Raw genomic sequence first — 447,029 nt, forward strand, 5'->3', positions numbered from 1 at the left:
GTCTGCACGTTTACCGACAAATCGGTCAGGCGCTGGGCGATCTTCGCCCGGCGCCGCCGGCTGGCGGTAGGGATGGCGAGCAACACGTCGTCGACTGCCAGCCGCCCGACGACATCGTCCAGGTCGTCGCTCGCGTACACGGGGAGGCCGTCGAGACGCTGGCCAGACAGGCGGTTGTCGTCGTCGATGAAACCGACGACGTTCCGGTCGGGTTCGACCCTCAGTTGCCCCGCCAATTGCTGTCCCGCAATGCCCGCACCGTAGATCAGTGCCCGGCGTGACGATCCGCGGTAGAGGCCGCGGCGCAGCACGTCGGTGACGAGATAGCGGATGAAGATGCGCACCCCGCCAACCAGCACGAAGTAGATGATCGGCTGCAGCACGCCCAGCGTTCGCGGCACCGTCTTGATCCCGACGACCGTGAAAACGAAGAACGTGAGAAAGCCGTAGAGGATGAAACCCCGCGCGAGCGTCGCCAGCATCCCGACCCCGGCGAAGCGGAAGATCGTGCGATAGATCCCGCACACATAAAACGCGGCCGGCGCGATCAGCAGCGACGTCAGCACCATGATCTGGACCGGGCCGGGCCAGATGGCCCATTGGTCCATGCGCAGGGAATAGGCGATCCATGTCGCCACCACGAGCATGACCACGTCGAGCGCGACGACGATCAGCTGCTTGGTCAGCCGCGAAAGGGTGCTGAGGCTGGCGACCGTCCGCAACACCGCCTGCGCGATGGCATTCTCGCCGCGGGCGGCGGCCCGTGTCAGCTGGTCTTGGTCCATATGTCCTTGCGCCGTCTGGAGGCCAAATCCTTCAGGCGGCCCTCCCGCCTTAAATCGCGCCGCTCGATACGCGCCTGCGCAAGCGAGGGCAACCGCCGCAAGCGCTTGCGGGGGCGGACTGATCTTTTGTTAATTCAGGAAAAGCCTATCGCCGCGGCAACGCTTCGCCGATACCGCCGAAGTGGAGCGCCTTGATCTCCACGTATTCCTCCACCCCGTACTTGCTGCCTTCGCGCCCGAAGCCGGATTCCTTCACGCCGCCGAAGGGCGCAAGTTCGGTGGAGACGCTGGGCGCGTTGATGCCGACCATGCCGTATTCCAGCGCTTCCGCCACCCGCCAGATGCGGCCGATGTCGCGGCTGTAGAAATAGGCGGCGAGACCGACGGCGGTGTCGTTCGCGATCTTCACCGCCTCCTCGTCGCTCGAGAAGCGGAAAACAGGCGCGATGGGCCCGAAGATTTCCTCTTCTGCCAGCCGCATGTCGGTGGTGGCGCCGTCGATAATGCCGGGGCGGTAGAACCAGCCGTCCCTGCCCTCCATCCGGCCACCGCCGATCAGTTTGCCGCCCTTGGAGGTCGCATCCTCCACCAGCTCCTCGACCTTGTGGACCGCGGCCTCTTCCACCAGCGGGCCGATCTCCATGTCGTCGTCCAGCCCGTCGCCGACCTTCAGCGCGGCCACCGCGTCGCGGAACTTCGCCATGAATTCGTCATAGATACCATCCTGCACCATCACCCGGTTGGCGCACACGCAGGTCTGGCCCGCATTGCGGAACTTGCATGCGATCGCGCCTTCGACGGCCGCATCGATATCGGCATCGTCGAACACGATGAAAGGCGCATTGCCACCCAGCTCCATCGACAGCTTCTTCAGCGTGGAGGCGGACTGTTCGGCCAGGATCTTGCCGACCTTGGTGGATCCGGTGAAGCTGAGCTTGCGCACGGTGGAGGACTTGCACAGCTCTTCCCCCACGGCGGCCGCGTCGTTGCTGGTCAGGGTGACGAAGGCATCTTCGGGCACGCCCGCCTCGTGCGCCAGCTTCATCACCGCCAGCGCGCACAGGGGCGTAAGGGCGGCGGGCTTCACCACCACGGTGCAGCCGGCGGCCAGCGCGGGGCTGATCTTGCGGGTGATCATGGCGATGGGGAAGTTCCAGGGGGTGATAGCCGCGACCACGCCGACCGCCTGCTTGATCACCACCATCCGCTTGTCGGTATCATGGCTGGGGATATGGTCGCCGTAGATCCGCTTGGCCTCTTCCCCGAACCATTCGACGAAGCTGGCGCCGTATTCCACCTCGCCGCGGCTCTCGGTAAGGACCTTGCCTTGTTCCAGCGTCATGAGCCGGGCGAGGTCTTCCTTGCGCGCCATGATGGCTTCGAACCAGGCGCGCAGGATATCGGCGCGCTCCTTCACGTTGCGATCGCGCCAGTCCGGCAGGGCGGCCTCTGCCCGGCCGATCGCGTCGCGGACGTCGTCGGCCTTGCAATCCTTCACATAGGCGAGATGCGACAGGTCGGAAGGGTTGGTCACCTCCACCCCTTCGCCGGTCAGGAAATCCTTCAACAGGTCGTGGGCGGGCAGGTCAGTGGCTTCCATGATGTTCTCCGAAGGGTGTTTCGGAAGACACAGCGCGCGGGCGCGGACAGCGTTCCTAAAGCTCGCCGATCCAGAACTGCATCGTGTGGTCGGTCGGCCGTTCGTGGCCGATCTCCTTCCACTCGAATGTCGTGACGAGGCCCTTGAGCGGCCGATAGCCCCGCTTGCCCCAAAATTCGTCCTGCGCGCGGTAATCGTCGGGGCGGCGCCGGCCCTTGCGCAGCACGGCGCAAAAGGCGGCCCGGTCGGCGCCGCATCGCCGTGCGTGCTCTTCCCTCAGGTCGAAGAAGCGGTGGCCGACCCCCTGCCCGCGATATTCGGGCAGCAGCACGCTTTCGCCGAAATAGAACAGCGTCGCGGTCTCGATCCCGCGGTCGGCGAAGGGTTCGCGCACTTCGGCAGCCTGCGCCCACATCGGCGAAGCGGTGGCCGCGCCCACGATCTCGCGCCCGTCGAAAGCAGCGACCAGCGCCGAGTCGGGTGCATTGGAGAAGTCGGCAAGATAGCGCCGCTCGTGATCCGCATCGCCGTCGTAACAATATGGATATTCACGGAATACGGCGATGCGTAGCCTGGCGAGGTCAGGCATGCGGGCGGCGATTTCCACCCCCGTGAGCGGACGCACATCTATCGGCACAGTAAGGCGACCATACTCCTGTCCGCGCCCGCACCCAAATTTGGGGCGGGCCCGTCACATTCGCGCCCCGCGCGGTCATTGCCTTGGCAGGTCACATCGCCTAAGGCGGGGCCATCCGCCCCGGCATGCCCAGCACCCCTTGCACGGCGCGCCGGGGCGCAGTGTTTTCTCCTCCCGAAGAAGGGTAATGCCATGTCCCGCCGCCGCCAGATCTACGAAGGCAAGGCCAAGATCCTGTACGAAGGGCCGGAGCCCGGCACCATCATCCAGTATTTCAAGGACGATGCGACCGCCTTCAACGCCCAGAAGAAGGGCACGATCAACGGCAAGGGCGTGATCAACAACCGCATCAGCGAGCATGTGTTCACCCGCCTGTCGCACATCGGCATCCCCACCCATTTCATCCGCCGCCTCAACATGCGCGAGCAGCTGGTCCGCCAGTGCGAGATCATTCCGATCGAAGTGGTCGTGCGCAACGTGGCCGCCGGCTCCATTTCCAAGCGCCTCGGCATCGAGGAAGGCGAGCCGCTGCCGCACACGTTGCTGGAATATTACTACAAGGACGATGCGCTGGGCGATCCGCTGATCGCGGAAGAGCACATCGCCTGCTTCGGCTGGGCCAGTAACGAGGAAATGCAGGATATCGCCGCCATGGCGATCCGCGTGAACGACTTCCTTGTGGGCATGTTCAGCGCGATCAACATCCGCCTGATCGACTTCAAGCTGGAATTCGGCCGGCTGTGGGACGGCGACTATTCGCGCGTGATCCTTGCCGACGAAATCAGCCCCGACGGCTGCCGCCTGTGGGACATGACAAGCGGGGAGAAGCTGGACAAGGACCGCTTCCGCCGCGATCTCGGCGGGGAGGAAGAAGCCTATCAGGAAGTCGCCCGCCGGCTGGGCCTGTTGCAGGACGACGGCGGCCCGGGCGAGGTGTTCGACCTGTCCGCCCACCGCAAGCTGCGCGGCAAGCCACCCCGCAAGTAGCTTCCCACATCGAAAACCGGGCGAATAAAGTCCTCAGCGTTCCACATTGTTCAAGTCTTGCATTGACAATGCTGTTCCCCGATTGTGCGATCCAAAGGGGACGCTGATTTGAAAAACAAGTTTGTACGTTTGCTCGCCGTTAGCTCCGTGCTTATCGGCACATCTTCGATGGCGCAGGAAAATCAGATTCTGCGTGGACCGATACCTGCTTGGGTGTCGCCGATAGAGAACTTGCCAGCATCAGATGATGTGGGCGGCCTCGTTCATTTTTCCTATCAGGATACCCAGATACGTCTCGACGAGACCGGGGGACAGCAACACAACGCTTTCCGCGTACGAATTCTCCATCCGCAAGCACTGCAGGTCGGCAATCTTGCCTTGAACTGGAATCCGGCACTGGGGCCGCCAACAATCCACCGATTGCTCCTTCACCGTGGTAGCGACACGATCGACATCCTCGATAGCAGCGAATTCGCAGTCATTCGCCGCGAAGACGCCTTGGAATACTCGATCCTGACAGGCGTGATGACCGCTACACTCAATGTCCCGGACCTGCGCGTCGGTGACGAACTGGAGCTGGCTTTTACGCAGCCTTATGCAGACCCGACTTTTCGGGACGTTAGCTATGGGCTCATGTTCATGGCGGACACTCCGCAGTCAGGCCGGTACCGCCTTCGTCTGACATGGGAAGATGGGCAGCGGCCTGCAGCCATGATCAGCAAATCGGCCATGGAGGGGGCACGACAAGAAGAGAACCAGATCGTCTGGCAGGCCGACAATCCGGACCAGCTAGTCCTTCCGAACATGGCGCCGCCGCGTTATAGTTGGGGCCGCATAATCGAATTCAGCGACTTCCCGGACTGGGAATCGGTGTCGCGACAATCTGCACCGCTCTACATGGCGGCATCAACCCTGGCGCCCGGTTCTCCGCTCAAGGCCGAAGCCGAACGGATTGCCAGGCAATTTGCCACTCCGCAGGATCGTGCAGCTGCCGCCCTCAAGCTCGTCCAGCAAGAAATCCGGTATATCTTCGTCGGATTGGCAGAGGGCGGGTTCACGCCGGTCAATGCGGACGAGGTGTGGCGACTGCGCTATGGTGATTGCAAGGGAAAGACTGTCGTCCTTTTGGCGCTTTTGCGGGAGCTTGGGATCCCTGCTGAAGCTGTGCTGGTCAACAATGGTGGAGGGTTCGGATTAGACGAGCGCCTGCCGAGCCCCGGCATGTTCGACCATGTGCTCGTCCGCGCGAAACTGGGCGACCATGACACATGGATGGACGGCACCCTGCCGCCGGTCGCTACTCCGTCCCGCGAACCGGTTATCGATTATCGGTTCGTGTTGCCAATCAGCGAGGACGGTACTGCATTGGAAGCTCGGCCGTGGAAGCCGATGCGAAGCCCGGAAGAGATCGCCCTGGTGGAAATCGATGCCAGGGCCGGGATCGATAAGCCAGCGATATACAAGACCACACAGATAAGGCGTGGCGGGGAAGCATTCGCCGCCTACGCACAATTGTCTGCCCTAACGCAAGGCCAGTTGGAAAACGCCCTGCGACAGGAAATGCGAGGACTTGAGACCCTTACATCGGCAAGCTTTCGCTACGACGAGGCTGCGGGAGTTTCGATTTTCACCATCGAGGGGACCCGCGAAATCGATTGGGAGGGCATGGACGATGCGCCTTCACTTATCTTGCCTGGCGGGGGCAGCTATCCGCCGGAGAAGCGCCAGCGCCCGCTAGAGCAAGACCCCGACGTCCCGTTTTATTCTTCGCCAGTCTACGATTGTCATGTGACAACCGTGCGAGTGCCAGAGGACTTCCCGATCGATAATTGGTATCACAACTCGGAAATCGACGTGTCCCTTTTCGGGCGCGTGAATTGGCGCGTTTACGAGAAGGGTGACGGCGCGATCACAATGATACGCGGCGTTTATACGCAACAGCCGGAAATCAGCACGTCGAAGGCGGCAAAGGACAACATGCGGGTCGCTGATTTCGACAACAGCATGGCAAAAATCTATTACAGCACTGCTGCATTTTATGGAAATGCCGGCAACGACACCGAGGCACCCGCGACTTACGAAATCGATTGGACTGCCGAAGACGTGCCTTGTGCTCCTCCCGACCTGTTGAAGGCGGCGAGAGAAACCGACTAGTGCACCTGTACTAGCATTCAGCGGGCTGACACGCCGGACTTGGCAAATTAGGCTGTCGCGTTAGGAATTGGGGGTCGCACGCCTCCGGTTCCGCGACACGCCTGCACCATTATTGCCATATCCGGGGTCAGTACCGATGAAATCCGTTCGCATGTTCAAGGGCAGCGCCTCTGCCGCCGCCATCGCATCCCTGCTCGCCATCGCGGCGCCTTCGTTCGCGCAGGAAGCCCCGGTCGAAGCATGGGGCGTCGAACAGACCGACGTCGAGCCCGATCCCTCGATTACCTACGGCAGGCTGCCCAATGGGATGAAATACGCCATCCGGCAGAACGACACGCCAGAAGGCGCGGCAAGCTTCCGCCTGCATTTCGAATTCGGATCGCTCTACGAAGCCGAGGACGAGCGCGGGCTCGCCCATTTCATCGAACACATGGTCTTCAACGGATCGACCAACGTGCCCGAAGGCGAAATGGTCGCGCTGCTGGAGCGGCAGGGCCTGGCCTTCGGCGCGGACACCAACGCCTACACCAGCTTCGACGAGACGGTGTACCAGCTCGACGCGCCCAACGCGACGGACGAGGCGATCGACACGGCGATGTTCCTGCTGCGCGAGGCCGCCGGGAACGCGACTTTCGCGCCAGAGGCGGTCGACCGGGAGCGCGAGATCATCACCAGCGAACGCCGCCAGCGCGACAATGTCGCCCTGCGCGCGCTGATCGACCGGCTGGAATTCCAGCTGCCGGAATCGCTCTATGACGACCGCCTGCCGATCGGTCTCGACACGGTCCTGCGCGAAGCGCCGGCTGAGCGGCTGAAGTCGCTCTACCACCGCTATTACCGCCCCGAGAACGCCACCCTGGTCGTGGTCGGCGATTTCGATGTCGCGGCAATGGAAACGCGCATCGTCGACACGTTCGGCGACTGGGAAGGCGTGGGCGAGGCAGGCGGCAAGCCCGACATCGGCCGCGTCGACCTCGAACGCGCAGCCGCCTTCAGCGTGTTCACCGATCCGGCATCTTCCTCCAACGTCGTGATCGCCGTCGCCCGCCCTTACACCGATCCGGCCGATACGCTGGCAGAGCGCCGAGCCGAGACGCTGGAAAGCCTCGCCACCTCGATCATGAACCGCCGGCTGGAACGCCTCGCCAACAGCGAGGGCTCCCCCTTGCTGGGCGGCGGGGTGGTGACGGAGGCGTTCGATCCCGTGACGGAACTGACCATGCTGTCGATCGGCACCGGTGACGGCCAGTGGGCCCAAGGCCTCGCGATTGCCGAAAACGAACTGCGCCGTGCGCTGCAGTACGGCTTCACCGCCAGCGAGCTGCAGGAAGCGATCGCCAACACAGAGGCGAGCTATCGCCGCGGGGCGGAGCAGGCCGATGCGCGCCGCACGCGCGCGCTGGCCGATGCCATCGTCAATGTCGCTGGCGAGAACGATTTCGTGACCGACCCGGCGTGGCGCTACCAGCTGTTCGGGGCGATGAAGGAGACGCTCACCCTCCCCGCCGTGAACGAGGCGTTCCAGCGGCTGTGGACCGGCAGCGCGCCCTTGATCACCATCAATGCAAAATCCGTCGAAGGCGGCGAGGAAGCGGTCGCTGCCGCCTTTGCCAAGGCGGCAACCGTTGCGGTGGAAGCGCCCGTCGATGCGGCGGTCGCCACCTTCGCCTACGACAGCTTCGGCGACGGGCCGGGCGACGTGGTGGCGGACACGGTGATCGAAGACCTCGGCATCCGCACCGTCACTTTTGCCAACAATGTGAAGCTCAACATCAAGCAGACCGATTTCGAACCGGGCCGCGTGCGCTTCAACGTGGCGATGTCGGGCGGCCAGTTCGCGCTGGGCGATGCCGGCCCCGGTGAAGCGCTGCTGCTGCAGCTGGTTGCGGCGCAGGCGGGGACTGCCGCGCACAGCTTCGACGATATCCAGCAGGTAACGGTCGGCAGGCAGGTGACGCCCGGCTTCGCTGCCGGCACCGACGATTTCGTCGTGAACGGGGCCACCACGCCCGCCGACCTGGCGCTGCAGATGAAGGTGGCCGCCGCCTACCTGACCGATCCGGGTTTCCGGCCGGAAGCGCAGAGCCGCTACACATCGTTCATCGGGGCGGTTTACGCGCAGCTCACCTCGCAGCCCCCGCTGGTCTTCCAATTCGAAAGCACCGGCGTGCTGACCGACGACCCGCGCTTCGCCTTCCCGTCGCAGGAAGAGTTGCAGGCCGTCAGCCTGGAGGCGATCCGCGCGCCCTTTACCGCCAACGCGGCCGACGCGCCGATCGAGATCGCGGTGGTCGGCGACATGGATGCCGACGCGGTCATCGCGGCGGTCGCGCAAAGCTTCGGCGCGCTTCCCACCCGTGCGGACGTGACGCCCGATTACAGCGAGCAGCGCGAAGTCGCCTACAACGACCTGTCGGGCGACGAGGTGGCGACCTTCACCCACGGCGGCCCGGCCGACCAGGCCATGGCGGGCAGCGTCTGGCGCACCGCCGACGATGGCGACTTCCGCGAGGAAGTCACGATGCGCCTGCTGAAGGAAGTGATCGACATCTACGCCACCGAAACCCTGCGCGAGGAACTGGCCGCGACCTACAGCCCGCTGGTCGACAATTCGATGTCGAGCGATTTCGAGGATACGGGCCAGCTATCGGTGGCTGCGGTCGTCTCCCCCGATGCGGTGGACCAGGTGCAGAAGCTGATCCCGACGCTGGCCGCACGGCTGCGTAGCGAAGCGGTGAGCGCCGACATGCTGCTGCGCGCTCGCCAGCCGCTGCTGGAGCGGGTGCGCCAGCGGCGGAAGGACAACGGCTTCTGGCTGGGCGTCGCTTCCTCCGCACAGGGCGAGCCCGACCGGCTCGACCGGGCGCGCGAGGAGGAAGCCATCCTCCAAGGCATCACCGCCGCCGACATCATGGCATTGGCGAACAAGTACCTGGTGCCGGAACGCCGCGCGGATATCCGCGTGTTGCCGGCTGCGGCTGCCGCGGAATGAGCGTCAGCCGATAGAGGTCGTGTGAATATGGAGGTCGCCTTCCAGCGTCCGGTGAACCGGGCACCGGTCGGCGATCTCCATCAGCTTTTCCCGTTGCTCTGCAGTCAGGTCCCCCGTCAGCTCGATCGCCCGGTCGAGCGCCTGGATCTGCGTGCCGTCCTTGTCGCAATCGACGCAGTCCTGCTGGTGATCGCGCGAATGCTCCAGCTCGATACGCACGCTTTCGAGCGGCCATTTCTTGCGCTCCGCATACATCTGGATCGTCATCGACGTGCAGGTGCCGAGGCTGGCGAGCAGCAAATCGTAGGGCGTCGGCCCGTCGTCCCGTCCGCCGTAACTGACCGGTTCGTCGGCGATGAACTGGTGCGTGGCGGTGCGCACGAACTGCGCGAACTTCCCGCTCGCCGTCTCCACCTCGACCGTACCTGACAGGGCGACCTGCTCCGGCTCCGGCGCGGGCAGGTAGCGCGAGGCCCATGCCGCGACGATACCGGCGGCATAGGATGCCGCCCCCGGCTCGGTCAGCAAGTGATCCGCCCCGTCCAGCGCGACGAAGCTCTTGGGATGTTTCGCCGCGCGGAAAATCTCGCCCGCGTCGTGGACGGAGACCGTGTCGTCGTCCGGCGCGTGCATCACCAGCAGGGGAAGGTCCAGCGTGCCGAGGCGTTCCGCCTGCGGCTGGTTGCGGCCCTGTTCCAGAAAGTCGCGCGCGATGCGGAACGGGCGTCCGGCAATCCGGACCTCGGCTTCCCCGTCGCGCTCGATCGCGTCCACCGCGTCGCCGAAATGGCCGAACACGTGGCTGGTGTCGAAAGGCGCGCCGATGGTGGCTATGGCGGCCGCGCTGGCGATCCTGCCCGCCGCCGCGATCACGGCCGCCCCGCCCAGGCTGTGCCCGACGAGCAGTTTCGGCGGCAGGCCTGCCGCCTCCAGCGCGTCGGCCGCTGCGACGAGGTCGTCGATATTCGCGGTAAAGCCCGCGTTGGCGAAATCGCCTTCGCTGCCGCCCAGCCCGGTGAAATCGAAGCGCAGCACGGCAATGCCCTGCGCCGCCAGCGCCGCCGCAATGCGGGTCGCCGCACGGCTTTGCTTGGTGCAGGTGAAGCAATGGGCGAACAGCGCGGCAGCGTGGGGCTGGCCGTAGAGCGGCCGTTCCAGCCGCCCGTCGAGCCGCTGGCCGGCCCGCCCTTCGAACGTGAAAGTCTCGGTGGCTATCATCTCGGTCCTCCCCCCCTTATTCTCGCCGCGCTTTCTGTTCATGGCAACCGCCCACACGGTTGCGCCGTTCCGCGCCGCGCGGCATAGGCGGCTGCGAACCTCCACACTGGTACAAGGCACGCACCCGGCCATGAAGCTTCGCATCCTCGTTTCGCTGAAACCCGGCGTGCTCGACCCGCAGGGCCGCGCCGTCCACCATGCGCTGGAAGGCCTCGGCTTTTCGGGCGTCGAGGATGTCCGCATCGGCCGCACGGTGGAAATGGATGTCGCCGACGACACCAGCGACGAAGCGATCGACGAGATGTGCCGCAAGCTGCTCGCCAACACGGTGATCGAGGATTACCGCGTCGAGAAGGTGGGCTGACGATGGCCTTCCGTTCCGCCGTCATCACCTTTCCCGGCTCCAACTGCGACCGCGACATGGCGGTGGCGCTGGAGCAGGTGTCCGGCACAGCGCCGCACCGCGTCTGGCACGGCGATGCCGACTTGCCGGACGGGCTCGACTTCATCGCCTTGCCCGGCGGCTTTTCTTACGGCGATTACCTGCGCAGCGGGGCTATGGCGGCCAACAGCCCCATCCTTGCAGCAGTGAAGAAGCAGGCAGAGCGCGGCGTCCCGGTGCTGGGCGTGTGCAACGGCTTCCAGGTCCTGACCGAAGCCGGCCTGCTGCCCGGCGCGCTGATGCGCAACGCCCAGATCACCTTCGTCTGCCGCACGGTGGAACTGGAAGTCGCAAACAGCCAGTCGCTGTTTACCGGCGGGTACGAAAGCGGCCAGCGCATCCGGATCCCGGTCGCGCACCATGACGGCAACTATTACGCCGACGAGGACACGCTGGACCGGATCGAAGGCGACGGGCGCGTGGCCTTCCGCTACGTGCAGAACTGCAACGGTTCCTCGCGCGATATCGCCGGGGTGCTCAATGCCGCCGGCAACGTGCTCGGCATGATGCCGCACCCGGAACGCGCTATCGAGGATGCGCATGGCGGTACCGACGGCCGCGCCCTGTTCGAAAGCGTGGTGAAAAGCCTCGTCGACGCCTGACGCTTACGCGTTGGCGGCCCGCTGCCGCCGGAATAACGCCAGCGCGTCGGCGGCGCCCATCGGGCGGCCGAAGTAATATCCCTGGATCTTGTTGCAGCCGAGCGCGCGGATCATCGCCGCTTCCTCCTCGGTCTCTACGCCTTCTGCGGTGGTGTTCATCTCTAGGCTGTCGGCCAGTGCGACCACGGCCTTGATGATGGCGAGGCTTTCGTCGCTGCCGGCGCTGGCGCCCTGCACGAAGCTGCGGTCCACCTTGATGGTGGAAAAGCGTACCTTGCGCAGGTAGCCGAGCGAGGAGTAGCCGGTGCCGAAATCGTCCAGCGCGACCGAGCAGCCGAGGCCCTTGATCTGCTCCAGCGTGGCGCCTGCCGTCGTCCCGTCGCGCAGGAAGATGCTTTCGGTGACCTCGATTTCCAGCCGGTTTGCAGCAAGGCCGCTCATCGACAAGGCGCGCACCACGGTGTCCGAGAACGCGGGATCGAGCAGTTGTTCGCCCGACACATTGACCGCGACGCGCACATGCTCGGGCCACTTGGTCGCTTCCTCGCAGGCGCGCTGTATCACCCATTCGCCGATGGGCACGATCAGGCGCGTGTCCTCGGCCAGGGGAATGAATTTCGCGGGGCTGACGAACCCGTGATCGCGGCTGTTCCAGCGCAGCAGGGCCTCGAAACTGGCGATGCTTTCGGTCTTCGCATCGACGACCGGCTGGAAATCGAGCGTCAGCTCGTCCCGCTCCAGCGCGCCGCGCAGGGCGATTTCCAGTTTGCGCCGTTCCTCCGCATGGGCGTGCAATTCCGGTTTGTAGGCAAAATGCGCGCTGCCGCCCTCGTCCTTGGCGCGATAGAGCGCGAGGTCCGCGTTGCGCATCAGCATCTCGACCGTGTCGCCGTCGCGCGGGCCGAAGGCGCTGCCGACGCTGGCCCCGACATAGAGCGTGTGGCGGTTGACCTCGTACGGTTCGGACAGGCGCCCGATGACCGCTTGCGCCAGCTCTTCGATCCGCGCCTTGTTGCCGGCATCGCGGATGACGATGGCGAATTCGTCCCCGCCCAGCCGGCCCACCATCTCGCCGTCGCCCATCAGGCTCTGCAAGCGGTCGGACACGCTGGCGAGCAGCTGGTCCCCGACCAAGTGGCCGAGCGAATCGTTGACCGACTTGAACCGGTCGAGGTCGAGCATCAGGAAAGCGCAGCGGGTGCGCCACTGCTCGGCATATTTCATCGCGTCGGCCAGCGTTTCGGTCAGCATCAGCCGGTTGGGCAGGCCCGTCAGCGTGTCGTAGCGGGCGAGCCGCGCGATCTTCTCGGACGATTCGCGCTGTTCCGTGACGTCGGAGCCGACCCCGCGGAAACCGGTGAACTTGCCCTGCTGGTCGAACACGGGCGTGCCCGACAGCTCCCACCAGCGCCGCTGGGCGCCGATGGCGACTTGCACCAGAAGGTTGGAGAAGCTGGCGCGGCTTTTCAGCCGTTCGGCCAGGTCGTGCAGGCTGGGCGGGAACTGGCCCGTTTCCCATGCCTTGCCGGCGATCGCCTGAATGAAAGAAGTGCCGTTGTAGCCGGCAGGCTCCCCGCCCAGCGCAAAGGCGAAGCGCGGGCTGGCGGAATGGATGCGGCGCTGGCGGTCGATCTGCCACAGCCAGTCGGCGTCGCCTTCCTCGAATTCGCGCAGCAGCATGGAGACGACTTCGTCCTTTTCCGCCACGCCTGCCTCCGCCACCCGCACTTTCAGGTAGGAGCGGGCGCTGCGGATGATGCCGACCAGCGCCAGCCCGACGAAGCCGATGCTGGCGGCGGCCATGACAAGGTCGCCGGTAAGCAGGAAGGCCGCGACCTGGGGCACGCCGATGGCGGCGACGAAAATCGCCGTGCCTGCAGGCGCGCTCGAGCGGATCACCATCGCCGCCGCGATTAGAGTGGCGGAAATGGTCCACAGCATGAGGACATCGACCGATCCGCCGAGGAGGGTGATGGCGATGGCCGGCATCGACCAGACCGCTCCCAGCACGCCGGAAACGACCGCGTTGCGGCGCATCGCCCCTGCGGGCAGCCCGTTGCGGTCGGCATCGGCAAGCATGCCGTCCGATTTCCACACCTGCCAAAGCGCAAAGCCGAGGGCGGCGCCCCAGGCGACGGTGAGCAGCAGCGGCAGGTCGAAAGCGATCATGGCGATCGCCACCAGCCCCGCCACCGCGTTGGCGATCAGGAACAGGGTACTGGAATTGGCGAGCCCTGCATGCTGGATGCCGCGCACCCGCGCCCAGTCCGCGCCTGCCGGGGTCTTCAGCCCCAGCAGTGCGTCGGCCGGAAAATCCCGCGGCAAGGCCGGAATGTCGTTGCGTTCGCCCGTCACCAGCATGCGGGTAACGGGAAAGGGTTATGGGGGCGTAAACCTTTCCCCCGAAATCGAGCGAATTATTCGACGGTTACGGACTTTGCCAGATTGCGCGGCTGGTCGACGTCCGTGCCCTTTGCAACGGCCGTGTGATAGGCGAGGAGCTGCACCGGGATCGCGTAGACCAGCGGGGCGATCAGCGTGTGCACGTTGGGCATCTCGATGGTCGCCATGCACCCCTCGCCCGCCTCTTCCAGCCCCTCTGCGTCCGAGATCAGGACGATCTTGCCTCCGCGCGCACTCACTTCCTGCATGTTCGACACGGTCTTTTCGAATAGCGGGCCGGACGGCGCGATCACGATGACCGGCACCGCCTCGTCGATCAGCGCGATGGGGCCGTGTTTCATCTCGCCCGAAGCATAACCTTCGGCGTGGATGTAGCTGATTTCCTTCAGTTTCAGCGCGCCTTCCATCGCGATCGGGAAGTCCTGCCCGCGGCCCAGGTACAGCACGTCGCGCGCCGGGGCGATGAGGTGCGCCATGGCGGCGATATCCTCGTCATGGGCGAGCGCGGCGTTGAGGCAGGCGGGCACCTCGATCAGGTGGCGCACGATTTCGCGCTCCTCCGCGCGGTCGATGCGTCCGCGCTTCACCGCCATGTGCGCCGCCAGCGCCGCCAGCACGGCCAGCTGGCAGGTGAAGGCCTTGGTGGAGGCGACACCGATTTCCGGGCCGGCGTGGGTGGGCAGGAGCAAATCCGCCTCGCGCGCCATCGTGCTGGTGGGCACGTTGACGACCACCGCGATGGTCTGGCCGTTTTCCTTGCAATGGCGCAGCGCGGCCAGCGTGTCCGCCGTTTCCCCGCTCTGCGAGATGAACAGCGCCAGCCCGCCCGGCTCCAGCACCGGGTCGCGATAGCGGAATTCGGAGGCCACATCGATGTCCACCGGCAGGCGCGCGAATTGTTCGAACCAGTATTTCGCCACAAGCCCGGCGTAATAGGACGTGCCGCAGGCGACGATGGTGACGCGGTTGATGGCCGACAGGTCGAAGTCGATCTGCGGCAGCGCCACCGTGCCGTCGTCGCGCCGGACGTAGGAGGAGAGCGTCTGCGCCACCACGGTCGGCTGCTCGAAAATCTCCTTCTGCATGAAGTGGCGGTAATTGCCCTTCTCGATCGCGGCGGCGGTCGCGCCCGAAGCGACGACTTCGCGCGTCACCTCGTTGTTCTCGCTGTCGTAAATCGTCGCGCCGTCGCGCGTGATGACGACCCAGTCGCCTTCTTCCAGATAGGTGATGCGCTGCGTCAGCGGCGCCAGCGCCAGCGCGTCGGAGCCGAGGTAGGTCTCCCCTTCGCCGTAACCCACCACCAGCGGCGAGCCGAGCCGCGCGCCGATCAGCATGTCGGGATGGTCCTTGAACGCGATGGCCAGCGCGAAGGCGCCGCGCAGGCGCGGCAGCACGTCCTTCACCGCATCGCGCGGCGATGCACCGTCCTCGTAAGCCTGCGAGACGAGGTGGGCGACGACCTCGGTATCGGTCTCGCTCTCGAAAGTGCGGCCCTTCGCCTGCAGCTCGTCGCGCAGCTGCTTGAAGTTCTCGATGATGCCGTTGTGGACCAGCGCCAGGTGCTCGGTCGCATGCGGGTGCGCGTTCTTGGCAGTCGGCGCGCCGTGGGTGGCCCAGCGGGTATGCGCAATGCCGATATCGCCCGGCGCATCGTCCTTCTTCAGCACTTCGACGAGGTTGGACAGCTTGCCCTCTGCCCTGCGGCGCACGAGCTCGCCATCATGCACGGTGCACACGCCGGCGCTGTCGTAGCCGCGATATTCCATCCGCTTGAGGCCATCGACCAGCCGATCCGCAACCGGCTGACTGCCGACGATTCCGATAATTCCGCACATGGTTACAAGGCCTTCTCTGTCAAAGCGTATAGGGAATGCGAACGCCCGGCATCTGGGCCGGGAACGCCGCGAGATTGCGTGTCACGAAAATGCGCCCGGTCACCTGCGCGCTGGCGAGCGCGATGGCATCGGCCAGCGCCATGGCGGCGCGCTGTTCGCGCAAGGCCGCGCCGCGACGGGCGATTTCCTCGGTCAGTTCGATGACCTTGAAGTGGGACAGGAAATCCTCGATCCGCGCGGCATCGCCCTTCGCCCCGGCGAGCACTTCGGTCCAGCCGAGACGGGTAATCCAGCGTTCGGGACTGCGCACGATCTCCGTCCGCGCGGCGCTTTGGCCGACGAGGGCATCGACCAGGATCGCGCTGTCAAACACCACTTCGCTCATGGCGCGTCGCCGGCGCGGATACGCCGCTGGAAGCCGAGCCCCTCGCCGATGTCCGCGCGATCGCGCCACAAGCCGAAGAAATCGTCGACCGCCTTGCGGCTGGTCCCGGCGCGCATTGCCGCCACGGCCTCGCGCACGATCGCGGTGCGCGAAACGCCGCGCTCTTCCGCCACGCGGTCGAGCCACTTGATGTCGTCGTCCGGGATTTCCACCAGCGTGCGCATGGCGGCGCTGATATCATACTATGATATCAAGTCAATCGGGGAGATGCGGCCGCATGCGCTCGCGCAGGATTTCGACAAGCTTTTCATCCATGTAGCGGTACTTGTCAGGTATGTTGAGCGAGACAGTACGAACGCTGCCGATGTGGCGGCCGAAGCCTGCCTTGATGCGCCGCAGGTGAGCGGGCTCCATGGCGACGATCAGGTCGGCCCATTCGACCAGCTCGGCCGACAGCGGGTTGTCCGCATCGGGCGCGGTGCCGGCGGACGCGGTCTCGACCCCGGGATGGCTTGCAAAAATCTCTTCGGCAGTCGGGCTTCGCCAGCGGTTCCGGCTGCAGACGAAGAGGATGCGCTTCACTTCTTCTCCGCAGCCTTCTTCTTGCGCATCGCGTCATGGAAGCGGTCGGCCCAGCCCGGCTTCATCAGCTGCTCGCCGCGGACCAGTCGCAATTCACCGTCGCCCACGTCGCGCGTCACTGCGCTGCCCGCGCCGACGATGGCATCGCGGCCGATCTTCACCGGTGCCACCAGCGCGCTGTTGGAGCCGATGAAGGCCCCCTCGCCGATGACCGTCCGGTGCTTGAAATAGCCGTCGTAATTGCAAGTGATCGTGCCCGCGCCGATATTCGCCTTCGCGCCGACGGTGGCATCGCCGATGTAGCTGAGATGGTTGGCCTTTGCGCCCTCGCCCAGCGTCGCTTTCTTCATCTCGACGAAATTGCCGACCTTGGCGCCTTTCTCCATGACCGCACCCGGGCGCAGGCGGGCATAGGGGCCGACTTCGCAGCCTTCGCCCACCGTAGCGCCTTCGAGGTGGCTGAACGCCCGGATCTTCGCGCCCTTCGCCACGCTGGTGCCGGGGCCGAAAACCACGTTGGGCTCCACCACGACATCGCTCGCGAGCTCGGTATCGTAACTGAAGAAGACGGTTTCGGGCGCGCGCAGCGTCACGCCGCCCGCCATCGCGTCCTCGCGCCGGTCGGCTTGCCACTGGGCTTCCGCCGCGGCGAGTTCCGCGCGGCTGTTGATCCCGGCCACTTCCTCCGGCTTGTCGGTCGTCACCACCGCGCAATTGCGTCCGTCGCCGATGGCGATGTTGACGATGTCGGGCAGGTAGTATTCCCCCTGCGCATTGTCGTTCGACACGCGGTCGAGCAGCGCGAACAGGTCCGCCGCCTTCGCCGCCATCAGGCCCGAATTGCACAGGGTGCAGGCGCGCTCCGCCTCGCTCGCATCCTTGTATTCGACCATCTTCACGATGTGGCCCTGCTGCGCGATCACGCGGCCATAGGCCTTGGCATCGTCCGGTTGGAAGCCCAGCACCACCGCCGCCGGACTGTCCGCCTCGTTCAGCCGGTCGACCATCGCCTGCATCGTGGCCGCGCGCACAAAAGGCACGTCGCCGTACATCACCAGCACGTCGCCTTCGAAGCCGGCGAGCGCATCCCTCGCCTGCTGGACCGCATGGCCGGTGCCGTGCTGCGGCATCTGCAGGGCGAAGTCGCAGCGGCCCGCCAACGCCTCTTCCACCTGCTCGCGCCCCTCGCCCGTCACCACGACCAGCTTCTCCGGCGACAAGCTCTCCACGCTGGCGAGCAAGTGCTCGACCATGGAACGCCCGGCGATGGGATGCAGGACCTTGTGCAGGTCGCTCTTCATGCGGGTGCCCTTGCCCGCGGCGAGGATGACGGCGGCGATCGATCGTGTCTGAGTGCTCATGGAAAGCGCCCATGCCACCAAAGGGTTGCGGATTGAAGTATGCACGGGCAGGTCCCGGCGCCATGAGCGATTTTCCCTTCGACATCGTGGGCTTCGACCTGGACGGCACGCTGGTGAACACCAGCGGCGACCTGGGCGCGGCCGTGAACCATGCGCTGGCGCTGGCCGGGCGCCAGCCGGTGCCGCTCGATAATATCCACGAGATGGTCGGCGGCGGGGCCAAGATGCTGCTGAAACAGGCGCTGGAGCGCACCGGCGGAATGCCGGCCGACGGGTTCAAGCCGTACTACAAGGCGCTGCTGGCCTATTACGGCGAGCATGTCTCGGTCCATTCCCACCCCTACGAAGGCTGCGTCGAGGCGCTGGAAGCGCTCGCGGCAATGGACGTGACGCTGGCGGTGGTGACCAACAAATTCGAAAGCTTCGCCCGCACGCTGCTGGGGGACCTCGGCCTCCTCGGCCATTTCGCGCTTCTGGTCGGCGGCGACAGCTTGGGCAAGGACGCCGACGGGCAATACCGCGCCAAGCCGATGCCCGATCCCCTGCTCCACATTCGCGAGGAATGCGGCGGCGGGCGCATGGCCTATATCGGCGACAGTTCCTACGACGTCGATGCGGCAAAGGCGGCGGGCATTCCGGTGCTCGTGGCCGGGTGGGGATACAATGACCGCCCGGCAGGGGAACTGGGCGGCGACGCGGTGATTCGCGGCTTCGGCGAGCTGATCCCCGCCCTGAAAGCGCTTTGACCGGACCCATTCGTCCGGCCTGCCGTTACGGAAACGGGGCGGATTGACGCTTACGTTAATCGCGCGGTTGAATTGACCGCCGGTGCATGCCATCGACCCCGCAGAATTCAGCCAGTTTCACGACAGGAGACACCCCCATGTCCATCAGCTTCAAAGACCGCGTAGCCATCGTCACCGGCGCCGGCGGCGGCCTGGGCCGCGAATATGCGCTCGAACTTGCCCGCCGCGGCGCCAAGGTCGTCGTCAACGACCTCGGCGGATCGCGCGACGGCACCGGCCATTCCGACGCCGCGCTGCAAGTGGTCGAGGAAATCAGGGAAGCCGGCGGTACTGCCATTTCGAACGGCGGCAGCGTGACCGAATTTGCGCAGATGGAAGAAATGGTCGCCAAGGCGAAGGAAGAATGGGGCGGCGTCCACGTCCTGATCAACAACGCCGGCATCCTGCGCGACAAGAGCTTCGCCAAGATGACGATGGACGACTGGAAGATCGTCGTCGACGTGCACCTCAACGGCAGCGCCAACGTGACCAAGGCCGTGTGGGAAACCATGCGCGAGCAGGCCTATGGCCGCATCCTGATGACCGCCAGCAGCACCGGCCTGTTCGGCAACTTCGGCCAGGCGAACTACGGCGCGGCCAAGCTCGGCCTCGCCGGCTTCACCAAGACGCTCTACCTCGAAGGGGCGAAGTACAACATCAAGGTCAACACGCTTGCACCGGTCGCCGCGACGCGCATGACCGAGGACATCATGCCGGAAGCCATGTTCAAGATGCTCGGCCCGGAGAACGTCGTCCCGGCGGCGCTCTACCTCGTCAGCGAAGATGCGCCGACCAACGCCATCGTGGGCGCGGGTGCAGGCGGCTATCACTCCGCCTTCGTGACGATGAACACGCCGGTCATCCTGGACCAGGACGATCGCACGGTCGAAGGTTTCGCCGCCCACTGGGACGAGATTTCGAAGACCGAGCCGATGACCATCCCGAACTCGGGTGCGGAACAGTCCGGCGCGATCATGACCGCGATGCAGAAGAAGATGGCAGGCTGAACCGCCACACTGTATTGACACGATAACACAGCAGGTCTACGCCCCTCGCATTCTCAGGGGGAGTAGACCTGCATGTATTCGCAATCCGATCTCAATTCCGCGGTGAAGGCAGGCGCCATCACCGCGGCCGCAGCCGACGCGCTGCGCCGCCACGTGGCCGACCAGCGCGGCGCCATGCCCGCCGATGCGGAACATTTCCGCCTGATCACCGGCTTCAACGACATCTTCGTGTCCATCGGCGTGGTCATCATGCTGTTCGCGGCAGGCGCGATCGGCGAGGCCATGATCCCCAGCCTGATGGGCCCGTCCCCGCTGATCGGCCTTCTGGTCGCAGGCACGGCCTGGGGCCTTGCCGAAGTCTTCACCCGCAGCCGCCGCATGGCCCTGCCCAGCATCATCCTGCTGCTCGCCTTCCTGGGCGGGACGGCGCTCATGTTCGTGGGCAGCTTCGTGCTTCTGTTCGTCGATAGCGAGCCGACCCGCTGGGTTGCCGGGCTTGCTATCGCCGTAACCGGGATCCTGACCGCCCTCGCCGCATGGCTGCACTGGAGGCGCTTCATGGTGCCGATCACCATCGCCGGCGGCACCGCTGCCGTCGCGGCGACCGTCATCGGCCTCCTCATGGTGGCGCTGGTGCCGGAAAACAGCGACGGGCAGACGACGCTGCTGTCGCTGGTCTTCGTGGCCGGCCTCGTGGTGTTCGGCCTCGCAATGCGCTGGGACATGAGCGATACGGCCCGCGCAACGCGCCGCAGCGACGTTGCCTTCTGGCTGCACCTGCTCGCCGCGCCGATGCTGGCCCACCCGCTGTTCACTCTGATCGGCGTGACGGAAGGCGACGCCATCGGCATCGGCGGCGCCCTTGCCGTGCTGGCGATCTACCTGTTTTTCGCGCTGGTGGCGCTGGCGATCGACCGCCGGGCGCTGCTGGTCTCCGCCCTCGCCTATGTGCTGGTGGCGCTGACCACGCTGTTCAACACGTTCGGCGTGATCGAACTGAACGTCGCGCTGACCGCGCTGGTCATCGGCTCCGCCCTGCTGACCCTGTCGGCGTTCTGGACCCCGATCCGCGCGAAGGTGGTGGACATGCTGCCGGGCGACATGACGATGCGCCTGCCCGCTACGGCCTGAGCGTTCGCGCTTAAACAGATGGGCCCGGCTGCGCAGATTGCGCGGCCGGGCCTTTTCGCGTCAGGAATCCACCGACTTCAACAGCCGCCGCTCAATCGGGGCGAGGACGCTGGCGAGCTCCTGCCCGCGCTTGAGCATCTGGCCCTGTTCGCCGACGAGCGCCCACATGCCCTGTTTCATGCGCAGCGCCGGGCGCTTTTCGATCCGCACCTCGGGGCGTTCCGCCGCGCGGCGAAAGGCGGCGAAGACCGCCACGTCGCGGGTGAAGTCCATCGCGTAGTCGCGCCACTGGCCGGCGGCGACCATGCGGCCGTAGAGGTCGAGGATGCGCTGCAACTCCAGCCGTTCGAACCCCACCTGCTGCGGCTGGCGCCCCGGAAACGGCACGATCCGCGCCGCATCGTTCAGTCCCGCCATCAGCTATCGGTCCCCGTGGATCGCTGCGGCTCCCTTTCGGCGCGCAATTCCTGCAACTGGGCGGAAACCTCCGCCAGCTGTGCCTGCAGTTCGGCGATGCGGCCATCCACATCCGCGGGCAATTCGGGGCACGGCGGGCACGGTTCCTCGCACGGGGTGCCATAGGGCATGAATTCGCGCGCCCATTCTTCCACCGGCATCAGGGTGGAGCGGGCCTTGAGGCCGATCATCGTCGCGCCTTCGGGCACATCGTCGGTGACCACCGCGTTGGCGCCGATCCGCGCCCGCTCGTGGACGGTGATAGGCCCCAGGATCTGCGCGCCGGAGCCCACGATCACGCCGTCGGCCAGCGTCGGGTGGCGCTTGCCCGGCACGCCGTTGGTCGGGTTGGTGCCGCCCAGCGTCACGCACTGGTAGATCGTCACGTCATCGCCGATCTCCGCCGTTTCGCCGATCACGGTGAAGCCGTGGTCGATGAACAGGTGGCGGCCGATCTTGGCGCCGGGATGGATGTCGATGCCGGTCACCATGCGCGACCAGTGGTTCACCAGCCGGGCGAGGAAGAACAGTTTCCCGCCGAACAGCCAGTGGGCGATGCGGTGGTAGAAGATCGCCCAGACGCCGGGATACAGCAGCACTTCCCAGCGGCTGCGCGGCGCCGGGTCGCGGGCCTTGATGGAATCGAGAAAGGCGACGAGTTTTTCGAACATCGCGGCAATCCTTTCACTTCGGCGCGCATCGCGCAAGTTTGCCGGCCCCGGCCGCGTTAAAGGACCCGGCCCGATTACAGGAGGTGCGGTGCCTCCGGTCCCTCGACCGCCTCCAGCGCGGCGCGCCAGACTGCCAGCGACGGCGGGCTCTTGCGCTCCAGGCTGATGCGGTCGATCTCGGCCACGATCTTTTCCGCCCCGACAAAGCTGCGCGCCATCCGGGGCACGAGGTATCTGGTGGCTTCTTCGCCCAGCGCAAGGCCGCGCATGGCCGCATGTTCCTCTATCAGCGCGGCGAGCATCGCGTCGTCGGGCGCGCCGATTTCGAGCTGCAGCGCCGCGCCGAGGCGGGAGCGCAGGTCCGGCAGGGTAATGTCCCAGCTTTCGCGGTCCACGATCAGCAGCAGCCGCTCGCCCCCTTCGCGGGCGCGATTCCAGCGGTGGAACAGCGCGGTCTCGTCCATCGCGTCCGCGCCGTCGATGGTGGTGCCAAGGCCCTGCTGCACGAACCAGCCGCCCATCAGCGACTTGCCGGATCGCGGCGGGCCGAGGAGGATCGCGGTGCCGAAAGGCCAGTTTGACGGGTCGGAAATCGCGTCCGCCACATGGGCGTTGGCGGGGCCGAGAACGATGCGCGAAGGCGCGGCCTTTCCGGCACGCTCCAGCGGAAGGGCGATCTGGCTCACCGGCGCGCCCCTAGCGCGTGATGGAGAGCGCGCTGGGGCCCTGCGTCACATTCCAGCCGCGCGCCCGCAAGGCCGCGGCCAGAGCCGACAGGTCGCCGGTATAGGTCACGCGCATGACCGAGATGCCACCGATCGCCGTCGAGCTCACCGAAGCGGCGCCGACGCCGGGCGTACCGCGGACCGAACCGAGCGCGGCATCGAATGCCGCACCGTCGGGCGAGGCGAACTGGACCACGTATGTCGCGGTCGGCACCGAGGCCGCCGTTTCAGTGGGCGTGGGCGAAGGTGTGGCCGCACCGTCCCCGCTGCCGGAAGAACTGCTGCTGCGCGATGCGCCGCTTGAGGCATCGGCCTGCGCCTGGTTCTTCGCCCGCAGCTGGTCGAGCGCGGCGCGCCATTCGGGGCTCAGGCTCAGCGACTGGCGGCCCAGCGTCGGGTCGGGGCTAAGCTTCCCGTCGGCCAGCGCCCTGCTGTAGATCCGATCGAAGCGGGCGACCGCCTGCTCGTACATGGCAGGGATGGCGGCATCGTTGGCGGCTTTCAGGCGGAAGCTGCCGAGATATGCGTTGTTGGGGCCATAGCGGGCAACGAAGTTCGCTTCCACCGGTCCGCCGGGATATCGCCTCGTCACTTCGGCGATGGCGACGAGGACGTCGGATGCGCCGAACTGGTCGAGGATGTTGCGCCACCACACACGGCTGCGGCGGCCGGTCTGGCCATAGGTCAGCAGGAGCGATTCGCCCCCGGCCCCGCTCGGCCGGACGTAGTCGACCGGGCTCGACCCGAAATTCGCTTCCGCCCAGGCGCGCTGCCATTCGGTGCGGCTTTCGAACATCGTGTAGACGCCGCCTTCGTTGAGGACGGGCAGCATCAGCATCGGTGCGGAACGCTTGGCCTGGCTGCCCTGGCCCAGCATGCCGCCGGCGCGCTGGCGGTCGAACACCACGCCCAGCGTGGCGATGTAGCGTTTCGGCCCGATCGATTCGCGCTCGATCAAAATGCCGGCGACCATCGAGTTGAGCTGGCCATCGGAGATTTGCGGGCCTTCCAGCTTCTCCCACGCGAGGCGCGCGGCTTCGGTCCAGCCCTTCTCGCGCGCTTCCTGCGCGGTGTCCGCCGTAACATCGACCTCGATCCCGCCGACTTCGATATCCGTCGACTGCGCGCGCGGCTGGATGCCGCGGTCGCCTTCGATCTGAGCCCGCACCGCCACCAGCGCGACCAGCAGCAGGGCGCCCGCCAGCAGCACGCCGATTGCGCGCGCGGACAGGTGCATGATGCGGGGAAGAGGCGGAAGAATGGTCGTCATCGGGGAAAGTCAGCGCCTTTTGCCCAAAGCCGAGTGGAAATCCAAGCGCGAAAGGCTAAGGCGAAGCAATGAGTGGCAAGAACTCCTCCTATACCTACGAAGACGCGGGCGTATCGATCGCCGCGGGCAATGCGCTGGTGAAGGCGATCGGACCGCTGGTGAAAGCGACCGCGCGCCCCGGCGCCGATGGTGAAATCGGCGGCTTCGGCGGCTTCTTCGACCCGAAGGCGGCCGGATACAGCGACCCGCTGCTCGTGGCCGCCAACGACGGTGTGGGCACCAAGCTGAAGCTGGCCATCGATACGGGCCGGCACGACACGGTGGGCATCGACCTTGTCGCCATGTGTGTGAACGACCTGATCGTGCAGGGCGCGGAGCCGCTGTTCTTCCTCGACTATTTCGCCACCGGCAAGCTGGAGAACGGCGTCGCGGAGCGGGTGATCGCGGGCATTGCGGAAGGCTGCAAGCAGGCCGGCTGCGCGCTGATCGGCGGCGAGACCGCAGAGATGCCCGGCATGTATGCCTCGGGCGATTACGACCTCGCCGGCTTCTGCGTCGGCGCGGTGGAGCGCGGCGAGCAATTGACCGGTGAAGGCGTGACCGCGGGCGACGTGCTGGTCGGCCTCGCCTCCTCCGGCGTGCATTCCAACGGCTATTCGCTCGTGCGCAGGCTGGCGGCGGACAAGGGCTGGAAGCTCGACCGCCCCGCCCCCTTCGATCACGAGCGCTTGCTGATCGACCACCTGATCGAACCGACGCGCATCTATGTGCAGAGCCTGCTGCCCGCCGTACGAAAGGGTATGGTGAAGGCGATGGCGCATATCACCGGCGGCGGCCTGCTCGAAAATATTCCCCGTGTCCTGCCCGAAGGCGCGCGCGCCGTGGTCGATGCCGATAACTGGCCGCAGCCCGCGCTCATGGCCTTCCTGCAAGGCCAAGGAAATATCGAGCCCGAGGAAATGGCCCGCACCTTCAACTGCGGCGTCGGCATGGTGGTGGCGGTCGCACCCGACAAGGCGGACGATTTCCTCGAACTGATGCGCGCGCAGGGCGAAGGCGCCTTCGTGGTCGGCAGCGTGGAAAGCGGCACCAGTGGCTGCACCGTGCGCGGATCGCAGGGCACCTGGTCCGCCAAGGCCGACTGGTCTGCCGGGCACGATGGCTGACTTCGCCCGTACCCCGAAAGCGCGCGTGGCCGTGCTGATTTCGGGTGCAGGCAGCAACATGGCGGCGCTGCTTTATGCCAGCCGCCTGCCGGGTGCCGCCTACGAGATCGTGCTGGTCGCATCCAACGATCCCGATGCCGCAGGCCTCGCGCTGGCCGATGCGGAGGGCCTCGAGACTTGCGCCCTTTCGCACAAGGGGATGGCGCGGGCGGAGCACGATGCGGCGATGGACGCGGCCATTCGTGCAAGCGGTGCGGACTATGTCGCGCTGGCCGGTTACATGCGCATCCTGACCGACGATTTCGTTGCGAAGTGGCGCGGGCGGATGCTGAATATCCATCCCTCGCTGCTGCCGAAATACAAGGGGCTGGACACCCACGCGCGGGCCATCGATGCGGGCGACAGCCACGGCGGCGTGTCGGTCCACCTCGTCACGCCGGAGCTGGATGCGGGCGAGGTCCTGGGCCAGCTACCCGTCGCGATCCGCGATGGCGACACGGCGGATGACCTTGCCGCGCGGGTCCGCCTCGCCGAACACCAGCTCTACCCGCGCGTGCTGGGCGAATATGTCTCGCGCGCCTACCGCGCCGACTGGCTGCTGGAGCAGGTCCGGACCCGCGCCCTCGCCCTGCCCGAAGCCGAAGAGCGGGCCAGCCACGGTGCGCCCGGCTGGCGCACTGCGGGAAAGAGCGGCAAGTATTTCGCCTATTTCAACGACCGCCACCACGGCAGCGAGCATATCGCGCTGCTGGTGAAGACCAGCGGGCCGGACGAAATGGAAAGCCTGATCGAGCGCGCGCCGGAGGCCTATTTCAAGCCTGCCTTTTATGGCGCGAGCGGCTGGATCGGCGTGATCCTCGACCGGCCCGGGCTCGACTGGCAATCGGTGGAAGACTGGCTGGAGCGAAGCTGGGCGGCAGTGGCGCCCAAACGGCTGGCTAGCCTGCAGCGCGCAGCGGCAGAGTTGTAGGCCGCTCATCCGCTCTCGCGCTCGGAAATAGCGAAGCCATTCCTTCCATCGCGCCGTCCCTGAAAGCTTCCAGGAATGCGATCTTGCGACTTTTGTAGCGCACGCGCCAGAGCAACCGCTCGCCTTCGGGCGCGAGCGAGTGGAATACGGTAAGTGTCGCCAGATCGGCCCCTGCGCGGCGCGTGATGCGGTCGAGCCGGTGGCGAAAGCCGCGGGGCGATGCAAACATCTGGTCCATCAGGGCGAGAGTTTCCTCTCGCCCGACCAGTTCGACCCCGTCGCGATCGACGAATCGCACATCGGAGGCAAGCAGGCCTTCCGCCGCCGCGCGATCATGCGCGTTGAAGGCGTCGATCAAGGCGGCGACGCTGGCTTTTCGGCGGAACAACATTAGAACCTTCTACACAGCTTTCGAAAATAAGCGAGGATGGCGCCCCCGATATATCAAATGCTAATTTGCTGAGCTGAGGATTTGCGACAGGCGCACAGGTTGTGTGCCGAAGCTCTGGAACTCGGCAATCTTCGCGTCCCGCACCTTCATGCGCCAGAGCGTATCGTGATTGAGCGACGGTTCGCTGGAGCGGCTGCGACCGCTCAGCAAGGCTTCGTCGCCCCGCACCGTGCTGCTCCTGATTTCAAGCCGGAAAGTCGGATCCAGCTCGAAAAACTTCTTCGTCGCAGCTTCGATGGCGGGAGCCCCCTCGATCGCGCCGCCAGTGCTGTCGATGAAGCGGCAATCGGGTGTGATCAGCTCGCAGACGCGGTCCGGGCTGCGCGTGTTGAGGGCCGCGACGAGCTGCATCGCGACATCGATCTTGCGGTTGCTGATCCCTCTGGCCATCGGCGTCCCTCCGAGTCGGCACCGCCAATATAACGCAAAAGGGGGCCGGACGCAGCCCGTCCGACCCCCTTTCGAGAAGCGCCTGATTCAGCGAAGAATCAGCCGACGATCTCGCTGTCGTCGAAGAAGTATTCGATTTCGATCTTCGCGTTTTCGTCGCTGTCCGACCCGTGGACCGAGTTGGCTTCGATCGACTCCGCATAGGTCTTGCGGATCGTGCCTTCGTCGGCATCGGCCGGGTTGGTCGCGCCCATGACGTCGCGATTGGTCTTCACGGCGTCTTCGCCTTCCAGCACCTGCACCACGACCGGGCCCGAGACCATGAAGTCCACCAGTTCACCGAAGAAGGGGCGTTCCTTGTGCACCGCGTAGAAGCCTTCGGCCTGTTCGCGGGTCATCTGGATGCGCTTGGAAGCGACGACGCGCAGGCCGGCGTCTTCCAGCATCTTGGTGACCGCGCCGGTCAGGTTGCGGCGGGTGGCATCGGGCTTGATGATCGAAAAGGTGCGGGTAACCGCCATGGTGATTTCCTTGGGTTGTCTTGAGGGGGAAAATTGTTGCGCGCGCCACTACCCCCGGGTGCGGCGTTAGGCAAGCGGATAGGCGCTCAGCCCTTCTTCACCCAGCGCCCGTCCTCGCGCGCGAAGAACTCGCGTTCCAGCCCGTCGCGATCTTCCAGCGCCTTCCACGTCTTGCGTGCCGCGTCGCGGCCGTCCTCGTCGAAGAACAGGAACGCGCGTTCGAAACCCTGCGCCGCATCGCGCCAGCGCCCGTCCGCAAGCCCGACGAAGGTTGCCCCGTTGGCGGCCTCGCACTCCTCGGAAATGAGAATCGGCTGGCGCGCATCGTGCGGCCCGCCCGCCTCTCCATGCGCCAAGAATTCCTGCGGCTGCTCGGTCCAAAGACCCCTGTCGAGCCGCGCGCGCAAATCTGCATCCTGCGCCACCAGCAGCATGCGGTTGCCGCCTTCGAGCACCTTGGCCGCGATCTGCGCGATCGCGCTTTCAAGGGGCATGTCGGCGACGAGATAGAAGCCGAGTTTCATGCGTCGGCCCCGCTCGCAGCCTTGTCGGATGACTTGGCCGCCCGGCGGCATCGGTCGGAACAGAACTTCACGTTGTCCCAGTCCCGCTCCCACTTCTTGCGCCAGGCGAACGGCAGGCCGCACGACGCGCAGGTCTTGGTGGGCAGATCAGATTTTTTCCGCATCTTACCCAAGGCCGGATATCACCCTTTCACCGTGTCGCGGATGAGGCGGTCGAGCAGGCGCACGCCGTATCCGGTCGCTCCCTTCCCCCACACGTGGCCGGGCTTGTCCGCCCAGACCATGCCGGCGATGTCGAGATGCGCCCAGGGGGTGTCGTTCTCGATGAAGCGCTGCAGGAACTGGGCTGCCGTGATGGAGCCTGCGCCCTTGCCGCCGATGTTCTGCATGTCGGCGATCGGGCTGTTGATCTGCTTGTCGTATTCCGGCGACAGCGGCATGCGCCACAGCTTGTCGCCAGTCGCGGTGCCGGCGGCGAGCAGGTCGTTGGCCAGCGCGTCGTTGTTGGAGAAGAGCCCGCCGTGTTCGTTGCCGAGCGCGATGATCATGGCCCCGGTCAGCGTGGCGAGGTCGACGATGCGCGCCGGCTTGAACTCGCGCTGCGTCCAAGTCAGCACGTCGGCCAGCACCAGCCGCCCTTCGGCATCGGTGTTGAGCACTTCGATGGTCTGGCCGGACATGGATTTCACAACATCGCCGGGGCGCTGGGCCTTGCCGTCGGGCATGTTCTCGACCAGCCCGACCACTCCGACGACGTTGGCCTTCGCCTTGCGCTTCGCCAGCGTCAGCATCGCGCCGACCACTGCCGCGCTGCCGCCCATGTCGAACTTCATGTCGCCCATGCCCGGGCCCGGCTTCAGGCTGATGCCGCCGGTATCGAACGTGACGCCCTTGCCGACGAAGGCGACGGGGGCATCGTGGGCGTTGCCGCCCATCCACTTGACCGCGAGGATGCGCGAAGGCTGCTCGCTACCCTGCCCCACGCCGAGGAGCGAACCCATGCCGAGCTCTTCCATCTGCGCCACGTCGAGCACGACGAGCTCCGCACCCGTGCCTTCGAAAGCCTTGCGGCAATGTTCGACATAGCTGACCGGGAAGATAACGTTGGCCGGTTCCGTCACCAGCACGCGGGCGAATTCGATTCCCTGGGCCACGGCGGCGGCATCGTCCCACGCGGCGTCCATCCCTTCCGGCGCGCCGACGACATGGATCGTCTGCAGGCTGACCTTCTGGTCGTCCTTCAGCGTGGTGCGGTGCGCATCGTAGCGCCAGCCGCGCAGGACCGCGCCCAGCAGCACGGACGCCGCGCCGCCCGCATCGAGGCCGCTACCGCCGAAATCGATGGCGATGGCCTCGTTGCCCGAGGTCATGAACTTCGCCGCGAGCGCGCTGCCGGCCTTTTCCAGCTTGGTGGGGCTGGCATCGCCGATCCCGGCCAGCACGACATGGTGCACGCCGTCCTCGCCATCGGCGAAGCTTTCGAACAGCTGCCCCGCGGCGCCCGTGAACCGGCTCCGCTCCGCACCCCTGGCGATCGCGTTGGGCAGGTCGGCAGGCAGGTGGTCCTTTTTCGCAAGCCGTGCATAGGGCATTGCCGCACCGCTGGGGGACTGGTCGAAAGTGATTTTCATGGGGTCGGGCTCCGGCTGGATGGCGCGCAAACCACGGCCCTGCGGCCATTTTTCACGCGCTGCAATTCACGGCGTTGCGCTTAGGCATCGCCGGTGCGATAGGCAAGCCATGCCCTGCGACCCGCAGCCTGCGCTGCCGATCCTGCCTGCCCCCAGTCCGCATCGGCGCACCGCCGGGCTTGCTGCATTGGCGGGCCTGCTGTTGCCGCTGGGCGCGCAGGCACAGGAGGGCGCGGCGCCGGGCACGGATACCGCGCAGGACCAGATCGACCGTGCCGAACCGGGGCAGGAAGCACCGCAGCAGGCCCCGCCCGTCGAGGCCGTAGCGGCGGAAGAAAACCCGCTCGCCGGGCGCGAGATCGAGTTCGAAGCGAACACGATCGAGTATCTTTCCGACCCCGAGATCGTCACCGCATCGGGCAACGTCATCCTGCGCAGCGAGGACGATTCGGTCATCGCCGACCGCATCGTCTGGAACCGCGAGACCGGCGTGATCCGTGCAGAGGGCGACGTGCGCGTCGTCGATCCGGACGGCAACCAGCTGTACACCGACAGCGTGGAACTCGACGGCGACCTGCGCGTCGGCGCGATGGAGAACCTTCTCCTCGCCCTGCGCGCCGGGGGCCGGCTGGCCGCGGTGCAGGGATCGCGCGGCGAGGACGGCGCCATCGTGCTGGAGCGCGCGGCCTATTCCGCCTGCGCCATCACCGGGCCGGACGGCTGCGCCAAGAAGCCCAGCTGGCGCATCACCGCCGACCGCGTTGTCTACGATCCCGACACGCAGGAGATCGATTTCCGCGGCGCCTATCTCGAGCTGTTCGGCAAGCGCGTGCTGCCGCTGCCCGGCCTAGCCATTTCCACCGACGGCAGCCCGCGTTCGGGCATCCTCGTGCCCAACCTGCGCCTGTCGGCTTCCAACGGGCTGGAGGTGTCGGGCAGCTATTACTGGCGGCTGGCGGAGAACCGCGACCTCACCGCCTCCGGTTATCTTTACACCGGCGCGCCGCCGATGGTGTCCGCGCAATACCGCCAGCTTGGGGAAACGGGCGCGTTCCAGGCAACCGGCTACCTCACCCGCTCCAGCCGCATCCCGATCGGCAACAATCCCGGCGATCCGGAGCAATCCTGGCGCGGCTATGTCTATGCCAACGGGCGCTACCAGTTCGATCCCAACTGGTCGGCCACCGGATCAATCCGCGTGGCGAGCGACCGCACCTTCCTGCGTCGTTACGACATCAGCCGCGACGACCGGCTGCGCTCCACCATCGAGGTCGAGCGGATCGACGACGACAGCTATCTCTCCATCGCGGGCTGGGCCTTCCAGACGCTGCGGTTCGGCGACGACCAGGGCGAGGTCCCCTTCGCCATCCCGGCGATCGATTTCCGCCAGCGCCTGTCCGACCCGCTGCTGGGCGGCAAGGTCGAGCTGCAGGCCAATTCGCTCAATATCCTGCGCACCGACGGGCAGGACACGCAGCGCGCGTTTGCCGGGGCGCGGTGGGACCGGCGCGGCATCCTGCCCATGGGCCAGGAAGTGACCGTCACCGCGCTGGCCCGGGGCGATGTCTACCATTCCGGCGACAACCTGCTCAGCCCCACGGAATTCTATCGGGGCGAGGAAGGCTGGCAGACACGTTTCGTGGCGCTCGGCGCAGTCGACGTGAAATGGCCGCTGGTCGGGGAGGCGTTCGGCGGCACGCAGGTGCTGACCCCGCGCGTCCAGCTTGTGGCCAGCCCGCCGATCCGCAACCTTGCCATCCCGAACGAGGATGCCCGCGCGATCGACCTCGAGGATTCCAACCTCTTCGCGCTCAACCGCTTCCCCGGCTACGACCGGGTGGAAGACGGGGTGCGCGTCACTTACGGCTTCGACTGGAAATTCACCGCGCCCGGCTGGCGCGTGCTGGCGACTCTGGGCCAGTCCTATCGCCTGACGTCCAGCGACGACATCCTGCCCGACGGCACCGGCCTGTCCGAACGGGTCAGCGACATCGTCGGGCGGACGGAGGTGCGCTACAAGGATTTCGTCCAGTTCACCCATCGCTTCCGGCTGGACAAGGACGATCTGGCCGTCCGCCGCAACGAATTCGACGCCACGGTTGGAACGCGGCGGACCTATGTCGAAGTCGGCTACCTGCGCCTCAACCGCGACATCGCCATCAACATCGAGGATCTGCAGGACCGCGAGGAACTGCGCCTCGCCGGCCGCTATGCCTTTGCCAATTACTGGTCGGTGTTCGGCTCCGGCGTGTTCAACCTGACGGACCGCGAGGAAGATCCCAGCTTCACGGCCGACGGTTTCGACCCGCTGCGCACCCGCCTCGGCGTGGCGTACGAGGACGATTGCATCGAAATGGGCTTTACCTGGCGGCGCGACTATTTCGCGACCGGCGACGTGGAGCGCGGCAACACCTACCAGGTCTATATCAACCTCAAGAACCTCGGTTTCCGGTAAGCGCGCCTGCGTGCCGCTTGGCACCGCGGGGCCGATGCGGTATCGGCCCGGGCAGATCATGCACTAAGCTGCGGTTAAGCCGGCATTCGCCAAGGCTTGCCGCCAATAGCGGGCGCAGCATGCGCCGCATCGATGACAGGATGACTTCGTGACCTCGACTTATTCCCGGATTGCCACGACCCTTCTTGCTGCGGGCGGGATCGCCCTTGCGGCCATGCCCGGCGCGGCGCTCGCCAATGCACAGGATGCTGCGACCGACGGATCCGCCTCTGCCGCCGTGAACCCGGCCGGCCTGCAACTGCCGGGCCAGGGCGAGCTTCGCATCGGCAGCGATCCCAACGTCCGCTTGCCGACCGCCACGGTCAACGGCCGGATCATCACCGGCACCGACGTGCAGCAGCGCATGGCGCTGTTCATCGCGGGTACGGAACAGCAAGCCACGCCCGAACAGATCGCCCAGCTGCGCGCCCAGACCCTGCGCGACCTGATCGACGAAATGCTGAAGATCCAGGAATCCGCTGCACAGGACATGCCGGTTACGGCGGATGAAGTGACCGCGGCCTACAACGCGGTGGCACAGAACAACTTCAACATGACGCCGCAGCAGATGGACGAATACCTGACTTCGATCGGGTCCTCCACCGCTTCGCTGCGCCGCCAGATCGAAGGCGAGCTGGCGTGGCGCAACCTGATTGCGCGCAACATCGACCCCTTCGTGAACGTCTCGATCGAGGAAGTGAACGAAGTCATCGCCCGGCTGGAAGCGAGCAAGGGTCTGGACGAATTCAATGTCGCCGAAATCTACCTGTCGGCAACGCCTGCGACCTCCGCCGAAGTGGAAGCGAATGGCCGCGCGCTGATGCAGCAGATTCGCCAGGGCGCCAATTTCCAGGCGGCAGCGGCCCAATTCTCGGAAGCTTCGACCGCAGCGAGCGGCGGCCTGCTGGGCTGGGTCCGCCTGCCGCAGCTGCCGGTGGAAATCGCGACCGAACTGCGCAGCATGAATCCCGGCCAGATCGTCGGACCGATCCCGCTGCAGGGCGGCGGCTATTCGATCATCTACCTCGTCGACCGTCGCCAGGTCCTGACCGCCGATCCGCGCGACGCCACGCTGTCGCTGAAGCAGATCACCATCGCTTTCGACCAGGGCATGACGCAGGCGGCGGCCGAGCAGCGGCTCGAAACCTTCGGCCAGGGCGTGTCGCGCCTGCGCGGCTGCGGCAATGCGGAACAGATCGCTGCGGAAACCGGCGCCGAAGTGCGCGCCAACGACGTTCGCGTGCGCGAACTGCCGGGTCCGTTGCAGAACGCCCTGCTGGAAATGCAGGTCGGCCAGGTCACCTCGCCCTTCGGCAGCGTGGAGGAAGGCGTCAGCGTCCTCGTGCTGTGCGGCCGCGACGATCCCAAGGCCGCCGACGCGCCCAGCCCCGAGCGCCTTCAGGCGGAAATGAAGCAGGAACGCATCGACCGCCGAGGCGAACGCTACCTGCGCGACCTGCGCCGCGATGCGGTGATCGAACTCAACTGACCTGCCGGTGACGTCCTTGTCCGCCGTGAAGCCGCTCGCTGTATCGGTGGGCGATCCGGCGGGCATCGGGCCGGAACTGATCGTCCGCAGCTGGCTGCGGCGCGCCGAAGGGTTGGCGCCGTTTGCCGTCGTCGGCGGCGCAGGCGTTCTGGAAGCCTCTGCGGCAAGCATGGGCGTGGACTGTCCGGTCGTGCGGATCGGTACTTTCGCGGAAGCTGATGGGGTTTTTGCCGGCGCGCTGCCGGTGCTCGACATCGCCGACGCAGCCTACACGCCGGGCGCGCCTTCGCCGGAGGGCGCACGGCTGGCGCTGCAGTCACTGGAACGCGCGGTCGATCTGGCGTGCCGGGGAGAAGCGGGCGGCGTGATGACCGCCCCGATCGCCAAGGCGCTGCTCGCCGAGGTCGGCTTTGCCCATCCCGGCCAGACCGAATTCTGCGCTGCGGCCTGCGGTGTGGCGGAAGCGGGCACGGTGATGATGCTCGCCGGGCCGAGCCTGCGCACCGTGCCCGTGACCATCCATTGCGCGCTGGCCGAAGTGCCGCAGCGCCTTTCCGCCGAGCTTATCGTCAGCCGCGCGCGCATCACCGCCGCCGCGCTCGCCGCGGACTTCGGCATCGCCCGCCCGCGCCTCGCCGTGACGGGCCTCAACCCGCACGCCGGCGAGAACGGCCGCATGGGGCGCGAGGAGATCGAGGTCATCGCTCCCGCCATCGCCGACTTGCGCGCCGAAGGGATCGAGGCGAGCGGCCCCCATCCTGCCGACGCGATCTTCACCCCGCGCGCACGCGATGGCTACGACGCGGCGATCTGCATGTATCACGACCAGGCGCTGGTTCCCCTAAAAGCGCTCGACTTCGACGCGGGCGTCAACGTCACGCTCGGTCTGCCCATCGTGCGCACAAGCCCCGACCATGGCACCGGGTTCGACATCGCCGGCAAGGGAATCGCGGACGAAGGCGCGACGATGGCCGCGCTGCGCCTTGCGGGCGAAATTGCGGCGCGCCGCCGTGGCTGACCTGCCGCCCCAGCTTCCTCCGTTGCGCGAAATCATCGCGAAACACGGCCTCTCCGCGTCCAAGGCGCTCGGGCAAAATTTCCTGTTCGACGAGCAGCTCTTGGACCGCATCGCCGCCATCCCGGGGGACTTGCAGGGCAAGGCCGTGCTGGAGATCGGGCCCGGGCCCGGCGGCCTCACCCGCGCGCTCCTGCGTGCCGGGGCGCGCGTCACGGCGATCGAGATGGATCGCCGCTGCCTGCCCGCCCTCGCCGAGCTTGCCGAGGCCTTTCCCGGCCAGCTGACCGTGGTGGAAGGCGATGCCATGGCCATCGACCACGGCGCCCTGCTGGGGGAACCCTTCGCCGTCGTCGCCAACCTTCCATACAACGTCGGGACCGCGCTGTTCGTGCGCTGGTTGTCCGGCGAAAGCTGGCCACCGCAATGGAGCTCGCTGACGCTGATGTTCCAGCAGGAGGTGGCCCAGCGGATCGTCGCGCAGCCGGGCACCTCGGCCTACGGGCGCCTCGCGGTCCTCGCCCAGTGGCGCAGCGCCGCCGGCCTTGCCATGAAAGTCCACCGCAGCGCCTTCACCCCACCGCCCAAGGTGATGAGCGCCATCGTCCACGTCACGCCCGGCGCAATGCCAGAAGGCGTCTCTGCGCGGACGCTGGAGCGATTGACGGAGGCCGCCTTCGGGCAGCGCCGCAAGATGCTGCGGCAAAGCCTGAAATCCGTGCCCGGCGCAGTCGAAACGCTCGATCGCGTGGGCATCGACCCGCAGCGGCGCGCGGAAACGCTGTCCGTTACGGAATTCGTCGCCCTGGCGCGGGCGCTGGACGGCTGAACTACAGCCCGAAAGTGTAAGTCAGGGCGACGCCGCCTTCCAACTGGTCCTTCGATCCATAGGCCGCCACCACCGGCGAATCCGCCGCATCGCCAAGCAGCCGGTCGTATTTGACGTAACCGAACATGCCCCATTCGGGCGTGAACTGCTGCACCACGCCGAGCGCGCCGCCGACCGATTGCAAGCCCCCGCCGGGGTCGTAGGCGGCGAGGCCCGATGCCAGCGCTTCGTCAGGCGCGACCCCATAGTAGGAGCGCTGGTAGCGCGCATCGGTGAGCGTCAGGCGCGGACCGATGGAGACCACCGTGTCATCCTCGTCCCGCCAGACGTAATCGGCGCTGGCGACCGAGATGAAGCCATCGTGCCCGCTCACCGCCTGCCGCGCTTCCACGCGAAACCGCAGGCTGGGGCTCGCTTCGAGCTGCGCGAAGCCGCCGAGTTCGACGGAAAAGCCCACGTCGGGCAATGCGCCGCCCACTTCCTCCGCATCGCGTTTGCCCTGGAAGCCCAACGACGGCCCGATGGAGAAGCCGCCTGCGCGGTAGAGGTCGAAGCCCGTGCTCTCGTCGGGCGCTTCGAAAGCGAATTGCTCCCCCGGCCGTGCGCGCGAGAATTCGAACAGCGGGCCGATGTTGTGCTCGTCCGATCCCGGCCAGCTCGGCACCACCCGCGGGCCGAGGCCGATGCGGATGCGGGTTTCGCCCGACACGCCCTCGGTCTCCGCACGCGGCGCCGGGATATCGCTTTCCTGCGCCTGCGCGGCGAGCGGAAGAGCGGCCAGCACGAGCGCACCGGCAACACTAGAATGAAACGTTTTCGACATGGCGACCCCCTGCGCGGTTTTTCCGGCCTTTACGAGGCCTTCTTCCGCAAACGCCAGTCGTGCAGGAGCGGTTCCGTATAGCCGCTCGGCTGGCGCGTTCCTTCGAACACGAGGTCGCACGCCGCATTGAAGGCCATGCTGGTTTCCCAGTTGCCGGCCATTGGCTCGTACGCAGGATCGCCTTCGTTCTGCGCGTCGACCTTGGCCGCCATGCGGTGCAGCGAATCCATCACCTGTTCGCGCGTGCAGACGCCGTGGTGGAGCCAGTTTGCCATGTGCTGGCTGGAGATGCGCAGCGTCGCGCGGTCTTCCATCAGGCCGACATCGTTGAGGTCCGGCACCTTGGAACAACCGACGCCCTGGTCGATCCAGCGCACGACATAGCCGAGCAAACCTTGCGCGTTGTTGTCGAGCTCCTCGCGGATTTCGTCCTCGCTCCAGTTCGCCCCGCGCGCGAGCGGGATGGTGAGCAGCGGCTCCAGGCCCGGTATGTCGCCGAGGCCCTTCTGCGCCTCGAATACGTCTTCCTGGTGGTAATGTAGCGCGTGGAGCGTTGCCGCCGTCGGGCTCGGCACCCAGGCGGTGTTGGCCCCGGCGCGCAAGTGGCCGATCTTCTCGATCATCATCTTGCCCATCAGGTCGGGTGCGGGCCACATGCCCTTGCCGATCTGCGCGCGGCCCGACAGGCCGTGCTTCAGCCCGATGCCGACATTGCGCGCCTCGTAGGCGGAAAGCCAGTCCGCGTTCTTCATCTCCGCCTTGCGGATCATCGGGCCCGCTTCCATGGAAGTGTGGATCTCGTCACCCGTCCGGTCGAGGAAGCCGGTGTTGATGAAGACGATGCGGTCTTTCACCGCATGGATGCACGCGGCAAGGTTGGCGCTGGTGCGGCGTTCCTCGTCCATCACCCCGACCTTGATGGTGTGGCGCGGCAGTTCGAGCAAATCCTCCACCGCATCGAACAAGTCGTTGGTAAAGTAACATTCTTCTGGCCCGTGCATCTTGGGCTTCACGATGTAGATGCTGCCGGAGCGGCTGTTGCGCAGCGCGCCCAGCCCTTTCAGGTCGTGCGTCGCGATGGCGCTGGTCATCACCGCGTCCATGATGCCTTCGGGAATCTCCCCCCCGCCGGGCAGCAGGATCGCCGGATTGGTCATCAGGTGGCCGACGTTGCGCACGAACAGCAGGCTGCGCCCCGGTAGCATCGTTTCACTGCCGTCCGCCAGCGTCACCGCCCTGTCGGAAGAAAGCTTGCGGGTCAGCGACTTGCCGCCCTTTTCGAAAGTTTCTTCGAGATCGCCGCGCATCAGGCCGAGCCAGTTGGTGTAAGCCAGCCGCTTGTCTTCCGCATCCACGGCGGCGACCGAGTCCTCCATGTCGACGATGGTCGTCAGCGCCGCTTCCAGCACGATATCGGCGATGCCCGCCTTGTCGGTCTGCCCGATCGGGCTTTCCGGATCGAAGACAACTTCGATGTGCAAGCCGTTGTTCTGGAACAGCAAGCCGCGTTCCGTCCGGCCGACATACTGGCCCTCGTCCACCAGCTTGCCGTCATCCGGTCCGGCAAGGTCGGTCCAGCTCTGGTCCACCAGCGGCAGCGTCTCGTCGAGGAATTCCCGCCCGCGCGCGATCACCGCATCGCCGCGCGCCCTGTCGTATCCGCCGGGCGTGGCCGCCGGTGCGTCCAGAGCGTCGGTCCCGTACAGCGCGTCGTACAGGCTGCCCCAGCGCGCGTTCGCGGCGTTGAGGACGAAGCGGGCGTTGAGCGAAGGCACCACCAGCTGCGGGCCCGCCATCCGGGCAATCTCGCTATCGACATTTTCCGTGCCGATGGTGAAGTCGCCCGGCTCGGGGACGAGGTAGCCGATCTCTTCCAGGAACGCGCGATAGGCAGCTGCATCGTGGTCCTGCCCGCGGCGTTCCGTGTGCCATGCATCGATCTTCGCCTGCAGTGCCTCCCGCTTGTCCAGCAGGTCGCGATTGCGCGGGGCGAAGCGATCGCAAATCTCGGCAAAGCCTTGCCAGAAAGCCGCGGCATCGTGGCCCAGCGGGGCCAGCACCTTGTCTTCGGCAAAGGCGGCAAGAGCGGCGTCGACTTTCAGGCCGGACCGTTCGACGTAATCGGACATGCAATACTCCTCGGGCGTGCGCGCGCATCGGCGCATACAGGTTTTTCAGTGTCCGGGGAGGAGCGATGCGCCTTCTGGCGAAGCGCGCCCGCCATTGCAAGTGCAGGCATGAACTGCAGGGATGAAGAAGGAGATTGTCTGGGGCACGGGGTGGACAGGAAGGCGCGGCGCGTTAGAGGCTGGTTGCCGATGAAACCTGTCCCGCAGTCCATTCGCACCGCGCTCGACGCCATCGATGGCGCCGCCATGCTCGCGCAGGTCGAACGCTGGGCGACAATCAACAGCGGCACGACCAACCTTGCCGGGCTTGCGGCCATGGCGGGCGAATTGTCCGATGCCTTCGCGCAGCTTCCGGGCGAGGTCCGGCTGGTCGACCCCGCCCCCATCACCGCCATCGCCGCCGACGGGCGCGAAGTGGAGGTCGAGAACGGCCGGCATCTCGTGGTCTCGGTGCGGCCGGAGGCACAGCGCCGCTTCATCTTTACCGGCCACATGGACACCGTCTTTCCCGCCGACCATCCGTTCCAGGAGCTGGCCTGGCTGGACGACGACGTGTTGAACGGCCCCGGCACCGCGGATATGAAAGGCGGGATCGCGGTCATGCTGGAGGCGCTGCGCGTCCTCGAAACCTTCGCCCCGTGGCAGGATTGCGGATACGACGTGATGATCAATGCGGACGAGGAGACCGGATCGCTCTCCTCCGCCCCGCTGATCGAGGAGCTGGCGCGCGGCAAGTTCGCCGCCCTCACCTATGAACCCGCCGCCACGCCGGAAGGCACGCTGGCCCACGCGCGCGGCGGCAGCGGCAATTACGCGCTTACCGTGACCGGGCGCAGCGCGCATGCCGGGCGCAACCCGCACGACGGGCGCAACGCCATCGTCGCCGCCGCCACGCTGGCCGTGGCGCTCAAGGATTTGCAGCGGGACGATATCAGCGTGAATCCCGCCAAGATCGAAGGCGGCGCGGCCAACAACGTCGTGCCCGACCATGCGGTGCTGCGCTTCAATATCCGCCCGAAAGAGCCCGCCGCTGCGGACTATTTCACCGCCGCCATGAACGCGGTGATCGGCGAAGTGAAGCAGCGGCAAGAAGTCGACGTCCATGTCCATGGCGGGATCAGCCGGCCGCCCAAGCCGGTCGACCGCAAGGCGCAGAAGCTGTTCGACCTGGTGCGCGAATGCGGCGCATCGCTGGGCCAGACCATCGACTGGAAATCGACCGGCGGGGTGTGCGACGGCAACAATATCGCCGCCACCGGGGTGCCGGTGGTCGATACGATGGGCGTGCGCGGGGGCAAGATCCACTCGTCCGACGAATTCATGATTGCGCCGTCGCTGGCGGAACGCGCGGCCTTGTCCGCGCTGGTCCTGTCGCGGCTGGCAGAGGGGGAAGATTTGTGAGTTTCCGTTTGCGGGCCAGCCGCCCGTCCGATCTCGAGCACCTGTACGAAATGGCCAAGCTGACCGGCGGCGGTTTTACCAACCTGCCGCCCGATCGCGACGCGTTGGCCAAGAAGCTGGAAACGAGCGCGAAGGCCTTTGCCAATACCGGCAGCGATCTGGTGGACGAAACGTTCGTGCTGGTGCTCGAAAACACCGAGACCGGGCAGGTGCGCGGCACGTGCCAGCTGATGACGCAGGTCGGCCAGCAGTGGCCGTTCTATTCCTATCGCCTCAACACGCTGACCCAGCACAGCCAGGAACTAGACCGCACGGTGCGGGCCGAACTGCTCAGCCTGACGACCGATCTTGAAGGCTGCAGCGAGGTGGGCGGGCTGTTCCTCCATCCCGGGGAACGGGCCGGCGGGCTCGGGCTGCTGCTGGCGCGCAGCCGTTACCTCTTCATCAAGATGCACCGGCAGCGCTTTGCCGACCGGATCCTGGCCGAACTGCGCGGCATCATCGACGATCGCGGCGGGTCGCCGTTCTGGGACGGTGTGGCCGGGCGTTTCTTCGGCATGACCTTCCAGGAAGCGGATTATTTCAATGCCATCAACGGCAACCAGTTCATCGCCGACCTGATGCCCAAGCACCCGGTCTATGTCGCCATGCTGGACGACGATGCGCGCGACGTGATCGGCCTGCCCCACCCCACCGGCCGCGCGGCGATGCGGATGCTCGAGAAGGAAGGCTTCCGCTATGAAGGCTATGTCGACATTTTCGACGGCGGGCCGACCATGCTGGCGCGCACCGACGACGTGGTGAGCGTGAAGGACGCGCGCGGCGGCGAAGTGACGGGCGTGGGGCTGGAAGACGGCGCCGCCTCGACAGCGTCGATCGTGGCGACCGGCTCGCTGGCGGACTTCCGCAGCTGCTATGGCCGCGCAGTGTGGGGCGATGACGGGGTGCAGCTGGGTGCGACGGCGGCCGAAACGCTCGGCGTCGGTGTCGGCGACCAGGTCCACGCGGTGGCACGATGAGCGAGGCGTCGAAGCTGGTCGAAATCAATTTCGACGGCATTGTCGGGCCGAGCCACAATTACGCCGGCCTCAGCCTGGGCAACATCGCCTCGTCCAGCCATGCGGGCGACGTGTCGCATCCGCGCGCCGCGGCGCTACAGGGGCTCGCCAAGATGCGCGGCAACATGGCGCGCGGCCTGCCGCAGGGTTTCCTGCTGCCGCTGCCGCGCCCGAATGCGGGCTACCTTGCGCGGCTCGGGGCCGACAGCGAGACCGATCGCCGCCTGCTGGCGCAAAGCTGGTCGGCCAGCTCGATGTGGACCGCCAATGCCGCCACGGTCAGCCCCGCCCCCGACACGGCGGACGGCACCTGTCACCTGACGCCCGCCAACCTCGTCACCATGCCGCACCGCGCGCAGGAATGGCCCGACACCAAGCGGATGCTCCAATTGGCCTTTGCCGACACCGCGCATTTCACGATCCACGATCCCGTACCGCCCACTTTCGGAGACGAGGGCGCGGCCAACCACATGCGCCTGTGCGAAGGGCATGGCGCGCGCGGTGTGGAGATGTTCGTCTATGGCGAAAGCGGGGGCCCCTTCCCCGCCCGCCAGCACGAACAGGCCAGCCGTGCGGTCGCCCGCCTCCACGGCCTCGACCCCGCGCGCACGCTGTTCATCGAGCAGAACCCGGAAGCCATCGCCGCCGGGGCCTTCCACAACGACGTCGTGGCCGTCGCCAACGAGCGGGTGCTGTTCACGCACGAGCGCGCCTTCGCCCGCCCCGAGGAGGCCTACGCCGAAATCCGCGAGGTCTTCCCCGCGCTGGAACTGGTGGTGGTGCCCGAAGCCGAAGTGCCCTTGGGCGAGGCGATCAAGACCTACCTTTTCAACGCGCAGCTGGTCACGCTGCCCGACGGATCGACCGCGCTGATCGTGCCGGGCGAGTGCATGGAATCGGGCGCGGTGCGCAGCTGGGCGGAGCGGACGACCGCTTCCAACGGCCCGATCCGCCAGGTCATCCCGGTCGACGTGCGTCAGTCCATGGCCAACGGCGGCGGCCCCGCCTGTTTGCGCCTGCGCGTGGTCGCGGACCCGGAAACGGTCGACGCGCGTTTCATGCTCGATGACGAAAAGGCCGACCGCATTGCCCGCATTATCGAGCGCCACTGGCCGGAAAGCATCGCTCCCGGCCAGCTCGGCGACGAAGCGTTGGCGGGCGAAGTCGTTTCAGCCCGCGAAGCCCTGTTGCAGGAACTCGATCTCGGCGAACTCGCGTGATCCGTCGGCAGGCTTTACAAGTCCGCAGCGATTAACCACCCTGTCCCCCCATTCCCGCCGCTGGCACGATGCTTGCTGCGGAAATAGTTAAGGAAAGGGAGCTTATGCTGCGCAAGATTGGCCGACTGTTCGTGATCAAGAACCGGTTCGAAGCCTATCTGATCATCTTCGCCCTGGCGCTGGGCGCGATGGAGCGCGGCAGCCACTATCTCGACGCCATGCCCGGCTGGCCCGGCCAGCTGTTATTCGCAGCCTGCAGCGGCGCCGTGTTCCTCGGCGGCGCAAAGATCCTCGACTGCCTGAAATTCGAAAAGGCCCAGCGCGAGGCCGAGGCTCTCGAGACCGCCGACTGAAAAAGGAAAGTGGGGGTTTCTGTTGCTAGCTACCCCCGGAGCCCCGGTATCCGCTTCTGTTGCCCGGTGGGTCCAACCGCGCTTTAGCTTTGTAAGATCAGGCCGTTAGGCCGTCAGGTTACGCAGCGATTGCGAGTGCTTCGTTATCGTTGGCACTTGTGTGTTTGAACAGTTTTACGGGTTACTCAGCCCGAGTGAAAACAGCGCCTTTCAACACACGTCGATCCTGGTTCGGCCCCGTCAACACCGGCTCGAATGCCGCTGATGGTGGAGCCGCCGGGTACTGCCCCCGGGTCCGCTGTGCCTATTGCACGCTACCATTTATCACCATAGCCGACCAAAAAGCCGGCATCCCCCATATAGGGAACGCCGGCTTAAATGGAAGTGAATGGTATAGAATCAGCCCATCGGGCCGTTCTGCGGGGCGCCCGGCGCGCCCGATTTCAGCGCGTCGCGGATTTCCTTGAGCAGTTCGACCTCGGTCGGTTCGGCGGGACCTTCCTCCTCCGCCGGCTTTTCGAACTGGGCCGTAACCTTCTTGGCATAGCGGACCAGCAGGAAGATGATGAATGCCAGGATCAGGAAGTTGATCACCGCCGTGATGAACGCGCCGTAGCCGATCATCGCCGCGCCCGCTTCCTTCAGCGCGGCATAGTCCGTCGTCGACCCGGTGTAACCTTCCGGCGTGCTCAGGAGGATGAAATAGCTGGAGAAATCGGCGCCGCCGAAGATGTAGCCGACCAGCGGCATGATCAGGTCGTCGGTCAGCGATCCGACGATGGTGGCGAAAGCGCCCGCGATGATCACGGCGACCGCCAGTTCCATCACATTGCCCTTGGCAATGAATTCCTTGAATTCCTGCAGCACGATTATTCCTCCCTTAACCCTTGGAACCCGCGGTCTTCTGCCATTTTCTGCCGCCATGCTCAAGCAGGGTAACGCCTTGAAGATTCGCCCAGCCGTGCTATCTCGATAATACAGTCATCCAAGGGGACCACACATGTCGCTTGCCCGTTCCGCCCGCCTGATGCTGGTCGTCATGGCCACCGCCGCGCTTGCCGCCTGCGGCATCAATTCCGTGCCCACCAAGGAAGAGGCTGCGAAGGCCCGCTGGGCGGATGTGGAAAGCGCTTACCAGCGCCGCGCCGACCTGATCCCCAACCTTGTCGCCACGGTGCGCGGCGGGGCGGAATCGGAACTCGCCATCCTGACCGAAGTGACCGAGGCGCGCAGCCGCGCAAGCTCGGTCCAGATCGACGCAGACGACCTTTCGAATCCGGAACAGTTCCAGCAGTTCGAAGCCGCGCAGGGCGAATTGAGCGGCGCGCTCAGCCGCCTGCTCGTGACGGTCGAGGCCTATCCCCAGATCACCAGCAGCCGCGGGTACGACGACCTGCGTACGGCGCTGGAAAGCGCGGAAAACCGCATCGATAATGCCCGCACCAAGTACAATGCGGCGGTGCAGGATTATAACACCGAAATCCGCGTATTCCCCTCCTCCATCGGCGCGAACATCATCCACGGTGCCGAACCGATGGAAGCCTTCAAGGCCGAAGCCGGTGCGAACGAAGCGCCCGATATCGACGCCGCCGACCTGACGCCGACCGGCGGCAATTGAGGACCCTCTCGCCCGCAACGGACACGCCGGTGATGCGCCACCTCTCCGCGTGCCTGGCGATCTGCCTTACGCTGCTTCTCGCGCTTACGGCGGGTGGCGCGGCGGCGCAGGATTTCCCGCCGCGACCGGACGGCCCGATCTATGACGGGGCCGAAATCCTGCCGGACGCGCAGGAGGCAGAGCTGGACCAGCGCCTGCGCGACTACAACGCGGAAACGGGCCGGTCCGTGATCGTGGCCACTGTCCCTTCCCTGGATGGCGAGCCTGCCGCAACCTACGCGCCCGCGCTCGGCGAGGCATGGGGCATCGGCGGGCAGGAGACGGAACAGGGCATCCTGCTGCTGGTCGCTCCCAACGAACGCGAGGTCTTCATCGCGACCGCGCGCGGCGCGCAGACCGCGCTGACCGATATCGCCAGCGGCCGCATCATCCGCAACGACATCGTGCCGCGTTTCAAGGAAGACGACTACGCCGGCGGCATCGTCGCCGGGGTGGACGGGATCATCGGCTGGCTGGACACCGAGCCTGCCGACCAGCTGGCGATCGAGGAGGCGGAGCGTGCCGCCCAGCGCCAGAACGCGGATGTCGATGCATCCACCGTCGGCAGCGCCTTTTTCTGGGTCATGATGATCCTCGCCTTCATGGTCATTTTCGGCCGTGGCGGCCGTCGGCGCGGGCGGCGCTATCGCCGCGGCAGCGGTATCGGCGAAGTCATCCTGTGGTCCGCCCTCAACAGCGCCATGCGTAGCGGGGGCGGCGGTGGCGGCGGCGGTGGCGGCGGCGGCTTCGGCGGTTTTGGCGGCGGAGGCGGCGGCTTCAACGGCGGCGGCGCCGGGGGGAGCTGGTAATGCCATCCTATCTTTCGGAAGCCGATCACGCCAAGGTGACGCAGGCCGTCCGCACGGCGGAGGAGCAGACTTCGGGCGAGATCGTGACCGTGCTGGCCGACCGGTCGGACGGGTACAGCGACATCGCCCTGTCGTGGGCGGCGTTCTTCGCCTTCACCGTCCTGACGCTCGCGGCCCTGTTCCCCGATCCGCCGCTGCGGTTCTACGCCTCGCTCCACGCCACATGGAACGCCGAGTGGAGCCCGGGCGAGGTCTTCGCCATGGCGAGCGGCATGGGCATCCTCACCTTCCTCGTCGTCTGGCTGCTCCAGTTCATCGACGCGGTGCGCTTCGCCATGGTCCCGCGGATCGTGAAGCGCAATCGCGTGTTCGACCGTGCCGTTTCGCATTTCAAGGTGGGCGCGGAACGGCGCACGCACGGTCGCACCGGCGTGCTGCTTTACCTGTCCATGCGCGAACACCGCGCAGAGATCGTGGCGGACGAGACGATCGCGGAAAAGGTCGATCCCGAGGTCTGGGGCGAAGCCATGGTCGACATGCTGCTACTGGTGAAGAAAGGCGACATCGCCGGGGGGCTGGTCGCCGGTATCCGCGATGTCGGCGCCGTGCTGGCGGAGCATTTCCCGCGGCACGAGGACGACCAGAACGAATTGCCCGACAGGCTGATCGAATTGTGAGCGACGACAATGGCGCTCCGCCAGACGATCCCGACGCAGCCAAGCCCGAGGAAATCATGTGGCAGGGCAAATTCGTCACCGCCAAGCGGCGCGGGCGATGGGAATATGCCGGGCGTTCGCGCGGCATCCGTGCCGCTGCCATCGTTGCTCTCGATAGGGAGGGCCGCGTGCTGCTGGTGGAGCAATACCGCGTGCCGCTGGGCAAGCGGTGCCTCGAAATTCCCGCCGGGCTGATCGGCGACCACGAAGGCGACGAGGACGAGGCGCCCGAAGCCGCCGCCGCGCGCGAGCTGGAGGAAGAGACCGGCTATCGCGCCGATACATGGGAGACGCTGGGCGAGTTCTACTCCAGCCCCGGCATGGTCAGCGAAAGCTTCACCCTGCTGCGCGCCAGCGACCTCACGAAGGTCGGCGAAGGCGGCGGGACGGATGGCGAGGACATCCGCGTTCACCGCGTTGCCCTCAATAATCTTGCCGAATTCGTTGCCGCCCGCCGCGCCGAAGGGCTAGCGATCGATGTAAGGATCGCCATGCTGATGGCGGCAGGCTGGTTTGGAGACGAGGATGACTGATCGGGTAGCGGGCAAGAAGGCACTGGTGACAGGCGGGGCGCAGGGGCTGGGCGCAGCGGCGAGCCGCCGGCTGGCGGCCGAAGGCGCGCAGGTTCTGGTGACGGACGTGAACGCGGCCGGGGCGAAGGAAACCGCCGCTGCGATCAATGCCGAACACGGCGCCGGGACCGCCTTCGCCCTCGCGCTCGACGTGACGCAGGAAAGTCAGTGGGAAGCAGCGGTTGATGCCGCGCAAGAGCATATGGGCGGCCTCTCCGTGCTGCTCAACAACGCCGGCATCGGGGTGCGCGGCGATATCCTCACCTGCACGCTGGAGGAATGGCACCGCGGCTTTGCGGTCAATGTCGATAGCGTGTTCCTGGGCTGCCAGAAGGCGCTGCCGCTGATGAAGGACAACCAGCCGGGCTCGATCGTCAACATATCCAGCATCGCCGGCCTGATCGCGAGCGACACCATGCCAGGCTACAACGCCAGCAAGGCAGCGGTGTGGATGCTGACCAAGTCGGTCGCGCTTTATTGCGCGAAACAGAAGTGGGACATTCGCTGCAACTCGATCCATCCCACCTTCGTGGACACGCCGATCCTCGACGGGATCAGCCGCAATGCCGGCATCCCGAAAGACGTGGTGATGGGCAAGCTGGCGCGGCAGGTGCCGCTCGGCCGGGTCGGCGAACCAGACGATGTCGCGAACGGCGTGGTCTATCTCGCCAGCAACGAAAGCAAATTCATGACCGGCGCCGAGCTGAAGCTCGACGGCGGCATCTCGGCAATGTGAACATGGACCGCGCAGGCGCCGGGCGGCTGGTGGAGGCCTTGTCCGTAGCCGCAGACGATGCGGCGCGCGGGTTGAAGGACATCACCGGGGGCGATCCAACACGGCAGGACGAACGCCAGATCGAATGCTTCGACCTCGCCTGGGCAATCGCCGACATACGCGCAGCCCGATCTGCGCTTAAGGCCGATACCGGTCTCGACCGCGACCTCGCCCTCCTGTTCCTGCGCCGCCACGCCCGCCGCGCACTCGACCGGCTTGGCGATATCGCCCATGCGCTGGGCCGCGATGCCGCCCCCCTCCACGAGATCCGCGACGGGGCGGACTGGCAGGCACTGGCCGACTGGACGACGCCGGAGCGGGTGCAGCAGATCGGCCGCGCGGTCATCGCGGCGGAAGGGGAAGTCGGCACGCCCTCCCTGCCCGGCGATGCCGCCATGGCGCAGGCCAGCTTCGCCCGCTTCGCCGCCGACACGGTCGCCCCGCTGGCCGAAGCGATCCACCGCGAGGACCTGACCGTGCCCGAAGCCATCCTCGGCCCGATGCGCGAACTCGGTGCCTTCGGCCTCGCCATACCCGAAGCCTACGGCGGCACCGCGGACGGAGACGGCGAGGATGCGACGACGATGATCGCGGTGACCGAAGCGCTGTCGCAGGCCTCGCTCGCCGCGGCCGGCAGCCTGATCACCCGGCCCGAAATCCTCTCCCGTGCCCTCTTGGCCGGCGGTACCGAAGCGCAAAAGGAGCACTGGCTGCCGCGCATCGCATCGGGCAAGACACTGTGCGCCATCGCCATTACCGAGCCCGACTACGGCTCCGACGTCGCGGGCCTGCAGCTACGCGCGCGGAAGGTCGACGGCGGCTGGCGGCTGAGCGGCGGGAAGACCTGGTGCACCTTTGCGGGCAAGGCAGAGCTGCTGATGGTCGTCGCGCGCACCGATCCCGACCGCGCCGCGGACCATCGCGGCCTGTCGCTGATGCTGGTCGAGAAACCCTCCGACGAAGGCCACGCCTTCCGCCACCAGTGCGACGGCGGCACGCTTTCGGGCAAGGCGATCCCGACCATCGGCTATCGCGGGATGCACAGTTTCGACCTGTCGTTCGAAGACTGGTTCGTGGCCGACGACCGGGTGATTGGTGAAGCGGAGGGTACCGGGCGCGGTTTCTACCTTACCATGGCGGGCATGATGGGTGGACGGATGCAGACCGCCGCGCGCGCCTGCGGCGTGATGCGGGCGGCGCTCAAATCCGCCATCGCATATGCGCAGGACAGAAAGGTTTTCGGCCAGGCCTTGTCCGCCTATCCGCTCACCCTTGCAAAGATCGCCGGGATGGCCGCGAAGCTCGCCGCCTGCCGCGCGTTGGCATACGAGGTTGCCGGGACGACCGACGCCCCGAACCGGGCGATGGATGCCAGCCTCGCCAAGCTCGTCGCCTGCCGCGCGGCGGAAGAAGTCACGCGCGAGGCGCTGCAGTTGCACGGCGGCATGGGCTACGGGGAAGAAAGCGCGGTAAGTCGCTATTTCGTCGACGCGAGAGTGCTCTCGATCTTTGAAGGCGCGGAAGAAACGCTGGCGCTCAAGATCATCGCCCGCGGCGCCATCGCCGCCGCCTAGCGCACTGCCTCCAGCCTAATCTGTTCGAGCCGCGCTGCGGAGCGCGGCCGCATCCAGATGCCGAGCATCCGGTTGTCGCAGGCGGGCACTTCGATCAGCGACGCCGCACTGACCGAACCGGGCCGCTTGGGCGCACCGCAATCCACCGTGACCGCAGCCGCACCGGCATCACCGCGCAGTGCGACGCGGTAGCGACCCGGCGCCAGCGTCACCGCCTGCGACAAGGCGAGCCGTGTCACTGCCCCATCGTTTTCGAGCACGAGCCCCTCGCCCTCCCCCGCCGCGCGAATGGCGAGATCGCCCGCAGGATGCCGCTGCCAGCCGAAGGGCGATCGACCGTCCCCGGCGAATTTCGGGTCGGCAATCGCCCCATCCGAAGCCTGCTCCGGGCAATGTACCCGCCAGAGGTCTTCGGCAGCCTGCCGCTCGCCGTTCGCCAGCAGCCTTCGTGCAAGCTGCGCAGGCTCATCGCACCCGAACGGCGTGTCGGCCAGGGAAGGTGCGGCAAACAGCGCCGCCCGCGCCCGGAGCGCTTCGACCGGTACATCGGACCCCGGATTGAGGAACCGCGCTGCCCAGCCGGGCCTTGCCGCCACGCGCCGGGCCAGCGCCTTCCGCGCCGCCTCTTCGTCGAATGCTGCCAGAAGCACCTCGCCTTGCGGGAACTGCGGATCGTCACGCAGTATGGCATCGGCGCGCAAGGCCGCATCGTCCCACGCCCCTGCCTGTCGCGCGGCTTCAAACCAGTAGAGCTGGGTCGCCCCGTCGCGCCAGCCGAGCTGCGCGGAAAGCCGGAACACCGCCTCTGCCTGCTCGCCCTGCCCATCGCGCAGCAAGGCCGCGCCGAGCAGGCCAAGCGCGCGCGCATCGTAGGGGTTAGCCGCCACCGCATCCCGCGCCGCAGCGACCGCGCCCTGCCCCTCCAGCAAGGCGGAGCGCGCCCGGACCTTGGCGGCTTCGGCAGCGAAAGCCGGCGGAACCAGGCGGGCGAGCGAGGGCGACAGCGCGCTCATCCGGTCGAGCCCGCTCAGCAAGGCCAGCGCAACGAAAGCGAGGATCGCGCCGCTGGCTGCGATGCGCAACCTCACGCTTTTTCCGCCCCGCTTTCGTAGCGATAATAGTCGTAACCGTAATAGGCCGAATAACCGTGGCCGGCGCGCTGCGGATCGAACTTTGTGAGGACCGCGCCGAGGACGTTGGCATTGACTGCGCGCAGGCGGCGCAGGGCCGATTTAAGCGCGCCGCGACCGCCGCGGTTCGATTCGACCACGAAGGCCACGCCGTCGCTGATCGCCGCGAGTGCCGGCGCATCGGCAAGGCCAAGCACCGGCGGGGAATCGACCACGACAGCGTCATATTCTTCGCCCAGCCGTTCCAGCAGCAGCGCCATGCGCGGCCCGGTCAGCAGTTCGGTCGGGCTCGGCGGTTGCTTGCCCGACGGCAGCACGACCAGACCTTCGGTGGAGGTGGCGGACACGAAATCGCCCGGCGCGGCGTCCGACGTCAGCAGGTCCGACAGGCCCCGCTCGTTGGCGATACCAGCGCGGCGATGGATCGAGGGGCGCCGCATGTCGGCATCCACCAGCACCACGCGCCGGCCCATCCGTGCGAGCGAGGCGGCGGTCGCCCAGCTGGTCGTGCTCTTGCCCTCGGTGGGCTGCGAGCTGGTGATGAGGAGGATTTTCGGCAGGCCTTCGCGCGTCGCGTGGAGGAGTGAACCCCGTAGAGAGTTGTAGGCTTCGGCGACCGAGGACTTGGGGTCTTCCATGGCGGTGCCGACCTCTTCGTTGCCCGGCACGCGCGGCACCACGCCGAGCAGCGGGATACCGAATTTCGCGTCGATATCCTCCGGCACCCGGATCCGGTCGTCGAGCTGGTCGCGCAGGAACACCGCAACGCCCGCGATCGCGGTGCCGAGGATGAGCGCGAGCAGCAGGTTGCGCATCACGTTGGGCGACGATGGGCCGAGCGGCGGATCGGCGGGATCGATGATGCTGATGTTGCTCGCCGCCACCCCTGCCGAGGCATTCAGCTCGCGGTAGCGTTCGAGCAGCCCGTCGTAGATCGACCGGTTCGTATCGGCCTCGCGCGCAAGCGTGTTGTAGCGCACGCTGCGGTCCTGCTCGGCCAGCGTCTCGCGCTCCAGCCTGCCGACCTGTCCGCGCAGCTGGCTCTCCGCCTCGCGCGCGGCAGTGTAGCGCGCGCGGATGCCGTTGCGGACGTTGCGCGCCGCGGCATTCAGCTGGCGCTCGATCTCGGCGATCTGGCTCGTCAGCTCGCGCACCTGAGGATGATCGTCGAGATAGCGTTCGCGGGCGGACTGCAATTCGGCGCGGCGCGCGGCCCGCTGCTGCATCAGGCTTTGCACCGTGGGATCGGCAAGCACGGTTTCCGACGAAAGCAGCGGCGTGTTGCTTTCCGCCCGCCAGCGCGCTTCGGCCGCCACTCGGTCCGCCTGCGCGCGGTTGGCCGCTTCGTTCAGCTGCAACAGACTGGAGCTGGTCACGCTGCTGGCGCGGTTGCTGCTGTCGTCGCTGATGCCCGGCTCGCGCGCACGGATCAGGCCGGCATCGCGGGCATAGGCGTTGAGCTCACGCTCCGACGCTTCGAGCTGCGCGCGGGCCTCGTCCAGCTGTTCGGCCACGAAGTTTCGGGCATAGGCGGACTTGTCGAAACGGCGGCGCAGACTGGCCTGGATAAATTCCTCCGCGAACCCGTTGGCGACGCGCGCGCTCATCTCCGGATCGGTGCTGTCGAAGCTGATCCGCGCAACGCGGCTGTTGCGCGGCAGGTCGACGCCGAGCCCCGCCTGCAGCAAGCCGACGACCTGGTCCTGGCGGAGCCGCTCCGGCAAGCCGTCGGCAGGCGGCGGCACTTCCATGGCGGCGAGGAAAGACTCGTCACCGAACAGCTCCAGTCGCCGCGCCACCCGCTCCGCCAGTTCGCGGCTGCGCAGCACTTCGAGCTGGGTGTTGAGGAACCGGTCTATGTCCCAGCCGGAATCCTCGATCACTGCATCTTCCAGGTCCTCGCCCAGCACGCTGGCGGTCTGGTCGTCGATCTGGACAGTGGTGACGGCGGTGTAGCGCGGCGTCTGCAGCATGGTCCAGACAAGCGCCGCTGCCACGACGACCGCGATGACCGCCGCAATCAGCCAGAGGTTCCGGCGGACGACCGAAAGGATGTAGCGCAGTGCATCGCCCAGTCCGCCGCGCAGGCCGCCATAGGCGTCGTATTGCGGATAGGCCGGATAGGGTGAGGCCTGGATGTCGGGTACGCTCGCCATCGTCAGAACAGGTAGAAGATGTTGAACAGCGGGGCGGCGCGCAGCACTTCCTGCAGGCCGCTGCGCAAGTTGTCGTGGCCGACCACCACGATGTCGCCCGGCCGCAGCGCCGGATCGTCGGCGCGGCCCGCGCGAATGTCGGTCAGGTCGAAGCGCGCGCCGGCCCTGCGCCCATCGATGCGGCGGAAGACCAGCACCTCGTCGAGTGCAGCCGTGTCCGACGGGCTGCCGGCCAGTGCCATCGCCGTCAGCAGGCTGGCGCCCGGGGGTATCTCGTAGACCCCCGGCTTGGCGACCGAGCCTTCGACCGCCACGGTGCGCGCGGCCGTTTCAACGACGGAAACCGTCACTTGCGGGTCGCGCAGGTAGCGCGCGCCGTAGGCATTCTCGATCAGGATCGCGAGTTCGGCGGGGCTACGGCCCTCTGCGGTTACCTCGTCGATGAGCGGAAGGGCCAGATTGCCCGCCTCGTCCACCTGCACCCGCTCGCGGCTCAATTCCGCCTCGCGGTACACGTCGACCGAAACCACGTCGCCGGGCTGGAGGAAGTAGGTGCGCGCCTGCATCGGCACAGGTTCTGGCACCGCGATGGCTGCCGCGGCAGCGGCGCCGGTTGGCAGGTCCGACTGCAGGCTGGGCTGGCAGGCTGCACACAGCGCGGCAAGGCAGGCGATCGCAATCGCTCGTCCACTCCGCCAAGGCATCATCGCCATCATCCCGCCGCGACCCCGCTTCGATCGTCCCGCCGCGGGACGAACAGCAATCCTGCAGTCATAGCCGCGAGGCAGGCGAGAGTCATCGAACGCAGCGGGTAATCAACAGCCGAATGCAGGGCGACGATCGCCAGCGTCGCGCCGGCAAAGCCGGTTATCGGCCGCTGCGTAGGATCGGCGCACCATCGCCGCACGAATTGCCATGCCAGTGCCAGCATGATGGCGGCGACGAGCAGGAGGCCCGGCAGGCCCGCCTCCAGAGCGAATTCGAGGTAATCGTTATGCGCGCGGTTGGGCTGGGTCGCGTCCACCACCTCCAGCCGCTCCGCCGCGATGACGGCAGGCACGAAGCTGCCGATCCCCCCACCGACGGGCCAAAACTGACCGGTGGCGAAGGCCGCGTCGCGCCACAACTCGGCACGGAAATCGCCGGCAACGGCGAAGCGGTCCCCCACCCGGCCGAGCGCGCTGCCGGCAAACGTCGGCACCAGTGCGGCAACGGCGAATAGGGCAGCGACCACGCCGAGGCCCCTGCGCTTCTCCCGCAACAGGACCCACGCAAGGATGGCCGGCACGAGCAGCAGGGCGATCCCGGTGCGCGATCCGGTGAAGATCACCGCAACGGCCAGGATAACGCACAGCGCCGCAGCCATTCCGCGCGGCAGCCGCGCCGTCCCGTCACGCCGGTGGGACGCCGCAAGCGCGATGGCCGCGCAGAGCCCGATCAACAGGACATCCGCTGCAGCGTTGCGATTGGCCATGAAGCCCGTGATCCAGCCGCGGTGGCTGGCGGTATAGGCCCGCCAGGCACTCTCGCCGCCCGCAAGCTGGAACGCGCCCACCACGGCCGTAAGGCCCGCGCCGCCAAGAATGGCGAGTAGCACGATATGTCGCCGGCGGCTGCCGAGGTGGCCAACAACGACCATACCGACGGCAGCCGACAGAATCGCGAGCCATGCGGCAAGCGTCGCATGGGGTGTGAGGGACAGAGGCTCCCATCCGCCCTCCCCGCGCGCCAGTTCCAGTGCGGCGGCGCTCGTTGTCCGGCCCGGCAACGCCTCCCAGGTGCCGGGCGGAAGGGGGATCAATTGTAGCAGGGGGAAAATCGCCATCGCCACTACGATCGCGGTGAATAGTGGGCCGGGCGAGCGGCGGGAAAGCCCGTGGCCCCACCAGACCCACGCCGCCGCGAGGGCTGCGATGATGAGTTGCAAGAGAAGCTCCGCGTCCGGAGCCGGACTTCCGCCGCCGCCCAGAAACACCGCGCACAGCACGATTGCCGCGACAATCACCGCCTGCCGACCGGAAAAGTCATGCTGCTGTTCCGGCACTGCCATCCCTTACCGATTGCGAAGGAAGAGTGTGCGGCGCGCATGCGCTCGCGGCAAGCGCCCGGCCTGCGGTGTCAACACATCAATGCAGGGGTACCCGGCTCAGCCGGGACTGTCGTTGCTGCCGTTGCCGATGGTCAAAGCCAACACGACGCCGAACGTGGCGACCAGTGCTGCGATGAACGCGGTTTGCGCGTACCACGGTTGGGTGCTCGCGGCGGCGGGAACGAGACGACAACCGAAAGGTTCGCCTCCGATATCGAGAAGGACTCGTCCCGCTTCGTCAACCTTTACGAACTCGCCGCCGATTTCCACGCACCGAACCGCGTCGTCGGCCGACAGGTTTTGTACTTGCGACAAGGCCAAGCCTGCCATCGGGATGGCATCGGCAGAACGAACGGCAGCGTAGGACGCAGGCGCGTGCAAGCCCATCGCCGCAATGGCGAGGCTGCTCGCGAGATAGCCCTTGGATCTACGCATGGTTCGGCACCCGATCGTTCACGTCCATCTCTATATCGCTGCATTGCAACAATAACAAGAATCGAGAATTAACCTTTTGGGCCAAGGCGTAACGCATCTCAGTACGCTCGCTCGTGCACGATGACGCGCGCGGTGCGCAGCATGATCAGGCAGTCCTGCCACAGGCTCCAGCGCGCGGCATATTCGAGGTCGGCCTGCAGCCGCGCCGCAAGATGCTCTTCGGTTTCCGTCGCCCCGCGCAAGCCCCGAACCTGCGCCAGACCCGTCAGGCCGGGCTTCAGCGAATGGCGCTGCGAATAGCGCCGGTCGATATCCCAGAACAGCCGACTGCCCGCTTGCGAGCCGATCGCATGGGGCCGCGGGCCGACGAAGGACATCTGGCCCAGCAGGATATTCACCAGCTGCGGCAATTCATCGATGCTGCTGGCCCGCAGGAAGCGGCCGAGGCGCGTCACCCGCTCGTCCTCCCGCCCCGTCGACACCGCACCGGCGTTATCGGCGGCATCCGCCCGCATCGTGCGGAATTTCCAGATATCGAAGAAACGGTTGGCGCGGCCCATGCGTCGCTGGCGGAAGAGGACCGGCCCGCCATCATCGAGCTTGATCGCCACTGCGACCAGCGCCAGCGGCACGGCCAGCAGGACAAGCGCGAGGGATGAAAGCGCGAGGTCGAACGCGCGCTTCACCACCCGGTCGCGGATGCGCAGCGGTCCGCGGCTGATGAGGAGCGTGGTGAGGTTGCTTGCCGCATGCCGTTCAAGTCCGAGCGCGTCGATCCGCGCGATCGCCTCGCTGGCCAGTTCACCGGTCACGCCGCTCCCCCGCAGCACTTCGACCCATGCTTCACGCTCCTCGTCGCGCGTGCTGACGATGACGCGGTCCATGTTGCGCATCGCCTTGCCGATGCGGTCGAGCCCTTGCGGATCCGCCGGATCGGGGCGCAGGTCGAGTTGCGCCGCGTGGACCCGATAGGCACCAGGCAGGTCGACCGCAGGGCCGCCGGCATCGATGACGAGCACGTTCTGCAGCCGCCCGGAGTAGCGCCGCTGCACTTGCCGGCTCACGATCATCCGCCACCCGGCCAGCAGGAGCACGCTGACCAAGAGGCCGATCGCGAAGCTCGCGCGAGAGAGCTGCGTGCTGGACCGCGCGAAGAAGACGATGAAGTTCACCAGTGCGCTCGACAGCAGGAGAGCCACGGCCATCCGTTGCACGCCGTATCGCCAGCTTTCGAGCGAGGAGAGCGAATAGGTCCCGTTGTAAAGCGCCAGCGTCAGGAACAGCGGCAGCATCAGCTGGCCCGCCAGCATGGCGCGAAATTCGCCGAACTCGCCGCGATAGAGGAGCCCGCTGGTCGCGAAACCGAGCGCGACAAGCGCGACGTCGCCCAGCAGCAGCACGAGGTACAGCTGCAGGCGCCGCTTCTCGAGCGACTGCGCCGGCGCCGGGCGGACCTTGGCCGCAGAAAGATGGACTGGTGCGTTCATTAATCACCGCATCGCGCCGGAATGTCCGGAACTGCAGTGAGCTTAAGGTAAAATACCTACCCGGTCATGAACCATGCTCGCACGCACGGGGGAAAACACGGCAAGTCGAATCGAAAAAGGGGCAGCGCGAAGGGGCTGCGCAAGGCCAACTTACGCGGGAAAGGGTCGCCTCGGGATCTCCCGACACAAAAACCGCCTCTCTCCCAGACAACACAAAACGGGCGCCCCCGAAGGGACGCCCGCCTTGGTGATCATCTAGTCCGCAGCCTGAGCTGCGACGCCGATTAGACGCTGACCGGGATCGTCGTGTCGTCGTCATCGTCAGCGATCACGAAGATCGCGCCGATGATGGCAGCGAGGCCGAGCAGCAGCGGAAGGATGCTGATGCCGTCGAGCGATTCGCCTTCGACGTTGGCAGCTGCACGTGCGTCGACCGGAGCGGCCTGGGCAACCGAGGTGCCGGCAACCATCGAAAGGGCAGCGGCGGAAAGCAGGATTTTACGCATAGTGTCAGGACCTCATTAGATTCTTACGTTTCTTGTTTATGGCCAGGCTCGTCCGGTCCCCTCAAAGGCCGTCCAACCCGTTCGATGCAGTCGTTGCCATCAAAAGGTGACAACATTGTTACCATCGCCCTAAGGTGGGTGAACTCCACCGTCGAACAGGGAGAATCCCCCTGGCAACGCCCCCATCGAGAGCCGTTGAGGCCCCTCCTATGCGATTACCGCCCCCGATTGCAACCGCCTTGGCCGGTTTTCTCTTGCTTTTTAGCACGCAAGCCCAAGCAACTGACGCGAATATGACACAGTTGGACGCGCGTCTTTCCAGTGTCGCCCACCGCATTACTGCCTCGAATGCGCCGCTTTGCAGGTATTCGATGCCCGGACTTGGGCTGTCGCTGATCAGTCGCGACCAGTATTCGGACACGCCTTATGACCAGCCCCACCCTGCCTTCATCGACGACAGCCGGGTTGCCCTGAGTGCCGTCGCGGCGGGCGGCCCTGCCGCCCGGGCGGGGCTGCGGGCGGGCGACGCGCTGTGGCTGGCAGGCGGGGAGCCGCTCCCGGAGCGCCGCGAGGAGGACCAGTTCCGCTATATCTCCGTATCCGGCGCGCTGGCGGAGCGGGACCCCGCCGCGGCCGTCACCCTCTCCGTTTCGCGCGGCGGGTATCTGACGGAGGTGACGGTCGAACCTGTCCCGGCCTGCCGTTCGCTGATCGAGATTTTCCCGTCGAACGAGAAATTCGCCCGTGCGGATGCCGAAATCGTGCAGATTTCCTCCGCGCTCGCGGCGACGCTGGATGACGGGCAGCTTGCCGTGGTCGTCGCGCACGAGCTGGCGCACCAAGTTCTGGAACATCGGCGTCGGCTGGAGGAAGCCGGGGTGCGAAAGGGCCTGCTGGCCGAATTCGGCAAGAATGCCCGCCGCAACCGGCGCGCGGAAATGGAGGCGGACCGGTTGAGCGTCCACTTGCTCGCCAATGCGGGCTTCGATCCGATGCTCGCCCCGCACTTCTGGCGTTCCGAGACGGGTGCCGAGCGCGAGGGCGGCTGGCTGCGCAGCCGCGCCTACCCCTCCCGCGAAGCGCGCGCCGAGGCGATGGAGGCCGAGATCACGCGCTGGAACCTGACGACAACCGCGTTTTCGGCCGCAGCGCCGTTGGTATCCTGGCGCGACCGGCCGATCGACATCGAGGACTGAGGGCAGGCTCGAAGCGCGCGAGAAGTGCGTCGAGCACCGGCGCCGTGCCGTATGCCGCGGGCGATCGGTTTACGAACCGCCTGCGGCAGCCCGCTGCGCGATCAGCATTGCCCCGGTTATCCCGGCGCGGTCCCCCAGCGATGGCGGCACGATCCGGCGAACCTCCGACTTGGGCAGGTATCCGGCACCCAGTTCCCGAGCTTGCCGGACGACCCGTTCCAGCAGGCCGGGGGCCTTCATCACGCCCCCGCCCAACACGATCGTCTCCACCGCCATCGACGCAAAGACTGTGTGGCACATCTGGGCGAGATAGCCGGCCACCAGATTGTGCGCCGCATGGTCCTGTGGGAGCTCCGACAAGGTCGCGCCCCAGCGGGCCAGGATGGCAGGGCCGCTGGCGAGACCTTCCAGGCAGTCGCCGTGGAAGGGGCACGTTCCTGCAAAGTCGCGGTCGTCCGCGTCCCGGCGCGAATAGATGTGGCCCAGCTCGGGGTGGCCCGCGCCATGGACGAGGCGGCCATTCGAAATGGCCCCTCCGCCGATCCCGGTCCCCACGGTCACGTAGGTCAGCGATGCGACACCCTGCCCCGCGCCAAACCCGTGTTCGCCAAGGGCCGCCCCGTTCACGTCGGTCTCGAAGCCGACTGGCACGGACAGGTGACGCACGAAATAGCCTGCGAGGTCGCAATGCGACCAGCCGGGCTTGGGGGTCTTGAGGATATGTCCCCACTCCGAAGACCCGCGGTCCAGCTCGACGGGGCCGAAACTCGCAATACCGAGGCCCTGCAGCGGTCCCTGGTCCTGGAACCAGGCGAGGGCTTGGGACAGCGTCTCCTCCGGCGTTGTCGTGGGGATCGTGTGGGAGGCGGCGATGGCGGTCGGGCCATCGCCCGCCGCGAGTACGAATTTCGTGCCCCCCGCCTCGATCGCACCCAGCCGTGCTACCGTCATGCGTCGTCCCCCGACCCCACCAGCGTGGCGGTTGCAGCCCCGGCGTCGAGCGTCAAGCGCGCGAGCGGGGCCGGCGCGCCGACGAACGCACCGTCGACGACATCGACGAAGCTCGACACCACCAGTTCCTGCGTTACCGACCAGCTATAGGCCTGCTGCGGGCGCTGCGCGGGATTGGCCAGGACGAGGCCGGACCCGTTCAAGGGGCGGTAGGGGCCGCGCAGGCTGTCCGCCACCATGCCGTAAAGTCCGGTCGGAGCGCCTGACGCTGCGGGCGCGAAAGTGTGCGCCTGGGTTGCCCAGAATGCGAAATAGGCTCCGTCACGAACGACGAGGCAGGCCCGCTCCAGCTCGTTGTTCACGCCGCCAGCGCGGATCAGCGGCGGCAGCAATTGCCAGTCGCTGCCGACCCTCGCCGCGAGGCCAACGGCGCCGGTAAATTCGCTCCCGGCCGAAGGGCTGGAGGCGGTGAAGACGAGGTAGTCGCGCCCGTCGGCCGGATCGCGGAAGTAGAACGGATCGCGATAGGCCTTGATCCGTCCGGCCTCGCCCTCGTGCGCATCGGCGGCAATATAGTCCGAAGTCAGGCGGCCGAGAATCGGGCGCGGCTTGCTCCATCCGGCGGCGAGACCATCGGCCCCGGTGCCGGACGAGGTTTCGTACAGCGCCTGCTGGTATCCGCCGGGCCGGTCCACCTGCCCTGCGCCGGTGAACCAGAGGGTGAATTGCCCCTCGTCCCACAGGGCAGAGCCCGACCATTCGCGCTCGTAGGGTACGCCGAATTCCGGCAGGACGGGACCGAGGTCGATCCAGTGATCGCCTTTGCGTTCGAGCCAGTGGATCTTCGCCTTGAAATGCCGCTGGTCCGGATCGCCATCGTCCGGCGCGGTCAGGATCATCCACAATTCGCGCCCGGCGACGTCGGCGATCCGGCCGTCGCGGTCCTGTACCGGCCACATGTCCCAGTAGAACAGGTATTCGCGCGGGCGCTCCATCGCCGCGTCCGGCCACAGCGGCAGGCGGGCGGGCCGCTGTCCGGCCGCAAGCTTGGCGTGTTCGAGAGTCCAGGCGGTTACCACGGCTGCACCCTAACTTATCGGTTTGGCAAGATGTACCGGCGGGCGGAGGGAGTGGCGCCCGCCGGTCGTGTCGATCGGATCGAGATGGATCAGAAGTCGATCCGGACCGAGCCCACCACCGTCCGCCCCGCGATGGAGCGGGCGCGCACGATGTTGTTGCCGGGGATCGAACCCTCTTCCGCTTCGGTATAGCCGTAGACGTCGAACAGGTTGTTGGCGTTGACCGCAAACTCGACCCGGTCGATCGGGCGGATGGCGACGAAGGCGTTCACCTGCGTGTAGCCCGGCAGCTTCAGGTCATTGTTGTCCTGCGTGAAGCTGTCGGTGGTGCCGATCGCATTGGCGCCGATCGTGAACAGGTCGTTTTCGTACTGGGCGGTCGCCTGGTAGACGAAATCGGCCTGGCGTCGCGGCGTGTTGCCGATGATCGCCGCGTTGAGCGCATCCTTGATCTCGGAATCGGTCCACGTCCCGCCGGCCGAAATCGAGAAGCCGCCGATGCTGTAGCTGCCTTCCAGTTCCACCCCGAAGGCTTCGTAGCGGTTGTCGGTGAGCACCAGCGGCGCGATCTCGACATTGGTTTCCGCGGTTTCGGCGAAGAAGCCGGTGGCATAGAACCGCACGCCCGGCGCCTGGTACTTGAGGCCGGCCTCGACCTGCGTGACTTCGGCGATCACGCCGCCGTCGTCCCCGCCCGCGACGTCCCCATCGATGGTGCTGACGGCGGGCGAGAACAGGCTGCGGTCCGCCGTGTGGCGCCCGCCCTGGCTGTAGCGCGCGAAGACCGACATCGCGTCGCTGAGCAAGTAGTTCGCGCCGACGGAGAACGACAGGTAGTCGAAGTCGTAATCGACCGGGGCGAAGCTGTCGGGTTGGATCCAGCTCGTCTGTGCCTCTGCCGGCGAAATCGTCCCGTCGCCGTCAAAGTCGTACGAGATGACGCCCGGGCGTGTCGAAACGCCGGTGTCGGGGCCGCCGATGCTGCCTTCCGCGCTGCCGAAATCGTAGCGCACGCTGCCGTCCAGCGTCAGGTCGCCGAGGATATAGCTGAGCGAGGCGAAGGGGGCATAGGTCTTGTAAGTGACGTCGTAGCTGCGCCGGCAGCAATTGCCGAAGAAGCTGGCACCGAAACCGACATTGCCGCCCTGGGTCACCAGATTGCCGGCGGCATCGACGACGTCGAGCAGGACAGCCTCGCCATTGCCGGCGGTCGTCTGGAGGTGGCTGGTCCACAGCCAGTCGGTGTCGATTTCCTGTTCGGACGCATAAAAGCCTGCCGTGAGGCGGATGCCGCCGAGATCGCCGGACAGGCGGAAATCGTTGGTGATGTTGCGCAGGCTGTTGAGGCGGGTGTTGAACAGCACTACTTGGCTGACGATGCCGTTGCCGCCCAGCGTCGACGGGTCGGCCACAGCCTGGCCCTGCAGCGGACCGCTTGCATAGACCAGTCCGGATCCTGCGCCGCCGATGCCGTCGGCCACGGACTGCGCGGCGCCGGCGCTCGCCGGGAAGGGCGAGAGGAAGCCGCCCGAATTATCGGCCACGCGGAACCGTTCGGTCAGCGTCCAGTCGCCGAGGTCGATTTGCGCTTCGAAACCGACCGCAGTGGAAAGAACTTCCAGACCGTCGCTGAAATCGTAGGTGGCGACGCGGTTGTCCGGCCCCAGGGTCACGGGATCGGTCCAGAACGGCGACTGCAACGCATCGCTGCGGGGGTCGAAATTGGCCAGCGCGGAATAATCGCCGCTGCCGTCCACGAAAACCGGCTGCGGCAGGAAAGTGGCCGTGCGGTCGTTCAGATACTTGCCGTAGAAGCGGATGTAGCCCGCATCGAATTCGCGGGTGTAATTCGCCTTCACCTGGCCGCCCGAAAAGCCGCGATAGTCGATGTCGCGCGGCCCTTCCCCTTCGCGCCAAAAGCCGCCGACATGGAAATAATCGACGTCGCTCAAGGCCGCGCCGTAATCGAAATCGAGCCGGAAGCTGTCGTGGTCGAGACCGCCGGACAGGGCGACTGCGCCGCCTTCCTGCTGGCCGATCTTGGAAATGAAGTTGATCACCCCGCCCGGCGAGTTGGAGGCAAAGGTAGAGGCAGAGCCGCCGCGCACCGCCTCGACCCGGCCGACATTGCGGTCCGCACGGACGAAATTGTCGGCGTTGCCGAAGATGATGTCGCCGAATTCGAGGACAGGCAGGCCGTCTTCCTGCAGCTGGATATAGCGCGCCCCGCCGGTGGAGACCGGAATGCCGCGCACGGCGATGTTGGCATTGCCTTCCCCGCCGGAAGCTTCGGACCGGATGCCCGGCAGCTGGCGGATGAGGTCCGCCGCAGAGCGCGGGTTGAGATCGGCGATACTTTCCGCGTCGACCGAGCTGATGGAGATCGAGCTGTCGAGCCTGTTCTGCCCGCCGGCGACGGCGGTGACGATGATCTCCTCGCCTTCGAGCACAGGATCGCCGTCTGCCGCAGGGGCGTCCTGCGCCAGCGCGGGGGTGGAAAAGGCACTCAGGGCAACGCCGAATGCGAGGGCGTGACGAAACTTCATGGCTGGACTCTCCTCCGGGATCTTCGCGTCGGACGCGCGATTCGTCCCAATGCATACGCCTGCTGCAAACGTTTGCAAGTGCAATTTGCAAACGTTTGCAAGTTTGCTGCGATTGTGCCAGTCCTGCGCCACCCGCCGGCAACGACCGCGCACCGGGTGAGAGGAAACGCCATGACTATCGCCACCAAGCCCCGGCTCTCGCTGCCGCGAATCATCGAAATGAACATCGGCTTCTTCGGCCTGCAATTCAGCTTCGGGTTGCAGCAGGCCAACATGGGGCCGATCTACGGCTTCCTCGGCGCGGAAGAAGCGACGATGCCGCTGCTGTGGCTGGCAGGGCCGATGACCGGGCTGATCGTCCAGCCGATCATCGGCGCGATGAGCGACCGGACCTCCTCCCGCCTCGGCCGGCGGACGCCCTATTTCCTGATCGGTGCGATAATCTGCTCGATCAGCCTGTTCCTCATGCCCTATTCCAGCGCGCTGTGGATGGCGGCGAGCCTTCTTTGGATCCTCGATGCCGGTAACAACATCACGATGGAGCCCTATCGCGCCTATGTCGCAGACCGGCTGGTACCGGAACAGCGTTCCATCGGCTTTCTGACCCAAAGCGCCTTTACCGGCCTTGCGCAGACCTTGTCCTACCTCGCCCCCACCCTCCTCACCAGCTTCGTCGCCCGCGACGTGCTGGACGACAACGGCATCCCGGTGGTGGTGCGCATCGCCTTCATCATCGGGGCGATCCTTTCGATCAGCACCATCGTCTGGTCTGTGTGGCGCGTGCCGGAACTGCCCTTGACCGAAGAGGAGCAGGCGGAGCTGGAGGCCAAGCCGCTGACGCCGGGCGCCACCCTGGTGGAAATCGGCAGCGCCATCCGCGCCATGCCGCGCGCCATGCGCCAGCTTTCGCTCGCCATGCTGTGCCAGTGGTACGCGATGTTCGCCTATTGGCAGTACATCACCTTTGCCGTCGGGCGGTCGCTGTACGATACTTCCGACCCGTCTAGCGCCGCGTTCCGCGATGCGACGCTGACCACCCAGCAGGCGGGCGCGCTCTACAATTTCATCGCCTTCCTCGCGGCGCTCGCGCTGATCCCGGTGGTGCGGAAATTGGGCGCGCGGTCGGTCCATGCCTTCTGCCTCACCGCCTCGGGCATCGCCATGCTGCTGATCCCCGGCGTCGACACGCCCGCGATGCTGTTCGCGCTGATGCTGGGCATCGGCATCGGCTGGGCCGGCATGATGGGCAACACCTACGTGATGCTGGCCGATGCCATCCCGCCGCAGCGAAACGGCATCTACATGGGCATCTTCAACATGTTCATCGTCATCCCGATGCTGATCCAGACGCTGACCATGCCGCTGTTCTACGAGCCGCTGCTGGGCGGCGATCCGCGCAATGTGCTGCTGCTGGGCGGCGCGCTAATGATCCTCGGCGCGGTCGCGACCATGTTCGTCGATGCAGGCCGTCCGGTGCCAAAGGTGATGCAGGCGCGGGCCGGCTAGGCTAGCAAGGGGCATGGCTGACCGGAACGCATCCGACCCGCGCCCCGTGCGCACGATCACGGACCTGGCGAAACTCGCCGGGGTATCGCCCGGTACCGTGTCGCGCGCGCTGGCCGGCAAGAGTCTGGTGAACACCAAAACCCGCGAGAAAATCGAGGCGCTGGCACGCGAGCACGGCTTTCGCCCCAACCAGATGGCCAGCCGCCTGCGCCGCCAGAAGACCGGCGTCATCGGGGTGATCATTCCGCTGGGACACGAACAGAAACAGCAGGTGTCCGACACGTTCTTCATGACGCTGCTGGGCCATCTGGCCGATGCTCTGACCGAGAAAGGCTATGATCTGATGCTGCGCCGGGTCGTGCCCGCCAGCGACGAGGACTGGCTCGATCCGTTCATCGGTTCGGGCATGATCGACGGGGTCATCGTGGTCGGCCAGTCCGACCAGTTCGACCACCTGGAGGAAGTGGCCGATGGCTATCGCCCGATGGTCGTCTGGGGCCAGCACCGAGAAGGGCAGCGACACTGCGTTGTCGGCTCGGACAACCGGCTGGGCGGCAAGCTCGCGGCGGAAAGGCTGGTCGCAGGCGGCGCGAAGACACTGGCTTTCGTGGGCGATACCAATGCGCCCGAATTCGCCGCGCGTTTTGCAGGCGCGAAGCAGGTGGCGGATGCCTACGGCGCGCGGCTGGACGAATTGCCCGCCCATGTGGCCACCAGTGGCATGACAACGGAAATCGCCGCCTTGATGCGGCGCGCGGCAGGCTCCTACGACGGGCTTTTCGCGGCCACCGACCTTCTCGCCCTCGCCTGCCTGGGCGAATTGCGCAAGCTGGGGCGTGCGGTACCCGAAGGCATGCGCATCGTCGGCTTCGACGATTTGCCCATCGCCCAGCAGACCACCCCCGCCCTTACGACCATCCGCCAGGATATAGCCGGCGGCGCACGCGCGATGGTCGAATTGCTGTTGAGGCGAATTGCCGGCGAGAATACCGAAAGCATCGTGATGCCGCCGAAACTGGTGGTGCGCGGAACGGCCTGAGTAGCGACCGGCCAAGGGCCATCGCAGCTTGCCGTCATGCGGGACATTGGGGCTACAGCAGAATTGCGCAGAAAAGGACGGGATGGTGCTTTGGCGGAGAGGGTGGGATTCGAACCCACGGTACCCAGAAGGCACAACAGTTTTCGAGACTGCCCCGTTCGACCACTCCGGCACCTCTCCGCAAGAAAAGCACACGGCCCATGCACGGGCCGCCGGTCCGGGAAGCGCGGCGGTTAGCGAAAGCGGTGCGGCTTGCCAAGCCTGCAATGCTGCGACTGCGTAAATTTCCGGGCACTGCCTAGGGCCGCTTTCTTGTTTCGATAACCCGCAGCCCCTATTTTACCATGCGATGATGGACCGTACCGAATTCTATTCCGCGCAGGCCGGCCGCCGGATCGATGCGCCGCGCAGCAACGAGGCGCGCTTTGCGATCGGCGATATCGTGCGCCACCGCCTGTTCGATTTCCGCGGCGTGGTGTTCGATATCGACCCTGTGTTCGCCAACAGCGAGGAATGGTACGAATCCATCCCGCAGGACGTGCGCCCCAAACGCGAACAGCCGTTCTACCACTTGCTGGCAGAGAACGAGGACAGTAGCTACGTCGCCTACGTCAGCCAGCAGAACCTGCTCGAAGACAGCCTTGGCGGGCCGGTGGACCATCCCACCGTGCCGCAATTGTTCGAGGATTTTGCCGACGGGCGCTATCGCCTGCGCCGCAGCTTGAGCCACTAGGCCCGCGGCCTCAGCTCTTCAGCTTCCACCCGCTCTTCAGCAAGCGGTAGGTGATCACCGCCACCACGATATTCAGCGCCAGCACGCCCAGCGCCGCGTGCCATACGGCAGCGTCGGTCGAAGCGATGTCGGTCTCCCCTAGGAAACCGTAACGGAAGCCGGAAATCACGTAGAAGAACGGGTTCAGCCGGCTGATCGTCTGGAATGTCGGCGCGAGGTTGTCGATGACGTAGAACGTGCCCGACAGCAGCGTCAGCGGCGCGATCACGAAGTTGGTAATCGCCGCATTGTGATCGAACTTCTCGGCCCAGATCGAGGTGATCAGCCCGACCAGCGCCAGCAGCATTGCGCCCATCAGCCCGAACCAGGCGATGGCCCAGGGATGTTCCGCGGACAGGGTCACGCCGGGATAGAGCCACATGGCCAGCGCCACCGCCGCGCCGACCATCACCGCGCGCGTGATTGCCGCGGCGACGATCGCCAGCATCAGCTCCCACGAAGCAATCGGCGGCATCAAATAATCGACGATCGTCCCCTGGATCTTGCCGACCAGCAGGCCGAAGCTGGAATTGGCAAAGGCGTTCTGCATCATGCCCATCATGATCAGGCCCGGCGCCACGAAGCTGCCGAACGGCACGCCCAGCACTTCGCGCCCGCTGCGGCCCAGCGCGACGGTGAAGATGACAAGGAACAGCAGCGTCGTGATCGCGGGCGCCCAGACGGTCTGCGTCTGCACCTTGAGAAACCGGCGGACCTCCTTTACATAGAGCGTCCACAGCCCGACACGGTTCATCCCGTGGAAGCGGGCTTCCCCCGGGGGCGGAAACTTGCCCGCCGATGTGCCGCTGTCCTGCCGCAGGACGGGCGCTTCGGAAGCAAGCGATTGCGCTTGATCGGTCATGGGACGTGCGCCTATCGGGCGGCGCCCCTGCTGGCAAGCGCGCCGCGCGCCCCGAATTGACAACGCACAGGAATTTGCATGAGCTGGACCGAAGACCGTATCGCCACCCTCACCAAGATGTGGGAAGGCGGTGCCACGGCAAGCCAGATCGCCGACGAGCTGGGCGGCGTGTCGCGTAACGCCGTGATCGGCAAGGCGCATCGCCTCGGGCTGAAGAGCCGCCCCTCGCCGGTGAAGGCGAACGAGAAGAAGGCCGCGCCGGCCGCCAAGAAGAAAAAGGCTGCGCCTGCCAAGCCCACGCCGAAGAAGCCCGCGGCACCTGCGCCCGCGCCTGCTGCCGCAGCGAAACCTGCCGCGCCTGCACAGGCCCCGGGCCAGCGTCCGGCCGCCGCATCGCAGCCGGTCCAAAGCCAGCCGATCCCCGGCGCAACCAACCGCGCCGATCAGCCGAAAATCGTCTCGGTCGGCCCCGGCGGCTTCCTGCGGCAAGGGCCCGGCGACCAGCAGCCGCCGATCCCGCCCGCGCCGCCGCGCCGGCTGGTGCCTGCCAAGCCCGACCCGTCGATTGCCGACAAGACCAGCCTGCTCGACCTGTCGGACAAGGTCTGCCGCTGGCCGATGGGCCACCCGGGCGAAAGCGATTTCCACTTCTGCGGCGAGGCGGTGAACCCCGGCTTCCCCTATTGCGTCCAGCATTGCGGCCGGGCGTACCAGGCACAGCTGCCGCGCGGTGCGCGCCGTCCCCCGCCGCCCTTGCCCTTCGGCGGGCCCCGCGTCCGCTAATCCGGCAACAACCGAGTGCCGCGACACAAAATTGAGGCCCGGCAGTTACAAGACTGCCGGGCCCTTTTGTTGCCCACCAACGGAGCTTCCCCATGGCCATTTCCCTCCACACCGCCTTCGTCGGCAGCTGCCGCCAGATCCTGACCGGGCTCGACGGGCTCGTCTCCAAGGCGGAGACCCATGTCCGCGCCAACGATCTCGACGACGGCGAGCTGCTGCAGGCGAAGCTTGCGGACGACATGTGGGACCTGCCTTGGCACGTGCGCGCCTGCTGGATGCATTCGGCCTATGCGCTGCGCCAGGCTGCGGGCGGCGAATTTACGCCCAATTTCACCGAACTGCCGATGGATTGGGCCGCGATGCACGCCATGATCGCCGATGCGCAGGATACGCTGAGCCAGGTCAGTGAAGACGAGCTGGCCCAACTGGCCGGTCGCAACGTGAAATTCGTCCTCGGCGGCAAGCCGCGCTTCGAAGGCCCGGCCGAAGAGTTCCTGCTGAGCTTCAACCTGCCGAATTTCTATTTCCACGCCACGACCTTCTACGACATCCTGCGGATGAAGGGCGTTTCGCTGGGCAAGCGCGACTATCTCGGCGCGCTGCGCCTCTCGCAAATCGAAGGCTAGGAACAACCGACGACTTCCTTCCGTTGGGGCAGCAAGCCCCCATTCGAAAGGACAAAACATGGAAGTCGTCGGCTACGGTACTCAGGAAGCCAGCGCCAAGCTGAGCCCGCTGAAATTCACGCGCGAGGATCCGCGCGCCGGCGAGATTGCGATCGAGGTGACCCATTGCGGGGTCTGCCATTCCGACCTTCACCAAGCGCGCGACGACTGGGACAACACCGTGTGGCCGTGCATTCCCGGCCACGAGGTCGTGGGCACCGTAACCGCGGTCGGCGAAGGTGTGACGAAGTTCAAAGTGGGCGACCGGGCCGGCATCGGCTGCATGGTCAATTCCTGTCAGGAATGCGACCAGTGCGACATGGGGCACGAGCAGTATTGCACCGGCCCGAAAAGCTGCACGCTGACCTACAACGGTCCGAAGAAGCCCGACGGGACTAACACCTATGGCGGCTATTCCACCGGGTTCGTCGTGCGCGAGGAATTCGCGCTGACGATCCCAGACGCGATCGACTTGGAACACGCCGCCCCGATCCTTTGTGCGGGCATCACGACCTACCAGCCGATGAAATATTTCGGCCTGAAGGAAGGGATGACGCTGGGTGTCGCGGGCATCGGCGGGCTCGGCCACATGGCCGTGCAGATCGGCAAGGCGCTGGGCGCAAAAGTCGTCGCGCTCACGACGAGCCCCGGAAAGAAAGACGCGATCGAGAAGCTGGGCGCGGACGCGGTCATCGACGTGAATGACGGGGATGCGATGGAGGCAAACGCGCAGACCATCGACCTGATCGTCAACACCATTCCCTACCAGCACGATCTCAATCCCTATCTCGCTCTGATGAAAGCCAAGAGCCAGATCGCCGTCGTCGGCAATTTCCTGGGCTTCGACGATCTCGACACCGCCACCATGGTGTTCCAGCACGTCGGCGTGACCGGGTCGCTGATCGGCGGCGTGGCGGACACGCAGGAAGTGCTGGAGCTGTGCGCCAAGCACGACATCCGGCCCGAAATCGAGATGATCCGCATGGACGAGATCAACACCGCGTTCGAGCGCATGCAGGAAGAGGATGTCCGCTTCCGCCACGTGATCGACATGGCCAGCCTCCGCGACGACAAGGATGCGGCGGACAAGGCCGTGAAAATCGACGATCCGGTTCGCGGCGAAGTGGTGGGGCGCTGACATGGGCACGCAAGCACGCGGGGCAGTGGTGGCCGAAGCGGGCGCGGATTTCGAGATCCGCGATGTGACGATCGACGATCCGGGCCCCAACGAGGTGCTGGTCAAGATCGTGGCGACCGGTCTGTGCCACACCGATCTGGCCGTGAAGGACGGCGATCTGCCGACCAATTTCCCCGCCGTCCTCGGTCACGAAGGGGCAGGGGAAGTATTGGCAGTCGGCGATGCGGTGCAAGGCATCGCGAAAGGCGACAAGGTCGTGCTGTCCTACGGCAGCTGCGGCCATTGCCGGCCGTGCCAGGAAGGCGATCCTGCCTATTGCGCGGATTTCAATCCGCTCAATTTCATGAACGAACGGCAGGGCAGCGACCGGTCGGTCTTCGAAGACGGCCCCAACGCGGCTTTCTTCCAGCAATCGTCTTTCGCGACCCACGCCATCGCGCACGAGCGTAACGTGGTGAAGATCGAAAGCGATACGGACATCTCGCTGCTCGGCCCGCTGGGCTGCGGCATCCAGACGGGTGCCGGCGCGGTCTTGCGGACCGCCCAGGTGCCGGCCGGTTCCGCCGTCGCCGTGTCGGGCTGCGGCAGCGTCGGCATGGCGGCCCTGATGGCGGCAAAGGTCGCAGGGGCATCGGTCATAATCGCCATCGACCCCAATACCGACCGACTGAAAACCGCAGAAGAGCTGGGCGCGACCGATACAATCGCCGTAGGAGACGATACCGATGTGGCCGAGGCGGTCCGCAAGATCGTGCCGGCCGGCGTCGATTACGTGATCGAATGTTCGGGCAATGCCGCCGCGGCCAGGGACGGCTGGTCCGCCCTCGCCAATCGCGGCACGCTGGTGGTCGTGGGCGCACCGCCGCAGGGCACCGACTATTCCTTTGATGCCAACGAGCACATCCTGAGCGGCCGCAAGATCGTCGGCTGCGTGGAGGGCGACAGCAAGGTGAAGCAATTCATCCCGCAATTGGTCGATCTGTTCGAGCAGGGCCGCTTCCCGTTCGACAAGCTGACCAAGCGATACAAGTTCGACGAAATCAACAAGGCCGTCGCCGATCTGGAGGACGGCACGGTTTTCAAGCCGATCATCGAGATGGGCTGACGGTCGGTCGACCGGGGTTGCAACAATGGCCGGGCGGCCTCTAGGCGTCTTCGCATATTCGTGAAGCAGCCGGGGCCGCCCGATCCATGTTTGCCATCCCTGACCCGATCCGCCGCGCCGTGCCGCTGGCCGCGCTTGTCCTTCTTGCAACGCCGGCCGCGGCGCAGGACCTGCCGGAACCGGCGCGCGCGATGGTGGATGCCGCAATCGCCACAGGTGATGCGGCAAAGGTCGCGGCCGTCGCCGAAGCGGCGCGCACGACCAACCCCGATGCGGTCGAGGAAATCGACGGACTGGTGGCGGCGTTCACCGCCGAACGCGAGCGGATCGCTGCCGAAGAAGCCGCCGAGGAAAAGCGCGCGCTCCGAGAAGCCGGCGTTTTCGCCCGCTGGTCCGGTGAAGGCCAGCTCGGCGGGTTCCGCGCTACCGGGAACGCCGACCAGCTGGGTCTGACGGCAGGCGCTAAGCTGGAGCGCGATGGCATCGACTGGACGCACAAGCTCGCGCTGCTTGCCGATTACCAGGAAAACAACGGCGTCGCCGCGCGCGAACAGTACCGGGCGACGTACGAGCCCAACTACCGGGTGGACGACTGGGTGTTTGTCTACGGCCTCGCCCAGTTCGAGAGCGACCGGTTCCAGGGGTACGACGCGCGCTATTCGTTCTCCGGCGGCGCGGGCCTGACCCTGCTCGACGAAAAGGAGGTGCAGCTTTCGGTCAAGGGCGGTCCGGCCTGGCGGCGCACCGAGAGGGTGGACGGCACGGCGCGGGAGCGCATTTCCGCCCTCGCCGCGCTGGATTTCGACTGGCAGGTGGCGGAGCGGCTGAAACTGTTCGAGGATGCCAGCGTGTTCTATGAACCCGAAGGCACGACGCTGGCGGCGCGCACGGGGCTGGAGGCCGGGCTCGGGTCCTCGCTATCCGCGCGCTTCAGCTACGCCGTGGAATACGAGACCGATCCGCTGGCAGGCGCGGTTTCGACCGACACCCTCACCCGGTTCACGCTCATCTACGGCTTTTGAGCCTCAACGCTTTCGCGCGAACCAGATGAAATGTTGCGGGCCCTTGTTGTTGGGCCGCGCACGCACCCTGCGGACCTCCACATCGAAACGTGCATCGCGCAGGCGCTGGGTGAACTTGTGATCGTCCGCCGCCGACCACACGGCAAGCAGGCCGCCCGGGTTCAGCGCGTCGCGCGCCCGGGCGAGCCCGGTGCGCGTGTAAAGCCGTTCGTTGCCATCGTGGACGATGCCGTCGGGCCCGTTGTCCACGTCGAGCAGGATCGCGTCGTAACGCGGTGTGGTGCCGTCTACCGCATCGTCGATCAACGCGGCGACATCGGCAATCACGATTTCCCCGCGCGGATCGTCCATGCAATCGCCGGTCAATTCCGTCAGCGGACCTTTCGCCCATTCGAGGATATCGGGCACTACCTCCGCCACCGTCACCTTGCCCCTTTCGGGCAGGGCGGCCAGTGCCGCGCGGTAAGTGAAGCCCATGCCGTAGCCGCCGATGAGCAGGTGCGGCGAACTTGCTTCCAGTCGCTCCACCGTGAGCTCGGCCAGTTGCTCCTCGCTGAAGCGCATGCGCGTGCCCATCAGCTCGTCCCGGCCCAGCATGATGATGAAGTCGCGCCCGTGGCTGACCAGTTCCAGCGTGCCCCCGCCGGGGATCTCCGCAGTGGCGATATGTTCACGCGGCAGCATCGTAACCCTCCGGTTGCGACCCCGGGATCACGAGCCGGGCGATCGCGCCCTTCCCGTCAGTCCGATTGTCCAACGTGAACTCCCCGCGCAAGCCCTTCGCCAGCGTGCAGGCAATCCGCAGGCCCAGGCTGTCCGACCCTTCCAGTTCGAACCCGTCGGGCAAACCGATGCCTTCGTCCTGGATGCAGATGATGTAGCAGCGGTCCTCGTTCTCTTCCCCGTTTTCAACCACCGTGACCTCCAGCGGGCCGCCGCCGTCGGCATAGGCGTGCTCCACCGCGTTGCTGATCGCTTCCGCCACGACGAGGGCCGTCGGCACAGCGTCCTTGGCCTCCAGAGTGCCTTGCACCTTCTCGTCGAACAGGTAGCGGATATCGCGCCTGCCCGAAGCGTCCAGCGTGTCCTGCGCGATGCGGTTGATGTAGCTGCCCAGCGGCAACTGCGCGCCGTCGGCACGGTACAGAGTCCGCTGCAGCCGGCCGATCAACCCCAGCCTGCGCGACGCATCGGCCAAGGCCTGCTTGCCCTCCCCTTCGGCCATGCCGCGCTGCTGAAGCGTCAGGAGCGAAGAGACCATCTGCAGGTTGTTGCCGACGCGGTGCTGCAGTTCCTTGAACAGCATCTCGCGCGTCTCGGCCAGTTCGGCGCTCTTTCGCTGTTCCAGTGCCAGGCGCGCGTTGGCGATCTGCATCCAGTGGACGAGGGCGATGTCGACCACCACAATACCGAGGAAGAAAGCCAGAGCCACCACCGCCCGGAAATCGAGCGCGAAGCTTTCGACCGGCGGGATGAAGAAATACCAGCTCAGCAGGCCACACAGCAAAGCGGCGAGCGCTCCCGGCCCGACGCCGAAGAAGAAGGCGGTCAGGATGACCGGGGGAAAGAAGGTGATGTAGGGGAAGCCGTCCGGCAACGCCCCTTCGACGGCCCAGCGCAACAACAGCCCCGCCACGCTGGACAGGATGGCGACGCCATAGCCGATCCACGGACGACGACGAGCCAGCGGCAGTCGCTGCAGGAAGGTCAGACTATCGGGCGGAAGGTCCCTAAGGGCCTTGAACATCGGATCGGGTCGCTTTCGTCTGGCTATTATTGAAAGGGCCGCGGAAGCGCATACTCCCGCGGCCCTGAAATGCCAAAAGGCGTTTGAAGGATCAGTCCTTCAGGAAGTCGGGCACGTGGGCTTCACCGCCCCCGTTGTCGTTACCGCCGTCGCCGTCACGGCCGCCACGCGGGCCACGACCGCGACCGCCACGGTCGCCACCGCGACCGCCGCCACGTCCGCCACGATCACCGCCGCCACGCGGGCCGCGGTCGCCGCGATCACCGCGCGGTTCGCGCGGCGGGCGGGTGTCTTCCAGCTCTTCGCCGGTTTCCTGGTCGACCACGCGCATCGACAGGCGGACCTTGCCGCGCTGGTCGATCTCGAGGACCTTGACCTTCACTTCCTGGCCTTCGCTGACGACGTCGGTCGGCTTCTCGACACGCTCGTTCTTCATTTCGGACACGTGGACGAGACCGTCCTTGCCGCCCATGAAGTTCACGAATGCACCGAAGTCGACGATGTTGACGACCTTGCCGTTGTAGATCTTGCCGACTTCCGCTTCTTCGACGATGCCTTCGATCCACGCCTTAGCAGCGGCGATCTCGTCGGCATTGCTGGACGAGATCTTGATCACGCCCTCGTCGTCGATGTCCACCTTGGCGCCGGTTTCGGCCACGATCTCGCGGATCACCTTGCCGCCGGTACCGATGACGTCGCGGATCTTCGACTTGTCGATCTGCATGGTCTCGATACGCGGTGCGTGCTTGGACACCTCACCGCGTGCCGAACCCAGGGCCTTCTGCATTTCGCCCAGGATGTGCGCGCGGCCTTCGCTGGCCTGAGCCAGTGCGGTCTTCATGATCTCCTGCGTGATGCCGGCGACCTTGATGTCCATCTGCAGGCTGGTGATGCCCTTTTCCGAACCGGCGACCTTGAAGTCCATGTCGCCGAGGTGGTCTTCGTCACCCAGGATGTCCGACAGGACGGCGAACTCGTCGCCTTCGAGGATCAGGCCCATCGCGATGCCCGAAACCGGGCGCTCGATCGGCACGCCGGCGTCCATCATCGACAGGCAGCCGCCGCACACGGTCGCCATCGAGGACGAGCCGTTGCTCTCCGTGATGTCGGACAGGATGCGGATGGTGTACGGGAAGTCCTCATGCGCGGGCAGCACCGGATGCAGCGCGCGCCATGCGAGCTTGCCGTGACCGGTTTCGCGCCGGCTCGTGAAGCCGAAACGGCCCACTTCGCCGACCGAATAGGGCGGGAAGTTGTAGTGCAGCATGAAGTGGTTGTACGACAGACCTTCGAGACCGTCGATCATCTGCTCGGCATCCTTGGTGCCCAGCGTGGTGGTGCAGATCGCCTGCGTTTCACCGCGCGTGAACAGGGCCGAACCGTGCGTACGGGGCAGCAGACCGACCATCGCCTCGATCGGGCGGACCTGGTTCAGCTTGCGGCCGTCGATGCGCTGGCCGTCCTTAAGGATGGCACCGCGCACGATTTCCGCTTCCAGCTTCTTGACCGCCTTGTTGGCGACCATCTGCGTCTGCGGTTCATCGTCTGCGAACGCGTCCTTCGCCTTGGCGCGCGCTTCGTTGAGCGCGTCGGAGCGGGCCGACTTGTCGGTCAGCTTGTAGGCGGCGGCGATGTCGCTACCCACGATGCCGCGCAGCTTTTCCTTGATCGCGGAGGTATCGTCCGACTGGTCGATTTCCCACGGGTCCTTGGCGGCCTGCTCGGCGAGATCGATGATCGCGCCGATGACCTTGCGGCTTTCCTCGTGCGCGAACATGACGGCGCCGAGCATTTCCTCTTCGGTCAGTTCCTTCGCTTCGGATTCGACCATCATCACCGCGTCCTGCGTCGCGGCGACGACCAGGTCGAGACGACCGTCTTCGCCCAGCGCATCGGTCAGGCTGGGGTTGAGGACATATTCGCCATCGTTGGTGAAGCCGACGCGTGCCGCGCCGATCGGGCCCATGAAAGGCACGCCGCTGATGGTAAGGGCCGCAGAGGCGGCAATCATCGCGACGATATCGGGCTCGGTCTCGCCGTCATAGGACAGAACCTGCGCGATCACGTTGATTTCGTTGTAGAAGCCTTCCGGGAAGAGCGGCCGCACCGGGCGGTCGATCAGGCGGGAGGTCAGCGTTTCCTTCTCCGTGGCGCGGCCTTCGCGCTTGAAGAAGCCGCCCGGGATACGGCCCGCAGCGGAGAATTTTTCCTGGTAGTGGACAGTCAGCGGGAAGAAGTCCTGCCCTTCGCGAACACTCTTGGCGGCGGTCACGGCGCACAGCACCACGGTTTCGCCATAGGTGGCCAGCACGGCGCCGTCAGCCTGACGGGCGATCTGGCCGGTTTCGAGGGTGAGGGTCTTTCCGCCCCACTCCAGCGATACGGTTTTCTTGTCGAACATGTATTTTCCTAAATGACCCGCACGGCCTCATTGCGGTGCGGGGCCTACTGCCGGGGATACCGTCCCGGTCCGGTTCGGGGCTCATCTCGCCCCATTGGCCGCACGCCTGCGCCGGATTGCGCAGGTGCCGGATAAACGAAGGGCGGCCTTTCGAGCCGCCCCCCGGTAACTCTTATTTACGCAGACCCAGCTTCTGGATCAGGGCGTTGTAGCGCTCCACGTCCTTCTTCTTGAGATAGGCGAGGAGGCTGCGGCGCTTGTTGACCATGGCCAGCAAGCCGCGACGCGAATGGTTGTCCTTGTGGTGGCTCTTGAAGTGGTCGGTCAGGTTGCGGATGCGTTCCGTCAGGATGGCGACCTGTACTTCGGGGGAGCCGGTGTCGCCCTTGCCCTGGGCGTTGTCCTTGATGATCTTCTGCTTGTTTTCGGCGGTAACCGACATGTCTGTTCTCACTTGCTCAGCGACATCTTCAAAGGTTGAACCCCCGCACGACTTTCGCCGTGCCGCCGTTCAGGTCCACCAGCGCTACCGGCACATCGGCCAGCATCGCACAGTAAAGCCCGTCGGTGTGGGGCAGCCCGGAAACGACCCGGCCCTGGCGGACCGCCTGCGCGCTTTCCGGATCGAGGACCAGGGCCGGGATGTCGTCCAGCCCCGCTTCGAGCGGCAGGAGGAGGTCTTCAAGCGCCGCGCCCTTACCGATTTCGTTCAGTTTGTCTAGCGAAATCGCCTGTTCCTGGCGGAACGGGCCGGCCTTGGTACGCCTGAGGTAGGTAACGTGGCCCAGCGTGCCAAGGGCGCGTGCGATATCCCGTGCAAGGGAGCGGATGTAAGTGCCCTTGCTGACGTGCGCCGTCAGCGTGACCGCATCGGCCAGTTCCAATGGTGCCTGCGGATCGTAGGGGTCGGGGCGGCCGGCACTGGTGGCAAAGGCGCTCGGGATGTCGTCGCCATCGTCACGCTGCCCCTGCAGGCGGAGCGAATGGATCGTCACGATCCGCGTTTTCATCTCCACCTCTTCGCCCGCCCGCGCGCGGTCGTAGGCGCGCTTTCCGTCGACTTTCAGCGCAGAGTATTTTGGCGGGACCTGCTCGATCTCGCCGGTGAAGTGCTCCAGCACCGCAGAAATCGCGGCCATCGGCGGGCGGCGGTCGGTGCGCTGCGTCACCTCGCCCTCGGCATCCAGCGTGTCGGTTTCCTCCCCGAACTGGATGGTAAAGTCGTAAACCTTGCTCGCATCGAGCATGCGGCCGGCAAGCTTCGTCGCCTCCCCCAGCGCGATCGGCAGCACGCCTTCGGCTTCGGGGTCGAGCGTGCCGCCATGGCCGGTCCTGGTCTTCGGCAGCCCCGCTTCGCGCAAATTACGCTTTACGGCTGCGACCGCTTGGGTGGAGCCCAGCCCGCGCGGCTTATCGAGGATGATCCAGCCATTGATCGCACCGTTGATCGCATCGTCGCTCACTTGCCCAGCGCCTCGCTGAAATGGCGGCGGCACAGCGCGACATAGCGGTCGTTGCCGCCGATTTCGGTCTGCGCGCCCTCGCTCACCGCAGCGCCGCTTTGATCGACGCGCAGGTTCATCGTCGCCTTGCGCCCGCAGTGGCAGACGGCCTTCAATTCCACCAGGCTGTCGGCGATGCCCAGCAGTACGGCGGAGCCGGGGAACAGTGCGCCCTGGAAATCGGTGCGCAGGCCATAGCACAGCACCGGGATGCCATGACGGTCGGCAATCTCGGCGCATTGCCACACCTGCCCCTCGGTCAGGAATTGCGCCTCGTCGATCAGCACGCAATGAATCGGCTCGCGCGCATGGTCTTCCAGCACCCGGGCAAGGATGTGCGTATCCGCCTCGAAACGGTGCGCGTCGCTGGCAAGACCGATCCGGCTGCTGATCGCGCCGAAGCCGGGCCGGTCGTCGATCGCCGCCGTCCACAGCGACACGCGCATGTCGCGCTCGCCGTAATTGAAGGCCGCCTGCAGCAGGGTGCTCGATTTGCCGGCATTCATGCTCGCGTAATAGAAATACAGCTTTGCCATCGGCCCGTGGGTATCCTGCCCGGCGCGGGGCGACAACGGCGCAGCGCAGTGATAGTCCACAGGCTAGACCATTCACCACTGGAGCGGGACGAACGATGGCAGAGGCAGCGGTAGCGCAGCAGAAGGGCATTCTCGGCTGGATCGAGCGAAGCGGCAACAAGCTGCCCGATCCGGTGTTCCTGTTCTTCGGCCTGATCGCCGCGCTGGTGGTCATCTCCGTCATCGCCAGCCTTGCCGGCTGGTCGGCGGCCCACCCGACCGAAATCGACGAGACCACGGGCGCCGCACGCGTCATCACCGCGCAGAGCCTGCTGTCGGCGGAGAATATCCGCCAGCTGTGGGTCGACATGCCCAAGACCTTCACCCACTTCCACCCGCTGGGTTATGTGCTGGTGGTTATGCTGGGCGCTGGCGTGGCGGAGCGCGCGGGCCTGTTCGGCACTGCCATGCGCGCCGGCGTTCGCAATGCGCCGACCGCGCTGCTGACGCCGATCGTGGTGCTGGTGGGGATGCTCGGCAACCTGGCCGCCGATGCCGCCTATGTGGTGCTGATCCCGCTGGCCGGCATCATCTTCCATGCCGCCGGACGCCATCCCATCGCCGGGATCGCGGCGAGTTTCGCCGGCGTGTCCGGCGGCTTTTCCGCCAACCTCCTGCCCGGCCAGCTCGATGCCCTGCTGTTCGGCATTACCGAGGCCGCGGTGGAGACCGTGTTCGGCGATTTCACCGCCAACATCGCGGGCAACTGGTTCTTCATCGTCGGGATGACCGTGATCTTCCTGCCGGTGATTTGGTTCGTCACCGACCGCATGATCGAGCCGCGCCTTGGCAAGTGGGACCCGGCCAAGGCCGGCAACGCTGCCGCCGACGAGCAGACCGACCGCGCGCTGACCGATGGCGAGCGCAAGGGTCTGCGCTGGGCCGGGCTGGCCGTGCTCGGCGTGGTGGCGCTGTGGCTGGTCTTCACCTTCGGCCCAGGCACGCCGCTGATCGACGAGGAAGCGACGCCGGAAGCGCGGCTGACCCCGTTCTACCAGAGCCTGGTCGCCGGCTTCTTCATCCTCTTCCTGTTCTCCGGCTGGGCCTACGGCAAGGCGGCGGGCACCATCGGCGACCACCGCGATCTCGTGAAAATGATGGCTGGCGCGATGGAAGACCTCGCCTATTACCTCGTGCTCGCCTTTGCGGCCGCGCATTTCGTGGCGATGTTCGCGTGGTCGAACCTCGGCCTCATCCTCGCGGTGCAGGGTGCCGATTTCCTCGGTAACTCGGGCCTGCCAGCTTGGGCGCTGCTCGCGGCAATCATCCTCGTGTCCGCGCTGCTCAACATCTTCGTCGGCTCGGCCAGCGCCAAGTGGGCGCTCTTGGCCCCGGTGCTGGTGCCGATGCTGATGTTGCTCGGCATCACGCCGGAAATGGCCACTGCCGCCTATCGCGTCGGCGACAGCGCGACCAACATCATCACCCCGCTGATGGTCTATTTCCCGCTGATCCTAATCTTCTGCCAGCGCTGGCAGAAGGACTTCGGGCTGGGATCGCTGGCGGCGACCATGCTGCCCTATTCCATCGGCCTGATGGTCGCGGGCCTGATCATGACGATCGGCTGGGTCGCGCTCGACCTGCCGCTGGGCCCCGGCGCGGAAGTGTTCATGGAAGTGCCGAACACCGTGGACCCGACCGGCCCGGCTGCGGCGGAGTAAAACTCGCCGGTCAGTCCGGCACGCCCAGATCCCGCGCTACCTTGGGATCGCGCAGCAGCCGTTCGATGCGGTCGGCTTCGTCGAACGTCTCGTCGGCCCGGAACTTGAGCTTGGGAGCGAATTTCAGGCCGAGGCGCTTGGCGACTTCGCGCTGGAGGAAGGCGGTGTTGGTGCGCAGCGCCTTGACCACCACCTCCTCCGCCTCGCCCATCAGCGGCTTCACGTAAGCGGTCGCGTTGCGCAGGTCGGGGGACATGCGCACTTCGGTGACGCTGACCGAATGGGCGGACAGCGTGTCATCATGCACTTCCTGCCGGGCGAGCAGTTCCGACAGGATGTGGCGCACGCGCTCCCCCACCTTGAGGACGCGGACGGATTGCTGTTCGGATGTATGCTCGCGGCGGGCCATGGGCGGTAAGTGGTGGGCCTAGCCCATCTTGTCCAGTATCCGCCTGAGCGAGCTGCGATTGCGCGCGGTGTGCGGCGTGCCCAGCCGCCGCTCGATGAAGGCGGGCGTGAGGCGGCTCTTACCCGCACCCTCGACATAATCGACATGGATGGTCGGTACTGGTCCAGCCTTGGAGCCCGCGATGATCCGTTCCGCCCCGCGGCCCTGGTAGGCGGCGAGCATCGCGTTGAAGGCGATCGGATCGAGCGGATCCTGCAGGAAATGCGTGTGGACGAACTTGTCCTCGCCCTCGCTCGCGAAAGGATCGGCATCGATCACCGCAGCCAGCTCCTCGCGCGTCAGGACGATGGCGAAAGTGTCGAAGCCGAACCGCTCGGTGATCAGCAGGCCGAGCTTCTCCGCAATGCCGGCAGAGGGGCGCGGCTCGTGGTCGAACAAGACATTCCCGCTCGCCACGACCGTTTCGACATTTGCGAACCCCTCGCGCTCCATCGCCTCGCGCAGCTCCGCCATGGAGATGCGGTTCCGCCCGACGTTCACCCGCGCGATAAGACCTGCATAGCGCAAGGCTTACAGCGTCCGCTCGCGCTCCTCGATCTCGAAGACCTCGAGGCTGTCGCCCGGCTGGACGTCGTTCGTGTCTTCCAGGACCACGCCGCATTCGAGGCCGGCGCGGACTTCGTCCACATCGTCCTTGAAGCGCCGCAGCGAGGCGATCGTGGTCGCCGACACGATGACGTCCTCGCGCGTGAGGCGTGCGAACAGGCCCTTGCGGATGACGCCTTCGGTGACCAGCAGGCCGGCCGCCTTGTCGCGCTTGCCCGACTTGAAGACTTCCTTCACGTCGGCACGGCCGACGACGTTCTCGACCTTCAGCGGGCCGAGTTCGCCAAGCATTTCCTTCGTGATTTCGTCCGTCAGGTGATAGATCACGTCGAAGTACTTCATCTCGACATTGTCGCGTTTCACCAGCTCGCGCGCCTTGGGATTGGGTCGTACGTTGAAGCCGATGATCGGCGCGCCGGACGAAGCCGCCAGCGTCACGTCGCTTTCGGTGATCGCGCCCACGCCTGCGTGCAGCACGCGGACCTTGATGTCGTCGTTCGACAGGTTGTGGAGCGCGGTGTTGATCGCCTCCACGCTGCCCTGCACGTCCGCCTTCACCACGACCGGGAATTCCACCACGTCGGTCTGCAGGTTGTTGAACATCGTGTCGAAGCTGGTCGGGGCGAGCGCCGTGCGCTTCTCGGTCGCCTTTTCCTTGCGGTACTGGGCCACTTCGCGGGCGCGTGCCTCGTTCTCCACCACGGTCAGCTTGTCGCCTGCCATCGGCACACCGCCTAGGCCGAGGACCTCGACCGGCATGGACGGGCCGGCTTCCTTGATCTGCTTGCCCTGGTCGTTGACGATGGCGCGCACGCGGCCGCTTTCGGTGCCGACGACGAAGGTGTCGCCGCGCTTCAGCGTGCCGCGCGTGATGAGCACGGAGGCAACGGGGCCGCGGCCCTTGTCGAGCTGCGCTTCCACCACGGTCGCTTCCGCATCGCGGTCCGGCCGGGCCTTCAGTTCCATCAGTTCCGCCTGCAGCGCGATCTTCTCGAGCAATTCGTCGAGACCGGTGCCTTCCTTGGCGGAGACCTCCACGTCCTGCACGTCGCCCGACATCGCCTCCACGATCACTTCCTGCTCCAGCAGGCGCTCGCGGATCTTCTGTGCATTGGCTTCCGGCTTGTCGATCTTGTTGATCGCCACGATCATCGGCACGCCGGCGGCCTTAGTGTGATTGATGGCCTCGATAGTCTGGGGCATGATGCCGTCGTCGGCGGCCACCACCAGCACCACGATATCGGTGACGTTGGCACCGCGCTGGCGCATTTCGGTAAAGGCCGCGTGGCCCGGCGTGTCGAGGAAGGTGATCGTGTCGCCGCCCTTCGTCTTCACCTGGTAGCTGCCGATGTGCTGGGTGATGCCGCCGGCTTCGCCCTTCACGACATTGGCGCCGCGCAGCGCGTCGAGCAGGCTGGTCTTGCCGTGGTCGACATGGCCCATGATCGTGACCACCGGCGGACGCGGCTTCAGCGTTTCTTCCGGATCGTTGTCTTCCGCTTCCTGGATATCGACGTCGGCTTCGGAAACCTTCTCGATATTGTGGCCGAACTGTTCGACGAGCAGTTCCGCGGTATCCTGGTCGATCGTCTGGTTGACGGTGACCATCATGTCGAGATTGAACAGCTCTTTCACGAGGTCGGCGCCCTTTTCGCCCATCCGCTTGGCGAGCTCGCCAACGGTGATGGCTTCGGGCACCACGACATCGCGGACCTGCTTTTCACGCGGCTTGCCGCCGCCGCCGCCCTGGAGGCGACGTTCCTTTTCGCGCGCACGCTTGAGCGCCGCGAGGCTGCGGGCACGGCGGCCCTCGTCCTCGTTCAGCGCCTTGGTGACAGTCAGCTTGCCGCCGCGGCGCTTGTCGGGCCGTTCGGGGGTGCGCTTTTCCTCCACCTTCTTCTTGGGCGGGCGCTTGGGTTCGGGGCGGGCGACCGGCGTGAATTTGCGCGGCGCGGGCGAACCGGGAGCGGCAGGCTCGTCAGCAGCTGGCGCAGCCTCTTCGGCCGGAGCTTCGGCAGCCTTCTTCGCCTCTTGCTCGGCGCGCTTGGCGGCTTCTTCCTCGGCCTTGCGGTTATCCTCGGCGCGGGTCTTCTCGTCCTTGGCAGCCTTGGCAGCGGCCTCGTCCTCGCGCTTGCGGGCATCTTCCGCCAGGCGCAGGCGCTCTTCCTCGGCCTCGCGCTGCAGGCGGGCGACGCGTTCCTGCGGCGTCTCGTCCGACGCGGCGGGTTTCCTGGGCGCAGGCGCCGGCTTCTTCGCGGCAGGCGCGGGCGCGGGTGCCGGGGCCGCTTCGGGAGCGGGCGCAGGCGCCGGCGCCGGCGCTTCCTCGCCCGGCTTTACCAGCTTGCGACGGCGCTTGACCTCGACCGCCACCTTGTTGGTGCGGCCATGGCTGAAGGTCTGCTTGACCTCGCCCGGCTGCGAACCCTTCAGGGTCAGCGGCTTGCGGGTCCGGGTCGGTTTGTCTTGATCGCTCATAAAACTCGTATCTGTCCTTCAGCTCAATTCTTCGTGTCCGGACCTGTATGTCCGGACCTTTCGCGCCCCAGTAGCGCGCTAGTGGCGCGTGATGCCGTCCCCGGCTCCACCCGTCTCTGGCGCAGGCTCTCCCGCGCCGGTAAAGTTCTGCAAACGCAGCAGAGGGCCGCTTACCCGCGTCGTTGCGCGGGCGTCGGCCAATGCCAGGTGGACCACATTGTCGCGGCCCAATGCCACAGACAGGGCTTCCCGGTCCAGTGGCAAGCGGGTGCCGCGTTCGCCCGACCCCTCCCGTTCGCGCCCGACGCGCCACGCCTGGTCCAGCTTGGCGGTGCCGTCCGGCGCCGCATCGGCCGCGTGCAGCAGCAGTTCAAGCACCCCGCCGCGCGCATGTTCGGCGATCCGGTCGGAACCGAGCACGATCTTGCCGGCGCGCATTTCGATACCCAGCCGGTCGGTGAAATTGCGCACCAGCGCATCTTCAATCCGCTGCGGCAAATCATCGGGGATCGCCAGCGGCGCGCCCTTGAACGCGCGTGCCAGCGCCCCCTTTAACTGGCCCTTGGCCATCGCTTTTTCAAGCGCCGGGCGCGAGACGCCGATCCATGCGCCGCGCCCCGGCGCACGCGCCAGCACATCGGGCAGGACCTGGCCATCCGGCCCGATCGCCAGCCGCACGAGTTCATCCGCCGGGCGCGTCTCGCCCGACAGGATGCAGCGCCGCTCGGCCCCCGTTTTCAGGGGGCGTCGCGGGTCGGTGATGTCGGAGCTCAGGCTCTCATTGGGTGGAGTCCGCATCGGCGGCCTCCCCGGTATTTGGCTCGGTGGCGGGCTCGGCTGCTGCCGGAGCTTCCTCTTCGTCTTCGAACCAGTGCGCACGGGCGGCCATGATGATCTCGTTGCCCTGCTCTTCCGACAGGCCGAACGCGCCCAGCACGCCGCCCTTGTCTTCCGGACGCGCCGGACGGGTCGGTTTCATCGGCGGGCCGCCTTCGGGATTGCGGCGACGCGGCGCTTCGCGCTTCTTGGCGATCAGCTCGTCGGTGGCGAGATCGGCCAGGTCGTCCAGGTCCTTGATTCCGGCCTTGCCCAGCACGACCAGCATCTGCTCGGTCAGGTGGGGAAGTTCGGCCAGGTCGTCTTCCACGCCCAGTTCGCGGCGTTCCTCGCGATAGGCGGCTTCCTGCCGCTCGATCGCTTCCTGCGCGCGGGACTGGAGTTCCTCGGCCAGTTCCTCGTCGAAGCCTTCGATGCCGGCCAGTTCGTCCAGCTCGACATAGGCGACTTCTTCCAGTTCCACGAAGCCTTCGGCGACGAGCAGCTGCGACAGCGTTTCGTCGACGTCGAGCTCTTCCTCGAACATCTTGGACCGCTCGGCAAATTCCTTGGAGCGTTTCTCGGAAGCCTCTTCTTCGGTCATGATGTCGATCTGGTGGCCGGTCAGCTGGCTGGCGAGGCGCACGTTCTGGCCGCGGCGGCCGATGGCGAGCGAGAGCTGGTCGTCGGGCACGACGACTTCGATGCGGCCCTCTTCCTCGTCGAGCACGACGCGGGCGACGGTCGCCGGCTGGAGCGCGTTGACGACGAAGGTCGCCGTGTCCTCGCTCCACGGGATGATGTCGATCTTCTCGCCCTGCAGTTCCTGCACCACCGCCTGCACGCGGCTACCCTTCATGCCGACGCAGGCGCCGACCGGGTCGATGGAGCTGTCGTGGCTGATCACGCCGATCTTGGCGCGGCTGCCCGGGTCGCGGGCGGCGGCCTTGATCTCGATGATGCCGTCGTAGATTTCGGGCACTTCCTGCGCGAACAGCTTCTTCATGAAGTCGGGGTGCGCACGGCTCAGGAAGATCTGCGGGCCGCGGTTGTTGCGTTCCACCTTGGTGATCAGCGCGCGCACGCGCTCACCCACGCGGGCCGCTTCGCGCGGGATCTGCTGGTCGCGGCGGATGACGCCCTCGGCACGGCCGAGATTGACGATCACGTGGCCGAACTCGACCGACTTGATCACGCCGGTGATGACTTCGTCGGCGCGGTCCTTGAATTCTTCGTACTGGCGCTCGCGCTCCGCATCGCGGACCTTCTGGAAGATCACCTGCTTGGCCGACTGCGCGTCGATGCGGCCGAGATCGACCGGCGGCAGCGGATCGACGATGAAGTCGCCGATGCTGGCATCGTCCTGCAGCTTCTTCGCCTGCTTCAGGTCGACCTGCTTGAAGTAGTCTTCCACTTCCTCGACCACTTCGACCACGCGCCACAGGCGCAGGTCGCCGGTGTTCGGGTCCAGCTTCGCGCGGATATCGTTTTCCGCGCCATAGCGGCTGCGGGCCGATTTCTGAATCGCTTCTTCCATCGCTTCGATCACGATGGACTTGTCGATCATCTTCTCCGACGCGACGGAATTCGCAATCGCAAGCAGCTCTGCCTTGTTGGCGGAAATGGCACTGGCCATCAGTCGTTACTCTCTTCTTCGGTTTCGACGATTTCGTCTGCGCCGCTGGTGTCCAGCGGCCGGGTGGCGGCGATGAGCGCGTCGGTCAGGACGAGCTTCGCCGAATGAATGCTTTGCCGCGGAACGTCCACACGCCCCGCCTTCTTATCCTCTATCGACACGGTGTCGCCGTCGATGCCGACCAGCGGGCCGCGCAGGTTCCTCTGCCCGTCCCAGGCCTTGTCCATGCTGATCTTGGCCTCGTGCCCCGCCCAGTCGGCGTAATCCTTCGCGCGGGTCAGCGGGCGGTCGATGCCGGGGCTGGAAACCTCGAGGTGATAGGCACCTTCGATCGGATCTCGCCCTGCCTCTTCCAGCTCGTCCATCCGGGCGGAGATACGGCGCGACAGTTCGGCGCATTGCTCGATGACCAGCTGGCCCGTCGCCGGGTCCTCCGCCATCACCTGCAGCGCCTGCCCGCCGTCGCCGGCTTCGGACGGCATCATCTTCACGCGCACGAGGTCGAAACCCAGCGCTTTCGCTTCGGGTTCGATAATCTCGGTCAGGCGCTCGATATCTGCCATTCGGTCTCCGTTCAGTCGGTCATTGCCAAACCGGTTTCGGGCCGGCCCCTCGCGGCGCCAGCATCTCAACCTTGTATCGACAATGTCGGGATGCGGTTCATGTAGGCAGGTAGGAGATGGAAAGCAAGATGCGCATTTCGATCGTCATGCTGGTTTGCGCCGCACTGGTCACAGGCTGCGATAGCGGAGCGGAGGAACGGCAGGTCATGGCCCAGGATGTGCTGCTGCCTCCGGCCGAGCTGCCACCTGGCGCAGGTCCGCCGCCGGAACGCGTCCCGCGCCCGCCAATCTGCCCGCCCTTTCCGCCCGGTACCGCCGTACCTGCAAATGCCGCAAGCGCCGAGCAATGCGCCGCGCTCGAACGCGAGCAGGAAAAGGAGCGAGCTGCGTCCGAGAAGCGCCAGCTCGCCGAAGCGACCCGCGATGGCGAATTGCCGCCTTTCGACCAGCGGGTCGATCGCTTTCCCGAGCGCGGGAGCTGGATCCAGCGGCTCGTCCCCGACGATGTGCCGGCGGAAGCAAGCGGCTGCACTTTCACTGAGAGACCGCGCAACGAGCGGCCCGCGAATCTCGTCGTCCAGGCGCAAAGCGGCAACATGGACTTGCTCGCCGAAGGCTTCGTGCTGGCGCACGACCATGCGATCGGTTTCGTCGAGGCGGGTTTTCTGGCGGACAAGCCGGTGATCGCGGTGCGCAAGAACATGCCCGACCTGTGGATCGCGCCCAAGCCGCCGATCCGCAACGTCATCCTGCGGATCGGCGCGGAGGAATTTCGCTGCATCCGTTCGACCGGTTCGGGCGGCTGATACGAAAAGGGCGGAGGCTCCGCGCCCCCGCCCTTCCCTTCAGATCCGGCAAATCAATGGTCGTGATCGTCGTCATGCGGGCGGTTGCCGCGCGGGCCCTCGCCCGGAGCCCAAGTGACGTGGGTGACCACGAAGTCGCCGTCGCCCTCGTCGCGGATGAAGACGAAAGGCACGCCCTTGGCGTCGAATTCGACCGCGCGGCCCCAGTTCGCAGGCGTGTCGCCGACCACGCCCAGCTTCTTGCCGCGCCCGCCGCCATTGCCGCCTTTACCGTTGCCGGGCTTGGTCCCGCCGCCGCCGGTGCTGCCGCCGTACATGATGGCAAGCTGGTCGTAATCGTGCTGGTCAGGATGCTCGTTACCTTCGGGCAGGCTGGTATATTCCATGCACGAGGTGGTGAGATCGGTGCTGAAGTTCTCGTTCTGGTGGCCGAGGCCGTAATCGTGGCCGATTTCCTGGCAGGTCACCAGCTGGCGCCACGAGAAATTGTTGTAGTTCGGCCGGGTAAAGTAGTTGTCATTCAGCTTGGTCACCCCGGCAGTGATCGTCGAACCGCTGATCGTGATGCTGGCGATGCCGAGCCAGCCGGTCGCGCCATAGTCGTCGTTACAGACCTGGATGGTCGAACGGACATAGGGGCAGGACGGATCGGCACTGCCGCGCTGGTACGGCGCCTCGATATAGGGTGAGGCGTTCCAGTCGCCCACGGCGGTTTCGACATATCCGACCCAGCTTGCGCCGGTGTTGTCGATGACCGGCATGGTCAGCTGCTCCCCGGCGGCGAGCTCCCACTTGTAGTCGGCCCACGAATGATTGGCAGCCGCCGGCAGCGCGATGGCTGCGGCAATCCCTGCCATGGCGGCGAATTTCGTCTTGGTGATCCGTTTCATGCCCGTCCCTTCCAGATGTTGCGGATGGGCGCGATAAGGCCGCGGAAAGTATAAGGCCGGGTTGCGGCAGATGCTTCCGGAGTATCGTTAATTCGTTAGGGCTGGCTGGCGTCGGCGGGCGTGGCGGGTGCGCGGCAGGCCCGGGCCCACGGATTGGCCTTGCAGGCGCGGACCCTCTCCCGCTCCAGCCGCTCGCGTTCCGCCCGCTCGCGCTCGACCGGATCGAATTTTCGCGCGACGGCGGAGATGCCGTCAGCCTCGCTGGTTCCCCACGAATGGTAAGGCAGCGTCATCGCGTAAAGGACGAACGCGACGATCCCGAAAAGCGCCCAGCGGGCAATCCTGTCGATGACCGGAAAGTCATCGTCGGCCTTTCCCCGGTTCTCGTAGTGGTAGCGCGGCCCAAGGCCCCAATAGGGCGCAAATGCATCGGTCGCGCGCTTCCAGATGGTGCCGAGCGGCATGGGTGTACGCCTATTCGGCAGCCCACGGATTGCCGGCAGAGGTGTACTGCGGCTGCGCCTCGCCCGCGTCCGCGGCGCGCGCGTCCTCGCGCATCGACTTCGGCGTGTAGGTCATGGCGATGGCCATCGCGATGATGAAAAACGCGATCAGGCGCGGGTATTTGAGGATCGTGTTGACGATGTGCATGGCGGATCAGTCCTTCGCCCAAGGGTTGTTGTTCGAGGTGTAGCGGAAGGTCCCACCCTCGCTCGGTTCGGCGGCGGCCGCCGGTTGGTCGAAGGGCACGGAGCCCTCGACTTCCATCTCGCTCGGCAGCGAATAGACCTTGCCTAGCACGAGCGCGAAGAACGCCCCGCCGATGAGGAGGTAGCGCATGCGCACCCACATCTCGTTGGCGACCTGCGACCAGAATTCGCCCCAATCGAAATCGGCGCGCTCTTCTTCGGAGCCGAACAGGCCGCGCACCCACGGCGGCAGGTTGGGATTGGTCTGTTTCATTGGCAATCGTTCGCCCACGGGTTGTTGGCGCAGCGCTGGTGTTCCGCCTCGGCGGCCTGACGAGCCTCGACGCGCGCGCTGACCAGATCGCTCGAGACGAAGGTGAATGCGACGCAGGAAGCCCCGGCCAGCGTCAGGAGGAGCACGGACAGGGTCCGCCAGATCGGGAAACCGCGGTCGCCGCCGGCGCCCTCGTAGTGATAGACCTTCGTGGTGCCCTTAAAGAGGTCGAGCTCCTCGCGGCTGCGGCCCGCCGGGTCGCCGCGCAAGGTTTCCTTGATGAAGTACTTGAGGTCCACCGTGCTACTCCGCCGGGTCCAGCGCCCATGGGTTGGACGAGGATGTGTAGGTCACCGTTTCCGGCACCGGTTCGGCGATGCGCTCGCTGCGTTTACCCATGCACGTACTCGGCCCCCAGGCGAGGATCGGCGCGACCAGGCTGAAAACCATCATCCGCCCCCAGAACTTGAAGATGCCGTTGCCGATGCGCTCGTTCAGCGGCTTTTCGTAGTGATACGTCGCCTTTTCGCCGGACGCCCCTTCGACGACCGATTTGAAGATGCGACCGATGAAGAACATCGCGGCTCAGTTGCCCCAATCGCCGGAAGACTCGCCGGAGAGGGATTCGTCGCCCCAGTCGTCGCCGTAGTTGTCGCGCATGCGCTCGATCGCGCGGCGGGCGCGGCGTTCGTCCTGCATCTCGCGCGCGGTCCGCGCCAGCGCAGCACCCGTGGCGGCGCCTTCCTTCATATTGCCGATGTTTTCGGAGAAACTGCCGTCGCGGCTGTAGGAGGCCGCGCCCATCGCCACCGCAGCAGCCGCTTCGGGATCGTTGCCGAGATACGTGACCCCTGCCCCGAAAGCGAACACCGCGATCAGCCAGATCGCTGCGATCGATCCCAGCACAATTCGAATGAGCTTGCCCACAACGCGCCCCCTTGTTGTCTCGCGCACGAGACTAGGGCGCAAATCTTGTCAGGCGGTTAAGGATGCGCGCGGGGCGCTCAGGCGTTCGGCCTCAGTCCGCATCGTCCTGCATAATGCCGTGCTTCTTGATGCAATGGCGCAGCTGGTCGTAGCTCAGGCCCAGCGCCTTGGCCGTCTGGCGCTGGTTCCAGCGGTGGCGGCCGAGCGCGTGTTCGACGATGGTTTTCTCATGTTCGTCCACCGCGGCGCGCAGGTCGTCGCAATCCGCGAAGTCGGGGATCGGCTGGCGGGTTGCGGGTCGTGCAGGCGCTGCACCGGCAGGAGGTGCGTCAGCGCGCGGCAGCGGTTCGGGGATCCACGGGCTGTCGAAGGGGTCGAAAGTGACATCGGCGACCGGGCGGCTGTCGTCCTGCCAGCGATAGACCGCGCGCTCCGCCACATTGCGCAATTCGCGCACGTTGCCTGGCCAGTCGTGCTTCTCCATCGCCTCGCGCACATGGGGCGCGAACCCCGGCCAACGGTCCCACTCCAGCTCTGCCGCCATGCGCCGACCGAAATAGTCGGCCAGCACCTCGACGTCGCCTTCGCGCACGCGCAGCGGCGGCAGGGTGATGACTTCAAAGCTGAGCCGGTCGAGCAAATCGGCGCGAAAACGGCCTTCCTTCGCCATTTGCGGCAGGTTCTCGTTGGTGGCGGCGACGATGCGCACGTCCACGCGGATCGGGCGGCTGCTGCCGATACGGGTGACCTCGCCGTATTCGACCGCGCGCAGCAGGCGCTCCTGCGCGCCCATCGACAGCGTGGCCAGTTCGTCGAGAAATAGCGTGCCCCGGTCGGCTTCCTCGAACCGCCCGGCCCGCGCCTTGGTAGCACCGGTGAAAGCGCCGGCTTCGTGGCCGAACAGCTCCGCCTCGATCAGCGTTTCCGGCAGGGCGGCGCAGTTCATGGTGACGAGCGGCTCGTCCCAGCGGGTGGAAAGGCGGTGGAGACGCTCGGCGATCAGTTCCTTGCCCGTCCCGCGCTCGCCGATCACGAGAACGGGGCGCCGCATCGGGGCCGCCTGGCTGGCCCGCTCCACCGCGTCGAGAAACGCGCCGGATTGGCCGATGAATTGTCCTTCCCGCTCCATGACGCCAATATATAGGAAATTTCACCAACCTGAGGCAACAGGCACCACATGTCGTTCGTCGAATTTTACTCAAGTAGTTGATTTAGTGTCGTAATTACAGTTTGGCACACCCCTTGCGATGTGATGAACAAGCACCACGCGGTGCCACATTCGAAAGGATCACGATCATGTACAACCGCCAATTCTTCTCGACGCAGCTGGGCAAGGTCTCCGCGCTCTGCATCGCCGCGATGGTGGCGTTCAACCTGATCACCGTCGTCGGCCAGTTCCCGGGCGCAGCCTCGCCCACGCTGGTCCACGCCGCATCCGTGGTTGTCGCCTGATGACCGCCAACGATCCCTCCAACCCGCTGGCGCCGATCCGCGCGCAGGGTGGAGACAATCGCGTCCCCGGGCAGGGCGGGTCCCAATCCCCCCGCCCCGCCCACGCTTCGGCCAGCCGTCTCGACCAGGAAATCGAGCGGCTGCGCCGGAGCCCCCAGCCTGCTGCCGACGCGGCCCGTAATATCAAGGATTCATTTGCCGGAGTTCCCTGGATGGGTATTTTCTCACGTACGCGCGATATCATCGCCGCCAATTTCAACGACATGCTCGACCAGGCCGACGATCCGGCCAAGATGATCCGGATGATCATCATGGAGATGGAAGAAACGCTGGTGGAGGTCCGCGCCTCTGCCGCGCGTACCATCGCCGACCAGAAGGAAATGCACCGCCACACGGTCAAGCTGGACCGGCTGCAGGCCGACTGGGGCGAAAAGGCCCAGCTCGCCCTGAGCAAGGACCGCGAGGACCTGGCCCGCGCGGCGCTGGTCGAAAAGAAGAAGGCGTCCGACATGTCGGACCAGCTGAAGCAGGAAATCGGCGTGCTGGACGATGCGCTGCGGGCTTACGAGGACGACATCCAGAAGCTGCAGAGCCGCCTGCGCGAAGCGCGCAGCCGCCAGACCGGCATCGCCGCCCGCCTCGAAAGCGCGGAGAACCGCGTGAAGCTGCGCACGGTGATGAGCACCGATCGCGTGGACGAGGCGATGAGCCGCTTCGACCAGCTGGAACGCCGCGTCGACTATGCCGAAGGCCGCGCCGACGCGCTCAGCATCGCCGACGGCTCGAACACTCCCAGCCTGGCCGACGAGATCGCCGCGCTGGAAGGCGGCGACAAGATCGACGCCGAACTGGAAGAAATGAAAAAGGCGCTCGGCAAGGGCGCCAGCGAAGACAAGGGAGAAGGGTAAGCCATGGACGACATTATCGGCGCAATCATCGTAGCGACGATCTTCATCGGCCTGCCGTGGGTCATCCTCCACTACATCACCAAGTGGAAGACCGCTGCCTCCATCACTGGTGACGACGAGGAGCTGCTCGACGAACTCTACCACCTGGCCCGCCGGTTGGACGAGCGGATGGACACCGTGGAACGGCTGGTCGCGAGCGACAATCCGGAATTCAAGGCACCGCGCATCCGCCACGACAAGGAAATCGACAACAACCCGCTGCACGAACTCGACCGCATGATGGCGGAGAAAGAAAGGAACGCCCGATGAACAGCCCCCGCACCACCCTCTATCGCGACAAGCAGAATGCGAAATTCATGGGCGTCTGCGCGGGCGTGGCCGATTACACCGGTATCAGCGTATTTTGGGTCCGGCTCGGCTTTCTGGCGGCGATCCTGTCCGGGATCCTCAGCCCGATCGTAATCCCGCTCTACCTGCTTGCCGGCCTGCTGCTGAACAAGAAGCCGCCCCACCTCTACGTCGACCCGCAGGAACAGAAGTATTGGCAGCGCGTCCGGCAGAGCCCGAAGCGCACCGCGCGGGAAATCCGCAGCCGCTTTCGCGACATCGACCGTCGCCTGGCCGAAGTGGAAAGCTTCTACGTCAGCAGCAACCCGCGCCTGAACGCCGAAATCGAGCGTCTGCGCTGAGTAAGCAGACCAAGGGGAATTGTTGTGAGCGAATTGATACCAATCATCGCGATTGTGCTTGGCTGTACCATCCCGATGCTCGCGATCTTGTCGAAACATAAGCAGAAGATTGCCGAAATGCAGATCGAAACGACGGCGCAAGCGACGGCGGAGAAGGCGGCGCAATACTCCAGCCAGGTCGAACAGCTCGAGGAGCGCGTCCGGGTGCTCGAACGCATCGTGACCGACCGCGGCTACGACATCGCCACCCAGATCGAGGCGCTGCGTGATACCCAGTCCGTTGAGGAAAGTGGCAGCGGCGTCCCCCTTGAAATGCAGCGGAAGGAGAGCGCGTGATGGATTTCGGCGGCCCAGGCTTTGTGCTCACGATCATCGGCCTGTCCATCATCGGGTGGCTGGTAAACAACTGGATCCGTGCCAAGCATGGCTATGCGCTGGAAGATGAATGGGGCGGAAAAACCGAACGCAAAGACACGGTCGAGACGCAGCATCTTCGGCAGGAAAACCGCGAACTGCGCGACCTGCTCACTAAGGTCGAAAAGCGAATGCAAGTTTTGGAAACGATCGTGACTGACAAGGGATATGCAGTTGCAAACGAGATCGAGGCGCTGCGCGATACCCGGCCGGTCGACGAAAGCGGCAGCGGCGCCCCCCTCGAAATGCAGCGGAAGGAGCGTGCGTGATGGATCCGAACCTGATGGGAATTTTCGCTTTCGTGCTGCTGGCTACGCTGATCGTGTTCCCTTTCGCCTACATCATGAACAAGCGGGTGCAGGAGCACGCCGAACGCAAGCTGGCACTGGAAGCCCGCATTGCGGAGGCCAACGCCGGCAGCGGAGCGAGCGCCGAGGCGCAGCGCAAGCTGGAAGCGCGGGTCCGCGTGCTGGAACGGATTGCCACCGACCGCGGCCATGACCTGGCCGACCAGATCGAGGCGCTGCGCGCTTCTAACCCGGAAGAGAACGGCATCCCGCTCGAAATGCGCCGCAAGGAGAACGCCTCGTGAGTTTCTGGACCGCCGTATTCCTGATCTGCTGCCTCGTGGCCGCCACGCAAATGTACAAGGCGCACCAGCGCCGCGAAGGCGGCATCGTCGTCGACGAACGGGGCAACGAGCGCGAGATCGTGCAGGAGAACCAGAGCCTCAACCGCGAGGTCGCGGAACTGCGCGAACGCATCAAAGTGCTGGAACGCATCGCCACCGATGCCAACACCGGATCGGCCAAGCGCCTGTCCGACGATATCGAGCAACTGCGCGACGACCGCGACTGAGCGGCGGCGCGAACGAGAACCGAAGGGAGAAAGCCATGTTGGGGAGCGAAATGCTGGTCATCTCCGGCGCAGGCCTGGCGGGCATCGCCATCGTCGCCGCGACCGTGCTCGCCGGCTGGAAAGGCTGGCTGGCGCTGAAATTGCGGGAGCTGGAAAGCCTGCCCGCAGGGCACCACGCCGGTGCCGGCCGTAGCCACGACCTGCTGGAAGAAGGCTCGCCCGAAGGCGCCGCCCGGATCGAGATCGCCGCGCTGAAGGAACGCATCCGCAAGCTGGAAGCCATCGCCAGCGGGGTCGACCTCTAGCTTCCTGAATGGCGGAAGGAGAATGTCGGAACCCTAGTGCAGCCGCAGGACTTTCTCTGGCACCCCATCCCCGTTACGGCCATTTCATGCGCAGCCTTTCTGACATCGCCGAAGAATACGACTTCCTCGAAGGGGACGAACGCTATCGCCTGCTGATCGAGCTGGGCCGCGAGCTTGAGCCGATGCCGGACGCGCTGAAGACCGACGCAACGCTGGTGCGCGGATGCAGCGCGGCGGTGTGGGTCTACCCGACCGGAGAGGCGGACAGGCTGCACTTCCTGGCCGACAGCAACGCGGCAATCACCAAGGGCATCGTCGCGCTGGTGATCGCAGCGGTGCAGGACAAGCCCGCCGGCGAAGTCGCGGCGATGGACGTGACGGGCGCCCTTTCCCCGTTCGACCTAAGGAACCAGCTGTCCAGCAATCGCACGCAGGGCGTTCCCAACATGATCGCGCTGGTGAAGGAGCATGCCGCGCGCATCGCCGCGGCCTGACCGCCCCCGCCCATGCGGCACATTTATCTTGCGCTAGGCATATTCTTCGTCAGCCTCGCCGCGATCGGCGCCTTCCTGCCGATCATGCCCACGGTGCCCTTCCTGCTGCTGGCGGTGTATTTCTTCGCCCGCAGCAATCCCGAATGGGAGCGGAAGATCCTCGACCATCCGCACTGGGGCCCACAGGTGCGCGACTGGCGCGAACGCCGCGCGATCAGCCGCCGCGCCAAGATCATGGCCATCGGCGCGATGAGCGTGGGCGCGGTCGTGACCTACTACATGCTCGGCCACCCCTGGTACTGGATTTCGGTCGCGATCCTCGTGACCTGCGGCACCTGGATCGCGACACGCAACGAGTGACATCGGCTAGAAATTTCGAATCACATTTGGGTGAAAACGCTTACCCCTCCGAGGGTCAGGCCAGTTCCCCACACGATTGACACTCGTTTCTGGAAAACGGCCAAATCGGCTGTACCGCGCTTATATATCTCATCCCACACTTAGGACACTTGCCAAAAATCGTCAAAAGGATAAGCAGCGCGAACGAAAAGCTCGATATCATCATTACCAAAATTAAGAGGATAGCTAGCAACGCATCTCCATTGCTGCCAGTTACTCGGCTTAAAACAAGAACTAGTATGCTTGAAAAAATGAAGAGGTGAAAGCTTCCAAGAGAAAGAATTATTTTTCTCCTAAACATCAGTCTTCTCCTTTGATCGACAATCGATCCCCATTGAGGCAGCATACTTTCCGCCTCCCCGTGCGCACACTACAGAGAACAAGTGACGTCGTCATTGGAACATCCTAAGTCGCAAACCATTGATTGTCCAAGCGGGAGGCCAGACATGAGGACAACACAATGGCCATTCTTATCCTGCTCGCGACCATCTTTATTCCGCCGCTCGGTGTGGCGGCGAAGCACGGGCTCGGCGGCACCACGCTGCTCAATCTCGTACTGACCCTGCTGGGGTTCATCCCCGGCCTGATCCACGGACTGTACGTGAACTACGCCCGGTAAATCGCGAGCGATAAACAAGGGAAGACCCCGCCGGTGCGATCTGCGCACCGGCGGGGTCTTTGTATCCGCTTTCGAAGATGGTGCTTGCCGTTTGGGCCCGGTCGGGTTCCAGCCGGCCCCTTCTTCAGGCGCCGGCGCTGTCCCTTACGACCGCAATGCCGGCCTCGCGCTGGCGCTTCAGTTCGGCCTTCAGCTTGGCAGGCGCACGGGCGAAGACAAAGCCGAAGCTGACGCCCCCTTCCTTTCCGATGGTCGCATGGTGCAGCTTGTGCGACTGGACCAGCCGCTTGGCATAGCCGCGCTTGGGCACGTAGCGGAAATAGCGCTGGTGGACGAGCCCGTCGTGGATCAGCGTGTAGACGATGCCATAGAGCAGGATGCCCGCGCCGATCCACGTCGCCGGCTCCCACGCGTTAGTCCCGCGCACCAGCGGGCTGCCCAGGGCGAACATCGACACGCTCATCACCACGCCGACGATGGCGTATAGGTCGTTGCGCTCCAGCGCATTGTCGTGCGGTTCGTGGTGGTCGCGGTGCCACGCCCAGCCGAAGCCGTGCATCACGTACTTGTGCAGCGCCCAGGCGAAGATTTCCATGCCCACGAAAGTCGCGGCGATAATCGCGATGATGGCCCAGATGCTCATTGTCCGGCCTCCTCGCCGGCGGTGGTCCCTGCCAGAACGCTCGCCCGCTTGCGCGGCAGCGCCCACCACGGCGTGTCGGGGTGGCAGTGGTGTTCGTGGTGATAGCCGAAATGGAAACACGAAGCGAGGCTGGCAAGGGGCCCGAAGCTGTCGCTGCGCGCATTGTGCCGGTCCACGAACCCGTCCTCCGCATGACGATGCGGGCGGAAAGTGCCGAAATAGAACAGCTGGAGCGACGAGCCGATGGAAGGCACCGCATAGAACAGCAGCATCTTGCCCACGCCGACATCGAAGGCGAGGTGGTAAAGCCAGAACACGCCGGTCACGAACAGGACCGATCCGATCCCGAAATAGCGCTTCAGGAACGTGGCGTACCACGACCAGAAGGCGCGCGGGTGGTCGGCGCAGAAATCCGGGTCCTGCGCGGTGCCGGCGTGGCGGTGGTGGGCGAAATGCGCATCGCGCAACTTGGTCCACGAGAAGCCTGCATAAAGGAACAGCAGCGTCGCCCCAATTGCGGAATTGAGCCACGGCCGCCCGGGCGCCAGCGAGCCGTGCATCGCGTCATGCGCCACGATGAACACGCCGACGAACAGCCAGCACTGCAGCGCCGCAAGGACCAGCGCGATGGGCGCGGTCGCCCAGCTCAGCTCGAACACGAAGATGGAGTAGGCATGCAGGCCCGCCAGCGCGCCGACGACTGCCGCTGCCAGCCCCAGCCCGACGACGGTCTGGTCTTGGCGCGCTAGCGCAGCGGGTTTCGCGGCAGTGGTTACAGGTGCGGCCATCGCGGCGCGCTATACGGCATTGCAACTGAACGACAAATAGACGGCGGCTCGCCGTCCGGCGTTTCAGTCTTCGTGCGGGAAGAAGAAGGCGGCCACTTCCTTGCCAATGCGCGCCGGGCGCAGGGTTTCGGCATCGATGCAGCACCAGGCGGACTTCACCTCGGCCAGCACATCCTCGCCCCGCTGGATCACCGTGGAATAGAACGCGCGTGCGCCGGCGATCTTCTCCAGCACCGTTTCCGCGATCACTTCGTCATCGAGGAAAGCGGGACGGCGATAGGTGATCTCGTGCTTCAGCGCGACCCACGCCTTGCTCGCCACCGCTTCCGCCGGGGCGAGCTTGCGCCAGTGGCTCAGCACCGCGTCCTGCACCCACGAAAGGTAACGCGCATTGTTGACGTGGCCCATGAAATCGATGTCGCCGGGGACGATCGTGATCGGGAAATGATAGGCCTTTGCTGCTGACATGGATGTCAATTAGCGCGCAATTGCTTACCGTTCCATGACTCATTTCGCCCGTTTGCCAATTAATGTGCCCAGTTCGCCCGATGCCGCCTTGCCAGCGCGCGGCGGCAATCCCATGAAGGTTGCATGACCAAGACCTCGAAATCGATCACCGGCAAGGCCGCCGTCGCGGGGGCCGCCATCGGCTCTGCCGCCATCGCCGCCGCGCTCCTCTATGCTTCCAAAAAGCGGGAGGAAAAGAAGAAGCCGCGCAATCCCGACCTGCCGCATATCGACCCGCCCGAAACCGACTGAGGAGACGCGACATGAAAGCCCTGCGAAGCCATGAGGTCGGCGGCCCGGAAACCCTGACGCTGGACGAAATCGACGCGCCCGTTCCCGCCGCGAACGAGGTGCTGGTCGCGGTGAAGGCCTGCGCGATCAATTATCCCGACACGCTGATCACGCGCGATCTCTACCAGTTCAAGCCGCCACGCCCCTTCGCGCCCGGCGGCGAGATTGCCGGCGTGGTCGAGGCCGTGGGGGACAGCGTGACCCAGTGGAAGCCCGGCGACCGGGTCATCGCCATGCTCGGCAACGGCGGCCTGGCCGAAAAGGTCACCGTGGATGCGGGTCGCATGTTCGCCATCCCCGATGGGGTGGATTTCGAAATCGCCGCTTCGCTGCTGATGACCTACGGCACCACGATCCACGGGCTGAAGGACCGCGGCGACATTGCCGAAGGCGAAACCGTGCTGGTACTCGGCGCAGCCGGCGGCGTGGGCCTGTCCGCCATCGAGATCGCCAAAGCCTATGGCGCCCGCGTGGTCGCCGGCGTTTCCAGCGAGGAAAAGGCCGACATCGCGCGCAAGGCCGGAGCGGACGAAGTGGTGATCTACCCGCGCGCGCCGTTCGACAAGGACACGTCGAAGCAGCTGGCGAACGACTTCAAGGCGGCGGTTGGCCCGAACGGCGCTGACATCGTCTACGACATCGTCGGCGGCGACTATTCGGAGCCTGCCTTGCGCTCGATCGCATGGGAAGGCCGTTTCCTCGTCATCGGCTTCCCGGCGGGAATCGCGAAGATGCCGCTCAACCTGACGCTGCTGAAAAGCTGCGACATCCGCGGCGTCTTCTGGGGCGCATTTACTGCGCGAGAGCCGAAGAAGAACGCCGAGAATATCGCCCAGCTATTTGAATGGCTGAAGGACGGCAGGATCAAGCCGCTGGTGAGCGAGACCTTCCCGCTGGAACGCGGCGGCGAAGCCATCGCGAAGCTGGAAAACCGCGAGGCGGTGGGCAAGCTCGTCGTCACGATGTAAGATTGTGGCCGAAACGATTGCGCGGCCTTTGCCGCGCGCCTATCTCGCGGCCGAATTTCAGGGAGCACTTTCAATGACCGACTTTTCCGACCGCCGCAAAGGCGAGGAAGCCAAGTTCGCAATGGACGACGAAATGGCCTTCCGCGTCGCCGCGCGCCGCAACCGCCTGCTGGGCGAATGGGCTGCTGGCCTGATGGGCCTGACCGAAGAGGAAACCGACGCCTACAAGAAGGCCGTCGTACAGGCCGACTTCGAAGAAGCGGGCGACGAGGACGTGATCCGCAAGCTGCTCGGCGATCTCACGGCATCCGATTGCGACGTCTCCGAAGCCGATATCCGCGCCAAGCTCGAAGAAAAGAGCGTCGAGGCGCGCCGCCAGCTGATGGAAGAAAGCTGAGCCGATGCCGATGGCAGCAGACGAGATCGAACGGCTGATCAAGGCCGCCCTGCCCGATGCCGAGGTCGAGATCCGCGACCTCGCCGGCGATGGCGACCATTATGCCGCGCATGTCGTCTGCCCCGCCTTCGCCGGGAAGGCGCGCGTGGCCCAGCACAAGATGGTCTACGACGCGCTGGGCGGGCGCATGGGCGGGGAGCTTCACGCCTTGCAACTCACGACCGCCGCACCCAACTGAGCGTCAACGCATTCTTCCAGACTTCCGCGAGGCCGCACACATGTCCGACATCAATTCCCGCATCGACGAAATCGTCAGCAAGGACGACGTGGTCCTGTTCATGAAGGGCACGCCCCTGTTCCCGCAATGCGGCTTTTCCAGCCGCGCGGTCGCGATCCTCGAAAACCTCGGGGTCGAATACGGCAGCGTCGACGTGCTGCAGGACATGGAAATCCGCCAGGGCATCAAGTCCTATTCCGACTGGCCGACCATCCCCCAGCTCTACGTGAAGGGCGAATTCCAGGGCGGCAGCGACATCATGATGGAAATGTTCGAAAGCGGCGAACTCAAGACCCTGATGACCGAAAAAGGCGTGAAGGAAGTATCCTAGCTTCATGAAGCCGCCTCCGCGGCTTCGTCCTCCCTGCTGTTCCCACCGCTACGCGGCGGGGCAGGTCCGGGGCGGGCGGTCGCCCTTGCCGCCGCCTGCGCGGCGGAGCTCCGCGACTTGGCTTGCCGACTAGCACTGTCGCACCGCGCACGCGGTGCCAGAGGCCGACCGGCCGACCGCAGCGGCCTCGCAGCCGGAACGAAGTCCCGGCGGAGAGAATAGCCGCAAGGACGACCGCGCGGAGGCGCGGTCATGAAACAGAATTTCAGGGGTTAAGGCGGGACCGTGTGACCGGGTTGTGGGGCAACAGGGGTAGGTGACGGCCCCGCCTTAATTCGAAGACTGTACGAACCAGCGTACGCCATCACCGATGCATTCCCCGTGCCAGTTTGGAAAATCCGGCAATCCCTGCCCGGTGCGATGGTAAGCATGGCGTTAACGCGGCACCCGTGTGTAAAGCGGACCGACAGGCCTCGCCCGGATTTCGCTTGCCCGCCGCACGCCCTGCCCGCACAAGCGCCACATGAGTGGCGATCCGCAACCCGAAACGATCCCGGCCGCAACCGTCGTCATCTTCCGTAACGATCCGGCCGGCGGGCCGCCGCAGCTGCTGATGGTCACGCGATCGCGCAACATGAGCTTTGCAGGCGGTATGGCGGTGTTCCCCGGCGGACGCATCGACCCGGCAGACCGCGATCTTGCCGCGCGCATCGCACCGCAGCTCGACGAAACCCAAGGCGCCGCCATGATCGCCGCGATGCGCGAAACGCTGGAGGAAACCGGCCTCGTCATCGCGGTGAAGGAAGCTGTCAGCGCGGCGGAGGCCTCCGATGCGCGCGCCATGCTGCTGGAAACCGTGGCGCTCGCACCCGTGCTCGTTCGCTTCGGCTGGACGCTCGACCTGTCGCGGCTGGTCTATTTCGCGCGCTGGTGGCCGCGTTTCCGCCACGAACGCAGCTTCGACACGCATTTCTACCTCTACGACATCGGCACCGGCGCAGTCGACATCGCCGTGGACGCGACGGAGAACACTCGCCTGTTCTGGACCAGTGCCAACGATGCATTGGCCGCGGCCGATCGCGGCGAAATTTCGGTGATATTCCCGACCCGCCGCAACCTCGAACGATTGGCCACATTCGCCGATTTCTGCGCTGCGAAGGCCCGTGCCGAAGCAACTCCGGTCCGCACCATCACACCGCAGATCGAGGATCGCGAAGGCGGCCGCGTGCTGACGATCCCCGGCGACCTCGGCTACCCGGTAACGGAAGAGGAAATCGGCAGTGCCATGCGGGGATGACCGGCCCTTCCGGGCCGAAACGATCTGGCGCGCCCGGCAGGACTCGAACCTGCAACTCCAAGCTTAGAAGGCTCGTGCTCTATCCAGTTGAACTACGGGCGCGCGCTGGGCGGCGCTTTAGCGCGCTTTGCGGCAGGCGCAAATCGGGTTAGGCGGCTGGCATGACGGAAACCCCGCCCGGACCCCCTGCCACGCCGGCAACGCCGCCCCGCTTCCGCTATGCCGATTTCGTCATGGCGGCGTTCGTGACGGTGCTGTTGCTGTCGAACGTCATCGGCGCAGGCAAGGTGGCGGAGATTACCGTGCCGGGGCTCGGCACCATCCCGTTCGGCGCGGGGCTGCTGTTCTTCCCCGTATCCTATGTGATCGGGGACGTGCTGACCGAAGTGTACGGCTATGCCCGCGCGCGGCGGGTGATCTGGACGGGGTTTGCCGCGCTTGTCTTCATGGCTTTCATGAGCTGGGCGGTGGTGGCGATGCCGCCGGCAGCGGACTGGGGCAACCAGGATGCCTATACCCGCGTTTTCGGCCAGGTCCCGCGCATCGTGGCGGCCTCGATCGTCGCCTTCTGGGCCGGCGAATTCGTGAATGCCTATGTGCTGGCGAAGATGAAGATCTGGACCGGAGGCCGCTATCTGTGGACCCGGACGATCGGGTCGACCGTGGTCGGCCAAGGCGTGGACAGCGCGCTATTCTACCCGATAGCGTTCCTCGGCGTGGAAGGCTGGACCACCGAACTGGTCGTCACGGTGGCGCTGACCCAGTGGGCGCTAAAAACCGCTTGGGAGGCCCTTCTTACCCCCGCGACCTATGCCGCTGTCGGCTGGCTGAAGCGCCGCGAGGGGGTGGATGTTTTCGATACGGATACGGATTTCTCTCCTTTCAGATAGTTTGTTTCCGCACGCCTCCGGCGCGCGATATCCTCGCTTGCGTCCGGCTTCGCCGGACCCGCTGCGGGCGGCCGGTCGGCCTTGCCGTCCCCTGCGGGACGGATTGGAAATTCTCCCGTAGCGAGGCAGTTGTAAATCAATCCGCGATCAGGCCGATGGCGAGATAGATCAGGATGGCGGATCCGAAGCCGAGGATGGTCGCGGCAACGAAGCCGAGGCGGACGATCATCGGGTCCCAGTCGAACCGGTTGGCGAGCCCCGCGCAGACACCGAGCAGCTTGCCGTTGTCCTTGTCGAGACGGAATTCTGCGGGACTCGAACCGATCACGGGGCCCTTCTTGTCGAGCTGACTCATGCGACCATCCCTGCAACGGCGCTGGCATTTTCGGCCGGAACGATGGCGAAAGCCAGGAAGGCTGCGGAGATCGCGAAGGCCGAAACGACCGAAGCGAGCTGTTCGAATTTTGCGGACAGACCAAACATTGTGTTTCCTTTCATCGGTGCCGGAGAACCATTCTGCCGACACAAACACCATTGCATGGGCCGTGCCAGTTTCGGAAAATGGCTGTTTTCCGCCATTTCTGCGCCATCGATGATTGCTTTCATTTTGCTGAATGCCATTGCTTGGTAAAATTCACCAACTGTTGGTTTGGCAATTCCAGCACATTGCCGCAGTTCGAATTCACACGGCCATTGGCGCGCCGCAAAACCCCTCGTATCGCTGGCAAGGATCATGCCGCTCGCCCAATTTTCCCTTGTCCGTTTCCGCAATCACGCCGCGACTTCGCTCGGCGGCCTGGCGCGCTTCAACCTGCTGGTGGGAGAGAACGGCGCGGGCAAGACCAATGTGCTGGAAGGATTGTCCCTCCTCGCCCCCGGGCGCGGCTTGCGCCGGGCGGCGCTGGCGGAGATGGCGATGGCAGGTGGCGATGGCAGTTTTGCGGTAAACGCCCTGATGGCGGGCGAGGACGAGCTGGCGATCGGCACCGGCACCCTCCCCGGCCGGCCCAACCGCCGCGTCACGCGCATCAACGGCGCAGAGACCAGCACGGCGCAGATCGGCGAATGGTTCGCCGCATCGTGGCTGACGCCCGCGATGGATCGCCTTTTCACCGATAGCGCGGGCGCACGGCGCCGCTTCCTCGACCGGCTGGTCGTGGCGCTGGAACCTGTCCACGCACGCCATGCGAGCCGATATGAAGCCGCCTTGCGCGAACGCAACCGCCTTCTGTCGGCGGACACCATGCCCGAAGCGCGCTGGTTTTCGGCTGTCGAGGCCCAGCTGGCCGAACAGGGCGCGGCTCTTGCTGCCGGGCGGGCGCGCTTGGTCGAGGCACTGGCGGGGGCGCTTTCCGCCATGCCGGACGAACCCTTCGCGCGGCCCGAACTCGCGCTTGACCACGGCGGCCCGATACACGGTGATGCACTGGCCGAGGCGCTGGCCCGCGGGCGGGAGCGCGACCGGGCTGCGGGGCGCACGCTGACCGGCCCGCATCGCAGCGAGCTTTCCGTGACCCTTGCGGGCAAGGGCGTGCCCGCGGCGCAGGCCTCGACCGGGGAGCAGAAGGCGATGCTGATCGCCATCGTCCTCGCGCATCTCGAACTCGCCTTGAGGGAGCGGCCCGGCCTGCTGTTGCTGGACGAAGTCGCCGCCCATCTCGACCCGGTTCGACGCGCGGCCCTGTTCGAACGGCTTGCCGGCATGGACGCGCAGGTCTGGCTGACCGGGACCGAGCTCGCGCCCTTCAGCGACCTGCCCGCCGACGCCGCCCGCTGGCGGGTATCCCATGGCGAGGTGACGCGGCTCTAGCTGGGCGGCAAGGCGTCCTGCACGTCGTCCAGCGTCGCTTCGACCAGCGCGGCCACGCCTTGTGCCGTGGGGTGGATTCGGTCCGCCTGGTTGAGCTCCGGCCGCGCAATGATAGGTTCCTGGAAGAACGGCACGAGATCGGCGTCGTATTCGCGCGCGAGGTCGCGGTAGATCGCGTCGAACTGGCGCTGGAAATCGCCGCCGTAATTGGGCGGCGCGCGCATGCCCATCAGCAGCACGGGAATGCCGCGCTTGGTCGCTTCGGCCATCATGAAGTCGAGGTTAGCGCGCGTTTCCTCTACCGGAAGGCCGCGCAGCAGGTCGTTGCCCCCCAGCTCCAGGATCAGGAGGTCTGGCTTCGTCGCCATGTTATCGAGGGTGAAGGCGAAGCGCTGCCGGCCGGCGGCGGTGGTGTCGCCCGATACGCCCGCGTTCTGGACGGTCGCGTTGATGCCTTCCGCGCGCAGGGCCGCCTGCAGCTGCGCCGGATAGCTTTCCGAAGGCTGCAAACGGTAGCCGGCGAACAGGCTGTCACCGAAGGCGAGGATGGTGCGCGAAGGCCCCGCTATCGCCGCGCTCTCGGTGACGACTCCGCCTGGGGTCGCGTCGCTTTCCGGCGCCTGCGCCGGCTCCGCGCTCCCGCAAGCCGACAGGGTCATGGCCAGGGCCAGCGCCATCGCGCGAGCGGGAAAAACAGGTTTCAGCATGCAACCTCCTTGGACTTGCCCGCCAGCTATGCCATCGCTGCATCCCGTGTCCACCTCTCCCGAAACCAGCCCGGCCATCGTCGCCGAAAACCTCACCCTGACGCTTGGCGATGCCGCCGCACCGGTCGATATCCTGCGCGGCATCGACCTGACGGTCCGCGCCGGCGAGATGGTGGCGCTGCTCGGTCCGTCGGGATCGGGCAAGAGCTCGCTGATGGCGGTCCTTTCCGGCCTAGAGCGGGCGACGGGCGGCTCGCTCGGCGTTGCGGGGCAGGATTTCACGCATATGGACGAAGATGCGCTCGCCGCCGCGCGGCGCGGGCGCATCGGCATCGTGTTGCAGGCCTTCCACCTGCTGCCGACCATGACCGCGCGCGAAAACGTGGCGACCCCGATGGAACTGGCCGGGATGGCGGACGCGGCGGAGCGGGCCGAGGCGGAACTGGTGGCTGTCGGCCTTGGCCACCGGCGGGGCCATTACCCGACCCAGCTTTCCGGCGGCGAGCAGCAGCGCGTCGCCATCGCCCGCGCGATTGCACCGCGCCCGGCCATTATCTTCGCCGACGAGCCGACCGGCAACCTCGATGCGGCAACAGGCGCGGAAATCGTCGACCTGCTGTTCGCACGGCGCGCAGAAACCGGTGCGACGCTGGTCGTCATCACCCATGACGAAAGCCTCGCCAAGCGCTGCGAGCGCATCGTGCGCCTCGCCGACGGGCTCGTCGCTTCGGACGGCCGCGAGTGAGCAATATCTCCTGGGCCACCGCCTGGCGGATCGCCCGGCGCGACCTCAACGGGCGCTTCCGCGGGCTGCGCCTGCTCGTTATCTGCCTGTTCCTCGGCGTCGGCGCTCTTGCGGCCATCGGCACGCTGACCAGCGCGGTCGGCGGCGAGATCGAGGCGCGCGGCCGCGAATTCCTGGGCGGCGACATCCAGCTTTCGGTCTGGCAACGCGACCTCGCCCCGGACGAACTGGCTGCGCTGGAGCAGCTGGGCACCGTATCCGGCGGCTTCCGGATGCAGGCGATGGCAACGGCGGGCGAGAACGCCGCGCCGGTCGGGCTGAAGGCGGTCGACAGCGAGTATCCGCTGGTCGGCTCTCTCACCCTGACAGGCGGGCGCGCGGCCGACGCACCGGCCGCGGGCGAGGCCTTTATCGCGAAAGGCGCTGCCGACAGGCTCGACGCGGCGGTGGGCGACACGGTGACCATCGCCGGGCAGGAACTGCGCGTGGCGGGAATTATCGAGACCGAGCCCGACCAGCTTTCCGAAGGCTTCTCGCTCGGCCCCACGGTCATCGTCGACCGCGCCTTTCCGGGAGAAGCAGGCTTGCTCGAACCCGGCGCGCTTTACCGGGCGCGGTACCGCGTGGCGCTCGACGATGTCGGCCGCGATACGGAAGCCCTGGCGGAGGCGCTGGAGGAGCGTTTCCCGCAAGCAGGGTTCGAATATCGCACCCGCGACAATGCCTCGCCCGGAGCCGACCGTTTCGTCAGCCGGATGGGCGAATTCCTCGTCCTCGTCGGCCTGGCCGCGCTGGTCATTGCCGGCATCGGCATCGGCGGCGGTGTGTCGTCCTACCTGCAAGCGCGCCGCAGCAGCATCGCCACGCTGAAAGTCCTCGGCGCGTCGAGCCGCGACATCGCCCGCATCTACGCCCTGCAGATCGGCGCGGCGGCGCTGATCGGCAGCGTCGCGGGCCTGGTGGTCGGGATGGCGGTCACGCCGTTCCTCGCCCGTGCGCTGGCCGACCTGCTGCCGACAGGGAGCGGTTTCGCCATCGATCCATTAGCCCTGCTGCGCGCAGCCGGCTTCGGGCTGCTGGTGGCGCTGGTATTCGCCGCCCCGCCCCTGCTAGCCGCGCGGCGGTTTCCGGCCATGGCGCTGATGCGCGCACGGGTGAGCCCGCTGTCGCAGCGCTGGAAGGAAGGCGCACCGTGGGTCGTGGGAGGGCTCGCGGGGATCGTGGCACTCGCACTCGTCGGCGCGCCGCAACCCTTGCTCAGCGCCGGCTTCCTCGGCGGGGCGGCGGTCCTGCTCGGCCTGCTGGCGCTGCTCGGCTGGATCATCCGCAAGCTCGCCGCGCGCCTGCCCAGCCCCCGCAACCCGCTGCTCCGCACGGCAAAGGCGAACCTGCACCGTCCGGGCGCGCCGACCGGCCAGCTGGTTACCGCGCTCGGCTTCGGCTTGTCCGCCTTCGTGCTGCTCGCCGCCATCCAGAGCGCCATCGACGGCAATATCCGGCAGCGCGTCCCCGCGCAGGCGCCGGACTATTTCGTGCTCGACGTGCCGCGCGACAGCGAGGCGGAGTTCCGCGCGCTGGTGGCACGCGACAACCCGGCGGCGGAGGTGCGAACGGTCCCGGCCCTGCGCGGCAAGATCCTGGCCTACGGGCCGGAGGATGCGCAGGTCGTGGTCGCCGAACTGGAAGAGATCCCCGACGGTGCCTGGCCCCTGCGCGGCGAGCGCGGCCTCACCTATGCCGACGAAGTGCCGGAAGGAAACACGCTGACCGCCGGCGAATGGTGGGGTGCGGATTACGAGGGCGAGCCGCTCGTATCGGTCGACGAGGAGCTTGCCGAAGCGATCGACCTGAAGCTGGGCGACACGATCACCGTCGGCATCCTCGGCGTGGAGCGCACCGCACGGATCGCCAGTTTCCGCACGATCGACTGGGACAGCTTCGGCTTCAATTACGTTTTCGTGTTCTCCCCCAATGCCCTGCGCGACGCACCGCACAATCTGGCGGCCACCATCGAACTGCCGGAAGGCGCGGACACCGGTCCGCTGCTGCGTGACCTCGTCCGCACCCTGCCCTCAAGCTCGGTGATCGAGATCGGTTCGGTCCTCACCCAAGCGCGCGAACTCTTGGGGCAGGTCGGCACCGCGATCCTGGCCGCGGCATCGGTCGCGGTGCTGGCGGGCCTGGCCGTCCTGCTGGGCGCAATAGCCGCGGCGCGGGCGAGCCGGATTTACGACACGGTGATCCTTCGCGTGCTCGGCGCGAGCCGGCGCCAGTTGCTCCTGTTGCAACTGGCCGAATATGGCGCGCTCGCCGCGATCCTGGCGCTGGTCGCGCTCGGCCTCGGGTCCGGGCTTGCATGGCTGGTCGTGACGCAGTTGTTCGAATTCGACTGGTTGCCGGACTGGGGCACGGTGCTGGGCGTGCTCGGGGCCGGGCTCGCGCTGGTTATCGCCTTTGCGCTGGGCGGATCGCTGCCGCTGCTGCGCGCCAAGCCGGCGCGCGCCCTGCGTTCGGATTAGACGCTCGGATTAGGCGGCCTTCCCCGCAGCCATCCGCTCGATCGAAGCCCGCACGGGTCCGGAACGGAAACCCGCCGCCTCGATTGCTGCGCAGACTTCCGACGCGCTGCGGCTCAGCTGCGCCTGCGCAAGTCCCCACAGCAGCGCGCTGCGCGTCCCGGAGCGGCAATAGAGCAATCGCTTGGCGCCGTGCCGCTGGAGGATTCTCGCCAAGGCGGCAATATCGTCTTCGCCGGCCCCGCCCATCGTGATCGGGATTTCGCGATAGGCGATCCGCTCGTCGCGCGCTGCCGCCTCTATTTCCGCGCCATCTGGTTGGTCGCTCGATTCCCGGTCCGGCCGGTTGTTGACGATAAGCGTCACCCCCATGGCCTTGATTTGGGCCATGTCCGCCGGTTCGATCTGCGTGGCGCAGATGGTTTCGGCATCGAGGGTGAAAAACTGGGCGATGGTATCGGGTCCTTGGTAAAATGCCCGTTAGCCCTAGCGATGAACCAATGACCACGCGGTGTTCCGTGATAGTGGACAGCGCCTTGACCCGAATGGTTGCGATTGTCTTGCGTATGGCGCGGACCGCGCTTCCGAACGAAAAAGGGCCCCGCCGTAGCGGAGCCCTTTCGTTATTCGGCAGTAGCGCTTCAGCCTACCACTTGTAGCGCAGGGCCACGCCGTAGGTGCGCGGCGGGCTGGTGTAGCCGGAGATCGAGCCCGACTGGGCGACCGAGTCGAAGATCGTCGAGATGTAGCGATCGTCGAGGAGGTTGCGGCCCCACACCTGCAGCGAAATGCCGTTTTCCATCGCCCAGGTGATCGACGCGTCGAGCTGGTTCACTTCGCGGGTGAACGGCGCGGCGGCATCGAACGCCGTCTGGTAGTTCGGCGAGCCATCGGGGTTGGTGGTGATGAAGCCCGGCAGGCCGTCCGCGATCTGCGTTTCGCTGGCGTAGTAGTAGCCGACGTTGAAGATCAGGTCGTCCGCGCCGAGTTCGGCGATGTAGTTGGCACCTGCCTGCAGCACCCATTCCGGGATACCGGCCGGGGCACGGCCCGAAGCGTCGCCGAACGCGGAGTTCGGGAAGCTGTCGTAGATGGGATCGAGATAAGTTGCCGCAAAGGTCAGCGACAATGCATCGATCGGGTTGAAACTGGTTTCCAGCTCGACACCGAAGGTCGACTGCTCACCGGCGTTGGCCAGCGCGAAGCCGGTGCCGGTGAAGATGTTGGACTGGAAGCCTTCGATCGTCTGGTCGAACACGGCCAGGTTTGCGCTGAAGCGGTCCAGGTTCAGCTTGGCGCCGAATTCCATCACCTTGGCTTCTTCCGGCCCTGCAAAGCGGCTGCCGTAGCTCTGGTTGACGCGGTCGATGCCGGCCGCTTCGATGGCGGCACGATCGCTCAGCAGCGGACGGCTGTCACGCGACAGGTTGATCGAGCTCGCCTTGAAGCCGGTGGCATAGCTTGCGTAGATGTTGAGGTCCGGCGACACGTCGTAGGCGAGGCGGATGGTGTAGGAGAAGTTGTCGTCCTCCGTCTTGCCATCCTCGACCGCGTTGGGGACGTTGAGGAACGGCGGCGAGAACTGCAGCGCCCGCAGGCCGCCCAGCGGATTGGCGGCCGGATTGTTGGCATTGGCCTGCGCAAACAGCAGGAACTGCTGGTAGATCGGCGCCGTCGTCGGGCTGGTCGCGAAAGCGAACACCCCCGCCGGATCGTTCACGTTGACGCCCGCCTGGGCCAGCGCACCGCCAAGCAGCAGCTGCTGGCGGAATGGGGCGTAAGCCGGGTTGTCGAGGTCGAGGCCTGCAAACACGTCAGTCGAAACCACGTCGGTGGTGAAGGTCTTCTCGTCGGTGGTCCAGTTGCCGCCCAGCGTCAGCGTCAGACCATCGATCAGCTCGTAATCGAACTGACCGAAGATCGAGAACGCCTGGTTGTCGAGCGTGTAAGTCTCGTCCAGCCCGGTACCGCTGCGGAAGAACTGGCCGATATAGCGGCCGGGCGCGCCCTCAAGCGCACCGAAAGTGCCTTCCAGTGCCGGTACATTCAGCGCGCCGCCGGTAGCACCCTGAACCAGCAGGTTGGCATAGGGACGGAAATCGTCGCCGTAGGACAGCACGTTGTCCTGATCGATGCTCTCGTCGAAATAGTACGCCCCTATCAGCAGGCTGCCGCGATCGCCGATCAACGCGTTGGCGCGCACTTCCTGGGTGAAAGTGTCGATGTTCAGGTCCTGGCTCAGCTCGCCGATCAGGTCGGCACTGGTGAAGTCCGCATCCTGGTTCGTTACCGCATCGGAATTGCGGTAGGCGGTGATCGAGGTCAGCGTGACCGGGCCGAGATCGTAGTCGATCTGGCCGGAGAAGCCGTAATTCTTGATCAGGTTGGTCGAAGGGAAGTTCGTGTAGATCTGGTCGGCGAACGGGTCTGCCGGATCGTTCACGTTACCGCCCACGGCGCGGACGGCCTGGGTGGCGGCGGACTGCTGCAGGTTCACGACGCCGCAGCACACTTCGTCGATCACGTCGTAATCGGCGATCAGGCGGAAGGTAAGGTCGGCGGTCGGCTCCCACAGGGCCTGACCGCGAACGAAGGCGCGCATGCGCTCGTTCGATTCGACGCCCGTGTTCAGGTCTTCGAGATAGCCGTCGCGGCGGTTGACGCCGGCAGCCAGGCTCAGCGCCGCGGTGTCACTGATGCCGCTGGTGGCATAGCCCTTCACGACCAGCGCGTTGTAGTTGCCGTAGCTGACTTCCAGCGTACCTTCGGGCAGGAACTGCGGCTCGCGCGTGACGATGGAGATCACGCCGGCGGAAGCGTTCTTGCCGAACAGAGTCGACTGCGGGCCGCGCAGGACCTCGACACGCTGCACGTCGGGCAGGTCGTTGATCTGGCTGGCGGTGCGGCTGCGATAGACGCCGTCCACGAACACGCCGACCGACGGCTCGATGCCGGCGTTGTTGGCGCCGTTGCCGAAGCCGCGGATGATGAAGTTGGTGTTGGCCGAGCTCTGCAGCTGGTTGACGCGCAGCGACGGCACCACGGTCTGCAGGTCGTTGAGGTCGCGGATGGCTGCACGCTCGAGCGTTTCGGCACCGGTCACGGACACGGCGACCGGGATTTCCTGCAGCGTCTGTTCGCGCTTGGTCGCGGTAACGACGATCTCGTTGCCGACGGCGAATTCCTCTTCGGCCGGGAATTCGTCACCGTCCTGGTTGACGGGGTTGGCCGCGGCCTGCGCATGGGCGGCGGCGGGAAGGATCAGGCCCAGCCCGGCGACACCGGCGAGCATGGCGGCACGGCGGCCGATATAAGAAACTTTCAATGGAAACTCCTCTCACTCCAACGGCGGTTTTTCGTTGTCCTGGGGAGAAACACCGCCGCTCTGGTCGCGCGGATACGCGTTCGACCTGAATCCCTCAAGCGGATTAAGTCCTTAGCGTTCCGCCTTGCGCACTAAATTGCCCAGCATGTGTCCACGGCGACACACGGCTTGCTGCAATGCGGCATATCGTCTAGGGGCGCTGCGACCGGGCCGGGCGCGCCAAGCGCCGCGGCCTTTTCCTTTACTATCGGACCAATCGCATGACCGCCCCCCGGCCCCTTCGCAATATCGCCATCATCGCCCACGTCGACCACGGTAAGACCACGCTGGTCGACCAGCTGTTCCGCCAGTCCGGCACCTTCCGCGAGAACCAGCGGGTGGACGAACGGGCGATGGATTCCGGCGATCTCGAAAAAGAACGCGGCATCACCATCCTGGCGAAATGCACCAGCGTGGAATGGGAAGGTGCCGACGGCAACACCACCCGCATCAACATCGTCGACACGCCGGGCCACGCCGACTTCGGCGCCGAGGTGGAGCGGATCCTGAGCATGGTCGACGGCGTCATCCTGCTGGTCGACAGCGCGGAAGGCGCGATGCCGCAGACCAAGTTCGTCACCGGCAAGGCGCTGGCGCTGGGCCTGAAGCCCATCGTGGTCGTCAACAAGATCGACCGCCCAGACGGCCGGCCGCAGGAAGTGCTCGACGAAGTGTTCGACCTCTTCGCCAGCCTCGACGCCAACGACGAGCAGCTCGACTTCCCCAGCCTCTTCGCCAGCGGGCGCGACGGCTATGCCAGCGACGACGAGAATGCACGCGACGGTACGCTCGCCCCGCTGTTCGAGCTGATCACCAGCCACGTGCCCGCCCCCGGCCTCGACGTCGACGGCAAGTTCAGCTTCCTTGCCACCCTGCTCGACCGCGACAATTTCATGGGCCGCGTGCTGACCGGCCGCGTCCAGTCCGGCAGGATCAACATCAACGACCCGATCCACGCGATCGACATGGACGGCAACGTCGTGGAAGTGGGCCGCGCGACCAAGCTGATGAGCTTCGACGGGCTGGAGCGCGTGCCGGTGGAAAGCGCGCAGGCCGGCGACATCATCGCGATGGCCGGGCTGGAAAAGGCCACCGTCGCGAACACCATCGCCGATCCTTCGGTGAAGGAACCGATCGCCGCGCAGCCGATCGACCCGCCGACGCTGGCGATGCGCTTTTCGGTCAACGACAGCCCTTATGCCGGGCGCGAGGGGACCAAGGTTACCAGCCGCATGATCCGCGACCGCCTCTTGCGCGAAGCGGAAATTAACGTCGCCATCCGCGTGACCGAAAGTGCGGACAAGGACAGCTTCGAAGTCGCCGGTCGCGGCGAACTGCAGCTGGGCGTGCTGATCGAAACGATGCGCCGCGAGGGCTTCGAACTCGGCATTTCACGCCCGCGCGTGCTGTTCCGCGAAGAGAACGGCCAGCGGCTCGAGCCGTACGAAACCGTCGTCATCGACGTGGATGACGAACATTCTGGCACGGTCGTGGAGAAGATGCAGCGCCGCAAGGCGGAGCTCACCGAAATGCGCCCGTCGGGACAGGGCAAGACCCGCATCACCTTTTCCGCCCCGTCGCGCGGCCTCATCGGCTACCACGGCGAATTCCTGTCGGATACGCGCGGCACGGGCATCATGAACCGCCTGTTCGAGAAGTACGATGCCCACAAGGGCCCGATCGAAGGCCGCCAGAACGGCGTGCTGCTGTCGAACGCCACGGGCGAGGCGACGTCCTATGCCCTGTTCGCCCTGGAAGACCGCGGCGAGATGTTCATCGGCGGCGGCGCCAAGATCTACGAAGGCATGATCATCGGCGAAAACGCCAAGCCGCAGGATCTCGAAGTCAATCCGCTGAAATCGAAGCAGCTGACCAACTTCCGCTCCACCGGCAAGGATGACGCGATCAAGCTGACCCCGCCCCGGCTTATGACGCTGGAGCAGGCCATCGCCTATATCGACGACGACGAGATGGTCGAAGTCACGCCGACCACGATCCGCCTGCGCAAGGCGATCCTGGACCCGCATGAGCGCAAGAAAGCGAAGCGCAAGGACGAGGCCTGATCGCGGCGCAGCCTGACTTTCGCGCGGCGCGGAAGTTCGGCTGGCCGTTGGATGCGCTGACGCCGCACTCCCCCGCGTCAGGCTTCAGGCTTATTGCGTCGAAACTATGCCGGCTTTCGCTCAGGCGGCTAGGGTGAGCTCTGCCAGCACGAGGGCCGCGTAGATCGCCGCACCGCCCAGGAACGGCAGGAAATAGCTCTCGCGCTCCTGAGGCAACTCTTCCTTCAGAACCACCAGCACGATGGCTCCGCCGACGAACGCGAACAGGCCGCCGATGGCGATGTCGGGCAATTCCACCACCAGCCCCAGCGCCCAGCCGCCCAGTGTTGCAGCCGCCAAGACCCATCGACCGCGCACGTCGTAAAGCTCGGGATGATCGGAGCGCGCGCCGTAATCTGCGGTGAGCAGGTGCAGGATCATCGCCGCAAAGAACAGGGCGAGGCCGATCGCACTGCCGTCCTCGCGGTGGTTGAGCAAGTAGGCGATGATGGCGATGAGGGTGGAAGATGCCGCGATGTGCAGCCAGAAAATCCCGTGCGCGGGCCGGTCGCGCCCTTCTTCCGCCCGGCGGTCTCCACGCGACACGCTGAGCGCGCGCTCCAGCCCGTAGAACAGCACCAGCCCGCCCAGTGCCAGCGTGTAGACCCAGCCTTCCGCGACTGCAGTGCGCCAGCCGATGGCCCTTTCGAATGTCACGGCATGGGCGGCGAGTTCGGGTAGGATGTGGAGGAAGACATACGCCACCGCCACTCCGCCCGCGAAACTGAGCCAGCGGCTGCGCGGCGTACGATGAAGCTGGCGCAGCCGCCCGATGAACACGTGCACGGCGCAAAAGGCGAGCGCCATGAGGCCGGTGACGAAGGGCGCGGTCATGACCGCGCCCTAGACCCTGGCCCGATATGCGGCAACCGGGGCGCTCAGTTGCCCGCGTGCAGCCTCACGAAGCTGGCCATCGCCTCGGCAACGCCCGTCGTCAGAGGCAAATCCGGATCGGTATAGGTCGCAGCCGCGGCGGCAGGATCGTTGCCCGCCGCATCCTTCAAAGCGTGGGTAGCAAAGGGCAGGATCAGGCTGTGCGCGTCGGGCCGCGCGGTGCGCAGGGCGTGCCAGTCTTCCAGCGTGATCTGGCTGTCCTTCTCGCCATAGACGAGCAGCATCGGCGTGCCCGGAATGGCGGCCGCGGCTTCTGCCGGATCGGTCCGGAACAGGTTGCCGAGGAAGGGGTGGACTGGCGGCGGCAGGACGCCGCGGACCGCAGCGGGCATTTCGGCCAGCGGCACCGTCTCGCCCGCCTCGATCCGGTCGAACATCGCGCGGATCTGGTCCATCGATCCGGCGAACACGGGGCTTGCGCCCAATTGCGCCTCCAGCGTCGTGCGCAGCGGGCGGCCCGGCGCGGCGAGGAGCACCAGGCCGCACACATCGGCGCCCCCGGCCCTCGCCGCAAGCAGCGCGACCAGCCCGCCTTCGCTATGGCCCGCGATGGTGACGCAAGACACGCCGGTTTCCGCCTTGATCACCGAAACCCAGCTCAGCACGTCGCCGGCATAGTCCGCCAATGTCACTGCATTGGGATCGGCGGTGGCAGAGGCGCTGGAGAACATGCCGCGCTTATCGATCCGCACGCTGGCGATGCCTTGCTGCTCCAGCCCCTCGGCGAGCAGGCTCAGCGTGGCGGCGCGCACGCCCATCGGGTTATTGCCGTCGCGGTCGGTCGGGCCGCTGCCGGGGATGATCAGCACCACCGGCTGCGATCCGTCGCGCGCGCCGGTGAACATGCCGCCGAGCATCCCCTCCCCGGCCGGGGCGGAAATTTCCGTTCCAATTTCCTGGGCGAAAGCGGGCGCGGCTATGGCTAGGAGAGCCGCGGCGGCGGTGGAGGCGAGGATGCGCATAGGATCAGTCCTTCCTGTCGCCGGTGTTGGAGTGGGCGCGCTTCGCCTGCTCCCAGAGCCACCAGCTGTAGAGATACGGTATGAATGCCGCCGCCAGCACGGTCCCCAGCACGACCCAGGTCGTGAGTTCCGGGGACACCGGCAGCAGCGCCACGATGCAGATCGCGATGCCGGCCAGCAGCATCAGCTTGCCGCCGAGCCGGTGCGTCGCGATCCAGTTGTCGGTGTCGAGAATGGCCCACGGCGTACGGATTCCGACGAAGAAGCCGGGCCGGCTCTTGGGCAAGGCATTGCCGAGCACCACCAGCAGCAGCCCCACCCCCAGCATGACGATGTTGACCGGCAGCTCCACGCCCCAGGCAGGCAGGCCTACGGCGGCGGAGATGATCGTAAAAAGCCCCATCATGCCGATCCAGCTGGCGCGCAGCACCGGGGCGGAACCTTCCAACCGGTCCTGCAAGGGCTCGATGCGCGGGATGAGGAGGAACAGCAGGGACACGCCGACCAGCAGCATCGGCGGAAACAGCAGCGCTTCGAGCGCGGGGCTGAAGCTGTCCGGCTCCCCCGCCGCGTTCCAGTGCGTCGGCAGCATGGCATCGGCAGGCAGGCGCTCGGCTGTCAGGACGGCGAAGCCTGTCAGGGCCGCAGCCAGCACCAGTGCTGCAATAAATAGGCGTTTCGTGTTCACGACTGTTTCCCCTCCGGATCGGTGTCCCGCGTGGCCCCGTCCATGCCCATGCGGCCCATGAAGCCCATCAACGCCTCTTCCAGCGTGGACATGTTGAGCGTGTATATGATCGACCCGCCCTGCTGCTCGCCGCGGATCAGCCCGGCCTCTCGCAGTTTGGCGAAATGGCCGGACATGGTCGGCTTCGACACGTCGAAATGATCCGCCAAATCGCCCGCCGAACGGCCGCCGCCCTTCAGCAACTCGAGCACTTCGCGACGGATCGGGTGCGACAAGGCGTCGAAAACAGAGGCCATTAGCTATTTAGGCAATAGGCTAAATGGCTTCGTAGGTCAACCTTGGCTGTGCTTCGTCGCGTGCCGCCCTCCGCTGGACCCGTCGTTCAGCGCGGGGCAAGGCGCACGCGCCATGAGCAGCGCCCGCTCATCAGCACACATGCAAAAGGATCGTATCATGAGGAATCTTCTCGCCACCGTCGCCATCGCTGCGGCCTTCACCGCAGCTCCTGCCATGGCGCAGGAAGGCGGCCTCTATGTCGGCGTGCTCGCCGGTTACGAAGGGATCGACGTCGATTCCGCCGACGGCGCCGTCTCCGCCGATGCGGATTCCAGCGTCTACGGCGCGACGATCGGTTACGACCTCTCGCTCGGCAACGCCTTCGTCGGGGTCGAGGGCGAGATCGCCAAGAGCGACAGTACCGCCACCTTCCCGGACAGCTTCGGCGCCGCGCGCGAGAGCCTGTCGAGCGATGCGCAGTATTACGTCGGCGCCCGTGTCGGCGTGGCCCTGACGCCCGGCATCGCGGCCTATGGCAAGATCGGCTACACCTCGATCGACGTAAACGCCTTCACCGAATCCGGCTCGCTGGCAGAGCTCGAAGAGAACGCCAGCGGCCTGCGCTACGGCGCGGGCGTGCAGGTTGCCCTGCCCGGCCCGCTCGAAGCGCGCGTCGAGTATCGCCGCAGCGAATACGACGCGGTCGACGGCACCGATTTCGGCGATGCCGCCAGCGACCAGCTCGTCGCCGGGATTGGCCTGCGCTTCTGAACTGAAACGGCAGCACCGGCCAGCGGTTCATTCCCGCGCAAGCCCGGTGCTGCCACGCCTCTCATCGCCGCCCGCGTGGCGGCGATGAGGGAGCATTTTGCATGAAGTACCGCTATTTCGCAGCCGCCGCCGTGGCCGCTGCTTTCGCCAGCCCCGCTGCCGCGCAGGTCGTCCCCAGCGGCGGCCCCTACATCGGCGTGATCGCCGGGGTGGACGAGGTCACCGTCGACGATGGCTTTACCGAGGATGACGCCAGCGACATCGTTTACGGCGCGGTGGTCGGCTACGATGTCGCCTTCGCGTCCGCCTTCGTGGGCATCGAGGGCGAAATCGCCCAGTCCGAAGCCGGCGCCCAGATCCTCGACTTCGCCGAAGACGGTGACAGCCTCGCAGTGAAATCCAACGTCGATTACTACGTCGGCGCCCGGGCCGGTTTCTCGGTTCTCCCGCGCGTTCGCGCCTACGGCAAGCTCGGCTACAGCTGGACGGGTTTCGAAGCGACCTATGACGATGGCGACGTGGTCATCATCGACGACCGCCAGGTCGAAGGCCTGCGTTACGGCGCGGGCGTGGAAGTCGACCTGCCGTTCGACGTGGCGCTGCGCGGCGAATACCGCCGGACCGACTATGGCGACCTCGAAGTGTTCGGCGCGGAAACAGGGGCGGAGGCCGACCGCGGCCAGTTCGTCGTCGGTGCCTTGCTGAAATTCTAGTCCACTCGGAGGCCCGGCAGCGCACCGACCGTGCGCCGCCGGGCCTTTGCCTCGCGCGATTGCGGCGCTAGAGGCGCAGCGATGGATATTTCCGACCTTCGCATTGCGCTGTTCAACGGCAACTACAACATCACGGTCGACGGCGCGAACAAGGCGCTGAACCGGCTGGTCGAATATCTCCAGCGGCAGGGCGCGAAGGTCCACGTCTATTCCGCCACTGTCGACAAGCCCGCTTTTGAGCCGCAGGGAACGCTGGTCGGCGTGCCCGCAATCCCGATCCCGGGCCGCGACGAATACCGCGTGCCGATGTATTTGAGCGCGGCGGTGAAGGCCGACCTTGAGGCGTTCGACCCGCATATCGTGCACGTTTCATCCCCCGATCCCAGCGCCCACCGCGCGGTCACCTGGGCGCGGGCGCGCGGCCTCCCCATCCTCGCCAGCGTCCACACGCGTTTCGAAACATACCCGCGATATTACAACGCGACGTGGCTGGAACCGCTTTTCATCAAGGGTTTGCGCCGCTTCTACCGCCGCACCGACGCGCTTGTCGCGCCGAGCGATTCCATGATCGAGGAACTCCGCAAGGAAGAGATGCATCACGACATCGGCCTGTGGACGCGCGGGGTGGACCGTACGATCTTCTCCACGGACAAGCGCGACCGTGCCTGGCGGCGCAGCCACGACATCGCGGACGACGACATGGCGATCGGCTTCCTCGGCCGGCTGGTGCTGGAAAAGGGGCTGGACGTCTTTGCCGAGGCGATGGTCGAGCTGAAGAAGCGCGGCGTCGCCTTCAAGGTGCTGGTCATCGGCGAAGGCCCGGCGCACGATTTCTTCAAGTCCAAGGTGCCCGACGCGATCTTTGTCGGCTTCCAGAACGGGCCGGACCTCGGCCGCGCGGTCGCCAGCATGGACGTGCTGCTCAACCCCTCCGTCACGGAGACGTTCGGCAACGTCACGCTGGAGGCGATGGCCTGCGGCGTGCCCGTGGTCGCGGCCGACGCGACGGGAGCCAGCAGCCTCGTGACCGATGGGGAAACCGGCTACCTCGTCCCGCCGCGCGACATTGCCGCCTATGCCGACAAGCTACAGGTCTACGCGGAAGACCCGGCGCTGCGCCGCGCCCATGGAGAAGCCGGCGCGCGCAAAGCCGACGGCTACGAGTGGGATGCAATCAACCAGGTGGTGGCGGACACGTATCTGCGACTGATTGCAGCGAAGCAGTAGGGCTAAATTACTGAGCTTCAAGCGCGGCGACGCCGTCGATCAGTTGCCAACCCAAACCGCTGATGGCCAAAGTCGTCTCATATCTGCGAGTTTCGTCCGGGCTGCCAGCCGTCCAGGAGCACGAAAACTCGGTCGGTTCATCATCGCCGAAGCCATGGCATTCGAGTGCTGTCAGATTTCGCGCTTCCAGATTGTAGCCCCTATCCTGCAACACCTGCTGCAATTCGGCGCGACTTGGACCTACTGCCTGAGCGCTTGGCAGCACCGCGAGAGTCAATGCCAGACCAATCACCGCAGCAAACCCCGCGCCGTCATCCGGCGGCTGTAGACCGCTAGCAAAACCACGCTGACCACGATGGCGATGGTGAAGGCCCACATGCCTGCCGTGTCGAGGCTTTCGGGCATCGCGTTGGTCGCAGTCCAGAATGTCGTTCCCGCGATCCCGACCAGCGAGGCGACGAACGCGTGGTAGGCGAAGCGGCTGCGCGCCAGGATGAGGATGGACCCGAGCAGTGCGCCCCAGACGCCGATGGCCCAGAAGGCGTCGAACCAAGCGGGGAAGCTCATGAAATACTCCAGCTGCTCCGCTGTGAACTGGCCCAGATAGGCCTCGTTGCGCGTCTGCGTCATCGTATAGTCGACCGCGCCGCCGAGGTTCCACAGCGTGGCGAGCACGCCCACCACCCACACGTGCCACGGCGTCTTCGCGCCCGTTCCGGCTATCGTCTCGTTCATCGTTTCCACTCCCCCAAGCGGCCCTTGGCGTGGCGATAGCAAAATCGGGCGCGCCTGCCTACATGGGGGCCATGGCCGACCTTTTCGCCGACGATCCCCCGCCCTCCCGAACTGCCGAGCCGATCCGCGAGGATGCGCCGCTGGCCGACCGGCTGCGCCCGCGCGACCTTTCGCAGGTCATCGGGCAGGAGCACCTGACCGGTCCGGAAGGCGCGATCGGCCGGATGGTCGCGGCGGGCAAACTTTCCAGCATGATCCTGTGGGGCCCGCCCGGCACCGGCAAGACCAGCATCGCCCGCCTGCTCGCGGACAGCGTGGGCATGCGGTACGAGGCGGTCAGCGCGGTCTTCACCGGAGTAGCCGACCTCAAGAAAGCCTTCGCCGCCGCCGACAAGGCAGCCGAAGCGGGACAACGCACGCTGCTGTTCGTGGACGAAATCCACCGCTTCAACCGTGCGCAGCAGGACGGCTTCCTCCCCTTCGTGGAGCGCGGCACCGTGACGCTAGTCGGAGCGACTACGGAGAACCCCAGCTTCGCGCTGAACGCCGCGCTGCTCAGCCGGGCTCAGGTGCTTATCCTGGAGCGGCTGGGGCACGAAGCGCTGGGCAATTTGCTGGACCGGGCAGAGGCGCTGGAAGGCCCCCTGCCCCTCACCCCCGAAGCGCGCGATGCGCTGGTGGCGAGCGCCGATGGCGACGGGCGCTTCCTGCTCAACCAGGCGGAAACGCTTTACGCAGCGAACATTCCCGAACCGCTCGATCCGGCCGGTCTCGGCAAGTTCCTGCAGCGCCGCGTCGCCGTGTACGACAAGGACCGCGACGGGCATTACAACCTGATTTCCGCGCTGCACAAGGCGGTGCGCGGATCGGACCCGCAAGCGGCGCTCTATTACCTCGCGCGGATGCTGACGGCGGGGGAGGAACCGCGCTACCTCGCCCGGCGGCTGGTGCGCATGGCGGTGGAGGACATCGGCCTCGCGGACCCGAACGCGCTGGTCCAGTGCATGGCGGCCAAGGACACGTACGAATTCCTCGGCAGCCCGGAAGGCGAGCTCGCCCTGGCGCAGGCGTGCCTCTACCTTGCCACCGCGCCCAAATCGAACGCGGTCTACAAGGCGCAGAAGGCAGCGTGGCGCAGCGCCAAGGAAACCGGCAGCCTGATGCCTCCCGCCAACATCCTCAACGCGCCGACCAAGCTGATGAAGGACATCGGCTACGGCAGCGGCTACACCTACGACCATGATGCGGACGAGGGCTTCTCGGGCGACAATTACTGGCCGGAAGAGATGGAGCCGCAGACCTATTACGAACCGGTCGAGCGCGGGTTCGAACGCAAGGTGCGCGAACGGATCGCCTATTGGGACAACCTTAAACAGGGCAAGTCATGAGAGAATTTGACAACTTCGTGGCGATTGATTGGTCAGGAGCCAAGGGCCCAACTCAATCAGGTATCGCAATCGCCGTCTGTTCTGCCGACGGTGGGCAACCGGTATTGGTTGAAAGAGGGCAGCGATGGTCACGGGACGAGGTGCTGACGGTTCTCCGCGACGATCTCCCTGAAAATTCTCTTGTGGGACTGGATCTTGGAATAGGATTGCCTTTTGCAGACTGCGGCGCCTTTTTTCCGGCCTGGGACGGAAGTCCAGAAAATGCGGTTGAGCTATGGGAATTGGTTGATCAACAATCGAGCGATGATCCAAATTTGGCTGCAAACGGTTTTCTAACGCACCCCGATGTTCAAAAATACTATCACGACGGTCGGGCACCGGGCGAAGAATACCATTGCGACGGAGCGAAGCACAGTGGCGGCCGGTTACGCGTTACGGAGACAGCGCAAGCCAGAATGGGCTGCAAACCATACTCCAATTTTCGGTTGGTAGGCGCGGCGCAGGTTGGCAAGTCGAGCCTCACGGGCATGCGGATGCTGCATCGCTTGCGCGGCCACCTGCCCGTGTGGCCAATCGATCCGCTGCCGGATACCGGATCGGTCATCGTGGAGATCTACACCGCCCTTGCCGCGTTGGAGGCAGGGCGCAGCGCGGGGAGGACCAAGCTGCGCACCTATGCGGAGCTGAACGATGCGCTGGCCGTGCTCGGATCGCCACCGGTCTCGGGCGACGGGGCGATCGACGATCATTCCTCCGACGCGCTCCTCACTGCCGCATGGCTGCGCGCGGTCGCGCATGAAGAAGCCCGCTGGAATCCGCCCGCCCTGACGCCGCAGATCGCGCAGACCGAAGGCTGGACATTCGGAGCCATTTGAAGCAAGCGCCCTCGCGCCCTCAAACAGCGAAGCGGTAGGGCAAAAAAGAGTGCCGGCTTAGCTCAGTTGGTAGAGCACCTGATTTGTAATCAGGGGGTCGCGGGTTCGATTCCTGCAGCCGGCACCATCTCCCGATAGGCTACTCAGCAGCCACCGCCTCCTCGCGGCGGGTCGCGGCGCTGACCAGCCGGATCGCGAGCCATGCCAGCGCAAATCCGGGGATGATCTCGTACACGCCGGGGCCGCCCATGAATTCCCGGTTCCAGCCGAGCGCAATCCACGCGATGACGACGCCCGCCCCGGTCACGAGGCCGGCAACCGCGCCCGCGCCCGTCATGCCGCGCCACGTCAGCGCCAGGATGATGAGCGGCCCGAACGCCGCGCCGAAACCGGCCCATGCGTTGGAGACGAGGCCCAGCACCTCGCTGTCCGGATCGGACGCGATGACAATCGCCGCCAGCGCGACCAGCAGCACGCTGATCCGCCCGACATTTACCGCCTCCCGCTCGCTCGCATTGCGGCGCAGGAACAGCCGGTAGAAGTCTTCCGTCAGCGAGCTGGAGCTGACCAGCAGCTGCGAGGAAATCGTGCTCATCACCGCGGCCAGCAAGGCGGCCAGCAGGAAGCCGGTGATCAGCGGATGGAACAGGAGGTCGGCCAGCACGATGAAGATCGTCTCGGGATCGTCGATGACGAGGCCGTTGCGCTCCATGTAGGCGCGCCCGGCGATGCCGATGCCGATGGAGCCGAGCAGCGCCACGCCCATCCAGGTCATGCCGATATTGCGCGCCTTAGGCACATCGGCGACGCTGCGGATGGCCATGAAGCGCACGATGATGTGCGGCTGGCCGAAATAGCCGAGGCCCCAGGTCACCGCCGACAGGAAGCCGATCGCGGTCAATCCTTCGGTCAGGCTGAGGAAGCCGGGCTGGATGCCCGTCAGGCTCTCGCCCGCACTGCCGCCGGGGCCGAACATCACCACCAGCGGCATCAGCACCAGCGCCACCACCATGATGCAGCCCTGCACGAAATCGGTCAGGCTGACGGCGAGGAAGCCGCCGACCATCGTATAGGCAAGGACCACGCCGGCGGTGATCCAGATGCCCGCCCAATATGGCTCCATGCCGGGGATCAGGGCGGGAAAGGCGCTGTCGAACAGCTTGCCGCCTGCGACCAGCCCGCTCGCCGTGTAGACGGTGAAGAAGGTCACGATGATGATCGCGCTCACCACGCGCAGCAGCACGGCCTTGTCGGGGAAGCGGTTGGCGAGGAATTCGGGAATGGTCAGCGCATTGCCCAGCTTCTCCGTCTGTTCGCGCAGGCGCGGGGCGACGATGAACCAGTTGGCAAGCGCGCCCAGGAACAGCCCGATCCCGATCCACGCCTCCACCAGTCCGGTCACGTAGAGCGCACCCGGCAGGCCCAGCAGCAGCCAGCCAGACATGTCCGATGCTCCGGCAGACAGCGCCGCGACGGCGGGCGAAAGTTGCCGCCCGCCGAGGAGGTAGCCTTCGCTATCCTCGGTCGACTTGCGCCACGCGTAGAGCCCGATGGCGAGCATCAGGACGAAATAGAGGGCGAGCGAGATGATCGTTCCGGTAGCCATGGGCCGCACTGCATAAGGATTTGGCGGCCGGAGTCACCAGCCGCGTGGCAATTCGCAAGCCTCGGACCCAAGCGCGGCTCCGATTGTTATTTCCTCACAACAGGGGATGCCGAAATGAAAGAACCGCACAGCGTCAAGGACATCCTCGACGACCTTGACGAACTGGCGGAGGACAAGGACGAGGTCTGCATCGCCGACGTGGTCGAAGCTTTCGGCGACCGGTCCTACGGCCCCTTCCTTCTGGTTCCCGCGCTGGTCGAATTGACCCCCATCGGCGCCATCCCCGGCGTACCGACGTTCCTCGCGCTGATCATCGCTGTCGTCGCCGTCCAGATGCTGGTCGGGGAATCCCATCTGTGGCTGCCCGGCTTCATCGAGAACCGCTCGGTCAAGGGAGAGAAGCTGGCCAAGGCGTCGAAGAAGCTGCGCGGCGTCGGCAAATTCATGGACAAATGGTTCCATGGCCGGATGAAGCATTTCACCAGCCGCTGGTACCGCCGGCTGGCTGCGCTCATCATCCTGTTCCTGTGCGCCAGCATCCCGCCGCTGGAGGTGCTGCCTTTCGCCAGTTCCGGGCCGATGCTGGCAATCGCCTGCTTCGGCGTCGCTATCATGGTGCGCGACGGGCTGCTGATGATCGTTGCCACCGCGCTCGGCATCGGCGCCATCGGCCTCGGCTATTCGCTGTGGAGCGGCGGCGAAGGCGGCAATTAGGGCAGTTCGGGCGGCTAACCCCTAGTTCGCGCCCATGATCGGCGGGGCGCTTTCGCCCGTGCCGGAGAACAGGCGATATCCGTGCGCCGGTATCGTCACCGCCTCGCCGCGTTTCAGCGTGATGCGGTTGCCTCGGAATTCGGAATAGAAGCCGAGCGGCAGGCCGTCCTTGAATTCGGCGGTCACCGGCGCGTCCGAGAAATTGAACAGGCCGAGCACCTTGTTGCCTTCCTCCTGCCGGACGAATGCGAACAGGCGGTCGTCGCTGTCGGTATCGACCTTGGTCATCCGCGCGCCCCACTTGCCGTTTTCCAGCGCCGGGTTGGCCTTGCGGAAATCGATCAGGTCCGCGATCAGCGCGCCCAGCGTGCAATCCTCGCCCTGGCTCCAGTCGATCGGGTCGCGCTCGAAGAACTCCAGCCGCTTGGCGTTACAGGCTTCCATGCCGTTGTGGACCAGCGGGATCCCCTCGGTCACGAAGCTCAGGGCGATGGCTGCTTCCAGCCCTTCGCCGTAATTCTCGTACAGCGTGCCTTCCCAGGCATTGCTGTCGTGGTTTTCGATATAGGTCATACGCATCGCCTCGCGCGGCCACAGGCTCTCGTTCTCGGCGTAATAGCCGTAGAGCGCCGAAGGCCCCGCCTTGCCGCGGGCGATATCCTTGATCGTGTGGTGCCAGTCCCATGCATAAGTCGCGTCGAAGGCGGCGCGGTGATAGGCGGTTTCCTGCACTTCGCCGAGCATGAAGACGGGGCGGTAGGCGTTCAGACGCTGGCGCATCGTCTCCCAGAAATCGACCGGGACATAACCCGCCACATCGGCGCGGAACCCGTCGACGCCGTAATCGCGCACCCATTGTTCCATCGCCCCGCCGACATGCGCGCGCACGCCCGGCTGCGACCAGTCGAGGTCGATGATGTCGGACCAGTCCCACCACGGCGTCGGCCGGAAATCGCCGTCCCAGGTCTTCTCATACCAGTCCGGATGCTCGCTCCGCAGCGGATTGTCCCACGCCGTGTGGTTGGCCACGAGGTCGAGGATGACCTTGAAGCCCTGCGCGTGCGCAGCATCGACGAAGGCCTTGAACTCCTCCGCCGTGCCGAATTCGGGGTTCACGCCGTAATAATCTTTCACCGAATAGGGGCTGCCCAGCGTGCCCTTGCGGTTCTCCTCCCCGATGGGATGGATCGGCATCAGCCAAAGGATATCGACGCCGAGCGCCTTCAGCCGCGGCAATTCCCGCTGCGCCGCGACGAAGGTGCCTTCGGGCGTGAAGTGCCGCGTGTTGATCTGGTAGAGCACGGCATCGCGGCTCCACTCCGGATTTTCCAGCTGGACATACTGCCTGGGCGTCCACGGGTCGGCATCCTGCGCGGCGACGGGCGCAGCGAGCAGCGCGGCGGCGATGGCGGTCAGGGGGGCGAAGGCTAGCTTAGGCACGGGCGGTCTCCTGCGGCAGGGCGGCTTGCACCCGGAACATGGCGGCGGCGGCGATCAGCCACGCGGCGGCGGCAAACAGCATCGTCCAGATCGGCTCGCCCGGGAACAGCGCCTTCATGATCGATCCCATCACCGTGGCGACCAGCAGCTGGGGCACCACGATGAAGATGTTGAACAGCCCCATGTAGATGCCGAGCTTGCCCTGCGGCAGGTTGGAGGCGAGGATCGCATAAGGCATCGCAAGGATGCTGGCCCACGCGATACCGATGCCGATCTCGGCCAGCAACAGCGCATTCGCATCCCGCACGAAGAAGAACATCAGGAAGCCGAGCGCGCCCAGCGTCAGGCAGATCGCATGGGTCTTCACCTGCCCGAAATTGCGGCTGAGCCACGGCAGCATCGCCAGCGCGGCGATGGCGGCAACGCCGTTGTAGACGGTAAAGAGCACGTTCACCCAGCTCGCCCCGTCGTTGTAGGCGACGCTGGCCGTGTCGGTGCTGCCGAAGACATACTGGGTCACGACCGGGGTGGTGTTGATCCACATGATGAACAGCGCCGACCAGCTGAAGAACTGCACCAGCGCAAGGCGCTTCATCACCTCGGGCATGCCGGAGAAATCGCCGACGATGCTGGACAGCATGTTGGCCGATTTGCCGCCCTTGGCCATCGAGATCGCGATGATGGAAAGCAGGCCGTATACGGCGAGGAGAGCGCCGAGCAGCAGCACTTCCTTCTCCAGCCCCAGCGCATCGACCAGCAGCACCACGACCAGCCCGGCGGCGATCCATACCCCGCCGGAAAGATAGGACTTGGCGGCCAGTGCGCGCAGCGGCTGCGCATCGTCCGGCACGGCGGCGTCCGATCCTTCGAACGCGGCCATTTCCTCCGGCGAGTATTCCTTCGTGGTCATCACCGTCCACAGCACGGCCAAGAACAGCGCGATCGCGCCGCCCCAGAAGCTCCACGTCACCGTGTCTGGTATCTCGCCCGCAGGCGCGACGTTGCTGACGCCGACCTGCTCCAGGAAATACGGGAAGATCGACCCGACCACCGCGCCCGCGCCGATGAAGGCGGTCTGTACCGCGTATCCGGCGCTGTGCTGGTCTGTACCCAGCATGTCGCCCACGAAGGCGCGGAAGGGCTCCATCGAGATGTTGAGGCTGGCATCGAGGATCCAGAGCAGCGCGGCGGCGAAGAGCAGCGGCGCGCCGAAGCCGGGGGCCAGCGGCATCAGGAACAGCGCAATCGCCGCCATGATCGCGCCGGTCAGGAAATAGGGCCGGCGCCGGCCGAGGCGGTTCCAGGTCCTGTCCGACAGGTGGCCGATGATCGGCTGCACGATCAGGCCGGTCAGCGGGGCCGCGACCCACAGGGCGGGCAGATCGTCCATCGCCGCGCCCACGGTCTGGAAGATGCGGCTCATGTTCGCGTTTTGCAGCGCGAAGCCAATCTGGATGCCGAAGAAGCCGAAGCTGATGTTCCACAGGCCCCAGAAGCCCATGCGCGGTTTCTGCGTATGCGCGAGGGCGTCGCCCGTCGGTGCGGCGGTTGCCATAAAGCTGTCTCTCCCGGCGTGCGCTTTGGCGGCACGTCTCATGGATAAAGGCTGGCACGGCAGGGGCCTAGCGGCAATCCCGCATACGAATGTGATGGATCAGGAAACGGTCTGCGACGACCCGCGTACAACCAGCCGCGCAGGCAGCGCCTCGCCTTCCACCGGCTCGCCTTCGATCTGGCGGACCAGGGCATCGACCAGCTTTTCGCCGGCGCCCTGCAGGTCCTGCACCAGCGTGGTGAGCGGCGGGCTGGAAAGGCTGGCGGCGGGAATGTTGTCGAAGCCGACCACCGCGATATGGCCCGGCACGTCGAGCCCGCTTTCGGCAAAGGCGCGCATCGCGCCGATCGCGATCAGATCGCTGGCGGCGAAGACGGCGTCGAAATCCTTGCCGGTTTCCATCAGCGCATTGGCCGCCTTGAACCCGTCTTCCTCGCTGTTGAGCGCATCGGCCTGCAAGGCGACGTCGATCCCGCTGCCCGCCGCTTCCAGCGCATCGGCGAGCCCGGCACAGCGGTCCGCGAATTCGGGATAATGTTCGTCGTTGTTGCCGATGAAGGCGATGCGCTTGCGGCCCTGCTGCAGCAGGTGCTCGCCTGCCAGCCGCCCCGCCCCGCGGTTGTCGGACCCGATGGTGAGGCCGATATTGTGTTCCCCCACGCTGCCCCAGCGCACGAACTGCGTGCCCTGCGCCCGCAGCTGTTCCAGCCGCGCGATGTAGAGCGTGTAGTCGCCGTAGCCGAGCAGGATCAGGCCGTCGGCGCGGTGGCTGTCCTGGTACTGGACGTGCCAGTCGTCCTCCATGCTCTGGAAACTGATCAGGAGGTCGATGCCACGGTCGGCGCAGGCACGGGTGATGGCGCCGAGCATCGACAGGAAGAACGGGTTGATGTTCGACTGGTCGGGCGTCGGATCCTCGAAGAACAAGAGGGCGATGGTGTTCGACCGCTGGCTGCGCAGCGAGCTCGCATTCTTGTCGACCGTGTAGTTTAGCTCGCGCGCGATCCGCTCGATCTTCTCGCGGGTCGCCTGGCTAACGGACTTGCTGCCGCGCAGCGCACGGCTGACCGTGGGCTGCGACACCCCCGCCATGTAGGCGATATCGAAACTGGTCGGCCGTCCGGACGGCTTGCGACCCAAGGCTGCTCTCCCCTTCAGCCGGCGATTGCTGCGCCGGCACGGCTGGTGCGAAAAGGCCACACCGCGGCGTGCTGCGCTGCACAAACATACGTATGCCGAGTTTCGCGACCGTTGCCGCCACGTCAATAGGAGTGTGACAGTTTCGCGAAAAACCTTTGCGCAACGTGGCATTTCTATCGCGCCCGAACGGGGGAAGCCGGGGCGCAACAACGGGAGAGAATCGTGGCCTGGAACAAGACCCTTTCGCTGGGAATCAGCAGCGGCGCGATGGCGCTGGCACTGCTGGCTCCGTCGACCGCTTTCGCACAGGATACGGGTGCCAGCACCCAGCCGCCGACCGCCGCCGGGACCGAAGAAGGCGATCCGGTCGATGACGAAGCGGAAGGCGACGTCATCATCGTGGAAGGTTTCCGCGCCGCGCTGGAAAGCGCCACGGCGGAAAAGCGCTTCTCCGACCAGATCGTTGAATCGGTGACCGCGGAAGACATCGGCAAGCTGCCCGACAGCTCGATCGGCGAATCGATTGCCCGCCTGCCCGGCATCACCTCGCAGCGCCTCAACGGCCGCGCCAACGTGATCGCCATCCGCGGCTTCGGCCCCGACTTCTCCACCACGCTGCTCAACGGCCGCGAACAGACCAACACCAGCGACAACCGCGCGGTCGAATTCGACCAGTACCCGTCGGAAGTCGTCAACCAGGTCGTCATCTACAAGACGCCGACCGCCGCGCTGGTCGGTCAGGGCCTCGTCGGCACGGTCGACATCCGCACCATCCGCCCGCTCGACTACGGCCAGAGCGTGCTCGCCATTGGCGCCCGCGGTTCCTACGCCGATCTCGGCGCGCTGAACGCCGGCTCCAACGAATTCGGCTACCGCGTCAACGGCACCTTCGTGGACCAGTTCGCCGACGACACGATCGGCGTCAGCCTGGCGGCATCCTATGTCGATGAGCCGTACCAGCTGCAGGAATTCAACGCCTGGGGCTACAACAACGTCAACGGCAACGCGCTGATCGGCGGCTCGAAGAGCTTCGTGACCTCCACCCAGCTCAAGCGCCTGGGCGTGATGGGCACGGTGCAGGTCGAGGCATCCGATGCGCTGATGCTGACCTTCGACGGCTTCTATTCCAACTTCGACGACGACCAGTCGAAGCGCGGCATCGAACTGCCGCTGGGCTTCTTCGCCTTCGGCACGGGCTTCGACCCCGCCACGGCGACGGCATCGAACGGCCAGTATGTCGACGGCACCTTCACCAACGTGCGCGGCGTGATCCGCAACGACGTTTTCCAGCGCGAAGCCGACCAGTATTCGGCCGGCTTCAACGCGCGGTGGGACAGCGGCGATGCCCTCACCGGCTTCATCGACGTCGGCTATTCCAAGACCGACCGCAACGAACTGAGCATCGAAAGCTATTCGGGCACCGGCTACAACAGCTCCGGCCCGTCGGTGGACATCGGCTTCCGCTCGACCGAAACCGGCACCATCTTCAGCCCGAACTTCGATTATTCCGACCCGTCGCAGATCGTCCTCACCGACCCGCTGGGCTGGGGCGGCAGCCGCGTTCAGGCCGGTTACTGGAACAACCGCATCATCGAAGACGAGCTGATCCAGGCCCGCGCCGAGCTCGGCTACGAATTCTCCGACAGCTTCTTCAGCGGTGCGCGCATCGGCGCCAGCTACACGACCCGCGAGAAGGGCCTGACGCCGGACGAATTCTTCGTGTCCATCGCCAGCGGTGCGAACGAGGCGACCATCCCGCAGGACGCGATCCTGGGCTCGACCGACCTCACATATCTCGGCCTGGGTCCGATCCTGAGCTACGACCCGCGCACCCTGCTCGCCAACGGCACCTACGACCTCGACCCGAACGACGTCACCGACGTGTTCGCGAAGGGTTACACGGTCAACGAAGACCTGCTGACCATGTATGCGCAGCTCGACATCGACCAGGTGTACGACAACGCGGTGCTGACCGGTAACGTCGGCCTGCAGGTGGTGAACACCGACCAGTCCTCGACCGGCTTCATCTTCACGCCGAACGGCCCGCAGGCCATCGAACTGGGCGATACCTACTGGGACTTCTTGCCCAGCTTCAACCTGTCGGCCCGCTTCAACAGCGACTTCGTCGTCCGCATGTCGGCGTCGCGCCAGATCATGCGCCCGCGCCTCGACGACATGAAGGTGTCGATCGGCTACGGCGTCGATACCAGCGTGCCTGGCGGCATCATCCGCGGCGGCGGCGGCAACCCGACGCTGCAGCCCTACCGCGCCAGCGCGATCGACATGACGTTCGAGAAGTACTTCGGCGGCAGCCAGGGCGTCGTTGCCCTCCAGCTGTTCTACAAGAACTTCGAGGACTACATCGACCGCGGCCGGATCGACTTCGACTTCGCCAACTTCCCGCTCGCCCCCGGGGTGACGGTCCCGACCACCATCGGTACGCTGGATGCCCCAACGAGCAATGCCGATGGCCTGCTGTACGGTGCGGAACTGGCGCTGACGCTGCCGTTCAACATCCTGACCCCGGCGCTCGAAGGCTTCGGCTTCACCGGCGGCGCGTCGATCACGGAAACCGATCTCAAGAACGAGGCGGGCAACGAGATCGTCATTCCGGGCTATTCGAAGTGGGTCGTGAACGGCACGCTGTTCTACGAACAGGGCGGCTTTAACGCCCGTGCCAGCGCACGTTACCGTTCGACCTTCCTGGGCGACTTCACGGGCTTCGGCGGCACGCCGACGCGCCGGACCGCGCTGGAAGAAACGATCATCGATGCGCAGATCGGCTACGACTTCCAGGACAACAGCGCGCTCGATGGCCTGTCGCTCTACTTCCAGGGCCAGAACCTGACGGACGAGCGTTTCGCCTCGGTCGTGAACGAGGACACCCCGCTGCAGGTCATCGACTACCAGATCTACGGTCGTCGTTTCCTCGCCGGCTTCACCTACAAGTTCCAGTAAGGCATGATCCGGTGCCGGCCATGCTCACATCCGAGCAGGTCGGCACCGGAGGCCACTGGGGTCGGCCCGGGCAGACGGGACCGAACCTATGACAGGTCAGCAAACTTCAGGCGCAGCTGGCGATAAAGCGGCAGCGCGCGCGGATTTCGTCATCGTCGGCGGCGGTACCGCCGGCTGGATGGCCGCCGCCGCGCTTGCCCGCTTCGCCCCGCACAAGCGCACGATCCTCGTCGAAAGCGATGCCATCGGCACCGTCGGCGTGGGCGAGGCGACGATCCCGCAGATCCACCTCTTCAACCAGGCGCTGGGCCTGGACGAGGCCGAATTCCTCGCCGCCACCAAGGGCAGCTTCAAGCTCGGCATCGAATTCGCCGGCTGGCGGGAGCCCGGCCATTCCTACCTACACGCTTTCGGTCCCGTGGGCCGCGCGCACGGAGTGGTGCCGTTCCACCATTTCTGGTTGCGCGCGCGAGATGCCGGCAAGGCCCGCCCGCTGAGCGCCTACAGCGCCAACGACATTGCGGCGCGCAACAACCGCATGGGGGCGCCCGGGACCGACTTTCCCTACGCCTATCATTTCGACGCCGGCCTCTATGCCGCGCACCTGCGCGCGTATGCGGAAACGCGCGGGGTTACCCGCATCGAAGGCACGGTCGACCACGTGAGGCAGTCCCCTGAGAGCGGCGACATCGCCGGGCTCGACCTCGGCGACGGGCGCAGCGTCGACGGGGCGTTCTTCCTCGACTGCACCGGCTTTCGCGGCCTGCTGATCGAACAGGCGCTGGGCGCGGGCTATGCCGACTGGTCGGACCTGCTGCCCTGCGACCGCGCGGTCGCGGTCCCCTGCAAGTCGGGCGGCGACTTCACCCCCTACACTCGCTCCACCGCGCGCGAGGCGGGGTGGCAATGGCGCATCCCGCTGCAGCACCGGATCGGCAACGGCTATGTCTATTCGAGCGCCCACCTGTCGGACGAGGCGGCAGCCGATACGCTGCTCGCCCATCTCGACGGGGAACCGCTGGCCGACCCGCGAACGCTGAAATTCACCACCGGCATGCGGCGCCGGCACTGGCACCGCAACTGCCTCGCGCTCGGCCTTGCCGCCGGGTTCATGGAGCCGCTGGAATCGACCTCGATCCACCTCGTCCAGTCCGCCATCGCCCGTTTCCTGACACTGATGCCGGACAGCGTCAGCAGTGCCGACACGGCATCTCTTGCCAGCGAATTCAACCGGCAGGCAGAGTTCGAATGGACGCGGATTCGCGATTTCCTCGTCCTGCATTACTACGCCAACGGCCGCACCGGCGAAGCGTTCTGGGACGAGCGGCGTGCAGCGACGCTGCCCGACACACTGGCCGCGAAACTCGAGCTCTGGCGCGCAGGCGCCCGCATCACCCGAGAGCACGAGGAGCTGTTCACCGAAGTCGGCTGGACGCAGGTCCTCCTCGGCCAGGGCGTGATGCCGGACAGCTGGCACCCGCTCGCCGATGCGCTGCCGGACGATGATCTGGAGCGCTTCCTCGAGGCGACCCACCGCGCCTGCGTGAAGGCCGTCGAACCGATGCCGACCCACCACGATTACCTCGGCGCCCTGCTGGCGCGCACCACCAAGGAAGTTGCCGCATGACCATTCGCACCGCCCTCGCCATGTCGCTCGCCGGCGCCGCGCTCCTGCCCGGCTGCGCGCCAGCTCTCGCCCAGTCCGCGCCAGCTACCACTCAGGGTACCACTCCGTCCGCCACACCCGCGCCCACGCTGGAGCAGGTGCGCGAGAGGCTGGCCGAAGACGAAGTGGTCTATTTCGTCCTGCCCGACCGTTTCGACAACGGCGATCCCGCCAACGATGACGGCGGCTATGGCGCCGATCGGCTCGTCAGCGGATACGATCCCACGCACAAGGGCTTCTACCACGGCGGCGACCTCGCCGGCCTGACCGCGCGGCTGGATTACCTGCAGGGCATGGGCATCACCGCGATCTGGTTCGCGCCGATCTTCGCCAACAAGCCGGTCCAGGGCCCCGCGGGCGACGAGAGCGCGGGCTATCACGGCTACTGGGTCACCGATTTCACCCGGATCGACCCGCATTTCGGCACGAACGAGGAATTCCGCACTTTCGTGGATGCCGCGCATGCCCGCGGGATGAAAGTCTACATGGACATCATCACCAATCACACGGCGGATGTCATCAAGTACCGCGAAGGCTTCTCCTATCGCAGCAAGGGCGATTACCCATACTCCACCCGCGGCGGGCCCGACGGGGAGGCAATCAACGAAGGCTTCATGGGCGACGAGGTCCGCACGGAAGAGAACTTCGCGCGGCTGACCGACATGACCTACGCCTACACACCCTATGTGCCGGAGGCGGAGCGCGACGTGAAAGTACCGGCGTGGCTCAACGACCCGCGCTATTACCACAACCGCGGCGACACGACTTTCAGCGGCGAAAGCGCGCGGCTGGGCGACTTCGTGGGGCTCGACGACATTTACACCGAGCAACCCTTCGTCGTGCGCGGCATGATCGACATCTACGCACAGTGGATCGAGGATTTCGGCATCGACGGTTTCCGCATCGACACCGCGCGGCATGTGAATCCCGGTTTCTGGCGGGAATTCGTGCCTGCCATGCTGGAGACCGCCGCTGGAAAAGGCATTCCCAACTTCCTGATCTTCGGCGAGGTCTACGCCGAAGACCCGATGGCGGGCTATATCGCCGAATACACGCGGCGCGACGGCTTTCCCGCCGTGCTCGACTTCGCGTTCCAGCAGGCGGTGCTGCGCTATGCCGGGGCGGGCGGCGATGCGTCCATCATGACCCGCCTGTTCGACGGCGACGTCCTTTACGAAGGTGGCGAAGCGGCCGCGCTGAAGCTGCCGACCTTCCTCGGCAACCACGACATGGGCCGCTTCACCACCATGACGAAACAGCGCAAGCCCGGCATCTCGCAGGAGGAGCTGCTGGCGCGCACTCAGCTGGCCCATGCCATGCTGATGACGCTGCGGGGCAATCCGGTGGTCTATTCCGGCGACGAGCAGGGCTTCGTCGGCGACGGCAACGACCAAGCCGCGCGAGAGGACATGTTCCCCAGCCGCGTCGCCAGTTACAACGACAATGACCTGATCGGCACCGACGCCACCACGGCGACGGACAATTTCGACCGCAGCCACCCGCTCTATCGCCTTATCGCGCAGCTTTCCGCCGTCCGGCAGGCCAACCCGGCGCTGCGCCGCGGCCTGCAGACAATGCGCCAGTGGGACGATGCGCCCGGCATGTTCGCGGTCACGCGGCACGATCCGGAAAGCGGGCAGCGTGTTCTGCTCGCCTTCAACAACACCGCCCAGCCGCTCAGCGGCAATGTCGCGGTGGATTACGCCGCACGCGAGGTGACGACCCTGGCAGGCGCCGCCTGTCCCGCAACGGTCGCCGCGCCCGGCAGCGTCGCCGTAACCCTGCCCGCCTTCGGCTGGGCCGTGTGCGAACTGAAATGAGCAGCCACGCCTCCTCCCCGGCGCCGGACGCGCAGGCCCTGCCGTGGTGGCAGGGCGCGGCGATCTACCAGATCTATCCGCGCAGCTTCCGCGATTCCAACGGCGACGGCATCGGCGACCTGCCAGGCATCACCGCCGGGCTGGACCACGTCGCCAGCCTAGGCGTCGATGCCGTGTGGATCAGCCCGTTCTTTACCAGCCCGATGCGCGATTTTGGCTACGACGTGGCCGATTACTGCGATGTCGACCCCATCTTCGGCACGCTGTCCGATTTCGACGCGCTGGTCACGCGCGCGCACGAACTCGGCCTCAAGGTGCTGATCGACCAGGTCTATTCCCACACGTCCGACGACCATGCGTGGTTTGCCGAAAGCCGCGCCAGCCGCGACAATCCCAAGGCCGACTGGTACGTCTGGCACAACGCGAAGCCCGACGGGTCGCCCCCGACCAACTGGCAGTCCGTCTTCGGCGGGCCGGCGTGGACGTGGGACGCGCGGCGCGGGCAATATTACCTGCACAACTTCCTCGCCAGCCAGCCGCAGCTGAACGGCCACAACCCCGACGTCCAGCAGGCCCTGCTGGACGTGGCGAAATTCTGGCTCGACCGCGGTGTCGACGGTTTCCGCATCGATGCGATCAATTTCTCGATGCACGATCCTGAATTCCGCGACAATCCACCCGCCCCGCCGACGGACAAGCCGCGCACCCGCCCGTTCGATTTCCAGCTCAAGACCTACAACCAGTCGCACCGGGACATCCCGCTGTTCCTGGAACGACTGCGCAGCCTGGCCGACCGCTACGATGCGACCTTTACCCTGGCCGAAGTCGGCGGAGACGAGGCGCTGGTGGAAATGAAGAGCTTCACCCAAGGCGACGCGCGCCTCAACAGCGCCTACGGTTTCGACTTCCTCTATGCCGACAAGCTCACGCCGCAGCTCGTCTGCCGGGCGCTGGGCGACTGGCCGGGGCAGCCGGGCGAAGGCTGGCCCAGCTGGGCGTTCGAGAACCACGATGCGCCCCGCGCGGTATCCCGCTGGGCGGCGCCCGAGCATCGCGCCGCCTTCCTGCGTTGCAAGATGGCGCTGCTCGCGGCGCTGCGCGGCAACATCATCGTCTACCAAGGCGAAGAGCTGGGCCTGACCCAGGTCGACATCCCCTTCGAGCAGTTGCAGGACCCCGAGGCGATCGCGAACTGGCCGCTCACACTGAGCCGGGACGGGGTGCGCACGCCTCTGCCGTGGGCGGGCGATGCGCCGGACATGGGCTTCGGGAGTGCCAAGCCATGGCTGCCGGCGAGCGAGGATCACCGCCCGCTCGCCATCGACCGGCAGGAAGCGGACGATGCCTCCCTGCTCCACTTCACGCGCGACGTGCTGGCGCTAAGAAATGGCCACCCGGCGCTCCACCACGGGGCGCTCGAACGCTGCCGGGCAAGCGCGGCGCTGCTGAGCTTCGACCGCATCGCAGACGGGGAGCGTATCCGCTGCCTGTTCAACCTGTCGGACCAGACGATCGACACTGCCGATGCCGCAGGATCGCCGATCTTTGCGGTCAACGCCGCCGATACTGGCACCCTCCCCCCATACGGAGCCTTGTTCCTGTCATGCTGACCCGCAAAAAACTCGCCCTCGGCACCGCGCTCTTTGCGCTTGCCCCCTCGCTCGCTTTTGCCGATGAAGTTGCCTCTCCCGACGGGCGCATCGTGGTGGAAGTGGATGCGGATGGCGAAGGCAAGCCGTTCTACCGCGTCACCCGCGACGGAGAGGAAGTGATCTCCTACTCCACGCTGGGCTTCAACCTGACCGACGGCGACCCGCTGCGGCGCAATTTCGAAGTCGTCGGCGTGACCCGTGCGCAGGCGGACGAGACGTGGGAGCAGCCGTGGGGCGAGCGCCGATACGTGCGTGACCACCACCGCGCCATGACGGTCGCTTTCGCGGAAAAGGACGACACGCCGCGCAGCTTCAGCGTGCAGGTGCGCGTGTTCGACGACGGGTTCGGCTTCCGCTACGAATTCCCGCAGCAGCCGGGCTGGGATGTCGCGCGCATCGCCGACGAGCTGACCGAGTTCAACCTTAGCGTATCGGGCACCGCATGGTGGATACCGGCGGGGGACTGGAACCGCTACGAGTATCTGTATGAGACCACGCCGATCGATGCGGTCAGCACGGCGCACACGCCGATCACGATGGTGACGGACACCGGCCTGCACCTGTCTTTCCACGAAGCGGCGCTGGTCGATTATTCCGGCATGTGGCTGAAGCGGATCGCCGGCACGCGGTTCCGGGCCACGCTTTCGCCCTCCAGCCGCGGCGCCAAGGTGGTGCGCGAACTGCCCTTCCACACGCCGTGGCGCACCGTGCGCATGTCGGACGATCCGGCCGGCCTCGTCGAAAGCGACATCGACCTCAATCTGAACGAACCCAACAAGCTGGGCGACGTCAGCTGGTTCGAACCGCACAAATACATCGGCATCTGGTGGGAGATGCATCTGGAAGACAGCAGCTGGGCGAGCGGGCCCAAGCATGGCGCGACCACCGAGAATGCGAAGGAATACATCGACTTCGCCGCCGCCAACGGCTTTCGCGGCATCCTGATCGAAGGGTGGAATGTCGGCTGGGACGGCAACTGGTTCGGCAACGGGCGCGATTACAGCTTCACGCAGGCCTATCCCGATTTCGACATCGAGGAAGTCGCCCGCTACGCTGCGGAAAAGGGCGTGCGGATCATCGGCCACCACGAAACCGGCGGCAATATCGAAGTGTACGAGCGCCAGCTGGAAGATGGCTTCGCGCTCTACGAAAGGCTCGGCATCGACGCGGTCAAATCGGGCTATGTCGCGGATGCCGGCGGGATCATCGCCTGCAATGCCGACGAGGCCGACCCCTGCGCGGAGGAAATCTTCGAATGGCATGACGGGCAGCGCATGGCACAGCACCACCTGAATGTGGTGAAGGCTGCCGCGCGTCACCGCATCGCGGTCAACCCGCACGAACCGATCAAGGATACCGGCCTCAGGCGCACCTACCCCAACTGGGTCAGCCGCGAGGGCGCGCGCGGGGCTGAATACGATGCCTGGGCAGTGCCGAAGAACGATCCCGGCCACGTGCCCGAACTGGTTTATACAAGGATGCTGTCCGGCCCGATGGACTACACCCCGGGCGTCCTCAGCCTGGAGGGCCGCGGCGCGACGCAGCCCGACCTGCCGAGCACCCTGGCCCGCCAGCTGGCGTTCTACGTCGTGATCTATTCGCCGATCCAGATGGCGGCGGATTTGCCGGAAAACCTCGCCGCATGGCCGCAGGGGCTCGATTTCATCAAGCGCGTCGCGGTCGACTGGGACGAAAGCCACCTGCTCGCCGGCGAGGTCGGCAAATACGCCGTCTTCGCGCGGCGCGCGCGCGGCGGCGATGCATGGTATCTCGGCGGCGTGACCGACGAGGACCCGCGCGACGTTTCGCTAAGCCTCGACTTTCTCTATCCCGACACCGAATATGTCGCCACGATCTGGGAAGACGGCGAAGGAGCGGACGGCTTGGGTGACAATCGCCACGCGATGAATGTGCGCGAAGTCATCGTGCGCAAGGGCGATACGCTGGACATCGGCATGGCGCGCGCCGGGGGCTTCGCGGCGGAAATCAAGTTCAGCGGCGAATGATCGGGCGCGCCTTCGCCCTCTTCGCCGCGTTGATGCTGGCCGCCTGCGCCAGCGTTCCCGCGCCGGACGACGGCGACCTCGCACGCGGCGGGCGGTTCTTGGACTACGGCCCGCTCGCGGTCGATGGGCTGCCCGACCAGCGCATCTCGATCTGGCTGCCGCCGGGCTACGACGAGGGCGTACGGCGCTATCCGGTGCTTTATATGTGGGACGGGCAGAACCTGTTCGATCCCGCCAGCACGCATTACGGCAAGGCTTGGATGGCGCAGGACGTGCTGGCCGGAATGGTCGCGCGCGGGGAGGCCGAGCCGCACATCGTCGTCGGCCTTTGGTCGCCGCCGGGCAAGGACCGCTACCGCACCTACCAGCCCGAAGCCATCGCCGAACTGGTCCCCGAAGGGGTTGCGGCCAGCGTTCGCGACATGGCGGGCGGCCCGCTCGCATCCGACGCCAATGTCGCCTGGCTGGCGGACACGGTGAAGCCTTGGGTCGACCGGTCTTTCCGCACGCAGGCCGCGCCCGAAAGCACCACGATCGTCGGCGCCAGCATGGGCGGCGTGCTGGCGTGCTACAGCCTGATAGAGCGCCCCGACGTCTTCGGCCGCGCCGGCTGCGTCAGTTCGCACTTCGCGGTGGCAGCACCGGACATCGCCGCCCGGCATACGCCCGCTATCGTCGGCGCCTGGCGATCCTATCTCGACCACCGCCTCGCCCTGCCGGAAGGCCGCCGCATCTGGATGGATCACGGCACCGCCGCACTCGATTCCTACTACGGCCCGTACCAGTTGGGCATCGCGGAGCATCTGGACACGATGGCCGGCTGGACGCGGGACAAGGATTTCACCGCGCGCGTCTACGAAGGCGCGGAGCATGACGAGATAGCCTGGAATGCCCGCATGGCGGACATGCTGGCGTGGCTGTGGCGCGAATGAACGGCGGCAAGGCGCCCGACATCGTCGTGCTCGGCGGCGGGAGCGCGGGCTGGATCACCGCCGCCCTGCTCCACCACGCATGGGCCGACAAGGGCGCGTCGGTTACGCTGGTCGAAAGCCCCGCCATCGGCATCATCGGTGTGGGCGAAGGCTCCACCCCGCAGCTGAAGGCGTTCTTCGACCTGCTCGGCATCGATGAAGCGGAATGGATGCCCGCCTGCGACGCGACCTACAAGCTGGGCATCCGTTTTTCCGGCTGGAGCGCGCGGCCCGGCTTCGAATCCTATTTCCACCCCTTCCCCGGCCCCACCGACCTCCACACCCAGCCCGCTTTCGAGCAAGCCTGCGCGGCCCAGCGGCGCGGATACGAGGCGGGCGCGCATCCCGACCGCTGGTTCCTCGCCACCCGGTTGGCGGACGAGGCGAAGGCACCGCAAGCGGGCGATAACTTCCCCTTCGCGCCAAGCTATGGCTACCACTTCGATGCGCACAAGCTGGGCGCGTTCCTGCGCGAATGGTGCGTTTCGCGCGGCGTCGTCCACCGCGAAGCGCAAGTCGCCGATGTCGAGGTGGCGGCGGGCGAGGTACAGGCGCTCGTCTGCGAAGACGGCGCGCGGATAGGGGGCGACCTGTTCGTCGACTGCTCGGGCTTCCGCGCGGTGATCGCAGAAGCGCTCGGCAGCGAATTCCAGTCCTATGGCGAGAACCTGTTCGCCGATCGCGCCGTGGTAATGCCGACGCCGCGCGATGGAACACGCATCATGCCGGCCACCGGCGCCATCGCCATGCGCGCGGGCTGGCGCTGGTCGATCCCGCTCACCGGCCGCACCGGCAACGGCTACGTCTATTCATCGGCCCATATCTCCGACGACGAGGCGGCGGCCGGACTGGCGCGCGAATGCGGCGGCGACGCAGAGCCGCGTTTGCTGAGAATGCGGGTGGGTCGGATGCGTGAAAGCTGGCGCGGCAACTGCCTGGTCGCAGGCCTGTCGCAGGGCTTCATCGAGCCGCTGGAGGCGACCGCGCTTCACATCGTGATCCACACCGCGCTCGAATTCATCCAGGCACACGAGCAAGGCGGGTTCACCGCCAGGCACCGCGACGCGTTCAACGCTTCCATCGGGGAGCGGTACGACGGGATCCGCGACTACATCGTCGCCCATTACCGGCTCAACCGGCGCGACGGCGACTACTGGCGCGCCAACGCCGCGAACGATGCCATCTCCGACAGGCTGAAGGCGATGATGACCGCGTGGTTCACCCACCGCGACATCGCCGCCGCCAACCGCGAGCTCTATCCGAAGGAATATTATTCGAGCGCCAGCTGGCACTGCCTGTTTGCAGGCTATGGCAGCTTCCCGCCGCCGGAAAAGATGCAGCCGCTGCCCGCCGATGCGTCGCTGGCCGATCCGGCGCGGATTGATGCCATGCTGGCCGCCTGCGCGCGAAATTTCGGCGAATACGCGCCCTAGCCGCGGCCGCGGTAGCTCGCGACGCCCTGGTCCGGCACCCACAGGCCTTCGGGCGGTGCGCCGGTCTGCCAGAACACGTCGATGGGAATGCCGCCGCGCGGGTACCAGTACCCGCCGATGCGCAACCATTGCGGCTTCATTTCGTCCGTCAGGCGCTGTCCGATGCCGACGGTCACATCCTCGTGAAAGCCGCAGTGGTTGCGGAACGAGCCGAGGAAAAGCTTGAGGCTCTTCGATTCCACGATGGTCTCGCCCGGCGCGTAGTCGATCACGAGATGGGCGAAATCGGGCTGCCCGGTCACCGGGCACAGCGAGGTAAATTCGGGCGCGGCGAAGCGCACCATGTAAAGCGATCCCGCGCGCGGATTGGGCACGTAATCCAGCACCGCCTGTTCCGGCGATTGCGGCAGCGGGGTATCCTTGCCGAGGAACTTCGGCACGCTCGTGTCTTCGGTGTCGCTCATCGGCAACGCCCATGCCGCGATCTCGCCCGGCGCACAAGCCGCCCCATTGCGCGGGCGGATTAAGGGGCTATTCACGGCGGCGCTGCGCAAGGGGCAAAAGGCCGCCGGATGCGCGCCGCCTTTCGCAAGACCATGACACGCCACACCGCACCTTCCCTGCTTGCAGTTGCCGCCGCAATGGCGATTGCCGCGCCGCTGCCGGCGATGGCCAGCGTCGGCGGCTTCCGCCTGCCCACGCCTTCGCCCACGCCGTCGCGCGAAGTGATCGGCCCGGTCGCGCCCGACGTGCCGGAATCGCGCCAGACCCGCCGGCCGCAAGCTTCGCCGACGCCGACGCCCACTCCGCGCGCTACCGCCGTCACGCCGGCCCCCACGCCCACGGCAACCACGCCGCCGCGCCGCGGCGAAGTCGCGCAGCCGCAGCCCACCCGCTCGCAAGCCCCGCAGCCGCGCGCGACCGGCATCCCCTCGCCGCTGCCGCAGCAGGTGCCGGACAACCGTCCCGCCCCGACGATCGAGACGCCCGGGCCCCAGCCGACGGTCGGCGCAGACCCGTTCGATTTCGACGAGGCCCCGTCCTCCGCCCCGGCTGCGCCCGCTGGCGAGGCAGGGCAGCCCGCAACGGCGAGCGAAGACAGCGGTGGAAGCAACTGGCTATACTATGCGCTCGGCCTGCTTGCCCTGCTGCTGGCTGCAGGCGCATTCCTGTGGGTTCGCGCGCGCGGCCTGCCGACTGCCGGGCCTGTCACAGCGCCGCAGATCGAGCGCCCCAAACCGCGCAAGCTCGCCGCCGACGCGCCCGCGTCCTCGCCTGCAGCAGCGCCTGCACCGGCACCGGTCATCGCCGCCGCATCGGGCCCGCTCGGCCTCGCCATGACATCGCGCCGGATCAGCCTTTCGATGATGGCTGCCACGCTCGATTACGAACTGACGCTGGTCAATTCGGGCAGCGAGACCATTCGCGGGATCGAGGTGCAGGGCGACCTTGTCAGCGCGCACGCGTCGCTGCCCGCCGACCAGCAGGTCGCCGCCGCCGGCCGCCCGCTGGAGAAGCGCCACGCCATTGCCGAGCTGGCGCCGGGCGAAAACCAGGTCATCAAGGGCCAGATCCGCCTGCCGTTCAGCGCAATCCGCGCCGTGGCGCAAGGGCGCGCGCCGCTGCTGGTGCCGCTGTCGCGCTGGCGCATCGTGGCGCAGGAACCCGCGCTGGAACCGCTGGTGCAGACCTTCCTCGTCGGCCAGCCGTCGGATCGCCGCCAGCAAGGCATCCAGCCCTTCCCGCTCGACAAGGGGCCGGGCGTCTTCGCGCCTCTGGTGCAGCGCAGCTTCGCCTGAGCCGCGCAATTCCGCCATTCTGCGTGCTTTACGGCGCCCCTTTACGCCGTTAACCCTCCTGTCCCCGCTCACGGCGTGGAGGAGACGCTGGGATGGACAATCTGGTTAGCACGCAGTGGCTGGCGCAAAATATTGGCGCAAGCGACCTGCGCATCGTCGATGCCAGCAAGCATCTCGACCCGTCCCGCGATGCGCGCGCGGAATACGAGGCAGGCCATATTCCCGGCGCGGTCTTCATGGACCTCGACTCGCTGGTCGATAGCGATGCGGCCAGCCCCAACACCCTCCCCAGCCCCGAAAAATTTGCCAGCCGGATGCAGAAGCTCGGCCTCGGCGACGGCAGCCGCATCGTGGTCTATGACGACAGCCCGCTGAAAAGCGCGGCGCGCGGGTGGTTCATGCTGACCATGTTCGGCGCGCAATATGTCGCCGTGCTCGACGGCGGGCTCGCCAAATGGAAGGCGGAGGGGCGCGAGCTGGAAAGCGGCACCGTGAGCTTGCGCGAACGGCACTATACCGCCTGGGCCGACGACCGGAAGCTGCGCGACAAGGACGCGGTCCTCACCAATATCGAGACCGGCAGGGAAGTGCTGGTCGATGCCCGCCCCGCCGCGCGCTTCACCGGTGAGGAGCCGGACATCCGCCCCGGCATCCCGAGCGGTCACATTCCCGGATCGCGCAATCTGCCGCACACGGCGCTGTTCCGCGACGACGGCACATGGAAATCCCCCGACGCCATCCGCGAGGTCTTCGCCGACGCAGGCATCGATCTCGACCGGCCGGTCATCACAAGCTGCGGCAGCGGGATGACGGCCGCAGTCCTCGCCTTCGCCCTTCACCAGATCGGCAAGCAGGACGTCGCCCTTTACGATGGCAGCTGGAGCGAGTGGGCCGCCGACAGCACGCTGCCGACCGCCCTTGGCCCGGCGGACTGATTGCGGCTACAGCGCGAGCCATGAGCAAGGCTTCGGACAGAGACCACGGCAAATACGGCAGCGGCACCCGCGCCGTCGGTGCGGGACGGCGCGAGGAATGGACGGGGCCGGTGGTCAACCCGCCCGTCTGGCGCGCCAGCACGCATCTCTATCCCGACAGCGCATCGCGCAAGGCGGGCCTGAAGCACAACGAGGACGGCCATTTCTACTACGGCCGCCGCGGCAGCCCGACCCAGTGGGCGCTGGCCGACGCGCTGACCGAACTGGAACCCGGCGCCTTCGGCACGATGCTGTATCCCAGCGGAACCAGCGCAATTTCTTCCGCCCTGCTGACAGTACTGAAGCCCGGCGACGTGCTGCTGGTGACCGACAACGCCTATGAACCCACGCGCACCATCGCGAACGGCATATTGAAGCAGTTCGGCGTGGAAGCGCGCTATTTCGATCCGCTCGACATCGATGGCTACCGCGCGGCCTTTTGTGATCGGACGAAGGCGGTGATGCTGGAAAGCCCTGGCAGCCTGACGATGGAAGTGTGCGACGTTCCCGCGCTGGCAGCGATCGCGCGAGAGCATGGCGCGACCAGCCTGATCGACAACACCTGGGCGGGATCGCTCGGCTTTGCGGCGCTGGAGCATGGCTGCGATATCGCGATCCAGTCGCTGACGAAGCATGTCGGCGGCCATTCGGACGTGATGATGGGCTCCGCTGCTGCCGGGGAGCGTCTCTATCGCCGGCTGCGCCGCACGGCCCAGTCGCTCGGCATCGTGGTTTCGCCCGACGATGCGGCGCTCGCCTCCCGCGGCCTCAGGACAATGCCCCTGCGGCTCGAGCGAGCCACGCAGAGCGCGCTTGCGGTGGCCAAGTGGCTCGCGGCGCATCCCGCGGTGTCCGCGGTGCTGTGCCCCATGCTGCCGGGATCGCCAGGTCACGAGATTTGGCAGCGCGACTTCACGGGCGGCTGCGGCCTGTTCTCCTTCGCACTGCATGGCGGCGACGAGGCTGCGCGGGCCCGCTTCATCGACGCGCTCGACCTGTTCGGCATCGGTTACAGCTGGGGCGGGTTCGAAAGCCTCGTCCTGCCGGTCGATCCCGCAACCTGCCGCAGCGCCACCCCTTGGCCGCGCGAGGGATCGCCAGTGCAAGGCCCGCTCGTGCGCCTTGCAATCGGGCTGGAAGACCCCGAAGACCTGATCGCAGACCTTGAGCGCGGTTTTGCCGCGATGGAGAACGACGCTTGAATACCGCCCTGTCCCAACAGGAAGCGCCCGCCCCCGCGGAAACCGCGGCGCCGGAAGGCGGCGGCGATGCCGGCCACTCGGCACCTGTAGGCGGTGACGCGGCACCGGCGGGCGTCAACGCGTTCGAGGCTCCGCAGGAAACGGCCGTGTCCGGCGCAGATGCCGTGCGCGACGCGGTGGCATCCAATCCCGGCACAGCGTCCGACGTGATCGACACGCTGGACGGGCTGGCCATCAGCTTTGCCGATACCCGCGTTTCCGTGTGGGACGGGATCGTGGTGCTGCTCGTCATTTTCGGCGTCTGGCTGTTCGCGTGGCTGGTCAGCAAGCTCGCCCACCGGGTGATCGGTCGGATCACCAAACTGGGTGCGGCACGGCGCCTGCTGGTCGAAAAGCTGGTCACCATCGTGGTTTGGGCGGGCGCGATCCTGATCGGGATCGACATGCTGGGGATCGACCTCACCGCGCTGGCGGTATTCTCCGGCGCTTTCGGCCTCGCCATCGGTTTCGGCCTGCAGAAAACCTTCGGCAATTTGATCGCCGGGATCATCCTGCTGATGGACCGGTCGATCAAGCCGGGCGACGTGATCGCGGTGGCCGACCAGGCGGGCGCCGTTACTTTCGGCCAGATTCGCAAGATCGGCATTCGCGCCGTCTCCGTAACAACCCGGGACGAGCGCGAATATTTGATCCCGAACGAGAACCTGATGGTCAACCAGGTCGAAAACTGGAGCTATTCCAGCCGCAACGTGCGGATCCAGGTGCCGGTCGGCGTCAGCTACAATTGCGACATCAAGCTGGCCGAAAAGCTCATGCTGGAGGCGGCGACGGAATGCGGCCGTGTGCTGAAATCGCCCAAACCGACCTGCTGGCTCGATGCCTATGGCGACAGCTCGGTCAACTTCATAATCCATTGCTGGATCCGCGATCCGGAACAGGGCGTCGGCAATGTGAAAAGCGAAGTGCTGAAGGTGCTGTGGGAGAAGTTCCAGGCCAACGGGATCGAGATTCCCTTCCCCCAGCGCGACCTCAACTTGCGCGGCAACGACCAGTTCGACCAGCTCGTCGCCGCCATCAGTCAGCGGATCGATACGCCCAAGGAATAGCGGTTTGCTGCGGCTTCCCGCACCCGCTTAAACTTCTGCTTCCCCCGGCCAAACGCGTTTTGCCTGTTGCGACGGCGCCCGCGCGCGCAGCTATGCTGCATGAGCGAAACAGGAAAAGTCCATCTCGTCGGCGCAGGACCGGGTGATCCCGACCTGCTGACCCTGCGCGCAGCGCGGCTGATCGCAGAGGCGCGGATCATCGTGCATGACGGCCTCGTCGATCCCGCGATCCTCGCCCTCGCGCGGCCCGATGCGCGGCTGGTATCCGTCGCAAAGCGGCGCGCGCATCACACCCTGCCGCAGGAAGATATCTGCGCGCTGCTGGTGCAAGAGGCGCGGCGCGGCCACGATGTCGTGCGGCTGAAAGGCGGCGATCCGCTGGTCTTCGGACGCGGCGGGGAAGAAGCGGAGGCCTGCCATGCCGCAGGCGTGCCCGTAGAGATCGTGCCCGGCATCAGCGCAGCCAACGGCGCTGCCGCGGCCGCGCAAATCGCCCTCACCCACCGCGACGCGGCCAGCATCGTCAGCTTTGTCGCCGGCCAGTGCAAGGGCCTTTCGGAGCAGGACTGGGCCGGTCTCGCCGGCAAGGGCCGCACGCTGGTGATCTACATGGGCGTGAAGACCGCACCGCAAATCGCGGAGAAGCTGATGGCGGACGGGCTAGCCCCGCAAACGCCGGTCGCGGTGATCGAGAACGCGGCGCGGCCCGAAATGCGCGTGCTGCGCGGTATGCTGGCAGGCCTGCCCGACCTCGTCGAGCGCGAGCTCGTCGTCAGCCCCGCACTCATCGTGATCGGCGAAGTGACCGCGCGCGAGAATGCCGCCGTGGCAGCGCTGGCAAGCGAGGTGGCGGCATGAACCTCCTCACCGGAAACGACCTGTTGAGCGGCGCCGTCGTGTGGTGGGACGGCGAAAGCTGGACGACCGATATCGCCAAGGCCGTAGACGCGGGCGACGGAGGCGAGGCGATCATCGCCCGCGAGGAAGCCGCGCGCCGGGTCAACGCGCCCTACGTAGTGCCTGCCGAGAGAAACGCCGAAGGTATCCCCCGCCCGCTGCACGTGAAGGACCGCATCCGCGGCCTCGGCCCGACGGTGCGCCCCGACCTCACCCTGCAACCCGAAAACCCGGCTGCGATCCGGGAGGTGATCTGATGTACCAATACGATCGATACGACCAAGCGATGGTCGACGCGCGCGTTGCGGAATTCCGCGACCAGGCGCAGCGCCGCATCGAAGGCAAGCTGACCGAAGACCAGTTCAAGCCGCTGCGGCTGATGAACGGACTCTACCTGCAACTGCACGCCTACATGCTGCGCGTGGCCATCCCCTATGGCACGCTGGACAGCCGGCAGATGCACGCGCTGGCCGACATCGCGGACAAGTACGACCGTGGCTACGGCCACTTCACCACGCGGCAGAACATCCAGTACAATTGGATCAAGCTTGAGGATGCCGCCGACATCCTTGCCGACCTTGCCAAGGTCGAGATGCACGCAATCCAGACCAGCGGCAATTGCATCCGCAACATCAGTTCGGACCATTTCGCCGGCGCTGCGGCGGACGAGGTTACCGACCCGCGGCCCTATGCGGAATTGCTGCGCCAGTGGTCGAGCTTCCACCCGGAATTCAGCTACTTGCCGCGCAAGTTCAAGATCGCGGTGATCGCCAGCGAACAGGACCGCGCGGCGATGCGGCTGCACGACATCGGCATCCGCATCGTGGAGCGCGGTGGCGAGACAGGCGCACAATTTTACGTCGGCGGGGGCATGGGCCGCACGCCGATGATCGCCCCCTTGATCCGCGACTTCGTGCCGATCGACCAGCTGGTGACTTATGCGGAGGCCTGTCTGCGGGTCTACAACCGCCACGGCCGGCGCGACAACAAATACAAGGCGCGCATCAAGATCCTCGTCCACGAACTCGGCGCGGAGGAATATACGCGCCAGGTCGAGGAGGAATTCGCGCATCTGCTGGACGTCGGCGTGGAGCCGCCCCGCGCGGAGCTGCAGCGCATCGCGCAGTATTTCGCAGCGCCTGACTATGCGGACGCCGCGCCCGCCGATCCCGACCGGTCGGATCCCGACTTCGCCGTCTGGCTCGATCGCAACACGGTGCCCCACAAGCACCCAGGCCATGTCTCCGCCGTCATCAGCCTGAAGCCGGTCGGCGGCATCCCGGGCGATGCGACGACAGGCCAGATGCGGCTGATGGCGGACCTCGCCAAGGAATACAGCCATGACGAATTGCGGGTCATGCACACGCAGAACATCGTCCTGCCACATGTGCGCAAGGCCGACCTGCCGGCCTTGTGGCAGAAGCTGGAGGCCAGCGGTCTCGGCACGCCGAACCTGGACCGGATCGGCGACATCATCGCCTGCCCCGGCCTCGATTACTGCAGCCTCGCCAACGCACGCTCCATCCCCATCGCGCAGGCCATTTCCCAGCGCTTCGCCGCGTCCGGAAAGGAGGACACGCTGGGCGAGCTCAAGCTGAAGATTTCGGGCTGCATAAACGCCTGCGGCCATCACCACGCGGGCCACATCGGCATCCTCGGCGTCGACAAGAAGGGGGTCGAAAACTACCAGCTCCTCCTCGGCGGCAGCGAGGCGGAGGACGTCAGCCTCGCCAGGATCACCGGGCCCGGCTTCGACGCCGACGGCATCGTCGACGCCGTCGAGACGGCAGCCGACGTGTATTTGCGGGAACGCAGCGGGGACGAACGGTTCATCGATACCTACCGCCGCGTCGGCATGGCTCCCTTCAAGGAGGCGCTGTATGGCTGATTTGCGTTTCCGCGACGATGCCGTGCCCGGCGAGCCCGCCGTGACGGTGGAGGCGTTCCTTTCGCAGTCCGCAGCCACGGCCGTGCGGATCGAACCCGGCGAGGATGCGCGCGACCTGCTGCCGCATCTGGACCGCGTTGCACTCGTCGAGATTAATTTCCCGGTCTTTGGCGACGGGCGCGGCTACTCCGCCGCCCGTATCCTGCGCGAAGCCGGCTACCGCGGCGAACTACGCGCCGTGGGCGACGTGCTGGTGGACCAGATAGCCTATATGCGGCGCTGCGGCGTCGACGCGTTCCAGCCCGACGCGCCGCTCGATCCGGCAGAGGTCGAGGCAGCCCTGTCGCGCTTCTCGCATGTCTACCAACCGGCCGCCGATTCCGCCGTGCCCATCTGGACCCTGCGCCATGGGTGAGCCTGCCCGCAACGTCGACCGGATCGACACGGCGCCTGCGTTCCGGCAGCAGGACGCCGACGCGCTCAACGCCCGCTTCGCCGGCACCGGCACCACTGAGATGCTGCAAGCGCTGTTTGCGGAAGACATCCTCGGCCGCACGGCTGTGGTTTCCAGCTTCGGCACGGAAAGCGCAGTGTTGCTGCACCTGGTCGCGCAGGCCGACAAGGCGATCCCCGTCGTCTTCGTCGACACGCTGAAAATGTTTCCCGAAACCCTCGCCTACCGCGACACGCTGGTCGAGCGCTTCGGCATATTGAACCCGCGCGTCGTCCAGCCCGACCCGCAAGTGCTGGCGGATAGCGATGCGAATGGCCTGCGCTGGTCGTTCGATCCGGACGGCTGCTGCGCGATCCGCAAGGTGGAGCCGCTGGCCCGCGCCAAGGAGGGGCTCGACAGCTGGATTTCGGGACGCAAGGCTTTCCAGAGCGTGACGCGGCAGGACATTCCGCGCTTCGAGGTCGAACAGGGCCGCCTGAAGCTCAACCCGCTCGGCGACTGGGTGAAAGCGGACCTCGATGCGTATTTCGAGGAACACGACCTGCCGCGCCACCCGCTGGAGGCCGATGGCTTCCTCTCGGTCGGCTGCGCGCCGTGCACCTCACCCGTGAAGCCCGGTGAAGACCCGCGTGCCGGGCGCTGGCGCGGCTGGGACAAGACCGAATGCGGCATCCACCAGCCGGGGATCGAACCTTTCCTTTAGGCTTGGGTCAGAGCCACTTGTGCTCGCGATACCAGCGGGCGGTGTCCTTCAGCCCCTTTCGCGGATCGACCTGCGGCGTCCAGCGCGCCTGCGGCACCGCCTTGCCCGGATCGACCGTCCAGTCGGGATGGACCATGTAGCCGACGCGGTCGGGCGTCAGCTTCGCCTTGCCGCCGCGCAGCATCCGGTCGGCCTTCGCCGCCTTTTCCAGCAGGCCTTGCGACAGGTGCGGGACCCACGGCCGCCGCCCCACCGCCCAGCCGATCGCGCGGCCCCATTCGCGGTGGCTCCAGCCGTTGCGCCGCCCGTCGTCGGGTTCGAAGATACGGTGGCTGACATCCTCCCCGCCGGGGACCAGCGCCAGCAGCAGGCGCGCGAGGTCCTCGACATGGATCCACGACGCGCGGCCCGGCGGCGGCATCGGGACCACGCCCCATTTCGCCGCCTTGAACATCTCCAGCACCTCGCGGTCGCGCGGCCCGAAAATTCCCGGCGGGCGCAAGATCGTCCAGTCCAGCCCGCTCGCCCGCACCTGCCGTTCCGCACGCGCTTTCGAAGCGCCGTAGTTCGATAGCTCCGGCGCGCGGGCCGACAGGGAGGAGACGAAGACGAAGCGCTGCACGCCCGCCTTGCGCGCCGCGTCGATCAGGCGGACGGTGCCGCGCACGTTCCCTTCTTCGAAACCGGCGGCATCGGGCGCGTTGACGACGCCTGCGACGTGGATCACCGCCTCGCATCCATCCACGAGGTCGAAGAGCGCGGCCTCGTCGGCGAGATCGCCTGATATCCAGCGCACCCCGTCGCGCGGTTTCTGCTTGCTGCGCGTCAGTGCCTGCACATCGATGCCGCGCCGCGCTGCCTCGTCGAGCAGCGTCAGGCCCACGAATCCGGTCGCACCGGTAATCGCCACCGTCATAGCAGCACCATGTGGTCGCGGTGGATGACGGCGGAGCGCGGCGCGTGGCCCAGCACGGCCTCCAGCGCATCGCTGCGGCGGCCCATGATCGCGCGGCAGGCGTCGGCGGCATATTCCGACAGGCCCTGCGCAACTGCCACGCCATCGGGCCCATAGACTTCGAGCAGGTCGCCGCGGGCGAATTCACCCTTCACGCCGGTAATGCCTGCCGCCAGCAGGCTCATCCCGCTGCGCAGCGCCCGGACGCAGCCGGCATCGACGACCAGTCGCCCCGCCGCGCGCTGCCTGCCGCCGAGCCAGCTGCGCCGTGCGTCGGCATCGGCCTGCGGCACGAACAGCGTGCCGCCGCGCGGCATCAGCGCATCGGCCAGCGGATGGTCGCCCGCGCCTTTCGCGATGACCAGTGCGATCCCGGCACGCTCGGCGATCTCGGCGGCGCGCAGCTTGGACAGCATGCCGCCAGTGCCGAGGCCGGAACCGCTGCTCCCATCCGCCATGGCAAGGATATCGGGCGTCACGCCTTCGACCCGCTCGATCTTTTCCGCGCCCTTCGTACCCGGGGCGGCGGTGTAGAGCCCGTCCACGTCGCTTAGCAGCACCACGGCCTGCGCCCGCGCAGCCTGCCCGACGCGCGCGGCGAGCCGGTCGTTGTCGCCGAAACGGATTTCCTCCGTCGCGACGCTGTCGTTCTCGTTCACCACCGGCACCGCCCCGCCTTCGAGCAGTCGCTCGAGTGTGGCGGAGGCGTTGAGATAGCGCGCGCGATCCTCGAAATCGTCGAGCGACAGCAGCATTTGTGCCGCCACCAGCCCCTCGCGCTCCAGCGCATCCGCCCATGCCGAGGCAAGGCGGATCTGCCCGACTGCTGCCGCTGCTTGAGCATCGGCAAGGTTCCGCTTGGCATGCGTCAGGCCGAGCCGCGCGGCACCCAGCGCGATCGCGCCGGAGGTCACGACCACCACCGCCTGCCCGCGCGCGCGAAGGCCTGCGATGTCGCCGGCAATCGCCGCCATGAAGCTGGCATCCGGCGCGCCGTCCGCACCGACCAGCAGCGCCGAGCCGATCTTGACGACCACCCGCGCGCAGGCCTGCGCATCCTGAAGCTGGGAATGTCCGGTGATCGCCATGGTGCCCCCGCCTCTAGCGGCGCGCGCGATGGCTGCAAAGCCGCGCGTCAGATCGGCGACCATTCCTCCGGCTCGTCGTCCTCGTTTTCCACGCCTGCGCGCTTGGTCTCGGTGGAGGTTTTCGCCGGGAGATAGCCGATGACCTGGTCCAACAGCGCCTCGATCCCGGCACCCGTCGCGCCGGAGATGGGGAAGACCCGCTCGGCCCCGGCCTCGACCAGCAGCTTGCCGAAATCCTCGGCCAGTTCCGCATCGCCGAGGTCGAGCTTGTTGAGCGCGACAAGGCGCGGCTTGTCTTCCAGCCCGGCACCGTATGCGGCCAGTTCCTCGTCGACGATCTGCATCGCCTCCACCGGGTCTTCGTGGCTCATGTCGATCAGGTGGATCAGCACCCGGCAGCGTTCGATATGGCCCAGGAAGCGGTCGCCGATGCCCGCGCCGTCTGCCGCGCCCTCGATCAGGCCGGGAATGTCCGCCAGCACGAAATCGCGGCCCTTGTGGCGGACCACGCCGAGCTTGGGCACCAGCGTGGTAAAGGCGTAATCGCCGACCTTGGCCCGCGCGTTGGTGACCTGGTTGATGAAGGTGGACTTGCCCGCGTTGGGCAGGCCGACGAGGCCGACGTCGGCGAGCAGCTTCAGCCGCAGCCAGACCCACATTTCCTGAGCCGGTTCGCCCGGCTGGTGCTGGCGCGGGGCGCGGTTGGTACTGGTCTTGTAGCTGGCGTTGCCGCGCCCGCCCATGCCGCCTTCGAGCAGGGTGATTTCCTGCCCTTCCTCGGTCAGGTCGGCGAGGACGGTTTCCTTGTCCTCGTCGAGGATTTGCGTGCCGACCGGAACGTCGATGACGAGATCGGGCGCACCTGCGCCCGTGCGGTCCCGGCCTTGGCCGTGCATGCCGCGCTTGGCCTTGAAATGCTGGGTGTAGCGGAAGTCGATCAGCGTGTTGAGACCGCCGACCGCGCGGAACACGATGTCGCCGCCCTTGCCGCCGTTGCCGCCGTCCGGCCCGCCGAACTCGACGTATTTCTCGCGCCGGAAGCTAACGGCGCCGGGGCCGCCGGCGCCGGATTTCAGATAGATCTTGGCCTGGTCGAGGAAATGCATGGTGTCCCGCCCCTAGGCGCGGGGACCGGCAAGGACAAGCGGCGTCGCCTTATTGCGTCGTGCCGCTCTCGTCCGGAACCGGCTGGACCACCTCGCCGCCGGCGTTCGGGATGACGGTCGGGACGATCGTCGCATAGACCGCACCGTATTGCGGGCCATAGACATTGTCCCACGTCACCACGTCGCTCTGGTACTGTTCGAATTCGCCGTAGAAGCGGTCGAACGCCCGCTCGATCTGCGCGAGTTCGGCGGCCGCGAAGCTGGAGATGTCTTCGGGCGGGGCCGCCTGGTAGCGATTGGCCGTGTCCAACAGCGCCTCGCAGAAATAGGTGCGCGCCGGCGGCAGGGCGAAATAGTTGTAGACGCGGGTCGAGTGGCTATCGCGCGTGCGCTTGAAATTGCCGCCGAAGTCGCGGCGGAACTGCGCGTCGAGCTCTGTATTGGCAGCCGACAGCGCGCTTTCGTTGTTCTCCAGCAGCAGGCGGTAGCCCTCGCCGATGGGCTGGTAGCGGCCCGACAGGCAGTTGAGTGCCGCCACGTTCCAGGCGGAGCGCAGGTTCCACAGCGTTTCGGTCGAAGTGATGCCGGTGTTGATCGTCTGCCGGTTGCCAAGCGCGTCGCGCTGCGGGATTTCCGTGTAGAGCGAGGCGCTGAACGGCGGGGTCGGTCGCAGCGGCGGCACGGAAACGAGCGGCGGCGCGGCCAGCTGCGTGGTCTGCAGCACGGGCGGCGGAGCTACGGTGCAGCCGGCCATGGCGAGCATGATGCCCCCCAGTGAAGCAAGGCGAAGGCGGGCGGCGAAACGGGACGACATCGGGGCAACCTCTCTCTCGGCGGTCGGTTCACCCGCATGGTATAGCGGCGCGACCTGACCTCGTCATGAAGCCGCATGATGCGCCGGGCAAGGGCAAAAGAAAACCCCGGGACGCAAGGATGCGACCCGGGGTGTCTTTCGTCTGCTCTGCGTCGCGGATTATTCGCGGGCGGCGCCCATGAAACGCAGCAGGAACAGGAACATGTTGATGAAATCGAGGTACAGCGTCAGCGCACCGAGGATCACCGCCTTGCCGGCAAATTCGGTACCGCGCAGGTACTGGTATTCGGTCTTCAGGCGCTGCGTATCGTAGGCGGTGAGGCCCGCGAAGATCAGCACACCGAGAGCCGAGATCGCCAGCTCCAGACCGGGCGAACCGATCAGGAAAGCGTTGAGCAGCGATGCCACGATGAGGCCGACGACGCCCATGATGAGGAAGCTGCCCCAGCCAGAGATGTCCTTCTTCGTGGTGTAGCCCCACAGGCTAAGACCGGCGAAGGCCGCTGCCGTGGCGAAGAAGGTCTGCGCGATCGACGCGCCCGTATAGATGAGGAAGATCGACGAGAGCGACAGGCCCATCGCGACCGCGAAGCCCCAGAACATCGCCTGCAGCGCCGGCCTGGAGAACTTGTTCGCGCCGAAGCTCATCGCCAAGACGAAGCCGAGCGGTGCCAGCAGCACGACCCAGCGAAGGATGCCGCCACCGAAAATGGCCTGCATCAAAGCTTCCGACGTGGAAGCGAGCATCGCGACGATACCGGTCAGCAGCACGCCGCTGGTCATGTAATTGTAGATCGACAGCATGTGCTTGCGCAGGCCTTCGTCGAAGGTCACGCGCCCTTCGGTGCGATCGAGGCCCGGCGACACGCCGTAGCCCTGCTGGGCCTGACGGGGGTCGTTCCAGTTTGCCATGTTTGATCCCTTTACGGTTCCGGTCGCCAGAAGGGGGCCGGTTCAAGGGGAAATATCGGCATTTTCGCCGCCGATTTCAAGGAAAACCGGACGAAATCGGTATGCGCCCACATTAACCCTGTTTGCGCGCCTTTCCAGCGAGATAGGCGCCCCTGTCGCGTGTCTTTCGCAAGGTTTCGACAAGCAATGCCTCCAGCGCGCCGCCTTCGTCGAGCACATCGAGACCCGCCTGCGTCATGCCGCCGGGGCTGGCGACGCGGGCGGCAAGATCGCGCGGGGACAGGTCGGACCGGGCGGCGAGCGCACCTGCCCCTTCGACCATCTGCACCGCCAGTCGCTCCGCCTGTTCGGCCTCGAGCCCCAGGTGCTGCGCGGCCGCAGCGAAGCCATCGATGATACGATAGACGAAGCCCGGACCCGATCCGGCAAGCGCGGTGGCAAGGTCGAACTGCGCCTCGTCCGCCATCCATTCCGCGCTGCCCAGCGCTTCGGCCAGCGCGGTTACCTTGGCGCGCCCGGCGGCATCCAGATTGCGGGCGACCAGCACATTGGGCGACTTGCCAATCGCGCAGGCGAGGTTCGGCATGAAGCGCACCCACGCGCCGGCCGATGGAATGGCGTCGGCCAGCGTATCCAAGTCCACCCCGCCCAGCACCGACAGCAGCACCGTGTTCGGACCGCACACCGCATCGATGGCCGGGGCGGCCTCTGCGAGCTGCTGCGGCTTCATCCCGATCACCACGGCGTCGAACGGTCCGGCTGGCCATTCGGTCGTGAACCGAGCGCCTTCCGGCACCGGCTTCGGGCGCGGGTTGCAAATCGTGAAGCGGTCCGCGGGCAGGCCGGCGCGCAGCCAGCCTTCCACCATCGCGCCGGTCATCGCGCCGTATCCCGCGACCAGGATGCGCGCGAAGCCGTCCACCCGGCCTAAGCCTCGCCGGCGGGGTCGATCAGCGCGGAATCGAGCGCCTCGCGCGGGGATTTCTCGCCCCACAGGGAAAACTGGAACGCGGGGTAGAAGCGGTCGCATTCGGCCACGGCGTTCTCCACCAGCGCCTGCGCCTGGCTCAGGTCCAGCATCCCGTCGTCGCCCAGCATCATCGCGTTGCGATAGAGGATCATCCCGCCTTTCGACCACGTTTCGAAATGGCCGAGCCAGACCTGCTCGTTGATGAGCGAGATGAGCTCGTGCAAATTGGCGCGGCGGCCTTCCGTGGCCCTGATATCGGGCAGGCAGAGCAGCTGCAGCACGTGGTCTTCCTGCCGCCAGATCGCGCGCAGCTGGTAATTCGCCCAGCTGCCCTGCACCTCGCCGGTGATCTCGTTCTCCTCGACGAACTCGCACGGCCAGCCGCGCGCTTCGAACAGCTGCGCGAGCATGTCGACCGGGGGCGACTGGTCGACGGTGGTGGCCTGCCTTTGCTGGCGGTCGATCATCGGGCGGATAGTCCTGCGAACCTCATGCAGGGTGACATGGCGCAGGCCCGCCCCACCGCGCAATCGCGCGGCATCGCGCAGCGGTGCACAACCGTTTTCGCTTGTTCAAACCTTGTGCAAAAGCCGGACCCGCCAGCATTGGAAGGGAGGCGGGCAGCCTCAGGGCAGCTTGTCGACCGCCTCGCCCTCGGCGCTGGTGAAGCGGAAGCTATCGATCTCCAACGCCTTCAAATCGCTGACCATTTTATTGGCTGCGGCGGCGCTGTCGAAGGGGCCGAAGACTAGGCGATTGGTCTCGCCCCAGGTGGCGACATAGGCCTCCCGGCCCTCAAGCAAATCGCCGCCCGTGCGGCGGATCCGCCGCCAGTCGAAGCGCAGCGCGTCGCGGTCGCGGCCCGTGGCCACCTGCACCCACTGGCGCGACGGCGCGGCAGGCGGAGGCGGTGCGGCGCGCTCGCGCGGGGGCTGGATAGCGGTGATGTCGACGCCGCCGGTGGGCGCCGCGGGCGCGGCAGCGGGCAGGCGGAAGCTGCTGAACGCCTCGTCCAGAGACGCGGGCTCCTCTGCAACCGCGACAGTCGTCGCCGGCGCCGGTTCGATCGGCGGGACGTCGGTGGGAGCGGGCGAAATGTCCGCGCGGACGATCTCGATAGTGGGACGCGGTGTCTCGGCTTCGGTCGGCCCGGCCACCTCGTCCGCCTCATTTTCGATCGCGGCGACCACTGCCTCGGCAGCAGGTTGCGCGGCGGTCTCGACCGGTTGCTGGACAGGCTGCATCACTGGCGAAGCCGCAGGGGGTTGCGCTACCGGAGTTTCCGTAACCGGGGTCCGGGAGATCGGGGGAAGCTCGGCTGTCGCGAGCGCCGGCTGTTGCGCCGGCTGCTGTGCTGGTGGCGGGGTGACCGCAGGCGCCGGCTGGGCGGGAGCAGGCTCGGCCTGCGCGACCGCGGGGCCAAGCTGCGGCCCTTGCGGCTCAAGCCTGCTCGGCGCTTCTGCCCCGCGTTGCGCGGCCAAGGCCTGTTCGTAGCGCGAGCGGGTGGGGTCGGCGGGCGCGAAGGCAACCGCCTCGTTGCGCGGGAAATGGCCGAAATTGGCCGCCGCTGCCTGCTGCGCCGCGGTCAGTGCGGGCATTTGCCGCAGGTAAGGCTCGAATCGCGCCGCGGCCGCCGGCGGCTGGAGCGCCTTGACGATGGCCATGGCCTCGTCCGCGCGGCCGGCGATCGCCAGCACGAAGGCGCGGGTGCGGAAGGCGGCACGGTTGCCGCGCTGGAGCAGCGGGAGGAGCGTCGATTCCGCCCCGACGATGTTGCCGTCGATCGCCTGGCTGAGCGCCATCCGGCGGGTGACGACTGCGTCCTCGCCGCTCGACAGGGCGGCCCGGTAGGCCTGCTGCGCGCGGGCTGTATCGCCGACCAGATCGTAGGCGAGGCCACGGTCGCCCCAGTATTTGCCCAACTGCGCGCCCGATGCCTCGGCGCGTTCGAACAGGGACAGCGACTGGTAGGGGTCCTCGGTGCGCACTGCGACCACGGCAAGGCCGAGGAGGATGCGCGCATCGCCGCGCGCGAGCGCCTGCGCGCGGCTGAAATAATCCTGCGCGGCCTCGTCGTCATTGAGGTCGAGCGCGGCGAAGCCGGCCATGCGCAGGGCGTTGAGGTCTCGCGGGTCCTGCGCCAGACGGCGGGTCGCGGCGCGCAGGCTTTCCTGCGCCTCCTCGGTGGAAGCCGTGTCGGTGTAGTCCGGCACCTGCGCGTGGGCAGGCGGCGCCATGACGCTAAGGGCGAGCGCAAACGCGCCAAAAGAGAAGATCAGGCCGGAATGTCCCATAGGTCCGCGTTTATGCAGTACAAATCGCGGCTTGCGAAGGCCTGAACGCCGGCAAAGCGCGTGCGCGGGCGGCCCGCAAGCCGCCCGCGTCATGCGTCACTGGTTGTTCTGGCGGCCGAGGAAGCGCGGGATATTGATGCCGCCGCCGTCGTTCTTGTCGTCGTCATCGTCCTCGTCATCGGAAGAACCCGATGCGCCCGAACCGCCCCCGCGCGACAGGTTGGCCATGCGTTCGAACAGCGTGCTGCCGCCGCCGCTGCCTTCGCCGCCCGAACCAACCGAGCCTGCGCCGCCGGCGGCTCCGCCACCGGATTCCGCGCCCGCTTCGCCGGACCCGGCGACAAGGCCGCGCCTGCGCCCGCCCTGTGCGGGAGGCTGCACGTCCTCGTCCGCTTCGGCAAGGCGGGTCGCGTCGAGGAGCAGTTCGTCGCTGCTCGCCTCGTCGTCGCTGTCGTCCGGGGACGATCCGCCGCTCAGTTCCAGCGGGCCTTCGTCGTCATCCGCGCCGCTTGCGGGCGGGTGGAAGCCGCCTTCGCCCGGGTTCATGTGGGCGTCGTCGGTCGCCGGTTCTTCCACGGTAGCGGGTTCCGCGTCGTAGCCGCTCGGCACGCGCGGGGCAGAAAAGTCGTCTTCCTCGTCGTCCTGCCGCAGGCCGGCCAGCGGATCGACGATATCGTCGACATCGTCGTCGTCCTCGCCCTCTTCCTCGTCATAGTCGTAGCCACCGGAAAGGCCGGAGAAGCCGGACAGCCCGTCGTCGCTATCGCCGGCATCGCTGCCGCCGATGGCGAACTGGTCGTCTTCGTCCTCGCCATCCTCGGCCATTTCCTCGGCGCTCGGCACCGGTAGCACCGGGGTCTTGGGCCCGCGCGAGGCGCCGAGATCGACGGGGCGCTGCGAATATTGTGCCGGGGCGACGGTGCCTTCCGCGCCGTCCTCGATACCCGTGGCGACCACCGACACGCGGATCTTGCCGTCGAGATCGGGGTTGAAGGCGCTGCCCCAGATGATGTTGGCATCGCTGTCGACGAGTTCGCGGATGTGGTTCGCCGCCTCGTCCACTTCGAGCAGGCGCATGTCCTCCCCGCCGATGATCGAGATGATGACGCCCTTCGCACCGGCCATGCTGACACCGTCGAGCAGCGGGTTGGCGATGGCGCGTTCGGCGGCTTCGAGTGCGCGGTTGTCGCCCTCGCCCTCGCCAGTGCCCATCATCGCCTTGCCCATTTCCTGCATCACCGAGCGGATGTCTGCAAAGTCGAGGTTGATAAGGCCCGGCATCACCATCAGGTCGGTGATCGAGCGCACGCCCTGCTGCAGCACTTCGTCGGCCAGCTGGAACGCCTGCTTGAACGTGGTGTCGGGCTTGGCGACCAGGAACAGGTTCTGGTTGGGGATCACGATCAGCGTATCGACGTGCTTCTGCAGTTCCTCGATACCCGCTTCGGCGGCCCGCATGCGGCGCGCGCCTTCGAACATGAAGGGCTTGGTCACCACGCCCACGGTCAGCACGCCCATCTTGCGCGCGGCCTCCGCGATCACGGGCGCCGCGCCGGTGCCGGTGCCGCCGCCCATGCCGGACGCGATGAAGACCATGTTCACCCCGTCGAGCAGCCGTTCGACTTCCTCGATCGTCTCTTCGGCCGCCGCACGCCCGACTTCGGGCCGCGACCCTGCGCCCAGGCCCTGGGTGATTTCCGGGCCGAGCTGGATGCGCTGCTCCGCCGACGAATTGTTCAATGCCTGCGCGTCGGTGTTGGCGACGACGAAATCGACGCCTTCGATCTGCGCGTCGATCATGTTGGCAATGGCGTTGCCGCCCGCCCCGCCGACACCGATCACGGTGATGCGCGGACGCAGTTCTTCGACGGAGGGCGGGCCGATATTGATGCTCATGTGCGTTCCCTTTCAGGGCTGGACGCGGGAAAATTATGGTTGATGCGATTGTGACACAAAGCGATTCCGCGCGGGACAGGGTGTAAACCCTTATCCACAGCGGCTTGTGCCCGAAAATCGGCGGCGAAATTCATCAGAAATACTCGCGCATGGCACGCCAGACCTTTCCGGCGAGCGCGGGGAAGCCGATTACGTCCTGCTGTTGGTGCCGCGGACGCAGCACGCGGATGTCCACCGGATCGCGCGCGGCATAGAGCGCAAGGCCCGCCAGCGTGGCGAAAGCGGGCACGCGGTGCGCCTCCGCCAACCCGTCGAGTTCCGGCGGCTTGCCGATCCGCACGGGCGAGCCGAGCGAACCTTGCGCGTAGTCCGCAATGCCCGCCAGTTCCGCCCCGCCGCCGGTGATGACGACCTGCCGCCCGCCGGCGCCGGAAAAGCCCATGTCCTTCAGCGCGCGGTCGACCTCTTTCAGCACCCGGTCGAGCTGGTCGGCGATGACCGAGATCAGCTGCGCGCGCGGGATGCGGCCGTGGTCGTCCGCGCCGCGGGCCGGTTCGCCGCCGCGCGGATCGCCGGGCCCGTCGACCGGGATCATCTCGCGGTGGTCGCTGGGGCTGGCGACGGCGCTGCCATAGCGGCACTTCAGCCGCTCTGCCTGGAAGCGCTTGATGCCGAAGACAGAGGCGATCGCATCGGTCATGTCGGCGGACCCGATCGGAATGGACTTCAGCCCCAGCAGCATTCCCGCCGCGAAGACCGAGACATTGGTCACCTGCGCGCCGAATTCGACCAGCGCCACACCCAGCTCGCGCTCTTCTTCCGACAGGCAGGCAAGCCCGGCAGCGACGGGCGATCCGACCACGGAGGACACCTCCAAATGCGCGTTCTGTACGCATTCGGTGATGTTGCGGATGGGCGCGCCGTCGGCGAGCATGACGTGGACATCGACCCCCAGCCGTTCGGCATGCAGGCCGGTGGGATTGGCGACGCCGTGAGCCCCGTCGAGCGTGTAATGCGCAGGCTGTGCGTGCAGGACCATGCGCCCGTCGGGCTCCAGCCCCTCCCGCGCTTCGAGCAGGAGGTGCTCGATATCCTCTTCCTCGATCCGCCGCCCGCCGATGTCGATTTCCACTTGCGCGATGCGGCTGGCGAGCCCTGCGCCCGAGGCGCCGATATGGACCTTGCGCACGCTTTGCCCGGCGATCTTCTCCGCCCGCTCCATCGCCTCGCGCACGGCATAGGTCGCGGCCGCCATGTCGGTGACATAGCCGCGCTTGATCCCCTGCGCCTGCCGGTGGTGCGAACCCAAAACGAGGATGTTGCCGTCTTCCGTCAGCGCGGCGACCATCGCGGCGATGCGGAAGCTGCCGATGTTGATGCAGCCGAAAACTTGGTCGAGGCGGGGTGTGTCGCTCATTCGCTGCGGACCTCGCCTTCGCCGGTGGCCAGGTCCTCGCCCTCCCCTTCGCCGCAGCCAGGGCAGCGCATGTAGATGCGTTCCGGCGCGCGCATGTCGAAGCTGGCGACCTTGCCGCCGAGCAGGCGGTTTACCCCGTCCAGCCGGGCGAAGCTCATCAGGGCTTTGGCAGAGGCTTCCTCCCCTTCCGGCAGGGCGAGCACCTGGTCGGTCTTGAAGGTGATGTCCCAGCGCCGGTTGCCGACCCATTCGGCCTCTGCCACCTGCGGTTTCAGCGCGGGCGCGGCTTCCAGCAGCGTTGCCAGCGCGGGCACCTGCCGCTGCGCGCCCGGCCCTTCGATCATCAGGTATGGCTTGGCATTCGCGGCGGAAATCGGCTCCAGCGCGTGGCCGGTCGCGTCGATCAGCACCAGCCGGCCGGGCTTGCGCAGCACGGCGTGGGGCACGCGTTCGACGATGTCGATGACCAGCGTATCGGGCAGCTGGCGCGAAACGCGGGCATCCCTAACCCAGTCGAGGTCGAGCAGTTCGGCGCGAAGGGCCTCAACATCGACCAGCGGCATCGCCTGGTCCTGTTCGCCCAGCACCCGTTCGTAAACGGTGAGGACGTTCATCCGCTCCGTCCCGCGGACTTCCACGTTCTTCACCTCGAAACCGGCATCGCCGGCCAGGTTGGCGAGCTGCTGCTGCGCCATGGCCGGCACCCCGGCGAGGCTGGCGACGAACCAGGCCAGCGCGGCCGCGCCGCCCAGGATTATGGCGAGGAACACCCGCTGCAGCTGTTCTTCGGTGAACGGCAGGAAACGGATTGCCGCGCCCATTGCGCCGCTCGCCTGTTTCTTCGTCTGGCGTACGCGGGCCTGCGTGCCCTGCCGCCGCGCAACCTTGCGCGCCCCCGTGCCGCCCCGGCGGATCTTCTGGCTCACGCCGCCCTCCCTTCCAGTGCGGCCGCCACGATCGCTTCGACCAGCGTTGCGTAATCCATGCCGCAATGCTTCGCCTGTTCGGGCACGAGGCTGAGCGGCGTCATGCCCGGCTGGGTGTTGGTTTCCAGCACGAACAGGCCATCTTCGCCCTGCTCGTCGTCCCAGCGGAAGTCCGTGCGGCTGGTGCCCTTGCAGCCCAGAACAGTATGCGCGCGCACCGCGTATTCGCGGCACAGTTCGGCGATCCGGTCGGGGATTTGCGCCGGGCAGATATGCTCGGTCTTTCCGTCGGTATACTTGTTTTCGTAATCGTAGAAGCCCGATGCGACGACGAGCTCGGTCACCGTCAGCGCCTCCGGCCCGCCTGCACGGTCGATCACCGCGGTGGTCAGTTCGCGCCCGCGGATGAAAGGCTCTGCCAGCAGCCGTTCGAAATCCTGCCACGGGCCCTTCGCATCGCGCGCGATGGGATTGCCGTAATCGCTTTCGTCGGTGACAATGGCCACGCCCACGCTGCTGCCTTCGTTGACAGGCTTGAGCACATAGGGCCGGGCCAGCGGGTCGCCGTCATACAGGGTTTCGCAGTCCACGATCCGGCCGCCCGGCATGGGGATGCCATGGGGGACGAGAGCCTGCTTGGTCAGTTCCTTGTCGATCGCGATGACCGAGGTGGCGAGGCCGGAGTGGGTGTAGGGCACGCCCATCAGGTCGAGCATGCCCTGCACCGTGCCGTCTTCCCCCGGCACGCCGTGGAGCGCGTTGAACACGACATCGGGCTTCGCTTCGGCAATGCGCGCCGCGACATCGCGGTCCATGTCGATCCGGGTCACCCGGTGGCCACGCGATTCCAGCGCATCGGCGATGCCGTTGCCGCTCATCAGCGAAACCTCGCGTTCCGCCGCCCAGCCGCCCATCAAGACGGCCACGTGGAGTTTACCCAAGGTGCTCATGGCCGGCCCACCCGCTTGATCTCCCATTCCAGTGCGACGCCCTGGCTGGCGCGGACGCGGTTGCGCACTTCCTCGCCCAGCCCTTCGATATCGGCGCTGGTCGCATCGCCGGTGTTGATCAGGAAATTGGTGTGCTTCTCGCTCACCTGCGCGCCGCCCAACGTCAGGCCGCGGCAGCCGGCGGCATCGACCAGCTGCCAGGCTTTGCCCCCTTCGGGATTCTTGAACGTGGAGCCGCCCGTCTTGGTGCGCAGGGGCTGCGAATTCTCGCGCTCTTCGGCGATGCGATCCATCTCCGCCCCGATGGTTTCGGGATCGCCGGGCGTGCCGCGAAAGCGCGCGGCGACCACGACGGCCCCGTCCGGCAAGGCGGAATGGCGATAGGAATAGTCGAGATCGGCCAGCGTCAGGCAGTGGCATTGCCCGTCCGCCATCACGACGTCGCAATCGACGAGGATGTCGGCCACTTCGCGCCCGTAAGCGCCGCCGTTCATCCGTACGAAGCCGCCGACCGTGCCGGGAATGCCGCGCAGGAATTCCAGCCCCGCAATCCCTGCATCGCGCGCTTCGGACGCCACGAGGATGCCGTGCGCCCCGCCGCCGCATTCCAACGTCGTCTCGTCCAGCTGCCGGACCTGTGCGAAAGGCTTGCCGAGCTTGATGACGACGCCGGGGATGCCCCCGTCGCGCACGATCAAGTTGGAGCCGAGGCCGAGCGGCATGACCGGCAGCGATCCGCCCAGCCGGGCGAGGAATTCGCGCAATTCATCGACGTCCGCAGGCTCGAACAGCCAGTCCGCCGGGCCGCCGGTCTTGAACCAGGTATATTTGGCGAGCGGCGCGTCCTGCCGCAGCTTGCCGCGCCATTCGCCCGCGGGCGCGGCGCCCGTGGGGGCCTCACCCGCATCGGTTTCGGGCGCCATGCCGCTGTCGCCCCACATCCAGTCCTCGCCCGGCTGCATCATGCCGCGCCCCCGAGTTCCTGCGGCAGGGCGGCGGCCCATTTGGTGATGTCGCCCGCGCCGAGGCAGACGACCATGTCGCCTTCCTCGAGCGTCTCGGACAGCGTCGCGACCAGCTCCGCCCGGTCCGCCACCGCCTCTGCCGAGCGATGGCCGCGCGCCTTGATCCCTTCGACCAGCGCGTCCTGGCTCACGCCCTCGATGGGATCCTCGCCCGCGGCATAGACCGGGGTCACATACACGCGGTCGGCGTTGTCGAAGCAGCTCTGGAAATCGTCCATCAGGTCGCCGAGGCGGGAATAGCGGTGCGGCTGCATCACCGCGATGACCCGGCCCTGCGCGGCCTCGCGCGCGGCTTGCAATACCGCGCGGATTTCGACCGGGTGGTGGGCGTAATCGTCGATGATGGTCGCGCCGCGCGCGGTCCCTGTCTTCGTGAAGCGCCGGCGCACCCCGCCGAACTTGTCGAAGCCGTTGCAGATGATGTCGTCGCTGCAGCCCATCTCCACCGCGACTGCGATGGCGGCGAGCGCGTTCTGGACATTGTGGCGGCCCGGCATCGGCAGGCGGACGGATTCGATCCGCCGGTCCTCTTCGGCGCGCTGGCGGATGACGACGTCGAAGACGCTCGCCCCGCCTTCGGTGCGCAGGTTGACGCCGCAGATGTCGGCTTGCAGCGACAGGCCGTAGGTGATCACCTGCCGGTCGCGCACCTGGCCGATAACCGCCTGCACTTCGGGGTGGTCGATGCACAGGATCGCCGCGCCGTAGAACGGCACGTTATGAATGAATTCCACGAACGCCTTCTTCACTCCGTCGAAATCGCCGTAGTGGTCGAGGTGTTCGGGATCGATATTGGTGACGACCGCGATCGTCCCGTCGAGGCGCAGGAAACTGCCGTCACTCTCGTCGGCTTCCACAACCATCCATTCGCTGTCGCCGAGCCGGGCGTTGGAGCCGTATTGTTCGATGATGCCGCCGTTGATGACGGTGGGGTCGATCCCGCCCGCATCGAGCAGCGCGGCGATCATGCTGGTGGTGGTCGTCTTGCCGTGCGTGCCGGCCACCGCGACGGTGGATTTCAGCCGCATCAGTTCCGCCAGCATTTCCGCCCTGCGGACCACCGGCGTGCGGTTTTCGAGCGCGGCGGCGACTTCGGGGTTGGTGCGCTTCACGGCGGTGGAGGTGACCACCACGGCGGCGCCTTCCACATTCTCGCGCGCATGGCCGATGCGCACCGAAATGCCGCGATCGCGCAACCGCTCCACGCTCGGCCCTTCGGAAAGGTCGCTCCCCTGCACGGTGTAACCGAGATTGTGCATGACCTCGGCGATGCCGGACATGCCGATGCCGCCGATGCCGACGAAGTGGACTACGCCGATATCTGTCGGAACGCCCTTCATCGCGCAGTCTCCCGCGCGGCACCCTGGCCCACGGGCGCGCCCTGCGTGGCGCCGCGGGCGTTGTTGCCGCCGACGCGGATCACGTCCTGCAGCCCCGCCCCGCCGAAGCTTTCGACGAGGTCCGCCAGCGCGATCGCCGCATCGGGCCGCCCGCAATTCCACGCCGCATGGGCCGCGTTGGCAAGGGTCGAGGGTTTCATGGCCAGCGCCTGGATCTGCTTCGCCAGTTCCTTGGCAGTGAACTTTTCCTGCCGGATCATCCGCGCGCCGCCCGATTTGGCCAGCTCGCGCGTGTTGGCCGCCTGGTGGTCGTCGGTCGCGATGGGCAGCGGTACGAGAATAGCGGGACGGCCCACGGCGGTCAGCTCCGCAATCGTGCTCGCGCCTGCGCGGCCGATGAAGATATGCGTGTCGGCCAGCCGGTCCTGCATGTCCTCGAAATAGGTGCCGAGTTCTGCCGGGATGCCGTGCTCGGAATAGCGGTGGCGCACCGCGTCGAGATCCTCCGCCCGGCATTGCTGCGTCACTTGCAGCCTTGCGCGCAGCGCAGGCGGCAGCATCGCCAGCCCGTCCGGCACCACTTCGCTCAGCACCCGCGCGCCCTGGCTGCCGCCGGTCACCAGTACCCGCAGCAGGCTTTCCTCCGCGAAATGCGGGAACGGCTTGTCGCGCAGGGACAGGACCTCGCCGCGCACCGGATTGCCGACCAAGTGGACCTTGTCCGCGTATTTGGCGTCGAGACGGTCGACCTTTTCATAGGAGGTCGCAATCGCTTCCACGCCCCGCGCGAAAAAGCGGTTCACCCGGCCGAGCACGGCGTTCTGTTCGTGCAGCACAGCGGGCACGCCGGCGGAGCGCGCAGCCAGCACGGCGGGGAAGGACGGATAGCCGCCGAAGCCCACGACCGCCGTCGGCGCGAAGCTTTCGTACAGCCGTTTCGCCATGTTGCGGCCCTGCAGGATCGCCTTCACCCCACCGACCCACTTCAATGGGTTCTTGCCGATTTTGCCGGCGGGCAGGACATGCGCGGTCAGCGCCTCCGGCTTGCCGGGAATCTTCGCGCCGCGATCGTCGGTGATCAGCGCGACGTGGTGGCCGCGCGCGATCAGCTCCTCCGCCAGCGCGAAAGCGGGGATCATGTGGCCGCCGGTGCCCCCGGCGGCGAGTACGAAGTGGCGCACGATATCGTTCATCGCGCCAGTCCCTTGGGCAGCAAGGCGCGCCAGTCAAATCTTTCGCGCTGGAGGAAGGGATTCCGGCGGGTAATCGCCAGCAAGGCGCCCAGCGTCAGGCAGATCGCGACGGTCGACGATCCGCCGTAGGACACCAGCGGCAGCGTCATGCCCTTGGAGGGGAAGAGCTGCAGGTTGACGAGGATGTTGATGAAAGCCTGCCCGCCGAACAGCGCGGTAAGCCCGGTCGCCGCGAGGATGGTGAACAGGTTCTCCTCGTCCATCAGGCGCGACAGCACGCGCAGGATGATGGCGAGGAACAGCACCACGATCACCGCGCAGGCGACAAGGCCGAATTCCTCGCCGATGACCGAAAAGACATAGTCGGTATGCGCTTCGGGCAGGCGCATCTTTTCCGTACCCAGTCGCATGCCGGTGCCAGTCCACCCGCCGCCGAGCAGTGCGCGTTCGGCAAGGTCGACCTGGTCGAATGCGGTGCCGCCGCCAAGGAAGCTGTCGATCCGGTGGCGGGCGTTGTCGTAGAAGATATAAGCCGCGCTCACAAGCAGCAGGCCGAACCCGCCCAGCCACGCGAGCAATTGCAGGGGAAGGCCGGAAAGGAACACCGCGATAAGGAAGACGCCCGCGAACAGCACCGCATCCCCGAAATTGGGCTGCAGCATCAAAAGCAGCGCGACCAGCCCGGTGAGGATGCCGGCAAGAGCCATGACCGGCATTGTCGGATCGCGCAGCCGCCATGACAGGATCCATGCCAGCATGATGGCGAAGGCCGGCTTCAGGAACTCGCTCGGCTGGAAGCGGATGCCCAGGTTGATCCAGCGCTTCGCCCCGTTGACCTCGCTGCCGATGATCGGGACCAGCAGCAGCAGGACGATCATCACCGCGCCCAGCAAGATGCCGCCCTGCCGTACGGTTTTCTGCGGCAACATCGAAATGCCCAGCATCACGCCGACGCCGAGCGCGAGGAAGGCCGCGTGCATCCAGAAGAAGCGCAGCGGCGACAGCGTAACCTCGGCCGTCGAAAGCCGCGCGGCGCTGGCGGGGGAGCCCGCCGCAACCGCGAACAGGCCGCAGACCATAAGGAGGCCTATCAGGCCGAGCAGCACGCGGTCGACCTCACGCCACCAGATTTTCAGCTCGCTGCGCCAGTTCTTCGGCGGGCTGAATGCGCTGTGCAGCCGTTCGGCGCCGCGCGGCAGGTATGGTTGGCCGGGGGTCATTCTTCTTCGTCCTGTGCGCAGCGCACCTTGCCGGTTTCCGCCACAGCGTTGACGATGGAGCGGAAGGCTTCGCCGCGAGCCTCGTAATCGCGGAACTGGTCGAAGCTGGCGCAGGCGGGGGACAGCAGCACGACATCGCCGGGTGCTGCCGCGCCGAACGCACGCCGAGCCGCTTCACACAGCATTTCGCAATTCTCCACCGGGACCTGCCCGTCCAGCAATTCGGCGAACATCGGCCCCGCTTCCCCGATGGTATAGGCCGCCGCGACATTGCCTAGCTGGTCGGCGCATTCTTCCAGGCCGTCGGACTTGGACAGTCCGCCGACGATCCAGTGAACGCGGGGGCGCGGTTCGGGCGGGAATGCCGCCAGCGCCGGTGCGGCGGATGCGGCGTTGGTCGCCTTGCTGTCATTGACGAATTCCACGCCCTCGTGACGGCCCAGCCGTTCCATCCGGTGCGGAAGGCCTGTGAAGCTGGCGAGCCCGGCGGAGATTTCCGCATCGGTCAGGCCGAGCTCGCGGACGATGGCGATGGCGATAGCCGCGTTCTCGCGATTGTGCGGCCCTTGCAGCGAAGGCCAGCGGTCGGCTTCCGCCTCGAACGCGCCAAGGTCGGCGCACACCGCCCGGCCCTCTGCCCGGCGCGCCGCCGCCCCGTCGCGGATGGCGCGGGTGGACGGGTCGCCGCAGCCGAACGCCGCGAACTGCCCGCTGCCCTGCATCGCGAACAGCCGGCTCTTCGAAAAGGCATACTCTTCGAACCCCGCATAGCGGTCGAGATGGTCGGGGGTGATGTTGGTGAGCCCCGCCGCCTCGCACGCCAGCGAGCGGGTGAGGTCGATCTGGTAACTCGACAGTTCCAGCACGTAGACGCCCGCGCCCTTGTCACACGGCTGCAAGGGCTCGCGGCTCAGCACCGGCAAGCCGATATTGCCGCCCATCAGCGCGGGCACGCCGGCCTGTTTCAGCAGGTGCGTGATGAGCGCGACCGTGGTCGACTTGCCGTTGGTGCCGGTGATGCCGACCACGCGGTGCGGCGGCAGGTCCGGCCGGGCGAGCGCGAACAGCTCGACATCGCCGATCACCGGCACGCCCGCAGCTGCGGCACGCTCCGCAATCGGGTGGGTGTTGAGCGGCACGCCGGGGGAAACCACGATGCCGTCGAACCCGGCAAGGTCGATCGTGAGCGGATCGGCGAGCACCGCGCGGCCGTCCACCGCCTTGCGTGCCTCGTCCTGCCGGTCCCACGCGGTGACATACGCCCCGCTGGCCAGCAGCGTCTCGACCGTGGCGAGGCCCGAGCGGGCAAGGCCGAGAACGGCGTATCGCTTGTCCTTGAAGGCGGTTCCCGTGATCACTCCCGCTTCACCGCAGCTTCAACGTCGAAAGCCCGACCAGCGCCAGCACGATGGCGACGATCCAGAACCGGATCACGACCTTGCTTTCGCTCCAGCCCAGCTGTTCGAAATGGTGGTGGATCGGCGCCATGCGGAACACGCGCTTGCCGGTGCGCTTGAACCAAAAGACCTGGATGATGACGGACAGCGCCTCGAAGACGAACAGGCCGCCGACGATGGCGAGCACGATCTCGTGGTGGCTGGCGACCGCGATGGCACCCAGCGCCCCGCCGAGGGCCAGCGATCCGGTGTCCCCCATGAACACGGCGGCGGGCGGCGCGTTGAACCACAGGAAGGCCAGCCCGGCCCCCATGATCGCGGCGCAAAAGATCGCCAGCTCCCCCGCCATCGGCACGTGCGGAATGCCGAGATATTCGGAATAGTCGACGCGCCCGGCGAGGTAGCAGATGATGGCGAAGGTGCCCGCTGCGATGATGACCGGCATGGTCGCGAGCCCATCCAACCCGTCGGTCAGGTTGACCGCATTGCCCGCACCTACGATCACAATGGCGGCGAAGACGTAATAGAACGGGCCGAGCGGGATCGCGCGGTCGGACACGAAGGGCACGTAGAGCCAGGTGTGGATTTCGCTGACGATCAGCCAAGCGGCAACGCCGGCCACGGCGAATTCGGCCAACAGGCGCACCTTGCCCGATACGCCGCGGTGGCTGTTCTTCGACACCTTGTCGTAATCATCGAGGAACCCGATGATGCCGAAGCCGATCGTGACCGCGAGGCAGGCCCAGACGAAGGGGTTCGACAGGTCCATCCAGATCAGCATGGATAGCACCACACTGACCAGGATCATCAGCCCGCCCATCGTGGGGGTGCCGCGCTTGGCGAGGTGGCTTTGCGGCCCGTCCTCGCGGATCGGCTGGCCCTTGCCCTGGCGCACGCGAAGCATGTCGATGAATTTCGGCCCGATGATCAGTCCGATGACGAGCGCGGTCATCAGCGTCGCCCCGGCCCGGAAGGTCTGGTAGCGGACGAGGTTCAGGATCCCCTCGAAATCCAGCAGCTGGGCGAGCCAGTAAAGCATTCAGTCTTCCGCAGCGGCGAAATGGTCCACGAGCCGGGCGAGCCCGACGGCATTCGATCCCTTCACCAGCACCGCATCGCCGCCGACCAGCCCGTGGTCTTCCAGCGCCGCGATGGCAGCTTCGGGGGTATCGCAATGGGTGAAGGTCAGCCCGCCCGCAAGCGTTGCCGCATTCGGTTTCCCCAGTTCGCGCGCAAGGGCGGTCATCCCCTCGCCCACAAGGATCGCGTGATCGACCTTGGCCTCCACGATCGGTTCGGCGAGCTGGGCGTGGAATTTCGCACTGAAATCGCCGAGTTCGCCCATCTGGCCCAGCACCGCGATGCGGCGGTGGGCGGGCGTGTTGCCCAGCTGCGCGAGCGTGGCGCGCATCGAGGCGGGGTTGGCGTTGTAGCTTTCGTCGATCAGCAGCGCGCTGCCGCCCGGCGCCTTGATCCGGTGGCGCGCGCCGCGGCCTTTCAGTCCGCCCATTTCGGCGAGCGCCAGCCCGGCCGCGCCAAGATCGCCGCCGGCGGCCTGCACCGCCGCCATCACGGCGAGCGAGTTGCCGATCCAGTGTTCGCCAGGCTCCGCCACGGTATAGCAGACGCGCGTTGCACCGAGCATCGCGGTGACAAGGGAGCCGCCGCTGCCGACGGGGATCGCATCGAGCAGCCGCGCATCGGCATCCGCCGCTGTGCCGAAGGACACGGTCTTCAGGCCGAGCTTTTCGGCCGCCGCCTTCAGCTGCGCGTGATGGGCGTTGTCGGCAGGGATGATCGCGGTGCCGCCCGGCTCCACCCCGGCGAAGATTTCCGCCTTGGCGTCGGCAATCGCCTCCATGCTGCCGAGATTCTCGATATGCGCGGGCGCGACGGTGGTGACGACCGCGACATTCGGGCGCACCTGGCGGGTGAGCGCGTCGATCTCGCCCGCGTGGTTCATGCCCATCTCGTACACGGCGAAGCGGCTGCGCGCCGGGGTGCGGGCAAGGCTGAGCGGCACGCCGACGTGGTTGTTGTAGCTCTTGACGCTGCGATGGGCGCGGCCCCGGCTGGAGCGGTCGAGCGCGGCGAACAGGGCTTCCTTCACGCCGGTCTTGCCGACCGAGCCGGTGACGCCGATCGCCACCATGTTTGCACGCGCGCGCGCCGCTGCGCCCAGCGCCTGCAACGCGGCGAACGTGTCGTCCACCAGCACGTGCGGATAATCGACCGGGCGATCCACCAGCGCAGCGGCGGCGCCGTTCTCGAAGGCCTTTTCGATGAAGCGATGGCCGTCGGTGCTTTCGCCCTTCAGCGCCACGAACAGGTCGCCTTCCATCACGTCGCGGCTGTCGATCTCGACGCCGGAGCACTGGAATTCTGCGCTCGTCACGCCGCCTGTCGCTTCGGCGATGGCGGCGGAGGTCCACAGGGCGAGCGGCAGGCTGTCGGCGGCGCGGACGGGCCACTGGAGCAAGGCGGGGTGGGCACTCATCACTGGCTCTCCTGCACGGCGGCGCATTCGCGCGCCACCTCCACATCATCGAATGGCAATACGCGCATGGTTTCTCCCGAACCCACGATCTGACCCGTTTCATGGCCTTTGCCGGCGATGAGGACGATGTCCTGCGGCCCGGCCTCGGCGAGCGCGGCGGCAATGGCCTCGCGCCGGCCGGCGATCTCGCGCGCGCCCGGCGCGTCGGCCATGATCGCGGCGCGGATGGCGGCGGGGTCCTCGCCGCGCGGATTGTCGTCGGTCACGATGACCACGTCGGCGTTTTCGCAGGCGACCTTGCCCATCGGGCCGCGCTTGCCTTCGTCCCTGTCGCCGCCGGCGCCGAACACCACGATCAGCTGGCCCGACGTGTGCGGCCGCAGCGCGGCAATGGCGGCTTCCAGCGCGTCGGGTGTGTGGGCGTAATCGACATAGGCGGGCGCGCCGGCCTGCGTGATCGCCGCCCGCTCCAGCCGGCCGCGCACGGGCTGCAGCCGCGCGGTGGCATCGAAGACCTGCGCCGCATCGCTTCCCGTGGCGAGCGCCAGTCCGGCCGCCGTCAGCGCATTGGCCACCTGGTAGGCCCCGATCAGCGGCAGGCGGAAGCTGCGCTCCGTCCCGCCATGGCGAATGGTGAGTTCCTGCCCGAGCTGTGTCGCCTCGCGCCGCAGCAGGGCGATATCCTCGCCCTTCTCGCCCACCGAAAACACGGTGAGGCCGCGGCGGCCCGCGCGCTCGATCACTTCGCCCGATCTGGGATCATCGGCCCAGACGACGATGCTGCCGCCGCCTGACACCACCTCGTCGACCAGCCGCATCTTGGCTTCGAAATATTCGCCCATCGTGCCGTGGTAATCGAGGTGGTCGCGGCTGAAATTGGTGAAGGCGCCCGCAGCCACAGGCAGGCCTTCGTTGCGATACTGGCTGAGCCCGTGGCTCGAAGCCTCGTAGGCCACGTGGCTCACCCCTTCGCGCGCCAGGCCCGTCATGTTGGACAGGAACGTGACGATGTCGGGCGTGGTAAGGCCGGTGGAGGTGCTGCCTTCGGGGGTGGTCACGCCCAGCGTGCCGATGCTGGCCGCGCGCTCGCCGCACATGCGCCAGATCTGCCGCGTCATCTCGACCGTGGATGTCTTGCCGTTGGTGCCGGTCACCGCGACGACGTGCTGCGGCACGGGGGTGAAGAACTGCGCGGCGGCGCGTGCAAAAGCGCGGCGCGGGGTATCGTCGGCGATGTGGAGCGCGCCTTCGACCCGGGCCTCGGGCCGGGCGACCACGGCCACGGCGCCGGACTGGACCGCGGCGGCGATGAAATCCTCGCCATTGACGCTCGCGCCCTGGAACGCGCCGAACACGGTGCCGGGCGCGACCTTGCGGTGGTCGATGGCGAAGCCGGTCACGTCCGCGTCCGCCGCACCGGAACCATCGAGGCCGGCACGTTCGAGGATCTTCGCCAGCCGCATCAGTCGTTCGCCTTGATCAGCGGGCGCAGGTCGGACAGGTCGATATCGCGGCTCTCGTCAGGCAGCACGCCCAGCATCGGGCCGATGCGCGGCACCAGCCGGCCGACGACGGGCGCGGCGTTCCACGCGGCGGTCCGCTGGAAGGAACTGGCGAGCGTGCCCTTGGGCTCGTCCATCATGGCCACGATCACGTAGCGCGGGCGGTCCATCGGGAAGGCGGCGGCAAAAGTGGAAACCAGCGTGGTCCGGCGATAGCCGCCCGCACCCGGCTTTTCCGCAGAGCCGGTCTTGCCGCCCACGCGGAAGCCGGGCGCATCGGCGTTCTTGCCGGTGCCGTAGAGCGCGATCATCCGCAGCAGCTGGTTCATCCGGGCGCTGGTGCTGGCCTTGAACACGCGGCGGCCCTTGGGGGCATAGCCGGGCTCGATCTTTTTCAGCGTGGCGGGGCGCCAGATGCCGCCGTTGACCATCGCGGCATAGGCGCTGGCGAGGTGCAGCGGGGTCACCGCGATCCCGTGGCCGTAGCTGACCGTCATGTTGCGCAGTCGCGGCCATTCGCCGCTGGGCCAGATCGGCGCGCCGCGCGCGGGCAGTTCGATGAAGGGACGCTCCGACATGCCGAGTTCGACCATCGTGCGCTTCATCACGATCGGCCCGACCTCGTCGGCGATGCGCGCGGTCACCGTATTGGACGAATGGATCAGCGTTTCCGGCACGTTGAGGCTGTCGCCCAGCGGGTGGCTGTCCTTGATGGCGAAGCCGCCGATCTTGACCGGCGCGGCGGGATAGCGCCGCGACATGTTCGTGACCACGCCGTTGTCGATGGCAACGGCCACGGCCAACGGCTTGAAGGTGGAACCCAGTTCGTACACCTGGTTGGTCACCCGGTTGAACATCAGGTCCTGCCCTGCGGCGTCGATCTTGTTCGGGTTGAATTCGGGCAGGGAGGCGAGCGCCAGCACTTCCCCCGAATCCACGTCCAGCACGATGCCGGCCGCGCCCTTTGCATCCACGGCCAGCATGCCGCGGCGCAGTTCGTCTTCCAGCGCGCCCTGCACCCGGCTGTCGATGGAGAGCATGGCGGGCTGGCCGCGCAGCGCCGGGTCGACAAGGTGTTCGTCCAGCGCGGCTTCCATGCCGACACGGCCATGACCGTCTGCCGCGACATAGCCGAGCACGTGGGCGGCCATCGATCCTTGCGGGTAGTAGCGGTCCGTTTCGCGCGGGGTCTCCAGCGCGATTTCGCCGATGGCGTGAATGCGGTTGGCTTCTTCCGGAAGCACCCGGCGGCGCAGGTACCCGGCGCGGCCCGAGGCGAGGAATTCGGTGGTTTCCGCCAGGTCCATGTCGGGGAAGATGGCGACCAGTTCCCGCGCAACGTCTTGTGCGCCGCGCACCAGCGGGTCGCCCCCGTCATCCATCGCCGCCGGGTTGAACCACAGCGCGTGGGCGGGGAATGCGCGGGCCAGCGGCACGCCGTTGCGGTCGACGATATCGCCCCGCGGCGGCAGCAGCGCTTCGGCCATGGAGCGCGCCTCGTTGCCCGGATGGGCGATGCCGAAATAGGCGATGCGGAGCAGCGCGGCGAAGGCCACGAGGCAGAAGGCGCCGATCAGGAACAGGACCCGCATCCGCGCCACCAGCAGCGAACGTTCGCGCTGGCCGAGCGAAGTCAGGTTGCGCGGGCGACCGGTGGAGCGTGCGGAAATGCCGGGCGTGCCGACCGGCGCGTAGAACGTCATGGCAGGGTCGCCTTCAATGCGACGCGGCCGCTACCCGAAGCGGATACGTTCCGGCCGAAGTCCAGGCGAATGGCGTTGTTCTGGACCTTCGCTGGGAGGTCGGCCTGCTCCGGCTCTCCGACCGGCGAGACCATCTTGGGAAATTCGGGGACCTTCGCATCCGCCTCGCTCTGCGCGACGCGGATCGGGTCGGGCGCGCCCTCCGCGCGCGGCACGCCGAATTCGGCCAGCGCCTGCTCCCCATCGAGAAACTGGTCGGCCGCCGGCGGCTCGTAACCGAAATCGACCGCGTTCCATGCGGCAAGCTGGGACTGGTTGGCGCGAGTCTGGAATTCCATTTCCAGCGCCAGCTTCTGGTTCTGCAGCCGCACGATCTCGCGTTCGGCCATGCGCACGTCGCTTTTCACGCTGTTCACCTGCACCCACAGGACCACGAACAACGCGGTACAGCCTAGCAGCAGGCTGGCCCATCCGATCTGGCGAAGACGGTTCAGTGTCATGCGGCCTCCATGCGGGCAGGTGCGGCGGTGCGGATGGCGGAGCGCAGCGTGGCAGAGCGGGCGCGGGGGTTGCGCGCTTCCTCGGCTGCGGAGGGGCGGACGGCCTTGGCAGGTTTGTCAAAGGTTGGGGCGGCAGCCTCGGGCTCGCCCGGCAAGTGGCGCGAAACGGCGCGGCCCGCGCCCGATGCCTCGCGCAGGAAGCGCTTCACGATGCGGTCTTCCAGGCTGTGGAAGCTGACCACCGCGAGCCGGCCGCCTTCGCGCAGCAGCGTTTCGGCCGCGGCGAGCCCTTCGCGCAATTCGTCCAGCTCGCCGTTCACGTGGATGCGCACGGCCTGGAAGCTGCGGGTGGCCGGGTCCTTCTTGTCGTGCGGGCGGTGGCCCAGCGCCTTGCGCACCACGCGGGCGAGGTCGCCGGTGGTTTCCAGCGGGCGCGCGGCGACGATGGCGCGGGCGACGCGGCGGGACTGGCGCTCCTCGCCATAATCGTAAAGCACGTCGGCAATCGCGGCTTCGTCTGCCGTGTTGAGGAAATCGGCCGCGCTCTCGCCGCTCTGGCTCATGCGCATATCCAGCGGGCCGTCGTGCGAAAAGGCGAAACCGCGCTCCGCCTGGTCGATCTGCATCGACGACAGGCCGATATCCATGACCACGCCGTCCACTTGCCCCACGCCCGCCTCGGCAAGGCTGGCGACCATTTCGGAAAAGCGGCGGGGGTGGAGCGTCAGGCGCTCTTCCGCATCGGCCCATGCGCGGGCGGCGGCGATCGCATCGGGATCGCGGTCGAACCCGTGGACCTGCGCGCCGCGCGCCAGGATGGCGCGGCTGTATCCGCCGGCCCCGAACGTCGCGTCGACGATCACGTCGCCTTCGCGCGGGTCCAGCGCCTCGATCACCTCGTCCAAGAGGACGGGGATGTGCGGTGCATCCTGAGTGGGGGTTTCGGGCGCCGTCATTTCGCCGCCTTCGCCTGCGCTTCGGCCATGGTTGTTTCGCAATAGGCCTGCGCGCTTTCCCAGCCCGCGCCCATCTTCGCGAGCAGGTCCGGGTTCCACATGTGGATGAAGTCGCCCGCGCCATGGAAATAGACCCCGCCCTCGATCCCGCCGAGCTTCGACAGGTGGTCGGGCAGGATGAAGCGGCCGCTGGCGTCGAAAGGGATTTCGGTGAAGGCGAACAGCTGCATGCGGCGCAGTTCGGGGTCGTAATCGCGGCCCAGGCGCAGGGCGCGCTCTTCCTCGCGGTCGATCTGGTCGGCGAAGCTCTTGATGCGCGACAGGCCGAAGCCGATCAGGCAGTCCCAGCGTTCGTGCTTGCCGACGCACAGGATGCGCCCGTCGGATTCGGCGGCCACTTGCTTGCGCAGGGATACGGGCAGCACGAACCGGCACTTTTCGCCGCGCAGCGAAAAGCCCTGTCCGTTGAAATCCGTGCCTGCTCCCGTCGCCACCTGGCCCCGTTCCTCGCCCTTCGAACGCCGCTCCCCTGCGGCCTGGCGACACGCCTTTCCCGCCCCCGAAAGCGGCCAGCCGCATCGGGGCTCCCGAGCCGGTAGGCTGCGGGCGCGAGACAACAATCGTGTCGATGGAAAGACCGTTTACCTTTCACACCGGCGGGAGGGAAGGGAAAATTACGGGAATTCAGGGGAATGATTGGTAAACCTATGTTTAACCTATGGATTTTTACCACAGGTTTGCGAGGCGAAGCGCGCAAACGGTCTCCGCTCGCGAATCTTCAAGACTGTTTTTGCTGGATTTTTGTAAGGAACCGCCACGGCGACCCGCGCCGTCCCGCAAATTCCCCGGCCTATTGCGAGTCGGCGGCGAAGGCACGGCCGAGCAACACCGAAAGCGCGGTGCGCACGCCGGCGAATTCGCCCATGCCGGGATCGAGCATGGCCGCATCGGCGAGGATCACGACCCGCCCTTCCCCAACCGTGCATTCGGCCACCACGGCCTCTGCTGCGAGCGTGCAGTCGGCCGGCGCACCGCCGGCGGGATCGCGCAGGGCGAAGGTCCCGTAGAGCGAGACCGGGATCATGGTGCCGTCCAGCATCTTGCCGTCGGCGCCCTCCTGCGCCTCGTCCATCGTCATGGTCAGGCCCCAGCGCGCGAGGATGGGCGAGAGCAGCGCGACATCCTGCGGCCGGCGGCGGTCGCCGATGCCGTAGTGGCTCTCCCCCGTCATCATCGGGTCGGCGAACAGCAACAGCCGCCCGCCGCCGCGCACCCAATCGTCGAGAGCGACATTCTCCGCCCCGCCCAGCCCGCGCGGCTGGGCCAGCAGCAGGTAATCGAGCCCGGCGAGTTCCTCGCCCAGCGTGTCGAGCGCGACATAGGAATATTCGGCATCCAGCGCACCGCGCAGCCAGTGGCTCTCGGTCTCACCGCGGATCACCGCGCCGAGATCGCTCGCCTCGCCCCAGGCGAGCGGCAAGGTGGTGAAGACGCCCAGCGCAGGCCGCTCGGCAGGAGCTGGGTCCTGCGCAAAGGCGGGGGTGGAAAGGGCGGCGAGCAACAGCGCCGCAACGTGGCGCAGCATCACCGGGCGCCGGTCCCGGGAGCAGGGCTTGCCCGCGCGTCCATCGGGTTACGGACAGTGCCGCCGCCTGCCGCAGACGCTGCCGCCGATGCTTCGGGGCTCGGCGTTGCCGTCGGCGCGACTTCGGGCACTACGCCGGTATCGGCGAGCGGATCCTGCGGGGCCTCGCTCGCCGCAGGTGCGGCCACGGTGGCGACCGTGTCCGGCACGGCGGCGGCATCGCTTTCGCGCGCGCGTTCCATGATGATGTTGGCAAGACTGACCAGCAGCAGCATCGCGCCGAGCCCGATCGTGCCGACTTGCAGGCGGTAGACCGACTCCGGCCGCAAGCGGGGCTGCCGGCCGGGCGCGTCCATCACGGGTTCGCTGCTGTCCATCCCCTGCCCCATAATCCGCGCCGCCTTAATCGTCCCTGTCAGCGCCATTGCCGGATTTCAGCCAGTCGAAGACCGGAAGCTCCTTTTCCGCCAGCCATTCCGGATTGTAGAGGCTGGAGAGATAGCGGAAGCCCGTATCGCACAGGATGGTCGCGACTTGCGGATTGGCGATCCCGTCCGCCTTCAGCTGCTTGCCGAGTTCGATGGCGCCCGCCACGTTGATGCCGCTCGACAGGCCCAGGCACAGGCCTTCTTCCTGCAGCAGGCGGCCCACCCAGACGAGGCCTTCCTCGTCCGAGATGCGGAACTGCGTGTCGATCGGCGCGCCTTCGAGATTGGCGGTGATCCGGCCCTGCCCGATACCCTCCGCCGCCGAAGAGCCTTCGGACTTCAATTCGCCTTCCGCGTAATAGGAATAGAGGGCCGCGCCGTGCGGGTCGGTCAGGGCGATGCGAACCTTCTCGCTCTTCGCCTTGAGGCCCAGGCCCACGCCGGCGATCGTCCCGCCGGTGCCCGCAGCGCAGGTGAAGCCATCCACCTTGCCGCCCATCTGCTCCCAGATTTCGGGCGCGGTCGTTTCGATATGCGCGCGGCGGTTGGCGATATTGTCGAACTGGTTGGCCCAGATCGCGCCCGGCGTTTCTTCCGCGAGCCGGCGGGAGGTGTGGACGAAATGCCCCGGGTTGGCGAACTTGGTGGGCGGAACCAGCACCAGCCGCGCGCCAAGGGCCCGCAGCGTGTCCATCTTCTCCCGGCTCTGGTTATCCGGCATCACGATCACGGTCTTGTATCCGAGCGCGTTGGCGACCAGCGCGATGCCAATGCCGGTGTTGCCCGCCGTGCCTTCGATCACCGTGCCGTCCGGCTTCAGTTCGCCGCTGCTTTCCGCATCGCGGATGATGCCCAGCGCCGCCCGGTCCTTTACCGAGGCGCCGGGATTGGCGAATTCGCACTTGCCGTAGATGTCGCAGCCCGCCGCCTCGCTGGGCCCGGCCAGCCGCACGAGCGGGGTGTTGCCGATAAGGTCGAGCGTGTTGGCGAGAGTGTTGGCGAGAATATTGGGGAGCGGTGCAGGCGGTTTCATCGGTAACCAGCTAGGCGCTCCGCCCCATGCCCGCAACGAAGATCAATCTTCCGGCGCGATAGTTACTTTCAGCCCGTCGAGGTCGTCGGTGAAGGGGATCTGGCACGACAGGCGGCTGTTGTCCGCCCGGTGGTCGCTCGATTCCAGCAAGTCGTCCTCGTCCTCGCTCATGGCCGGCAGCCTGTCCATGAAGGCCGGGTCGACATGGACGTGGCACGTGGCGCAGGAACAGCACCCGCCGCACAGGGCCAGCAGCTCGTCGATGCCGTTGTCGCGGATCGTTTCCATCACGGTGAGGCCGTTTCCGGCGTCGATTTCTGACGTTTCGCCTTCGCGGGTGGTGACGATCAGTTTGGGCATCGGGCGTGCTTCCTTCATTCGGCCCCCGCTGTATGCGGGCTGTGTCGCGGCTGCTAGGCGAAGGGCGAAGGCTTGGCAAGAATCGCGCAAGTCCATGCAGGAGGGGCGCCTACGTGGGCCTGACAAGGGAACAGATCGTCGGCGGGCTCGATGCCATTGCGCTTCGCGAACCGGCGATGGCGCAGGCGATCGAAGCGGTCGGCTATCCCGAGCCGCGCATCCGCGAGCGCGGATACATGACCATGCTGCGCACCATCGTTGGCCAGCAGGTCAGCGTGGCGGCGGCATCTTCCATGTGGAACAAGCTGGAGGCGGAACTGGGCGAAGGCTTCACTCCGGCCTGCCTGCTTAAGCGCGATTTCGACACGCTGCGGGCCTGCGGCCTGTCGCGCCAGAAACAGTCCTATGCCCGGTCCCTGTGCGAACTCGTGGAGGCCGGCGCCGTCGATTTCGAGGACCTGCCGGCGGACGACGAGGCCGCCATCGCCGAACTGACCCGCATCAAGGGGATCGGGCGCTGGTCGGCGGAGATCTACCTCCTTTTCGCCGAGGGGCGCCCCGACATCTTCCCCGCCGGCGACCTGGCCGTGCAGGAAGGCATGGCGCGCATCCTGTCGCTGGACGCGCGGCCATCCGAGAAAGAGGCGCGGGCACTGGCCGAAAGCTGGTCGCCCCACCGCGGTGCCGCGGCGATTTTCACCTGGCACTATTATTCGAACTTCACGCTGTAATCGACGAACGACTTCAAACCGCCCCTCCCTTCGTGTATCACCAAGGCAACACACGGACGGGAGAGAGACGATGCAACGACTTGCCAAGCCATTACTTTTCGCCGCCTGCGCCAGCCTCGCCATTGCCGGCGTCGCAGCGCCTGCCGCAGCAGACCATCACGGAGAAACCATGACCGCCACATCCACCACCACCCAGGCGGCACCGATGATCCCGCGCGACAGCCTGTTCGGCAACCCGACGCGCGCCGGCGGACAGATCAGCCCGGACGGCAAGTGGGTCAGCTGGCTCGCGCCCAATGACGGCGTGCTCAACGTGTGGGTCGCCCCCGCGGACGATCCCGACGCGGCGCGGCTGATCACCTCGGCCGACGACCGCCCGATCCGCAGCTATTTCTGGGCGCCCGACAGCAAGAGCGTGCTGTACATCCAGGACAAGGGCGGGGACGAAAACTTCCTGCTTTACGGCATTGACGTGGAAAGCGGGACCGAGACGACCCTCACCCCGTTCGAGAACACGCGGGTGATGATGATCGGCGGCTCCACCCGCATCAAGGACAAGGTCCTAGTCGGCCTCAACAACCGCGATCCGCGCCTGCACGACGTTTACATGCTCAACCTCAACACGGGCGAGCTCGACCTGGTGCTGGAAAACGCGGGCTATGCCGGGTTCATGGCGGACGACAATCTCGACCTCAGGTTCGCCATTCGCCAGAACGCCGCAGGCGGGATGGACATGTTCAAGGTCGTGGACGGCGTGGTCGAGGATACGCCGAGCGACAGCACCACGATGGAAGATTCGCTGTCCACCGGCGCCGCCGGCTTCACCAACGACGGCAAGATCATCTACTGGCTCGACAGCCGCGGCCGCAACACTGCCGCGCTGATCGCCGAGAACGTGGAAACGGGCGAGAAGACCATCGTCGCCGAAAGCGACAAGGCGGACATCGGCGGTATCCTGACCGACCGCAAGACCGGCTATGTCGAAGCCTATTCGGTCAATTACCTCAAGAACGAATGGACCGCGACCGACCCGGAGATCAAGGCCTCGCTCGACTGGCTGGGCACCCAGCTGGACGGTGAATACGGCGTCCAGAGCCGGACGGAGGACGACCGCACCTGGCTCGTCTGGAACGATCCGGTGACCGCGCCCGCCAGCAGCTATGTCTACGATCGCGACGCGAACACGCTGACGAAGTTCTACACCTCGCGCCCCGAACTCGCCGGCGCGCCGCTGCAGCCGATGCACCCGCTGGAGATCGAGAGCCGCGACGGGATGACGCTGGTGAGTTACCTCACCTTGCCGCCCGGTTCGGATTCCGATGGCGACGGCGTGCCGGACGAAGCCGTGCCGATGGTCATGCTGGTCCACGGCGGCCCGTGGGCGCGCGACGGGTACGGCTACAACTCCTATCACCAGTGGCTCGCCAACCGCGGCTACGCGGTGCTCAGCGTCAACTTCCGCGGCTCAACCGGCCTCGGCAAGGACTTCATCAATGCCGCCAACCTCGAATGGTCGGGCGCGATGCATGACGACCTGATCGATGCGAAGAACTGGGCGGTGGAACGCGGCGTCGCCAGGGAAGACGGCGTGGCGATCATGGGCGGGTCCTATGGCGGCTATGCCACGCTGGTCGGCCTCACCTACACGCCGGACGAATTCGCCTGCGGGGTCGATATCGTCGGCCCGTCTAACCTCGAGACGCTGCTGGAAACCATCCCGCCCTATTGGGAACCGATGGTGAAGCAGTTCCACACCCGCATGGGCGACCCGAACACGCCCGAAGGCCTGCAACTGCTGAAGGACGCGAGCCCGCTCTACAAGGCGGACCAGATCACCAAGCCGCTGCTGATCGGCCAGGGCGCCAACGACCCGCGCGTGAAGCAGGCGGAAAGCGACCAGATCGTCTCCGCGATGCAGGAATCGGGCATTCCGGTGACCTATGTCCTCTTCCCCGACGAAGGGCACGGGTTTGCCAAGCCGACCAACAACATCGCCTTCAACGCGGTAACCGAGAATTTCCTCGCCACCTGCCTCGGCGGGCGTGCGGAACCGATCGGCGACACGGTGGCGGGCTCGACCGCGCAGATCGTGACCGGCGCGGAATATGTGAAAGGCCTCTCGGCAGAGTAAGGCTTGTCGGCCGTGTAGGATATTTCCTACAGACACGGGGCTGCGCGTAAGGGATACGTCCCACGCGCAGCCCTATCTGTTTGTAAGGAGCCTTCGGTGACCACCCGCAAATCGATCTTCATCACCGGCGGCGGCTCCGGCATCGGCCGCGCCATCGCCCTCAAGTTCGGCAGCGAGGGCTGGTTCGTCGGGCTCGGCGATATCGACGAAGCCGGGATGGCGGAAACCCAGGGCCTGCTGAACAACGGCTTCAACTACGCCCACACTTTCGACGTCCGCGACCGGGCGGCCTGGGACCATGCGCTGAAAAGCTTCGAGATGGCCGCCGGCGGGCGGATCGATGTGGTCGCCAACAACGCCGGCATCCCGCTTGGCGGATCGCTGTCGGAGAATTCGCGGGAAGAGATCGACCGCTGCCTCGACATCAACCTGCGCGGCGCGATCTATGGCGCGCAGGCAAGCCAGCCGTTCCTCGAGAAGACCGCACCGGGCAGTTGCCTGCTCACCACCAGCAGCGCGGCAGGGCTCTATGGCTCGCCGGGCGCGAGCGTCTATTCGGCGACCAAGTTCGGCGTGCGGGCGCTGACGGAATCGCTCGACAGCGAATGGGCGGAAAGCGGCATCAAGGCGCGCACTATCATGCCCAGTTTCATCGAGACCCCGCTGCTCGACCACAATCCCAACGCGCGCGAGAACAATTCCATCCGCCAGCGGGTCAAGGATGCCGGGCTGGAGATCACGCCGGTCGAGGATGTGGCAGAAGCCGCCTGGGCCGCCGTCCATGGCGACCGGATCCACACCACGGTGGGCAAGACGGCGAAGAAGCTCGCCTTCGCGCTACGCTGGTTCCCCGGCGCGGTGCGCAAGCAGATGCACGGGCGGCAGGGTGCGCTGGGGCGCTAAAGCAGCGCGTCGATCGCCTTTGCCATTTTCACGTCCCGCTCGCTCAACCCGCCCGCGTCGTGGGTGGTCAGCGTGATCTCGACCTTGTTGTAGACGTTGAACCATTCGGGATGGTGGTCGTGAGTGTCGGCGAGCAGCGCGACGCGGCTCATGAAGCCCCACGCCTCGCTGAAATCGCCGAATTCCAGTTTGCGTTCGATGGCCTTTCCTTCGCGGGAAAGCGACCATTCGGACAAATCCGCCAGTGCAGACTGGCGTTCGGCTTCGGTCAGTTCGGCTACGGCCATCGGTTCGCTCTCCTCATACCCGGCGTGCTTGTGAGCAGCCCCGCTTTCCCCTAACCCGCGCGGCCATGCAAGGGGCCACTCTCACCGCGCGCAATCTCGCCTGCCGCAAGGGCGACCGCTTGCTGTTTCGCGGGGTCGACGTGGCCCTGTCGCCGGGCGAGGCACTGCACGTGACCGGTCCCAACGGCAGCGGCAAGACCAGCCTCATCCGTATCCTCGCCGGCCTCGCCCGCCCGTTCGAAGGCACGTGCGAGGCGGACGGAGCGGTTGGCCTGATCGACGAGCGGCTGGCGCTCGACGAAGACCGTCCGCTCGGCAAGGCGCTCGGCTTCTGGCAGCGGCTGGATGGTTGCGGCGATCCGTCGGGCGCTTTTGCGGTACTCGGTCTCGATCCGCTGCTGGACGTACCCGTACGCTATCTCTCGACCGGCCAGCGAAAGCGCGCTGCCTTGGCCGCCCTGCTCAATCGCGGTGTCCCGATATGGCTGCTGGACGAGCCGCTCAACGGACTGGACGACGAAGCGCGGGCCAAGGTCGAAAGCCTGGTCGCCCTGCACTGCGGCGGAGGCGGCATTTGCGTGGTCGCATCGCACCAGCCGCTGAGCCTGCCCGGCGCGAGATCCCTTGCCATCGCGGATTTCGCCCCGTGATCGCCGCGCTGCTCAAACGCGACCTTGCGCGGCTGGTGCCGGGTACGGTGTTGCCCGTGCTGTTCTTCCTCGCCGTGGCGATGCTCTATCCCTTCGCTGTCGGTGCGCGGCCGGCCCTGCTTGCGCAAACCGGCGGTGCGATCATCTGGATCGCCGCACTGCTCGCCGCCCTGCTGCCGCTCGACCGGCTGGTCGGGCCCGATCTCGACGCGGGCTTCTTCGACCAGTGGCGGTTGCGGGGGCTGAGCGAGGAAAGCGTCCTTGCGACCCGCATCCTTGCCCACTGGTTGTCTTTCGGCCCTGCCCTGCTGGTCGCCGCCCTGCCCGCTTCGGCCCTTCTCGGCGTGCCAGCCGAGACCCTGCCGCGCCTGATTCTGAGCCTGCTTGCCGGCACACCCGGCCTCGCCGCGCTGGGCATTGCCATCGCCGCCATCACCGCGGGCCTGCGCGGCGGGACTGCGCTTGCCGGATTGCTGCTCATACCGCTTGCGGTGCCGGTGCTGATATTTGGCGCGGGGTCGCTGGCGAACGACGATCCGGCGACGCTCGCCTATACGGCCGCCGCCAGCCTCGTCCTTGTCGCCCTGTCGCCTTTTGCCGGCGCGGCGGCGATCCGCGCCGGCCGCTGAGGCCCTCGCGTCAGTAGGGCGGCCGGTCTTTGCCGGTCGGGCTTTTCGTGAAAATCTCGTTGCCCGTCTCGGTGATGGCAATCGAGTGTTCGAACTGGGCCGAGAGCGACTTGTCGCGGGTCACCGCGGTCCAGCCGTCCTTGAGGATCTTCGCCCATGGCTTGCCGAGATTGATCATCGGCTCGATCGTGAAGAACATGCCCGGCTTCAGTTCGGGCCCGGTGCCGGCCTTTGCAGCATGGACCACTTCGGGCGCATCGTGGAACAGCCGGCCGAGGCCGTGCCCGCAAAATTCGCGTACCACGCCGTAGCGGTGGTTCTGCGCATGTTCGAGGATCGCCGCGCCGATATCGCCCAGCCGCGCGCCGGGCTGCGCAACCTCGATGCCCTTCATCAGGCATTCGTAAGTCACATCGACCAGCTTTTTCGCCTTCAGCGGCGGTTCGCCCACAAAGTACATCCGGCTGGTATCGCCGTGCCAGCCGTCCAGCAGCGGGGTGACATCGATGTTGAGTATGTCGCCGTCGCGCAGGACCTTGTCCGACGGGATGCCGTGGCAGATCACGTGGTTGATCGAGATGCAGCTGGAATGGGTGTAACCGCGATAGCCCAGCGTCGCCGGCACCGCGCCGCCATCCAGCATCATCTCGCGGATGCGCGTGTCGAGCTCTTCCGTCGAGACGCCCGGCACCACGTGTTCGGCAATCGCATCGAGGATTTCGGCGGCCAGCCGGCCCGCCTTGCGCATGCCTTCGAAGCCTGCCTCGTCATGCAGCTTGATCGTGCCGTCGCGCAGGACGGTCTGGGTGCTATCGACTGTCTGGTACAAATTCATGTGCCGCCATGTAGCGATCCGGGCGGCAAATTGCGAGTGCGCTAGCGCCGGACGCTGAAATCCCGGCGATAGGCAGGCTTGACTGACGCGATGACGGCCCTGTCGATGTCGAGATCGACCTCGTAAGCCCCTTCGGCGTAGCTGCCCGCCACGTAGGGCGCGGCGTAGAGCGTAATCCGATCAAAGGTCTTGCCGTTCGAGGAGCCGACCAGCACGGCAAGCTCGTCCATCGTCGGGCAATCGGAGAACGGATCGTCGGAAGGAAGCTCGATCCCGCGGCGGCCGAAGCGTTTCTGGTCGAGCGCCTTGCAATACCGCGCGGCCACCGCCTCGCCGAGCGCTTCGGGAGAGCGGAACAGGTCGATCCCGTCCACGGCCTCTCCCCCGCGCTTGTCCCACACCAGCGATTCCATGCCGTAATTGCCGTGCGCCCCGCCGCGATAGGTCGAGACGTCGGCGGACAGGCTGAGATAGGACGGCAGGTCGGCGACGACCTTCCATTCCTTGCCGAAGCTGCGGTTCCGGCAGGTCACGGCATCCGCGGGGCATTCGACGATCATGTCGCGCCACTCCGCCTTCTCCTCGTCCGCGATACGATCGCGCTCCTCGCCCAGCCGCCGCGCGAGTGCGGGGATGGCGGAGACGGCGGCAGGCCACAAATATTCCATGGTGAATTCGCCGCCCTGCAGTTTCTCCGAAATCGACGTGGCGTTCGCGGTCGCACCGGGCGTTGGCTCGGGCGTATCGGAATCCGCACTCGACGACGCGCTGGCGGATGCGGTCGTCCGCACCGAGGTCTCTGCTGCACCATCTTTTCCCGCCGTCTGCCCATCCGGTTGCTGGCAGGCTGTGAGCACCATTGCCGGGGTCAGCGCAGCCAACACGGGGAACAGGACACGGCGCATTGGATTTCTTCTCCTAAAGGGCGTTAGGGGAAACCATGACAGACAAGACCGATCTCATCCAGCCGGATCGCGACCAGGACGCGGTTGCCATCCATCTCGTCAACGAGGCGAGCTTCAGCGACTGGAAAAAGGGCTTGAGCGGCGGCCAGCGTACCGCCCTCGATGCGCAGAAATTCACCGGCGGGGGATACGAAACAGCCATCGTGCCGGATGGCGATGGCTGGTTCGCCGTCGGCGGAGTCGCCGATCCGCAATCCTTGTCGAGCTGGTGCCTCGCCCGGCTGGCAGAAGTCCTTCCCGCCGGCACTTATCGCCTCAATTCCGGCGATGCGGGCCCTGCACTGCACGGCTGGCAGACCGCGCAATACCGCTTCGACCGCTATACGAAAGACGACAAGGCGCAGGGCCCGCGCGTCCTGCTGACCAAGCAGGTCAAGGCGATCGACGGCGCCAAGGCGGAAGCGCAGGCAGTGTGCACCGTGCGCGACCTCGTCAACACGCCGGCCGAGGACATGGGCCCGGCCGCGCTGGAAGAGCATGCGGAAAAGCTCGCCAAGCGCTTCGGGGCGAAGCTGAACATCGTGCGCGGCGACGCGCTGGAACGAGGCTTCCCGATGGTCCACGCGGTCGGCCGCGCCGCCAGCCGCCATCACGCACCGCGCCTCATCGAATTCGAATGGGGCAAGGAAGGCAATCCGCGCCTCGCCATCGTCGGCAAGGGGGTCTGCTTCGATTCCGGCGGTCTCGACGTCAAATCCGCAGCCGGTATGAAGCTGATGAAGAAGGACATGGGCGGCGCGGCGCACGCGCTCGCACTGGCCGAACTAATCATGCAGGCCGAACTGCCCGTGCGGCTGCACTGCATCGTGCCGGCGGTAGAGAACGCGATCTCCTCCAATGCCTTTCGCCCGGGCGACGTGTTGAACAGTCGCAAGAGGCTGACGGTCGAAATCGGCAACACCGACGCGGAAGGCCGGCTGATCCTGGGCGACGCGCTGACGCTGGCGAGCGAGCACGATCCCGACCTTATCCTCGATTTCGCGACCCTGACCGGCGCGGCGCGCGTGGCCCTCGGCCCCGATTTGCCTGCGCTGATGGCGCGGCGCGACGCAACGGCAGACGCGCTGGTCGCGGCGGGCAAGGCGCACGACGACGAACCGTGGCGCCTGCCCCTGCCCGATGCCTATCGCGAATATCTGAAGTCCGATATCGCGGACACCAACAACGCGCATTCGAACCCCTATGCCGGCGCGAGCGTCGCGGGCCTGTTCCTCGACAAGTTCGTCGGAGACGGGATCGACTGGGCGCATTTCGACACCTTCGCCTGGCGACCCTTCGCCAAGCCCGGCCGGCCCAAGGGCGGCGAGGCGCTTGGCCTTCGTGCGGCCTACCACATGCTCCGTGGACGCTACGCGGCGTGAACTTGTGCGTAAGGACCCGCCTGTATAAGTCGCGGAAACGCTGGGTTTGCAGCGCAAGGGCCAAGGGGCAGGAAGACAGTTGAGCGAAGACGCCGGAATCGATCCGCTTGGGCCGTTTATCCTCGGTGGCAAGGTCGAGAAGCCCGACCCTGCGCGCGTTCCGCTGCGCGGCGACCTGGCGCATATCGGCCTCGCCGGGCGCTATTTCGTGCCCCACTACGCCGAGGCCGAACCGCACACGATCGCAGAAGGCGGAGCCGACTTGCTCGCCGACTGCGACAGCGCGTCGGACAAGCGCACCCATCTCGAGGCGGGCAGCCCGTTCGAAGTGCTCGATGTGGCGCGCGGCTATGCCTGGGGCTGCGTCTCGCTCGACGGTCCGGTCGGCTATGTCGCGCTCGACCGGATCGAGCCGGCGGGCTGATGCAGGTCTTCATCGACGGGGCAGCCGGCACCACCGGCCTCGAGATCGCCGAGCGGCTGCAGGGGCGCAGCGAATTCTCCCTGATCGTGCTCGACGATGACCGGCGCAAGGACACCGTCGCCCGGCGCGAGGCGCTGAACGAGTGCGATGTCGCGATCCTCTGCCTGCCAGATGACGCGGCGCGCGAAGCGGTCGCCCTGATCGACAACGACACCACGCGCGTTATCGACGCCTCCAGCGCCCACCGCGTGGCCGATGGCTGGACCTACGGCTTTCCCGAACTGGTCGGGCGCGAGGCCGTGGCACGCGCGCGCTTCGTCAGCAATCCCGGTTGCTACCCGACCGGCTTCCTCGGCCTTGTCGCGCCGCTGGTCCGCGCCGGCCTCCTGCCGGCAGACTGGCCCTTCACGATAAACGCCGTCAGCGGCTATTCCGGCGGCGGCAAGGCGCTGATCGAACGGTACGAAGCGGACGGCGCACCTGCATTCCGCGCCTATGGCTACGAACTTGCGCACAAGCATTTGCCGGAGATGAAGGCCCATGCGGGCCTGGCCCATCCGGTCATCTTCGCCCCAGCCGTCGTGCCGGCCTATCGCGGGATGATCGTCGAGGTGCCGCTCCATCTTGGTGCGATGTCGGGCGATCCGACCGCCGACAACCTGCGGGAGGCGTTGGCCACGTTCTACGCCGATTCCCGCATCGTCACCGTCCATCCGCAAGAACCGGTTGGCGAACTGTTGCTGGACGTCGATACCGCTCCGCACGACGGGATGGAACTGTTCGTGTTCGGCAATGCGGGCGGATGGCACGCGCGGCTCGTCGCGCGGCTCGACAACCTCGGCAAGGGGGCCAGCGGCGCCGCGGTGCAGAACCTGAACCTGATGGCAGGGCTGGAAGAAACGGCCGGGCTGCGGCTCTGACCTGCCCAAAATTGCGGCATCGCCCCGCGCAAGAATCGGGCAATCTTTGCCGCCATTCCCCGCGATTTGGTCGCCCCCATCCGTAAAACGAGTGCCCGCTTTCTGGCACGAATTTTGATACCATGCGCACGCGACGGGACCGAATCGCCGCTTCGCTGCGTTGGTCGGTCAGGGTCGGAAAATCAGGGACGCACGAGAGGGGCCACGGCCGGCGATGAAAAAGATCGAAGCCATCATCAAGCCATTCAAGCTGGACGAGGTGAAGGAGGCGCTGCACGAAGTCGGCGTGTCCGGCATCACCGTGACGGAGGCCAAGGGCTTCGGCCGGCAGAAGGGCCACACCGAGCTTTACCGCGGGGCGGAATATGTCGTCGATTTCCTGCCGAAGGTGAAACTGGACGTGATCGTGGGCGACGACATCGCCGAACGCTGCGTCGAAGCTATCGCATCGGCTGCCCAGACGGGCCGCATCGGCGACGGCAAGATTTTCGTCACCAACATCGAGAGCGCGCTGCGCATCCGCACCGGAGAGCGCGACGACGACGCGATCTGACGCACAACAATTCAATACCGGAAACAGGGGCGCGGCGGACCAGCCGCCGGCCCGAACAAACACCAAAGCAGGAGCATTTGCATGTCCAAGGTTAGCGACGTTCTGAAGGAAATGAAGGACAACGAGGTCGAATGGGTCGACCTGCGTTTCACCGATCCCCGCGGCAAGTGGCAGCACCTGACCATGACGGCGGGCGCGATGAACGAAGATACGCTGGAAGACGGGCTGATGTTCGACGGTTCTTCCATCGCCGGCTGGAAGGCCATCAACGAAAGCGACATGATCCTGAAGCCGGATCTGGAGCGCACCTATCTCGATCCGTTCAGCGCAACGCCGATGATGGTCCTGTTCTGCGACGTGCTGGAGCCTTCGACCGGCGATCTCTACTCGCGTGACCCCCGCTCCACTGCGAAGCGCGCCGAAGCGTTCCTGAAGTCGACCGGCATCGGCGACACGATCTACGTCGGTCCGGAAGCCGAATTCTTCATGTTCGACGACGTCCGCTTCGAAGACGGCTATGCCGGCAGCGGCTACCAAATCGACGATGTCGAACTGCCGACCAATTCGGGCGCTGAACTGCCCGGCGGCAACATGGCCCACCGCCCGCGCGCCAAGGGCGGCTACTTCCCCGTCGCGCCGGTCGACAGCGCCATGGACATCCGCGGCGAAATGGTCGCGACGATGCTCGAAATGGGTCTCGACTGCGACAAGCATCACCACGAGGTTGCCGCTGCCCAGCACGAGCTTGGCCTGACCTTCTCCACGCTGGTGAAGACCGCCGACGAGATGCAGATATACAAGTACGTGGTGCACCAGGTCGCCCACGCCTACGGCAAGACGGCGACTTTCATGCCCAAGCCGATCAAGGACGACAACGGCAGCGGGATGCACACCCACATGTCGATCTGGGACGACGGCAAGCCCCTGTTCGCGGGCAACGAATATGCCGGCCTTTCGGAAACCTGCCTCTATTACATCGGCGGCGTCATCAAGCACGCCAAGGCCCTGAACGCCTTCACCAACCCGACCACGAACAGCTACAAGCGGTTGGTTCCGGGCTTCGAGGCGCCGGTGCTGCTCGCCTATTCGGCGCGCAACCGTTCGGCATCGTGCCGCATCCCCTATGGTGCGGGCGAGAAGGCGAAGCGCGTTGAATTCCGCTTCCCCGACGCGATGGCCAACCCCTACCTGTGCTACTCGGCGCTGCTGATGGCCGGCCTCGACGGGATCCGGAACAAGATCCACCCGGGCGAGGCGATGGACAAGAACCTCTACGACCTGCCGCCGGCCGAGCTGGCCAATGTGCCGACCGTCGCCGGTTCGCTACGCGAAGCGCTCGAAGCGCTGGAGGCCGATCACCAGTTCCTGCTGGAAGGCGACGTCTTCAGCCAGGACCAGATCCTCGCCTATGCCGAATTGCTGTGGGAAGACGTCTCGCGCTGGGAAACCACGCCGACGGCCGCGGAATTTGACATGTATTACAGCGCGTAAGCGCCGGCCTGCGCACAAGCAGCAAAGCGGTAGCGCAAGGAAAAGAGCGGCGTCCGGGAGACCGGGCGCCGTTTCTTTATGTGGCTTCCGGGATCGGTGCGCCAGTAATCACGGTCGTGGGTGCGGGACGGCCGACGCGCCGGGCTGCGCGGGCCAGCGCGGGGGGATAGACCGTCCCCAAGAGACGCTCGAAGGTGCGGTCCCAACTGAAGTTGGCAAGCACGTGGTCGCGCGCGGCCTGCCCCATTGCCTCAACTTCGCCGCGCCAGATTTCCTGCACGAAGCGGGTCATTGCGTCGATATCGTCGACCGGACCGAGCCGGCCGAGCTGCGGGGTGACCCGCGCCGGCATGGCACCCGAATGCACACCCACCACAGGCAAGCCGCAGCTCTGCGCCTCGATGATCGAAATGCCGAAAGTCTCGTCCGCCATGGCGGACACGTAGATGTCCGACGATGCCAGCGCGCGGGCGAGCTGCGCTCTGTCGCCGACGAAGCCGGTAAAGGCGATCGGCAGACCTTCCGAACGGGCGACCAGCTCGAGCGGCTCGCGCAGCTTTCCGTCACCCAGCATGACAAGGTCCGCGCCCATCTCGCGCGGCAGGCGCCGCATCAGTTCGACAAGGCGATCGGCCTTCTTCTCGTTGTCGATGCGCCCGGCATAGGCCAGCAGTGGCCCATGGCCGGATAAGCCAAGCTCGCGCCGGAAAGCCGGATCGCGGGCTTCGGGGGAGAAGAGGTTCGTGTCGACGCCCAGGTTGAGCATGTCGACCCTGTCGACCTTCATTTCCGCCAACGCCGGCAAATTGTCCCGGCCTAGCGTGTAGATACGGTCGAATTCGCGGTAGGTGATCTCGCCGTAGCAAATGCTCATGAAGCGCATGAATTTGCCGAACCACTTGCCGCCGACATCGGTGGCGACGCGGTGGACATGAGCTTCAGGAAAATCCGTCCGGTATCCGGCCACCAGCGCGGTGCCGGGAAAGGCGCGACGATGGCGGATCGCCGTCCACGGGAGGATCCACGGGCAGAGCGATTCGATGACGTCCGGCTGGTAATGTGCCAGCACCTCTCGCACTTTCGACGTGCGCAGGATGAAGCGGTAGTTGGGGCTACCGCGCACCGGGTCGGAGCCGATTTCGCACCAGATATGGTTGCCACGCTCGACGATGCGGTCTTCCGGGCCGGGCACGATCTGCAGGTGGCGATGCGGCGTCTTGGCGGCGAGATATTCGCGCTTCTCGCGTAAGTAGGTGCTGATGCCCCCGCCGCCGTGCGCGGAGTAGCTTTGCGTCAGGTCGCAGATCAGCAGTGGCTTTGCCGAGCCGGGCATCGCGGTTCCAGTCTTCAAGTTTGCAGACCCCGACAGCTACGGCCCGGACTGCGGATCGGTTTCAAATGCAATCGTCGCCGACGCGGTGCTCATATGGAGTTTAACCGTGGATGAGCAAGTCCGGCAATCGGGCCGCTCCTGTCCGCCCCGCTTGAAACCGTTTTCCTACACGACAAAGACGCGATAGCTGACCCGGCCCCAATCCGACGACGAGGGCACATCATGCACCATCCCCTGATTTTCGAAACGGTCCGCGCAATCGCCGGGCGCGGCCTCGATGCCGAAGAAAGCCGGCGATTGAGCGAGGCGCTGGACGAAGCGTTCGGGTCTTGCCCCGCTCCAACCGTTGCCGGCGAACGCAGGGTTTCCCCGCGAGGTATTGCGTTGATCCAGCGATTCGAAGGCTGCGCGAAACGGCGGGCGGACGGCAGCTACGCCGCCTATCCGGACCCTGGCACGGGGGGCGCGCCATGGACCATCGGCTGGGGCGCGACCGGGCCCGACATCGGCCCGCGAACCGTATGGACCCGCGCGCAATGCGATGCGCGGCTGGAAGAGGACGTCGCCCGCCACGCGCAGGATGTCGATGTTGCCATCGGCGATACCGTGACCACGCAGGCCCAATTCGACGCGCTCGTTTCCTTCCATTTCAACACCGGAGCGATCCACAGGGCCACATTGACCAAGCGCCACCGCGCCGGCCGCCACGACGACGCTGTCCGCGAATTCGCCCGATGGAATCGCGCCGGCGGAAGGGTGCTGAAAGGCCTCGTGCGCAGGCGCGCTGCCGAAGCGGCGCTTTACCAAGGCTGAGAAGCCGGCAGGAACACTCCCAAGCCGACAAGCGTTAATCGGCAAAGGAGTTGTAACATGAGAAATCTGGCACTTGCATGCGCTTGCGCCGCCCTCGCCATTTCGGGCGGTGCCTACGCCCAAGGTAAGGGCAACGGTAATGGCAACGGAAACGGTAATGGCAACGGCCCGCCCGCGGCACAGTCTGCGCAAAAGAACAACGGTAACGGCAACCGTGGTGGCGGCGCCGTGCAGCAGCGCGGCGGCCCCGACAAGGCCATGCGCGGCAACGGGAACGGCAATCGCGGCAATGCGAACGCCGGAAAAGCCGACCGCGGCAACGATTACGCTCGCGGCAACGGAAATAACGGCAACCGCGGCAACGGTAATGACCGCATCCGCGTCGGGAATAACGGCAATGGCAACGGCAATGGAAATCGCGCCGTCGCGGTCGATCGCGGTCCGGACCGCCGCGGGAACGACGGCATTATAGGCACAGTCGGCGAAGTCTTCGGAATCCGCGATACGCGGCGCACCAGCCTGCTCGACGGGTGCCCCCCGGGTCTCGCCAAGAAGCGCAACGGCTGCACCCCTCCCGGCCTCGCGAAGCAGCGCGATTACGATCCCGGCTTCTTCGGCTATCGCGGCCTGAACGACGGACGCTATTATTACGACGACGGCTATCTCGTGCGGCTTGGCCGCGATGGCGGGATCGGTTCTTACCTGCCGCTGCTGGGCGGAGCCCTGTCGATCGGCAATGTCTGGCCGAACAGCTACCAGCGTACCGCCGTGCCCTCCTATTACGAGGATTACTGGTCCCTCGGCGGCCGCGACAGCTATCGCTATTCCGATAACGTCCTTTACCGCGTCGATCCGGAAACGGCTGCGATCACCTCGATCGCAGCGCTGCTGACCGGAGACGACTTCCGCATCGGCCAGCCGATGCCGCGTGGGTACGATGTCTACAACGTGCCGCCGCGCTATCGCGACCAGTACTACGACACGCCGCAGGCGAATTACCGCTACTCGGACGGCTATATCTACCAGGTCGATCCGGAGACGCGACTGATCGCATCCGCCATCGAATTGATCCTCTGAGGGGAGCCCGGAATGAAACATCTGTTCCTTGCCTGCGCGGCAGGTGCCCTCGCGCTTGCCGGATGCAGCGCCGAAGATGGCGCAAGCGAACCCGCAGGGACCGCGAGCGACTCGTCCACCCTGGCCACTGTGATCGGCCAGGCCGACGGGATCTCGACGGTTGCGTCGACGCTGTCGGACAGCGGATTGTCAGGCGTGTTCGACGGTGCCGCTTCCTACACCGTGCTGGCACCAAGCGACGCCGCATTCGAGGCTGCCGTTCCCGAAGGCACAGCCCTTACCGGTGCCGAAGGCCGACCGCTCGCGGTCGCCGTCGTCCGGCAGCATATCGTGCCGGGTTACCTGAGCCCGGACGACATCCGCAAGGCGATCGAAAGTGCCGATGGCGGATCGGTCACCATGGCCAGCTATGGCGGGGAAGACCTGACCTTCACCATGGACGGAGAAACGATCATGGTGGCCGGGCCGGGCGGGAAATCCGCCCGTCTCGAAGGCTCTGCCAGCACCGCCAGCAACGGCGTGGTCATCCCCATCGATGGCGTGCTGGTCGATATTCCGGCCGCGACTACCGCCGCCGAATAACTCTCAGTAATCCCGTCGATACTCGGCCGCGACACTCTCGCGGCCGATTGTCGACACGCTTGCCAGAAGCACCAGCCAGCGCGTGACCCGGTATTCGAGTTCGGTCGCGCTGTAGCCCTGCCCGTCTGTGATGATTTCGACATAGAGCTGGTCGGTGATGTTCTTGCCCAGCGCCACCGCCGTGCCGCGGTCGAGCGCCGGGTCGGCGGCGACGATGCGCAGCCGGTCGAGGCCGACGGCGGTGCGCAGGCGGTTTATCGGGTCGAGCCCGCCGCCCCCGCTGCTGTTGAGCGAGGCGATGGCCGCGCCCAGCTGCAGCGCATCGGTTGCCGACAGGTCGCTGATCGAACCGCCGAACAGCAGCCGGGCAAGGATTTCCTCGCGCGGCAGCGGCGGGGTCGAGCTGAAGTCGATGTCAGTGCGCGTCGCCGAACCGCCGATGGTGACCGTGACGTCCAGCCCCGGCACGCTCGTCTCCGCCACGATGTCCAGCAACGGATCGATCGGCGCATCTTCGGTGAAGCTGATCTCGCCTTTCGTCAGTTCGAACCGAGTTCCGGCAAAGGTGTAGTCGCCCCGCACGACGCTGACCTGGCCGCCTATCCGCGGCTCATCGGTCGTCCCGCGCAGCCGGATATTGCCGCGCCATTCGCTTTCGAGGCCGAGGCCCTTCACGTCGATGCCGCCCAGCGGCGCCTCCGCATCGATCAGGAAGCGCCAAGGTGCGGCTACCGACACCGCGGCGCGGCGGTCTTGCGGCAGGTTGATTTCGCGGATCTGGATGTCCGGCAGGCGCTGGGCCGCGGCCGGCCCGCCGAGCGACCAGTTCGCACCGTTCAGGCGCACGCGCCCGGCAATCGTCCCGCCGATACCGTTGGAGACGATGCGAAGCGGTCCGGTGACGGTGGCGCCCAGCCCCTCCCGCTCGATCAGTTCGGCGTTGCGAGCGGCAATGCGCAGGTCGATGTCCGGTCCGCGCCCGGTGCCGAGATTGGCGAGATCGATGTAGCCGCTGCCGCTCACGGTCCCGCCGTTGGGGGCGGTGCCGCTGAAGCTGCGCAGCAGCAGGCGCGCATCGTCGAATTCGCCGCGCATGCGCATATTGGTAATATCGGTGCCCGATAGCGAGCTGCGCAGGCGAAGATTGTCGCCCGCCACCGATCCGCGGAAGCGTGGCTGGCCGAGGCTGCCGGTGACATCCGCCGCCGCATTCAGCGGGCCGGTGATGTCGAATGCATCCAGCGCAGCGAGACGCCATACGCCTTCGGCCGGACCGCTGTAACGGAACTGGGCCAGCAGGTCGCCTGCATAGAGCCGGTCTACCAACCCGCCGCTACCCGGCAGGCCCGTGATCCGCCCCTGCAAGCGCCCGCTGATGCCGCCGTCGGCCTTGATAAGCGCGCGCGTATCGAGCCGTGTCGGGGTGAGGTTTGCGACCAGGTTCACGTCGATCGGGCGGCTGGTGAGGACGAGGCCCGAACGAGTGAGCCCGGAAATCTTTACCCGCGCCTCGCCCGTCGGCTGGCCGTCCGCGCTGGGTGCGTAGTTGATACGCCCCGAGATGGTGCCGCCAAGGCCGAGATCGGCCCCTGCCACATCGGCGAGCGAGAGCGGCATGTTCGAGACGGCGAGATCGATACGCGGCTCGCGCGGTCCGCCAAAGCCGCCTTCCACCGTCAGCGACCCGCCGGCATAGCGCAGCTGCGTAGGCATCAGGGTCCAGGTGCCGTCCGGATCCTTGTCGAGCACGGCGTAGCGCGGCATCACGATATCGCGCCCGGCATACTCGCCCCCGGCCACGAAACGGACCTGCTCGGATGTCGCCTGCCCCTTGAACTGCAGCGCGAAGCGGCTGCGCCTGCGCCCAGCCAGCGCGCCTTCGAACGTGCCGACACCGTCCACCAGGTCGGCCTCGGCACGCAGGCGATTGATGACGAGCCCGCCATAGCGCACGCCGGTGAGGTCGATGTCGGCCTCCACCGTGGGCGGTTCGTCGCCTCCGACGAGCCCGCTTGCATCGATCGTCCCGCTGCGGATCTGGATCCGGCTGGGACTCGCGATGTCGAAGCCATTGGCGACGAGATTGACGTCGAAGCCCTGTCTACCTTCGCGCGGCGCGAGCACGATGGTGCCGTCCAGTCCGCCGCCGGCCAGTTGCAGGTCGCCCGCCGCCCCGCCTTCCACCAGCGCGATTTCCCCCGCCACATCGGTTTGCGCGACGCGGAATTCCTGGAAGACAAGCCGCGTATCGGAGCCTGGGGTCGCATAGAGATTCACCGTCCCGGCAAAGTCGCCGAGCGGGGAGATGCCGCTGGTCTCGATCCCGAAGCCGTCGTCGATCGGGCGCAATGCCACCGCCACATCGGTAAACCCGCCGGCGGGTTCGGCGAACACCAGGTCAGCGCGCGGTCCGCCCGCATCGAGCGATGCCTGCACGGTGAACGGGCCGTAATCGACATGGCGACCGCGCCCGACGATGGTGGAATTGCCGTTCTGGTAACGCCCGTCGAGATTCGCGGTGATCTTGGCCGACCGGAAAGTGGCGTTGTTGAAACGGATCGGCTGCGCGCTGCCCAATGCGAAGCCGCCGTCGAAGCGGATGTTGCCGCCCGTCTGGTCGGCCAGCGTGGCGTTGTCGATGCGGGTCATGCGCCCCTCGACCTGCCCGCTGACCCGCCATCCCGCGTTGTCGAAGACGAAGTCGATATTCGCATTGCCAGACATCGCGCCGAGGTTCTCGATGGCGAGAACGTCTGCGCTGACCGGCCCGCGGATGCGATAGATGCCGTCGGCGAGATTGGCGTTGAGCGCCACGTCGGCCGCGAGGCCGGGGAAGCGCACAGAAAGGTCGTCCGCCAGCAAGTCGCGCCCGGTGTAGACCAGCGTGCCGGTCGCGGTGCCGCCGACAAGTCGCGGGTCGATGAAGTCGGTGTTGGTGACCAGTCGCTGCACCCTCGCATCGAGCGGGATGACCCAGCGCGAGCCGTCGTAGGTCGCCGTGCCGCGCTGCGCGAGATTTACGATCCGCGTGTCGCCGGTGACGAACTCGGCCACGTCCACGTCGTGTTCGATGGTAAGGTCGCGGAAATCGCCATTCACCAGCGCATCGAAACGCGTGCCCCGCAGCGTGAAGCTGTCACCAAACAGGTTCGGATCATTCAGTCGCCCGCTGAGGTTGAGCGCGTCGACCACCTTGTCGGCCAAGTCGACGCCGCCGTCGCCGCTGACGCGCAAGGCCGGGCTGATGGCGGTAAACTCGCCGGACAGGACGCTTTGCTCGAGCGTACCGAGGCCCTTGAAATTGAGCACTTCGCCCACTGCGCGTGCTGGGATGCCATCCAGCATGGAGGCAAGGCGCGCCCGACCCGTAAGGCCGATCCTGCCTTCGAAATTGGTCAGGCGGAAAGCGGCGAGTTCCTTGTCATTGCGCTTGGCATAAAGCCCGCCTTTCCAGGCGTCCCAGGTTCCGTCGCCATAGCCGATGGCGCGGATGTCCGCGTCCATGCCGGTCATCGCGGCAAAGAAACCATCGGCAGGCGCGTTGTAATAGAGGTTGAGGTCGAACGTTCCCTCGGCGGGCACATTGATCAGCTTGAAAAGCGCCCGGTCTTCCGCCCCGACCATGGCGTTGGTGAGCAAGTCGACCCGCCCTTCCCGGATGTCGGCACGGGCGAAAAGGTTCAGTTGCTGGTCCTCGCCGCCGTAAATATTGCCGTCGACGGTCAGATCATCGATGATCAGGCGGTCCACGCGAATGTCGAAATCGGGGAGGATCGGCGCGTCCGGGTCACCCGGGATAAGCTCTGGCAGACGCATCAGGCGCCCGCGGCGAATGATCAGTTCGCGCACATCGAGCCCGCTCCTGAACCAAGACAGGGGCCTCCAGTCGAGTTCGATAACCGGGATTTCGAGGAACAGGCCCTTCTGGTCGTAGACCGACACATCGTGCAGCGTGGCCTTTTCGTAGAGCGAACCCTCGATCCGGCCGACTTCGAAGCGCAGGCCGGACGCCGGCGCGACCTTGCCGATCTGTTCGGTAACGAAGCGCTTGCCGATTGGGCTGTTGAGCACCACCACGCCGATTGCCAGCACGGCGAGCACGAAGGCGAACAGGCCGAGCAGCCATTTGGCGATGCGCTTCGGCCAGCCACCCTTGCGCCGCTCGGGTGCCGGTTCTTCGGCCACTTCCGCTACTTCGGCCTCGCTCATCAGAAGGCCTGCCCCAGGCCGACATAGACCGCAAAGGAGCTATCGAATTCGCCGGGATTGAGCGGCACGCCCACATCCACGCGGATAGGTCCGAAGCCGGTCTTGTACCGGGCCCCGATGCCGACGCCGATCTTGATCTCGTCGAAGTCCGGCGTCGTCCCGCGGGCGACTGTGCCGGCGTCGACGAAGGGCACGACCTCGACCAGCCCGTTCAGCAGCGGGGTGGTGATGCGCGCCTCCGCGCTCAGTTCGAAGGCGGAAAGCCCCCCGGTCGGCACGCCGTCGGCGGTGATGGGCCCGATAGCCTGGTAGCCATAGCCGCGCACCGAAGATCCGCCGCCCGCGTAAAGCCTGCGCGACGGGGCAATGGCCTCCAGCGGCGCGCCGTTGATGCTGGCGAGCCGGAAGCGGCCGGCTGCAACCACCCTTTCGCTCACTGGCTGGTAATAGCTGCCGGTGGCTTCGGTGCGGACGTAGAAGCTGTTTGTCTTGATGTCGTTGTTGCGCGAGATTTCCGGCGCGACGAAGCCGCCGAGGCGGAAGCCCTTGCGCGGATCGAGCAGGGAGTCGGTCGTGTCGATTTCCGCGCGCCCGAAGACAGAGCCGACAAAATAGGTTTCCCGCGGCAGGCGGTTGCCGTCCACGTCGACCGCGCTTTCCTGCGTCGCGAGGATTTCCGCGCCCACGCCCCACGTCAGCGGCTTTTGGTAAAGCAGGGTGGAAATACGCTCGAACACGCCGGTCAGCGCGATGGCCTGCCGGTCGTAAGCGACGGTGTCGATCGTGCTGGCGTAGGCGTCGATGGTCAAAATGCGGTCGCGTCCGGCCACGTTGTTGCGGCGGAAGGTCACGCCCAGCAGCTGCTCCTGCGTGCCGAGGATGCCGCGCACGCGCAGCGAACCTTCGGGCGGGAACAGGTTGCGGTGTTCCCAGCTCGCGGCGATCTTGAAGCCTTCTTGGCTGCCATATCCGATCGACCCGGCCAGCGTCCTAACGGGTGCAGGCGTGATACCGACGTCGAGGTCGACGGTGCCCGGCTGGCCCGGCTGCGGTGCCACGACTTCGCGCTTCGTGATCGTGACCGAGGAGACGAGGCCGGTGGCGAGGATGGCGCGGCGCAGGTCCAGCTCGTCTTCGCGGGTGTAGAGGTCGCCCGGATCGAAGCGGGCGATGTCGCCCAAGTGGTTTCCGGACAGGAAATCCGGCCGGTCGCTTGTGACCACGCCGAAGTTGTACTTGCCGTTGGGACGGACGATCATGGTGAGATCGCCTTCGTCGCGCGCGTGGTCGATCAGCAGCTCGGGCGCGTCGATCTCGGCAAAAGCATAGCCGTTGGCGCCCAGCGCGGTATCGAGATCGAACTGCTCCTCGACGATCTTGTCCTGCAGCACGGGATCGCCGGCGCGGATTTCGAAAGCATCGCGCAGGAGGTCGGAATCGTCGGCCTGCGCCAATTCGCCGAGGTCGACCGCCCCGATGGTGTATTGCGGGCCGGGCAGGACATCGAAGCGTACAGCGCCTTCGGCCAGCGACGCGGCCTCTTCGCCCGGGCTGATCCCACCGACGGAGCGCAGGACCTCACCGCTGTAGTAACCATAGATGCGCATCAGCCGGATGAGCAGTTCCTCGTCGGCGCGCGCGCGGGCGGCGAGTTGGGCGATGCTGTCCTCGTCGCTGTCCAGCGCCTCGACCTGCGACAGGGCCTTGAACCGGTCGATGAATTCGTCCTGCTCGGGGAACAGCGAGCGTTCCGACGGGAAGACAAGAGTTGTCGTGTCGGAAACACGGACCTCGAACCCATCTTCCAGCACCGGCAGCACTTCGAACGGATTCTCCGCGAACTGGACATCTTCCGTAGGTTCGAGGTCGGGCACGTCGGCCAGCTCGATCTCGTCGGGCCACGGCACGGTGATGTCCGGGATATCGTCGAGCGGCGCGTCGGCAGCGAGCGGAGGCAGGGCATCGGGCGCGGCATTTTCCGCCGGGACGCCCTCGCCTGCCCAGCCGTCAGGGTTGTCGATCGCGCTGTCGGGGATCAGCTCCTCGAGCTCGGCAGAGGTATCGCGATCCTGCGCGAGGGCAGGCGAAGCGGCGGCGGCCAGAGCCATCGCCAGCGCGCCGGTCAATGCACGCGGGGAAATGCCCGCTAGCCTTCGCGTGGCTTCAGTCGGCAGGCGAGAAGCTCTCGACCTGCTCGGGCAATCCGTCCTTGTTGCCGACGAAATCGCCGGACCGGTCGCGCGGGCGGGTAGCGGCTGCGATGAGGCCGGATTGCTCGTCTTCCGACATGCGCACCCAGCCATCGGGGCCGAGCCGTTCGAGCGGGCGATAGCGCACCTTGTACTGCATACGCGGCGAGCCATCGACCCAATAGCCGAGATAGACATAGCCCAGCCCGCTGTCAGCGGCGCGCCGGATATGGTCCAGGATGATATAGTTACCAAGACCCGTGCGATCCTCATGTTCGGGGTCGAAGAAACTGTAGATCATCGACAACCCGTCCCCCTGCCGGTCGGTGAGGCAGGCACCGACCAGACGGCCGGGCCGCTCACCGTCGGAGGGCTCCCTGTATTCAATCACATAGCTGGATACAGGCGTGTGTTCCACCATATCTGCAAAATCAATGTCGTCCATCGCCGTCATGCCCCCGCCGGGATGGCGCGCGCCGAGGTATTTCTGCAGCAGCTGGTACTGTTCGTCGGTCGCCCATGGGCGGCATTCAGTCGCCACGAGGTCGGAATTTCGGCGCAGGTTCTTGCGCTGCGTGGCCGAAGGCCGGAATTCGTTCGCCACCACGCGCACCGATACGCAGGCGCGGCAATTGGCGCAGGACGGGCGATAGGCAACCGTCTGGCTGCGGCGGAAGCCGATCCGGCCGAGCGCATCGTTCAGCGCATCGGCATGCTCGCCCTTCAGCTCGGTAAAGACCTTCCGCTCCGTCCGGCCGGGCAGGTACGGACACGGCGCCGGGGCAGTGACGAAAAATCGCGGGAATCGTACCGGAGCCGTCACTTCGCGAAAAATCCTCTCTGCCCAGTCGGGCCTGCGGGTGCATGGTCGGCGCGCATCGACCGGTTCGTCGCCGCGCCGCCCCACCTCTCTGCCCGAGCGAGTCGCCCGGTAGAACCGTCTTAACCAAGAATCATGGTTAACCAGAGGTTATTTTGCACAGTTCACCCGATCAACCCCCGCCATGGCCCGCTTTGGGTCAGGGGTGCGGGTCAAGTGTTAACGCGTGAAATCAGCGCCCTGGATCAGGCGAGCTGGACCATCTTCGTCTCGTAGCCGAGATCGAGCAAGCGCTCGACGAGGTCGGCAATCTGGCGTTCGTCGCGCGCCTCGCACTCGATGTCGGTGATGAGGCCCTTGGCCGGCAGGTGGGTGAAAATGCGCTGATGGTATATTTCGATGATGTTGACGTCGTGCGCATCGAATTGCCGCATCAGCTTGAAGAGCGAACCCGGCCGGTCCTGCAGCGTTACCCGCAACCGCGCGAGGCGGCCCGACCGCGCTAGGTCGCGCAGCAGCACGTTGGCAAGCAGGCGCGTGTCGATGTTGCCGCCGCACAGGACCGTGCCGACCTTCTTGCCGGCAAACCGGTCTGGGAAAGTAAGCATCGCCGCGAGGCCCGCTGCGCCCGCGCCTTCGACAACCGTCTTCTCGATCTGCAGAAGCAGCGACACCGCCCGCTCCAGCGCGGGTTCGGGAACCAGGACGATATCGTCAAGCAGTTCGGCGAGCCGGGTTGCGGTGAAGCCGCCCGGCTCCTTCACCGCGATGCCTTCTGCAATCGTGTCGCCCCCGCAAGCGCCATCGGCGCCTTTCACGCGGTTGTGCATCGAGGGGTAGAGCTCTGCCTGGACGCCGATGATCTCGATCTTCGGGTTGAGCGCACGGGCGACCGTCGCCATCCCGGTGGCCAGTCCGCCGCCGCCGATAGGAATCACCAGCAGGTCGAGGTCCGGCTGCTCGTCCAGCATTTCCAGCGCCACGGTACCCTGCCCTGCCGCCACCTTCGGATCGTCGAACGGGTGGACGAAAGTGAGGCCCAGCTCGCTTTCGAGATGGCGCGCGTGGGCATAGGCCTCGTCATAGGTCTCGCCGTGCAGCGTGACCTGCCCGCCGACGCTTTCGGTCTGCATGACCTTCACTGCCGGGGTGGTCTTCGGCATCACGATGGTGACGGGCACGCCGAGCCGCCTGCCGTGGTAGGACAGGCCCTGCGAGTGGTTGCCGGCGCTTGCCGCGATGACGCCGCGCCCCCGCTGCTCGTCGGTCAGCTGCAGCAGTGCGTTGAGCGCGCCGCGTTCCTTGTAGGCGGCCGTGAACTGGTGGTTCTCGAATTTCAGCCAGACTTCCGCGCCGGTGATATCGGACAGCGTCTTCGACAGCGCCATGGGCGTGCGCACGATCGCGCCATCAATCCGTGCGGCCGCGGCGCGGACATCGTCGATGGTAAGCGGCTGGGCGCGATGCTCCGCGTCGGTCAGGGGCTGTGTCATAGGGCGCCCTGCCTACCGGAAATCCGCCACACTGCCTATCGCGGCGCAATTTGCCCGCGCGAAAGATTTGCTTTGCCGCGCGCGGGCCGCCATCAGGCTGGCCATGAGCACAGGAAAATCAGTCGCTTTCCTCGGCCTCGGCGTGATGGGTGCGCCGATGGCGCGGCATCTTGCCAGGGCCGGCCACGCGGTCACCGTCTACAACCGCACGGGTGCGAAGGCCGATGCCTGGGTTGCAGAGCATGGCGGCAGGTCCGCAGGCACACCCGCCGCGGCCGCCGCCGAAGCCGATGTCGTGCTGACCTGCGTCGGCAATGACGAAGACGTGCGCAGCGTCGTGCTGGACGAAGACGGCGCGCTTGCCGCCATGAAGCCGGGCGCCTGCTTCGTCGATCACACCACCGTATCCGCCGCCATCGCCCGCGAAATCGCGGCGGAGGCGGAGACGCGCGGCCTGCTGGCAGTCGACGCGCCGGTTTCGGGCGGACAGGCAGGTGCGGAGAACGGCCAGCTCGCCATCATGTGCGGGGGCAGCGCAGAGGCGATGGCCGCCGCGACCCCGGTGATGGAAGCCTATGCCGCGCGGATCGTCCATGTCGGCGGGCCGGGCGCGGGGCAGACCACCAAGATGGTCAACCAGGCGTGCATCGCCGGCATCCTCGCCGGGCTTTCCGAAGGCGTGCAACTGGCACAGGCAAGCGAGCTCGACATGGCGAAAGTGCTGGAAGCGATCAGCGGCGGCGCGGCGCAAAGCTGGCAGATGGTCAACCGCTGGGACACGATGGCGAAAGGCGAATTCGACTTCGGTTTCGCGATCGACTGGATGCGCAAGGACCTCGCGATCGCGCTTGAGGAGGCGCGCAGCCGCGGCCTGTCCATGCCGGTGACCGCGCTGGTCGACCAATTCTATGCCCAGGTGCAAAGCCGGGGCGCCGGGCGGCTGGATACCAGCGCCCTCATCAAACACCTCGAAGGATGATTTCGTGCTGAAGACGCTACTTTCCGCCGCCACTGCGGCCATCGCCCTGATCGCTGCGCCCGCCGAGGCCGATGTGCTGCTCGACAATGTCCAGGGCATCACCGTGGACCGCGAAGGCAACGTAACCCGCTTCGAAGCGCTGGTGATCGGCGACGACGGGCGGATCACCCACGTGCTCGCGCGCGGGGAGCGGCGGCCGCAGACCGACTATCGCGAGGACGGGCAGGGCCGCATCGTCCTGCCGGGCATGATCGACAGCCACGGCCATGTCATGGGCATCGGCCTCGGCGCGCTGTCGCTCGACCTGATGCAGACCGCGTCGCTGGGCGAGGCGCAGGCCGAAATCGCCGCCTACGCCGCGCGCTTCCCCGGACGCCCTTGGCTGCTGGGGCGCGGCTGGAACCAGGAAACCTGGGGCCTAGGCCGCTTCCCCACCGCCGCCGAGCTCGACCTTGCCGAAAGCGAACGTCCGGTATGGATGGAACGGGTCGACGGCCACGCCGGCTGGGCCAACTCCGCCGCGCTGCGCCTCGCGGGCATCACGAAGGACACGCGCGACCCCGCCGGCGGCCGTATCGAGCGCGATGCGGCGGGCAACCCGACCGGCGTGCTGGTCGATGCGGCGATGGAGCTCGTCTCCGGCAAGATCCCGCCCCCGCGCGGGAGCGACCGCGACGCGGCGCTCAGCGAGGCGCAGCGCCTGCTGGTTGCGCGCGGTGTGACGGCAATCGCCGACATGGGCACGTCGATCGAGGACTGGCAGACCTTCCGCCGCGCGGGCGACACCGGCGGGCTCTATATCCGCATCATGAGCTATGGCGCGGGTATCGACCAGACAGTGCTGATCGGCGGCAGCGGCCCCTCCCCCTGGCTGTATGGCGATAAACTGCGCCTCAACGGCGTGAAGCTCTATCTCGATGGCGCGCTGGGATCGCGCGGGGCGGTGCTGAAAGAGGATTACGCCGACCATCCCGGCAATCGCGGCCTCGCCCTGATGTCGCCGGCGCAACTGCGCAACGCCCTGACCCGCGCGGCCATCGACGGGTACCAGCCCGCGGTCCACGCCATCGGCGACGGCGCCAACCTGGAAGCGCTGCGCGCCATCGACGATGTTGCGCCCGTCTATCCCGGCGATATTCGCTGGCGGATCGAACACGCACAGGTCGTCGATCCCGCCGACATGGGCATGTTCGGCAACCACGGCATCGTCGCATCGATGCAGCCGGTCCACCAGACGAGCGACCGCCTGATGGCCGAGGCACGGCTGGGTGCTGACCGGCTCGACGGTGCCTATGCATGGCATTCCATCGCCGCGACCGGCGCACCGCTCGCTTTCGGCTCCGATGCGCCGGTCGAGCTGCCCGATCCGTGGACCGGCCTCGCGGTTGCCATCAGCCGCGAGGATGCGGACGGCCAGCCCTTCGGCGGCTGGTATCCGCAAGAGGCCGTCAATCGCGGCGCGGCGCTGGCAGCCTACACCGCCGGCGGCGCCTATGCCGGGTTCGCGCAAGGGCGTTTCGGCCAACTGGCAGTGGGCGAGCAAGCGGACTTCGTGGTGGTCGACCGCGACCCGATGATTTCCTCTCCTGCCGAAATCCGCGAAACGCAGGTGCTGGAAACGTGGATCGGTGGGCGCAAAGTCTATGACGCCCGGACCCGCAGCGGCGACGCACCGGAAATCGTGGCCGAGGAGGAAGCGGAGATCGTCCGCTAGGTCTTCGCCCCCGCCTCTGTCTCAGCCTCTTCGGCTTCTGCCCGCTCGCGCGCCTTAGCGGCACGCTTTTCGGTCAGCAGCATCAGCACCAGCGACCCTTCGAAAAGCAGCATCAGCGGCAGGGCGAGCACGACCTGGCTGCCCCAGTCGGGCGGGGTGATTACCGCCGCCAGGATCACGATACCGACGATCACGAAGCGCCGCGACTTCACGAACTGATCCCGCGTCACCAACCCGGCGCGGCTCAGCAGCATCATCAGCACCGGCAGCAGGAAGCTGATCCCGAAGGCGAGGATGAACTGCATCACCAGGCTGAGGTAATCGCCCGCCGCCGGCAGCGCCTCTATCGGGATATCGGCGACCTGCCCCTCGAAGCCGATGAAGAATTTGAAGGCGTTGGGCATCACCACGAAATAGGCGAGCGCCGCGCCGGCGCAGAACAGGATGGGCGTGGCGAGAAGAAAGGGCAGGAAAGCGCGTTTTTCCTTTGCGTAAAGCCCCGGGGCGACGAAGGCCCATAGCTGGTTGGCGATGATCGGGAAGCTGATGAAGAAGCCGGCGAACAGCGCCACCTTCACCTGCACGAAGAACGCTTCGTAGAGCTTGGTGTAGATCAGCCGCCCCTCGCCCGCCGGAAACGCATTGGTCAGCGGGCGCACGAGGATGCCAAAAATGTCGTCGGCCACGAACAGGCACGCGCCGAACGCCACAATCAGCGCCAGCACCGCACGCACCAGCCGGGTGCGCAGTTCGATCAGGTGATCGAGCAGCGGGGCCTGCGTATCGTCGAGATCCTTGATGATCCCCATTATGCCTCGTCCTCCCCGCCCAGCGGCAGGCGCGGGGCCGCCTCGTCGGCGGGCGGCGGCTTGGGGCGGGCACGCTCGCGGGCGGCGTCAGCGGCCTGGTCCCGCTCCGGATCGGGATTGGCGGCGAGCGGCTGCATCTGCGGCCCTTCGCCGGTTTCGTCAGGCAGCAGGTTGGTCGGCTCTCCCGCCGTCTTGCGCACATCCGCAGCGGCGCCGGGATGGGCTTTCATGATCGCCTCGTTCTGCGCCTTCCACTTCTTTTCCATCTCTTCCATTTCCGCCTCGCGGATCATGGAATCGAGACCGGCGCGGAAGTGGCCGGAGACGCGGCGGATCTTGCCGATCCAGCGCCCGGCGGTGCGCAGGGCGAGCGGCATGTCCTTGGGCCCGATCACCAGGATCGCGACCACCACGATCAGCAGCAGTTCCTCCGCACCGATATTGAACATGTTCGCGTCCCGCGGGCGTCAGCCGGTGCCGGTCAGCCTTCGTTCTTGTCGGCAGGCCGCGGGTCGGCGGCAGCTTCGGAGGCGGGCTTGGCGTCGTGCTGCGGGCCTTCGATGCGGTTTTGCATCGCCTTTTGCGCACCTTCACTGGGCGTGTCCTCGCCTTCCTTCATGCCGTCCTTGAAGCTTTTCACGCCCTTGCCGAAATCGCCCATCATCTCAGAAATCTTGCCGCGCCCGAACAGGACGAGGATGACGATCGCGATGATGATAAGCTGCAGCGGTCCGATGCTACCCATGGGAAATCTTCCGAAATTGATTGGTCGGCGCAAAACATAGGCGTTGCCGCGCCGCTTGGCCAGCGAAGCCTAGTCTTCGCCCGCGTGGGAGGCTTCTTCTTCCGCCGCCCCATCCTCCGCCGATGGCCGGTCCGGGTCCTCGTCGGGCCCCAGCAGCGCATCGAACGCGTCGTCTACCGGATCGAGCAGGCCGGCCGCCTTCAGCTCGTCGATGCCGGGCAGCTCGCGCCGGCTCTTGAGGCCGAAGTGGCTGAGGAATTCCGGCGTCGTCGCATAGATCACGGGGCGGCCCGGCACCTCGCGCCGTCCGGCAACGCGCACCCAGCCCGCTTCCATCAGCACATCAAGCGTGCCGCCGGAGGTCTGCACACCGCGAATGGATTCGATGTCGGCGCGGGTCACGGGCTCGTGGTAGGCGACGATCGCCAAAACCTCGGTGGCCGCCCGGCTCAGGCGGCGAACCTGCTCCCGCTCCCGCCGTAGCAGGTGGGCAAGGTCGGGAGCCGTCTGGAACTGCCAGCGCCTGCCCCGTTCGACCAGCCGGATCCCGCGCCCTTCGTAATGCGCTTCCAGGCCGCGCAGCGCATCGCGCACGTCCGCCCCGCCGAGATGGGTGGAAATCGCCTCCGCGCTCATCGGTTCTTCGGAAGCGAACAGCGTCGCTTCGACCGAGCGTTCGAGATCGGACATTTCCCTCACTGCAGGCGCCGTGCGTGCAACGGGCCGAAGGTCGTTTCCTGCCGCAATTCGGCGCGGCCCATGCGCGCCAGTTCCAGCATGGCGACGAAGCTGCTGGCGAGCGCCGACTTGCGCAACCGGGGCTCGCTGCCGGGCGGGATGAAGTCCTTGATCTCGAACCAGTCGAGCTTGAGGCCGAGCATGGAGGACACGCGCTCCAGCGCGGTTTCCAGCGTCATCACCGGCCGTTCGCGGACCATGTGGATCGCCGGCTGCGTGCGCGCCTTCACCTGCCCGTAAGCCTGCACGATGTCGTACCATTCGCAGCGCCACGCGGTCTTGCGGTCGATGCGCAGGCCCTCCGGGGCGCCGCGCAGGAAAACGTCGCGCCCGATCCGGTCGCCGCCCATCAGCCGCGCCGCCGCCTCGCGCATGGCGCCCAGCCGCTGGAGCCGCAGTTGCAGGCGCAGCGCCATCTCTTCAGGCGACGGGTCCTCCTGCTCCTCTTTCGGGAGGAGCATGGCCGACTTGAGATAGGCCAGCCACGCCGCCATCACGAGGTAATCGGCCGCAAGCTCCAGCCGCAGCGCCTCGGCACGCTCGATGTAGGTGAGGTACTGATCCACCAGCGCGAGAATCGAGATCTGCCGCAAGTCGACCTTCTGCCGCCGTGCGAGGTCGAGCAGCAAGTCAAGCGGGCCTTCCCACCCGTCGAGCTCAAGGTACAGCGCCTCGTCGGCACCCGGGGCTGACGCAATGCCGTCCCAGTCCTCCTGCGGCTGCGCCTCGTCGGCAGCAGTGAAGAGGAGGTCGCCGTCGTTCACGCTGCCTCCGTGAGCGCGAGCAGCGCATCCCGCTTGGCGAGCAATTCCGCATGATCGGCCGTGCGGGCGGGCGAGCCTGTGGCAGCCAGCGCCCGATCGAGCCGCGCCTTGCCGGTCTCCGACAGGGCGGGCAGCCGGTCGACTAGGCCCTGCTGGTCCTCCATCTTCGCCCAGCAGTTGAGCACGATGTCGCACCCCGCCGCGATGGCGCGCGCGCCGCGTTCCGGCACGGTGCCCTCCAGCGCCTGCATGTCGATATCGTCCGTCAGCAGCAGCCCGTCGAAACCGATCCGCCCGCGGATGATCTCGCGGATCACCGTTTCGGACAGGGTCGCCGGATTGTCCGCATCCCATTCGGTGAACAGCAGGTGGCCGGTCATGCCGACGGGGCAATCGTTGAGCGAACGGAAGGGCGCGATGTCGGTCTCCAGCTCCTCCGCCCCGGCGGTCACCGTCGGCATCGACTTGTGCGTATCGACATAGGTCAGGCCGTGGCCCGGCATGTGCTTGATGCAGCCGACCACCCCTGCGCGCTCCAGCCCCTGCAGGATCGCGCGGCCGAGCGCGGCGACCTGCATCGGTTCGCTCCCCAGTGCGCGGTCGCCGATCACGTCGTGGGTGCCGGGCCGCCGCACGTCGAGCGGCGGGTGATAGGTGCAATTGATGCCGACCTCCGCGAGGTCCGCCCCCAGCGCTTCGGCGTTGACGCGGGCTGCCTCGATCGCGCTCGCGGGGGCGAGGCGGTAGAGCGCGTCGAACTTCTCCCCGGCGGGATAGGGCGGCCAATTGGGCGCTTTCATCCGCTGCACGCGGCCGCCTTCCTGGTCGATGGATACCAGCACGTCGCGGCCGTGGATGCCCCGCAAGTCGTCCGTCAGCGCGCGAAGCTGGTCCGCTGTGTCGATATTGCGACCGAACAGGATGTAGCCCGCCGGATCGACCTCGCGGAAAAAGCCGCGTTCCGCGTCGGTCAGGCTGGTGCCGGAAAGGCCGAAAATCGCCGGTGTCATCGCCGTGACGCTGGCACAGGCGATGCGGGCCGACAAGCGCGCCCCGCGCCCCGGCTGTTCAAAAACCGGGCCGCCGAGCCGCGAGTGCGCTCAGTTCTTAACCTGGCAGTCGATGCCGGCGTTCTTCAGGCGGCCGCACAGCGCATTCGCCTCGCCCGCGCTGCCGGCCATCGCGCGAAGGGCGAACAATGTGCCGTTGTCGACCTCCATCTGCACGATCGAGCGGCTGACGCCGTTCAGCACGTCGGTCTTGCTGCGCAGCGCATTCCACGCCGTTTCGGCGTTCTGGCGCGAGGAGAAGGCGCCCACCTGCACGCCGACCCCGCTGGCCGCAGCGGCAGGAGCTTCCTCTTCGCCCGGCTGGCGGCGGTCGATGCTGGGCCGCGCGGTTTCGCTGGCGGCGATCCGACCTTCGGTTTCGCGGCCCTCCCCCTGTTGCGGGGCGACGTCGCCGGTGCCTGCGGCCAGCTGGCCGCCAGCATCTTCGGGACGGGATTTGATCGGGCCTTCGGGGCTTTCGATGGTGCTGCCGTCCGCTACCATTTCGGGATCGGGTCCGGCGCGGGTCAGGGCCCAGATCGCGCCGACGACCGCGGCAACGACCAGCAGACCGATGACTGCAATCCCGACGATCCGACCGGTATCGACCGTGCCGGCCTCCTCGTCCTCGTCACCTTCGAGCCAAGGAAGGTGCTCGTCCTCGTCGGCGAATTCGAGGCGTTCTTCCTCGTGCCCGGCATCGTCGTATTCGTGCTCGTTCTCGTCGCCCCAGGACGTCATGGTCACAGCTCCTCGACCGCCTGCACCCCCAAAATGGCGAGGCCATTGCGGAAAACCTGCCCGATTTGGTCGGCGAGATAAAGCCTCGCTGCCGTCAGGGCGTCATCCTGTGCCACGATGATGCGCTTTTCCGGGTCGTCGTTGCCCGCGTTCCAGAAGGCATGGAAGGCCGCCGCGAGGTCGCCGAGGAAGAACGCGATGCGGTGCGCCTCGCGCGCCTTGGCCGCCTGCTCCACGATGCGCGGGAACTGCGCGGCCTGCTTCACGAGCGCGATTTCGTCCTCGCCCAAGCGGTCGATCGCGGCGGAATCGGGCCGCACGCCGGCCTCTTCCCCCTTGCGCAATGTCGAATGGATCCGCGCGTGGGCATATTGCACGTAGAAGACCGGGTTGTCCTTCGAGGCCTCCACAACCTTAGCGAAGTCGAAATCCATCTGCGCTTCGGGCTTGCGGGTCAGCATAGTGAAACGCACCACGTCCTTGCCGACTTCTTCGACCACTTCGGCGAGAGTGACGAAATTGCCCGAGCGCTTGGACATCTTGACCGGTTCGCCGTCGCGCAGCAGCTGGACCATTTGCACCAGCTTCACGTCGAAAGGCACCTCGCGCCCTTCCATCTGCGCCAGCGCGGCGACGGCGGCCTTGATCCGCTTCACCGTGCCCGAATGGTCCGCGCCCCAGATGTCGATCAGCGCATCGGCGCTTTCCGCCTTCTGCATGTGATAGGCGAGGTCGGCGCCGAAATAGGTCCACTTGCCGTCGGACTTGCGGATCGGGCGGTCCTGGTCGTCACCGAATTGCGTGCTGCGGAACAGCGGCAGTTCTACCGGCTCCCAGTCGTCGAGCGTCTTGCTCTTGGGCGCTTCGAGGATGCCGTCGTAGACCAGCCCTGCCTCGCGCAGCTTGGCCTCGGCCTCGGCCGGCTTACCGGCGGCCTGCAATTCGGCTTCCGACGCGAAGGTTTCGTGATGGATGCCGAGCGAGGCGAGGTCCTGCCGGATCACTTCCATCATCGCCGCGACCGATGCGGTGCGGAAAATCTCCAGCCATTCGCTTTCCGGCTCGTCGGCGTAGCGGTCGCCGAATTCCTTCGCCAGCGCCATGCCCACCGGCTGCAGGTAGCTGCCGGGATAAAGGCCTTCCGGGATCGTCCCGACATCCTCGCCCAGCGCCTCGCGGTAGCGCAGGTGGGCGGAGCGGGCGAGCACGTCGACCTGGCCGCCGGCATCATTGACGTAATATTCGCGCGTGACGTTGTGGCCTGCGTATTCAAGCAGGCTGGCGAGCGCATCGCCGACCACGGCGCCGCGGCAATGGCCCATGTGCATCGGCCCGGTCGGGTTGGCGGAAACGTATTCCACGTTCACCCGCTTGCCCCCGCCCATCGCGCTGCGGCCGTAATTGTCGCCGAGCGCCTCTATCGCGGCGAGCTCGCCCAGCCACATCGACCGGTCGAGCCGCAGGTTGAGGAAGCCGGGCCCTGCGATCTCGACCCCCGCGACGCCATCTTCGGCGCGCAGCCTGTCGGCAATCGCCTCTGCCAGCGCGCGGGGATTGGTCCCGGCAGGCTTGGCGAGGACCATCGCGGCGTTGGTGGCAAGATCGCCGTGGGAGGGATCGCGCGGCGGTTCGACGCTCACGTTGCGGCGGTCGAGCCCTGTGGGCAGCATGCCGCCATCGACCAGCGCATCGAGCGCGGCATCGACGCGGGCGGCGAGGCGGGCGTGGATCGTGAGTGTGTCGGTCATCTGGCTATCGGTCATGGCCGCGCGCGGTAGCGGCTTAACGACAGGGAGGGAAGCTTACGCGCAGATCGGGCTGCGCGAAGGCGGTATCGCTCAGCGTGTGGCGTTATAGCGCAGTTGGCTTTCGTCGAGCTGGAATCCAACCAGCAGTTCGAAAGTGGCGCGGGCGATGGCGGCGCGCACTTCCGGCTTCGACAGCGGGTCGACTGCGGCCTCCACTTCGCCCGGACGGCGGCGGCGGGTGATTTCCTGCTCGATATCGGCGGGCAGCGCTGCCGCGGCGCGGTTCACGAAGGCGCCGGCCTGGCCGCTCGCCTGCGCGCGCTCCTGCCCGTCGGCGAAGTTCACGGTGACGGTGCCAACCTGCTTGGAGACGACCGAGCGGCCCGCCTGCAGCACCGTGGAGAAATAGGGCAGCTGCACACTGCGCGCCCCGCGCGTGTCGGTGCGGCGGGCGAGCACGTCGAACGTGGCGCCGGCATAGATCTGGTCGCCCGTCTCGTCGCAGGTGGTGCGCACGTTGGTGATGGTCGCGGTCACGTCCATGTCCGCCAGCGTCCGCCCCGTGCCGTTGAACGTGGTGATGTCGCCGGTGAAATCGGGCACGCCCACGGCCGGACACAGCGAGCGCGCGGTCTGGATGCCGACGCCGTCTTCCAGCACGATATCGCCGCTCGACCGGCACGCGCCGAGCGTGGCGGCAAGGACGATGGCAGCAAGTGCGGCGTTACGAGCGATCATTCCGGGGCAATTCCTTCTAGCGTATCGCGCGGCCGGTCATCGGAGCGCGACGGCGCGCGTCCTAGCCCTTTCGCAGGCGCGCCACAACCGCTAGAGGCGGGTCCATGAACGCCCCCTTTCCAAATCCCGACACACCGCAAGCGAACCCCGATGCGCGCGGCATGCCCGCCCTGAAAGTCCTCGTCGCCTCCCCGCGCGGTTTCTGCGCCGGGGTGGACCGCGCCATCGAGATCGTCGAACGCGCGATCGATCGCTACGGCGCCCCGGTCTTTGTCCGGCACGAAATCGTGCACAACCGCTATGTCGTCGACGAGCTGAAGGCGAAGGGCGCCGTCTTCGTGGAAGAACTGGACGAGGTGCCCGACGGCGTGCCCGTGGTGTTCAGCGCGCACGGCGTGCCCAAGGCGGTGCCGGCCAAGGCGGAAGAGCGCGGGCTGGACTATCTCGACGCCACCTGCCCGCTGGTCAGCAAGGTCCACCGCCAGGCCGAACGCCAGCTGGAAAAGGGGCGCCACATCATCTTCGTCGGCCACGCAGGCCATCCCGAAGTCATCGGCACGCTGGGCCAGGTGCCCGAAGGTACGATGACTCTGGTCGAAACGATCGAGGACGTCGCTCGGCTTGATTTCCCGAAAGAGGAGGAGCTTTCCTTCCTCACCCAGACGACCCTGTCGGTGGACGACACGGCGGAAATCGTCAGCGCCCTGCAGACGCGCTTCCCGAATATCGTCGGACCCAAGGCAGAAGACATCTGCTACGCGACCTCCAACCGGCAGGCGGCGGTAAAGGCCATCGCGCCCTCGTGCGACCTGGTGCTGGTGATCGGCGCGCCCAATTCCTCGAACTCGCTGCGGCTGGTCGAAGTGGCCGAACGCTGCGGCGCCGATGCGAAGCTGGTCCAGCGCGGGGCAGAGATCGATCCGTCCTGGCTTGACGGGGTCGGCACGCTCGGCCTCACCGCCGGCGCTTCCGCCCCCGAAAAGCTGGTGCGCGAAGTGATCGACCGGCTGGCCGAGTTCCGCACCGTCGACGAGGAGAAGGTCCGCACCGTCGAGGAAAAGATGGTCTTCAAGCTGCCCCGCCAGCTGATGGACTGATGCCGCGATGGCGGTCTACACCCAGCTTTCGGCGGGAGAGATCGCGGCCTTCCTCGCCCGCTACGACGTCGGCGAGCCGCAATCGGTGAAGGGCATCGCGGAAGGCGTTTCCAACAGCAACTGGCTGGTGGAGACGACATCCGCGCGCTTCATCCTAACCCGCTATGAACACCGCACGGACGCGGCGGACCTGCCCTATTTCCTCGGCCTGATGGACCACCTGTCGGCCCGCGGCTGCCCGGTGCCGCGCACGATCCACGATGCGGCAGGCGAATCGATCTCCGAGCTCGCCGGTCGACCGGCGGCCTTGATCGAATTCCTGCCCGGCCTCTCCATCGACGATCCGGACGAAGCGCAGGCCCGCAGCGTCGGCGCGGCGCTGGCGGGCATCCATTCCGGCGCGGAAGGCTTTGCCGGGGAGCGCGCCAATTCGCTCGGCCCGGAGCAGGTGGCCGCGATGTTCGATGCGATGGGCGAGGACGCGCTCGGGCAGATCGATCCCGCCCTGCCCGGATTCGTTGCCGGCGAGCGGGCTTTCGTCGCCACGCAGTCTTTCGCGGAGCTGCCGCGCGGCACGATCCACGCCGACCTGTTCCCCGACAATGTGCTGATGCGCGGGACCAAGGTCGGCGGCCTGATCGATTTCTACTTCGCCTGCACCGATCATCTAGCGCTCGACCTTGCCACCACCCACGCCGCGTGGGCGTTCGACCCGGAAGGCGAATTCCGGCCCGCGATCGGGGCGGCGCTGGTGCAGGGGTACGAAGCGGCGCGGCCCATCTCCGGCCCCGAACGGCTCGCCCTGCCCGCCCTTGCGCGGCAGGCCTGCCTGCGCTTCGTCGCCACCCGTGCGCAGGACTGGCTGGCGCATGACGGATCGGTCCTCGCCCCGCGCAAGGACCCGATGGATTTCGTCCGCCGCGGGCAGGCCTACGAACGGCTCGGCACGGCGGCATTCGGAGTTTCGCAGTGAAGCAGGTCGAATTGTTCACCGACGGCGCGTGCAAGGGCAATCCCGGCCCCGGCGGCTGGGGCGCACTGCTGCGCCTTGGCCGCCACGAAAAGGAACTGGCGGGTGCGGAAGCGGAGACGACCAACAACCGCATGGAGATGACCGCCGCGATCGAGGGGCTGCGCGCGCTGACCGAACCGTGCGCCGTGGCTCTTTATACCGACAGCAAGTACCTGATCGACGGGATGACCAAGTGGATCGGCGGCTGGCAGAAGCGCGGCTGGGTCAACGCCAGCAAGAAACCGGTGCGCAACGCCGACCTGTGGCACGAACTGATCGAGCTGGCCGAACGGCACGACATCGCGTGGAACTGGGTGAAGGGCCATTCCGGCCACCCGGAGAACGAGCGGGTGGACCGGCTGGCAAGCGACGCCGCAGACGAGATCGCCCGCGCCGGGCGGCGGTAGGGCCGCAACTCTCGCACCCCCACCCCCGAAAATTCAATCAGCCCGTTAGCTGTCGTCCATCGTGTCGGCGCCCGGACCGTTCTTCTTGATCGACTCGATGGCATTCTTCGCGCCGGTCTTGGACGCGTAACCCTCGGTCCAGAAGATCGCCTCGGAATTGTACATGAAGTAGGCCACGAACTCGCCGGCCTTGTTCTTCTTGATCTTGAAATGATGCGCCATCCGTGGGTCTCCCTTGGTTGTTGATCCGGTGACACCCTATCAAATGATATGAAGTTGGCTAGGGCGCGAAGCGCGACGGTGCGTAGAGGTCCGCGTCCAGCCTTTCCGTCATCGTATCGCGCGGCCTCCCGAGCAGGAGCTGCGCGCCGAGCCGCGCGGCGGCCGGCGCGGTCTGGATGCCATATCCGCCCTGCCCGGCGAACCAGAAGAAACCGCCAACTTGCGGGTCGAAGCCGTAGACTGGCAGGCGATCCGGCGCGAAGCTGCGCAGGCCGGCCCATTTGCGCTCCACCCGCAGCGGTTTCCACGTCGTCACCGCCTCCAGCCGGTCGATGGCGAGCGCGACGTCCATTTCCTCCGGTGCTGCGTCGCAGGGGGCGGACGGCGTCTCGTCATGCGGGCTCAGCCACAAGCGGCCATTCTCCGGCTTGAAGTAGAAGCCGCCATTGATGTCGAGGCACAGCGGCATGTCGGCGGGCGGCGCGGGATCGGTCTGCAGCTGCACGACCGTGCGGCGCAGCGGCGCGATGCCGAGCGGGCGCGCACCGGCGATTTGCGCCAGCATATCGGCCCAGGCGCCCGCAGCGTTCACGAGCGTCCCTGCGGACAGCGTGTCGCCGCCGGCGAGGTCGAGCGTCCAGCCGTCGGCGCTCCTGTTCGCCGCGACGACCCGCGACCGGGTCAGCAGCGTCACCCCGCCCTTACGCGCCAGGCCAAGGTAATGCGCGTGGAGCCCGCCGACATCGATATCGGCGCAGTCGGGCTGGTCGATGGCGCGGTCCCATTCGGCCCTGAGGCCGGGGACGCGGCTTTCGAGCGCTGCCCGGTCGATGCGGGAGAAGGTTGCGCCGGTGTCCGCGAACCGCCCCTCGAAGCGGTCGAGCGCACCCTCGTCCCCTTCGCGCGCAAGATAGAGCGCGCCGCGGCGGCCGAGGAAGCCGCCTTCGCGCAGGTAGGATCCTGAGGCGAGCGTGAGCGGCACGATCTCCGGCCCGCCGTAGCATTCCTCCCAGAAAGCCGCGCTGCGCCCCGTCGCGTGGTAGCCGGGCGCATCCTCCGCCTCGAGCAGCGCGATGGAGAGCTTGGCCCCATTCGTGCAGGCCGCACGCGCGCATTCGGCGGCGAGGCTGGCCCCCGCCATGCCTGCACCGACGATGGCGATGTCGAAACGCAGGCTCACTGTTTCGGCAGCGTCTCGTCGAGGAAGGCGTCGATCTCGCCCAGCGCGCGGTCGCGCACGCCGTCCACTTCGCGCAGGATCTCGTGCCGGGCTTCCGTGCCGAAGCGGACCAGCGTGGCATTCGGCATCCGCTCGATGGCGCGCTCCACCGCAGCGTGGCTGACGAGCTTGTCGTGCGAGGTGGAGATCGCGACGGTCGGCACGCGCACCGCCTCCAGCACGCCGGGGCGGTCGAGGCCGCGTACCGAGGCATAGGCGCGTTCGACCCAGCCCCAACTGCCGGGCCCCATGACGAGGCCGGGGCGCTCGGTCCGCCACCACTGCTCGTCGGCATAGCGATCGTCGTCGTGGGTCAGCAGCTTTTCGCGCCCTGCAGGTATCTCGCCCGGCTTCTCGCTCCACTTCCACGCCGGCCGCTTCGGATCGCCGATGGCGATCATCAGCTTCGCAAAGCCGTGGGCGACGGGAAGCGGCAGCGGCGGACCGGTGAAGCCGAGCATGGGCGCGGACAGAACCAGCGCGTCGGGCGCTGCGGCACCGTCCACCACGGCGCGCAGGGCAAGGTGGCCGCCCATCGAATGGCCGCACAGGACATACGGGCCGGGCGTTTCCGCAACCCAGCTGTGCCAGAAGCCCTTCAGGTCCGCGATCCAGGTGCCGAAGTCGTCGACATGGCCGGTGACCTCGTCGCCGCCCAGCCGCCCGGACAGCGCCTGCCCGCGCCAGTCGATCGCGGTGACGTGCCAGCCCCGCGCCGCCCAATGCTCCAGCGTTTCGAGGTATTTCTCGTAGAAATCGCCGCGCCCGGGACAGAACAGCAGCGAACCGCGCGGATTTCTGGCTGCGAAATCGATCCGCCGGATCGCGTGGCCGTCGGCTGCTTTCCAGACGCTTTCCCGCGCAATTGCGGGAATTACGCGGCCCGCAGTGCGCTCCGCGGCATCGGTGTTGCTGGTTTGGCTAATTCCAACCTCCTCGGCGTGGTTACTTTTTGGTAAGCCCTTCCCCGTAACGATGCCTTCCGTGGGACCGCCAGGGGGGCATCATGCCAGGATTTGACGTGCAGTACGTGCTGCTTGCCGCATTGGCAATCGCGCTCGTCATCGCTGCATTTACCGACATCAAGGAGCGCCGGATCGCCAACTGGCTGACCGGCTCCATCGCCGTTTCCGCTCCGCTGTTCTGGTGGGCGACGGGCCTGTCTCTGTGGCCCGGCGTCGCGCTGCAATTCGGCGTCGCCATCGCCGCCTTCGCCGTCTTCGCCGCGCTGTTCGCGATGAAGTGGATGGGCGGCGGCGACGTGAAGCTGCTGACCGCGCTCGCCCTGTGGGTGGAGCCGACCATGTTCCTGCGCCTGATCGTGTTCATGGCCCTGATCGGCGGCGTCCTGACGCTGCTGATGGGCATGTGGCACATCATGCGCCGCCAGCGAGAGCGGCTGGCCATTCCTTACGGGGTCGCAATCTCGTCTGCCGGGCTCTGGGTGCTCGGCTCCCATTACATTCCCCAGATGCAGGGCGGCATCGCGGGGTGAACCTGATTTTAACCAATCCGGCCGATAAGCGCACCATTCGTAACGCTTGGCCAATCGAGGGGGCATAACGCGCCATGGACAGGAAGAAGCTTATTTTGCTCGTTGGGGCGCTGGTGATTGCCATCGGCACCGCTTTTGCGGCCCGTAGTCTGATTGCCGGTGCCAGCGCACCCCAGGCGGAGGCCGGTCCGGTCGAGCCGCAGGGTCCGAAGGTCCTGGTGGCGCAGCGCGCCCTCCCCGTCGGCACTATCATCAGTGCGGATTCGGTCGGCTTCCAGCTGTGGCCGCAGGAAATGGTCCGCGATGCCTATTTCATCGACGGCGAGGCCGACATGAGCAAGCTGCTCGGCACCGTGGTCCGCCACCCGATCACGGCCGGTGAGCCGGTGACGCAAGGTGCGCTCGTCGCGCCGGGCGACCGCGGCTTCCTGGCCGCTGCACTCGGCCCGGGCATGCGCGCCGTCACCGTCCCCGTTTCGGCCAAGACCGGCGTTGCCGGCTTCGTGTTCCCGGGCGACCGTGTCGACCTGATGCTGACGCAGACGGTCAAGGGCGCAGAGGGCCCGCCGCTGCAGGCGACCGAAACCATCCTGCGCAACGTCCGCGTGCTCGCCACCGACCAGTCGACCGAGCAGGAGATCGTCGAAGGCAAGACCGTGGTCACCGCGTTCCGCACGGTGACGCTGGAAGTGACCCCGACGATCGCCGAGAAGATCTTCGTCGCCCAGACGATCGGTACGCTCAGCCTGTCGCTGCGCTCGATCGCCGACAGCCAGTCGGAACTGGAACGCGCCATCGCCAGCGGTGACGTGACCCTGCCGGAAGGCGCCACGCCCGAAGAGGAAGAGGAAATCCTGCGCGCCGCGATGAGCCGCCCGCTGGATGGCCGCGCCACCTTCTCGACCGGCGGCGACGTGTCGCGCTTCCAGCGCTCCAGCGTCCCGTCGCAGACCAGCGAGCGTGAACGCCTGCGGATGGAAGCCGAACGCGCCCGCCTGTCGCAGCAGAGCAGCTACAGGCCGCGTGCAGAAGTCCGTCCGCCTCGCGCGGCCGAGAGCACCACCACCACCGTCGCCGTTCCGCGCGGCCCCGTGGTCCGGGTGACCCGCGGCAAGAGCACCACCGCAGTACCGGTGGATTGAGGGTGGCCATGAACACGACAACCACATTCGCCGCCCGCACGGGCACGACTTCGAGGGGCAAGACCATGAAACGCCTGTTTGCAACCATGCTGACCGCCACCTGCGCGCTCGCTCCGCTGGCCCTCGCGCCGACGGCGCCGGCCCGGGCCCAGTCGGTCATCCGCCCCGCTTCGGACATCGTCCTGTCGGTGGGCCGCGGCGAACTGATCACCGTGCCCGGCGCGATGACCGACATCTTCGTCGCCAACGAGGCGATTGCCGATGTCCAGGTGAAGTCGCAGCGCCAGCTGTACGTTTTCGGCAAGTCGGGCGGGACCACCACGGTCTATGCCAGCAACGCCGCCGGCGATGTCATCTGGTCCGCCAACGTGCGCGTCGGATCGAACATCGACAGCGTCGACCAGATGCTGGCGCTGGCCATGCCGGATGCCCGCATCTCGGTCGCCACTATGGGCACCAACACCGTGCTGCTGACCGGCACCATCGCTTCGCCGGAAGATGCGGCCGAAGCCGAACGGCTGGTCGAAGCCTTCGTGGGCGAGGACGCCAATGTCGTCAGCCGCCTGCGCATGGCGACGCCGCTGCAGGTGAACCTACAGGTCCGCTTTGCCGAGGTCAGCCGCTCGCTGGTCCGCACGCTGGGCGCCAACTTGGCCAGCATCGACGGGACCGATGGTTTCCAGTTCGGCATCGGACAGGGACGCGGCCCGACCACCTTCCGGCCGGGTTCGGCCACGGGCGTGGGCAGCAGCATCAAGACGCAGATTCCCGATCCCAACAACCCCGGTAAGTTCATCGAGGTCGACGGGACGAACATCCCCCCCGCCTCGCTCGGCACGACCATTGCCGGGGTCGGCGAATTCCTCGGCCTCGACCTTGCCGGCGCGCTCGACCTTGCCGAACGCCAGGGCTTGGTGACCACGCTGTCGCAGCCCAACCTGACCGCGCTTTCGGGCGAAACCGCCAGCTTCCTGGCCGGTGGCGAATTCCCGATCCCGATCAGCCAGGGCCTCGGCAGCACGTCGATCGAATATCGCAAGTTCGGCGTCAGCCTGTCCTACACGCCCTACGTCCTCGCCAACGGCCGGATCTCGATCCGCGTGCGGCCGGAAGTGTCGGAACTGTCGAGCCAGGGGGCGGTGACGCTCAACGGCTTCCAGGTCCCGGCGCTGACCATCCGGCGCGCCGAGACGACCGTGGAACTCGGCTCCGGCCAGAGCTTCATGATCGCCGGCCTGATGAGCAACAGCTCGCAGAGCTCGATCGAGAAAGCTCCGGGCCTCGGCGACCTGCCGATCCTCGGCAACCTGTTCCGCAGCACCGAATTCCGGCGCGGCGAAACCGAGCTGGTGATCGTGGTGACGCCGTACCTGGTGAACCCGGTCAACGACCGCGACATCATCCTGCCGACCGACGGCTTCCGTTCGCCGAACGTAGCCCAGCAGCTGCTGCTGAACCAGAACCAGGACGGCCAAAGCGGTGCACGCCGCCCCGGCCCGACCGAAGCCATCGTGGAGCAGGCGCCGCAAGTCGGTGCCGCCCAGCAGGGCAACACCGCGCCCGCGCGCACCGCCGCCCTGCCCACCCCCGGCTTCAGCCTGAACGACTGAGAAAGGTGACCACCATGTCCAACTTCAACAAGAAAACCGGCTTCGTGGCCATCGCCGTCTCGCTCGGCCTCGCGCTGGGCGCCTGCAGCGGCCAGCCGCAGAACCGCTCGCTCTATTCAACCAAGCAGCCGGTCGTGGAACGCTCGAACTACTCGCTCGACCTTGCCAGCGGCGCGGGCGGGCTGACGGTGGCCGAACAGGCCCGCCTCAATTCGTGGTTCGAAACGCTCGAGCTCGGCTATGGCGACAGCGTCTATGTGGACGATCCGCTGTCGAGCGGCGCCACCCGCGAGGCCGTGGCCCAGATCGCCGGCCGCCACGGTGTGCTGATTTCGCAAGGAGCCCCGGTGACCCCCGGTTACGTCGATCCGGGCACGACCCGCGTCGTCGTCAGCCGCGCACGGGCATATGTCCCCGGCTGTCCGGACTGGTCGTCGAAAGACGGCTTCAATTGGACCAACGGGACCAGCCCCGGATACGGCTGCGCCGTCAATTCGAACCTGGCCGCCATGGTCGCCAATCCGCAGCACCTGATCGAAGGTGAAAAGGGAACCGGCGAAACCGTGGTCGCCACATCCAATCGCGCCATCCAGAGCTATCGCGACGCCGAACCGACCGGCGCCGGCGGCCTGCAGGGCGAAAGCCTCAGCGAAGGGGGGAACTGAGCCATGAACGCACCCTGGAAACCCGGCGCAGGCGGCAATCGCGATCCGTTCTCCGCATTCATCTGCGACGAAACCTCGCTCGACGTGCTGCGGCCCGTCGTGGTCGAAATGGGCTGGCAGCCCGAAAAGTGCAACAAGGGCGGCCTGCGCAACGCGGTGCAGTCGCTCTCGATCGCCGCGAGCCCTGCCATCCTGATGGTCGACCTGTCAGAATGCGGCGACCCGCTGAACGATATCAACGCCCTGGCCGAGGTCTGCGAACCCGGCACGGTGGTGATCGCGGTCGGCCAGGTGAACGACGTTCGCCTGTACCGCGACCTGCTGTCGAGCGGCATCCACGATTACCTGCTGAAGCCGCTGTCGGCGGGCCAGCTGCGCGATTCGCTCAGCCAGGCGCAGGCCGTGTTCGCCGCGCCCAAGGGCGGTGACGGATCGGTCGCCAAGAAGCACGTATCGACCGCAGTGGTCGGCACGCGCGGCGGCGTCGGGTCCTCGATGCTGGCGACCTCGCTCGCCTGGCTGTTCAGCACCGATCACGCATCGCCCACGGCGCTGCTCGATCTCGACGTGCACTTCGGTACCGGCGCGCTGACGCTGGACCTGGAGCCGGGCCGGGGCCTGACCGACGCGATCGACAACCCCAGCCGTATCGACGGCCTGTTCATCGAACGCGCCATGATCCGCGCCAACGACAATCTCGCCATCCTGTCCGCAGAAGCGCCGATCAATGCGCCGCTGATGACCGACGGTGCGGCCTTCGCCCAGCTACAGGAGGAGTTCAAGCAGGCCTTCGAGATGACCGTGGTCGACATGCCGCGCAACATGCTGATCAATTTCCCGCACCTGCTGCACGAAGTGAACGTGGTGGTGGTGGCGACCGAAATGACGCTGGCCAGTGCGCGCGATGCGATCCGCATCCTGTCGTGGCTGAACACCAATGCCCCGCACGCCACCCCGCTGGTGGTCGCAAACAAGGTGCAGGGCGGTGCCGGCGAAATCAGCAAGGCCGATTTCGAAGCGTCGATCGAGCGCAAGATCAACTTCACGATCCCTTACGACGTGAAGGCTGCGACCAACGCCGCCAAGCTCGGCCAGACCTTTGCCGACGCCAACCGCTCGGCCAAGTCCGGCTCGGTCGTGCGCGACATCGCCAAGGCGATCGTCGGGGCAGGCGACGAGGACGGCGTGGAGGAACTGGCGGCAGCGGGCGACAAGTCGCTGCTCGGCAAGTTCGACATCAAGTCGTTCCTCACGCCCAAGAAGGCCAAGGGCGCCAAGTCCGAAGCCGAAACCGAAGCTGCGGAATGAGGTGGCGGGCCGGGTGCCGCGTGCGCCCGGCCCTCCCCGCCATCCCGCCCATCCGAACGCAAGAGGCGAATAGACCATGGATATCTTCACGCTGGCACTGATCGCGGCAGGCATCATGGCGCTTATGGTGCTGGGATATGCCTTCATCGCCGCGCCCTCTGCCGCCAAGGAAAGCCAGCGCCGCCTGCAGGCCGTGCGCTTCCGCCACTCGCAGGACGCGGAAACCAAGGTCGAATCGCAGCTGAAAAAGGCGATCGCGGCACGCAAGCCCAAGGCGCACAAGCTCGCCGGCTCCGGCTCGCGCGTGCAGGCGCTGGAACTGCGGCTGGACCGGACGGGCAAGGGCTGGACGCTGACGCAGTACATGTATGCCTCGATCGGCATCGCGCTCGCCGTCATGCTGATCATCTACATGAAATCGGGCAGCCTGATGCTCGGCCTGGCGCTCGGCATCGTGTTCGGTGCGGGCATCCCGCACCTGGCGGTCGGCCACTTCATCAAGAAGCGTTCGAACGCCTTCACGGCGAAATTCCCCGACGCAATCGAGCTACTGGTTCGCGGCCTGCGTTCGGGCCTCCCGGTCACGGAAACGCTGGCCGTGGTCGCGCAGGAAATCCCCGGCCCTGTCGGCATCGAATTCAAGAGCGTGGTCGAACGCATCAAGATCGGCCGCACGATGGAAGAGGCGCTGCAGGAAACCGCCGACAAGCTCAACACGCCGGAATTCAGCTTCTTCTGCATCACTCTGGCGATCCAGCGGGAAACGGGCGGCAATCTTGCCGAAACGCTTTCCAACCTCGCCGACGTGCTCCGCAAGCGCGGCCAGATGAAGCTGAAGATCAAGGCGATGAGCTCGGAATCGAAGGCCTCCGCCTATATCGTGGGCGCCCTGCCGTTCATCGTGTTCGCGATGATCTGGTGGATCAACCCGGACTACATCGGCGGCTTCTTCGTCGAGGAACGCCTGATCATCACCGGCCTCGGCGGCCTGGTATGGATGAGCATCGGCGTGTTCATCATGGCCAAGATGGTCAGCTTCGAGATCTGAGCGGGGGACGATAACAATGTTGCAGACATCCTCCGGCCCGACCCTGATGGGCGTCGACGTGATTTTCGTCGGCTCCATCCTCGCCGGCGTAGCCGCCCTTGCCGTGATGATGGCGGTCTATGCCGCGGTCACGATCAAGGACCCGATGGCCAAGCGCGTGAAGTCGCTCAACGCCCGGCGCGAAGAGCTGAAGGCGGGCATCGTCACCGGCAGCGCCCGCAAGCGCCAGAGCCTGGTCAAGAAGAACGAGACCCGCGACAAGGTCCGCGAATCGCTGGAAGGCATCAACGTCCTCCAGGAAAGCCAGCTCAAGCAGGTGCAGCAGCGCCTGGCGCAGGCCGGCATCCGCGACAAGGACTGGGCCCCGGTGGTCATCGGCGCCCGCATGGTCGCACCGATCGTGCTGGGCTTCATCGCCATCATGGTGGTGTTCTGGTCCGACATGTTCCCCGACTGGGGCACGACCAAGCGCGTCGCCGCGTTCGCCGTCGCCCTGCTGATCGGCTACAAGGCGCCCGACGTCTTCGTGACGAACATGGTGACGAAGCGGACCGCGGAAATCCGCAAGGGCCTGCCCGATGCGCTCGACCTCCTGGTCATCTGCGCCGAGGCCGGCCTGACCGTGGACGCCGCCTTCAACCGCGTCGCCAAGGAACTGGGCCGCGCCTATCCGGAACTGGGTGATGAGTTTGCCCTCACCGCGATCGAGCTGTCGTTCCTGACCGAGCGGCGCCAGGCGTTCGAAAACCTCGCCTACCGCGTCGATCTCGATTCGGTGAAGGGCGTGGTGACGACCATGATCCAGACCGAACGCTACGGTACTCCGCTCGCTTCGGCGCTGCGCGTGTTGTCGGCCGAATTCCGCAACGAGCGCATGATGCGCGCGGAAGAAAAGGCCGCCCGCCTGCCGGCGATCATGACCGTGCCGCTGATCCTGTTCATCCTGCCGACGCTGTTCATCGTCATTCTCGGCCCGGCAGCCTGCGACATCTCCGATGCCTTCGCATCCAACGGCCCGGCGAACGGCGGCAGCGTCTAGCGACCGGGCGAAACAGGGCCTCTTCAGGAGGCAGTAAACGAGACGAGGCGGCGCCGGCTATCCGGTTGCCGCCTCTCTTATCTTGGCCAGCGCCGAAACCAGCGCCTCGCGTTCGGGACCGTCCAGCCCGTCCAGCATCCGCTCTTCCAGGCCGAGTGCCAGCGGCAGGATCTCGTCGTGCAGTTCGCGGCCCGTGGCGGTCAGTTCCAGCATGTGGGAACGGCCGTCGCTGCGGTTCGGCGCACGGTCGACCAGCCCGCGTTCTGCCAGCGCCTTCACCGCCCGGTTGACTGCGACCTTGTCCATCACCGTCAGCTCGGTCAGTTCCCGCTGCGTCGCCTCGCCCGTGTCGCCCAGCACCGCCATGATCCGCCATTCCGCGATCTTCAGCCCGAACCGGCTGTGATACTCGCGCGCGATCCGCTCGCTCACTGCGTTGGAGGTGATGGAAAGCAGGTACGGCACGAAGCGCGCCAGCCGTGTCGTCTCGCTCATCGGATCAGCGCTTCAGGCCGGAGGTCAGGAATTCGATCACGTGTTCGCGATAGGCATCGCGCAACCCTTCGGTCAGCGTGTCCTGGCCGTAGCAATGGCGCAGTACCAGCCGTGCCGAAAAGAACCGGTCGCACGCGCCGGTGGCGGTGAAATAGAACAGCTGCGGGTCCACGTCGCGGAACACGCCGCGCTCCACCCCTTCGGCGATCAGCTGCTGGTAGGCTTCGTTGAGCGGGGTGAGATAGCTGTCGGCGATGCGCTGGGCTTCCTCGTCGTCGCTGTCGCGCACCAGCCGCATCAGCAGGCGGTTGAGATAGGGCGTGGCGTAATAGGTATCGACCATGGCGGAGATGTGCCGCCGCAGCTTGGCTTCCGGTTCCATGTCCTTGTGCATCAGCGCCTGCACCGACTGGACGATGCTTTCCATGTCCCGGTCCAGCAGCGCCTTCAGCAACCCGGCCTTGTTGCCGAAATAATACTTCACCAGCGCGGAATTGAGGCCGGAGCGGAGCGAGAGTTCGGACAGCGAGATATCCACCGCATCGCCTTCGCGCATGATCGCGGATGCCGTTTCCAGCAGCTTTTCCCGCGCGCCGTCGGGCGGATTGTCGATGGCCTTTGCGTTCATTGTCCAACGCTCCCCTTCAGGCTCATATCCCCGGCCACCCTCCCCGGCGGCGCAATGTTCTCATTCGTACCCGGGTTCGTCCCACCACGGGTAAAAGTCCGGCATATCGCCCGATGGCCTGCCGGGGAAGTCCGGGGCCCGCTTTTCCAGGAAACTGCGCACACCTTCGGCCGCGTCGGGGGCTTTCGACATGCGATAGATCGCCCGGCTGTCGACCCGGTGGGCCATCATCGGATGGTCGGCGGCGGACAGGCGCCACATCATCGCGCGGGTCATGGCGATGGTGACGGCAGAAGTGTTGTCGGCGATTTCCCTCGCAAGGGCCTGCGCCGCATCCATCAGGTCCCCCTGCGGGTGGACGGAGCGGACGAGACCGCCCTCCTTCGCCTCCGCCGCATCGAAGATACGGCCGGTGTAAGTCCATTCGAGCGCCTGCTGGATGCCGACGATCTTAGGCAGGAACCAGCTGGAGCATGCTTCGGGCACGATGCCCCGCCGCGCGAACACGAAGCCATAACGCGCGCTGTCGGCGGCGAGGCGGATATCCATCGCCAGCTGCATCGTCGCGCCCACGCCCACCGCCACGCCGTTGCAGGCGGCGATCAGCGGCTTGGTGGAATTGAACAGGCGCAAGGTCAGCCGCCCGCCGCCGTCGCGCACGATCTCGTCCGACAGGTCGGCATCGGGGCGGTCGGAACTGAACGGCCCGCTGCCGTCTTCCGGCGTCAGGTCGGCCCCGGCGCAGAACGCGCGGTCGCCGCTGCCGGTGAAGATCACCGCCCGCACCGCGTCGTCCGCATCCATATCGTCCATCGCGGCGATGATTTCCCGCATCATCACCGGCGTGTAGGCGTTCATCTTTTCCGGGCGATTGAGCGTGATGGTCGCGATGCCATCGGCCACGTCGACTTCAATCTGCGTCCAGGCCATTACGGCGCTCCTCCTCAAACTGGTTCGGCCGAATGGAGCACGCGCAACACGCCTGTGGCAAGCGAAAGCCATCCATTTTCCCTCGGGCCGCGCAGGCCGACGGAATCCGATGCGGAACTGCGCGATGCTGCGCCGGTTGATGCGGGGCAAACCAGGAGATTTTTCATGAACATTCTCGTCGCCGGCTCGACCGGCAACACCGGCGCGCGCCTCGTGCAGGAACTGCAGAACCGTGGCCACCACACCGTCGCCCTCGTCCGCCCATCGTCCGACACCAGCGTGCTGCCGGACGATGTCGCGCTGCGGCAGGGCGACCTGACGGACCTTTCGGACGACGTGACCGAGGGCTGCGACGTCGTGATCTTCGCTGCCGGTTCGGGCGGCGATACCAGCGCCGAAATGACCGACAAGGTCGACCGCGACGGGGCAATCCGGCTGATCGACATTGCGCAGGAAAACGACGTAAGCCGCTTCGTCATGCTCAGCTCCGTCGGCGCGGGCGATCCCGATCCCGACAGCGACCTGGCGCATTACCTCGAAGCCAAGCACGCGGCCGACGAGCACCTGAAGAACAGCGGGCTGGAATATGCGATCCTGCGCCCCGTTTCGCTGACCGACGACGGGCCGACCGGGTCGGTGAAGCTGGGCGACAATGTCGATCCCGGCGGCAAGGCGGCTCGCGGCGATGTGGCGCAAGTGCTCGCCGATGCGGCCGAACAGGACGACTGGGCCGGCGCGGTCAAGCTGATGGAAACGGTGTACTGACCCAGCCGTCTCCGCAATGAAAAGCGCCGCCGTTCCGGGCGCGGAACGGCGGCGCTTCGTTTTGCGGCAATTGCAGTATCAGCGCGGGGCCATGCGGATCGCGCCGTCGAGGCGGACGTCCTCGCCGTTGAAATAGCCGGTCTCGATCATGCACATGGCGAGCCTGGCGTATTCGTCCGGATTGCCGAGACGCTTGGGGAACGGGACGCTGGCGGCCAGCGCGTCCTTCACCTGCGGCGGGGCGGCGTTCATCAGCGGGGTGTTGAAGATGCCCGGCAGGATCGTGTTCACGCGGATGCCTTCTTTCATCAGGTCGCGCGCGATGGGCAGGGTCATGCCGACCACGCCGCCCTTGGATGCGGAATAGGCTGCCTGGCCCATCTGCCCGTCTTCCGCCGCGACGGACGCGGTGTTGACGATCGCGCCGCGGTCGCCGTCATCGCTCAGCGGGTCGAGGGTGAGCATGCCGGCCGCCGACTTGGCGATGCAGCGGAACGTGCCGATCAGGTTGACCTGGATCACGAACTCGAAGGCCTGCAGCGGATAATGCTTGATCTCGCCCGTCTGCTTGTCGCGGCTGGCGGTCTTGATGGCGTTGCCGATGCCCGCGCAATTGACGAGGATACGCTCCTGCCCGTGGGCCTCTCGCGCCTTGGCGAAGCCGGCGTCGACCTCTTCCTCGCTCGTCACGTTGACCTTGCAGAAGACGCCGCCGAGTTCGGCGGCCATCGCCTCGCCCTTCTCCTCGTTCATGTCGAAAATGGCGACCTTCGCGCCCTTGGCCGCAAGCGCGCGCGCGGTCGCGGCACCGAGGCCCGATGCGCCGCCGGTGACGACGGCGGGAGTGTTGCTGCTGACTTCCATGAAAATATCCTCTCTTGAACTCGTCGGATTACAGCGCCTCGACGCCGCTATTCGTGAATGGGCTTACAGCGCCTCGACGCCAAAAACCGTGAATTCGCTCACAGCGATTCAACGATGGTGACGTTGGCGACGCCGCCGCCTTCGCACATCGTCTGCAGGCCGTATTTCTTGCCGCCGCGCTTCAGCGCATGGAGCAGCGTCGCCATCAGCTTCGTCCCGCTGGCACCCAGCGGGTGGCCGAGGGCGATCGCGCCGCCGTTCACATTCAAGCGGTCCGGGTCCGCGCCCGTGTGCTTCAGCCACGCGAGCGGCACCGGGGCGAACGCCTCGTTGACTTCGTAAAGGTCGATATCGCCGATTTTCATGCCCGCCCGCTCCAGCGCGCGGTCGGTGGCGAACAGCGGTTCTTCCAGCATGATGACCGGATCGCCGGCGGTGACGGTCAGGTTGTGGATGCGCGCCATCGGGGTGAGCCCGTGGTCCTTCAGCGCCCGCTCGCTGACCACCAGCACCGCGCTCGACCCGTCGCAGATCTGGCTGCTGGTGGCCGCGGTGATCGTTCCTTCGGGGGTCAGCAGCTTGACCGATGCGATGCCCTCCAGCGTCGCATCGAAGCGGATGCCCTCGTCCACGGTGTGCAGCTGCGTGCCTTCGGGCGTCTCCACCTCGACCGCGACGATCTCGTCCGCGAACGCGCCCGCTTCGGTGGCCTTCGCCGCCTTCGCGTGGCTGCCGAGCGCGAAGCTGTCGAGCTGGTCCTTGGTGAAGCCGTGCTTCTTGACGATCATCTCCGCGCCCATGAACTGGGACCACTGGATGCCGGGATATTTCTCCTCCAGCCCGGGCGACTTGTAGTGGCCGAGGCCCTCTTTCATGTGGAGCATGGCGGTCGAGCCCATCGGCACCCGGCTCATGCTTTCCACCCCGCTGGCGATGACGACGTCCTGCGTGCCGCTCATCACCGCCTGCGCGGCGAACTGGATCGCCTGCTGGCTGGAACCGCACTGCCGGTCGATGGTCACCGCCGGGGTGGACTGCGGCAGGTTCTTCGCCGCCAGCACGGCGTTGCGCCCGACCTGCATGGCCTGCTCCCCGCCCTGGCTGACGCAGCCCATGACCACGTCGTCGACGGCATTCGGGTCGATCCCGCTGCGCTCCACGATGGCATCGAGCGACTTTGCCGCAAGGTCGACCGGGTGGACCCCCGCCAGCCTGCCCCCGCGTTTGCCGCCGGCGGTGCGCACCGCCTCCACGATATATGCCGTCGCCATGGAAAACCGCCTTCCTAATCGATCGATTAAATACGCTTCCCGCAGCGCCTAGTGAAGCAGGGGGCAAACGGTCAAGTCCCCGCATCCATACGCGTGCGCGGGCAACCTGTGCCGCCACTTCCGCCACCTGTGCATACGAAGGCATGGGCGAGGCAACGGCGAAGATCGAAACGTTGTGCGACTGCGAGACCGTTCCACCTGTAACCGGAATGTCACAGTCATGAACCGATGGCGGAAAACCGCCCCGAATCCTTTTGCGTGAAGGCAGGGCTGCGCTAGTCAGCGATGCATCCAACGCTCCCGTTCCGGCGGGTTTCGATATTTGGATGGTAAAACTGCCGCCCTGCATGCTGCCGGGTGGCCGTCTTAGGGGACTAGCAAACATGCAGAATACCACTTTCCGCAAGGGTCTGCTGGCGTCGAGCTCGGCGCTGAAGGCTCTCGCACTGGTGGGTGCTGGTGTTGCCGCTTCGACCGGAGCCATCGCTCCGGCCGCAGCGCAGGACTACACCTCCGGTGCCATCACCGGCCAGGTAACCGATGAAAGCGGTGTGCCCGTCAGCGGCGCAACCGTTACCGCAACGTCGACCTCCACGGGCCAGACCCGCTCGACGACGACCGGTTCGAACGGCAACTTCCGCCTCAACGCCCTGCCGACCGGCTCGTACGACATCGTCGTCAACGGCGGCGGCTTCGAAGACTTCACCGCCACCGGCGTGAACGTGCTGGCTTCGCAGGCTGTCGGCGTGGACATCTCGGTGTCTTCGGCCAACGTCATCACCGTTATCGGTACCACCATCGTCCGCGACTTCGAAGGCACCACCCAGGGCCTCAACATCGACGTGGAAGAGCTGACCAAGCGCGTTCCGCTGCCGCGCGACCTGACTTCGGTCGTGCTGCTCGCACCGGGCACCACGCAGGGCGACAGCGCATTCGGCAACCTCGCCTCCATCGGCGGTTCGTCGGTCGCTGAGAACGCCTATTACGTGAACGGCCTCAACACGACGAACTTCGACAACTACCTCGGTTCGGCCCGCGTGCCGTTCGACTTCTACCGTTCGGTGGAAGCGAAGACCGGTGGTTACCCGGCCGAATTCGGTCGTGCGACCGGCGGTATCGTCAACGCCGTGACCAAGTCGGGTTCGAACGACTTCTTCGGCGGTGTCCACCTCGACTGGGCGCCGAAGTTCGGCCGCACCGACGGTGATGAACTGCAGACCTGCTCGTTCGACGATCCGGGCTCCATCTCCGGCACTCCGGTTGTCACCGGCCCGATCTCGTGCGTCGATCTTACCAACCGCGACGCCGACGAAGCTTCCAGCTACTCGGCCGTCATCGAAGCCGGTGGCCCGATCATCGAAGATCGCCTGTTTGTCTATGGCCTCGTGGAATTCCGCGAAACCAAGTCGAACACCGTGAACCGCATCAGCGGCCTGTCGACCCAGAACATCCAGGACAACCCGTTCTGGGGTGCCAAGGTCGATGCGTATCCGATCGACAGCCAGCACTTCGAATTCACCATCTTCGACACGCGTCGCGAAACGGTCCAGTCGACCGCTCCGTACACCGAAGGTGCCGGGGACAACGGCTTCAACATCGGCGACTATGAAACGACCGGTATCTTCAACTTCGGTGGCATCAGCTACGTCGGCAAGTACACCGGTACGTTCACCGATTGGCTGACCGTTTCGGCTGCCTACGGTGTGATGGAAGATCGCTTCGACAACGTGTCGAGCGGTGCCGCTGCGGCCCTGCCGTACAGCGTCAACGTCTCCGGCGGTCCGATCAACGGTGTCGGCAACGGCGGTCTGCTGAACGGCCAGCGCGCTGCTTCGCTGTCGACTCCGTACGAGACCCGGCGTGAATTCTACCGCGCCGACGTCGACCTGTACTTCGACCTTCTCGGTTCGCACCACATCCGTGCCGGTTTCGACACCGAAATCAACACGCTGCGTCGTGGTACGGTCCGTACGGGTGGTGATTACCTGCTCGGCAACGGTCGCATCACGCAGGAAGCCTATGACGCTGGTGCCGGCGGTGCCGGTTTCGCCTACGTCTATCGTGCAGGCGGTATCGTCGAGCTGAACTACTTCAACTCGGGCGGTGCTTTCGAATCGACCAACCGTGCGTTCTACATCCAGGACGAATGGAACGTCACCGATCGCCTGACCCTGAACCTGGGCCTGCGTCGTGACGACTTCACGCTCGACAAGGCTGACGGTACGGACTTCCTCGACCTCGAAGAAAACTACGCTCCGCGCGTCGGTTTCACCTACGATGTCGGCGATAACGGCCGCCTCTTCGGCTTCTTCGGTCAGTACTTCCTGCCCGTCGCGTCGAACACCGCCTTCCGCGGTGCCGGTGCCGAGTTCTTCCTGCGCGAACGCTACAACTACAGCAGCGTCCGCAGCGATGGTACTCCGGTCATCACCAGCCAGGTCACCGACAACCCGAGCTACCAGAACACCTGTCCGTTCGCTCTGACGCCTCAGGGCAACGGCGTGAACTGCTCGGTCACGGGCGACGGTTCGGTTCCGCCGAGCGACGCCTTCTTCGCAGCCGACCTCAAGGCCACCAAGCAGTCCGAATACATCCTCGGTTACGAGCATGACTTCGGCGGCTTCAGCCTGGGTCTCGCCTACATCCATCGCAACCTCGACCGCACCGCGGAAGACGCAGCGATCGACGCGGCTGTGATCGATTACTGTCAGGCCAACGGCATCACCGGTTGTGAAACGGTCTGGACCGGCTTCCACCAGTACGTGACCTACAACATCGGCGGCGACCTCACGGTGGCCCTGCTGGGTGACGACGACGTGACCAGCGTTCCGCTGGACGGCGTGGTTCTCACCATCCCGGCGGAAGACATTCCGTTGCCGGCAGCAAAGCGTACCTACGACGCGGTCGAATTCACGTTCGAACGTCCGTGGGACGGCCGCTGGAGTGTCCAGGGCAGCTACACCTGGTCGCGCAGCTACGGTAACTCGGAAGGCTACGTGCAGTCGGACTTCGGTCAGGACGATGCCGGCATTACGCAGGACTTCGACCAGCCGGGCTTCACCGACTTCGCCGAAGGCCGTCTGCCGAACGATCGTACGCACCGCTTCAAGCTCTTCGGTGCCTATGCACCGATCGAAGAGTTTGTCGTCGGTACGAACATCTCGGTCGACTCGCCGCGTCCGCTTAGCTGCTTCGGCTTCCACCCCACCGATGTCTTCGGCAACCTCTATGGTGCGGCTTCGCACTATTGCGGTCTGCAGCCCGCTCCGCGCGGCGAAGGCAGCGAAACCGACTGGATCTACAACGTAGACATGTCGTTCCGCTACAACATCGATGCGGGCCAGGATCGTCAGATCAGCTTCACTGCAGACGTGTTCAATATCTTCAACTTCCAGAACGTTACCCAGCGTAACGAATTCGGCGAGACGGATATTGCTACCGCGAACGCAGCTGGCGAACCGACGTCGGTGTTTTACAACCCGAACTACGACATCGTGACGGGCTACCAGGCTCCGCGCAGTGTCCGCTTCGGCATCGACATCCTGTTCTAATCGCAAGATCGGAACACGAATCGAAACAGGGAGGGGCGGTCTTCGGACCGCCCCTTTCTTTTTGCGTAATCGATATGTGAAAGCGGGCTGCGGCGCCGCGCCGTGAATTCCCTAGCCGGCGTAGGCTGCGCGGAATTCGTCGAGCAGGGGGCCGTAAGCCTCGGCCTGCCCCACGCGGTCGGTCCGCATCGGTTCGCGCACCTGCATCGCGCTCGCCGTACGCACCACCCGCTCCTGCCGGTGGAACTGCGCCATCGCCCGGTCGTAGGAAACGCCGGCGTGGTCGGCGATCTTCGGGATCCAGACGTCGGGCGCGCTCACCAGTTCCTCGTACGGCACGGTCATGATCCGCTCCGGGAAAAGCTTCACCCAGTGGGCGAACAATCGGTCCTCCAGCGCGAAGACACGGCCGATATCGGCCAGCGACCAGCTCCACGGCACGCCCGCGGTAAAGTAGGTGCGGAAGCACGACAGCGCCGTGTCTTCGGGGCTTCGGCGCATCCACAGCACCCGCGCATCGGGCAGCGTGTGCAGCAGCAGCCCCATTCGCAGCGATTGCTGCAGCGTCTTGTCGACGATGCGCCCTTCCGGTCCGAAGCGTTCCGCCAACAGGCCTTCGTATGTCCGCGCCAGCGTGCCCCACGGATCGGGATGATCGCCCATCGCCGCTTCGAATTCATGCGCGCCGATCATGGTCTCGCCCGCTACCGGGATCAGCGCAGGGCGCAGCAGGTTGATCTCGCCCCCGTCGGCAATGTCCGGATGGGCGGTCAGGATCGTTTCGGTCAGCGTGCTTCCCGAACGCGGCAGGCCGTTGACGAATATCGCGCGGCTGCCCGAATGGCCGGAGGGACGCAGCCTCGCCATCCGCTCGGGCGTGAAGTCGGTCAGCGCCTGCGTCGCCTGCCGCTCCATCGCGTCGTAATCGAACGTCTCGGTGCCCCGGCGCAGGGCCGCGCCTTCGGAATAGGCTTCGAAGGCAGCGCCGAAATCGCGGCAGTCGTGATAGGCCTTGCCCAGCGTGTAGAGCAGCCGGCTGCGCAGCATCGGATCGGTGAGGCCCGGCGCGCTGCGCAGCTTTTCAAGCGCGGCAAGATCCGGGTCTCCCGGCGCGAATGTCTTGGTCATCGCCAGCGCCGACCAGCTTTCGATCATCGCCGGCTTCTGCGCCAATGCGGCGCGGAAATGGCTTGCGCCTTCCTCCGCCTTGCCCTCGCCCACGGCCTGCGTGCCGAGGAAGTGCTGCACCTGCGGGATCTGCCGGTGCTTTTCCGCCAGCCGGGCGACCTGCTCGCGCGCTTCGCGGCTGCGCCCGGTCTCGACCAGCTCGCCCCAGCCATAGAGCAGGCGGCTCAGCGTGGGCGGCGGCGTGGCGGCGAAACGGCGCGCGGCCTCGCGCTGGATGTCGACCGCGCCGATCTGCTTTGCCAGCCGCCCGATGCTCTGCCACCGCTCGCCATTTGGTGGCCCCTCGCGCACCTCTTCGCGCAGGAGTGCGACCGCGCCATCGCGGTCGAGGCGCTTCAGCGCCTCCACGGCGGCGAGCACGCGGTTGGTGGCAGCGGAGTTGGTGGCAGGGGGCGACGTCACGCCCCTGCCCTAGCGCGCCCCATCCCCCGGCTCAATCGCCGCGCGCCGCAAGCGCACTCTCAACCGATCCCTCAACCGGCTTCGGTGGTCATTTCCAGCGCGCCGTCGCCTTCGTCGATATGGACGGTGCTGCCGTCGGGAATGTCGCCCTGTAGCAGCTTGTCGGCGAGCGGATCCTGCAAGTAGCGCTGGATCGCCCGCTTCAGCGGCCGCGCGCCATAGACCGGGTCGTAGCCCACACGGCCGAGCCACTTGCGCGCCCCGTCGGTCAGGTCGAGCGTGATCTTGCGATCCTTCAGCAGCTTCTGCACCCGCGCGACCTGGATATCGACGATCGGCGCCATGTGCTCTGCCGCGAGGCGGTGGAACAGGATGATCTCGTCCAGCCGGTTGAGGAATTCGGGGCGGAAATGCCCGCGCACCACGTCCATCACCTGCGGTTCGACATCGTCCACCGTCTGTTCGTCGGTCAGCTGCGTCAGGAACTGGCTGCCGAGGTTGCTGGTGAGGATGATGAGCGTGTTGGAAAAGTCCACCACGCGGCCCTGCCCGTCCGTCAGCCGCCCGTCGTCGAGCACCTGGAGCAGCACGTTGAACACGTCGGCGTGGGCCTTCTCCACCTCGTCGAACAGCACGACCTGGTAGGGGCGGCGGCGCACCGCTTCGGTCAGCACCCCGCCCTCGTCGTACCCGACATAGCCCGGAGGCGCGCCGATCAGGCGGGACACGGCGTGCTTTTCCATGAATTCGCTCATGTCGATGCGGACCATCGCGTCGTCGTCGTCGAACAGGAAGCCGGCGAGCGCCTTCGTCAGCTCGGTCTTGCCGACGCCGGTGGGGCCGAGGAACAGGAAGCTGCCGAGCGGGCGGTTCGGGTCCTGCAAGCCGGCACGGCTGCGGCGCACCGCCTTGGACACGGCGGTGACCGCCGCTTCCTGCCCGATCACGCGCTTGCCGAGCAACTGCTCCATCTGCAGCAGCTTGTCGCGCTCGCCCTCCATCATCTTGTCGATCGGGATGCCGGTCCAGCGGCTGACGACACCGGCGATATCCTCTTCGGTGACCTCTTCCTTCAGTAGCGCGTTGTCGGTCTGGCCGGCGGCCTCCTCCAGCTGCTTTTCAAGCTCGGGGATGCGGCCATAGGACAGCTCGCCCGCCTTCTGCAGGTCGCCGGCGCGCTGCGCCTGCTCCAGCTCCAGCCTTGCGGCGTCGAGCTGTTCCTTGACCTTGGCTTCGGCGTGGATCTTGTCGCGCTCGTTTTGCCAGCGGGTGGTGAGCTCGCTCGACTGCTGCTCCAGCTCCGACAGTTCCTTGCGCAGGTTTTCCAGCCGGTCTTTCGAAGCGCTGTCGGTTTCCTTCTGAAGCGCGGATTCCTCGATCTTCAGCTGGATGATCCGGCGGTCGAGATTCTCGATCTCCTCCGGCTTCGATTCCACTTCCATGCGGATGCGGCTTGCCGCCTCGTCCATCAGGTCGATCGCCTTGTCGGGCAAGAAACGGTTCTGGATATAGCGGTCGGACAGCTGCGCCGCGGCCACGATGGCACCGTCGGTGATGCGCACGCCATGGTGCAGCTCGTATTTTTCCTTGATGCCGCGCAGGATGCTGATCGTGTCTTCCACGCTCGGCTCGTCGATATAGACGGCCTGGAAGCGCCGCTGGAGCGCGGGGTCCTTCTCGACATATTTCTGGTACTCGTCGAGCGTGGTGGCGCCGATGCAGTGCAGTTCGCCGCGCGACAGGGCGGGCTTGAGCAGGTTGGATGCATCCATGCTGCCTTCCGACGCGCCCGCGCCGATCAGCGTGTGCATCTCGTCGATGAACAGGATGATCTGCCCGTCGGCGCCCTTCACCTCGTCCAGCACGGCCTTCAGTCGCTCCTCGAACTCGCCGCGATATTTCGCGCCCGCGATCAGCGCGCCGAGATCGAGCGACATCAGCGTGCGGTCCTTCAGGCTGTCGGGCACGTCGCCATTGGCGATGCGCAGGGCAAGGCCTTCGGCGATGGCGGTCTTGCCGGTGCCGGGTTCGCCGATAAGCGCCGGGTTGTTCTTGGTCCGCCGCGCGAGGATCTGCACCGTGCGGCGGATTTCCTCGTCGCGGCCGATCACCGGGTCGAGCTTGCCGTCGCGCGCCGCCTGCGTCAGGTCGCGGGCATATTTCTTCATCGCGTCGTAGGATTCCTCGGCGCTGGCGGTGTCCGCGGTCTTGCCCTTGCGCAGTTCGTTGATCGCATCGTTGAGCGCCTGCGGGGTCACCCCCGCGTTCTTGAGCGCCTGGCCGGCCGAGGTCGTGGTGGCGAGAGCGAAGGCGACCAGCAGCCGCTCCACGGTGACGTAGCTGTCGCCCGCCTTGTCGGCGACCTGCTGCGCTTGGTCGAGAACGCGCACGGCGTCGTTGTCGAGCCCCGGGGTGCCCTGCGCCCCGCCGCCGCTGACGGCCGGGACCTTGGCGAGCGCGGCATCGACACCGTCTTCCACGGCGCGCGGATTGCCGCCGGCGCGCGCAATCAGCCCGCTGGCCATGCCTTCGGGATCCTCGATCATCGCTTTCAGGATGTGATCGGGGCTGATCCGCTGGTGGTTCATGCGGATCGCCACGGTCTGCGCGGCCTGCAGGAAACCCTTCGCGCGGTCGGTGAATTTTTCCAGGTTCATCGAAAATCCCTCGTTGAATGTCCCGCCGGAGATAATGTTGCAAATTTGCAACACAAGGGCCGGACGCGCGCATTTTTACGCTGTGTTGCCTAACTAAGTCACCTCGCGCCGAAAGCAAGCCCGTTCGGGCCCGCTCGCAGCGCGGCGTTTACGCTCCGTTTACCACGTTTGCCTAAGTCAGGTTCCGCACGGCGAATGCGCCGGACCGGGGGAATTCATGACCAAGACTATCGTTTCGCGCAGTGTACTGATGGCCTGCACCGCATTCGCCGCGCTGGCTGCGCCCGGCGCCATGGCACAGGACGGCGACGAGCTGGCCGCCATCGTCGAGCGGCTCGACCGGCTGGAGCGCGAGAATTCCGAATTGCGCGCCGAGGTCGAGGCCTTGCGCAATACAGACGCCGCGGCGCCGGCCCAGCCCCGCGTGACAACCACCGTCGCCGCGGCAGGCCCGCAAGCCACCGGCATCGCACCGACCGTGGACGAGGTTGCCGGCGACAGCGACCCGCAGATCGTGGGCGTCGCGCCCGATTACGGTTTTGCCATGCTCGACCATGCGGAAAGCGTGAACACAAAGCCGCTGCTGCAGCTGCGCGCCATAGCCGACGGCACGCTGGACGATACGGTCACCTTTTCCGGCAGCGTCACGGCCATCGTGAACTACCAGAACAGCAATATCGACGACACGTTCGGTTACCTGATGCGCCACCCCACCGGCGCGAACCAGAACGGCAAGCACGTATCCGAAGCGGTGCTCCATTCCGCGCAGCTCGCCTTCACTGCACGGCTGGCGGACGGCTTCACCGGCTATGCCGAGCTGCTTTACGATCCGCAGCAGAGCTTCGGCACCGGCACGATCACCACACTCACCCGAAACCAGGTCCAGCTGCGCCGCGGCTGGGTGATGGTCGGCGATCTGGAGCGTAGTCCGGCCTACGCGCTGCTGGGCAAGATGGACATTCCCTTCGGCCTCCAGGACACGGTCAGCCCTTTCACCAACTCGACCAACTGGCACGCCTTTGCCGGCCTCGCCTACGGCGCACAGGTCGGGTACTACGCCGACGGGCTCAGCCTGCGCGGTATGGCGATCCAGGGCGGCGCGCAGTTCCGCGGGGCGAACGCGCCGGTCAACGGTACCGCCATCCCCTCGCGCCTCAACAACTTCGCAGTGGATGCCAGCTACGAAGCGGAATTCGCGCCCCGCTATCGCGTGCGCTTCGGCGGCAGCTACCAGCATGCGACCGCCTATTGCCAAGGCTATCCGGTGTTCCATTTCAACCCGTGCGAGGAGCCGAACGGCGCGTGGGCGGCTTACGGCAAGGCCGACCTTGAAGACCTGACCCTGCTCGGCGAACTCGCCCGCACGACCGACATCTGGAAAGGCACGGCCGTGCCCGACCCGACCAATCCGCTGAGCGAATTCGAAGCGGTGAAGGTCACCAGCTTCACCTTCGGCGGGCGCTACGGCTTCGGCGCGAACGAGGAAGACCAGGCCCGCCACGAATTCGCGGTGTCGGCGGAATTCAGCCGCTTCATCGCGGGCGACGATGGTTCGCCGTGGGAAGCGCAGAGCCAGTTCGTCGCCGGCCTGTCATGGTTCCCGGTCAGCAACGTCAACCTGTTCGGCGAATTCATCCGCGCCGACGGCTTCGTCCCGCTCAATTTCCTCAGCGGCGGCAACCTGCCCGGCGGCGCCACGTGGTCGCGCCAGGATGCGCTGACCAACGTGCTGCTATTCGGCATGGAAGGCTCTTTCTGACCTTCCTGAGAGCGGGTCCGGAGCTTATTCCAGATCAGCTTCCTCGAAGCTGTAATCGAGCAAATCGCCGGGCCGGCATTCCAGGATAGCGCACATTTTCGCCAGCGTGGAGAACCGCACGCCGCGGACCTTGCCGGACCGGAAAAGCGACATCTGCGTCTCGCTGATGCCCACTTTTCCGGCCAGTTCCTTGCCGGTCATGCCCCTGTCGTGGAGCACGCGGTCAAGCGTTATCGCGACGGGCATCAGACGAACTCGTCCAGTTCGCGCGCCTTGCTGAAGGACTGGCCGGTCAGCCGGCCGACCATGACCAGCAGCAAGCCGACCGCGACGATCGACAGATACGTCGGATCGAATACGGCGATGCTGGAATATTCATCCGGAAACAGGCTGCGCAGCAACAGCGGCGTGCCGAGCGTATCCATCGCGCCGCCCAAGGCGATGAAGACACCCACGGCGCCGAGCAGGCGCGGCAGGATCGGCGCAAAGCTGCGCCCCCGCCATACCTTCCAGCCCGCCCAGGTGATCCCCGCGAGCGCCATCAGGTAAGGCGCTGCGCCCAGTCGCTTGACCGTCCAGGGCGTGCTTTCGCCCCAACCGCCCAGCCAGGATGCCAGCGGCAACAGCACGATCAGCGCCACCAGGATCGCCCCGCCCCCCGCACACACCATCACCAACAGACCTTCGCGGCGCATCTTCGATCGATCATCCGACATAATTTAACCTTGACTTAAATTTTTGCCCCTTCATTTATGCCTTAGTTAAATTACAGAAGGCGTCGTGGCAATGGAAATGGCGATACGAACCGCGGGTCTCCGCAAGCGACTGGGCGGCCGGACGATCATCGACGGCCTCGACCTTTGTGTGCCGACGGGCAGTATCTACGGCTTTCTCGGCCCCAACGGCGCGGGAAAGACCACAGCCATGCGCTTGCTGCTCGGGCTGGTCCGGGCCGATGCCGGCACCGTCCACCTGCTTGGCAAGCCGCTGCGCACGGACCGGATCGCCTTGTTGCGGCGGATCGGCGCCTTCATCGAAAGCCCGGCGGTGTACGATCACCTGTCGGGCAGGGCGAATCTCGATCTTGCGCGAAGGATGATGTCCCTGCCTCCGCGCGAGGCGGACAGGGTCCTCGAAATCACCGGCATGGCCTCCCACGCGCGGCGCAAGGTGCGCGATTACTCGCTCGGCATGCGGCAGCGCATCGCCCTTGCCCGCGCCTTGCTGGGCCGGCCCGAGCTGCTGCTGCTGGACGAGCCGACCAACGGCCTCGATCCCGAAGGCATCGCCGACATGCGCTGGCTGATCCGCAGCCTGCCGCAGCAGGCGAATTGCACGGTCTTCCTCTCCAGCCACCTGCTGGCCGAAGTCGAGCAGGTCGCGGACCACGTCGGGCTCCTCCGGGCGGGAAGCCTCGTCAAGGAAGGACCGTTGCAAATGCTGCTAGGCGCAGGCCGGAATGTGCGCGTCACCGTGGACGATGCCGCGCGCGCCACCACCGTGCTCGCCGCGAAGGGTTTTGCGGCGGAGAAGGCGGGCGCAGCTTCGCTGCTGGTTGCCGTGCCGGATGGCGCAAGCGCCGCCGACATCTCTGCTCAGGCAAACGCCGCGCTGGTCACGGCCGGCGTTCCGGTAATGCGCCTGTGCGAAGAAAAGCGGTCGCTGGAAGAAATCTATCGCGAGATCGACGGGCCGCGCACGCAGGAACGGGGGCTGGCAGCATGATCGCCCTCGTCCGCGCCGAGCTGGCCAAGCTCGGCGGCTCGCTGGCCCTGCTGTTTGCGCTGGTCGTCCCCGCGCTCACCGCGCTTCTCGCCGTCCTGGCGCTGGTCACCGACATGCAGGAAAGCCGGTGGCTGACAATCATCGACCGGCTGGTCCTGCCCCTGTGGGTCATGTTCCTGCTGCCCATGGCGACGGCCGCCTTCTGCACGCTGGTTGCGCAGATCGAATACCGGGCCAAGGCGTGGGACACCGTCCTCAGCCAGCCGTTTCCGCGCTGGCAGGTCTTCGCGGCAAAGCTCGTCGTCGTGAGCCTCGCCATCGCCGGGATGACGGTCCTGACCTTTGCCTATGCCTATGTCCTCGTCGGCGGGGTTTCGGCGGCGCTCGGCATCCTGCCGCAAGGCCCGCTGGGCCTGGACGAGCTCGGCATGAAGGTGCCGAGACTGCTGGGCGCAGCCTTCTTCCTCGTCGTGCTGCAATTGTGGTCCGCCTTGCGGTTCGGCAATTTCGTGATTCCCCTCGCCGTCGGGATCGGCGGCACACTGGTGGGGCTGGCGGTGCTGATCACGGGCACCGATAAGGCGGGCTGGTTCCCGTGGGTGCTGACGCTGACGTCCGTTCGGCCGGAGGGCGGTTTGTGGCCGGTCTGGCTCGGCATCGGCGGCGGTGTCTGCGCTGCGCTCGCCATGCTGGCCGACCTGGGCCGCCGCGCGATGCGCTGAACCTTGGCAGGCAGGGCCGGAGCGCCTACCCCGGCTGCATGAGCACCCAGCCCCGCACGCTTGCCACTATTGCCGACCCACTTGCAGAGGGGAGGCGCACGAAGAAGCTGCGCGCATGGATCGGCTGGGGCGCGCTCGCGCTGCTGGCGCTGACGCTGCTGGTGCTGCTGGTGTGGGAGGGGATCGCCGCCGAAGCGAGTCCGCCGCCGCCGGAGCGCGATTACCGGGCGGAGATTATCCGTGACCAGTTCGGCGTGCCGCATATCTACGGCAAGACCGATGCCGACGTCGCCTACGGCCTCGCCCGCGCCCATGCGGAGGACGATTTCTTCACCCTGCAGGACGTGGTGGCGATGACCCGCGGCCGTTACGGCGCGATTGCCGGCACGGAAGGCGCGCAGCTCGATTTCGCGCTCGCCCTGCTCGATGCGCGCGGCACGGCGCAGCGCGACTATCCGCAACTGCCCGCCGACACTCGCGCCGTGTTGGAAGCCTATGCCAGCGGCCTCAACGATCATGCCGCCGCCCATCCGGGGGAACTGAAGCTGGCGAACCTGTTCCCGGTGAACGGCGAGGATATCGCCGCCGGCTTCGCGCTGCGCCAGCCGCTGTTCTTCGGCCTGTTCAACACCGTCGGCCCGCTGGTGGCGGACGAACCGCTCAACCGCGAATTCGGCCCGCGCATCATCCTGGATGCCGAAAGCGCCCCGCCCGCCCCGCTGCCGCAGGGCGAGGATGCGGCCAACGTCGGCTCCAACGCCTTTGCCATCGCGCCGCAGAAATCGGGCGACGGGGTCACCCGCCTCGTGTCCAATTCGCACCAGCCGTGGCGCGGCGGCGTGGCGTGGTACGAGGCGGTGGTCGAAAGCGAGGAAGGCCTGCACTTCGCCGGCGCGACCTTCCCCGGCAGCCCGTTCATCTTCCTCGGCCATAACGAGAAGCTGGGCTGGACCAACACGGTCAACCGCCCCGACATGACCGACGTCTACAAGCTGGTCGTTAACGAGGACGAGACCGAATACCGGCTCGACGGCAAGTGGCTGCCGCTGGAGCGGGAGGATGTGACGCTGGCGGCGAAGATCGGCCCGCTGACGGTGCCCGCGACCCGCAGCATCTATCGCAGCGTGCACGGCCCCGTGATCCGGCAGGACGACGGCGATTTCTACGCCATCCGTTATGGCGGGATGTATTCGATCGCGATGCTCGATGCCTATTACCGCCTGCCCAAGGCGCAAAGCTTCGAGGAATGGCGCGGGATCCTGGCGACCCACGCGATCCCTTCCACCAATTTCATCTATGCCGACGAGACCGGCAACATCGCCTATATCTACAACGCCTCCATCCCCGACCGGCCCGAAGGTTACGACTGGCGCGGGATCCTGCCGGGCGACGAGAGCGCGGCGATCTGGAACGGGCTGGTCGATTACGATGCGCTGCCGCAGTACAAAAATCCCGGCTCCGGCTATCTCTACAACGCGAACAACCAGCCGTTTTTCGCCGCCGGCTCCAGCGACCTGTCTCCCGACAGCGTGGCGCCCGAAATGGGCGTCGAGCTGACGATGACCAACCGCGCCTTTCGCGCCGACAAGCTGATGCGCGAGGCCGACACGATCGACCGCGAAACGCTGGAGCGGATCAAGTACGACACCGGCTACGAACGCAAGGATTACGTCGCCGACCTGTTCGATGCGATCGCCGGGCTCGACGTGTCGGACGACCCGCAGCTGCTCGAGGCCCAGTCGCTGCTCGCCGGGTGGGACTTCAAGGCGGACGGGATCGGCACGGGCGACGCGCTCGCGCTGCTGATGATCCGCGAGGCAATGGGCAATCGCTACAACAACGAGGCCGCGCCCGACACGCGCGAACAGCTGGAAGCCGCAGTCGACCACCTGATGACCCATTTCGGCCATCTCGACGTGCCGCAGGGCGAGCTTTTGCGACTGCGCCAGGGCGATACCGACCTGCCGCTCGACGGCGGCAGCGACACGCTGCGCGCCTCCACCCTGTGGGACGTGGAAGACGACGGCAGGCTGGCCGTGCGCCACGGCGACAGCTTCCTGATGTTCGTGGAGTGGGCGCCGGGCAAACCCGTGTCCTCGGAATCGATCCAGCCCTACGGCCAGGCCATCACCCGGCCCGATTCCATGCATTTCGCCGATCAGGCTGCGCTGTTCGTCATGCACCGGCTGAAGCCCGTGCATTTCTGGCGTAGCGATGCACGCGCGAACTCGCGGGTTCGCTACACCGTCAGCAGCCGCTGATTTCCGTAAGGGATTTTGCCGCGCGGGGCGCAGCGACTATCCTGCGCGCCATAACGAACGAAGGCGAGTCGGGCCGGACGGAGCGGCTTGCCACGGGGGAGACATCGATGACACGCCGTTTGAGCCGCCTTTTGCCTGCCGTATCCGCTTTCGCGCTGCTCGGCGCCTGCGCCACGATGGAGCCGATGGACGACATGGCCACCGTGGCCGCCGCGTCCGAGGCCGCAGCCGCCCAGCCGGTCGCCGCGCCGACCACGGTCGAGGCGTACAGTCGGCAGGCCGCGCTGCTGTCGCAGCTGGTCGATGCGATCGACATTCCCTACGAACAGTTCACGCTCGACAACGGGCTGACCGTTGTGGTGCACGAGGACCGCAAGGCCCCGGTGGTCGCGCTGAGCGTTTGGTACGACGTCGGTTCCAAGCACGAACCCGCCGGCAAGACCGGCTTTGCCCACCTGTTCGAACACCTGATGTTCAACGGCAGCGAGAACGCACCGGGCGACTTCTTCGAGCCGCTGCAACAGGTCGGCGCGACCAATTTCAACGGCACCACCAACGCCGACCGCACCAACTACTACGAGACGGTGCCGACCGCCGCGCTCGACCGGGCGCTGATGCTGGAATCGGACCGCATGGGCTACCTGCTCGGCGCGGTCACGCAGGAGAAGCTCGATAACCAGATCGGCGTCGTGCAGAACGAAAAGCGGCGCGGCGACAACCGTCCCTATGGCCTGCTGCGCTACGAAGTGGTCGAGAACATCTTCCCGCGCGGCCACCCCTACCACCACTCCACCATCGGCTCGATGGACGACCTGTCTAATGCCACGCTGGACGATGTGAAGCAGTGGTTCCGCGACCATTACGGCCCCAACAACGCGGTGCTCGTGCTGGCCGGCGACATCGACGCCGCCGAAGCGCGCCCGATGGTCGAGCAGTGGTTCGGCGCAATCGACCGCGGTCCGGAGGTCGTCCATCCCGACGTGCCGGTGCCAACCCTCGCCGCGAACACCGAAAAGGTGGTGAAGGACCAGATTTCCACCACCCGCATCTATCGCATGTGGCCGATCCCGGGTTCGGGCAGCGCCGACAACATGACGATCGAGCTCGCCGCCTACGCGCTGGGCGGGCTCGCCAGCAGCCGCCTCGACAACGCGCTGGTGCGCGACCAGCAGGTCGCCGTGAGCGTGTCGAGCTGGACCTGGAGCAACGAGGACGCGGGCGTCTTCATCGTGCAGGCCGACGTGAAGCCGGGTACCGACCGCGCCACGGTGGAAGCCGCGCTGGATGCACAAGTCGCCAACTACATCGCCGGCGGGCCGACCGCGGGCGAGCTTGAGCGCAGCAAGGTCTCGATCGCGTCGGGCACCATTTCCGGCCTCGAATCGACCGGTGGCAAGGCGGTGACACTGGCCGGCGGCGCACTCTACAAGGACAACCCCGGCCAGTATGCGGTCGACCTGCAGCGCATGGTCGCCGCCACGCCCGAAAGCGTGACCGCCTTCCTGCAGCGCTGGCTGACCAAGCCGCGCTTCGCCCTCGTCTACGAACCGGGCGAGCGGACCGAAGGCGGCGAAAGCCGCGGCGGCGCGGCGATCCCCGAAGATATCGGCGGGCTCGACGCGGCCGCGCTCGATTATTTCTGCGGTGCCTCCACCTGTTCGGACGAACAACTGGCCGAACTGTCGTTCCAGGATCGTTCGCAGCTGCCGCCCGTCGGCCAGCTGACCGATCTCGACTTCCCCGATATCGAACGCGCCACGCTGTCGAACGGCATGGAAGTCTATTTCGCCCGCCGCGACGCGGTGCCGACCGTGTCCGTCGAGGTTGCTTTCGATGCGGGCTTCTCCGCCGATCCGCGTGACGCGCTGGGCACCCAGTCGCTGATGCTGGAGCTGATGGAGGAAGGCACCACCTCGCTCGATTCCGTTGCGCTGGCGACCGTGCAGGAAGTGCTCGGCGCCGATATCGGCAGCTCTGCCGACGGGGACTGGACCACGTTCGAACTGTCCGCCCTCGCCCCCAACCTCGCCCCGTCGCTGGCGCTGCTGGCGGACTACATCCGCAACCCCGCCTTTGCCGACAGCGACCTGGAGCGCGTGCGCGCCCAGCAGCTCAACCGGATCGAGTCGGAGCTGAAGAACCCGCAAGCAATGTGGCAGCGCGCCATGGCACAGGTGTTGTTCGGGGAGCATCCCTATGCCGTGCCGCCCAGCGGGACCGGCGATATCGACGTCGTGCGCGGCCTTTCGCGCGGCGACCTTGCCGCCTTCCACGACACGTGGCTGCGGCCCGACAACGCGAAGGTCTTCGTGGTCGGCGATACCACGCTGGCCGAGGTTACTGCGCAGCTGGAAGGCACCTTCGGGTCGTGGGCCGCGCCGGCCGCGCCCCTGCCGGCCAAGAACCTCGACGTCGCCGTGCCGGAGGCGCGCCAGCGGATCGTCCTCATCGACCGGCCGAATTCGCCGCAGTCGGTGCTGACCGCCGGCCGCGTGCTAAATGTGCGCGGCACGGACGACAACACCGCGCTGTTCGCCTCGAACGAGATCCTCGGCGGAAGCTTCCTCAGCCGGATCAACATGAACCTGCGGGAGACCAAGGGCTGGTCCTACGGCTCGCGCTCCTTCGTCCAGTCGGCCGTCGACCGCCTCAGCTACGTGGTCGTCGCGGAAATCCAGGCCGACAAGACCGGTGCCTCGCTGCTGGAAATCGAGAAGGAATTGACCGGCTATTCCGGCGACAACGGCGTCACCGCGGCAGAGCTGGAGCGGACCGTCAACGGCAACGTGCGCGAATTGCCGGGCCAGTTCGAAACCTCCGGTTCCGTCCTCAACGGCCTGGTCAACATCGTGAAATACGGCCGCCCGGACGATTACTACGAAACGCTGGCCGGCAAGTACGAGGCGCTGACCGCCGATACGCTGGGCGACCTTGCACGCGAGAATTTCAGCTTCGGCGACCTCGTGTTCGTGATCGTCGGCGATGCTGACGTGGTGATGCCGCAGCTGGCCGATCTCGGCTACGATGTGGAACTTCGCAAGGCCTCTGCGGATTGATAAGAAAACCCCCTACCCAAGAACGATAACAGGAGAATTCGAATGACCGATGTTGGTGGCAAGTACGACTGCGTGACCAAGAGCCCGATGGGCGACCAGACAAGCACGCTGACCGTGATCCCGGGCGACGACGGCAAGACCTTTACCGGCACCAACAAGGGCCAGATGGGCGAGTTGGAAATCAAGGACGGCACGATCGACGGCAACACGCTGACCTGGAAGATGGACATGGTCGTGCCGATGCCGATGACCCTGAACGCCACCGCCACGGTGGACGGCGACCAGCTCAACGGCACTGTCAACGCCGGCGCATTCGGCGACATGGCGATGACCGGCACCCGCGTAAACTGACGCGTAGCCGCAGCTAAAAGGAAAGGCCCGCCGGATACGATCCGGCGGGCCTTTTTGTTTTCGGCATGAAAGGGCGCAATCAGCGGAATAGCCTAACGACCTCCCCGTCGACCAGAATCTCGGCGGGGGGTCCGTCCCGCGTGAACACGACTTCGGTCCGTGCCGAGGCCAGATCGTCCGGAACGAACACGAGAATTCCGTCCTCGATGTGCGCATTAACGAAATCGGATCGGTATTGACCGAGATACCTTCCGTTGCTGAGAAACAGGAAACGCCTGCCGCCGTGGACTGCGCATTCCGGACAGGCAGGCCGCAGCCGGTATCGATGCTCGCAAATACGGAATAGATGGTCCGCGGCCTTCACTTGGCCGACATAAACGAGAGAAATATCGTCCATTTCGCAGTCCACGGACCCCGAAAAGCCACTGGATACCAAGGCCTCTCGAATATTGCCGAGACATGCAGAGGGATCGGTCCCCTTCGCATCTCCACCGAGACCGAAACTCAGCACAGCAACAATTGGAAGAAGCAAATCGCGCATCGCCAAATTTTATCGCAACACGAGAATTGTGCAATCGCTGCGACCGATCTTACTTGTCGCGGCTGACCGTCCCTACCCGTCCAGCTTCTTGCGCAGCAGTTCGTTGACCACCTGCGGGTTGGCCTTGCCCTGCATCGCCTTCATCGTCTGGCCGACGAAGAAGCCGAACAGCTTGTCCTTGCCCGCGCGGTATTGTTCCACCTTGTCCTGGTTCGCGGCGAGGACCTGGTCGATCTCCGCCTCGATGGCGCCGGTGTCGCTTTCCTGCTTCAGCCCTTCGCGTTCCACGATGGCTTGTGCGCCGTCGCCGGTCTCGAGCATCTTTTCGAGGACCTGCTTGGCGATGGAGCCGCTGATCGTGCCGTCGGCCACCAGCGCGAGCAGCTCTGCGCCCTTTTCCGGCGTGACGGGGCTGGTCTCCAGCGTCTTGTCCACACGGTTGAGCGCGCCGAACAATTCGCTGGTGAGCCAGTTGGCCGCCTGTTTCGCGACATCGCCCTTGCCCTTGTTCGCCCGGCGCGCGGTCGCTTCCAGCAGCTGTTCGAACCACGCGGCGGTATCGACTTCGGCGGTCAGCACGTTGGCGTTGTAAGCCGACAGGCCGAGCTCGTTCACATAGCGGTCGCGCTTGGCGTCGGGAAGTTCGGGCAAGGACTCGCGGCATTCGGCCACGAAATCGTCGTCCAGTTCCAGCGGCAGCAGGTCGGGATCGGGGAAGTAGCGATAATCGTGCGCGTCTTCCTTCGACCGCATGGAGCGGGTTTCGTTGCGGTCGGGATCGTAGAGCCGCGTTTCCTGCACCACCGTGCCGCCGTCCTCGATCAGGTCGACCTGGCGGCGGGCTTCCTGTTCGATCACCGCCATCACGAAGCGCACCGAATTGACGTTCTTCGTTTCCGTGCGGGTGCCGAATTCCTCGCCCGGCTTGCGGACGCTGACGTTGACGTCGGCACGCATCGAGCCCTGCTCCATGTTGCCGTCGCACGATCCGACATAGCGCAGGATGGAGCGCAGCTTGCGGACATAGGCGCCCGCTTCGGCGGGGGAGCGCATGTCGGGCTTCGACACGATTTCCATCAGCGCCACGCCGCTGCGGTTGAGATCGACATAGGAGAAGGCGGGATGCTGGTCGTGCATCAGCTTGCCCGCATCCTGCTCCACATGGATGCGCTCGATCCCGATGGTCTTGTCCTCGGGGATGCCGGCTTTCTCGTCGGCATCGATGACCAGCTGCCCCTCGCCCACCAACGGGTGGTAGAGCTGGCTGATCTGGTAGCCCTGCGGCAAATCGGCGTAGAAATAGTTCTTGCGGTCGAACCGGCTCCATTTGTTGATCTTCGCATCGATGGCGAGGCCGGTGCGCACCGCCTGGCGGATGCATTCGCGGTTCGGCACCGGCAGCATGCCTGGCATCGCCGCATCGACGAGGGAGACCTGCGTGTTCGGCTCCGCCCCGAATTCGGTCGAGGCGCCGGAGAACAGCTTCGCCTGGGTCGAGACCTGCGCGTGGACTTCGAGGCCGATGACGACCTCCCAGTCGCCAGTGGCGCCGTGGATCGTGTAGTTGCTCATAGCGTTTGCCATATCTTTAGAGTGCCCAAACCTCAAAGTTCCACGCAACCCTGACAACTTTACCCCTCTCTTCATGTAAAGATATCGTCTGCGACTTGCGCTTCTTCTCAAGAAAAATTGAGCGACCTTCATTTACGCTCGTGCGGGCGTAACCTTGAGAATTCAATTTTCGTGCCGACGATACATAACTATCGCCTGTACAAATATTGAATTTGCACCCGGAATCGATTGCACCCTTCGGCTCGACCAATGCCGTCAACAGGCCGGGGCCACGGTATAAGGAGAAGGCGACGAAACTTAGTAAGACGACGAAAAATGTTCCGATAATCGCTTTGGCGAAGGCGCTCACCACCTCTTCTCCGGCTGCGCGGTGAAGCCGGCGCGTTTTTCTATCGCGAGGCCGGCATTCAGCACGCCCTGCTCGTCGAAGGCCTTGCCGATGATCTGCAAGCCCAGCGGCAGGCCTTCGCCGTTGAGGCCGGCGGGCACGCTCATCGCGGGCAGGCCGGCGAGGCTGGCGGGCACGGCGAACACGTCGTTCAGATACATCGCCAGCGGATCGTCGCTCTTCTCGCCCAGCGCGAAGGCCGCGCTCGGCGCGGTGGGCGCAAGGATCACGTCGCAGTGGTCCCACGCCTGCTGGAAGTCGCGCGCGATCAGCGTGCGGATCTTCTGCGCCTGCGTGTAATAGGCATCGTAGAACCCGGCGCTGAGCACATAGGTGCCGATCATCACGCGGCGCTTCACCTCGTCGCCAAAGCCATCGGCGCGGGTCGCGGCATACATGTCCTGCAGCCCCGCGCCTTCTGGCAGGTCGCGCAGGCCGTAACGCACGCCGTCATAACGCGCGAGGTTGCTGGAGGCTTCCGCCGGGGCGATGATGTAATAGGCCGGCAGCGCGTATTTCGTGTGCGGCAGGGAGATGTCGACGATCTCGGCCCCCGCATCCTTCAGCCACGCGATACCCTGGTCCCAGCTGGCCGCGATTTCCGCGTCCATGCCGTCCATCCGGTATTCGCGCGGAATGCCGACGCGCTTGCCCGCAAGATCGTCCGACAGGCCGCCGAACCAGTCGGGCACGTCCATCTTCAGGCTGGTCGCGTCCTTCGAGTCGAAGCCAGCCATCGCGCCGAGCATGATCGCGCAGTCGGCTACGTCTCGCGCCATCGGCCCTGCCTGGTCGAGGCTGGAGGCGAACGCCACCACGCCCCAGCGCGAGCAGCGGCCGTAGGTCGGCTTGATGCCGGTGATGCCGGTAAAGGCGGCGGGCTGGCGGATCGATCCGCCGGTGTCGGTGCCGGTCGCCGCGGGGCACAGCCGGGCGGAGACCGCCGCGCTCGATCCGCCGGACGAGCCGCCGGGGGCCAGCGCCGCATTATCGCCGTTGCCGCGCCGCCACGGCGAAATGACGTTGCCGAAGTAGCTCGTCTCGTTCGAGGAGCCCATGGCGAACTGGTCCATGTTGAGCTTGCCCAGCATGGTGCAGCCCGCGTCCCACAGCTTCTGCGAGACGGTGCTTTCATATTCGGGCACGAAGCCTTCGAGGATGTGGCTGGCCGCGGTGGACTGCACGCCTTTGGTGCAGAACAGGTCCTTCATGCCGATCGGCACGCCGGCCATGGCGGGCAGGTCCTTGCCATCGCTCCGCGCGGTGTCGACCGCGTCCGCCTGTTCCAGCGCCTTGTCCGGCGTGGCGACGATGAAGGCGTTGAGCGCCGATGCGGCAGCGACGTTGGCGTTGAACGCCTCGGTCACTTCGCGCGCGGTGAATTCACCGCCGCGCACACCGTCGCGGATGGCGCGCACGCCCAGCTGGGTAAGGTCGGTCATTCGATCACCTTGGGCACGGCGAAGAAGCCGTGTTCCGCGTTGGGCGCGTTCGCCAGCACCTTGTCACGCACGCCGCCGCCGGTCAGCGGGTCGGCATCGACCACGTCGTCGCGCAGGCGCAGCTGGTTGGGGATGACCGCCGTCATCGGCTCCACGTCGCTGCAGTCGACTTCGCCCAGCTGGTCCACCCAGCTGAGGATGTTGTTGAGTTCCGGCACCATCGCCTCGCACTGCGCATCGTCGAGCCGGATGCGTGCCAGAGAGGCGATCTTGGCCACTGTTTCCTTATCTACGGACATGGCGAGGGCGTTAGCCTTGCGCAGGCTTTGCTTCAAGCGGTGTTAGCGGACGCAGCAGACCTATTCGAAGATGTCGCCGACCGGCTTGCCGTCCACATAGACACGCCGCCCGGTGACCTCGCGAATTTCGGCGCTCGCAGCGTCGAGATTCTCCACTTCAAGCTGGCTTGCGCGGCCGCCATCAGGGGCTTCAGGAGGGAACGGCACCAGATCGGCCCCGCGGAAAAACACATGCGAGGTGCCGAGCCCGTTGGTCAGCACGACGCGGCGCCGGCCATCGCGTTCCCCCGCGTCGAGCGCGATACAGGCCTGCTCGCACTGCCACGGATTGTCATCGATGTAGTTCTCCACCGCCTCGCGCAGGGCGGGGTCGGTAAAGGCGTAGCGGATCTCGCCCTGCTCCTCCGCACGAGCCTCGATTTCATACCCCCAACGGTCATCGTCGTTCAGTGCGTTTGTTGCGCGTTCAGCAATGTCACGGTCGTTCGACTTTGCAAGCCGCGCCAGCGCCGTGCGGCCGGCATCGCCGAATTCCCACTTCAGCGCCGCGTAATCGAACTCCTCCGCGCTCACCGCCCCGCTTTCCAGCCGGGCGAGCTGGTCGCGCGTGCTGATCGCGCCGAGGTCGAGGATCGGCAGCGCCAGCAGCAGCGCGAGCACGCTGGTGCCGACGGCGAGGTGCAAGTTCGCCTGCCGCAGCGTGTCGCGCCAGGTGCCGGACTTCCACCCGCGCACGAGCGATACGGCGTAGGCGAGGCCATAGGCGGTAGCGACCGCAACGGTCAGCAGCGCCCAGATGCGTTCGGGGCTGAGGCCGTGCTGGCCGATGCGCAGGCCGATGGAGACGGCCGCGAACACCGTCAGCGGCAGGATCAGCGCGGCCAGCACGCGCGCGGACCAGCGCAGCACCGCATTGCCGGTCATCGCGCGGTCGTCGTCCCGCAGGATCGCGTTGGCGAGCACGAAGCTTGCCGCAGCGCAGGCGAGCAGCAGCGGCGTGGCGCTTGTCGTGGCATTCCACAGCACCTGCGGCCCCGAAACGACCAGCGCGATCAGGAACAGCGTCAGCGCGGCGGCGAAGGGCACGGCGAGGATCGAGAGCACCAGCATCGCGACATGCTGCACCGTCCCGAGCACGCGGCGCTGGTTGCGCAGGACGCCGAGCGCCCCGCCGAAGGCCGCGCCGGAGAACATCCAGCCGAAAGCGGGCTCGTGCATGAGGTCGTCGAGGATGTCGATATCGATCGTGCGGAACAAGGCTGCGAGCAGCACCATAAGCAGCCACGACAGGCCGGTGAAGGCAAACGCCCCGGCGGCGCTCAGCGCGTCGGTCCAGACGTGGAAATGCATCACCTCATACGAGGTGCGCCAGCGATCGCGCAGGAAGCCCGCCTGGAACAGCGGCAGGGCGAGGCCGAGGGCGAGGATGCCCGCCGCGACCCAGAACGGCGCATCTGCCGTGTTGTCGCCGGCGCTGACGGCCCGATAGGCGATCCCCGCCATCACCAGCCCGGCAACGAAGCCGAACAGCGCAGCGCGCAATTCCCGCCCCTCGTCCATGGCAAAGGCCGCGGCAAGCCCGCCGAAGAGGGCGAAGGCGGCCAGCGCCATCTGCGTGGGATTGTCGCCCGCCCCATCTGCGCGCGTGACCGCGAAGATCATAAAGCCGGCGATCGCCAGCAAGCTCGCAAGGATCCACGGCCGCAGCGGCCAGTCGTTCAGGGCAGCCGCCTGCGGCCCCTGCGGTTCGATATCGTCGTCCATGGGGCGCGAGTTTTCACCCGCCCGCATCCCCACGCAAGTGGGCGCCGCGAGTTATTCGCCGCGACTGTTTATTCAGTCGGAGCCGGAGTCGCGCCCTGCTGCTGTTCCTGCAACTGGCGCTGCAGTTCCTGCTGCATCTGCATCTGCTGCTGCATCGCCTCGATCTCCGCGCGGGTGCGGAATTCCAGCAGTTCGACTTCGAAATTGAGGTCGGCGCCGCCCGGGATCGGGCCGCTGCCCGCCTCGCCATAGCCTTCGGCGGCGGGGATCTTCACGCGGTACTTGCCGCCCGGCTGCATGACCTGCAGCGCCTTGGAGAAGCCCGGGACCACGCCGTCGACCGGGAAGGCCGCATCGTCGTTCTGGTCGAAGACCGTACCGTCTTCCAGCGAGCCGGTGTAGGCGACGCGGACGAAATCGTTGGACGCCGGACTGTCGCCCTCGCCTTCCTCGATCACCTGCACCGTGGTGCCGCCGTCCAGCGTCTGGACCTTGGGCATGGAGGCCCAGGCAAGGCCGGCCGCGGCCAGCACCAGCACGGCGATCGCCACCCACAGCTTGGTGAGCGAGCCCTGCTTGATCGGGCGGAGTGGTACGCGGGTGATCTCGGTCATTTCAACACATGTCCTGATACGCAAAAGGGCGCGGAAAATTCCGCGCCCTCATGGCTTAGTCGAAAGGTGCCCGCAAGCGCCTATTCGAACGATGGCTCAGCCTTCGCGTTCCATCCGCTTGCGCTCCATCTTGCGGGCGCGGCGCACGGCAGCGGCCTTTTCACGGGCGCGCTTCTCGCTCGGCTTTTCGTAGTGGCGACGCAGCTTCATTTCGCGATACACCCCCTCCCGCTGCAGCTTCTTCTTGAGCGCGCGGAGGGCCTGGTCGACATTGTTATCGCGAACCATGATCTGCATAAATTACTCAACCTCTTTCAAAACGATGCGGCCAGAGCCCGCCTGCAGTGGCGGGGTTGCCGTTGTATTCCTGTCTGATTAGACAACAAAAAAGGCACCGCATCCGTTCCGGATCGGGCCCGACAGCGCGCTGTATATGCCGAATCGCCGGAAAACGCAAGGCGCTCGCTCGCCGCGGCGCGGACACACGCGACTAGTCAGCCCATCGCGGCGCCGCTAAGGCGCGAACATATGTCTGCCGCCCCTTCCTTCATCCCCACCCTGTCGGTCGCCCTTGGCGGCGCGATGGGCGCTGCCGCGCGCTACCAGCTGGGGCGCGGCATGACCCGCTGGCTGGGGCCGGAGATGGTCAGCGTCTTCCCGTGGGCGACGCTGGCGGCGAACGCCGCGGGCAGCCTGCTGATGGGCATCCTCGCCGGCTATCTCGCGCGGCACGGCGCGGGCGGTGACCAGGCGCGGCTGCTGCTCGGCGTGGGCCTGCTGGGCGGGTTCACCACCTTCAGCGCGTTCAGCCTTGAATGCGTGCTGCTGATCGAGCGCGGTCAGCTGGGCCTTGCCGTGCTCTATGCCGTGCTAAGCGTGGCGCTGGGCATTTCGGCGCTGTTCTTCGGCCTCACGATGATGCGGGTGGCAGGATGAGCGCCGACGACACGAAAAACCCCGAAGACGAGGTGCGCCAGTTCACCGTTGCGGCGGACGACGACGGCATCCGCCTCGATCGCTGGTTCAAGCGCCACTTGCCGCAGATCGGCTTCGGCATGGTCAGCCGCTGGGCGCGCACCGGACAGGTGCGGGTGGACGGCAAGCGGGTGAAGCCGGACGATCGCCTCGCCGCAGGGCAGGTGCTGCGCGTGCCCCCGGGCGGGGCGGCAGCCAAACCGCGCAAGCCGGTCGAGCTGTCGGAGGAAGATCGCAGCCTTGCCGCCGATATCCTGATCAGGGAAACCAAGGCCGCGCTGGTGCTGAACAAGCCGCCGGGCCTCGCCACGCAGGGCGGCACCGGCACCACGCGCCATGTCGACCGGCTGCTGGATGCCTATGCGGATGGCGATGCACCGCGCCCGCGGCTGGTCCACCGGCTGGACAAGGATACCAGCGGCGTCCTGCTGATCGCCCGCACGCCGGGCAGCGCAGCGTTCTTTTCCAAGCGTTTTTCCGGGCGCAGCGCAAAGAAGATCTACTGGGCGCTGGTGGTTGGTGTGCCGGAAATCCACGAAGGGCTGATCGAGGCCCCGCTCGCCAAGCAGCCCGGCACCGGCGGCGAGAAGATGCATGTCGACGACGAGGGTGCGCCCGCCAAGACGCGCTACCGCGTCGTCGAGCGTGCCGGCAACCGGGCCGCCTGGCTGGAGCTGGAGCCGCTGACCGGCCGCACCCACCAGCTGCGCGTCCACTGCGCGGCGATGGGCCATCCGATCGTGGGCGACGGCAAGTACGGCGGGCAGGATGCCTTCCTGACCGGCAGCATCAGCCGCAAGATGCACCTTCACGCGCGCCGCCTGATCATCGATAGTCCCGGCGCAGGCAAGATCGACGTCACCGCCGAGCTGCCCGATCATTTCGCCGAATCGATGGAGCAGCTCGGCTTCGACCCTTCCCTGTCAGATGCCGCGCCGGAACAGGGCCCGCCCGAACGCAGCAAGGCGGAGAAGAAGCAGGCGGCGCGCCAGCACGCCAAGCAATACCGCAAGTCGCGCCGGGGCGAGCGCCGCAGCCGCGTGACCTCCCCGGCCAAGGGGGCCGCGAAGAAGAAACCGCCCAAGAAGCGCTGATGCATCCCAATCCCGCCTTCCGGCGCGACGAGCGCGCATTGCACGAGGCGCTGATCGACCAGGTCGGCTTCGGCATGGTTTTCCTGACCACGCCCGACGGGCCGCGCGTCGCCCACACCCCGCTCGTGTCGACGGGAGACGGCGCGGTGCAATTCCACCTCGCCCGCGCCAACGCACTGACCCGACACCTGCCGGGTGCAACCGCGCTGGCCGTGGTCAACGGGCCGGACGCCTATGTCTCCAGCCGCTGGTACGACGATCCGAACAAGGTGCCGACGTGGAACTACGTCGCGATCGAGCTGGAAGGGCCGGTGCGGCAGATGGAGGAAGAAGGGCTGGTCGGCCTGCTCGAAACCCTGTCTTCGCGGCATGAAGGGCGCATCGCTACCGGCGGGGAACCGTGGACGATGGACAAGCTGACGCCGCAGGCGATGCGCGCCCAGCTGCGCGGCATCGTGGGCTTCGAGATGGAAGTCATGGCCTGGCGCGAGACGATCAAGCTGTCGCAGAACCAGCCGGCGGACGAGCGCGAACGGGTCGCTGCCGCGCTGGAGGCCGAAGGCTCGCTCGGCGTTGCCGAACTGATGCGGACGCTGCCGTGAGCGGCCGCCTCGCCATCTTCGATTGCGACGGCACGCTCGTCGACGGACAGGCGGCCGTGTGCGAGGCGATGGAGCAGGCCTTCGCCCGGATCGGCGCCCCGCCCCCGCCGCGCAGCGCCATCCGCCGCATCGTCGGCCTCAGCCTGCCGCAGGCGGTTCGCCAGCTGATGCCGGATGGCGAAGATGCGGAGCGGGCCGAAGTGGTGGAAGCCTACAAGGAAAATTTCCGCGCAGCCCGCACCGAAGGCCGCCTGCACGAACCGCTGTTCGACGGGATCGAGGCGCTGCTCCGCCGCCTGCATGCCGATGGCTGGGCGCTGGCTGTCGCGACCGGCAAGTCCGACCGCGGGCTGGTCAGTTGCCTGACTGCGCACGGGATTATCGACCTGTTCTCCTCCCTGCAGACGGCCGACCGCCATCCGTCGAAGCCCGATCCCGCGATGCTGGCCGAAGCGATGTTCGAAACCGCCACCCCGCCTGACGACACGGTGATGATCGGCGATACGACGTATGATATCGCCGCCGCCACCAACGCGGGCGTGCGCGCCATCGGGGTCGAGTGGGGTTATCACGAGGCAGACGAATTGCTGGGCGCCGGCGCCATCGGCGTGGCGCGCGATATGGAGGAACTGGAGGCGATGATCCGTGGCTGACGACCCGAAGCAGCAGCAGAAAGACCCGGCCTTCGCGCGCTTCATGCTGATCCAGCTAAGCCGGCTGGTCGGCATCGTCATGGTTCTGGCAGGCTTGGCCATGGCGAACGGCGTGATCGGGCCGGCCCCGGTGGTCGGTTACGGCCTCATCCTCGCCGGCATAGTGGAGACCTTCGTGATCCCCGTCATCATGGCGAAGCAGTTCCGGAGCCCGAAGGAATGAAGCGTTTCTGGAAGGAAACCACGGTCGAGCAGGTCGATGGCGGCTGGCAGGTGGCGCTCGACGGGCGGCGCATCCGCACGCAGGGCGGTGCGCCGCAGATCGTGCCGACCCATGCGCTGGCGCAGGCGCTGGCGGACGAATGGCGGGCCCAGGGCGACAAGGTCGACCCCGCCGCCTTCCCGCTGCGCGACATGGCGGACTATGCCATCGACCACGTCGCGCGCGACCGCGCCGCCGTGACGGACAAGCTACTGCAGTTCCTAGAAACCGACACGCTCTGTTACCGCGCCGACCCGGACGAGCCGCTGTGGCGCAAGCAATCGGACGTTTGGGAGCCCTTGCTATCCGCATTCGAAGCGCGCGAAGGCGTGCGGCTGGAGAGAGTCAGCGGCGTCGGCTACCGCGCGCATCCGGAAGAGACGAAGGCCGCATTGGTCGAGAGCCTGGCGAAGCGCGACGCATTCACGCTGGCCGGGCTGCAGACCCTTGCCTCGCTCGCCGCATCGCTTTGCGTCGCGCTCGAGGCCAGCGAAGGCGGGGATACGCAAAGCCTGTTCGCGGCGGCAAATCTCGAAGAGGACTGGCAGGCGGAGCAATGGGGCTGGGACCCGGCTGCGCGCGAACGCCGCGACGGGCGCGAGGCGCAATTCGCGGCCGCCGCGCGGTTTATCGAATTGAGCAGGAAAGCCTAAGCGCCGCCAGCCCAGTCGGCCACGCCGATCGCAACTTCGTTGGCAGCCTGGTTGAGCGCCGGGCCAACCGCTGCGGCCTGCGGCGCGACGCCTGAGATACGGCTTTCGAAGCGGCGGGTGCGGACCACGTTCTCCCCCGTTGTCAGCATCGCGTCGAACCGCACGATGACGGAGCTGGTGGCCACATCGTACCCCATTTCGCGCAGCGTGCCGGTCAGCTTGGTGTCGGGCAGTACCTGCGCATTGCCGGTGTCGACCACCAGCCTGTCCGTCCGCGCACGCAGCGTTTCGGCGAGCAGCGTGGTGAACAGGCGCGTCGGCCGCTCCACCCACAGCGCGTCTTCCAGATAGGCGACGTTGGCCGCATCGATCTGCACCGGTACGCGCTGTACGGCGAGCTTCTTGGGCGCGTCGACCTCGCTCACGCCGATGGCCTGTTCGATCAGGCCGCTGCTGCCCGAACCCGCCGGGCGCATGACTTGCGGGGTGAGGTCGAAGAGGCTTTCGGGCGGATCGTCGCCGAAGCTGATGCAGGCGGAAAGCGCTGCGACGACCGGCAAGGCAACCAGCATGCGGATCGATTTCATGGTCTTGTTCCCGGTCGTGGTCATGGCTTGTAATCCGGCAGCTTCTCGCTCCCGATCAGGCTGGTCGCACCTTCGTCCTCCAGCCGTTCGACGATCGCACGCAGCGACTGGCTGGTCCGCTGCAGGTCGCGCAGCGTGGCTTCGGCAGCCGGCAGTGTCTCGTTGTTCACGCGGGCGGCGGCGGGCTGCACGGAGGCAAGCGTCGCTTCCAGTTCGCGCGTTGCGCCTTCCGCTGCCTGCAGCGTCTGGCGCAGGCTGGCCGCGATGGCGGGCGCTTCGGCGCTGACGCCATCGACGGCGCCGGTCGCGCTGCGGAGCAAGCCTTCGGCCTCTGCCAGCGTCTGCGTGCCCTGGTCGGTCGCCCGCTGCAGGGCGTTCAGCGTCTCGGTGATTTCGGGCGCCTGGTCGGCGATCTGGTCGGTCAGGCGCTGGGTGTTGTTGAGGATGCCGGCGATCGAGGCCTGGTTCTCGTCCGACAGCAACATCGTCAGCCGCTCCGTCAGCGTAGCAACGCGTTCGAGCAGTAGCGGCGCGTTCGCCAGCAATTCGCCGAAACCGCCCGGCTTGTACGGGATGACCGGCACACCTTCCGGCCCCGGTTCGGTAATCGGCGGCGCGTCCTTGCGCGCGCCGTCGAGCTGGATGGTCGATACGCCGGTGAAGCTGCCCAGCACGGTCGCCGTGGTGCCCTGCAGGATCGGCACGCCTTCCTTCACCCGGATGCGCACGCGCACGAATTCGGGGTCCTGCGGCCACAGTTCGATTTCCTCGACCTGGCCCACCGGCACGCCGGAAAAGCTGACCTGGCTGCCGTTGGCGAGCCCGTCGACGCTGGTCTTGAAGAAGATGTCGTAGCGTTGCTGGTCGTCCTTGCCGAGCCCGGCGAGCACGATGATCGCCGCCGCCAGTGCCGCCAGCAGGGCGAGCGTGACGACACCGACCCACAGATGGTTTGCGCGAGTTTCCATTGCGGCCCTATTCCCCGTTTTCCGGACGCTTGTCCATGGCTGCGGCATCCGCTTTCGCGGCCTCCGCCCTCTCTGCATCCAACTTGTCGGCATCGCCGGTGGTCTTGCCTTCGAGAGCGGCGCGTCCGCGCGGCCCGTTGAAATAATCCTCGATCCACGGATGGCCGGTCTGCTTCAACTCCGGGATCGTACCAACCGCGATGACCTTCTTGTCCGCCAGCACCGCCACGCGGTCGCAGATCTCGTAGAGCGAATCGAGGTCATGGGTGATGAGGAATACGGTAAGCCCCAGCGTCTGCTGCAGGTTGCGGGTCAGCTCGTCGAACTTGGCCGCGCCGATCGGGTCGAGACCGGCGGTCGGCTCGTCGAGGAACAGCAGTTCCGGATCGAGCGCGAGCGCACGGGCGAGGCCGGCACGCTTCTTCATGCCGCCCGAAAGCTCGCTCGGGTATTTGTTCGCCGCCTCTTCCGGCAGGCCGGACAGGCGCACCTTGTAGCGCGCGATCTCGTTCATCAGCCACGGTTCGATGTCGGGGTAGAATTGCTTGAGCGGCACCTGCACGTTTTCGCCAACCGTCAGGGTGGAGAACAGGGCGCCGCCCTGGAACAGCACGCCCCAGCGGCTGCGCACGCCGATTTCCTCGTCCGGTTCGGCTTCCGTCATCGACTTGCCGAAGACCTCGATATCGCCTTCGCTCGGCTGTTGCAGCCCGATGATGGAGCGCATCAGCACCGACTTGCCGGTGCCCGAGCCGCCGACGACGCCGATGATCTCGCCCCGCTTCACGTCGAGGTCGAGCCCTTCGTGGACCACCTGATCGCCGAACGCGTTGCGCAGGCCACGCACGCGGATCGGGTATTCGCCGCGGAAGCGCCCGTGGCGGTGGCGCAGCACGTCGGCGGACTTGGGATCCATCAGCCTGGTCATGCCCAGCCCACTTCGCTGAAGAAGATCGCGAAGAACGCGTCGAGCACGATGACGGCGAAGATGCCCTGTACCACGGCGGTGGTGGTGCGCAGGCCGACCTGTTCGGAATCGCCCTTCACCTGCATGCCCTGGTAGCAGCCGGTGAGCGCGATGATGAGGCCGAACAGCGGCGCCTTGATGAGGCCGACCCACAGGTCGTAGGTCGGAACCACTTCCTGCACGCGGGAAAGGAAAGTGGCGAAGGGGATGCCCAGCGTCAGCGAGGACACGAATGCGCCGCCGATGATCGCCATCACGCTGGCGTAAAAACCGAGCAGCGGCATCATGAACACGATGGCAAGGATGCGCGGCACAACCAGCGCTTCCATCGGCGAAATGCCGATCGTGCGCATCGCGTCGACTTCCTCGGTCAGCTGCATCGTGCCGATCTGCGCGGCAAAGGCGCTGCCGGAACGGCCCGCGACCATGATCGCGGTCATCAGCACGCCCAGTTCGCGCAGACACAGCCTGCCGGTAAGGTTGATGGTGTAGATTTCCGCGCCGAACTGGCGCAGTTGCACCGCGCCCTGCTGCGCGACGACGATGCCGATCAGGAAGCTCATCAACCCGACAATGCCGAGCGCGGAGACCCCGATCAGCTCCATCTGGCGAACCAGCGCCTTGCTGCGGAAACGGCTGGGGTGGCGGATGACGGCGCCCAGCGCGGAAATCGCCGCACCGAAGAAGCCGACCATGTCGCGCGTGCCGTAGCCGAAATTGATGACCTTGTCGCCGGTTTCGCCCATCACGCGCTGCATGACCGGGGCGCGTTCGGCGCGCACGTCGATTTCCTCACCCTCGTCGCTCTGCACCGCTTCGATCAGGCGGGTGGCGCGTTCGTCCGCGCCTTCGATCGATGCATCGTGCCGGGCGGCCACGGACCAGGCGAGATAGGCGCCGACCGTGTCGATCTCCTCCACGCCCGAAAGGTCCACGCGGCGCACCTCGCCGTCGAGCGCGCGGACCGACTGGTCCACCTCGCCCACCGTGCTGACCAGCCAGTTGCCTTCCAGCACCAGTGTGCCGTCGTCGTCCTGCCGGAAAAGTGCCCCGTCGCTCATCGCGGGCGCTTATGCGGGGTTTCGCAGGGCCTTACAAGCGTTTGCACGGGCCCGCTTGTAATGGCGCAGGGCCGCTGGCAATGCCGCCTGCATGACGAGCGAAAAGAATACCGCATCCGGCAACACCCTCGCCACCACCTTCGATCCGGCGGAGATCGAGGCCCGCTGGTACGCGCACTGGGAAGAAAACGGCCTGTTCCGCCCGGAACGGCCCGATGCCGAGCCATTCACAATCATGCTTCCGCCGCCGAATGTGACGGGCAGCCTGCATATCGGCCACGCGCTCGACCACACTTTGATGGATATCGTGACCCGCTACGAACGCTTGCGTGGCAAGGACGCGCTGTTCCTGCCCGGAATGGACCATGCGGGTATCGCGACACAAATGGTCGTGGAACGGCAGTTGGAAGCGAAACAGGATAAGCGGACGAACTACAGCCGCGAGGAATTCGTCGACAAGGTCTGGGACTGGAAGGCGGAAAGTGGCGGTATGATCCTCGACCAGATGCGTCGGCTCGGCGAATCCGTGGCGTGGGACCAAGAAGCGTTCACCATGAGCGACCATTTCACCAAGGCCGTGCTGAAAACCTTCGTCGACCTATACAACGACGGCCTCATCTACCGCGACAAGCGGCTGGTGAACTGGGACCCAAAGCTGAAAACCGCGATCAGCGACCTGGAGGTCGAAACGCAGGACGTCGCCGGGCATTTCTGGCACTTCAAGTACCCGCTCGAAGACGGTGTGACCCTGGCGAACGGGCAGGATTACATCGAGGTCGCCACCACCCGCCCCGAAACGATTCTGGCCGACATGGCGGTTGCCGTCCACCCGACCGACGAACGCTATGCTAGGGTCGTCGGCAAGCACGTGGTCCTGCCGCTGACGGGCCGCCGCGTACCGATCGTGGCGGACGAGCATGCCGACCCAGAACTTGGCAGCGGCGCGGTGAAGATCACGCCGGGGCACGATTTCAACGACTTCGAGGTCGGCAAGCGCGCGGGCTTCCAGCCGGCCGACATGCTCAACATGCTCGATGCCGAAGCGAACGTCTGCCAGACGGCCGACGGGCTGGTGCCGGACGAATTCATCGGCCTGCACCGCTTCCGCAACATCCACCTTGCCGGCGAAAGCAAGGGCGCGCGCGAGCTCGTGGTCCAGCGGATGAAGGAACAGGGCTACCTGATCCCGCACATCGCGAAGACGAAGAAGGGCGAGGAGCAGGAACTCGACGCCGAGCCGCGCACCATCGCCACCCCCTTCGGCGACCGCGGCGGCGTGGTCATCGAACCGTGGCTGACCGACCAGTGGTACGTCGATGCGGCGAAGCTGGCGGTTAAACCCATCGAGGCGGTGAAGACCGGCGCGGTCGAGATCGTCCCGAAAAGCTGGGAGAAGACCTTCTTCAACTGGATGGAGAACATCCAGCCGTGGTGTGTGTCTCGCCAGCTTTGGTGGGGCCACCGGATCCCGGCGTGGTACGATGGTGATGGCAACGTGTTCGTCGCCGAAACCGAAGATGAAGCGCAGGCGTTCGCCGGGTCAGGCGTGGAACTGACGCGCGACGACGACGTCCTCGACACGTGGTTCTCCTCCGCCCTGTGGCCCTTCGCCACCCTCGGCTGGCCGGAACGGACGGACCTGCTCGCCAAACACTACCCCAACGACCTGCTGGTTTCCGGCTTCGACATCCTGTTTTTCTGGGATGCGCGGATGATGATGATGGGGCGCTACCTGACCGGGCAGGACCCGTGGCCGCGCCTCTACCTGCACGGGCTGGTGCGCGCCGCCGACGGGTCCAAGATGTCGAAGTCGAAAGGCAACGTGGTCGATCCGCTCGGCCTGATCGACACGTACGGCGCCGATGCGCTGCGTTTCTTCATGGCGGCAATGGAAAGCCAGGGCCGCGACATCAAGATGGATGACAAGCGGGTGGAGGGTTATCGCAACTTCGCCACCAAGCTGTGGAACGCGACGCGTTTCTGCCAGTCGAACGGCATCGGCGCGAGCGAGACCATCGCCGCGCCTGAAGCGAAGCTGGCCGCCAACCAGTGGATCATCGGCGAGGTCGCAAAGACGGTCGAGGTGCTGGAAGCGGCGATGGCCGACCTTAGGTTCGATGCGGCGGCCAACACGATCTACCACTTCACGTGGGACCGGTTCTGCGACTGGTATCTCGAGCTTATCAAGCCGGTCTTCGCGGACGGCGCGAGCGAGGCAGCGGCGGCGGAAACCCGCGCCGTCGCCGGCTGGGCGCTCGACCAGATCCTCGTCATGCTGCACCCCTTCATGCCCTTCATCACCGAGGAGCTGTGGTCCAAGCAGGGGGACCGGGCGAACTATCCGCTCATCACCGCCAAGTGGCCGGAGCCGCAGGCATCGGTGAACCCGCAGGCGGTCGCGGCGATCGACTGGGTCATTACCCTGACCACGGCGACCCGGGGTGCGCGCAACGAACTGGGCATTTCGCCGGGCGAGAAGCTGGCGGCCTTTATCGCCAGCCCCTCCCCGGTCGCGGCGGGCGTGATCGAGCGCAGCAGCGCCGCGATCGAGCGGCTGGCGCGGCTTACCCCCGTCACCGTGGGCGAGGCGCCCGCAGGCCCCGCGATGCAGGTCATCGCGGGCGACGATGTTGTCATCGTGCCGCTCGACGGCGTGATCGATATCGAGGCAGAACGCAGCCGCTTGTCGAAAGCGCGGGAAGCCTCCGCCAAGGAAGCGAAATCGCTCGAAGGCCGGCTCGGCAACGCAAACTTCGTCGAGCGCGCCAAGCCGGAAGCCGTCGAAAAGGCGCGCGCCGACCTCGCCCACCACACCGCCGAGGTCGAACGGATCGACGCGGCACTCGCGCGGCTGGGATAACAGGCGCGTGAAGCTCGTCCTCGCCGCGATGGAGGCCGGTGGCGGGCCGGAGATCTTCGCCGCGTTGCAGGGCGAAGGGGCGAGCATGGGGCGGCCCGTCGCCTTCGTCCGCCTGTCGCGCTGCAACCTTGCCTGCGTGTGGTGCGACACGCCGTACACCTGGCATTTCGAAGGCGACGAACGCCCGCACGAAAGCGGGGAGGAATGGCCGCGCAAGCCCAACCAGGTGACGCTGGATGTCGCCGATGTGGCGGAGCGTATTCTGGCGCTGGGGCAGGACCGGCTCGTCATAACGGGCGGCGAACCGCTGCTTCAGGGCGCGGCGCTGGCAGAACTGGTCGCCCTGCTGCCCGACATGACGCTGGAGATCGAGACCAACGGCACCACCACCGCGCCGCCGCCGCTCGACATTCGCATCGACCAGTACAACGTCAGCCCCAAGCTCGCCCACAGCGGCAACCCGCGCGAGCTGGCGCTGGTCGCCGAGCGGCTGGACGCCTACGCCACCGATCCGCGCGCCTTCTTCAAGTTCGTGATCCAGCGCGAGGAGGACCTTGATGAGGTGCTGGCGCTGAAGGAACGCTATCGGTTCCCGAACGAACGCACGTTCCTGATGCCCGAAGGCACCAGCAGCGAAATGCTGCGCTGGCGCGCCACCTGGCTGGAGCAGCTGTGCCTGAAACACGGTTTGCGCTTCAGCGACCGGCTGCACATCCATATCCACGGCGACACGCGGGGGACCTGAGGTGAAACGCGCGGTCATCGCGCTCGGCATCATATGGGTGGCGGCGCTGCACGGGATTGCGGCGTTGGCCTTCTTCGCGCCGCACCTGCTGCCGGACCAGAGCTGGCGCCTCGGCCTCAATCCGCCGGAGCCGACCGCCTATGTGGCGGAGCGGCATCGCTATCTCGTCAACCTTGACGCGCAGGGCGAACCGGGCGGTATCGTGCTGATCGGCACAAGCCACCTGGAGGGCATGGACCCTGCCCTCCTCGGCCGGCCGGTCCGCAATTACGCGATCGGCACCGACACTTTGCGCAATATCGCCGCGCGGGTGGGCGACTATCGCAAGCTGGGCAGTGCGCGCGCCATCGTGCTGCATGGTGGCTACAACGATATCAAGTACCGCAATGTCGATGCGATCGTGGCGGACTACGGCGCGGTCCTGGCTGCCCTGCCGCCGGAAACACCGATCGTTTCGCTACCGTTGCTACCCGTCGCGGACGAGGGACTACGCTCCACAATTACCGGCATCAATGCGGGCATCGCGCAGCGGTGCGAGGCCGATGCGCGCTGCACCTTCGTGGATGTGACGGAAAGGTTGGTCGATGCCGATGGCGGCCTGTCGCCGGCGCTGGAGCGCGGCGACGGAGTGCACCTCAACCGTGCAGGATACCGTGCGCTGGCAGCCGAATTACGACCTGCACTTGAGGCGCCGGCCCCGCGGCAATAGCGCCTACTTGCCCTGGCTGCGCCAGCGGTCGACCGTGCGGATGACGAGGTCTTCCTCGCCGCCCGACTTGCTCCACAGATCGACGAAGCTGGGATCGTCGGACGCCGGGCGCTTCACTTCTTCGAGATTGTCGAAGCTGACGCGGATCGGGATCGACACGCCTTCGCCGCAGATAATGCATTCGCGGTTGCGCAGCGCCGGGATCGAATCGAGGAATCCGCGGCTGCCTTCCGGCATGGCGGCGCGCACGAAATCCTGGTCGCGGTCGTTGTTCAGGCGCATAGAGATGATCGTGCCGCACTGCGACAGCACGCCTTCGGCAAGGTCGGAGGGGCGCTGGGTGATGAGGCCCAGGCTGATGCCGTACTTGCGGCCTTCCTTGGCGATGCGGCTGAGGATCGTGCCGACGGAGGAACCGTCCGCGTTCTTCTCGTTCGGCACGTAGCGGTGGGCTTCCTCGCACACGAGCAGGATGGGCTTGGTCGCCTCGTTCCGGCCCCAGATCGCGAAGTCGAACACCAGGCGGCTGAGCACTGCGACCACCGTACTGGTGATGTCCGACGGCACGCCCGACACGTCGATGATGGAAATCGGCTTGCCGTCCGAAGGCATGCGGAAGATCTTCGAAATGAAGTCCGCCATCGTGTCGCCCACCAGCATGCCGGAGAACATGAACTGGTAACGCGGATCGGCCTTCAGCTCGTCGATCTTGGTCTTGATGCGCATGAACGGGGCGGAGCTGGACGCCTTGTCGAGCTTGCCCATCTCGTCCTGGATGATGCCGGTCAGGTCGCTGAGAAGGTACGGGATCGGCGAATCCACCGTGATCTTGCCGAGCTGTTCGGCCAGCCGGTTCTTCGACCGCGCCTTCAGCAGGCACTTGGCGAGGATGTCGCTGTCTTCCTGGAACTCCTTGCCCTCGGTCGACAGCAGGACTTCGCAATGTTCCTCGAAATTGAGCAGCCAGTACGGCATCTGGAGGTTGTCGACGTCGAAGATCACGCCCGTGTTGCGGAAGGCCGCCGAATATTCGCCGTGCGGATCGATCATCACGATGTGGCCTTCGGGCGCGGCATCGCAGATCTTGTGCAGGATCAGCGCAGCGCTGGTCGACTTACCGGTACCGGTCGAACCCAGCAGCGCGAAGTGCTTGCCGAGCATGGCATCGATATAGATGCCGGCGCGGATATCCTTGGTAGGATAGACGGTACCGACGCGGATCGAGCTGCGCCCGTCGGAGGCGTAGATCTGCTTGAGGTCGGCCGTGGTGGCGGGATAGACCATCGCGCCGGGGATCGGGTAGCGGGTCACGCCGCGGCGGAAGCCATGGATGCGCCCGGTCAGCTTTTCTTCCTGCCCTTCACCGAGGAAATCGATGCCGGCGATGATCCCGCCGCCCTGGCGCCGGTCCTGCCGCTGGTCGCGCACGTTGGCGAGCAGCCAGCCGTCGGCGGCGCGGATCTTGACCTGGCTACCCACCTGACCGGCGAGCGCGATGGAGGGGTCGCCGTCCTTGGCGCATTCGTTGAGGCGCTTTGGGTCGAGCGCGATCTGCGAACCGGACCCGGCGATTTCGAGGACGACGCCGATGGGCGTCACATTGTCCGCCGGTTCGGCCTGGTCGACGCTTTTCGGTGCGGCAGCGGCAGGCGCAGGTTTGGCGGCAGGTTGCGCGGGCGCTTCCGCGCGGGCCGGTGCAGGCTGCGGCGCTTCGCCTGCAGGTGCCCGGCGGATCGCGGAACCCAGCCCACCCGCGGGCTGCGCGGCAGGTCGCCCGGTGTCGACATCCCCCGTGGGAGCGTTACCGTGCGCGGCGGGAGAAAAACGCTGGTGACCCATATCGGTCATCGAAAAACCTTCCTGACGATTGCCCGTATTCGCCATCGGGTTACGGCGGGATTGGTTAAATTGGCGCTAAGATTTGGCGGCCTGCGGCGACCGCAAATCGCCTAGATGAATGCGAACAGGCGGCCCGCGATCCAGCCCAGCAGGATCGACAGGCAAATCGCCAGCAGCCCGTACCAGAACCCGCTGTCGAGCGCGAAAAGCTCCACATCCCGCTCGAACCCGGTCTTGCGCACCTCCACCTCCGACACGGCGGAGGCGAGGACGCGGCCGTCACGGATGGCGAAAGTCTCTGCCGTGTAAGTGCCGGCTGACACGTTCGACGGCAGCGGGATGCGCGCTTGGTAAAGTACGTCGTCGCTGATCGTAACGCCGCTCGCCTGCTCGAAAAACAGGCCCTGTTCGCTGCGCAAATCGACGAGTCCCGCGGCGAAGCGGGCCTGTTCTTCGGGGTCGATGGCGCCGACCGGCGACAGCTGCAGCCAGCGCAGGCCGAGCTCGTAGATCGCCGCCGTCTTGTCGTCGACAATGGCCGGGATGGGGCGCGAGGATGCCACGGCGTAAAAGCTGGGGGCGGACCGGAATTCGGTAGAATCCGCATTCATCCACACGCCGAAGATGCGGTCCTTTTCGCGCAGGCGGATCGCCTCGGTCGGGCCTTTCAGGACCACGGCGATATCGTATTGCCCGCCGGCGCGGGTGCCGGCGGGATCGAGGATGGCGCCGAAGAGCAGCAGTTCGGTGCCGGTAAAGCCCTGCTGCAGCGCGACTTCGTGCTGGGAAACTTCGGGCACCAGGATCGGCTCGCGCTGGGCGGTGCACAGGACGAGCGCGAGGATGGCTAGCAGCAGCCTCATAGCGGGTCGACCGTGTAGATGTCCGCCGGCGTCACACCAAGGTCGAACACCATCTTGAGGGCCAGCGCCAGGACGATGGCGGCCAGCACCAGGCGCAGGATTTCGGGCTTCGCGCGCGAGGCGAACTTGGCGCCCAGCTGCGCGCCGGTGACCGATCCGAACAGCAGGATCGCGGCGAGCACGATGTCCACCGCCCGGGTGGTCAGCGCGTGCATCATCGTGGTCGCCATCGTCACGAACAGGATGACGAACAGCGAGGTGCCGACCACCACGCCTGCGCTCATGCCGAGGATGTAAAGCATCGCCGGGACCATGATGAAGCCGCCGCCTACCCCCAGCAGCATCGTCAGAACGCCGACCAATATGCCCAGCACCAGCGGGGCGATGGGCGAGATGTAGAGGCCGGAGGCATAGAAGCGCCAGCGGAACGGCAGGGTCGCCACCAGCGGGTGGTGCCGGCGGCGCGCCGCCTTGCGCCCCTCCCCCCCGCGCTGGCGGCGTAGCGCGTCCATCCCTTCGCGCGCCATCAGCGTGCCGATGCTGGTGAGCAGGATGACGTAGAGGATGTTGATGACCGTATCGATCTGGCCGAGCGAGCGCAGGAAGTTGAACAGCAGCGCGCCGATCCCGGTGCCCAGCACGCCGCCCGCGACGGTGACGAGGCCCATCCGGTAATCGACCCCGCTGCGCCGCGTGTGGGCGAACACGCCGGAGACGCTGGCGCCGGTCACCTGGCTGGCAGCGGACGCGGCGGCCACGGTGGGCGGCACGCCATAGAAGATCAGCAGCGGGGTCGTCAGGAACCCGCCGCCCACGCCGAACATACCCGAAAGGATGCCGGTCACCCCGCCCAGCGCCAGGATCACCCAGCCGTTGACGGCGAGATTGGCGATGGGGAGGTAGATATCCATGGGCCGCCCAGCCGTAACCGCCGCAGCCCGCTAACGGAAGCGGCGAAGCGCCTTTGTGAGCGGGTTTTCGCGCCTCGCCCGCCCGGTCAGAAGCCGAAAGTGACGGTCACGGCCGGCCCGGATGCAGGCGCGGCCTCGCCCGCGACGCGAAAGCGCCATTCGAACGCCACTTGCGCGGCGGGCTGCCCGAGGTCCAGTTGCATGGTCGCGCTGGGGCCGATGTCCAGCCTTGCCGCGCCTTCCTGCGCCCCGCCCCACGCGCCGCCGCCGGCCCGCACGCGCACTGCGCCACCGCCGAACGTAGCAACCTCGCGGTCGATCCGCGCCTGCCCGTCGGCGAATGCGGTCGCGTCGCGGCCCGTCACGTAGCCGCCCTGCAGGTAGGCCTCGCCCCGCAAGCCGAGCGGAAGGCTCTGTACGGGCAATTCAGTCCACGCGAGCGCCGCCGCGCGCGTGTCCGCGCCGCCGCGGACTTCCCGCACGCGCCCTTCGACCGCCGCCACCACCGGCACACGGGCAAGCGGCCGTGCGCTCAGGCCGAGCGCGAGCTCGCTATCCGCAGCGGTACGCGCCAGCGAGCGGTTGACCCGCGCGTAAGCGGTCGGGCGATTGTCGCTGTCGCCGAGCCGGTAACGCACGACGGCGCCAGCTTGGCTGCCCCCGTAGGACGGCGAAAGCGACGATAGGGCGGCGGAATAACCTTGGCGGGCGAGCAGCCAGGCGCCGGCGGACCAGCGGCTCGTGGCTCGTTGGTCGATGACATAGGCTGGCGACAGCGGGCCGGCGGGACGGATCGAAGACAGAGGAATATTCAAAAGCCTCGAAGGCTTTGGACTCGCAGCGGGGGGCGATCCGTCGGTCTCGCTTGGAAAGTCGGCCGTCAGAACCGCAAAAGGTATGTGGGCCTCAAGCGGCGGCGAACTCTCGTTCCGAACAACTGAACGACCAATCCCAGAAACGACAGAGGGCCCACTGGAACCGGAAGGATTTGCGTATTGGGTATGTCGCTCCCTCAGTAAAATGGGAGTCTCACTCGCGACGACTAACGGTGGCGCGAAAAACGCTGGCGCCTCAGGTTCCGGTCCTCCCCACGCGACGAGGCGGATCGCGAGCCAGGTGGCCGCGATCATGGCAAGTGCGAAAAGAGGCTGACCCCGGCGCGTGGGGACCGATGTGGCAGTCATCTATGCGCTTCGCCAGCCCAAGAAATTGCCGGATGGTCGAAATGTTCGGTCTTGTCCCAGATCGCGGGGCCGCCACGCAAGGTGCGCCAGTACGCCGCCATCGCGCGGCGCGCGGCGATGATCGCGATGATGTTGGCGATGGGGATACGCGCCACGGCTAGGAGGCCCTGCGCAAGCCCGTACTCCCGCGCGGTGAAGGCGAGCCGGTTGAGTGCCCGCCATGCGAAGAACGCGAGGTTGACGGCCACGATCGTCTCCGCAACCGGATCGAGGCGGTAAGGCCGATCCGCGCCTGCGAAGCCTGCCAGCATCAAAATTCCCGAGACCACCAGCAGCGCATAGGCTGCCGCCAGCACCAGCGCCGTGAAGGGCCCGCGCCGGTCGCGCAGCCGCATCCACAATTCGCGCGCGGAACGGGCCCAGCCGAGCCGGTCCCACCCCTGGAAAGCGATCCCGTGCAGCCAACGCGTCTTCTGCCGGACCGCATCGCCCAATTCGGCGGGGAAATAGGAGCTGGTGGCGACCAGTCGTCCGCTTTCGTCGCGCGCGCGCAGGAACATCGTGCGGCCGCCCCCTTGCGCGATCGACAGGCCGAGCTCGTAGTCCTCGGTCAGAGAGTCGGCGGCGAAGGGCGCGCCGTGCCGGCCGGCGGCGCGGGCCACGCGCTCCAGCGCCATCCGGTCGATGGCGCAGCCGACGCCGGCACCGGGCAGCCCCGCCCCCAGCGCAGAGCGGACCACCATCCCTTTCGCGTGGGCTTCCGCGAATTCATCGGCGTAGTGACCGGCAATGAACTGGCCGTCCGCAGGGATGGCGGGCAGGACCGGAAGCTGGACGAATTCCGCGCTGTCCAAGGCACGGTCGAGCAGCGCCAGGGCGGCGGGATGCACCATGTCCTCCGCATCGTGCATCACCACCATGCGCGTTCGCGCGGCTTCGCGTGCCTCGTCCTGCACGATCGCCCGGTACAGCCGGTTGAGGCAATCGGCCTTGGTCGTGGGGCCGAACGCGGAATGGACGATCAACCTCAGCCGCGGATCCCCGCCAGCGGCCCGCTGGACTGCGGCGATGGTCGCCGCATCGTTGCGATAAGTGCCGACGTAGACGCGCATGTCGGCATGAGGCCAGGCAGCAAGCATGTGGCGCACGGTGGTCCCGATCACGGCAGCTTCGCGCCAAGCGGGAATGACGACGGCCACCGGACCGCTGAGCGCAGTGTCGCGCGCGATCGCGGTTTCGACACGCGCAGTCCGCGCCCGCCCTGTCAGCCGCAGCCACGCCCATGCGAAATCCACGCCCAGGTCGTCGAGCGCGCCGATGATGAAAAACGTTCCGGCAAACAGCACCAGCTCGCGCTCGACCAGCGCCAGTGCGGCGAGCAGCTGCGACCCGTCGATTTCCAAAGCGCGACCCCCGTAAATCCCCTTAGCTCAACGTAGTAACGCCATCCGGGCGCAAGGCAACTGCGGCAAGATAGGGCAGGTGTAGCCCCCGGCGGCTCGCTCCGGGCTTGCATTGGCGCGGCATTTGCGAAAGAGGGGCCGCCATGGCTGCCGCACCTGTATTTTTCGCCCGGGCCATCCGGCCCTTCAAGGCGCTGTTCGTCAGCGATGCCTTTGCCGGCATCCTGCTCATTTTCGTGGCCGCCGCCGCCATGATCGTGGCCAACACCGGCCTGTCGCACGCCTATCACGAACTGTTCCATGGGCGCCTGGCCTGGACCCCGATCCCCAAGCTCGACACGCTGCACCTGTGGATCAACGACGGGCTGATGGCGATCTTCTTCTTCGTCGTCGGGCTGGAGGTGAAGCGGGAGCTGATTGCGGGCAGCCTGGCCGATCCCAAGGCGCGCCGCCTGCCGGTGCTGGCCGCTGCTGCGGGCATGGCCGCGCCCGCCGCCGTCTTCCTGTTCCTCGTCGGCGGCAACGCCAATTTGCATTCCGGCTGGGCCATCCCGGCCGCGACCGACATCGCCTTTGCGATGGGCGTCGTCGGGTTGCTGGGCACGCGCGTGCCCGGACCGCTGCGCCTCTTCCTGCTGACTGTCGCCATCGTGGACGATATCGGCGCGGTCGCGATCATCGCGCTCGCCTATACGCCCAATATCAAGCTGGTATGGCTGATCGCTTCGTTGGTGGTGCTGGCGGTCATGATCGGGATGAACCGCGCCCATGTGAGCCGCATCGCGCCCTATATCCTGGCCGCGCTCGTGCTGTGGGTCTGCGTGCTCTTTTCGGGCGTCCACGCCACGATTGCAGGCGTCGTCGCCGCCCTGACCATCCCCATGAAACGCCGCGACGGCCGGTCGATGCTGGAGAACATCGAACACGCGCTGGTGGGCTGGAATGCCTACCTCGTCGTGCCGGTGTTCGGCTTCGCCAACGCCGGGGTCGATATCCGCGAACTGGGGCTCGATGCGCTGCTCGACCCGCTGCCGCTGGCCGTGGCCGCCGGCCTGGTGGTGGGCAAGCAACTGGGCATATTCTCCGCCGTCTACGCCGCCGACCGTGTCGGTTTCGCGCGCAAGCCGGATGGCTGCAGCTGGGTGGAAATGTGGGGCGTGACGATCCTGTGCGGCATCGGCTTTACCATGTCGCTGTTCATCAGCGGCCTCGCCTTCCCCGGCTTCCCGGTGCTGGTGGAGGAAGCCAAGATCGGCATCCTGCTCGGCTCGCTGATATCGGCGCTGCTCGGTTACGGCGTGCTGCGCCTGACAACGAGGCATCCGGAAATGGCGAACCCGCAGGCGGGCTGACCCCTACCGATCGGCTGCCTACCAGCTGCCGGTGTTCTGCATGCTGGCCCAGGGTTCCTGCGGCTCGAGATAGCCTTCCTGCAGCAGCTCCACCGAAATCCCGTCGGGCGAGCGGACGAAGGCCATGTGCCCGTCGCGCGGGGGGCGGTTGATCGTCACCCCGGCGTCCATCAGGCGCTGGCAGGTGTCGTAGATATCCTCGACGCGGTAGGCGAGGTGGCCGAAATTGCGCCCGCCCGAGTATTCTTCCGGCGCGCTGCCGTCTTCCGGGGGCCAGTTGTAGGTGAGCTCCAGCTCGGCCACGCCTTCCTGTCCCGGTGCGGCCATGAAGACCAGCGTGTATCGCCCGCCTTCGCTGTCGGCACGGCGCACCTCCTCCAGCCCGATTAGCCGGAAGAATTCGATGGCGGCATCCGGGTCCGCGACCCGGATCATGGTGTGGAGATATTTGGCCATCGGCCTGCCCTTTCGCCCGGAAGTTGCGGTGAACGTGGTCACCGCGCTAGGCGAAGGGCAGGCCGGCTGGCAAGGCCCCGCGATAGGTCAGGGCGAAGGGATCAGAAGGTGACCGAGTAGCTCACCGAGCCGACAATCGCATCATCTGTGAAGTCTTCCACGTCGAGTCCGTCGGTCGCGATGTAGCTGACGCCGAAGTCGAGCCCGAAGGGCGTCGAATAGCCGAGACCGACCGAATAGTCCCAGCCGTTGTCGCTGGTCCCGCCGGCGAGCAGGTCGGGCGCGAGGACGCCGTCGGTATAGCCGGCGTGCGCGCTGACGGTGAGCGGCGTGTTCGGGATGCCCGCGCCGAGATCGAGCGAGACGTAGAGATTGTCCTCGTCGCCCAGCGATTCCTGGTCGGGCGCGTAATACACCCCCACGCCCGCTTCCACCGGGCCGAGCTGCGCGCCGAGCTTCGCATAGGGCTCGTAGTAATCGGCCGGACCGTCGCCGGTGGGATAGGCATAATAGGTCGCACCGACATCGAGGCTCACCAGCGGGGTGATCTGCGTGGCGAAGCCGGCATAAAGATCCACCTCGACTTCGCCGAACGTATCGCCGCCCACGATGTTGGAGGCCCAGGTTCCGATGTAGAAGCCGCTTTCGTGCGCGATATCGAGGCCGCCCTGCACGGCCGGATCGCCTTCCGTCAGCGAAACGCCGCGGAAGCGGTAGTCGGTCACCACGCCGATGTTGGCGGACACTTCGACCGGACCCGGTACGTCGGTGTCCTGCGCAAAGGCGGCGGGGGCGGCAAGCATGCCGGTGGAGAGAGTTGCTGCGGCGAGGATACCGCGAATGGACGTGCGCATATTATGCTCCTGTTACGGAAAAGATCGCTTCGTCCCACCTGCTGCCGGGGCCGGCCGCCTCGTTGTCGAATGGGCGATCCTGTACCTCGAACGCAACAAACTTGGCGGTTTTTGCTGCGCCGCACAAGGAAAATTGCGCATATCGCGATTCTGGCCGCGCGGCAGTTGCAGTTCCGCAACGGCGGGGCGATATGGGCGCCATGTTGAAGGGTTTGCGCAAACTGATGGGCGGTTCGTCCCGCCCGCTGCCGGCAGTGCCGCCGGGCGAGCGCGTGTACGCGATCGGTGACATCCACGGCTGCCTCGAACACCTCGATGCCCTGATCGAAGGTATCGATGCCGACATCGCCGCCCATCCGGTGGACACGGTACACCTGATCCTCCTCGGCGACCTCGTCGACCGCGGGCCGGATTCGAAGGGCGTGGTGAAGCGCGCGATGCAGCTGGCGGAGGAACGCGGTGCCCGCGTCCTGGGCGGCAATCACGAGGACATGTTCCTGCTCGCCTTCAAGAAGCCGAGCGCGCTGCGCAGCTTCCTGCGTTACGGCGGGCGCGAAACGCTGCTGAGCTACGGCATCGACAAGAAGGAACTGCGCGAGAGCGAGATCGAGGAATTGCAGGCGATGATGGAAGAGCGCGTGCCGAAAAAGCACCGCAAGTTCCTCAAGGGCCTCGGCGACCAGCTGCGCATCGGCGACTATGTCTTCGTGCACGCCGGGATCGATCCCGACATACCGCTCGCCGAGCAGCGCACCCACGACATGCGCTGGATTCGCGAACCCTTCCTCAGCTTCGATGGCGAGCACGAGGCGGTGATCGTCCACGGCCACACGATCACCGACGGGATCGACGTACGCCGCAATCGGATCGGCGTCGATACGGGCGCATACGACAGCGGGGTGTTGACCGCCCTCGTTTTGGAAGGCACCGAGCGGCGCATCCTGTCTACCAAGACAAAGAAGGGCGGCATCAAGGTGCTGTCGCAAGAGGTTTGAGCACATGAAGATTGCAATGGTTGGTTCGGGCTATGTCGGCTTGGTGTCGGGCGCATGCTTCGCCGATTTCGGGCACGAGGTGGTCTGCATCGACAAGGATCCGGGCAAGATCGCCAAGCTGAAGGACGGCGTGATGCCGATCTACGAGCCGGGCCTTGCCGAGCTGGTCGAAAGCAACGTGAAGGCAGGCCGGCTCAGCTTCACCACCGACCTTGCCGAAGGCATGGCCGATGCCGCCGCGATCTTCATCGCCGTGGGCACGCCCAGCCGCCGGGGCGACGGGCACGCCGACCTCACCTTCGTCTATCAGGTGGCCGAGGAAGTCGGCGGCAATTTGAAGACCCCGGCCGTCATCGTGACCAAGTCGACCGTGCCCGTCGGCACCGGCGACGAAGTGGAGCGGATCGTCGGCGAACAGGGCAGCGGCGTCGACTTCGCCGTCGTATCCAACCCCGAATTCCTGCGCGAAGGCGCGGCCATCGGCGATTTCAAGCGCCCCGACCGCATCGTCATCGGCGCCGACAGCGACCTTGGCCGCGAAGTCATGCGCGAAGTCTATCGCCCGCTGTTCCTCAACGAAGCGCCGATCCTGTTCACCTCGCGCCGCAGTGCGGAGCTGATCAAGTATGCCGCCAACGCCTTCCTCGCCACCAAGATCACCTTCATCAACGAGATGGCCGACCTGTGCGAAAAGGTGGGCGCCAACGTTCAGGACGTCAGCCGCGGCATCGGGATGGACAACCGCATCGGGTCGAAGTTCCTCAACGCCGGCCCAGGGTATGGCGGATCGTGCTTCCCCAAGGATACGCTCGCTCTGCTGAAGACGGCGGAGGATTACGACAGCCCGACGCGCATCGTCGAAGCGGTCGTCAAGGTGAACGACCACCGCAAGCGGGCGATGGGCCGCAAGGTCATCGATGCGCTGGGCGGCGCCGAGAACGCGCGCGGCAAGCGCGTGGCGCTGCTGGGCCTCACTTTCAAGCCGAACACCGACGACATGCGCGACAGCCCGGCGATCGCCATCGCGCAGGCGCTGGTCGATGCGGGCGTGAAAGTGGCTGCCTACGATCCCGAAGGCATGGAGCTCGCCAAGCCGCTGATGCCCGATGTCGAGATGATGGACGATCCCTACGCCGCGATCGAAGGCGCCGATGCCATCGCGCTCGTGACGGAATGGGACGCATTCCGCGCGCTCGACCTCGACCGGGTGAAGGACATCGCCGCCAGCCCCGTGCTGGTCGACCTGCGCAATGTCTACCGCGCCGACGAAATGGCGGCCAAGGGCTTTACCTACACGAGTATCGGCCGCGGCTGATTACCGGGCGCGCCCCGGTATCGCACATCGCTAACCAAACCAGCGGGCGCGGTTTTGCGCCTTGCCGAGCGCGAAGAGCGCCGCGACCACTACCAGCGCAGCGGCGGCGACGGCGGCTCCCGCCACCTCGCCCGCGCGCTGGCCGCCGCCGTTGTAAATGCCGAAAAGCGCCCACAGGAACACTACCGCGTACCACGGATTGCCCGCGCCGCGCAGGATGGCGAGGCTGGCGATCAGCCCGCCGACGATGACGACGCCGGCGGCCAGCAAGGGCTCGGGATCCGCGCCGCCGACGCCGTAATAGGTCAGGGTGGAGGCATAGTTCACGATGGTCGCTGCGGTCAGCCATGCCGCCAGCGCGCTCAGGGGCAGCACCGCGCACCACCGCTCGCCCGCCGTGAAACGATGCGGCCAGCCGGCGAATGTGCGGTAAATCGCCAGCAGGCACAGCAAAGTCGCGGTGATGATCACGGCGGAGATCGCGGTGATGTCGGCCAGCTGCGTATACAACGCCCACAGGCCGTTACCGGCAAAGGCGCCTGCCGCATACCAGCCGATCCGGTCCAGCAGCTTGCTGCGATGCTGTGCCGGCAGCCCCTGGTAGATTGCGAACACCACGGTGCCGAAGAACAGCGGCCCCCAGATCGCGAAGGCCCACCCGACCGGGGTGATCAGCGTGCGGACATCGTCCGACCGGCTGCCGATCGCCTCGCCGATGCCGAACTGCGGCAGGGTCGTCGCCCCGATCTGGAAGACCACGGCCAGCACGATGGCCGCCCGTTGCATTGTGCTGCGATAGGTTTGGTCGTGAGTTTCCATGCCGCCTCAATGGCCGCAGGGGCGCGCGGTTCCGCTAGCGGCGCTGCCGATACTCGATGTACATTGCGTAATACGGCAGCACGGCGTTGCCGTCCGCGTCCGGCGTCGGCTCGAAGCGGGCGTGCTCGACCATCCCGGCGCAAGCCGCCTCGTCGAGGATATCTTGCCCGCTCGATTCGATGACCCGGCAGTCAGCGACCCTTCCATTGGCCTGGACGATCACGAAAACGCGAACCCTGCCATACAATCCGCGTTGCGCTGCGCGCCGTGGATAGTCGTCGAGGATGCGGATGGCCCAGCGCGCCATGTCCTTGGGCACCGCTGACTGCGCCCGCTCATCAACGGTTGCTTCATCGCTGTTCGCTTGGGCCGGATGGCCCGCCACAAGAAGCAGGGCTGCAAGGGAAGCTAGTACGTTCATGCCGGGTACCTACCCGACACGTCGCCACATGCCAAATCGATGCCAGGGGGCCTGTAAGCCGGGTTCTGTCCCGCGTGCGATATGCGCGAACGCATCATAGCCACGCGGGGGCAGCCATTCGTCTGGGCGCGGGATCGCTCCCGCGCTCGAGCAGCCAACCCGGGCGGTCACGGGACCAACCGGTCCCTGCCCTCCCTTGCGGAAAGGCGCGCCGCCCCTATTCGGCCTTGCTCCGGGTGGGGTTTGCCATGCGGGCCGCGTTGCCGCCGCCCCGGTGCGCTCTTACCGCACCCTTTCACCCTTGCCTGACCAGGTCAGGCGGTCTGCTCTCTGTGGCACTTTCCCTGTGGTCGCCCACGGCGGGCGTTACCCGCCACCCTCGGTTGGTGGAGCCCGGACTTTCCTCGGTATCGCAAGCGATAACGCGGCTGCCCGGCCCCCTGGCACGAGCGCCATAGCACGCGCGATGCGCGAATAGAACGGCCTATCGCGCCTGCCCCCGGTCGCGGTCGAGCAGCAGCTGGAACAGGATGGCGCGGATCTGCCCGTCGATCTCTCCATCGATCTTTTCGGGCCGCCAGCGGCGCTGGAACGCCTCGACCGCCTTGTGCCCATCGGAAATGTCGTAACCGAACCGTTCGAGCGCGAGGTAGAACGCGCCGTCGTTGTCGAACGGGTCGCCCAGCTCCAGCTTTTCCGGCTTCGGCAGGCACAGGTGGTATTCGGCCAGCCGGTCCCACGGGAACAGCTCGCCCGGATCGATCTTTCGCGGCGGGGCGACATCGGAATGGCCGACCACGTTCGCGCGCGGGATGTCGTAATCCTTCACGATGCGCGCCAGCAGCGGAACAAGCGCTTCGAACTGCGCGTCGGAAAACGGGCGGTAGCCCAGCGCATGGCCCGGATGGTCGAGCTCGATCCCGATGGAGATGCCGTTTACGTCCGTGTGCCCGCGCCAGTAGGACACGCCGGCATGCCAGGCGCGCTTGTCCTCTGGCACCAGCCGCGTGACCTCCCCGCTTTCGGAAATCAGGTAATGGGCGGAGACCTTGGCGTCGGGATCGCACAGCCGCGCCTCTGCACTCGCCGCATCCTCCATCTCGGTATAGTGGAGCACGACCATCGAGATCGCCTCCGACCGCTCGTCGTAATTGGGCGACAACGCCTCGCGGTGGACCAGTTCGTCGGCCACGGCGCTATCCGATCAGCCCGTCGGTATCGGTCGGCAATTCCGCGCCAAGGACGAGCGAGCCTTCGCCGAGGTGGTACTGGAGCCCGCCGCCATCCGCCTCGGCCAGTTCGCACAGCATGAAGGCGGGCGCGGTGCGGCTGGTGAGCTCGCCCTCGCCCGACAACGCCTTGCCGATGGTCTCGTCGAAGGCGATCTTGGGGCCGGTCGCGCGCACCACGATCTCCGTCGCGCCGCCGCGCATTTCCGCCCCGATGTCGAGCGTTCCGCCGCGCACAAGCGCATCGAGGCCCATCTGCGCGAAGTTGAGCAGCACTTTCACCGCGCCCTTCGGCAGGCGCGCGGTGGCGAGCGCCCAGTTGGCCTCGACCCGTTCGTTCTTGGCGACCAGCGCATCCACCAGCGCGCGCGGCTCGTCCACGTCGATCATGTCGCCGAAACCGCCCGCGGCCCCGAAGGCGAGGCGGAAGAACTTGAGCTTGTCGGTCGAGATCTGCGCGCTCTGTTCGAGCAGTTCGAAACACCGGTCGCGCATGTCCGGGTCTTTCTCGTCCGTGAGCAGTTCCAGCCCGTTCGACAGCGCGCCGACGGGGCTGAGCAGGTCGTGGCAAAGCTTGGAACACAGCAGGCTGGCCAGCTGGACGGGATCGATATCGCTCATGGAATAACAGGTCCGCTTGATCGGGTAATTCGCATCCCCGATGTCCTAGAGGAAATTTGCCGCGCTGCCACCCGTCCTTTTGCGTGCCGCCACTGGAGTTAGGTCAGGAGAGGCGCGCGAAATTCGCCGCCCCCGGTGCGGGCTTGCGCGTGGTCGCAGGCGCAGGCGTGCGGCCCGGCACCGTGCCGAGCATGTCGGCGAGGTCCGCCAGCCGCTCCTCGTCGCGGCGGTAGAACACCAGCTTGGCTTCCTTGCGCGTTTCCACCAGCCCGGCCTTGCGCAGCACGCCGAGCTGCTGCGACAGCGCGGGCTGGCCGATGCCGGTCGCAGCCTCGATCTCCCCGACATTGCGCTCGCCGGCTTTCAGCAGGTCGAGGATGCGCAGGCGCGAGGGGTGGCCGATGGCCTTGAAGGCATCGACCGCCGCGTCCTCGGTGAGAGCCGCATCGCTCACCGGCGCTTGCCCTTCCGCGGCGTCGCTTCGCGCAGGAACCAGTCCGCCTGCCCCTCGGCCGCAAAGACTTCGTCGATATCCTGCGCAGGCGGCCGCAACAGCGCATCGCCCGCCTGCCAGTTCGCAGGAGCAAGGCCTTCGGCGGCGTCGATCGCCTGCAACGCGTCGAGCGTGCGCAGCATTTCTGGGATCGAACGCCCGACGCTTGCGGGATAGCAGCTCATCGCGCGGATCGTACCGGCGGGATCGATGAAGAATGTCGTGCGCACCGTGGCGCTGTCGCTGTCCTGCGCGCAGACCATGCCATAGGCGCGGCCGACGACCAGCGTCGGGTCCTCCACGATGGGGAAGCGCACTTCGACGTCGAACCGGTCGCGGATCATGCGCAGCCACGCGAAGTGGGAAAACAGGCTGTCGACCGACAGGGCCATCAGCGCGCAGTCGCGCGCCTCGAAGGCAGCCGCCTCGCGCGCCAAGGCGACGAATTCGGTCGTGCAGACCGGCGTGAAGTCCGCCGGGTGGGAGAACAGGACCAGCCAGCGCCCGCGATAATCGGACAGGCGCACCGGCCCCGCCGTGCTGCGCGCTTCGAAATCGGGCGCGCTATCGCCGATGCGTAGGGGCCGCGGAGCCGGGCCGGTGGGGGCTGCGTTGTCCATGACGGACGATCTACCCCCTTGACTCGCGGATTGCAATACATATACACGATTTATGTAATCGAAGGAGTTATTTCATGTCTGATGCAGACGCGTCGCTCCAGGCGGCCCGCGACCAGATCGGGCGCGCCACGGGCGAAAAGACACTCCGCCCCTCGATCGCGGGCTTTTTCGACGAGACCACCAATACGGTAAGCTACGTCATCCATGACCCGGAAACATGCGAAGCCGCGATCATCGACTCGGTGCTGGACTACGAAGCGGCCGCCGGGCGGACGTCCCATGGCTCGGCAGAGCGCATCATCGACTACGTCACTTCGAACAATTTGCAAGTGACATGGCTGATCGAAACCCATGCCCATGCCGACCACATCTCGGCCGCGCCCTATTTGCAGGACAAGCTCGGCGGGAAGCTTGCCATCGGCAAGGACATCGTCCGCGTGCAGGATGTCTTCGGCAAGCTGTTCAACGCCGGTACCGATTTCGAGCGCGACGGATCGCAGTTCGACAAGCTTTTCTCAGACGGCGAGACCTTCTCGCTCGGCAAGATCGAGGGCATCGCGCTCCACGTCCCCGGCCATACACCGGCCGACATGGCCTTCATCATCGGCGATGCCGCTTTCGTGGGTGACACGATCTTCATGCCCGATTTCGGCACGGCGCGGGCGGACTTCCCGGGCGGCGATGCGCGCGAGCTGTTCCAGTCGATCCGCCGCCTGCTCTCCCTGCCTGACGACACGCGGCTGTTCCTGTGCCACGATTACAAGGCGCCGGGGCGCGACGAGTATGCGTGGGAGACCACCGTTGGCCAGCAGCGGCGCGAGAACGTGCATGTGAAGGACGGCGTGACCGAAGACGAGTTCGTCGAGATGCGCACGACGCGGGACAAGACGCTCGCCATGCCCGAACTCATCATGCCGTCGGTGCAGGTCAACATCCGCGGCGGCCGCCTGCCGGAGCCGGAGGATAACGGTGTCAGCTACATCAAGATTCCGGTGAACGCGGTATGAGCCTGCCCGGTTTTCCCGACGCGGCACCGCTGGCAGGTCTCGGCGGCGGCATCCTCATCGGCTTGGCCGCCGCGCTGATGCTGCTGGGCGCAGGGCGCATTGCCGGAGTCTCCGGCATCTTCGCGCGCGCAACCGGCCTCAGCGACAGCGGCATGTCGAAACCGGGCGCGTGGATGTTCGTCCTCGGCCTGCCGCTGGGCGCTTTCATCGTCGCGCTTGCAACCGGCGGCCTGCCGGCAAACTTCGCCGGTCCGGCCTACCTCGTCGTCGCCGGCCTGCTGGTCGGCATCGGGACCCGTCTCGGCAGCGGCTGCACCAGCGGCCACGGCGTATGCGGGGTCAGCCGCCTGTCGCAGCGGTCGCTCGTCGCGACGGTCACCTTCATGGCCGCCGGCATCGCCACGGTGGCGCTGATGAACGCGCTGGGCATGGAGGTGCTGCCATGATCCGCCGCATCCTTCCCCCGCTGCTGTCGGGAACGCTGTTCGGCGCGGGCCTTGCGCTTGGCGGGATGACGGACCCGGCCCGTGTGCGCGGCTTCCTCGACCTGTTCGGCGACTGGGACCCGACGCTGGCCTTCGTGATGGGCGGCGCGGTCATCGTGATGGCGATCGCGTGGCGCTTCCAGCCACGCATGGCCCACCCGCTGTTCGCCGAGAAATTCGCCCTGCCCGACCGCAGCGACCTGACCCCGAAACTGATCGGCGGCGCGGCCCTGTTCGGGATCGGCTGGGGCATCGCCGGCCTGTGCCCTGGACCCGGCCTCGCCGCGCTGGTGATCGAACCGGCATCGGCCGCGATCTTCGTGGTCGCCATGCTGGCCGGCATGGGCATCGTCCGGCTGGTCGAAAAAGACTAGGGCCGGACGCACCCGATGTCGCTGTCGCGCTATTTCCCGATCCTCGACTGGGGGCGGAGCTACAACCGGTCGGTACTTACGAACGACCTGATGGCGGCGGTGATCGTCACCATCATGCTGATCCCGCAGAGCCTTGCCTATGCGCTGCTGGCGGGGCTGCCGCCGGTCGTTGGCCTGTATGCCAGCATCCTGCCGCTGGTGCTCTATGCCATTTTCGGCACCAGCCGCACGCTTGCCGTCGGGCCGGTGGCCGTGATCAGCCTGATGACCGCCAGCGCGGCAGGCGCGGTCGCGGCGCAGGGGACGGCGGAATATCTGGAGGCGGCGGTGACGCTGGCCATGTTATCCGGCGTGATGCTGGCGGTGCTGGGGCTGCTGCGGGCAGGCTTCCTTGCCAATCTCCTGTCCCACCCTGTCATCAGCGGCTTCATCACCGCCAGCGGCATACTGATCGCGACGAGCCAGCTGAAGCATATCCTGGGCATCAAGGCGGGCGGCGACAACTGGCCCGACATGCTCGGCTCGCTGGCCGCCGGGATCGCGCAGACCAACCCGTGGACGCTCGCCATCGGCATCCCTGCCACGCTGTTCCTGTTCTGGGTCCGCAAGGGCGGCAAGCCCGCCCTGCAGCGCCTCGGCCTGCCTCCGCGCGCGGCCGACATGACCGCCAAGGCCGGACCGGTCGCCGCCGTCGCGCTGACGATCCTTGCGGCGGTGCTGCTCGACCTCGGCGACAGGGGCGTGAACCTCGTCGGCGGGATCCCGCAGGGCCTGCCGCCCTTCGCCGTGCCCTCTGCCGACCTCTCCCTGATCGAGAAGCTGTGGGTGCCCGCGCTGCTGATCTCGATCATCGGTTTCGTCGAAAGCGTTTCGGTCGCGCAAACGCTGGCCGCCAAGCGCCGCCAGCGCATTTCGCCGGACCAGGAGCTGATCGGCCTCGGCGCGGCGAATATCGCCAGCGCCTTTTCCGGCGGCTACCCGGTCACCGGCGGTTTCGCCCGTTCGGCGGTGAATTTCGATGCCGGCGCGGAGACACCTGCGGCCGGCGCCTTCACCGCAGTCGGCATCGCGCTCGCCACGCTGTTCCTCACCCCGCTGCTGTTCAGCCTGCCCATCGCCACGCTGGCGGCGACGATCATCGTGGCGGTGCTCAGCCTCGTCGACCTCAAGACACCCGGCCGGCTGTGGCGCTATTCCAAGGCCGATTTTGCGGCTCATGTCGCCACCATCGGCATCACGCTGGTCGCGGGCGTGGAGCTGGGCGTGATCGCCGGGGTCGCGGTCGGCCTGCTGCTTTACCTGTGGCGGGCGAGCCGCCCCCATGCCGCCATCGTCGGCCGCGTGCCGGAGACCGAGCATTTCCGCAACGTGGAGCGGCACGAGGTCTTCACGGTGCCGCACGTCCTGTCCATCCGCATCGACGAGGCGCTGACGTACCTCAACGCCCGCTGGCTGGAGGAATACGTGCTGGAGCGCGTCGCCGAAAAGCCGGAGCTGCGCCACGTCATCCTGATGTGCAGCGCGGTGAACGAAATCGACGCCTCGGGCCTCGAAAGCCTTGAGGCGATCAACCACCGGCTGGAGGACGGCGGCATCGGCCTGCACCTGTCCGAAGTGAAAGGCCCGGTCATGGACCGGCTGAAGCGCACCGACTTCCTCGAGGAGCTCCACGGCAAGGTTTACCTGTCGCAGAACCGCGCCTTCGACGAACTGGTGCGCGACGATGGCGCGCCGGGGCTGCCGCAGGACCATTTCATCGCCCGCGGGATGATCTGACAGTTGCACGGCAGGCAAGCGCGGTTGCCTGCTTTGCGCTGCCGTGCGAACCGCAAGTGATGTAAGGGACCGGCTCATGTTCGAACATCTCGACGCCCTGCTGCTCGCGCGGATCCAGTTCGCCTTTACGGTCAGCTTCCACTTCTTCTTCCCGGCCTTTTCCATCGGCCTCGCCAGCTACCTGATGGTGCTGGAAGGATTGTGGCTGAAGACCGGCAAGCAGCTCTATCTCGACCTGTTCAAATACTGGCTGAAGATCTTCGCCATCGCCTTTGCCATGGGCGTCGTCTCCGGCATCGTGATGAGCTACCAGTTCGGCACCAACTGGTCGGTCTTTTCCGACCTTGCCGGCCCGGTGATCGGGCCGCTGATGGCGTACGAGGTGCTGACCGCCTTCTTCCTGGAGGCGGGCTTCCTCGGCGTGATGCTGTTCGGGATGAACAAGGTCGGCAAGAAGCTGCATTTTGCGGCCACCTGCATGGTCGCGCTCGGCACGTTCGTGTCCGCTTTCTGGATCCTGTCGGTCAACAGCTGGATGCAGACGCCGACGGGGTACGAGATGGGCGCGAACGGGCAGTTCATGCCGGGTGCGAGCTGGTGGGACATCGTCTTCAACCCCAGCTTCCCCTACCGCCTCGTCCACACGGTGATGGCGGCCTACCTCACCACCGCATTCGTGGTCGGCGGGGTCGGCGCGTGGCACCTGCTCAAGGACCGGACGAACGCCCACGCGCGCAAGATGTTCTCCATGGCCATGTGGATGGCCGCCATCGTCACCCCGTTGCAGATCGCAGCCGGCGATGCACACGGCCTCAACACGCTGGAGCACCAGCCGCAGAAGGTCATGGCCATGGAAGGCCATTTCCAGAGCCATCCGGACGGCGCGCCGCTGATCCTGTTCGGCATTCCAGACAGCGAAGCGAAGACGGTGCGTTACGCGATCGAGATACCCAAGCTCTCCTCGCTGATCCTGAAGCACGACCTCGACGCGCCGCTTGCCGGGCTCGACACGATCCCCGATGACGAGGAGCCGCCCGTCGGCGTGGTCTTCTGGTCGTTCCGGGTGATGGTCGGCATCGGTTTCGCGATGCTCGGCATCGGGCTGTGGAGCCTTTACGCCCGCACCCGGAGGAAACTGTATGAATGGACCTGGCTGCACCGCGCCGCGCTGCTGATGGCACCGTCGGGCTTTGCCGCCGTGCTGGCCGGCTGGATCACCACCGAAGTCGGCCGCCAGCCCTATGTCATCTACGGCGTGCTGCGCACTGCGGACGCGGCCAGCCCGCTCGACGCGCCGGCCGTCGCCGCTTCGCTGCTGGCTTTCATCCTCGTCTATTTCACCGTGTTCGGCATCGGGGTGTGGTACATCCTGCGCCTGATGAGCCAGACGCCGCATGTGGGCGAGACCGGCGTCAAGCGCGGCGATACCGGACCAATCCGCACCGCCGGCATCACGCCGGGCCCGACGCAGAACCCGGGCGACGACGATGTGCTGCCCCGTTCGAAAGAGGAGGCGGAATAATGGATCTCACCGTCGTCTGGGCCTTCATCATCGCCTTTGCCGTCTTCGCCTATGTCGTGATGGACGGGTTCGACCTCGGCATCGGCATCCTCTTTCCCACCTTCGACCCGGGGCGGGAGCGCGACCGGGCGATGAACTCCATCGCGCCGGTGTGGGACGGGAACGAGACCTGGCTGGTGCTGGGCGGCGGCGGGCTGTTTGCCGCCTTCCCGCTGGCCTATGCGGTGATCCTCCCGGCGACCTATCCGCTGATCATCGCCATGCTGCTGGGCCTCGTCTTTCGCGGCGTTGCCTTCGAATACCGCTGGCGCGACCCCGCGCACCGCGGCTTCTGGGACGCGGCCTTTACCGGCGGGTCCTTCGTCGCCGCAATGGCGCAGGGCATGGTGCTGGGGGCGCTGCTCCAGGGCGTGGAAGTGTCGGGCCGCGCCTACGCGGGCAGCTGGTTCGACTGGCTGACCCCCTATACGCTCCTCTGCGGGCTGGGCACGGTGGCTGGATACGCCCTGCTCGGCAGCACGTGGCTGATCTGGAAGCTGGACGGCGAAGGGCAGGCCCATGCCCGCACGCTGGCCTTCAAGGCGGCACTGGCGACCATTGCGCTGATGGGCGCGGTCAGCCTCTACAACGTGTTCCTCAATGCCGAGTATGCCGAGCGCTGGCTGACCGCGCCGGAGATATATTTCGCGGCCCCGGTGCCGATCCTCACCGGCTTCGCCGCGTGGAGCATCGTGCGTGCCGTGCGGACGGAGCGCAACAGCAAGCCTTTCTGGCTAAGCCTCGCGCTGTTCTCCCTCGGCATGGCGGGGCTCGGCGTGACCATGTGGCCCTATGTCGTCCCGCCCGGCCTCACCATCTGGGACGCCGCCGCGCCGGAGCGCAGCCAGGTCTTCATGCTGGTGGGCGTTGCGATCACCATGCCGCTGATCATCGCCTACACCGCGTGGGCTTACTGGGTGTTCCGCGGCAAGGTGGCGGACGAAGGGTATCACTGACATGCGCTCACGCAGCGAAGCGGTAGCGCGAAAGAAAATGCCGCCCGAAACCGAGGCACCCCTGTGGCAGCGCCTCGCCTGGATGGCCGCGATCTGGGCGGCCAGCGTTGCCGTGCTCGGCCTCGTCGCATGGATCCTGCGGCTGTGGATCGCGCCTTGACCCACGCAGGCTTCGACAAGCCTGCTGCCGCCGCGCTATGGCGCGCGGCGCAATGGCGAGCGACACGCACATAGACGGCACGATTGCCACCGCCGACCGGCTCGACAAGGCGCTGGCCGAAGCGACCGGCCTGTCGCGCGCCCGCGTTCAGGCGCTGATCGCCGACGGCGCCGTCACGGTGGACGGGGAGCCGGCGACGAGCGCCAAGGCGAAGGTGCGCGCCGGCGCGACATACGCCGTAGCCCTGCCCCCGCCCGAACCGCTGGCGGCGATCCCGCAGGACATCCCCGTGCCCATCGTGTTCGAGGACGCGCATCTCGTGGTGGTCGACAAGCCCGCCGGCATGGTGGTGCACCCCGCCGCCGGCAATCCGGACGGGACGCTGGTCAACGCGCTGCTGCACCATTGCCGCGGCAGCCTCAGCGGCATCGGCGGGGTCGCGCGGCCGGGCATCGTTCACCGGATCGACAAGGACACGTCGGGCCTGCTGGTGGTGGCCAAGAGCGATGCGGCGCACGAAGGGCTGGCGCGGCAGTTCGCCGACCATTCGCTCACCCGCGCATACCTCGCGGTGGTCGGCGGGATGCCAATCCCGCCATCCGGTACGATCGACGCACGGCTGGGCCGCAGCGACCGGGATCGCAAGAAAATGGCCGTCCTCGCGCCCGACTCGCAGCGCGGGAAGCATGCCGTGACGCATTACCGGACGATAAAAACTTTCCCCGCTGCAAGCCTGCTTGAATGCCGGCTGGAAACCGGGCGCACCCACCAGGTCCGCGTTCACTGCGCGTCAATCGGCCATGCGCTATTGGGGGACCCTGTCTATGGCCGGACTCCCGCCCCGTTACGCCGCCTTCTCAAGGACTTGGCGTTCACCCGCCAGGCGCTCCATGCAGCCAAGCTCGGTTTCGTCCATCCCGTCACCGGCGACGAGCTGCATTTCACCAGCGATTTACCGTCCGACATGGCGGAACTGATCGAGCGGGTTTCTGGTTCTTATTAAGGAAATTCGCGGGCAATCGCGCAAGAAATATCCTATAAGGATTTTACCGAGTGGCCGTGCACGCAGGATGCCCATCAGGGGTCCATGCACCAGCGGTCGACAATGAAAGGTCAGGGAAAGACGTGAGCAATACGAAACGACCAACAGTGCCAGCACTGGGCGGGGAGCAGAGCCTCAACCGCTACCTATCCGAAATCAAGAAGTTCCCCGTACTGACGGCAGAGCAGGAATACATGCTCGCAAAGCGGTACGAGGAGCATGAGGACAGCGAAGCTGCAGCGCAGCTCGTCACCTCGCACCTGCGCCTCGTGGCGAAGATCGCCATGGGTTACCGCGGCTACGGCCTGCCGGTGTCGGACCTCATCTCCGAAGGCAACGTCGGCCTGATGCAGGGCGTGAAGAAGTTCGAGGCCGATCGCGGCTTCCGCCTCGCCACCTATGCGATGTGGTGGATCAAGGCATCGATTCAGGAATTCATCCTGCGGTCGTGGAGCCTCGTGAAGATGGGCACCACCGCCGCGCAGAAGAAGCTGTTCTTCAACCTGCGCCGGATGAAGAAGCAGCTCGAAGCCTACGAGGACAGCGATCTCCATCCGGAAGACGTCGCCAAGATCGCCACCGATCTCGGCGTGCCGGAGCAGGAAGTGATCAACATGAACCGCCGGATGATGATGGGCGGGGACGGATCGCTGAACGTGCCGATGCGCAACGGCGAGGACGGCAGCGGCCAGTGGCAGGACTGGCTGACCGACGATCGCCCGCTGCAGGATGAGACGGTCGCCGACGCCGAAGAAGCGACGGTGCGCCGCGAAATGCTGACCGAAGCGATGGAAGCGCTGAACGAACGCGAACAGCACATCCTCACCGAACGGCGCCTGACCGACAATCCGCAGACGCTGGAAGAACTGTCGCAGGTGTATGACGTCAGCCGCGAACGCATCCGCCAGATCGAAGTGCGCGCGTTCGAGAAGCTGCAGAAGGCCATGCTCCGCATCGCCGGCGAGCGCTTCCTGCCGGCAGCGGTTACGGGCTGAGGACAGCCAAATCGATTTAGAAGGAGCCGGGCCCAGTGTCCGGCTCTTTCGATTCCGCCCTCGGCGGTTCGGGGATCCAGGACATGGAACCGATTGCCGGTAGCTCCGCCATATCCCGCGCCATCACGGCGAGATCGTCCTGCGTTTCGATCATGCAGTGGTAAAATTCATGGTCGGCAAGCTGGCTCGGCACCCGGGAATCTTCCGGGCAGACGCTTTGCAGATATTCGAAAGTTTCGATCTCGGAGCCTTCGAAAGGCTTGCTGCGAAGCAACTGGTATCGCGGCCCGGCTCCGAAACCATATTGCAAAGCCCAAAGGTCGTGTTCGCCGGCCCGATCTGTGGTGGTGCCGAGGGCAACAAGCAAGATATCCTGGCCGAATGTGCTGACCGCGTTGCCATCGACCTCCTTGAACTGGTTGTGGCAGGCGTAGAGTCCCAGATGCGCCGAACTCAGCTGCATGGTGGCATCCCCGTACCAGGGATCGCCGATGAGTCTCCAGTACCCATACCACATCGGACTTTGGCATTGCCACGGGAGTGGCCCCGTAGAAGGCACCCTTCGCGGCCATATCGGATCGGCGTCGAAGTCGGAAAACAGCGGCAAAGGCGAATTGATTTCCGATTGCAGGACCCGATCGGTCCGTGCGGCATCTTGCCCGGCGGCCTCTTCCATGTCTTGCTGCATGGCCTGAAGCGAGAGAATGATTGCCGCGAACAACATCTCCGCTGCCTAGGCTGCGGCACGCAGGCCTACAAGTCGGCGTTGCCATCATCCTCCCACCGCCATAGGCATTGCCCATGCTTCGGGTCGCCAAGTTCCTTGCCAAGTTCGTCGTCGGGTTCATCGCGCTCAGCCTGCTGTTGGTGATCGTGTTCCGCTTCGTCCCGCCGCCGGTCACCGCGACCATGGTGATGGACGAAAACGGCATCACCAAGGACTGGGAAAGCCTGAGCCAGATCGACCGCAACCTGGTGGATGCGGTGATCGCGGCGGAGGACGGCAAGTTCTGCAGCCACGACGGCTTCGACCGCGAGGCGATCGAGAATGCCATGCGGCGCAACATGGAAGGCGGGCGCATCCGCGGCGGCTCCACCATCAGCCAGCAGACCGCGAAGAACGTGTTCCTGTGGCAGGGCGGAGGCTATTTCCGCAAAGGGCTGGAAGCCTGGTTCACGTTCCTGATCGAGAATATCTGGGGCAAGCGGCGGATCATGGAAGTCTACCTCAACGTCGCGGAAACCGGCATCGGTACCTACGGAGCCGAGGCCGGGGCGCAGCGCTATTTCGGCAAGTCCGCTGCCAGCCTGACGCCGATCGAGGCGGCGCGCATGGCGGCCGCCCTGCCCCTGCCCAAGGAGCGCAGTGTGAAGAACCCGGACGGCTGGCTGCGCCGCCACGGCAACACGATTTCCGCCCGCATCGGCGTCGTCAGGCGTGACGCGCTCGACGCCTGCGTCTACGACTGAGCACCATGGGGGCGGGACACTCACACGGTAGCGGGCACGGGCACTGCCATGGCCATAGCGACGGGCATGGGCATGGGCACGGGCATGGCCACGACCACGGCCCGGCGGACTATGGCCGCGCCTTTGCCATCGGCATCGTCCTCAATACCGCCTTCGTCGTCGTGGAAGCGGTCTACGGCTTCCTGTCCGGTTCGATGGCGCTGGTCGCGGATGCGGGCCACAACCTGTCCGATGTCCTCAGCCTGATCCTTGCCTGGGGCGCGGCGACGCTGGCGAAGAAACCGCCGAGCAACCGCTTCACCTTCGGCTACAAGAGCTCTACCATCCTTGCCGCGCTCGCCAACGCGATGCTGCTGCTCGCCGCGCTGGGCGTGATCCTGTGGGAAACGCTGCACCGCTTTGCCGACCCGCAGCCGATCGAGCCGGGCACGGTGATGATCGTCGCCGGGATCGGCATCGTCATCAACACCGCCACCGCGCTGCTCTTCATGTCCGGCCGGAAGAGCGACATCAACATCCGCGGCGCGTTCCTGCACATGGCCGCCGACGCGCTCGTCAGCCTGGGTGTGGTCATCGCCGGCGCGCTGATCTGGTACACGGGCGCGCTCTGGATCGACCCCGTCACCAGCCTGCTGATCGTCGCCCTGATCGCGTGGGGTACGTTGGGCCTGCTGAAGGACTCCATCCGCATGAGCCTGCTCGGCGTGCCCGCCGGCATCGACGAAGGCGCGGTGCGCGGCTACCTGGGCGGGATCGACGGCGTGGCGCGGGTCCAGGACCTCCACATCTGGCCGATGAGCACCACCGAAACCGCGCTGACCGCGCACCTGGTGATGCCGGGCGGCCATCCGGGGGACGGCTTCCTGATGGAAGTGGCCGAAGAACTGAAGCACCACCACCGCATCGGCCACGCCACCATCCAGGTCGAAACCAGCGACGACTGCGCGCAGGCCTGCGTGTGAGCGCAGCAGCGGATCGCGAGGCGCTGGCCGCCGCGATTGAGCGGCTCGCTGCCGGGGACCGCGCCGCACTCGACCCGATCTACCGATCCACCCACCGCAAACTTTTCGGCATCTGTCTGCGTATCTTGGACGACAGGAAGGAGGCCGAGGACGCGTTGCAGGAAGTTTACGTCAGGCTGTGGCGGAGCGCGGGGCGCTTCGATGCGAACCGCGCCAGCCCGATCAGCTGGATGGCCGTCATGGCGCGCAATTGTGCGGTCGACCGGCTGCGCGTCGGCAAGGTGCGGGCGGGCGCAGTGCCTGAAAACGCGGCCATGACGGTGCCGGATGCCGCCCCGCTCGCCGACCGGTTGCTGGAGGATGGCGAACGCCGCGCCCGTATCCACCGGTGCATCGAAGCGCTGGAAGGCTCGAGCCGCAGTGCCATAACCCGAGCGTTTTTCGAAGGGCGGACCTATGCGGCGCAGGCGGAAGAAGGCGGCATTCCGCTTTCGACCATGAAAAGCCGGATCCGCCGCGCCCTGGCGAAACTCAAGACCTGCCTGGAGGCCGACGATGACTGATGCGATGAGCGACGACGAACGCCTCGCCGCCGAATATGTCTTCGGACTGCTGGACGGCGAAGACCTACTGTCCGCACGCGCCCGGCTGGCCCGCGAACCCGGCTTCGCTGCGCTGGTGGCGAGGTGGGAGGACCACGCCGCCCCGTTGCTCGACGCGGGCGAAGGGCATGTGCCGGACGAAGACGTCCTGGCCCGCGTCCATGCGCAGATCGCAGGGGCCGGGGACGGCGCGCAGGTCATCGCCCTGCGCCGGTCCGTCACGCGCTGGCGCTGCGCGAGCGGGGCGGCTGCGGCTGCGGCGATCGTGATGGCGGTGTTGGTGGCCGAACCGGCGGACCGCGCAGCACCCGCACCCGAACGCGATGCGGCCCCGCTGGTCGCCAACGTGCCCATCGGCGATACCGACCTGCGCCTGTCCGTTACCTATCTTCCGGACCGCGGGGAAATGCTTGTCAGCGCAAGCGGCCTCACTGCCGACGGCGTGCACGACCACGAGCTGTGGCTGGTCCCGGACGAAGGCGCGCTGCAATCGCTTGGCGTAGTCGCTCCGGGAACCGAGAGGCGCATGCCGATCAGTCCGGAAATCGCCGAACGGATTACCGCCAGGGCCGGCCTCGTCCTCACCCGCGAACCGCTCGGCGGGAAACCTGTGGGAGAGGCGGCAGGCCCGGTCGTGGCCGAGGGCAGGTTCACCGAGACCTGAAAAAACTTCGGCCGGGGTGCGTCCTTCCGCGCCCGCATTCCGAAACTCCTCACGCAAGAATGGACGGGCTTGCGCATAAAGAGGAGTTTCCAATGATCCATTTCCATAACGCCAAGGCCGCAACCCTTGCCGGCTTTGCCGCGCTATCCGCTGCCGGGCTCGCGATTGCCGCGCCCGCCGGCGCTTTCGACCACCACCGCGAAGCGTCGCGGAGCCAGCCGAACGTGGTCGAGGCCGCGCAATCGACCGGCGTCCACGAAACGCTGGTCGCCGCGGTCACCGCCGCAGGCCTCGCCGGCACGCTTTCGGGCGATGGGCCCTTCACTGTCTTCGCGCCCACCGACACCGCCTTTGCAAAACTGCCCGACGGCACGGTGGCCGAACTGGTGAAGCCGCAGAACAAGGCCGCGCTGACCGCGATCCTTACCTACCACGTGGTCAGCGGCGACGTATCATCGGCCGACCTCGTCCACGCGATCCGCGACAACCACGGCAGCTACAGCTTCGAGACGCTGTCCGGCGACACGCTGACCGCGCGGCTTTCCGGCGACACCATCGTGATCACCGATGCCGCCGGGCGCGCGACCGCCGTGACGCAGGCCGACGTCGATGTGTCGAACGGCGTGATCCACGTGACCGACAGCGTCTTCCTGCCGGGCTGAGCGCCCCGCGCGACCATTCCCCCGCCGCCAAGGGCCGTATGAGTTGGCGGCGCACCTTGCCCGCCCGGTGCCGCAGTCGCGCCGGGCGGGCTTTTTGCCGGCTGTTGAACCCGCCCTGCGACCCCTTGCGCAGCACGGCAGCAGCGCCCATTCAAGGGACACCATGCTGTCCCCGACCAAAACCATCGCTGCCGCCTGCATGCTGCTGCTTGCCACCGCCTGCGCCGAAGCGCCCCCGCCGGCGGAACCGCCGCTGGCCAGTGCGTCGATCGGCGGCGATTTCACGCTCACCGGCACCGATGGCGCGGACGTGTCGTGGACCGATTTCGAGGGCAAATACCGGCTGGTCTATTTCGGCTACGCCTTCTGCCCCGACATCTGCCCCAACGACGTCGCCAACCTTGCGCGCGGTTACAAGGCGCTGAAGGAAAGCGATCCCGCCGCCGCGCAAGCGCTGGTGCCGATCTTCATCTCCATCGATCCGGAACGCGACACGCCGGACGTGGTCGCCGAATTCGCCAGCGCCTTTTCGCCGGACATCGTCGGACTGACCGGTACCCCCGAACAGGTCGCCGCCACGGCGAAGAAGTTCGCGGTCTATTATGCGAAGGGCGAGGAAACGCCGGACGGCGGCTACCTGATGGATCACAGCCGGTCCGCTATCCTGTTCGGCCCTTCGGGCGAACCGATCGCGCCGATTTCCGTCGACCAGGGCGGCAAGGCGGTCGAGGCAGAGCTGAAGCAGTGGGTGAGCTGAGGGACAGGTTCTGGCAGCTCGAGCTGGCGGAGCTGAGCCGCGCTGAATGGGAAGCCCTGTGCGACGGATGCGGGCGCTGCTGCCTGCACAAGGTGGAGGATGCCGATACGGGCCGCATCTACGACACCAATGTCGCCTGCAAGCTGCTCGACACGGCGACCGGCCTGTGCAGCGATTATCGCCAGCGCAAGGCGCGCGTGCCCGATTGCCTGCGCCTAACCGCGGGCAATGTGGACGACTTGCCGTGGCTGCCGCAAACCTGCGCCTATCGCCGCCGCGCGCGGGGCGAGGACTTGCCCGACTGGCACTATCTCCTCAGCGGTGACCGCGACGCGGTGCGCAAGGCGGGCGTCTCCGTCCACAACCGCGTGATCAGCGAAACCGATGCGGGAGCGCTGGAGCACCACATGGTCGACTGGGAGGAGGAGCCGTGATCGAATGGCTGCAGGGCGCGCCGGGCGATCCCGAAATCGTCCTCGCCGGACGGCCCCTCCCCATCCTTCTCAAGCGCAATGCCCGCGCCCGGAGGCTGACCCTGCGGCTGGCGCGTGACGGCAGCGCGGTGCACCTCACCGTGCCGCGCTGGGCCCCGACGCGCGAGGCGATCGCCTTTGCCCATGCGAAGGCGGAATGGCTGGCTGGCCAGCTCGAGAAAATCCCGCAGCGCGATCCGCCGCAAACCGGCGGGACCTTCCGCTATTGCGGGGAAGACTGGCGGATCGATTGGCACGCCGCCCACCCGCGCACCCCGCGCGCCGACGCGGACGCCGGTACGCTCACCCTCGGTGGGCCGCAGGACCGCTTGCCCGTGCGCCTGCAGCGCTGGCTGGAGAGCGAGGCGCTGCGCCTGTGCGCCGCCGACCTCGCCTTCTACGCCGGACGCGCCGGGGTGCCGCTGCCCGAAATCCGCCTCAGCCGGGCGAAAAGCCGCTGGGGCAGCTGCTCGGGCAAGCAGGTCGTGCGGATCAACTGGCGGCTGGTGCAGGCACCCGCGCACGTCCGCCGCAGCGTGGTCGCCCACGAGGTCGCGCATCTCGTGCATTTCAATCACAGCCCCGCCTTCCACGAATTGCTGGGGCAGATCTACGACGCCGACATCGCGGCCGCAGACCGCTGGCTGAAAGCGCACGGCCGCAGCCTTTACGCGCAGTTCGGCTAAGACTGGCGCGCGGGGGCACAAATCCCTATCTTGAGCGGAAGATGAGCATTTTCCGCACCTTCCTGCAGAACCTCTCGCCCAAGCGCGCAGTGTCCGATTTCGCCGGGCAATGGCGCCGACCCAACCCCTATCGCTGGCATATCCTCGGCGTTGCGGGCGCGGCGACTTTCGCGATTTTCTACACCTTCCTGCCAGAAGACCAGCCGATGGAGCCGGAACGGCCGGAGGTGGACTACATCGAATTCTTCGAGCCCGGCCGGACCGATGAGCAGATCATGGCGTCCAACATCGAGAACCAGAAGCGGCAGGACGAATTGCGCGCCGAGGCCGAGGAGCGGGTCGAATTGCGCAAGAGCCTCTACCGCGAACTGGGCCGCGCCACCGGCCTCGACGTGGACGAGATGGAGCGCGAACTGGCAGCGGAAGAGGCGGCAGAAAAGGCCGCCAAGCAGCAGCGGCTCGACGCACGCCGCCGCGATGCCGAAAGGGCGCTGCTTGACGGCCAGTAAGGCCGACCTGCGCTGGCTCGCCGCAGCGGCCGCGCTGGCGGAGCGCGGTCGCCCCGTCAGTGCGCCCAACCCTTCCGTCGGCGCCATCATCGTGAAAGAGGGCCGCGTCATCGGGCGCGGCTGGACGCAAGTCGGCGGCCGCCCTCACGCGGAGGCTGTCGCCCTGGCGCAGGCCGGTAGCGCTGCGGCAGGGGCCACGCTTTACGTCACGCTCGAACCCTGCGCCCATGCCAGCGTGCGCGGCCCGGCCTGCTCCGCGCTGGTCACAGCGGCCGGGCTGGCGCGCGTGGTGATCGGCGCCGGCGATCCCGACCCGCGTACGGCAGGCGGCGGCATCGCCCGACTGGAGGCGGCCGGGATCGAGACCGTTCTGGCGGATTGCCCGAGCTGCGCGGATAGCCTTGCCGGTTACCTGACGCGCGCCGCATTCGGCCGCCCGCACGTCACCTTGAAGCTCGCGCTTTCCATCGACGGCTCAATCGCGCTCGCCGACGGGACCAGCCAATGGATCACCGGGCCTGCCGCGCGCGCGCATACCCACCGAGAGCGGGCACGGGCGGACGCCATCCTCGTCGGCGGCGGGACCTTGCGCGCCGACACGCCATCGCTCGACGTGCGACTGGAAGGGCTGGAGGATCGCTCTCCCGCCCGCTGGGTGCTGACGCGCGGCGAGGCGCCGGACGGCTGGCAGGTGCTGCGCGATCCTGCCGACCTGTCGCCGCTTGCGCGTGCACAGTATCTCTTCGTGGAAGGCGGCGCAGGGGCTACGGCAGCTTTCCTTGCCGCCGACCATGTCGACCGGTTGCTGGTCTACCGCGCCCCCATCGTCATCGGCGGCGGCATGGCGTCCGTCGGCGACATCGGCCTTGCCGACCTGGCGCAGGCGCATGGCCGCTGGCAGCGGACCGCAACCGCAGCGCTTGGCAGCGATGTGCTCGAAGTCTACGAGCGGACCCGCAGCCGCAATCCGGCCTGACAGGAGCGTCCATGTTCACCGGCATCGTCACCGCCATCGGCACCGTCACCAACCGCGAAGAGCGCGGCGACCTGCGGCTCACCATCGCCTGCCCGTGGGACCCGGCGGACATCGCCATCGGCGCGTCGATCGCCTGCTCCGGCTGCTGCCTGACCGTGGTGAGCAAGGGCGGGGATGCGGGCGCCGCGTGGTTCACCGTCGAACTTTCGGCAGAGACCGTGGGCCTGACCAATGCGGCGCGCTGGGCGGAAGGCGCGCGCCTCAATCTCGAACCCGCGCTGAAGATGGGCGACGAGCTGGGCGGCCATATCGTCACCGGCCATGTCGATGGCGTCGGGCGCGTCGTCGCGGCGGAAGACGAGGGGGATTCGACCCGCCTCACCATCCTCGCCCCGGCCGGGCTCGCGCCCTATATCGCGGCCAAGGGCTCGATCACCGTCGACGGCTGCTCGCTCACCGTGAATTCTGTCGAGGATACGGACGATGGCTGCCAGTTCGGGCTCAACATCATCCCCCACACCGCCGAAGTGACGACACTGGGCACCCTCGCATCCGGCGACAGTGTGAACCTGGAGATCGACACTCTGGCTCGCTACCTCCAGCGGATGGTCGCGCTGCGGGGCTAGGCCAGCGGCCCTTGCGCGAACGCGGCGCGGTCGATTTCGTAAATGACATTGCGCTGGGGCCCGGTCGCCCCTTCGGCCTCTTCGGTCCGGCCAGTCAGGCGGCCGCCGATCTTCTCCATCGCCCTGCGAGAGACGAGATTGTTCTCGCCGACCCGGAACACCACGCGCTCCACCGATGCCAGCGCATGGGACAGCATCAATCGCTTCACGCGGGCATTCATGCCGCTTCCCCAAAGCTCCCGGGCGATGAAGGTCCAGCCGATTTCCACCACCCCGCCATCCGCCGGGTCGTAGCTCTGGAACCGGCTCGACCCGACGATGCGGCCGCCCTTCCGGTCGATGATGGCCAGCGCACCCTGTTTCGCCAGCGCGTCGTCAAAGAATTCGCGAAAGACCGATTGCTGCCACCGGTCGCTGCGCGGGTGCAGGGCCCATAGCTCGCGGTTGCCGGCTACCGCATACAGGGCGTCCCAATCGTCCGCCTGCAAGGGTCGCAAACGGACGCGGTCGTCCTGCAGGACCGGTTGCCGATCCAGCACGCCTAGCTCGTCACGTCTTCCAGCGCGGCGATGAACTTCTCGACATTGCCGCTGGTCAAACCGGCGATGTTGATGCGGCCGGAACCCGCCATGTAGACGCCGTGATCCTTGCGCAGCCGCTCGATCTGGTCCTTGTCCAGCTTGAGCATGGCAAACAGGCCGTTCTGGTCTTCGAGCTGCTTAAGATCGAGGCCGGGCACGCGGTTGTCGGCGGCGGCCAGCTTTGCGCGGACGCTGCGCATGCGGGCGCGCATTTCGTCCACCTCGTCCTGCCACTGCCGGGTCAGGTCGCTGTCGCGCAGCACATGGCGCACGGCGGCGGCGCCGTGGTCGGGCGGCATCGACCAGCTGGCGCGGGCGAGCGAATTGCAGTTCGAAAAGGTCCGCTCCAGCACCTCGTCGTCGTTCGCCTTGATGTAGAGCGCGCCGACGCGGTCGCGGTAGAGACCGAAGTTCTTGTCGCAGCTGTAGCATATGAGCAGTTCGTCGAGCGCATCGACCATCAGGCGTAGGCCGGCGGCATCTTTCTCCATGCCCTGCCCCAAGCCCTGGTAGGCGCTGTCGATGATCACCAGCACGCCGCTGTCCTTCGCCAGCGCGGCGATCCGCTCCCACTGGTCCATCGTGTAGTCGACGCCGGTGGGGTTGTGGCACGATGCGTGGAGGAGCAGCGCATCGCCCGCGCCGGCACCCGCCAGCGCCTGTTCCAGCGCGGCGAGGTCGGCCTCGCCTTCCGCCGTCGCGTGATTGAAGCCCGCCAGTTCCAGGCCGAGGTCCTTCAGGATCTGCGCATGGTTGGGCCAGCTCGGCGTGCCCATCAGCCCGCGGGTCACGCCTGCTGCCTGCGCCACCGCCAGTGCCAGCCGCACGGCGCCGGTGCCGCCGGGGGTCTGCATCCCTTCGATCGAGCCGCCGCGCGTCGGGTCCTTGCCGAAGATATAGGGCTTCAGCGCATGGACGAAGCCGGTGTCGCCTTCGGGGCCAAGGTAGCTCTTGCTGTCCTGTTCCTCGACCAGCTGGCGTTCCGCGCCCTTGATCGAGCGGAAGACAGGCGTGGCGCCATCGTCCGTGCGGTACACGCCCACGCCTAGGTCGATCTTGTCGGGCCTGGTGTCGGCGCCATAGAGCTTGATCAGGGCGAGGAGGGCGTCGGGCGCCTGCGCAGAGAGGTTTTCGAGCATGGAGGCCCAATGCCGCGCCCGCGCGCGCGCTTCAAGCGGCAATCGGCAGGGCGCCGTCGTGGATAGCTATTCGCGAGGGACCTAGAAAGGCAGCCAACGCTGCTTTTCGGAAAAGCGCAGGTAGCCCGCATTGACCCCTGCCCTGAGCCCGGCGCCTGCGCGGATCGGGATCAGCACGATGTCGCCGCGCCGGACGTAGGACACTGACATGCCGCCGACGAGATAGGCCTGCCCCTCGCCTGCGGGGAAGCGCCGGAACAGGTCCTGCGTGTCGAACAGATTGTAGACGAGGACGAAGGTGGAGCCCGCATTCGCGCCGGCATCGAAGCCCACCGACGGTCCGGTCCAGTAGACTTTCCGCTCGCCTTCCACCTTGTGGTACAGCGTGCCGGAACCGTAGCGTACCCCGACGATGAACGCGCCGCCGCCTTCGCGGCCGACGATGTAGCCGTTGGGTTCGCCCTGTTCCTTCAGCAGGTCCTCGATCAGCCGGGCGACGCCTTCCGCGCCCTCCCCGAACAGGCCTTCCGCCGCGCCGATCAGGTCGTCGGACTGGTAGGTCTGGCTGTCGGCGGCGGCTTCGGCAGCGGCTTCCGATGCCCCGACCGGCTGGGCGAAATCCTCGCCCGACCATGTGGCGACGCCGCCGGACGTGTCGACCTCGGCCCCGCCGTCATCGTAATCTTCGGGCGCGTCCTGCTCGTAGACCGGCTGGGCGGTGATGATGGGTGCGTCCGGCCCGTCGGCAGGCGGGGTCTGCGGCTGTGCCAGGTCGCCGTCGATCATCGTGTCGGGATCGATCGTCTCGATCCCCTGCGCGAGCGCGGGCGCACCTGCCGCGAGGCCGAATGCCGCCGCCGCCAGTGCCAGCGACCGGGCCATGTGCTTGAGCGATTGAGCCATATGTTCCTCCGAGGGACGATCCCGCGGCGCGCCATGCGCGCCTGTCCGCGGGCGATCAGAGTCCTTGCACGCTGAAGCGGCAATGAATGCGCGCCGAACCGAATCGATTCTGCGGCGAACCGAGTCCGCACACATCTCCGGCCAAGTGTTTTCACCCCGTGCCCACAGCGCGCTTGAAGCATGCCAGCCCGCTCGCTATAGGCCCGCCCACGCCGCATCGGTCCGGAGACGTGGGTGAGTGGCTGAAACCAGTTCCCTGCTAAGGAACCATACCTGGTAACGGGTATCGAGGGTTCGAATCCCTCCGTCTCCGCCACCGCTTCAAACGCCGCGCTTCGATCCTACATAGATCCCGGACACCCAATCGGGAGCATTGTATCATGATCGACGTACGCAGCTTCGACAGCCTGGGCCATGCCGACCACGGCTGGCTCAACGCGCGGCACCATTTCTCTTTCGCCAACTATTACGATCCCGCCCGCATGGGCTGGGGCGCCCTGCGCGTCTGGAACGACGACCAGATCGCGGCGAAGAGCGGGTTTCCCCCGCACCCCCACCGCGACATGGAAATCATCACCTATGTCAGTCAGGGCGCGATCACGCACAAGGACAGCCTCGGCAACGAAGGCCGCACCGGCGCGGGCGACGTGCAGGTGATGAGCGCGGGCAGCGGCATCCAGCACGCCGAAATGAACCTGGAAGACGAGGAAACCCGCCTGTTCCAGCTGTGGATCCAGCCGACCGAAGCGGGCGGCGATCCGCGCTGGGGTGCCAAGCCATTCCCCAAGGGCGAGCGCGCCGGCGACTGGGCGATCCTGGCGAGCGGCATGGGCGACGAGGACGCGCTGATGATCCGCACCGATGCCCGCGTGGCCGGCATCACCCTGTCCGCCGGCGAGAGCGCGGAGTGGTCACTGGGCGACGGGCGCAAGGCCTATCTCGTGCCCGCAACCGGCTCCATCGAAGTGAACGGCGAATTCGCCAACGAACGTGACGGTGTCGCCGTCGAAAAGGTGGAGACCATCTGCATCGAGGCGCTGGAAGACAGTGAAATCGTGCTGGTGGATACGCGCTAGAATTCAGGCCCTTGGCGGCGGCGTTGGGCGTGCCTATGTCGCCCCCATGGTACATTTCCTCCCCGACGTTGACTTGCCGAACGGCATTCGAAGCCTGTTCGAGAAGAGCCGGGCTTCGCTCACCATCGCCGACCTCGACCGAGAGGACGCACCGCTGATCGGCCTGAACCAGGCATTCCTCGATATCTGCGGTTACAGTGCGGAGGAATCACTCGGCAAGAATTGCCGTTTCCTCCAGCCCGAAACCGGCGGCGGGCCCGTTCGTGCGCGCATCCGCGAATTTCTTTATGAGAGTGACGAGCCCGAAGAACGCTTCGTTATTCCCAACGTCACGAAGGGCGGGGACCAGTTCCTCAACCTCGTCTACATGGGGCGCCTCAACAGCCGGGATGGCCGCAAGCTCGTGATCGCCTCCCAGTTCGCCATCGATGCCGACGACTATACGACCCGCGCCGACTACGAGGCCGCGCTGGAATCCGACCTCGTGAACTTGAAGGCGATTGCCGAGGATTCGGCTTGGGTTATGCTCGGCAGTTACCACGCCATCGCCTCCAGCCACCGGCTCATCGCGGAAGCGCGGCTTGACGAATAGCCGCAGGATGTTAGCTGATTTCGCTATGGAAATTGCGAGATGAGCGTCCCGGTCATCGGGATCGGCGCTTCCGCCGGGGGGCTGGAAGCATTGCGGGAATTTTTCGGCGGTGCCGAGGGCAATATCGGCATGGCCTTCGTCGTCGTGCAGCATCTCGACCCCACGCACGAATCGCTGATGTCCCAGCTTATCGAGCGCTACACGGACATGCACGTGCAGCAGGCTCAGGGCGGCGAAGAGATGAAGGCGGAAAACGTCTACATCATCCCGCCAGGTCACGGGCTTGCTCTCGACGGCGGCATCCTCAGCCTGACCGAGTTTAAAGAGTCGCGCGGGATGCGCCGGCCGATCGACGACTTTTTCGAATCCTTGGCAGACGACTGCAATGAACTGGCCGCCTGCGTGATTCTCTCAGGGACCGGCAGCGACGGCAGCAGGGGTCTGCGCGCCATCAAGGAGAACGGCGGCCTCTGCCTGGCGCAGGAGCCATCGAGCGCGCGCTACGACGGGATGCCCACGGCCGCGATCAACACCGGACTTGTCGACATCGTCACGCACCCCAACGAGATGCTTGATGCGCTGTGCACCTATTTCGAACGCACGTTGCAAGGCGACACGGTCGAGCTCGACAAGGAAGCCGAAGGCGTTGTCGACCATATCGACGAGCTGTGCGCGGTCATTCGCGAACAGCTCGGCTACGATTTCTCGAACTACAAGCGCAGTACCATCGCGCGGCGGATCGCCCGGCGCATGCAGGTGGTCGGGCTGGACACTGCGCGGGCTTATATCGACCGCGTAAAGTCGGATTCACACGAGTGCGACGCACTGCTCAGCGACCTTCTTATCAACGTCACGCGCTTTTTCCGCGATTCCGGGGAATTCGAGGCGCTGCGATCGGAAGTTATCGACCCGCTGGTCGATCAGACCAGCAGCGAGGACGAATTGCGCGTCTGGGTGCCCGGCTGTTCCAGCGGCGAGGAAGCCTACACCATCGCAATGCTGCTCGCGGACGCGCTGGAACGCGCCGGCAAGTCCCCCTACGTCCAGATTTTCGCGACCGATATCGACGAGAAGATGCTGGATATCGGCCGCAACGGCAATTACCCGCTCAGCGCGCTGGATGACATTCCAGCCGTCTACGCTGAAAATTACGTCGTTGCCGGGTCGGAAACCTTTCATTTCACGAGCCACCTGCGCGACATGGTGCGCTTCAGCCATCACGACCTTATCCGCGATCCGCCCTTTTCCAAGATGGACCTGATCAGCTGTCGCAACCTGCTGATCTATTTCGACGAAACCTTGCAGAAGGAAGTGGTGCCCATGTTCCACTTCGCTCTAGACAAGGGAGGAATGCTGTTCCTTGGATCGAGCGAAAGCATCGGCCGGTTCGACGACCTTTTTGAACCGCACGTCCAGCATGCACGCATCTTCTGCCGGCGCGATGTGAAGAGCCGCTACACGCTGCAGGCACCGCCACCCAATAGCGCCAGCCAGCGCCGCGTACCGCGCCGCCGCCGTTTCAACGGCCCCGGCGACCTGCCCAGCCCACGCCCGGAAAATCGCGCGGAAATCGCTGCGTTGAAACGGGTGGCCGAAACCTACGCCCCCGTCAGCCTGCTGGTCGATCACGAAGCTATGCTGCTCGAACGCTGGGGGCCGGCCGGGCGCTTTCTCGACTTTCCCGAGCGGCTGGATCGCAACATCCACCTGCCCGGGCTCGCTCGTCCTGGCCTGCGCGAACTTGTCGGACCGATGCTGCGCGACGCGCGGGAGAACCATCGGCGGATCGTCTCACGCGGTGTCGAGATCAAGACCCAGTTTGGCATTATCGAGACAGCCATCGTTTGCGAGCCGATCGATGAAGATGCCTTCCTTTTCGTCATTCGCGAAACCGGCAAGCTCGAACCTTTCGAGCCCGACGACTTGCAGGATTTCGTGGCCGAAGAGGGCCGCGTGGAGTTTCTCGAAGAAGAGCTCCAACAGACGCGACAGCGCCTGCGCAGCACGGTCGAGGAGCTCGAAACGACGAACGAGGAGCTGAAGAGCTCCAACGAAGAAATGATGTCGATGAACGAGGAGCTCCAGTCGACCAACGAGGAGCTGACGACGGTCAACGACGAGCTGAAGGGCAAGATCGACCAGGTCACCATGGCCAACGCCGACCTGCGCAATTTCTACAACAGCACGGAAATCGCGGCACTGGTGGTGGCGAAAGACCTGACGCTGCGCAGCTACAGCAAGCCGGCGACCGACCTATTCCGCATTACGGAGGACGAGGTCGGAAAACAGCTCGCGGCCATTACCACCCGTCTAGATAATTCGAAGCATATCGAACTTGCGCGGGAGGCCGCCGAGCGCGGGGTGACGCGCGAAGATCGGATGACAATCACGTCCAACGCCGGCGAAAAGCGCGAACTGATCGTTCGCAGTGTTCCTTACCGCTTGAAGGACGATGAGATTGCCGGGGCCACGCTCGTTTTCACGGATGTGACGGATACTCTATCGCTTCAAACACAGCTCGAGAGGGAGCGCGAACGCCTTCGCCTTGCGCTCGAAGTCGCGCAAGTCGGGATTTGGGAATACGAACCGTCGACCGATGCGACCTACATCGACGAAACCGAACGGCGCCTCCTCAACCTGTCGGATGACGAAGGCGACACGATGGAGCCGATCCTCGCCAACCTCGTTCCGGAAGACCGCGATAGCGTGAACGCCGCCTTGCGCCGGGCGATGGACGGCAAGAGCGACTTCGATCAGGTGTTCCGCATACCGGTGGAAAACGGCCGCACCCGCTGGCTGCACGGGCTCGGCCGCCGCATGGGCAAGGAGGACGATGCCCGGTTCGTCGGCGTGACCTACGACGTCACGGCCGAGCGCGAGATGCTGGAACAGCGCGAGCTGATGCTGCGCGAGATGAACCATCGCATCAAGAACCTGTTTGCGGTGATCTCTGCCATGGTTTCGATCAGCGCCCGCGAAAGCGGCGATCCTGCGGAACTTGCCGCCAGCCTGCGCGGACGGATCCATGCGCTTGCCCAGAGCCACGCCCTCAGCGGACGGCGCAGCGATACGAGCTCTGCTCCGCTGCGCGACTTGATCGAAACCGTCACCGCGGCGATGCGCGATAAGCAGGACATCACGCTTGAGGGACCGGAAGTCGTCATCCCCGACAGCCAGATCACCTCGATTGCGCTCATCTTCCACGAATGGGCGACCAATTCCGCGAAATACGGCGCGCTGGCGGTAAAGGATGGCAGGATCGGCGTCAGCTGGACCTGCAAGGACGGCGTCCTGTCCATCGACTGGGACGAAACCGGCACGACCCAGTCCGAAGAGGGCGAGGCGGGCTTCGGCTCGAACCTGATCGACGGCACCGCCCGTCAGCTGCACGCGGAAGTCAGCGGCAAACGGACCGACACAGGGTATTGCCGGCGCCTGCAATTCGAGCTTGCCGACGCACCGGACCTCGCCTGAGGGTCGTTTTGTAGTCTAGTGCAGCCCACCCGCTGCGCTGATCGCCTCGCCAATCTGCGCCGGCGACGCCGGTTTCTCGATCAGCGGGCTGCGCGAGAATTCGTCGCAAAGCTGAGAATGGCTGACATCGGCGGACACGAAAACCAGCCGGCAACCCTTGGCCGCCAGCTTGCGGGCGAGCGGCCATACGGGAGATCCGTCGACGTCGATGTCGAGCAGGGCGAGATCGGGATTCTCAGCCTCGAAAATGCGAAAGCCCTCGTCCAGCGAAATGGCGGGGCCGGCCACCGCATAGCCGAGGTTCGCCACCGTAGCGGCAAGATCGAAGGCGATCAGCGCCTCGTCATCCAGCACGAGGATTTTCTGGTTTTCGGGTCCCATGGCAATGGCAACCGCTTCCAGTTTCGCCGGTTCCTATGATTTGATAAAAAACTGGGTTCGTCCAACCTTCAGAAACCGGAGCGAATTCCCAGCCACACGGTGCGCGCAACGCCGACATCGACGGAGCCGCCGGAATTGCGTGTCACGATGGTTTCGCCTGTCAGGTTCTCGCCCCGCAGCACCAATTCCAGCGGGCCTGCAAGGCGATAGCTGGCAGTGGCTCCCAAGGTCGTGAAGGCCGGCAGAACATCGGCCCCATCGGCGTCTTCGAATTGCTCGCCGACGTGACGCAGCGATAGGGTCATGCGCGCCCTCTCCGAAGCCTCCCAACGCAGGAAAGCGGTGGCGGAGAAGGCAGGGCTTTGCGGCGGGCGGCTGCCATCCGATGCCAGCGCCGCATCGGTATAGGCGACCGACGTATCGATCCGCAGCGGCCCCGCGCCATAGCCCGCCGAAGCCTCGATACCCCTGGCCTCGATCCCATCGAGGTTTCGGCGCTGCCGCAGGTTGGGGCCGATGGTGGCATTCGCGATCGCATTCTCCAGCCGGTTGTCGAAGAGGGTGAGGGACAATTCCGCCCCGTCTTCGCCGCGCCAGTCCGCGCCGACTTCGAAGCCGGTCAGTTCCTCGTTTTCGAGCTGGGGATTGGCGAGCGTGACGAGCGGGAAGATCACGAAGGGGCGATACAACTCGTTCAGGGTCGGCTGGCGGAACCCGCGATAGGCAGCAGCGCGCGCGGACAGGCGGGGCGTGATCTCGTAGGCCGCACCGCCGCGCCACGTGACGCCCCAATCGCTGCGGTCGGCGGGCAGGACCTCCCCCGTCAGCGTCCCGCCGCCATCGAAATCGCGCTGGAAACCGCCGGTAACGCCGAAGCGATCCGCACGCAGGCCCGCCGTCAGGACCACAGGGCCGAAGCGCCGGTCGAATTCCGCAAAGAAGCCGAGGTCGCTCGTCCTCCCGCCTGCCGTGCGCGAGGCGAAGACGTTGCCACTCGCGGCGCTGATCCGGTCCTCGGCGATCTCGCCCTCAGCGACGCGCAGGTCGGTGCCGAGGCGCAGGATCGTGTCGGCGCCGACGGGCGGCCGGATTTCCACCTTCCCGCCGAAGCCGGTCGACGGCGTCTCCCGCTGGTCGAGCACGGGCACGAAGCTCGTCGAACTGACGACGATGTTCGAGAAATCGCGCCATTGCGCATAGGCGAGCCCCTCCACCTGCCAGTCGTCCCCGCCGCTCACCCGCAGCGACAGATCCTGTCCGGCGATGCGGCTGTCCGCCCCGGCGAAGCGCAGGGTGCGCTCGTCCCGAAAGGCGCGGCCGGCAAGCTCTGCCCGGAGGTTCGGGCCGACCGGCTGCACCAGTCGCAAGCCGCCGGAAAGACTGTCGAAAGCGGCCGGTACGCTGGCGGCCACACGGTCGTCTTCGGGCGCGGTGAAAAACCCCTCGCCCCGGTCCCAGCGGGCGTTGGCGAGCAGGTAGCCTTCGCCGATACGCGGCGCGAATACTGCGGCGACCTCGGTTTCCCCGCGGTCGTTGACGAAGCTGGAGGCAAGCGCACCGTCGACCGTGTCCGGCCCGGCGCTCGCCAGCGCGATCGTGCCGACCAGCGCCCCGCTGCCGAACGGACCCGCCCCGCCGCCGCGCGTCACCCGCACGCTGCCGATGGTTTCCGGCGCGATGGCGGCAAAGGGAATATAGCCGAAGAAGGGGTCGGCCTGCGGCACCCCGTCTAATGTCACCAGCGCGCGGCTGGTCGCATTGCCGCCCAGCGCGCGCAGCGTGATCCCTTGCGCGGTGGGATTGGAGGAGCGGCTGTCGGAGCGGCGGAACTGCTGGACCCCGGCCACGCCCTGCAACACCTCGTCGATGCGGCCCGATGGCGTGGACACCACCTGTTCGCGGTCGATCTCGCTCGTCGCATAGGCGGCGTCCCCCGGCGTGGCGGGCAGGCCGGCGATGACGACGATCTCTTCCGGCTCCTCGGTGTCTTGCGCGGCAGCGGGCGACGGCAGGAACGCGGGGGCAATTGTCAGGATGCGACGCATGATGCCGCCCTGCCCCATGCGGTCCGCGCGTGCAACGCCGCTATGGCTATGGCGGGAACAGTCGTTTAACCTGTCGATTAAACCCAAGGATCGGAGCCTTTTCGTGAGCGACACCCAACCAGACATCGACGTGCTGATCGTCGGTGCCGGCATTTCCGGCATCGGCATGGCCGCGCACATGGAAAAGATGTGCCCCGACCGCAGTTACGCCATCGTGGAACGGCGCGAGAATCTGGGCGGGACGTGGGACCTGTTCCGCTATCCGGGCGTACGCTCCGACAGCGACATGCACACGCTGGGCTTCGTGTTCGAACCCTGGAAGCACGAAAAATCCATCGCCGACGGTCCTTCGATCCTCGAATATCTCGACCGCATCGTCGACGAACGCGGTATTCGCCGGCACATCCGCTTCGGCAACACGGTAACCGCCGCAGATTTCGACACGGCGTCGGCACGCTGGACCGTGACCGTCGAGACGTCCGATGGCGAGCGCAAGCGGATCACCGCGCGCTGGCTGTATCTCGGCAGCGGCTATTACGATTACGACGAACCCTATGACCCCGGCTTCGACTTCGGCGAATTCGCGGGGCAGGTGCTCCACCCGCAATTCTGGCCCGAAGACCTCGACTATGCGGGCAAGAAGGTGGTGGTCGTGGGCAGCGGGGCGACCGCGGTGACCATCGTGCCGTCGATGGCGGACAAGGCGGCAAAGGTCACCATGTTGCAGCGCACGCCGACATGGATGTTCTCCCGCCCGGCGAAGGACCGGCTCGCCAATTTCCTGCGCAAGATCCTGCCCGAGGAAACCGCCTACCGGATCACGCGGTGGAAGAACGTGAAGATGCAGGATTTCGGCTTCAAGCTGGCCCGCAACAAGCCGGAAAAGATGAAGAAGAACCTGACCAAGCGCATCCGCAAGGCGCTGGGCAAGGATTACGACGCGGCGACGTTCACCCCGCCCTACGACCCGTGGGACCAGCGCGTGTGCCTGGTCCCCGATGCCGACCTGTTCGAAGCGATGAAGGCGGGCAAGGCGGACATCGTCACCGGCCATATCGAACGCTTCGAAAAAGGCGGCGTGCGGCTGAAGGACGGCACATTCCTGGAGGCCGACATCGTCGTGACCGCGACCGGCCTGAAGCTCGCCATCGCGGGCAAGATCGCGGTCAGCCATGACGGCGCGCCGGTCGATTTCGCGCAGCGGTATTACTACAAGGGCTGCATGTTCTCGAACCTGCCGAACCTTGCGGTGGTGTTCGGCTATCTCAACGCCAGCTGGACGCTGCGGGCGGACATCAATTCCGATTACATCTGCCGCGTGCTGAACGAGATGCGGGCCCGCGATGCGAATCTTGCCGTGCCGGTGCTGACCGTGGCCGACGAGGCGGCGCTGGAGGAAGACGACATCTTCGACTTTTCCAGCGGGTATATCCAGCGCTCGAAAGACATCATGCCGAAGAACGCGGTCGAATATCCGTGGCGACTGAACCAGGAATATGTGACCGACCGCAAGCGCATGGCGAGCGATCCCATCGACGATGGCATCCTTGCTTTCGCGAGCGGGAATGCGCTGGCCGCGCAGGCCGACAGCAAGCTAGAGGCGGCGGAGTAACACTTGGCACAGCGTATCTGGACCGCCGGGCTCGTCGTGATCGGCGACGAAATCCTCTCCGGCCGCACCCATGACAAGAACATCGCGCAGGTCGCCAGCTGGCTGCAGGTGCAGAACATCCGGCTCGCCGAAGTGCGCGTGGTCCCCGATGTCGAGGACCGTATCGTCGAGGCGGTGAACGCCCTGCGCGAAGCGAACGACTATCTCTTCACCACCGGCGGCATCGGCCCGACGCATGACGATATCACGGTGGATGCCGTCGCCCGCGCGCTTGGTGTCGATGTGGTGGTACACCCCGAAGCGCGCGCCATCCTGGAACGGTATTATGCCGACAAGGGGGGCCTTAACGAAGGGCGCCTGCGGATGGCCCGCGTGCCTGAAGGCGGCGACCTCATCCCCAACCGCATGAGCGGGGCGCCGGGGATCAAGATCGGCAACGTCCACCTGATGGCCGGCGTCCCCCACATCACCGCCGGGATGCTCGACGCGCTGACCGGCACGCTGGAAGGCGGCGAGCCCCTGTTGTCCGAAACCATCGGCGGCTTCATCCCCGAAAGCGAAGTGTCGGACCTGCTGCGCGAAGTCGAAAAGGCGCACGAGCATTGCCAGATCGGCAGCTACCCCTTCTTCAAGGAGGGCCGCGTCGGCGCCAATTTCGTGATCCGCAGCACCGATGCGGAGGAGCTTGCGCAGTGCCTCGACGCACTGTGCCAGGGCCTCGGCGAGGCCGGATGGGACTGGCAGCCGGGCGGGGTTTAATTAGCCCAATCGTTAAGACACTTACGCAAAAGCGTTTTTTGCTTTAGCCCTGTCGCAGATGGGGGAAACCGGTTCATCCGACATGGCGCAACGCCGCGCCGCTTTGGTGAGGGCGATGGACGGTGTCGCGCGCGGGGAGCGTGACTCGCTCAAGACCGTCTATGACGCCACCAGCGCCAAGCTTTTCGGCATCATCCTGCGTCACTTGCGCGACCGCGAAGCCGCCGAAGACGTGTTGCAGGATGTCTACCTCAAGGTCTGGAACCGCGCCGGCCGGTTCGACCCGGAACGCGCCAGCCCGATAACCTGGCTCTGTACGATCGCGCGGAACACGGCGATCGATCACCTGCGCCGCACCGGCCGGGCGCCGGAAACGACGAGCGATGCGTTGCCCGAAATCGAGGACGACGCCATACCGGTGGACGAAATGCTGTGCTCTGCCGAAGACAATGCCGCCCTGCGCCGGTGCATGGAGGAATTGAAGCCGGATCATCGCCGCTGTATCCGCCTCGCCTTCTTCGACGGCTTGACCCACTCGCAACTCGCCGAGCGCCTCGGCATGCCGCTGGGCACGATGAAAAGCTGGATCCGCCGCGGGCTTCTCGGGCTGAAAGGGTGTCTCGGTGGCTGACGACCTGCCCCCCCTCTCACCGGAAGACGAACGCTTCGTCCGCGCGGGCGAGTTGTCGCTCGGCGTCCTTGAGGGCGAGGAGCTGGCTACCGCCAAGCGCGACCAATTGGCAGATCCCGACTTCGCTGACGCGGTCGCCTGGTGGGACAACCGGCTCGGGACGATGGCGGAGCAAGCCGCTGCGATGTCGCCCGGAGCAGGCGTCTGGCGAGCGATCGAGCAGCGGCTCGACAGCTACCGGTCCGGGAATACGCCCGCCTCCCTCGGCGCAGTCACGTCGCGCCGTCCGGCGGGATGGAGCGTGGCGCTTGCCGTTGGCGGGGCAGGCCTGGCCGCCGCTGCCCTCGCTCTGTTCCTAGCCACCCCGCGGCCCGCCGCTGTCGGTCCGGCCGTGGAGCCTTCGCAGAACCAGCGCGGACCGCAGCTCGTCGCCCAGCTCAGCGACGAGAGCGGCGCACTCGGCATCGCCAGCGTTATCGACCCGTCGGCAGAGCGGCTGGCGCTCAAGATCCGCGGCTTCGAACCGGGGCCCGAGGAATCGCCCGAATTGTGGGTCGTCCCCGCGGGCGGCGCGCCGATCTCTCTCGGCCTGATCCCTGCAAGCGACGAGTTCGAACGCGATCTCTCTGCCGAAGAGCGCGCCTTGCTGGTTGAAGGTGCGACGCTCGCGGTGACCATCGAGCAACGCGACGGGGCGCCCCATGATGCGCCGTCGACCCCGATCCTCGTTGCCGGACCGCTCGACCAGGTCTGATATTTTCCGCAGCAATTCAAAAGGCTGTGACTTTCACGCAAATTCCTTCCCGTTCCGCTGCATCCAGTCGGCGGATCCTGCGTAGTTGCTTGCGTCATCCGCTGGATGGCAAGCCGTTGATGGGCGATCGTGGCCAGACGACAGGGTAAAGGACCGGGAGCAACCCGGCGGCGCCCTCTCCGAAAGCCGGACGGGAGTGATCGACGATTGCCGGCTTCTGATCCGCACTTTCGGAAGAGGGAAAGACCATGTCGAACTTCAACAAACGTTTTGCCGCAGCCCTGCTTGTCGGCACCGCCTCGCTCGGCTTTGCCGGCACTGCCGGCGCACAGGAAATCGATGGCGACGGAGGCTACGAATGCGTCCTCAACAATGACGCCACCATGTCCAACACCACCGCCAACGCTACGGCCGACGGCGAAGATGCGTTGGCCTGCGGCGAGGATGCCAACGCCAGCGGACCTTCGACCACCGCAATAGGCGGGGAAGCGGATGCCACTGGCCCCGGCACCACGGCCATCGGCTGGCGCTCGGCTGCAACGGCAGAACGCGCCACCGCGCTGGGCCACCTGGCGACCGCGCAGGGCATCCGTTCGCTGGCGGTCGGCGAGAATGCCGATGCGCAGACCGACTTTTCGACCGCCATCGGTAACGAGAGCATCGCCAATGGCACGGATGCCCTTGCCATCGGCGATACCGCGATGGCCATGGGCCCCTCGACCACGGCAGTCGGCGGCGAGAGTGTTGCGACAGGACCGGGCTCGACGGCTCTTGGCTGGCGCAGCGAATCCGGTGAGCGTTCGACGGCGGTGGGGCACCTCGCCACCGCGACCGGTCTCCGCTCTGTCGCAGTCGGTGAAAACGCCGACGCGCAAACCGATTTCTCGACTGCCATAGGCAACGAAAGCATCGCCAACGGGACCGACGCTCTGGCCGTCGGCGACACGGCCATGGCGATGGGCGCCTCCACTACCGCGATCGGCGGCGAAAGCGTTGCGATGAATCCGGGCTCCTCGGCATTCGGCTGGCAAGCTGAGGCGACCGGCATGATGGCAACCGCCGTCGGCCATCAGTCCACCGCCAGCGGCGACCAGAGCTTTGCCGGCGGCGAAGACTCCATCGCATCGGGCATCAGCGCCATTGCCATCGGCTTCCAGGCCGAAGCGCAGGGCGGTGACAGTATCGCCATCGGCGGCAATCGCGGCGGTGACGGCAGCCGTGCAACGGTCGCAAGCGGCCCTTCGACCACCGTGGTCGGCGGGCAGGCACTCGCCATGGGTCCGGGCGCAACCGCCTATGGCTGGCGTTCCGAAGCGACGGCCGAGCGCGCCACGGCCATCGGCCACCTCGCCAACGCCAGCGGCGTCCGCGCCACGGCACTGGGTGAAGCGGCAATGGCTTCGGGTGACGGCTCCATCGCAGTCGGCAACCAGAGCGTTGCATCGGGCGTGGATTCGATCGCGATCGGCAATGGCGCGGTCGCGGCCAACGATGGCCAGGTCGTCCTGTCGAATCTCGACACCAGCACCGCCAGCCAAACCGGCCAGATCTATGTCGTGACGACGGACAACACCGGCACGCTGGGCCGCAGCTCCGCCATAGCGAGCCAGGCTGCCGTATCGGCCAATACCTCGGCGATCGCGGCGAACAGTGCATCCATCGCTTCGCTGCAGGCCATGTCTTCGGACCAGCAATCGCAGATCAACGCCCTGTTCGATGAAAGCGCCCGCAACTCGGACGGTATCAAGCGCGCCAACGAAGGTGTCGCGATGGCACTGGCGATGGAATCGCCGATGCTGCCGGCCGGCACCAGCTTCGGGCTTGCCGGTGGTGTGGGCTATTACGCCGACGAAGCGGCCGGCACGATGGCGGTCAGCGCCCGGGTCGGCAACAACGCCTCGGTTTCGGCCGGCGTCGGTGTCGGTTTCAACAGCGGCGAAGTCGGCGCTCGCGGCGGCTTCCAGGTCGCCTGGTAAGTCCTACGGTTTCTTCCTGCGGATCAGGAAGGACGGGGCCGGGTGACGCTCCCTTGGAAACCCGGCCCCGGTTTTTTCAATCCGCGTGGCAAGAGTAACGAAAAGGGGCCGGAGGATTTCTCCTCCGGCCCCTTTCTTTTTCTCGTCGCGCTTGCGAGCACGCAAGCAGCGAGTAATTACGCGCCGGCGACTTCGCCGAGGTCGATCTTCAGGCCGGGGCCCATCGAGCTGGTCAGCGTGACCTTGCGGACATACTTGCCCTTCGCGCCCGACGGCTTCGCCTTCACGACCGCTTCGGTCAGTGCGTCGAAGTTCTTGCGCAGGTCTTCGTCCTTGAAGCTCATCTTGCCGATGCCGGAGTGGATGATGCCCATCTTCTCGACGCGGTATTCGACCTGGCCGCCCTTGGCGTCCTTCACGGCCTGCTCCACGTTCGGGGTGACGGTGCCCAGCTTCGGGTTCGGCATCAGGCCCTTGGGGCCCAGCACCTTGCCGAGGCGGCCGACCACGGCCATCATGTCCGGCGTCGCGATCACGCGGTCGTAATCGAGATTGCCGTTCTGCATGTCTTCCATGAGGTCTTCGGCACCAACCTTGTCGGCACCGGCGGCGGTCGCCTTGTCGGCATTGTCGCCGCGGGCAAACACGGCGACGCGGACGTCCTTGCCCGTGCCGGCCGGAAGCGAGACCACGCCGCGGACCATCTGGTCGGCGTGGCGCGGGTCGACGCCCAGGTTCATGGCGACTTCGACGCTTTCGTCGAACTTGGTGGTTTCGGCGATCTCGCGCAGCAGCGCGAAGGCCTCGTCCACGGTGTAGAACTTTTCGCTGTCGACCTTTTCGGCGACCATCTTCTGCTTCTTGGTCAGGGTAGCCATGTCCTTAGCCCTCCACTTCGAGGCCCATCGAGCGCGCGGAGCCCTCGATGATCTTCATGGCCTGGTCGATGTCGTTCGCGTTGAGGTCCTTCATCTTGGCCTCGGCGATTTCCTTGACGGCGGCGCGCGACACGGTGCCGGCGACGACCTTGCCCGGTTCCTTCGAACCCGACTTCAGCTTGGCGGCCTTCTTGAGGTAGAAGGATGCCGGCGGGGTCTTCGTCTCGAAGCTGAACGAACGGTCGGCATAGACGGTGATGACCGTCGGGATCGGGGCGCTCTTCTCGAGGTCCTGCGTGGCGGCGTTGAACGCCTTGCAGAATTCCATGATGTTGACGCCGCGCTGGCCCAGTGCCGGGCCGATCGGGGGTGACGGATTGGCAGCGCCCGCGGGCACCTGCAGCTTGATATAGCCGTCGATCTTCTTGGCCATGAGAGGCCTCCTTTCTCACTGTCGCCCGCCGCTTTCGCAAAAGGGCTCATGGTAAGCGGTGCAAACGGCAGCCCGAAAGCCGCCTCCCGCGTGGAATCACCCGCCGTGTGGCAGGCGAAGCGGCGCCCCTAATCGACGGGACGCCGAAACGCAACCGGATTACTTGACCAGCTCGACCTGTTCGAAGTCGAGCTCCACCGGCGTCGCGCGGCCGAAAATGGACACGCTGACCTTGACCTTGTTCTTGTCGAAATCGAGCTCTTCCACCACGCCGTTGAAGCTGGCGAAGGGGCCGTCCAGGACCTTGACCGCATCGCCGATTTCGTAATCGACGCTGATGTCCTTCTTGGGCGCGTTCTTGGCTTCTTCCACGCCGCCGAAATAGCGGGCGGCCTCGCGCTCCGAAATCGGCTGCGGCTTGTTGTTATTGCCGAGAAAGCCGGTCACCTTGGGCGTGTTCTTGACCAGGTGGTAGATATCGTCGGTCATCTTGAGCTTGGCGAGCACGTAGCCGGGCATGAACTTGCGCTCGGTCTGCACCTTCTTGCCGCGCTTGATCTCGGTCACGGTCTCGGTCGGGACCTCAACCTCCTCCACGCCTTCCTGCAGGCCCAGCCGCTCGGCCTCGGCGAGGATCGCGTCGCGCACCTTGTTCTCGAAGCCCGAATAGGCGTGGATGATGTACCAGCGGCTCATCTGTCTCAAAATTCCCGTATACGAATGAATTGGGTCAGGCGTCGGCGTGTCGGCCAATCAGGCGAGGGTGAGGAGGAACTTCACCACCGCGCCGAACAGCGAATCGACGCCGAGGAAGAACAGCGACAGGATCACCACCATGATGCCGACGAAGATCGACATCTTCACGGTCTCCTCGCGCGTGGGCCACACGATCTTGCGCGTTTCGGCCTGCACCTGGCGCATGAATTCGCCGGGGGTTGCCTTCGGTTTGTCAGCCTTGTTGTCGGCCATGGCTCTCGCTGCCTTGCAAAGAAATTGTCGTTTTGCCTTTCGCCATAGGCTCCGCGCCGCCCCGGGCTGATCCGGGAGGGGCTTGGCTCCAAAATGTCGGAAGACGCCGCGCGATGTAGCGTGTGCATGCCCGCCTTGCAAGGATTGCGCGGCAACAGCCCTGCGCGTTTCGGCAGAAAAGCGGGACAAGCCCCTAGTCAGCGCCCGCCCGCGCCGATAGCAGGGCGGCAGGGACAAATTCTGGAGGGGACGCTTCCGTGGCGGCAACTGACACTGCATCGACCGGTTTGATCGACCGGGTCACAAATATATCCGATTTCATCTGGGGCGGCACGTGGGCCGGCGAACCGCTGCCATGGCTGTCGATCGGTGACCAGCCTATCCCCCCCATGACCCTGATCCTGCTTGGCATCGGTCTGTGGATCATGATCGGGCTCCGCTTCTATCCGATCGTGAAGCTGGGCAGCGCATTTGCCGGACTTTTCAAGAGCCGCAAGAGCGAAGGCGAAGGCGAGATTTCTCCGTTCGCCGCCTTGTCGACCGCGCTGTCGGGGCAAGTCGGGACCGGTAACCTTGCCGGTGTCGCCACGGCAATCGCACTGGGTGGGCCGGGCGCGATCTTCTGGATGTGGATCACCGCGCTGGTCGGCATGGCGCTCGCCTTTGCCGAAGGGTCGCTGGCCATCCGCTATCGCGAGAAGACATCGGACGGCGTCTATCGCGGCGGTCCGATGACCTACATCATGATGGGGCTGGGCAAGAAATGGACTTGGCTGGCCATCCTTTTCTGCCTCGGCACGCTGTTTTCCGCACTTGTCACCGGCAATTCGATCCAGGCCAACGCCATCGCCGACGGCATGAGCGAGCTGTTCGGTATCGAGGAATGGATCGGCGGCCTGGTCACGGCGATCCTGGTCTTCATCGTCATCATCGGCGGGATCAAGTCGATCGGCAACGTGGCCGAAAAGATCATCCCGTTTATGGCCGCATCCTACATCGTGATGGCAGTGATCGCGCTGGCGCTGAATTTCGGCGACCTCGGCGAAACCTTTGCATTGATCTTCGATGGCGCTTTCAACCCGCAGGCTGCCACGGGCGGTTTTGCCGGGGCGGCGATCATGCTGGCCATTCGCGCAGGTGTTGCTCGCGGCCTGTTCTCCAACGAAGCAGGCCAGGGTTCCACCCCGATCGCCCACGCGGTCGCACAGACCAACGATCCGCAGCAGCAGGGCCGGATGGCCATGCTCGGCACCTTCATCGACACGATCGTCATCTGCACGATGACCGCGCTCGTCATGCTGACAGTGGAAGGTAACTTCACCGCCGGCGGCGAGACGGTGCGGCATGCATGGAATTCGGACCTTGAAGGCTTCGCGATGACGAGCGGGGCATTTGCGGCCGCATTCCCGCTGGAAGTCTTCAGCGTCCCGATCGGCACGCTGGTGGCATCGCTCGCACTGATCCTGTTCGTCTTCACGACGCTGCTCACCTGGAGCTATTACGGCGAACGGGCGATCACCTTTATCTATGATCGCATCCCCGGATCGACTCGCGGCGGGGAAAAGGTGCTGCACATGATCTGGCGCGTCCTGTGGTGCGTGGTGATTTACATCGGCTCCACCCAGGACCTCACGCTCGTCTGGCGCCTCGGAGACATTTCCAATGCCGCGATGGCACTGCCGAACCTCCTGGCGCTGGCCCTGTTGAGCGGCGTCGTGTTCAAGCTGGCTAAGGGGCAGCGCGATGCGGGTCCGACGCATACCGCCGAAACGCCGGAAGAGCCGAACGAGTACTAGGCCCGGCGCGCCTTTGCGGCACGAAAGGGGGCCGGTCGCGCAGTGCGGCCGGCCCCTTTTTCGTGACTCTTAGAGTTTCAGGTCAACGCATGCCGAAGAGGCGCGAGAAGATCCCGCGCGGTTCCTCCATCGGCTGGATCTTGCCGTACATGTAATCGCGCAGCATCGGGTCCTGATGCGCGCGCGGCTGGGTCCAGCTGTCGGGCCTGCTGCTCTTGAAGCTGAATGCTGACATCGGAAGTCCTTCCCTGTTTGCCAATCCGCTCCGTCCGGAAGATCAAATGCACGGGACTCCGCGCAGGTTCCCCGCAAGACATGCTTCACCATGGCGAGAAGGCGCAGCTTAACCATCGCAGGCAGCAGAAATGGCGGGATGCAGGCCATCGCAGAAAATTTCGGGAAACGAGGCGGTTAGCCTGGCGGCCTGGCAGGGGTGACAGGATTCGAACCCGTGGCCCTCGGTTTTGGAGACCGATGCTCTACCAACTGAGCTACACCCCTGCGTGGCCGGGCTGTGCCTCTAGTCACTGGCGGCGATGCTGGCAAGCGCCCTTCTGCCCTGCGCCCCAATGCCATCGACGACGCGCCGCCCTTCCCCTGCCCGCGCCGATGGACTAGCGCGGCAAGAGCGATGCACGCGCCCACGCCGCCCCTCATCCCTTCGCGGGTCCTGCTGCTGGCCTACCGCAGCGGTATCTTCCCCATGTCGGACGACCGCGAGGACAGCGAGGTGTTCTGGGTCGAACCGCGCAAGCGGGCGATCCTGCCGCTGGACGGTTTCCGCTGTTCGAAGAGCCTCGCCAAGACCATCCGGCAGGACAGGTTCCGCGTCACCTGCAACACGGCGTTTGCGCAAGTGGTGCGCGAATGCGCGGAGCCGCGGCCCGACCATCCGGGCAGCTGGATCAGCCACCGCATCGAGGCGAGCTATGTCGCGCTGCACATGGAAGGCCATGCGCATTCGATCGAATGCTGGCAGGATGTCGATGGCGAGGAGAAACTGGTCGGCGGGCTCTACGGGGTGGGCTTCGACCGGGTGTTCTGCGGCGAGAGCATGTTCAGCCGCGTGCCCAACGCCAGCAAGGTCGCGCTGGCATGGCTGGTGGCGAGCCTGAATGCGGCGGGCGCGGCGGTGCTCGACTGCCAGTTCATGACCGACCATCTGGCCTCGCTGGGCGCGATCGAAATGCCGCAGGCGGAGTATCTGGCGCTGATCGAAGCGGCGCGCGGCGGCGAGCCGGCGCATTTGCCGCAAGGCTATGCCTCGTTGCTCTCCGCAGCCGGTTCGTCCGCTTCCTCGCCCGGAAAGCTCATCGCGCATTCCTTGAGCCAGACGTCGTAGATCGGGTGCTCGACCACATTCACGGACGGCGATTCCTTGAACAGCCAGCCGGAAAAGACCCGCTGCCATTCCAGGTCCTCGCCGATGTCCTGCCGCTGCTGGACCGCGACCTGCACGAAGGCGGCGGTCTGGGTGGGCATTTCCCACGGCGGGCTTTTCTCGCAAGTGGACAGGCGCACCACGACATTGCCGATGCGCTTCGCCTCGCCCGGCTTGATCTCGATCTCGCGGCTGACGTTGTTGCGCTTGTTCAGCAGGCCGAGCGTCGCGACGCGTTCCTCGCGCGGGGTGCCAAGGCCTTCCGCAGCTTCGACGGCTTCGGGTTCCTCGCTCTGCGCGAACTCCTCGGGGACTTCGGTCGCTTCCTCGGTCGGCGTGGCATCGGGCTCGCCGCTTCCGCAGGCGGCCAGCAGCAGCAGCGCGGCCGCGCAGGCAGCGCTACGTCCGGTCACGCGTCGGGCGTCCACGCTTCATAGGCGCCGCGCGCCGGCGCAGCCTTGCCGCCGCGCTGCAACGCGCCCTGCGGCAGATACGCCGTGTCGGTGCCGGTCGCGTTGGGGGAATAGTCCGCTTCCCAAATGCGCGGCGGCGGCAGGTTGCTTTCCGGCACGTCGTCGAATGCGCCGTGCAGCCAGCCGTGCCATTCGGCGGGCACGTTGCTGGCATCGTTGCTGCCTTCGTAGATGACCCAGCGCCGCTCGTCCCCGATGTAGGAGCCGATCGTGTTCTCGCGCTTGTTCTTCGCGCGGTAGTAGGTGTTGCCGGCGGCATCGGTGCCGACCTTTTCGCCGCGCCGCATGGTGAACAGGCTGGTGCCGATCGTGGCGCCGTTCCACCAGGTGAAGATCTTGCCGAGAATGGACATGCGCGCTCCGTTAGCCCGCGTGACAGCGGCCTGCAAGCAAGGTTTCCCCTACCATTCCACCTTGGCGCCGGGGACGATGCCGAGCTCGGCCGCGCGGCCGCCCGGTATCTCCAGCACCGCAATCACGGCGCCGGCGCTGCTGTACTGGCCCTCGTCGTAAGGAACCGCATCCGCCTCTATGTTGGCGATGCGGCTGTCCGGGCCGATGAAGATGATGTCGAGCGGGATCAGCGTGTTGCGCATCCAGAAATTGCGCTCGCGCGGTTCCTCGCTGGGGAAAATCATCCCTTCGTCCGGCGCCATTTCGGTGCGGAACATCATGCCCTTGGCCTGTTCCTGCGCGGTTGCCGCCACTTCCGTGCGGAAGGTAAAGGTCCCGTCCGCCGTCTCCACCGTCACGGGAATGATTTCCAGGCCCGATTCGGGATGGACGCTGGCCGACTGGGTCGGCTCTGCCTGCGCGACTTCGGATTGCGGCGAACACGCCAGCAGGGCCGCGGCCCCGGCCAGGGCGCCTGCCACGCGCAGCCCATCAAGCATTTTCAATCCTCGCATCGTGCGGCCCAATCCTCTGCGTTTTCGACCGTCTGCGCATTCACCATTTCGCGCGCGAAGTCGAGAGGGTGCCCGGCGCGCAGCAAGGCAGCCAGTTGCTTTTCGCGGGTAGGCCGGTCGGGCAGCTCCTCCCCGCGTTCGAGCGCAAAGGGCCCGAAGCGGCGCTTGCGCGCAAGCGCCAGAACCGCCTGGCGCGCTTCCGACCCGCTCGGGGCCGCGCGCTGCCGCCCGTCCTCGTCGATACCGTCGCGGAACAGCGTGCCTTCGATCCGGCGCGCGCCATAGCCACGCCGCAGCAGCGATCCGGCCTTCATCCGCGCATAGGCCTCGTCGTCGATATAGCCGAGGTCGGCGAACTGCGCCGCGAGTCCCGCCGGGTCCGGCTGGCCCTCCCCGTCCCACCCGCGTTCGCGCAACTTGCGCTTGAGATAGGCCTCCAGCTTTGCCGTGCTCGTGGAAAACCGGGCGACATAGGACAGCGCCAGATCGCGCAGACTCGCGCTATTCAGCGGCTTCGGCGGGCGTTTCCCGCGGCGGGACGATGGTGGAGCCGTCATAATCGGCCATATTCGTGCCACAGTCGGTATAGAATGGGAAAGGCCTCGTTAAGCGTGAGGAGCGTCACTGCACGCATAAATCGCTGAATTTGCACGGGTAGCCGAGGGGGCGCCAGCAACTCGAGGACAATCAAAACACAATATGACCACCGATTCCACCATCGAACCCACCCCCAATGACTGTTCGCAGGAACGGCGTTTTTCCGATTTCGGGACATTCGGGGAAGCGCTGGACTACGCAGCCAGCGGCACGCTGGGCCTCAATTTCCACGACGCGCGCGGCGATCTGGAGCGGGCCTACCCGTTTTCCGAATTGCGCGACGATGCGATCGCCATGGCGCGCCGACTGGTCGCTGCCGGGCTGAAGCCGGGTGACCGGCTGGCATTGATCGCCGAGACCGCGCCCGATTTCGCCGCTGCGTTCTGCGGCGCGGTCTATGCCGGCGTCTGGCCCGTGCCCCTGCCCTTGCCGACCAGCTTCGGCGGCAAGGAAGGCTATGTCGACCAGCTGGCGGTCCAGTTGTCGAGCAGCGACCCGGTGATGCTGCTCTACCCGGCAGAAATTTCCGAAATGACGCAGGCCGCCGCCGACCGGCAGGGCTGCAAGGGCGCCAGCTACGAAGATTTCGGCGCCGGCGACGTGCCCGATGCCGCGCTGCCGCAAAGCAAGCCGGACGACATCTGCTACCTGCAGTATTCCAGCGGCTCGACCCGCTTCCCGCACGGGGTTGCAGTGACGCACGAGGCGCTGCTCGCCAACCTTGCCGCGCACGGGCTCGGCATGAAACTGCAGCCGGGCGACCGCTGCGTCTCGTGGCTGCCGTGGTACCACGACATGGGCCTTGTCGGCTGCCTGTTGTCGCCGATCGCCAACCAGGTTTCGACCGATTACCTGAGGACGGAACATTTCGCCCGCCGCCCGCTGGCTTGGCTCGACATGATCAGCCGCAATCCGGGCACCACGCTCAGCTATTCGCCCACCTTCGGCTACGATATCTGCGCGCGGCGCATTTCCAGCCAGAGCAATGTCGCCGAACGCTTCGACCTGTCGCGCTGGCGCGTCGCCGGCAACGGGGCGGACATGATCCGGCCCGACGTGATGCAGGGCTTCGTCAATGCCTTTGCCGATGCAGGCTTTTCCGCCGGCGCCTTCCTGCCGAGCTACGGCCTTGCCGAAGCCACGCTGGCGGTCACCATCATGCCGCCGGGCGAAGGCATCCGCGTGGAACTGGTGGAGGAAGAGCGCCTGTCGGGCCACGCCCGCGATCTCGCCCGCCCGGCCCGCTATCGCGCCATCGTGAACTGCGGCAAGGCCGTGGAAGGCATGGAAGTGGCGATCCGGGGCGAAGGCGGCAGGGCGCTGCCCGACCACCAGATCGGCAAGGTCTGGTGCCGCGGATCCTCCGTCATGCACTCCTATTTCCGCGATCCGGAATCGACGGCCGAATGCATGGTCGACGGCTGGCTGGACACGGGCGACATGGGCTACATGGCCGATGGCTACCTGTTCATCGTCGGTCGGGCGAAGGACATGATCATCATCAACGGCAAGAACCACTGGCCGCAGGATATCGAGTGGGCGGTAGAGCAGTTGCCCGGCTTCAACCACGGCGACATCGCCGCCTTCGCGATCGAAACCGACACCGGCGAGGAAGCGCCCGCCGTGCTGGTCCATTGCCGCGTCAGCGACCCGGACGAGCGGGTCCGCCTGCACGAGCAGATCAAGGATAAGGTCCGCAGCGTCACCGGCATGAACTGCGTGGTGGAACTGGTGCCCCCGCGCACCCTGCCGCGCACGTCCTCAGGCAAGCTCAGCCGCGCCAAGGCGAAAAAACAGTATCTCAGCGGCGAGATCGAACCGTTCAAGCTGCTCGAAGCGGCCTGATACCGCTGCCGCTCGCGCGCGCGCGAAGCGCGATCCGCAAAACCCGTAGGCATACTGCGTGCCATCGTTTACGCTTGAAACACGTGTCTTAAGCGACTAACACAGTACGCGAATACCAACGGGAGACCATCCGGGCCATGGCCAACACAGAGACCGCCACCAAGACTGCCGTCGAATTCGAGCTGACCGCGCCCGATCCGGTGCCCGAGGTCGCGCCGGAAAAGGCCGTCGGCTTGGTGCCCGTGACGGACGAGAAGAAGAGCAAGCTCGATGAAAAGGTCGAAAGCTTCATCACCGACCTCGTCAGCCAGGATGCCGCTTCGCCCGAATTCGGCAAGAAAGTGGACCAGATCACCAACATGGGCCGCAAGGAAATCATGGCGGCGGCGCAGATGTCCAACCGGTTCCTCGACCGGCCGATCCGCGCGATGGACAAGGATACCGGCGTCGGCAACGACCTGGCCGAACTGCGCCGCACGGTCGAGGACCTCGATCCCGGCCGCAAGGGCAAGCTGCGCGGCCGCAAGCTGTTCGGCGTGATCCCCTTCGGCAATTCGCTGAAGAAATATTTCGACAGCTACCAGTCGAGCCAGGGCCACATTCAGGCGATCCTGGCGCGGCTTTCCAGCGGCAAGGACGAACTGTTGATGGACAATGCCGCCATCGATGTGGAGCGCCAGAAGCTGTGGGAAGCGATGGGCAACCTGGAACAGATGATCCACATCTCCCGCACCCTGGACGAGCGGCTGGAGGAAAAGGCGGCCGAGCTCGATTCGAGCGATCCGGCCAAGGCCAAGGCAATCCGCGAGACTGCGCTGTTCTATGTCCGCCAGCGCACGCAGGACCTGCTGACGCAAATGGCGGTGAGCGTGCAGGGCTACCTCGCACTCGACCTCGTCAAGAAGAACAATGTCGAGCTGGTGAAGGGCGTCGACCGGGCCAGCACCACCACCGTCGGCGCGCTGCGCACCGCCGTCACCGTGGCGCAGGCGATGACCAACCAGCGCCTGGTTCTGAAGCAGATCACCAGCCTCAATGAAACGACCGCCGGCATCATCGATTCCACCGGCACGCTGCTGCGCGAACAGACCGGCAAGATTCACGAACAGGCGGCCTCCAGCACCATCCCGCTGGAAACGCTACAGCGCGCCTTCCAGAACATCTACGACACGATGGACGAAGTCGACACGTTCAAGCTGAAGGCGCTCGACAGCATGAAGCAGACCGTCAACGTGCTGACGGACGAGGTCGAGAAGTCCAAGGGCTACATCGCCCGCGCGGAAGGCCAGGCGCAGGCCCAGAAGCAGGCGGAAAGCGCCGGGCTGCTGGAACTGGAGAGCTGAGTTGGGCGACTACACGCCCGACAGCGACCGGATCCTGGCCGAAGCGCGCCGGGTGCGCGACGACAATCGCAGCGGCGGCCGCCACCGGCTGCAGCATTCGATCGGGCGCGGCTCGGCCGAACTGAAGGCCAAGCATTACGCGAAGAAGCTGGTTCAGATGGCGCTGGGCGTGGTCGCCGTGCTGGTCGCGGCGGGCGTTGCAGGCGCGATCCTGAACGGCATCGGCTTCTGGGGCGTGATGCTGACGCTTCTGGCCATCGGCTTGGTCGTGGGCGCGGTGTCGATGAACAAGGTGAAGACGCCCCGGCGCGCCGACATCAACAAGGGCGACGTCAAGACGATGGTCGGCCGCACCGAACTGTGGCTGGAAGCGCAGCGCCCCGCCCTGCCCCCGCCGGCGGTAAAGGTGGTGGACGGCATCGGCGTGCAGCTGGATGCGCTCGGCGTGCAGCTGGAAGGGCTGGACCAGAATACCCCGCAAGCGGTCGAAGTGCGCAAGCTGGTGGGCGAACACCTGCCCGAAATGGTCGACAGCTACCGCAAGGTGCCGCAGCATTTGCGCAACGAGAAACGCGCCGACGGCAAGACGCCCGACGAGCAACTGACCGATAGCCTCGCCAAGATCAGCAAGGAGATCGACGGGATCACCCGCAATCTGGCGGAAGGAAACTTGGATGAGTTGTCCGTTCGCGGGCGCTTCCTCGAGTACAAGTACGGCGACCCCGCCAGTCCGGTCGACAGTAATGTTGAGGGCCGCGACTGATGCGTGCCGCGATTCCCCACCAGCTGCCGAAGGAAGAGGTCCGCCGCCGCCTGCGCGAGAATATCGGCGAGCTGAAGGACTTCGTCCCCGGCGGTGCCAAGGTCGGCAATCACTGGAAGAGCGAGGACGTGCTCGCCATCGAAGTCGGAGCGATGGGCCAGTCCATCACCGGCGACATCATCGTGGAAGAGCACCAGGTCATCTTCCAGATCGAACTGCCCGGCATGCTGAGCTTCGTGGAGCCGATGATCCAGAGCGCGATCCGCAGCCAGGCGCCCAAGCTGCTCGCCCCGCCGGAAACCTAGAGCTTGCGGTCGAGCTCCAGGTAGTCGTCGGGGATCGCAAGCGCCTCGGTCGCGGCGCGCGTCTCCCGCAGAAACAAGAGCAGCGACCACATCAGCAGCACGATGGCGAGCGAAAAGGTGGCGGCCGCAATCAGCTGCCAGTCCGCCGCCAACGTCTCTTCTGCAAAAAGCACCAGCACGGTGAGGCCGATGGAGAGGCCGGACAGCACCAGCCGCAGCAGCGCCGCATTGATCAGCCGGATGCGGCGGTTCACCACGCGCAATTCCCGCACGACGCGGTCATGCTCCGTATCGGCGGTGTTCGCATGGCGCGTTTGCAGGGCCCGGCTGCGGTCGACCACGCGGCCGAGGCGGTTGGACAGCGTGCCGGCAAGGTTGCCGATGGCGACGAGGACGAACACGGGCGTCAGCGCAAGCTGGATGGTCTGGGCGATCATGCCCGCCATTTAGACCGCGACGGCGCGGCGACCAGTGCGTTTACTGCAAGTCAGCGTGCCCGGAAATCCACGCGATAGCCATAGCGCGCCTCCACCGGATTGCCGTTGGTGTCTATCGCCGGGTTGAAGCGGACCTTTTCCATCACGAGCGGGCACACGCGGGCGGTGGTGTCGGCATCCGCGCTGGAAGACCTGACCGAACAGCCGCGCGCCCGTCCGTCGGTCGTCACCGTGAAGATGACTTCCACCCGCTTGCCGAAGCGCGTTTCGCGCCCGCCCGGCGGGATGGGGAAGTCGCGCGCCTCGTCGATTGCGCCCGACCTGACCGAGGGCCGCGTGGCGATCCCCACGGCGCCGCTGCCGCTGCCCGTTCCGCCGCCGCCCGTGCCGTCGCCGCTGTTGCCCGATCCCGTGCCGCTGCCGCTTTCGCTGGCACCGGAGCGGTTGTCATTGCCGGTGGAACTGGCACGCGGCGCGGGACGCGCGCTCGGCGTTATGCGGGTTTCGGGGGCGGTCACTTCGCGCGGGGTGGCCCGCTCGCCCGCAGCGGCTTCCTGGCCTGCGTCGGGCTCGGGCGTCGGCGCCATCGTCGGCTCCGGCTCGGGTTCGTCCGGCGTGTTGACGGTCACCGTGACCAGCGATTCCACGCTGTCCACCGCATCGGCCACGAAGTCCGGCGCCAGCGCGCGGATCAGCCCGGCAAAGATGAGCACGTGGAGCACGGCGACCACGATGATCGTCTTCCAGTTCCACTTCTTCGCGCCCAGGTATCCGGTCCGCTCCTGCGGCAATTCGGTATCGCTCATCGTGTCCGGGTCCGTCTCGTCCTACGCGTTCGTACCGAAGTCTCGGCTTCGCTACGATTAAGGAGGCAGCCCTACCCCCGCAAGCCTCAGCGGGGGAAACGAATTGAGCCGTATCCTGATAGCCGAAGACGACCGACTGCAGGGGGCCGCCATGCGCGCCTGCCTGATCGACGGCGGTCACGAAGTCCGCGTGGTCGGCGATGGCGATGAATTGCTCGATCGCTATGCCCAGGCATCCGCCGACGTGATCGTGCTCGACCATCGCATGCCGCGCCGTTCGGGGCTGGAGGCGCTGCAGGTCATCCGTGCGGCGCGGATGGGGGCGGCGATCCCGGTGATGATGGTCACGGCGGAGAACGATCCGCGCTTCACGCTGGAAGCCCTGCGGGCGGGCGCGGACGATTTCCTCGCCAAGCCGTTTTCGCCGCACGAGTTCGCGCGCCGCATTGCCGCGCTGCTCGTGCGGCATCCTTGCCAGCGCAGTTTGATCGCATGACCGGGCACGCTGTTCCGATCATCCGGGCGATGGCCGGCGCGATAGCCATCGCGCTCGGTTTCCTGGCGATCGCCGCGGGTAGCATCGAGCTGACCCGCGGCGATCAACAGTTCGCCGCCGTGTGGCTGCCCAATGCGGTGGCGGTGGCAATGATCCTGCGCATTCCCTCGACACGGCTGGGCATGACGCTGGCGGCGATTTTCGTGGCCGGCGTCTCCATCAACCTGGTCGAAGGAAGCGCGCTGGCGACCTCGCTGGCATTCTCGGTGGTCAATGTCGCCGAAATCGCCGTCGCGGTGCTCCTGCTGCGCCGCTGGTGCGGGGAGCGTCCCGACCCCTCCCGGCTCGAATTCGTCGGCCAGTTCCTCCTCGCCGCCTGTGTCCTGGCTCCGCTGGTCGGCCTGCTGCTGCCGCTGACCGGCCAGCTGGAATGGGGCGAGACGCTGCGCTGGTACCTGACGGATTCGCTCGGGATGATGCTCGGCCTGCCGAGCGTGCTGATCCTGTGGGACGCCCTCGCCGACTGGCGGCGCATCGACGGCGAGGGCCGCAAATGGCTCGACCTGCGCGGCACGCGGGGCTGGATCATGCCGCTCGGCCTGCTGGTCGTGGTGGGCGTATTCGCGCAAAGCTCCTACCCGCTGCTCTTCTTCTGCGCGACCGTCGTGGTCGTCTTCGCCTACCACCTCGGCCTGCTGGCCACGGTGATGGGCACGATCTGGATCGCATTGGTCGCGATCGTCGCGACGGCGTACGACAGCGGCCCGATCTCGCTGATGGCCGCCCCGCTCGACCAGCGGCTGATGGTGCTGCAGGCTTTCCTTGCCTCGGTCTTCCTGACCGGTGTCCCCGTCGCCGCCGCGCTCCGGCGGAAACGCCGCCTGCTGCGCACGCTGGAGGACCAGAAGCGCAAGCTGGCGCTGCTCGCCAACAACCTCACCGATGCGGTGATGCGCTTCGACCTCGACGGGGTGTGCATCGATGCCTCGCCTTCGGTCCGCACGGTCCTCGGCCGCCCACCGAAGGATTTCATCGGCAAGCGGCCCGACAGCGTGGTCCATCCCGAAGCTCAGGTCTCGATCACCGACGCCCTCGCCCGTCTCACCGGCGGCAAGGACGACAACCTGCGCTTCACCTATCGCCGCCTGCTCGATGCGCCGGACGGCACGCCCGTTTACATCGAGGCCGACTGTGCCCTCGTCGACGACCGGCAGTATGACGAGCGCACCATCATCGTGTGCGCCCGCGACGTGACGGAGCGGGTCGCGCTGGAAGCGCAGCTGATCCGCGCCCGTCGCCACGCGGAAAACGCGGCCACGGCCAAGTCGCAATTCCTCGCCAACATGAGCCACGAGATCCGCACCCCGATGAACGGCGTGCTCGGCTTTGCCGAGCTGCTCCAGCGCAGCGACCTGCCGCCGGAACAGGCGCGGCAGGTGCAGCTGATTGCCGAAAGCGGGAAGACGATGATGCGCCTGCTCAACGACATTCTCGACATCTCGAAGATCGAGGCCGGCCAGACAGTGATGGCGCCCGAACCCGTCGACCTGCGCCACCTCGTCGACAGCTGCGTGAAGCTGCAATCGGCCAATGCGGCGGCGAAAGGAATCGCGCTTACGTGCGAGGTCGAGGATGGACTGCCGCGGACCATCTGCACCGACGGGCTGCGGATGCGGCAAATCCTGCTCAACCTGCTGGGTAATGCGATCAAGTTCACGTCCGAAGGCGGGGTGAAGATCGCGGTGCACGCGGGGGCCGACGGAATGCTGGAAGCGTCGGTCAGCGACAGCGGGGTCGGCATCCCGGAAGACCGGCTGGAATCGATTTTCCAACCGTTCGAGCAGGCCGACAATGCCACCTCGCGCCGCTTTGGCGGGACCGGGCTGGGCCTTACCATCTCCCGCCAGCTCGCCGAACTGCTCGGCGGGACGCTGACTGCGGCGAGTACCTATGGCGAAGGCTCCCGCTTCACTCTCGAATTGCCGCTGGTCGAGGCGAACGAGGACGGTGCGGCGGTCGAGATGCCGGAGCAAACCGGAATGAATGTGCCGCACGGGCGGCGCATCCTGCTTGCCGAGGACCACGACATCAACCGCATCCTAGCCACCGCCATGCTGGAGAATTGTGGCCAGCGCGTCGTGCATGCGGAAGACGGTCGCGAGGCGGCGGACAAGGCGATCGCGGCGCACAGGGCGGGCGAACCCTTCGACCTGGTCCTGATGGACGTGCAGATGCCCAGGCTCGACGGATACGGGGCCGCACGCGAAATCCGCGAGGCCGGGATCGATGGCGACATGCTGCCGATCGTCGCCCTGACCGCCAATGCTTTCGACGAGGATCGCGCCGCGGCAGGCAGCGCCGGCATGCAGGACCACCTCTCCAAACCCATCCGGTACGAAGACCTGGCGGGAGCGCTTTCACGCTGGCTGGGCCCCGCCGTCGAGGTTGGCGGCGAGGTTGGCGGCGTGGCTGGCAGAGCGGCTGGCGGCGAGGCCCCTCCGCCGCCGCCTCTCCCCACCGGCTTTGCCGCGCCCCCGCCATCGGATAGCCTGCAGGAGAAATGGCTCGCCCGACGCCGCGAAGCGCTCGACGCGGTAGCCCAGCTCGTGCGCGAGGGCCAGTTCACCGGCGAGGTCGCGCTCGAAGTCGCCCGCACCGCGCACAAGCTGGCAGGCACGGCCGGGATGTTCGGGGAAGAGGAGCTGGGCAAGCTCGCCAGCGAGCTGGAACTGGCGCTCAAGGCCGAGGATGCGGAGATCGCCGCGCCGCCCGCTGCCGAGGCCCTTCTGCGCGCCGCCTGACCGGGAGCCTGTATGCGGATCCGCCTTCGGATCGCACAGCGCACCCCGTGCATTCCTTTCGCGAGTGTGCCAAGGGCACGGATACGCAATTGGAGAGCCCATGAAACTTGCCAGCCTGAAGGGGGGCCGCGACGGCCGCCTCGTCGTCGTCTCGAAGAACCTCGCCTGGTGCGCCGACGCCAGCCACATCGTTTCCACCTTGCAGGGGGCGATCGACGATTGGGAGCGGTTCCGCCCGCTGCTGGAAAAGCTGGCCGAAGACCTCGAACATCGCGCCATCCCGCGCGAACGCTTTCATGAACGCGAAGCCGCCTCGCCCCTGCCGCGCGCGTACCAGTGGGCCGACGGATCGGCCTACGTGAACCATGTCGAGCTGGTGCGCCGCGCCCGCGGCGCCGAGCTGCCCGACAGTTTCTGGGAAGACCCGCTGATGTACCAGGGCGGTAGCGACGGCTTCCTCGCCCCGCGCGACCCGATCCCGCTGGCGGACGAGAGCTGGGGCTGCGACATGGAGGCGGAGATCGTGGTGGTCACCGACGACGTCCCGCAGGGCGTGTCCGCCGCCGATGCGCTCGATCACATCATCCTCGTGGGCCTCACCAACGATGTGTCGCTACGCAACCTGATCCCCGCCGAGCTCGGCAAGGGGTTCGGCTTTGTCCAGTCCAAGCCCGCCAGCGCCATGTCGCCGGTGTTCGTGACGCCGGACGAACTGGGCGATCTGTGGCAGGGCGGCAAGCTCAACCGACCGCTCAACGTCGATTACAACGGCCAGCCTTTCGGACGCGCCGAAGCAGGCGAGGAGATGACGTTCGACATGGGCACGCTGGTGGCCCACCTCGCCAAGACGCGCGACCTTTCCGCCGGCACCATCATCGGTTCTGGCACCGTGTCCAACCGCGATCCCGACAATTCGCCGGGCCGTCCCGTGGCCGATGGCGGCAAGGGCTATAGCTGCATTGCCGAGCAGCGCATGATCGAGACGATCCGTGACGGCAAGCCCTCGACCGAATTCATGCATCACGGCGACACGGTACGCATCTGGATGGACGATGGCGAAGGCCATTCGATTTTCGGCGCGATCGAGCAGGAAGTGAAACCGCCAGCCTCCCGCTAGGTGCGGCTTGATTGCACGCCGGCCGATAGTTACAGATGAAACCGGTTTGAAGGAGGCCAGTCCATGACCCAGCACCAGCCGGCGTACATGCCGGGGTTCGGCAACCACTTCAGTACCGAGGCGGTGGACGGCGCGCTGCCCGTGGGGCGCAACAGCCCGCAAAAGGTGCCGTACGGGCTTTATGCAGAGCAGCTGTCCGGCACCGCCTTCACCGCGCCGCGCGACCATAACCGGCGCAGCTGGCTTTACCGCATGCGCCCTACCGCGCAGCACGCGCCGTTCACGCGCTATACCGGAATCTCGCAGGTTCGCTCCGCGCCGACGGGCGATCCCGCGCCCTCGCCCAACCGCCTGCGCTGGGATCCGCTGGCGTGGCCGGAAGAGCCGCGCGACTTCGTCGATGCGCTGTTCACCTATGCCACCAATGGCGATGTCGCTTCGATGACCGGGCTGGGTGTCCACGGCTATGCCGCGACAGCTTCGATGGAAGGGCGGGTTTTCTGCAATGCCGACGGCGAGATGCTGATCGTGCCGCAGGAAGGCGCGCTGGTCATCGAAACAGAGCTCGGCAGGCTCGACGTGCCGCCGCTCCACATCTGCGTTATCCCGCGCGGCCTGCGCTTTCGCGTCATGCTGCCCGGCGGGCGCGCGCGCGGCTATGTATGCGAGAATTACGGCGCGCTGTTCCACCTGCCCGACCTCGGCCCCATCGGCTCGAACGGCCTCGCCAACCCGCGCGATTTCGAAACGCCGGAAGCGTGGTGCGAAGATCGCGACGAGCCTTGCGAGGTGGTTCACAAGTTCCAGGGCGCGCTGTGGTGCACCACCCTGCCGCATTCACCGCTCGACGTGGTCGCGTGGCACGGCAACCTGGTACCCTATCGCTACGACCTGACGCGGTTCAACACGATGAACACCGTCAGCTTCGATCACCCCGACCCGTCGATCTTCACCGTGCTGACCAGCGCCACCGCCGTCGCCGGAACCGCGAATTGCGATTTCGTGATCTTCCCGCCGCGCTGGATGGTGGCGGAAGACACGTTCCGCCCGCCGTGGTTCCACCGCAACGTGATGAGCGAGTTCATGGGCCTGATCGACGGCGAATACGATGCCAAGGAAGGCGGTGGCTTCGTGCCCGGCGGTGCCTCGCTCCACAACCAGATGGCGGGCCACGGCCCCGACCAGGCGAGCTGGGAAAAGGCGACCGGCGCAGACCTGGAGCCGCACAAGATCGACGGCACGATGGCCTTCATGTTCGAAAGCAACCTCGTGTTCCGCCCCACGAGAGAAGCGATGGCGAGCCCCGGCTGCCAGCCCGACTACGACGATGTGTGGGACGGTTTCGAAAAGGCGAAACTGCCCGGAAACTGACCCCTAGCCTGCGCGGATGTGGGCGAGGAATTCGTCCACCTGGCTGCGCAGCGCATGGGCCTGGTCCTGCAATTCGGATGCCGAGCCGAGCACCTGGCTCGCCGCCGCACCGGTCGTCATGGACGCGTCGCGTACCTTGCGCACGTGGCTGTTAACCAGCTCCGTCGAATTGGACGCGCGGTCGATGCTCTGCGCTAGCTCGCGCCCGGCGATCGACTGCTGGTCCACGGCCGTGGCGATGGAGATCGAGGTCGCGCCCAGTTCGGCGATCTGCGCGTTCACGGTGCGCAGCGCCTCGACGCTGGCCTTGCTCGAATCCTGGATCGCGCGGATCTGCGCGGCGACATCCTCTGTCGCGCGGCTGGTCTGCGCGGCCAGTTCCTTCACCTCGCTCGCCACCACGGCGAAGCCGCGCCCGGCTTCCCCGCCGCGCGCCGCCTCGATCGAGGCGTTGAGCGCCAGCAGGTTGGTCCGCTTGGCGATGGTGGAGATCAGGCCCACGATTTCGCCGATCTGTTCCGCGGCGCTGGCGAGCCCGCTGATAGTGCCGTCCGCCTCCTCTGCGATTTGCCCGGCGCGGCTGGCGAGCTCGCTGGAGCTGGCGGCCTGGCGGCTGATCTCGCCGATGGACATGGCAAACTCGTCGCTCGCGGCCGCTGCAGCGGCTGCCCCGGTGGCCGCTTCGGAAACGGCCTCGAAGACTTCGTCGGCCTGCGCAGACGAGGTATTGGCAGAGGCCGACATCTGCGTCGCGGTGCTGTGCAGCTGGTTTGCCGCCGCGCCCACGCTCACGACCACTTCGCCCACCGTCCGGTCGAACCGGTCGGCCAGCATCAGCATCTTTTCCTTTTGCTCCTCGCGCAGCCGGGCCTTGCGTTCGTGCGCTTTCTGCTCGTCCGCGGTCAGCTTGAGCAGGCGGCGGGTGCCGCGGCGCATGATCTCGAGCGAGCGGGCCATGTCGCCGTACTCGTCGGTCCGCTGGCGCGAAGGAATTACGAACTCGGTCTCGCCGCGCGAAATGCGTTCCATCACGGCTGCGAGCTGGCGCACGGTCACGACGATGTCATTGGTCAGCACACGGGCGCCGAGGGCAATCATCCCGACCATCGCGGCGGCGACGCCGATGACGCTCCAGGACGCCGTGCGAAGCGCGCTTGCGACGGCCGGATCGCCGTTGATGCTGGAAGCCTGCCACATTCCGAATAGGGCAGTGCCGCCCAGCACCAGAATGAAAAGGATGGGAAAGCCGGTCGTGACGAACAGCTTCTTGTCGGAATCGAGCCGCGAGAACCATCCTTCAACCTTACCGGTTTCCGGGCCATGATCCGACTGTACCAGCTCGTTATCGACGTGCTGGCGCAGATCCCGGGCGAGATCGTCTACTGAACTCATGCTACCTCCGCAGTGCCGCCCCCGCGGCCGTTTTCAAGCCTTGCCGCAGCAAGCAATTCCTCGATTTTTTCCGCCGGCATGGCCCGGTAATAGAGCCAGCCCTGGATTTGGTCGCAGCCGGCGGTGCGCGCCAGCGTGGCCTGCGCCTCGGTCTCGACGCCCTCTGCCGTCACCGCCATCGCCATCGCACGGGCGACGGAAATGCTGGACAGCATCATCGCGCGGCTGCCGTCATCGGCCTCCGCGCTGGTGATCAGCGTGCGGTCCAGCTTCAGCTTTTCGAATCGGAACTGGCGCAGGAAACCGATAGAGGCGTAGCCGGTGCCGAAATCGTCGAGCACCACGCTGACGCCGAATTGCCGCAGCACGTCGAGGCTGCGCCCGACCACGATCGGATCGAGCACGAGGCATGTCTCGGTGACCTCCAGCTCCAGCCGGTCGGCCGGGAAGCCGGTTTCCTCGAGGATATGGCCCACCTGGACCGGAAATTCCGGATTGCGCAGCTGCGCCGCCGAGATGTTGACCGAAACCTTGAGATCGTCCCACCCGCGCGCATCGAGGCACGACTGGCGCAGGACCCACAGGCCGATATTGTTGATGAAGCCGGATTCCTCGGCGATCGGGATGAAGACATTGGGACCGATGGGCGGGCCATTCTTCCGCTCCCAGCGCAGCAACGCCTCGACCGCGACGATCCGGCGATCGTTGGCATCGACGAGCGGCTGGTAATGGACCTTGAATTCGCCATTGCCGAGCGCCTTGCGCAATTCCACGTCGAGCTCACGCTTGGATTCGCGGTTCTCGTCGAATTCGGGGATGTACCAGGTGCAGCGCATCTTGCCGCCGCGCTTGGAGGCATACATGGCGACGTCGGCCTGCCGGAGCAGTTCGGACGACGACAGTCCGTCGTTGCCGCTTGACCGGGCGAGGCCGATGCTGGTGCCGATGACGATGTGCCGGCCGCCTACGTCGAGCGGGCGATGGAAAGCTTCCACGATACGGCGGCTGATCCCTTCGAGGATGTTGCCCGCGATCGGGCCCACGACCGCAACCGCAAATTCGTCCCCGCCGAGGCGATAGCACAGCGAATCGTCGCCGCAGAGTTCGACCAGCCGGTCGCTGCAAAGCTTGAGCACCATGTCGCCGACCGCATGGCCGTAGGTGTCGTTGACCTGCTTGAACCCGTCGAGATCGACCAGGGCTACTGCCACTTCGCAGCCAGGCCCCGCCCTGCGCGCCACATCGCGGTGCAGCGCCCGCCGGTTGGGCAGGCCGCTGAGGCTGTCGGTCAGGCCGAGATGTTCGAGCCGGTCGACGCTCGCCATGCCGACCCGGCCAAGCAGGAAGAGGGCCAGCAGGTAGAGCGCGACGCCGGTCACGATCATCGCCCAGACGGGCAGCATCGAAGTTTGCAGGCCAAGCGCGAAGAACAGGATGATGAGGCCGAAGACGAAGGAAATCCCGCCCAGCGGCAGCATCACCAACTGCCGCGGCGACCATTCCTTCGGATCGAATGTCGAAATGAACCTCATCATGCCCTCGGTCGGGACAGGTCAGCCCTGTCCACGCTGGACATCGGGCTAAGAGGTAAACGCTAATTAAGTATAAATGCCCGCGAACGAATGTCGCATTGATACAAACGGGAAATGCTCAGGCGCGGCGGCGGCGCGCATCCTGGCCGGCGGCGGGCGCCGGGCCGAACAGGCCGCTGCCGTCGCCGAGCGGTTCGAACAGGACGCTCTGACCGACAACCGTTTCGCCAGCACCAAGCATCAGGCGTCCATCGTCGGCCAGTGCGCCGCGCAGCCGGTCGAACATCATCGCCCGGGTCCAGTCGTCGAAATACAGCAGGACGTTGCGGCAAAGCACCAGGTCGAACGGCCCGCCGTTCGGCGCGCTGTCGAGCAGGCTGCGCTGTTCAAAGCGCATCATCCGGCGCAGCTCCGGCGCGGCGCGCCAGTTGCCGCAATCCTCTTCTTCGAAATTGCCGAGCATCTGGATCACCGCGAGCCCGCGCTGGATTTCGAATTGCGAGTAAAGCCCGGCGCGCGCCTGATCGATGATCCGGCTCGAAATATCGGTGCCGACGAGCGTGAAGGCCCAGCCATCGCGCGCCTGCGGCAAATCGCGCAGCATCATCGCGATGGACAGCAGCTCCTGCCCGCTGGAGCATCCCGCCGACCAGATGCGCAGGCTCTTGCGATCGGCCCGCTTCTTCAGCAGCTCGGGCAGGACCTGCTGCTGCAGCGCGTCGAACATCTGCCGGTCGCGGAAGAAATAGGTCTCGTTGTTGATCAGCGCCTCGACCACCTCGGTGGCGAGGTCGCCGTTGCCCGGCTCGGCCAGCAGGCAGACAAGCTGGTCGAGATTGCTGAGGCCGTTCTTGCGGAAGACGCCGGCAAGCGCGCTGGGAATGCGCCAAAGGCGGTTTTCGGTCAGTTGCTGGCCGGTTCGCGCGCGCAAGAGATCGGCGATGATGCGCGCCGAAGCACTGCTCATGTCCATGCGGGGACCCCGCACAGCTTGCCGATTGCGTGACCGAGTTCGGCAGGCGGCAGGCTCTGGCGCACCAGCCCCGCTTCCACGACGCCGCGCGGCATTCCGTAGACGGCGCAGCTTTCCGCCGACTGCGCCAGGACGGTGCCGCCCGTCGCCGCCACGTCGCGCGCGCCGGCAAGACCGTCGCGGCCCATTCCGGTCAGCACGACCGCCAGCAGCGCCTCGCCATAGACACCAGCGAGCGAGGCGAACATCGGATCGAGCGAAGGCAGGCAATGGCTCGCCGATCGTTCGTGCGTGAGATGGATGACCGGTGCATCCCGGCTGCCTTTAACGACAATATTCCCGTCGCCCGGCGCGATGTGTATGCGGCCGGACTGCACCGCCATCCCGTCTTGCGCAATGGCGGCTTCGCGCCCCGAAGCCGCAGCCAATTGCCCGGCAAACACGGTCATGAAGGAAGAGGGCAGGTGCTGCGTCACGAAGATCGGCACCCCGACCGTCGCCGGCATGGCGCGCAAAAGGGTGGAAAGCGCGTGGATGCCGCCGGTCGATGCGCCCAGCGCGAGCGCTTCGACACGGGCCGACTTGGCTGCCTTGGCCCGCGGCACCGGCGGCGCTTCGGGTGCAAGCGGGGCTTGCTCCCCCAGCGCCCTCAGCTGGGCGAGGAAACGGCTGCGATAGGCATCGTCGAACTGGCCCGAACGCGGCTTTTCGAGCGTGTCGGCCGCACCCATGGCGAGCGCCTGGACGGTCGCTTCCGCCCCGCGCGCGGTCAGGGAGGACACCACCAGCACCTGCGCCTCGGGCGCGGTTTCCAAGAGTTTCGGCAGCGCCGCCAGCCCGCCCATCCCCGGCATTTCGAGGTCGAGGACGATCACGTCGACCGGCTGGCCTTCGAGGATTTCCAGCGCGACTTCCGCGCTGCCCGCCGTGGCGACGGTGACGATGTCGGGTTCCGGGTCGATAGTCCGGCACACGGCGCTGCGCACGGTGATCGAATCATCGACCACCATCACGCGGATCAGCGCGCGGCGTCGGGCAGGCCCGATGCCCGCCTTGCCAGACTGGATGGTACTCACCCGGCCGCCCCTTGGGTCAGGCGCAGCCGACGAGTTGCAATTTGATCTGGAGCGTTTCGTGATCGAACGGCTTCATGACGTATTCGTCGGCGCCGGCATCGATCGCTTCGCGAATGTGCGCGACATCGTTCTCGGTGGTGCAGAATACCACCTTGGGCACGGCGCCATCGGGCCGTTCGCGCAATTTTACGATGAATTCGATCCCGCTCATGACCGGCATGTTCCAGTCGAGCAGGATGACGTCCGGCATGCCGGCATCGCATTTGTCGAGCGCGTCCTGGCCGTTTTCGGCCTCGTCGACGGTGAAATCGAGCGATTCTAGAATGTGCCGCGATACCTTGCGGATCACGCGTGAGTCGTCGACGACTAGGCAGGTTTTCATGATGTTGCTTCCCTCTTCATACCACCGCGCTAGCAGCGGGCGGTAACCATCCCCTTAAGCAGCAGCCTTGTGGCTCCCCGCAGATACTTCGGGCCCGCGCAGCAGGGCATCGAGATCGAGCAGCAGCGCCGCGCCGTAGCTTGTCTCGATGGTGCCCGTCGCAGTGCGGCTCCAGCCGTCGCCAAGACCTTGCGGCAACGGCATTTCATCCCCTGCCGCAGGACCCACATCGAGCACGCGGTCGGGCTTGACCGCGTAGAAGTATTCCTCGCGCACCACGATCAGGCAGCGTTCGTCGTCGGACGCTTGGGCCGAAGCGGCCTCGACGCCGACGGCGCGGCACGCGTCCAGCACGGTCAGCGCCCGGCTGCGCTGGGCCCCCAGGCCGAGGATGTGCGGCGGTGCGCCCGGCACGGGGACGATCCGCTCCACTTCGTCGACCGACGCGACCTCGACAGCGCGAACGGCAGCCAGCCTTCCGCCGATTTCCATCACCAGGACAAGGTCGCCAGCGGCCACCGGTTCGCGCTCGCTCATCGTCCTGCCTCCGCAACCTGTCCGGCCTCGGCCGCGATCGCCGCCGTGTCGATCATCGGGACCGGCTTGCCGCCGATCACCACGTAACCCTTCGTCAGGGCCTCGCCGGAGCCTTCCACCAACCCGCCGGTCGCTTCGGCGACGTCCACGATAGCCCGGATGGCATAAAAGGCTTCGCGCCCGTCCCGCTCGAAGCGCAGCAGCCGCAGCTTGCCATCCGCAGGCGGATCGCCCGCAAGGCCCGCGATCACGCGCAGCGTGCCCTCGATCACCGCGCGGTACGTGCCGGCGTGTTTCTCGACCGTGGCGGCATCGATGGTCTCGATCCGCGCGAGTTCGGACATCGGGATGCAACGGGCGATATCGTCGAACCCGATGAAATGCATCACCTGGCTTTCGATATCCGCGGCCTTGCCGGTCTCGCCCGAAACCTCGGTTTCGCCGGCGATTTCCTCCACGCCCTTGCCGATCTTCATCAGTCCGCTGCGCAGGCCGATGCTGGCGATATCCAGTGCCAGGACCGGCGTCCCGTCGTTGAGCAAAGTCGCGCCGGTATAGAGGCCCGTGGCAGTCAGCTCAGGCGCGATCGGCTTGATGACCGCTTCCTCGTGATCGATCACCGCGTCGACGGCAAAGGCAATCAGGTGCTGGCGCGAGAAGCGCACGACCACGTAGGTGCGGTCGGCACGCGCGATGCCGCCATCGAGCTCGAGAATGCGCTCCAGCTCCAGGCAGGGCACGCGCTTGCCGCGAAATTCTAGGTAGGTCCCGTCGCCCAGTTCGTGGAAATGCCGGTCTTCGTCGGCGCCCAGCACGATCTCCTCGACGCCCGAACGCGGCATGACGAAGCGCTGGCCGGCAATATCCACGCTCAGCGTGTCGATGATGCTTAGCGTCAGCGGCAGGCGCATGACCAGAGAGGTGCCCTCGCCCGGCTTGCTGGACAATTCCACGCCGCCGCCGACCTTTTCGATATTGGCCCGCACCACGTCCATGCCGACCCCGCGGCCGCTGACGGCGGTAACCGTCTCTGCGGTCGAGAAGCCCGGCAGGAAGACGAGATTGGCTTTCTCGCGCGTGGACATCGCCTTCAGCTGTTTCGCGTCAACAAGGCCTTTTTCGAGCGCCTTGGCGGCGACCTTCTCGGCATCGATGCCCCGGCCGTCGTCGCGCACATTCAGATAAATCTGGTTACCTGCCTGTGTTGCCCCGATGGTGAGCGTGCCGACGTCGGGCTTGCCGGCGGCGCGGCGCTCGGCAGCAGGCTCGAACCCGTGGTCGACGGCATTGCGGATGGCATGGGTCAACGGGTCGCGGATGGATTCCACCATTTCGCGGTCGAGTTCCACGTCGCCGCCTTCGAAATCGACCAGCACCTGCTTGTCGAGTTCGCGCGAAAGGTCGCGCACCAGCCGCGGCAGGGAGGAAAACAGGAGTTCGATCCGCTGCATGCGCATCCGCGTCACCGCGTCGCGAACCTCGTCAAGGATGGCGGACATGCGTTCGAACGTGCCGTCAACCACCGGGTCGCCGCCCATGTCGCGCAGGCCCCGGCCAAGGTCGTTGCGGGCGAGTACGAGGTCGGAGACGCCGCTCATCATGCGGTCGAGCAATTCAACCGGCAGCCGAATGGAGCGCTGGACCACGGGCGCGCGCGGCCGTTCCGCTTCGCTTTCCTCCGCCGCGCCCAACCCGGCATCGCTATCGAGCGCCGCGAGCGGTGCGACATCGACATCCTCGGCATCCGCGGCCAGCGCGGCGATGAGGTGCTCGTCGCCGCCGGCGGTGAGTTCTTGCCCGGCGTCGATGGCGTTGATGTGGTCGGTGATGCGGTCGATCACGCGCAGCACGGCGGTGACCAGCGCGGGGCTCGCCTGCCGGTTGCCGCGGCGCACTTCGTCGAGCGCTTCTTCCGCTGCGTGGCTGAGTTTTTCGAGGCGGGGGAAGTCGAAGAAGCCGCAGCTGCCCTTCACCGTGTGGGCGAAGCGGAAAATCTGGTCGAGCCGTTCGCGGTCGGCCGGATCGGCCTCCCACGCGACGAGCTCGCCGCCCAGCGCGTCCAGCATTTCGCGTGTTTCGGCCACGAATTCGGCCAGCAAGTCGTCCATCGATCGTCCCCGGAATGATCGGGTCCGATCTATGCAGCGGGATGGTTAACGATTGCTCAAGACGGCGGGAGGGGAAAAGGTGGTGAGCCCTGCTGGGTTCGAACCAGCGACCTACTGATTAAAAGTCAGTTGCTCTACCAACTGAGCTAAGGGCCCATCCACCGCGCGCCGCCCTAAGGCGGGGTCAGGGCTTGGTCAAGCGCGCATGGAGATGGGCGAGCGAAAGCCCGGTTACCGGATCCCGCCAGCGGCCCGCGATCGCGGCGGCGGGGCCGAGTACGAAGTCGCGCTCGCGGAAATGCGGATGGGGGATCGCCAGCGCATCGTCCGAAAAGACCCCGCCGTCCCACAGCACGATGTCGAGGTCGAGCGTGCGCGCGCTCCAACGCCGTCCGCGCCGGCGCCGTCCGAAATCAAGCTCGATACGCTGCAATTCGCGCAGCAATTCGCGCGGGCGCAGCGCGGTTTCGATGACCGCCGCCGCATTGGCATAATCGCGTTGCGAAGGGCCGAGCGGGCGGCTGGTCATCGTGGGCGAAACGGCGAGGACGCGGGCATCCAGCGCGCCGATTGCGGCGAGCGCCGCCGTGATGATCCGGCGCGCCCCTCCATGGCGCACATGGCGCCGGTTGCTGCCGAGCGCGATCAGGTAGCGGTGGCTCAGATGTCCTCGCAAATGCGGCCGTAGAGCTGCGGGCGGCGGTCGCGGAAGAAACCCATCCCTGCGCGGTGTTTTGCCGCCCGGTCGAGGTCGAGCGTGTGGACCAGAACGCCGCTTTTCTCGTGCCCGAATTCGCCCAGCTTTTCGCCCCATTCGTCGGTCATGAAACTGTGGCCGTAGAACGCTTGGTCGGAACCGGTCTCGCTTTCCGTCCCGATGCGGTTCGCCGCGACGACCGGCATGCAATTGGAGACCGCGTGCCCCTGCATCGCGCGCTGCCACATGGCGCTGGTGTCGAATTCCGCGTCATAGGGTTCGGAGCCGATGGCGGTGGGGTAAAAGAGCACTTCGGCGCCCATCAGCGCCATCACCCTGGCGGCTTCCGGATACCACTGGTCCCAGCAGATGCCGACGCCGATGCGGGTCGCCCCCGAACCGAAGTTCACGTCCCACACCTTGAACCCGTCGTTACCGGGGCGGAAATAGTACTTCTCCTCGTAGCCCGGCCCGTCGGGGATATGGCTCTTGCGATAGGTCCCGAGGATTTCCCCGCCCGCGTCCACCATCGCCAGCGTGTTGTAGTAATGATGGCCGTCTCGCTCGAAGAAGCTGGTGGGGATCGCCACGCCGAGCCTTTTCGCCAGCGCCTGCATCGCAAGCACGCTCGGGTGCTCGGCGGTCGGGCGCGCGCGGTCGAACAGCGCCTCGTCCTCCACCTTGCAGAAATAGGGGCCGGCGAACAGTTCGGGCGGCAGGATGACCTGCGCTCCCTCTCCCGCGGCCTTCTCGACCAGCGCCGACACGGCCTCGATATTGGCGGTCTCGTCCTCGCTGCCCAGGGCCAGCTGCAGCGCTGCGACGGTCAGCGTGCGCGCCATTTTCGCCTCAGCGCTTGGCGAAGAGCAGGGTCATGCGGTCGCTTTCGCCCACCGCTGCAGCCTCGGCATTGTCGCCGCGGTTGCCCGGGGGCAGCGTCCACACGCCGTCTTCCCAGTTCGCCGGATCGGCCGGGTTGGCATTGATCTCGCTCATGCCGACCAGCTCGAAGCCGTGGGCTTCGACCAGCGCGATGACATCGTCCTGGCGCAGGTAGCCCTTGGTGCCGAGCGTATAGTCCGCCGGCGCATCGGCCTTCGCGCGGTGTTGCACGATGCCGAGCCTGCCGTCGTCCTTCAGCATGCTGCGGATACGGGTGAGTTCGTTGTACATCGTGCCGGAGCGCAGGAGGTTGTGCATCTCGCGGAAGATGAGCACCCGGTCGACCGTGCCGGCCATCGCTTCGGGCACGTCCTGCGAAGCGTAGCCTTCGATCGGCGCCCCGGTCAGGCTCCAGCCGGGATAGGCTTCCGCGAACCGGCCGGGCAGCGCGCCGAAGTAATCGGCAAACCCGCTCGCATCGGCGGCCGCGGGATCCGGCATCAGGCCGATATAGCGGCCTTCCGCGCCGAGATAGGGCACCAGGATGCGCGTGTACCAGCCGCCCGCCGGCATGTAGTCGACCACGGTCATGCCCGGCTCCACGCCGAAGAAATCGAGCGTTTCGAACGGATGGCGATACGCGTCGCGCGCGCCGTCTTCCCCGCGGGCATCGCTGGCCAGCACGGAGCGCAAGGCATGGTGGCTGGCGTGCATGCCGCCCATGGCCATTTCCCCGTGATGGTCGGCCATCGCGGGCGCGGAGGCGGCGGTCATGGCGAGGATGGCGGCAGTGGCAAGCAGGCGACGCATGGAATTCTCCCGGTTTCGTGTCACCGAGCTATTGCCGAGAGCGGGATGGGAGACAAGTGCGATGACAAAGCGCAGGCGGCTTCCTACATGCTCGTCGAAGGAGAATTGACGACATGGCAGATACGAAACAGGCAATCCTGGCCGGCGGGTGCTTCTGGTGCACCGAGGCGGTGATGAACGACGTGATCGGCGTCAGCAGCGTCGAGAGCGGCTATATCGGCGGCGAGACGGCCGACCCCACGTACAAGGAAGTGTGCAGCGGCAGCACCGGCCACGCCGAGGCGGTGAAGGTGTTCTACGATCCCGACACCATCTCCTATGCCGAGCTGCTCGACATTTTCATGGCGACGCACGACCCGACCCAGCTCAACCGGCAGGGCAACGATGTCGGCACGCAGTATCGCAGCGCGATCTTCCCGCTCGACGACGAGCAGCGGGCCGAAGCCGAAGCCAGCATCGCGCGCGAGAACGAGGCGCGCGGCGGCGGCGTCGTCACCACGATAGAGGACGGCACCTGGTACCCTGCGGAAGGGTACCACCAGGAATACTGGGAAGGCGAAGGCCAGCGGAACCCCTATTGCCTCGCGGTGATCCCGCCCAAGCTGATGAAGCTGCGCAAGAGCTTCCAGAACAAGGTGAAGGCCTGACCGCATGATCCGTGTCGCCGCCCTTTATCTCTTTGCCCCGTTCGAGGACCCGGCCGCCTTTCGCGCGCCGCTGCTCGGCGCGTGCAAGGCGGGGGGGGTGCGCGGCACGATCCTGCTGGCAAAGGAAGGGGTGAACGGCACCATTGCCGGGCCGCCCGAGGGCATCGACGCGGTGCTGGCCCATATCCGCGCCCTGCCCGGCTGCGCCGGACTCGACGTCAAGTTCTCGTCAGCCGACGTGATGCCGTTCCACCGCATGAAAGTGCGGCTGAAGCGCGAGATCGTGACGATGGGCCAGCCCGATATCGATCCCACCGCCAGCGTCGGCACCTATGTCGAACCGGAGGACTGGAACGCGCTGATCGCCGATCCCGACACGGTGGTGATCGACACGCGCAACGATTACGAAGTCGGCATCGGCACGTTCGAAGGCGCGATCGATCCCGCCACCAAGGGGTTCGGCGAATTCCCGCAGTGGTTCCGCGACAACCGTGCCGCGCTGCTCGGTGACGGTGACAGACCGCGCAAGGTCGCGATGTTCTGCACCGGCGGCATCCGCTGCGAGAAATCGACCGCTTTCCTCAAGTCCGAAGGGGTGGAGGAGGTCTACCACCTCAAGGGCGGCATCCTGCGCTATCTGGAAACCGTGCCGGAAGAAGAAAGCCTGTGGCGCGGCGAGTGTTTCGTGTTCGACCAGCGCGTGTCGCTCGGCCATGGCCTGGCGGAAGGATCGCACGGCCTGTGCTTCGCGTGCCGCCGACCGGTGAGCGAAGCCGACCGGCGTTCTCCCCTCTACGAGGACGGCGTAAGCTGCCCCGCCTGCCACGACGAACGCACCGAGGGACAGCGCGCCGCCTATCGCGAACGCCAGCGGCAGGAAGCGCTCGCGCTGAGCAAGGGCCGCGCCCATGTCGGGGCCGTGCTGGAGACCGACTGATTGCGGGTCCCGTCCTCTACAGCTTCCGCCGCTGCCCCTATGCCATGCGGGCGCGGCTGGCTTTGGCAGTGGCTAACGAACAGGTAGAGCTGCGCGAGGTGAAGCTGTCAGACAAGCCGGCGGCGATGCTCGAAGCTTCGCCCAAGGGAACGGTGCCGGTGCTCGTCCTGCCCGACGATGTTGTGATCGACGAGAGCCTTTCCATCATGGATCATGCCCTGGGCGCCCACGACCCGGAAGACTGGCTGCAACGCGACGACCCGGACCTCGTTGCGCGTTGCGACGGCCCATTCAAACACGCGCTCGACCGCTACAAATACCACACGCGCTACGACACCGATCCGCTGGAGCACCGGGCAGACGGGCTGGCCTTCCTGCACGAGTTGGAACGCCGGCTGGAAGACAGCGCCAACCTGTGTGGCGAAATGCGCGGCAAGGCGGACGCGGCGATTTTCCCCTTTGTCCGCCAGTTCGCCGCAACGGACCGCGACTGGTTCGACGCCCAGCCCATCCCCCGCGTCCACGCCTGGCTCGCCCGCCATGTCGGCAGCGAGCTTTTCAAGACGGTGATGGTCCGCCACGCCCCGTGGAGCGCGGAGGACGAGGCGGCGTTCTTTCCTTAGGCCTTCCACCGCGCGACGAAGAAACCGTCGAGGCCGCCGGCGTCCGGCAACTGGCCGGGATGGGTGCGCAGCCAGCCGTCGTCGGTGGGCGCAAGCCCTTCCGGCAGTTCGGACGGCGTGATGGGCTGCAGCGTCATTTCCACCGCGCCTGCCTGCCCCTCCCCTTCGCGGCGTTCGAGCGAGCAGGTGGCGTAGACCAGCGTACCGCCCGGCTTCAGCCAGCCGCTCGCGCGCTTCAGCAGGGCAGCCTGCAATTCCGCCAGTTCCGCGATCTGCTTGCCGCCGATGCGGTGCAGCACGTCGGGATGGCGGCGGCAGGTGCCAGTGGCGCTGCACGGCGCATCGAGCAGGATCGCGTCGAACTGCTCCTCCGGCTCCCACTCCAGCGCGTCGGCGACGACGATTTCCGCCTCGAGGCCGGTGCGTTTCAAATTGTCGCGCATCAACGCGGTGCGCGCCACGCTGCTGTCGACCGCGGTGACGCGCCAGCCCTGCGCCGCCAACTGCATCGTCTTGCCGCCCGGCGCGGCGCACAGGTCGAGCGCGCTGCGCCCCTCCCCCTCGGTCGCAGTGGCGCCGAGCATCCGTGCGGGCAGCGACGCGGCGAGATCCTGCACCCACCACGCGCCGTCGCCAAACCCTTCGAGATCCTCGACCCGCTGGCCGCGCGGCAGGCGGACGTGGCCGGGCATCAGCGAGACGCCGCCCAGCTTCTCCGTCCATTGCGCAGTCGCGGCGGGATCGCGCAGCGTCAGGTCGAGCGGCGGCGGCCCGGCGAGGCCTTTCGCCACATCTTCCGCCATGTCCCCCCAGCGCGCCATCGGCCCGTCCGGCAGGGTGGGATAGTCCGGCAGCGCCGCGCCGCCCTTGGTCAGGGTGGAAAACACGCCGTGCGCCAGCCGCCGCGGGCCGCCCACCAGCAGCGGCAGGCCGGTGGCAATGGCGGCATGCGGCGGCGTATCGAGCCGCAGCACCTGCACCAGCATCAGCCGCAGCACGCTGCGTACCTTGGCATCGTCCGGCAGGCGCTTCTTCGTCGCGCTGTCGATCAGCGCGTCGAGATCGGCGAGCCAGCGCAGCGCCTCGCTAGCCATCGCGCGGGCCAGCGCCGTGTCGGACGGCGACAGCTCGCGCGTCACCAGCGGCAGCATCCGGTCGAGCACCTCGCCCCGGTGCAGTACGCCATCGAGCAGTTTGAGCGCAGCCTTGCGCGAGTTCAGTCCCTGGATCGCCATGCCGGCCCTCTAGCGGTTGAAACCCCGGCCCGCCATGCGCATTTCAACCGCATGACCAAACGCGCGGCCAAGCGGCCCGAAACCTTCGAAAAGCCAGCCCACTGGACGAGCGAACCGCCGCCCGCGCCGAAAAAGCCGGAGATGGACGAGAAGCTCAGCCCGACGCGATACGGCGACTGGGTCAAAGACGGCATCGCTATAGATTTTTGAAAGTTGGATTGTTTGTTTCATGAAGCCGCCTCCGCGGCTTCGTCCTCCCTGCTGTTCCCACCGCTGCGCGGCGGGGCAGGTGCGGGGCGGGCGGTCGCCCTTGCCGCCGCCTGCGCGGCGGAGCTCCGCAACTTAATTCGCAATGTAGCACTGGCGCACCGCGCAGGCGGTGCCAGAGGCCAACCGGCCGACCGCAGCGGCCTCGTAGCCGGAACGAAGTCCCGGCGGAGAGAATAGCCGCGAGGACGACCGCGCGGAGGCGCGGTCATGAAACAAATGATGCTCAGAGGCTTCTGAGCGAAATCTTCAGCCCGTCCTTCGGCTTGGGGATCGGCCAGGCCTGCCATTCGGGCTGGTAGCCGTCGGCCACCTCGATGCGGTAGCGGGTCAGCAGCTGCGCCATCAGCACCTTGATCTGCATGTAGGCGAAATGGAGGCCGAGGCACATGTGCGCGCCGCCGCCGAAGGGGACCCATGCGTATTTGTGGCGCGCCTTCACCTTGTCGGGCGTGAAGCGCATCGGATCGAAGCTGCGCGGGTCGTCCCAGTGTTCTTCCATCGTGTGGACGAACTGCGGGTTGATGCCCACGGTCGTGCCGGCCGGGACGGTGTAGCCCTCGAACTCGAATTCCTTGAGCGCGCGGCGCGGCATCGAAGGCACGGGCGGGATCAGGCGCAGCGCTTCCTTGAACGCCATTTCGGTGAGGTCGACCTTGCCGAGATCGTCGTAATCGAGGTCGCGGCCTTCGCCGCCGGTCACGGCGCGCAGTTCCTCCCGCAGCTTCTCCTGCCATTCGGGATGCCTGGCGAGCAGCCAGACGAGCGAGGTCGCGCTGGAGGTAATGGTGTCGTGCGCCGCCATCATCAGGAAGTTCATGTGATCGACCACCTGGTCGACCGGCAGCAGCGTGCCGTCTTCGCGCTCGGCCGTGGCGAACTGGCTGAACATGTCCTGCCCGCCGCCTTCCGCGCGGCGGCGATGCGTTTCCTTGGTGAAGAAATCGACCAGGAATTCGCGGCCCTTCACGCCCTTGCGCATCAGCGTGCCGGGCAACGGCTTGCGGATCGGCGCGACCGAGGCCTGCACCATGTAGACGAAAGCCTCGTTGATCCGGTCGGCTTCCGGCCCGAACGGCAGGCCGATGAAGCTCTCGGCGGCCAAATCCAGCGTCAGCTGCTTGATCGCGGGGTAGAATTCCATCTCGCCCGCACCCCATTCGGTGACGCGCCGCGAGATACCGGCGTTGAGCGAGCCCGCGTAATGACGCATCGGCCCCGGCTTGAAGGCGATGGACAGCGCGCGGCGATCGACGCGGTGGTGATCGAAATCGATCAGCATCAGCCCGCGCGGGAACAGCTGGTCGAGCACCGGGCCCCAGCCCTGCTCGCTCGAAAAGATCTTCTCGCGGTCGAACAGCACCAGCTCGTTCGCTTCCGCACCCAGCAGGCTGACGTGCCAGCGCCCGAAGCTCCACACGCGGTAGATGTTGCCGTATTTCGCCTGCATCTTCCGCGTGAACTCGTGCGGGCCGCCCAGCAGGCTGAACGTGTGGCCGACCACCGGCAGGCCGTGTTCGCCGGGAATGTGGTCCACCGCGTCCTTGGGGATCGCCTGCGACCAGTGGGTGTAGCGGGCGGGTTCGGCAGCGTGGGATGCAAGCGTGGCCATGAAGGACTCCGGGCGGGCGGATGGGATGGGGCGGGCGATCTACTTACATAAATGTAAGTTAACCGGACGCTTAAATCCAGCCCGATAGTTCCCGCCGGACCATCGCCTCCAGCATGGTCATGCCGGGTTCGCGCGCGTTGAGGCATTCGAGCACCGCGAATGCTTCCCCGCCTGCGCCGACGAACTGCTCGCGGCCCTGGATCACCAGCTCCTCCAGCGTTTCCAGGCAGTCTGCCGAAAAGCCCGGCGCCGCGATGGCAAGGCGTTTCGTGCCCTTCGCGCCTTCCGCTTCCAGCGTGGCGTCGGTTGCCGGCTCCAGCCACTTGGCCGGGCCGAAGCGGCTCTGGAACGTGGTCTCGATCCGCAAGCCGTCGCGGGCCAGCTTCTCGCCCAGGAGCCGCGCGGTCTTGCGGCAGTGGCAGTGGTAGGGATCGCCCAGCTCCAGCGTGCGCTGCGGCATGCCGTGGAAGCTGAGCAGCAGCACTTCCGGCACGAAATCGAGCGCATCGAGCTGGCCCGAAAGATCGGCCGCCAGCGCATCGATATAGAGCGGATCGTCGTGATAGGGCGGCAGGGTGCGCAAGGAGGGCTGCCAGCGCATCGCCTTCAGCGCATCGGCCGCCTTGTCGAACGCGGTCGCCGTGGTCGCACCGGAGTATTGCGGGTAGAGCGGGGCGAACAGGATACGGTCGCAGCCTGCGTCCAGCATCGCCTGCAGCCGCTCCGGAATGGACGGCGTGCCGTAGCGCATGGCCCAGTCGACGTGGACGCGATCGCCCAGCCGCCCTGCCAGCCCTTCGGCCTGCGCCTTCGTGATGGCGGCGAGCGGGGAGCCGTCCTCGCCCCAGACCTGCGCATAGGCATGGGCGCTTTTCTTCGGGCGGACGTTGAGGATGATGCCGCGCAGGATCGGCTGCCACGCGATGGGCGGGATTTCGACCACCCGCCGGTCGGACAAAAATTCGGCGAGGTAGCGTTTCACCGCCCTGGGTGTCGGCGCATCGGGCGTGCCGAGATTGACGAGGAGCACGCCGATACGGCCGCTCTTCACTTGCGCGTGATCGCCGGGAAGCTGCTGGGTCTGCCAGGTCATAGGCCGGCCGATAGCAGCGGCAGGCGGCGAAGGCGAAGCCCCGTTGCCGAAAACAGCGCATTGGCGATGGCGGGCGCGGCGACCGCGACCCCGATCTCCCCCGGATCGGCGGGCGGCAGCGTGCTGTCGACGAAGTCCACGGTAATCTCCGGACTGTCGGCCAGGGTCGGCAGGTTGAGGTCGCCGAGCCGCTGGCTGGTCGGCAAGCCGTCGCGGTAATCGGTGCTGCAGCCCACGGCGAGGCCGATGCCGAAGACCAGCCCGCCTTCCAATTGCTGGCGCGCGATGTCGCGGTTGACCACGCGGCCGATATCGACCGCGGCGTGAATCGACTTGACCCGCACGCCGCCTTCGCCCGGCTGCGCGTTGGCGATGGCCGCGATCCGCGCCCCGCCGATGACATGGCAGGCGAGCCCCTGCCCCGAACCCGCCGAGCCGCCGTCCCACGCCGCAAGGCGGGAAGCGCGCTGCATGCATTCGGCCAGCCGCAGGTCCTGGCCCAGCAGCGCCATCCGGTAGGACAGCGGATCGCGGTCGTGGCGCCGGGCCAGCTCGTCGATGAAGCTTTCGATCGCAAAGCAGGTGTAGCCGTGGGCATTGCCGCGCATCCGCGCCGTCGGCAGGTCGATGGCGGCGGGCACGTGGGTGATCGATACGTCGGGAATGGCATAGGGCGGCATCGCGCCCGCCAGCGCCATCGGGTCCGCCTCGCCCGCCGTGTTCTCGATGGCGCTCCAGCTGGTCGCATTGCCGAACAGGCGCTCGCCGAATTCGCGTGCGGTCGCGGGCAGGCTGGCGCGCATTTTCAGCTTGGTGATCGTCCCCTCGTCCCCGTGCCGCGCGGAGAGCAGCAGCGAGGCCGGCGTGCGCGGATACCCTGCCAGGTGTTCCTGGAACCGGCTCCACGTCAGCTGCACCGGCCGCCCGATTTCGCGGGCGATCACCGCCGCTTCGATCGCGTGGCCATGCTCCAGCCGCCGGTCGAAACTGCCGCCTGCCGGCATCGGGTAAAGGATCGTGTCTTCCAGCGCGACGCCTGCCGCCTTTGCCGCCGCGCGGCGGGCCTGTTCGGGCGCCTGGCTCGCCAGCCACAGCTCCAGCGTGCCGTCGCGGTACCACGCGGTGGCGGTGGTCGGCTCGATCTGCCCGTGGAGCGCGGGCGCGATTTCGTAGCGCAGGGCAAGGTCGGTCTTGCCGAAGCCTTCCGCGCCCTGCCCGCGGGTGGCGACGACGGTGCCCGTGCCGTTCAGCTCCGCATCCGACAGCGCGACCGCGATCGCCTCGCTATCGACCAGCCGCATGACCGAGAATCGCGGGCTCATCGCCTCGACCGCGCGTTCCGCCAGCCAGCTGGTTTCCGCGACCGCGGCCAGCCAGCGCTTGCCCTCCACGATCCCGACCACGCCGCGCATGTCCGCCGCAGCCGAGCGGTTGAACGCGGTCAGTTCCGCCTTGTCGAGCGGGCCGTGCTTGATCGCGGCATAGACGAGGCCGGGCAGCCGCACGTCGCCCGCGAACTGCCACGTGCCGTCCACTTTCGCCGGCAGGTCGAGCCGGGGCCAGGCGTTGGTCTCCTCCCCGAAACCGGGGCCGGATGGGACGGCGGGCGTGTCGGCCGGGGGTTTGGAGAAGACCGGCGGCGGATCGGGCGGTACGAACCCCGCTGCCTCCTCCGCCAGATCGCCGAACCTCAGGCGCTCCGCATCGTGGATGACGAAGCCGTTTTCCGTGCGGCATTCCTCCCAGTCGACGCCCCAGCGGTCAGCCGCCGCCATGCAGAGCAGCGCGCGCACGCTGGCCGCGGCATCGCGGCACGGCTGTTCGTAAGCGGCGAGCGAGGTGCCGTTTGCGGTCGCGGTGAACCGCTCCCTCCCGGCAAAGCGGCGCACGAGGAAATCGTCCGCATCCTCCGCCAGCCCGCCGGCGACAGGCATCCACAGCGGCGCCCATTCGGCGGCGAGCACGGTGTTGGCATAGGCGCCGCTGACCGGCGCGGCCTGCACCGCGATCTGGCGCCAGTCCGCGCCCAGCTCCATCGCGACGACCTGCGGGATCAAGGTGGTGACGCCCTGCCCCATTTCGAGCTGCGGCACGGCTACGGTGACCATCCCGTCGGTCGCGATCTTGATCCAGGCATCGAAGGCGGTTTCGCCGTCAGCCGGGTCGAGCGGGATCGCGTAGTCGCGCGGGGCGAGCGTGTAGAGCGCGGCAAGGCCGCCTGCCGCCGCCACGCCCACCAGCACGCCGCGCCGCGTGACCTGCATCCTAGCGCCCGGCCTCTGCCAGCCAGCCGGCCAGCGCCTGCGCGATAGCGGCAAAGCCCTGCGCTTCCACCCCCTCGGCCAGCGGCGTTCCGGCATCGCTCGCACGCCGCAAGTCCATGGTCAGAGGGATGCGGCCGAGGAAGGGGATGTCGAGGCGCTGCGCCGCCGTTTCCACCCCGCCGCGCCCGAACGGGTCGCTCGCTTCCCCGCAATGGGGGCAGACATAGCCCGCCATGTTCTCGACCAGCCCGATCACCGGCACCTGCCCCTGCTCGAACAGTTGCCCTGCGCGCATCGCGTCGATCAGCGCCAGGTCCTGCGGCGTGGAGACGATCACCGCGCCGTCGGGCCGGTGCTTCTGCAGCATGGTGATCTGCACGTCGCCGGTGCCGGGCGGCAAATCCATCAGCAGGATTTCCGCATCGCCCCAGTCGGCCTCGACCAGCTGGGTCAGTGCCCCTGCCGCCATCGGCCCGCGCCACGCGATCGCGCGGCCCGGCTCGATCAGGTGGGCCATGGAAAGCACGCGCACCCCGTGCGGACTGTCCAGCGCGACCAGCTGCTTGCCTTGCGCCTCCGCCTTCAAACCCTCGCAATCGAGCAGCTTCGCCTGGCTCGGCCCGTAGATGTCGGCGTCGATCACGCCCACCTTGTGGCCCATCTGCGCCATCGCGACCGCAAGGTTGGCAGTCAGCGTGGACTTGCCGACCCCGCCCTTGCCCGATCCGATGGCGACCAGCTGCCGCTTCACCCGCTCCCCGGTCAGGGCGATGCGCACGTCGTCGACACCGGCCATGCCGAGCAGCGCGGCCCGCGCGCCATCCTCCAGCTGCGCCCGCTCGCCCGCGCCGAGGCCGCCTGCGTCCAGGATGCAGGTCGCAGTACCGCCTTCCAGCGTCAGCCGCTGGACCCGGCCGGCGATGGCATCGGGCAGGTCGCCTGCGGAAAGACTGCGGCGCGCTGCGGGGGTTTCGTCCATGACCGGCGTGCTAGCGCAATCTTCCCGCCCATTCCTACGCAATTTTGCGCCGCAACCCCTGTTATCGCCAGAAATCGACCCTATAAGAATGGCATGACAAAATCGGGTGGGTTCTTCGGGCGCATTGCGCTCGCCATGGCAGGTAAACGCAATCCCTGGGGGGGCAGCAGCGGTTCTGGCGGAGACGGCGACGGCGAAAAGCCGTCCGGCTCCGGTGGTGGATCCGGCGGTGATGGCCCGCGCAATCCCTGGCTTCCCGGTGGCGGCGGCGGCGACGACGGCAGGAAGCGCCGGTCCGCCTCCATCGAGGATATCTTCAAGAATCGCGGCCCCGAAGGCCCGCGCCGCAGCGGCGGCGGCGGCCCCAGCGGCCCCAACTTCCGCATGCCCCAGCGCCCCGGCGGCAAGAGCTGGGTGCCGGTCATCGTGGTGCTGTTCGTCGCCCTGTTCCTGGTCGTGACGATGTTCCACCAGGTCGGCCCGAAGGAACAGGCCGTCGTGAAAACGCTGGGTAGCTATTCCCGCACTCTCGACCCGGGCCTCCACATTACCCTGCCCGCACCCATCGAGACGGTCGAAATCGTCCCCGTCCAGACGGTTGTCGGGGTCAGGATCCCGACAGACGGCCAGCAGCAGAAGCTGATCCTGACCGGCGACCAGAACCTGGTCGACCTGACCTATATCGTCCGCTGGAACATCAAGGATCTCGAAAACTACAAATTCCGCTTGGTCGAGCCACAAGAAACGGTGACCGAAGTGGCCGAAGCGGCGATGCGCGCATCGGTGGCGGAAAAGACCCTCGACCAGACTTTCTCGGGCCAGGGGCGTGCCGAAATCGAGCTCGCCGTGCGCGAACGCATGCAGCGTGTGCTGGACGGTTACCAGGCCGGTATCCGGGTGCTGGGCGTGGAAATCGACAAGTCCGACCCGCCGGCCGAGGTCAACGATGCCTTCCGCGACGTCTCTGTTGCAGAACAGAACGCCGATGCGGCCCGCAACCGTTCGCGCGGCTATGCGCAGCAGGTGCTCAGCCTGGCGGAAGGTGAATCGGAAGCCTTCAACAAGGTCTACGAACAGTACCGGCTCGCCCCCGAAGTGACCCGCCGCCGCCTGTATTACGAGACCATGGAAAAAGTGCTGTCGAACACGGACAAGACCATCGTGGAACCGCGCGGCGTGACACCGTACCTGCCGCTGCCGGAAGTGCGCCGCCGCGCGCAGGAAGGGCAGGCCGCAACGCCGGCCGCGCCGGCAACGGGGGGCCAGTAAGATGGAAAAGCTCTGGACCAACCACAAGCTGTCCGTGATCGCCGTGATCGCGCTGCTCGTCCTCTTCGCGATGAGCGCCTTCATCGTCCCGGAAGAGAAGCAGGCGGTCATCATCCGGACGGGTGAGCCGGTCGAAACTTACAACACCGCGGGCGGCACCACGGGTGCCGGCCTCAAGCTGAAGTTCCCGATCGTCGACCAGGTCGAACTGGTCGAGAAGCGGATCCTCGACCTCGACATGACAGACCAGGAAGTTTTGTCGAGCGACCAGCAGCGCCTGGTCGTCAACGCCTACGCCCGTTTCCGCATCGTCAATCCGGTCCGGATGGTCGAACGCGCCGGCAACGAAGACGGCGTGCGGACCGCGCTCGAACCGATCCTGAACTCCGTGCTGCGGCAGGAACTGGGCCGGCGCACGTTCCAGGCCATGCTGACCGCCGAACGCGGCAGCGCGCTTGCCAACGTGCGCGCCAATCTCGACCGGCAGGCGCGGCAATATGGCGCCGAAGTGATCGACGTGCAGATCAAGCGCACCGACTTGCCCGAGGGCGACCCCCTGCAGGCTGCGTTCGAACGCATGCGTTCCGACCGCCAGCGCGAGGCGCAGGAAATCCGTGCCGAGGGCGACCGCGATGCCCGCATCATCCGCGCCGAAGCCGATGCCGAAGCCGCGAGCATCTATGCCGAGGCTTTCGGCAAGGACCCCGGCTTCTACGATTTCTACCGGGCCATGCAGAGCTACGACCAGACCTTCCGCGGCGAAGGCAACAAGGGCGAAAGCAGCATCATCCTGTCGCCCGACAACGAATACCTGAACCGCTTCCGCAACCCCGGCCAGTAAGGCCGGGGCTGCCGGCGGCCTCACGCGCGCGGAAGGGCAGATGCGTCCTTGCAGCGCGGACTTGCGTACCTACCTCGACGTTAAGCCGCCGTTCGGCTGCGCTTTGCGAAAGCGCTGGCCACGAGGGGCATGAATATACGCCTGCGCGCCAGCGCCGGGCGGGAGAGACAAGGAACGACAAGGACGTGAAGCCCGTGCGCTATGCCTATTCCATCACCACTGCCCTGCTGCTGAGCGGGGCGACCGTATCGCTGCTGACCGGGGTGCCTGCGGGCGCGCAGGTCGCGCAGAACGACGATTCCCGGATGAGCAGCGTAGTCCCGCGCGCGGGCGCGCCGGCCAGCTTCGCCGATCTCACCGAACAGTTGCAGCCGGCGGTCGTCAACATCTTCACGCGCCAGAGCGTGGAGGTTCAGAACCCGTTCGCGGGCACGCCCATGGCGCGCCGCTTCGGCAACAACGGCCCGGTCCGCCGCGAAGGCCAGTCATTGGGTTCCGGCTTCCTGATCAGCGCCGATGGCTACATCGTGACCAACAATCACGTCATCGCTCCCGGTAGCCGCAACGCCACCGTGGACGAGATCACGGTGCGCCTGGCCGATGGCACCGAATACGAAGCGGAACTGGTCGGCGCCGACCCGGCGAGCGACCTTGCCGTGCTCAAGATCTCGCGGCGAGAGGACTTCCCCTTCGTTGAATTCGGCGATTCGGCAAATGCGAGGGCGGGCGACTGGGTGATTGCCATCGGCAACCCCTTCGGACTGGGCGGTACCGTGACGAGCGGCATCATCTCCGCCGTCCTGCGCACCGCCGGCGGGGGCGCTTACGACCGCTACATCCAGACCGATGCCAGCATCAATTCGGGTAATTCCGGCGGGCCGCTGTTCGACATGAGCGGCAACGTGATCGGCATCAATAGCAATATCCTCTCGCCGTCCGGCGGCAATGTCGGCATCGGCTTCGCCATACCGGCTGAAACCGCGCAGCCTATCGTGGAAACGCTGATGGCCGGCCGTTCGGTCGAACGCGGCTTCCTCGGTATCGGCATCCGTCCGGTGGACGAGGATACGGCGGCCGCGCTCGGCATCCCGGCGGACCGCGGCGAGATCGTCCAGAGCTTGACCCCTGGCCAGCCGGCTGCGGCCGCGGGCCTGCGCGAAGGCGACATCGTGCTGGAAGTGAACAACCGGGAAGTGACGCGCGAACAGACGCTGTCCTTCCTCGTCGCAAATATCGCACCGGGCACGCGCATCCCGCTCACGATCTTCCGCGACGGGCGGGAGCGCACCGTCAACGTGACCGTGGGCCAGCGGCCGAGCGAGCAGGAACTGCAGCAGCAGAATTTCGACCCCGAAAGCGATCAGCCGATGCCCGGCATGGGCGAAGGCAGCGCCACGGTCGAAGAGGCGCTTGGCCTTCAGGTCTTCCCGCTTACGCCCGACCTGGCGCGCCGCCTGCGCGTGGATGCGGGCACTGAAGGGCTGGTCATCAACGCGATCGACCCTTCGTCCGACGCGGCCACCAAGGGCCTGCGCCGCGGCTTCGTGATCCTGACTGCCAACTACCAGCCGGTGACGACCGTCGAACAGCTGGAAGAGGTCATTGCCGAAGCCAAGGAGCGGGATCGCCCGGCGCTGCTGCTGCGCATCCAGCCGATCGGCCAGAACCCCGCCTACGTGCCGGTCCGCCTGCGCTAGGCCGACATTCCGGACAGACGGAAACGGCGCGGGGGCGATGGCTTCCGCGCCGTTTTCCTGTGGCTAATCGCTGCGTCCGGTGATGATCCGCACTTCCCGCGGAGCGACCGCCGCGCCCTGGTCGGGCGGCGGCAGGGGCTGCGGCGGCGGCGGTGTTCGCGCAGGGGCGGGCCTGCGCACGTCCGGCTGGCGGGTGGGCACGCGCTGGTTGTTGCCCGTGGCCCGGTCGAGGAAATCGTCGTCCGCTGCAGGCGGCGCCGGGCGCCCCGTCGGCATCGGCTGACCGCCGCCGGAACCCACGCCAGGCTGAATCGGATTCCCGTCCGGGTCGACGAGGTTGCCGTTCCCGCGCGGGCTGTTGCGGTCGGGCTCGATCAAATTCCCCTGCTCGTCGATGAAATAGTAATCCTCCGGCTCGGTGTACTGGAGGTCCTGCTCGTCGGGCTCCAGCTGCCATTCCGGCAGGTCGAGGTCCGTATCGAATTCCTCGATCGGGCGGTCCTTCACGGCATAGCGCATGAAGGCGGCAAAGGCGGACGCGGGCGCGGTGCCGCCCTGCAGGCCGCTGACGCGCTTCGCATCGTCGCGGCCCATCCACACCGCCGCCGTGATCCCGCTGGAAAAGCCCGCGAAATATCCGTCCTTGTTGGAACTGGTGGTGCCGGTCTTGCCCGCGACCGGCCGGCCGATCTGCGCCGCACGGCCCGTGCCCGTCTGCACCGCCGCCTGCAGCAGGTCGAGCATGCCCGCGGCCACGTGGTCGGGCACCAGCTGGTAGGTACGCGGCTTGCTGTGCTGGTAGAGCAGGTTGCCGTTCTGCCCGGTCACCTTGACGATGCCGTACGGCTCGATCGAGCGCCCGCGGGCGGAGACGCTGGCAAAGGCGCGCGCCATGTCGATCAGGCGCACCTCGTTCGAGCCCAGCACCATGGAAGGATAGGTGGAGATCGGCGTCGTGATGCCGAACCGCCGCGCCATGCCCGCCACGCTGGTAAAGCCGACCTCGTTCCCCAGCTGCGCCGCCACCGTGTTGCGCGACAGGGCGAAGGCGGTGCGCATCGTCATGTCGCCGGCATAGCCGCCACCCGAATTGCGCGGCGTCCAGTCGTCGATCGTCACCTTTTCGTCGGTCACGATATCGTCGGGCACGAAGCCCGCTTCGAGCGCCGCGAGATAGACGAACAGCTTCCACGAAGATCCGGGCTGGCGCACCGCCTTGGTGGCGCGGTTGTAATTGCTGGTGACGTAATCGGTGCCGCCGACCATGGCGAGGATCGCCCCGTCGCGGTCCAGCCCCACCAGCGCGCCTTGCGCACCCGACGGCACGTTGTCCTTGATCGCCGCCGTCGCCGCGCGCTGCATGCCGAGGTCGAGCGTGGTGTAGACCTCGATCGGCTCGCGCGTGTCGGGCAGGTAGAGGTCGAGCTGCGGCAGGACCCAGTCGGTGAAATAGCGCACCGAATTCTGGTTGGTGTCCTTCTTGATGTTCACCGAAGACACGTCGACCTGCGCCGCCTCGCTAGGCGAGAGGCCGCCGTATTTGCGCATCTGCATGATGACCACGTTGGCGCGGCTCACGGCGGCGTTGATATCGGCGGTGGGCGCATAGCGGCTGGGTGCCTTCACCAGCCCGGCGATGATCGCCGCCTCGCCCAGCGTCAGGTCGCGGGCGGAATGGCTGAAGAATTTCCGGCTGGCGCTGTCGATGCCGTAGGCGCCGCCGCCGAAATAGACCTTGTTGAGATAGAGCTCGAGCAGCTGTTCCTTGGAAAACTTGCTTTCCAGCGCCAGCGCCAGGATGCCTTCGCGCAGCTTGCGGTCGAGCGTGCGGTTGTTGTTGAGGAAGACATTGCGGGCCAGTTGCTGGGTGATGGTCGAGGTAGCGCCCACCCGCTTGTCGTCGCGAAAGGCATTGTAGACCGCGCGGCCGAGCCCCAGCGGGTCGACGCCGAAGTGACTGTAGAAACGCCGGTCCTCGACCGAGATCATCGCGGTCTTCATCACCTCGGGTATTTCGTCGGAACGCAGCCACTGGCCGTAACTCGGCCCCAGCTCGACCATTTCCGTGCCGTCTTTCGCCCGCACAACGATGGTCTGCCCGGCCTGTGAGGCTTTTAGAGTGGTAAAGCTCGGAAGGTTGCGCGCGGCGAAGAACACGGCGAGCCCCAGCGCCAGCGCGCCGAGCAGCGCCGCGAACGTCCCGCCGATCAGGAACCGGCGGGTCCATTTCCAGACAGGGCCGCGTTCCTTCGGTTCGGCCTTGCGGCGCGAAGGCTTGTGCGGACGGCGCGCGGCTTGCTCGCGCGCCTCGGCGCGGACCTTGTCCTGTGGCCTGGCCCTGGAGCCTACGCTCCGCTTGCGTGCCATGAGATACCCGTCAAGTTACCCGTCACCCCGAAGTTGGTCGGCCCTAGCTATACCGCGCCGCCGCACCTGCATAGGACTGTCGTAACAAGGTGTGAACAACTAGGGTCAGGACCCTGGGGCGCGTGCTTACTCCGCGTCGAACTCCAGCGCGGCGGAATTGATGCAATAGCGCATGCCGGTCGGGCGCGGACCGTCGGGGAACAGGTGGCCCAGGTGGCTGCCGCAGTTGGAGCATTTCACCTCGGTCCGGATCATGCCGTGGGAGGTATCGCGTTCCTCGTCCACCGCATCGACGGCGGTCGGCTGGAAGAAACTCGGCCAGCCCGATCCGCTGTCGTATTTCGCTTCGCTTTCGAACAGTTTCTGCCCGCAGGCGGCGCACAGGTACTCGCCCGGCTCCTTGTTCTTGTCGAGCGCGCCGGTGAAGGCCCGTTCGGTCCCGCCTTCGCGCAGGACGTGGTACTGTTCGGGCGTCAGCCGTTCGCGCCATTCGGCTTCGGATATGTCGAGCTTGTTATCGGGCATGTAAGGTATCTCCGGCTGTGCCTGACAGAAGCGCTGGCGAAGCGCCCCGGTTCCCGCCCGCGTGCGCCAGCGGATGGCGGGTCAGTCGACCTGCGCGTAATGTGCCGGCGGATGAATGCCTTCCATGTGTTCGGCCAAGAGCGGCCGGAAGCTCGGCCGGCTCTTCATCACGCGGTACCAGCCGAGCGCTTCCTCGTGCCCGTCCCAGTCGATCCCGCCGAGGTAATCGGCGACCGAGATGTGGGAGGCGGCGGCAAAGTCGGCCAGGCTGATGCGGCTGCCGCCGAGCCAGCGGCGGCTGTCCACCAGCCAGTCGATATATTCGAGGTGCTGCGCCGCCAGCCGCATCACCTCGCGCAAGGTGCGCGAATCCGGCGGGGCCTTGGCGACGATGCGCTTCTTCATCTTCTCGACCAACAGCGGCCCGGTGACGTCTTCGTAGAAATTGCCGTCGAACAGCGCGACCAGCCGGCGGATTTCCGCGCGGCGGATGGCGTTGCCGGGAATCAGCGGGCTGCGTTCCACCGCATCGTCGAGGAATTCGCAGATCGCCTGGCTGTCGATCAGCGTGATGTCCTTGCCCTTGTGCCGCAGCACCGGCGTGCGGCCGGCGGGGTTGAGGGCGAGGAACGCGTCGCGCCCTTCCCACGGATGCTCCCGCCAGATTTCATAGGTGACGCCCTTCTCGCTGAGCGCGAGGCGCACCTTGCGGCTGAAGGGGCACAGGGGAAAGGAATGGAGCTGCCACATGAAGCAACCCCGTTACCGCCAGCAGCCACGCAGATAAAGCGGCTTGGACGAAAGAATTGGTGGCAGCGCTATTCGCGGCGCCCGACCCGATGTCAGATCCCGCGTGCCTCGAAATCTTCGAGCAGGTAAAGGCATTCGGGGATCATCGCCGCGACCGTGTCGGGATCTTCCATCAATTCGCCGACCTGTTCTTCGACCAGCGGCATCAGGGCCGGGCCTTCGATGTCGTGCGCCTCGGAGATGCTCACCATCGTTTCCACGAAGTATTCTTCGCCACGCGCGTCGATGTCGCCGTATTGCTCGAAGCCTTCGAGCCCGGCCTGATTGAACCCGGCGGTGAGCGCGAACACGACCGCACAGCGCAGGTTGTCCGCTTCGTCCGTGGTCAGCGAAAAATCCTGCGCCGCCGCAGGGAGCGGAGCCAAAGCGAGCGGGAGGGCGAATGCGAGCGTTCTGAACATGCAGCGGTCCTAGGGGAAAAGGGTGAAGGAGAGTTTACGGCCTAGCGGCGGGCGGCTTCGCCGACTTCGGCCAGCCGCTCCGCCATCTGGCGCAGGACGGGCAGCATCGCGGTGAGGCTTTCGCTCATGTCGGCAGCCGTTTCCATCGCGGCCGGCAGGTCTTCGGACAGGCGCGCAGGGATTTCCGCGGCATCGGGTCCGGCGAGGTCCGCCAGCGTGGTGTCGGGATCTACGGGCTCGTCCAGCGTGCCGTCGGCGCGGTCGACCGCCTCGATCAGCGGCGCGGCCGGCATGTCCATCAGCCCTTCGATCATCGCGCCGAGAACACCGATGGCGAGCTGCTGCATGGCGGGATCGCGCAGGCCTTCGACAACCTCTGCGATGTTCTCCTCGGCAGCGAGCGGCGCTGCGGCCTCGGCGTCCTGCGCAGCGGCAGGCTGGGCGGCGAACAGCGCGCCAGTGGCGGTAGCGGCCAGCATTGCAGGCGCGGAAATACGGGAACGGCGCATGTGGGGTCTCCTCCGTGCACACTACCTGCCACGATGCGCTTGAAGCTGCGGTGAACGCTGCCCTTGCGTTTCTTGCCTGTTGCCGCGCCGCGCGCTTGCGCCTAGCCCACCGGCAAAGGAGAATTTCGCCCATGAAGACCAGAGCCGCCGTCGCCTTCGCCCCCAAGCAGCCGCTCGAAATCGTCGAGCTGGACCTCGAAGGGCCCAAGGCGGGCGAGGTGCTGGTGGAAATCATGGCGACCGGCATTTGCCACACCGATGCCTACACGCTCGACGGGCTGGACAGCGAAGGCCTATTTCCCAGCATCCTGGGCCACGAAGGCTGCGGCGTGGTGCGCGAAGTGGGCGCGGGCGTCACCAGCGTGAAGCCGGGCGACCACGTCATCCCGCTCTACACGCCGGAGTGCCGCCAGTGCAAAATGTGCCTGTCGGGCAAGACCAACCTGTGCAGCGCGATCCGCGAAACGCAGGGCAAGGGCCTCATGCCGGACGGCACCAGCCGCTTTTCCTACAAGGGCGAGACGATCTACCACTACATGGGCTGCTCGACGTTTTCGAACTTCACCGTGCTGCCCGAAATCGCCGTCGCCAAGATCCGCGCGGACGCACCGTTCGACACGACCTGCTACGTCGGCTGCGGCGTGACGACGGGCGTGGGCGCGGTGACCAACACTGCCAAGGTGCAGCCGGGCGACACCGTGGTGGTTTTCGGCCTCGGCGGGATCGGGCTGAACGTGATCCAGGGCGCGAAAATGGCGGGCGCGGACCGCATCGTGGGCGTCGACATCAACCCGTCGAAGAAGGAATGGGGCGAGAAGTTCGGCATGACCGACTTCGTCAATCCGAAAGAGACGTCCGACGTAGTCGCGCACCTCGTCGAGCTGCTCGACGGCGGGGCGGACTACAGCTTCGACTGCACCGGCAACACCGACGTGATGCGCCAGGCGCTGGAATGCTGCCACAAGGGATGGGGGACCAGCATCATCATCGGCGTGGCGGAAGCGGGCAAGACCATCGAGACGCGTCCCTTCCAGCTGGTGACGGGCCGCAACTGGCGCGGCACCGCCTTCGGCGGCGCCAAAGGCCGCACCGACGTGCCCAAGATCGTCGACTGGTACATGAACGGCAAGATCGCCATCGACCCGATGATCACCCACCGCCTCTCGCTCGACGAGATCAACAAGGGCTTCGACCTGATGCACGCGGGCGAAAGCATCCGCGCGGTGGTGGTTTACTGAATTTCACCAAGGAGAGACGAGAATGTTTAGCCACGTCATGCTGGGCGCCGACGATATCGAGGCGTCCAAGAAATTCTACGATGCGTGCTTCAAGGCGCTTGGCGGGCGCGAGGGGCAGGTCGATCCCAAGGGCCGCGTCATCTACATGCACAATGGCGGCATCTTCCTGCTGACCAAGCCGATCGACGGGCAGCCGGCGAGCTGCGGCAACGGCTCGACCATCGGCTTCGCCGCCTCGAGCGAGGAAATGGCCGATGCCTGGCACGAAGCGGGCAAGGCCAATGGCGGCACCGAGATCGAGGATCCGCCGGGCCTGCGCGAAGGGGCCGGCATGAAGCTGTACTTGGCTTACCTGCGCGATCCCGCCGGGAACAAGATCTGCGCGATGCATCGCCCCGGCTGATCGCACGCCAGCCGTGAATTTCGCGCTTGCCGTGGCCGCGTGGACGGTGCCGGCGCTGTTGCTGGCGGTGGCGCTGTCCGCCGCCGGCAAGGCGACGCTGCGCTGGCGCTGGCTGCTGGTCGGCGCGGGTCTTTATGCCGTATATGGCCTGCTGAGCTATCTCACCCTGCCCGCCGCATATCTCGATATGCCGGCGGAGCAGCGGTGGCTCAGCCGCCTGTCGGCGCTCGCCGTGTCACTGGTCGCGATCGGCAAGTGGGTGAATTCCGGCCCGGTGTTCGAGCGCGAGGCGCTGGGCCTGACGCTGCGGCAGGCGCCCGGCTCGTTGCCTGCCTCCATCCTCGGCCTCGGCGTCCTCGTCGCCATATCCGCCCTGCCCGGCGGCATCGGCTGGAACCCGGCCGGGATCGACGCGGGCGCGGTTGCCTACCACCTCACCGTGCCTGGGCTGGAGGAGGAACTGATGTACCGCGCCGTCCTGCCCGCCATATTCGCGCTCGGCCTGTCCGCCCAGATGGAGAACGCGCGCAAGTACCTTGGCTGGGGCCTCGCGATGGGCGTCATTGCCATGGCCTGTGGCCACGCCTTTGCGCTGCGGCCCGGCGGCCTGATATCCTTCGACGCATTCTCGCTGTTCTACGTCGGACTGATCGGCGCGATCCTGGCGGACATGCGCTATCGCAGCGGCAGCCTGCTCTTCCCCATCATCGGCCACAATCTCGTCGGCCTGCTCGTTCGCATCCTCTAGGACCTGCCCATGGAAACCGTATCGACCACCCGCAGCCACGGCGGCACGCAAGGCGTCTATTCCCACCGGTCGAAAGCGACGGGCACGGACATGACCTTTTCCGTCTTCGTGCCGGACCATGCCGAAGGCGCGAAGCTGCCGGTGCTGTGGTATCTCTCCGGCCTCACCTGCACCCACGCCAACGTCACCGAGAAGGGCGAGTACCGCGCGGCTTGTGCGAAGCACGGAATCGTCTTCGTCGCGCCCGACACCAGCCCGCGCGGGGATGCGGTGCCCGACGCGGAAGACGAATACGATTTCGGCAAGGGCGCGGGCTTCTATGTCGATGCAACGCAAGAGCCGTGGGCCAAACATTACCGCATGCGGACCTATATCGAGGAGGAATTGCCCGCCCTCGTCGGTGCCGAGTTCCCGGTCGATCTGGCGCGACAGTCGATCACCGGCCACTCGATGGGCGGTCACGGCGCGCTGACCATTGCGCTGCGCAACCCGGGGCTCTTCCGCAGTTGCAGCGCCTTCAGCCCCATCGTCGCGCCCGGCGAAGTGCCGTGGGGCCACAAGGCGCTGGGCCGCTACCTGGTGGACGACCGCAAGGCGTGGCGCGAATACGATGCCGTCGCCCTGATCGAAGACGGCGCGCGGATGGAACACTTGCTGGTTGACCAGGGCACGGCGGACGACTTCCTCGTCGAACAACTGCAGACCCACCGGCTGGCAGCGGCCTGCGAGAACGCGGGCATCGACGCCGAAATCCGCCTGCAGGAAGGATACGACCACTCCTATTACTTCATCTCCACCTTCTTGGCCGATCACGTCGCGTGGCACGCGCAGCGGCTGGCATGACCCGCGCAAGGGCGCTCGCCGCCGCGGCACTGGGCCTCGCGCTGGCGACGCCCGCCCATGCCGATCCGGGCGACGGTTTCGTCGTCGAATGGTACCGGGTTGAGCTGGAGCCCGACCTCGCCACCGGCTCGGTCGCCGCGCGCCAGGGTATCATGCTGGAGGTCACCGAGGACGGGCTGGACCGACTCGAATTTTCGCCCAATGCGCTTACGATAAGCGCGGCGACGATCGACGGCCGCCCGATCGCGGCGACAAGCTCCGACGATGGGATCGCCTTCATCCCGGACGAGCCGCTAGCAGCAGGGACCTCGCTGCTCCTGAAGTTCGAATATTCCGGCACTCCCAAGCGCGGGACCACGCTGGTCGAAGGCGGGATGTACACCGGCTATTTCGCCTGCGACTGGATGGTCTGCCTGCAGGACCGCCCGGGGGCCAAGGCTCCCTTCGTGCTGGAAATGGTCGTCCCGCAGGGCACCGCCACGCTGGGGCCCGGAAAGCTCGTCCTGACAACACCGCTGGACGGGTGGCGGGACCGGGTGACATGGTCCAGCGCCACGCCGATGTCCACCTATCTCTTCGCCTTCGCGGCGGGCAATTTCACCGGCGCGAGCGAGGATCCCGCGATCCGCGTCTTCACGGCGGAACCCGGCGTCGCGGTGCCGCCGGGCCACGTGGAAACGACGGCCGCGATGGCGGCGTTCTTTGCGGACAAGGCCGGCTTCGACCTGCCGACGGGGTCGTACACCCAGCTGCTCGTCCCCGGTACCGCGGCGCAGGAAAGCGCAGGCTTTTCCGCCATCGGCGCCGAATGGCTGGCGCGGGAAGAAAACGATCCGCAATCGGCATGGGTCGTCGCGCACGAGCTGGCGCATGAATGGTGGGGCAACTCCGTCACCAGCGAAAGCTGGCGCGATTTCTGGCTGAACGAAGGTTTCGCCACATTCATGGTCGCGGCGTGGAAGGAGCACCGGTTCGGGCGCGAAGCCTATGACGCCGAGAGCGAGACTCTGCGCGCCCGCCGTGCCCAGCTGGCGGAGCGCGGGTGGGACAAGCCGCTGACATGGACGGGCGACTACCCCTCCCTCGCCTATCGCCGGGCAGTGCAATATTCCAAAGGCGCGCTGTTCCTCGCCACCTTGCGCGCAGAGCTGGGCGACGATGTTTTCTGGCAGGGTGTGCGCGCCTACACGGCGCCGCACGCCGGCGGCACGGTCGTGAGCGCGGATTTGCAAGGGGCCATGGAAGCGGCGAGCGGACGCGACCTTTCGCCCCTGTTCGCCGAGTGGGTTTACGGCGAGCCGGAGGCTTCGTGACAGCCGGACGCTGGCTCTTGTGGCTTGTCCTCGCCCTGCCGGGCGCGTGGATGCTCGGGCCGTGGGGGTTCACGCCCGATGCCTATGGCTATGGCCATGCGATTGCGGACAGCGGGGACTGGGCGGCGTGGCTGCTGATGGCGACGCTGGCCGTCACGCCGGTGCGGCTGCTGTTCAAGCGCGCACGTTGGACCGCATGGCTGGCCCGCCGCCGGCGCGACCTCGGCGTGGCCAGCTTCGCCTATGCCGCGGGGCATACGGCGGTCTATCTCTGGAAGAAGGGCTCGCTGGCGCAGGTGGTGGCGGAGCTGTCCGACACCTACTTGGTCGCGGGCTGGCTGGCGCTGGCGCTGTTCCTGCCGCTGGCCATCACGTCCAACGACGCATCGATGCGGGCGCTCAAGCGAAAATGGAAGACGCTCCACCGGCTGGTCTATCCGGCGGCGATCCTCACGTTCCTGCACTGGATCTGGTCGGCCTTCGATCCGACCACGGCGTGGATCCATGCAGGCGTCCTGGCCGCCATCGAGACGGCCAGGATCGTGCTGCAGCGGCGGGGAAAGCCGCGCCGCGGGTGACGGCTTACAGCGTCACGTACTTGCGGAAACGGGCGACTTCGGCCTCGTCGACATACTTGCCGATTTCGCGGTCGAATTCTTCCATGTTCTCGTAAGGGCGATATTCCTCGAACTCGTGGACCATCTTGTCGGTCATGCCGGGGACGAGCTTGATTTCGTCTTCGCTGGCGGAATTGAGGTTGATCGGCACGAACACCCGCTCGCGCACCGTTGCGGCGGCGCCTTCGTCCAGCGTTTCCATCAGCTTCGTGTTGAATGCCATGGCGCTATCGTAGGGACGGCCCGCCACGATCGCTTCGGCCAGTTCCGGCGTCATGCCGTCGATCACCGCCAGCTCCTCGGCAGTCGCGGTGTTGGGGTCGAGCACCGCGTCGGCAGCCACGGTCGCTTCTTCACCGCCATCGGGAGCAGCGGTTTCTTCAGCCGTGGTCGTCTCTTCCGGCGCTTCGGCGCAGGCCGAAAGCGACAGGGCGGTGCCGGCGAGAGCGGCGGCGAAAATCGTGTTGCGCATTACGAATCCTCTTATTGCGAAAGCATCGCATTAGCAGCTTATGCCGCGATGCGAAGGGAAAGCTTTGTATTATCGTGTATCAATCGGCGTGCGGCCCGCCGCTCACTTCGAAAAGGGCGTATTCCGCGCGCCAGTTGGCGCCGCCTGCGGGCATTTCGCGGTCGCGGGTGAAGAACCAGCGCCGCTCGATCGCGATGCCGAGGGCGTCGGCCAGCAATTCGAAATCGCGCACTGTCACGTGGTGGATATTGTCGGTCTCGTACCAGCTGACGGGCAAATGCCGGGTGACGGGCATCCGGCCGCGCGACAGCAGCGCCCAGCGCATCCGCCAATAGGCGAAATTGGGGAAGGAGACGAAGGCCCGCCGCCCGACGCGCAGCAATTCCTGCATCATGCGGTCGGGGCGCGCGGCGGTCTGCAAGGTCTGGCTGAGCACGGCGTAATCGAACGCGCCGTCGGGATAGAAGGTGAGGTCGCGGTCGGCATCGCCCTGCACCACGCTGAGCCCCTGCGCCACGCAGGACGCGACGCAGCCGCCGTCGATTTCGATCCCGCGCGCGTCGACGTCCTTCGCCGTCAACGCCGCCATCAACGCCCCGTCCCCGCAGCCGATGTCGAGCACCCGCGCGCCCGGCTCGATCCGGCGCAGGATGGTCGCAAGATCCGGGCGCAGCGCGGTCATCCGAGGAACCCCTCCACCACGCGGTCCAATTCCGGCACGTCGAGCAGGAAGCTGTCGTGGCCGAAGGGCGCGGACAGTTCGACGAAGCTGACGGGCTTCGCCACCGCATTCAGCGCATGGACGATGTGGCGGCTTTCGGACGTGGGATAGAGCCAGTCCGTGTCGAAGCTGACGAGGCAGAAGCGTGCATCGCTGCGGCGGAAAGCCTCCGCCAGCGAGCCGCCCGCTTCCTCGGCCAGGTCGAAGTAATCCATCGCCCGGGTGATGTAGAGGTAGGCGTTGGCATCGAAACGGTCGGTGAAGGCAAGGCCCTGGTAGCGCAGGTAGCTTTCCACCTGGAATTCGGCATCGAAGTTGAAGCCCTTGGCCTCGCGGTCCTGCAACCGGCGGCCGAACTTGTCGGTCAGCCCGGCTTCGGAAAGATAGGTGATGTGCGCCGCCATGCGGGCGACGGCGAGACCTTTTTCCGGGCCTTCCGCCGCGCCGTAATAGTCCCCGCCGTTCCAGCCCGGGTCGGCCATGATCGCCTGCCGGCCAAGCTCGTGGAAGGCGATGTTCTGCGCGCTGTGGCGGCTGGTGGTGGCGATGGCGAGCACGCGTGCCGCCCGGTCGGGAAAATTCGCCGCCAGGCTCAGCGCCTGCATCCCGCCCATGCTGCCGCCGACCACCGCATGGAGCCGAGAGATGCCCAGTTCGTCGAGCAGGGCGACGAGCGCGCGGACCATGTCGCGGATAGTCACGACGGGAAAGCGCATGGCATAGGGCGCGCCGTCATCCGCGACGGTGGCGGGGCCGGTCGAGCCCATGCAGCTGCCGATCACGTTGGCGCAGATCACGTGGTGGCGCGCGGTATCGATGGGTTTGCCCTCGCCCACCATCCGCTCCCACCAGCCGGGCTTGCCGGTGACCGGATGCGGGCTGGCGATATGCTGGTCCCCCGTCAGCGCGTGGCAGACGAGGATGGCGTTGTCCCTGGCGGCATTCAGGTCGCCATAGGTTTCGAACGCGATCTCGACATTCCCGAGCGACTGCCCGCTGTCGAGCGGCAGGGGGCGGGGCAGGATGAGGGAGCGCGGTGCGGTCACGGGCGGGTCGGCAGGAAAGCTCGGGTGCGGCGGGCGATAGGAAAGCCTGCCCTAACCCAGCGACGCAAGCTTGTCGAAGGGAGGATTTGGGCTAAAGCCGCGCGCATGACCCAGCGTTCCCAAATCAGGCCGGTCCCCAAGCCCTATGTCGAGCGGATCCATGCCTACGTGCCCGGCAAGTCTTCGGGCGCTGACGGCAAGCCGCTGGCCAAGCTGTCGGCGAACGAGAACCCGCTCGGCTCCTCGCCGCAAGCGCTCGCCGCCAAGGCCGGTGCGGGCGCGCTGGCGCTGTATCCCGATCCCGACAGCCGCGCCCTTCGCGAGGCCATCGGCGCGCTCCACGGCATCGATCCGGCGCGGATCGTGTGCGGTGCGGGATCGGGCGAGATGCTGCAATGCGCGGTGCAGGCCTTCGCCGGGGTCGGCGACGAGGTGCTGTTTTCGCGCTACTCCTTTTCGCTCTACCCGCTGCTGGCGCACAAGGTCGGGGCCAAGGCGGTGTTCGCGGACGATGCGGATTACGCAGCCTCGGTCGACAATATCCTGGCTGCGGTGACGGAGCGCACGAAGGTCGTGCTGCTCGACAATCCCAACAATCCGGTGGGCAGCTGGCTGGACGCAGGCGAGGTCGCGCGGCTACACTCGGGGCTTGCCGCAGACGTGCTGCTGGTGGTTGACCAGGCCTATGCCGAATATCTCGCCCCCGGCGAGGACGACGGCGGGCTGGCGCTGGCGGCGGCGCACGACAACGTGCTCGTCACCCGCACTTTCTCCAAGGCTCATGGCCTCGCGGCGGAGCGGATCGGCTGGGCGACAGGCGCGCCGCATCTGGTCGACATGCTGAACCGTCTGCGCGGTGCCTTCAACGTGTCCGCCACCGGACAGGCCGCCGCCACCGCCGCGCTGGCCGATAGGCAGTTCGTCGAACATTCGCGCGCGCACAACGCCGAAGAATTGCAGCGCTTTGCGCAAGCCATCGCCGCGCTGGGCAATCACGGCATCCGCATGATCCCCAGCCGCGCCAATTTCGCGCTGGTGCTGTTCGAAGGCGGCCTTTCCGCCGAGACCGCGCTGGCGGCCATCGCGGATGCGGGCATCGCGGTGCGGCACTTGCCCTCGCAGGGCCTCGCCCATGCGCTGCGCATTACCATCGGCACGCGCGAGCAGATGGATAGGGTCGCGCAGGTCATCCGCAACCTGGCAGAGGCAGTCTAGGCGTGCAGCGCATCGCCATCATCGGCCTCGGCCTGCTCGGCGGGTCGGTCGGCCTCGCGCTGGCGGTGCGGCGGCCCGACATCGTCACTTGCGGTTACGACCGCGATCCCGCCGTGCGCCGCCGCGCCGCGGAACGCGCGCTGGTCACTGCCGTGTGCGAGACGGCGGCGGAGGCTGTGGCCGGATGCGATCTTGCCATCCTGTGCGTGCCGGTCGGCGCGATCGGCGCGGCGGCCCGCGATCTGGCGGATACGCTGCCGTCAGGCGCCATCGTCAGCGATGTCGGATCGTCCAAGCAATCGGTGGTGGAGGCGCTGGCCGAAGCGCTGCCGCATCACACCGTCATCCCCGCGCACCCTGTTGCCGGGACCGAGCAGAGCGGCCCGGACGCCGGTTTCGCCAGCCTGTTCCAGGATCGCTGGTGCATCCTGACCCCGCCCGCCGACGCTCCGCCCGAAGCGGTCGAGGCGCTGACCGGCCTTTGGCGCTCGCTCGGCGCCAAGGTGGAGGTGATGGACGCGAAGCACCACGACCTCGTGCTCGCGGTGACCAGCCATATCCCCCACCTGATCGCCTACACCATCGTCGGCACCGCGTCCGACATGGAAGAGGTCACGCGCGGCGAGGTGATCAAGTATTCCGCCGGCGGCTTCCGCGATTTCACCCGCATCGCCGCGTCCGACCCCGTGATGTGGCGCGACGTGTTCCTCAACAACCGCGACGCGGTGCTGGAGATGCTCGGCCGGTTTACCGAGGATCTCACCGCCATGCAGCGCGCAATCCGTTCGGGCGACGGGGAGGCGCTGCACGACCTGTTCAGCCGCACGCGCGCCATCCGCCGATCGATCATCGAGCAGGGACAGGACGACGCTTCGCCAGACTTCGGGCGGGGGCACTGAGGCAGGCAGCCTAGTTCAGCGAAGTGATCGCGGTGCGCACGCGCTCTTCGATTTCTTCGCGCGGGAGGCCGGGTTCGATCTGTTCGTGGAAGCGAACGGTGATGGTGCCGGGGCGCTTCCAGAAGCGGTGGTAGAGCGGACCGGAATCGACCGCGACCGGCACCACCGGCAGGCGCAGCAGCTTGTAGAGGCCGGCGAAGCCCGATTGCAGCGCGCGCTCCTCCCCATGCGGTACCCGCGTGCCTTCGGGAAAGATGCATAGCGGGCGCCCCTCCGCGCTATATCCCTTGGCTTGCGAAACCATCTGGCGCAGCATCGTGGCGCCCTGGTCGCGCTTCACCTCCACCGCACCGTAGCCGCGCGATGCGGCGCGCCAGCCGGGGATGCGGAACAGCTCCGCCTTGGCGAAGGGCACCGGCTTGTCGAGCAGCACGGGCAGGTCGATCGCTTCGAAAAAGGATTCGTGGCGCAGGGCGTAAAGCACCGGTCGGGTTTCCTGCGGCCCTTCGACCACCACCCTGATGGCGAGGATATTCTCGCACATCCAGCGGTGCCAGCGGCTCCACCGGTCGGGCCAGCGCTGCGTATGCTCGCGCCCGAACGGGGAAGTGAGCGCACCCATGGAGATGCACACGATGCTGCCCAGCACGAACAGCAGGTAGAACACGATATTGCGCAGCGCGATCACCTGAGGATGATCCCCCCGGCATAATCCGCCAGCAGTTTGTGGTATTCGAGGAAGAGGATGTAGAGCGAGGGCTCCGACGCCACCGCATCCTCCACCATCGTGACCCCGCCCGGCAATTCGCGGCCGAGGTCGAGGTGGGCGCGGCGCATGTGCCAGTCGGTGGTAACGAGGCGGATGCTTTCCACGTCGTTGCTTTCCACCCACTTGGCCGCTTCGGCCGCGTTGCCGCGCGTGTCGACTGCGGCGTAGCCCAGCGTCACGCAGCATTCCATGCGGGCGTCGGACACGCCGAATTCGGCGGCGAATTCCTCGGGCCTCACCTCGCGGTCGACACCGGTCACGAACATGCGTTCGGCCCGCCCTTGCTCCAGCACTTCGAGCCCGCGCTGGATGCGCCCGCCCCCGCCGGTCGGCACGACCACCGCGTCGGTGCGAATGTCGTCCACGGGTTGCGGCAGGGCGACGGCGAACCAGCCGAAACCCAGCACCCAGGCAAGCAGGAATGCAGCAATCAGCCGCCCGATCATAACATCTTCCTCAGCGCCAGCAGGATCGTGACGCGCGCCGTCAATGCGGCGAGCGCGACGCCTACCAGCGGAATCGCGGCAATCAACATCCACTCGCCCAAACCGAGCGAACTTTCCGCAATCAGGCCCGAATTGAGCGCCGAGAATTGCGAGCCGAGGACCAGGATAGCGCCCATGCCGATGGCGAGGCCCACCGCCCCCCCCAGCATCGCGTCATAGGCGATGGAGCGCTGGAAGACGCCGGCGATCTGTCGGTCCGTCCCGCCCAGCAGGTGCACGATTTCCACCGTGTCGCGCGATCCGCCCAGCGCACTGCGCGCCGCCAGCCACACCGCGGCCACGGTCGCCAGCGACAGCAGCACGACGAGCCCGAGCGACAGCCATTGCAGCGAGGCGATGGCGCCGAAGACCGGCTCCAGCCAGCTCGACTGCGTGTTGACCGTCGCCCCCGGCACAGCTGCCGACAGGGCGTCCGCCAGACGCTCCAGCCGCTCGGGCGAGGCCGCTTCGTCCAGCTGCGCGTCGATCAGCGCGGGGATCGGGATTGCCGCCTCTTCCGCCCCGCCGTCGCCGCCCATCTCGCCGAGCCAGGGTTCGAGCAAGGTCGCCAACTCGTCCTGCGGCACGCGCTGAGCGGCGATCACGCCGGGCTGGTTGCTGAGGAAGGAGACCGCCTGTTCCGCCTTGCGATCGCGGGCGGCGGGGTTGGCTTCCATCACCTGCACGGTCAGCCCGCCGTCCAGCTCCGCCCGCGCGCCGGAGGCGAGGCTGCTGAGCGACAGTCCGCCTGCCGCCGCCACGCTGGTCAGCGCAATCATGATCGCCATCACCCACGGCATGGGTCCGGACAGGCGCGCGTGCGGCACGATCTCCGCCGCCCGGTCCCCGCGGAAAGGGGACAGGCCGCGCAGCCGTGCGAAACGGCGGGCGGGAGGCGGCTTCACCGGCGCCCCCCGCGTATGGTGCCTTCGGTTTGGCGCGGCGGATAGCGCAGCGCGCCCGTGGGATCGGACAGGCGACCCTTGTCCAACCGCATGATCAGCGATTGCGGCACTTTCTTGAGCAAATGGACATCGTGGGTCGCGACCACCACCGTCGTGCCGAGGCGATTGAGCGCTTCGAACAGGCGCAGCAGTTTCAGCGCCATGTCGGGATCGACGTTGCCGGTCGGCTCGTCCGCCACCAGCAGTTCGGGCCGGGCGATCACCGCGCGGGCAATGGCGACGCGCTGCTGCTCCCCGCCTGAAAGCGTTTCCGGCCGCGCGTCCATCCGCTCCGTCAGCCCGACCCAGTCGAGCATGTCTGCCACCGGCTTGCGGATGTCGGCCTCCGGCACGCCCGCCACGCGCAGCGGCAGGGCGACATTGTCGAAGGCGGACAGGTGGCTCACCAGCCGGAAATCCTGGAACACGGTGCCGATCCGGCGGCGGAATGCAGGCAGGCGGCCGCGCGCCAGCGTGATCACGTCGGTGCCGAACATGCGGATCGCCCCGCGCGACGGGCGCTGGGCGAGGTAGAGCAGCTTCAAGAGGCTCGTCTTGCCCGCGCCGCTTTGCCCGGTGAGGAAATAGAAACTGCCCGGGAAAAGCGAGAAGGACACATCGCTCAACACCTCGCGATCGGTGCCGTAACGCAGCCCGACATTGTCGAACTGGATGATATCGTCGCGCAGGTCGTTCACGATATCGCGCCAGTCGGGGCGCAGGAGGGCAGGTTTCGGGGGCAGGAGAGCATGGGCAAAACGGCCTATAGCGGCGTGCCGGTGTGGAAAAAAGCCAATCCCGCCGCATGGGGCGGTTTTCACCACCTTGCCCGCTTCGTCGCAATCGTGCTTAACGCCATGCCAAGATGATCATTTCCTGCCCTGCCTGCGCCACGCGCTACGTCGTGCCCGACAAGGCGATCGGCCCCGAAGGGCGAACCGTGCGCTGTGCGCAGTGCCGCACGAGCTGGTTCCAGGATCCGTCCGAAGACGCGCTGGCTAGCCAGAGCAGGCCGGAAGCGAAGGCCGCGCCGACAGCGGCCGCCCCTTCTCCCGCGACCGCACCTGCGGCAACGCCGCGGAACGAAGAGACCATTCCCGCGCCGACGCCCACGCCGCCGCCCGGCCCCTCCATCGCCGTGCGGCGGAGCGAGGAAGCGGCAGCCGCGCCCGCCCCTCCGCCTCCGCCTCCCCCTCCCCCGTCTCCGGCGCGCGAGGAACCGGTCGCCCAGGCCGAAAGCGACGATCCTCCGCCCGTCCCGCCCGCGCCCGAGGCGGCACCGGTGCGCGAGTTCATCCACGAGCCGGACGACGACCGTTCGCAATTCGACCACGAACCGCCGTTCCGCCCACGCCGCAACAAGCTCAAGCTGCTCACCTGGGCGGCGGCCATCTTCGCCATTTCCGCCGTCGGCCTGATCGCCGCGGCGAATTACTGGGGCCTGCCCGACTGGGTGCCGATCGAGCGGCCGACATTCGCCCAGCCGCAGCCCGACCTGCTGCTGGAATTCCCGCAGGACCGGCAGGACCAGCGCAAGCTGCCCAACGGCACGCAGTATTTCGGCGTCAGCGGCAGCGTGACGAATGTCGGCGAAACGACCCAGCGCCTGCCAGAAATCCTGATCGTGATGCGCGATGCGCGCCAGAAGATCGTCTACAGCAAGGTCATCAACGCCGGGCAGCGCACCATCGCGCCGGGCGAAAGCGTCAGCATCAACCAAGCCGTGACCGACGTGCCCCGCACCGCCCGCTCTGCCGAGATCGGCTGGTCGCCAGCCTGACCTTGGCCTGACCCTGCCCTCGTGGGACGAAAGCCGCTTGCAGCCCCCTCACCTGCTTGCTAAGGGCGCGCTCCTACCTCCGGGGGCCGCCGCAGACGCGGCCCTTTTCGATTGAGTGCGGTCGTGGCGGAACTGGTAGACGCGCAACGTTGAGGTCGTTGTGGCCGAAAGGCCGTGGAAGTTCGAGTCTTCTCGACCGCACCAAATCCTTGTCCGAGACAAGCCCTGTCGCCGCGAGCCGACGCCGACGCGCGAATGCGACGGCGGAGCAGGAAAAACTGGACCGCGTCCCGCATATTCGTGCATTTGGTCCATGTGTCGCAATCGCCGCGCACGGGAGGCATCGTGAAAACTGGCAGATGGCCGCAAGGCACCCGGGCATTCCTGATCCTGAGCGCCATCTTCCTGGTGCTGCTTCCGATTTCGCCCTTCCAGCCGCTCGGTTGGCCCCTTGCCGCGCTTTCCGCCAATCTCGCTTCCAAACCGTATGACGGCGATGCCGTTATCGTGCGGGTGGACATCGGGCGGACTGAATTCGGCGAAGGGCGGGAAAGCGCTGTCCCACGCGCGCTCGAGGTCGTGTCGTCGGCGAAGCCGCAGGCCATTATAATAGATCATCTTCCTCTCAGCGCCCTTACGGAAGAGGGCGCGAAGAGTTTGAAGGAGGTCATCGAGACCCTGCCAGACAAGCCGGTATTTTCAGTGGCTGTGACGCCAGCTCGTAATTCAAGGTTGCGCGACCTATTCTCCCCTGGCCAAGACCAAATGATCTATCGGGCGACCCTTCCCAACCGCTTGCTCATGGACGACATCCGTATCGCGAATAACGCGCTTCAATCGAATTTTCTTGGTGCGCCGATCTACATTCCCGCCCAAAAAAACACCGGCAGTGGGTCTCTCTTCGGCCTTGCGCAATTTATCGCACAAGATTTTCGCGCGATCCCCGCAAACACTCCGATCGACCAGCGATACGACGTGAATTCCGTGCCGTCTTTTTCGCTCGGAAACCTGATCGCGAATGAGGGTTCTTTGGACAACCTGACGGGCAAGGTCGTCCTTCTCGCCGCGACCGGTGACCCGCGGCGCGATACGCTGTCCACGGCAAGGGGCCCGGCGACAAGTGCGGCCACCACGCTACTTGCCGCGCAAACATTGATTGATGGCAGGCCGACTAACCTGGGAGCATGGCCTGCCTATCTACTTGCGGTTATCGCGGCGCTTGCATGGCTATGTCTTCCCAGACCTCAAGGGCGGCTTGTCGCGCTCGGCAGTCTCGGGATCCTTCTCGCCCTGCCAACCTTGATGCCATTCTGGGACCTATACATCGATCCCTCCCACGGCATCGCTTTCTTGGCCGCTTTCGCTCTGGTCAGAGTTGCGGGTCGTTATCGGAGTGCACTTGACGAAGCCAAGAGGGCTGCCGAAAGCAAATCGTGGTTCCTGGCGCAGGCAAGCCATGACCTGCGCCAGCCGATCCATGCGATAGGCATGTTGTCGGAACGCCTGCGCCAGACCGGGCTCGATAGTTTCCAGCAGGATCTGGTCCGCAAGATCGGCCGGTCCGTCGACATGTCCAGCAGAATGTTCAAGTCCCTGCTGGATATCGCGGCGCTGGAAAGCGGATCGATCAACGCCGACCCGAGACCGGTGTCCGTCAACCAGATCCTGGCCGAGGTCGAAGAGACGCAGGGGCTTGCTGCGGAGAGGTCCGGATTCACCTTGCGAATGGTTCCGTCCGAGCTCGTGATCATGGCGGATCGCGCCTTGACCGTGACCTTGCTCCAGAACCTCGTGTCCAATTCCATCAAATATGCCACCGGCAAGCAGGCGGTGGTTGGGGCCCGGCGCCGTGGCCAGAGCGTCAGCCTTTGTGTTTACGATCAGGGAAAAGGGATCCCCAAGGAGGATTTGCGGCACGTCTCGCGGGAGTATTTTCGCGCTACACGGCCGATGGCTATCGAGGGCTCGGGTCTGGGCCTCGCCATCGTCGAGCGGATATGCTCGCTGATGGCATTGTCCTTTCGCCTTGATTCGCGCCCCGGGCACGGCACTTCCGCAACCATCGAGGGCTTTCCCCTGTTGGATGGTGAGGTCCCGGCATCTCGCAAGACTGCAGAAGTCGCTTCGCCCTTACTCGATGGACTGCGGGTACTCATTATCGACGACGATCCCGACACGTTGCATGCCACGCAGATGATAATCCAGCAGTGGGGGTGTTACACCGAAACGTCCCCGCAGTTCACCGACAGTCCGGAATTCGACGTCATCCTTAGCGACTTCGATCTGGGCGGCGGGAAGCGGCTTTCCGACTTTAGGCCAGCGATCGGCCGACTCCGTTCCAAAGGTATCAATACGATCGTGCTGTCGGGCCATCCTCCGGAGTTCGTCAGGGAAGCGATGGGAGACGATGCCTATCTCGTGCTCTCGAAACCGCTCCGCCCGGTCGAATTGCGCTCGGCCCTGCTCTCAGACAGGCTTGCTCCGCGCCGATAGTCCGCCTGTGCTAATTGCCGATACATCTCCGGGGACCTAGAAAACTCCTTGTGTGATGGACCGCACGGGCAGCTTCGCTCATCAATCGAGAGAAGGCTAACAAAGGAGGGTGACAATGCCTATCGAAGGCTTGCAAATTTTTGAATTGGAAGAGGTTTCCGGTGGGGACCAGTGGTCAACATTGATGAATTTGATCAATGGCAACCCGCCGCCTCCCCCGCCGCCGCCGCCGCCGGCGTTCCCCACCGAGCAGATGCTTTAATCCAATAAGGGCCGCAAATCTGGGATTTGCGGCCCTTAGTTTTCTTAGAAGAATTCCTAGCCAATTTCGCGCATCACCGCCGAAATTAAGCGACTCACCCGATCCCGTGCTTCGCCGCCAGAACTGCTGCGGCCGAGCGCGATTCCACTCCCAGGAAACGCAGCAGGGCCGACACGTGGATGCGCACCGTGAAGGGCGATATCTCCAGCTCGCGGGCGATTTCCTTGTTCGACATGCCCTGCGCCAGGTAGCGCAGCACGTCCATCTGCCGCGGAGTCAGGTCTGCCAGCGCCGAGCTCGAGGCGACATTGGTCATCCCGCCGCTCGTCGAGATATTCACGAACTCGCCGCGCGTGACCGAGATGATCGCATCGCGCATCTGGGCGAGCGAAGAGGCCTTGCTGATGAAGCCGTCCACGCCCGCCGCCAGCACGCGGTCGGTCGATGCCTTGTCGTCCGCCATAGAGACGATGACGATCGAGGCCTTGGGATATTTGCGCCGCAGCATCGGGATGCCCTTGGCAAGGTCCATGCCGGGGAAATGCAGGTCGAGCAGGAACAGCGTCGGCTCGCACCCCGCCTCCGCGCGGGCCAGCAGCTCGTCGAACGTGCCGACTTCGGCCAGCTCGCTTTCGGGCAGGATCTCGGTGACGAGGCTGCTGAGCCCCTCACGGAAAACCGGATGGTCGTCGGCCACAATCACGCAGGTATCGCGCGCCTGGCTTTCTGGGATGGTCTGTTCCTCGGTCACGCGAAGACGCTGCCACACATTCGCCCGCCCGCGCAAGGCGTTAGCACACCAGCACTAGGCCCGACCAGCTAGTATCCCCGAAGTATTGCGAAAGTAACGCCGCGCCCGGAATATGGCTGTGCATTGCCGGTTCAATGAGAACGGCTGCATCTATGGGAGGCAATACATGAAAGCGCTCAACGAACGCGAAATGCGCCTTGTCGCCGGCGGCGAAACCGAAGGTGGCTGCGTCGATCCCGATCCCATCGGCACGGACCCGGGTGAAGTGTTCACGAACCTTGCTGCCGACTTGGTGAAACAAATCCAGGTCGTGCCGACCGGCAATTGACCCTCACTTCACAATTTCACGAAAAGGAACATTCTCATGATCAGTAAACTTGAAGCAACCGAACTGTCGCACGTGGTCGGTGGCGTTATCGAAGCGCCCGACGGCACCGGCTGCGGCCAGACCACGCCGATCTACCACGTAAACCCCGATGGCACGCGGGGCGAACCGATCGACCCGTTCCTCGGCGGAACGGGCATGGTGCCAGTGACTTCCGTCAGCGCCGTCTGACCTGCACCGCCCCCGCGCAAGGCCGCTGCGGTACGGACCATCCATCCGTACCGCGGCGGCTTTCGCACATTAGCACACATGCCATATTGCCGCCCCGCATCGCGGCGGGCATCAGTTTGGGCCACGGGTGAAATCAGGGGCCGCAATTGGCACTTTTCAGACAGGAAGTCCTCGACCGGAAGGTCGACAGGTTGTCGGGCGACGTCGCCATCGCGCTGCCGACGTCGTGGCAGACGATCGGCCTGCTGCTGTTCGGCGCGCTGGTGATCGCGCTCGTGTTCCTGTGGCAGGCGCCCTATTCGCGGGTGCAGGTCGCCACCGGCTCCATCGTGCCGGACAAGGGCGTGGCGCAGATCGTGCCGACCCGCAGCGGCATCATCACCGACATCGCGGTCGAAGAGGGGGAGAGCGTGGACGGCGGCACGCTGCTCGTCTCGATCCGTTCCGAAGAAGACCAGCAGGGCGGCGCCAGCGCCACTGCGCAGGTGGAGGCCGCCATCCGCCGCCAGGATGCGAGCCTGGCGATGCAGGTCGACATGGCCAACCGCGCCGCCGCCGCCCAGCAGGCGCAAATCGCCGCGCAGCAATCGGGCATCCAGGCGGAGATCGCCCAGCTGCAATCGCAGATCACCATCCAGCAATCGCTCGTCGAAAGCGCGCAGGGCGAATTCGACCGCGCCCGCGACATTGCCGAGCGCGGCTTCATCTCCGAACGCGACCTTCAGGCCCGCCAGGATACGCTGTTGTCGCGCCGGCAGGAGCTGTTGCGGTTGAACCAGACTCTCGGCAGCCGCCGTTCCGCCCTGCTTGAGGCGGAGCGAGCGCGCAGCTCGGTCGCGGCGCAATCGGGCAGCCAGAGCGCGCTGATCGCGGCCGACCGCGCCGCCGTGGCGCAGCAGGCGGCCAGCGCCAGCGGGGCGCGCGCCTATGCGCTGAAGGCCCCCGTCGGCGGGCAGGTCACCGCGCTCACCGCGCGCAGCGGGCAGGCGGTGCAGCCGGGCACGCCGCTGATGACCATCGTGCCGAGCGGCGCCCGCCTGCGCGCCGAGCTCTATGTCGATTCGTCGGCCATCGGCTTTGTCGAGGAAGGGCAGGACGTGCGCCTGGCGGTGGATGCCTATCCCTACCAGCGCTTCGGCACGGTGCCGGGCAAGGTGCTGACGGTATCGCGCAGCGTGGTGACCCGCGCCGGCCCCAACGGCCAGCCGATGTCGTTCTACATCGTCACCGTCGCCCCCACGACCGACACGATCCGCGCCTATGGCCGGGACTATCCGCTCAGCCCTGGCATGAGCCTGTCGGCCCGGATCATCGCCGAAAAGCAGAGCCTGCTCGAATGGCTGTTCGAGCCGCTGTTTGCAGTAAGGAACCGCTGACATGCTCGACCTCGGTTTCTTCAGCCGCAGCCGCGTGCGCCTCGTCCGCCAGACGGAGGTTGCGGAATGCGGCCTCGCCAGCTTGACGATGATCGCCAATTACCACGGGCTCGACGTGGACCTCGGCACCATGCGCCGGCGGTTCGCCCCGTCGCTGCGCGGCGCGGCGCTGCGCACGCTGATCGGCCTTGCCGACCGCATCGGCCTGACCCCGCGGGCTGTGAAGCTGCCGCTGGAAGAGCTCGGCAATTTGCACATGCCCGCCGTGCTCCACTGGGACATGAACCACTATGTGGTCATCGAGCAGGTGAAGGCGGGCAAGGCGCTGATCCACAATCCGGAAGGCAGTTCGAAGTGGATGCCGATGGACGAGGTGTCGCACCACTTCACCGGCGTGGCGCTGGAACTGCGGCCGAGCGACAATTTCGAAACCGGGTCGCAGCGCGAGCGGCTGAAGCTGTCGCACCTGTGGCGCAACATGAGCGGGCTGAAACGCGCGCTGCTGCAGGTCTTCGTGCTGAGCATCGTTTTGCAGGCCTATGTCCTCGCGTTGCCCTATTACATGCAGATCGCGATCGACCGCGCGCTGCCGGAACAGAACCTGGACCTGCTGGCGGTGCTGGCCGTGGGCTTCGGCATATTTGCGCTGATCCAGGCAGGCGCCAGCATCCTGCGATCCTTCGTGCTTCTGTTTGCCGGCAGCACGCTGGGCTACACGCTGTCGAGCAACATCGCGCGGCGGCTGTTCCGCCTGCCGGTCGACTGGTTCGAGAAACGCCACACGGGCGACATCCTGTCCCGCTTCCAGTCCATCGCCCCCATCCGGCAATTGCTGACCGAAGGCGCGGTCGCCGCCGTGCTCGACGGGATGCTGGCGATCCTGACGCTGGTGGTGATGTTCTTCTACAGCACGACGCTGGCCTTCATCGCAATCGCCGCTTTCGCGCTTTACGGCGTGGTCAGGGCGATTTCCTTCTCGATGCAGAAGGAAGCGCAGGAAGCCAGCATCATCGCCGGCGGCAAGGAACAGACCACGCTGATCGAGAGCCTGCGCGGCATCACCACGCTGCGCCTGTTCGGGCGCGAGACACTGCGCCACGCGCTGTGGCAGACGAAGCTGACCGATGCCGTCAACGCCAACGTGCGCCTGGCGCGCATCGGCATCTGGCAGCAGACCGGCAACGCGCTGATCTTCGCGCTCGAAAACATCATCACGGTCTATCTTGCGGTCAGCTTCGTGATCGAAGGCGCCGGCTTCAGCGTCGGCATGGTCTTCGCCTACATGAGCTACAAGACCCAGTTCATCCAGAAATCGGCGGCGCTGATCGACCAGTTCATCGCCTTCCGCATGCTGTCGCTGCATCTCGAACGCCTCAGCGACATCGCGCTGACGGAGGAAGACCGCAGCTTCGAGGAAAGCCCCGATCTCGACACGCCGCTGAAGGGCGGGCTGGAGCTGAAGAACGTCTTCTACCGCTATTCGCCGAGCGACCCGATGGTGCTCGACGGGGTGGACCTGAAGATCGAGCCGGGCGAGCATGTGGCGATCACCGGGCCTTCGGGCGGCGGCAAGTCCACGATGATGAAGATCATGCTGGGCCTGGTCGATCCCGACAGCGGCGAGGTGCTGGTCGATGGTATGCCGCTGAAGCGCTTCGGCCACCGCAGCTATTACACCCAGATCGCCGCCGTGCTTCAGGAAGACACGCTGTTCGCAGGATCGCTGTCCGACAACATCGCCCTGTTCGACGAGAAGGTGGACCAGCAGCGGGTGATGGCCGCCGCCCACGCGGCCAGCATCCACGCCGATATCGCGGCAATGCCGATGCAGTACGAAACGCTGGTGGGCGACATGGGCAGCACGCTTTCGGGCGGGCAGAAGCAGCGCGTGCTGCTGGCCCGCGCGCTTTATCGCCAGCCCAAGATCCTGCTGATGGACGAAGGCACCGCGCATCTCGACACGGTGCACGAGCAGGCGGTGAACGCGGCCATCGCCAGCATGGGCATCACCCGCATCATCATCGCCCACCGCAAGGAAACGATCGAGTCCGCGGACCGGATCGTGGTGGTCCACGGCGGCAAGGTCCACCAGCCGGAGATGCCGGCGGAGGGTCAGTCGGAGTGAAGCATTTTGCGGCCGGGGTTATTTCTTCGGCGAACTTCGCTGCATAAGTACGAAAATGACCGAGCCGAACATTGCGAGCACTGTCGCGTTCGCAAGCTTCTCCAGCCAGCTTCCTTCGAAAGCACCGGAAAGACAAACGAAGCATCCGGCATCGATCGAATACAACACGACGAATATAATTACCGGCGACAGGACGAGCCCTGCGATTAGGACAATTTCGCGGCCTATATCGCCATCTCCGCCTTAATTGCGGCGAATGCATCCAGCGCGTGGTCGAGGTTGTCGGTCGACAGCCCGCTCGACATCTGGGTGCGGATGCGGGCCTTGCCGTGGGGCACCACGGGATAGCTGAACGCGGTGACGTACACGCCCTTGCCGAGCGCCTTTTGCGCGAATTCGGCGGCGATTTTCGCATCGTAGAGCATGATCGGGATGATCGGGTGTTCGCCGGGCAGCGATTCCAGCCCGATCCGCTCCAGCCCGGCGCGGAAATGCGCGGCATTGGCGAACAGTTGTTCGCGCGCTGCGCCGTCTTCCGCGATGTCCAGCGCCTTCAGCGCGCCGCTGACCACGGCGGGCGCGACGGAATTGGAAAAGAGATAGGGGCGCGAACGCTGGCGCAGCAGCGCGACCACTTCCTTCTTTGCGGAGGTATAGCCACCGCTCGCCCCGCCCAGCGCCTTGCCCAGCGTGCCGGTGGTGATGTCCACCCGGTCCATGCAGCCGCGGAATTCGTGCGTGCCGCGCCCGGTCGCACCGAGGAAGCCGGTGGCGTGGCAATCGTCGAAATGCACGATCGCGCCGTATTTCTCGGCCAGGTCGCAGATCTCGTCGAGCCGGGCGATGTAGCCGTCCATCGAGAACACGCCGTCGGTGGTGATCATCTTGAAGCGCGCACCGGCGGCATCGGCGGCCTTCAGCTGGGCCTCCAGGTCCGCCATGTCGTTGTTCTTGTAGCGATAGCGCTGCGCCTTGCAGAGCCGCACGCCGTCGATGATGCTGGCGTGGTTGAGCTCGTCGGAAATGATCGCGTCTTCGGCGCCCAGCAGCACTTCGAAAAGGCCCCCGTTGGCATCGAAGCAGGACGGGTAGAGGATCGTGTCCTCGAAGCCGAGGAACCGGCTGAGGCGCGCTTCGGCTTCCTTGTGCAGGTCTTGCGTGCCGCAGATGAAGCGCACCGACGCCATGCCGTAGCCATGCGTGTCCAGCCCTTCGCGCGCCGCATCGCGCAGCCGCTCGTCGCCCGCCAGCCCGAGGTAGTCGTTGGCGCACAGGTTGATGACGCGGCGCTCGCCCAGCGCGACCTGCGGCCCTTGCGCAGAGGTAATCTCCCGCTCGTGCTTGGTCAGGCCCGCGTCCTCGATATCCGCGAGTTCGCTGGCGAGGTGGTCGTAGAATTTCGCGTCCATCAGATATCTTCCCAGTTCAGCACGACCTTGGTGGCCGACCCGTCGAGCATGGCGGCAAAGCCCTTCTCGAACTCGGCCGCCGGCAGGCGGTGGGTGATGATCGGCGTCAGGTCCAGCCCGCTCTCGATGAAGACCGACATCTTGTACCAGGTCTCGAAAATCTCGCGGCCGTAAACGCCTTTCAGCGTCAGCATGTTGAAGATGACCTTGTGCCAGTCGATCCGCGCATCGCCCGCAGGCAGGCCGAGGATGGCGATCTTGCCGCCGTGGCACATGTTGTCGACCAAGGAGGCAAAGCCCGCCTCGCTGCCCGACATTTCCAGCCCGACGTCGAAGCCTTCGGTCATGCCGAGGTCCTTCTGCACGTCTGCCAGCGTTTCTTCGGCCACGTTCACCGTGCGGGTGGCGCCCATCGTCTTGGCGAGTTCCAGCCGCTCGGGGTTGAGGTCGCTCACCACGATATGCCGCGCGCCGGCATGCTTGCAGACCGCCGCCGCCATCAGCCCGATGGGGCCCGCACCCACGATCAGCACGTCCTCTCCCAGAACGTCGAATTGCAGCGCGGTGTGGACCGCGTTGCCGAACGGATCGAACAGCGATGCGACGTCGAGGTCGATGCCCGGATTGTGCAGCCACAGGTTCGCGGCGGGCAGGCTGAGGTGTTCGGCAAAGGCGCCCTGCCGGTTGACGCCGATCCCTTGCGCGTTGGCGCACATGTGGCGGCGCCCGGCCATGCAGTTGCGGCAATGGCCGCACACGACATGGCCTTCCCCGCTGACGATCTGGCCGACCGAATAATCCTTCACGTTGCTGCCGATCTCGGAAATCTCGCCGACGAATTCGTGTCCCACCACCATCGGTACGGGGATGGTCGCCTGCGCCCATTCGTCCCATTTCCAGATGTGCATGTCGGTGCCGCAGATGGCGGTGCGCTTCACCTTCACCAGCACGTCGTTGATGCCGACTTCGGGCTTGGGCACGTCCTCCATCCACAGGCCGGGTTCTGCGCGGGATTTGACGAGGGCTTTCATGGTGGCAGCGGATCCTTGAACCGGTTTCAAATGCAACTTGTGGCCGCGCATATCGTGCCCGCAGGCCCGCGTCGAGTGGGGCATTTCGCAGCGGCAGAGCGATTGCGCGCCGCGCGGCCAGCCCCTATCGCTGGGCGGCCAGCACAGGAGGAGCCGCGCCGTGACGCCCTTTACCGCCCATCCGCAAACCGTCGGTGAAACCTATCTCCAGCATATGCGCGTCGCGGCGAGTTTCGGTCTGCCGATGATCGCGGGCGGCATCGCCTGCCTCGTCCACGGCGTGTTCCCCTTCCTGTTCGAGCGGACGGGCAGCGGGACGATCCGGTCCCTGCACGAGCGGATGGTCGCCAATCGCCGCCGCAAGGCCGACGCGGGCGAGCCGTGCCACGAACTCGACTGGTGCATCTGAGATGGACGAGACGATCTGGTTCGCCGCGCCCGACCTTGCCGCCATGACCGCGTCCGGCGGGGCCGTGATGCCCGGCCTGCTCGGCATCGAATTCTGCGACTATGGGGAGGACTGGCTGGCCGCGCGCATGACGGTGGGGCCCGATGTCCACCAGCCTTTCGGCCGGCTCCACGGCGGCGCCTCGGTGGTGCTGGGCGAAACGGTCGCCTCGGTCGGCGCTGCATGGACGCTCGACCCGGCGAGCCACGTGGCCGTGGGCATGGAGGTCAACGCCAACCACGTGCGCCCGGTGAAGGACGGCTTCGTCACCTGCACCGCCCGCCGCGAAACCGCGGGCCGCACCAGCCAGGTCTGGACCTGGCGCGTCACCGATGAAGAGGACCGCCCGGTCTGCATCGGCCGCATCACCATGGCGGTGATCGATAACGCGCGGAAATAGCTATCCCTTCACCGTAACAGAGCCGCGGAACGGGCGCGGATCGGCCAGCCCGACCACGGGCTTGGGCACATAGGGCGCTTCCAGCCGCTCGATCTCCTCCGGTGTGAGTTCGATATCCAGCGCGGCCACGGCTGCATCGAGATGCCCCTCCTTGGTTGCCCCGATGATCGGCGCATCCACATCGCGCGCGATCAGCCAGGCCAGCGCCACGCTTGCCCGCTCGACCCCGCGCGCCTCGGCGATTTCGCCCACGGCCCGCACGATGGCCTCGTCCGCCTCCTGCGCCGCGGCGTAGAGGTGCTTGCCGAACCCGTCGCTTTCCTTGCGCTTCGTGCTCGCCTCCCACGGCCGCGCCAGCCGTCCTCGCGCGAGCGGGCTCCACGGGATCAGCCCCACGCCCTCGTCCTCGCACAGCGGGATCATCTCCCGCTCCTCTTCGCGGTAGAGCAAGTTGTAGTGGCCCTGCATCGAGACGAATTCGGTCCAGCCGTTGGCCCGGGCAATCTCCTGCGCCCTGGCGAATTGCCATGCGTGCATGGAGGAGGCGCCGATGTGCCGCGCCCGGCCCGACTTCACGATGTCGTGCAGCGCCTCCATCGTCTCCTCGATCGGGGTGAACCAGTCCCAGCGATGGATCTGGTAGAGATCGACATGATCCATGCCGAGCCGCGCCAGGCTGGCGTCGATGGCGTTGAACAGGCTCTTGCGCGAATTCCCGCCGGTGTTGGGTGCATCGCGCCACGGCAGGAAGCCCTTGGTCGCCACCACCACCTCGTCGCGCTGCGCGAAATCGGCCAGCGCGCGGCCGAGTACTTCCTCGCTCGCACCGTCCGAATACATGTTGGCGGTGTCGAAGAAATTGATCCCGGCCTCCAGCGCGGCGCGGATGAACGGGCGGCCCTCGTCCTCCGTCAGCACCCAGTCGTGCATGCCTTTCGAGGGATCGCCATAGCTCATGCAGCCGAGGCACAGGCGCGAAATGACGAGTCCGGTGTTGCCGAGGCGAGTATATTCCATGGATCGTGTCCCTCCGTTTGCGCAGCAGCGCGCCTGTTACAGCGCATCAGTGCGCTTCATGGAGCGCGTGAGCGCGCCTCATGTAGCGCATCAGCGCAATTGCAGGTTCCGCGCCGCCCGGTCTAGAACACCGGCCATGGATGTGATCGGACCCGTCAGCCAGACCTTCATCAGCCAGCGCACCCGCCTGCATTATGCCGACTGGGGCAATCCGGACGCGCCGCCGCTGATACTGCAGCACGGCGGGCGCGACCATTGCCGCAGCTGGGACTGGGTCGCGGAAGAACTGCGCGAAGACTGGCACGTGATCTGCCCCGACCTGCGCGGCCACGGCGACAGCGAATGGACCAACACCGGCCATTACCCGATGACCGCTTATCTCTACGATTTCGCGCAGCTGATCCACCAGCTGGAGCTGGCGCCCGTGACCATCGTGGCGCACTCGCTCGGCGGCAATATCGCCATGCGCTATGCCGGGATGTACCCCGACAACGTGCGCAAGCTCGTGGCGATCGAGGGGCTCGGCCCCAGCCCGAAGATGCAGGCGAAGATGGCGGAAAAGCCATGGTACGAACACCGCACGGACTGGATCGCCAGGAAGCGCGAAGCCTCCGCCCGCCAGCCGAAACGCTATGTCACGTTCGAGGAAGCGGCGGGCCGGATGCACGAGGCGAACAGCTATCTCAGCCGCGCGCAGGCCGAATACCTCACCCGCCACGGCGCCATCCGCAACGAGGACGGCACGTGGAGCTGGAAGTTCGACCCCCACCTCCACGCCTGGCCGCCCGACGACGTGACGCAGGCGCAGGTGGAGGAGCTATGGACGCGCATCACCTGCCCCACGCGCCTCGTTTACGGCAACGACAGCTGGGCCAGCAATCCGGCGGAGGATGGCCGCATGGCCCACTTCGGCGACAACGTGACCCTCACCAACTACGACCGCGCCGGCCATTGGGTGCATCATGACAGGTTCGATGATTTCGTGGGAGAGGTGAAGGAGTTCGTCGCATGAAGAATGTATTTATCCTCGCCGTCTCCCTCATGCTTGCAGGCTGCGCTACCACCGCATCCGAAGCGGCACTCGAGCAACCCCTGAGCGGCGACGAATTGCGCACCGCAGTAACCGGAATGACGGTTACCTTTGCGGACAATCCCTCGGCCACGGGTTACGGCTGCTACATTTTCCAAACGGATGGCCGCATGGAGGCCTGCAGCGGCGAGGACGGCGCGCTGCGAGATTACGGTCGCTACTCTTTCTTCGACGACCGTGTGTGTAGCGATTTTCACGAAAGTCACTGTTGGCAATTTTTCCGCGGCGGACCGAGCGGGACGATGATCCGGCACTTCTCCTTCCGTCCCGAACCGGTGAACGAGGCGGTCTATCTGGCGCGAAACGAGGGTTGATATTCTTACTCACGGCGGGGCTTCGTGGTTCAGCCGGTGCATCACCCTGCTCGGCGTCGCGGCGCAGCATGAGAGGAAGCTTTTTGCGAAAGGTTTGTCGATTTTGCGCCGGGGGGTCCGGAGAGAAGCAGGGTAAGCGCGACTGACCGCTCACGACCTGATTGCCGAACTTCCTAACAGCCTGTAGCTTGAGCGTATTCGACGTGGTGTCGAGGGAGCGTGACTTGTGATTGATCGTCGCGATCTATTAAAAACTGCGGCAGCGGGTATGGCGCTGACAGCAGCATCACCTGTTTCTGCCTGCTCTTATGCAGAGTATGAAGAGGATGCTTGGGGCGAAAAGCTTGTAGCGTTCTTTAGAACCGGAGATGTGTCGCGATTGGACGGCCTGTTTCGGGATTTTACGACGCTTGTCACCTTCGATGACACATTCGGAGGAACTCCGAAGATGCTCTTCAAAGGTTCGGCTGAAGTGCAAGATGCTCTTCATTCCTCTCGTAATTCGATGACCCGAAAGCTCTGGACCGGTCCGAAGATTTTGGTTGACGCAAAGATCATCGGGAGTCGCCAGCAAGGACGAATGAATCGGATTGAGCTGCTTTTTGCCGAAAAGCAGACGGTGGATACAAGTTGCGGTCCAGATCGCGCAGAACTCCGGACAGATCTCTATTATCAAGCGGGCGTCTATGATACCGGAGACGATTGGGTAAAATGGGCCATTGAGCGATTAGCTTTTATGCCTCCGCTGGAGTTGGAGCGATTTAATGTCTGAGCGCCCTCCCAGCCCACGATTTGCCTGAGCACTGAAGCTAAAGTCCGCTATCCACGCTGAAATCGAACCTCGCCCGAAACCGTTTTCTTACTCGCGCAAAATCTGCCCGCCAGTTCCGTGCGCCATTACGGGTGGACGGCCGCGCGGCAGGCGGCTTTCCTGCGCGCGTTATCGGCCACCCACAACGTCTCTGCCGCGGCGCGGGCTGAACTCCGATAATACCTCGATACGAGTTGTTTGAGTGCAGCGTGGGAACGCGGGCGAAGAAGCCACGTTCAGGTCAAGCTAGCTTGGATCGATGCAGAATTCCGGGAGATTGCCGTTGTCAGACGGGCATAGCGCGACAGCGCCCGACGCGGGACGATTTGCTGCGATCGTCGCTTGTTCCAGCGATGCCATCATCTCGAAGACGCTCGATGGCATTGTGGAAACCTGGAATCCTGCAGCAGAATCCTTGTTCGGATGGACTGCGGCCGAGATTATCGGAACGCCTGTCTCCCGGATAATACCGGCCCATCTCATCGCCGAAGAAGAGCAAATTCTGGCGCGTATCCGGCAGGGCGAGCTTGTTCCAAGGTTCGAGACAGAGCGGGTCGCCAAGGACGGCGAACTGATCCCCATCGCCATCACCGTGTCGCCCGTAAGAGGAGAAAACGACGAGATCATCGGTGCGTCGAAAATCGCCACCGACCTGCGCCCGCAGCGCAAGCTGGACAGTGACCTGCACCGCGCATCCAACCAATTCACCGCCCTGGCAAACAACATCCCGCAGCTGGCGTGGATCGCCGACAAGGATGGTTGGATCTATTGGTTCAACAAGCGCTGGCACGACTACACCGGAACAACTCCGGAGGAGATGGAGGGCTGGGGCTGGCGCAAGGTTCACCATCCCGACCATGTCGATCGGGTAGTGGAAAGGATCCAGCAAGCTTGGGATACCGGCGAAGCATGGGAAGACACTTTTCCGCTTCGCCGCCATGACGGCGTCTACCGATGGTTCCTCAGCAGGGCCAATCCCCTGAAGGACGAGGCGGGACGCGTGATCCTCTGGTGTGGTTCCAACACCGACATAACCGAAGAGCTTGAGGCCAAGAACCACATCGCGATGCTGATGCGGGAGGTGAATCATCGATCGCGGAACATGCTGGCGATAATGCAGGCGATGATCAACCGCTCCCGCTATGACACGACGGGCGAGCTGGCGCAGGCGCTCATTCATCGTATCGATGCCCTTAAATCCAATCAGCAGATCCTCAACGGAGGCGATTGGAGCGGCGCGAAGATCGCGGACATCGTCAGCGCCCAGGTCAGTCACATCGACGAATCGGACCGGGATCGGATCCATCTGGAAGGGGACGAGGACCTCGCCATCAGCGTTCCGCATGCGGAAGCCTTGGGTCTTGCGATCCACGAACTTGCGACGAATGCGGAGAAGTATGGCGCCTTGGCGGTGGACGGCGGACGGGTCGATATTCGGTGGAGCCGCGCGACCGCCGGGGATGGGCAACCCTGTCTGCAGATCAGTTGGACGGAACGCGGTGCGAAGAACGTCACCAAGCCTGCGAGGACGGGCTTCGGCACAATGTTGATCCGGAACAACGTCGAACACGCATTCGGAGGCGAAGTCGACCTGGAATACCGTGAGGATGGAATTCGTTGGTCGGTCGAATGTGCCGCAGACGACTGCCTGATCGACAAGATCGAACAGGTCGAGGCTATCGACTACCTCTGAAACGAGAGGAGCCGCAAAAAGGACGCTTCCATCAGAGCTGCGAGGCTACGCTTGCCTGTCCGTACCTTCACCCCACCGCGCCGCTCTCCCTCAGGGTCGCGATCTCGCCCTCGTCCATGCCCAGCCCCGCCAGCACCGCGTCGGTGTCGTCGCCCGGCATGGGGGCGGGAACGGGGCGGTCGGTGGGGGTTGCGGAATAGCGCGGCGCGGGGGCGGGTTGCATGTCGCCGGCGACCTCCACGAAGGTCTCGCGTGCCCGGTTGTGCGGGTGCTCTGCCGCTTCGCTCATCGTGAGCACGGGGGCGTAGCAGACGTCGGTGTGCTCCATCAGCGCGTCCCACTCGTCGCGCGTCTTCGCGGCGAAGACTTCGGCGAGCCTGGCCTTCAAGTCGGGCCAGGCGCGGCGGTCCATCTGGGCGTCGAAGGCGGGCTCCTCGGCGAGGCCCACCAGCCGCCGCAGCTCGGCATAGAACTGCGGTTCGATGCTGCCGATTGAGACGAATTTGCCGTCCGCCGTCTCGTAAGTGTCGTAATAATGCGCGCCCGTGTCGAGCATGTTGGCGCCCAGTTCCTCGCTCCACACGCCCATGTTCTTCATGCCGTGGATCATGCCCATCAGCACCGCGGTGCCATCGGTCATCGCGGCATCGATCACCTGGCCTTTGCCTCCGTTCGCGACGGCCAGCAGCGCGCTCACCATCCCGAAGGCGAGCATCATCCCGCCGCCGCCGAAATCGCCGACCATGTTGATCGGCGGGGTCGGCTTTTCGCCCGCCCGCCCGAAATGCGCGAGCGCGCCGGCTAACGCGATGTAGTTGATGTCGTGCCCGGCATAGGGCGCATAGGGCCCGGTCTGCCCCCACCCGGTCATGCGGCCGTAAACCAGCTTCGGATTGTCGGCGAGGAGCACGTCCGGGCCGAGGCCGAGCCGCTCCATCACGCCGGGGCGGAAGCCTTCGATGATCCCGTCGGCACTGGCCGCCAGCTTGCGGGCGAGCGCGATACCCTCCCCGCTTTTCAGGTTCAGCGCGATCGACTTGCGCCCGCGCCCCAGCACGTCTTTCTGTGAAACCGGCGTGCTGCCGCCGCGCCCGCCCGTGGCCCGGTCGATCCGGATCACCTCGGCGCCGTGATCGGCCAGCATCATGCCGCAGAACGGCCCCGGCCCGATCCCCGCAAATTCGACGATGCGGATGCCCGCCAGCGGGCCGGCCACGGCTTACTTGCCCTTCCAGTTGGGCTTGCGCTTCTCGGCAAAGGCCATCGACCCTTCGCGCGCATCTTCGGAAACGAACACCGGCCCGATCAACTGGGCCTGCTTGTCGTACCGTTCGTCCATCGCCCAGCCGCGCGATTCCTTCAGGATCTGCTTGGACACCTTCACAGCCAGCGGGCCGTTCTCGGCGATCCTAGCGGCCAGTTCCTTCGCCCCGTCCAGCGCGCTGGCTTCCGTCACGCGGTTGATCAGGCCGAGCTCGTAGGCCCGCTCCGCACCGATGAAATCGCCGGTCAGCGCCAGCTCCATCGCGATGCGTTCGGGGATCTGGTCGGGCAGCATCATCACGCCGCCTGCCGCGGCGACGAGGCCGCGCTTCGCTTCGGGAATGCCGAATTTCGCCCCGCTGTTCGCCACCACCAGGTCGCAGGCGATCATCAGTTCCAGCCCGCCGGCTAGCGCATAGCCTTCCACCGCGGCGATCAGCGGTTTCTGGGGCGGCTTCTGCACCACCCCGCCGAAGCCGCGGCCTTCGACGCTGGGGCTCTCGCCGCGCAGGAAGCCCTTCAGGTCCATCCCCGAACAGAAGGTGCCCCCCGCGCCGGTCAGGACGCCGACGCGCAGATCGTCTTCCGCGTCCAGCCGGTCCATCGCCGCCGCAATTCCCTCGGCCGCGGCCTTGCTCATCGCGTTCTTGGCTTCGGGCCGGTTGATGGTGACGACAAGGACGCCGTCATCGACTTCGGTCAGGACTTCTTCGCTCATGGTGTGCTTCCTCTCTTGGTGCCGCCTCCATTGGCGAAAGCGTGCTTGACGGGCATATTTAATCGGGCGATTAAACAAGTCCACCCCGCTCACGAAGGAATCCGCCGCCATGCCCGAAGCCTATATCATCGACGCCGTCCGCACCCCGCGCGGGATCGGCAAGGTCGGCAAAGGCGCGCTAGCGAACGAGCACCCGCAGCATCTCGCCGCGACGGTGCTGAAGGCGATTGCGGAGCGCAATGATCTCGACACGAGCACGGTCGACGACGTGATCTGGTCGACCAGCAGCCAGCGCGGCAAGCAGGCGGGCGACCTGGGCCGGATGGCCGCACTGGATGCGGGCTACGACATCACCAGCAGCGGCACCACGCTCGACCGGTTCTGCGGCGGCGGCATCACCACCGTCAGCCTGGCCGCGGCCCAGGTGATGAGCGGCATGGAAGACTGCGTGATCGCCGGCGGCACGGAAATGATGAGCTATGCCGGGCAGCTGACGCAGGAGGAAATGGCCGCGGGCCTCAAACCGCCGATGATGGGCGCGCACAACCAGCGGCTGCAGCAGGTCCACCCGCAATCGCACCAGGGTGTGTGCGGCGATGCCATCGCGACGATGGAAGGCTTCACGCGCGAGGAACTGGACGAAGTCGGCTACCGCAGCCAGCAGCGTGCGGCCGAAGCCATCGCGGACGGGCGGTTCGCGAGGTCGGTCGTCCCGGTGGTGGACGACGAGGGCAACGTCATCCTCGACCATGACGAATATCCGCGCCCCGAAACGACGCGCGAAGGGCTGGCCGAACTGCAGCCGGCGTTCGGGAAGATGGCCCAGATGCCGATCGACAAGGACGGCACCACCTTTGCCGGGCTGATCAACCGCAAGTATCCCGACCTCGAAATCCAGCACTTCCACCACGCAGGGAATTCTTCCGGCGTTGTCGACGGTGCCGCCGCCGTGCTGGTGACCAGCAAGGAATACGCCGACAGCTACGGGCTGAAGCCGCGCGCCCGCATCGTGGCCACCGCGAACATGGGCGACGATCCCACGCTGATGCTGAATGCCCCGGTGCCCGCCGCGAAGAAGGTGCTGGAGAAAGCGGGCCTGACAAAGGACGATATCGACCTGTGGGAGATCAACGAGGCGTTCGCCGTGGTCGCCGCCAAGTTCGTCCGCGACCTCGATCTCGATTGGGACAAGGTCAACGTCAACGGCGGCTCGATCGCATTGGGCCACCCGATCGGTGCGACCGGATCGATTTTGATCGGCACCATCCTCGACGAACTGGAGCGGCGCGACCTCAAGCGCGGCCTCGTCACCATGTGCGCTGCCGGCGGCATGGCTCCTGCCATCATTATCGAACGCGTCTAGACCTCATGTCCGTTCGATAAGATCCTGCACCCGCGCGAACCATTCGCGCGGGGGCCTTTTCCTGCCCACGTCGGCGACGAATTCCTGCCCGCGCGCAACGCTCTGCAGGCGCGGGCCGCGCAGCCAGCGATCCGCGCGGTCGTGATAGCTTAGCCCGGTTTCGCGCAGCCACTGCGGGATGCGCCACAGGCTCGGCGGGCCGCCGGGCACGGTCAGGCGCAGGTCCGGATGATCGGCCCTGGCGGTGCTACCCGGCCCGCGATAGATCACATCGTTGCGGCCATGCATGGCGATGGCATGCGGGTGATCGAGCGTCTGCAATCCGGCGAGCGTTTCCGCGCCGGCAGTCGCAAGGGCGATCACCTCGGCGATCTCCATCCAGCCGAAGATGCGGTGGTGCGGCTCCCCCGTTTCTTCCTCGCGGAACAGGCCGAAGAACACGAACACGTCGCCCACCCCCACTCCGCGGTTGGAGAGGTGGGTTTGCGCCGCGCCGCACTGGCCGAACAAACACTCCCCGTCTGCGAACATCGGATCGTGGTGGCACAGGTCGCTGCGGGCGATGCGGCCGCCGCTCGTGCTTTCCACCAGCGCGCCCAGCCCGATGTCGGCGTAGGATGTGCGCGAGGCGGCGCCCGCAGGGATCGGCAGGCTGACGGGCACACCGTCCACGATGGGCGACGGGGCCCCGCCCGCCGCACTGTCGAAACCCTTGCGTGAAAAGACGATCCGCATGGTTGCCGCCCTGCCGTAGCGTCCGCCCGCTGCCAAGCGACTTTCCTTGAACCGGAAGGCCTCGGGGTCCAAGTGGCACGCTTACGCAACCGACTCGAATACCGACCCTGCAGGAATTGCCTATGCTTCGCCGCTCCGCCCCCATCGACCGCACCGCGCTGCGCCGCGCCTATCGCGCCGCCGAAGCGGACGTCGACCGCGAACGCATCGAGCAGGCCGCCCCCGTCAGCGCGCTGCACGATGCCGCCAGCGCCTATGCCGCCGGGCTGATCGAGGATGCCCGGAAGCGCAAGGCGAGCGGTATCGACGCGTTCCTGCACACCTACGGCCTCGATACGGACGAAGGCATCGCGCTGATGTGCCTTGCCGAAGCGCTGCTGCGCGTGCCCGACGCGCGCACTGCCGATGCGCTGATCCACGACAAGCTGGGCGACATCGACTGGTCGGAGCATCTGGGCGAAAGCTCCAGCACCTTCGTCAACGCCGCCACTTTCTCGCTGATGCTGACCGGCGAGGTGCTGGAACAGCGCCGCGAGACGCAAAAGGGGCTGTCTAAGAGTCTCGGCCGCGCCGTCGGCCGGCTGGGCGAGCCGGTGATCCGCAAGGCCACGCTGCAGGCGATGAAGATTCTCGGCGGGCAATTCGTGTTCGGCCGCACGATCGACGAGGCGATCAAGCGCGCCCGGCCGGAACGCGAGCGCGGCCTGTCCCACAGTTTCGACATGCTCGGCGAAGCGGCGATGACCTATCCCGATGCGGAACGCTATCGCGCGTCCTACGAAAACGCCATCGTGCGCGTCGGGCAGGTCGCGGGCAGCGGCCCCATGGATTCGCCCGGCATTTCGGTGAAGCTGTCGGCGCTCTATCCGAAATACGACTTCCTCCACCACGATGCCGCCGCCGATGCGCTGGTGCCGATGGTCCACGACCTTGCCGCTGCCGCGCGCGATGCGAACGTCCAGTTCACCATCGATGCGGAGGAGGCGGAGCGGCTGGAGCTCAGCCTCGACATCATCGAAGAACTGCTGGCGGACGACGCGCTGTTCACCCGGCCCGACGGTTCGCGCTGGGAAGGCTTCGGCCTTGCGATCCAGGCCTACCAGAAGCGCGCCGCGCCGCTGTGCGACTGGATCGTCGCCGCCGCGCGCAAGCACGACCGCAAGCTGATGGTCCGGCTGGTCAAGGGCGCATACTGGGATACCGAGATCAAGCTGAGCCAGGTCGGCGGCTACAGCGACTTCCCGGTCTTCACGCGCAAGGTGGCGACCGACGTGTCCTACCTCGCCTGCGCCGAGAAACTGCTGCGCGCCGACGACGTGATTGTGCCCGCCTTCGCCACGCACAACGCCTATTCGGTCGGCGCGATCAAGGCGCTGGCTGGCGGCCTGGCCTCAAGCAGCGGAGCGGTAGGCCGACAAAAGACCTTTGAGTTTCAGCGCCTCCACGGAATGGGCGAGGAGCTGTTCGCCGCCCTCGCCGCGCAGGAAAAGCGCGACGGCCAGCCGCAGACGCCGGTGCGCATCTATGCACCTGTCGGCAACCACAAGGACCTGCTCGCCTATCTCGTCCGGCGCCTGCTGGAGAACGGGGCGAACTCGTCCTTCGTCAACCGCATGGCCGATGCCGACGTGCCCGCGTCCGAGCTGGTGACCGATCCGGTCGCCGAACTCACCGCGACCGAGCCGAAGCGCAATCCCGCCATCCCGCTGCCTGCCGATATCTTCCCGGGCCGCGAGAACAGCGCGGGCGTGGACCTTGCTGACCCGCTGGTGCGCGAGCCCTTGCTGGAGCGGCTGGAGCGGCTGGAGAAAGTCCGCTGGCATGCCGAACCGACCTTCCTTTCGGACGACGACGGCACGGCGGAAATCGCGCCGATCAATGCCCCGCAGGACCTCTCCCACGAAGTCGGCACGCGGCGCGACACATTGCCGGGCGAAGTCGCCGACGCGATCGGCCGGGCGGAAGCGATCCAGCCCGGCTGGAACGCGCTCGGCGGCGAGAAGCGCGCCCTGCTGCTCGAAGAAACCGCCAATCTGTTCGAAGCGCACACGGACGAGTTCCTCTCGCTTTGCCGGCGGGAAGCGGGCAAGTCCGTGGTCGATGGCGTGCTGGAGCTGCGCGAGGCGGTGGACTTCCTGCGCTATTACGCGCTGGAGGCGCGCCGCCACTTCACGCATTCGACCCCGCTGCCGGGCCCAACGGGGGAGGAAAACCGCCTGTCGCTGGTCGGCCGCGGCGTGTTCGCCACGATCAGCCCGTGGAACTTCCCGCTGGCGATCTTCATCGGCCCCGCCGCCGCTGCGCTCGCCGCCGGTAACACGGTGGTCGCCAAGCCGGCCGAGCAGACCCCGCTGATCGCCGCGCTCGCCGTGCGGCTGGCGCACGAGGCCGGCATCCCGCAGGAAGTCTTCCAGCTGCTGCCGGGCGCCGGCGATGTCGGCGAATACATCACCAGCGACCCGCGCATCGCCGGGGTGGCCTTCACCGGATCGACCGAAACCGCGCGGGCGATCAACCGCACGCTCGCCGCGCGCGAGGCGCCGATCGCCACCTTCATCGCCGAAACCGGCGGGCAGAATGCGATGATCGTCGACAGCTCCGCCCTGCCCGAACAGGTCACGCGCGACGTCGTCGCCAGTGCTTTCCAGAGCGCGGGCCAGCGCTGCAGCGCGCTGCGCATGCTCTACATCCAGGACGATGTGTACGACGAGATGCTGGCGATGATCCGCGGCGCGTTCGAGGCGCAGGTCATCGGCGACCCGAAGAACCTTGCGACCGATATCGGCCCGGTGATCGACCCCGATGCCAAGGCCGCGTTGGAACGCCACGTCGCCCGCCGCAAGAAGGCCGGGCGCACCGTGTGGCGGCGCAAGCTGCCGCGTGGCGCGAGCCAGGGGTGCTTCGTCGCGCCGACCATCATCGAGATGGATTCGATCAACGACCTGAGGCGCGAGAATTTCGGCCCCGTGCTCCACGTTGCGCGGTTCAAGGCTGAAGACCTCGGACAGGTGATGGAGGACATCAATGCCACAGGATACGGGCTGACGCTGGGCCTGCACAGCCGTATCGATGCGGTGCGCGCCTTCGTCGAAGCCCGCGCGAAAGTCGGGAATTTCTACGTCAACCGCAACCAGATCGGGGCGGTGGTGGAAAGCCAGCCTTTCGGCGGCGACGGACTGTCCGGCACCGGCCCCAAGGCCGGCGGCCCGCACTACGTGGCGCGGTTCGCCAGCGAGCGAGTGGTGTGCATCGACACCACGGCCGCCGGCGGCAACGCCACGCTTCTCGCCGCGGGCTGATCCTCGGCTGCGGTGGTTAGCGACGTGGCAACCATTGCCCGCTAAGGGGGCGCCATGCAGGTATTGGTGACAGGTGCGGCAGGGTTCATCGGCGCGGCAGTAGCCGACCGCCTTTTGGCGCGCGGCGACAGCGTGGTCGGGATCGACAACCTCAACGACTATTACCAGGTTTCCCTGAAGCGAGACCGGATCGCGCGTGTCGAGGGCCAGGGCAGCAACCGCTTCCGCTTCATCGAGGCCGATTTCTCCTACGAAGATGCGCTTAATCGCGCGCTGGAGAATGTCGCCATCGACCGCATTGTCCATTTGGGCGCGCAGGCCGGGGTCCGCTATTCGATCGACAACCCGCGCGCCTACCTGCACTCCAATCTCGGCGGGCACCTAGAAATGCTCGAGCTCGCCCGGCAGCGCGAGCTTGGCCACCTCGTCTACGCCAGTTCCAGCTCCGTCTACGGCGGCAACGAAAGCGTGCCTTTCGCGGTGGACGACCGGGTCGACCACCCGATGTCGCTGTATGCCGCCACCAAGAAGGCGGACGAGCTGATGAGCGAGACCTACGCCCATCTCTACCGCATCCCGCAAACGGGCCTGCGTTTCTTCACCGTCTACGGCCCGTGGGGCCGCCCCGACATGATGCTGTGGAAGTTCACCGACCGCATCCTGAAGGGCGAGCCGATCCCGGTGTTCAACCACGGCGAGATGTGGCGCGACTTCACCTACATCGACGACATCGTTTCGGGCGTGGTCGCCGCGCTGGACAATCCGCCCGCCGACGATGGCAGCGCGAAGGCCGGTGGCAGCACGAAGCCGCACGCGATCTACAACATCGGCAACCACAAGTCCGAACACCTGATGAAAGTCATCGGCGTGATCGAGGATGCGTGCGGACGCAAGGCCGAGGTCGAGATGCTGCCGATGCAGGCCGGCGACGTGCCGCGCACCTTTGCCGATATCGATGCGATCGCAAACGACCTCGGCTATGCGCCCACCACCAGCATCGAAGAGGGCGTGCCCGCCTTCGTGCGCTGGTTCCGCGAATATCACGGGGTATAATTCCCCCGCCGCCTTGCGCGGTCGGGATGGCTGGGGAATCGTCGCGCCATGGCGATTCTTTCCGACAAGTGGATCCGGCAGCGCGCGCACGAAGACGGCATGATCGAGCCCTTCGTGGAGGCGCAGCGACGCGACGGCTGCATCTCCTACGGCCTAAGCTCATACGGTTATGACGCGCGGGTCGCGCCGGAATTCAAGATCTTCACCAATGTCGACAGCGCCGTGGTCGACCCGAAGGATTTCGACGGCAAGAGCCTGGTCGACCGCGAGACCGACGTCTGCATCATCCCGCCCAACAGCTTCGCGCTTGCCCGGACGGTCGAATATTTCCGTATCCCGCGCGACGTGCTCGTCATCTGCCTCGGCAAGAGCACCTATGCGCGCTGCGGCATCATCGTGAACGTCACGCCGCTGGAGCCGGGCTGGGAAGGCCACGTGACGCTGGAATTTTCCAACACCACGCCGCTCCCCGCCAAGATCTATGCCAACGAAGGCGCGTGCCAGTTCCTGTTCTTGGCTGGCAACGAACCGTGCGAGACGAGCTATGCCGACCGCGCCGGCAAGTACCAGGGCCAGCGCGGCGTGACCCTGCCCAAGCTCTGAGGCGGAACCCGCGCTGCCGTAGCGGCTTTGACTCCCGGCAAGCGCAGGCCCATCACCGTCCGCGCTGAAGGAGGATTTCAATGCCCGACCAATCCCGCGAATTCGACATCATAGTCTATGGCGCCACCGGCTACACCGGCCGCCTCGTCGCCGAACATTTCGTGCGCGAATACGGCGGCAAGGCTGACGGCCCGAAGTGGGCGATGGCCGGGCGCAACCTCACCAAGCTGCAGGAAGTGCGCGGCCTCGTCGGTGCGCCGGACGATACGCCGCTGGTGGTCGCCGATGCGGACGATCCCGCCAGCCTCGAGGCGATGTGCAAGCGGACGAAGGTCGTCCTGACCACGGTCGGCCCCTACCAGCTCTACGGCGACGATTTGGTCGCTGCCTGCGCGAAGACCGGCACCCATTATGCCGACCTGTCGGGCGAACCCGCGTGGATGCACGAGAAGATCGAGCAACATCAGACCGAGGCGAAGGCGAGCGGGGCGCGCATCTGCTTCTCTTCCGGCTTCGATTCCATACCCTTCGACATGGGCGTCTTCATGCTGCAGCAGGAAGCGCAGAAGAAATTCGGCAAGCCGTGCAATCGTGTGCGCGGGCGGGTACGCAAGATGCAGGGCACATGGTCGGGCGGCACGGCCGCCAGCTTCAAGGCGACCATGGCCGCGGCGGCCAAGAAGCCATCGATCCTGAAGGTCCTCAACGATCCCTTCGCCCTCACCCCGGGTTTCGAAGGTCCCGACCAGCCCAATGGCCTGATCCCGAAATACGAGAAGGATTCGAACACCTGGGCCGCGCCCTTCGTGATGGCGGCGATCAACACCAAGAACGTCCACCGCAGCAATTTCCTGCTCGGCCATCCTTACGGCGAGGACTTCCGCTATGACGAGATGGTGCTGACCAGCCCCGGCGACATGGGCAAGGCAGCCGCGCAGGCGATCGCCGGCGGGATGAAGGCGATGCTGGGCGACGGCGGGCCGAAGCCCGGCGAAGGGCCGAGCGAGAAGGAGCGGGAGGAAGGCTTCTACGACCTCCTCTTCGTCGGCTCCACGCCCGATGGCGAGACGATCCATTACGGCGTCCATGGCCAGTACGATCCGGGCTACGGCTCGACCAGCCGGATGCTGGCCGAAACCGGCATCGCGCTTGCCGAAAGCGACCATGAGGGCGGCATCGGCACGCCCGCCTCCATCCTGGGTGAAAAGCTGGTCGAGCGGCTGCGCGAGCATGCCGCCCTGACCTTTGAGGTGGAGGAGTGAGCCGCTAGAGGCTCAGCCGCACGCTCAGCTTCAGGTTCCGGCCCGCCAGCGGCACGAAGTCCTTCGTGAAGCTGGCGTGGCGGCGCGCATCCTCGTCCAGCAGATTCTCGCCCTGCAGGATGATCGCAAGGTTGCGGTTGCCGCTCCACGGTTTCCACGTGATCGAGGCGTCCAGCATCGTGAAGCTCTTGGTCGGCGTTTCGTATTCCGCCAACTCTTCGGGCTCTGCGACATACCGCGCGGAGACGCGGCCGGTCCACGGCCCGTTGCTCGCCTCCAGCGCCGCAAAGGTGCTCAGCGGCGGCAGGCGCGGGATGGTCTCGCCCGTGTCGTCCAGCCGGGCGCGGACATAATCGAAGCCAAGCTCGCCCGTGAGGTCGAATGTGCCGACAGTGGCGAGCGGCGCGATGACCTGCCCTTCCAGCCCGAACCAGTTAACGTCGTCCTGCTGGTAGACAAAGACCGACAGTTCGTCCTCTTCCTCGCCCGTTCCGGACAGGTAGATGAAATCGTCGAACCACTGGTTGTAGGCAGCCAGCCGCAACTGCACGTCGCCGATCTGGCCCGCGGCATAGGCTTCCACGCCCAGCGCCACCTCGGTGCCTAGACCGGGATCGCCGATCTCGAACTGCTGGGTGGCGATATGCGGGCCGTTGGAGAACAGCTCTTCGGCGCTGGGCGCGCGTTCGGCCCGGCTCAGGTTGACGCCGTAACGCATGGCTGCGTCGGGATCGTTGGAGAGGCCGATGGCGCCGGAATAGGAATCGAAGCCGCGCTTGATCCCCAGCGTGTCGGCGGCGACATCGGTCCGCTCGTAACGCAGCGCCGCTTCCAGCCCCAGCCCGCCGAAAGTGAATTCCTGCAGCGTGAAGGACGAGAACTGGTCGGTGACGTTGGGCGCGATATACGCTTCCGCGCCGACCGCTTCGAAATCGCGGTGATAGTACTGGAACCCGGTCGATCCGCGCCAGCCGCGCTGTTCGCGCTGGACGATTTCCAGGCGGCCTTCATAGCCTTCCACATCGAAGGTCGTGCCGACTTCGTCGCCTTCGAATTCGGTGTGGAAGTAATCGCTGTAGCCGCCGCGGAAGCGGATTTCGGAGAACGGTCCAGCCAGTTCGACCCCGCCGCGCACGTCGGCGCGATACTGGCGCAGGCCGATGGAGACCGTTTCCTCGCCCTCCTCCTCTTCCTCGAATGCGCCCTCTTCGCCTTCTTCGCCGTGGTGATGGCCGGCACCCGGTGCGGTCGGCACACCGTAGAACGTGTCGTAGATGCCGAAGGATGCGCCGAAGTTGGCGCCGTCGCCCAGCCAGGCGAGGCCGCCGCCGACGGACCAGGTTTCCGTGCCGCTGTTGGGAATGAACCCGCTGCGGTTGGCCGCTTCGCGCAATTCCGCCGCCTCCTCGAATTCGCCTTCCTCTTCCTCTTCCGCTGCGTCGGCGAGGAGATCCGCGCGAAGCGCATCGGACAGGACGAAGCCGGGCACCTGCAGGTCGTCGGTCTGGCGATAGGATCCGTCGAGGTGGAATACGACCTGGTCGCCGATCGGCACGTCGATGGACCCGCCGCCGGTCAGCAGTTCGTCCGCCGTGGCCGTTGCAGCGAAGGCATCGAAATGCACGGGTTCCGCTGGCATCCGCAGCGGGATACGCTTGTCGATGATATTGACGGCACCGCCGATGGCCTGGCTGCCGTAGAGCAGCACCGCCGGCCCGCGCAGCACCTCGATCCGGTCGGCGGTCAGCGGATCGATGCTGACGGCATGGTCGGCGGAGGTGTTCGAAACGTCGATAGCGCCGATCCCGTCGACGAGGACTTTCACGCGCTCTCCGGAGAAACCGCGCAGGACGGGGCGCGAGGCACCGGGCGAGAAGGAGGTCGCGGACACGCCGGGAATATCGGCGACGATCTCGCCGACCTGCCCGTCCATGTTCCGCTGAAGCTCGGTGCCTGCCAGAATGTCCGTCCCCGCGAGAATATCGAGACGGTCGAGCCCGGCTGCGGTCACGACGATGCCGTGAAAATCGTCGTCGGCATTCGGATCGGACGGGGTCTCGTTTTCCTGCGGACGCGAGTCCTGCGCGTGCGCCAGAGAGGGCATGGCGAGGCTCGTGGAGGCGAGCAGGGTTGCGGAAAGTACGGGCTTTGCGATTCGATGATACAACATAACGCCGCAGCTAGGGCCAAGGACCGGTTGGCGCAAGGCAGCATTTGCGTGCTATCGACGAACGGCAATCGGCGAGCGACGAGCAGTTCGGGAGAATTCGCGCCATGAGCGGCAACCGCATCACCACCTATGCAGACTTCTTCCCGTTCTACCTGCGCGAACATTCCAAACCCACGACCCGCGCAATGCATTACTGCGGGACGGCAGCGGAAATTTTCTGCCTCGGCGCACTGCTGGCGACCGGCAACTGGTGGTGGCTGCTGGGCGCATTCATGGCGGGATACGGCTTTGCCTGGGTCGCGCATTTCTTCATCGAGAAGAACAAGCCGGCGACCTTCACCTACCCGCTATGGTCCTACATCGCGGACCACCACATGGCGGGGCTGGCGTTCTTCGGCAGGCTGAAGCCGCGCCTGCGCGAAGCGGGCGTTGCCGCCGACCGCATTTGATTTCTGGAAAATGGAGCGGGCGAGGCGATTCGAACGCCCGACCCCAACCTTGGCAAGGTTGTGCTCTACCCCTGAGCTACGCCCGCTCACTGACGCAAACCGGGGCGCAGGGCCCCGATGGGAAGCGGGCAGTTAGCAGCGCCTCTGCAGGGCTGCAAGAGGAAATCGGCCTGCCGATCCGCTTTAATTGAACCCTTCACATCGCCGCGCGTTACCCCACATGGAGGGCACCAATTTTCGCGCACTGACAGGAGCACGCCTTGGCTAGCATGGGCCTCAATCTCGAAGAACAGAAAGCGGTCGACGCCTTTCGCAAGGACGTGGTCGAACCGTCGATGACCAAGCTCGTGATCCTCGATTTCTGGGCCGAATGGTGCGGGCCGTGCAAGGCGCTCACCCCGGTCCTCGAAAAGGTCGCGGCCGAATATGCCGACAAGAACGTCGTGCTGGTAAAGGTCAACGTGGACGAGCAGCAGTTCATCGCCAGCCAGTTCCAGGTCCAGTCCATCCCCACCGTCTATGCCATGTTCCGCGGCCAGCCGGTCGCCGACCTCACGCCGATGCGCAGCGAATCGCAGCTCAAGGACGCGCTCGACCAGATCCTGAAGCAGCTCCCGATGGACGAGGCCGCCGGCGGCGAAACCGGGCAGCAGCAGGCCGATATCGACCAATTCATCGCCATGGGCGAGCAGGTGCTGGCCGATGGCGACGGTGAGCGGGCGGCAGGCATTTTCGTACAGGTCGTAGAGATGGCGCCGGACAACAAGGCGGCGCAGGCGGGCCTGATCCGCGCGCTGCTCGCCTCCGGCCGCGAGGAAGAGGCGCAGGCCGCCTTTGCCTCCCTTCCGCAGGAGATGCAGGACGACCCCGCTTTCGAACAGGCGAAGAGCGCGCTGAAGCTGGCGGCCGACCGCCCCGACGATAGCGAGCTGGCGGACTTGCGCGCCAAGGCCGACGGCGGCGATCCGCAGGCGCGTCTCGACTATGCCGGGGCCGCCTTTGCCGCCGGCCAGCGCGAAGAGGCAGCCGATACGCTGCTGTCGATGATCGAGGCCGATCCCGCATGGAACGAGGGTGCTGCCAAGGCCAAGCTGCTGCAGATTTTCGAAGCGGTCGGGCTGGAAGACCCGTGGGTCTCCGCCACCCGCCGCCGCCTGTCGCTGATCCTGTTCGGCTGAGGCGTGCGGCTCTCGATCTTCCCCCTGCCCGGCGCGGTCCTGTTCCCCGGACTGCAATTGCCCCTGCACATCTTCGAACCACGCTATCGCGCGCTGGTGGGCGACGCGCTGGCCCGCGACCGGCGCATCGCGATGATCCAGCCGCAGCAACCGCGCCAGGATTCACCCCTCTTCGCGGTCGGCTGCACCGGCATCATCGAGGATGTCGAGACGACCGAGGACGGGCGCTACAACATTGTGCTGGAGGGCGAGCAGCGCTTCCGCATGATCCGCGAGCTCGATGTCGATACGCTGTTCCGCCAGATCGAGGCGGAAATGATCGACGAGCCGGAAGACGAGTACCTGAGCTCCGTCGAGCGCGCTTCGCTGGAACAGGAATCGCGCCGCTTCGCAGACGTGCGCGGCTATTCGGTGGACTGGGATTCGGTGGAGCGGCTGGACGATGTCTCGCTGGTCAACGGCGTGTCGCAGATTGCGCCATTCGATCCGGCGGCCAAGCAGGCGCTGCTCGAGGCGGCATCGCTGAAGGAGCGGTGCGAACTGCTGGTCCAGCTGATGCAGTTCTTCGGCGCGCCCGGCGGCGACGAGGACCGGGTCACGCTGCAGTAAGGATCAGATCCCGAAGCTGCCCTTCAGCCCGTCGATGACATATTGCGCGGCGAGCGCGGCGAGCAGGACGCCGAGCAGCCGGGTGATGACCGCCTCGACCCGGTCGCCCAGCAGGCGGATCAGCGGGCCGGCAGCGATCAGCGCCAGCATCGTCAGCAGCAGCACGGCGCCGAGCGCGCCGAGCACGACCATCGTTTCTTCCGTGCCTTCCGCATTGTTCATCAGCAGCATGATCGCCGCGATGGCGCCCGGCCCCGCCAGCATCGGCATGGCCATGGGGAAGACCGACACATCCTCGACTTCAGGAGTGGCAGCGATTTTCTCCGCCCGTTCCTCGCGCCGCTGGGTGCGCTTTTCGAACACCATCTCGAACGCGATCCAGAACAGCATCAGGCCGCCCGCGATGCGGAAGCTGTCGAGCTGGATGTGCAGCGCAGCCAGCAATTGCTCCCCGAACAGCGCGAAGATCAGCAGGATGATCGCGGCGATGAAGCAGGCGCGGATGGCCATCGTGCGCGCCTGTGCGGCAGAGGCGGCCTTGGTCAGCCCGGCGTAGATCGGCGCGCAGCCGGGCGGGTCGATTACCACGAACAGGGTGATGAAGGCCGAAACGAACAGCTCGGTCATTTGACGAAGTTGCCTTCCGGCGTGACGCGGAACACGAGGGCTTCTTCCCACTCGCCGTTCTTGACGAAATCGACCGTCAGCCGCCGCGCGCCGTCCGGCTGTTGCTCCCAGCGCCAGACCAGGCTCCTGTCGCGCGACACGTTCTGGCCATGTTCGCTGCCATCCAGGGTGACATAATTGCGCGGCGGCGGAAGCGCTTCCGCGCCGCCACAATCCGCGACCCGCGCGCCGATATCGTCGAAGGCTTCGACCGTGATGGCGCCTTCTTCCAGCGGTTCCTCGTCGCGCCGGGCTTCCATGCGTTCGGTAAGGTCGGGATCGACCGCGCCCATGTCATACGCCCACTTGTAATCGCCATCGAACTGGCGCTGCCACACGGTCACGTACTGGCCCCAGTTGCCGTCGGGCTCGCGGAAGCGACCATAGGTGACGGCGGTGTCGCCCGTGCAGCTGGCCCAGACGGCAGACGGCGCCCATTGCACGGCTTCGGCGGGCTCTTCCTGCTGGGTGAGCCATGGCAGCGCCGCAATCGCACCGCCGCGCCCGTGGATCACTGCGCCGTCGGCGGAAAAAGCGCGGAATGCGGCCCACTGCCCCGTCTCCCGCGCCGCACGGGCGAAGCGGATATCGGCGGCGACGACTTCGACCGGCTGGGCGATCACGTCGACTTTCGAAAGGACCTGTTCGGCCCGGCTTTGCGAGACGGCAGGCGGCGGCGCAGAAGCGCAGGCGGCCAGCGCGCCGAGTGCCGGAAGGACGAGCAAGGCCCTCACAGCGCGCTTTCGTCCAGTTCCAGCCCTTCGCGGCGGAAGGCGGAGACCAGCGTGTTGCGCAGCAGCACGGCGATGGTCATCGGGCCCACGCCGCCGGGCACCGGGGTGATCGCCCCGGCCCGCTCGCTGGCGCCGCCGAAATCGACGTCCCCGACCAGCCGCGTCTTGCCCTCCTCGCTTGCCGCAACGCGATTGATGCCCACGTCGATCACCGTCGCGCCGTCCTTCAGCCATTCGCCCTTCACCATTTCGGGGCGACCGACTGCGGCCACCACGATATCGGCGCGGCCGACCACTGCGGGCAGGTCTTTCGTGCGGCTGTGCGCGATGGTGACGGTGCAGTTTTCGCCCAGCAGCAACTGCGCCATCGGCTTGCCGACGATGTTGCTGCGGCCGATGACCACTGCGTCCATTCCCGACAGGTCGCCCAGCCGGTCGCGCAGCAGCATGATGCAGCCATAAGGCGTGCACGGCACGAAGCCGGTGCCGCCCGTCGCCAGCCGCCCGGCGTTGATGACATGGAAGCCGTCGACGTCCTTTTCCGGCGCGATGGCAGCGATCACCGCCTGCTCGTCGAGATGAGCCGGGAGGGGCAGCTGGACGAGGATGCCGTCCACCGCATCGTCGGCATTGAGCCTCTCGACCAGGGCCAGAAGGTCGGCCTGCGACGTGTCTGCGGCGAGACGGTGCTCGAAGCTTTCCATGCCTGCGCCAACGGTCGCCTTGTGCTTGTTGCGCACATAGACCTGGCTTGCGGGATCTTCGCCCACCAGCACCACCGCAAGGCCCGCCTTGCGCCCGGCCTGCTCCTCAAACTGCGCGGCAAGCGTTCCGATACGTCCGCGCAGGCGCTCGGCGAAACCCTTCCCGTCGATGATCGCGGCGGTCATATGGATGCGTTCACCATGCCGCCCAGAACGATCATGATGACATTCAGGAGGACGATGACGACGAGCGGCGAGAAGTCGATCATGCCCGTGTCCGGCATGATCCGGCGGATAGGCCGCAGGATCGGTTCGAGCAGGCGGTTGATGCTGGTGTAGAAGTTCGAGAAGAACTGGTTCGACGGGTTGAGCACGTTGAATGAGAACAGCAGCCCGATGATGAATTGCGCGATGATCAGCACCAGGAACACCGTCGTCAGCAGGTCCATGATATTGTAAAGCGCGATCAGTATTTGAGTCATTGCATTCCCTGCGCGTAACTGTGTTAGCGAGATAGGTCACGTACGCCTGCCTCGCAAGGGAGCAGGCTTCAGCCCCCTCGTCCGGAGCGCTCCAGCGGCTCGATAAAGGTCTGGCTCTCGATGCGCCAGCGCGTCGCCTGCCCTTCGCTCGTTTCCGGCTCCAGCACCCTGTCCATCACCAGCGAGCCGCGCCGGGGCGGCGTGTCGGCCTTCGCCGCGTCGGTCAACGTGCCGGTGACGGTGCAGGTGGGCATCCCCTCACCGGTCGAGACTTCCGGTTCCTCCCACGCGATCTGCGGCGTGGTGTAGCCGGTCAGCAGCGCTTCCAGCCGGGCGCCGTCGATCACCGGATCGTCCCACAGCAGGGCGGCGCGCCCGTATTCGCCGGAGGACAGCGCCTCGAAATAGAACTGCGCCGCGGTCGCGCATTTCTCGCTGCGCAGCGCGGCCTGGTCGGCGGGCGCGATGGGCACCGGCGGATTGGGACCGGACAGGCCCGGAGCCTCCTCGCCGGCCGTAGGTGTTTCGTCCGCGTCCCCGCAGGCGACGAGCGCCAGCGGCGCCAGCATCATGGCAAGCAGCCTCATGCCTCTCTCCTGATCAGCGTACCCGCGCCGCGCGCGGTAAAGAATTCGAGCAGCATCGCGTGCGGCACCCGACCGTCGAGAACGACCGCAGCATCGCATCCTGCCTCCACGGCGGACACGCAGGTTTCCAGCTTAGGGATCATGCCGCCGCTGACCGTGCCGTCCTCGCGCAATTCCGCGATCCGGGCAGGGGTCAGGTCGGTGACCAGTTCGCCGTCCTTGTCGAGCACGCCCGCCACGTCGGTCAGCAGGAACAGCCGCGCCGCGCCGATGGCCGCAGCGATCGCGCCCGCCATCGTGTCGGCGTTGATGTTGTAGGTGTGCCCGTCCAGCCCGCGCGCGATCGGCGCGACCACCGGGATCATGCCCGCCGCGCTGGCCGTGTCGAGCAGCGTGGTGTCGACCGACGTCGGATCGCCGACGAAGCCGAGGTCGAGCGCCTTTTCGATCAGGCTGTCGGGATCGCGCGTCGTGCGCTGAAGCTTCTCCGCCGTCACCAGCCCGCCGTCCTTGCCGCTGATGCCGATGGCCTTGCCGCCGGCGTTCGCGATCCAGCCGACCAGTTCCTTGTTGATAGCGCCCGACAACACCATCTCGGCGACCTTGGCCGTCGCCTCGTCCGTCACGCGCAGCCCGTCGACGAAGCGTGTCTCGACCCCCAGCTTGCCAAGCATCTCGCCGATCTGCGGGCCGCCGCCGTGGACCACGACCGGGTTGATCCCGACCGCTTTCAACAGGACGATATCCTCGGCAAAGTCACGCGCGGCATCGGCATCGCCCATCGCGTGGCCGCCGTATTTCACCACGAAAGTGCGCCCGGCATAGCGCTGCAGGTAAGGCAGCGCCTCGATCAGCACCTGTGCTTTGGCGATGCTTTCCCGGCTCACGTCAGGCGCCCTTGCGGTCCAGCTTGCGACCGAGCATCACCGCGCCCTGGATCAGGAACGGCACGACCACCAGGCTGAGCGCGACCTTGGCACTCGCCTGGCCGATCATCAGGTCCATGATGGGCCGCGTGCCGGCAAAGGCGATAGTGATGAAGATGACGGTGTCGATCGCCTGGCTCAGCGCGCTGGCGATGGCCGCGCGGACCATGAGCGCGCCGCCCTTGCTCTCACCCTCCTGGTTGCCGCGCAGGCGGTTGAACAGGTAGACGTTGAGGAACATCGACACGCCGTAGGCGATGGGCCCGGCGATCCAGATGCGCAGCGTGCCCGACAGTACGGTTTCAAACGCCTCAGGCGCGTAGCTGTTCTCGTCCACCGGCAACCACAGGACCAGTTGGGTCAGCGCGAAGGCCACGCCGAGCGGCACGAAGCCCCACAGGACCAGCCGGTTGGCGACCGCGCGGCCGTGCAGTTCCGCCGTGGCGCTGGACATGACGACCAGCAACAGGAAGGCAAAGATGCCCGCTTCCACCGCCAGCGGGCCGAGCGCGACCTGCTTGAAGCCGAGCACGCCGGCGAGCACCACCATGCCGCCATAGACAAGCGCGGTGAGGAAGAGCGAAGGCGCGATAGCGCGCGGCTGGGTATCCGGGTCCATCGCGCCAGCCTTAGCGGCGGGGGCGCGCGGGGGGAAGTGGCCGCGCGTGACCTCTCCCCCGCAGCTACAACCGCTCGCCGGGCGCGTTACTGCGCGGCGTCGGCGGGTTCGGGAGTGTCGACCATCGGCGGCTGCGCGGCGTCGGGCGCTTCGGTGCCGCCCACGGTCACGTCGACCTCGTCCGGCATCGTCTCACCGCCGGTCAGCGCGCCTTCTTCCGGCACGACGGTCGGGAGGTCCTCTTCCAGCGCCTCTTCGGCGGAGACGCCGGCTTCGGCGCCTTCCATGGTCGCTTCGGTCGTGTCGCCCGCGGGGTTCCACATGAACACGATCGCGGCCAGCGCTAGTACGGCGAGCAGGACGATCCAGATCCACATGCGGGACTTGGTTTCTCCGGGTGCGGGGTCGACGGCCATGGGTTTCTCCTTGGGGATTGCGGGGTGTCCTGCGCCTTCAACGGGCCCCCGCCGCGCCAGTTCCGAAGCGGTCGCCGCGGTGCTAGGCGCGCACCATGGCCCGCCGCCCTTCCCGCACGCCGCCGCGCCCGCCCCGCTTCGATGCGCCGTGGAACCGCCGCCGTGCGCGGCAGCGCCGGTTCGGCGGCTGGTGGCGGAGCGGGCGCTGGCTGCTGCTGGTCGCGGCCATCGTGCTGGCGTGGCGGATGCTGGAAAGCACGCTCGGCCCGCCGCGCACTTGGACGCAGAGCGACGTTCGCGTGGGCGTTTGCGGCGAAGGGCGCAGCGCCGTGTGCGCCCTCGACGGCGATACGCTCGCCATCGGCTTCGGGCCGCAAGGCCGCCGCGTCCGCCTCACCGGCTTCGACGCGCCCGAACGCGATGGCGCCTGCCCGGCCGAGAGCGCCAAGGCCGAAGAGGCGACGCGCGCCCTCGTCCGCTGGCTCAACGCCGGGCCGTTCGAGTGGGACGGCGGCGCCGATCCCCCGCGCGACCGATACGGGAGAGAACTGCGCAGCGTCCGCCGCACCGGCGCCGACGGCCGCGTGCGCCTGCTGGCCGATCACATGGTCGAGGCCGGCCTTGCCGAAGGCTCCGGCTGGGCCGCGTCCGCCATCGACTGGTGTAGGACCTGAGTAGGAGCCGCGCCCGCCGGCTCCTATTCGATGGAACACATGGAACACGGTCCTGGCGCAAAACCGCCCGCGCGGCCGCACGCGTCCTTCATGCGGTGAAGCCGGGCGAGAGGGGCCGAGGATGCTGCCATGGCGCGAGTGTGCCACGCCCCGCCGCAAGTAGGAAAGCGCGCACCACGCCGCGCGGTCAGGCCCCGTCGGGCGGGTATTGCGGCGCGGGTCCGTGATCGATGCTGAGGCTTTCGAGCAGGCGGAAGCGCCCCTCTTCCGGCATCCATTGCCACACGTGGAGATAGCGCCCGCCGCCGGTCTGCACCCATGTCGGCCCGCCCGGATCGTCCGGACCATAGGCGCCGGCAGGCCGCTGGCGAAGCTCGTGGAACGTGTGGTGCCCTTCCTCCAGCACGCCCCAGGTGCCGAGCGGTTCGATCGTGCGGCTGCCGGGCACGAGCAGGCGGCGGTTCCTGTACCCTTCGTTCTCCCCGCCCGGCTCGCGCGCGGCGCATTGATTGCGCGATTGCTCGATCATGTCCGCCCCGCTCGCGAGCGGAAGGCCGGCAAGATCGTGGATCATGCGGAAGTCCGGGTGGACGAGGTCCGCCACGGAATCGGGATCGCAGCCTTCGAAGAAGGCCCAGAACAGCTTCGCATCGTTCGCCTCGATCTGCGCGACCATCTGCGTGCCCGTCGGCATTTCGGTGGCGGCAGCCGGCGCGGCGGGTACGGGTGCGGCCTGCGCGAGCAGGAAGGCGGCGAATGCAATCATAGTGGATCTCTCCCGATGTGTGTTGCCTTGATAACACACCTCGTGGGGAGGTCAAGCGATCAAGTAATAGGCAAGGTGGAGTGGCGCCGGATCGAATTCGTCCATGCGGCCCCGATATCACCGGTCGGGCGAAAAGCCGCTAGCGATTGATCTTCGAGGCGTCGAAATCGCCGATGACCGGTTCGTCGGAGGCGAGCTCCGGCTCGGCCGGAGAATTGGCGCTTTCCGCGCCGGTTTCAGCTCGGGCGATCGCTTCGGCGCGGGTGTAGCCGCGGGCTTCGTCCACGCTCTTGGCGTATTGCACCCACAGCAGCATCCCGAACAGGCCGATGCCGAGGCACGCCGCTCCGCCGGCGATCGGCTTGCCGCTGCGGAAATAGAGGAACGCGCGCCAGCCGAGGAACCCGACCATGAAGACGCCGAACAATGTAAGCATATGACCCCCGTGATTTTGTCGCGGAAGGCCATAGGGCCGGAGTGCTGAAAAGCCGGTAAACGCTACCGCGAAACCAGCCGTTCGAACACGCCCAGCATCAGGTCGCGCGATCCTTCGTAATAGGGGCGCTGGATTTCGGTATCGCCGGGCTTGTGGTAATCCGGGTTCTCGCTGCCGTCCTCGAATTCCTGGCTGATGCTGGCAACGGTGAAGCCTTCGCGCCGGTACGCCTCGTGGTCGGTGTTGGGATAGGTCGTCACCAGCAGCGAGATCGGCAGGCCCTCCGCCACCTCCAAGTAGAGCGCGGTCAGGTCTTCGGAATTGGAATCGAATTCGATCACCCCGTCGCCGTCGCTGTCCCAGCCGACCATGTCGATATTGTGCATGGATTCGAGAGGAATGCCCGATTCCTTCCAGCGCGCGGCGTTGACCCGCGCGCCGACCAGGCCGACTTCTTCCTGGTCCAGCATGACGAAATGCACGGTCGCGGTGCGGCGAGGCATGGCGGCGAGCGTGCGCGCGACCTCCAGCACGATCTCCACCCCGCTGCCGTTGTCGTCCACGCCGGGGCTGCCCGGCACGGTGTCGTAATGCGCGGCGATGACGATGTGGCGCGGGCTATCTGGGTCGATGTCGGTCGCGGGCAGCACGCCGACGACGTTGGAGCCGGTGAATTCCGTCGCCACGCCGCGCCGGGTGAAGGTGGTGGTATAGGGCTGGTATTCGACCGTCAGGCCGATCCGGATCATCTCCGCCGCGAGGAGGAATTGCGCCATCTCCCGCTGCTCGGGAGAGGCCCGCTCGGTCATCAGCGTAAAGCAAGGCTCCACGCACCGCGTGATCGGCGTGTCATCCTCTGGCGGAGCAGGCGTGCTGACGGGCGCGGGGGTGCAGGCAGCGGTGGCTGCGAGGAGGGTGGCGAGGGGAAAAGTTCTTCGGCCGAAAAATTTCATTGATTTTGCCAACACAAGGGCAATTATCACCATGTGAGTACGTGAACTTACTCGATAATGCCTTCTTCAAATGGAATAACGTTCAAAAGGTATTCTTCCGCAACGTCGCCATATTCCAGCCGAGCCTTAATACTTGAGTCAACCGAAAGATTTATGTCGTCCATTGGCATTTTAATAATCACCAATTTCGGCTGATCATCTAAGTCTAGATCTTCGCTAAGTGGCTTAGTGTATGGGCCTCGCTTGATGACCTCATCTCGATCAACATGCGTGATCTCAAAGGTCAATCGCAAAATTAACGACCTGTGATCTTCGCTAGCATATGCTAATGTTACAAATACAAGGGACCTGAGGAAATTTTGGCCCCGGCTGACCTCAACATCTCGCGACATGACGCCCAAGAACATGGGCTGCCCACTGTCTTCCGTTCGCACTTCTTCGCAAAAAAAAGACGTTCCTTTAAGAGGAGGCATTGCGGACAGCCTCCATCAGTTCGTCATAAGTCACGCCAAATGTTGACTTAAGCTTTTCAAGCTTATCAAACCCTGGCTTTTCCTGACCGTTCTCAAGGCGGGCGATTGCAGCTTGAGAAGAGCTGATAGCGTCAGCCAACTGCTGCTGACTTAGGCCCAACTTCATCCGAAAGTAGGCAGGCGTTGCCATACCGTCTCGGGCGAGCCTCTCCTCGGCCTTTTTCTTGCGAATAGTTGCGAGTTCGGGCCGATCTTTGTTCTCGAAATGGCGACTTACGAAATCCGCCAAGGGAAGGAACCCGTCAGGCGCCGAAGTGAATTCGACTACTGAAAGCGAACGCCGACCCCGCACACGTAATCTAGGCGGCGCGACTCCTGCGCTCTGCCATCTGACTGGCCCGCGAGTATTAGAAGATCGGAAAACCGAGCGTGTCATAAGACTGCCTTATCCGTTTTGAAAAAGTGGAATCGTCTTCGTAATTTTGGTCACGATGCATTATTCCCAATATGCCGATAATCTTGCCTTGGTGATTGGCTGCAGTGATGATCCGCCACTTACGGACACGCAAAAATTTGACGCGGTAAACGTTCCGACCTTCGTTAGCGAGGTATCGGAGAGCCTTGACGCTTTCGATCTGACTATCGGAATATGTGGGATCAGCAATCGCATCACACCAACCCTCGTCACCCTCTAAATCTTCGAACAGGACCTGCATCTCATCATAGGCGAGCTTATCTTCGCTTCGCACGCGAATCAGGTCGGCCGCTACCTCCTCGGCTACAACGAGGCGATAGCGGCGATGTACTTCAGACATATACCGTTTCCGGTATAACGCGCAAGCGTTCAATCACTCCGCCGCTTCCACAGCCCCGCTCTCCCCGAACATGTCCGGGCCGTCGTCCACCGCCTCTTCCTCGTTCGCGGCCTTGGCGCCGCGGCGCTTGTCGAAGCTGGACCACACGTCGTTCCAGTTGCCCTTCGTCGCGCCCTTCGAATATTCGGTCGCGCGGGTTTCGAAGAAGTTGGCGTGCTCCACCCCGTTCAGCAGCGGGGCGAGCCACGGCAGCGGGTGGTCTTCCACCATGTAGATCGGCTGCAGGCCCAGCTGGCCCAGGCGCCAGTCCGCGATGTAGCGGATGTATTTCTTGATTTCCTTCGCCGTCATCCCCGGCACCGGCCCCGCGTCGAACGCCAGGTCGATGAAGGCATCTTCCAGCCGCACCGTCTTCTGGCACATGTCCATGATGTCTTCCTTCACGGACTTGGTCAGGCAGCCGCGTTCCTCGCAGAAGGCGTGGAACAGCTTGATGATGCCTTCGCAGTGCAGGCTCTCGTCCCGCACGGACCAGCTGACGATCTGGCCCATGCCCTTCATCTTGTTGAAGCGCGGGAAGTTCATCAGCATGGCGAAGCTGGCGAACAGCTGCAGCCCTTCGGTAAAGCCGCCGAACATCGCCAGCGTGCGGGCGATATCCTCGTCATTGTCGACGCCGAATTCCTGCAGGTAGTCGTGCTTGTCCTTCATCTCCTCGTATTCGAGGAACATGCCGTATTCGCTTTCCGGCATGCCGATCGTGTCGAGCAGGTGGGAATAGGCGGCGATGTGGACCGTTTCCATGTTGCTGAAGGCGGCCAGCATCATCTTGATCTCGGTCGGCTTGAACACGCGGCCGTATTTCTCGTGGTAGCAATCCTGCACCTCGACATCGGCCTGGGTGAAGAAGCGGAAGATCTGGGTGAGCAGGTTGCGCTCGTGATCGGACAGCTTCTGCGCCCAGTCGCGGCAATCCTCGCCCAGCGGCACTTCTTCCGGCATCCAGTGGATCTGCTGCTGGCGTTTCCAGAAGTCGTAGGCCCACGGATATTCGAAGGGCTTGTAGGTCTTTCTGGCTTCGAGCAACGACATCTTGTGGTCTCCTGGGTCCGCGTGGCCGACTCATATAGGGAATCATGGCTGCGAAACGAAGGCAAGCAGATATGATTCGGCGGGGATAAGCGCGGGAAAAGAAAGTCAGGCGATGAGCGTGAACAGCGCGACCAGCGCGAGCACCGCAAGGCCCATGCCCATGTAAGGGGTGCCGGGCGCGACTTTCAGCGGATCGATATCGGAATAGCGCTGCGGCAGGGGCTCCGCCTCGCCGTCTTCCCCGTGCTGGCGGGCCTCGTGATTGGCATAGAAGCCGGTGCCGATCAGCAGCAGGCCGACGAAGGTGAACACGGTCTGCGTGTCGAGGCCGAGCTCCTCGTAGGTCGCCAGCCCGATGTCGCCGCCCGCCGCCTGCGGGAAGGCGAGCAGCAGGGCAACGAAACCGCCGAAAACCAGCGGCACTCGCCGCACCAGCCACGTGGCGCCGTGATCATCCTCCGGCTCCTCACCGTGGTTCCAGCGCAAATCGGCGACCCGGTCGGTCGTTGCGGAATGGGCCAGCGCGCGCTCGATCCGCCACTCCCGCCAGCGCCACCGCAGCCAGCGCAGCTTCGAAATCGCGGCCATGGGTGCAGTCGCCACCAGCGTCAGCCAGGCCGCCTGTTCGACCAGGCCCGGAGTGATGACGGAAAGCCAGTCCATTGCCAGCCGAAGATACCGGAACCGCGCGGCTGCTCCAATCGTTTTCACCGCAGGCCCATCGCAGAAGGAACAGCACCATGGCGCACCACGATACGGACAAGGACACGGCGGCCGAGCCGAAGGTCGACAAGTCGCAGCAGAAGTTCGGCTATGGCGACCGTAATGACGGCATCGAGCGGGTCGAGGCGGAAAAGGGCGCCGAAAAGCAGGCGGGCGAGAACTCGGACGATCCCGACCACGACCCGCTGCTGGTGGACGAGCCGCAGAAGGTCGCCCGCGCCGATGCACAAAGGCCGCTGCAGCAGTCCTGACCTCAATATCCCCCAAACGCGAAAGGCCCCGCATTGCTGCGGGGCCTTTTCGTTTGCGCCAACGGCGTGGCCTGGTGTTTGGGCTTAGCGCTGGGGCTTGTTCACCCGCCGGCTGATCTCCAGCAGCAGCAGGATCGGCGTCGCCCACAGCCAGAGGAACAGCCCGCTTTCGTGCCAGCCGCGCGTGGTCGGCAGTTCGAAGCTGCATTCATACATCTCGAACAGTCCGACGCCCGGACAGCGCGCGGGATAGACCGCGGTGTTGAGCAGGAAGACCCCCAGCCCCACCCAGCTCAGAGCGCACAGGATCAGCAGCACAAAGCGCAGCGGCCCCCATTCGCGGTAGGAGCGGCGCAGGTTAAGCGAGAGGTTCATCTGGCTCATGGTCAGCCTGCATAATTTGCGAGGGTTTCCATTCGGTTACCGGGATGTGGGCGGACAGGATTAACCGCCCCGCCGCCCCCGAACCGTTTTTCCCGTGCGACGAGCCGAGGAACGGCGCCCGCGCACGCCCGTTATATAGGTAACTCACTCATACGAAAGGAAAAACATGCTCGAACGGATGCGCATCAAGGAACATATGGAAGTCGTCGATTTCGATGGGAACCACGTTGGAACGGTCGATGAGGTCGAGGACGAGCGGATCAAGCTGACCAAGTCCGACAGCTCGGACGACAAGCACCACTACCTGCAGCTCGACAGTGTTGCGAAGATCGCGGAGAACCGGATTTACCTCGACAAGGGTACGAAGCTCCCCGTCGGCATGGGCAACAAGGCCCAGATGGAAATGAGCTGATCGACCGGTTCGTTGGGAGCCGCAGCTGAGACGGCTCGATACCGTACACGCGAAAAGCCCCGCGCCATCTATTGATGGTGCGGGGCCTTTCGTTTGTCCAGCGTGTGTCCGCAGTCCCCGATGGCGGTTTGTCAGACGCGTGCCCCTCGCCTACGGTGCCCCTACCTTACTGATTTTCCAAGGACACGCCGATGACCCTCGCAATCCTGCTTCCTCTCCTTTTGGTCGCTGCGCCGCAATCGGCCGACGAGCCGTTGGCGCGGGCCGATTACCTGCGGCTGATGGACCAGGAGTTCGCCGCCTACGATGCGGACCGCGATGGCGTGGTCACCTCGGCGGAGGTTGCGGCGAAGCTGCAGCAGGACCTGCAGATGCAGGCGCTGCAGGCGAACCGCCAACTCTTCGCGCAGCTGGATACCGATCGGGACGGCATGCTTTCACCGGAGGAATTCGCCGCGCTGGCCGCGACCGGCCAGCGAGCCGATCCCTCGCAATTCATGGGCCGCGTCGATCTCGATGGCGACGGCAACGTGAGCCAAGTCGAACATCGCCGCGTCATGCTGGGCGCTTTCGACGCGATCGACACGAACCTCGACGGAATCGTGACGGCCGCCGAGCTCGCGGCTTCGCAGCAAGGCGGGGCGGCACGCTAGGCACCGCCCTCGCGCGCCGTCAGAACTCGCCGCCGATACCGATGGTGGCGCCGGTGTTGTCGCCGCCGGAGTGGCTGACACTGGCGGAGATCACCAGCGGCACGTCGACATTGAGCCGGTGCGCCAGGCCTAGGCTGAAGGCATTCTCGCCGCGGAAGGTTGCGCCCTTCGCAAGGTAGCTCGTCCGCCCCGGTGCGCTCGGCATGGAAGGATCGGCCTGTGCCATCGCGGCCGCGACACCGGCTCGCATGTCGCTGTCGAGATCGTCGATCCGGAGGCCGATCAGGTCGACCCGCCCCTCCAGCGCCGCGAACTGCATGTCGCTGACCGCGGCGATGGACTGGACCTGCGCCCGCACATTGGCGACCGAGGCGGCGGTCGCGGCGTTGGAGACGCCGAGCGTGCCGTTTCCATCCACCGTCACGAACTGCTCCTCGCCCACCTGCGCCGCGTCGGAGGCGGCGATGTCGCCCACTGCGACCGATGTTCCCGCACTGCCCAGCATCACCTGGTTGTCAGCCGTGGTCTGCGCATTGGCGCCGAGCGCAGTCGAGCCTGCGTTGGTGGCCGAGGCACGGTAGCCGAAAGCCGTGCTGTCGGACCGGGAGGCAAGCGAATCCACCCCGAAGGCCGACGAGTTCGCTCCGGTCGCAGTGGCCCCGTCGACACCCGCATCCTCATCGCTGTCGCCGCCAAAGGCTGTAGAATTCACGCCAGTGGCGCGCGCCGCGTATCCGACCGCAGTCGAGCGGTTGGCGGTGGTGGCGAAGCGCCCGATGGCGATCGCCCCGATTCCTTCCGCGCTCGACTGCCGCCCGATGGCAACCGAGTGCGTGGAGCGGGCAAAGGCATCGAGCCCGATCGCGATCGCCGAATTACCCGGGGTCTGCGCATCACGGCCCAAGGCCAGCGCATCGGCATTCGTCGCCCGCGCACCGCTTCCCAGCGCGAGCGCGCTTGACGCCGTGGCGGAGCTGTCCGCCCCGATCGAAACCGCCCGGTCGCCGACCGCCTGCGCCCCGATAGCGTCGGCATCGCCGGCATCGCCTCCCAGCGCGATGGCGGAAAGACCCTGCGCGAGACTGCCATCGCCCGTCGCGATAGCGCCCGATCCGACAGCGCCGGAATCGCGCCCGATGGCCACGGCACCAAGGCCATCGGCCGCCGCGAAGGAGCCGAGCGCCGTCGCCTCCTCTCCCGCAGCGTCGCTACCCCTTCCCAGCGAAATTGCACCAGAACCTTCGCTCGATGCGAGGTAGCCGATCGATATCGCCGTGGCGGAATTGGCAAGGACCGAGGCGTTGGAGCCTATGGCGAGGCCGTAATTCGACTGTGCTTGCGATTGAAAACCGAGCGCGACCGACTGGATACCCGAAGCTTGCGCGGTAACGCCGAGCGCCATGCCGGTGTCGCCCGAAGCCGAGGAATCGCGCCCCACGGCGATGGCACCGGACCCGCTGGCCGACGCGCCGACCGTGTCGGCGTCCGACCCGTCCCCTCCGATTGCGATGGAATTTTCCCCGCCGGACGAACTGCGCACCCCGAGGGCGACCGAGTTGGCGCCGGTCGCGTTGGCGTTGGCACCGACTGCGGTGGCGGTGTCAGCGCCCGCGATCGCTTCGTTGCCGAGCGCCGTCGCTTCGGAGAAATTGGCAGTCGCCTGTTCGCCCACAGCCGTCGCTTGGAAGCCCTGCGCTTTGGCGGCTTCGCCGAGCGCGGTGGATTCTCCGCCGCTGGCGTCGGAGTGGGCGCCAAGTGCCGTGGCACCCCCTGCGCCCGTTGCCTGCGCGTTTTCACCGACCGCCGTGGCGGATGCCTGCGAGGCGTCGCTGTCGCGGCCGATCGCGATGCTGCCATCTGCAGATGCCAGTGAATCCTCGCCGATGGCGATCGATCCGGCACCCTGCGCGCGCGCCGCGATCGTGTCGACATCGGTGCTATCGTCGCCCCCGATGGCGACCGCCCCCTGGCCCGTGGCGCTCGCCCGGTTGCCGAGCGCGACCGATCCGGCCTGCGTCGCTTCCGCGGCATAGCCGAAGGCGGAACTCGCCCCGGTCCCGCGCGCACTGGCGAACGACCCGACGGCCGTCGACTCCCCGCCGGTGGCTTGCGCATCCGCGCCGATCCCGACCGAATTGAGCCCCGAAACGAGGGCATCGTCGCCGCACGCCACATTGCTGATCTCGAACTCCGAATCCGCCCCCAGGTCGGTGTCGATATTGCTGTCGGCGTTGCCATCATTGTTGGTGTCGAGCAGGCAGTCGTCGGCCCGCGCCTCCTGCGCCGGCAGCAAGGTGAGGCACGCAGCGGTCGCGGCCCCTGCGAACAGCGCGGCGCGAAGCATCGAAGTCTTGGTCATTGTGTTCCCCCCGAATTGAAATCCGGGCGGGCGACTTTGCGACTCGGCGACCGGACTGATGCGGGCGAGCGTAGCGCCAAGTTCGGCGGCGTGGTTGTCTTTATGCGACAATCTGCACAGCGAAGACGCGGCATTTCGCGTTTATTTCCAAGGAATTGGGAAATTCGTTCACTTCCGCACCCAGTGCGAACCGCCGCGCTTCAGGGACAGCGCGCGGCAAAACACCCGCAGCGCGCGGCTGCGGGTGTCCTGTTCTTGCACCGGTAGACGAACCGAACGCCGCCTACTGGCAGGCGAGGCACTCGTCGTAGTCGGTGCTTTCGCCTGCGCTCAATTCGTACTTCGCGGCATCGGCGGTGTTGTCCGCCTCCACCCCGCCGGCGAACCCGGCGCGCTGAACCGATTTCGACCGCAGGTAATAGAGCGACTTGATGCCCTTCTCCCACGCCTGGAAGTGCAGCATGGCGAGGTCCCACTTGTCGACGTCGGCCGGGATGAACAGGTTCAGCGACTGGGCCTGGTCGATGTAGGGTGCGCGGTCGGCTGCGAATTCGAGCAGCCAGCGCTGGTCGATTTCGAAGCTCGTCTTGAACATCGCCTTTTCTTCCGGGCTGAGGAAGTCGAGGTGCTGCACGCTGCCGCCCTTTTCGAGGATGGAGTTCCACACATTGGTGGAATCCTTGCTCTTTTCGCGCAGTATCTCTTCCAGGTACGGGTTCTTCACGATGAAGCTGCCCGACAGGGTCTTGTGCGTGTAGATGTTCGCCGGGATCGGTTCGATACAGGCGCTGGTCCCGCCGCAGATGATGCTGATCGACGCGGTCGGCGCGATCGCCATCTTGCAGCTGAAGCGCTCCATCACGCCCATTTCCGCCGCATCGGGACAGGGCCCGCGTTCCTGCGCCAGCATCATGCTGGCTTCGGACGCCCTGGACTGGATGTGCTTGAACATCTTCAGGTTCCAGGTCTTGGCCATCGCGCTTTCCATCGCGATGCCCTTCGACTGGAGGAAGGAGTGGAAGCCCATCACGCCGAGACCGACGGACCGCTCGCGCTCGGCGGAATATTTCGCACGCGCCATCTCGTCCGGCGCGCGGTCGATATAGTCCTGCAGCACGTTATCGAGGAAGCGCATCACGTCCTCGATGAACATCGTGTCCTTGCTCCACTCGTCCCAGTTTTCCAGGTTGAGGGAGGACAGGCAGCACACCGCCGTACGGTCGTTGCCGAGGTGGTCGACACCGGTCGGCAGCGTGATCTCGCTGCACAGGTTGGAAGTCGAGACCTTGAGGCCGAGATCGCGGTGGTGCTTCGGCATCATGCGGTTCACCGTGTCGGAGAACACGATGTAGGGCTCGCCCGTGGCAAGGCGGGTTTCGACCAGCTTCTGGAACAGGCTGCGCGCATCCACCTGCCCGCGTTCGGAGCCGTCCTTGGGGCTGCGCAGGGTGAACATCTCGCCCGCACGCACCGCTTCCATGAACTCGTCGGTCAGGAGGACGCCGTGATGCAGGTTGAGCGCCTTGCGGTTGAAGTCGCCGGAAGGCTTACGGATCTCGAGGAACTCCTCGATTTCCGGGTGACTGACGTCGAGATAGCAGGCCGCCGATCCGCGCCGCAGCGAACCCTGGCTGATCGCCAGCGTCAGGCTGTCCATCACCCGGACGAACGGAATGATGCCGCTGGTCTTGCCGTTGAGGCCGACCGGCTCGCCGATACCGCGGACATTGCCCCAGTAGGTGCCGATGCCGCCGCCCTTGGATGCGAGCCACACGTTCTCGTTCCAGGTGCCGACGATGCCGTCGAGGCTGTCGCTGACGGAGTTCAGGTAACAGGAAATCGGCAGGCCGCGCCCTGTGCCGCCGTTTGACAGTACCGGTGTGGCGGGCATGAACCACAGGCGGCTGATGTAATCGTACAGGCGCTGGGCATGCTCCTGGTCGTCGGCATAGGCATCGGCCACGCGGGCGAACAGGTCCTGGAAGCTTTCGTCCGGCAGCAGGTAGCGGTCGGTCAGCGTTTCCTTGCCGAATTCGGTGAGCAGCGCATCGCGGCTGTCGTCGGTCTGGATCGTGAAGCGGCGCTCGCACACGGTGTGCGAATCGCGCGGGGCCAGCGCAGTCTTCAGCGCCTCGCCCATGGCTGCGGCGGCGCCTTCGGCAACCTTGTCCGCCACCAACGCGTCGGTGCCGTCGTCCTGCTTGTCCATTTTTACTGCCTTCTTGGCCCCGTTCTTCGGGGCATCCGTTGCGGGAGCATCCAGCGTCGCTTCGTTCGTCACATCATCCATCGAAACGTCGTCACCTGCCTTGAAATCCATTTGTCTGCCCGCCTTCATTCCGAACGACCCGCGAGGGCCGGATGTTCCAGTTTCGTTCGAGTCGGGAACGGGCCGGGAATGATGTAGCGTATGTGGGGACTGGGCGCGCGGGTTCCACCGCTTCTTTTCGCCCGATTTTTACCCCCGGCCTGTCCACAGACAGGCCCACAAGCTCTTCCACAGCGCCCGTGACCAACCCCGCCCTGGCGAATCTTTTCCCGCTGCGCGCCTGCCCCGCTTCGGGCCGCGCTTTCGGGCTTTTCGCCTAGGTTTTGGGGCTCCCCGGCCTTCGAACCACTAGATAGTGAATCAACACCGACTCACCGTCAATGCCGGATTAACCGTGATTCCGCGTGCCGACGGGGTGTATTAGCCATAGCATACGCCGCGACGCGTGGAGGAAGCTGGACTGGCGCCGCGCGCAAGCCCCAAAACGCATCTGTGAAGAAAAACATGGTGATTGAATCATTCGAATCCGCGCGTGAATCAATCGTCCGCGCGCGGGCACGAAAGTTGCGCTGCGGGAGAGTGCGGCACCCTCCCGCAGCGGGACGTTTGCCTACTCGCCGGCCTGTCGGACGAAGGGGAGTTCCTGCCCGCCCTGGCGGATCACGAGGCCGGTGACGGCGCCCTCCTCGCGCTGGAAAGTGACCGTGGCATCGACGCCCTGCACGGCGAATTCGGTCTCGCTCGACGGCGTGAGCGGAAGCGCATTCTGCGGGCCGAGCTTGCCGGTCAGCCGGCCGTCCTCGCCCATCGCGACCACGAGCACGCCGATGGCCGATTCGTAATTGCCGACGTAGGATTCCAGCACCGCGGCGGGCACTTCGGCGACCTCCGGCTCCGGAACGTCGCCGGTCCGCGTAGCGATTTCCGCCGCCGTCTCGCCGTTCTGATGCATCCGCATCACCGGCACGCCGTCGTCGGACATGGCGATTTCGAACCACGTGAGGCTGCCCGGGCCATAGTGGAAACGGTTTCCGCCCGCAGCGTAGACCCGCGTTTCGCTCGCCCCTTCGCGCTGGGTGTAAAGCTGCCCGTCGCGTTCGAAGAACACGCGCGCGCCGCCACCGTTCGCGATGGCGTAGCTGCCGAAATACGGGGCAAGCGCGGCGATGTCGGCATCGACGGTGGCAAAGCTTTCGTAAGGATCGCCGATCGCGATGGCGGCAAGCCGGCGCATCGTGGTGCCGGCGCCGACCGCGGGCGAATCGGAATTTGCGAGTACGGCGACGAACACGTCTTCGTCCGGTAGGTAGATGCTGTCTGTCGAGAAGCCGAAGATGCCGCCGCTGTGGCCGATGGCCGGGCGACCGCGCAAGTCGCTGAGGCCGAGGCCGTAGCCGTAAGGTATTTCTTCCCCGTCGGTCAGCACGGTCGGGGCGGTCATCGCAGCGTAGGTCTCGGCGCCCAGCACCTTGCCGCCGTGGAGCGCGCTCGCCCACTTGGCGAGATCGAGCACCGTCCCGCTCAGCGCGCCGGCCGCGCCCGGAACCGAGGGGTGGATCGGCTTGGAGGCGGCGAAGCGGTTCTCGCCGTCGAACGTGTAGCCGGTGGCGAAGGCGGTGGTGGCGGCTTCGTCGGTCCGGAAGCCCAGCGTCGCGAGCCCGAGCGGGGCGGCGATGCGGCGCTCCATTTCCTCGTACCACGGGCGGCCGGAGACCTCTTCGATGATCACGCCGACAAGGTAGTAGGCGCTGTTGTTGTAATTCCACGCGCTGCCCGGCGCGAATTCCATCGGCTCGGCGGAGAAGATCGCCACCAGCTCCTCGTTTGTCAGCGGCTGGGCCGTGTCGGTCTCGGCCATCCAGCCGGGCAGGTTGGTGTAGGACTTGATGCCCGACGTGTGGTTGAGCAGCCGGCCCACGGTCACCGCCGCGCCGTCGCCCGGATAATCGGGCAGGAACTTCGAGACCGGATCGTCCAGCGACAGCAGCCCGTCATCCACCATCTGCAGCAGTGTGGCCGCAGCGAACTGCTTGGTGATGGAAGCGTAGCGGAAGACCGACCCGTCGGTCAGCGGCACGCCGGTTTCCCCGTTCGCGACGCCGCGGGCGGCGGTATAGACCACGTCCCCGCCGCGCGTGACGATCACTGCAACGCCGGGCTCGTCAGCGGCGTAGCTGTCCGTAACCAGCCGGTCGAATGCGGCCCGCTCGGCCGTGACGTCGACGGCGGGCGGCGCGTCCTGCGCGGCCACAGATAGCGGGGCGAGGCTGGCGCCCGCGAGCGCGGCGGCGAGCAAATGGCGGAATTTCATGGCTTTCTCCCTGAGCGTGTAATGCCCACCTAACACACCTCGCACGCCGAGCAAAGCCCGGCGGACGAGCAGCGTTCCTGCCTCGACGGGGGGCTTCGCCTGCCGCTCAGGCGTCCTGCATCGCCCCGCGGGCATGGTCGGCGATGGCATCGGCCACTTCGTCGACCAGTTCCAGCGGCAGGTCGTGGCCCCAGCCCGGGATGGTCTTCAGCCGGGCGCCCGGGATGCTCGCCGCCGTGTCGCGCCCGCCTTCCACGGGCACCAGCGGATCGTCCTCGCCATGCAGGACCAGCGTGGGCAGGCGCACGTCCTTCAGCATCGCGCGGCGATCGCCGTCGGCGACGATGGCGGACAGGTGCCGCGTCGGCCCTTCGGGATAGAAGCTGCGGCGCACATTCTCGCGCACCCGGTCGCGCAGCCGCTCCTCGTCGGCGGGATAGGCAGGGCTGCCGATGGTGCGCGACAGGTGCATGCCGTGCGCGACCAGCACGTCTTCCTCGGTCGATTTGGGCCGCTTCACCAGCGCCTTGATCGCCTCAGGCTTGGCGGCCGGCAGTTTCGGGTTGCCGGTGGTCGAGAAGATCGAGGTGAGGCTTAGTGCACGGTCCGCATGGCGTGCGGCGACGTGCTGCGCGATCATGCCGCCCATGCTCGCACCGACGATATGCGCGCGCTCGATGCCGAGTGCTGTCATCAGGCCGATCCCGTCGTCGGCCATGTCCGCCAGCGTATAGGGCACGCTCGGCGTCATGCCGATCTTCGACATGATCACCATCTTGAGCATGCCGGGCGCCTTCACCCCGTCGAATTTCTGGCTGAGGCCGACATCGCGGTTGTCGTAGCGGATGACGCGGAAGCCCTTGGCCACCAGCGCCTCTACCAGCTCGATCGGCCACAGGGTCAGCTGCGCGCCGAAGCCCATGATCAGCAGGATCGGCGGGTCGCCCGGATCGCCGTGATCTTCGTAATGGATGGTGATTCCGTTGGCGGTGGCTTCGGGCATTCTCGCTCTCCTCGGCCACGGTGAATAGCAGAGCGCGCCCGCGCGGCAAGCGGCGGGCCCGCTAGCGCCGGGCAGGCGCTAGGCCGACTGCACTAGACCCCCTGTCGGATTTTCGCGGGGCCACCCCCGGCGTAGTTTCGCCTCTCAATTCAACCGGATCGGAAGAGGACCGCCATGACCGACAAGCTTGCGCTCGATTGCCCCAGCGCGCCGCACCAGCACCCGGAAGCCAAGCTGTTCGGCGTCGTGCTGGAAGAAGAAGGCCAGCCGCGCGTCGCCTATCTCGACAAGCAGGCGCGCCAGCCCGACCGGCTCGATGTCGAGGCGCTGGGCGTCGACCCCGGCCATGCGCTGCGCTTTTCCGCCCCCTGCGCCAACAGCGGCTGCGGCCAGTGGCGCGACGGCGGCTGCGGCCTCGGCAAGGAAATCGTCAAGCGGCTGGCCCCGGTGGTCGACGTGGCGCCTGCATGTACCCTGCGCGCCACCTGCCGCTGGTTTGCCGAGAACGGCACCGCAAGCTGCCTGCGCTGCCCGCAGATAACCACCAAGCGCCGCGCCGACGAGGCGGTACTGCCGCCCCCGCGCATGCCGCGCACGCCTTTCGGGCCGCATCGGCCCCACGCCATCCCGTCACCCGCCTCCGACCCGGACGGCGGGGCAAGGGTCCACGCATGAGTGTCCGGGTCTTTCAATGGAGAATGTCATGAACAGCAAGAAGATGGCTGCCCGCATGGGCGGTGCCGATCTCGCTGCCGGCATCGCGGCCGCATCGGCCAGCGCCAAGGCACGGATCGAAAAGATGAACGAAGCCGACATCGCCGGTGTGGCGGGTGCGGGCGACGAGGGCATCCTCGGCGGCGGCGACGTCACGATGGGCCTGTTTCCCGATCCGAACGAGCCGCAGCCCGGTTCGATCGAATATATCATCAAGCAGCTCAACGGGATGCAGAACTGATGGCCGGCCCCGCAAAGGCTCGCCGCCTCGGCAATGCCGACCTCGCCGGCTCGATCGCCGCTGCGGCTGGCGTCGCAAAATCGCGTATCGAAGCCCTCGATGCGGGTAGCGTCGACAGTGTGTCGGGTGCCGGAGATGATCCGTTCGGCACGGACCCGGGCATCGGTATCTTCACCGGTGGGACCATCGTCTATGGCATGTATCCGGTGACCGATCCGACGAAGACGGATCCGTTCGGTCTGCCCGACCCCAACGATCCGACCGGCATGGGCGGTCTGGAGCTTTAACTTCGAGCTTGGGTCGGCCGGTCTTCACCCGGTCGGCCGGCTCTGGCGGCCGCGGTGGTCCATCATGCCGCGGCCGCTTTTTTTGCGCCCGACCTACGGCACCAGCACGGTGTCGCGCGCGACCTCGTCGGTTTCGGGATAGTCGAGCGTATAATGCAGGCCGCGGCTTTCGTGGCGTTTGAGCGCGCTCTGCACGATGAGATAGGCGGCCTGGTGCAGGTTGCGCAGCTCGATAAGGTCGGTCGTCACGCGGAACGAGCCGTAATATTCCTCGATCTCCTGCCCCAGCAACCGGATGCGGTGCGCCGCGCGTTCCAGCCGCTTGGTGGTGCGCACGATCCCGACGTAGTTCCACATGAAGCGGCGGATCTCGGTCCAGTTCTGCTTGATCACCACCTCCTCGTCGGAGTCGATCACCCGACTAGCATCCCAGGCGCGGATTTCGGGGGGATCGTCCAGCGTTTCCCAGCGCGCGAGGATGTCGTCCGCCGCCGCCTCACCAAAGACGAAACATTCGAGCAGGCTGTTGCTCGCCAGCCGGTTCGCGCCGTGGAGGCCACTTTCGGTGCATTCGCCCGCGGCCCACAATCCGGGCAGGTCGGTGCGCGCGTCGAGGCCGATGAGGATGCCGCCGCAGGTATAATGCTGCGCCGGTACGACCGGGATCGGCTCCTTTGTCATGTCGATGCCGAGGCCCATGAGCTTCTCGTGGATCGTGGGGAAATGCTCCTTCACGAATTCGGGCGGCTGGTGGCTGATGTCGAGATGGACGTAATCGAGCCCGTAGCGCTTGATCTGGTCGTCGTTGGCGCGGGCCACGATATCGCGCGGGGCCAGCTCCATGCGCTCCGGATCGTATTTCTCCATGTAGCGCTCGCCGGTGACGGGATTGAACAAGCGCCCGCCCTCGCCCCGCACCGCCTCGGTGATCAGGAAGTTCTTGACCTCCAGGTTGTAGAGGCAGGTCGGGTGGAACTGCATCATCTCCATGTTGGAGACGCGCGCACCCGCCCGCCAGGCCATCGCGATCCCGTCGCCCGTCGCGCCGCGCGGGGCGGTGCTGAATAGGTAACAGCGCCCCGCACCGCCCGCCGCCATCACCGTGGCGCGCGCCACATGGGCCTCCACCTCGCCGGTTTCGGTGTTGAGCGCATAGGCGCCCCACACCCGCCCGCTGCCCGAATATTTCACCGCGTTGCGCCCGGTGATCAGGTCGATGCAGCTGCGGTTCGGCAGCAGGGTGATGTTGGGATTGGCCTCCGCCGCCTTCAGCAGGGCCTCCTGCACGGCCCAGCCGGTCGCGTCGTTGACGTGGACGATGCGGCGGTGGCTATGGCCGCCCTCCCGCGTCAGGTGGAGGTCGCCGTCGCCGCCCTCGTCGGGCAGCTTCTCGCGGTTGAACGGCACGCCGAGTTCGCACAGGCGGTCGATCGCCTTGGGCGCGTTCTCGATGACGAATTCCACCGTGTCGCGATCGTTCAGCCCGGCGCCGGCCACCATCGTGTCGCGGATGTGGTCCTCGAACGTGTCGCCTTCGTCGAGCACGGCGGCGATCCCGCCTTGCGCCCATGCGGTGCTGCCCCCGGTCAGCGATCCCTTGGCAAGGACGAGAACCTTGCGCTGTTCGGCAAGCTCCAGCGCGGCGGTCAGCCCGGCCGCGCCGGATCCGATGACGAGGACGTCGTGTTGGGGTATGGTCTGGGGGGTGGTCATGGCCGCGTCTTAGGCCGCGACGGGCGCGCACGACAAGCCGCTTCGCTACTTCGCAGGTGCAGCAATTCCCGGAACCCGAACGCCTGCCCGGCCGTTTCCCGATCAAACAGTTTCAGAGGTTTCCATGTCCCGTCTTTCCTGCGCACTCGCGGCTGCGCTGACGCTCTCGCTCGTCCCCGCCGCATCCGCTTTCACCGCCGAGGCGATCAATTTGGGATCGGAGGATTTCGACGCGCGCCAGCAGGCCGCCGTCCTGGCGCTTGCCGGTCTGGAGGATGTCGAGGCTCAGTATGGCAACCTCTCGCTCAAGCCCGGCCAGTTCCGCTGGAGCGACGATGGCGCCAAGGCGTCGCGCGTCGTCGTGAACCTCAACGAACAGCTCCTGTTCGTCTATTCGGGGAGCGACCTGGTCGCGGTCTCGACCATTTCCAGCGGCACCGCGAAAAACCCCACGCCTTCGGGCATTTTCCCGATCATGGAAAAGCGCCGCATGCACCGTTCCAACCGGTACAACGACGCGCCGATGCCGTTTATGCAGCGGCTCGACAACTACGGCATCGCGCTGCACGCGGGCGAGCTTCCCGGCTATCCGGCCTCGCACGGCTGCATCCGCCTGCCGCGCGAATTCGCCGCCAAGCTCTTCGCGGCGACAGAGGTTGGCACCGAAGTGTTGGTCGGTGCTTATGTGGAATAAGGGCGCCCGATAACGGCGCGGCGACGCCAAGCCACGGCCCGTCGCAGCGCGCTTTTCCCGCGCGAAACCGCCCATAACAGTGGCTGCGACGGGGATCCCGGGGGCGGGAAGGGTCGTTTTAAATGTTCATGGGGAGGATCGCCTGCGCGGTCGGCAAGCATGCCGCCGACCCGCGCGGCGTGCGCCAGCTTTATTCCAACCAGGTCGGCCGTTGCCGCCATTGCCGCAAGCCGCTGGAAAACGACGGCGCTGGATGGCGGGTGCTGGCAATCCACGACGCAGGCCTCGATCGCCGCGCGGTGGACTGAAAGGTCAGGAATAACCGCAGAGCAAGGTGGTCTCTGCCGCTTCGCCCGGCATCAGGGTGACGAACATTTCGTACACCCCCGCGCTTCGATCAGCGGTCGACCTTGCGAAATCGAAACCTGCTCGCTCCAGCACCGGACGCACTTGCGCTTCCGGAGCTGCGAATGTGACGCCCCAAGGATAGGGATCGCCGCCGGCATAGCGCGCAGTGTGAATGGACTTGAGCGGCAAGCCGTAGAGAGTACCGTCGACCGGGACGCTTGCCGTCCGGTTCTGTCCTACGATCTCCACCTCGATGGTGCCGAAGTTGCGGCGAAACGCGGCGGGTACGATGACAGCGCCCGTTTCGATCCGACCGTTCTCGTCCTGCTCCAGTAACCCGTCGAGAAGAATGCTGAACGCTGCCGAAGGCTCGCACTTCGCCGGATCGGTGAAAGAGATCACCGGCGCCATGTCGCGGCCTTCGGGTCCTTCCAACCCTGGACCCGTTGCGCAGCCCGTTATGCTTGAAAGCAGGATGGACCCTGCCACGAATACATCGCGCATGACGCCTCCTATCCTGCCTTGGTCAGCTCCACGAAAACGTCCTCGAGGTCGGCTTCGCGAGTCGTGACATCCTCGATAGCATAGCCGTGGCCCTGCACCTTGGCGAGCACCTGCCCGGCGGTCATCTCGTCGCGGTTGTATGTGACCTCCAGCGTGCGCGCGTCGATCACGTCGGCCCTGGTGAAGCCTTCTTCCATGACCGGTCCGGCCAGGTCCTTGTCCACGCTGACCCGGACAATCTTTTCGCGCGCCATGCCGATCATCTCGCGCGTCGGCTTGTTGGCGATCAGTTCGCCGTGGTTGATGATGGCGATCCGGTCGCACAATTCCTCGGCTTCCTCGAGGTAGTGCGTGGTGAGGACCACGGTGACGCCGTCGCGGTTGAGCTCGGTCACCAGTTCCCACAGCTGGCGGCGCAGGTCCACGTCGACGCCGGCGGTGGGCTCGTCCAGCACCAGGATCGGCGGCGAATGCACCATCGCCTTGGCAATAAGCAGGCGGCGCTTCATCCCGCCCGACAGCTGGCGGGTATAGGCATCGCGCTTGTCGGCGAGGTGGACGGCGCGCAGCAGTTCTTCCGACCGGCGCAGCTTTTCCGGCACGCCGAACAGGCCGGCCTGCAGCTCCAGCGCCTCGAACGGGGTGAAGAAGGGGTCGAAAACGATTTCCTGCGGCACGATGCCGATGCTGGCCTTCGCGTTGCGCCGCTCGTCATCGATGTCGAAGCCCCAGATGCTGGCGCTGCCGGAGGTCTTGTTGACGAGCCCGGCGAGGATGTTGATCAGCGTGGACTTGCCGGCGCCATTGGGGCCGAGCAGGCCGAAAATCCCGCCCTGCGGAACATCGAAGCTGACGCCTTTCAGAGCCAGCTTGTCCTCCTGGCCCTTGTCCCCCTTGTAACGCTTGACGATGTCGCGGATGGCGATGGCGGGGGTGTCGTGGCTCATGCGCCTGCCCATGCCCCGCGGGCAGCCGTGCTGTAAAGGCTTTGCAGGGCCAGCCGCGCTTGCTATCGGCGCGGCCCATGACAGACGCCGCGTCGATCCCCGCCCCCGAAACCAGCCTGGTCGAAACGCGCCGCGTGTGGTGCGACGGGGCGACCGATATCCGCAGCGGCGAGCTGTATCGCGCAGCCGCGCTGGGCCATCCGAAGACCTATTTCGAAATCGGCGCCGAAGGCTTCGTCGACTGCGGCTATTGCGACCGGCGTTTCGTCCTGAAGGGCGGCCCCGCGGATGACGGCAGCCACGGCTGACGAATGTTTGCTCCGGCGGGAGCCGATTGGCCCTCCCGCGCGTTAAGCCCGATTATCGGGTATGGAGTAACCCCCATGAAAATGAAGACTATTTCGCTGCTGGCCCTGTCCGCTGCAGGCCTTTCCGGATGCGCCACGCTGGAAGAAAGCGCGGCTGAACTCATCGCGCAGACCTACGATGCCGAACTGACCGGCGGACAGATCGTGGGCGCGGGCGACCCGGATGGCTTCGCCACCTTCGAAGTCACCGTTTCGGACGAGCTCGGCCAGGTCTGCTACGACCTCAACGACGAACGCAACCTCGGCACCGTGACCGCCGTGATGCTGCACCGCGGGTCAGCCGGCACCAACGGCCCGATGATTGCCAATTTCGACCGCAACGAGCAGAACGGGTACCAGGATTGCCTCGATACGCCGGACTGGGTGCAGGGCTTCATCGAAGCGGACCCGACCGGCTTTTACGTCATGGTCCACACTGCGGATTATCCCAACGGCGCCGTTCGCGGCCAGCTCGACAGGGATTGATTGCATGGCGCGACCCTGCGCATGATGGCTTTGTCGGCCGATCCCGCCGGGTCGCTCCCCCCAATGGGCGCAAGACCTGCTGCACCTGTGGTTTCACCAATTTTCAAGCGCGGACTGGTTCCGCAAGAACGACGCGGTGGATGCGATGCTGGCGCGGCGTTTCGGCCACTGGCTGGACGCGTTGCAAGGCCGGCCCGTGCAGGAATTCCTGACCTCGCCGCGCATGGCGTTGGCAGCCGTCCTTCTGTTCGACCAGGTTCCGCGCAACACACAGCGCGGCAGCGCGCGCAGCTTCGCCACCGATCCACTGGCCGTAGCCATCACGCGCGGCGCCATTGCGCACGGATGGCACCGGGCGATGGACCGGGACGAACGCCAGTTCCTCGCCATGCCGCTGATGCATAGCGAGGATATTCGCGACCAGCGACTGAGCCTTGCATATTTTGCGAAATGGCGTCCCGGCACCCTGCCGTTTGCGCGCAGCCACTGGCGCATGATCGCGCGCTTCGGACGTTTCCCGCATCGCAATAACGTGCTGGGCCGCAAGACGACGCCGAAAGAGCAGGCCGCCATCGACGCGGGCTTCAGCTGGTAATCAGGCGCTGCTTGGCAGCACCTTGCCCGCCGGTTCGCGCATCACCCACCATGCCAGCAGCGCGGCGGCAAGCCCGGTGACGATGTTTGCCGCAAGCTCGCTCGCGTAGATCGCGTCGGCACCCCACTGCGGGCGGAGGAACCAGGCGACCGGGATCATCACCAGCGCGACGCGGGCTATGGACTGGCCCAGCGCCAGCCCCGCGCGGTCGATCGCATTCATCGCTCCGTTGACGATGATGAACACGCCGAAACCCCCATAGCCCCACGCGGAGATGAGGATGAACCGCGCAAGTTCCTCGCGCACCGCCACTTCGTCGCTAAACAGGCCCGCGATGGGCTCGCGCAGCAATACGATCAGCGCGGCCACGGCGAGGCCGTAAACGAGGCTGAAACCGCCCGCCCAGCGGATCGCGGCGCGCGCGCGGTCGACCTTGTCGGCGCCGTAGTTCTGGCCAACGATCGCGCCGATGGAGCTCGACAGGCCGAGCAGTGGGACGATGGCGAAGCTCTGCACCCGGCCCCCCGCCCCGAAAGCGGCGACGGCATCCTGCCCGGCGCTGGCAACGAAAGCGGTCAGGATCGACAGGCCGACGGGGTTGATCGAGTTGGAGAATGCGGCCGGCCCCGCCACGCGGGTCAGCGCGCCGGTGTCGCGCTTCACGCTGCAATGCCGGATGTCGCCGGGTGCAAAGGTAATCTCGCTCGTCTGCAGCATCGCAAAGCCCACCACGGCGGACACGATCCAGCTGACGATAGTGGCATAGGCGGCGCCGGCGATGCCAAAGCCTTCGAAGCCGAAGGCCCCGGTGATCAGGATCGGATCGAGGATCCAGTTGACCACCGCCATGGTGATCAGGATCGCCATCGACCGCTTGGCCGCGCCCTGCGCCCGCAGCGCGCCGTTGACGCCCATCATCGCCGGCAGGGCGGCGAAGCCGAGCGCGTAGGGAAACATGTAGGCATCGACCAGCGGCCGCAGCTCCGGATCGGCCTGCATCAGCTGGAACAGCGGCTGGCGCACCAGAAGCAGGATCGCCGCCAGCGCCACGCCGACGCCGGCTGCCAGCAGGAAGCCCAGGTTGGCGAGCCCGCGCGCATGGTCCTCGTCGCCGCGCCCCAGCGCGCGGCTGACGACCGACGCGATGCCCGCCATCACGCCCACGCCCAGGCTCGACAGGGCCTGCGTGACCGGGAAGATGAAGCTGACCGCCGCCAGCTCCGCCGAGCCGAGCTGGCCGATGAAATAGGCGTCGATGATGCCGATCGACATGATCGCCGCAATGCCCACGATCATCGGCGCGGTCTGCGAGACGAGGTGCCCGCGGATCGAGCCCGTGGTCAGCCGGGCGGACTTGCTTTCGCTCATGCGGCGTTGCCTACGCCTCTTTCCCGATACCACAAGCACAGATCGCCGACCGGGCAGGTTTCGCATTTTGGCGCGCGGGCGGTGCAGATGCGCTTGCCGAACTGGATCAGCCAGAAATGCCCGTCGCGCAGCGCCCATTGGGGTGAGCGATCCTCCAGCTGCTGTGCGGTCTTGTCCGCCGTCTTCGCCTCGGTCAGGCCGATGCGGTTGCACACGCGGTGCACATGCGTGTCGACCGCGATCACGTCCTGCCCGAAGGTGAAGCTGAGCACGATATCGGCGCATTTGCGGCCGATGCCCGGCAGGCTCATCAGTCCTTCGCGCGTATCGGGTACCACCCCGCCATGTTCGGCCAGCAAGGCCTCGCAAAAGCGGCGGATAGAGCGGGTCTTGTTGTTGTAGAGGCCGCACGGCTTGATCGCGGCGGCGATGTCGCGGTCGTCCAGCTCCAGCATCGCTTCGGGCGTGGTGGCAAGGGCGAACAGCGCGCGGCTGGCGGCGGCGGTGTTGCGGTCGAGCGACTGCGCGCTCAGCATGCAGGAAACGCAGCTGCGAAAGGCATCGGGCTGCCCCTTCGGCCCCTTCGCATTGGCGGTGCGCCCCGGCATCGCCCGTGCCAGGCGGCGAAAGACTTCCTCGACGTGTTCGGCATCCAGCATTGCCCTGTCAGCGATCGCCGACCCCGCAGGTTCCGCAGGACAGCCGGGCGCGTGTATTGCATTTGCAACACACTCTTGCGATAGAGCCTGCATGATCACGACCCGCTGGCTGCTCGCCCCCATCGCCCTTGCCTCCACGATGAGCTCTGCGTTCGCGCAGGAAGATGCCGATGCTCAGGCCGAGATCGAGCAGCGCATCGTCCTGCCCGTGGCGTTCGCCGGGGAAGAGGATAACGCCTCCACGCTCGAAGCACGGATGGCCAAGCTCGGCGTCCCGTCGGCCAGCGTCGCGGTGTATCGCGGCGGCGAGCCGGCGTGGGCCGAAGCCTATGGCGAGGGGCTCGATACCGATACGCTGTTCCAGGCGGCTTCGCTTTCAAAGGCCGTGGCGGCCGCCGGGATCGTGCTGCTCGCAATGGAGCGCGGCGTCTCGCTCGATGAGGACATCAGCGGCGACCTCGCCGGGCTGGACCTTGCAAGGATCAACCCCGACGGCGTACCGATTACCCTGCGCGGCCTGCTGTCGCACACCAACGGCGCGGCGGTGCCCGGCTTCCCGGGATATGCGGCGGACGCCGAGGTGCCGAGCACGGCGCAGGTTGTGATGGGCGACGGGCCGACGAACACCGGCATGGTCGTTCTGAGCGAAGAATTGATGGGCGAGTATCGCTATTCGGGCGGCGGCTACACCATCGCGCAGCTATGGGCGGAGCAAGTGAGCGGCGAGGATTTCCCCGCGCTGATGGAGCGCCTCGTCCTCGGCCCGGTCGGTATGCGGCGCAGCCTCTTTTCCGCCGACCGCCGGGACGATTTCCCGCGCCGCAACGTCGCCGAAGGCTTCGTCTATGCCGGAAGCCCGATCGCGGGCGGGTGGAACGTTTACCCGGAAATGGCCGCCGCCTCGCTGTGGACCACGCCAGGCGATTACGCGCTGTTTGCCAAGGCCCTGATCGATGCCCACCGCGGGGAGCCGGACGCGGCCCTGCCCGCGGTCCTCGCGCGCGAGATGCTGCAGCCGGTGGCGAACGATTACGGGCTCGGCATCGGCGTGGGCAATACGGACGGCGTCCTCTCCATCGGCCATTCGGGATCGAATTACGGCTACAAATCGAATTTCGTCGCCTATCCCGAAACGGGCGACATGATCGTGGCGATGGCGGTGTCCGAAAGCGCCTGGCCCCTGCTGGCGGACGTCACGCGGACGGCGGCGCGGACCTATGGCTGGCCGGGCGGTGAGCAGCGCGGCCTGACCCGCTATCCATCGGCACAAGCGGCGCTCGAAGCGATTGCCGGCGAATACCGGATGCCGGACGGCAGCGGCCCGCTCGTTACGATCACGGTGGACGGCGCGGACCTCGCCGGATCGCTGCCCGACGGCCAGACTTTCAGGCTGGTACAGATCGCGCCGACCGTGTTCATCGATCCGGAGGATGCGCAGGAAATCGTCATCGGCGTCGACGCCGACGGCCTGATTTCGTTGACCGCAGGCCAGAACGTCTTCGTCCGGCAATGAGGCGCATGCTCAAACTGCGCGCTTGCGCCCCGTTTCGCACAGCGATTGCGCGGGGCACTTGCCGCATTGGGGGGCCGACGGGCGACACCAAGTCTGGCCCAGCTTCTTCATCAGCAGGTGATGCTCGTCGAATTCGGCGCCTGACCATTCCTCCGGCATGGCGGGCATAATCGCATCGAAGGCGCGCTTCGTGTCGGCCTTCGGAGGGACGAGGCCCATGCGCTGGAGGATACGCGTGTGATGCCCGTCGAGCACGATGGCACGGCGGTCCAGCGTGGAGGCGTTCATGATTCCTGCCGCGATCTTGCGCCCGATGCCGGGCAGCCGCTCTAGCCAGTCCATCGCCGCACCGGTTTCCAATTCCGCAAGGTGCGACAGGTCGACCGCGCCGCGCTGTTCGACCAAAGCGGACAGGCTCGCCTTCAAGCGCTCGGCGGCAATGGCGGGATAGGTCTGGGTGGAGAGCTCGGCCTGCAACTCCTCGAGCGGCGCCTGCGCCACCGCCTCCCAGCTGCCCCACCGCGCCAGCAGCCGGTCGGTCGCAGCATTCGACACCGGGGACTTCGTCCGCGCCCCGATGACGCCCTGCACCAGCACCCACTCCGGCCGCCGCCACTCCGCCGCCGCCCGCTCGATCCGCCCGAAGCGCTGTACAAGCAACGCCTGCAGGCGGCGCAGCACGTCAGTGCGCGGATCGGGGCCGAGGGGGAGTTGCACCGGTACGATGTGGCGGCGGCATCCGCCATCGACAAGACCGAGGCCTATCGGGCTTCCAGCCAAGCCTCGCGTGCGGCGTCGAGTGTGGCGGTGTCGTCGGCGGCGGTCATGGCCGCGAAACCGGTGTCGCTGGCCGGGTCGTAGGTGACGAGGGACTTGTAGGCGCCGTTGCTGCCGCTCTGCCAGCTCATCCACGTGCCGCCTTGCCCGGCCGGGTCGGCGTAGCGCCCGCCGAGCGTATAGCCTTCTTCGGGCGTGGTCACGGTGGTCAGGGCGGCGAGAGAGCTGGCCGACAAGCCGCCCCAATGTGGGAAGCGCGCGAGGGCGATGAGGTCCGTGGGCGTTGTCGCGAGACCCCCGGCGCAGGTGAGGAATGCCGGGATCGGTGTGCTTTCTTCCACCGGGGCCTGCGCATCCGCGCCGATGGTGCCTGTAAAGATGCGGCTGCTGCCCATGCCCGCCGGCCGCAGCACCAGATCCTCCACGACATCGCCGACCGGGCGCCCGGTTTTCGCCTCGATCACGGCTTGCACCACGATCCAGTTGACGAGGTCGTAGGACCATTCGCTGCCCGGCACGAATGCCGGTTCGCCGGCGGCAAAGGCGCGGATGGCGGCCACTGCGTCGGGCGTCGCAAACACGGTTTCGGGGTCGGACTGGAATGCGGGAATGAGCCCGTCGGCGAGGCCGCTGCGGCTCTGGAGCACCTGTCGCAAGGTGACGGGCGCAATCGGCGTATCGGCGAATGCGGGCAGCAGCGCGCCCAGCGTGGCATCGATGTCTAGCGTGCCGCGATCGTGCAGCCGCAGTGTCGCCAGCGTGCAGGCGAACTTGGTGATCGACCCCGCTTCGAATAGCGCACCGTCGCGATAGCCGCCTTCGACGCCGCGTTCGATCCGCCCGTCTGCGCCGAGCTCCGCGTAGGCGAACGGGACCTCCTGCGCCGCAGACGCGCTCGCGCTCAGGGAAAGGGCGATGGCGAGCGACACGTCAGACTATTCCCACTCGATCGTGCCCGGCGGCTTGCTGGTATAGTCGTAGACCACGCGGTTCACGCCCTGCACCTCGTTGACGATGCGGGTCGCGCAGCCGGTCAGGAAGGCCGCGTCGAAGGGATAGACGTCCGCCGTCATGCCGTCGGTGCTGGTCACGGCGCGAAGGCCGCACACGCTGTCATAGGTGCGCGCGTCGCCCATCACGCCCACGGTCTTCACCGGCAGCAGCACGGCAAAGGCCTGCCAGATCGCGTCGTAGAGGCCCGCATTGCGGATTTCTTCGAGATAGATCGCGTCCGCCTTTCGCAGGATGTCGCAGCGTTCCTTCGTCACTTCGCCCGGGATGCGGATGGCAAGCCCGGGGCCGGGGAACGGGTGGCGGCCGACGAACTGGTCGTTGAGGCCCAGCTCGCGGCCCAGTTCGCGGACCTCGTCCTTGAACAGTTCGCGCAAGGGTTCGACCAGCTTCATGTTCATGCGTTCGGGCAGGCCGCCGACATTGTGGTGGCTCTTGATCGTCACGCTCGGCCCGCCGGTGAAACTGACGCTCTCGATCACGTCGGGGTAGAGCGTCCCTTGCGCGAGGAAGTCCGCGCCGCCGAGCTTCTTCGCTTCTTCCTCGAACACGGCGATGAATTCGCCGCCGATGAACTTGCGCTTCCTTTCCGGGTCGGTGACGCCTTCGAGGCCAGCCATGAAGCGTTCCTCCGCGTCCACCACCACCAGCGGGATGTTGTAATGGTCGCGGAACAGGGTCTCGACCTGCTCGCGCTCGTTGAGGCGCAGGAGGCCGTGGTCGACGAAAACGCAGGTGAGCTGGTCGCCGATCGCCTCGTGGATCAGGATGGCGGCAACCGAGCTGTCGACCCCGCCGGAAAGGCCGCAGATGACCTTGCCGTCCCCCACCTGATCGCGGATTTCGCGGACCTTGGTGTCGCGATAGGCGGCCATCGTCCAGTCGCCCGCCAAGCCGCAGACCTTGTGCACGAAATTGGCGAGCAGCTTGCCGCCGTCGGGCGTGTGGACCACCTCCGGGTGGAACTGCGTGCCGTAGAACTGCCGTGCCTCGTCCGCGATCACGGCAAAGGGCGCGCCGTCGCTGGTGGCGACGATCTCGAAACCGGGTGCGAATTGCGTGACCTTGTCGCCGTGGCTCATCCACACCTGGTGGCGCTCGCCTTCGGCCCACAGGCCGTCGAACAGGGCGCAGGACTTCGTAACGGTCAGGAAGGCGCGGCCGAATTCGCCGCCTTCGCCGGTTTCGTGGCCCGGCCGCACTTCGCCGCCCAATTGGTGGCTCATCACCTGCTGGCCGTAACAGATGCCGAGGATCGGGACGCCCGCCTCGAACAGCACCTCCGGCGCGCGGGGGCTGCCATCGTCGGGCACGCTGGCCGGCGAGCCCGACAGGATGATGCCCTTGGGCTGCATCCGCTCGAACGCTTCTTCGGCCATGCTGAACGGCGCGATTTCGGAATAGACCCCGGCCTCGCGCACACGGCGGGCGATGAGCTGGGTCACCTGGCTGCCGAAGTCGACGATCAGGACGGAATCGGGGAGATGGTCGTGCTGCATGGGCGCACTTACGCGGGGCCGCGCGCGCTTGTCCAGCACGCGGCCCGGTGCACCGGCAGGGTTATCCCGAAGCTAGAGCCGGGCGAGCAGGCGGTCGAATTCGGCGCGTTGCTGCGGCGCGGCGAATTCGCGGATATCGGCGATCAGCCGTTTCGCCTCGGCGCGCTGGCCGTTCTCCGCCAGCGCGTTGGCGAGGTGCCAGCGGATCTGCAGGTTGCCCGGCACGGCATTGCTGGCGGACCGGATCAGCGAAAGCGCGCGCGCCTTGTTGCCGCCAGCGCGCAGCATCGTCCAGCCGAGCGTGTCCTGCACCTGCGGATCGTCGGGCGTGAGGGCATGGGCCCGCTGGGCAAGCGAGAATGCCTCCCCCTTGCGCCCCAGCCGGTCGAGCGCGACCGCGGCGTTGTTGAGCACCAGCGGGTCGCCGTCACCGCCGCGGGCGCGCAGCGTGTCGTACTGCGATGCGGCCTTCTCATTCTCGCCGTTGGAGAGCGCGCGGTCGGCGGTGCGCAGCAGGGCGACATATTCACCGTCACGCTGGAGCGCGCGGCGCGCCTTGTAAGGGTTGTCGGCGCCGGTCGAATCGGCCAGCCGCGATGCCAGCGCGAGCGCCTGAGGACTGGCGGTGGCGCGATCGGCAATCGGGCGGATGGTCGCAAACGCCTCTGCCTTCTCGCCAGTCGCGTCGAAAGACTGGGCGAGCACGGTGCTGGCCTGCGCATGGCCGGGATAGGCTTTCAGCACTTCGCGCAAATGGGCGATGGCCTGCTGGTGCAGCCCGTCGAGATGGGCGACCTCGCCCATTAGCAGCCGGCCTTCGGGCAGCTCCGCCAGCAGGCGCTCGTTCTGGCGCAGCGTGGCGCGGACCGGGTCGAGCTTGCCGTCCGCAAAGTCGAGCTTGGCCTGCAGCAGCACGGCGAGCGGATGGCCCGGAGCGCGGGCCAGCACGTCGTCCAGCAGCTTGCGCGCCGCCTCTCCTTCGCCGCGGTCGGCCTCTGTAGCGGCGAGCGCGAACAGGGCATCGAGACTGGAAGGGTTGTGCTCAACGGCGCGGGCATAGAATTCGCGCGCACCGGCGTAATCCTGGCGCATCACGCGCAATTGCCCGGCGAGCATCAGCGCATCGAGCGCCTCGCCATCCGCGGCCAGCGCACGCGCGGAATAATCCTTCGCCAGCGACAGCTTGCGTTCGGCCAGCGCCAGCGCGCCGCGCAGGGCGAGGAGGCGCGCGTCGCCGGGATGGGCGGCGATGCCGGCTTCTAGACGCGCGATCCCTTCGGCGGGCCGGTCGAGCTGCATCAGCGCGAGCGTCGCAATCCGTGCCGCTTCCGGACCATCGCCTTCCTCGGCATGGCGCAATGCCTCGTCGAATTTCTGCTCTGCCAGCGCCGCTTCGCCCAGCAGCAGCGGCTTTTCCGCCGCATAGGGCCCGTCCGCCGCCAGTTTCGAAATGGCGTAGCGCGCGGATACCCCGTCGCCGAGGGCGAGCAGCGTCTTGGCGTTGAGATAGAGCGCGCGCTGGTCGTCCGGCGTTTCCTTCAGCGCCTTGGCGAGCTCCAGCCGCGCGGCGTGGTAGTCGCGCTCCGCGAACGCCTCTTCGGCGTTGGCGAGCGGATCGCCTCCGCCGAGGCCGCAGGCGGCGGTGGCCAGCAGCAGGCCTGGAGCGATTATGCGGGCGAATGCGAAAGTCTTCATGGCGCCGGTGCGTAACGCAAAAAGCCTAATGCCCGCCTAACCATCGCGGGCGACGCCGGGCGGGGCGGAATTGCAGGCCGCAAACGCAAACCGGGCGGGGATCGCTCCCCGCCCGGCCTGTGATGTGTTCCGGGTACCGAGTCCGAAACCGATCGCTTAGGCGGCAGCGACCTTGCGGCGACGCTTGCTGCCGGCCCACAGGCCCATCAGACCAAGACCGAAGAGGGCGACACCGCCGGGAGCGGGAACTTCGGTCGGGCGCTTCGTCAGGTCGAAATTGATGTCCCAGTGCGGCAGCTGATAGCCCCACGGGTGAAGGACGTTGAGCCACGCCGAACCGCCGAAATCGCCCGTCTTGTCGTTGGCGCCGTCACCGAACTGGAAAGTCGTGTTGCCGGCCAGCGGGTCGTGCGGGTTCAGCGTGTAGGTCTTGTTGCCGATCTTGATCGTGCCGGCTGCGCTGGTGAAGAAGTCCTGCGTCGCGGCGTCATAGGCGCCACCGCCGGCCTTGTAGTCGAAGCCGCTGTTCAGCGCATCGAGATAGCCCGAAAGCGACAGGTCGAGGATCGCGGTTTCACCCAGGCTGTTAATTGCCGTGCCGGTGAAGGTGCCGGTGCCGGCGTCCGTGTCCAGCGTGAAGGTGGTGCCGTCCTGGAACGAGAAATACTTCGCGCAGCCGCTGCGGGTGTTGTTGGTCCACAGGCCGTGCGAACAGCTGCCCGAAGTGGCGTCGCTGACATCGTAGGTGATGATGTCGGCAGCTGCGGGCATTGCGGTCATCGCCATTGCGGCGGCACCGGCCAGTGCGGTCAGTTTGAATGTTTTCATGGTACTTCCCCTGTCTTCCGTCCTGTGCCGCAGATCTGCCCTCAGCGGCGGTTACAGCAATGGTTAAGCACGGCGCGTGCCAGATTGCGGAAAACCGCGGATTTCCGGGGTTTGTCACGGTTAACGGGCGGAAGCAGGCGCAAATGAGGTTAGCGGGTTGTAAACCGTTCCGACACCGCAGGCCGCCTTGAATGTTGCGTTTCTTGCAACGGATAATGCAGTTATCGCGTTTGTATGGTGCGCTGCAGCGAACTAGATGGGGGCAACTCCAGCGCACCGCGGCTCGCCGCAGCGACACCGGCCACTCTCTCCCCCTAGGGCCCGTGTCCCCGGCACCCCTCTCCCCCAGCCGGCGGGGCGCTACCCAAGGAGATGCGGCGGCACCCGTCCCGGTGCCGCCGCCATACCTTCCAGCCAGCTCAATCCTGCAGCCGCTTCGCTTCCTCGCGCAGTTCGGTCTTCAGCAGCTTGCCGATATGGCTGCGCGGCATCGCGTCGATGGCATGGAGCGCGGAAAGCCGCTGGGTCTTGCCCAGCCGCGCATTGACCGCATCCAGCACTGCCTGCGCGTCCCCGCCCTGTTCCAGCACCGCGAAGCCCACCGGCGTTTCGCCCCAGCGTTCGCTCTCGATGCCGACCACCGCTGCCTCGATGACGGCGTCCTCGCGCTCGAGTTCGGCCTCGAGGTCGCTGGGATAGATATTGAAGCCGCCGGAGATGATCATGTCCTTCGCGCGTCCCACCAGCTCCACGAAACCGTCCGCATCGACGCGGCCGATATCGCCCATGCGCTGCCACGTTTCGCCGGTGGCGGGATCGGTCCAGTATGCTTCGGCCGTGGCTTCCGGCCTGCCGCGATAGCCCGACATCATCGTGTGCGACCGGCCGACGAGGTTGCCGGGCGTGCCGGGCGGGACGGGATTGTCCGCTTCGTCGAGCACCTTCAGTTCGCTTCCCGGGGCCGGCCTGCCGACAGTGTGGAGCTTGTCCGGGAATTCGTGGCACGGTAGCAGGCAGACCACCCCGCCTTCGGTCATGGAATAGATCTCGATCAGCCCGCCCGGCATCCGGCGCAGCACCTGCGCCTTCAGTTCGGCGGAGAACGGCGCGCTGGTGCAGTACTTGATGCGCAGGGCGGACAGGTCGGCCCGGTCGAAGTCCGGCTCTGCCAGCAGGCGGCTGTACTGGACCGGCACCAGCATTGCGATGGTCGTGCGATCCGCCTGCGCATGGGCGAGCCAGCGCGCCGCGTCGAACTTGCCCATGATCCGCACCGTGCCGCCCGCGAGCAACACGGGCAGGAAGCCGACCATGGTGGTGTTCGAATAAAGCGGCGTGGACGCGAGCGAGCGCACCGCGATCCCCGCGCCCAGATAGGATGCCGCGGTCGGCGCGAATTGCCGCCAGCGCATGGCGTGCGAGTGGACGATGCCCTTCGGCGTCCCCGTGGTCCCGCTGGAATAGATGATGTTGAACGGATCGCCCGGCTCGGGCGCGAAGGGCTGCGCATACATGCCTTGCGGGGCCATCCAGTCGTCCAGCCCTTCGCCCAGCACGATACGCTCGCAGTCGCCGCCGAACGCCTCGCCCAGCTCTGCCAGCTTGCCCCGGTCGATGAAGAGGTGCCGCGCGCCGCTGTCGGCGAGCATGGCGGCAAGCTGCGCAGGCGAGGCGCTGGTGGTCAGCGGCGCGGCGACCCCGCCCGCACGCACGGCAGCAAGGAAGACCAGCGCATAGGCGATGGACGACGTGCCGAGGATCGCGACCGCCTGCCCCCGCTCAAGCCCGCTGTCCTGCAACCGGGCGGCGATCCGCTCGACCCGGTCGGCAAGGTCGCGCCACGATAGATCCCCGCCATGGTCGCGCAGGGCGGTATCCTCTCCCTGCGCGGCAGCGATCGAGGCGATTGCGGCGGGGAAACTGCCGAAAGGCGCGGAAAGATCGACGGGATGCGGCATGCGGTGCCAGACTACCGATCGCCCGCCGGGTGTCTAGCCGCCGCCAAGGCTGCCGAGGCCGAAGGCGAGGATGACGCCAAGCGCGGTGGCCACGCCGGCAAGATGGCTGTCTTCGCGATAGGCCTTCGGAAAGACTTCGGTGGCAAGGCTTGCGACAACGGCCCCGGCGGCGAAGCAGCGGATGATCGCCAGCGCCTCTTCCCCGACAGTGTCGAGCGCGAGATAGCCCGCGATGGCGGCCATGGACAGGAGCAGCGCGGTCCCGGCCCACAGGCCCACGACCTTGCCCTTCGCCCGTCCGCTCTCGGCCATCTCGCGCGCGCCGCCCGCCGCTTCGGGCAGGTTCGACAGCAGGATCGACCCGGCGAGCGCCGCGACTTCCAGCCCGCCGGCCCCGATCAGCGCCACGCCGAGCGCCAGGTTCTCCGGTATTCCGTCCAGCGTGATCGCGGCGAGCAGGCCCCCGCCAGATTTCTCGCCCCATTTCTCGTCGATCAGGTAATCGCACACGGTGAACACGATGGCGCCTGCCGCCACCCCCAGCATGGCCGGGAACAGCCCGCCGCGTTCGACAGAAGGCTGGATCAGCTCGCTCGTTACGGAAAGCAGCAAGGCCCCGCCCGCAAGCGCGACGAGAAACCCTTCGAGCCGTCCGGACAGCTTGCCGTACACGCCCCACACGGCCCCGGCGATCAACGCGCCGGACACCACCAGGACGACGGCAAGGACCGTCAGCATTCGATGACGTTCACCGCCAGCCCGCCCTGGCTGGTTTCCTTGTACTTGCTCGACATGTCGATCCCCGTCTGCCGCATCGTCTCGATCACCTGGTCCAGGCTGACGCAGCTTTCCGCGCCGGTGCGATGGAGGGCGAGGCGCGCGGCGTTGACCGCCTTCACGGCGCCGATGGCATTGCGTTCGATGCACGGCACCTGCACCAGCCCGCCCACGGGATCGCAGGTCAGGCCGAGGTTGTGCTCCATGCCGATTTCCGCCGCGCTGGCGACTTGCGCCGGCGTGCCGCCCCACAGGGCCGCGAGGCCGCCCGCCGCCATCGAACAGGCGACGCCCACTTCGCCCTGGCAGCCCATTTCGGCGCCCGAAATGCTGGCGCGCTGCTTGTAAAGCAGGCCGATCGCGCCCGCGGTCAACAAGAACTTGCGGCGGCTGTCGCGGCAGGCGCGGTCCTCCCCATCCTTGCAATAGAAGCGCATCACCGCCGGGATGATGCCCGCCGCACCGTTGGTGGGCGCGGTCACCACACGGCCCCCGGCGGCATTCTCCTCGTTCACCGCCATGGCGAAGCAATTGAGCCAATCGAACAATTGCTCGCGTTCGTTGGAAAGCGGGTTGGCGGACAGGTTTTCCCACATGTCGGGCGCACGGCGCGCGACTTTCAGGCCGCCCGGCAGCGTGCCGCGCTGGGTCAACCCGCGCTCAATGCACTGGTCCATCGCCTCGGCAATCCGGTCGAGCCCGGCC

The 447,029-nt window shown here is 66.3% G+C and carries 453 protein-coding genes, 8 tRNA genes and 2 other RNA genes (2 of these 463 running past the window's edge); 215 read left to right on the forward strand and 248 right to left on the reverse strand.

The annotated features are described in order from the left end of the window. The 3 genes from VCJ71_RS06075 to VCJ71_RS06085 form a co-directional block, all read right to left on the reverse strand. A protein-coding gene (locus VCJ71_RS06075) for a polysaccharide biosynthesis protein (protein ID WP_324639801.1) crosses the window boundary here: on the reverse strand, window positions 1-785 show its 5' portion. 1,165 nt of this gene lie to the left of the window's left edge; the window shows 785 of its 1,950 coding nt (coding positions 1-785); it begins with the start codon at window positions 783-785; its stop codon lies beyond the left edge, outside the window. Between the two features lie 145 nt (window positions 786-930). After that, window positions 931-2,385 carry an NAD-dependent succinate-semialdehyde dehydrogenase gene (locus VCJ71_RS06080; protein WP_324639802.1) on the reverse strand — a complete coding sequence of 485 codons (1,455 nt, stop codon included), beginning with the start codon at window positions 2,383-2,385 and terminating at the stop codon, window positions 931-933. Window positions 2,386-2,440: 55 nt separating this feature from the next. Next, a complete protein-coding gene (locus VCJ71_RS06085; protein WP_324639803.1) occupies window positions 2,441-2,974 on the reverse strand; it encodes a GNAT family N-acetyltransferase in 534 nt (177 codons plus the stop codon). 240 nt (window positions 2,975-3,214) lie between these two features. Between VCJ71_RS06085 and purC the strand changes: the two genes are divergently transcribed. The 3 genes from purC to VCJ71_RS06100 all read left to right on the forward strand — a co-directional run bounded on the left by purC (window position 3,215) and on the right by VCJ71_RS06100 (window position 9,155). Then, window positions 3,215-4,009 (forward strand): phosphoribosylaminoimidazolesuccinocarboxamide synthase, encoded by a 795-nt coding sequence (gene purC, locus VCJ71_RS06090; protein ID WP_324639804.1) that lies wholly within the window; start codon window positions 3,215-3,217, stop codon window positions 4,007-4,009. 108 nt (window positions 4,010-4,117) lie between these two features. Beyond that, entirely contained in the window at window positions 4,118-6,163 is a 2,046-nt protein-coding gene (locus VCJ71_RS06095; protein WP_324639805.1) for a DUF3857 domain-containing transglutaminase family protein, read from the forward strand. Between the two features lie 136 nt (window positions 6,164-6,299). Next, the gene (locus VCJ71_RS06100; RefSeq protein WP_324639806.1) at window positions 6,300-9,155 is read left to right on the forward strand and encodes a M16 family metallopeptidase; all 2,856 of its coding nucleotides are present in this window, start codon (window positions 6,300-6,302) and stop codon (window positions 9,153-9,155) included. Between the two features lie 3 nt (window positions 9,156-9,158). On the opposite strand, the gene VCJ71_RS06105 is transcribed toward VCJ71_RS06100, so the two are convergent. Continuing rightward, the gene (locus tag VCJ71_RS06105) at window positions 9,159-10,373 is read right to left on the reverse strand and encodes a bifunctional alpha/beta hydrolase/OsmC family protein (RefSeq protein ID WP_324639807.1); all 1,215 of its coding nucleotides are present in this window, start codon (window positions 10,371-10,373) and stop codon (window positions 9,159-9,161) included. A gap of 130 nt (window positions 10,374-10,503) precedes the next feature. Between VCJ71_RS06105 and purS the strand changes: the two genes are divergently transcribed. Both purS and purQ read left to right on the forward strand, forming a co-directional pair. Beyond that, window positions 10,504-10,737 carry a phosphoribosylformylglycinamidine synthase subunit PurS gene (purS, locus tag VCJ71_RS06110; protein ID WP_290135787.1) on the forward strand — a complete coding sequence of 78 codons (234 nt, stop codon included), beginning with the start codon at window positions 10,504-10,506 and terminating at the stop codon, window positions 10,735-10,737. A 2-nt stretch (window positions 10,738-10,739) separates the two neighbouring features. Beyond that, window positions 10,740-11,417 (forward strand): phosphoribosylformylglycinamidine synthase subunit PurQ, encoded by a 678-nt coding sequence (gene purQ / locus VCJ71_RS06115; protein ID WP_324639808.1) that lies wholly within the window; start codon window positions 10,740-10,742, stop codon window positions 11,415-11,417. A 3-nt stretch (window positions 11,418-11,420) separates the two neighbouring features. On the opposite strand, the gene VCJ71_RS06120 is transcribed toward purQ, so the two are convergent. From VCJ71_RS06120 to glmU, 6 genes are read right to left on the reverse strand one after another with little or no spacing between them, the layout of a single operon-like run. After that, window positions 11,421-13,778: a putative bifunctional diguanylate cyclase/phosphodiesterase gene (locus tag VCJ71_RS06120; protein ID WP_324639809.1), complete on the reverse strand. Its 2,358-nt coding sequence runs from the start codon at window positions 13,776-13,778 to the stop codon at window positions 11,421-11,423. Window positions 13,779-13,834: 56 nt separating this feature from the next. Further along, window positions 13,835-15,658: a glutamine--fructose-6-phosphate transaminase (isomerizing) gene (gene glmS / locus VCJ71_RS06125; RefSeq protein ID WP_324639810.1), complete on the reverse strand. Its 1,824-nt coding sequence runs from the start codon at window positions 15,656-15,658 to the stop codon at window positions 13,835-13,837. Window positions 15,659-15,677: 19 nt separating this feature from the next. Further along, window positions 15,678-16,043 carry a PIN domain-containing protein gene (locus VCJ71_RS06130; RefSeq protein WP_324639811.1) on the reverse strand — a complete coding sequence of 122 codons (366 nt, stop codon included), beginning with the start codon at window positions 16,041-16,043 and terminating at the stop codon, window positions 15,678-15,680. Then, window positions 16,040-16,267 (reverse strand): ribbon-helix-helix domain-containing protein, encoded by a 228-nt coding sequence (locus VCJ71_RS06135; protein WP_324639812.1) that lies wholly within the window; start codon window positions 16,265-16,267, stop codon window positions 16,040-16,042. Before VCJ71_RS06135 ends, VCJ71_RS06130 begins: the two co-directional genes overlap by 4 nt. Window positions 16,268-16,298: 31 nt before the next feature. Further along, window positions 16,299-16,625 (reverse strand): low molecular weight protein tyrosine phosphatase family protein, encoded by a 327-nt coding sequence (locus VCJ71_RS06140; RefSeq protein WP_324639813.1) that lies wholly within the window; start codon window positions 16,623-16,625, stop codon window positions 16,299-16,301. After that, the gene (glmU, locus tag VCJ71_RS06145) at window positions 16,622-17,986 is read right to left on the reverse strand and encodes a bifunctional UDP-N-acetylglucosamine diphosphorylase/glucosamine-1-phosphate N-acetyltransferase GlmU (protein ID WP_324639814.1); all 1,365 of its coding nucleotides are present in this window, start codon (window positions 17,984-17,986) and stop codon (window positions 16,622-16,624) included. The genes VCJ71_RS06140 and glmU overlap by 4 nt, the downstream gene beginning before the upstream one ends. 62 nt (window positions 17,987-18,048) lie before the next feature. On the opposite strand from glmU, the gene VCJ71_RS06150 reads away from it, so the two are divergent. From VCJ71_RS06150 to VCJ71_RS06160, 3 genes are all read left to right on the forward strand, one after another. Next, the gene (locus VCJ71_RS06150) at window positions 18,049-18,732 is read left to right on the forward strand and encodes an HAD-IA family hydrolase (protein ID WP_324639815.1); all 684 of its coding nucleotides are present in this window, start codon (window positions 18,049-18,051) and stop codon (window positions 18,730-18,732) included. A 137-nt stretch (window positions 18,733-18,869) separates the two neighbouring features. Next, a complete protein-coding gene (locus VCJ71_RS06155) occupies window positions 18,870-19,778 on the forward strand; it encodes an SDR family NAD(P)-dependent oxidoreductase (protein ID WP_324639816.1) in 909 nt (302 codons plus the stop codon). Window positions 19,779-19,850: 72 nt separating this feature from the next. Further along, a complete protein-coding gene (locus tag VCJ71_RS06160; protein ID WP_324639817.1) occupies window positions 19,851-20,909 on the forward strand; it encodes a hypothetical protein in 1,059 nt (352 codons plus the stop codon). A 60-nt stretch (window positions 20,910-20,969) separates the two neighbouring features. On the opposite strand, the gene VCJ71_RS06165 is transcribed toward VCJ71_RS06160, so the two are convergent. The 4 genes from VCJ71_RS06165 to VCJ71_RS06180 form a co-directional block, all read right to left on the reverse strand. Further along, entirely contained in the window at window positions 20,970-21,326 is a 357-nt protein-coding gene (locus tag VCJ71_RS06165) for a DUF2794 domain-containing protein (RefSeq protein WP_290135796.1), read from the reverse strand. Beyond that, window positions 21,326-22,036, reverse strand: a complete 711-nt coding sequence (gene epsC, locus VCJ71_RS06170) for a serine O-acetyltransferase EpsC (protein WP_324639818.1) — start codon at window positions 22,034-22,036, stop codon at window positions 21,326-21,328. The genes VCJ71_RS06165 and epsC overlap by 1 nt, the downstream gene beginning before the upstream one ends. 74 nt (window positions 22,037-22,110) lie before the next feature. After that, window positions 22,111-22,722, reverse strand: coding sequence for an HdaA/DnaA family protein (locus VCJ71_RS06175; protein WP_324639819.1), 612 nt, complete (start codon window positions 22,720-22,722; stop codon window positions 22,111-22,113). A 10-nt stretch (window positions 22,723-22,732) separates the two neighbouring features. After that, the gene (locus tag VCJ71_RS06180; RefSeq protein ID WP_324639820.1) at window positions 22,733-24,031 is read right to left on the reverse strand and encodes a heavy-metal-associated domain-containing protein; all 1,299 of its coding nucleotides are present in this window, start codon (window positions 24,029-24,031) and stop codon (window positions 22,733-22,735) included. A gap of 68 nt (window positions 24,032-24,099) precedes the next feature. Between VCJ71_RS06180 and purM the strand changes: the two genes are divergently transcribed. Together purM and purN are read left to right on the forward strand one after the other, a co-directional pair. After that, entirely contained in the window at window positions 24,100-25,197 is a 1,098-nt protein-coding gene (gene purM, locus VCJ71_RS06185) for a phosphoribosylformylglycinamidine cyclo-ligase (protein WP_324639821.1), read from the forward strand. After that, complete coding sequence (gene purN, locus VCJ71_RS06190) at window positions 25,190-26,167, forward strand: phosphoribosylglycinamide formyltransferase (protein WP_324639822.1); 978 nt, start codon at window positions 25,190-25,192, stop codon at window positions 26,165-26,167. The genes purM and purN overlap by 8 nt, the downstream gene beginning before the upstream one ends. Here the strand turns inward: purN and VCJ71_RS06195 are convergent. From VCJ71_RS06195 to VCJ71_RS06220, 6 genes are all read right to left on the reverse strand, one after another. Continuing rightward, complete coding sequence (locus VCJ71_RS06195; protein WP_324639823.1) at window positions 26,136-26,558, reverse strand: YybH family protein; 423 nt, start codon at window positions 26,556-26,558, stop codon at window positions 26,136-26,138. The genes purN and VCJ71_RS06195 overlap by 32 nt on opposite strands. Before the next feature lie 60 nt (window positions 26,559-26,618). Continuing rightward, on the reverse strand, window positions 26,619-27,008 hold the full coding sequence (locus tag VCJ71_RS06200; protein WP_324639824.1) for a nuclear transport factor 2 family protein: 390 nt from the start codon (window positions 27,006-27,008) through the stop codon (window positions 26,619-26,621). A gap of 98 nt (window positions 27,009-27,106) precedes the next feature. After that, complete coding sequence (ndk, locus tag VCJ71_RS06205) at window positions 27,107-27,529, reverse strand: nucleoside-diphosphate kinase (protein WP_290135803.1); 423 nt, start codon at window positions 27,527-27,529, stop codon at window positions 27,107-27,109. An 86-nt stretch (window positions 27,530-27,615) separates the two neighbouring features. After that, a complete protein-coding gene (locus VCJ71_RS06210; RefSeq protein ID WP_324639825.1) occupies window positions 27,616-28,053 on the reverse strand; it encodes a DNA polymerase III subunit chi in 438 nt (145 codons plus the stop codon). Continuing rightward, the gene (locus VCJ71_RS06215; protein WP_324639826.1) at window positions 28,050-28,217 is read right to left on the reverse strand and encodes a DUF2256 domain-containing protein; all 168 of its coding nucleotides are present in this window, start codon (window positions 28,215-28,217) and stop codon (window positions 28,050-28,052) included. The genes VCJ71_RS06210 and VCJ71_RS06215 overlap by 4 nt, the downstream gene beginning before the upstream one ends. Before the next feature lie 18 nt (window positions 28,218-28,235). Beyond that, the gene (locus VCJ71_RS06220) at window positions 28,236-29,684 is read right to left on the reverse strand and encodes a leucyl aminopeptidase (RefSeq protein WP_324639827.1); all 1,449 of its coding nucleotides are present in this window, start codon (window positions 29,682-29,684) and stop codon (window positions 28,236-28,238) included. A gap of 109 nt (window positions 29,685-29,793) precedes the next feature. Between VCJ71_RS06220 and VCJ71_RS06225 the strand changes: the two genes are divergently transcribed. From VCJ71_RS06225 to rsmA, 4 genes are all read left to right on the forward strand, one after another. Beyond that, entirely contained in the window at window positions 29,794-32,139 is a 2,346-nt protein-coding gene (locus VCJ71_RS06225; RefSeq protein ID WP_324639828.1) for an LPS-assembly protein LptD, read from the forward strand. 148 nt (window positions 32,140-32,287) lie between these two features. After that, window positions 32,288-33,667 carry a peptidylprolyl isomerase gene (locus VCJ71_RS06230; protein ID WP_324639829.1) on the forward strand — a complete coding sequence of 460 codons (1,380 nt, stop codon included), beginning with the start codon at window positions 32,288-32,290 and terminating at the stop codon, window positions 33,665-33,667. Window positions 33,668-33,683: 16 nt separating this feature from the next. Beyond that, window positions 33,684-34,685 (forward strand): 4-hydroxythreonine-4-phosphate dehydrogenase PdxA, encoded by a 1,002-nt coding sequence (gene pdxA, locus VCJ71_RS06235; RefSeq protein ID WP_324639830.1) that lies wholly within the window; start codon window positions 33,684-33,686, stop codon window positions 34,683-34,685. Next, the gene (gene rsmA, locus VCJ71_RS06240; RefSeq protein WP_324639831.1) at window positions 34,678-35,511 is read left to right on the forward strand and encodes a 16S rRNA (adenine(1518)-N(6)/adenine(1519)-N(6))-dimethyltransferase RsmA; all 834 of its coding nucleotides are present in this window, start codon (window positions 34,678-34,680) and stop codon (window positions 35,509-35,511) included. The genes pdxA and rsmA overlap by 8 nt, the downstream gene beginning before the upstream one ends. Before the next feature lies 1 nt (window position 35,512). Here the strand turns inward: rsmA and VCJ71_RS06245 are convergent, their stop codons facing one another. Then, complete coding sequence (locus VCJ71_RS06245; protein ID WP_324639832.1) at window positions 35,513-36,334, reverse strand: MipA/OmpV family protein; 822 nt, start codon at window positions 36,332-36,334, stop codon at window positions 35,513-35,515. A 29-nt stretch (window positions 36,335-36,363) separates the two neighbouring features. Further along, window positions 36,364-38,463, reverse strand: coding sequence for a malate synthase G (locus VCJ71_RS06250; RefSeq protein WP_324639833.1), 2,100 nt, complete (start codon window positions 38,461-38,463; stop codon window positions 36,364-36,366). A gap of 189 nt (window positions 38,464-38,652) precedes the next feature. On the opposite strand from VCJ71_RS06250, the gene VCJ71_RS06255 reads away from it, so the two are divergent. From VCJ71_RS06255 to VCJ71_RS06270, 4 genes are all read left to right on the forward strand, one after another. After that, window positions 38,653-39,864, forward strand: coding sequence for a hydrolase (locus VCJ71_RS06255; protein WP_324639834.1), 1,212 nt, complete (start codon window positions 38,653-38,655; stop codon window positions 39,862-39,864). Next, complete coding sequence (locus VCJ71_RS06260; RefSeq protein WP_324639835.1) at window positions 39,861-40,883, forward strand: arginine N-succinyltransferase; 1,023 nt, start codon at window positions 39,861-39,863, stop codon at window positions 40,881-40,883. The genes VCJ71_RS06255 and VCJ71_RS06260 overlap by 4 nt, the downstream gene beginning before the upstream one ends. Then, the gene (locus VCJ71_RS06265; protein WP_324639836.1) at window positions 40,880-42,142 is read left to right on the forward strand and encodes an N-succinylarginine dihydrolase; all 1,263 of its coding nucleotides are present in this window, start codon (window positions 40,880-40,882) and stop codon (window positions 42,140-42,142) included. The genes VCJ71_RS06260 and VCJ71_RS06265 overlap by 4 nt, the downstream gene beginning before the upstream one ends. 104 nt (window positions 42,143-42,246) lie before the next feature. Further along, the gene (locus VCJ71_RS06270) at window positions 42,247-42,495 is read left to right on the forward strand and encodes a hypothetical protein (protein WP_324639837.1); all 249 of its coding nucleotides are present in this window, start codon (window positions 42,247-42,249) and stop codon (window positions 42,493-42,495) included. Window positions 42,496-42,540: 45 nt separating this feature from the next. Here the strand turns inward: VCJ71_RS06270 and ssrA are convergent. Next, window positions 42,541-42,883, reverse strand: a transfer-messenger RNA (tmRNA) gene (ssrA, locus tag VCJ71_RS06275). 11 nt (window positions 42,884-42,894) lie between these two features. Beyond that, the gene (gene mscL, locus VCJ71_RS06280; protein WP_324639838.1) at window positions 42,895-43,362 is read right to left on the reverse strand and encodes a large conductance mechanosensitive channel protein MscL; all 468 of its coding nucleotides are present in this window, start codon (window positions 43,360-43,362) and stop codon (window positions 42,895-42,897) included. Window positions 43,363-43,495: 133 nt separating this feature from the next. Between mscL and VCJ71_RS06285 the strand changes: the two genes are divergently transcribed. Genes VCJ71_RS06285 through VCJ71_RS06310 form a run of 6 tightly spaced genes read left to right on the forward strand, consistent with a single transcriptional unit; the run spans window position 43,496 to window position 48,598 of the window. After that, window positions 43,496-44,113, forward strand: coding sequence for a LemA family protein (locus tag VCJ71_RS06285; RefSeq protein ID WP_324639839.1), 618 nt, complete (start codon window positions 43,496-43,498; stop codon window positions 44,111-44,113). After that, a complete protein-coding gene (locus VCJ71_RS06290; RefSeq protein WP_324639840.1) occupies window positions 44,110-44,961 on the forward strand; it encodes a TPM domain-containing protein in 852 nt (283 codons plus the stop codon). The genes VCJ71_RS06285 and VCJ71_RS06290 overlap by 4 nt, the downstream gene beginning before the upstream one ends. Next, a complete protein-coding gene (locus tag VCJ71_RS06295; RefSeq protein ID WP_324639841.1) occupies window positions 44,961-45,638 on the forward strand; it encodes a TPM domain-containing protein in 678 nt (225 codons plus the stop codon). The genes VCJ71_RS06290 and VCJ71_RS06295 overlap by 1 nt, the downstream gene beginning before the upstream one ends. A 56-nt stretch (window positions 45,639-45,694) precedes the next feature. Next, on the forward strand, window positions 45,695-46,210 hold the full coding sequence (locus VCJ71_RS06300) for an NUDIX hydrolase (RefSeq protein WP_324640887.1): 516 nt from the start codon (window positions 45,695-45,697) through the stop codon (window positions 46,208-46,210). Continuing rightward, window positions 46,203-46,985, forward strand: coding sequence for an SDR family oxidoreductase (locus VCJ71_RS06305; RefSeq protein ID WP_324639842.1), 783 nt, complete (start codon window positions 46,203-46,205; stop codon window positions 46,983-46,985). Before VCJ71_RS06300 ends, VCJ71_RS06305 begins: the two co-directional genes overlap by 8 nt. 2 nt (window positions 46,986-46,987) lie before the next feature. Next, the gene (locus VCJ71_RS06310) at window positions 46,988-48,598 is read left to right on the forward strand and encodes an acyl-CoA dehydrogenase family protein (RefSeq protein WP_324639843.1); all 1,611 of its coding nucleotides are present in this window, start codon (window positions 46,988-46,990) and stop codon (window positions 48,596-48,598) included. Here the strand turns inward: VCJ71_RS06310 and VCJ71_RS06315 are convergent. The 7 genes from VCJ71_RS06315 to VCJ71_RS06345 form a co-directional block, all read right to left on the reverse strand. Further along, entirely contained in the window at window positions 48,595-49,686 is a 1,092-nt protein-coding gene (locus tag VCJ71_RS06315; protein ID WP_324639844.1) for a hypothetical protein, read from the reverse strand. The genes VCJ71_RS06310 and VCJ71_RS06315 overlap by 4 nt on opposite strands. Beyond that, window positions 49,683-51,884, reverse strand: a complete 2,202-nt coding sequence (locus VCJ71_RS06320) for a GumC family protein (RefSeq protein ID WP_324639845.1) — start codon at window positions 51,882-51,884, stop codon at window positions 49,683-49,685. Before VCJ71_RS06320 ends, VCJ71_RS06315 begins: the two co-directional genes overlap by 4 nt. 2 nt (window positions 51,885-51,886) lie before the next feature. Continuing rightward, window positions 51,887-52,591 (reverse strand): polysaccharide biosynthesis/export family protein, encoded by a 705-nt coding sequence (locus VCJ71_RS06325; RefSeq protein WP_324639846.1) that lies wholly within the window; start codon window positions 52,589-52,591, stop codon window positions 51,887-51,889. 5 nt (window positions 52,592-52,596) lie between these two features. Further along, window positions 52,597-53,934 carry an O-antigen ligase family protein gene (locus VCJ71_RS06330; RefSeq protein WP_324639847.1) on the reverse strand — a complete coding sequence of 446 codons (1,338 nt, stop codon included), beginning with the start codon at window positions 53,932-53,934 and terminating at the stop codon, window positions 52,597-52,599. Between the two features lie 96 nt (window positions 53,935-54,030). Continuing rightward, window positions 54,031-54,408, reverse strand: coding sequence for a hypothetical protein (locus VCJ71_RS06335; protein WP_324639848.1), 378 nt, complete (start codon window positions 54,406-54,408; stop codon window positions 54,031-54,033). Window positions 54,409-54,506: 98 nt separating this feature from the next. Continuing rightward, complete coding sequence (locus tag VCJ71_RS06340) at window positions 54,507-55,895, reverse strand: exopolysaccharide biosynthesis polyprenyl glycosylphosphotransferase (RefSeq protein ID WP_324639849.1); 1,389 nt, start codon at window positions 55,893-55,895, stop codon at window positions 54,507-54,509. Window positions 55,896-56,179: 284 nt separating this feature from the next. Continuing rightward, window positions 56,180-56,401 (reverse strand): hypothetical protein, encoded by a 222-nt coding sequence (locus tag VCJ71_RS06345; RefSeq protein ID WP_290135829.1) that lies wholly within the window; start codon window positions 56,399-56,401, stop codon window positions 56,180-56,182. A 371-nt stretch (window positions 56,402-56,772) separates the two neighbouring features. Here VCJ71_RS06345 and VCJ71_RS06350 point away from each other — a divergent pair, with 371 nt between their 5' ends. Further along, window positions 56,773-57,597, forward strand: a complete 825-nt coding sequence (locus tag VCJ71_RS06350; RefSeq protein ID WP_324639850.1) for a M48 family metalloprotease — start codon at window positions 56,773-56,775, stop codon at window positions 57,595-57,597. Window positions 57,598-57,666: 69 nt separating this feature from the next. On the opposite strand, the gene VCJ71_RS06355 is transcribed toward VCJ71_RS06350, so the two are convergent. The 3 genes from VCJ71_RS06355 to VCJ71_RS06365 form a co-directional block, all read right to left on the reverse strand. After that, on the reverse strand, window positions 57,667-58,548 hold the full coding sequence (locus VCJ71_RS06355) for an ROK family protein (protein ID WP_324639851.1): 882 nt from the start codon (window positions 58,546-58,548) through the stop codon (window positions 57,667-57,669). Continuing rightward, the gene (locus VCJ71_RS06360; protein ID WP_324639852.1) at window positions 58,545-59,627 is read right to left on the reverse strand and encodes a glycoside hydrolase family 68 protein; all 1,083 of its coding nucleotides are present in this window, start codon (window positions 59,625-59,627) and stop codon (window positions 58,545-58,547) included. Before VCJ71_RS06360 ends, VCJ71_RS06355 begins: the two co-directional genes overlap by 4 nt. Before the next feature lie 89 nt (window positions 59,628-59,716). Next, window positions 59,717-62,173, reverse strand: a complete 2,457-nt coding sequence (locus VCJ71_RS06365) for a TonB-dependent receptor domain-containing protein (protein ID WP_324639853.1) — start codon at window positions 62,171-62,173, stop codon at window positions 59,717-59,719. Window positions 62,174-62,344: 171 nt separating this feature from the next. On the opposite strand from VCJ71_RS06365, the gene VCJ71_RS06370 reads away from it, so the two are divergent. Next, on the forward strand, window positions 62,345-63,679 hold the full coding sequence (locus tag VCJ71_RS06370) for an MFS transporter (protein ID WP_324639854.1): 1,335 nt from the start codon (window positions 62,345-62,347) through the stop codon (window positions 63,677-63,679). Between the two features lie 13 nt (window positions 63,680-63,692). After that, entirely contained in the window at window positions 63,693-64,718 is a 1,026-nt protein-coding gene (locus tag VCJ71_RS06375; protein ID WP_324639855.1) for a LacI family DNA-binding transcriptional regulator, read from the forward strand. A gap of 91 nt (window positions 64,719-64,809) precedes the next feature. Here VCJ71_RS06375 and VCJ71_RS06380 read toward each other — a convergent pair. After that, a tRNA-Ser gene (locus VCJ71_RS06380) sits at window positions 64,810-64,898 on the reverse strand. A 172-nt stretch (window positions 64,899-65,070) separates the two neighbouring features. Here VCJ71_RS06380 and hspQ point away from each other — a divergent pair. After that, window positions 65,071-65,451 (forward strand): heat shock protein HspQ, encoded by a 381-nt coding sequence (gene hspQ / locus VCJ71_RS06385; RefSeq protein WP_324640888.1) that lies wholly within the window; start codon window positions 65,071-65,073, stop codon window positions 65,449-65,451. A gap of 10 nt (window positions 65,452-65,461) precedes the next feature. Here the strand turns inward: hspQ and VCJ71_RS06390 are convergent, their stop codons facing one another. After that, window positions 65,462-66,352 carry an ABC transporter permease gene (locus VCJ71_RS06390; RefSeq protein WP_416379142.1) on the reverse strand — a complete coding sequence of 297 codons (891 nt, stop codon included), beginning with the start codon at window positions 66,350-66,352 and terminating at the stop codon, window positions 65,462-65,464. A gap of 78 nt (window positions 66,353-66,430) precedes the next feature. Between VCJ71_RS06390 and VCJ71_RS06395 the strand changes: the two genes are divergently transcribed. From VCJ71_RS06395 to VCJ71_RS06415, 5 genes are all read left to right on the forward strand, one after another. Continuing rightward, window positions 66,431-67,135, forward strand: coding sequence for a GcrA family cell cycle regulator (locus tag VCJ71_RS06395; protein ID WP_324639856.1), 705 nt, complete (start codon window positions 66,431-66,433; stop codon window positions 67,133-67,135). A gap of 92 nt (window positions 67,136-67,227) precedes the next feature. Then, complete coding sequence (locus VCJ71_RS06400) at window positions 67,228-67,761, forward strand: DUF1993 domain-containing protein (protein ID WP_324639857.1); 534 nt, start codon at window positions 67,228-67,230, stop codon at window positions 67,759-67,761. A 58-nt stretch (window positions 67,762-67,819) separates the two neighbouring features. After that, entirely contained in the window at window positions 67,820-68,938 is a 1,119-nt protein-coding gene (locus VCJ71_RS06405) for an NAD(P)-dependent alcohol dehydrogenase (protein WP_324639858.1), read from the forward strand. A 1-nt stretch (window position 68,939) separates the two neighbouring features. Then, window positions 68,940-70,043 carry an NAD(P)-dependent alcohol dehydrogenase gene (locus VCJ71_RS06410; RefSeq protein ID WP_324639859.1) on the forward strand — a complete coding sequence of 368 codons (1,104 nt, stop codon included), beginning with the start codon at window positions 68,940-68,942 and terminating at the stop codon, window positions 70,041-70,043. An 86-nt stretch (window positions 70,044-70,129) separates the two neighbouring features. After that, on the forward strand, window positions 70,130-71,065 hold the full coding sequence (locus VCJ71_RS06415; protein WP_324639860.1) for a DUF481 domain-containing protein: 936 nt from the start codon (window positions 70,130-70,132) through the stop codon (window positions 71,063-71,065). Between the two features lie 3 nt (window positions 71,066-71,068). Here the strand turns inward: VCJ71_RS06415 and VCJ71_RS06420 are convergent, their stop codons facing one another. From VCJ71_RS06420 to VCJ71_RS06445, 6 genes are all read right to left on the reverse strand, one after another. Next, entirely contained in the window at window positions 71,069-71,749 is a 681-nt protein-coding gene (locus VCJ71_RS06420; protein ID WP_324639861.1) for a spermidine synthase family protein, read from the reverse strand. Continuing rightward, entirely contained in the window at window positions 71,736-72,812 is a 1,077-nt protein-coding gene (locus VCJ71_RS06425; protein ID WP_324639862.1) for a sensor histidine kinase, read from the reverse strand. Before VCJ71_RS06425 ends, VCJ71_RS06420 begins: the two co-directional genes overlap by 14 nt. Window positions 72,813-72,903: 91 nt before the next feature. Beyond that, complete coding sequence (gene pnp, locus VCJ71_RS06430; RefSeq protein ID WP_324639863.1) at window positions 72,904-75,213, reverse strand: polyribonucleotide nucleotidyltransferase; 2,310 nt, start codon at window positions 75,211-75,213, stop codon at window positions 72,904-72,906. Between the two features lie 172 nt (window positions 75,214-75,385). After that, window positions 75,386-75,655, reverse strand: a complete 270-nt coding sequence (gene rpsO, locus VCJ71_RS06435; protein ID WP_290136823.1) for a 30S ribosomal protein S15 — start codon at window positions 75,653-75,655, stop codon at window positions 75,386-75,388. Between the two features lie 28 nt (window positions 75,656-75,683). Further along, window positions 75,684-76,676: a tRNA pseudouridine(55) synthase TruB gene (gene truB / locus VCJ71_RS06440; RefSeq protein ID WP_324639864.1), complete on the reverse strand. Its 993-nt coding sequence runs from the start codon at window positions 76,674-76,676 to the stop codon at window positions 75,684-75,686. Then, the gene (locus VCJ71_RS06445; protein ID WP_324639865.1) at window positions 76,673-77,251 is read right to left on the reverse strand and encodes a thymidine kinase; all 579 of its coding nucleotides are present in this window, start codon (window positions 77,249-77,251) and stop codon (window positions 76,673-76,675) included. The genes truB and VCJ71_RS06445 overlap by 4 nt, the downstream gene beginning before the upstream one ends. Window positions 77,252-77,346: 95 nt before the next feature. Here VCJ71_RS06445 and VCJ71_RS06450 point away from each other — a divergent pair, with 95 nt between their 5' ends. Then, entirely contained in the window at window positions 77,347-78,951 is a 1,605-nt protein-coding gene (locus VCJ71_RS06450; RefSeq protein WP_324639866.1) for an AbgT family transporter, read from the forward strand. A 10-nt stretch (window positions 78,952-78,961) separates the two neighbouring features. Here VCJ71_RS06450 and rbfA read toward each other — a convergent pair whose 3' ends face one another. From rbfA to rimP, 6 genes are all read right to left on the reverse strand, one after another. Continuing rightward, window positions 78,962-79,360 carry a 30S ribosome-binding factor RbfA gene (rbfA, locus tag VCJ71_RS06455; RefSeq protein ID WP_324639867.1) on the reverse strand — a complete coding sequence of 133 codons (399 nt, stop codon included), beginning with the start codon at window positions 79,358-79,360 and terminating at the stop codon, window positions 78,962-78,964. Between the two features lie 18 nt (window positions 79,361-79,378). Next, the gene (locus VCJ71_RS06460; RefSeq protein WP_324639868.1) at window positions 79,379-79,927 is read right to left on the reverse strand and encodes a DUF1697 domain-containing protein; all 549 of its coding nucleotides are present in this window, start codon (window positions 79,925-79,927) and stop codon (window positions 79,379-79,381) included. Window positions 79,928-79,930: 3 nt separating this feature from the next. Continuing rightward, entirely contained in the window at window positions 79,931-82,441 is a 2,511-nt protein-coding gene (gene infB / locus VCJ71_RS06465) for a translation initiation factor IF-2 (protein ID WP_324639869.1), read from the reverse strand. 78 nt (window positions 82,442-82,519) lie between these two features. Further along, window positions 82,520-83,239: a DUF448 domain-containing protein gene (locus tag VCJ71_RS06470; RefSeq protein WP_324639870.1), complete on the reverse strand. Its 720-nt coding sequence runs from the start codon at window positions 83,237-83,239 to the stop codon at window positions 82,520-82,522. Continuing rightward, window positions 83,220-84,893 carry a transcription termination factor NusA gene (gene nusA, locus VCJ71_RS06475; RefSeq protein WP_324639871.1) on the reverse strand — a complete coding sequence of 558 codons (1,674 nt, stop codon included), beginning with the start codon at window positions 84,891-84,893 and terminating at the stop codon, window positions 83,220-83,222. Before nusA ends, VCJ71_RS06470 begins: the two co-directional genes overlap by 20 nt. Further along, entirely contained in the window at window positions 84,893-85,456 is a 564-nt protein-coding gene (gene rimP / locus VCJ71_RS06480; RefSeq protein ID WP_324639872.1) for a ribosome maturation protein RimP, read from the reverse strand. Before rimP ends, nusA begins: the two co-directional genes overlap by 1 nt. A gap of 116 nt (window positions 85,457-85,572) precedes the next feature. Between rimP and VCJ71_RS06485 the strand changes: the two genes are divergently transcribed. Continuing rightward, window positions 85,573-86,262, forward strand: a complete 690-nt coding sequence (locus tag VCJ71_RS06485) for a hypothetical protein (protein ID WP_324639873.1) — start codon at window positions 85,573-85,575, stop codon at window positions 86,260-86,262. Window positions 86,263-86,315: 53 nt separating this feature from the next. On the opposite strand, the gene VCJ71_RS06490 is transcribed toward VCJ71_RS06485, so the two are convergent. The 8 genes from VCJ71_RS06490 to pspF all read right to left on the reverse strand — a co-directional run bounded on the left by VCJ71_RS06490 (window position 86,316) and on the right by pspF (window position 90,171). Further along, complete coding sequence (locus VCJ71_RS06490; protein WP_324639874.1) at window positions 86,316-87,152, reverse strand: hypothetical protein; 837 nt, start codon at window positions 87,150-87,152, stop codon at window positions 86,316-86,318. A gap of 95 nt (window positions 87,153-87,247) precedes the next feature. Then, entirely contained in the window at window positions 87,248-87,616 is a 369-nt protein-coding gene (locus VCJ71_RS06495) for a hypothetical protein (RefSeq protein WP_324639875.1), read from the reverse strand. A 10-nt stretch (window positions 87,617-87,626) separates the two neighbouring features. Beyond that, the gene (locus VCJ71_RS06500) at window positions 87,627-87,803 is read right to left on the reverse strand and encodes a hypothetical protein (protein WP_324639876.1); all 177 of its coding nucleotides are present in this window, start codon (window positions 87,801-87,803) and stop codon (window positions 87,627-87,629) included. A gap of 6 nt (window positions 87,804-87,809) precedes the next feature. Then, on the reverse strand, window positions 87,810-88,115 hold the full coding sequence (locus tag VCJ71_RS06505; protein WP_324639877.1) for a hypothetical protein: 306 nt from the start codon (window positions 88,113-88,115) through the stop codon (window positions 87,810-87,812). Continuing rightward, on the reverse strand, window positions 88,112-88,414 hold the full coding sequence (locus VCJ71_RS06510) for a hypothetical protein (RefSeq protein WP_324639878.1): 303 nt from the start codon (window positions 88,412-88,414) through the stop codon (window positions 88,112-88,114). Before VCJ71_RS06510 ends, VCJ71_RS06505 begins: the two co-directional genes overlap by 4 nt. 4 nt (window positions 88,415-88,418) lie before the next feature. After that, on the reverse strand, window positions 88,419-88,694 hold the full coding sequence (locus tag VCJ71_RS06515; RefSeq protein ID WP_324639879.1) for a hypothetical protein: 276 nt from the start codon (window positions 88,692-88,694) through the stop codon (window positions 88,419-88,421). 6 nt (window positions 88,695-88,700) lie between these two features. Then, a complete protein-coding gene (locus tag VCJ71_RS06520; RefSeq protein ID WP_324639880.1) occupies window positions 88,701-89,042 on the reverse strand; it encodes a hypothetical protein in 342 nt (113 codons plus the stop codon). A 91-nt stretch (window positions 89,043-89,133) separates the two neighbouring features. Next, entirely contained in the window at window positions 89,134-90,171 is a 1,038-nt protein-coding gene (pspF, locus tag VCJ71_RS06525; RefSeq protein ID WP_324639881.1) for a phage shock protein operon transcriptional activator, read from the reverse strand. Between the two features lie 167 nt (window positions 90,172-90,338). On the opposite strand from pspF, the gene VCJ71_RS06530 reads away from it, so the two are divergent. From VCJ71_RS06530 to VCJ71_RS06585, 12 genes are all read left to right on the forward strand, one after another. Further along, on the forward strand, window positions 90,339-90,494 hold the full coding sequence (locus VCJ71_RS06530) for a hypothetical protein (protein ID WP_324639882.1): 156 nt from the start codon (window positions 90,339-90,341) through the stop codon (window positions 90,492-90,494). Beyond that, window positions 90,494-91,402 (forward strand): phage shock protein PspA, encoded by a 909-nt coding sequence (gene pspA / locus VCJ71_RS06535; protein WP_416379143.1) that lies wholly within the window; start codon window positions 90,494-90,496, stop codon window positions 91,400-91,402. Before VCJ71_RS06530 ends, pspA begins: the two co-directional genes overlap by 1 nt. 3 nt (window positions 91,403-91,405) lie before the next feature. Next, entirely contained in the window at window positions 91,406-91,711 is a 306-nt protein-coding gene (gene pspB / locus VCJ71_RS06540) for an envelope stress response membrane protein PspB (RefSeq protein ID WP_324639883.1), read from the forward strand. After that, the gene (gene pspC, locus VCJ71_RS06545) at window positions 91,708-92,091 is read left to right on the forward strand and encodes an envelope stress response membrane protein PspC (RefSeq protein WP_290135860.1); all 384 of its coding nucleotides are present in this window, start codon (window positions 91,708-91,710) and stop codon (window positions 92,089-92,091) included. The genes pspB and pspC overlap by 4 nt, the downstream gene beginning before the upstream one ends. A 75-nt stretch (window positions 92,092-92,166) precedes the next feature. Then, window positions 92,167-92,427 carry a hypothetical protein gene (locus VCJ71_RS06550; RefSeq protein ID WP_324640890.1) on the forward strand — a complete coding sequence of 87 codons (261 nt, stop codon included), beginning with the start codon at window positions 92,167-92,169 and terminating at the stop codon, window positions 92,425-92,427. Beyond that, window positions 92,427-92,774, forward strand: a complete 348-nt coding sequence (locus VCJ71_RS06555; RefSeq protein ID WP_324640891.1) for a hypothetical protein — start codon at window positions 92,427-92,429, stop codon at window positions 92,772-92,774. Before VCJ71_RS06550 ends, VCJ71_RS06555 begins: the two co-directional genes overlap by 1 nt. Continuing rightward, entirely contained in the window at window positions 92,774-93,097 is a 324-nt protein-coding gene (locus tag VCJ71_RS06560; RefSeq protein WP_324640892.1) for a hypothetical protein, read from the forward strand. The genes VCJ71_RS06555 and VCJ71_RS06560 overlap by 1 nt, the downstream gene beginning before the upstream one ends. Further along, a complete protein-coding gene (locus VCJ71_RS06565) occupies window positions 93,094-93,363 on the forward strand; it encodes a hypothetical protein (RefSeq protein WP_324639884.1) in 270 nt (89 codons plus the stop codon). The genes VCJ71_RS06560 and VCJ71_RS06565 overlap by 4 nt, the downstream gene beginning before the upstream one ends. Before the next feature lie 35 nt (window positions 93,364-93,398). After that, a complete protein-coding gene (locus VCJ71_RS06570) occupies window positions 93,399-93,668 on the forward strand; it encodes a hypothetical protein (RefSeq protein ID WP_324639885.1) in 270 nt (89 codons plus the stop codon). An 86-nt stretch (window positions 93,669-93,754) separates the two neighbouring features. Further along, window positions 93,755-94,162, forward strand: a complete 408-nt coding sequence (locus tag VCJ71_RS06575) for a SufE family protein (protein ID WP_324639886.1) — start codon at window positions 93,755-93,757, stop codon at window positions 94,160-94,162. A gap of 12 nt (window positions 94,163-94,174) precedes the next feature. Continuing rightward, window positions 94,175-94,522: a YbaN family protein gene (locus VCJ71_RS06580; protein ID WP_324639887.1), complete on the forward strand. Its 348-nt coding sequence runs from the start codon at window positions 94,175-94,177 to the stop codon at window positions 94,520-94,522. 499 nt (window positions 94,523-95,021) lie between these two features. Beyond that, window positions 95,022-95,180, forward strand: a complete 159-nt coding sequence (locus VCJ71_RS06585) for a YqaE/Pmp3 family membrane protein (RefSeq protein ID WP_324639888.1) — start codon at window positions 95,022-95,024, stop codon at window positions 95,178-95,180. A gap of 124 nt (window positions 95,181-95,304) precedes the next feature. Here the strand turns inward: VCJ71_RS06585 and VCJ71_RS06590 are convergent, their stop codons facing one another. The 3 genes from VCJ71_RS06590 to VCJ71_RS06600 form a co-directional block, all read right to left on the reverse strand. Next, window positions 95,305-95,823, reverse strand: a complete 519-nt coding sequence (locus VCJ71_RS06590) for a sterol desaturase family protein (protein WP_324639889.1) — start codon at window positions 95,821-95,823, stop codon at window positions 95,305-95,307. Continuing rightward, the gene (locus VCJ71_RS06595; RefSeq protein ID WP_324639890.1) at window positions 95,820-96,611 is read right to left on the reverse strand and encodes a fatty acid desaturase; all 792 of its coding nucleotides are present in this window, start codon (window positions 96,609-96,611) and stop codon (window positions 95,820-95,822) included. The genes VCJ71_RS06590 and VCJ71_RS06595 overlap by 4 nt, the downstream gene beginning before the upstream one ends. Before the next feature lie 63 nt (window positions 96,612-96,674). Then, window positions 96,675-97,079: an acyl-CoA thioesterase gene (locus tag VCJ71_RS06600; protein WP_324639891.1), complete on the reverse strand. Its 405-nt coding sequence runs from the start codon at window positions 97,077-97,079 to the stop codon at window positions 96,675-96,677. Between the two features lie 123 nt (window positions 97,080-97,202). Here VCJ71_RS06600 and VCJ71_RS06605 point away from each other — a divergent pair, with 123 nt between their 5' ends. From VCJ71_RS06605 to VCJ71_RS06630, 6 genes are all read left to right on the forward strand, one after another. Beyond that, on the forward strand, window positions 97,203-97,370 hold the full coding sequence (locus VCJ71_RS06605) for an isopropylmalate isomerase (protein ID WP_324639892.1): 168 nt from the start codon (window positions 97,203-97,205) through the stop codon (window positions 97,368-97,370). A gap of 11 nt (window positions 97,371-97,381) precedes the next feature. After that, window positions 97,382-98,377, forward strand: coding sequence for an NADPH:quinone oxidoreductase family protein (locus tag VCJ71_RS06610; protein ID WP_324639893.1), 996 nt, complete (start codon window positions 97,382-97,384; stop codon window positions 98,375-98,377). Window positions 98,378-98,450: 73 nt separating this feature from the next. After that, entirely contained in the window at window positions 98,451-98,774 is a 324-nt protein-coding gene (locus VCJ71_RS06615) for a DUF1476 domain-containing protein (protein WP_324639894.1), read from the forward strand. A 4-nt stretch (window positions 98,775-98,778) separates the two neighbouring features. Continuing rightward, window positions 98,779-99,012, forward strand: coding sequence for a BolA family protein (locus VCJ71_RS06620; RefSeq protein WP_324639895.1), 234 nt, complete (start codon window positions 98,779-98,781; stop codon window positions 99,010-99,012). Window positions 99,013-99,052: 40 nt separating this feature from the next. Next, window positions 99,053-99,382 (forward strand): Grx4 family monothiol glutaredoxin, encoded by a 330-nt coding sequence (gene grxD / locus VCJ71_RS06625; RefSeq protein ID WP_324639896.1) that lies wholly within the window; start codon window positions 99,053-99,055, stop codon window positions 99,380-99,382. A 523-nt stretch (window positions 99,383-99,905) separates the two neighbouring features. Next, a complete protein-coding gene (locus VCJ71_RS06630) occupies window positions 99,906-100,679 on the forward strand; it encodes an NUDIX hydrolase (protein ID WP_324639897.1) in 774 nt (257 codons plus the stop codon). Window positions 100,680-100,704: 25 nt separating this feature from the next. Here the strand turns inward: VCJ71_RS06630 and VCJ71_RS06635 are convergent. Continuing rightward, window positions 100,705-100,781 (reverse strand) — tRNA-Arg (locus VCJ71_RS06635). A 59-nt stretch (window positions 100,782-100,840) separates the two neighbouring features. On the opposite strand from VCJ71_RS06635, the gene VCJ71_RS06640 reads away from it, so the two are divergent. Further along, complete coding sequence (locus VCJ71_RS06640) at window positions 100,841-101,569, forward strand: queuosine precursor transporter (RefSeq protein WP_324639898.1); 729 nt, start codon at window positions 100,841-100,843, stop codon at window positions 101,567-101,569. Between the two features lie 136 nt (window positions 101,570-101,705). Here VCJ71_RS06640 and VCJ71_RS06645 read toward each other — a convergent pair whose 3' ends face one another. Further along, window positions 101,706-101,924, reverse strand: a complete 219-nt coding sequence (locus tag VCJ71_RS06645; protein WP_324639899.1) for a PspC domain-containing protein — start codon at window positions 101,922-101,924, stop codon at window positions 101,706-101,708. Then, a complete protein-coding gene (locus VCJ71_RS06650) occupies window positions 101,921-102,304 on the reverse strand; it encodes a hypothetical protein (protein ID WP_324639900.1) in 384 nt (127 codons plus the stop codon). The genes VCJ71_RS06645 and VCJ71_RS06650 overlap by 4 nt, the downstream gene beginning before the upstream one ends. Here VCJ71_RS06650 and recF point away from each other — a divergent pair. Next, the gene (gene recF / locus VCJ71_RS06655; RefSeq protein ID WP_324639901.1) at window positions 102,303-103,379 is read left to right on the forward strand and encodes a DNA replication/repair protein RecF; all 1,077 of its coding nucleotides are present in this window, start codon (window positions 102,303-102,305) and stop codon (window positions 103,377-103,379) included. The two genes, VCJ71_RS06650 and recF, sit on opposite strands and share 2 nt — an antisense overlap. Here recF and VCJ71_RS06660 read toward each other — a convergent pair. Beyond that, window positions 103,376-104,086: an arylesterase gene (locus tag VCJ71_RS06660; RefSeq protein WP_324639903.1), complete on the reverse strand. Its 711-nt coding sequence runs from the start codon at window positions 104,084-104,086 to the stop codon at window positions 103,376-103,378. The two genes, recF and VCJ71_RS06660, sit on opposite strands and share 4 nt — an antisense overlap. A gap of 28 nt (window positions 104,087-104,114) precedes the next feature. Here VCJ71_RS06660 and VCJ71_RS06665 point away from each other — a divergent pair, with 28 nt between their 5' ends. Together VCJ71_RS06665 and VCJ71_RS06670 are read left to right on the forward strand one after the other, a co-directional pair. Further along, on the forward strand, window positions 104,115-104,831 hold the full coding sequence (locus VCJ71_RS06665; RefSeq protein ID WP_324639904.1) for an ABC transporter ATP-binding protein: 717 nt from the start codon (window positions 104,115-104,117) through the stop codon (window positions 104,829-104,831). Continuing rightward, the gene (locus tag VCJ71_RS06670; RefSeq protein ID WP_324639906.1) at window positions 104,828-107,350 is read left to right on the forward strand and encodes an ABC transporter permease; all 2,523 of its coding nucleotides are present in this window, start codon (window positions 104,828-104,830) and stop codon (window positions 107,348-107,350) included. The genes VCJ71_RS06665 and VCJ71_RS06670 overlap by 4 nt, the downstream gene beginning before the upstream one ends. 9 nt (window positions 107,351-107,359) lie before the next feature. On the opposite strand, the gene VCJ71_RS06675 is transcribed toward VCJ71_RS06670, so the two are convergent. Both VCJ71_RS06675 and VCJ71_RS06680 read right to left on the reverse strand, forming a co-directional pair. Continuing rightward, the gene (locus VCJ71_RS06675; protein ID WP_324640893.1) at window positions 107,360-107,800 is read right to left on the reverse strand and encodes a protein tyrosine phosphatase family protein; all 441 of its coding nucleotides are present in this window, start codon (window positions 107,798-107,800) and stop codon (window positions 107,360-107,362) included. A gap of 193 nt (window positions 107,801-107,993) precedes the next feature. After that, window positions 107,994-110,672, reverse strand: a complete 2,679-nt coding sequence (locus tag VCJ71_RS06680; protein ID WP_324639908.1) for a TonB-dependent receptor — start codon at window positions 110,670-110,672, stop codon at window positions 107,994-107,996. Between the two features lie 260 nt (window positions 110,673-110,932). On the opposite strand from VCJ71_RS06680, the gene typA reads away from it, so the two are divergent. Next, window positions 110,933-112,774, forward strand: a complete 1,842-nt coding sequence (typA, locus tag VCJ71_RS06685; protein WP_324639909.1) for a translational GTPase TypA — start codon at window positions 110,933-110,935, stop codon at window positions 112,772-112,774. 120 nt (window positions 112,775-112,894) lie between these two features. On the opposite strand, the gene VCJ71_RS06690 is transcribed toward typA, so the two are convergent. Genes VCJ71_RS06690 through VCJ71_RS06705 form a run of 4 tightly spaced genes read right to left on the reverse strand, consistent with a single transcriptional unit; the run spans window position 112,895 to window position 115,653 of the window. Continuing rightward, window positions 112,895-113,647: a hypothetical protein gene (locus VCJ71_RS06690; protein ID WP_324639911.1), complete on the reverse strand. Its 753-nt coding sequence runs from the start codon at window positions 113,645-113,647 to the stop codon at window positions 112,895-112,897. A 44-nt stretch (window positions 113,648-113,691) separates the two neighbouring features. Further along, window positions 113,692-114,669 (reverse strand): alpha/beta hydrolase, encoded by a 978-nt coding sequence (locus VCJ71_RS06695; RefSeq protein WP_324639913.1) that lies wholly within the window; start codon window positions 114,667-114,669, stop codon window positions 113,692-113,694. Between the two features lie 4 nt (window positions 114,670-114,673). Further along, window positions 114,674-115,357 (reverse strand): SdpI family protein, encoded by a 684-nt coding sequence (locus VCJ71_RS06700; RefSeq protein ID WP_324639915.1) that lies wholly within the window; start codon window positions 115,355-115,357, stop codon window positions 114,674-114,676. After that, window positions 115,354-115,653 (reverse strand): metalloregulator ArsR/SmtB family transcription factor, encoded by a 300-nt coding sequence (locus tag VCJ71_RS06705; RefSeq protein WP_324639916.1) that lies wholly within the window; start codon window positions 115,651-115,653, stop codon window positions 115,354-115,356. Before VCJ71_RS06705 ends, VCJ71_RS06700 begins: the two co-directional genes overlap by 4 nt. Before the next feature lie 157 nt (window positions 115,654-115,810). Here VCJ71_RS06705 and VCJ71_RS06710 point away from each other — a divergent pair, with 157 nt between their 5' ends. The 3 genes from VCJ71_RS06710 to VCJ71_RS06720 all read left to right on the forward strand — a co-directional run bounded on the left by VCJ71_RS06710 (window position 115,811) and on the right by VCJ71_RS06720 (window position 118,344). After that, window positions 115,811-116,404, forward strand: a complete 594-nt coding sequence (locus tag VCJ71_RS06710) for an outer membrane protein (protein ID WP_324639918.1) — start codon at window positions 115,811-115,813, stop codon at window positions 116,402-116,404. A gap of 101 nt (window positions 116,405-116,505) precedes the next feature. After that, a complete protein-coding gene (locus tag VCJ71_RS06715; protein WP_324639920.1) occupies window positions 116,506-117,117 on the forward strand; it encodes an outer membrane protein in 612 nt (203 codons plus the stop codon). Between the two features lie 81 nt (window positions 117,118-117,198). Continuing rightward, window positions 117,199-118,344, forward strand: a complete 1,146-nt coding sequence (locus tag VCJ71_RS06720) for a glycosyltransferase family 4 protein (RefSeq protein WP_324639921.1) — start codon at window positions 117,199-117,201, stop codon at window positions 118,342-118,344. Window positions 118,345-118,351: 7 nt separating this feature from the next. On the opposite strand, the gene VCJ71_RS06725 is transcribed toward VCJ71_RS06720, so the two are convergent. Both VCJ71_RS06725 and VCJ71_RS06730 read right to left on the reverse strand, forming a co-directional pair. Next, window positions 118,352-118,636, reverse strand: a complete 285-nt coding sequence (locus VCJ71_RS06725; protein ID WP_324639922.1) for a hypothetical protein — start codon at window positions 118,634-118,636, stop codon at window positions 118,352-118,354. Continuing rightward, the gene (locus VCJ71_RS06730) at window positions 118,633-119,079 is read right to left on the reverse strand and encodes a hypothetical protein (RefSeq protein ID WP_324640894.1); all 447 of its coding nucleotides are present in this window, start codon (window positions 119,077-119,079) and stop codon (window positions 118,633-118,635) included. Before VCJ71_RS06730 ends, VCJ71_RS06725 begins: the two co-directional genes overlap by 4 nt. 71 nt (window positions 119,080-119,150) lie before the next feature. On the opposite strand from VCJ71_RS06730, the gene VCJ71_RS06735 reads away from it, so the two are divergent. From VCJ71_RS06735 to VCJ71_RS06745, 3 genes are all read left to right on the forward strand, one after another. Next, the gene (locus tag VCJ71_RS06735) at window positions 119,151-120,467 is read left to right on the forward strand and encodes a replication-associated recombination protein A (RefSeq protein WP_324639924.1); all 1,317 of its coding nucleotides are present in this window, start codon (window positions 119,151-119,153) and stop codon (window positions 120,465-120,467) included. Continuing rightward, a complete protein-coding gene (locus VCJ71_RS06740; RefSeq protein ID WP_324639925.1) occupies window positions 120,464-121,342 on the forward strand; it encodes a hypothetical protein in 879 nt (292 codons plus the stop codon). The genes VCJ71_RS06735 and VCJ71_RS06740 overlap by 4 nt, the downstream gene beginning before the upstream one ends. Before the next feature lie 51 nt (window positions 121,343-121,393). Beyond that, window positions 121,394-121,469, forward strand: a tRNA-Thr gene (locus VCJ71_RS06745). A gap of 12 nt (window positions 121,470-121,481) precedes the next feature. Here VCJ71_RS06745 and putP read toward each other — a convergent pair. Continuing rightward, window positions 121,482-122,948 carry a sodium/proline symporter PutP gene (putP, locus tag VCJ71_RS06750; protein ID WP_324639927.1) on the reverse strand — a complete coding sequence of 489 codons (1,467 nt, stop codon included), beginning with the start codon at window positions 122,946-122,948 and terminating at the stop codon, window positions 121,482-121,484. A 114-nt stretch (window positions 122,949-123,062) separates the two neighbouring features. Between putP and VCJ71_RS06755 the strand changes: the two genes are divergently transcribed. Then, on the forward strand, window positions 123,063-123,662 hold the full coding sequence (locus VCJ71_RS06755; protein WP_324639928.1) for an exopolysaccharide biosynthesis protein: 600 nt from the start codon (window positions 123,063-123,065) through the stop codon (window positions 123,660-123,662). Between the two features lie 21 nt (window positions 123,663-123,683). Here the strand turns inward: VCJ71_RS06755 and VCJ71_RS06760 are convergent, their stop codons facing one another. From VCJ71_RS06760 to VCJ71_RS06770, 3 genes are all read right to left on the reverse strand, one after another. After that, window positions 123,684-125,102, reverse strand: a complete 1,419-nt coding sequence (locus VCJ71_RS06760) for an alpha-amylase family glycosyl hydrolase (RefSeq protein ID WP_324639929.1) — start codon at window positions 125,100-125,102, stop codon at window positions 123,684-123,686. Next, window positions 125,095-126,657 carry an MFS transporter gene (locus tag VCJ71_RS06765; RefSeq protein ID WP_324639931.1) on the reverse strand — a complete coding sequence of 521 codons (1,563 nt, stop codon included), beginning with the start codon at window positions 126,655-126,657 and terminating at the stop codon, window positions 125,095-125,097. Before VCJ71_RS06765 ends, VCJ71_RS06760 begins: the two co-directional genes overlap by 8 nt. Before the next feature lie 99 nt (window positions 126,658-126,756). Further along, window positions 126,757-127,797, reverse strand: coding sequence for a LacI family DNA-binding transcriptional regulator (locus tag VCJ71_RS06770; RefSeq protein ID WP_324639933.1), 1,041 nt, complete (start codon window positions 127,795-127,797; stop codon window positions 126,757-126,759). A gap of 222 nt (window positions 127,798-128,019) precedes the next feature. On the opposite strand from VCJ71_RS06770, the gene VCJ71_RS06775 reads away from it, so the two are divergent. From VCJ71_RS06775 to VCJ71_RS06805, 7 genes are all read left to right on the forward strand, one after another. Continuing rightward, a complete protein-coding gene (locus tag VCJ71_RS06775; protein WP_324639935.1) occupies window positions 128,020-130,755 on the forward strand; it encodes a TonB-dependent receptor in 2,736 nt (911 codons plus the stop codon). 88 nt (window positions 130,756-130,843) lie between these two features. Further along, window positions 130,844-132,382 carry a tryptophan halogenase family protein gene (locus VCJ71_RS06780; protein WP_324639937.1) on the forward strand — a complete coding sequence of 513 codons (1,539 nt, stop codon included), beginning with the start codon at window positions 130,844-130,846 and terminating at the stop codon, window positions 132,380-132,382. Then, window positions 132,379-134,241, forward strand: coding sequence for an alpha-amylase family glycosyl hydrolase (locus tag VCJ71_RS06785; protein ID WP_324639939.1), 1,863 nt, complete (start codon window positions 132,379-132,381; stop codon window positions 134,239-134,241). Before VCJ71_RS06780 ends, VCJ71_RS06785 begins: the two co-directional genes overlap by 4 nt. Further along, window positions 134,238-135,851, forward strand: a complete 1,614-nt coding sequence (locus tag VCJ71_RS06790; protein ID WP_324639941.1) for an alpha-amylase family glycosyl hydrolase — start codon at window positions 134,238-134,240, stop codon at window positions 135,849-135,851. The genes VCJ71_RS06785 and VCJ71_RS06790 overlap by 4 nt, the downstream gene beginning before the upstream one ends. After that, window positions 135,845-137,899, forward strand: a complete 2,055-nt coding sequence (locus VCJ71_RS06795; protein WP_324639943.1) for a glycoside hydrolase family 97 protein — start codon at window positions 135,845-135,847, stop codon at window positions 137,897-137,899. The genes VCJ71_RS06790 and VCJ71_RS06795 overlap by 7 nt, the downstream gene beginning before the upstream one ends. After that, complete coding sequence (locus VCJ71_RS06800) at window positions 137,896-138,831, forward strand: alpha/beta hydrolase (protein ID WP_324639945.1); 936 nt, start codon at window positions 137,896-137,898, stop codon at window positions 138,829-138,831. The genes VCJ71_RS06795 and VCJ71_RS06800 overlap by 4 nt, the downstream gene beginning before the upstream one ends. Beyond that, complete coding sequence (locus VCJ71_RS06805) at window positions 138,813-140,303, forward strand: tryptophan halogenase family protein (protein ID WP_324639947.1); 1,491 nt, start codon at window positions 138,813-138,815, stop codon at window positions 140,301-140,303. Before VCJ71_RS06800 ends, VCJ71_RS06805 begins: the two co-directional genes overlap by 19 nt. Here VCJ71_RS06805 and queF read toward each other — a convergent pair. Continuing rightward, entirely contained in the window at window positions 140,300-140,767 is a 468-nt protein-coding gene (queF, locus tag VCJ71_RS06810; protein WP_324639949.1) for a preQ(1) synthase, read from the reverse strand. The genes VCJ71_RS06805 and queF overlap by 4 nt on opposite strands. Window positions 140,768-140,899: 132 nt before the next feature. Here queF and VCJ71_RS06815 point away from each other — a divergent pair, with 132 nt between their 5' ends. The 9 genes from VCJ71_RS06815 to VCJ71_RS06855 all read left to right on the forward strand — a co-directional run bounded on the left by VCJ71_RS06815 (window position 140,900) and on the right by VCJ71_RS06855 (window position 149,326). Next, window positions 140,900-142,102, forward strand: coding sequence for a hypothetical protein (locus VCJ71_RS06815; protein WP_324639951.1), 1,203 nt, complete (start codon window positions 140,900-140,902; stop codon window positions 142,100-142,102). Window positions 142,103-142,194: 92 nt separating this feature from the next. Further along, window positions 142,195-143,037: a 3-mercaptopyruvate sulfurtransferase gene (sseA, locus tag VCJ71_RS06820; protein ID WP_324639952.1), complete on the forward strand. Its 843-nt coding sequence runs from the start codon at window positions 142,195-142,197 to the stop codon at window positions 143,035-143,037. 20 nt (window positions 143,038-143,057) lie between these two features. Further along, window positions 143,058-144,278 (forward strand): cystathionine beta-lyase, encoded by a 1,221-nt coding sequence (gene metC, locus VCJ71_RS06825; protein WP_324639954.1) that lies wholly within the window; start codon window positions 143,058-143,060, stop codon window positions 144,276-144,278. Continuing rightward, window positions 144,275-145,384, forward strand: a complete 1,110-nt coding sequence (locus VCJ71_RS06830) for a mechanosensitive ion channel family protein (RefSeq protein WP_324639956.1) — start codon at window positions 144,275-144,277, stop codon at window positions 145,382-145,384. Before metC ends, VCJ71_RS06830 begins: the two co-directional genes overlap by 4 nt. Window positions 145,385-145,483: 99 nt before the next feature. Beyond that, window positions 145,484-146,242, forward strand: coding sequence for a uroporphyrinogen-III C-methyltransferase (cobA, locus tag VCJ71_RS06835; RefSeq protein ID WP_324639958.1), 759 nt, complete (start codon window positions 145,484-145,486; stop codon window positions 146,240-146,242). Then, a complete protein-coding gene (locus VCJ71_RS06840; protein WP_324639960.1) occupies window positions 146,239-146,538 on the forward strand; it encodes a DUF2849 domain-containing protein in 300 nt (99 codons plus the stop codon). The genes cobA and VCJ71_RS06840 overlap by 4 nt, the downstream gene beginning before the upstream one ends. Further along, window positions 146,538-148,169 carry a nitrite/sulfite reductase gene (locus VCJ71_RS06845; protein ID WP_324639962.1) on the forward strand — a complete coding sequence of 544 codons (1,632 nt, stop codon included), beginning with the start codon at window positions 146,538-146,540 and terminating at the stop codon, window positions 148,167-148,169. Before VCJ71_RS06840 ends, VCJ71_RS06845 begins: the two co-directional genes overlap by 1 nt. Then, window positions 148,162-148,584, forward strand: coding sequence for a DUF934 domain-containing protein (locus VCJ71_RS06850; protein WP_324639963.1), 423 nt, complete (start codon window positions 148,162-148,164; stop codon window positions 148,582-148,584). Before VCJ71_RS06845 ends, VCJ71_RS06850 begins: the two co-directional genes overlap by 8 nt. Then, window positions 148,577-149,326 carry a phosphoadenylyl-sulfate reductase gene (locus VCJ71_RS06855; RefSeq protein WP_324639965.1) on the forward strand — a complete coding sequence of 250 codons (750 nt, stop codon included), beginning with the start codon at window positions 148,577-148,579 and terminating at the stop codon, window positions 149,324-149,326. Before VCJ71_RS06850 ends, VCJ71_RS06855 begins: the two co-directional genes overlap by 8 nt. A 7-nt stretch (window positions 149,327-149,333) precedes the next feature. On the opposite strand, the gene VCJ71_RS06860 is transcribed toward VCJ71_RS06855, so the two are convergent. The 28 genes from VCJ71_RS06860 to VCJ71_RS06995 form a co-directional block, all read right to left on the reverse strand. Then, window positions 149,334-150,242, reverse strand: a complete 909-nt coding sequence (locus VCJ71_RS06860) for an NAD-dependent epimerase/dehydratase family protein (protein ID WP_324639967.1) — start codon at window positions 150,240-150,242, stop codon at window positions 149,334-149,336. Next, window positions 150,239-151,369, reverse strand: a complete 1,131-nt coding sequence (gene proB / locus VCJ71_RS06865) for a glutamate 5-kinase (RefSeq protein ID WP_324639969.1) — start codon at window positions 151,367-151,369, stop codon at window positions 150,239-150,241. Before proB ends, VCJ71_RS06860 begins: the two co-directional genes overlap by 4 nt. Window positions 151,370-151,416: 47 nt before the next feature. Further along, entirely contained in the window at window positions 151,417-152,475 is a 1,059-nt protein-coding gene (obgE, locus tag VCJ71_RS06870; RefSeq protein ID WP_324639970.1) for a GTPase ObgE, read from the reverse strand. 49 nt (window positions 152,476-152,524) lie between these two features. After that, window positions 152,525-153,238 carry a hypothetical protein gene (locus tag VCJ71_RS06875; protein WP_324639971.1) on the reverse strand — a complete coding sequence of 238 codons (714 nt, stop codon included), beginning with the start codon at window positions 153,236-153,238 and terminating at the stop codon, window positions 152,525-152,527. 210 nt (window positions 153,239-153,448) lie between these two features. After that, complete coding sequence (locus VCJ71_RS06880) at window positions 153,449-154,201, reverse strand: Bax inhibitor-1/YccA family protein (RefSeq protein WP_324639973.1); 753 nt, start codon at window positions 154,199-154,201, stop codon at window positions 153,449-153,451. 112 nt (window positions 154,202-154,313) lie between these two features. Continuing rightward, the gene (locus tag VCJ71_RS06885; protein ID WP_324639975.1) at window positions 154,314-155,123 is read right to left on the reverse strand and encodes a pyrroline-5-carboxylate reductase family protein; all 810 of its coding nucleotides are present in this window, start codon (window positions 155,121-155,123) and stop codon (window positions 154,314-154,316) included. A gap of 5 nt (window positions 155,124-155,128) precedes the next feature. Then, complete coding sequence (locus tag VCJ71_RS06890; RefSeq protein ID WP_324639977.1) at window positions 155,129-155,638, reverse strand: type III secretion system chaperone family protein; 510 nt, start codon at window positions 155,636-155,638, stop codon at window positions 155,129-155,131. 159 nt (window positions 155,639-155,797) lie between these two features. Then, window positions 155,798-157,408, reverse strand: coding sequence for an SPOR domain-containing protein (locus tag VCJ71_RS06895; RefSeq protein WP_324639978.1), 1,611 nt, complete (start codon window positions 157,406-157,408; stop codon window positions 155,798-155,800). A gap of 153 nt (window positions 157,409-157,561) precedes the next feature. Continuing rightward, a complete protein-coding gene (ftsZ, locus tag VCJ71_RS06900) occupies window positions 157,562-159,361 on the reverse strand; it encodes a cell division protein FtsZ (RefSeq protein ID WP_324639979.1) in 1,800 nt (599 codons plus the stop codon). Between the two features lie 133 nt (window positions 159,362-159,494). Next, on the reverse strand, window positions 159,495-160,778 hold the full coding sequence (ftsA, locus tag VCJ71_RS06905; RefSeq protein WP_324639980.1) for a cell division protein FtsA: 1,284 nt from the start codon (window positions 160,776-160,778) through the stop codon (window positions 159,495-159,497). Continuing rightward, window positions 160,775-161,704: a cell division protein FtsQ/DivIB gene (locus VCJ71_RS06910; protein ID WP_324639982.1), complete on the reverse strand. Its 930-nt coding sequence runs from the start codon at window positions 161,702-161,704 to the stop codon at window positions 160,775-160,777. The genes ftsA and VCJ71_RS06910 overlap by 4 nt, the downstream gene beginning before the upstream one ends. Continuing rightward, complete coding sequence (locus VCJ71_RS06915; protein WP_324639984.1) at window positions 161,701-162,654, reverse strand: D-alanine--D-alanine ligase; 954 nt, start codon at window positions 162,652-162,654, stop codon at window positions 161,701-161,703. The genes VCJ71_RS06910 and VCJ71_RS06915 overlap by 4 nt, the downstream gene beginning before the upstream one ends. After that, window positions 162,651-163,577, reverse strand: a complete 927-nt coding sequence (gene murB / locus VCJ71_RS06920) for a UDP-N-acetylmuramate dehydrogenase (protein ID WP_324640895.1) — start codon at window positions 163,575-163,577, stop codon at window positions 162,651-162,653. Before murB ends, VCJ71_RS06915 begins: the two co-directional genes overlap by 4 nt. 38 nt (window positions 163,578-163,615) lie before the next feature. Further along, window positions 163,616-165,019, reverse strand: coding sequence for a UDP-N-acetylmuramate--L-alanine ligase (murC, locus tag VCJ71_RS06925; RefSeq protein ID WP_324639986.1), 1,404 nt, complete (start codon window positions 165,017-165,019; stop codon window positions 163,616-163,618). Then, the gene (gene murG, locus VCJ71_RS06930) at window positions 165,016-166,212 is read right to left on the reverse strand and encodes an undecaprenyldiphospho-muramoylpentapeptide beta-N-acetylglucosaminyltransferase (RefSeq protein WP_324639988.1); all 1,197 of its coding nucleotides are present in this window, start codon (window positions 166,210-166,212) and stop codon (window positions 165,016-165,018) included. The genes murC and murG overlap by 4 nt, the downstream gene beginning before the upstream one ends. Continuing rightward, window positions 166,209-167,432 carry an FtsW/RodA/SpoVE family cell cycle protein gene (locus tag VCJ71_RS06935; RefSeq protein WP_324639990.1) on the reverse strand — a complete coding sequence of 408 codons (1,224 nt, stop codon included), beginning with the start codon at window positions 167,430-167,432 and terminating at the stop codon, window positions 166,209-166,211. Before VCJ71_RS06935 ends, murG begins: the two co-directional genes overlap by 4 nt. Further along, window positions 167,429-168,790, reverse strand: coding sequence for a UDP-N-acetylmuramoyl-L-alanine--D-glutamate ligase (gene murD / locus VCJ71_RS06940; RefSeq protein ID WP_324639992.1), 1,362 nt, complete (start codon window positions 168,788-168,790; stop codon window positions 167,429-167,431). Before murD ends, VCJ71_RS06935 begins: the two co-directional genes overlap by 4 nt. A 7-nt stretch (window positions 168,791-168,797) precedes the next feature. Continuing rightward, window positions 168,798-169,868 (reverse strand): phospho-N-acetylmuramoyl-pentapeptide-transferase, encoded by a 1,071-nt coding sequence (gene mraY / locus VCJ71_RS06945; protein ID WP_324639994.1) that lies wholly within the window; start codon window positions 169,866-169,868, stop codon window positions 168,798-168,800. Then, the gene (locus VCJ71_RS06950) at window positions 169,869-171,326 is read right to left on the reverse strand and encodes a UDP-N-acetylmuramoyl-tripeptide--D-alanyl-D-alanine ligase (RefSeq protein WP_324639996.1); all 1,458 of its coding nucleotides are present in this window, start codon (window positions 171,324-171,326) and stop codon (window positions 169,869-169,871) included. Beyond that, window positions 171,326-172,789: a UDP-N-acetylmuramoyl-L-alanyl-D-glutamate--2,6-diaminopimelate ligase gene (locus VCJ71_RS06955; RefSeq protein WP_324639998.1), complete on the reverse strand. Its 1,464-nt coding sequence runs from the start codon at window positions 172,787-172,789 to the stop codon at window positions 171,326-171,328. The genes VCJ71_RS06950 and VCJ71_RS06955 overlap by 1 nt, the downstream gene beginning before the upstream one ends. After that, window positions 172,789-174,531: a peptidoglycan D,D-transpeptidase FtsI family protein gene (locus tag VCJ71_RS06960; RefSeq protein WP_324639999.1), complete on the reverse strand. Its 1,743-nt coding sequence runs from the start codon at window positions 174,529-174,531 to the stop codon at window positions 172,789-172,791. Before VCJ71_RS06960 ends, VCJ71_RS06955 begins: the two co-directional genes overlap by 1 nt. Beyond that, window positions 174,528-175,031: a hypothetical protein gene (locus VCJ71_RS06965; RefSeq protein WP_324640001.1), complete on the reverse strand. Its 504-nt coding sequence runs from the start codon at window positions 175,029-175,031 to the stop codon at window positions 174,528-174,530. The genes VCJ71_RS06960 and VCJ71_RS06965 overlap by 4 nt, the downstream gene beginning before the upstream one ends. Then, a complete protein-coding gene (gene rsmH, locus VCJ71_RS06970; RefSeq protein ID WP_324640003.1) occupies window positions 175,028-175,987 on the reverse strand; it encodes a 16S rRNA (cytosine(1402)-N(4))-methyltransferase RsmH in 960 nt (319 codons plus the stop codon). Before rsmH ends, VCJ71_RS06965 begins: the two co-directional genes overlap by 4 nt. Next, window positions 175,984-176,481, reverse strand: a complete 498-nt coding sequence (locus VCJ71_RS06975) for a division/cell wall cluster transcriptional repressor MraZ (protein WP_324640005.1) — start codon at window positions 176,479-176,481, stop codon at window positions 175,984-175,986. Before VCJ71_RS06975 ends, rsmH begins: the two co-directional genes overlap by 4 nt. 356 nt (window positions 176,482-176,837) lie before the next feature. Continuing rightward, window positions 176,838-177,572, reverse strand: coding sequence for a motility-associated ABC transporter substrate-binding family protein (locus tag VCJ71_RS06980; protein ID WP_324640007.1), 735 nt, complete (start codon window positions 177,570-177,572; stop codon window positions 176,838-176,840). Continuing rightward, the gene (locus VCJ71_RS06985) at window positions 177,572-177,961 is read right to left on the reverse strand and encodes a hypothetical protein (RefSeq protein ID WP_324640009.1); all 390 of its coding nucleotides are present in this window, start codon (window positions 177,959-177,961) and stop codon (window positions 177,572-177,574) included. The genes VCJ71_RS06980 and VCJ71_RS06985 overlap by 1 nt, the downstream gene beginning before the upstream one ends. A gap of 13 nt (window positions 177,962-177,974) precedes the next feature. Beyond that, complete coding sequence (locus VCJ71_RS06990) at window positions 177,975-179,033, reverse strand: cysteine synthase A (RefSeq protein WP_324640011.1); 1,059 nt, start codon at window positions 179,031-179,033, stop codon at window positions 177,975-177,977. Between the two features lie 42 nt (window positions 179,034-179,075). Next, the gene (locus VCJ71_RS06995; RefSeq protein ID WP_290135937.1) at window positions 179,076-179,393 is read right to left on the reverse strand and encodes a 2Fe-2S iron-sulfur cluster-binding protein; all 318 of its coding nucleotides are present in this window, start codon (window positions 179,391-179,393) and stop codon (window positions 179,076-179,078) included. A 113-nt stretch (window positions 179,394-179,506) separates the two neighbouring features. Here VCJ71_RS06995 and VCJ71_RS07000 point away from each other — a divergent pair, with 113 nt between their 5' ends. From VCJ71_RS07000 to VCJ71_RS07010, 3 genes are all read left to right on the forward strand, one after another. Then, window positions 179,507-180,124 (forward strand): DNA-3-methyladenine glycosylase family protein, encoded by a 618-nt coding sequence (locus tag VCJ71_RS07000; protein WP_324640015.1) that lies wholly within the window; start codon window positions 179,507-179,509, stop codon window positions 180,122-180,124. Between the two features lie 70 nt (window positions 180,125-180,194). Further along, window positions 180,195-182,255 carry a S9 family peptidase gene (locus VCJ71_RS07005; protein WP_324640017.1) on the forward strand — a complete coding sequence of 687 codons (2,061 nt, stop codon included), beginning with the start codon at window positions 180,195-180,197 and terminating at the stop codon, window positions 182,253-182,255. 96 nt (window positions 182,256-182,351) lie between these two features. Continuing rightward, window positions 182,352-183,158 carry an SDR family oxidoreductase gene (locus VCJ71_RS07010; RefSeq protein ID WP_324640019.1) on the forward strand — a complete coding sequence of 269 codons (807 nt, stop codon included), beginning with the start codon at window positions 182,352-182,354 and terminating at the stop codon, window positions 183,156-183,158. Here VCJ71_RS07010 and VCJ71_RS07015 read toward each other — a convergent pair. After that, entirely contained in the window at window positions 183,155-183,445 is a 291-nt protein-coding gene (locus tag VCJ71_RS07015; protein ID WP_324640020.1) for a 4a-hydroxytetrahydrobiopterin dehydratase, read from the reverse strand. The two genes, VCJ71_RS07010 and VCJ71_RS07015, sit on opposite strands and share 4 nt — an antisense overlap. A gap of 65 nt (window positions 183,446-183,510) precedes the next feature. On the opposite strand from VCJ71_RS07015, the gene ccmA reads away from it, so the two are divergent. Together ccmA and VCJ71_RS07025 are read left to right on the forward strand one after the other, a co-directional pair. Then, window positions 183,511-184,095: a heme ABC exporter ATP-binding protein CcmA gene (ccmA, locus tag VCJ71_RS07020; RefSeq protein ID WP_324640022.1), complete on the forward strand. Its 585-nt coding sequence runs from the start codon at window positions 183,511-183,513 to the stop codon at window positions 184,093-184,095. Further along, window positions 184,092-184,724: a heme exporter protein CcmB gene (locus tag VCJ71_RS07025; protein ID WP_324640024.1), complete on the forward strand. Its 633-nt coding sequence runs from the start codon at window positions 184,092-184,094 to the stop codon at window positions 184,722-184,724. Before ccmA ends, VCJ71_RS07025 begins: the two co-directional genes overlap by 4 nt. A 10-nt stretch (window positions 184,725-184,734) precedes the next feature. Here VCJ71_RS07025 and map read toward each other — a convergent pair whose 3' ends face one another. Further along, window positions 184,735-185,559 (reverse strand): type I methionyl aminopeptidase, encoded by an 825-nt coding sequence (gene map / locus VCJ71_RS07030; RefSeq protein WP_324640026.1) that lies wholly within the window; start codon window positions 185,557-185,559, stop codon window positions 184,735-184,737. Window positions 185,560-185,600: 41 nt separating this feature from the next. Next, window positions 185,601-186,350, reverse strand: coding sequence for a polysaccharide deacetylase family protein (locus VCJ71_RS07035; protein ID WP_324640028.1), 750 nt, complete (start codon window positions 186,348-186,350; stop codon window positions 185,601-185,603). A 149-nt stretch (window positions 186,351-186,499) separates the two neighbouring features. Here VCJ71_RS07035 and VCJ71_RS07040 point away from each other — a divergent pair, with 149 nt between their 5' ends. The 5 genes from VCJ71_RS07040 to glnA all read left to right on the forward strand — a co-directional run bounded on the left by VCJ71_RS07040 (window position 186,500) and on the right by glnA (window position 191,273). Beyond that, the gene (locus VCJ71_RS07040) at window positions 186,500-187,885 is read left to right on the forward strand and encodes a leucyl aminopeptidase family protein (protein WP_324640030.1); all 1,386 of its coding nucleotides are present in this window, start codon (window positions 186,500-186,502) and stop codon (window positions 187,883-187,885) included. 79 nt (window positions 187,886-187,964) lie between these two features. Beyond that, on the forward strand, window positions 187,965-188,309 hold the full coding sequence (locus tag VCJ71_RS07045; RefSeq protein ID WP_324640032.1) for a hypothetical protein: 345 nt from the start codon (window positions 187,965-187,967) through the stop codon (window positions 188,307-188,309). Next, entirely contained in the window at window positions 188,309-189,229 is a 921-nt protein-coding gene (gene argC / locus VCJ71_RS07050) for an N-acetyl-gamma-glutamyl-phosphate reductase (RefSeq protein ID WP_324640034.1), read from the forward strand. Before VCJ71_RS07045 ends, argC begins: the two co-directional genes overlap by 1 nt. A 214-nt stretch (window positions 189,230-189,443) precedes the next feature. Then, entirely contained in the window at window positions 189,444-189,782 is a 339-nt protein-coding gene (locus tag VCJ71_RS07055) for a P-II family nitrogen regulator (protein ID WP_290135949.1), read from the forward strand. 81 nt (window positions 189,783-189,863) lie between these two features. Further along, a complete protein-coding gene (gene glnA / locus VCJ71_RS07060; protein ID WP_324640036.1) occupies window positions 189,864-191,273 on the forward strand; it encodes a type I glutamate--ammonia ligase in 1,410 nt (469 codons plus the stop codon). 76 nt (window positions 191,274-191,349) lie between these two features. Here the strand turns inward: glnA and VCJ71_RS07065 are convergent, their stop codons facing one another. Continuing rightward, window positions 191,350-192,624, reverse strand: a complete 1,275-nt coding sequence (locus tag VCJ71_RS07065) for a glycosyltransferase (protein ID WP_324640037.1) — start codon at window positions 192,622-192,624, stop codon at window positions 191,350-191,352. A 204-nt stretch (window positions 192,625-192,828) separates the two neighbouring features. On the opposite strand from VCJ71_RS07065, the gene VCJ71_RS07070 reads away from it, so the two are divergent. The 3 genes from VCJ71_RS07070 to VCJ71_RS07080 are packed head-to-tail and all read left to right on the forward strand — an operon-like array spanning window position 192,829 to window position 195,078. Beyond that, window positions 192,829-193,419, forward strand: coding sequence for a lysozyme (locus tag VCJ71_RS07070; protein ID WP_324640038.1), 591 nt, complete (start codon window positions 192,829-192,831; stop codon window positions 193,417-193,419). A 57-nt stretch (window positions 193,420-193,476) separates the two neighbouring features. Then, window positions 193,477-194,496: a hypothetical protein gene (locus VCJ71_RS07075; protein ID WP_324640040.1), complete on the forward strand. Its 1,020-nt coding sequence runs from the start codon at window positions 193,477-193,479 to the stop codon at window positions 194,494-194,496. A 12-nt stretch (window positions 194,497-194,508) separates the two neighbouring features. Next, on the forward strand, window positions 194,509-195,078 hold the full coding sequence (locus tag VCJ71_RS07080; protein WP_324640042.1) for a fasciclin domain-containing protein: 570 nt from the start codon (window positions 194,509-194,511) through the stop codon (window positions 195,076-195,078). A 3-nt stretch (window positions 195,079-195,081) separates the two neighbouring features. On the opposite strand, the gene VCJ71_RS07085 is transcribed toward VCJ71_RS07080, so the two are convergent. The 4 genes from VCJ71_RS07085 to VCJ71_RS07100 form a co-directional block, all read right to left on the reverse strand. Then, entirely contained in the window at window positions 195,082-199,287 is a 4,206-nt protein-coding gene (locus VCJ71_RS07085) for a translocation/assembly module TamB domain-containing protein (RefSeq protein ID WP_324640043.1), read from the reverse strand. Next, a complete protein-coding gene (locus VCJ71_RS07090) occupies window positions 199,287-201,395 on the reverse strand; it encodes an autotransporter assembly complex protein TamA (RefSeq protein WP_324640044.1) in 2,109 nt (702 codons plus the stop codon). Before VCJ71_RS07090 ends, VCJ71_RS07085 begins: the two co-directional genes overlap by 1 nt. A gap of 55 nt (window positions 201,396-201,450) precedes the next feature. Continuing rightward, window positions 201,451-202,299: an arginyltransferase gene (locus VCJ71_RS07095; RefSeq protein ID WP_324640046.1), complete on the reverse strand. Its 849-nt coding sequence runs from the start codon at window positions 202,297-202,299 to the stop codon at window positions 201,451-201,453. A gap of 242 nt (window positions 202,300-202,541) precedes the next feature. Beyond that, window positions 202,542-203,789: a threonine ammonia-lyase gene (locus tag VCJ71_RS07100; protein WP_324640047.1), complete on the reverse strand. Its 1,248-nt coding sequence runs from the start codon at window positions 203,787-203,789 to the stop codon at window positions 202,542-202,544. Between VCJ71_RS07100 and VCJ71_RS07105 the strand changes: the two genes are divergently transcribed. Beyond that, window positions 203,740-204,768, forward strand: a complete 1,029-nt coding sequence (locus VCJ71_RS07105) for an NAD(P)-dependent oxidoreductase (protein WP_324640049.1) — start codon at window positions 203,740-203,742, stop codon at window positions 204,766-204,768. The two genes, VCJ71_RS07100 and VCJ71_RS07105, sit on opposite strands and share 50 nt — an antisense overlap. Window positions 204,769-204,775: 7 nt before the next feature. After that, a complete protein-coding gene (locus VCJ71_RS07110) occupies window positions 204,776-206,482 on the forward strand; it encodes an amidohydrolase (protein ID WP_416379159.1) in 1,707 nt (568 codons plus the stop codon). Here the strand turns inward: VCJ71_RS07110 and tatC are convergent. The 9 genes from tatC to VCJ71_RS07155 all read right to left on the reverse strand — a co-directional run bounded on the left by tatC (window position 206,479) and on the right by VCJ71_RS07155 (window position 213,814). Then, a complete protein-coding gene (gene tatC / locus VCJ71_RS07115) occupies window positions 206,479-207,291 on the reverse strand; it encodes a twin-arginine translocase subunit TatC (protein ID WP_324640053.1) in 813 nt (270 codons plus the stop codon). The two genes, VCJ71_RS07110 and tatC, sit on opposite strands and share 4 nt — an antisense overlap. Next, window positions 207,291-207,740 (reverse strand): Sec-independent protein translocase protein TatB, encoded by a 450-nt coding sequence (gene tatB / locus VCJ71_RS07120; protein ID WP_324640054.1) that lies wholly within the window; start codon window positions 207,738-207,740, stop codon window positions 207,291-207,293. Before tatB ends, tatC begins: the two co-directional genes overlap by 1 nt. Before the next feature lie 32 nt (window positions 207,741-207,772). After that, complete coding sequence (tatA, locus tag VCJ71_RS07125) at window positions 207,773-208,036, reverse strand: twin-arginine translocase TatA/TatE family subunit (RefSeq protein ID WP_324640056.1); 264 nt, start codon at window positions 208,034-208,036, stop codon at window positions 207,773-207,775. A gap of 69 nt (window positions 208,037-208,105) precedes the next feature. Further along, window positions 208,106-208,726 (reverse strand): SMC-Scp complex subunit ScpB, encoded by a 621-nt coding sequence (gene scpB / locus VCJ71_RS07130; RefSeq protein ID WP_324640058.1) that lies wholly within the window; start codon window positions 208,724-208,726, stop codon window positions 208,106-208,108. A gap of 5 nt (window positions 208,727-208,731) precedes the next feature. Then, window positions 208,732-209,538: a segregation and condensation protein A gene (locus tag VCJ71_RS07135; protein WP_416379144.1), complete on the reverse strand. Its 807-nt coding sequence runs from the start codon at window positions 209,536-209,538 to the stop codon at window positions 208,732-208,734. Then, window positions 209,535-210,548 carry a beta-N-acetylhexosaminidase gene (gene nagZ, locus VCJ71_RS07140; protein WP_324640897.1) on the reverse strand — a complete coding sequence of 338 codons (1,014 nt, stop codon included), beginning with the start codon at window positions 210,546-210,548 and terminating at the stop codon, window positions 209,535-209,537. The genes VCJ71_RS07135 and nagZ overlap by 4 nt, the downstream gene beginning before the upstream one ends. 90 nt (window positions 210,549-210,638) lie before the next feature. Next, complete coding sequence (locus tag VCJ71_RS07145; RefSeq protein ID WP_324640059.1) at window positions 210,639-211,328, reverse strand: SPOR domain-containing protein; 690 nt, start codon at window positions 211,326-211,328, stop codon at window positions 210,639-210,641. 2 nt (window positions 211,329-211,330) lie between these two features. Then, window positions 211,331-213,076, reverse strand: a complete 1,746-nt coding sequence (argS, locus tag VCJ71_RS07150; protein ID WP_416379160.1) for an arginine--tRNA ligase — start codon at window positions 213,074-213,076, stop codon at window positions 211,331-211,333. Window positions 213,077-213,166: 90 nt separating this feature from the next. Continuing rightward, complete coding sequence (locus tag VCJ71_RS07155; RefSeq protein ID WP_324640062.1) at window positions 213,167-213,814, reverse strand: hypothetical protein; 648 nt, start codon at window positions 213,812-213,814, stop codon at window positions 213,167-213,169. 104 nt (window positions 213,815-213,918) lie between these two features. On the opposite strand from VCJ71_RS07155, the gene ispH reads away from it, so the two are divergent. The 3 genes from ispH to rnhA are packed head-to-tail and all read left to right on the forward strand — an operon-like array spanning window position 213,919 to window position 216,330. Then, window positions 213,919-214,911 carry a 4-hydroxy-3-methylbut-2-enyl diphosphate reductase gene (gene ispH / locus VCJ71_RS07160; protein ID WP_416379145.1) on the forward strand — a complete coding sequence of 331 codons (993 nt, stop codon included), beginning with the start codon at window positions 213,919-213,921 and terminating at the stop codon, window positions 214,909-214,911. 7 nt (window positions 214,912-214,918) lie between these two features. After that, window positions 214,919-215,884: a homoserine kinase gene (gene thrB / locus VCJ71_RS07165; protein WP_324640064.1), complete on the forward strand. Its 966-nt coding sequence runs from the start codon at window positions 214,919-214,921 to the stop codon at window positions 215,882-215,884. Then, entirely contained in the window at window positions 215,881-216,330 is a 450-nt protein-coding gene (rnhA, locus tag VCJ71_RS07170) for a ribonuclease HI (RefSeq protein WP_324640065.1), read from the forward strand. The genes thrB and rnhA overlap by 4 nt, the downstream gene beginning before the upstream one ends. 45 nt (window positions 216,331-216,375) lie before the next feature. Here the strand turns inward: rnhA and VCJ71_RS07175 are convergent, their stop codons facing one another. From VCJ71_RS07175 to VCJ71_RS07185, 3 genes are read right to left on the reverse strand one after another with little or no spacing between them, the layout of a single operon-like run. Then, window positions 216,376-216,552: a YegP family protein gene (locus VCJ71_RS07175; RefSeq protein ID WP_324640067.1), complete on the reverse strand. Its 177-nt coding sequence runs from the start codon at window positions 216,550-216,552 to the stop codon at window positions 216,376-216,378. A 58-nt stretch (window positions 216,553-216,610) separates the two neighbouring features. Then, window positions 216,611-217,732: an NAD(P)/FAD-dependent oxidoreductase gene (locus VCJ71_RS07180; RefSeq protein ID WP_324640069.1), complete on the reverse strand. Its 1,122-nt coding sequence runs from the start codon at window positions 217,730-217,732 to the stop codon at window positions 216,611-216,613. Further along, entirely contained in the window at window positions 217,729-218,748 is a 1,020-nt protein-coding gene (locus VCJ71_RS07185; RefSeq protein ID WP_324640899.1) for an alpha/beta hydrolase, read from the reverse strand. The genes VCJ71_RS07180 and VCJ71_RS07185 overlap by 4 nt, the downstream gene beginning before the upstream one ends. Before the next feature lie 29 nt (window positions 218,749-218,777). On the opposite strand from VCJ71_RS07185, the gene VCJ71_RS07190 reads away from it, so the two are divergent. The 7 genes from VCJ71_RS07190 (at window position 218,778) to VCJ71_RS07220 (ending at window position 226,078) form a co-directional block, all read left to right on the forward strand. Continuing rightward, the gene (locus tag VCJ71_RS07190; RefSeq protein ID WP_324640071.1) at window positions 218,778-219,266 is read left to right on the forward strand and encodes an A24 family peptidase; all 489 of its coding nucleotides are present in this window, start codon (window positions 218,778-218,780) and stop codon (window positions 219,264-219,266) included. Between the two features lie 74 nt (window positions 219,267-219,340). After that, the gene (gene cpaB / locus VCJ71_RS07195) at window positions 219,341-220,408 is read left to right on the forward strand and encodes a Flp pilus assembly protein CpaB (RefSeq protein WP_324640073.1); all 1,068 of its coding nucleotides are present in this window, start codon (window positions 219,341-219,343) and stop codon (window positions 220,406-220,408) included. Window positions 220,409-220,416: 8 nt separating this feature from the next. Beyond that, window positions 220,417-222,018 carry a type II and III secretion system protein family protein gene (locus VCJ71_RS07200; protein ID WP_324640075.1) on the forward strand — a complete coding sequence of 534 codons (1,602 nt, stop codon included), beginning with the start codon at window positions 220,417-220,419 and terminating at the stop codon, window positions 222,016-222,018. 14 nt (window positions 222,019-222,032) lie between these two features. Then, window positions 222,033-222,683, forward strand: a complete 651-nt coding sequence (locus tag VCJ71_RS07205) for a CpaD family pilus assembly protein (RefSeq protein WP_324640077.1) — start codon at window positions 222,033-222,035, stop codon at window positions 222,681-222,683. 3 nt (window positions 222,684-222,686) lie between these two features. Then, a complete protein-coding gene (locus VCJ71_RS07210) occupies window positions 222,687-223,991 on the forward strand; it encodes a pilus assembly protein CpaE (RefSeq protein ID WP_324640079.1) in 1,305 nt (434 codons plus the stop codon). A 76-nt stretch (window positions 223,992-224,067) separates the two neighbouring features. After that, window positions 224,068-225,039: a type II secretion system F family protein gene (locus VCJ71_RS07215; protein WP_324640081.1), complete on the forward strand. Its 972-nt coding sequence runs from the start codon at window positions 224,068-224,070 to the stop codon at window positions 225,037-225,039. Window positions 225,040-225,055: 16 nt separating this feature from the next. Beyond that, complete coding sequence (locus VCJ71_RS07220; protein WP_324640083.1) at window positions 225,056-226,078, forward strand: type II secretion system F family protein; 1,023 nt, start codon at window positions 225,056-225,058, stop codon at window positions 226,076-226,078. Between the two features lie 57 nt (window positions 226,079-226,135). Here the strand turns inward: VCJ71_RS07220 and VCJ71_RS07225 are convergent, their stop codons facing one another. Genes VCJ71_RS07225 through VCJ71_RS07235 form a run of 3 tightly spaced genes read right to left on the reverse strand, consistent with a single transcriptional unit; the run spans window position 226,136 to window position 228,131 of the window. Further along, window positions 226,136-226,573: a MarR family winged helix-turn-helix transcriptional regulator gene (locus tag VCJ71_RS07225; protein WP_324640084.1), complete on the reverse strand. Its 438-nt coding sequence runs from the start codon at window positions 226,571-226,573 to the stop codon at window positions 226,136-226,138. Between the two features lie 4 nt (window positions 226,574-226,577). Further along, window positions 226,578-227,201: a TetR family transcriptional regulator gene (locus VCJ71_RS07230; protein WP_324640086.1), complete on the reverse strand. Its 624-nt coding sequence runs from the start codon at window positions 227,199-227,201 to the stop codon at window positions 226,578-226,580. 60 nt (window positions 227,202-227,261) lie between these two features. After that, the gene (locus VCJ71_RS07235; RefSeq protein WP_324640087.1) at window positions 227,262-228,131 is read right to left on the reverse strand and encodes a crotonase/enoyl-CoA hydratase family protein; all 870 of its coding nucleotides are present in this window, start codon (window positions 228,129-228,131) and stop codon (window positions 227,262-227,264) included. 165 nt (window positions 228,132-228,296) lie between these two features. Here VCJ71_RS07235 and VCJ71_RS07240 point away from each other — a divergent pair, with 165 nt between their 5' ends. Then, window positions 228,297-228,896, forward strand: a complete 600-nt coding sequence (locus VCJ71_RS07240) for an SDR family oxidoreductase (protein ID WP_324640089.1) — start codon at window positions 228,297-228,299, stop codon at window positions 228,894-228,896. Between the two features lie 78 nt (window positions 228,897-228,974). On the opposite strand, the gene VCJ71_RS07245 is transcribed toward VCJ71_RS07240, so the two are convergent. Both VCJ71_RS07245 and VCJ71_RS07250 read right to left on the reverse strand, forming a co-directional pair. Continuing rightward, window positions 228,975-229,760 carry an SDR family NAD(P)-dependent oxidoreductase gene (locus VCJ71_RS07245; RefSeq protein ID WP_324640090.1) on the reverse strand — a complete coding sequence of 262 codons (786 nt, stop codon included), beginning with the start codon at window positions 229,758-229,760 and terminating at the stop codon, window positions 228,975-228,977. Window positions 229,761-229,858: 98 nt separating this feature from the next. Then, entirely contained in the window at window positions 229,859-231,031 is a 1,173-nt protein-coding gene (locus VCJ71_RS07250; RefSeq protein ID WP_324640092.1) for an acetyl-CoA C-acetyltransferase, read from the reverse strand. Window positions 231,032-231,480: 449 nt separating this feature from the next. Here VCJ71_RS07250 and VCJ71_RS07255 point away from each other — a divergent pair, with 449 nt between their 5' ends. Next, complete coding sequence (locus tag VCJ71_RS07255) at window positions 231,481-234,582, forward strand: TonB-dependent receptor (protein WP_324640093.1); 3,102 nt, start codon at window positions 231,481-231,483, stop codon at window positions 234,580-234,582. Window positions 234,583-234,693: 111 nt separating this feature from the next. On the opposite strand, the gene VCJ71_RS07260 is transcribed toward VCJ71_RS07255, so the two are convergent. Continuing rightward, a complete protein-coding gene (locus tag VCJ71_RS07260) occupies window positions 234,694-236,172 on the reverse strand; it encodes a tetratricopeptide repeat-containing sulfotransferase family protein (RefSeq protein WP_324640095.1) in 1,479 nt (492 codons plus the stop codon). A gap of 71 nt (window positions 236,173-236,243) precedes the next feature. Continuing rightward, a complete protein-coding gene (gene clpB / locus VCJ71_RS07265; RefSeq protein WP_324640096.1) occupies window positions 236,244-238,829 on the reverse strand; it encodes an ATP-dependent chaperone ClpB in 2,586 nt (861 codons plus the stop codon). A 217-nt stretch (window positions 238,830-239,046) separates the two neighbouring features. Between clpB and VCJ71_RS07270 the strand changes: the two genes are divergently transcribed. Beyond that, complete coding sequence (locus VCJ71_RS07270) at window positions 239,047-240,588, forward strand: hypothetical protein (protein ID WP_324640098.1); 1,542 nt, start codon at window positions 239,047-239,049, stop codon at window positions 240,586-240,588. Between the two features lie 24 nt (window positions 240,589-240,612). Here the strand turns inward: VCJ71_RS07270 and VCJ71_RS07275 are convergent, their stop codons facing one another. Together VCJ71_RS07275 and VCJ71_RS07280 are read right to left on the reverse strand one after the other, a co-directional pair. Further along, on the reverse strand, window positions 240,613-240,834 hold the full coding sequence (locus VCJ71_RS07275; RefSeq protein WP_324640100.1) for a helix-turn-helix domain-containing protein: 222 nt from the start codon (window positions 240,832-240,834) through the stop codon (window positions 240,613-240,615). Further along, a complete protein-coding gene (locus VCJ71_RS07280; RefSeq protein ID WP_324640102.1) occupies window positions 240,834-241,304 on the reverse strand; it encodes a hypothetical protein in 471 nt (156 codons plus the stop codon). Before VCJ71_RS07280 ends, VCJ71_RS07275 begins: the two co-directional genes overlap by 1 nt. Window positions 241,305-241,380: 76 nt before the next feature. Here VCJ71_RS07280 and VCJ71_RS07285 point away from each other — a divergent pair, with 76 nt between their 5' ends. From VCJ71_RS07285 to VCJ71_RS07305, 5 genes are all read left to right on the forward strand, one after another. Further along, window positions 241,381-242,313 (forward strand): ATP-binding cassette domain-containing protein, encoded by a 933-nt coding sequence (locus tag VCJ71_RS07285; protein WP_324640104.1) that lies wholly within the window; start codon window positions 241,381-241,383, stop codon window positions 242,311-242,313. Then, complete coding sequence (locus tag VCJ71_RS07290) at window positions 242,310-243,035, forward strand: ABC transporter permease (protein ID WP_324640105.1); 726 nt, start codon at window positions 242,310-242,312, stop codon at window positions 243,033-243,035. Before VCJ71_RS07285 ends, VCJ71_RS07290 begins: the two co-directional genes overlap by 4 nt. A 38-nt stretch (window positions 243,036-243,073) precedes the next feature. Continuing rightward, window positions 243,074-245,296, forward strand: a complete 2,223-nt coding sequence (locus VCJ71_RS07295; protein WP_324640107.1) for a penicillin acylase family protein — start codon at window positions 243,074-243,076, stop codon at window positions 245,294-245,296. 107 nt (window positions 245,297-245,403) lie between these two features. Further along, on the forward strand, window positions 245,404-248,352 hold the full coding sequence (locus VCJ71_RS07300) for a M16 family metallopeptidase (RefSeq protein ID WP_324640109.1): 2,949 nt from the start codon (window positions 245,404-245,406) through the stop codon (window positions 248,350-248,352). 42 nt (window positions 248,353-248,394) lie between these two features. Continuing rightward, window positions 248,395-248,703, forward strand: coding sequence for a hypothetical protein (locus tag VCJ71_RS07305; protein WP_324640111.1), 309 nt, complete (start codon window positions 248,395-248,397; stop codon window positions 248,701-248,703). Window positions 248,704-248,782: 79 nt separating this feature from the next. On the opposite strand, the gene VCJ71_RS07310 is transcribed toward VCJ71_RS07305, so the two are convergent. The 8 genes from VCJ71_RS07310 to rpsU all read right to left on the reverse strand — a co-directional run bounded on the left by VCJ71_RS07310 (window position 248,783) and on the right by rpsU (window position 255,620). Beyond that, the gene (locus VCJ71_RS07310; protein WP_324640113.1) at window positions 248,783-249,244 is read right to left on the reverse strand and encodes a hypothetical protein; all 462 of its coding nucleotides are present in this window, start codon (window positions 249,242-249,244) and stop codon (window positions 248,783-248,785) included. 72 nt (window positions 249,245-249,316) lie between these two features. Beyond that, on the reverse strand, window positions 249,317-250,816 hold the full coding sequence (gene gatB / locus VCJ71_RS07315) for an Asp-tRNA(Asn)/Glu-tRNA(Gln) amidotransferase subunit GatB (protein WP_324640115.1): 1,500 nt from the start codon (window positions 250,814-250,816) through the stop codon (window positions 249,317-249,319). 16 nt (window positions 250,817-250,832) lie between these two features. Next, window positions 250,833-251,165 carry a hypothetical protein gene (locus VCJ71_RS07320; protein ID WP_324640116.1) on the reverse strand — a complete coding sequence of 111 codons (333 nt, stop codon included), beginning with the start codon at window positions 251,163-251,165 and terminating at the stop codon, window positions 250,833-250,835. Then, window positions 251,162-252,646: an Asp-tRNA(Asn)/Glu-tRNA(Gln) amidotransferase subunit GatA gene (gene gatA, locus VCJ71_RS07325; RefSeq protein WP_324640118.1), complete on the reverse strand. Its 1,485-nt coding sequence runs from the start codon at window positions 252,644-252,646 to the stop codon at window positions 251,162-251,164. The genes VCJ71_RS07320 and gatA overlap by 4 nt, the downstream gene beginning before the upstream one ends. Continuing rightward, window positions 252,643-252,945, reverse strand: a complete 303-nt coding sequence (gene gatC / locus VCJ71_RS07330; protein ID WP_290135995.1) for an Asp-tRNA(Asn)/Glu-tRNA(Gln) amidotransferase subunit GatC — start codon at window positions 252,943-252,945, stop codon at window positions 252,643-252,645. The genes gatA and gatC overlap by 4 nt, the downstream gene beginning before the upstream one ends. Before the next feature lie 60 nt (window positions 252,946-253,005). Further along, entirely contained in the window at window positions 253,006-254,709 is a 1,704-nt protein-coding gene (locus tag VCJ71_RS07335; RefSeq protein ID WP_324640121.1) for a DUF4153 domain-containing protein, read from the reverse strand. Window positions 254,710-254,777: 68 nt separating this feature from the next. Then, on the reverse strand, window positions 254,778-255,323 hold the full coding sequence (locus VCJ71_RS07340; RefSeq protein ID WP_324640122.1) for an FKBP-type peptidyl-prolyl cis-trans isomerase: 546 nt from the start codon (window positions 255,321-255,323) through the stop codon (window positions 254,778-254,780). 96 nt (window positions 255,324-255,419) lie between these two features. Next, window positions 255,420-255,620 (reverse strand): 30S ribosomal protein S21, encoded by a 201-nt coding sequence (rpsU, locus tag VCJ71_RS07345; RefSeq protein ID WP_290135998.1) that lies wholly within the window; start codon window positions 255,618-255,620, stop codon window positions 255,420-255,422. Window positions 255,621-255,851: 231 nt separating this feature from the next. Here rpsU and crcB point away from each other — a divergent pair, with 231 nt between their 5' ends. From crcB to VCJ71_RS07375, 6 genes are read left to right on the forward strand one after another with little or no spacing between them, the layout of a single operon-like run. Further along, a complete protein-coding gene (crcB, locus tag VCJ71_RS07350) occupies window positions 255,852-256,259 on the forward strand; it encodes a fluoride efflux transporter CrcB (protein WP_324640124.1) in 408 nt (135 codons plus the stop codon). Then, window positions 256,256-257,392, forward strand: coding sequence for an RluA family pseudouridine synthase (locus tag VCJ71_RS07355; protein WP_324640126.1), 1,137 nt, complete (start codon window positions 256,256-256,258; stop codon window positions 257,390-257,392). The genes crcB and VCJ71_RS07355 overlap by 4 nt, the downstream gene beginning before the upstream one ends. Beyond that, on the forward strand, window positions 257,392-257,994 hold the full coding sequence (locus VCJ71_RS07360; protein ID WP_324640127.1) for an FMN-binding negative transcriptional regulator: 603 nt from the start codon (window positions 257,392-257,394) through the stop codon (window positions 257,992-257,994). Before VCJ71_RS07355 ends, VCJ71_RS07360 begins: the two co-directional genes overlap by 1 nt. Next, window positions 257,991-258,647: an HAD-IA family hydrolase gene (locus tag VCJ71_RS07365; protein WP_324640129.1), complete on the forward strand. Its 657-nt coding sequence runs from the start codon at window positions 257,991-257,993 to the stop codon at window positions 258,645-258,647. The genes VCJ71_RS07360 and VCJ71_RS07365 overlap by 4 nt, the downstream gene beginning before the upstream one ends. Then, the gene (locus VCJ71_RS07370; protein WP_324640130.1) at window positions 258,640-258,870 is read left to right on the forward strand and encodes a hypothetical protein; all 231 of its coding nucleotides are present in this window, start codon (window positions 258,640-258,642) and stop codon (window positions 258,868-258,870) included. The genes VCJ71_RS07365 and VCJ71_RS07370 overlap by 8 nt, the downstream gene beginning before the upstream one ends. Next, window positions 258,867-259,562 (forward strand): ATP12 family chaperone protein, encoded by a 696-nt coding sequence (locus tag VCJ71_RS07375; RefSeq protein ID WP_324640131.1) that lies wholly within the window; start codon window positions 258,867-258,869, stop codon window positions 259,560-259,562. Before VCJ71_RS07370 ends, VCJ71_RS07375 begins: the two co-directional genes overlap by 4 nt. Here the strand turns inward: VCJ71_RS07375 and VCJ71_RS07380 are convergent. The 4 genes from VCJ71_RS07380 to VCJ71_RS07395 are packed head-to-tail and all read right to left on the reverse strand — an operon-like array spanning window position 259,559 to window position 263,145. Beyond that, window positions 259,559-260,173 (reverse strand): ABC-type transport auxiliary lipoprotein family protein, encoded by a 615-nt coding sequence (locus tag VCJ71_RS07380; RefSeq protein WP_324640133.1) that lies wholly within the window; start codon window positions 260,171-260,173, stop codon window positions 259,559-259,561. The genes VCJ71_RS07375 and VCJ71_RS07380 overlap by 4 nt on opposite strands. Then, the gene (locus tag VCJ71_RS07385; protein ID WP_324640135.1) at window positions 260,170-261,117 is read right to left on the reverse strand and encodes an MlaD family protein; all 948 of its coding nucleotides are present in this window, start codon (window positions 261,115-261,117) and stop codon (window positions 260,170-260,172) included. The genes VCJ71_RS07380 and VCJ71_RS07385 overlap by 4 nt, the downstream gene beginning before the upstream one ends. 7 nt (window positions 261,118-261,124) lie before the next feature. Beyond that, the gene (locus VCJ71_RS07390) at window positions 261,125-262,045 is read right to left on the reverse strand and encodes an ABC transporter ATP-binding protein (RefSeq protein ID WP_416379146.1); all 921 of its coding nucleotides are present in this window, start codon (window positions 262,043-262,045) and stop codon (window positions 261,125-261,127) included. Further along, window positions 262,042-263,145, reverse strand: a complete 1,104-nt coding sequence (locus tag VCJ71_RS07395) for an ABC transporter permease (protein ID WP_324640137.1) — start codon at window positions 263,143-263,145, stop codon at window positions 262,042-262,044. Before VCJ71_RS07395 ends, VCJ71_RS07390 begins: the two co-directional genes overlap by 4 nt. A 91-nt stretch (window positions 263,146-263,236) precedes the next feature. Here VCJ71_RS07395 and VCJ71_RS07400 point away from each other — a divergent pair, with 91 nt between their 5' ends. From VCJ71_RS07400 to VCJ71_RS07410, 3 genes are read left to right on the forward strand one after another with little or no spacing between them, the layout of a single operon-like run. Further along, complete coding sequence (locus tag VCJ71_RS07400) at window positions 263,237-266,005, forward strand: valine--tRNA ligase (protein WP_324640139.1); 2,769 nt, start codon at window positions 263,237-263,239, stop codon at window positions 266,003-266,005. A gap of 7 nt (window positions 266,006-266,012) precedes the next feature. Further along, on the forward strand, window positions 266,013-266,750 hold the full coding sequence (locus VCJ71_RS07405; RefSeq protein WP_416379147.1) for a 7-carboxy-7-deazaguanine synthase QueE: 738 nt from the start codon (window positions 266,013-266,015) through the stop codon (window positions 266,748-266,750). Window position 266,751: 1 nt separating this feature from the next. After that, window positions 266,752-267,459 carry a GDSL-type esterase/lipase family protein gene (locus VCJ71_RS07410; RefSeq protein ID WP_324640141.1) on the forward strand — a complete coding sequence of 236 codons (708 nt, stop codon included), beginning with the start codon at window positions 266,752-266,754 and terminating at the stop codon, window positions 267,457-267,459. Between the two features lie 3 nt (window positions 267,460-267,462). On the opposite strand, the gene VCJ71_RS07415 is transcribed toward VCJ71_RS07410, so the two are convergent. The 5 genes from VCJ71_RS07415 to VCJ71_RS07435 all read right to left on the reverse strand — a co-directional run bounded on the left by VCJ71_RS07415 (window position 267,463) and on the right by VCJ71_RS07435 (window position 273,659). Continuing rightward, entirely contained in the window at window positions 267,463-269,307 is a 1,845-nt protein-coding gene (locus VCJ71_RS07415) for an ATP-binding protein (protein WP_324640143.1), read from the reverse strand. Between the two features lie 101 nt (window positions 269,308-269,408). Beyond that, on the reverse strand, window positions 269,409-270,161 hold the full coding sequence (locus VCJ71_RS07420) for a TIGR02186 family protein (RefSeq protein ID WP_324640144.1): 753 nt from the start codon (window positions 270,159-270,161) through the stop codon (window positions 269,409-269,411). Then, window positions 270,158-271,072 (reverse strand): sulfite exporter TauE/SafE family protein, encoded by a 915-nt coding sequence (locus tag VCJ71_RS07425; RefSeq protein WP_324640145.1) that lies wholly within the window; start codon window positions 271,070-271,072, stop codon window positions 270,158-270,160. Before VCJ71_RS07425 ends, VCJ71_RS07420 begins: the two co-directional genes overlap by 4 nt. Window positions 271,073-271,158: 86 nt before the next feature. Beyond that, a complete protein-coding gene (locus tag VCJ71_RS07430; protein WP_324640146.1) occupies window positions 271,159-271,710 on the reverse strand; it encodes a hypothetical protein in 552 nt (183 codons plus the stop codon). A gap of 542 nt (window positions 271,711-272,252) precedes the next feature. Beyond that, a complete protein-coding gene (locus VCJ71_RS07435) occupies window positions 272,253-273,659 on the reverse strand; it encodes a glycosyl transferase family protein (RefSeq protein ID WP_324640148.1) in 1,407 nt (468 codons plus the stop codon). 143 nt (window positions 273,660-273,802) lie between these two features. Between VCJ71_RS07435 and nhaA the strand changes: the two genes are divergently transcribed. After that, on the forward strand, window positions 273,803-275,011 hold the full coding sequence (gene nhaA, locus VCJ71_RS07440) for a Na+/H+ antiporter NhaA (RefSeq protein WP_324640150.1): 1,209 nt from the start codon (window positions 273,803-273,805) through the stop codon (window positions 275,009-275,011). Between the two features lie 18 nt (window positions 275,012-275,029). Here the strand turns inward: nhaA and VCJ71_RS07445 are convergent, their stop codons facing one another. Both VCJ71_RS07445 and VCJ71_RS07450 read right to left on the reverse strand, forming a co-directional pair. Continuing rightward, window positions 275,030-275,467: a VOC family protein gene (locus VCJ71_RS07445; protein ID WP_324640151.1), complete on the reverse strand. Its 438-nt coding sequence runs from the start codon at window positions 275,465-275,467 to the stop codon at window positions 275,030-275,032. A 101-nt stretch (window positions 275,468-275,568) separates the two neighbouring features. Beyond that, entirely contained in the window at window positions 275,569-276,321 is a 753-nt protein-coding gene (locus VCJ71_RS07450; protein ID WP_324640153.1) for a TorF family putative porin, read from the reverse strand. A gap of 200 nt (window positions 276,322-276,521) precedes the next feature. On the opposite strand from VCJ71_RS07450, the gene VCJ71_RS07455 reads away from it, so the two are divergent. Further along, a complete protein-coding gene (locus VCJ71_RS07455; protein WP_324640155.1) occupies window positions 276,522-277,316 on the forward strand; it encodes a metallophosphoesterase family protein in 795 nt (264 codons plus the stop codon). A gap of 4 nt (window positions 277,317-277,320) precedes the next feature. Then, complete coding sequence (locus VCJ71_RS07460; RefSeq protein ID WP_324640157.1) at window positions 277,321-278,631, forward strand: UDP-glucose dehydrogenase family protein; 1,311 nt, start codon at window positions 277,321-277,323, stop codon at window positions 278,629-278,631. A 30-nt stretch (window positions 278,632-278,661) separates the two neighbouring features. On the opposite strand, the gene VCJ71_RS07465 is transcribed toward VCJ71_RS07460, so the two are convergent. The 7 genes from VCJ71_RS07465 to VCJ71_RS07495 all read right to left on the reverse strand — a co-directional run bounded on the left by VCJ71_RS07465 (window position 278,662) and on the right by VCJ71_RS07495 (window position 282,834). Then, entirely contained in the window at window positions 278,662-279,450 is a 789-nt protein-coding gene (locus VCJ71_RS07465; protein WP_324640159.1) for a hypothetical protein, read from the reverse strand. A gap of 34 nt (window positions 279,451-279,484) precedes the next feature. Beyond that, the gene (locus VCJ71_RS07470) at window positions 279,485-279,871 is read right to left on the reverse strand and encodes an energy transducer TonB (RefSeq protein WP_324640161.1); all 387 of its coding nucleotides are present in this window, start codon (window positions 279,869-279,871) and stop codon (window positions 279,485-279,487) included. A 38-nt stretch (window positions 279,872-279,909) separates the two neighbouring features. Beyond that, an RNA gene (rnpB, locus tag VCJ71_RS07475) (RNase P RNA component class A) lies at window positions 279,910-280,315 on the reverse strand. 40 nt (window positions 280,316-280,355) lie between these two features. Then, complete coding sequence (locus tag VCJ71_RS07480; protein WP_416379161.1) at window positions 280,356-280,994, reverse strand: N-acetylmuramoyl-L-alanine amidase; 639 nt, start codon at window positions 280,992-280,994, stop codon at window positions 280,356-280,358. A 73-nt stretch (window positions 280,995-281,067) separates the two neighbouring features. Continuing rightward, window positions 281,068-281,721, reverse strand: a complete 654-nt coding sequence (locus VCJ71_RS07485; protein WP_324640164.1) for a histidine phosphotransferase family protein — start codon at window positions 281,719-281,721, stop codon at window positions 281,068-281,070. Window positions 281,722-281,824: 103 nt separating this feature from the next. Beyond that, window positions 281,825-282,175 (reverse strand): ArsR/SmtB family transcription factor, encoded by a 351-nt coding sequence (locus VCJ71_RS07490; RefSeq protein ID WP_324640166.1) that lies wholly within the window; start codon window positions 282,173-282,175, stop codon window positions 281,825-281,827. Continuing rightward, window positions 282,172-282,834 carry a peroxiredoxin gene (locus VCJ71_RS07495; RefSeq protein ID WP_324640168.1) on the reverse strand — a complete coding sequence of 221 codons (663 nt, stop codon included), beginning with the start codon at window positions 282,832-282,834 and terminating at the stop codon, window positions 282,172-282,174. The genes VCJ71_RS07490 and VCJ71_RS07495 overlap by 4 nt, the downstream gene beginning before the upstream one ends. A gap of 74 nt (window positions 282,835-282,908) precedes the next feature. On the opposite strand from VCJ71_RS07495, the gene VCJ71_RS07500 reads away from it, so the two are divergent. The 9 genes from VCJ71_RS07500 to rpoH all read left to right on the forward strand — a co-directional run bounded on the left by VCJ71_RS07500 (window position 282,909) and on the right by rpoH (window position 291,190). Continuing rightward, window positions 282,909-283,841 (forward strand): MBL fold metallo-hydrolase, encoded by a 933-nt coding sequence (locus tag VCJ71_RS07500; protein WP_324640170.1) that lies wholly within the window; start codon window positions 282,909-282,911, stop codon window positions 283,839-283,841. After that, window positions 283,838-284,287, forward strand: coding sequence for a YeeE/YedE family protein (locus VCJ71_RS07505; protein ID WP_324640172.1), 450 nt, complete (start codon window positions 283,838-283,840; stop codon window positions 284,285-284,287). The genes VCJ71_RS07500 and VCJ71_RS07505 overlap by 4 nt, the downstream gene beginning before the upstream one ends. After that, the gene (locus VCJ71_RS07510) at window positions 284,284-284,700 is read left to right on the forward strand and encodes a DUF6691 family protein (RefSeq protein WP_324640174.1); all 417 of its coding nucleotides are present in this window, start codon (window positions 284,284-284,286) and stop codon (window positions 284,698-284,700) included. The genes VCJ71_RS07505 and VCJ71_RS07510 overlap by 4 nt, the downstream gene beginning before the upstream one ends. Window positions 284,701-284,715: 15 nt before the next feature. Continuing rightward, window positions 284,716-286,476 carry a SulP family inorganic anion transporter gene (locus tag VCJ71_RS07515; RefSeq protein WP_324640176.1) on the forward strand — a complete coding sequence of 587 codons (1,761 nt, stop codon included), beginning with the start codon at window positions 284,716-284,718 and terminating at the stop codon, window positions 286,474-286,476. A gap of 76 nt (window positions 286,477-286,552) precedes the next feature. Then, window positions 286,553-287,998: a cytochrome ubiquinol oxidase subunit I gene (locus VCJ71_RS07520; protein WP_324640178.1), complete on the forward strand. Its 1,446-nt coding sequence runs from the start codon at window positions 286,553-286,555 to the stop codon at window positions 287,996-287,998. Next, window positions 287,998-288,993 (forward strand): cytochrome d ubiquinol oxidase subunit II, encoded by a 996-nt coding sequence (gene cydB / locus VCJ71_RS07525; RefSeq protein WP_324640180.1) that lies wholly within the window; start codon window positions 287,998-288,000, stop codon window positions 288,991-288,993. The genes VCJ71_RS07520 and cydB overlap by 1 nt, the downstream gene beginning before the upstream one ends. A 37-nt stretch (window positions 288,994-289,030) precedes the next feature. Further along, a complete protein-coding gene (locus VCJ71_RS07530; protein WP_324640183.1) occupies window positions 289,031-289,153 on the forward strand; it encodes a DUF2474 domain-containing protein in 123 nt (40 codons plus the stop codon). 37 nt (window positions 289,154-289,190) lie between these two features. Beyond that, the gene (locus VCJ71_RS07535) at window positions 289,191-290,156 is read left to right on the forward strand and encodes an RluA family pseudouridine synthase (RefSeq protein WP_416379148.1); all 966 of its coding nucleotides are present in this window, start codon (window positions 289,191-289,193) and stop codon (window positions 290,154-290,156) included. A 122-nt stretch (window positions 290,157-290,278) separates the two neighbouring features. Continuing rightward, the gene (gene rpoH / locus VCJ71_RS07540; protein WP_324640184.1) at window positions 290,279-291,190 is read left to right on the forward strand and encodes an RNA polymerase sigma factor RpoH; all 912 of its coding nucleotides are present in this window, start codon (window positions 290,279-290,281) and stop codon (window positions 291,188-291,190) included. Window positions 291,191-291,206: 16 nt separating this feature from the next. On the opposite strand, the gene VCJ71_RS07545 is transcribed toward rpoH, so the two are convergent. Next, the gene (locus tag VCJ71_RS07545; RefSeq protein WP_324640187.1) at window positions 291,207-291,914 is read right to left on the reverse strand and encodes a hypothetical protein; all 708 of its coding nucleotides are present in this window, start codon (window positions 291,912-291,914) and stop codon (window positions 291,207-291,209) included. A gap of 77 nt (window positions 291,915-291,991) precedes the next feature. Between VCJ71_RS07545 and mtgA the strand changes: the two genes are divergently transcribed. The 11 genes from mtgA (at window position 291,992) to VCJ71_RS07600 (ending at window position 299,577) form a co-directional block, all read left to right on the forward strand. Beyond that, window positions 291,992-292,660: a monofunctional biosynthetic peptidoglycan transglycosylase gene (gene mtgA / locus VCJ71_RS07550; protein ID WP_324640189.1), complete on the forward strand. Its 669-nt coding sequence runs from the start codon at window positions 291,992-291,994 to the stop codon at window positions 292,658-292,660. A 5-nt stretch (window positions 292,661-292,665) separates the two neighbouring features. Beyond that, window positions 292,666-293,622, forward strand: coding sequence for a cation diffusion facilitator family transporter (locus tag VCJ71_RS07555; protein ID WP_324640191.1), 957 nt, complete (start codon window positions 292,666-292,668; stop codon window positions 293,620-293,622). After that, window positions 293,619-294,185: a sigma-70 family RNA polymerase sigma factor gene (locus VCJ71_RS07560; RefSeq protein WP_324640193.1), complete on the forward strand. Its 567-nt coding sequence runs from the start codon at window positions 293,619-293,621 to the stop codon at window positions 294,183-294,185. The genes VCJ71_RS07555 and VCJ71_RS07560 overlap by 4 nt, the downstream gene beginning before the upstream one ends. Continuing rightward, window positions 294,178-294,888, forward strand: coding sequence for an anti-sigma factor (locus tag VCJ71_RS07565; RefSeq protein ID WP_324640195.1), 711 nt, complete (start codon window positions 294,178-294,180; stop codon window positions 294,886-294,888). The genes VCJ71_RS07560 and VCJ71_RS07565 overlap by 8 nt, the downstream gene beginning before the upstream one ends. A gap of 92 nt (window positions 294,889-294,980) precedes the next feature. After that, the gene (locus tag VCJ71_RS07570; protein ID WP_324640197.1) at window positions 294,981-295,550 is read left to right on the forward strand and encodes a fasciclin domain-containing protein; all 570 of its coding nucleotides are present in this window, start codon (window positions 294,981-294,983) and stop codon (window positions 295,548-295,550) included. A 163-nt stretch (window positions 295,551-295,713) separates the two neighbouring features. Beyond that, on the forward strand, window positions 295,714-296,307 hold the full coding sequence (locus tag VCJ71_RS07575) for an SCO family protein (protein ID WP_324640198.1): 594 nt from the start codon (window positions 295,714-295,716) through the stop codon (window positions 296,305-296,307). Then, window positions 296,295-296,741 carry a YcgN family cysteine cluster protein gene (locus VCJ71_RS07580; RefSeq protein ID WP_324640200.1) on the forward strand — a complete coding sequence of 149 codons (447 nt, stop codon included), beginning with the start codon at window positions 296,295-296,297 and terminating at the stop codon, window positions 296,739-296,741. Before VCJ71_RS07575 ends, VCJ71_RS07580 begins: the two co-directional genes overlap by 13 nt. Next, window positions 296,738-297,466, forward strand: a complete 729-nt coding sequence (locus tag VCJ71_RS07585) for a M48 family metallopeptidase (protein ID WP_324640201.1) — start codon at window positions 296,738-296,740, stop codon at window positions 297,464-297,466. The genes VCJ71_RS07580 and VCJ71_RS07585 overlap by 4 nt, the downstream gene beginning before the upstream one ends. 41 nt (window positions 297,467-297,507) lie before the next feature. Next, window positions 297,508-297,975 (forward strand): hypothetical protein, encoded by a 468-nt coding sequence (locus VCJ71_RS07590; protein ID WP_324640202.1) that lies wholly within the window; start codon window positions 297,508-297,510, stop codon window positions 297,973-297,975. Continuing rightward, window positions 297,962-298,951, forward strand: a complete 990-nt coding sequence (ribD, locus tag VCJ71_RS07595) for a bifunctional diaminohydroxyphosphoribosylaminopyrimidine deaminase/5-amino-6-(5-phosphoribosylamino)uracil reductase RibD (protein ID WP_324640203.1) — start codon at window positions 297,962-297,964, stop codon at window positions 298,949-298,951. The genes VCJ71_RS07590 and ribD overlap by 14 nt, the downstream gene beginning before the upstream one ends. Window positions 298,952-298,962: 11 nt before the next feature. After that, complete coding sequence (locus tag VCJ71_RS07600; RefSeq protein ID WP_324640205.1) at window positions 298,963-299,577, forward strand: riboflavin synthase; 615 nt, start codon at window positions 298,963-298,965, stop codon at window positions 299,575-299,577. Here VCJ71_RS07600 and VCJ71_RS07605 read toward each other — a convergent pair. The 3 genes from VCJ71_RS07605 to VCJ71_RS07615 all read right to left on the reverse strand — a co-directional run bounded on the left by VCJ71_RS07605 (window position 299,574) and on the right by VCJ71_RS07615 (window position 302,200). Continuing rightward, window positions 299,574-300,116 (reverse strand): GNAT family N-acetyltransferase, encoded by a 543-nt coding sequence (locus VCJ71_RS07605; RefSeq protein ID WP_324640206.1) that lies wholly within the window; start codon window positions 300,114-300,116, stop codon window positions 299,574-299,576. The two genes, VCJ71_RS07600 and VCJ71_RS07605, sit on opposite strands and share 4 nt — an antisense overlap. Before the next feature lie 2 nt (window positions 300,117-300,118). Further along, window positions 300,119-301,297 carry an amino acid aminotransferase gene (locus tag VCJ71_RS07610; protein WP_324640207.1) on the reverse strand — a complete coding sequence of 393 codons (1,179 nt, stop codon included), beginning with the start codon at window positions 301,295-301,297 and terminating at the stop codon, window positions 300,119-300,121. An 81-nt stretch (window positions 301,298-301,378) separates the two neighbouring features. Beyond that, window positions 301,379-302,200: a DUF1134 domain-containing protein gene (locus VCJ71_RS07615; protein ID WP_324640209.1), complete on the reverse strand. Its 822-nt coding sequence runs from the start codon at window positions 302,198-302,200 to the stop codon at window positions 301,379-301,381. A gap of 224 nt (window positions 302,201-302,424) precedes the next feature. Here VCJ71_RS07615 and VCJ71_RS07620 point away from each other — a divergent pair. The 4 genes from VCJ71_RS07620 (at window position 302,425) to VCJ71_RS07635 (ending at window position 307,342) form a co-directional block, all read left to right on the forward strand. Then, a tRNA-Ser gene (locus VCJ71_RS07620) sits at window positions 302,425-302,516 on the forward strand. 64 nt (window positions 302,517-302,580) lie between these two features. Then, a complete protein-coding gene (locus VCJ71_RS07625) occupies window positions 302,581-303,276 on the forward strand; it encodes a pirin family protein (protein ID WP_324640211.1) in 696 nt (231 codons plus the stop codon). 46 nt (window positions 303,277-303,322) lie between these two features. After that, entirely contained in the window at window positions 303,323-303,868 is a 546-nt protein-coding gene (locus VCJ71_RS07630) for a PAS domain-containing protein (protein WP_324640213.1), read from the forward strand. Window positions 303,869-303,907: 39 nt separating this feature from the next. Continuing rightward, window positions 303,908-307,342 (forward strand): CheR family methyltransferase, encoded by a 3,435-nt coding sequence (locus VCJ71_RS07635; protein WP_324640215.1) that lies wholly within the window; start codon window positions 303,908-303,910, stop codon window positions 307,340-307,342. 15 nt (window positions 307,343-307,357) lie between these two features. Here VCJ71_RS07635 and VCJ71_RS07640 read toward each other — a convergent pair whose 3' ends face one another. Beyond that, window positions 307,358-307,723, reverse strand: a complete 366-nt coding sequence (locus VCJ71_RS07640) for a response regulator (RefSeq protein ID WP_324640216.1) — start codon at window positions 307,721-307,723, stop codon at window positions 307,358-307,360. A 68-nt stretch (window positions 307,724-307,791) separates the two neighbouring features. Next, window positions 307,792-309,768: a TonB-dependent receptor gene (locus VCJ71_RS07645; protein ID WP_324640217.1), complete on the reverse strand. Its 1,977-nt coding sequence runs from the start codon at window positions 309,766-309,768 to the stop codon at window positions 307,792-307,794. Window positions 309,769-309,871: 103 nt separating this feature from the next. Here VCJ71_RS07645 and VCJ71_RS07650 point away from each other — a divergent pair, with 103 nt between their 5' ends. From VCJ71_RS07650 to VCJ71_RS07670, 5 genes are all read left to right on the forward strand, one after another. Then, entirely contained in the window at window positions 309,872-311,380 is a 1,509-nt protein-coding gene (locus tag VCJ71_RS07650) for a flavin-containing monooxygenase (RefSeq protein ID WP_324640219.1), read from the forward strand. A gap of 3 nt (window positions 311,381-311,383) precedes the next feature. Next, on the forward strand, window positions 311,384-312,139 hold the full coding sequence (locus VCJ71_RS07655) for a competence/damage-inducible protein A (protein ID WP_324640221.1): 756 nt from the start codon (window positions 311,384-311,386) through the stop codon (window positions 312,137-312,139). A gap of 58 nt (window positions 312,140-312,197) precedes the next feature. Further along, window positions 312,198-312,770: a sigma-70 family RNA polymerase sigma factor gene (locus VCJ71_RS07660; protein WP_324640223.1), complete on the forward strand. Its 573-nt coding sequence runs from the start codon at window positions 312,198-312,200 to the stop codon at window positions 312,768-312,770. After that, window positions 312,763-313,524, forward strand: coding sequence for an anti-sigma factor (locus VCJ71_RS07665; RefSeq protein ID WP_324640225.1), 762 nt, complete (start codon window positions 312,763-312,765; stop codon window positions 313,522-313,524). Before VCJ71_RS07660 ends, VCJ71_RS07665 begins: the two co-directional genes overlap by 8 nt. Window positions 313,525-313,772: 248 nt before the next feature. Next, window positions 313,773-315,500 (forward strand): YadA-like family protein, encoded by a 1,728-nt coding sequence (locus VCJ71_RS07670; protein ID WP_324640227.1) that lies wholly within the window; start codon window positions 313,773-313,775, stop codon window positions 315,498-315,500. A 176-nt stretch (window positions 315,501-315,676) separates the two neighbouring features. Here VCJ71_RS07670 and rplA read toward each other — a convergent pair whose 3' ends face one another. From rplA to secE, 4 genes are all read right to left on the reverse strand, one after another. Continuing rightward, complete coding sequence (rplA, locus tag VCJ71_RS07675; RefSeq protein WP_290136067.1) at window positions 315,677-316,378, reverse strand: 50S ribosomal protein L1; 702 nt, start codon at window positions 316,376-316,378, stop codon at window positions 315,677-315,679. 4 nt (window positions 316,379-316,382) lie between these two features. After that, window positions 316,383-316,811, reverse strand: a complete 429-nt coding sequence (gene rplK, locus VCJ71_RS07680; protein ID WP_290136068.1) for a 50S ribosomal protein L11 — start codon at window positions 316,809-316,811, stop codon at window positions 316,383-316,385. A 159-nt stretch (window positions 316,812-316,970) separates the two neighbouring features. Continuing rightward, on the reverse strand, window positions 316,971-317,507 hold the full coding sequence (gene nusG, locus VCJ71_RS07685) for a transcription termination/antitermination protein NusG (RefSeq protein WP_290136069.1): 537 nt from the start codon (window positions 317,505-317,507) through the stop codon (window positions 316,971-316,973). Between the two features lie 57 nt (window positions 317,508-317,564). After that, window positions 317,565-317,780: a preprotein translocase subunit SecE gene (secE, locus tag VCJ71_RS07690; RefSeq protein ID WP_324640230.1), complete on the reverse strand. Its 216-nt coding sequence runs from the start codon at window positions 317,778-317,780 to the stop codon at window positions 317,565-317,567. A 257-nt stretch (window positions 317,781-318,037) separates the two neighbouring features. On the opposite strand from secE, the gene VCJ71_RS07695 reads away from it, so the two are divergent. Then, a complete protein-coding gene (locus VCJ71_RS07695; RefSeq protein ID WP_324640232.1) occupies window positions 318,038-319,576 on the forward strand; it encodes an alanine/glycine:cation symporter family protein in 1,539 nt (512 codons plus the stop codon). 82 nt (window positions 319,577-319,658) lie between these two features. Here VCJ71_RS07695 and VCJ71_RS07700 read toward each other — a convergent pair whose 3' ends face one another. Both VCJ71_RS07700 and VCJ71_RS07705 read right to left on the reverse strand, forming a co-directional pair. Next, window positions 319,659-319,811, reverse strand: a complete 153-nt coding sequence (locus VCJ71_RS07700) for a hypothetical protein (RefSeq protein WP_324640233.1) — start codon at window positions 319,809-319,811, stop codon at window positions 319,659-319,661. A 190-nt stretch (window positions 319,812-320,001) separates the two neighbouring features. Continuing rightward, window positions 320,002-320,077, reverse strand: a tRNA-Trp gene (locus VCJ71_RS07705). Window positions 320,078-320,207: 130 nt separating this feature from the next. On the opposite strand from VCJ71_RS07705, the gene aat reads away from it, so the two are divergent. Next, entirely contained in the window at window positions 320,208-320,918 is a 711-nt protein-coding gene (aat, locus tag VCJ71_RS07710) for a leucyl/phenylalanyl-tRNA--protein transferase (RefSeq protein WP_324640235.1), read from the forward strand. Here the strand turns inward: aat and VCJ71_RS07715 are convergent. From VCJ71_RS07715 to VCJ71_RS07730, 4 genes are read right to left on the reverse strand one after another with little or no spacing between them, the layout of a single operon-like run. Beyond that, window positions 320,834-321,370 (reverse strand): DUF2155 domain-containing protein, encoded by a 537-nt coding sequence (locus VCJ71_RS07715; protein WP_324640238.1) that lies wholly within the window; start codon window positions 321,368-321,370, stop codon window positions 320,834-320,836. The two genes, aat and VCJ71_RS07715, sit on opposite strands and share 85 nt — an antisense overlap. Continuing rightward, window positions 321,367-321,783 (reverse strand): NADH:ubiquinone oxidoreductase subunit NDUFA12, encoded by a 417-nt coding sequence (locus VCJ71_RS07720; protein ID WP_324640239.1) that lies wholly within the window; start codon window positions 321,781-321,783, stop codon window positions 321,367-321,369. The genes VCJ71_RS07715 and VCJ71_RS07720 overlap by 4 nt, the downstream gene beginning before the upstream one ends. A gap of 48 nt (window positions 321,784-321,831) precedes the next feature. Further along, window positions 321,832-322,323, reverse strand: a complete 492-nt coding sequence (locus tag VCJ71_RS07725) for a DUF192 domain-containing protein (protein WP_324640241.1) — start codon at window positions 322,321-322,323, stop codon at window positions 321,832-321,834. Window positions 322,324-322,325: 2 nt separating this feature from the next. Continuing rightward, the gene (locus VCJ71_RS07730) at window positions 322,326-322,895 is read right to left on the reverse strand and encodes a regulatory protein RecX (protein ID WP_324640243.1); all 570 of its coding nucleotides are present in this window, start codon (window positions 322,893-322,895) and stop codon (window positions 322,326-322,328) included. A 142-nt stretch (window positions 322,896-323,037) separates the two neighbouring features. On the opposite strand from VCJ71_RS07730, the gene VCJ71_RS07735 reads away from it, so the two are divergent. From VCJ71_RS07735 to VCJ71_RS07750, 4 genes are all read left to right on the forward strand, one after another. Then, a complete protein-coding gene (locus tag VCJ71_RS07735; RefSeq protein ID WP_324640244.1) occupies window positions 323,038-324,780 on the forward strand; it encodes a fatty acyl-AMP ligase in 1,743 nt (580 codons plus the stop codon). Between the two features lie 137 nt (window positions 324,781-324,917). Then, complete coding sequence (locus tag VCJ71_RS07740; protein ID WP_290136079.1) at window positions 324,918-326,123, forward strand: toxic anion resistance protein; 1,206 nt, start codon at window positions 324,918-324,920, stop codon at window positions 326,121-326,123. 1 nt (window position 326,124) lies between these two features. Beyond that, the gene (locus VCJ71_RS07745) at window positions 326,125-326,886 is read left to right on the forward strand and encodes a hypothetical protein (protein ID WP_324640246.1); all 762 of its coding nucleotides are present in this window, start codon (window positions 326,125-326,127) and stop codon (window positions 326,884-326,886) included. Then, window positions 326,886-327,191, forward strand: a complete 306-nt coding sequence (locus VCJ71_RS07750) for a polyhydroxyalkanoic acid system family protein (protein WP_324640248.1) — start codon at window positions 326,886-326,888, stop codon at window positions 327,189-327,191. Before VCJ71_RS07745 ends, VCJ71_RS07750 begins: the two co-directional genes overlap by 1 nt. On the opposite strand, the gene VCJ71_RS07755 is transcribed toward VCJ71_RS07750, so the two are convergent. After that, window positions 327,188-327,637, reverse strand: a complete 450-nt coding sequence (locus VCJ71_RS07755) for a DUF2721 domain-containing protein (RefSeq protein ID WP_324640250.1) — start codon at window positions 327,635-327,637, stop codon at window positions 327,188-327,190. The genes VCJ71_RS07750 and VCJ71_RS07755 overlap by 4 nt on opposite strands. Before the next feature lie 41 nt (window positions 327,638-327,678). Next, window positions 327,679-328,434 carry a hypothetical protein gene (locus tag VCJ71_RS07760; protein WP_324640251.1) on the reverse strand — a complete coding sequence of 252 codons (756 nt, stop codon included), beginning with the start codon at window positions 328,432-328,434 and terminating at the stop codon, window positions 327,679-327,681. A 103-nt stretch (window positions 328,435-328,537) separates the two neighbouring features. Here VCJ71_RS07760 and VCJ71_RS07765 point away from each other — a divergent pair, with 103 nt between their 5' ends. The 4 genes from VCJ71_RS07765 (at window position 328,538) to hmgA (ending at window position 334,219) form a co-directional block, all read left to right on the forward strand. Beyond that, window positions 328,538-328,930, forward strand: coding sequence for a response regulator transcription factor (locus VCJ71_RS07765; protein WP_324640252.1), 393 nt, complete (start codon window positions 328,538-328,540; stop codon window positions 328,928-328,930). Further along, window positions 328,927-331,731 carry an ATP-binding protein gene (locus VCJ71_RS07770; protein WP_324640253.1) on the forward strand — a complete coding sequence of 935 codons (2,805 nt, stop codon included), beginning with the start codon at window positions 328,927-328,929 and terminating at the stop codon, window positions 331,729-331,731. The genes VCJ71_RS07765 and VCJ71_RS07770 overlap by 4 nt, the downstream gene beginning before the upstream one ends. 100 nt (window positions 331,732-331,831) lie before the next feature. Continuing rightward, entirely contained in the window at window positions 331,832-332,848 is a 1,017-nt protein-coding gene (locus VCJ71_RS07775; RefSeq protein ID WP_324640254.1) for a fumarylacetoacetate hydrolase family protein, read from the forward strand. Window positions 332,849-332,911: 63 nt separating this feature from the next. Continuing rightward, window positions 332,912-334,219 carry a homogentisate 1,2-dioxygenase gene (gene hmgA, locus VCJ71_RS07780; RefSeq protein ID WP_324640255.1) on the forward strand — a complete coding sequence of 436 codons (1,308 nt, stop codon included), beginning with the start codon at window positions 332,912-332,914 and terminating at the stop codon, window positions 334,217-334,219. A gap of 3 nt (window positions 334,220-334,222) precedes the next feature. Here the strand turns inward: hmgA and VCJ71_RS07785 are convergent, their stop codons facing one another. From VCJ71_RS07785 to VCJ71_RS07835, 11 genes are all read right to left on the reverse strand, one after another. After that, window positions 334,223-335,611 (reverse strand): methyl-accepting chemotaxis protein, encoded by a 1,389-nt coding sequence (locus VCJ71_RS07785; protein ID WP_324640257.1) that lies wholly within the window; start codon window positions 335,609-335,611, stop codon window positions 334,223-334,225. Further along, complete coding sequence (locus tag VCJ71_RS07790; protein ID WP_324640259.1) at window positions 335,608-337,146, reverse strand: putative bifunctional diguanylate cyclase/phosphodiesterase; 1,539 nt, start codon at window positions 337,144-337,146, stop codon at window positions 335,608-335,610. The genes VCJ71_RS07785 and VCJ71_RS07790 overlap by 4 nt, the downstream gene beginning before the upstream one ends. A gap of 115 nt (window positions 337,147-337,261) precedes the next feature. Next, a complete protein-coding gene (locus tag VCJ71_RS07795) occupies window positions 337,262-338,110 on the reverse strand; it encodes a CheR family methyltransferase (protein WP_324640260.1) in 849 nt (282 codons plus the stop codon). Continuing rightward, window positions 338,107-339,192, reverse strand: a complete 1,086-nt coding sequence (cheB, locus tag VCJ71_RS07800) for a chemotaxis-specific protein-glutamate methyltransferase CheB (protein ID WP_324640262.1) — start codon at window positions 339,190-339,192, stop codon at window positions 338,107-338,109. Before cheB ends, VCJ71_RS07795 begins: the two co-directional genes overlap by 4 nt. A 16-nt stretch (window positions 339,193-339,208) precedes the next feature. Beyond that, entirely contained in the window at window positions 339,209-339,574 is a 366-nt protein-coding gene (locus VCJ71_RS07805; RefSeq protein WP_324640264.1) for a response regulator, read from the reverse strand. 54 nt (window positions 339,575-339,628) lie between these two features. Beyond that, window positions 339,629-340,111 (reverse strand): chemotaxis protein CheW, encoded by a 483-nt coding sequence (locus tag VCJ71_RS07810; protein ID WP_324640266.1) that lies wholly within the window; start codon window positions 340,109-340,111, stop codon window positions 339,629-339,631. Then, window positions 340,108-342,219 carry a chemotaxis protein CheA gene (locus VCJ71_RS07815; protein ID WP_324640267.1) on the reverse strand — a complete coding sequence of 704 codons (2,112 nt, stop codon included), beginning with the start codon at window positions 342,217-342,219 and terminating at the stop codon, window positions 340,108-340,110. Before VCJ71_RS07815 ends, VCJ71_RS07810 begins: the two co-directional genes overlap by 4 nt. An 80-nt stretch (window positions 342,220-342,299) precedes the next feature. Continuing rightward, a tRNA-Lys gene (locus VCJ71_RS07820) sits at window positions 342,300-342,375 on the reverse strand. A gap of 28 nt (window positions 342,376-342,403) precedes the next feature. Next, the gene (folK, locus tag VCJ71_RS07825) at window positions 342,404-342,895 is read right to left on the reverse strand and encodes a 2-amino-4-hydroxy-6-hydroxymethyldihydropteridine diphosphokinase (RefSeq protein WP_324640269.1); all 492 of its coding nucleotides are present in this window, start codon (window positions 342,893-342,895) and stop codon (window positions 342,404-342,406) included. Then, the gene (gene aguB / locus VCJ71_RS07830; protein WP_324640271.1) at window positions 342,880-343,758 is read right to left on the reverse strand and encodes an N-carbamoylputrescine amidase; all 879 of its coding nucleotides are present in this window, start codon (window positions 343,756-343,758) and stop codon (window positions 342,880-342,882) included. The genes folK and aguB overlap by 16 nt, the downstream gene beginning before the upstream one ends. A gap of 7 nt (window positions 343,759-343,765) precedes the next feature. Continuing rightward, window positions 343,766-344,608: a class I SAM-dependent methyltransferase gene (locus VCJ71_RS07835; protein ID WP_324640273.1), complete on the reverse strand. Its 843-nt coding sequence runs from the start codon at window positions 344,606-344,608 to the stop codon at window positions 343,766-343,768. 113 nt (window positions 344,609-344,721) lie between these two features. Here VCJ71_RS07835 and msrA point away from each other — a divergent pair, with 113 nt between their 5' ends. Genes msrA through VCJ71_RS07850 form a run of 3 tightly spaced genes read left to right on the forward strand, consistent with a single transcriptional unit; the run spans window position 344,722 to window position 346,815 of the window. Next, a complete protein-coding gene (msrA, locus tag VCJ71_RS07840; protein ID WP_324640275.1) occupies window positions 344,722-345,255 on the forward strand; it encodes a peptide-methionine (S)-S-oxide reductase MsrA in 534 nt (177 codons plus the stop codon). A gap of 4 nt (window positions 345,256-345,259) precedes the next feature. Next, on the forward strand, window positions 345,260-346,192 hold the full coding sequence (gene trhO, locus VCJ71_RS07845) for an oxygen-dependent tRNA uridine(34) hydroxylase TrhO (RefSeq protein WP_324640276.1): 933 nt from the start codon (window positions 345,260-345,262) through the stop codon (window positions 346,190-346,192). Window positions 346,193-346,236: 44 nt separating this feature from the next. Beyond that, window positions 346,237-346,815: a glutathione S-transferase gene (locus VCJ71_RS07850; RefSeq protein ID WP_416379149.1), complete on the forward strand. Its 579-nt coding sequence runs from the start codon at window positions 346,237-346,239 to the stop codon at window positions 346,813-346,815. Here the strand turns inward: VCJ71_RS07850 and VCJ71_RS07855 are convergent. Beyond that, entirely contained in the window at window positions 346,812-348,050 is a 1,239-nt protein-coding gene (locus VCJ71_RS07855) for an RsmB/NOP family class I SAM-dependent RNA methyltransferase (RefSeq protein ID WP_324640277.1), read from the reverse strand. The two genes, VCJ71_RS07850 and VCJ71_RS07855, sit on opposite strands and share 4 nt — an antisense overlap. A 51-nt stretch (window positions 348,051-348,101) precedes the next feature. Here VCJ71_RS07855 and VCJ71_RS07860 point away from each other — a divergent pair, with 51 nt between their 5' ends. Beyond that, a complete protein-coding gene (locus VCJ71_RS07860) occupies window positions 348,102-348,260 on the forward strand; it encodes a DUF1674 domain-containing protein (protein ID WP_324640278.1) in 159 nt (52 codons plus the stop codon). 283 nt (window positions 348,261-348,543) lie between these two features. Here the strand turns inward: VCJ71_RS07860 and VCJ71_RS07865 are convergent, their stop codons facing one another. The 4 genes from VCJ71_RS07865 to VCJ71_RS07880 form a co-directional block, all read right to left on the reverse strand. After that, the gene (locus VCJ71_RS07865; protein WP_324640280.1) at window positions 348,544-349,929 is read right to left on the reverse strand and encodes a cytochrome P450; all 1,386 of its coding nucleotides are present in this window, start codon (window positions 349,927-349,929) and stop codon (window positions 348,544-348,546) included. Window positions 349,930-349,999: 70 nt separating this feature from the next. Beyond that, window positions 350,000-351,022, reverse strand: coding sequence for a ferrochelatase (gene hemH / locus VCJ71_RS07870; protein WP_324640282.1), 1,023 nt, complete (start codon window positions 351,020-351,022; stop codon window positions 350,000-350,002). Beyond that, window positions 351,019-353,286 (reverse strand): molybdopterin cofactor-binding domain-containing protein, encoded by a 2,268-nt coding sequence (locus tag VCJ71_RS07875; protein WP_324640284.1) that lies wholly within the window; start codon window positions 353,284-353,286, stop codon window positions 351,019-351,021. The genes hemH and VCJ71_RS07875 overlap by 4 nt, the downstream gene beginning before the upstream one ends. A 1-nt stretch (window position 353,287) precedes the next feature. Next, window positions 353,288-354,265, reverse strand: a complete 978-nt coding sequence (locus tag VCJ71_RS07880; RefSeq protein ID WP_324640286.1) for an Mrp/NBP35 family ATP-binding protein — start codon at window positions 354,263-354,265, stop codon at window positions 353,288-353,290. Between the two features lie 93 nt (window positions 354,266-354,358). On the opposite strand from VCJ71_RS07880, the gene hflK reads away from it, so the two are divergent. The 3 genes from hflK to VCJ71_RS07895 all read left to right on the forward strand — a co-directional run bounded on the left by hflK (window position 354,359) and on the right by VCJ71_RS07895 (window position 358,072). Then, the gene (gene hflK / locus VCJ71_RS07885) at window positions 354,359-355,534 is read left to right on the forward strand and encodes a protease modulator HflK (RefSeq protein ID WP_324640288.1); all 1,176 of its coding nucleotides are present in this window, start codon (window positions 354,359-354,361) and stop codon (window positions 355,532-355,534) included. A 1-nt stretch (window position 355,535) separates the two neighbouring features. Beyond that, window positions 355,536-356,375 (forward strand): protease modulator HflC, encoded by an 840-nt coding sequence (gene hflC / locus VCJ71_RS07890; protein ID WP_324640290.1) that lies wholly within the window; start codon window positions 355,536-355,538, stop codon window positions 356,373-356,375. Window positions 356,376-356,560: 185 nt separating this feature from the next. Further along, window positions 356,561-358,072: a Do family serine endopeptidase gene (locus VCJ71_RS07895; RefSeq protein WP_324640291.1), complete on the forward strand. Its 1,512-nt coding sequence runs from the start codon at window positions 356,561-356,563 to the stop codon at window positions 358,070-358,072. 63 nt (window positions 358,073-358,135) lie between these two features. Here the strand turns inward: VCJ71_RS07895 and VCJ71_RS07900 are convergent, their stop codons facing one another. The 5 genes from VCJ71_RS07900 to VCJ71_RS07920 all read right to left on the reverse strand — a co-directional run bounded on the left by VCJ71_RS07900 (window position 358,136) and on the right by VCJ71_RS07920 (window position 362,684). Continuing rightward, the gene (locus VCJ71_RS07900; RefSeq protein WP_324640293.1) at window positions 358,136-360,439 is read right to left on the reverse strand and encodes a transglycosylase domain-containing protein; all 2,304 of its coding nucleotides are present in this window, start codon (window positions 360,437-360,439) and stop codon (window positions 358,136-358,138) included. A gap of 126 nt (window positions 360,440-360,565) precedes the next feature. Continuing rightward, window positions 360,566-360,964, reverse strand: a complete 399-nt coding sequence (msrB, locus tag VCJ71_RS07905) for a peptide-methionine (R)-S-oxide reductase MsrB (RefSeq protein WP_290136126.1) — start codon at window positions 360,962-360,964, stop codon at window positions 360,566-360,568. Window positions 360,965-361,045: 81 nt separating this feature from the next. After that, window positions 361,046-361,714 (reverse strand): glutathione S-transferase family protein, encoded by a 669-nt coding sequence (locus VCJ71_RS07910; RefSeq protein WP_324640296.1) that lies wholly within the window; start codon window positions 361,712-361,714, stop codon window positions 361,046-361,048. Window positions 361,715-361,806: 92 nt separating this feature from the next. Continuing rightward, window positions 361,807-362,175 carry a hypothetical protein gene (locus tag VCJ71_RS07915; RefSeq protein WP_324640298.1) on the reverse strand — a complete coding sequence of 123 codons (369 nt, stop codon included), beginning with the start codon at window positions 362,173-362,175 and terminating at the stop codon, window positions 361,807-361,809. Window positions 362,176-362,216: 41 nt separating this feature from the next. Beyond that, on the reverse strand, window positions 362,217-362,684 hold the full coding sequence (locus VCJ71_RS07920) for a hypothetical protein (RefSeq protein WP_324640300.1): 468 nt from the start codon (window positions 362,682-362,684) through the stop codon (window positions 362,217-362,219). Between the two features lie 131 nt (window positions 362,685-362,815). Here VCJ71_RS07920 and VCJ71_RS07925 point away from each other — a divergent pair, with 131 nt between their 5' ends. Genes VCJ71_RS07925 through VCJ71_RS07950 form a run of 6 tightly spaced genes read left to right on the forward strand, consistent with a single transcriptional unit; the run spans window position 362,816 to window position 367,807 of the window. Further along, entirely contained in the window at window positions 362,816-363,922 is a 1,107-nt protein-coding gene (locus tag VCJ71_RS07925; protein WP_324640302.1) for an S-(hydroxymethyl)glutathione dehydrogenase/class III alcohol dehydrogenase, read from the forward strand. 22 nt (window positions 363,923-363,944) lie between these two features. Next, the gene (locus VCJ71_RS07930) at window positions 363,945-364,325 is read left to right on the forward strand and encodes a VOC family protein (RefSeq protein WP_290136131.1); all 381 of its coding nucleotides are present in this window, start codon (window positions 363,945-363,947) and stop codon (window positions 364,323-364,325) included. Between the two features lie 13 nt (window positions 364,326-364,338). Continuing rightward, the gene (locus tag VCJ71_RS07935; protein ID WP_324640304.1) at window positions 364,339-365,073 is read left to right on the forward strand and encodes a CPBP family glutamic-type intramembrane protease; all 735 of its coding nucleotides are present in this window, start codon (window positions 364,339-364,341) and stop codon (window positions 365,071-365,073) included. Between the two features lie 9 nt (window positions 365,074-365,082). Further along, window positions 365,083-365,916 carry an S-formylglutathione hydrolase gene (gene fghA, locus VCJ71_RS07940; RefSeq protein ID WP_324640306.1) on the forward strand — a complete coding sequence of 278 codons (834 nt, stop codon included), beginning with the start codon at window positions 365,083-365,085 and terminating at the stop codon, window positions 365,914-365,916. Then, window positions 365,913-367,229 (forward strand): M1 family metallopeptidase, encoded by a 1,317-nt coding sequence (locus VCJ71_RS07945; RefSeq protein ID WP_324640307.1) that lies wholly within the window; start codon window positions 365,913-365,915, stop codon window positions 367,227-367,229. Before fghA ends, VCJ71_RS07945 begins: the two co-directional genes overlap by 4 nt. After that, the gene (locus VCJ71_RS07950) at window positions 367,226-367,807 is read left to right on the forward strand and encodes a protein-methionine-sulfoxide reductase heme-binding subunit MsrQ (protein WP_324640309.1); all 582 of its coding nucleotides are present in this window, start codon (window positions 367,226-367,228) and stop codon (window positions 367,805-367,807) included. The genes VCJ71_RS07945 and VCJ71_RS07950 overlap by 4 nt, the downstream gene beginning before the upstream one ends. 4 nt (window positions 367,808-367,811) lie before the next feature. Here VCJ71_RS07950 and VCJ71_RS07955 read toward each other — a convergent pair whose 3' ends face one another. The 3 genes from VCJ71_RS07955 to metX form a co-directional block, all read right to left on the reverse strand. After that, on the reverse strand, window positions 367,812-368,318 hold the full coding sequence (locus VCJ71_RS07955) for a ComEA family DNA-binding protein (protein WP_324640311.1): 507 nt from the start codon (window positions 368,316-368,318) through the stop codon (window positions 367,812-367,814). A 79-nt stretch (window positions 368,319-368,397) separates the two neighbouring features. After that, entirely contained in the window at window positions 368,398-369,000 is a 603-nt protein-coding gene (gene metW / locus VCJ71_RS07960; RefSeq protein WP_324640313.1) for a methionine biosynthesis protein MetW, read from the reverse strand. Continuing rightward, window positions 368,997-370,085 (reverse strand): homoserine O-acetyltransferase MetX, encoded by a 1,089-nt coding sequence (gene metX / locus VCJ71_RS07965; protein ID WP_324640315.1) that lies wholly within the window; start codon window positions 370,083-370,085, stop codon window positions 368,997-368,999. The genes metW and metX overlap by 4 nt, the downstream gene beginning before the upstream one ends. 105 nt (window positions 370,086-370,190) lie before the next feature. On the opposite strand from metX, the gene VCJ71_RS07970 reads away from it, so the two are divergent. Further along, window positions 370,191-371,300 carry a pyridoxal phosphate-dependent aminotransferase gene (locus VCJ71_RS07970; RefSeq protein WP_324640318.1) on the forward strand — a complete coding sequence of 370 codons (1,110 nt, stop codon included), beginning with the start codon at window positions 370,191-370,193 and terminating at the stop codon, window positions 371,298-371,300. A gap of 2 nt (window positions 371,301-371,302) precedes the next feature. After that, window positions 371,303-372,199, forward strand: a complete 897-nt coding sequence (locus tag VCJ71_RS07975; RefSeq protein WP_324640319.1) for a prephenate/arogenate dehydrogenase family protein — start codon at window positions 371,303-371,305, stop codon at window positions 372,197-372,199. Between the two features lie 10 nt (window positions 372,200-372,209). Here VCJ71_RS07975 and VCJ71_RS07980 read toward each other — a convergent pair whose 3' ends face one another. From VCJ71_RS07980 to ftsE, 4 genes are read right to left on the reverse strand one after another with little or no spacing between them, the layout of a single operon-like run. Then, on the reverse strand, window positions 372,210-372,887 hold the full coding sequence (locus VCJ71_RS07980; RefSeq protein ID WP_324640321.1) for a lysophospholipid acyltransferase family protein: 678 nt from the start codon (window positions 372,885-372,887) through the stop codon (window positions 372,210-372,212). After that, window positions 372,884-373,414, reverse strand: a complete 531-nt coding sequence (locus VCJ71_RS07985) for a YdcF family protein (RefSeq protein WP_324640322.1) — start codon at window positions 373,412-373,414, stop codon at window positions 372,884-372,886. Before VCJ71_RS07985 ends, VCJ71_RS07980 begins: the two co-directional genes overlap by 4 nt. After that, on the reverse strand, window positions 373,411-374,358 hold the full coding sequence (locus VCJ71_RS07990) for a cell division protein FtsX (protein WP_324640323.1): 948 nt from the start codon (window positions 374,356-374,358) through the stop codon (window positions 373,411-373,413). Before VCJ71_RS07990 ends, VCJ71_RS07985 begins: the two co-directional genes overlap by 4 nt. Next, window positions 374,355-375,095, reverse strand: a complete 741-nt coding sequence (ftsE, locus tag VCJ71_RS07995) for a cell division ATP-binding protein FtsE (RefSeq protein WP_324640325.1) — start codon at window positions 375,093-375,095, stop codon at window positions 374,355-374,357. Before ftsE ends, VCJ71_RS07990 begins: the two co-directional genes overlap by 4 nt. A gap of 167 nt (window positions 375,096-375,262) precedes the next feature. On the opposite strand from ftsE, the gene VCJ71_RS08000 reads away from it, so the two are divergent. From VCJ71_RS08000 to VCJ71_RS08015, 4 genes are all read left to right on the forward strand, one after another. Then, a complete protein-coding gene (locus VCJ71_RS08000; RefSeq protein WP_324640326.1) occupies window positions 375,263-376,177 on the forward strand; it encodes an MJ0042-type zinc finger domain-containing protein in 915 nt (304 codons plus the stop codon). Window positions 376,178-376,294: 117 nt separating this feature from the next. Next, window positions 376,295-376,381: transfer RNA gene (locus VCJ71_RS08005), tRNA-Leu, on the forward strand. Between the two features lie 141 nt (window positions 376,382-376,522). After that, a complete protein-coding gene (locus VCJ71_RS08010; protein WP_324640327.1) occupies window positions 376,523-378,670 on the forward strand; it encodes a hybrid sensor histidine kinase/response regulator in 2,148 nt (715 codons plus the stop codon). 115 nt (window positions 378,671-378,785) lie between these two features. Beyond that, window positions 378,786-378,932 carry a hypothetical protein gene (locus tag VCJ71_RS08015; RefSeq protein ID WP_324640328.1) on the forward strand — a complete coding sequence of 49 codons (147 nt, stop codon included), beginning with the start codon at window positions 378,786-378,788 and terminating at the stop codon, window positions 378,930-378,932. A gap of 94 nt (window positions 378,933-379,026) precedes the next feature. Here the strand turns inward: VCJ71_RS08015 and VCJ71_RS08020 are convergent, their stop codons facing one another. Further along, a complete protein-coding gene (locus VCJ71_RS08020; protein ID WP_324640331.1) occupies window positions 379,027-379,683 on the reverse strand; it encodes a response regulator transcription factor in 657 nt (218 codons plus the stop codon). A gap of 166 nt (window positions 379,684-379,849) precedes the next feature. On the opposite strand from VCJ71_RS08020, the gene VCJ71_RS08025 reads away from it, so the two are divergent. From VCJ71_RS08025 to VCJ71_RS08040, 4 genes are all read left to right on the forward strand, one after another. Continuing rightward, a complete protein-coding gene (locus tag VCJ71_RS08025) occupies window positions 379,850-380,011 on the forward strand; it encodes a hypothetical protein (RefSeq protein WP_324640334.1) in 162 nt (53 codons plus the stop codon). A 36-nt stretch (window positions 380,012-380,047) separates the two neighbouring features. Further along, complete coding sequence (locus VCJ71_RS08030; RefSeq protein WP_324640336.1) at window positions 380,048-380,239, forward strand: hypothetical protein; 192 nt, start codon at window positions 380,048-380,050, stop codon at window positions 380,237-380,239. A 146-nt stretch (window positions 380,240-380,385) separates the two neighbouring features. Beyond that, window positions 380,386-381,615, forward strand: a complete 1,230-nt coding sequence (locus VCJ71_RS08035; protein ID WP_324640337.1) for an HlyD family secretion protein — start codon at window positions 380,386-380,388, stop codon at window positions 381,613-381,615. Window position 381,616: 1 nt separating this feature from the next. Then, window positions 381,617-383,740, forward strand: a complete 2,124-nt coding sequence (locus tag VCJ71_RS08040; protein ID WP_324640338.1) for a peptidase domain-containing ABC transporter — start codon at window positions 381,617-381,619, stop codon at window positions 383,738-383,740. Between the two features lie 224 nt (window positions 383,741-383,964). Here the strand turns inward: VCJ71_RS08040 and VCJ71_RS08045 are convergent, their stop codons facing one another. Then, complete coding sequence (locus tag VCJ71_RS08045; RefSeq protein WP_324640340.1) at window positions 383,965-385,149, reverse strand: glycine C-acetyltransferase; 1,185 nt, start codon at window positions 385,147-385,149, stop codon at window positions 383,965-383,967. Then, a complete protein-coding gene (gene tdh / locus VCJ71_RS08050) occupies window positions 385,149-386,180 on the reverse strand; it encodes an L-threonine 3-dehydrogenase (RefSeq protein WP_324640342.1) in 1,032 nt (343 codons plus the stop codon). The genes VCJ71_RS08045 and tdh overlap by 1 nt, the downstream gene beginning before the upstream one ends. Before the next feature lie 160 nt (window positions 386,181-386,340). Between tdh and VCJ71_RS08055 the strand changes: the two genes are divergently transcribed. Together VCJ71_RS08055 and VCJ71_RS08060 are read left to right on the forward strand one after the other, a co-directional pair. Continuing rightward, the gene (locus VCJ71_RS08055; protein ID WP_324640344.1) at window positions 386,341-386,589 is read left to right on the forward strand and encodes a DUF6356 family protein; all 249 of its coding nucleotides are present in this window, start codon (window positions 386,341-386,343) and stop codon (window positions 386,587-386,589) included. Between the two features lies 1 nt (window position 386,590). Further along, complete coding sequence (locus VCJ71_RS08060; RefSeq protein WP_324640346.1) at window positions 386,591-387,028, forward strand: PaaI family thioesterase; 438 nt, start codon at window positions 386,591-386,593, stop codon at window positions 387,026-387,028. On the opposite strand, the gene VCJ71_RS08065 is transcribed toward VCJ71_RS08060, so the two are convergent. Then, window positions 387,029-388,045: an aldo/keto reductase gene (locus VCJ71_RS08065; RefSeq protein ID WP_324640348.1), complete on the reverse strand. Its 1,017-nt coding sequence runs from the start codon at window positions 388,043-388,045 to the stop codon at window positions 387,029-387,031. Between the two features lie 136 nt (window positions 388,046-388,181). Between VCJ71_RS08065 and VCJ71_RS08070 the strand changes: the two genes are divergently transcribed. The 4 genes from VCJ71_RS08070 to VCJ71_RS08085 all read left to right on the forward strand — a co-directional run bounded on the left by VCJ71_RS08070 (window position 388,182) and on the right by VCJ71_RS08085 (window position 391,953). After that, window positions 388,182-389,057 (forward strand): alpha/beta fold hydrolase, encoded by an 876-nt coding sequence (locus VCJ71_RS08070; RefSeq protein ID WP_324640349.1) that lies wholly within the window; start codon window positions 388,182-388,184, stop codon window positions 389,055-389,057. Continuing rightward, window positions 389,054-389,449 carry a hypothetical protein gene (locus VCJ71_RS08075; protein WP_324640351.1) on the forward strand — a complete coding sequence of 132 codons (396 nt, stop codon included), beginning with the start codon at window positions 389,054-389,056 and terminating at the stop codon, window positions 389,447-389,449. The genes VCJ71_RS08070 and VCJ71_RS08075 overlap by 4 nt, the downstream gene beginning before the upstream one ends. A gap of 226 nt (window positions 389,450-389,675) precedes the next feature. Next, window positions 389,676-390,221 carry a hypothetical protein gene (locus VCJ71_RS08080; RefSeq protein WP_324640352.1) on the forward strand — a complete coding sequence of 182 codons (546 nt, stop codon included), beginning with the start codon at window positions 389,676-389,678 and terminating at the stop codon, window positions 390,219-390,221. A gap of 322 nt (window positions 390,222-390,543) precedes the next feature. Further along, window positions 390,544-391,953, forward strand: a complete 1,410-nt coding sequence (locus VCJ71_RS08085; RefSeq protein WP_324640354.1) for a sensor histidine kinase — start codon at window positions 390,544-390,546, stop codon at window positions 391,951-391,953. A 67-nt stretch (window positions 391,954-392,020) separates the two neighbouring features. Here VCJ71_RS08085 and VCJ71_RS08090 read toward each other — a convergent pair whose 3' ends face one another. Then, a complete protein-coding gene (locus VCJ71_RS08090) occupies window positions 392,021-393,169 on the reverse strand; it encodes a CaiB/BaiF CoA transferase family protein (RefSeq protein WP_324640356.1) in 1,149 nt (382 codons plus the stop codon). A gap of 3 nt (window positions 393,170-393,172) precedes the next feature. Beyond that, window positions 393,173-393,934 carry a crotonase/enoyl-CoA hydratase family protein gene (locus VCJ71_RS08095; protein ID WP_324640358.1) on the reverse strand — a complete coding sequence of 254 codons (762 nt, stop codon included), beginning with the start codon at window positions 393,932-393,934 and terminating at the stop codon, window positions 393,173-393,175. 109 nt (window positions 393,935-394,043) lie between these two features. On the opposite strand from VCJ71_RS08095, the gene VCJ71_RS08100 reads away from it, so the two are divergent. Beyond that, entirely contained in the window at window positions 394,044-395,297 is a 1,254-nt protein-coding gene (locus VCJ71_RS08100; protein ID WP_324640359.1) for an acetyl-CoA C-acetyltransferase, read from the forward strand. A 3-nt stretch (window positions 395,298-395,300) separates the two neighbouring features. Here VCJ71_RS08100 and VCJ71_RS08105 read toward each other — a convergent pair whose 3' ends face one another. Next, window positions 395,301-396,068 (reverse strand): Nmad3 family putative nucleotide modification protein, encoded by a 768-nt coding sequence (locus VCJ71_RS08105; protein ID WP_324640361.1) that lies wholly within the window; start codon window positions 396,066-396,068, stop codon window positions 395,301-395,303. An 86-nt stretch (window positions 396,069-396,154) separates the two neighbouring features. On the opposite strand from VCJ71_RS08105, the gene putA reads away from it, so the two are divergent. The 4 genes from putA to VCJ71_RS08125 all read left to right on the forward strand — a co-directional run bounded on the left by putA (window position 396,155) and on the right by VCJ71_RS08125 (window position 402,249). Further along, entirely contained in the window at window positions 396,155-399,331 is a 3,177-nt protein-coding gene (putA, locus tag VCJ71_RS08110; RefSeq protein WP_324640363.1) for a bifunctional proline dehydrogenase/L-glutamate gamma-semialdehyde dehydrogenase PutA, read from the forward strand. 54 nt (window positions 399,332-399,385) lie between these two features. Further along, a complete protein-coding gene (locus VCJ71_RS08115) occupies window positions 399,386-400,384 on the forward strand; it encodes an SDR family NAD(P)-dependent oxidoreductase (protein WP_324640365.1) in 999 nt (332 codons plus the stop codon). Window positions 400,385-400,432: 48 nt separating this feature from the next. Continuing rightward, entirely contained in the window at window positions 400,433-400,987 is a 555-nt protein-coding gene (dcd, locus tag VCJ71_RS08120) for a dCTP deaminase (RefSeq protein WP_324640367.1), read from the forward strand. Window positions 400,988-401,067: 80 nt separating this feature from the next. Continuing rightward, window positions 401,068-402,249: a saccharopine dehydrogenase family protein gene (locus VCJ71_RS08125; protein ID WP_324640368.1), complete on the forward strand. Its 1,182-nt coding sequence runs from the start codon at window positions 401,068-401,070 to the stop codon at window positions 402,247-402,249. Window positions 402,250-402,253: 4 nt separating this feature from the next. Here VCJ71_RS08125 and VCJ71_RS08130 read toward each other — a convergent pair whose 3' ends face one another. Further along, the gene (locus tag VCJ71_RS08130; protein WP_324640370.1) at window positions 402,254-404,419 is read right to left on the reverse strand and encodes a TonB-dependent receptor; all 2,166 of its coding nucleotides are present in this window, start codon (window positions 404,417-404,419) and stop codon (window positions 402,254-402,256) included. 104 nt (window positions 404,420-404,523) lie between these two features. Between VCJ71_RS08130 and VCJ71_RS08135 the strand changes: the two genes are divergently transcribed. Continuing rightward, window positions 404,524-404,868 (forward strand): Mpo1-like protein, encoded by a 345-nt coding sequence (locus VCJ71_RS08135; protein WP_324640371.1) that lies wholly within the window; start codon window positions 404,524-404,526, stop codon window positions 404,866-404,868. 11 nt (window positions 404,869-404,879) lie between these two features. Here VCJ71_RS08135 and VCJ71_RS08140 read toward each other — a convergent pair. Further along, window positions 404,880-404,954: transfer RNA gene (locus tag VCJ71_RS08140), tRNA-Gly, on the reverse strand. 183 nt (window positions 404,955-405,137) lie between these two features. Here VCJ71_RS08140 and VCJ71_RS08145 point away from each other — a divergent pair. Together VCJ71_RS08145 and VCJ71_RS08150 are read left to right on the forward strand one after the other, a co-directional pair. Further along, entirely contained in the window at window positions 405,138-406,046 is a 909-nt protein-coding gene (locus VCJ71_RS08145; RefSeq protein WP_324640904.1) for a tetratricopeptide repeat protein, read from the forward strand. A 3-nt stretch (window positions 406,047-406,049) separates the two neighbouring features. Next, window positions 406,050-406,655 carry an LON peptidase substrate-binding domain-containing protein gene (locus VCJ71_RS08150; protein ID WP_324640373.1) on the forward strand — a complete coding sequence of 202 codons (606 nt, stop codon included), beginning with the start codon at window positions 406,050-406,052 and terminating at the stop codon, window positions 406,653-406,655. A gap of 3 nt (window positions 406,656-406,658) precedes the next feature. Here the strand turns inward: VCJ71_RS08150 and VCJ71_RS08155 are convergent, their stop codons facing one another. From VCJ71_RS08155 to VCJ71_RS08190, 8 genes are all read right to left on the reverse strand, one after another. Then, window positions 406,659-407,282, reverse strand: a complete 624-nt coding sequence (locus VCJ71_RS08155; protein ID WP_324640375.1) for a MarC family protein — start codon at window positions 407,280-407,282, stop codon at window positions 406,659-406,661. Then, complete coding sequence (locus VCJ71_RS08160) at window positions 407,279-408,055, reverse strand: Cif family virulence factor (RefSeq protein WP_324640376.1); 777 nt, start codon at window positions 408,053-408,055, stop codon at window positions 407,279-407,281. The genes VCJ71_RS08155 and VCJ71_RS08160 overlap by 4 nt, the downstream gene beginning before the upstream one ends. Further along, a complete protein-coding gene (folD, locus tag VCJ71_RS08165; protein WP_324640378.1) occupies window positions 408,052-408,945 on the reverse strand; it encodes a bifunctional methylenetetrahydrofolate dehydrogenase/methenyltetrahydrofolate cyclohydrolase FolD in 894 nt (297 codons plus the stop codon). Before folD ends, VCJ71_RS08160 begins: the two co-directional genes overlap by 4 nt. After that, on the reverse strand, window positions 408,942-409,241 hold the full coding sequence (locus tag VCJ71_RS08170) for a YggT family protein (protein WP_290136166.1): 300 nt from the start codon (window positions 409,239-409,241) through the stop codon (window positions 408,942-408,944). The genes folD and VCJ71_RS08170 overlap by 4 nt, the downstream gene beginning before the upstream one ends. 68 nt (window positions 409,242-409,309) lie before the next feature. Beyond that, complete coding sequence (locus tag VCJ71_RS08175) at window positions 409,310-409,828, reverse strand: hypothetical protein (RefSeq protein WP_324640381.1); 519 nt, start codon at window positions 409,826-409,828, stop codon at window positions 409,310-409,312. After that, window positions 409,825-410,715 carry an acetylglutamate kinase gene (gene argB, locus VCJ71_RS08180; protein ID WP_324640383.1) on the reverse strand — a complete coding sequence of 297 codons (891 nt, stop codon included), beginning with the start codon at window positions 410,713-410,715 and terminating at the stop codon, window positions 409,825-409,827. Before argB ends, VCJ71_RS08175 begins: the two co-directional genes overlap by 4 nt. 1 nt (window position 410,716) lies before the next feature. Beyond that, complete coding sequence (locus VCJ71_RS08185; RefSeq protein WP_324640384.1) at window positions 410,717-411,373, reverse strand: queuosine precursor transporter; 657 nt, start codon at window positions 411,371-411,373, stop codon at window positions 410,717-410,719. An 86-nt stretch (window positions 411,374-411,459) separates the two neighbouring features. Continuing rightward, entirely contained in the window at window positions 411,460-411,789 is a 330-nt protein-coding gene (locus VCJ71_RS08190) for a hypothetical protein (RefSeq protein WP_324640386.1), read from the reverse strand. A 95-nt stretch (window positions 411,790-411,884) separates the two neighbouring features. On the opposite strand from VCJ71_RS08190, the gene VCJ71_RS08195 reads away from it, so the two are divergent. Further along, complete coding sequence (locus VCJ71_RS08195) at window positions 411,885-412,463, forward strand: thermonuclease family protein (RefSeq protein ID WP_324640388.1); 579 nt, start codon at window positions 411,885-411,887, stop codon at window positions 412,461-412,463. 187 nt (window positions 412,464-412,650) lie between these two features. On the opposite strand, the gene VCJ71_RS08200 is transcribed toward VCJ71_RS08195, so the two are convergent. From VCJ71_RS08200 to VCJ71_RS08235, 8 genes are all read right to left on the reverse strand, one after another. Further along, complete coding sequence (locus VCJ71_RS08200) at window positions 412,651-413,229, reverse strand: DUF4440 domain-containing protein (protein ID WP_324640390.1); 579 nt, start codon at window positions 413,227-413,229, stop codon at window positions 412,651-412,653. A 139-nt stretch (window positions 413,230-413,368) separates the two neighbouring features. After that, window positions 413,369-413,665 (reverse strand): hypothetical protein, encoded by a 297-nt coding sequence (locus tag VCJ71_RS08205; protein WP_324640391.1) that lies wholly within the window; start codon window positions 413,663-413,665, stop codon window positions 413,369-413,371. A gap of 62 nt (window positions 413,666-413,727) precedes the next feature. Beyond that, on the reverse strand, window positions 413,728-414,474 hold the full coding sequence (locus VCJ71_RS08210; RefSeq protein WP_324640392.1) for a M28 family metallopeptidase: 747 nt from the start codon (window positions 414,472-414,474) through the stop codon (window positions 413,728-413,730). A 191-nt stretch (window positions 414,475-414,665) separates the two neighbouring features. Continuing rightward, window positions 414,666-415,025 carry a hypothetical protein gene (locus VCJ71_RS08215; RefSeq protein WP_324640394.1) on the reverse strand — a complete coding sequence of 120 codons (360 nt, stop codon included), beginning with the start codon at window positions 415,023-415,025 and terminating at the stop codon, window positions 414,666-414,668. 52 nt (window positions 415,026-415,077) lie between these two features. Further along, window positions 415,078-415,380, reverse strand: a complete 303-nt coding sequence (locus tag VCJ71_RS08220; RefSeq protein ID WP_324640395.1) for a helix-turn-helix domain-containing protein — start codon at window positions 415,378-415,380, stop codon at window positions 415,078-415,080. Window positions 415,381-415,498: 118 nt separating this feature from the next. Continuing rightward, the gene (locus VCJ71_RS08225; protein ID WP_324640396.1) at window positions 415,499-415,906 is read right to left on the reverse strand and encodes a hypothetical protein; all 408 of its coding nucleotides are present in this window, start codon (window positions 415,904-415,906) and stop codon (window positions 415,499-415,501) included. Window positions 415,907-415,939: 33 nt separating this feature from the next. Beyond that, a complete protein-coding gene (locus VCJ71_RS08230; RefSeq protein WP_324640398.1) occupies window positions 415,940-416,998 on the reverse strand; it encodes a ribonucleotide-diphosphate reductase subunit beta in 1,059 nt (352 codons plus the stop codon). Between the two features lie 105 nt (window positions 416,999-417,103). Continuing rightward, window positions 417,104-417,661, reverse strand: a complete 558-nt coding sequence (locus VCJ71_RS08235) for a hypothetical protein (RefSeq protein ID WP_324640400.1) — start codon at window positions 417,659-417,661, stop codon at window positions 417,104-417,106. Between the two features lie 77 nt (window positions 417,662-417,738). On the opposite strand from VCJ71_RS08235, the gene VCJ71_RS08240 reads away from it, so the two are divergent. Beyond that, the gene (locus VCJ71_RS08240) at window positions 417,739-417,972 is read left to right on the forward strand and encodes a hypothetical protein (RefSeq protein ID WP_324640401.1); all 234 of its coding nucleotides are present in this window, start codon (window positions 417,739-417,741) and stop codon (window positions 417,970-417,972) included. A gap of 84 nt (window positions 417,973-418,056) precedes the next feature. Here VCJ71_RS08240 and VCJ71_RS08245 read toward each other — a convergent pair whose 3' ends face one another. Then, window positions 418,057-418,356: a hypothetical protein gene (locus VCJ71_RS08245; RefSeq protein ID WP_324640403.1), complete on the reverse strand. Its 300-nt coding sequence runs from the start codon at window positions 418,354-418,356 to the stop codon at window positions 418,057-418,059. A gap of 166 nt (window positions 418,357-418,522) precedes the next feature. Between VCJ71_RS08245 and VCJ71_RS08250 the strand changes: the two genes are divergently transcribed. Together VCJ71_RS08250 and VCJ71_RS08255 are read left to right on the forward strand one after the other, a co-directional pair. Beyond that, on the forward strand, window positions 418,523-418,768 hold the full coding sequence (locus tag VCJ71_RS08250; protein ID WP_324640405.1) for a DUF2171 domain-containing protein: 246 nt from the start codon (window positions 418,523-418,525) through the stop codon (window positions 418,766-418,768). 191 nt (window positions 418,769-418,959) lie between these two features. Further along, window positions 418,960-419,421 carry an EF-hand domain-containing protein gene (locus VCJ71_RS08255; RefSeq protein WP_324640407.1) on the forward strand — a complete coding sequence of 154 codons (462 nt, stop codon included), beginning with the start codon at window positions 418,960-418,962 and terminating at the stop codon, window positions 419,419-419,421. A 19-nt stretch (window positions 419,422-419,440) separates the two neighbouring features. Here the strand turns inward: VCJ71_RS08255 and VCJ71_RS08260 are convergent, their stop codons facing one another. From VCJ71_RS08260 to VCJ71_RS08275, 4 genes are all read right to left on the reverse strand, one after another. After that, on the reverse strand, window positions 419,441-421,780 hold the full coding sequence (locus tag VCJ71_RS08260; protein WP_324640409.1) for a YadA-like family protein: 2,340 nt from the start codon (window positions 421,778-421,780) through the stop codon (window positions 419,441-419,443). A 283-nt stretch (window positions 421,781-422,063) separates the two neighbouring features. Then, window positions 422,064-424,100: a ribonucleoside-diphosphate reductase subunit alpha gene (locus VCJ71_RS08265; RefSeq protein WP_324640411.1), complete on the reverse strand. Its 2,037-nt coding sequence runs from the start codon at window positions 424,098-424,100 to the stop codon at window positions 422,064-422,066. A gap of 559 nt (window positions 424,101-424,659) precedes the next feature. After that, complete coding sequence (locus tag VCJ71_RS08270) at window positions 424,660-426,360, reverse strand: serine hydrolase (RefSeq protein WP_324640413.1); 1,701 nt, start codon at window positions 426,358-426,360, stop codon at window positions 424,660-424,662. A gap of 106 nt (window positions 426,361-426,466) precedes the next feature. Beyond that, window positions 426,467-427,363, reverse strand: coding sequence for an alpha/beta fold hydrolase (locus VCJ71_RS08275; RefSeq protein WP_324640415.1), 897 nt, complete (start codon window positions 427,361-427,363; stop codon window positions 426,467-426,469). 174 nt (window positions 427,364-427,537) lie between these two features. Here VCJ71_RS08275 and VCJ71_RS08280 point away from each other — a divergent pair, with 174 nt between their 5' ends. Genes VCJ71_RS08280 through VCJ71_RS08290 form a run of 3 tightly spaced genes read left to right on the forward strand, consistent with a single transcriptional unit; the run spans window position 427,538 to window position 428,605 of the window. After that, complete coding sequence (locus tag VCJ71_RS08280) at window positions 427,538-428,038, forward strand: hypothetical protein (protein WP_324640417.1); 501 nt, start codon at window positions 427,538-427,540, stop codon at window positions 428,036-428,038. A gap of 28 nt (window positions 428,039-428,066) precedes the next feature. Further along, window positions 428,067-428,318 carry a hypothetical protein gene (locus VCJ71_RS08285; protein ID WP_324640419.1) on the forward strand — a complete coding sequence of 84 codons (252 nt, stop codon included), beginning with the start codon at window positions 428,067-428,069 and terminating at the stop codon, window positions 428,316-428,318. Further along, window positions 428,318-428,605, forward strand: coding sequence for a hypothetical protein (locus VCJ71_RS08290; RefSeq protein ID WP_324640420.1), 288 nt, complete (start codon window positions 428,318-428,320; stop codon window positions 428,603-428,605). Before VCJ71_RS08285 ends, VCJ71_RS08290 begins: the two co-directional genes overlap by 1 nt. 93 nt (window positions 428,606-428,698) lie before the next feature. Here VCJ71_RS08290 and nadB read toward each other — a convergent pair whose 3' ends face one another. After that, on the reverse strand, window positions 428,699-430,318 hold the full coding sequence (gene nadB / locus VCJ71_RS08295; RefSeq protein WP_324640422.1) for an L-aspartate oxidase: 1,620 nt from the start codon (window positions 430,316-430,318) through the stop codon (window positions 428,699-428,701). Between the two features lie 124 nt (window positions 430,319-430,442). On the opposite strand from nadB, the gene VCJ71_RS08300 reads away from it, so the two are divergent. Further along, on the forward strand, window positions 430,443-431,012 hold the full coding sequence (locus tag VCJ71_RS08300) for a L,D-transpeptidase family protein (protein ID WP_324640424.1): 570 nt from the start codon (window positions 430,443-430,445) through the stop codon (window positions 431,010-431,012). Between the two features lie 122 nt (window positions 431,013-431,134). Then, window positions 431,135-431,320, forward strand: a complete 186-nt coding sequence (locus VCJ71_RS08305; RefSeq protein WP_290136189.1) for a hypothetical protein — start codon at window positions 431,135-431,137, stop codon at window positions 431,318-431,320. A 4-nt stretch (window positions 431,321-431,324) separates the two neighbouring features. Here the strand turns inward: VCJ71_RS08305 and VCJ71_RS08310 are convergent, their stop codons facing one another. Together VCJ71_RS08310 and VCJ71_RS08315 are read right to left on the reverse strand one after the other, a co-directional pair. Beyond that, a complete protein-coding gene (locus tag VCJ71_RS08310; protein WP_324640426.1) occupies window positions 431,325-431,795 on the reverse strand; it encodes a hypothetical protein in 471 nt (156 codons plus the stop codon). Window positions 431,796-431,872: 77 nt separating this feature from the next. Then, window positions 431,873-432,811, reverse strand: a complete 939-nt coding sequence (locus VCJ71_RS08315) for an ABC transporter ATP-binding protein (RefSeq protein ID WP_324640428.1) — start codon at window positions 432,809-432,811, stop codon at window positions 431,873-431,875. Between the two features lie 77 nt (window positions 432,812-432,888). Here VCJ71_RS08315 and VCJ71_RS08320 point away from each other — a divergent pair, with 77 nt between their 5' ends. The 3 genes from VCJ71_RS08320 to VCJ71_RS08330 all read left to right on the forward strand — a co-directional run bounded on the left by VCJ71_RS08320 (window position 432,889) and on the right by VCJ71_RS08330 (window position 434,239). After that, a complete protein-coding gene (locus tag VCJ71_RS08320; RefSeq protein WP_324640430.1) occupies window positions 432,889-433,119 on the forward strand; it encodes a zinc-finger domain-containing protein in 231 nt (76 codons plus the stop codon). Between the two features lie 75 nt (window positions 433,120-433,194). Continuing rightward, on the forward strand, window positions 433,195-433,644 hold the full coding sequence (locus tag VCJ71_RS08325) for a CHRD domain-containing protein (protein ID WP_324640431.1): 450 nt from the start codon (window positions 433,195-433,197) through the stop codon (window positions 433,642-433,644). A gap of 85 nt (window positions 433,645-433,729) precedes the next feature. Next, complete coding sequence (locus tag VCJ71_RS08330; RefSeq protein WP_324640906.1) at window positions 433,730-434,239, forward strand: DUF924 family protein; 510 nt, start codon at window positions 433,730-433,732, stop codon at window positions 434,237-434,239. On the opposite strand, the gene VCJ71_RS08335 is transcribed toward VCJ71_RS08330, so the two are convergent. Both VCJ71_RS08335 and VCJ71_RS08340 read right to left on the reverse strand, forming a co-directional pair. Next, window positions 434,240-435,607 (reverse strand): MATE family efflux transporter, encoded by a 1,368-nt coding sequence (locus tag VCJ71_RS08335; protein ID WP_324640433.1) that lies wholly within the window; start codon window positions 435,605-435,607, stop codon window positions 434,240-434,242. After that, the gene (locus VCJ71_RS08340) at window positions 435,604-436,266 is read right to left on the reverse strand and encodes an endonuclease III domain-containing protein (RefSeq protein ID WP_324640434.1); all 663 of its coding nucleotides are present in this window, start codon (window positions 436,264-436,266) and stop codon (window positions 435,604-435,606) included. Before VCJ71_RS08340 ends, VCJ71_RS08335 begins: the two co-directional genes overlap by 4 nt. 91 nt (window positions 436,267-436,357) lie before the next feature. Here VCJ71_RS08340 and VCJ71_RS08345 point away from each other — a divergent pair, with 91 nt between their 5' ends. Then, window positions 436,358-437,779 carry a serine hydrolase domain-containing protein gene (locus VCJ71_RS08345; RefSeq protein WP_324640435.1) on the forward strand — a complete coding sequence of 474 codons (1,422 nt, stop codon included), beginning with the start codon at window positions 436,358-436,360 and terminating at the stop codon, window positions 437,777-437,779. Window positions 437,780-437,788: 9 nt separating this feature from the next. Here VCJ71_RS08345 and VCJ71_RS08350 read toward each other — a convergent pair whose 3' ends face one another. The 8 genes from VCJ71_RS08350 to VCJ71_RS08385 all read right to left on the reverse strand — a co-directional run. Then, the gene (locus tag VCJ71_RS08350; RefSeq protein WP_324640437.1) at window positions 437,789-438,496 is read right to left on the reverse strand and encodes an endonuclease III domain-containing protein; all 708 of its coding nucleotides are present in this window, start codon (window positions 438,494-438,496) and stop codon (window positions 437,789-437,791) included. 44 nt (window positions 438,497-438,540) lie between these two features. Further along, window positions 438,541-439,485: a serine hydrolase domain-containing protein gene (locus VCJ71_RS08355; protein ID WP_324640439.1), complete on the reverse strand. Its 945-nt coding sequence runs from the start codon at window positions 439,483-439,485 to the stop codon at window positions 438,541-438,543. 6 nt (window positions 439,486-439,491) lie between these two features. After that, window positions 439,492-441,066, reverse strand: a complete 1,575-nt coding sequence (gene guaA / locus VCJ71_RS08360; RefSeq protein WP_324640440.1) for a glutamine-hydrolyzing GMP synthase — start codon at window positions 441,064-441,066, stop codon at window positions 439,492-439,494. Window positions 441,067-441,138: 72 nt separating this feature from the next. Beyond that, the gene (locus VCJ71_RS08365) at window positions 441,139-442,761 is read right to left on the reverse strand and encodes a tetratricopeptide repeat protein (RefSeq protein WP_324640442.1); all 1,623 of its coding nucleotides are present in this window, start codon (window positions 442,759-442,761) and stop codon (window positions 441,139-441,141) included. A 156-nt stretch (window positions 442,762-442,917) separates the two neighbouring features. Further along, window positions 442,918-443,589 (reverse strand): PEP-CTERM sorting domain-containing protein, encoded by a 672-nt coding sequence (locus VCJ71_RS08370; RefSeq protein ID WP_324640444.1) that lies wholly within the window; start codon window positions 443,587-443,589, stop codon window positions 442,918-442,920. Window positions 443,590-444,008: 419 nt separating this feature from the next. Next, entirely contained in the window at window positions 444,009-445,547 is a 1,539-nt protein-coding gene (locus VCJ71_RS08375) for a class I adenylate-forming enzyme family protein (RefSeq protein ID WP_324640446.1), read from the reverse strand. A 33-nt stretch (window positions 445,548-445,580) separates the two neighbouring features. Further along, entirely contained in the window at window positions 445,581-446,285 is a 705-nt protein-coding gene (locus VCJ71_RS08380) for a ZIP family metal transporter (RefSeq protein ID WP_324640448.1), read from the reverse strand. Then, on the reverse strand, window positions 446,279-447,029 hold the 3' portion of the coding sequence (locus VCJ71_RS08385; protein WP_324640449.1) for an L-serine ammonia-lyase. 632 nt of this gene lie beyond the right edge of the window; only the last 751 of its 1,383 coding nucleotides appear in the window; its start codon lies beyond the right edge, outside the window; the stop codon is at window positions 446,279-446,281. The genes VCJ71_RS08380 and VCJ71_RS08385 overlap by 7 nt, the downstream gene beginning before the upstream one ends.

It is taken from the genome of Pseudoblastomonas aquimaris, assembly GCF_035481675.1.
GTDB lineage: Bacteria > Pseudomonadota > Alphaproteobacteria > Sphingomonadales > Sphingomonadaceae > Alteriqipengyuania_B.

Coding starts and splice junctions, on each gene's coding strand:
- VCJ71_RS06590 (WP_324639889.1), bottom strand. CDS start 95,823: ATGAGCATCTGGGCCATCATCGCGATTATCGCCGCGACTTTCGTGGGC.
- VCJ71_RS08345 (WP_324640435.1), top strand. CDS start 436,358: ATGATCACGACCCGCTGGCTGCTCGCCCCCATCGCCCTTGCCTCCACG.
- VCJ71_RS07920 (WP_324640300.1), bottom strand. CDS start 362,684: ATGCGCCGTTCCCGTATTTCCGCGCCTGCAATGCTGGCCGCTACCGCC.
- VCJ71_RS07175 (WP_324640067.1), bottom strand. CDS start 216,552: ATGGCGCATCATTTCAAGATCAAGAAGAACAAGGCCGGCGAGTTCGTG.
- VCJ71_RS08075 (WP_324640351.1), top strand. CDS start 389,054: ATGAAGAATGTATTTATCCTCGCCGTCTCCCTCATGCTTGCAGGCTGC.
- VCJ71_RS07775 (WP_324640254.1), top strand. CDS start 331,832: ATGAAACTTGCCAGCCTGAAGGGGGGCCGCGACGGCCGCCTCGTCGTC.
- mtgA (WP_324640189.1), top strand. CDS start 291,992: ATGCTTCGGGTCGCCAAGTTCCTTGCCAAGTTCGTCGTCGGGTTCATC.
- VCJ71_RS07600 (WP_324640205.1), top strand. CDS start 298,963: ATGTTCACCGGCATCGTCACCGCCATCGGCACCGTCACCAACCGCGAA.
- purC (WP_324639804.1), top strand. CDS start 3,215: ATGTCCCGCCGCCGCCAGATCTACGAAGGCAAGGCCAAGATCCTGTAC.
- VCJ71_RS08230 (WP_324640398.1), bottom strand. CDS start 416,998: ATGTCGTTGCTCGAAGCCAGAAAGACCTACAAGCCCTTCGAATATCCG.
- aat (WP_324640235.1), top strand. CDS start 320,208: ATGCACGCGCCCACGCCGCCCCTCATCCCTTCGCGGGTCCTGCTGCTG.
- VCJ71_RS08370 (WP_324640444.1), bottom strand. CDS start 443,589: ATGAAAACATTCAAACTGACCGCACTGGCCGGTGCCGCCGCAATGGCG.
- gatC (WP_290135995.1), bottom strand. CDS start 252,945: ATGTCCGTAGATAAGGAAACAGTGGCCAAGATCGCCTCTCTGGCACGC.
- VCJ71_RS06850 (WP_324639963.1), top strand. CDS start 148,162: ATGGCTGATTTGCGTTTCCGCGACGATGCCGTGCCCGGCGAGCCCGCC.
- VCJ71_RS06735 (WP_324639924.1), top strand. CDS start 119,151: ATGGCCGACCTTTTCGCCGACGATCCCCCGCCCTCCCGAACTGCCGAG.
- VCJ71_RS06695 (WP_324639913.1), bottom strand. CDS start 114,669: ATGCGCATCCTCGCCTCCACCGCCGCCGCGGCTCTCCTAGCCATAGCC.
- VCJ71_RS06605 (WP_324639892.1), top strand. CDS start 97,203: ATGACCAAGACCTCGAAATCGATCACCGGCAAGGCCGCCGTCGCGGGG.
- VCJ71_RS06965 (WP_324640001.1), bottom strand. CDS start 175,031: ATGACACTGAACCGTCTTCGCCAGATCGGATGGGCCAGCCTGCTGCTA.
- VCJ71_RS08125 (WP_324640368.1), top strand. CDS start 401,068: ATGCCCGACCAATCCCGCGAATTCGACATCATAGTCTATGGCGCCACC.
- VCJ71_RS06105 (WP_324639807.1), bottom strand. CDS start 10,373: ATGATAGCCACCGAGACTTTCACGTTCGAAGGGCGGGCCGGCCAGCGG.
- metC (WP_324639954.1), top strand. CDS start 143,058: ATGAGCAAGGCTTCGGACAGAGACCACGGCAAATACGGCAGCGGCACC.
- VCJ71_RS07865 (WP_324640280.1), bottom strand. CDS start 349,929: ATGGCCACGCTTGCATCCCACGCTGCCGAACCCGCCCGCTACACCCAC.
- mraY (WP_324639994.1), bottom strand. CDS start 169,868: ATGCTTTACTGGCTCGCCCAGCTGCTGGATTTCGAGGGGATCCTGAAC.
- rimP (WP_324639872.1), bottom strand. CDS start 85,456: ATGGCAGATATCGAGCGCCTGACCGAGATTATCGAACCCGAAGCGAAA.
- VCJ71_RS08325 (WP_324640431.1), top strand. CDS start 433,195: ATGAAAATGAAGACTATTTCGCTGCTGGCCCTGTCCGCTGCAGGCCTT.
- VCJ71_RS08380 (WP_324640448.1), bottom strand. CDS start 446,285: ATGCTGACGGTCCTTGCCGTCGTCCTGGTGGTGTCCGGCGCGTTGATC.
- VCJ71_RS07900 (WP_324640293.1), bottom strand. CDS start 360,439: ATGGCACGCAAGCGGAGCGTAGGCTCCAGGGCCAGGCCACAGGACAAG.
- VCJ71_RS07480 (WP_416379161.1), bottom strand. CDS start 280,994: ATGGTCGTGCTCCACTATACCGAGATGGAGGATGCGGCGAGTGCAGAG.
- VCJ71_RS08235 (WP_324640400.1), bottom strand. CDS start 417,661: ATGGACTGGCTTTCCGTCATCACTCCGGGCCTGGTCGAACAGGCGGCC.
- VCJ71_RS08320 (WP_324640430.1), top strand. CDS start 432,889: ATGACAGACGCCGCGTCGATCCCCGCCCCCGAAACCAGCCTGGTCGAA.
- VCJ71_RS07630 (WP_324640213.1), top strand. CDS start 303,323: ATGGTACATTTCCTCCCCGACGTTGACTTGCCGAACGGCATTCGAAGC.
- scpB (WP_324640058.1), bottom strand. CDS start 208,726: ATGTCCGATCTCGAACGCTCGGTCGAAGCGACGCTGTTCGCTTCCGAA.
- VCJ71_RS06265 (WP_324639836.1), top strand. CDS start 40,880: ATGAGCGAGGCGTCGAAGCTGGTCGAAATCAATTTCGACGGCATTGTC.
- rplA (WP_290136067.1), bottom strand. CDS start 316,378: ATGGCTACCCTGACCAAGAAGCAGAAGATGGTCGCCGAAAAGGTCGAC.
- VCJ71_RS07445 (WP_324640151.1), bottom strand. CDS start 275,467: ATGGCCAAATATCTCCACACCATGATCCGGGTCGCGGACCCGGATGCC.
- glmU (WP_324639814.1), bottom strand. CDS start 17,986: ATGAGCACTCAGACACGATCGATCGCCGCCGTCATCCTCGCCGCGGGC.
- VCJ71_RS06365 (WP_324639853.1), bottom strand. CDS start 62,173: ATGAAGTTTCGTCACGCCCTCGCATTCGGCGTTGCCCTGAGTGCCTTT.
- VCJ71_RS07535 (WP_416379148.1), top strand. CDS start 289,191: ATGGCGCGCGGCGCAATGGCGAGCGACACGCACATAGACGGCACGATT.
- VCJ71_RS07055 (WP_290135949.1), top strand. CDS start 189,444: ATGAAAAAGATCGAAGCCATCATCAAGCCATTCAAGCTGGACGAGGTG.
- folD (WP_324640378.1), bottom strand. CDS start 408,945: ATGACCGCCGCGATCATCGACGGGAAGGGTTTCGCCGAGCGCCTGCGC.
- pspF (WP_324639881.1), bottom strand. CDS start 90,171: ATGGAGCGGGAAGGACAATTCATCGGCCAATCCGGCGCGTTTCTCGAC.
- map (WP_324640026.1), bottom strand. CDS start 185,559: ATGAATTTGTACCAGACAGTCGATAGCACCCAGACCGTCCTGCGCGAC.
- VCJ71_RS06420 (WP_324639861.1), bottom strand. CDS start 71,749: ATGCTGCCGCGTGAACATATCGCCACTGCGGAGATCCCCGGCGGGGGC.
- VCJ71_RS08100 (WP_324640359.1), top strand. CDS start 394,044: ATGCCCGAAGCCTATATCATCGACGCCGTCCGCACCCCGCGCGGGATC.
- VCJ71_RS07355 (WP_324640126.1), top strand. CDS start 256,256: ATGAGCGCCGACGACACGAAAAACCCCGAAGACGAGGTGCGCCAGTTC.
- proB (WP_324639969.1), bottom strand. CDS start 151,369: ATGGCGATCACCGGACATTCCCAGCTTCAGGATGCGCAGGCCTGCGCG.
- VCJ71_RS06405 (WP_324639858.1), top strand. CDS start 67,820: ATGGAAGTCGTCGGCTACGGTACTCAGGAAGCCAGCGCCAAGCTGAGC.
- pspC (WP_290135860.1), top strand. CDS start 91,708: ATGAACAGCCCCCGCACCACCCTCTATCGCGACAAGCAGAATGCGAAA.
- VCJ71_RS06340 (WP_324639849.1), bottom strand. CDS start 55,895: ATGAACGCACCAGTCCATCTTTCTGCGGCCAAGGTCCGCCCGGCGCCG.
- murC (WP_324639986.1), bottom strand. CDS start 165,019: ATGAAGGGCGTTCCGACAGATATCGGCGTAGTCCACTTCGTCGGCATC.
- VCJ71_RS08270 (WP_324640413.1), bottom strand. CDS start 426,360: ATGAAATTCCGCCATTTGCTCGCCGCCGCGCTCGCGGGCGCCAGCCTC.
- VCJ71_RS06935 (WP_324639990.1), bottom strand. CDS start 167,432: ATGACCCCCGGCCAACCATACCTGCCGCGCGGCGCCGAACGGCTGCAC.
- VCJ71_RS08260 (WP_324640409.1), bottom strand. CDS start 421,780: ATGACCAAGACTTCGATGCTTCGCGCCGCGCTGTTCGCAGGGGCCGCG.
- VCJ71_RS07770 (WP_324640253.1), top strand. CDS start 328,927: ATGACCGGGCACGCTGTTCCGATCATCCGGGCGATGGCCGGCGCGATA.
- VCJ71_RS06620 (WP_324639895.1), top strand. CDS start 98,779: ATGCCGATGGCAGCAGACGAGATCGAACGGCTGATCAAGGCCGCCCTG.
- VCJ71_RS06320 (WP_324639845.1), bottom strand. CDS start 51,884: ATGGCGAGCGTACCCGACATCCAGGCCTCACCCTATCCGGCCTATCCG.
- VCJ71_RS06960 (WP_324639999.1), bottom strand. CDS start 174,531: ATGACGTTCTACGCGCCGGTCGGCACGCCCGGCATTTCCGCACGCTCC.
- VCJ71_RS06195 (WP_324639823.1), bottom strand. CDS start 26,558: ATGTTGTTCCGCCGAAAAGCCAGCGTCGCCGCCTTGATCGACGCCTTC.
- VCJ71_RS06425 (WP_324639862.1), bottom strand. CDS start 72,812: ATGTTCAAGGCCCTTAGGGACCTTCCGCCCGATAGTCTGACCTTCCTG.
- VCJ71_RS07520 (WP_324640178.1), top strand. CDS start 286,553: ATGTTCGAACATCTCGACGCCCTGCTGCTCGCGCGGATCCAGTTCGCC.
- putP (WP_324639927.1), bottom strand. CDS start 122,948: ATGGCTACCGGAACGATCATCTCGCTCGCCCTCTATTTCGTCCTGATG.
- hflK (WP_324640288.1), top strand. CDS start 354,359: ATGACAAAATCGGGTGGGTTCTTCGGGCGCATTGCGCTCGCCATGGCA.
- VCJ71_RS07155 (WP_324640062.1), bottom strand. CDS start 213,814: ATGATCGCTCGTAACGCCGCACTTGCTGCCATCGTCCTTGCCGCCACG.
- VCJ71_RS07855 (WP_324640277.1), bottom strand. CDS start 348,050: ATGGCGATCCAGGGACTGAACTCGCGCAAGGCTGCGCTCAAACTGCTC.
- VCJ71_RS07290 (WP_324640105.1), top strand. CDS start 242,310: ATGATCGCCCTCGTCCGCGCCGAGCTGGCCAAGCTCGGCGGCTCGCTG.
- VCJ71_RS07850 (WP_416379149.1), top strand. CDS start 346,237: ATGCGGGCGCGGCTGGCTTTGGCAGTGGCTAACGAACAGGTAGAGCTG.
- ispH (WP_416379145.1), top strand. CDS start 213,919: ATGAACGCCCCCTTTCCAAATCCCGACACACCGCAAGCGAACCCCGAT.
- VCJ71_RS08135 (WP_324640371.1), top strand. CDS start 404,524: ATGAGCGGCAACCGCATCACCACCTATGCAGACTTCTTCCCGTTCTAC.
- VCJ71_RS08245 (WP_324640403.1), bottom strand. CDS start 418,356: ATGAGCCAGATGAACCTCTCGCTTAACCTGCGCCGCTCCTACCGCGAA.
- VCJ71_RS07660 (WP_324640223.1), top strand. CDS start 312,198: ATGGGGGAAACCGGTTCATCCGACATGGCGCAACGCCGCGCCGCTTTG.
- VCJ71_RS08300 (WP_324640424.1), top strand. CDS start 430,443: ATGTCCCGTCTTTCCTGCGCACTCGCGGCTGCGCTGACGCTCTCGCTC.
- VCJ71_RS06855 (WP_324639965.1), top strand. CDS start 148,577: ATGGGTGAGCCTGCCCGCAACGTCGACCGGATCGACACGGCGCCTGCG.
- VCJ71_RS08205 (WP_324640391.1), bottom strand. CDS start 413,665: ATGCTTACATTGTTCGGCGTCTTCATGGTCGGGTTCCTCGGCTGGCGC.
- VCJ71_RS07530 (WP_324640183.1), top strand. CDS start 289,031: ATGCCGCCCGAAACCGAGGCACCCCTGTGGCAGCGCCTCGCCTGGATG.
- VCJ71_RS08000 (WP_324640326.1), top strand. CDS start 375,263: ATGATCATTTCCTGCCCTGCCTGCGCCACGCGCTACGTCGTGCCCGAC.
- VCJ71_RS06165 (WP_290135796.1), bottom strand. CDS start 21,326: ATGGCGGGACTGAACGATGCGGCGCGGATCGTGCCGTTTCCGGGGCGC.
- nhaA (WP_324640150.1), top strand. CDS start 273,803: ATGGCTGCCGCACCTGTATTTTTCGCCCGGGCCATCCGGCCCTTCAAG.
- glmS (WP_324639810.1), bottom strand. CDS start 15,658: ATGTGCGGAATTATCGGAATCGTCGGCAGTCAGCCGGTTGCGGATCGG.
- VCJ71_RS07735 (WP_324640244.1), top strand. CDS start 323,038: ATGACCACCGATTCCACCATCGAACCCACCCCCAATGACTGTTCGCAG.
- VCJ71_RS08170 (WP_290136166.1), bottom strand. CDS start 409,241: ATGACTCAAATACTGATCGCGCTTTACAATATCATGGACCTGCTGACG.
- VCJ71_RS06215 (WP_324639826.1), bottom strand. CDS start 28,217: ATGCGGAAAAAATCTGATCTGCCCACCAAGACCTGCGCGTCGTGCGGC.
- murG (WP_324639988.1), bottom strand. CDS start 166,212: ATGAACGATATCGTGCGCCACTTCGTACTCGCCGCCGGGGGCACCGGC.
- hflC (WP_324640290.1), top strand. CDS start 355,536: ATGGAAAAGCTCTGGACCAACCACAAGCTGTCCGTGATCGCCGTGATC.
- VCJ71_RS07835 (WP_324640273.1), bottom strand. CDS start 344,608: ATGCGTCGCCTGCTTGCCACTGCCGCCATCCTCGCCATGACCGCCGCC.
- VCJ71_RS06815 (WP_324639951.1), top strand. CDS start 140,900: ATGACACGCCACACCGCACCTTCCCTGCTTGCAGTTGCCGCCGCAATG.
- VCJ71_RS06550 (WP_324640890.1), top strand. CDS start 92,167: ATGCTCGCGATCTTGTCGAAACATAAGCAGAAGATTGCCGAAATGCAG.
- VCJ71_RS08285 (WP_324640419.1), top strand. CDS start 428,067: ATGAACAGCAAGAAGATGGCTGCCCGCATGGGCGGTGCCGATCTCGCT.
- thrB (WP_324640064.1), top strand. CDS start 214,919: ATGGCGGTCTACACCCAGCTTTCGGCGGGAGAGATCGCGGCCTTCCTC.
- VCJ71_RS08280 (WP_324640417.1), top strand. CDS start 427,538: ATGACCGACAAGCTTGCGCTCGATTGCCCCAGCGCGCCGCACCAGCAC.
- VCJ71_RS07040 (WP_324640030.1), top strand. CDS start 186,500: ATGACAGACAAGACCGATCTCATCCAGCCGGATCGCGACCAGGACGCG.
- nagZ (WP_324640897.1), bottom strand. CDS start 210,548: ATGACACCGGCGATTTTCGGCCTTTCCGGCACCAGCCTGACCGACGCG.
- hmgA (WP_324640255.1), top strand. CDS start 332,912: ATGACCCAGCACCAGCCGGCGTACATGCCGGGGTTCGGCAACCACTTC.
- VCJ71_RS06860 (WP_324639967.1), bottom strand. CDS start 150,242: ATGACGGTGGCGATTACCGGTGCGACCGGATTCGTGGGCCTGACGCTG.
- VCJ71_RS08225 (WP_324640396.1), bottom strand. CDS start 415,906: ATGTCTGAAGTACATCGCCGCTATCGCCTCGTTGTAGCCGAGGAGGTA.
- VCJ71_RS06880 (WP_324639973.1), bottom strand. CDS start 154,201: ATGGCAAACTGGAACGACCCCCGTCAGGCCCAGCAGGGCTACGGCGTG.
- VCJ71_RS06485 (WP_324639873.1), top strand. CDS start 85,573: ATGGAAAGCAAGATGCGCATTTCGATCGTCATGCTGGTTTGCGCCGCA.
- VCJ71_RS06355 (WP_324639851.1), bottom strand. CDS start 58,548: ATGACGGTAGCACGGCTGGGTGCGATCGAGGCGGGGGGCACGAAATTC.
- VCJ71_RS08040 (WP_324640338.1), top strand. CDS start 381,617: ATGCTCGACCTCGGTTTCTTCAGCCGCAGCCGCGTGCGCCTCGTCCGC.
- VCJ71_RS07280 (WP_324640102.1), bottom strand. CDS start 241,304: ATGTCGGATGATCGATCGAAGATGCGCCGCGAAGGTCTGTTGGTGATG.
- VCJ71_RS07750 (WP_324640248.1), top strand. CDS start 326,886: ATGCGTGCCGCGATTCCCCACCAGCTGCCGAAGGAAGAGGTCCGCCGC.
- ftsA (WP_324639980.1), bottom strand. CDS start 160,778: ATGAGCGACACACCCCGCCTCGACCAAGTTTTCGGCTGCATCAACATC.
- VCJ71_RS06220 (WP_324639827.1), bottom strand. CDS start 29,684: ATGAAAATCACTTTCGACCAGTCCCCCAGCGGTGCGGCAATGCCCTAT.
- VCJ71_RS06245 (WP_324639832.1), bottom strand. CDS start 36,334: ATGTCGAAAACGTTTCATTCTAGTGTTGCCGGTGCGCTCGTGCTGGCC.
- VCJ71_RS07610 (WP_324640207.1), bottom strand. CDS start 301,297: ATGCTCGAAAACCTCTCTGCGCAGGCGCCCGACGCCCTCCTCGCCCTG.
- purM (WP_324639821.1), top strand. CDS start 24,100: ATGAGTGGCAAGAACTCCTCCTATACCTACGAAGACGCGGGCGTATCG.
- VCJ71_RS07810 (WP_324640266.1), bottom strand. CDS start 340,111: ATGAGCGAGCGCGAACCGGTGGCCGCTGGCGACCTTGTCCTGGTGATG.
- VCJ71_RS08265 (WP_324640411.1), bottom strand. CDS start 424,100: ATGGATTTCAAGGCAGGTGACGACGTTTCGATGGATGATGTGACGAAC.
- VCJ71_RS07645 (WP_324640217.1), bottom strand. CDS start 309,768: ATGCGTCGCATCCTGACAATTGCCCCCGCGTTCCTGCCGTCGCCCGCT.
- VCJ71_RS07515 (WP_324640176.1), top strand. CDS start 284,716: ATGTCGCTGTCGCGCTATTTCCCGATCCTCGACTGGGGGCGGAGCTAC.
- VCJ71_RS08275 (WP_324640415.1), bottom strand. CDS start 427,363: ATGCCCGAAGCCACCGCCAACGGAATCACCATCCATTACGAAGATCAC.
- VCJ71_RS07485 (WP_324640164.1), bottom strand. CDS start 281,721: ATGAGCGATATCGATCCCGTCCAGCTGGCCAGCCTGCTGTGTTCCAAG.
- VCJ71_RS07235 (WP_324640087.1), bottom strand. CDS start 228,131: ATGGCCTGGACGCAGATTGAAGTCGACGTGGCCGATGGCATCGCGACC.
- VCJ71_RS08060 (WP_324640346.1), top strand. CDS start 386,591: ATGGACGAGACGATCTGGTTCGCCGCGCCCGACCTTGCCGCCATGACC.
- VCJ71_RS07590 (WP_324640202.1), top strand. CDS start 297,508: ATGAGCATTTTCCGCACCTTCCTGCAGAACCTCTCGCCCAAGCGCGCA.
- nadB (WP_324640422.1), bottom strand. CDS start 430,318: ATGACCACCCCCCAGACCATACCCCAACACGACGTCCTCGTCATCGGA.
- VCJ71_RS06555 (WP_324640891.1), top strand. CDS start 92,427: ATGGATTTCGGCGGCCCAGGCTTTGTGCTCACGATCATCGGCCTGTCC.
- VCJ71_RS06955 (WP_324639998.1), bottom strand. CDS start 172,789: ATGCGGCTGGCGAAGATCCTCGAACGTGCCGGCCTCGATGGTTCCGGT.
- VCJ71_RS06470 (WP_324639870.1), bottom strand. CDS start 83,239: ATGCGGACTCCACCCAATGAGAGCCTGAGCTCCGACATCACCGACCCG.
- VCJ71_RS07385 (WP_324640135.1), bottom strand. CDS start 261,117: ATGGAAACTCGCGCAAACCATCTGTGGGTCGGTGTCGTCACGCTCGCC.
- VCJ71_RS07790 (WP_324640259.1), bottom strand. CDS start 337,146: ATGATGAGGTTCATTTCGACATTCGATCCGAAGGAATGGTCGCCGCGG.
- VCJ71_RS06370 (WP_324639854.1), top strand. CDS start 62,345: ATGACTATCGCCACCAAGCCCCGGCTCTCGCTGCCGCGAATCATCGAA.
- VCJ71_RS06915 (WP_324639984.1), bottom strand. CDS start 162,654: ATGAGCACCTTGGGTAAACTCCACGTGGCCGTCTTGATGGGCGGCTGG.
- epsC (WP_324639818.1), bottom strand. CDS start 22,036: ATGTTCGAAAAACTCGTCGCCTTTCTCGATTCCATCAAGGCCCGCGAC.
- VCJ71_RS07245 (WP_324640090.1), bottom strand. CDS start 229,760: ATGGAAGTCAGCAGCAACACTCCCGCCGTCGTCACCGGCGGCGCATCG.
- VCJ71_RS07755 (WP_324640250.1), bottom strand. CDS start 327,637: ATGGCGGGCATGATCGCCCAGACCATCCAGCTTGCGCTGACGCCCGTG.
- VCJ71_RS06980 (WP_324640007.1), bottom strand. CDS start 177,572: ATGCTGCGCCACGTTGCGGCGCTGTTGCTCGCCGCCCTTTCCACCCCC.
- clpB (WP_324640096.1), bottom strand. CDS start 238,829: ATGAACCTGGAAAAATTCACCGACCGCGCGAAGGGTTTCCTGCAGGCC.
- VCJ71_RS06690 (WP_324639911.1), bottom strand. CDS start 113,647: ATGACCGCGCCCTTCGTCACCGGCCTCATGGCGCTCGCCTTTTGCGCC.
- VCJ71_RS08025 (WP_324640334.1), top strand. CDS start 379,850: ATGAAAGCGCTCAACGAACGCGAAATGCGCCTTGTCGCCGGCGGCGAA.
- VCJ71_RS06665 (WP_324639904.1), top strand. CDS start 104,115: ATGCCATCGCTGCATCCCGTGTCCACCTCTCCCGAAACCAGCCCGGCC.
- VCJ71_RS08215 (WP_324640394.1), bottom strand. CDS start 415,025: ATGTTCTTGGGCGTCATGTCGCGAGATGTTGAGGTCAGCCGGGGCCAA.
- VCJ71_RS06410 (WP_324639859.1), top strand. CDS start 68,940: ATGGGCACGCAAGCACGCGGGGCAGTGGTGGCCGAAGCGGGCGCGGAT.
- VCJ71_RS07615 (WP_324640209.1), bottom strand. CDS start 302,200: ATGGCTCAATCGCTCAAGCACATGGCCCGGTCGCTGGCACTGGCGGCG.
- purS (WP_290135787.1), top strand. CDS start 10,504: ATGAAGCTTCGCATCCTCGTTTCGCTGAAACCCGGCGTGCTCGACCCG.
- cpaB (WP_324640073.1), top strand. CDS start 219,341: ATGGACAGGAAGAAGCTTATTTTGCTCGTTGGGGCGCTGGTGATTGCC.
- VCJ71_RS07340 (WP_324640122.1), bottom strand. CDS start 255,323: ATGACCGAGATCACCCGCGTACCACTCCGCCCGATCAAGCAGGGCTCG.
- VCJ71_RS07205 (WP_324640077.1), top strand. CDS start 222,033: ATGTCCAACTTCAACAAGAAAACCGGCTTCGTGGCCATCGCCGTCTCG.
- VCJ71_RS06645 (WP_324639899.1), bottom strand. CDS start 101,924: ATGAGTCAGCTCGACAAGAAGGGCCCCGTGATCGGTTCGAGTCCCGCA.
- VCJ71_RS06395 (WP_324639856.1), top strand. CDS start 66,431: ATGAGCTGGACCGAAGACCGTATCGCCACCCTCACCAAGATGTGGGAA.
- VCJ71_RS07670 (WP_324640227.1), top strand. CDS start 313,773: ATGTCGAACTTCAACAAACGTTTTGCCGCAGCCCTGCTTGTCGGCACC.
- VCJ71_RS07275 (WP_324640100.1), bottom strand. CDS start 240,834: ATGCCCGTCGCGATAACGCTTGACCGCGTGCTCCACGACAGGGGCATG.
- VCJ71_RS08185 (WP_324640384.1), bottom strand. CDS start 411,373: ATGGACCCGGATACCCAGCCGCGCGCTATCGCGCCTTCGCTCTTCCTC.
- VCJ71_RS07190 (WP_324640071.1), top strand. CDS start 218,778: ATGCCAGGATTTGACGTGCAGTACGTGCTGCTTGCCGCATTGGCAATC.
- VCJ71_RS06600 (WP_324639891.1), bottom strand. CDS start 97,079: ATGTCAGCAGCAAAGGCCTATCATTTCCCGATCACGATCGTCCCCGGC.
- VCJ71_RS06950 (WP_324639996.1), bottom strand. CDS start 171,326: ATGAGTGCCCACCCCGCCTTGCTCCAGTGGCCCGTCCGCGCCGCCGAC.
- VCJ71_RS07635 (WP_324640215.1), top strand. CDS start 303,908: ATGAGCGTCCCGGTCATCGGGATCGGCGCTTCCGCCGGGGGGCTGGAA.
- cobA (WP_324639958.1), top strand. CDS start 145,484: ATGAGCGAAACAGGAAAAGTCCATCTCGTCGGCGCAGGACCGGGTGAT.
- VCJ71_RS06610 (WP_324639893.1), top strand. CDS start 97,382: ATGAAAGCCCTGCGAAGCCATGAGGTCGGCGGCCCGGAAACCCTGACG.
- VCJ71_RS07425 (WP_324640145.1), bottom strand. CDS start 271,072: ATGGATATCTACCTCCCCATCGCCAATCTCGCCGTCAACGGCTGGGTG.
- VCJ71_RS07730 (WP_324640243.1), bottom strand. CDS start 322,895: ATGACGGCTCCACCATCGTCCCGCCGCGGGAAACGCCCGCCGAAGCCG.
- VCJ71_RS07910 (WP_324640296.1), bottom strand. CDS start 361,714: ATGTGGCAGCTCCATTCCTTTCCCCTGTGCCCCTTCAGCCGCAAGGTG.
- VCJ71_RS08030 (WP_324640336.1), top strand. CDS start 380,048: ATGATCAGTAAACTTGAAGCAACCGAACTGTCGCACGTGGTCGGTGGC.
- VCJ71_RS07270 (WP_324640098.1), top strand. CDS start 239,047: ATGACCAAGACTATCGTTTCGCGCAGTGTACTGATGGCCTGCACCGCA.
- VCJ71_RS07795 (WP_324640260.1), bottom strand. CDS start 338,110: ATGAGCAGTGCTTCGGCGCGCATCATCGCCGATCTCTTGCGCGCGCGA.
- VCJ71_RS07500 (WP_324640170.1), top strand. CDS start 282,909: ATGTCTGATGCAGACGCGTCGCTCCAGGCGGCCCGCGACCAGATCGGG.
- VCJ71_RS08045 (WP_324640340.1), bottom strand. CDS start 385,149: ATGGACGCGAAATTCTACGACCACCTCGCCAGCGAACTCGCGGATATC.
- recF (WP_324639901.1), top strand. CDS start 102,303: ATGCCGCTCGCCCAATTTTCCCTTGTCCGTTTCCGCAATCACGCCGCG.
- VCJ71_RS08065 (WP_324640348.1), bottom strand. CDS start 388,045: ATGGAATATACTCGCCTCGGCAACACCGGACTCGTCATTTCGCGCCTG.
- rplK (WP_290136068.1), bottom strand. CDS start 316,811: ATGGCCAAGAAGATCGACGGCTATATCAAGCTGCAGGTGCCCGCGGGC.
- VCJ71_RS07740 (WP_290136079.1), top strand. CDS start 324,918: ATGGCCAACACAGAGACCGCCACCAAGACTGCCGTCGAATTCGAGCTG.
- rpsO (WP_290136823.1), bottom strand. CDS start 75,655: ATGTCGGTTACCGCCGAAAACAAGCAGAAGATCATCAAGGACAACGCC.
- VCJ71_RS07250 (WP_324640092.1), bottom strand. CDS start 231,031: ATGGCGACGGCATATATCGTGGAGGCGGTGCGCACCGCCGGCGGCAAA.
- VCJ71_RS06270 (WP_324639837.1), top strand. CDS start 42,247: ATGCTGCGCAAGATTGGCCGACTGTTCGTGATCAAGAACCGGTTCGAA.
- VCJ71_RS08015 (WP_324640328.1), top strand. CDS start 378,786: ATGCCTATCGAAGGCTTGCAAATTTTTGAATTGGAAGAGGTTTCCGGT.
- VCJ71_RS06650 (WP_324639900.1), bottom strand. CDS start 102,304: ATGATCCTTGCCAGCGATACGAGGGGTTTTGCGGCGCGCCAATGGCCG.
- VCJ71_RS07805 (WP_324640264.1), bottom strand. CDS start 339,574: ATGAAAACCTGCCTAGTCGTCGACGACTCACGCGTGATCCGCAAGGTA.
- VCJ71_RS06500 (WP_324639876.1), bottom strand. CDS start 87,803: ATGCACATCGTCAACACGATCCTCAAATACCCGCGCCTGATCGCGTTT.
- VCJ71_RS07100 (WP_324640047.1), bottom strand. CDS start 203,789: ATGACACAGCCCCTGACCGACGCGGAGCATCGCGCCCAGCCGCTTACC.
- VCJ71_RS06720 (WP_324639921.1), top strand. CDS start 117,199: ATGGATATTTCCGACCTTCGCATTGCGCTGTTCAACGGCAACTACAAC.
- VCJ71_RS08340 (WP_324640434.1), bottom strand. CDS start 436,266: ATGCTGGATGCCGAACACGTCGAGGAAGTCTTTCGCCGCCTGGCACGG.
- VCJ71_RS06580 (WP_324639887.1), top strand. CDS start 94,175: ATGCGGCACATTTATCTTGCGCTAGGCATATTCTTCGTCAGCCTCGCC.
- VCJ71_RS08130 (WP_324640370.1), bottom strand. CDS start 404,419: ATGTTGTATCATCGAATCGCAAAGCCCGTACTTTCCGCAACCCTGCTC.
- VCJ71_RS06375 (WP_324639855.1), top strand. CDS start 63,693: ATGGCTGACCGGAACGCATCCGACCCGCGCCCCGTGCGCACGATCACG.
- VCJ71_RS08315 (WP_324640428.1), bottom strand. CDS start 432,811: ATGAGCCACGACACCCCCGCCATCGCCATCCGCGACATCGTCAAGCGT.
- rpsU (WP_290135998.1), bottom strand. CDS start 255,620: ATGCAGATCATGGTTCGCGATAACAATGTCGACCAGGCCCTCCGCGCG.
- VCJ71_RS06255 (WP_324639834.1), top strand. CDS start 38,653: ATGAAACCTGTCCCGCAGTCCATTCGCACCGCGCTCGACGCCATCGAT.
- VCJ71_RS06330 (WP_324639847.1), bottom strand. CDS start 53,934: ATGGCAGTGCCGGAACAGCAGCATGACTTTTCCGGTCGGCAGGCGGTG.
- tatA (WP_324640056.1), bottom strand. CDS start 208,036: ATGGGTAGCATCGGACCGCTGCAGCTTATCATCATCGCGATCGTCATC.
- VCJ71_RS06495 (WP_324639875.1), bottom strand. CDS start 87,616: ATGCCGCTCGGCACCATCTGGAAGCGCGCGACCGATGCATTTGCGCCC.
- VCJ71_RS06895 (WP_324639978.1), bottom strand. CDS start 157,408: ATGGCGCCGCCTGCCCACGCGCAGGTGCCGGACTACACCGACACGGCT.
- typA (WP_324639909.1), top strand. CDS start 110,933: ATGACCGCCCCCCGGCCCCTTCGCAATATCGCCATCATCGCCCACGTC.
- VCJ71_RS07455 (WP_324640155.1), top strand. CDS start 276,522: ATGTTGAAGGGTTTGCGCAAACTGATGGGCGGTTCGTCCCGCCCGCTG.
- VCJ71_RS07105 (WP_324640049.1), top strand. CDS start 203,740: ATGGTAAGCGGCTGGGCGCGATGCTCCGCGTCGGTCAGGGGCTGTGTC.
- VCJ71_RS07930 (WP_290136131.1), top strand. CDS start 363,945: ATGTTTAGCCACGTCATGCTGGGCGCCGACGATATCGAGGCGTCCAAG.
- VCJ71_RS07335 (WP_324640121.1), bottom strand. CDS start 254,709: ATGGACGACGATATCGAACCGCAGGGGCCGCAGGCGGCTGCCCTGAAC.
- VCJ71_RS06560 (WP_324640892.1), top strand. CDS start 92,774: ATGGATCCGAACCTGATGGGAATTTTCGCTTTCGTGCTGCTGGCTACG.
- VCJ71_RS07210 (WP_324640079.1), top strand. CDS start 222,687: ATGAACGCACCCTGGAAACCCGGCGCAGGCGGCAATCGCGATCCGTTC.
- VCJ71_RS07225 (WP_324640084.1), bottom strand. CDS start 226,573: ATGAGCGAGACGACACGGCTGGCGCGCTTCGTGCCGTACCTGCTTTCC.
- putA (WP_324640363.1), top strand. CDS start 396,155: ATGCTTCGCCGCTCCGCCCCCATCGACCGCACCGCGCTGCGCCGCGCC.
- VCJ71_RS08335 (WP_324640433.1), bottom strand. CDS start 435,607: ATGAGCGAAAGCAAGTCCGCCCGGCTGACCACGGGCTCGATCCGCGGG.
- VCJ71_RS07760 (WP_324640251.1), bottom strand. CDS start 328,434: ATGAGCGATACCGAATTGCCGCAGGAGCGGACCGGATACCTGGGCGCG.
- queF (WP_324639949.1), bottom strand. CDS start 140,767: ATGAGCGACACCGAAGACACGAGCGTGCCGAAGTTCCTCGGCAAGGAT.
- VCJ71_RS06080 (WP_324639802.1), bottom strand. CDS start 2,385: ATGGAAGCCACTGACCTGCCCGCCCACGACCTGTTGAAGGATTTCCTG.
- VCJ71_RS07565 (WP_324640195.1), top strand. CDS start 294,178: ATGACTGATGCGATGAGCGACGACGAACGCCTCGCCGCCGAATATGTC.
- VCJ71_RS07285 (WP_324640104.1), top strand. CDS start 241,381: ATGGCGATACGAACCGCGGGTCTCCGCAAGCGACTGGGCGGCCGGACG.
- rbfA (WP_324639867.1), bottom strand. CDS start 79,360: ATGGCCCGCCGCGAGCATACATCCGAACAGCAATCCGTCCGCGTCCTC.
- grxD (WP_324639896.1), top strand. CDS start 99,053: ATGTCCGACATCAATTCCCGCATCGACGAAATCGTCAGCAAGGACGAC.
- VCJ71_RS07970 (WP_324640318.1), top strand. CDS start 370,191: ATGACCCAGCGTTCCCAAATCAGGCCGGTCCCCAAGCCCTATGTCGAG.
- VCJ71_RS07380 (WP_324640133.1), bottom strand. CDS start 260,173: ATGACCACGACCGGGAACAAGACCATGAAATCGATCCGCATGCTGGTT.
- VCJ71_RS07470 (WP_324640161.1), bottom strand. CDS start 279,871: ATGAACGTACTAGCTTCCCTTGCAGCCCTGCTTCTTGTGGCGGGCCAT.
- VCJ71_RS06530 (WP_324639882.1), top strand. CDS start 90,339: ATGTACAACCGCCAATTCTTCTCGACGCAGCTGGGCAAGGTCTCCGCG.
- VCJ71_RS06840 (WP_324639960.1), top strand. CDS start 146,239: ATGAACCTCCTCACCGGAAACGACCTGTTGAGCGGCGCCGTCGTGTGG.
- VCJ71_RS07375 (WP_324640131.1), top strand. CDS start 258,867: ATGAAGCGTTTCTGGAAGGAAACCACGGTCGAGCAGGTCGATGGCGGC.
- VCJ71_RS06715 (WP_324639920.1), top strand. CDS start 116,506: ATGAAGTACCGCTATTTCGCAGCCGCCGCCGTGGCCGCTGCTTTCGCC.
- argC (WP_324640034.1), top strand. CDS start 188,309: ATGCAGGTCTTCATCGACGGGGCAGCCGGCACCACCGGCCTCGAGATC.
- VCJ71_RS06415 (WP_324639860.1), top strand. CDS start 70,130: ATGTTTGCCATCCCTGACCCGATCCGCCGCGCCGTGCCGCTGGCCGCG.
- VCJ71_RS07625 (WP_324640211.1), top strand. CDS start 302,581: ATGATCGACGTACGCAGCTTCGACAGCCTGGGCCATGCCGACCACGGC.
- VCJ71_RS06450 (WP_324639866.1), top strand. CDS start 77,347: ATGGCAGAGGCAGCGGTAGCGCAGCAGAAGGGCATTCTCGGCTGGATC.
- VCJ71_RS06295 (WP_324639841.1), top strand. CDS start 44,961: ATGCCATCCTATCTTTCGGAAGCCGATCACGCCAAGGTGACGCAGGCC.
- VCJ71_RS06595 (WP_324639890.1), bottom strand. CDS start 96,611: ATGGCCGCACCTGTAACCACTGCCGCGAAACCCGCTGCGCTAGCGCGC.
- ccmA (WP_324640022.1), top strand. CDS start 183,511: ATGCAAGGGGCCACTCTCACCGCGCGCAATCTCGCCTGCCGCAAGGGC.
- VCJ71_RS06790 (WP_324639941.1), top strand. CDS start 134,238: ATGAGCAGCCACGCCTCCTCCCCGGCGCCGGACGCGCAGGCCCTGCCG.
- VCJ71_RS06660 (WP_324639903.1), bottom strand. CDS start 104,086: ATGCTGAAACCTGTTTTTCCCGCTCGCGCGATGGCGCTGGCCCTGGCC.
- VCJ71_RS08070 (WP_324640349.1), top strand. CDS start 388,182: ATGGATGTGATCGGACCCGTCAGCCAGACCTTCATCAGCCAGCGCACC.
- obgE (WP_324639970.1), bottom strand. CDS start 152,475: ATGCATTTCCTCGACCAGGCCAAGATCTATCTGAAATCCGGCGCCGGC.
- dcd (WP_324640367.1), top strand. CDS start 400,433: ATGGCGATTCTTTCCGACAAGTGGATCCGGCAGCGCGCGCACGAAGAC.
- VCJ71_RS06310 (WP_324639843.1), top strand. CDS start 46,988: ATGGACCGCGCAGGCGCCGGGCGGCTGGTGGAGGCCTTGTCCGTAGCC.
- msrB (WP_290136126.1), bottom strand. CDS start 360,964: ATGCCCGATAACAAGCTCGACATATCCGAAGCCGAATGGCGCGAACGG.
- VCJ71_RS07450 (WP_324640153.1), bottom strand. CDS start 276,321: ATGCGCACGTCCATTCGCGGTATCCTCGCCGCAGCAACTCTCTCCACC.
- VCJ71_RS06730 (WP_324640894.1), bottom strand. CDS start 119,079: ATGAACGAGACGATAGCCGGAACGGGCGCGAAGACGCCGTGGCACGTG.
- VCJ71_RS08175 (WP_324640381.1), bottom strand. CDS start 409,828: ATGAGGCTGCTTGCCATGATGCTGGCGCCGCTGGCGCTCGTCGCCTGC.
- VCJ71_RS06490 (WP_324639874.1), bottom strand. CDS start 87,152: ATGAAACGGATCACCAAGACGAAATTCGCCGCCATGGCAGGGATTGCC.
- murB (WP_324640895.1), bottom strand. CDS start 163,577: ATGGCGCCCGAAACCGATGCGGGTGAGGCCCCCACGGGCGCCGCGCCC.
- VCJ71_RS07085 (WP_324640043.1), bottom strand. CDS start 199,287: ATGAGCGAGGCCGAAGTAGCGGAAGTGGCCGAAGAACCGGCACCCGAG.
- VCJ71_RS07015 (WP_324640020.1), bottom strand. CDS start 183,445: ATGGCCGTAGCCGAACTGACCGAAGCCGAACGCCAGTCTGCACTGGCG.
- VCJ71_RS06225 (WP_324639828.1), top strand. CDS start 29,794: ATGCCCTGCGACCCGCAGCCTGCGCTGCCGATCCTGCCTGCCCCCAGT.
- VCJ71_RS06100 (WP_324639806.1), top strand. CDS start 6,300: ATGAAATCCGTTCGCATGTTCAAGGGCAGCGCCTCTGCCGCCGCCATC.
- VCJ71_RS06585 (WP_324639888.1), top strand. CDS start 95,022: ATGGCCATTCTTATCCTGCTCGCGACCATCTTTATTCCGCCGCTCGGT.
- VCJ71_RS06890 (WP_324639977.1), bottom strand. CDS start 155,638: ATGATCGACCGCCAGCAAAGGCAGGCCACCACCGTCGACCAGTCGCCC.
- VCJ71_RS06505 (WP_324639877.1), bottom strand. CDS start 88,115: ATGAAACAGACCAATCCCAACCTGCCGCCGTGGGTGCGCGGCCTGTTC.
- VCJ71_RS07785 (WP_324640257.1), bottom strand. CDS start 335,611: ATGAGTTCAGTAGACGATCTCGCCCGGGATCTGCGCCAGCACGTCGAT.
- VCJ71_RS06705 (WP_324639916.1), bottom strand. CDS start 115,653: ATGGCCTCTGTTTTCGACGCCTTGTCGCACCCGATCCGTCGCGAAGTG.
- VCJ71_RS06085 (WP_324639803.1), bottom strand. CDS start 2,974: ATGCCTGACCTCGCCAGGCTACGCATCGCCGTATTCCGTGAATATCCA.
- VCJ71_RS07005 (WP_324640017.1), top strand. CDS start 180,195: ATGCAACGACTTGCCAAGCCATTACTTTTCGCCGCCTGCGCCAGCCTC.
- nusG (WP_290136069.1), bottom strand. CDS start 317,507: ATGAGCCGCTGGTACATCATCCACGCCTATTCGGGCTTCGAGAACAAG.
- VCJ71_RS06285 (WP_324639839.1), top strand. CDS start 43,496: ATGTCGCTTGCCCGTTCCGCCCGCCTGATGCTGGTCGTCATGGCCACC.
- VCJ71_RS07145 (WP_324640059.1), bottom strand. CDS start 211,328: ATGACGTCCTGGGGCGACGAGAACGAGCACGAATACGACGATGCCGGG.
- rsmH (WP_324640003.1), bottom strand. CDS start 175,987: ATGACGGCGCCCGAAACCCCCACTCAGGATGCACCGCACATCCCCGTC.
- VCJ71_RS07215 (WP_324640081.1), top strand. CDS start 224,068: ATGGATATCTTCACGCTGGCACTGATCGCGGCAGGCATCATGGCGCTT.
- VCJ71_RS07815 (WP_324640267.1), bottom strand. CDS start 342,219: ATGGACGACTTGCTGGCCGAATTCGTGGCCGAAACACGCGAAATGCTG.
- VCJ71_RS07955 (WP_324640311.1), bottom strand. CDS start 368,318: ATGCGCAACACGATTTTCGCCGCCGCTCTCGCCGGCACCGCCCTGTCG.
- VCJ71_RS07570 (WP_324640197.1), top strand. CDS start 294,981: ATGATCCATTTCCATAACGCCAAGGCCGCAACCCTTGCCGGCTTTGCC.
- VCJ71_RS07360 (WP_324640127.1), top strand. CDS start 257,392: ATGCATCCCAATCCCGCCTTCCGGCGCGACGAGCGCGCATTGCACGAG.
- VCJ71_RS07860 (WP_324640278.1), top strand. CDS start 348,102: ATGACCAAACGCGCGGCCAAGCGGCCCGAAACCTTCGAAAAGCCAGCC.
- VCJ71_RS06120 (WP_324639809.1), bottom strand. CDS start 13,778: ATGCTGGTGACGGGCGAACGCAACGACATTCCGGCCTTGCCGCGGGAT.
- VCJ71_RS07985 (WP_324640322.1), bottom strand. CDS start 373,414: ATGATCGGGCGGCTGATTGCTGCATTCCTGCTTGCCTGGGTGCTGGGT.
- pspB (WP_324639883.1), top strand. CDS start 91,406: ATGGACGACATTATCGGCGCAATCATCGTAGCGACGATCTTCATCGGC.
- VCJ71_RS06515 (WP_324639879.1), bottom strand. CDS start 88,694: ATGTTCTTCATCGGTCGCATCTTCAAATCGGTCGTCGAAGGGGCGTCC.
- VCJ71_RS07945 (WP_324640307.1), top strand. CDS start 365,913: ATGACCCGCGCAAGGGCGCTCGCCGCCGCGGCACTGGGCCTCGCGCTG.
- VCJ71_RS07915 (WP_324640298.1), bottom strand. CDS start 362,175: ATGTTCAGAACGCTCGCATTCGCCCTCCCGCTCGCTTTGGCTCCGCTC.
- aguB (WP_324640271.1), bottom strand. CDS start 343,758: ATGGCGCGCACGCTGACCGTCGCAGCGCTGCAGCTGGCCCTGGGCAGC.
- VCJ71_RS07070 (WP_324640038.1), top strand. CDS start 192,829: ATGCACCATCCCCTGATTTTCGAAACGGTCCGCGCAATCGCCGGGCGC.
- VCJ71_RS07075 (WP_324640040.1), top strand. CDS start 193,477: ATGAGAAATCTGGCACTTGCATGCGCTTGCGCCGCCCTCGCCATTTCG.
- VCJ71_RS07545 (WP_324640187.1), bottom strand. CDS start 291,914: ATGTTGTTCGCGGCAATCATTCTCTCGCTTCAGGCCATGCAGCAAGAC.
- sseA (WP_324639952.1), top strand. CDS start 142,195: ATGGACAATCTGGTTAGCACGCAGTGGCTGGCGCAAAATATTGGCGCA.
- VCJ71_RS06335 (WP_324639848.1), bottom strand. CDS start 54,408: ATGCGTAGATCCAAGGGCTATCTCGCGAGCAGCCTCGCCATTGCGGCG.
- VCJ71_RS07720 (WP_324640239.1), bottom strand. CDS start 321,783: ATGTCCATTCTCGGCAAGATCTTCACCTGGTGGAACGGCGCCACGATC.
- VCJ71_RS07080 (WP_324640042.1), top strand. CDS start 194,509: ATGAAACATCTGTTCCTTGCCTGCGCGGCAGGTGCCCTCGCGCTTGCC.
- ftsZ (WP_324639979.1), bottom strand. CDS start 159,361: ATGAGCATCAATATCGGCCCGCCCTCCGTCGAAGAACTGCGTCCGCGC.
- VCJ71_RS07700 (WP_324640233.1), bottom strand. CDS start 319,811: ATGTCAGCATTCAGCTTCAAGAGCAGCAGGCCCGACAGCTGGACCCAG.
- VCJ71_RS07220 (WP_324640083.1), top strand. CDS start 225,056: ATGTTGCAGACATCCTCCGGCCCGACCCTGATGGGCGTCGACGTGATT.
- VCJ71_RS07555 (WP_324640191.1), top strand. CDS start 292,666: ATGGGGGCGGGACACTCACACGGTAGCGGGCACGGGCACTGCCATGGC.
- VCJ71_RS07415 (WP_324640143.1), bottom strand. CDS start 269,307: ATGACCGATATGGGTCACCAGCGTTTTTCTCCCGCCGCGCACGGTAAC.
- infB (WP_324639869.1), bottom strand. CDS start 82,441: ATGAGCGATCAAGACAAACCGACCCGGACCCGCAAGCCGCTGACCCTG.
- VCJ71_RS06875 (WP_324639971.1), bottom strand. CDS start 153,238: ATGCTCGCCATGGCCGGCTGCACCGTAGCTCCGCCGCCCGTGCTGCAG.
- VCJ71_RS07390 (WP_416379146.1), bottom strand. CDS start 262,045: ATGACCAGGCTGATGGATCCCAAGTCCGCCGACGTGCTGCGCCACCGC.
- VCJ71_RS06630 (WP_324639897.1), top strand. CDS start 99,906: ATGAGTGGCGATCCGCAACCCGAAACGATCCCGGCCGCAACCGTCGTC.
- VCJ71_RS07395 (WP_324640137.1), bottom strand. CDS start 263,145: ATGAGCGACGGGGCACTTTTCCGGCAGGACGACGACGGCACACTGGTG.
- fghA (WP_324640306.1), top strand. CDS start 365,083: ATGGAAACCGTATCGACCACCCGCAGCCACGGCGGCACGCAAGGCGTC.
- VCJ71_RS06150 (WP_324639815.1), top strand. CDS start 18,049: ATGAGCGATTTTCCCTTCGACATCGTGGGCTTCGACCTGGACGGCACG.
- VCJ71_RS07725 (WP_324640241.1), bottom strand. CDS start 322,323: ATGCTTGATGGGCTGCGCGTGGCAGGCGCCCTGGCCGGGGCCGCGGCC.
- purN (WP_324639822.1), top strand. CDS start 25,190: ATGGCTGACTTCGCCCGTACCCCGAAAGCGCGCGTGGCCGTGCTGATT.
- VCJ71_RS07575 (WP_324640198.1), top strand. CDS start 295,714: ATGCTGTCCCCGACCAAAACCATCGCTGCCGCCTGCATGCTGCTGCTT.
- msrA (WP_324640275.1), top strand. CDS start 344,722: ATGGCAGATACGAAACAGGCAATCCTGGCCGGCGGGTGCTTCTGGTGC.
- VCJ71_RS06995 (WP_290135937.1), bottom strand. CDS start 179,393: ATGCCCAAACTGATCGTCACCACCCGCGAAGGCGAAACGTCAGAAATC.
- VCJ71_RS08255 (WP_324640407.1), top strand. CDS start 418,960: ATGACCCTCGCAATCCTGCTTCCTCTCCTTTTGGTCGCTGCGCCGCAA.
- VCJ71_RS07295 (WP_324640107.1), top strand. CDS start 243,074: ATGAGCACCCAGCCCCGCACGCTTGCCACTATTGCCGACCCACTTGCA.
- purQ (WP_324639808.1), top strand. CDS start 10,740: ATGGCCTTCCGTTCCGCCGTCATCACCTTTCCCGGCTCCAACTGCGAC.
- VCJ71_RS06575 (WP_324639886.1), top strand. CDS start 93,755: ATGCGCAGCCTTTCTGACATCGCCGAAGAATACGACTTCCTCGAAGGG.
- VCJ71_RS07305 (WP_324640111.1), top strand. CDS start 248,395: ATGACCGATGTTGGTGGCAAGTACGACTGCGTGACCAAGAGCCCGATG.
- VCJ71_RS08095 (WP_324640358.1), bottom strand. CDS start 393,934: ATGAGCGAAGAAGTCCTGACCGAAGTCGATGACGGCGTCCTTGTCGTC.
- VCJ71_RS06710 (WP_324639918.1), top strand. CDS start 115,811: ATGAGGAATCTTCTCGCCACCGTCGCCATCGCTGCGGCCTTCACCGCA.
- VCJ71_RS08305 (WP_290136189.1), top strand. CDS start 431,135: ATGTTCATGGGGAGGATCGCCTGCGCGGTCGGCAAGCATGCCGCCGAC.
- VCJ71_RS06325 (WP_324639846.1), bottom strand. CDS start 52,591: ATGATGCCTTGGCGGAGTGGACGAGCGATTGCGATCGCCTGCCTTGCC.
- VCJ71_RS06160 (WP_324639817.1), top strand. CDS start 19,851: ATGTATTCGCAATCCGATCTCAATTCCGCGGTGAAGGCAGGCGCCATC.
- ndk (WP_290135803.1), bottom strand. CDS start 27,529: ATGGCGGTTACCCGCACCTTTTCGATCATCAAGCCCGATGCCACCCGC.
- VCJ71_RS06615 (WP_324639894.1), top strand. CDS start 98,451: ATGACCGACTTTTCCGACCGCCGCAAAGGCGAGGAAGCCAAGTTCGCA.
- VCJ71_RS07420 (WP_324640144.1), bottom strand. CDS start 270,161: ATGAGGCTGCTGCTAGCCATCCTCGCGCTCGTCCTGTGCACCGCCCAG.
- VCJ71_RS06155 (WP_324639816.1), top strand. CDS start 18,870: ATGTCCATCAGCTTCAAAGACCGCGTAGCCATCGTCACCGGCGCCGGC.
- tdh (WP_324640342.1), bottom strand. CDS start 386,180: ATGAAAGCCCTCGTCAAATCCCGCGCAGAACCCGGCCTGTGGATGGAG.
- VCJ71_RS08115 (WP_324640365.1), top strand. CDS start 399,386: ATGCAGGTATTGGTGACAGGTGCGGCAGGGTTCATCGGCGCGGCAGTA.
- glnA (WP_324640036.1), top strand. CDS start 189,864: ATGTCCAAGGTTAGCGACGTTCTGAAGGAAATGAAGGACAACGAGGTC.
- VCJ71_RS07640 (WP_324640216.1), bottom strand. CDS start 307,723: ATGGGACCCGAAAACCAGAAAATCCTCGTGCTGGATGACGAGGCGCTG.
- pspA (WP_416379143.1), top strand. CDS start 90,494: ATGACCGCCAACGATCCCTCCAACCCGCTGGCGCCGATCCGCGCGCAG.
- argS (WP_416379160.1), bottom strand. CDS start 213,076: ATGACCGACACACTCACGATCCACGCCCGCCTCGCCGCCCGCGTCGAT.
- VCJ71_RS06350 (WP_324639850.1), top strand. CDS start 56,773: ATGCCCGGACTTGGGCTGTCGCTGATCAGTCGCGACCAGTATTCGGAC.
- secE (WP_324640230.1), bottom strand. CDS start 317,780: ATGGCCGACAACAAGGCTGACAAACCGAAGGCAACCCCCGGCGAATTC.
- VCJ71_RS08145 (WP_324640904.1), top strand. CDS start 405,138: ATGGGCCTCAATCTCGAAGAACAGAAAGCGGTCGACGCCTTTCGCAAG.
- VCJ71_RS06800 (WP_324639945.1), top strand. CDS start 137,896: ATGATCGGGCGCGCCTTCGCCCTCTTCGCCGCGTTGATGCTGGCCGCC.
- VCJ71_RS08195 (WP_324640388.1), top strand. CDS start 411,885: ATGGCCCGCCGCCCTTCCCGCACGCCGCCGCGCCCGCCCCGCTTCGAT.
- VCJ71_RS07230 (WP_324640086.1), bottom strand. CDS start 227,201: ATGAACGCAAAGGCCATCGACAATCCGCCCGACGGCGCGCGGGAAAAG.
- VCJ71_RS08290 (WP_324640420.1), top strand. CDS start 428,318: ATGGCCGGCCCCGCAAAGGCTCGCCGCCTCGGCAATGCCGACCTCGCC.
- VCJ71_RS06200 (WP_324639824.1), bottom strand. CDS start 27,008: ATGGCCAGAGGGATCAGCAACCGCAAGATCGATGTCGCGATGCAGCTC.
- VCJ71_RS08155 (WP_324640375.1), bottom strand. CDS start 407,282: ATGACCGAGCTGTTCGTTTCGGCCTTCATCACCCTGTTCGTGGTAATC.
- VCJ71_RS06135 (WP_324639812.1), bottom strand. CDS start 16,267: ATGCGCACGCTGGTGGAAATCCCGGACGACGACATCAAGTGGCTCGAC.
- VCJ71_RS06445 (WP_324639865.1), bottom strand. CDS start 77,251: ATGGCAAAGCTGTATTTCTATTACGCGAGCATGAATGCCGGCAAATCG.
- guaA (WP_324640440.1), bottom strand. CDS start 441,066: ATGCAGCACGACCATCTCCCCGATTCCGTCCTGATCGTCGACTTCGGC.
- VCJ71_RS07925 (WP_324640302.1), top strand. CDS start 362,816: ATGAAGACCAGAGCCGCCGTCGCCTTCGCCCCCAAGCAGCCGCTCGAA.
- VCJ71_RS07465 (WP_324640159.1), bottom strand. CDS start 279,450: ATGGAAACTCACGACCAAACCTATCGCAGCACAATGCAACGGGCGGCC.
- tatC (WP_324640053.1), bottom strand. CDS start 207,291: ATGGGGATCATCAAGGATCTCGACGATACGCAGGCCCCGCTGCTCGAT.
- VCJ71_RS06390 (WP_416379142.1), bottom strand. CDS start 66,352: ATGACCGATCAAGCGCAATCGCTTGCTTCCGAAGCGCCCGTCCTGCGG.
- VCJ71_RS07505 (WP_324640172.1), top strand. CDS start 283,838: ATGAGCCTGCCCGGTTTTCCCGACGCGGCACCGCTGGCAGGTCTCGGC.
- VCJ71_RS06210 (WP_324639825.1), bottom strand. CDS start 28,053: ATGAAACTCGGCTTCTATCTCGTCGCCGACATGCCCCTTGAAAGCGCG.
- VCJ71_RS07090 (WP_324640044.1), bottom strand. CDS start 201,395: ATGGCTCTGGCCGCCGCCGCTTCGCCTGCCCTCGCGCAGGATCGCGAT.
- VCJ71_RS07400 (WP_324640139.1), top strand. CDS start 263,237: ATGACGAGCGAAAAGAATACCGCATCCGGCAACACCCTCGCCACCACC.
- VCJ71_RS08210 (WP_324640392.1), bottom strand. CDS start 414,474: ATGACCGAGCGGGCCTCTCCCGAGCAGCGGGAGATGGCGCAATTCCTC.
- VCJ71_RS06755 (WP_324639928.1), top strand. CDS start 123,063: ATGAAAGAACCGCACAGCGTCAAGGACATCCTCGACGACCTTGACGAA.
- VCJ71_RS07200 (WP_324640075.1), top strand. CDS start 220,417: ATGAACACGACAACCACATTCGCCGCCCGCACGGGCACGACTTCGAGG.
- VCJ71_RS07510 (WP_324640174.1), top strand. CDS start 284,284: ATGATCCGCCGCATCCTTCCCCCGCTGCTGTCGGGAACGCTGTTCGGC.
- VCJ71_RS07875 (WP_324640284.1), bottom strand. CDS start 353,286: ATGCAGGTCACGCGGCGCGGCGTGCTGGTGGGCGTGGCGGCGGCAGGC.
- metW (WP_324640313.1), bottom strand. CDS start 369,000: ATGACCGCGCTGCGCCCGGATCTTGCGACCATCCTGCGCCGGATCGAG.
- VCJ71_RS08375 (WP_324640446.1), bottom strand. CDS start 445,547: ATGCCGCATCCCGTCGATCTTTCCGCGCCTTTCGGCAGTTTCCCCGCC.
- crcB (WP_324640124.1), top strand. CDS start 255,852: ATGTCTGCCGCCCCTTCCTTCATCCCCACCCTGTCGGTCGCCCTTGGC.
- VCJ71_RS08190 (WP_324640386.1), bottom strand. CDS start 411,789: ATGGCCGTCGACCCCGCACCCGGAGAAACCAAGTCCCGCATGTGGATC.
- VCJ71_RS08250 (WP_324640405.1), top strand. CDS start 418,523: ATGCTCGAACGGATGCGCATCAAGGAACATATGGAAGTCGTCGATTTC.
- VCJ71_RS06640 (WP_324639898.1), top strand. CDS start 100,841: ATGACGGAAACCCCGCCCGGACCCCCTGCCACGCCGGCAACGCCGCCC.
- VCJ71_RS06130 (WP_324639811.1), bottom strand. CDS start 16,043: ATGAGCGAAGTGGTGTTTGACAGCGCGATCCTGGTCGATGCCCTCGTC.
- cydB (WP_324640180.1), top strand. CDS start 287,998: ATGGATCTCACCGTCGTCTGGGCCTTCATCATCGCCTTTGCCGTCTTC.
- VCJ71_RS06795 (WP_324639943.1), top strand. CDS start 135,845: ATGCTGACCCGCAAAAAACTCGCCCTCGGCACCGCGCTCTTTGCGCTT.
- VCJ71_RS08240 (WP_324640401.1), top strand. CDS start 417,739: ATGGCGCACCACGATACGGACAAGGACACGGCGGCCGAGCCGAAGGTC.
- pnp (WP_324639863.1), bottom strand. CDS start 75,213: ATGTTCGACAAGAAAACCGTATCGCTGGAGTGGGGCGGAAAGACCCTC.
- VCJ71_RS06305 (WP_324639842.1), top strand. CDS start 46,203: ATGACTGATCGGGTAGCGGGCAAGAAGGCACTGGTGACAGGCGGGGCG.
- VCJ71_RS07460 (WP_324640157.1), top strand. CDS start 277,321: ATGAAGATTGCAATGGTTGGTTCGGGCTATGTCGGCTTGGTGTCGGGC.
- VCJ71_RS07880 (WP_324640286.1), bottom strand. CDS start 354,265: ATGGACGAAACCCCCGCAGCGCGCCGCAGTCTTTCCGCAGGCGACCTG.
- VCJ71_RS06250 (WP_324639833.1), bottom strand. CDS start 38,463: ATGTCCGATTACGTCGAACGGTCCGGCCTGAAAGTCGACGCCGCTCTT.
- VCJ71_RS06765 (WP_324639931.1), bottom strand. CDS start 126,657: ATGGCAACCGCCGCACCGACGGGCGACGCCCTCGCGCATACGCAGAAA.
- tatB (WP_324640054.1), bottom strand. CDS start 207,740: ATGTTCAATATCGGTGCGGAGGAACTGCTGCTGATCGTGGTGGTCGCG.
- VCJ71_RS06570 (WP_324639885.1), top strand. CDS start 93,399: ATGTTGGGGAGCGAAATGCTGGTCATCTCCGGCGCAGGCCTGGCGGGC.
- gatA (WP_324640118.1), bottom strand. CDS start 252,646: ATGACCGACCTTACCCAGCTGGGCGTGCGCGCCATCCGCGACGGTGTG.
- VCJ71_RS07495 (WP_324640168.1), bottom strand. CDS start 282,834: ATGGACAACGCAGCCCCCACCGGCCCGGCTCCGCGGCCCCTACGCATC.
- trhO (WP_324640276.1), top strand. CDS start 345,260: ATGATCCGTGTCGCCGCCCTTTATCTCTTTGCCCCGTTCGAGGACCCG.
- VCJ71_RS06990 (WP_324640011.1), bottom strand. CDS start 179,033: ATGAAACCGCCTGCACCGCTCCCCAATATTCTCGCCAACACTCTCGCC.
- VCJ71_RS07300 (WP_324640109.1), top strand. CDS start 245,404: ATGACACGCCGTTTGAGCCGCCTTTTGCCTGCCGTATCCGCTTTCGCG.
- VCJ71_RS06985 (WP_324640009.1), bottom strand. CDS start 177,961: ATGGGGCAGGGGATGGACAGCAGCGAACCCGTGATGGACGCGCCCGGC.
- VCJ71_RS08365 (WP_324640442.1), bottom strand. CDS start 442,761: ATGAAGACTTTCGCATTCGCCCGCATAATCGCTCCAGGCCTGCTGCTG.
- VCJ71_RS07310 (WP_324640113.1), bottom strand. CDS start 249,244: ATGCGCGATTTGCTTCTTCCAATTGTTGCTGTGCTGAGTTTCGGTCTC.
- VCJ71_RS06300 (WP_324640887.1), top strand. CDS start 45,695: ATGTGGCAGGGCAAATTCGTCACCGCCAAGCGGCGCGGGCGATGGGAA.
- hemH (WP_324640282.1), bottom strand. CDS start 351,022: ATGACCTGGCAGACCCAGCAGCTTCCCGGCGATCACGCGCAAGTGAAG.
- hspQ (WP_324640888.1), top strand. CDS start 65,071: ATGGACCGTACCGAATTCTATTCCGCGCAGGCCGGCCGCCGGATCGAT.
- VCJ71_RS08200 (WP_324640390.1), bottom strand. CDS start 413,229: ATGATTGCATTCGCCGCCTTCCTGCTCGCGCAGGCCGCACCCGTACCC.
- VCJ71_RS06400 (WP_324639857.1), top strand. CDS start 67,228: ATGGCCATTTCCCTCCACACCGCCTTCGTCGGCAGCTGCCGCCAGATC.
- VCJ71_RS07240 (WP_324640089.1), top strand. CDS start 228,297: ATGAACATTCTCGTCGCCGGCTCGACCGGCAACACCGGCGCGCGCCTC.
- VCJ71_RS06780 (WP_324639937.1), top strand. CDS start 130,844: ATGACAGGTCAGCAAACTTCAGGCGCAGCTGGCGATAAAGCGGCAGCG.
- VCJ71_RS06740 (WP_324639925.1), top strand. CDS start 120,464: ATGAGAGAATTTGACAACTTCGTGGCGATTGATTGGTCAGGAGCCAAG.
- VCJ71_RS06345 (WP_290135829.1), bottom strand. CDS start 56,401: ATGCGTAAAATCCTGCTTTCCGCCGCTGCCCTTTCGATGGTTGCCGGC.
- VCJ71_RS06785 (WP_324639939.1), top strand. CDS start 132,379: ATGACCATTCGCACCGCCCTCGCCATGTCGCTCGCCGGCGCCGCGCTC.
- VCJ71_RS06180 (WP_324639820.1), bottom strand. CDS start 24,031: ATGACGACCATTCTTCCGCCTCTTCCCCGCATCATGCACCTGTCCGCG.
- VCJ71_RS06845 (WP_324639962.1), top strand. CDS start 146,538: ATGTACCAATACGATCGATACGACCAAGCGATGGTCGACGCGCGCGTT.
- gatB (WP_324640115.1), bottom strand. CDS start 250,816: ATGAGCAACTACACGATCCACGGCGCCACTGGCGACTGGGAGGTCGTC.
- nusA (WP_324639871.1), bottom strand. CDS start 84,893: ATGGCCAGTGCCATTTCCGCCAACAAGGCAGAGCTGCTTGCGATTGCG.